General features: G+C 44.5%; 372 protein-coding genes, 4 pseudogenes, 2 riboswitches and 1 other annotated feature (2 of these 379 cut by a window edge). Of the genes and pseudogenes, 297 read left to right on the forward strand and 79 right to left on the reverse strand.

Translation table 11 applies throughout. The features are described from left to right. A protein-coding gene (locus MHH25_RS13505) for a hypothetical protein (protein ID WP_076249507.1) crosses the window boundary here: on the reverse strand, nt 1-408 show its 5' portion. It extends 15 nt beyond the left edge of the window; only the first 408 of its 423 coding nucleotides appear in the window; it begins with the start codon at nt 406-408; its stop codon lies off the left edge, out of view. Nucleotides 409-510: 102 nt separating this feature from the next. On the opposite strand from MHH25_RS13505, the gene MHH25_RS13510 reads away from it, so the two are divergent. The 3 genes and pseudogenes from MHH25_RS13510 to MHH25_RS13520 all read left to right on the forward strand — a co-directional run. Next, nucleotides 511-663: a hypothetical protein gene (locus MHH25_RS13510; protein WP_340020216.1), complete on the forward strand. Its 153-nt coding sequence runs from the start codon at nt 511-513 to the stop codon at nt 661-663. A 304-nt stretch (nt 664-967) separates the two neighbouring features. Continuing rightward, entirely contained in the window at nt 968-2,029 is a 1,062-nt protein-coding gene (locus tag MHH25_RS13515; protein ID WP_083684213.1) for a DUF3427 domain-containing protein, read from the forward strand. 94 nt (nt 2,030-2,123) lie between these two features. Beyond that, nucleotides 2,124-2,345, forward strand: a pseudogene (locus MHH25_RS13520) (YebC/PmpR family DNA-binding transcriptional regulator); the annotation flags it as partial. An 85-nt stretch (nt 2,346-2,430) separates the two neighbouring features. On the opposite strand, the gene MHH25_RS13525 reads toward MHH25_RS13520, so the two are convergent. From MHH25_RS13525 to MHH25_RS13540, 4 genes are all read right to left on the reverse strand, one after another. Continuing rightward, complete coding sequence (locus MHH25_RS13525) at nt 2,431-2,919, reverse strand: DMT family transporter (RefSeq protein WP_062834134.1); 489 nt, start codon at nt 2,917-2,919, stop codon at nt 2,431-2,433. A 14-nt stretch (nt 2,920-2,933) separates the two neighbouring features. Next, on the reverse strand, nt 2,934-3,632 hold the full coding sequence (locus MHH25_RS13530) for a cyclic nucleotide-binding domain-containing protein (RefSeq protein WP_340020217.1): 699 nt from the start codon (nt 3,630-3,632) through the stop codon (nt 2,934-2,936). A gap of 45 nt (nt 3,633-3,677) precedes the next feature. After that, on the reverse strand, nt 3,678-4,103 hold the full coding sequence (locus MHH25_RS13535) for a DMT family transporter (RefSeq protein ID WP_036608521.1): 426 nt from the start codon (nt 4,101-4,103) through the stop codon (nt 3,678-3,680). 517 nt (nt 4,104-4,620) lie between these two features. Continuing rightward, nucleotides 4,621-5,418 carry a Nif3-like dinuclear metal center hexameric protein gene (locus MHH25_RS13540; protein ID WP_340020218.1) on the reverse strand — a complete coding sequence of 266 codons (798 nt, stop codon included), beginning with the start codon at nt 5,416-5,418 and terminating at the stop codon, nt 4,621-4,623. Nucleotides 5,419-5,766: 348 nt separating this feature from the next. Here MHH25_RS13540 and MHH25_RS13545 point away from each other — a divergent pair, with 348 nt between their 5' ends. From MHH25_RS13545 to MHH25_RS13635, 19 genes are all read left to right on the forward strand, one after another. Next, entirely contained in the window at nt 5,767-6,363 is a 597-nt protein-coding gene (locus tag MHH25_RS13545; protein ID WP_340020219.1) for a biliverdin-producing heme oxygenase, read from the forward strand. Nucleotides 6,364-6,486: 123 nt separating this feature from the next. Beyond that, nucleotides 6,487-9,027 carry a diguanylate cyclase gene (locus tag MHH25_RS13550; RefSeq protein ID WP_340020220.1) on the forward strand — a complete coding sequence of 847 codons (2,541 nt, stop codon included), beginning with the start codon at nt 6,487-6,489 and terminating at the stop codon, nt 9,025-9,027. A 209-nt stretch (nt 9,028-9,236) separates the two neighbouring features. Further along, entirely contained in the window at nt 9,237-10,814 is a 1,578-nt protein-coding gene (locus MHH25_RS13555) for a TerB N-terminal domain-containing protein (protein ID WP_340020221.1), read from the forward strand. Nucleotides 10,815-10,820: 6 nt separating this feature from the next. Beyond that, nucleotides 10,821-12,164: an ATP-binding protein gene (locus MHH25_RS13560; RefSeq protein WP_036670698.1), complete on the forward strand. Its 1,344-nt coding sequence runs from the start codon at nt 10,821-10,823 to the stop codon at nt 12,162-12,164. After that, complete coding sequence (locus MHH25_RS13565; RefSeq protein ID WP_340020222.1) at nt 12,161-14,380, forward strand: DEAD/DEAH box helicase; 2,220 nt, start codon at nt 12,161-12,163, stop codon at nt 14,378-14,380. Before MHH25_RS13560 ends, MHH25_RS13565 begins: the two co-directional genes overlap by 4 nt. Before the next feature lie 147 nt (nt 14,381-14,527). Further along, nucleotides 14,528-14,638, forward strand: a riboswitch (purine riboswitch). Between the two features lie 106 nt (nt 14,639-14,744). Beyond that, nucleotides 14,745-15,698: a DMT family transporter gene (locus tag MHH25_RS13570; RefSeq protein ID WP_076318045.1), complete on the forward strand. Its 954-nt coding sequence runs from the start codon at nt 14,745-14,747 to the stop codon at nt 15,696-15,698. 205 nt (nt 15,699-15,903) lie between these two features. Further along, nucleotides 15,904-16,329, forward strand: coding sequence for a cupredoxin domain-containing protein (locus MHH25_RS13575; RefSeq protein ID WP_340020223.1), 426 nt, complete (start codon nt 15,904-15,906; stop codon nt 16,327-16,329). Between the two features lie 96 nt (nt 16,330-16,425). After that, complete coding sequence (locus tag MHH25_RS13580; RefSeq protein WP_340020224.1) at nt 16,426-17,448, forward strand: SDR family oxidoreductase; 1,023 nt, start codon at nt 16,426-16,428, stop codon at nt 17,446-17,448. A gap of 156 nt (nt 17,449-17,604) precedes the next feature. Then, nucleotides 17,605-25,107, forward strand: coding sequence for a fibronectin type III domain-containing protein (locus MHH25_RS13585; RefSeq protein WP_340020225.1), 7,503 nt, complete (start codon nt 17,605-17,607; stop codon nt 25,105-25,107). A 127-nt stretch (nt 25,108-25,234) separates the two neighbouring features. Further along, nucleotides 25,235-25,945 carry a trehalose operon repressor gene (gene treR / locus MHH25_RS13590; RefSeq protein WP_340020226.1) on the forward strand — a complete coding sequence of 237 codons (711 nt, stop codon included), beginning with the start codon at nt 25,235-25,237 and terminating at the stop codon, nt 25,943-25,945. A gap of 173 nt (nt 25,946-26,118) precedes the next feature. Beyond that, the gene (locus MHH25_RS13595) at nt 26,119-29,457 is read left to right on the forward strand and encodes a DUF5107 domain-containing protein (protein WP_340020227.1); all 3,339 of its coding nucleotides are present in this window, start codon (nt 26,119-26,121) and stop codon (nt 29,455-29,457) included. Nucleotides 29,458-29,507: 50 nt separating this feature from the next. Beyond that, nucleotides 29,508-31,847 (forward strand): beta-galactosidase, encoded by a 2,340-nt coding sequence (locus MHH25_RS13600; protein ID WP_340020229.1) that lies wholly within the window; start codon nt 29,508-29,510, stop codon nt 31,845-31,847. Between the two features lie 367 nt (nt 31,848-32,214). Further along, nucleotides 32,215-33,195 carry a glycoside hydrolase family 5 protein gene (locus MHH25_RS13605; RefSeq protein ID WP_036670707.1) on the forward strand — a complete coding sequence of 327 codons (981 nt, stop codon included), beginning with the start codon at nt 32,215-32,217 and terminating at the stop codon, nt 33,193-33,195. Nucleotides 33,196-33,374: 179 nt separating this feature from the next. Continuing rightward, a complete protein-coding gene (locus MHH25_RS13610; RefSeq protein ID WP_340020230.1) occupies nt 33,375-35,444 on the forward strand; it encodes a bifunctional aldolase/short-chain dehydrogenase in 2,070 nt (689 codons plus the stop codon). Between the two features lie 19 nt (nt 35,445-35,463). Next, entirely contained in the window at nt 35,464-36,735 is a 1,272-nt protein-coding gene (rhaA, locus tag MHH25_RS13615; protein ID WP_074094867.1) for an L-rhamnose isomerase, read from the forward strand. 158 nt (nt 36,736-36,893) lie between these two features. Continuing rightward, nucleotides 36,894-38,567 (forward strand): ribonuclease J, encoded by a 1,674-nt coding sequence (locus MHH25_RS13620; RefSeq protein ID WP_340020232.1) that lies wholly within the window; start codon nt 36,894-36,896, stop codon nt 38,565-38,567. A 249-nt stretch (nt 38,568-38,816) separates the two neighbouring features. Further along, nucleotides 38,817-39,800 carry a LacI family DNA-binding transcriptional regulator gene (locus MHH25_RS13625; protein ID WP_036608469.1) on the forward strand — a complete coding sequence of 328 codons (984 nt, stop codon included), beginning with the start codon at nt 38,817-38,819 and terminating at the stop codon, nt 39,798-39,800. 345 nt (nt 39,801-40,145) lie between these two features. After that, nucleotides 40,146-41,621: a sucrose-6-phosphate hydrolase gene (locus MHH25_RS13630; protein ID WP_340020233.1), complete on the forward strand. Its 1,476-nt coding sequence runs from the start codon at nt 40,146-40,148 to the stop codon at nt 41,619-41,621. A gap of 26 nt (nt 41,622-41,647) precedes the next feature. Beyond that, nucleotides 41,648-43,630 (forward strand): sucrose-specific PTS transporter subunit IIBC, encoded by a 1,983-nt coding sequence (locus tag MHH25_RS13635; RefSeq protein WP_340020234.1) that lies wholly within the window; start codon nt 41,648-41,650, stop codon nt 43,628-43,630. Nucleotides 43,631-43,816: 186 nt separating this feature from the next. Here MHH25_RS13635 and MHH25_RS13640 read toward each other — a convergent pair whose 3' ends face one another. Continuing rightward, nucleotides 43,817-44,716, reverse strand: coding sequence for a manganese catalase family protein (locus MHH25_RS13640; RefSeq protein WP_340020235.1), 900 nt, complete (start codon nt 44,714-44,716; stop codon nt 43,817-43,819). A gap of 128 nt (nt 44,717-44,844) precedes the next feature. Further along, on the reverse strand, nt 44,845-46,572 hold the full coding sequence (locus tag MHH25_RS13645) for a cellulase family glycosylhydrolase (RefSeq protein WP_340020237.1): 1,728 nt from the start codon (nt 46,570-46,572) through the stop codon (nt 44,845-44,847). Nucleotides 46,573-46,894: 322 nt separating this feature from the next. Between MHH25_RS13645 and MHH25_RS13650 the strand changes: the two genes are divergently transcribed. The 5 genes from MHH25_RS13650 to abc-f (MHH25_RS13670) all read left to right on the forward strand — a co-directional run bounded on the left by MHH25_RS13650 (nt 46,895) and on the right by abc-f (MHH25_RS13670) (nt 54,587). Then, entirely contained in the window at nt 46,895-47,725 is an 831-nt protein-coding gene (locus MHH25_RS13650; protein WP_340020238.1) for an amidohydrolase family protein, read from the forward strand. Nucleotides 47,726-47,964: 239 nt separating this feature from the next. Continuing rightward, complete coding sequence (locus MHH25_RS13655) at nt 47,965-49,407, forward strand: 6-phospho-beta-glucosidase (protein ID WP_036670717.1); 1,443 nt, start codon at nt 47,965-47,967, stop codon at nt 49,405-49,407. A 292-nt stretch (nt 49,408-49,699) separates the two neighbouring features. After that, the gene (locus MHH25_RS13660; RefSeq protein WP_047842771.1) at nt 49,700-50,530 is read left to right on the forward strand and encodes a PRD domain-containing protein; all 831 of its coding nucleotides are present in this window, start codon (nt 49,700-49,702) and stop codon (nt 50,528-50,530) included. A 211-nt stretch (nt 50,531-50,741) separates the two neighbouring features. Beyond that, the gene (locus MHH25_RS13665; RefSeq protein ID WP_340020239.1) at nt 50,742-52,631 is read left to right on the forward strand and encodes a beta-glucoside-specific PTS transporter subunit IIABC; all 1,890 of its coding nucleotides are present in this window, start codon (nt 50,742-50,744) and stop codon (nt 52,629-52,631) included. Between the two features lie 486 nt (nt 52,632-53,117). Beyond that, nucleotides 53,118-54,587, forward strand: coding sequence for an ABC-F type ribosomal protection protein (gene abc-f, locus MHH25_RS13670; protein ID WP_340020240.1), 1,470 nt, complete (start codon nt 53,118-53,120; stop codon nt 54,585-54,587). Between the two features lie 144 nt (nt 54,588-54,731). On the opposite strand, the gene MHH25_RS13675 is transcribed toward abc-f (MHH25_RS13670), so the two are convergent. Then, nucleotides 54,732-55,322, reverse strand: coding sequence for a biotin transporter BioY (locus MHH25_RS13675; protein WP_076318029.1), 591 nt, complete (start codon nt 55,320-55,322; stop codon nt 54,732-54,734). A gap of 112 nt (nt 55,323-55,434) precedes the next feature. On the opposite strand from MHH25_RS13675, the gene MHH25_RS13680 reads away from it, so the two are divergent. The 5 genes from MHH25_RS13680 (at nt 55,435) to MHH25_RS13700 (ending at nt 59,850) form a co-directional block, all read left to right on the forward strand. After that, nucleotides 55,435-56,289, forward strand: coding sequence for an ATP-binding cassette domain-containing protein (locus MHH25_RS13680; protein ID WP_340020241.1), 855 nt, complete (start codon nt 55,435-55,437; stop codon nt 56,287-56,289). After that, nucleotides 56,274-58,037: an ATP-binding cassette domain-containing protein gene (locus tag MHH25_RS13685; protein WP_340020242.1), complete on the forward strand. Its 1,764-nt coding sequence runs from the start codon at nt 56,274-56,276 to the stop codon at nt 58,035-58,037. Before MHH25_RS13680 ends, MHH25_RS13685 begins: the two co-directional genes overlap by 16 nt. Before the next feature lie 146 nt (nt 58,038-58,183). Continuing rightward, a complete protein-coding gene (locus MHH25_RS13690) occupies nt 58,184-58,483 on the forward strand; it encodes a hypothetical protein (protein WP_340020243.1) in 300 nt (99 codons plus the stop codon). A gap of 165 nt (nt 58,484-58,648) precedes the next feature. Continuing rightward, nucleotides 58,649-59,224, forward strand: a complete 576-nt coding sequence (locus tag MHH25_RS13695) for a GNAT family protein (protein WP_340020244.1) — start codon at nt 58,649-58,651, stop codon at nt 59,222-59,224. Between the two features lie 44 nt (nt 59,225-59,268). Continuing rightward, entirely contained in the window at nt 59,269-59,850 is a 582-nt protein-coding gene (locus MHH25_RS13700; RefSeq protein WP_340020245.1) for a GNAT family N-acetyltransferase, read from the forward strand. Between the two features lie 180 nt (nt 59,851-60,030). Here the strand turns inward: MHH25_RS13700 and MHH25_RS13705 are convergent, their stop codons facing one another. Continuing rightward, nucleotides 60,031-60,390, reverse strand: a complete 360-nt coding sequence (locus tag MHH25_RS13705; RefSeq protein ID WP_340020246.1) for a MerR family transcriptional regulator — start codon at nt 60,388-60,390, stop codon at nt 60,031-60,033. Nucleotides 60,391-60,492: 102 nt separating this feature from the next. On the opposite strand from MHH25_RS13705, the gene MHH25_RS13710 reads away from it, so the two are divergent. Then, nucleotides 60,493-61,203 (forward strand): SDR family NAD(P)-dependent oxidoreductase, encoded by a 711-nt coding sequence (locus MHH25_RS13710; protein WP_091031061.1) that lies wholly within the window; start codon nt 60,493-60,495, stop codon nt 61,201-61,203. 597 nt (nt 61,204-61,800) lie between these two features. Here the strand turns inward: MHH25_RS13710 and MHH25_RS13715 are convergent. Together MHH25_RS13715 and MHH25_RS13720 are read right to left on the reverse strand one after the other, a co-directional pair. Continuing rightward, nucleotides 61,801-63,318 carry an ATP-binding protein gene (locus MHH25_RS13715; RefSeq protein WP_340020248.1) on the reverse strand — a complete coding sequence of 506 codons (1,518 nt, stop codon included), beginning with the start codon at nt 63,316-63,318 and terminating at the stop codon, nt 61,801-61,803. After that, complete coding sequence (locus MHH25_RS13720; protein ID WP_076327737.1) at nt 63,318-64,001, reverse strand: response regulator transcription factor; 684 nt, start codon at nt 63,999-64,001, stop codon at nt 63,318-63,320. Before MHH25_RS13720 ends, MHH25_RS13715 begins: the two co-directional genes overlap by 1 nt. 203 nt (nt 64,002-64,204) lie before the next feature. Between MHH25_RS13720 and MHH25_RS13725 the strand changes: the two genes are divergently transcribed. From MHH25_RS13725 to MHH25_RS13755, 7 genes are all read left to right on the forward strand, one after another. Beyond that, nucleotides 64,205-66,379 carry a glycosyltransferase family 39 protein gene (locus tag MHH25_RS13725; RefSeq protein ID WP_340020249.1) on the forward strand — a complete coding sequence of 725 codons (2,175 nt, stop codon included), beginning with the start codon at nt 64,205-64,207 and terminating at the stop codon, nt 66,377-66,379. A 51-nt stretch (nt 66,380-66,430) separates the two neighbouring features. Then, nucleotides 66,431-67,417, forward strand: coding sequence for a glycosyltransferase family 2 protein (locus MHH25_RS13730; protein WP_339187703.1), 987 nt, complete (start codon nt 66,431-66,433; stop codon nt 67,415-67,417). Then, nucleotides 67,410-67,802: a GtrA family protein gene (locus MHH25_RS13735; RefSeq protein WP_339187701.1), complete on the forward strand. Its 393-nt coding sequence runs from the start codon at nt 67,410-67,412 to the stop codon at nt 67,800-67,802. Before MHH25_RS13730 ends, MHH25_RS13735 begins: the two co-directional genes overlap by 8 nt. Before the next feature lie 57 nt (nt 67,803-67,859). Next, nucleotides 67,860-68,732 carry a UTP--glucose-1-phosphate uridylyltransferase GalU gene (galU, locus tag MHH25_RS13740; RefSeq protein ID WP_047842782.1) on the forward strand — a complete coding sequence of 291 codons (873 nt, stop codon included), beginning with the start codon at nt 67,860-67,862 and terminating at the stop codon, nt 68,730-68,732. A 149-nt stretch (nt 68,733-68,881) separates the two neighbouring features. Beyond that, entirely contained in the window at nt 68,882-69,727 is an 846-nt protein-coding gene (locus tag MHH25_RS13745; protein WP_339187697.1) for a class I SAM-dependent methyltransferase, read from the forward strand. Nucleotides 69,728-69,918: 191 nt separating this feature from the next. Continuing rightward, nucleotides 69,919-70,196, forward strand: a binding site (T-box leader). Nucleotides 70,197-70,365: 169 nt separating this feature from the next. After that, the gene (gene asd, locus MHH25_RS13750; protein WP_340020250.1) at nt 70,366-71,451 is read left to right on the forward strand and encodes an aspartate-semialdehyde dehydrogenase; all 1,086 of its coding nucleotides are present in this window, start codon (nt 70,366-70,368) and stop codon (nt 71,449-71,451) included. A 287-nt stretch (nt 71,452-71,738) separates the two neighbouring features. Then, on the forward strand, nt 71,739-71,999 hold the full coding sequence (locus tag MHH25_RS13755) for a hypothetical protein (RefSeq protein WP_340020251.1): 261 nt from the start codon (nt 71,739-71,741) through the stop codon (nt 71,997-71,999). A 102-nt stretch (nt 72,000-72,101) separates the two neighbouring features. On the opposite strand, the gene MHH25_RS13760 is transcribed toward MHH25_RS13755, so the two are convergent. Next, nucleotides 72,102-73,070 (reverse strand): bile acid:sodium symporter family protein, encoded by a 969-nt coding sequence (locus MHH25_RS13760; protein ID WP_074094894.1) that lies wholly within the window; start codon nt 73,068-73,070, stop codon nt 72,102-72,104. A 141-nt stretch (nt 73,071-73,211) separates the two neighbouring features. Here MHH25_RS13760 and MHH25_RS13765 point away from each other — a divergent pair, with 141 nt between their 5' ends. From MHH25_RS13765 to MHH25_RS13785, 5 genes are all read left to right on the forward strand, one after another. Beyond that, nucleotides 73,212-73,682, forward strand: coding sequence for a DUF6376 family protein (locus MHH25_RS13765; RefSeq protein WP_340020252.1), 471 nt, complete (start codon nt 73,212-73,214; stop codon nt 73,680-73,682). Nucleotides 73,683-74,006: 324 nt separating this feature from the next. Beyond that, nucleotides 74,007-74,762: an SDR family NAD(P)-dependent oxidoreductase gene (locus MHH25_RS13770; RefSeq protein ID WP_340020253.1), complete on the forward strand. Its 756-nt coding sequence runs from the start codon at nt 74,007-74,009 to the stop codon at nt 74,760-74,762. Between the two features lie 487 nt (nt 74,763-75,249). Continuing rightward, nucleotides 75,250-76,047 carry a sulfite exporter TauE/SafE family protein gene (locus tag MHH25_RS13775; RefSeq protein ID WP_339286696.1) on the forward strand — a complete coding sequence of 266 codons (798 nt, stop codon included), beginning with the start codon at nt 75,250-75,252 and terminating at the stop codon, nt 76,045-76,047. A 187-nt stretch (nt 76,048-76,234) separates the two neighbouring features. Then, complete coding sequence (locus tag MHH25_RS13780) at nt 76,235-78,616, forward strand: polyprenyl synthetase family protein (protein ID WP_340020254.1); 2,382 nt, start codon at nt 76,235-76,237, stop codon at nt 78,614-78,616. Between the two features lie 268 nt (nt 78,617-78,884). Then, nucleotides 78,885-81,512: a PAS domain S-box protein gene (locus MHH25_RS13785; protein ID WP_340020255.1), complete on the forward strand. Its 2,628-nt coding sequence runs from the start codon at nt 78,885-78,887 to the stop codon at nt 81,510-81,512. An 80-nt stretch (nt 81,513-81,592) separates the two neighbouring features. Here the strand turns inward: MHH25_RS13785 and MHH25_RS13790 are convergent, their stop codons facing one another. Beyond that, nucleotides 81,593-83,359 carry an ABC transporter substrate-binding protein gene (locus MHH25_RS13790; protein ID WP_340020256.1) on the reverse strand — a complete coding sequence of 589 codons (1,767 nt, stop codon included), beginning with the start codon at nt 83,357-83,359 and terminating at the stop codon, nt 81,593-81,595. A gap of 328 nt (nt 83,360-83,687) precedes the next feature. On the opposite strand from MHH25_RS13790, the gene MHH25_RS13795 reads away from it, so the two are divergent. From MHH25_RS13795 to MHH25_RS13805, 3 genes are all read left to right on the forward strand, one after another. Beyond that, nucleotides 83,688-84,917 (forward strand): MFS transporter, encoded by a 1,230-nt coding sequence (locus MHH25_RS13795; protein ID WP_340020258.1) that lies wholly within the window; start codon nt 83,688-83,690, stop codon nt 84,915-84,917. A 610-nt stretch (nt 84,918-85,527) separates the two neighbouring features. Next, nucleotides 85,528-87,273, forward strand: coding sequence for an ABC transporter ATP-binding protein (locus MHH25_RS13800; protein WP_339187679.1), 1,746 nt, complete (start codon nt 85,528-85,530; stop codon nt 87,271-87,273). Next, nucleotides 87,270-89,039 carry an ABC transporter ATP-binding protein gene (locus MHH25_RS13805; protein WP_282321579.1) on the forward strand — a complete coding sequence of 590 codons (1,770 nt, stop codon included), beginning with the start codon at nt 87,270-87,272 and terminating at the stop codon, nt 89,037-89,039. Before MHH25_RS13800 ends, MHH25_RS13805 begins: the two co-directional genes overlap by 4 nt. A 115-nt stretch (nt 89,040-89,154) precedes the next feature. Here MHH25_RS13805 and cyoE read toward each other — a convergent pair whose 3' ends face one another. Beyond that, on the reverse strand, nt 89,155-90,084 hold the full coding sequence (cyoE, locus tag MHH25_RS13810) for a heme o synthase (protein ID WP_036608378.1): 930 nt from the start codon (nt 90,082-90,084) through the stop codon (nt 89,155-89,157). A gap of 463 nt (nt 90,085-90,547) precedes the next feature. Here cyoE and MHH25_RS13815 point away from each other — a divergent pair, with 463 nt between their 5' ends. From MHH25_RS13815 to MHH25_RS13835, 5 genes are all read left to right on the forward strand, one after another. After that, nucleotides 90,548-91,468, forward strand: coding sequence for an NAD(P)/FAD-dependent oxidoreductase (locus tag MHH25_RS13815; RefSeq protein WP_340020502.1), 921 nt, complete (start codon nt 90,548-90,550; stop codon nt 91,466-91,468). Nucleotides 91,469-91,767: 299 nt separating this feature from the next. Next, nucleotides 91,768-95,022: a cytochrome P450 gene (locus tag MHH25_RS13820; protein WP_340020259.1), complete on the forward strand. Its 3,255-nt coding sequence runs from the start codon at nt 91,768-91,770 to the stop codon at nt 95,020-95,022. Between the two features lie 261 nt (nt 95,023-95,283). Next, nucleotides 95,284-95,871 carry a TetR/AcrR family transcriptional regulator gene (locus MHH25_RS13825; RefSeq protein ID WP_047842796.1) on the forward strand — a complete coding sequence of 196 codons (588 nt, stop codon included), beginning with the start codon at nt 95,284-95,286 and terminating at the stop codon, nt 95,869-95,871. 68 nt (nt 95,872-95,939) lie between these two features. Next, nucleotides 95,940-97,421 carry a DHA2 family efflux MFS transporter permease subunit gene (locus MHH25_RS13830; RefSeq protein WP_076318170.1) on the forward strand — a complete coding sequence of 494 codons (1,482 nt, stop codon included), beginning with the start codon at nt 95,940-95,942 and terminating at the stop codon, nt 97,419-97,421. A gap of 310 nt (nt 97,422-97,731) precedes the next feature. After that, nucleotides 97,732-98,379, forward strand: coding sequence for a hypothetical protein (locus MHH25_RS13835; RefSeq protein ID WP_339199359.1), 648 nt, complete (start codon nt 97,732-97,734; stop codon nt 98,377-98,379). A gap of 87 nt (nt 98,380-98,466) precedes the next feature. Here MHH25_RS13835 and MHH25_RS13840 read toward each other — a convergent pair whose 3' ends face one another. After that, on the reverse strand, nt 98,467-99,444 hold the full coding sequence (locus MHH25_RS13840) for an alpha/beta hydrolase (protein WP_340020260.1): 978 nt from the start codon (nt 99,442-99,444) through the stop codon (nt 98,467-98,469). 427 nt (nt 99,445-99,871) lie between these two features. On the opposite strand from MHH25_RS13840, the gene MHH25_RS13845 reads away from it, so the two are divergent. Continuing rightward, nucleotides 99,872-100,849: an MBL fold metallo-hydrolase gene (locus tag MHH25_RS13845; protein WP_340020262.1), complete on the forward strand. Its 978-nt coding sequence runs from the start codon at nt 99,872-99,874 to the stop codon at nt 100,847-100,849. Between the two features lie 54 nt (nt 100,850-100,903). On the opposite strand, the gene MHH25_RS13850 is transcribed toward MHH25_RS13845, so the two are convergent. Continuing rightward, a complete protein-coding gene (locus tag MHH25_RS13850; RefSeq protein WP_340020263.1) occupies nt 100,904-101,485 on the reverse strand; it encodes a LysE family transporter in 582 nt (193 codons plus the stop codon). Between the two features lie 130 nt (nt 101,486-101,615). On the opposite strand from MHH25_RS13850, the gene MHH25_RS13855 reads away from it, so the two are divergent. Further along, nucleotides 101,616-102,170, forward strand: a complete 555-nt coding sequence (locus MHH25_RS13855; RefSeq protein WP_036608360.1) for an XRE family transcriptional regulator — start codon at nt 101,616-101,618, stop codon at nt 102,168-102,170. Between the two features lie 202 nt (nt 102,171-102,372). Here MHH25_RS13855 and MHH25_RS13860 read toward each other — a convergent pair whose 3' ends face one another. Beyond that, on the reverse strand, nt 102,373-104,790 hold the full coding sequence (locus MHH25_RS13860) for a family 43 glycosylhydrolase (RefSeq protein WP_340020264.1): 2,418 nt from the start codon (nt 104,788-104,790) through the stop codon (nt 102,373-102,375). Between the two features lie 385 nt (nt 104,791-105,175). Here MHH25_RS13860 and MHH25_RS13865 point away from each other — a divergent pair, with 385 nt between their 5' ends. Further along, nucleotides 105,176-108,916 (forward strand): alpha-L-arabinofuranosidase C-terminal domain-containing protein, encoded by a 3,741-nt coding sequence (locus tag MHH25_RS13865; protein ID WP_340020265.1) that lies wholly within the window; start codon nt 105,176-105,178, stop codon nt 108,914-108,916. Nucleotides 108,917-109,041: 125 nt separating this feature from the next. Here MHH25_RS13865 and MHH25_RS13870 read toward each other — a convergent pair whose 3' ends face one another. Continuing rightward, a complete protein-coding gene (locus MHH25_RS13870) occupies nt 109,042-109,302 on the reverse strand; it encodes a hypothetical protein (RefSeq protein ID WP_074094912.1) in 261 nt (86 codons plus the stop codon). A 221-nt stretch (nt 109,303-109,523) separates the two neighbouring features. Here MHH25_RS13870 and MHH25_RS13875 point away from each other — a divergent pair, with 221 nt between their 5' ends. The 5 genes from MHH25_RS13875 to MHH25_RS13895 all read left to right on the forward strand — a co-directional run bounded on the left by MHH25_RS13875 (nt 109,524) and on the right by MHH25_RS13895 (nt 115,104). Next, nucleotides 109,524-111,545 carry a catalase gene (locus MHH25_RS13875; RefSeq protein WP_340020503.1) on the forward strand — a complete coding sequence of 674 codons (2,022 nt, stop codon included), beginning with the start codon at nt 109,524-109,526 and terminating at the stop codon, nt 111,543-111,545. Between the two features lie 87 nt (nt 111,546-111,632). Next, complete coding sequence (locus MHH25_RS13880) at nt 111,633-112,385, forward strand: helix-turn-helix domain-containing protein (RefSeq protein WP_036670754.1); 753 nt, start codon at nt 111,633-111,635, stop codon at nt 112,383-112,385. Nucleotides 112,386-112,513: 128 nt separating this feature from the next. Beyond that, nucleotides 112,514-113,677: an MFS transporter gene (locus MHH25_RS13885; protein ID WP_076211793.1), complete on the forward strand. Its 1,164-nt coding sequence runs from the start codon at nt 112,514-112,516 to the stop codon at nt 113,675-113,677. Between the two features lie 219 nt (nt 113,678-113,896). Beyond that, nucleotides 113,897-114,463, forward strand: coding sequence for a sugar O-acetyltransferase (locus MHH25_RS13890; RefSeq protein ID WP_036670756.1), 567 nt, complete (start codon nt 113,897-113,899; stop codon nt 114,461-114,463). Between the two features lie 38 nt (nt 114,464-114,501). Continuing rightward, entirely contained in the window at nt 114,502-115,104 is a 603-nt protein-coding gene (locus MHH25_RS13895) for a sugar O-acetyltransferase (RefSeq protein WP_340020504.1), read from the forward strand. 195 nt (nt 115,105-115,299) lie between these two features. On the opposite strand, the gene MHH25_RS13900 is transcribed toward MHH25_RS13895, so the two are convergent. Continuing rightward, nucleotides 115,300-116,724, reverse strand: coding sequence for a glycoside hydrolase family 1 protein (locus MHH25_RS13900; RefSeq protein WP_076249446.1), 1,425 nt, complete (start codon nt 116,722-116,724; stop codon nt 115,300-115,302). 157 nt (nt 116,725-116,881) lie between these two features. Here MHH25_RS13900 and MHH25_RS13905 point away from each other — a divergent pair, with 157 nt between their 5' ends. Further along, entirely contained in the window at nt 116,882-117,850 is a 969-nt protein-coding gene (locus MHH25_RS13905; RefSeq protein ID WP_340020266.1) for a LacI family DNA-binding transcriptional regulator, read from the forward strand. A 206-nt stretch (nt 117,851-118,056) separates the two neighbouring features. Next, on the forward strand, nt 118,057-118,350 hold the full coding sequence (locus MHH25_RS13910; protein ID WP_076318167.1) for a DUF3817 domain-containing protein: 294 nt from the start codon (nt 118,057-118,059) through the stop codon (nt 118,348-118,350). A 79-nt stretch (nt 118,351-118,429) separates the two neighbouring features. Here the strand turns inward: MHH25_RS13910 and MHH25_RS13915 are convergent, their stop codons facing one another. After that, nucleotides 118,430-118,567: a hypothetical protein gene (locus MHH25_RS13915; protein ID WP_017688678.1), complete on the reverse strand. Its 138-nt coding sequence runs from the start codon at nt 118,565-118,567 to the stop codon at nt 118,430-118,432. Between the two features lie 118 nt (nt 118,568-118,685). On the opposite strand from MHH25_RS13915, the gene MHH25_RS13920 reads away from it, so the two are divergent. From MHH25_RS13920 to MHH25_RS13945, 6 genes are all read left to right on the forward strand, one after another. Then, a complete protein-coding gene (locus MHH25_RS13920; RefSeq protein WP_036670761.1) occupies nt 118,686-119,030 on the forward strand; it encodes a thioredoxin family protein in 345 nt (114 codons plus the stop codon). A gap of 180 nt (nt 119,031-119,210) precedes the next feature. Continuing rightward, a complete protein-coding gene (locus MHH25_RS13925; RefSeq protein ID WP_076330992.1) occupies nt 119,211-120,233 on the forward strand; it encodes a LacI family DNA-binding transcriptional regulator in 1,023 nt (340 codons plus the stop codon). Nucleotides 120,234-120,352: 119 nt separating this feature from the next. Next, nucleotides 120,353-121,342, forward strand: coding sequence for an ABC transporter permease subunit (locus tag MHH25_RS13930; RefSeq protein WP_340020267.1), 990 nt, complete (start codon nt 120,353-120,355; stop codon nt 121,340-121,342). Nucleotides 121,343-121,357: 15 nt separating this feature from the next. Beyond that, nucleotides 121,358-122,245 carry a carbohydrate ABC transporter permease gene (locus MHH25_RS13935; protein WP_017688674.1) on the forward strand — a complete coding sequence of 296 codons (888 nt, stop codon included), beginning with the start codon at nt 121,358-121,360 and terminating at the stop codon, nt 122,243-122,245. A 37-nt stretch (nt 122,246-122,282) separates the two neighbouring features. Further along, entirely contained in the window at nt 122,283-123,926 is a 1,644-nt protein-coding gene (locus tag MHH25_RS13940; protein ID WP_036608327.1) for a sugar ABC transporter substrate-binding protein, read from the forward strand. Nucleotides 123,927-123,948: 22 nt separating this feature from the next. Next, nucleotides 123,949-125,295: a glycoside hydrolase family 30 beta sandwich domain-containing protein gene (locus MHH25_RS13945; protein ID WP_036608324.1), complete on the forward strand. Its 1,347-nt coding sequence runs from the start codon at nt 123,949-123,951 to the stop codon at nt 125,293-125,295. Nucleotides 125,296-125,413: 118 nt separating this feature from the next. Here the strand turns inward: MHH25_RS13945 and MHH25_RS13950 are convergent, their stop codons facing one another. Then, on the reverse strand, nt 125,414-125,821 hold the full coding sequence (locus MHH25_RS13950; RefSeq protein WP_235200735.1) for a hypothetical protein: 408 nt from the start codon (nt 125,819-125,821) through the stop codon (nt 125,414-125,416). A gap of 287 nt (nt 125,822-126,108) precedes the next feature. Here MHH25_RS13950 and MHH25_RS13955 point away from each other — a divergent pair, with 287 nt between their 5' ends. Both MHH25_RS13955 and MHH25_RS13960 read left to right on the forward strand, forming a co-directional pair. After that, complete coding sequence (locus tag MHH25_RS13955) at nt 126,109-127,101, forward strand: hypothetical protein (RefSeq protein ID WP_155985034.1); 993 nt, start codon at nt 126,109-126,111, stop codon at nt 127,099-127,101. 61 nt (nt 127,102-127,162) lie between these two features. Further along, a complete protein-coding gene (locus MHH25_RS13960) occupies nt 127,163-128,248 on the forward strand; it encodes a glycoside hydrolase family 99-like domain-containing protein (RefSeq protein ID WP_101314021.1) in 1,086 nt (361 codons plus the stop codon). A gap of 28 nt (nt 128,249-128,276) precedes the next feature. Here MHH25_RS13960 and MHH25_RS13965 read toward each other — a convergent pair whose 3' ends face one another. Next, nucleotides 128,277-129,122 (reverse strand): AraC family transcriptional regulator, encoded by an 846-nt coding sequence (locus tag MHH25_RS13965; protein ID WP_101314022.1) that lies wholly within the window; start codon nt 129,120-129,122, stop codon nt 128,277-128,279. A 122-nt stretch (nt 129,123-129,244) separates the two neighbouring features. Between MHH25_RS13965 and MHH25_RS13970 the strand changes: the two genes are divergently transcribed. From MHH25_RS13970 to MHH25_RS14085, 24 genes are all read left to right on the forward strand, one after another. After that, nucleotides 129,245-130,705 (forward strand): alpha-L-fucosidase, encoded by a 1,461-nt coding sequence (locus MHH25_RS13970; RefSeq protein WP_340020269.1) that lies wholly within the window; start codon nt 129,245-129,247, stop codon nt 130,703-130,705. A gap of 283 nt (nt 130,706-130,988) precedes the next feature. Then, nucleotides 130,989-132,506, forward strand: coding sequence for an exosporium glycoprotein BclB-related protein (locus tag MHH25_RS13975; protein ID WP_340020270.1), 1,518 nt, complete (start codon nt 130,989-130,991; stop codon nt 132,504-132,506). A gap of 688 nt (nt 132,507-133,194) precedes the next feature. Beyond that, complete coding sequence (locus tag MHH25_RS13980; RefSeq protein ID WP_340020271.1) at nt 133,195-138,441, forward strand: S8 family serine peptidase; 5,247 nt, start codon at nt 133,195-133,197, stop codon at nt 138,439-138,441. A gap of 255 nt (nt 138,442-138,696) precedes the next feature. After that, on the forward strand, nt 138,697-139,869 hold the full coding sequence (locus MHH25_RS13985) for a GntR family transcriptional regulator (protein WP_340020505.1): 1,173 nt from the start codon (nt 138,697-138,699) through the stop codon (nt 139,867-139,869). Nucleotides 139,870-140,092: 223 nt separating this feature from the next. Further along, nucleotides 140,093-141,394, forward strand: coding sequence for a glycoside hydrolase family 125 protein (locus tag MHH25_RS13990; protein ID WP_340020272.1), 1,302 nt, complete (start codon nt 140,093-140,095; stop codon nt 141,392-141,394). Between the two features lie 78 nt (nt 141,395-141,472). Then, complete coding sequence (locus MHH25_RS13995) at nt 141,473-142,852, forward strand: extracellular solute-binding protein (protein ID WP_127545869.1); 1,380 nt, start codon at nt 141,473-141,475, stop codon at nt 142,850-142,852. A 67-nt stretch (nt 142,853-142,919) separates the two neighbouring features. Next, nucleotides 142,920-143,786, forward strand: coding sequence for a sugar ABC transporter permease (locus MHH25_RS14000; RefSeq protein ID WP_036608294.1), 867 nt, complete (start codon nt 142,920-142,922; stop codon nt 143,784-143,786). A 22-nt stretch (nt 143,787-143,808) separates the two neighbouring features. Next, nucleotides 143,809-144,633 (forward strand): carbohydrate ABC transporter permease, encoded by an 825-nt coding sequence (locus tag MHH25_RS14005; RefSeq protein ID WP_076211825.1) that lies wholly within the window; start codon nt 143,809-143,811, stop codon nt 144,631-144,633. 18 nt (nt 144,634-144,651) lie between these two features. After that, on the forward strand, nt 144,652-147,453 hold the full coding sequence (locus tag MHH25_RS14010; RefSeq protein WP_340020273.1) for an alpha-mannosidase: 2,802 nt from the start codon (nt 144,652-144,654) through the stop codon (nt 147,451-147,453). Nucleotides 147,454-147,697: 244 nt separating this feature from the next. Further along, nucleotides 147,698-148,702 carry a Gfo/Idh/MocA family oxidoreductase gene (locus MHH25_RS14015; protein ID WP_340020275.1) on the forward strand — a complete coding sequence of 335 codons (1,005 nt, stop codon included), beginning with the start codon at nt 147,698-147,700 and terminating at the stop codon, nt 148,700-148,702. Between the two features lie 24 nt (nt 148,703-148,726). Next, nucleotides 148,727-149,650 (forward strand): AraC family transcriptional regulator, encoded by a 924-nt coding sequence (locus MHH25_RS14020; RefSeq protein ID WP_340020277.1) that lies wholly within the window; start codon nt 148,727-148,729, stop codon nt 149,648-149,650. Between the two features lie 12 nt (nt 149,651-149,662). Continuing rightward, entirely contained in the window at nt 149,663-150,760 is a 1,098-nt protein-coding gene (locus tag MHH25_RS14025) for a Gfo/Idh/MocA family oxidoreductase (RefSeq protein ID WP_036670781.1), read from the forward strand. A gap of 150 nt (nt 150,761-150,910) precedes the next feature. Further along, entirely contained in the window at nt 150,911-151,624 is a 714-nt protein-coding gene (locus MHH25_RS14030) for a glycosyltransferase family A protein (protein WP_340020278.1), read from the forward strand. 211 nt (nt 151,625-151,835) lie between these two features. Next, on the forward strand, nt 151,836-152,588 hold the full coding sequence (locus tag MHH25_RS14035) for a FadR/GntR family transcriptional regulator (protein ID WP_340020279.1): 753 nt from the start codon (nt 151,836-151,838) through the stop codon (nt 152,586-152,588). Beyond that, complete coding sequence (locus MHH25_RS14040; protein ID WP_340020281.1) at nt 152,585-153,796, forward strand: M20 family metallopeptidase; 1,212 nt, start codon at nt 152,585-152,587, stop codon at nt 153,794-153,796. The genes MHH25_RS14035 and MHH25_RS14040 overlap by 4 nt, the downstream gene beginning before the upstream one ends. Then, nucleotides 153,793-155,358: an ABC transporter substrate-binding protein gene (locus MHH25_RS14045; RefSeq protein ID WP_127545891.1), complete on the forward strand. Its 1,566-nt coding sequence runs from the start codon at nt 153,793-153,795 to the stop codon at nt 155,356-155,358. The genes MHH25_RS14040 and MHH25_RS14045 overlap by 4 nt, the downstream gene beginning before the upstream one ends. Nucleotides 155,359-155,460: 102 nt before the next feature. Next, nucleotides 155,461-156,378 (forward strand): ABC transporter permease, encoded by a 918-nt coding sequence (locus MHH25_RS14050; protein ID WP_017688654.1) that lies wholly within the window; start codon nt 155,461-155,463, stop codon nt 156,376-156,378. 16 nt (nt 156,379-156,394) lie between these two features. Continuing rightward, nucleotides 156,395-157,324 carry an ABC transporter permease gene (locus MHH25_RS14055; RefSeq protein WP_091030896.1) on the forward strand — a complete coding sequence of 310 codons (930 nt, stop codon included), beginning with the start codon at nt 156,395-156,397 and terminating at the stop codon, nt 157,322-157,324. Between the two features lie 21 nt (nt 157,325-157,345). Beyond that, nucleotides 157,346-159,364 carry a S9 family peptidase gene (locus MHH25_RS14060; RefSeq protein WP_076317978.1) on the forward strand — a complete coding sequence of 673 codons (2,019 nt, stop codon included), beginning with the start codon at nt 157,346-157,348 and terminating at the stop codon, nt 159,362-159,364. Beyond that, the gene (locus MHH25_RS14065; protein WP_076317977.1) at nt 159,361-159,837 is read left to right on the forward strand and encodes a hypothetical protein; all 477 of its coding nucleotides are present in this window, start codon (nt 159,361-159,363) and stop codon (nt 159,835-159,837) included. The genes MHH25_RS14060 and MHH25_RS14065 overlap by 4 nt, the downstream gene beginning before the upstream one ends. A gap of 165 nt (nt 159,838-160,002) precedes the next feature. Continuing rightward, complete coding sequence (locus tag MHH25_RS14070) at nt 160,003-160,365, forward strand: Asp23/Gls24 family envelope stress response protein (protein ID WP_076317976.1); 363 nt, start codon at nt 160,003-160,005, stop codon at nt 160,363-160,365. Nucleotides 160,366-160,397: 32 nt separating this feature from the next. Beyond that, complete coding sequence (locus MHH25_RS14075; RefSeq protein WP_076317975.1) at nt 160,398-161,006, forward strand: N-acetyltransferase; 609 nt, start codon at nt 160,398-160,400, stop codon at nt 161,004-161,006. 252 nt (nt 161,007-161,258) lie between these two features. Further along, nucleotides 161,259-161,864: a pentapeptide repeat-containing protein gene (locus tag MHH25_RS14080; protein ID WP_047842838.1), complete on the forward strand. Its 606-nt coding sequence runs from the start codon at nt 161,259-161,261 to the stop codon at nt 161,862-161,864. Between the two features lie 138 nt (nt 161,865-162,002). Continuing rightward, a complete protein-coding gene (locus MHH25_RS14085) occupies nt 162,003-162,386 on the forward strand; it encodes a hypothetical protein (protein WP_340020284.1) in 384 nt (127 codons plus the stop codon). Nucleotides 162,387-162,543: 157 nt separating this feature from the next. Here MHH25_RS14085 and MHH25_RS14090 read toward each other — a convergent pair whose 3' ends face one another. Further along, nucleotides 162,544-164,049 carry an MFS transporter gene (locus MHH25_RS14090; protein WP_340020286.1) on the reverse strand — a complete coding sequence of 502 codons (1,506 nt, stop codon included), beginning with the start codon at nt 164,047-164,049 and terminating at the stop codon, nt 162,544-162,546. 139 nt (nt 164,050-164,188) lie between these two features. On the opposite strand from MHH25_RS14090, the gene MHH25_RS14095 reads away from it, so the two are divergent. From MHH25_RS14095 to MHH25_RS14135, 9 genes are all read left to right on the forward strand, one after another. Further along, a complete protein-coding gene (locus MHH25_RS14095) occupies nt 164,189-165,028 on the forward strand; it encodes a MerR family transcriptional regulator (protein ID WP_340020288.1) in 840 nt (279 codons plus the stop codon). Between the two features lie 383 nt (nt 165,029-165,411). Beyond that, nucleotides 165,412-166,890 carry an ABC-F type ribosomal protection protein gene (abc-f, locus tag MHH25_RS14100; RefSeq protein WP_340020289.1) on the forward strand — a complete coding sequence of 493 codons (1,479 nt, stop codon included), beginning with the start codon at nt 165,412-165,414 and terminating at the stop codon, nt 166,888-166,890. A gap of 151 nt (nt 166,891-167,041) precedes the next feature. After that, a complete protein-coding gene (locus MHH25_RS14105; RefSeq protein ID WP_036608234.1) occupies nt 167,042-167,608 on the forward strand; it encodes a helix-turn-helix domain-containing protein in 567 nt (188 codons plus the stop codon). A gap of 354 nt (nt 167,609-167,962) precedes the next feature. Next, nucleotides 167,963-169,117 (forward strand): glycosyltransferase, encoded by a 1,155-nt coding sequence (locus MHH25_RS14110; RefSeq protein ID WP_017688647.1) that lies wholly within the window; start codon nt 167,963-167,965, stop codon nt 169,115-169,117. A gap of 37 nt (nt 169,118-169,154) precedes the next feature. Continuing rightward, the gene (locus MHH25_RS14115; RefSeq protein ID WP_036670800.1) at nt 169,155-170,462 is read left to right on the forward strand and encodes an aminotransferase class III-fold pyridoxal phosphate-dependent enzyme; all 1,308 of its coding nucleotides are present in this window, start codon (nt 169,155-169,157) and stop codon (nt 170,460-170,462) included. Nucleotides 170,463-170,504: 42 nt separating this feature from the next. Next, nucleotides 170,505-171,536 carry an alcohol dehydrogenase catalytic domain-containing protein gene (locus MHH25_RS14120; RefSeq protein WP_036608226.1) on the forward strand — a complete coding sequence of 344 codons (1,032 nt, stop codon included), beginning with the start codon at nt 170,505-170,507 and terminating at the stop codon, nt 171,534-171,536. Nucleotides 171,537-171,628: 92 nt separating this feature from the next. After that, complete coding sequence (locus MHH25_RS14125) at nt 171,629-172,873, forward strand: MFS transporter (protein ID WP_051449724.1); 1,245 nt, start codon at nt 171,629-171,631, stop codon at nt 172,871-172,873. A gap of 94 nt (nt 172,874-172,967) precedes the next feature. Beyond that, a complete protein-coding gene (locus MHH25_RS14130) occupies nt 172,968-173,561 on the forward strand; it encodes a DUF1349 domain-containing protein (protein WP_340020290.1) in 594 nt (197 codons plus the stop codon). 28 nt (nt 173,562-173,589) lie between these two features. Then, entirely contained in the window at nt 173,590-174,231 is a 642-nt protein-coding gene (locus MHH25_RS14135) for an HAD family hydrolase (protein WP_127548321.1), read from the forward strand. Here MHH25_RS14135 and MHH25_RS14140 read toward each other — a convergent pair. After that, nucleotides 174,228-175,043 (reverse strand): AraC family transcriptional regulator, encoded by an 816-nt coding sequence (locus MHH25_RS14140; RefSeq protein WP_340020291.1) that lies wholly within the window; start codon nt 175,041-175,043, stop codon nt 174,228-174,230. The two genes, MHH25_RS14135 and MHH25_RS14140, sit on opposite strands and share 4 nt — an antisense overlap. Nucleotides 175,044-175,339: 296 nt before the next feature. Between MHH25_RS14140 and MHH25_RS14145 the strand changes: the two genes are divergently transcribed. The 3 genes from MHH25_RS14145 (at nt 175,340) to MHH25_RS14155 (ending at nt 178,217) form a co-directional block, all read left to right on the forward strand. Next, a complete protein-coding gene (locus tag MHH25_RS14145) occupies nt 175,340-176,482 on the forward strand; it encodes an FAD-binding oxidoreductase (RefSeq protein ID WP_340020292.1) in 1,143 nt (380 codons plus the stop codon). After that, on the forward strand, nt 176,479-176,766 hold the full coding sequence (locus MHH25_RS14150) for a hypothetical protein (protein ID WP_340020294.1): 288 nt from the start codon (nt 176,479-176,481) through the stop codon (nt 176,764-176,766). Before MHH25_RS14145 ends, MHH25_RS14150 begins: the two co-directional genes overlap by 4 nt. 215 nt (nt 176,767-176,981) lie before the next feature. After that, a complete protein-coding gene (locus tag MHH25_RS14155; RefSeq protein WP_340020295.1) occupies nt 176,982-178,217 on the forward strand; it encodes a cytochrome P450 in 1,236 nt (411 codons plus the stop codon). 98 nt (nt 178,218-178,315) lie between these two features. Here MHH25_RS14155 and MHH25_RS14160 read toward each other — a convergent pair whose 3' ends face one another. Next, nucleotides 178,316-179,755 (reverse strand): DHA2 family efflux MFS transporter permease subunit, encoded by a 1,440-nt coding sequence (locus MHH25_RS14160; protein WP_340020506.1) that lies wholly within the window; start codon nt 179,753-179,755, stop codon nt 178,316-178,318. Nucleotides 179,756-180,037: 282 nt separating this feature from the next. On the opposite strand from MHH25_RS14160, the gene MHH25_RS14165 reads away from it, so the two are divergent. The 16 genes from MHH25_RS14165 to MHH25_RS14240 all read left to right on the forward strand — a co-directional run bounded on the left by MHH25_RS14165 (nt 180,038) and on the right by MHH25_RS14240 (nt 198,795). Further along, the gene (locus tag MHH25_RS14165; protein WP_047842851.1) at nt 180,038-180,643 is read left to right on the forward strand and encodes a TetR/AcrR family transcriptional regulator; all 606 of its coding nucleotides are present in this window, start codon (nt 180,038-180,040) and stop codon (nt 180,641-180,643) included. 45 nt (nt 180,644-180,688) lie between these two features. After that, on the forward strand, nt 180,689-181,222 hold the full coding sequence (locus MHH25_RS14170; RefSeq protein WP_282321526.1) for a GNAT family N-acetyltransferase: 534 nt from the start codon (nt 180,689-180,691) through the stop codon (nt 181,220-181,222). Nucleotides 181,223-181,295: 73 nt separating this feature from the next. After that, a complete protein-coding gene (locus tag MHH25_RS14175) occupies nt 181,296-181,970 on the forward strand; it encodes a response regulator transcription factor (protein WP_017688634.1) in 675 nt (224 codons plus the stop codon). After that, a complete protein-coding gene (locus tag MHH25_RS14180; RefSeq protein WP_340020296.1) occupies nt 181,967-183,337 on the forward strand; it encodes a HAMP domain-containing sensor histidine kinase in 1,371 nt (456 codons plus the stop codon). Before MHH25_RS14175 ends, MHH25_RS14180 begins: the two co-directional genes overlap by 4 nt. 224 nt (nt 183,338-183,561) lie before the next feature. After that, the gene (locus tag MHH25_RS14185) at nt 183,562-184,542 is read left to right on the forward strand and encodes an alpha/beta hydrolase (RefSeq protein WP_340020297.1); all 981 of its coding nucleotides are present in this window, start codon (nt 183,562-183,564) and stop codon (nt 184,540-184,542) included. A gap of 193 nt (nt 184,543-184,735) precedes the next feature. Then, nucleotides 184,736-185,656 carry an alpha/beta hydrolase gene (locus tag MHH25_RS14190; protein WP_340020298.1) on the forward strand — a complete coding sequence of 307 codons (921 nt, stop codon included), beginning with the start codon at nt 184,736-184,738 and terminating at the stop codon, nt 185,654-185,656. Between the two features lie 39 nt (nt 185,657-185,695). Continuing rightward, nucleotides 185,696-187,153 carry an alpha/beta fold hydrolase gene (locus MHH25_RS14195; protein WP_339286774.1) on the forward strand — a complete coding sequence of 486 codons (1,458 nt, stop codon included), beginning with the start codon at nt 185,696-185,698 and terminating at the stop codon, nt 187,151-187,153. A 32-nt stretch (nt 187,154-187,185) separates the two neighbouring features. Continuing rightward, nucleotides 187,186-189,273, forward strand: coding sequence for a serine hydrolase domain-containing protein (locus MHH25_RS14200; RefSeq protein ID WP_340020299.1), 2,088 nt, complete (start codon nt 187,186-187,188; stop codon nt 189,271-189,273). Nucleotides 189,274-189,435: 162 nt separating this feature from the next. Further along, the gene (locus MHH25_RS14205; protein ID WP_036608200.1) at nt 189,436-190,110 is read left to right on the forward strand and encodes a response regulator transcription factor; all 675 of its coding nucleotides are present in this window, start codon (nt 189,436-189,438) and stop codon (nt 190,108-190,110) included. Beyond that, nucleotides 190,107-191,468, forward strand: a complete 1,362-nt coding sequence (locus MHH25_RS14210; RefSeq protein WP_036608198.1) for a HAMP domain-containing sensor histidine kinase — start codon at nt 190,107-190,109, stop codon at nt 191,466-191,468. Before MHH25_RS14205 ends, MHH25_RS14210 begins: the two co-directional genes overlap by 4 nt. A gap of 194 nt (nt 191,469-191,662) precedes the next feature. Next, nucleotides 191,663-193,789, forward strand: a complete 2,127-nt coding sequence (locus tag MHH25_RS14215; RefSeq protein WP_076249945.1) for a serine hydrolase domain-containing protein — start codon at nt 191,663-191,665, stop codon at nt 193,787-193,789. Between the two features lie 57 nt (nt 193,790-193,846). Next, the gene (locus tag MHH25_RS14220; protein WP_076249411.1) at nt 193,847-194,788 is read left to right on the forward strand and encodes an alpha/beta hydrolase; all 942 of its coding nucleotides are present in this window, start codon (nt 193,847-193,849) and stop codon (nt 194,786-194,788) included. Between the two features lie 175 nt (nt 194,789-194,963). Then, nucleotides 194,964-195,338, forward strand: a complete 375-nt coding sequence (locus tag MHH25_RS14225) for a hypothetical protein (RefSeq protein ID WP_235200730.1) — start codon at nt 194,964-194,966, stop codon at nt 195,336-195,338. Nucleotides 195,339-195,340: 2 nt separating this feature from the next. Next, nucleotides 195,341-197,059, forward strand: a complete 1,719-nt coding sequence (locus tag MHH25_RS14230; protein ID WP_076249410.1) for an ABC transporter ATP-binding protein — start codon at nt 195,341-195,343, stop codon at nt 197,057-197,059. A 237-nt stretch (nt 197,060-197,296) separates the two neighbouring features. Further along, a complete protein-coding gene (locus MHH25_RS14235; RefSeq protein ID WP_036670809.1) occupies nt 197,297-197,719 on the forward strand; it encodes a MarR family winged helix-turn-helix transcriptional regulator in 423 nt (140 codons plus the stop codon). After that, nucleotides 197,716-198,795, forward strand: coding sequence for a low specificity L-threonine aldolase (locus MHH25_RS14240; RefSeq protein WP_340020300.1), 1,080 nt, complete (start codon nt 197,716-197,718; stop codon nt 198,793-198,795). Before MHH25_RS14235 ends, MHH25_RS14240 begins: the two co-directional genes overlap by 4 nt. Before the next feature lie 177 nt (nt 198,796-198,972). Here the strand turns inward: MHH25_RS14240 and MHH25_RS14245 are convergent. Beyond that, nucleotides 198,973-199,665, reverse strand: a pseudogene (locus MHH25_RS14245) (AraC family transcriptional regulator); the annotation flags it as partial. A gap of 479 nt (nt 199,666-200,144) precedes the next feature. Here MHH25_RS14245 and MHH25_RS14250 point away from each other — a divergent pair. The 12 genes from MHH25_RS14250 to MHH25_RS14305 all read left to right on the forward strand — a co-directional run bounded on the left by MHH25_RS14250 (nt 200,145) and on the right by MHH25_RS14305 (nt 210,955). Then, nucleotides 200,145-200,909: a methyltransferase domain-containing protein gene (locus MHH25_RS14250; protein ID WP_340020301.1), complete on the forward strand. Its 765-nt coding sequence runs from the start codon at nt 200,145-200,147 to the stop codon at nt 200,907-200,909. An 11-nt stretch (nt 200,910-200,920) separates the two neighbouring features. Further along, a complete protein-coding gene (locus MHH25_RS14255; RefSeq protein WP_338708757.1) occupies nt 200,921-201,550 on the forward strand; it encodes a pentapeptide repeat-containing protein in 630 nt (209 codons plus the stop codon). A 70-nt stretch (nt 201,551-201,620) separates the two neighbouring features. Further along, a riboswitch (guanidine-I (ykkC/yxkD leader) is annotated at nt 201,621-201,721 on the forward strand. A gap of 101 nt (nt 201,722-201,822) precedes the next feature. After that, nucleotides 201,823-202,161, forward strand: a complete 339-nt coding sequence (locus MHH25_RS14260) for a multidrug efflux SMR transporter (RefSeq protein ID WP_100528055.1) — start codon at nt 201,823-201,825, stop codon at nt 202,159-202,161. Then, nucleotides 202,161-202,475, forward strand: a complete 315-nt coding sequence (locus MHH25_RS14265; protein ID WP_100528056.1) for a multidrug efflux SMR transporter — start codon at nt 202,161-202,163, stop codon at nt 202,473-202,475. The genes MHH25_RS14260 and MHH25_RS14265 overlap by 1 nt, the downstream gene beginning before the upstream one ends. Nucleotides 202,476-202,592: 117 nt before the next feature. Next, a complete protein-coding gene (locus tag MHH25_RS14270) occupies nt 202,593-203,999 on the forward strand; it encodes a DEAD/DEAH box helicase (protein ID WP_036608186.1) in 1,407 nt (468 codons plus the stop codon). A 142-nt stretch (nt 204,000-204,141) separates the two neighbouring features. After that, nucleotides 204,142-204,495, forward strand: a complete 354-nt coding sequence (locus MHH25_RS14275) for an MmcQ/YjbR family DNA-binding protein (protein ID WP_076317967.1) — start codon at nt 204,142-204,144, stop codon at nt 204,493-204,495. A 105-nt stretch (nt 204,496-204,600) separates the two neighbouring features. Continuing rightward, nucleotides 204,601-205,293, forward strand: a complete 693-nt coding sequence (locus MHH25_RS14280; protein ID WP_036608182.1) for a hypothetical protein — start codon at nt 204,601-204,603, stop codon at nt 205,291-205,293. A gap of 164 nt (nt 205,294-205,457) precedes the next feature. After that, complete coding sequence (locus tag MHH25_RS14285; RefSeq protein WP_340020302.1) at nt 205,458-206,342, forward strand: alpha/beta hydrolase; 885 nt, start codon at nt 205,458-205,460, stop codon at nt 206,340-206,342. Between the two features lie 229 nt (nt 206,343-206,571). Beyond that, nucleotides 206,572-207,729, forward strand: coding sequence for a type III polyketide synthase (locus MHH25_RS14290; RefSeq protein ID WP_340020303.1), 1,158 nt, complete (start codon nt 206,572-206,574; stop codon nt 207,727-207,729). Further along, on the forward strand, nt 207,716-208,435 hold the full coding sequence (locus MHH25_RS14295; protein WP_036670821.1) for a methyltransferase domain-containing protein: 720 nt from the start codon (nt 207,716-207,718) through the stop codon (nt 208,433-208,435). Before MHH25_RS14290 ends, MHH25_RS14295 begins: the two co-directional genes overlap by 14 nt. A 6-nt stretch (nt 208,436-208,441) precedes the next feature. Then, nucleotides 208,442-209,590, forward strand: a complete 1,149-nt coding sequence (locus tag MHH25_RS14300) for an FAD-dependent oxidoreductase (RefSeq protein ID WP_340020304.1) — start codon at nt 208,442-208,444, stop codon at nt 209,588-209,590. A gap of 174 nt (nt 209,591-209,764) precedes the next feature. Further along, nucleotides 209,765-210,955, forward strand: coding sequence for a PLP-dependent aminotransferase family protein (locus tag MHH25_RS14305; RefSeq protein ID WP_036670823.1), 1,191 nt, complete (start codon nt 209,765-209,767; stop codon nt 210,953-210,955). A gap of 68 nt (nt 210,956-211,023) precedes the next feature. On the opposite strand, the gene MHH25_RS14310 is transcribed toward MHH25_RS14305, so the two are convergent. Next, nucleotides 211,024-211,449: a MaoC family dehydratase gene (locus tag MHH25_RS14310; RefSeq protein WP_036670824.1), complete on the reverse strand. Its 426-nt coding sequence runs from the start codon at nt 211,447-211,449 to the stop codon at nt 211,024-211,026. A 160-nt stretch (nt 211,450-211,609) separates the two neighbouring features. Here MHH25_RS14310 and MHH25_RS14315 point away from each other — a divergent pair, with 160 nt between their 5' ends. From MHH25_RS14315 to MHH25_RS14355, 9 genes are all read left to right on the forward strand, one after another. Then, the gene (locus MHH25_RS14315; protein ID WP_321163448.1) at nt 211,610-212,608 is read left to right on the forward strand and encodes a LacI family DNA-binding transcriptional regulator; all 999 of its coding nucleotides are present in this window, start codon (nt 211,610-211,612) and stop codon (nt 212,606-212,608) included. Nucleotides 212,609-212,726: 118 nt separating this feature from the next. Further along, complete coding sequence (locus MHH25_RS14320) at nt 212,727-213,611, forward strand: AraC family transcriptional regulator (RefSeq protein WP_017688600.1); 885 nt, start codon at nt 212,727-212,729, stop codon at nt 213,609-213,611. 85 nt (nt 213,612-213,696) lie between these two features. After that, nucleotides 213,697-214,962: an extracellular solute-binding protein gene (locus MHH25_RS14325; protein WP_036670825.1), complete on the forward strand. Its 1,266-nt coding sequence runs from the start codon at nt 213,697-213,699 to the stop codon at nt 214,960-214,962. Nucleotides 214,963-215,178: 216 nt separating this feature from the next. Beyond that, a complete protein-coding gene (locus MHH25_RS14330; protein ID WP_036608160.1) occupies nt 215,179-216,069 on the forward strand; it encodes a sugar ABC transporter permease in 891 nt (296 codons plus the stop codon). 14 nt (nt 216,070-216,083) lie between these two features. Then, nucleotides 216,084-216,965, forward strand: a complete 882-nt coding sequence (locus MHH25_RS14335; RefSeq protein WP_081745887.1) for a carbohydrate ABC transporter permease — start codon at nt 216,084-216,086, stop codon at nt 216,963-216,965. Between the two features lie 199 nt (nt 216,966-217,164). Further along, nucleotides 217,165-218,574, forward strand: a complete 1,410-nt coding sequence (locus MHH25_RS14340) for a spore germination protein (RefSeq protein WP_036670826.1) — start codon at nt 217,165-217,167, stop codon at nt 218,572-218,574. A 40-nt stretch (nt 218,575-218,614) separates the two neighbouring features. Next, nucleotides 218,615-219,733 carry an endospore germination permease gene (locus tag MHH25_RS14345; RefSeq protein WP_036670828.1) on the forward strand — a complete coding sequence of 373 codons (1,119 nt, stop codon included), beginning with the start codon at nt 218,615-218,617 and terminating at the stop codon, nt 219,731-219,733. 19 nt (nt 219,734-219,752) lie between these two features. After that, nucleotides 219,753-220,928, forward strand: a complete 1,176-nt coding sequence (locus MHH25_RS14350; RefSeq protein WP_036608152.1) for a Ger(x)C family spore germination protein — start codon at nt 219,753-219,755, stop codon at nt 220,926-220,928. A 42-nt stretch (nt 220,929-220,970) separates the two neighbouring features. Beyond that, nucleotides 220,971-221,189, forward strand: a complete 219-nt coding sequence (locus MHH25_RS14355; protein ID WP_036608149.1) for a hypothetical protein — start codon at nt 220,971-220,973, stop codon at nt 221,187-221,189. 83 nt (nt 221,190-221,272) lie between these two features. On the opposite strand, the gene MHH25_RS14360 is transcribed toward MHH25_RS14355, so the two are convergent. Further along, nucleotides 221,273-222,547 (reverse strand): stalk domain-containing protein, encoded by a 1,275-nt coding sequence (locus MHH25_RS14360; RefSeq protein WP_036670829.1) that lies wholly within the window; start codon nt 222,545-222,547, stop codon nt 221,273-221,275. A gap of 266 nt (nt 222,548-222,813) precedes the next feature. Here MHH25_RS14360 and MHH25_RS14365 point away from each other — a divergent pair, with 266 nt between their 5' ends. Next, complete coding sequence (locus MHH25_RS14365) at nt 222,814-223,236, forward strand: hypothetical protein (RefSeq protein WP_017688591.1); 423 nt, start codon at nt 222,814-222,816, stop codon at nt 223,234-223,236. Between the two features lie 97 nt (nt 223,237-223,333). Here the strand turns inward: MHH25_RS14365 and MHH25_RS14370 are convergent, their stop codons facing one another. Then, nucleotides 223,334-223,759, reverse strand: a complete 426-nt coding sequence (locus tag MHH25_RS14370; protein WP_036670830.1) for a hypothetical protein — start codon at nt 223,757-223,759, stop codon at nt 223,334-223,336. A gap of 45 nt (nt 223,760-223,804) precedes the next feature. Continuing rightward, nucleotides 223,805-225,037, reverse strand: a complete 1,233-nt coding sequence (locus tag MHH25_RS14375) for a GAF domain-containing protein (protein ID WP_036670831.1) — start codon at nt 225,035-225,037, stop codon at nt 223,805-223,807. A 163-nt stretch (nt 225,038-225,200) separates the two neighbouring features. Here MHH25_RS14375 and MHH25_RS14380 point away from each other — a divergent pair, with 163 nt between their 5' ends. From MHH25_RS14380 to MHH25_RS14400, 5 genes are all read left to right on the forward strand, one after another. Continuing rightward, nucleotides 225,201-225,509 (forward strand): hypothetical protein, encoded by a 309-nt coding sequence (locus MHH25_RS14380; RefSeq protein ID WP_036670832.1) that lies wholly within the window; start codon nt 225,201-225,203, stop codon nt 225,507-225,509. A 191-nt stretch (nt 225,510-225,700) separates the two neighbouring features. After that, a complete protein-coding gene (locus MHH25_RS14385; protein ID WP_340020507.1) occupies nt 225,701-226,267 on the forward strand; it encodes an alpha/beta fold hydrolase in 567 nt (188 codons plus the stop codon). 192 nt (nt 226,268-226,459) lie between these two features. Then, nucleotides 226,460-227,458, forward strand: coding sequence for a helix-turn-helix domain-containing protein (locus MHH25_RS14390; RefSeq protein ID WP_340020309.1), 999 nt, complete (start codon nt 226,460-226,462; stop codon nt 227,456-227,458). Nucleotides 227,459-227,589: 131 nt separating this feature from the next. Beyond that, on the forward strand, nt 227,590-228,384 hold the full coding sequence (locus MHH25_RS14395) for an SDR family NAD(P)-dependent oxidoreductase (protein ID WP_036608125.1): 795 nt from the start codon (nt 227,590-227,592) through the stop codon (nt 228,382-228,384). A gap of 190 nt (nt 228,385-228,574) precedes the next feature. Beyond that, a complete protein-coding gene (locus MHH25_RS14400; protein WP_340020310.1) occupies nt 228,575-231,385 on the forward strand; it encodes a glycoside hydrolase family 2 TIM barrel-domain containing protein in 2,811 nt (936 codons plus the stop codon). A gap of 106 nt (nt 231,386-231,491) precedes the next feature. Here MHH25_RS14400 and MHH25_RS14405 read toward each other — a convergent pair whose 3' ends face one another. Then, a complete protein-coding gene (locus MHH25_RS14405; protein WP_101313692.1) occupies nt 231,492-232,865 on the reverse strand; it encodes a sugar phosphate nucleotidyltransferase in 1,374 nt (457 codons plus the stop codon). Between the two features lie 17 nt (nt 232,866-232,882). Next, nucleotides 232,883-233,692, reverse strand: a complete 810-nt coding sequence (locus tag MHH25_RS14410) for a DUF6492 family protein (protein ID WP_047842887.1) — start codon at nt 233,690-233,692, stop codon at nt 232,883-232,885. A gap of 202 nt (nt 233,693-233,894) precedes the next feature. Here MHH25_RS14410 and MHH25_RS14415 point away from each other — a divergent pair, with 202 nt between their 5' ends. The 10 genes from MHH25_RS14415 to MHH25_RS14460 all read left to right on the forward strand — a co-directional run bounded on the left by MHH25_RS14415 (nt 233,895) and on the right by MHH25_RS14460 (nt 244,758). Then, entirely contained in the window at nt 233,895-234,659 is a 765-nt protein-coding gene (locus MHH25_RS14415) for a YheC/YheD family protein (RefSeq protein ID WP_036608114.1), read from the forward strand. 197 nt (nt 234,660-234,856) lie between these two features. After that, entirely contained in the window at nt 234,857-235,597 is a 741-nt protein-coding gene (locus tag MHH25_RS14420) for a LytTR family DNA-binding domain-containing protein (protein WP_047842889.1), read from the forward strand. A 1-nt stretch (nt 235,598) separates the two neighbouring features. Continuing rightward, a complete protein-coding gene (locus MHH25_RS14425) occupies nt 235,599-236,897 on the forward strand; it encodes a GHKL domain-containing protein (RefSeq protein ID WP_339187531.1) in 1,299 nt (432 codons plus the stop codon). Nucleotides 236,898-237,007: 110 nt separating this feature from the next. Next, entirely contained in the window at nt 237,008-239,059 is a 2,052-nt protein-coding gene (locus tag MHH25_RS14430; RefSeq protein ID WP_340020508.1) for a serine hydrolase domain-containing protein, read from the forward strand. Nucleotides 239,060-239,249: 190 nt separating this feature from the next. After that, the gene (locus MHH25_RS14435) at nt 239,250-240,155 is read left to right on the forward strand and encodes a PQQ-binding-like beta-propeller repeat protein (RefSeq protein ID WP_340020311.1); all 906 of its coding nucleotides are present in this window, start codon (nt 239,250-239,252) and stop codon (nt 240,153-240,155) included. Between the two features lie 9 nt (nt 240,156-240,164). Further along, a complete protein-coding gene (locus MHH25_RS14440; protein WP_340020312.1) occupies nt 240,165-240,653 on the forward strand; it encodes a hypothetical protein in 489 nt (162 codons plus the stop codon). Nucleotides 240,654-241,010: 357 nt separating this feature from the next. After that, on the forward strand, nt 241,011-241,673 hold the full coding sequence (locus tag MHH25_RS14445) for a hypothetical protein (RefSeq protein ID WP_340020314.1): 663 nt from the start codon (nt 241,011-241,013) through the stop codon (nt 241,671-241,673). Nucleotides 241,674-241,843: 170 nt separating this feature from the next. Then, the gene (locus MHH25_RS14450) at nt 241,844-242,821 is read left to right on the forward strand and encodes an SDR family NAD(P)-dependent oxidoreductase (protein ID WP_340020315.1); all 978 of its coding nucleotides are present in this window, start codon (nt 241,844-241,846) and stop codon (nt 242,819-242,821) included. Between the two features lie 206 nt (nt 242,822-243,027). Continuing rightward, complete coding sequence (gene murB / locus MHH25_RS14455; protein ID WP_047842895.1) at nt 243,028-243,918, forward strand: UDP-N-acetylmuramate dehydrogenase; 891 nt, start codon at nt 243,028-243,030, stop codon at nt 243,916-243,918. A gap of 231 nt (nt 243,919-244,149) precedes the next feature. Further along, entirely contained in the window at nt 244,150-244,758 is a 609-nt protein-coding gene (locus tag MHH25_RS14460) for a hypothetical protein (RefSeq protein ID WP_340020317.1), read from the forward strand. Between the two features lie 92 nt (nt 244,759-244,850). Here the strand turns inward: MHH25_RS14460 and MHH25_RS14465 are convergent, their stop codons facing one another. Continuing rightward, a complete protein-coding gene (locus MHH25_RS14465) occupies nt 244,851-245,636 on the reverse strand; it encodes a DUF817 domain-containing protein (protein WP_340020318.1) in 786 nt (261 codons plus the stop codon). A gap of 269 nt (nt 245,637-245,905) precedes the next feature. Here MHH25_RS14465 and MHH25_RS14470 point away from each other — a divergent pair, with 269 nt between their 5' ends. The 7 genes from MHH25_RS14470 to MHH25_RS14500 all read left to right on the forward strand — a co-directional run bounded on the left by MHH25_RS14470 (nt 245,906) and on the right by MHH25_RS14500 (nt 251,342). Then, nucleotides 245,906-246,250, forward strand: a complete 345-nt coding sequence (locus MHH25_RS14470) for a YojF family protein (protein ID WP_017688572.1) — start codon at nt 245,906-245,908, stop codon at nt 246,248-246,250. A gap of 23 nt (nt 246,251-246,273) precedes the next feature. Continuing rightward, nucleotides 246,274-246,948 (forward strand): bacillithiol biosynthesis deacetylase BshB2, encoded by a 675-nt coding sequence (gene bshB2, locus MHH25_RS14475; RefSeq protein WP_340020320.1) that lies wholly within the window; start codon nt 246,274-246,276, stop codon nt 246,946-246,948. A 317-nt stretch (nt 246,949-247,265) separates the two neighbouring features. Then, nucleotides 247,266-248,654, forward strand: a complete 1,389-nt coding sequence (locus MHH25_RS14480; protein ID WP_340020321.1) for a right-handed parallel beta-helix repeat-containing protein — start codon at nt 247,266-247,268, stop codon at nt 248,652-248,654. Beyond that, the gene (locus MHH25_RS14485) at nt 248,651-249,232 is read left to right on the forward strand and encodes a nitrous oxide reductase accessory protein NosL (protein WP_253508300.1); all 582 of its coding nucleotides are present in this window, start codon (nt 248,651-248,653) and stop codon (nt 249,230-249,232) included. The genes MHH25_RS14480 and MHH25_RS14485 overlap by 4 nt, the downstream gene beginning before the upstream one ends. Nucleotides 249,233-249,260: 28 nt before the next feature. Next, nucleotides 249,261-250,082, forward strand: a complete 822-nt coding sequence (locus tag MHH25_RS14490) for an ABC transporter permease (protein WP_340020509.1) — start codon at nt 249,261-249,263, stop codon at nt 250,080-250,082. After that, nucleotides 250,075-250,788, forward strand: a complete 714-nt coding sequence (locus MHH25_RS14495; RefSeq protein WP_340020322.1) for an ABC transporter ATP-binding protein — start codon at nt 250,075-250,077, stop codon at nt 250,786-250,788. The genes MHH25_RS14490 and MHH25_RS14495 overlap by 8 nt, the downstream gene beginning before the upstream one ends. A 2-nt stretch (nt 250,789-250,790) precedes the next feature. Then, nucleotides 250,791-251,342 (forward strand): redoxin domain-containing protein, encoded by a 552-nt coding sequence (locus MHH25_RS14500; protein ID WP_340020323.1) that lies wholly within the window; start codon nt 250,791-250,793, stop codon nt 251,340-251,342. 178 nt (nt 251,343-251,520) lie between these two features. On the opposite strand, the gene metE is transcribed toward MHH25_RS14500, so the two are convergent. Next, the gene (gene metE, locus MHH25_RS14505; RefSeq protein WP_340020324.1) at nt 251,521-253,815 is read right to left on the reverse strand and encodes a 5-methyltetrahydropteroyltriglutamate--homocysteine S-methyltransferase; all 2,295 of its coding nucleotides are present in this window, start codon (nt 253,813-253,815) and stop codon (nt 251,521-251,523) included. Nucleotides 253,816-254,039: 224 nt separating this feature from the next. On the opposite strand from metE, the gene MHH25_RS14510 reads away from it, so the two are divergent. Next, on the forward strand, nt 254,040-254,663 hold the full coding sequence (locus MHH25_RS14510) for a hypothetical protein (RefSeq protein ID WP_340020325.1): 624 nt from the start codon (nt 254,040-254,042) through the stop codon (nt 254,661-254,663). 237 nt (nt 254,664-254,900) lie between these two features. On the opposite strand, the gene MHH25_RS14515 is transcribed toward MHH25_RS14510, so the two are convergent. Then, entirely contained in the window at nt 254,901-255,566 is a 666-nt protein-coding gene (locus tag MHH25_RS14515; RefSeq protein ID WP_253508310.1) for an MBL fold metallo-hydrolase, read from the reverse strand. A gap of 218 nt (nt 255,567-255,784) precedes the next feature. Here MHH25_RS14515 and MHH25_RS14520 point away from each other — a divergent pair, with 218 nt between their 5' ends. Then, nucleotides 255,785-256,255 carry a GNAT family N-acetyltransferase gene (locus tag MHH25_RS14520; protein ID WP_340020327.1) on the forward strand — a complete coding sequence of 157 codons (471 nt, stop codon included), beginning with the start codon at nt 255,785-255,787 and terminating at the stop codon, nt 256,253-256,255. 140 nt (nt 256,256-256,395) lie between these two features. Here MHH25_RS14520 and MHH25_RS14525 read toward each other — a convergent pair whose 3' ends face one another. Next, nucleotides 256,396-256,761 (reverse strand): helix-turn-helix domain-containing protein, encoded by a 366-nt coding sequence (locus tag MHH25_RS14525; protein ID WP_036608870.1) that lies wholly within the window; start codon nt 256,759-256,761, stop codon nt 256,396-256,398. Nucleotides 256,762-256,866: 105 nt separating this feature from the next. Here MHH25_RS14525 and MHH25_RS14530 point away from each other — a divergent pair, with 105 nt between their 5' ends. After that, nucleotides 256,867-257,724 carry an arginase family protein gene (locus MHH25_RS14530; protein ID WP_340020329.1) on the forward strand — a complete coding sequence of 286 codons (858 nt, stop codon included), beginning with the start codon at nt 256,867-256,869 and terminating at the stop codon, nt 257,722-257,724. 144 nt (nt 257,725-257,868) lie between these two features. Beyond that, nucleotides 257,869-259,047 (forward strand): MFS transporter, encoded by a 1,179-nt coding sequence (locus MHH25_RS14535; RefSeq protein ID WP_340020331.1) that lies wholly within the window; start codon nt 257,869-257,871, stop codon nt 259,045-259,047. An 87-nt stretch (nt 259,048-259,134) separates the two neighbouring features. Here the strand turns inward: MHH25_RS14535 and MHH25_RS14540 are convergent, their stop codons facing one another. After that, entirely contained in the window at nt 259,135-259,947 is an 813-nt protein-coding gene (locus MHH25_RS14540; RefSeq protein ID WP_036608062.1) for an undecaprenyl-diphosphate phosphatase, read from the reverse strand. 209 nt (nt 259,948-260,156) lie between these two features. On the opposite strand from MHH25_RS14540, the gene MHH25_RS14545 reads away from it, so the two are divergent. The 5 genes from MHH25_RS14545 to MHH25_RS14565 all read left to right on the forward strand — a co-directional run bounded on the left by MHH25_RS14545 (nt 260,157) and on the right by MHH25_RS14565 (nt 264,110). Then, nucleotides 260,157-261,185: an ABC transporter substrate-binding protein gene (locus tag MHH25_RS14545; RefSeq protein WP_340020333.1), complete on the forward strand. Its 1,029-nt coding sequence runs from the start codon at nt 260,157-260,159 to the stop codon at nt 261,183-261,185. A 186-nt stretch (nt 261,186-261,371) separates the two neighbouring features. Beyond that, nucleotides 261,372-261,797, forward strand: coding sequence for a MarR family transcriptional regulator (locus tag MHH25_RS14550; RefSeq protein WP_017688556.1), 426 nt, complete (start codon nt 261,372-261,374; stop codon nt 261,795-261,797). A gap of 137 nt (nt 261,798-261,934) precedes the next feature. After that, complete coding sequence (locus MHH25_RS14555; protein WP_340020334.1) at nt 261,935-262,579, forward strand: SDR family oxidoreductase; 645 nt, start codon at nt 261,935-261,937, stop codon at nt 262,577-262,579. 51 nt (nt 262,580-262,630) lie between these two features. Continuing rightward, nucleotides 262,631-262,975: a rhodanese-like domain-containing protein gene (locus MHH25_RS14560; protein ID WP_076327642.1), complete on the forward strand. Its 345-nt coding sequence runs from the start codon at nt 262,631-262,633 to the stop codon at nt 262,973-262,975. Nucleotides 262,976-263,087: 112 nt separating this feature from the next. Further along, nucleotides 263,088-264,110 (forward strand): NADH:flavin oxidoreductase/NADH oxidase, encoded by a 1,023-nt coding sequence (locus tag MHH25_RS14565; protein WP_340020336.1) that lies wholly within the window; start codon nt 263,088-263,090, stop codon nt 264,108-264,110. Between the two features lie 135 nt (nt 264,111-264,245). On the opposite strand, the gene MHH25_RS14570 is transcribed toward MHH25_RS14565, so the two are convergent. Continuing rightward, a complete protein-coding gene (locus tag MHH25_RS14570) occupies nt 264,246-265,169 on the reverse strand; it encodes an AraC family transcriptional regulator (protein WP_340020337.1) in 924 nt (307 codons plus the stop codon). 288 nt (nt 265,170-265,457) lie between these two features. On the opposite strand from MHH25_RS14570, the gene MHH25_RS14575 reads away from it, so the two are divergent. Beyond that, the gene (locus MHH25_RS14575; RefSeq protein WP_076317925.1) at nt 265,458-266,036 is read left to right on the forward strand and encodes a TetR/AcrR family transcriptional regulator; all 579 of its coding nucleotides are present in this window, start codon (nt 265,458-265,460) and stop codon (nt 266,034-266,036) included. A 99-nt stretch (nt 266,037-266,135) separates the two neighbouring features. Here the strand turns inward: MHH25_RS14575 and MHH25_RS14580 are convergent, their stop codons facing one another. Further along, nucleotides 266,136-266,555 carry a MerR family transcriptional regulator gene (locus MHH25_RS14580; RefSeq protein ID WP_076317924.1) on the reverse strand — a complete coding sequence of 140 codons (420 nt, stop codon included), beginning with the start codon at nt 266,553-266,555 and terminating at the stop codon, nt 266,136-266,138. Nucleotides 266,556-266,741: 186 nt separating this feature from the next. Between MHH25_RS14580 and MHH25_RS14585 the strand changes: the two genes are divergently transcribed. The 3 genes from MHH25_RS14585 to MHH25_RS14595 all read left to right on the forward strand — a co-directional run bounded on the left by MHH25_RS14585 (nt 266,742) and on the right by MHH25_RS14595 (nt 268,942). Then, entirely contained in the window at nt 266,742-267,782 is a 1,041-nt protein-coding gene (locus tag MHH25_RS14585) for an NAD(P)-dependent alcohol dehydrogenase (protein WP_047842906.1), read from the forward strand. Nucleotides 267,783-267,959: 177 nt separating this feature from the next. After that, a complete protein-coding gene (locus MHH25_RS14590) occupies nt 267,960-268,442 on the forward strand; it encodes an HIT family protein (protein WP_340020338.1) in 483 nt (160 codons plus the stop codon). A 128-nt stretch (nt 268,443-268,570) separates the two neighbouring features. Beyond that, nucleotides 268,571-268,942: an iron chaperone gene (locus MHH25_RS14595; RefSeq protein WP_036608035.1), complete on the forward strand. Its 372-nt coding sequence runs from the start codon at nt 268,571-268,573 to the stop codon at nt 268,940-268,942. Nucleotides 268,943-269,017: 75 nt separating this feature from the next. Here the strand turns inward: MHH25_RS14595 and MHH25_RS14600 are convergent, their stop codons facing one another. From MHH25_RS14600 to MHH25_RS14610, 3 genes are all read right to left on the reverse strand, one after another. Further along, nucleotides 269,018-269,998, reverse strand: a complete 981-nt coding sequence (locus MHH25_RS14600; protein WP_340020339.1) for an aldo/keto reductase — start codon at nt 269,996-269,998, stop codon at nt 269,018-269,020. A 231-nt stretch (nt 269,999-270,229) separates the two neighbouring features. Beyond that, nucleotides 270,230-271,108 carry an NmrA family NAD(P)-binding protein gene (locus MHH25_RS14605; protein ID WP_100526203.1) on the reverse strand — a complete coding sequence of 293 codons (879 nt, stop codon included), beginning with the start codon at nt 271,106-271,108 and terminating at the stop codon, nt 270,230-270,232. Nucleotides 271,109-271,254: 146 nt separating this feature from the next. Beyond that, entirely contained in the window at nt 271,255-271,572 is a 318-nt protein-coding gene (locus tag MHH25_RS14610; protein WP_017688544.1) for a helix-turn-helix domain-containing protein, read from the reverse strand. A gap of 362 nt (nt 271,573-271,934) precedes the next feature. On the opposite strand from MHH25_RS14610, the gene helD reads away from it, so the two are divergent. Further along, nucleotides 271,935-274,349 carry an RNA polymerase recycling motor HelD gene (gene helD / locus MHH25_RS14615; protein WP_340020340.1) on the forward strand — a complete coding sequence of 805 codons (2,415 nt, stop codon included), beginning with the start codon at nt 271,935-271,937 and terminating at the stop codon, nt 274,347-274,349. Nucleotides 274,350-274,570: 221 nt separating this feature from the next. Further along, on the forward strand, nt 274,571-275,275 hold the full coding sequence (locus tag MHH25_RS14620; RefSeq protein ID WP_036616036.1) for an SDR family oxidoreductase: 705 nt from the start codon (nt 274,571-274,573) through the stop codon (nt 275,273-275,275). Between the two features lie 117 nt (nt 275,276-275,392). Here the strand turns inward: MHH25_RS14620 and MHH25_RS14625 are convergent, their stop codons facing one another. The 3 genes from MHH25_RS14625 to MHH25_RS14635 all read right to left on the reverse strand — a co-directional run bounded on the left by MHH25_RS14625 (nt 275,393) and on the right by MHH25_RS14635 (nt 278,479). Further along, complete coding sequence (locus tag MHH25_RS14625) at nt 275,393-276,223, reverse strand: carbohydrate ABC transporter permease (protein ID WP_017688542.1); 831 nt, start codon at nt 276,221-276,223, stop codon at nt 275,393-275,395. Between the two features lies 1 nt (nt 276,224). Next, complete coding sequence (locus MHH25_RS14630; protein WP_062834362.1) at nt 276,225-277,097, reverse strand: sugar ABC transporter permease; 873 nt, start codon at nt 277,095-277,097, stop codon at nt 276,225-276,227. Nucleotides 277,098-277,165: 68 nt separating this feature from the next. Further along, a complete protein-coding gene (locus MHH25_RS14635) occupies nt 277,166-278,479 on the reverse strand; it encodes an ABC transporter substrate-binding protein (protein WP_340020341.1) in 1,314 nt (437 codons plus the stop codon). Nucleotides 278,480-278,685: 206 nt separating this feature from the next. On the opposite strand from MHH25_RS14635, the gene MHH25_RS14640 reads away from it, so the two are divergent. The 3 genes from MHH25_RS14640 to MHH25_RS14650 all read left to right on the forward strand — a co-directional run bounded on the left by MHH25_RS14640 (nt 278,686) and on the right by MHH25_RS14650 (nt 284,383). Then, nucleotides 278,686-280,449 carry a histidine kinase gene (locus MHH25_RS14640; protein ID WP_340020342.1) on the forward strand — a complete coding sequence of 588 codons (1,764 nt, stop codon included), beginning with the start codon at nt 278,686-278,688 and terminating at the stop codon, nt 280,447-280,449. A 178-nt stretch (nt 280,450-280,627) separates the two neighbouring features. Then, nucleotides 280,628-282,154 (forward strand): response regulator, encoded by a 1,527-nt coding sequence (locus MHH25_RS14645; protein WP_340020343.1) that lies wholly within the window; start codon nt 280,628-280,630, stop codon nt 282,152-282,154. A gap of 243 nt (nt 282,155-282,397) precedes the next feature. Next, complete coding sequence (locus MHH25_RS14650; protein ID WP_076327631.1) at nt 282,398-284,383, forward strand: methyl-accepting chemotaxis protein; 1,986 nt, start codon at nt 282,398-282,400, stop codon at nt 284,381-284,383. A 79-nt stretch (nt 284,384-284,462) separates the two neighbouring features. On the opposite strand, the gene MHH25_RS14655 is transcribed toward MHH25_RS14650, so the two are convergent. Then, nucleotides 284,463-285,335: an AraC family transcriptional regulator gene (locus MHH25_RS14655; protein WP_076327630.1), complete on the reverse strand. Its 873-nt coding sequence runs from the start codon at nt 285,333-285,335 to the stop codon at nt 284,463-284,465. A 245-nt stretch (nt 285,336-285,580) separates the two neighbouring features. Here MHH25_RS14655 and MHH25_RS14660 point away from each other — a divergent pair, with 245 nt between their 5' ends. Beyond that, nucleotides 285,581-286,780, forward strand: coding sequence for an MFS transporter (locus MHH25_RS14660; RefSeq protein ID WP_340020344.1), 1,200 nt, complete (start codon nt 285,581-285,583; stop codon nt 286,778-286,780). Between the two features lie 220 nt (nt 286,781-287,000). Beyond that, the gene (locus MHH25_RS14665; RefSeq protein WP_340020345.1) at nt 287,001-287,756 is read left to right on the forward strand and encodes a gamma-glutamyl-gamma-aminobutyrate hydrolase family protein; all 756 of its coding nucleotides are present in this window, start codon (nt 287,001-287,003) and stop codon (nt 287,754-287,756) included. A 107-nt stretch (nt 287,757-287,863) separates the two neighbouring features. On the opposite strand, the gene MHH25_RS14670 is transcribed toward MHH25_RS14665, so the two are convergent. Continuing rightward, complete coding sequence (locus MHH25_RS14670; RefSeq protein WP_340020346.1) at nt 287,864-290,188, reverse strand: MMPL family transporter; 2,325 nt, start codon at nt 290,186-290,188, stop codon at nt 287,864-287,866. A 19-nt stretch (nt 290,189-290,207) separates the two neighbouring features. Beyond that, on the reverse strand, nt 290,208-290,855 hold the full coding sequence (locus MHH25_RS14675; RefSeq protein WP_076253018.1) for a TetR/AcrR family transcriptional regulator: 648 nt from the start codon (nt 290,853-290,855) through the stop codon (nt 290,208-290,210). Between the two features lie 236 nt (nt 290,856-291,091). On the opposite strand from MHH25_RS14675, the gene MHH25_RS14680 reads away from it, so the two are divergent. The 4 genes from MHH25_RS14680 to nspC all read left to right on the forward strand — a co-directional run bounded on the left by MHH25_RS14680 (nt 291,092) and on the right by nspC (nt 296,767). Beyond that, entirely contained in the window at nt 291,092-291,985 is an 894-nt protein-coding gene (locus MHH25_RS14680; RefSeq protein WP_036616015.1) for a TetR/AcrR family transcriptional regulator, read from the forward strand. Nucleotides 291,986-292,200: 215 nt separating this feature from the next. Next, nucleotides 292,201-293,460, forward strand: coding sequence for a cytochrome P450 (locus MHH25_RS14685; RefSeq protein ID WP_340020347.1), 1,260 nt, complete (start codon nt 292,201-292,203; stop codon nt 293,458-293,460). A gap of 939 nt (nt 293,461-294,399) precedes the next feature. After that, the gene (locus MHH25_RS14690; protein WP_036616010.1) at nt 294,400-295,638 is read left to right on the forward strand and encodes a saccharopine dehydrogenase family protein; all 1,239 of its coding nucleotides are present in this window, start codon (nt 294,400-294,402) and stop codon (nt 295,636-295,638) included. A 1-nt stretch (nt 295,639) separates the two neighbouring features. After that, nucleotides 295,640-296,767, forward strand: coding sequence for a carboxynorspermidine decarboxylase (nspC, locus tag MHH25_RS14695; RefSeq protein ID WP_340020348.1), 1,128 nt, complete (start codon nt 295,640-295,642; stop codon nt 296,765-296,767). Between the two features lie 185 nt (nt 296,768-296,952). Here nspC and MHH25_RS14700 read toward each other — a convergent pair whose 3' ends face one another. Beyond that, nucleotides 296,953-297,726: an SDR family NAD(P)-dependent oxidoreductase gene (locus tag MHH25_RS14700; protein WP_340020349.1), complete on the reverse strand. Its 774-nt coding sequence runs from the start codon at nt 297,724-297,726 to the stop codon at nt 296,953-296,955. A 111-nt stretch (nt 297,727-297,837) separates the two neighbouring features. Between MHH25_RS14700 and MHH25_RS14705 the strand changes: the two genes are divergently transcribed. From MHH25_RS14705 to MHH25_RS14735, 7 genes are all read left to right on the forward strand, one after another. Then, on the forward strand, nt 297,838-298,194 hold the full coding sequence (locus MHH25_RS14705) for a MerR family transcriptional regulator (RefSeq protein WP_017688527.1): 357 nt from the start codon (nt 297,838-297,840) through the stop codon (nt 298,192-298,194). 90 nt (nt 298,195-298,284) lie between these two features. Continuing rightward, nucleotides 298,285-299,157 carry a YitT family protein gene (locus tag MHH25_RS14710; protein WP_017688526.1) on the forward strand — a complete coding sequence of 291 codons (873 nt, stop codon included), beginning with the start codon at nt 298,285-298,287 and terminating at the stop codon, nt 299,155-299,157. A gap of 252 nt (nt 299,158-299,409) precedes the next feature. Then, nucleotides 299,410-299,751, forward strand: a complete 342-nt coding sequence (locus MHH25_RS14715) for a multidrug efflux SMR transporter (protein ID WP_076327622.1) — start codon at nt 299,410-299,412, stop codon at nt 299,749-299,751. Nucleotides 299,752-299,754: 3 nt separating this feature from the next. Beyond that, entirely contained in the window at nt 299,755-300,069 is a 315-nt protein-coding gene (locus MHH25_RS14720) for a multidrug efflux SMR transporter (RefSeq protein WP_100526216.1), read from the forward strand. 138 nt (nt 300,070-300,207) lie between these two features. Next, the gene (locus MHH25_RS14725) at nt 300,208-300,402 is read left to right on the forward strand and encodes a hypothetical protein (RefSeq protein WP_245838061.1); all 195 of its coding nucleotides are present in this window, start codon (nt 300,208-300,210) and stop codon (nt 300,400-300,402) included. A 181-nt stretch (nt 300,403-300,583) separates the two neighbouring features. Then, nucleotides 300,584-302,554, forward strand: coding sequence for an AraC family transcriptional regulator (locus MHH25_RS14730; RefSeq protein WP_340020350.1), 1,971 nt, complete (start codon nt 300,584-300,586; stop codon nt 302,552-302,554). 31 nt (nt 302,555-302,585) lie between these two features. Next, complete coding sequence (locus MHH25_RS14735; protein ID WP_340020351.1) at nt 302,586-303,176, forward strand: nitroreductase; 591 nt, start codon at nt 302,586-302,588, stop codon at nt 303,174-303,176. A gap of 106 nt (nt 303,177-303,282) precedes the next feature. Here MHH25_RS14735 and MHH25_RS14740 read toward each other — a convergent pair whose 3' ends face one another. Continuing rightward, on the reverse strand, nt 303,283-303,690 hold the full coding sequence (locus tag MHH25_RS14740; RefSeq protein WP_036615998.1) for a MerR family transcriptional regulator: 408 nt from the start codon (nt 303,688-303,690) through the stop codon (nt 303,283-303,285). 148 nt (nt 303,691-303,838) lie between these two features. Here MHH25_RS14740 and MHH25_RS14745 point away from each other — a divergent pair, with 148 nt between their 5' ends. The 3 genes from MHH25_RS14745 to MHH25_RS14755 all read left to right on the forward strand — a co-directional run bounded on the left by MHH25_RS14745 (nt 303,839) and on the right by MHH25_RS14755 (nt 307,523). Then, nucleotides 303,839-304,693, forward strand: a complete 855-nt coding sequence (locus MHH25_RS14745) for an aldo/keto reductase (RefSeq protein ID WP_036615995.1) — start codon at nt 303,839-303,841, stop codon at nt 304,691-304,693. A gap of 257 nt (nt 304,694-304,950) precedes the next feature. Further along, the gene (locus tag MHH25_RS14750) at nt 304,951-306,084 is read left to right on the forward strand and encodes a serine hydrolase domain-containing protein (protein ID WP_340020352.1); all 1,134 of its coding nucleotides are present in this window, start codon (nt 304,951-304,953) and stop codon (nt 306,082-306,084) included. Between the two features lie 296 nt (nt 306,085-306,380). Next, nucleotides 306,381-307,523, forward strand: coding sequence for a DUF4309 domain-containing protein (locus MHH25_RS14755; RefSeq protein ID WP_340020353.1), 1,143 nt, complete (start codon nt 306,381-306,383; stop codon nt 307,521-307,523). Nucleotides 307,524-307,624: 101 nt separating this feature from the next. Here the strand turns inward: MHH25_RS14755 and MHH25_RS14760 are convergent, their stop codons facing one another. Both MHH25_RS14760 and MHH25_RS14765 read right to left on the reverse strand, forming a co-directional pair. Continuing rightward, nucleotides 307,625-308,593 (reverse strand): DMT family transporter, encoded by a 969-nt coding sequence (locus MHH25_RS14760; RefSeq protein WP_340020354.1) that lies wholly within the window; start codon nt 308,591-308,593, stop codon nt 307,625-307,627. 159 nt (nt 308,594-308,752) lie between these two features. Further along, a complete protein-coding gene (locus MHH25_RS14765) occupies nt 308,753-309,313 on the reverse strand; it encodes a TetR/AcrR family transcriptional regulator (RefSeq protein ID WP_340020355.1) in 561 nt (186 codons plus the stop codon). A 200-nt stretch (nt 309,314-309,513) separates the two neighbouring features. On the opposite strand from MHH25_RS14765, the gene MHH25_RS14770 reads away from it, so the two are divergent. From MHH25_RS14770 to glyA, 10 genes are all read left to right on the forward strand, one after another. After that, on the forward strand, nt 309,514-309,921 hold the full coding sequence (locus tag MHH25_RS14770; RefSeq protein ID WP_340020356.1) for a cupin domain-containing protein: 408 nt from the start codon (nt 309,514-309,516) through the stop codon (nt 309,919-309,921). Nucleotides 309,922-310,231: 310 nt separating this feature from the next. After that, complete coding sequence (locus tag MHH25_RS14775) at nt 310,232-311,221, forward strand: LacI family DNA-binding transcriptional regulator (protein ID WP_036615983.1); 990 nt, start codon at nt 310,232-310,234, stop codon at nt 311,219-311,221. Beyond that, nucleotides 311,214-312,092 (forward strand): ribokinase, encoded by an 879-nt coding sequence (gene rbsK, locus MHH25_RS14780; RefSeq protein ID WP_036615980.1) that lies wholly within the window; start codon nt 311,214-311,216, stop codon nt 312,090-312,092. Before MHH25_RS14775 ends, rbsK begins: the two co-directional genes overlap by 8 nt. Next, nucleotides 312,092-312,493, forward strand: coding sequence for a D-ribose pyranase (gene rbsD / locus MHH25_RS14785; RefSeq protein ID WP_101313743.1), 402 nt, complete (start codon nt 312,092-312,094; stop codon nt 312,491-312,493). The genes rbsK and rbsD overlap by 1 nt, the downstream gene beginning before the upstream one ends. Nucleotides 312,494-312,507: 14 nt before the next feature. After that, the gene (locus tag MHH25_RS14790; RefSeq protein WP_036615975.1) at nt 312,508-313,989 is read left to right on the forward strand and encodes a sugar ABC transporter ATP-binding protein; all 1,482 of its coding nucleotides are present in this window, start codon (nt 312,508-312,510) and stop codon (nt 313,987-313,989) included. A 1-nt stretch (nt 313,990) separates the two neighbouring features. After that, nucleotides 313,991-314,962, forward strand: coding sequence for a ribose ABC transporter permease (gene rbsC, locus MHH25_RS14795; protein ID WP_076331134.1), 972 nt, complete (start codon nt 313,991-313,993; stop codon nt 314,960-314,962). Nucleotides 314,963-314,976: 14 nt separating this feature from the next. After that, a complete protein-coding gene (gene rbsB, locus MHH25_RS14800; RefSeq protein WP_340020357.1) occupies nt 314,977-315,909 on the forward strand; it encodes a ribose ABC transporter substrate-binding protein RbsB in 933 nt (310 codons plus the stop codon). Nucleotides 315,910-316,233: 324 nt separating this feature from the next. Beyond that, nucleotides 316,234-316,977 (forward strand): YggS family pyridoxal phosphate-dependent enzyme, encoded by a 744-nt coding sequence (locus MHH25_RS14805; RefSeq protein WP_076212076.1) that lies wholly within the window; start codon nt 316,234-316,236, stop codon nt 316,975-316,977. Nucleotides 316,978-316,996: 19 nt separating this feature from the next. Continuing rightward, the gene (locus MHH25_RS14810) at nt 316,997-318,202 is read left to right on the forward strand and encodes a benzoate/H(+) symporter BenE family transporter (protein WP_340020358.1); all 1,206 of its coding nucleotides are present in this window, start codon (nt 316,997-316,999) and stop codon (nt 318,200-318,202) included. A 25-nt stretch (nt 318,203-318,227) separates the two neighbouring features. Further along, the gene (gene glyA, locus MHH25_RS14815; RefSeq protein ID WP_340020359.1) at nt 318,228-319,472 is read left to right on the forward strand and encodes a serine hydroxymethyltransferase; all 1,245 of its coding nucleotides are present in this window, start codon (nt 318,228-318,230) and stop codon (nt 319,470-319,472) included. A 96-nt stretch (nt 319,473-319,568) separates the two neighbouring features. Here glyA and MHH25_RS14820 read toward each other — a convergent pair whose 3' ends face one another. Together MHH25_RS14820 and MHH25_RS14825 are read right to left on the reverse strand one after the other, a co-directional pair. Continuing rightward, the gene (locus MHH25_RS14820) at nt 319,569-320,189 is read right to left on the reverse strand and encodes an SDR family oxidoreductase (RefSeq protein WP_340020360.1); all 621 of its coding nucleotides are present in this window, start codon (nt 320,187-320,189) and stop codon (nt 319,569-319,571) included. A 45-nt stretch (nt 320,190-320,234) separates the two neighbouring features. Then, nucleotides 320,235-321,665 (reverse strand): PLP-dependent aminotransferase family protein, encoded by a 1,431-nt coding sequence (locus MHH25_RS14825; protein WP_340020361.1) that lies wholly within the window; start codon nt 321,663-321,665, stop codon nt 320,235-320,237. A gap of 285 nt (nt 321,666-321,950) precedes the next feature. Between MHH25_RS14825 and MHH25_RS14830 the strand changes: the two genes are divergently transcribed. The 4 genes from MHH25_RS14830 (at nt 321,951) to MHH25_RS14845 (ending at nt 327,045) form a co-directional block, all read left to right on the forward strand. Then, entirely contained in the window at nt 321,951-324,056 is a 2,106-nt protein-coding gene (locus MHH25_RS14830) for a serine hydrolase domain-containing protein (RefSeq protein WP_340020362.1), read from the forward strand. A gap of 344 nt (nt 324,057-324,400) precedes the next feature. Beyond that, nucleotides 324,401-325,846: an amino acid ABC transporter substrate-binding protein/permease gene (locus tag MHH25_RS14835; protein ID WP_340020363.1), complete on the forward strand. Its 1,446-nt coding sequence runs from the start codon at nt 324,401-324,403 to the stop codon at nt 325,844-325,846. Next, the gene (locus tag MHH25_RS14840; RefSeq protein WP_076327608.1) at nt 325,839-326,567 is read left to right on the forward strand and encodes an amino acid ABC transporter ATP-binding protein; all 729 of its coding nucleotides are present in this window, start codon (nt 325,839-325,841) and stop codon (nt 326,565-326,567) included. Before MHH25_RS14835 ends, MHH25_RS14840 begins: the two co-directional genes overlap by 8 nt. Nucleotides 326,568-326,688: 121 nt before the next feature. After that, a complete protein-coding gene (locus MHH25_RS14845; RefSeq protein ID WP_076327607.1) occupies nt 326,689-327,045 on the forward strand; it encodes a hypothetical protein in 357 nt (118 codons plus the stop codon). A gap of 58 nt (nt 327,046-327,103) precedes the next feature. On the opposite strand, the gene MHH25_RS14850 is transcribed toward MHH25_RS14845, so the two are convergent. From MHH25_RS14850 to MHH25_RS14860, 3 genes are all read right to left on the reverse strand, one after another. After that, nucleotides 327,104-328,384: a glycoside hydrolase family 27 protein gene (locus tag MHH25_RS14850; protein ID WP_340020364.1), complete on the reverse strand. Its 1,281-nt coding sequence runs from the start codon at nt 328,382-328,384 to the stop codon at nt 327,104-327,106. 108 nt (nt 328,385-328,492) lie between these two features. Continuing rightward, nucleotides 328,493-329,374, reverse strand: coding sequence for an AraC family transcriptional regulator (locus MHH25_RS14855; RefSeq protein WP_340020365.1), 882 nt, complete (start codon nt 329,372-329,374; stop codon nt 328,493-328,495). Nucleotides 329,375-329,401: 27 nt separating this feature from the next. Next, nucleotides 329,402-330,013: a TetR/AcrR family transcriptional regulator gene (locus MHH25_RS14860; protein ID WP_340020366.1), complete on the reverse strand. Its 612-nt coding sequence runs from the start codon at nt 330,011-330,013 to the stop codon at nt 329,402-329,404. Nucleotides 330,014-330,151: 138 nt separating this feature from the next. On the opposite strand from MHH25_RS14860, the gene MHH25_RS14865 reads away from it, so the two are divergent. From MHH25_RS14865 to MHH25_RS14880, 4 genes are all read left to right on the forward strand, one after another. Further along, nucleotides 330,152-330,916: an alpha/beta hydrolase gene (locus MHH25_RS14865; RefSeq protein WP_340020367.1), complete on the forward strand. Its 765-nt coding sequence runs from the start codon at nt 330,152-330,154 to the stop codon at nt 330,914-330,916. Nucleotides 330,917-331,173: 257 nt separating this feature from the next. Next, nucleotides 331,174-331,608: a ribonuclease domain-containing protein gene (locus MHH25_RS14870; protein WP_340020368.1), complete on the forward strand. Its 435-nt coding sequence runs from the start codon at nt 331,174-331,176 to the stop codon at nt 331,606-331,608. A 14-nt stretch (nt 331,609-331,622) separates the two neighbouring features. Next, nucleotides 331,623-331,898, forward strand: a complete 276-nt coding sequence (locus MHH25_RS14875) for a barstar family protein (protein WP_339187392.1) — start codon at nt 331,623-331,625, stop codon at nt 331,896-331,898. A 275-nt stretch (nt 331,899-332,173) separates the two neighbouring features. Continuing rightward, the gene (locus tag MHH25_RS14880) at nt 332,174-333,868 is read left to right on the forward strand and encodes an ABC transporter substrate-binding protein (protein WP_340020369.1); all 1,695 of its coding nucleotides are present in this window, start codon (nt 332,174-332,176) and stop codon (nt 333,866-333,868) included. A gap of 117 nt (nt 333,869-333,985) precedes the next feature. Here MHH25_RS14880 and MHH25_RS14885 read toward each other — a convergent pair whose 3' ends face one another. Continuing rightward, nucleotides 333,986-334,855, reverse strand: coding sequence for an AraC family transcriptional regulator (locus tag MHH25_RS14885; RefSeq protein WP_340020370.1), 870 nt, complete (start codon nt 334,853-334,855; stop codon nt 333,986-333,988). Nucleotides 334,856-335,018: 163 nt separating this feature from the next. Between MHH25_RS14885 and MHH25_RS14890 the strand changes: the two genes are divergently transcribed. The 5 genes from MHH25_RS14890 (at nt 335,019) to MHH25_RS14910 (ending at nt 343,330) form a co-directional block, all read left to right on the forward strand. After that, on the forward strand, nt 335,019-336,536 hold the full coding sequence (locus MHH25_RS14890) for a glycoside hydrolase family 43 protein (RefSeq protein WP_340020371.1): 1,518 nt from the start codon (nt 335,019-335,021) through the stop codon (nt 336,534-336,536). Nucleotides 336,537-336,543: 7 nt separating this feature from the next. Then, nucleotides 336,544-338,094: a glycoside hydrolase 43 family protein gene (locus tag MHH25_RS14895; RefSeq protein ID WP_340020372.1), complete on the forward strand. Its 1,551-nt coding sequence runs from the start codon at nt 336,544-336,546 to the stop codon at nt 338,092-338,094. Nucleotides 338,095-338,219: 125 nt separating this feature from the next. After that, the gene (locus MHH25_RS14900) at nt 338,220-339,905 is read left to right on the forward strand and encodes an extracellular solute-binding protein (RefSeq protein ID WP_340020373.1); all 1,686 of its coding nucleotides are present in this window, start codon (nt 338,220-338,222) and stop codon (nt 339,903-339,905) included. A gap of 57 nt (nt 339,906-339,962) precedes the next feature. Next, on the forward strand, nt 339,963-341,720 hold the full coding sequence (locus MHH25_RS14905) for a histidine kinase (protein WP_340020374.1): 1,758 nt from the start codon (nt 339,963-339,965) through the stop codon (nt 341,718-341,720). After that, on the forward strand, nt 341,705-343,330 hold the full coding sequence (locus tag MHH25_RS14910; protein WP_340020375.1) for a response regulator: 1,626 nt from the start codon (nt 341,705-341,707) through the stop codon (nt 343,328-343,330). Before MHH25_RS14905 ends, MHH25_RS14910 begins: the two co-directional genes overlap by 16 nt. Nucleotides 343,331-343,456: 126 nt before the next feature. Here the strand turns inward: MHH25_RS14910 and MHH25_RS14915 are convergent, their stop codons facing one another. Then, a complete protein-coding gene (locus MHH25_RS14915) occupies nt 343,457-344,224 on the reverse strand; it encodes a helix-turn-helix domain-containing protein (RefSeq protein WP_047842955.1) in 768 nt (255 codons plus the stop codon). Nucleotides 344,225-344,498: 274 nt separating this feature from the next. Between MHH25_RS14915 and MHH25_RS14920 the strand changes: the two genes are divergently transcribed. From MHH25_RS14920 to MHH25_RS14990, 15 genes are all read left to right on the forward strand, one after another. Next, nucleotides 344,499-345,854 carry an extracellular solute-binding protein gene (locus MHH25_RS14920; protein WP_340020376.1) on the forward strand — a complete coding sequence of 452 codons (1,356 nt, stop codon included), beginning with the start codon at nt 344,499-344,501 and terminating at the stop codon, nt 345,852-345,854. Nucleotides 345,855-345,959: 105 nt separating this feature from the next. Further along, nucleotides 345,960-348,857 (forward strand): extracellular solute-binding protein, encoded by a 2,898-nt coding sequence (locus MHH25_RS14925; RefSeq protein WP_076253036.1) that lies wholly within the window; start codon nt 345,960-345,962, stop codon nt 348,855-348,857. A 19-nt stretch (nt 348,858-348,876) separates the two neighbouring features. Continuing rightward, the gene (locus tag MHH25_RS14930; protein ID WP_036615906.1) at nt 348,877-349,833 is read left to right on the forward strand and encodes a sugar ABC transporter permease; all 957 of its coding nucleotides are present in this window, start codon (nt 348,877-348,879) and stop codon (nt 349,831-349,833) included. Between the two features lie 2 nt (nt 349,834-349,835). Beyond that, nucleotides 349,836-350,711, forward strand: a complete 876-nt coding sequence (locus tag MHH25_RS14935; protein ID WP_026081082.1) for a carbohydrate ABC transporter permease — start codon at nt 349,836-349,838, stop codon at nt 350,709-350,711. 15 nt (nt 350,712-350,726) lie between these two features. Next, the gene (locus tag MHH25_RS14940) at nt 350,727-352,190 is read left to right on the forward strand and encodes an NHL repeat-containing protein (protein ID WP_076253037.1); all 1,464 of its coding nucleotides are present in this window, start codon (nt 350,727-350,729) and stop codon (nt 352,188-352,190) included. Beyond that, nucleotides 352,174-352,809, forward strand: a complete 636-nt coding sequence (locus MHH25_RS14945; RefSeq protein WP_074095068.1) for a YIP1 family protein — start codon at nt 352,174-352,176, stop codon at nt 352,807-352,809. The genes MHH25_RS14940 and MHH25_RS14945 overlap by 17 nt, the downstream gene beginning before the upstream one ends. Before the next feature lie 17 nt (nt 352,810-352,826). Further along, on the forward strand, nt 352,827-355,403 hold the full coding sequence (locus tag MHH25_RS14950; protein WP_076253038.1) for a DUF5696 domain-containing protein: 2,577 nt from the start codon (nt 352,827-352,829) through the stop codon (nt 355,401-355,403). Nucleotides 355,404-355,456: 53 nt separating this feature from the next. Then, nucleotides 355,457-356,302, forward strand: coding sequence for a sugar ABC transporter permease (locus MHH25_RS14955; protein ID WP_082219083.1), 846 nt, complete (start codon nt 355,457-355,459; stop codon nt 356,300-356,302). Between the two features lie 17 nt (nt 356,303-356,319). Further along, nucleotides 356,320-357,267, forward strand: a complete 948-nt coding sequence (locus MHH25_RS14960) for a carbohydrate ABC transporter permease (protein ID WP_036615897.1) — start codon at nt 356,320-356,322, stop codon at nt 357,265-357,267. 58 nt (nt 357,268-357,325) lie between these two features. Next, nucleotides 357,326-357,547, forward strand: a complete 222-nt coding sequence (locus MHH25_RS14965) for a hypothetical protein (RefSeq protein ID WP_076253039.1) — start codon at nt 357,326-357,328, stop codon at nt 357,545-357,547. Further along, the gene (locus MHH25_RS14970) at nt 357,544-359,250 is read left to right on the forward strand and encodes an RICIN domain-containing protein (RefSeq protein WP_076253040.1); all 1,707 of its coding nucleotides are present in this window, start codon (nt 357,544-357,546) and stop codon (nt 359,248-359,250) included. Before MHH25_RS14965 ends, MHH25_RS14970 begins: the two co-directional genes overlap by 4 nt. 294 nt (nt 359,251-359,544) lie before the next feature. Next, the gene (locus tag MHH25_RS14975) at nt 359,545-361,896 is read left to right on the forward strand and encodes a helix-turn-helix domain-containing protein (RefSeq protein ID WP_340020377.1); all 2,352 of its coding nucleotides are present in this window, start codon (nt 359,545-359,547) and stop codon (nt 361,894-361,896) included. A 275-nt stretch (nt 361,897-362,171) separates the two neighbouring features. Then, nucleotides 362,172-363,026, forward strand: coding sequence for an ABC transporter permease subunit (locus tag MHH25_RS14980; protein ID WP_076212151.1), 855 nt, complete (start codon nt 362,172-362,174; stop codon nt 363,024-363,026). Nucleotides 363,027-363,053: 27 nt separating this feature from the next. Next, a complete protein-coding gene (locus MHH25_RS14985) occupies nt 363,054-363,983 on the forward strand; it encodes a carbohydrate ABC transporter permease (RefSeq protein WP_036615892.1) in 930 nt (309 codons plus the stop codon). Nucleotides 363,984-364,012: 29 nt separating this feature from the next. Next, nucleotides 364,013-365,662, forward strand: a complete 1,650-nt coding sequence (locus MHH25_RS14990) for an ABC transporter substrate-binding protein (RefSeq protein ID WP_340020378.1) — start codon at nt 364,013-364,015, stop codon at nt 365,660-365,662. Between the two features lie 224 nt (nt 365,663-365,886). Here MHH25_RS14990 and MHH25_RS14995 read toward each other — a convergent pair whose 3' ends face one another. Beyond that, on the reverse strand, nt 365,887-367,029 hold the full coding sequence (locus tag MHH25_RS14995; protein WP_340020379.1) for a glycosyl hydrolase family 8: 1,143 nt from the start codon (nt 367,027-367,029) through the stop codon (nt 365,887-365,889). Between the two features lie 288 nt (nt 367,030-367,317). On the opposite strand from MHH25_RS14995, the gene MHH25_RS15000 reads away from it, so the two are divergent. The 14 genes from MHH25_RS15000 to MHH25_RS15065 all read left to right on the forward strand — a co-directional run bounded on the left by MHH25_RS15000 (nt 367,318) and on the right by MHH25_RS15065 (nt 383,959). Then, nucleotides 367,318-368,601: an SGNH/GDSL hydrolase family protein gene (locus tag MHH25_RS15000; protein ID WP_340020380.1), complete on the forward strand. Its 1,284-nt coding sequence runs from the start codon at nt 367,318-367,320 to the stop codon at nt 368,599-368,601. Between the two features lie 41 nt (nt 368,602-368,642). After that, complete coding sequence (locus MHH25_RS15005) at nt 368,643-369,416, forward strand: alpha/beta hydrolase-fold protein (RefSeq protein ID WP_127548532.1); 774 nt, start codon at nt 368,643-368,645, stop codon at nt 369,414-369,416. Between the two features lie 71 nt (nt 369,417-369,487). Further along, nucleotides 369,488-370,123 carry a glycoside hydrolase family 11 protein gene (locus MHH25_RS15010; protein ID WP_100526251.1) on the forward strand — a complete coding sequence of 212 codons (636 nt, stop codon included), beginning with the start codon at nt 369,488-369,490 and terminating at the stop codon, nt 370,121-370,123. 133 nt (nt 370,124-370,256) lie between these two features. Beyond that, nucleotides 370,257-371,096, forward strand: a complete 840-nt coding sequence (locus MHH25_RS15015; protein ID WP_036671125.1) for an SUMF1/EgtB/PvdO family nonheme iron enzyme — start codon at nt 370,257-370,259, stop codon at nt 371,094-371,096. A 350-nt stretch (nt 371,097-371,446) separates the two neighbouring features. Further along, entirely contained in the window at nt 371,447-372,562 is a 1,116-nt protein-coding gene (locus MHH25_RS15020) for a helix-turn-helix domain-containing protein (RefSeq protein WP_076253047.1), read from the forward strand. A 4-nt stretch (nt 372,563-372,566) separates the two neighbouring features. Beyond that, nucleotides 372,567-374,348: a sensor histidine kinase gene (locus MHH25_RS15025; RefSeq protein ID WP_076253048.1), complete on the forward strand. Its 1,782-nt coding sequence runs from the start codon at nt 372,567-372,569 to the stop codon at nt 374,346-374,348. A gap of 13 nt (nt 374,349-374,361) precedes the next feature. Continuing rightward, nucleotides 374,362-375,903 carry a response regulator gene (locus tag MHH25_RS15030; protein ID WP_076253049.1) on the forward strand — a complete coding sequence of 514 codons (1,542 nt, stop codon included), beginning with the start codon at nt 374,362-374,364 and terminating at the stop codon, nt 375,901-375,903. Nucleotides 375,904-376,042: 139 nt separating this feature from the next. Next, nucleotides 376,043-377,698: an extracellular solute-binding protein gene (locus tag MHH25_RS15035; protein ID WP_036671131.1), complete on the forward strand. Its 1,656-nt coding sequence runs from the start codon at nt 376,043-376,045 to the stop codon at nt 377,696-377,698. 112 nt (nt 377,699-377,810) lie between these two features. Then, on the forward strand, nt 377,811-378,776 hold the full coding sequence (locus MHH25_RS15040) for an ABC transporter permease subunit (protein ID WP_036615861.1): 966 nt from the start codon (nt 377,811-377,813) through the stop codon (nt 378,774-378,776). A 12-nt stretch (nt 378,777-378,788) separates the two neighbouring features. After that, nucleotides 378,789-379,691 (forward strand): carbohydrate ABC transporter permease, encoded by a 903-nt coding sequence (locus tag MHH25_RS15045; protein ID WP_017688457.1) that lies wholly within the window; start codon nt 378,789-378,791, stop codon nt 379,689-379,691. Between the two features lie 282 nt (nt 379,692-379,973). After that, entirely contained in the window at nt 379,974-380,348 is a 375-nt protein-coding gene (locus tag MHH25_RS15050; protein ID WP_036615858.1) for a response regulator, read from the forward strand. Beyond that, on the forward strand, nt 380,338-380,973 hold the full coding sequence (locus MHH25_RS15055; protein ID WP_036615855.1) for a chemotaxis protein CheC: 636 nt from the start codon (nt 380,338-380,340) through the stop codon (nt 380,971-380,973). Before MHH25_RS15050 ends, MHH25_RS15055 begins: the two co-directional genes overlap by 11 nt. Further along, complete coding sequence (locus MHH25_RS15060) at nt 380,966-381,928, forward strand: sensor domain-containing diguanylate cyclase (protein ID WP_036615852.1); 963 nt, start codon at nt 380,966-380,968, stop codon at nt 381,926-381,928. The genes MHH25_RS15055 and MHH25_RS15060 overlap by 8 nt, the downstream gene beginning before the upstream one ends. A 1,233-nt stretch (nt 381,929-383,161) precedes the next feature. Continuing rightward, complete coding sequence (locus MHH25_RS15065) at nt 383,162-383,959, forward strand: hypothetical protein (protein ID WP_036615847.1); 798 nt, start codon at nt 383,162-383,164, stop codon at nt 383,957-383,959. A 72-nt stretch (nt 383,960-384,031) separates the two neighbouring features. Here MHH25_RS15065 and MHH25_RS15070 read toward each other — a convergent pair whose 3' ends face one another. Then, on the reverse strand, nt 384,032-384,376 hold the full coding sequence (locus tag MHH25_RS15070; protein ID WP_074095086.1) for a helix-turn-helix domain-containing protein: 345 nt from the start codon (nt 384,374-384,376) through the stop codon (nt 384,032-384,034). Between the two features lie 266 nt (nt 384,377-384,642). Here MHH25_RS15070 and MHH25_RS15075 point away from each other — a divergent pair, with 266 nt between their 5' ends. The 5 genes from MHH25_RS15075 to MHH25_RS15095 all read left to right on the forward strand — a co-directional run bounded on the left by MHH25_RS15075 (nt 384,643) and on the right by MHH25_RS15095 (nt 391,131). Further along, a complete protein-coding gene (locus MHH25_RS15075) occupies nt 384,643-385,746 on the forward strand; it encodes a Gfo/Idh/MocA family oxidoreductase (protein ID WP_076317889.1) in 1,104 nt (367 codons plus the stop codon). A gap of 116 nt (nt 385,747-385,862) precedes the next feature. Beyond that, nucleotides 385,863-387,209 carry an NtaA/DmoA family FMN-dependent monooxygenase gene (locus tag MHH25_RS15080; RefSeq protein ID WP_076317888.1) on the forward strand — a complete coding sequence of 449 codons (1,347 nt, stop codon included), beginning with the start codon at nt 385,863-385,865 and terminating at the stop codon, nt 387,207-387,209. Nucleotides 387,210-387,223: 14 nt separating this feature from the next. After that, nucleotides 387,224-387,964 carry an oxygen-insensitive NADPH nitroreductase gene (gene nfsA, locus MHH25_RS15085; protein ID WP_036671143.1) on the forward strand — a complete coding sequence of 247 codons (741 nt, stop codon included), beginning with the start codon at nt 387,224-387,226 and terminating at the stop codon, nt 387,962-387,964. Between the two features lie 138 nt (nt 387,965-388,102). Next, on the forward strand, nt 388,103-388,528 hold the full coding sequence (locus tag MHH25_RS15090) for a MarR family transcriptional regulator (RefSeq protein ID WP_340020381.1): 426 nt from the start codon (nt 388,103-388,105) through the stop codon (nt 388,526-388,528). Nucleotides 388,529-388,812: 284 nt separating this feature from the next. Continuing rightward, complete coding sequence (locus tag MHH25_RS15095) at nt 388,813-391,131, forward strand: glycoside hydrolase family 95 protein (protein ID WP_340020382.1); 2,319 nt, start codon at nt 388,813-388,815, stop codon at nt 391,129-391,131. 118 nt (nt 391,132-391,249) lie between these two features. Here the strand turns inward: MHH25_RS15095 and MHH25_RS15100 are convergent, their stop codons facing one another. Next, nucleotides 391,250-392,023, reverse strand: a complete 774-nt coding sequence (locus MHH25_RS15100) for an AraC family transcriptional regulator (RefSeq protein WP_340020383.1) — start codon at nt 392,021-392,023, stop codon at nt 391,250-391,252. A gap of 237 nt (nt 392,024-392,260) precedes the next feature. Between MHH25_RS15100 and MHH25_RS15105 the strand changes: the two genes are divergently transcribed. The 8 genes from MHH25_RS15105 to MHH25_RS15140 all read left to right on the forward strand — a co-directional run bounded on the left by MHH25_RS15105 (nt 392,261) and on the right by MHH25_RS15140 (nt 405,569). Then, nucleotides 392,261-394,243 (forward strand): hypothetical protein, encoded by a 1,983-nt coding sequence (locus MHH25_RS15105; RefSeq protein WP_076327591.1) that lies wholly within the window; start codon nt 392,261-392,263, stop codon nt 394,241-394,243. A gap of 101 nt (nt 394,244-394,344) precedes the next feature. Further along, nucleotides 394,345-395,931 (forward strand): response regulator, encoded by a 1,587-nt coding sequence (locus MHH25_RS15110; protein WP_076327590.1) that lies wholly within the window; start codon nt 394,345-394,347, stop codon nt 395,929-395,931. Continuing rightward, nucleotides 395,913-397,652, forward strand: coding sequence for a sensor histidine kinase (locus MHH25_RS15115; RefSeq protein WP_076317885.1), 1,740 nt, complete (start codon nt 395,913-395,915; stop codon nt 397,650-397,652). The genes MHH25_RS15110 and MHH25_RS15115 overlap by 19 nt, the downstream gene beginning before the upstream one ends. 121 nt (nt 397,653-397,773) lie before the next feature. Next, a complete protein-coding gene (locus MHH25_RS15120) occupies nt 397,774-399,435 on the forward strand; it encodes an ABC transporter substrate-binding protein (RefSeq protein ID WP_076327589.1) in 1,662 nt (553 codons plus the stop codon). 42 nt (nt 399,436-399,477) lie between these two features. Further along, a complete protein-coding gene (locus tag MHH25_RS15125) occupies nt 399,478-401,154 on the forward strand; it encodes an ABC transporter substrate-binding protein (protein ID WP_340020384.1) in 1,677 nt (558 codons plus the stop codon). A gap of 147 nt (nt 401,155-401,301) precedes the next feature. Continuing rightward, nucleotides 401,302-402,273, forward strand: a complete 972-nt coding sequence (locus MHH25_RS15130; protein ID WP_340020385.1) for an ABC transporter permease subunit — start codon at nt 401,302-401,304, stop codon at nt 402,271-402,273. 15 nt (nt 402,274-402,288) lie between these two features. Then, nucleotides 402,289-403,209, forward strand: coding sequence for a carbohydrate ABC transporter permease (locus MHH25_RS15135; RefSeq protein WP_036615816.1), 921 nt, complete (start codon nt 402,289-402,291; stop codon nt 403,207-403,209). Nucleotides 403,210-403,298: 89 nt separating this feature from the next. Beyond that, the gene (locus MHH25_RS15140; protein WP_340020386.1) at nt 403,299-405,569 is read left to right on the forward strand and encodes a glycoside hydrolase family 3 N-terminal domain-containing protein; all 2,271 of its coding nucleotides are present in this window, start codon (nt 403,299-403,301) and stop codon (nt 405,567-405,569) included. Between the two features lie 91 nt (nt 405,570-405,660). Here the strand turns inward: MHH25_RS15140 and MHH25_RS15145 are convergent, their stop codons facing one another. Both MHH25_RS15145 and MHH25_RS15150 read right to left on the reverse strand, forming a co-directional pair. Continuing rightward, nucleotides 405,661-406,305: a TetR/AcrR family transcriptional regulator gene (locus MHH25_RS15145; RefSeq protein ID WP_101313779.1), complete on the reverse strand. Its 645-nt coding sequence runs from the start codon at nt 406,303-406,305 to the stop codon at nt 405,661-405,663. Further along, entirely contained in the window at nt 406,298-407,500 is a 1,203-nt protein-coding gene (locus MHH25_RS15150) for an MFS transporter (protein ID WP_340020387.1), read from the reverse strand. The genes MHH25_RS15145 and MHH25_RS15150 overlap by 8 nt, the downstream gene beginning before the upstream one ends. A 137-nt stretch (nt 407,501-407,637) precedes the next feature. Here MHH25_RS15150 and MHH25_RS15155 point away from each other — a divergent pair, with 137 nt between their 5' ends. The 9 genes from MHH25_RS15155 (at nt 407,638) to MHH25_RS15195 (ending at nt 418,333) form a co-directional block, all read left to right on the forward strand. Continuing rightward, a complete protein-coding gene (locus MHH25_RS15155; protein ID WP_127548556.1) occupies nt 407,638-408,057 on the forward strand; it encodes a DUF3237 domain-containing protein in 420 nt (139 codons plus the stop codon). A 240-nt stretch (nt 408,058-408,297) separates the two neighbouring features. Next, nucleotides 408,298-409,878: a histidine-type phosphatase gene (locus MHH25_RS15160; protein WP_340020388.1), complete on the forward strand. Its 1,581-nt coding sequence runs from the start codon at nt 408,298-408,300 to the stop codon at nt 409,876-409,878. Nucleotides 409,879-410,063: 185 nt separating this feature from the next. After that, nucleotides 410,064-410,555, forward strand: a complete 492-nt coding sequence (locus tag MHH25_RS15165) for a sigma-70 family RNA polymerase sigma factor (protein WP_036615805.1) — start codon at nt 410,064-410,066, stop codon at nt 410,553-410,555. Continuing rightward, a complete protein-coding gene (locus MHH25_RS15170) occupies nt 410,555-411,526 on the forward strand; it encodes a hypothetical protein (protein WP_340020389.1) in 972 nt (323 codons plus the stop codon). The genes MHH25_RS15165 and MHH25_RS15170 overlap by 1 nt, the downstream gene beginning before the upstream one ends. A 198-nt stretch (nt 411,527-411,724) precedes the next feature. Continuing rightward, a complete protein-coding gene (locus MHH25_RS15175) occupies nt 411,725-412,480 on the forward strand; it encodes a carboxymuconolactone decarboxylase family protein (protein WP_340020390.1) in 756 nt (251 codons plus the stop codon). Nucleotides 412,481-412,608: 128 nt separating this feature from the next. Then, nucleotides 412,609-413,490, forward strand: coding sequence for a LysR family transcriptional regulator (locus tag MHH25_RS15180; RefSeq protein ID WP_133384792.1), 882 nt, complete (start codon nt 412,609-412,611; stop codon nt 413,488-413,490). Nucleotides 413,491-413,668: 178 nt separating this feature from the next. Continuing rightward, nucleotides 413,669-415,558, forward strand: a complete 1,890-nt coding sequence (locus MHH25_RS15185) for a beta-glucoside-specific PTS transporter subunit IIABC (RefSeq protein ID WP_340020391.1) — start codon at nt 413,669-413,671, stop codon at nt 415,556-415,558. A 28-nt stretch (nt 415,559-415,586) separates the two neighbouring features. Next, a complete protein-coding gene (locus tag MHH25_RS15190; RefSeq protein WP_340020392.1) occupies nt 415,587-417,011 on the forward strand; it encodes a 6-phospho-beta-glucosidase in 1,425 nt (474 codons plus the stop codon). A 131-nt stretch (nt 417,012-417,142) separates the two neighbouring features. Further along, complete coding sequence (locus MHH25_RS15195; RefSeq protein WP_340020393.1) at nt 417,143-418,333, forward strand: MFS transporter; 1,191 nt, start codon at nt 417,143-417,145, stop codon at nt 418,331-418,333. A gap of 59 nt (nt 418,334-418,392) precedes the next feature. Here the strand turns inward: MHH25_RS15195 and MHH25_RS15200 are convergent. Beyond that, nucleotides 418,393-418,563 (reverse strand): annotated as a pseudogene (locus MHH25_RS15200) (GNAT family protein); the annotation flags it as partial. A gap of 20 nt (nt 418,564-418,583) precedes the next feature. After that, the gene (locus tag MHH25_RS15205) at nt 418,584-419,465 is read right to left on the reverse strand and encodes a LysR family transcriptional regulator (protein ID WP_340020510.1); all 882 of its coding nucleotides are present in this window, start codon (nt 419,463-419,465) and stop codon (nt 418,584-418,586) included. Between the two features lie 109 nt (nt 419,466-419,574). Between MHH25_RS15205 and MHH25_RS15210 the strand changes: the two genes are divergently transcribed. The 6 genes from MHH25_RS15210 (at nt 419,575) to MHH25_RS15235 (ending at nt 428,100) form a co-directional block, all read left to right on the forward strand. After that, the gene (locus tag MHH25_RS15210) at nt 419,575-420,966 is read left to right on the forward strand and encodes an MFS transporter (protein WP_340020394.1); all 1,392 of its coding nucleotides are present in this window, start codon (nt 419,575-419,577) and stop codon (nt 420,964-420,966) included. A gap of 394 nt (nt 420,967-421,360) precedes the next feature. Then, nucleotides 421,361-422,725: a cytochrome ubiquinol oxidase subunit I gene (locus tag MHH25_RS15215; RefSeq protein WP_047842991.1), complete on the forward strand. Its 1,365-nt coding sequence runs from the start codon at nt 421,361-421,363 to the stop codon at nt 422,723-422,725. Beyond that, the gene (locus MHH25_RS15220; protein ID WP_179086461.1) at nt 422,725-423,738 is read left to right on the forward strand and encodes a cytochrome d ubiquinol oxidase subunit II; all 1,014 of its coding nucleotides are present in this window, start codon (nt 422,725-422,727) and stop codon (nt 423,736-423,738) included. The genes MHH25_RS15215 and MHH25_RS15220 overlap by 1 nt, the downstream gene beginning before the upstream one ends. A 14-nt stretch (nt 423,739-423,752) precedes the next feature. Beyond that, nucleotides 423,753-425,576 carry a thiol reductant ABC exporter subunit CydD gene (gene cydD, locus MHH25_RS15225; RefSeq protein WP_315371969.1) on the forward strand — a complete coding sequence of 608 codons (1,824 nt, stop codon included), beginning with the start codon at nt 423,753-423,755 and terminating at the stop codon, nt 425,574-425,576. Beyond that, nucleotides 425,573-427,300 carry a thiol reductant ABC exporter subunit CydC gene (gene cydC / locus MHH25_RS15230; protein ID WP_340020395.1) on the forward strand — a complete coding sequence of 576 codons (1,728 nt, stop codon included), beginning with the start codon at nt 425,573-425,575 and terminating at the stop codon, nt 427,298-427,300. Before cydD ends, cydC begins: the two co-directional genes overlap by 4 nt. A gap of 164 nt (nt 427,301-427,464) precedes the next feature. After that, nucleotides 427,465-428,100, forward strand: a complete 636-nt coding sequence (locus MHH25_RS15235) for a hypothetical protein (protein ID WP_340020396.1) — start codon at nt 427,465-427,467, stop codon at nt 428,098-428,100. A gap of 232 nt (nt 428,101-428,332) precedes the next feature. Here the strand turns inward: MHH25_RS15235 and MHH25_RS15240 are convergent, their stop codons facing one another. After that, nucleotides 428,333-428,608: a hypothetical protein gene (locus tag MHH25_RS15240; RefSeq protein WP_340020397.1), complete on the reverse strand. Its 276-nt coding sequence runs from the start codon at nt 428,606-428,608 to the stop codon at nt 428,333-428,335. Between the two features lie 187 nt (nt 428,609-428,795). Here MHH25_RS15240 and MHH25_RS15245 point away from each other — a divergent pair, with 187 nt between their 5' ends. Together MHH25_RS15245 and MHH25_RS15250 are read left to right on the forward strand one after the other, a co-directional pair. After that, a complete protein-coding gene (locus MHH25_RS15245) occupies nt 428,796-430,412 on the forward strand; it encodes a helix-turn-helix domain-containing protein (RefSeq protein WP_340020398.1) in 1,617 nt (538 codons plus the stop codon). Between the two features lie 28 nt (nt 430,413-430,440). Beyond that, on the forward strand, nt 430,441-432,186 hold the full coding sequence (locus MHH25_RS15250) for a sensor histidine kinase (protein ID WP_340020399.1): 1,746 nt from the start codon (nt 430,441-430,443) through the stop codon (nt 432,184-432,186). Between the two features lie 105 nt (nt 432,187-432,291). Here the strand turns inward: MHH25_RS15250 and MHH25_RS15255 are convergent, their stop codons facing one another. From MHH25_RS15255 to MHH25_RS15270, 4 genes are all read right to left on the reverse strand, one after another. Continuing rightward, on the reverse strand, nt 432,292-433,182 hold the full coding sequence (locus MHH25_RS15255) for a carbohydrate ABC transporter permease (RefSeq protein WP_036671192.1): 891 nt from the start codon (nt 433,180-433,182) through the stop codon (nt 432,292-432,294). Nucleotides 433,183-433,200: 18 nt separating this feature from the next. Next, complete coding sequence (locus tag MHH25_RS15260; protein WP_076253078.1) at nt 433,201-434,091, reverse strand: ABC transporter permease subunit; 891 nt, start codon at nt 434,089-434,091, stop codon at nt 433,201-433,203. Between the two features lie 90 nt (nt 434,092-434,181). After that, the gene (locus tag MHH25_RS15265) at nt 434,182-435,786 is read right to left on the reverse strand and encodes a hypothetical protein (protein WP_340020400.1); all 1,605 of its coding nucleotides are present in this window, start codon (nt 435,784-435,786) and stop codon (nt 434,182-434,184) included. A gap of 195 nt (nt 435,787-435,981) precedes the next feature. Further along, entirely contained in the window at nt 435,982-436,992 is a 1,011-nt protein-coding gene (locus tag MHH25_RS15270) for an alpha/beta fold hydrolase (protein ID WP_340020401.1), read from the reverse strand. A gap of 124 nt (nt 436,993-437,116) precedes the next feature. Between MHH25_RS15270 and MHH25_RS15275 the strand changes: the two genes are divergently transcribed. Together MHH25_RS15275 and MHH25_RS15280 are read left to right on the forward strand one after the other, a co-directional pair. After that, nucleotides 437,117-438,001, forward strand: coding sequence for a LysR family transcriptional regulator (locus tag MHH25_RS15275; RefSeq protein WP_340020402.1), 885 nt, complete (start codon nt 437,117-437,119; stop codon nt 437,999-438,001). A gap of 112 nt (nt 438,002-438,113) precedes the next feature. After that, nucleotides 438,114-438,578, forward strand: a complete 465-nt coding sequence (locus MHH25_RS15280; protein WP_340020403.1) for an NUDIX domain-containing protein — start codon at nt 438,114-438,116, stop codon at nt 438,576-438,578. Nucleotides 438,579-438,740: 162 nt separating this feature from the next. Here MHH25_RS15280 and MHH25_RS15285 read toward each other — a convergent pair whose 3' ends face one another. Then, nucleotides 438,741-439,088: a helix-turn-helix domain-containing protein gene (locus MHH25_RS15285; RefSeq protein ID WP_076327567.1), complete on the reverse strand. Its 348-nt coding sequence runs from the start codon at nt 439,086-439,088 to the stop codon at nt 438,741-438,743. Nucleotides 439,089-439,221: 133 nt separating this feature from the next. Here MHH25_RS15285 and MHH25_RS15290 point away from each other — a divergent pair, with 133 nt between their 5' ends. Continuing rightward, entirely contained in the window at nt 439,222-440,136 is a 915-nt protein-coding gene (locus tag MHH25_RS15290; RefSeq protein ID WP_340020404.1) for a DsbA family protein, read from the forward strand. Between the two features lie 116 nt (nt 440,137-440,252). After that, the gene (locus tag MHH25_RS15295) at nt 440,253-440,825 is read left to right on the forward strand and encodes a hypothetical protein (protein WP_340020405.1); all 573 of its coding nucleotides are present in this window, start codon (nt 440,253-440,255) and stop codon (nt 440,823-440,825) included. A 627-nt stretch (nt 440,826-441,452) separates the two neighbouring features. On the opposite strand, the gene MHH25_RS15300 is transcribed toward MHH25_RS15295, so the two are convergent. Beyond that, nucleotides 441,453-442,961 carry an alpha-N-arabinofuranosidase gene (locus MHH25_RS15300; RefSeq protein WP_340020406.1) on the reverse strand — a complete coding sequence of 503 codons (1,509 nt, stop codon included), beginning with the start codon at nt 442,959-442,961 and terminating at the stop codon, nt 441,453-441,455. Between the two features lie 208 nt (nt 442,962-443,169). Here MHH25_RS15300 and MHH25_RS15305 point away from each other — a divergent pair, with 208 nt between their 5' ends. Beyond that, nucleotides 443,170-444,087, forward strand: a complete 918-nt coding sequence (locus tag MHH25_RS15305) for an ArsR family transcriptional regulator (protein WP_101313801.1) — start codon at nt 443,170-443,172, stop codon at nt 444,085-444,087. Nucleotides 444,088-444,218: 131 nt separating this feature from the next. Then, nucleotides 444,219-445,343, forward strand: coding sequence for a phosphotransferase (locus MHH25_RS15310; protein WP_340020407.1), 1,125 nt, complete (start codon nt 444,219-444,221; stop codon nt 445,341-445,343). A 98-nt stretch (nt 445,344-445,441) separates the two neighbouring features. Here MHH25_RS15310 and MHH25_RS15315 read toward each other — a convergent pair whose 3' ends face one another. Beyond that, nucleotides 445,442-446,293 (reverse strand): AraC family transcriptional regulator, encoded by an 852-nt coding sequence (locus tag MHH25_RS15315; RefSeq protein ID WP_340020408.1) that lies wholly within the window; start codon nt 446,291-446,293, stop codon nt 445,442-445,444. A 176-nt stretch (nt 446,294-446,469) separates the two neighbouring features. Here MHH25_RS15315 and MHH25_RS15320 point away from each other — a divergent pair, with 176 nt between their 5' ends. Continuing rightward, the gene (locus MHH25_RS15320; protein ID WP_340020409.1) at nt 446,470-447,876 is read left to right on the forward strand and encodes a glycoside hydrolase family 4; all 1,407 of its coding nucleotides are present in this window, start codon (nt 446,470-446,472) and stop codon (nt 447,874-447,876) included. 87 nt (nt 447,877-447,963) lie between these two features. Here the strand turns inward: MHH25_RS15320 and MHH25_RS15325 are convergent, their stop codons facing one another. After that, nucleotides 447,964-448,851, reverse strand: a complete 888-nt coding sequence (locus MHH25_RS15325; RefSeq protein WP_076317866.1) for a LysR family transcriptional regulator — start codon at nt 448,849-448,851, stop codon at nt 447,964-447,966. A gap of 385 nt (nt 448,852-449,236) precedes the next feature. Between MHH25_RS15325 and MHH25_RS15330 the strand changes: the two genes are divergently transcribed. The 3 genes from MHH25_RS15330 to MHH25_RS15340 all read left to right on the forward strand — a co-directional run bounded on the left by MHH25_RS15330 (nt 449,237) and on the right by MHH25_RS15340 (nt 451,704). Next, entirely contained in the window at nt 449,237-449,983 is a 747-nt protein-coding gene (locus MHH25_RS15330; RefSeq protein ID WP_083669654.1) for an acetoacetate decarboxylase, read from the forward strand. A gap of 14 nt (nt 449,984-449,997) precedes the next feature. After that, nucleotides 449,998-451,032, forward strand: a complete 1,035-nt coding sequence (locus MHH25_RS15335; protein WP_076253091.1) for a ketopantoate reductase family protein — start codon at nt 449,998-450,000, stop codon at nt 451,030-451,032. A gap of 291 nt (nt 451,033-451,323) precedes the next feature. Then, a complete protein-coding gene (locus MHH25_RS15340) occupies nt 451,324-451,704 on the forward strand; it encodes a hypothetical protein (RefSeq protein ID WP_076317864.1) in 381 nt (126 codons plus the stop codon). A gap of 42 nt (nt 451,705-451,746) precedes the next feature. Here the strand turns inward: MHH25_RS15340 and MHH25_RS15345 are convergent, their stop codons facing one another. Further along, nucleotides 451,747-453,465 carry an AraC family transcriptional regulator gene (locus tag MHH25_RS15345; protein ID WP_076253093.1) on the reverse strand — a complete coding sequence of 573 codons (1,719 nt, stop codon included), beginning with the start codon at nt 453,463-453,465 and terminating at the stop codon, nt 451,747-451,749. Nucleotides 453,466-453,636: 171 nt separating this feature from the next. After that, complete coding sequence (locus tag MHH25_RS15350) at nt 453,637-454,590, reverse strand: ABC transporter substrate-binding protein (protein ID WP_305955657.1); 954 nt, start codon at nt 454,588-454,590, stop codon at nt 453,637-453,639. A gap of 498 nt (nt 454,591-455,088) precedes the next feature. On the opposite strand from MHH25_RS15350, the pseudogene codB reads away from it, so the two are divergent. Both codB and MHH25_RS15360 read left to right on the forward strand, forming a co-directional pair. Further along, nucleotides 455,089-456,367: pseudogene (gene codB, locus MHH25_RS15355) on the forward strand (cytosine permease). Next, nucleotides 456,336-457,604 (forward strand): cytosine deaminase, encoded by a 1,269-nt coding sequence (locus MHH25_RS15360; protein WP_076253096.1) that lies wholly within the window; start codon nt 456,336-456,338, stop codon nt 457,602-457,604. The pseudogene codB and the gene MHH25_RS15360 overlap by 32 nt, the downstream one beginning before the upstream one ends. Nucleotides 457,605-457,688: 84 nt before the next feature. Here MHH25_RS15360 and MHH25_RS15365 read toward each other — a convergent pair whose 3' ends face one another. Continuing rightward, nucleotides 457,689-458,813, reverse strand: a complete 1,125-nt coding sequence (locus tag MHH25_RS15365; protein ID WP_076253097.1) for a GerAB/ArcD/ProY family transporter — start codon at nt 458,811-458,813, stop codon at nt 457,689-457,691. Between the two features lie 131 nt (nt 458,814-458,944). Between MHH25_RS15365 and MHH25_RS15370 the strand changes: the two genes are divergently transcribed. Together MHH25_RS15370 and MHH25_RS15375 are read left to right on the forward strand one after the other, a co-directional pair. Then, complete coding sequence (locus MHH25_RS15370) at nt 458,945-459,907, forward strand: WYL domain-containing protein (RefSeq protein ID WP_076253098.1); 963 nt, start codon at nt 458,945-458,947, stop codon at nt 459,905-459,907. 85 nt (nt 459,908-459,992) lie between these two features. After that, on the forward strand, nt 459,993-460,523 hold the full coding sequence (locus MHH25_RS15375) for a VOC family protein (protein WP_076253099.1): 531 nt from the start codon (nt 459,993-459,995) through the stop codon (nt 460,521-460,523). Nucleotides 460,524-460,872: 349 nt separating this feature from the next. On the opposite strand, the gene MHH25_RS15380 is transcribed toward MHH25_RS15375, so the two are convergent. Continuing rightward, nucleotides 460,873-461,373, reverse strand: the 3' portion of a protein-coding gene (locus MHH25_RS15380) for a GNAT family N-acetyltransferase (protein ID WP_340020410.1). Its footprint extends 129 nt past the window's final position; only the last 501 of its 630 coding nucleotides appear in the window; its start codon lies beyond the right edge, outside the window; its stop codon occupies nt 460,873-460,875.

The following is a 461,373-nucleotide window of genomic DNA, read 5'->3' on the forward strand; positions in this document are numbered from 1 at the left end:
GGTGATCACTTGCCAAACTTTTAATCCTAGTGAATAAGCAATGAGAATCATAGTCTGATTCCATTGAATCTTATATTCCTTTTTATCAATTGTAGCCTCTGTAAGTATATTCGTGATTTTATCAGCTGTTAATGGTGTATTCAATTTCTCAAATCGATTTAGGTGCATATAATGTTCTTCATTCTCTTCCCCATTGTAATCATCAATTTCAACAATACCTGTAGCTATCCCTCTTGCAATTATTCCTACACCACTACTATAGAGATAAACAATATCGTTTGCTTCGATTGTGTCGATATAATGCTTCCAAGGGCTATAGTAAGCGGCACATTTCATGTTACTAATCATGTCACTTTCAGCTTGGGGGTTGTTTGATTTATTTGTATTAATGATATACACCTTTGGCATGTTCTCATTCCTTTTCACAATAGTAACTATAATTATATACAGTTTTAACCATAAATGATACGATAGGTAAAGGATTTCATAAAAAAGTGGAGGTATATTTATATGGCTGGAGCACCTGAATGGACAAAATCTGAAAATCTAGCTATTTACATGTTTTTGGAGAAATATCCTCACAAATCAAGCGAAGAAATAGCTGAGAAGATTTTCAATAACAGCTTACTAAAAATCACTTCTTCATACATAGAAATAACGTGAATACAATTAAGCGGCATGTAGACTTGCTACGAAAGCCTGAGCATCAGGGTAGGCTCTTTGTACAAGATTATAAAAATCTTGAAGAAGAATAGAAGATCATCAATTTACATAAAGTTGACCAAAGATTGATGCAGTGCTAATTGCACTGTATCTTTATATTACACAAAATGATTAAATATAGTACGACAAAGAATGTAATATTGTATAATCTTAATTTAATCTTGTGTATTTAGTATAGTGCTGCAACTGTTTATGTTGTTGAGATTTAAGGGTGAATTTCAAGTGATTAGGAGCTAATTATTAAATGATTCCACAAAACATAGTTAAACAAAATATCTTAGATGCTATAGCTGTAATACATAAAGAGGGTGTACCAAAAGAGAGAGAATCAACTAAATATCATTTAAGGTATAATGGTGGGCTGTATCCACCGAAATATGTAATAAGTGTTGCAAATAGGTTTGCTAATGGACATGCTTTAAGTCGTGATAGGTTTAATGGGGGAGCAGAAACTAACAACTTTCTTAAGCGATTAGGGTTTGAAGTTATAGAAGAAACTTTAGCTACAAAAAATGAAATGCAAATGTCAGAAGAACAAACATTTAGAGTGGGAGAGTATTATTCGCGGAATGATATATATCAGAAATTAAATGTTCCAAAAGCTAAACAAAAAGGCCATTGGAATACTGGATATACTCAATATGAGAAGGATTCTTTCATCTTTGCAAATGTGGGAACCGCAGGGCGAACCGGACATGACCATCCAAATCGGTTTGATGGAAATGATCTTATTTGGTATGGGCGAAATAAAAGTACATTAACACAGAGTTCTATACAATCCCTAATCAATCCAGAGGGACGAACATATATATTCGCGAGAGAAGATAGTAATGATCCTAAATTTTTGTTTTTAGGAAATGGAAGAGCAAAAGACTATTTTGATGAAAGTCCAGTTAAAATAATATGGTCTTTTGATAATGAAACTGAAAATCATCCAGAAATTCTTGCGGAAGAAGTCAATGAACTTGAAATATATACTGAAGGTTCTGTAAAGAAAGTATCAGTAAATGTATATGAAAGAAATCCAATAGCTAGGAAGAAGTGTATAGAACATTATGGATTAGGCTGTCAAGTATGTGGGTTTAACTTTGTTAACATTTACGGAATTATCGGTGAGAACTTTATCCATGTTCATCATTTGAAGCCTTTGCATGAGATTAGTGAAAAATATGAAATTGATCCAGTGGAAGACTTACGCCCTATATGTCCGAACTGCCATGCTATGTTACATAAACGTAAACCGGCATATTCCATTGAAGAACTAAAACGGATTATTAAAGATAAAGTTACCGATACGCCTCATTGATGTTGTCTCTAATGCTTTAACTACATTTAAGAAGGATAAACATGTAATCTGTCATAGTAAAATAACTCATAATTTGGTATGATAAATGTATAAAATTCCATACAAAAAGTGAGAGAAATACAAATATAAGCACGCTGTACAGGAAGCATTCAAAGCTGCGGGTGTTACTGAGTTCACAGTAGCCGAGCTGACCATGCTTGCGCAAAACCATATTGAACTTCCAGAGGATGCACAAGCTCAGTTCGAGAAACTGATCGATGCGCTTGAGGACCTAGAAGATGTTCAGCAAGTTTACCACAACGTAGAGTTTGTTTAAGATAACGAGACGATACGTGGTTTGATTGTATAAAAAGAGTGTCTGACCAATCTATGGGATTGGACGGACACTCTTTTTTGTTCGTTTACGAGTCAGACTGCAACGTTCCAGGGGACTGCTCTGATTTTTCCGATTTACCCCCACCGAACTTGAACAACACAATTCCTCCCACTATGACAAGTACACCCAGCAGCTGATTCCACGAAAAAGGAATTTGCTCCAGACCGAGCCACCCCATGGAATCAAACAATAGAGCAAAGCTAAGTTGGGATGTTAGCACGATCGAGATGGCATATGTGGGACCAAGCAACTTCATGCCTTGCACGAGACAGAAGACCACGCCAACGCCGATGGCTCCACTGAGCCAGTACCAGGGTTGCATATGCTGGAAGCTGAATGTATTTTTGCCCTCCACTAGCAAGGAGATGAGGAAAGAAGCAATGAATCCGGTGAAAAGCACCATCGTTGTTGTAGACCATGAACCGGTGCGTTCATTGACTTTACTATTAAAAATCGTTTGCAGACTGACAAGTGCACCTGCCAGTAGCGCAAGCGAAATACCTGTGATTAACATGGTTGTCGAACTCCTTATTCATAAATGTTGTGGCCTGTTATTTCACGTAGACCCGCCCGGTCCTTGATCATAATCAATCCCTGATGTCGTTCAATTAACCCGTCTGCACAGAGCTTCTGGATGACCCGGTTCAGGTGTCGGTAACTGGTGCCGATCAGATTCGCGATGTCGGTCAGATTGAACGCGTCCAGCTCTTCATGAACGACATTGCCCGCTTCTTCTGTTGAGATGGAGAGCAGGTAGCTGACTAGACGAACCTCAACGGGATACATCAGGTTGAAATTGGAAAAATTCGAGTCAATGTAGAATTTGTGAGAGATGATTTTAAGCAAAAATTTAAGTAAAGGTGCATAATCGCTGGCAAGCTCAGCAAGCCATTGATAATGAATGCGAAGCATCACCACAGGTGACACGGCCTGGACCGTATTAACAATATCGCTTTCACGGACATACTCTATGTCACCGACAACTTCAAGCGGTGTTTTGAAACAAAGCACCAGCGTTTTGTCCTGAGCGGAGGTGGTGAAAATCTTGATTTTACCCTCGACCAGTACGTACAAATATTCGGAAGTTTCCCCTTCACGACAGATCAGTTCACACTTCTCAAAGTGGCATAATGTCATATGTGTACGCAGGGGCTCGTGAAATACAGTTTCGAGTTGATAATGCTTCAGATATTGTATTAATTGTTGCTCGTTATGGATCTCTTGCACGCTGTGATTCACCCCCGACGATATGTTTCAATCGTTCTCCAAAAACTATAGTTTCATAATAATGACACCAGTCACCATTAAGGCAATGCCCAAAAATTGCGGCAGTTTCATCTTTTGTTTTACCACGCCAAACCATCCGTTGCTATCCACCAGAAAAGTCAGGAACAGCTGCGCAATGAGCAAGGCCGAGATCGTGAATGTAACCCCAATTTGCTGAATTGCTGTCACTTCGCTGAAAATAATGACGGCGCCAAAAGCACCTCCAGCCAAGTACATAGGTTTTACTTGTTTGAGTCCTTGAAGGTTGGTGTCTCTAACAAACATTAGGATCAGCGCAGCTAAGATGAATCCTGTCAGTTGTGTAATCGTAGCGGCCTGCCATGTGCCCATGTCGGTGCTAATCCGAGTATTGGCAACCCCTTGGAGCGTGATACACGCGCCGCCCAGTAGTGCAAAAATAATTCCTCTCATATGTACGCTCCTTATTCAATCACTTCGACTTCTATTATTAAATGATAAATTAACTCTGAAAGCCAAGGACAAATGTCCTGACCTTTGAAGTCACAGCATTTAGAGTACAATAAAGAACTCGGGAAATCCAGATGGGGCATGAAGAGAGGCGTGGCATATGTGCTCAGTACTCATTGTTCATCATAATCAAACGAACTAGTGACACCATATTGTACTAATTCGATTGAATTGAGAGATCTAACGAATCTCAGTAACGTTAAATGGGTTATGTCGGGTAGAAATGGGCGGTAAAACAGGGGGAATGGAGGCATAGGGTGTCTACGATTCGTTACTTTCGAAAATAGGCAAATATTCGCTAAATAGAGTGTGTCAGGTTCGTTGCTACCCAAGAACTGAAACGAGAGTCTGCCCAGCGTCCCCGGAGCATAGTAAGTATCCAAAGCTCCAGGGTAGGACAGGCAATGAGATTAGAAGCAATCAGTTAGAAGATCCTCTCCGTACAAATCCAATGATCCTACTAGATCACAGTGTACACAGGCTTCTCGTTTACAAAACGAACAGACAATTCGGGAAAACGTTCTGCCAACCTGTCTGCTAATAGCTTCATCCCCGAAGCCTCGCTCTCTGCATGCCCCATCATGATCAGTGCCTTGGACTTGCCCTGTTGCACGGCATCACGGATATATTCCGGTGTCTCCCATTCGAATCCTTCTCCAGCAATGATGAGGTCCACTTGCTCGTTCTGAATCAAGGGAATCGTGACATGTCCATTACCACGAAAACCTACCAGTACCGCTGCGCGTTTACAGACTATTTCCGCATGGCCTGCAACGCGTACATAATCGATGCCTAGGGAACTTTTCACATGGTGAGCAATAGCTTCAACGGTACTTCCTTCCGGAAAAGAAAGGATGTCTGCTTCTGGTATTCGTTGCTCCACATAAGAGGACCACCCCAAGGCCTGAATCAGTCCTTCGGTAATGCCATCCGGTTGGAAGCGGTGGATGATATCATGACATCGATAGATGGAAATGCCTGCTTCGTCGATCAGCTTTCTTTTGTCCATATAAACCGAATCATTTGCAAGCCAATCCGTATGACTGTGATGGTTATAGAACGGAGATTCATGCGCAATAATTAAGTTAGCACCTTGCTGTATGGCTTGTTCAATCACATATTGTGTGGGCATAAAAGCTATGATAATACCTGTGACCTTACGATCAAGTGAGCCGGTAATGAGCTGATCCACCGTGTTTTCCGGCAGTGCAATGTTATCTAAGAGATGAAGTACAACGTCTTGAACTGTAAGATCCATAGAATACATTCCTCCAATAATAGGATATAAAAATAGTGTACCATGTTGACATCTGAAATCTACTGCCTTCCAGATTATAGGGGTCAGTTTTATGGTTTTCGGTTAATACTAAAACATACAGATTACAGTCAGTTAAGATAACAACCAAGAAAAGTGTTAACTATGTACAGATGTTGGATTCATATAGTTTTCTCAAACAAGAATAAGTATACTTACATAGAGTCTTTTTTGCATTAAATGGAGCTGTTTGCAACAAACACGGTTTCTATTTCAATATATACTGAGATTCGATTGAGGATAAGCACTCATATGCAACAACAGAACAGATTGTGAAAGGGGATAACTACGATGACAGCAACAACTATTATGGAACGTTTGAAGAGCGAGACAGCTCATCACCACAGACAAGTAGAACAGAACCCTTATGCAAAAGCCATTATGAATCAAACTGTGACTATAGAAGAATATAGAACATATTTAGAGAAATTTTATGGATTCCTGAAACCGCTGGAGGATCAGGCTGTACAGCAGCCTTTCTGGGAAAGTACGGGACTGGATATTGAGATTAGAGGCAAGGCTGGACTCTTGGAAAAAGATTTACGTAATCTGGGTGCCAGTGAAGAAGAGATTACTCAACTTCCGCTCTGTAAAGAACTGCCGGATATTTCAACACCTGCCCGTTTGTTCGGATATCTGTATGTAATTGAGGGGTCCACGAACGGTGGACAGATTATGACCAAACGTTTGTCGCAGTTCCTGCCGATTGAAGCCGATCGTGGATTGGAATATTTCAATGCCTACGGCTCAGAGACAAGAACAAGATGGAGTGAGTTTACAGGTTTGCTGCAGCAATCCATCAGCACTCCTGAAGATCATGACAACATGGTGCACAGTGCATCAGAGACATTCCGACTGCTGGACCAGTGGATTAATACGGACAAGTAACATCCCTTTTCATCAACCTGAACGCCTGTAGGGCGGACATTTTTCATATATTAAAAGGTATCTATATAAGTTGAAATAATCATTCCAACTTATATAACATCATGAGAGGGGATTTTCCTGGCCATGGCCGAACCGAAGTCCAAGAAAGAACAAAATTTGTTAAACCGCACACTGCTTCATCAGGGGACTTACACGAATGATCCTATAGATCTGAATAACTGTGATAAAGAACCCATTCATATCCCCGGCTTTATTCAACCTCATGGTGTTCTTTTGGCCATCAATACCACTCATACGCCAACCATTGTTCAGTGTAGCCAAAATACGGAGGACCATCTGGGTATCGCCTATGAAGACGTTCTGGGCATGCCTTTGGAAAATCTGATTGGCGAGGAAGATGTACGCAAACTGTTGGCTAGAAGCTTCAATGCAGCTGTAACCTCTGATTTGCATTACATGGACCTGACCATTAAGGTATCCGGTGAAGACCGGATCTTTTCTTCTGTTCTTCATGAAAGTGAAGGTCTGCTTATTCTGGAAATTGAGCCTTTATATGAAAAAGAGGACATGGAGACTACCGACTTTGAGTGGATATCCCGTTTCTTTGGTCGGATCAAAAGTACAGATAGTCGCGTGGAAGCAAGTCAGATTGCGGCTGAACAGGTGAAGGAAATGCTCGGTTATGACCGAGTCATGATCTATGAGTTTGACGAGCAATGGAATGGTAAAGTAATTGCTGAAGCGCGGGAACAAGAACTCGAACCATTCCTTGGACACCACTATCCGGCTTCGGATATTCCAAAACAGGCTCGGGAATTGTATCTTCGCAATTGGCTACGAACCATTGTGAATGTCGATTATAAACCCGTCGAGATTGTGCCTATGCTCCAACCGCTCACAGGCAAACCGCTAAATTTGAGTCTTTCGGTCCTGCGCAGCGTATCTCCTCTTCATATCGAATATTTGCATAATATGGGTGTAAGTGCGACCGTTACGATCTCGCTTATTCATAACAATCAACTGTGGGGACTCATTACATGCCATCATTATTCGGCCAGATATGTACCCCATCGCGTACGGAATCTGTGCAATTTTCTGGGCGCGTTTTTCTCGAATGAATTGTTCCAGCGTCAGCAACTCGATGATTATCAAGCAGAGATTCAATCACGTGAAGCTGCTTCACGAATTGCCAACATTTTTATTGGAAATACAAGTCCTGCCCGAGTTCTAGAGGAATTACAGGGAGAAGAAGAGACAGTGTTAAACCTGATGGATGCTGCCGGAGCAGCGATCTGTTACCAGGACAAGCTGTTGTTGTATGGTGAAACGCCAAACAGCGGACAGATTCGTGAACTGGCAGGTTGGCTTGCAGGAAAGTCCGAGGATTATAGTTATTACACGTCGAAACTTAGTTCAGAGTATGAAACATCCAAAGCTTATCAGGATAAGGCTTCCGGAGTTATTTATGTTGCCATTTCGCCTGGACAGCATAACTACATGCTCTGGTTCCGACCTGAGGTCGTCCAGATTGTCGATTGGGCGGGTGACCCAGCCAAAGCGGTGCTCAAGACGGATGACGGCATGCGTCTGTCCCCTCGTAAATCATTCGAGAAGTGGCGTGAGGTTGTAAAATCCACTTCGTATCCTTGGACATCCAAAGAGCTGAGCGTGTTACCTTTACTCAAAACCATTGTACGTCGGCAGACAGAAAACCAGTTGGTTCAGGCCGAAGAACAAGCGCTGCAGAATGCTCGTATTTTGCGACAAAATGAACAGCGTTATTTGCAGTTAATGGATTACTCGCCCGTAGCATTCTTTACTTTGACTGACGGTCAGATTATCTACTGTAATACGAAGGCTGCCGAGCTGCTCGGGTTCGAGAGTTCCAAAAACCTGATGGGCAAGGACTTCAGGGCGTTTGTACCAGAGCAAACGAGAGTGACGTTACAACAGAATTTTGAGGAATTAAAGCACAATAACACAAGTTTGATTACCAGCCAGTCGTATTTCACCACAGCAGCAGGTACCTCATTGTTGCTTGAAATTACACTTGCTTCTGTTACGCACGCGGGTAAACCTTCTGTGATGGTTCTGTTGCACAGCGGCGCGTCCCACCATGAACAGGACAATTACACTGAAACGACGAGCCAGCTGCAGAGTTATCTGACGACAGATCCGTTAACGGATATGCCGATTCAGACGGTATTCAAGTCACAGCTTCAGACTGATTGGGATGACTGTTTACTTGAAAAATGCAGTCTGGGACTGCTCATTATAGATATTGATGATTTCCGTTCGTATAATGCTGCATATGGCCTTCAAGGAGGCGACCTGTGTCTGCAATGGATCGGTGAGGTGCTTACGGTGGTTAGCGAACAGCATCATGCCTTGATCTCTCGTCTTCGTGGAGGCACATTCATGTTAAAATTGAAGAGTACAACGTCTGATTATGCAGGAGAACTTGCTGAAGAGATTAGACAGCACGTGCTGGCTCTCCAGATTCAAAGGGAATCATCCGGTCCGAGTGGAATCGTCACAGTTAGTGTCGGTGGTGCAGTAATGGTGCCAGATGAGCATTCCAATGCATCCGATCTGATCGAAAAAGCCAGTCGGGCGTTGGTACAAGCCAAAAGTGAAGGGAAAAATCGGGCAATTGTCGTGTAATTACGCCTTTGCAAGGATCGTTTTGAAACGATACAATCATTATTTGAAAAAAGTTAAATAGACATGATGAAAAGAGGGCAGAAATGCCTTCTTTTTTGTGTCCAGGAATGTCTAAATTTCGTCACCGCAGACACAGGACAAGTGATATAATGATCCCTATGGATACACTTGTTCGTATTCTGTCTTGGAGGAGGGTGAGATAACGTTCTATGAAAGACAACTCAAGACAATTGGAATTTATGGAGATAGATCTGAGTGAAGAACCTGAAACAGCAGCAGTTCCGGTTCCTGATCGTTCAACCATTGTGCAGTCTGCACATGAACCGATGCAGCATCGTGGAGGCATATTGTCCTCAGAGAAACGTTTTGTAGAGGAAGCAAAGCAGTGGGTAGAGATGGAGGGGGATGTATCCCCGTGGGTTCCCTTTATGAGTTACTGGCCAACGTATGGCGTGATGAATGAAGCCCAGCGAAAGTGGTATATGTTTTGGAGGAAGGAAGTACGTCAGGGGAGATACCCGGATACCGATCTGTCCTATCTATTTGTTCATATCTACGAGTTAATTAATGGCATTGGCTGGCAGAATCCTCAGGATGGTTATGATCAATTGAAGCAGCTATGGGTGAACTACCGTGAACGGCTGCCTCAATTAAATATATATATGCAAGAATGGATGGTCGATTATGTGCTGGTCCATCAGATGGAGATGTCCTTATCCGAGGTCATGGGCCTTTCGGGCGGATACCTGCCAGCAGAGATGCTGGATAGGGAACTGCAACGTATTTTACAGGATAAGGTATCGGATATCTCGCTGAATATGCTGCAAAGATACTATGATTACGATATTACACTCAGTAAATTTTATAGAGATGGCGGCAAAGAAGTTATGGAGCAGTACATCCCGCGGGTCATGGCTTTGATTGATTCGTACCTGGAACGTACGCGACAAGTTGGACTGTTGCCTGAGTGTGATCCCAACGATGAACGCACGATGGAGCGTATTCTGTTTCGCAAAGCAGTCTATGAAGATTCGATCTATGGAAGATCGGTATCGTTCAGATATATGCCCATAGGTGAACAGGCTGAATTTGTGCAGATGGTCACGCGAATCTATCGATGTACTGAAAATAAACTTCGTGAACTGCTCGGATTCAGAGGCCGATTGCGAGGACAGACTCTTGAGCCTGAACTTGCAAATCTGATTGAACGTTACCTGGACAAAACATATGCGATCGAGCAGGCGGAGTCTGTGGAACAACCGATGATTCGTATTGATTCAGAGAAACTGGCATCGTTACAGCAGGAAAGTGAGTACGTGCGATTGGCGCTTACAATTGAGGCTGAGCACCCTTCTGAAGTGAAGGATGAAGAGGTTAATAGCGCAAATGTTACAAGTAATCCATTCGATGTACTGGAAGCAAGGAATGAGATCACTCCAACTGAAGGTTCCGTGGAGTCGGAGCCATCCGCAGTAGAGAATGCAACAGGAGTGTCAGCAGAATCAATTGGGCTGCAATGGGACGTGGGGGCAGAGGCTGATTTGGATGAAAAATGGCTGCTCTTTGCCCAGGAACTCTCCTCTCAGCAGGTGCAAACGATTCATGTTCTACTTGGCGCAAGTCCAGATACGGAGCTGATGCGTCTGGCTGAGCAATATGGAACGATGCCTACGCTTCTGTTGGATGAAATTAATGATGTGGCTATGGAAACGATTGGTGATCTTCTGATTGATGGTGATCGGATTGTTCCTGATTATATAGATGTGTTCGAACATGTGAAGAGGTGATACGCAGTGACAGAACTTAAAATACCAAAGCGGCTGACCACCGCACTTGTAAATTCATTAACGGCGGGTGTTGTCCCGCGCATAGGACTGGAGCAGATTGCTGTTGGTCGGAAACCGGAAGTGGAAGCCATCTTGCGGGATATGGACAATATTGCGGAGGGTGGCGCTGCGTTTAAACTCATTACCGGCCGTTACGGTAGCGGTAAAAGCTTTCTTTTGCAGATGATTCGTAACTATGCGATGGACCGTGATTTCGTTGTGGCAGATGCGGATCTGTCACCTGAGCGACGATTGGTGGGAACCAAAGGGCAGGGACTTGCGACATATCGCGAACTGATGACTCGTCTGTCTACACGCACACGCCCGGATGGGGGAGCGTTGGAGCCAATTTTGCAAAAATGGATCGCAGGACTGCAACAATCCACGATGCAGAGTCAGAACCTGCGCCCGGATGATCCCGCTCTGCCGCTTGAGGTAGAAAAGCAGATCTACGCGGTGACAGGAGAGATGCAGAATCTGGTCCACGGCTTTGATTTTGCCAAAGTACTTGCTTCTTACTGGAATGGGTACAAGCTCGCTGATGATGATCGCAAACAGGCGGCGCTTCGCTGGCTTCGAGGAGAATTTGCAACCAAAACGGAAGCAAAAAAAGAACTGGCTGTTGGGGTTATCATTGATGATGACAACTGGTATGACTACTTCAAATTGTGGTCTGAATTCACAGCGCGCATTGGTTACAAAGGATTACTGTTGTTCATTGATGAAGCGGTGAATCTGTACAAAATTACAAACAGTGTCTCCCGTCAAAGCAACTATGAGAAATTGCTGACGATGTTTAATGATACGATGCAGGGCAAAGCGGAGCATCTGGGCATATTTGTAGGCGGTACGCCGCAATTTGTGGAGGATGAACGGCGTGGATTATACAGCTATGAAGCGCTTCGCTCCAGGCTTATTGATGGTCGTTATGCAGCCAAAGCGTATGCGAATTACACAGGACCGATCCTGAAGCTGGCGATGTTATCGCATGAAGAGATTCTGATTCTGCTCCAGAAGCTGCGACAGATTCATGCCCTGCATTTTGGATACAGCGCAAGTCTGACGGATGAACAATTGGTTGATTTTATGCAAACGGCGGTGAACCGGCTGGGTGCGGATGAATTGTTGACCACGCGTGAAGTGGTACGCGACTTTATGGATGTACTGCATACGCTACACCAGAACCCTGAAGTGACTTATACTCAATTACTTGGCGAGCGGGTTGCCAAACCTCAGGAAACGGGTAAAGGGGCAGATGCTTCCGCGAATACAGATGATCTGGACGACTTTCTGGCGGAGTTTGAATTATGAGTGATAATCCGTTCTATCGGCTGGCTCCGTTTGTTCAGGAATTTATATATAAAAAAAGATGGGAATCGCTTCGTCCTGCTCAGATTGAGGCCTGCAATATCTGTTTTCATACCCCGCATCATATGCTGATTGCGGCGGGAACGGCCTCCGGCAAGACGGAGGCGGCTTTTTTTCCTGCATTGACCGAGCTGTATGAACGGCCTTCCAAGTCGGTTGGTATTTTGTACATTGGACCTCTGAAAGCCCTGATTAATGATCAATTCGAACGGCTTAAGGATCTGTTATCCGAAGGAAATATTCCGGTTTGGCATTGGCACGGGGACGTACCTCAGGCGGAGAAAACAAAACTGATGAAGAATCCGTCCGGTGTGCTCCAGATAACGCCAGAATCGCTGGAAGGTCTGCTCATGAATCGACCAAATGCAATCCCGGCGCTGTTTCATGACTTGCGATATGTCATCATCGATGAGGTACATGCCTTTATGGGAGCGGATCGGGGCATTCAAGTACTCAGCGAGCTTGCCAGAATCGAGCGTATGGCTGGCTGTGCACCGCGAAGAGTGGGCTTGTCGGCTACACTTAGTGACTATGATGCGGCTACATCTTGGCTTGCTGCCGGAACGCAGCAGGGGGTGGATGTGGTCTCTTCCCCGGGCGGTCGCAAGTTGCGACTGCGGGTGGAACATTTCTCTTTTCCAGATGCGCAGGACGAGGAGCAGGCGGAGCAACTTCATAACGCACGCAAAGCCTACTACGACTTCATCTATGAGAGTACACATCGTAAAAAAGCGCTGATCTTCACCAACAGCCGAACGGATGCAGAAGTCACCATTCTTGAGATGCGGCGAGTCGCGGCTCGCAGGCAAGAGCGTGATGTGTTCCATGTGCATCATGGAAGTATCTCGGCCATGCTGAGGGAAGAGACGGAAGCTGCCCTACGCACTGGATCGGGGCCCGCGGTTGCTGCGGCAACGGTCACGCTTGAACTGGGAATTGATCTGGGCGAACTGGAACGTGTGGTTCAGCTCGGTGCACCGTATAGTGCGTCCAGCTTTGTACAGCGTCTTGGACGTTCAGGGAGACGAGAGGACATGGCATCGGAGATGCTTTTTGTATGTCCGGAGGAAGAGGATGAGGAAGCGCAATTGCCAGCACGTATGCCGTGGACGTTGATGCGTGCGATTGCTGTTATCGAACTATATGTAAAAACCAAATGGGTCGAGCCGCTTGAAGCTCGCAAAATGCCCATAGGTGTGCTCTACCATCAGACGATGAGCACGTTGAAAAGTATGGGGGAGGTGGAGCCGAGAGATCTTGCGGAAGCCATCCTTTCGCTGGCCCCATTTGCGTTGATTAGACCTGATCAATATCAGGTATTCCTGAATTACCTCATTGAGACGGATCATCTGCAATGGACAGAGGATCGAACATTGATCATCGGTCTGACAGGTGAGAAAATTGTGAATAATTATCGCTTCTATGCCGTGTTTAAAGACGATGAGGAACATAAAGTACTAAACGGCTCGGAAGAGATTGGTTCGATTACAACCGTGCCCCCACCTGGCTATTGCTTCTCGCTCGCAGGCAAACTGTGGAAAGTGGAAGAGGTTGATCATAAGCACAAGGCTGTGTATGTAAAGTCTGCAAAAGGTAAAGTAGATACGTTATGGCTTGGCGCGGGAGGAGATATTCATACGTCGGTAGTACAGAAAATGCGTGAAGTGTTGTCCGACTCGACCATCTATCCCTATCTGTCACCACAAGCCGTCAATCGACTTGAACGGGCGCGCCGCCTAGCTCGTGAAAGCGGACTGTTGAAGCAGGTCGTGATTCCGGCAGGGGGAGATTCGATGTATGTTCTTCCTTGGGTAGGAAGTAAATCATTCCGTACATTGGAGCGCCTGATGAAGCATAATCTATCCAAGAAACTTGCCTTGCGTTCGGTTGTGCCCATGGAGCCATATTATTTTGTAGTGTCTGGCAAGGTCGACGAACGAACATTGTTAGCCGAGATCATGAGTGAGTGTCGAACGGCTGAAGACGCATCTGCGTTACTGGCTGAAGATGAAGCGCCTTATCTGGGCAAGTATGATGAATTTGTCGCGCCGCCTTTGATCCGTGAGGCTTTTGCTGTGGATGGGCTGGATCTGGATGGATTGAAGGAAGGTTTACAGCAAACATTGGAGTGGGACTCCTCAGGCTCCAATCGGACATGACGTTTTTACGTAATCAGAGTACTCGAAGCATGGTACAGCGATCGAAGCGACTCGGTGTAATAATTTAGTTCAACTTTTTATACGGAATAGGGTTGACACCATCTCACCTCCCATGTAATATATGAAAAGTCGTCACACACGAATTACATCAAATTGCATATATCATTTCGTATAACCTCGCAGGCCGAAAGTGTACACAGGGCGAGGGTCTCTACGGGAAGCCTATACTTCCTAACTACGATGCCAAGGAATCAATGTATTCCTTGCTCGTAGTTAGGATTTTTTGCATTTAGATGGTGTCTGTGACCTTGGCATGAACCAACATGCAGGCGTATTTTTCTTATCATCAGGAGGTTTATTCACAATGAAATATTATCTGTCCGTTCTCGCGGGAGCGATGAGCTATGGCATATTATCCACGATTGTGGTTCTGGCGTACGGCGAAGGATACAAACTTGGAGAGGTTGTGGGAGCACAGCTGATCACGGGTTTTCTTCTATCCTGGATGCTGGCGCTATACACAAAATTTAGAACAAAACGTAAGTCACAGGCAAATGGCAAAGCATCAGGAGCCATGGCACAGGTATTCAAGCGGTTGACGTGGAAACAACGTCTGATATTGATGGCTGCCGGAACACCAACGGTAATTACAGGTCTCGTGTATTATCAGTCTTTACGTTATATCCCGGCTTCACTTGCCATTATCCTGTTGTTCCAGTTCACTTGGATTAGCGTATTGATTCAGGCGATAAGCAAACGTCAACGTCCAGACAAAGTCACGTTCCTGACGTTGATCATTCTGTTTGGTGGAACCTTGCTGGCAGCGGGTTTCCTGGAACAAGGATTGGGTGAGTTCAACGGTCTGGGTATTGCTCTTGGACTAATGGCAGCCGTAAGTTATTCCCTGTTTGTCTTGTTCAGCGGTAAAGCGGTTCCTTCAGCGCATCCAGCCTTCCGCAGTGCGTGGATGGTTACAGGCGGATTGATCCTGCTGTGCATTTTGTTCCCGCCGACATTCCTCTTTAACGGATTGATCTGGAGCCAGTTGCTTGTATTTGGATTGCTGCTTGGATTCTTCGGGGCATTCATTCCACCAGTACTGTTCGCTATCGGCGTTCCGCATATTGGTGGTGACATGGCCGGAATCCTGGGTGCAGTGGAGCTTCCAATTGCAGTTTTGTTATCCTCAATCGTGCTCCATGAGCATGTCAGCGGATTGCAATGGTTCGGAGTTATTATTGTACTCATTGGTGTAGCCCTGCCAGAGTTGTATAAATTACGCATGAGACGAAGTCGGAATACACCGATCTATTCCTGAATTATACCAAAAGGGATATTGCGAAGCGTGAACGGGAATACCCGTAGATAAGCCTGAGAAATCAGGCTTTTTTGATTGAAATATTTTTGCTCAAACGCAATAGCCCAGAGGGGTCATTTTCATTGTCATGCGAATCAGGTATGCTTAAAGAATACATCCGTCTGTGGATTGAATATTGATGGGACATCGAATGAGGAGTGTTTATATGAAAAGCTGGTTTGGAAAAACATGGCCTTGGTTAACGCTGGGTCTTACCGTTGTTGTACTGCTTGGATCATTTTTGGTTTATTTTATGGGCAAAGACTTATCCCCGGGATCGGGAAGTGCTGTAACTGCACAAGCCGAGACAACGGAGGATTTGAAGGGATATGAAGTCATTGATGTGGACGTAAGTAATGATGGTTTTGGACCAGACGTTATCGAGGTGAAAGCTGGCGTACCAACCAAAATCAACTTTATTCTGACCCGGTCGGTGACACATGTGAAATCAGTGGGATCACAAAAGCTTGGCATGGATCTATACATGCAAAAGGGACCCAATTATTATACGGTCGACAAAGATTTGCCCAAGGGAGAATATGAGATCCATTGCGGCATGTACATGATATATGCAACGATTAAGGTCGTATAAGCAGAAGGAGCAAGGTTTCGGGTCACCGAGCTTTGCTCCTTTTTTTGGTGCGTGATATCATGGAAAAGTGGGTAAAATCGATCAGGAGGTGGCGAAATGAAAGCGCTATTTATTGGAGGGACAGGCACCATCAGTACGGCCATTACGGAGATGCTTGCACAGCAAGGCTGTGAACTTTATTTAATTAATCGCGGCAATCGGAACGATGAGTTGCCAGCAGAAGTCAAGGTACTTCAAGCGGATATTAATGACGAGGCACGTGTAGCGGAACTGATAGCTGATCTGGAATTTGATGTTGTGGCGGATTTTATCGCTTTTGTACCGTCTCAATTGGAGCGAGATTACCGTTTGTTCAAGGATAAAACAAAGCAGTTTATATTTATAAGTTCAGCATCAGCGTATCAGACTCCTCTGGCTGATTACCGGATCACGGAAGGTACGCCCTTATCGAATCCATATTGGGAGTATTCTCGCAACAAGATTGCCTGTGAAGACTATCTGATGAAACAATACCGCGAGCATGGATTCCCTGTGACCATCGTGCGTCCGAGCCATACGTATGGCGACAAATCGGTACCTCTCGGTGTTCATGGTGCTCAAGGCAGTTGGCAGGTTCTCAAACGTATCCGTGAAGGAAAACCCGTTATCATCCATGGAGATGGCACCTCACTGTGGACCATTACGCACAATACTGATTTTGCCAAAGGGTTTATCGGGCTGATGGGAAATATCCATGCCATTGGTGAATCGGTACATATCACCTCGGATGAATCCGTCACCTGGAATCAGATTCATGAGATTATAGCTGGCGTGTTGGGTGTTAAGCTTCATGCGGTACATGTACCCTCTGAGTTCTTGGCCGCATGCAGTGATCAGGATCTTCGCGGCGGATTGCTGGGTGACAAAGCCAATACCGTTGTGTTTGATAACAGCAAGCTGAAGCGGCTTGTTCCGGAATTTGTAGCAACGACAAGAGCTGATCAGGGCATTCGACGTACGATTGAGCACATTCTGGCGCATACTGAGTTACAGACCGAAGATCCGGAATTTGATGCCTGGTGTGACAAGGTCGTTGGCGCATTGGACGAAGCGTTATTAAAGATCAGAGATGAGAAATGAGAAGTAAGGCGTTCATGATCAAGTGTTTACATTCATGCGCTTAATCGTTATAATCAAGAAAAAATGACACTTGTTAGGGGAGGCACCCCAACTTAGGACATCGTTCCTTTGTTGGGGTGCCTCCTTTTTTTGGTGTGCCAAAAAGGAGAGTAGACGTTGAAGAAATCAGGAAAACGTGTGAAGAAACAAGCGGAACAGTTAACCAAAGTGGTGCTGGCATTTGCGTTATTATCACCTCAAGCCTTGTTGCTTGAATGGGGCGCAACGACGGTAATGGCTGAAACGGTTGAAACAATCGGGATTGTATCCGATACGTCCAGCATGAAGGCTGTACAGTCCTCCAAGGTGAAAGTGGAGATGAACAGTGACGGCAAATACAGAATTGTATTACTACCAAACACAAATGTATTTTATGGTGGTGATACAGGGAATGTATCTACGATTATCGACCATAATGGATCAGCCGTGAACTTCAAAACATTGCCGCTTAATTATTACCGAATTAACAATAATGTGATTGAAATGTCCCGGCAAAAAGACAATGTGGAATATATTTTGCGTGTATCTATCGTTAATGCTACCTCACAAGGTGGGTACATGAAGGTTGAACTGGAAGCTATCAATCGCAGTGGATCGGCACTGAATTTGGGTGGAACATTTTATTGGGATACGATGGTGAATGGCAATGATGCATCTCCGTTTGAAGTCATCGAGAATGGATGGCGCAATTATAGCGGTGGTGTTCAGGTCACGGCTTTTTATGCGAATACGTACAATGTTGTGAATGCAGATCGCATATACATGGGACAGTACAGCGGTCCGGACAATGCGCAGCTAACAGGGGGTTCTTCACCTTCAGCGTTCACTCCAGGCCAGACCGTTACGGCGAGTGATACAGCTGCGCAATTCTGGTGGAATGCCAAAGCAACAGCGAATCAGGCTTCACGTAAATTTTCAACCATTGTGGGGATTGGCCCCAAAAATGCTCCACCTTCATTTACCTTAACAGCACCCTCTTCTGGTCAAACCTATTACAAAGGTGAGCAACTTCAGATCTCTGGTACAACGCGAGATACGGATGTAGGCGACCTGTTGACCGTGAAATGGTCCATTGATGGTGGGTCCGAGAACATTCTGACCCAGATGACCGCGACGGGTTCAAATCAGTCTTTTAACACCAATTACACATTGCCTGACACCCTGCCAGATGGTACACACACATTGCAAGTATGGGTCATGGATGACAAAGGTGGGGTGTCCTCAGCAGGAACCGTTAACTTTACAGTAAGAAGTTTTGTTGTGCCCGGAACGCCGACATACACATTGGTTAATTCTAATAACTTGACGGTCAACTGGGATAAGAAGGCTAATGATGCATCCGTAACGTATGAACTGAAAAATATGACGACGAATCAGATCGTGGATACAGGTGCATCAAACAGTCGTCAGGTGACTGGGCTCACTCCGAATACGAGTTATTCTTTTGCTGTACGTGCCAAAAATTCAAGTGGTTCCTTCACGGGGTACTCCAGTCCATCCACCAAATATACATTGGCGAATCCACCGGCTGCTGCGGCTGTGACACAATCAGGCAACTCTGTTACAGCGAGTTGGAATAATAATAGCAACCCTGCGGGCACTCATTACAAAACGGAAATACGCAGTCCAGGTGGGCAAGTCCTCGCAACGGGAACAACAACGTCCACACGTACAGAATTTGCCCTGACCGGACTTGCTGACGGAAAATATGAAGTATTTGTGGCGGCACTGAATGGTGAAGGAATACAGACCCCGTTTGTATCCGCTGGAGAGATGATGAAAGATACAACGGGTCCAACTGCACCTGCTGTTACAGTTACTCCATCCTCATGGACCAAGGAAGATGTTCTCGTCACGGTTGAAGAGGGGAAAGATGCCTTAAGCGGAACTCAGAAGACTGAAGTGAAAGTTGGTCCGGCAGGAGAATGGCGTGAATACAGTACTCCGTTTACCGTAAGCAGTGAAGGCAACACAACTGTTATGGCACGTAGTATTGATGCGTTTGGTAATACGGGACAGGAAACGGCTGTGACAGCCAGAGTAGATCGGACGGCACCAACGCCACCTGTCATATCGTTGAATCCGCCCGAATGGACAAAAGCGGCAGTAATTGTGACATTAACGGAGGGTATGGACGAAGCAAGTGGCATTGGTCTGACACAGTATAAGCTGGGAAGCGAGGGAGAATGGATCGACTACAGCACCCCTTTTACACTCAGTAAAGAAGGAATAACGGAGATTTATGCACGAAGTGTAGATCGGGCGTCCAATGTCAGTGCTTCCACTTCGGCAACAGCCAGAATCGACAAGACTGGGCCTGAGCAACCAACGATTACGCTAAGTGAAGAGAATTGGACGAATCAGGATGTAACTTTTGCAATAAACAGTGGTGAAGATACGGGCAGTGGGCTTGCCAAGAGTCAATATCGACTTAACAAAGAAGGTCCCTGGATCGATTACACGGGCGAAGTGACGGTTACCGATGAGGGAGAAACGATCGTATATGCACGCTCAATTGACCGTGTAGGCAATATAAGCACGTCCGCTCAGGCTACAGTTCGAATCGACACGACAGCTCCGACCGAGCCGGTGATTAGTTTAAGTCCTTCTGGATGGAGTAAAGAACATGTGCAATTCACTATCGCTGGAAGTGTGGATGAACAAGCGATTTTCTATGAATACAGCATGAATGATGCCCCGTATATGACAGGAAATACAGGTACAGTTAGTACAAACGGCGCTACCACCATTCGAGCCCGAGCAAGAGATACCGTTGGCAATGTGAGCAAGGAAGTGAGTCGAATCGCCTATGTGGATCAGATGGCTCCAACGATTACATTTGCACCGAACGGGCATGGCTGGACGGACTTGGACATATCCACTACCATTCAGTATGCCGACGCCCACTCAGGCATTCAGGAACTGGAACGATTCTATCAAGTTACGAACAGTGCAGAATCACCGGAGCATTGGCTTGAAGCTCGCTCTGACGAGCATAAAATATCCATCGAATCGGAAGGGATGTGGTACGTCCATGCCAAAACCATGGACAGAGCAGGGAATACATATGAGACAACATCATCACCTTACCATATTCAACGAAAGCCTGAGCAACCGAGTCATGTGAGAATGACACAGATCGCTGAGACATCAGCTGAACTTACAGTGGACTTGCCAACTGGGGAAAGGTATACCGATGGATATCAGTATGAGATAACGAATAAAACAACAGGACAGTCATGGACACTGGATTATCCTAACCACAGTATAAACGATCACTCCCTAAGCGGTGGTCAGGTCTATGAATATGAAGTTAGAGTGAGAAACCATACCGGAGTAAGTGATGCAGTAAGCGCTCAAGTATTAACGATCCCGGCAGCTCCCGGAACGTTGCACGTTCGAAAAGTAGATTCACAGCCCAATTTAGCCGAAATTCATTTTGATTCAGTACGAGGAGCAGATGCTTACCGCATCATCGTGACTACTTCGGACGGTGCCACCGTATTTGATCAGACGGTATCTGATCCTGGCAGCCTTCCCTATGTCAGCAACCTCGTTTCAGGAACCATGCATAACATCTCGGTAACAGCAATGAATGAAAGTGGCACAGGTGGTAGTAGTAGGACCGGATTTCTCACACTGCCGGCAATGCCCGGTGAGTTTATGGCCGTTCAAATTCAGGAGCATGATATTTCATTAACGTGGGAGACAGTGACCTCTGCAACGTATTATGGTCTTTCACGCGATGGAACAGCCATATATGAAGGAGAGCAGACGGAGTATCTGGACTCGGGTCTGGATAGCGGAACGGAGTACAGCTATACGTTAATTGCCGGAAATGAGACAGGACCAGGACCGTTGGCAGGATTACCTTCGCTCAAGACGTTACCTGGGCAGGTGTCGGGCTTACAGGTATCAGATGCTTCAACAGCGAGCCTTCGTCTGAATTGGGAAGAAGTACGAGGAGCCGATCGTTATGAGTTATGGTTGAATGGAGAGAAGTCGGGAACGGTTCCTGCTGGAACCCAAGAATGGAACTTTGCGGGACTGAGTTCAGGAACATCTTATCAACTGGATGTACAAGCAGTGAACGGAAGTGGACAGGGGATACGCAGTTCGGTATCAGGAACAACACTACCGGAGAGCCCGTCGGGACTTCACGTTGTTCAAGTAACTGAACAGGGAGCAATCTTGAGCTGGGAGCCTGTTGCTGGGGCAACGAAATATCGGGTGGTCCTCGATGGACATAGCCATGAGATATCAGATACACAACTCGCAGTTCACCACCTGTCAAGCAGTCGTGAGTATACCTATGAAGTACAGGCGGGCAATGCTGCCGGGTACGGTGCTTCCAACAGTAGTACAATTCTTACGCTACCTAGCAGGCCGGAAGGACTAAATGTCACATCGACTGGCGAGACAAGTATGGGACTTGCATGGCAAGCTGTAGATACGGCGAATCTCTATATTGTGAAAATCAATGGAACAGAAGTGGGCAGAACATCAGAACTGGCCTACACGGTTGAGGGATTATTGCCAGGTACAGAGTACACTTTGCAAGTTCAAGCTGCGAATACTTCTGGTTCAGGTGAGGCAGCGCAGCTCATCCGATTGTCCAAACCTGTGTCGCCTGCCGAAGTACTTGTTGATTCAGGAGTACATTATGCAAAAGTTTCCTGGTCTCTCGTGGAAGGTGCCGCTGAATACGTGATTGAGCAGCATGGCAAGGAGATCTATAGAGGAATGGAGAATGAAGCAACGATTACAGGTCTCCAGGATGGAACGTGGCATCGCTATCAACTATGGGCAGTCAACAGACAGGAGACTCGTTCTGAAGCGACGGATGTATCTCTGCTGACTTTGCCTGAGAAACCCGTTAAGGTTGCAGTATATGATGTGGCAAAAAACAGCCTAGGTCTGGATTTCAGTAACACTGGTGTCCAAGGGGCAGATCATTACGTCATTGAACGGGATGGAAGAGAGATCGCTCAGATGGATTCAAGTGAAACCCAATTTATAGACAAGGATCTGTCGCCAGGAACGAAATATACTTATGTAATTAGGGCAGTCAATGCGAGTGGAACGAGTGCGCCGCTTACTTTCAGTGTAATGACTCAAACGTTGCCATTGGTTGCAGAAAGTATCACAGTGAAAGCCGGAACACATGCGGTGGATCTGGCTTGGGATGTTGTTCAGGGAGCGGCTGCATATGAGATTCGTAATCGGGTAACGGGAGATGTACAGAGCGTGTCTGAACCCTCTGTACATCTCAATAGCATGCTGGATGGCACAGCGTATGAATTCGAACTTGTTGCGATTAATGAAGATGGTCATCAGTCAGAGCCTATTCAGATTCAGGTTTTAACGAAACCCATATCACCTCAGACGGCAGGCATAACACACATCACAGATCAGACCGCGGTATTGGACCTGACTGGAAGCTCAACACGGGGAGCAGAGCAATTCATTATTATGCGGGATGGTGTTGAAGTCGCTAAGGTTCCAGCAGATCAAACTTCATATGAAGATCATGGACTGACACCAGGAGAGCATTACACGTATACCATCAAAACATCGAATGCAACGGGGGAGAGTGATTCCGGTTTCGAAGTTCACTTGCGTACGTTGCCTGCGACCATTAATGAACCTTTACATGCAAACAAGATTGGGGAAAAGGAAGGATTGATCTCTTGGCCAAAGGTACAAGGTGCGGAGGGATATACCATACGTATCGGAGATCAGATGTTCACCACGATTGAAGAAGGGGATATCACAGAGGTGAGATTAACGCATCTGAAGACTGCAACCCGATATGGTCAGGTACAGATTATTCCTTATAATACTGCTGGTTCAGGAAGTATAATGACCGTGATTCCTTTTTACACCTTACCTCATGTTGATTCACTGGAAATGAAGATATATCCGGAGACAGATCACGCCAAACTGGAATGGGACTTCCCTTATGGGAACGAAACTTTCGTTATATTACTGGATGGTACAGAAGTATACCGAGGCAAAACAAAAGAGTTTATTGTTGATCAACTGGATGCAGGCAAGCAGTACTCGATTGAAATCTACACAGAGAATGATCAGGGAGATGCATCGGAGAAGCTGGCGTATTCTGTCCTGACCAAGCCAGCAGCTCCTGTCAAAGTCGAGTATCATTCGGCGAAGGACCACATTCGTCTTTTATTAGAACAGAGCCGGGTCGAAGGTGCCGAGCAGTTTATCATTGAGCGTGACGGTGTAGAGATTGCTCGTGTTCCTGTAGACGAACTGTTCTATGACGACAAGGAACTCGAACCGGGCGTGAACTATATCTATACAGTGAAGACCATGAATGCCTCCGGCAGTAGTGATGGTGGTTATTACCTTCATGCAATGACTTTGCCCGGTAGTGCTGCTTCAACTCCTGTAGTAGAGGGGCGTTCCATGTATGGTGCAGACATTGTATGGGAACTGATTCCTGGTGCTGCGGGTTATCGAGTTTATCGAAATGAAGAGCTTGTAGGAACGACCACGGAGACATCCATACATGTGTCTGAATTAAACAGTGCAGAGCGTTATACAGACTTTGCAATCGTTCCATTTAATGAGGCAGGGGAGGGTGAGACGCTTCAAGTACCGGAATTCGAGACGCTACCTTCCGAGGAAATGACAGTAGCAGCCATAGCGCAAGGTACTAACACGATTAAGCTAACTTGGGAACTGGATTCAATAAATGAGGTGATTGTGATCACCCATAAAGATCGTGAGATCTACCGTGGCACGCAGCGCAGTCATGTATGGACAGGACTGAATGCCGAGCAGCATTATGAGGTAGAAGTATGGACGGAGAATTCAGCAGGTGAAAAAAGTGAAAGAAAACGGGCAGCAGCCATGACTTTTCCGTATCCACCATCCGCCTGGAGCGGTGGCGGTGCAACCCCGAGTCCAAACGTTACATCGGAACAAGCCGATGAGGTGAGTTCACAACCAGAACCGTCTGAGCAGCCTGATGTACCTGTGAAAAAAATTATCAAATTTATTGATATCAGCCAAACATTCAATAAAGATCAGATCACATGGCTGGCGGAACAAAATATCATTCAAGGTGTAAGTGAAACTCGCTTCGAGCCACGCCGTCCGATCACCCGTGCGGAGTTCACTGCATTAATCGTGCGTCTGATGGGTGTGGACACAACGGTTAATGAACAACATGGATTTCAGGATGTGAACGATGAGGATTGGTTTGCTCCTGAGATTAAGGCAGCCGTTCATCATGAGATGGTTCAAGGCATGGGGAACGGCAAATTCGCTCCACATGCGCTGGTGACACGGGAACAGGCATCCAAGATTATAGCAAATGTTGTTCGTAAAATCAGACCGGAACCGCTGACTTCCCCAAGAGCGTTTACCGACCAGACTGATGTATCTGATTGGGCCAAAGAAGAAGTGCAGGAACTTGCAGGTTTGTACATGATTACCGGATATGAAGACGGCAGCTTCCGTCCCATGCAGCACTTAAGCAGATCCGAAGCTGCAGCGCTCATCTTCCGTTTAAATAAGCTGATTCAAGTTATGAATGAGAAGCGTACAGATCAAGTGGAGAAAGCGTCAGCGTTTGATCGTCATATCTAGATTGTATTGATTCTTACACGTGATACTGCAATCATCGGCAGTAACGACATTACCGCTTGATTGGTTTTTAATGTTATAATGGTTGCCAATATGATAAAAAAAGGGTAATGAACAATGGTGATGAATAATGAATAATAAATTTATCCGGATATATGAAGATATTGCAGATCGTATTCGGACCGGAGAGATTGAGGCAGGGACGTTACTTCAATCGGAACTGGATCTATCGGAAAGTTATCAAACGTCTCGAGAGACTATTCGCAAAGCATTGAAAATGTTGTATGAAGAAGGTTATATTCAGAAGATTCAAGGCAAGGGCTCGATTGTACTGGATATACGCAAGATCGATTTTCCCATCTCAGGTCTGGTTAGCTTCAAGGAATTGGCCAAAAAAATGGGACATCGTGCTCAAACGTATGTGAAGGTTTTCGAGGAGCAGCAGGTGGATCAGGCGTTGCACAAGAAGATTAACTTTGGTCTGGATGAACAGGTCTGGGAGATCAGACGTGTGCGCAAAGTGGATGGAGAGCATGTCATACTGGACAAAGATTACATTAGCCAGCGGCTTGTTCCTGGGCTCAGCAAAGAGATCTGTAATGATTCCATCTATCAGTACATTGAGCAAGAGCTGGGGCTTTCGATTTCGTTTGCCAAAAAAGAGATTTTGGTGGAAGAACCCACCGCAGAGGACAGGGAACTACTTGACCTTGAAGGTTTCCACAATGTAGTTGTGGTGAGGAGCCAAGTCTACCTGGAGGATGCCAGTCAATTTCAGTATACGGAGTCGAGGCATCGACCGGACAAGTTCAGATTTGTGGATTTTGCGCGTCGCAGATAAGTTAATCAAGATCAATCAGAGAGTACCTATCACTGCATTATTCAGTGGATCGGTACTCTCTTTGGTTATGGGGGAATCCGAAGATCGTCCATCAAGAACCGCTTAATGTCAATGTTCTTCCTGCATGTCGGAGCGTATGATCACAATATATACGAGGCCGAGGAGTGAGGGAATTGAATCACGTGACAGCGAAATCAAATGTTCGCATATGGGAAGAAACCAGAGATATTCCAACCTATGGTACAGGTAAACCGGACAAAAATCCGATGTTTCTTGAAAAGAGAATCTACCAGGGGAGTTCGGGTAAGGTGTACCCGCATCCCGTGATCGACAGCATTGAAGATGAGGCCAAAATGAAGTCGTATCGATTAGTTATTCTCGAAAATGAATATGTACGTATCGAGATGATGCCCGAACTGGGTGGACGGATCTATCGTGCGCTGGATCGGACCAACAACTACGATTTTGTATATTATAACCGGGTGATTAAACCTGCGCTCGTGGGTCTGGCAGGGCCATGGATTTCCGGAGGAATTGAATTCAACTGGCCACAGCATCATCGGCCCAACACGTTTGGTCCAGTCGATTATACATTTGGCAGTAATCAAGATGGAAGCGCTACCGTGTGGGTGGGTGAGATTGACCGCATGTATGGTACCAAAATGACCGCTGGCTTCACATTACATCCCGGCAAAGCCTATCTTGAAATCCATGCCGAGGTATACAATCGCACCAGCGCACCTCAAACTTTTCTATGGTGGGCCAACCCGGCTGTAGCTGTCAACGATCATACGCAATCCGTGTTTCCACCTGATGTAACGGCTGTGCTGGACCATGGAAAACGGGACGTATCCCGCTTTCCCATCGCAACCGGTACCTATTACAAGATGGACTATTCTGAAGGTGTGGATATCTCGCGATACAAAAACATACCGGTTCCAACATCCTATATGGCGTATAAGTCGGATTATAATTTTGTAGGGGGTTATGACCACGGGGTTCAGGCGGGTTTGTTGCATGTAGCCAATCATCATACTTCACCAGGCAAGAAGCAATGGACCTGGGGGAACGGGGAATTCGGGCAAGCCTGGGATCGTCAGTTAACGGACGAGGATGGACCTTATATTGAATTAATGACCGGGATCTATACCGATAATCAGCCTGATTTTACGTGGTTACAGCCCTATGAAGCGAAATCATTCTCGCAGTATTTTATGCCGTATAAAGGAATTGGTATGGTCAAAAATGCAACGATTGATGCAGCGGTTAATCTGGAAATGGACGAAACGACCGGAATGGTAACCGTGATGGTATATGCGACGTCGGTTTTTGAACAAGTGACCGTTGAAGCGATAGGTCCAACCACGGTATATCTCCATGAGAGATGTAATATCTCACCTACGGAACTATATAAATCTTCATTCCCGTGGAGCGGACAAGATGAATGGCATCAGTTGAAGTTAAGTGTTCGAACTGCGGAAGGAAAAGTACTTGTAGCCTATCAACCTGAACGTTCTGAGATTCAGGAAGTTCCAGATCCGGCCACACCACTCCCGCTACCATCCGAGATTCGTACGAATGAACAACTATATCTGGCTGGTCTTCATCTGGAACAATATCGGCATGCCACGTATGAACCGGAACCTTATTATCTGGAAGGGTTAAAGCGTGATGCAACGGATATTCGTCTAAACATAACGTATGGCACATTGCTGCTGCGTAGAGGGTTGTTCCAAGATGCAGAGAAGCATTTCAGACAGGCCATTCAATCGCTGACTTGGAAAAATACGAATCCGTATGATAGTGAAGCATTTTACCAACTAGGTCTAAGTTTGAAATTACAGGGGAAACAGGAAGAAGCCTACGTAGCCCTGTATAAAGCCGTATGGTCTGCACAGTATCAGGATACGGGTTATTACATGCTTGCTCAGATCGATACGGGGTTACATCGAGACATCGAAGCGTTGGATCACATCGAACGTTCGCTGATTCGTAACTCCAGAAATTATAAGGCTCGGCATCTGAAGGTGGCTCTGCTGCGCAGATTGGGTCAAGATAAACAGGCAATCCAATTTGCGCGTGAAACATTGGCACTGGACCCGGTTGAATTTGGAGCTGCACATGAATTAGTCCTGATCTACAGCGGAGCAACTGCACCTTCAGAGCGAGAACAAGCGGGGCAAACACGTGAGCATTTCCATCGTCTGATGCGAGGAGACGTTTATAATTATCTGAATCTAGCCGCAGACTACGCGGATTGTGGATTGTGGGAAGAAGCACTGACGGTACTCTCTTATGTTGAATCCGAAATTGCACAGCCGTATCCTATGGTTGGTTATGTTCAGGCTTACTTGTATCATCAGCTGGGGGATGTGGAGCAGGCCCGAGAATGTAAAAAGCAGGGAAAAGCTGCTCCAACGGATTATTGTTTTCCTAATACGTTATTTGAATTCATGGTGCTTCAGGATGCATTGGCAGTGGATTCGAATGATGCGCGTGCTCACTATTACCTGGGAAATTGGTTATATGATCATAAACGCTACGAGGAAGCAATTACCCATTGGGAAACTTCACGCGAGGTGAATGCTGCATATTCGACTGTACATCGGAATCTGGGACTGGCTTATTATAACAAGCTGAATCGCCCCGATCTTGCACTGGCATCATTAGAGGAAGCTTTCCGGTTGGATTCACAGGATGCCCGAATCTTCTACGAGTTGGATCAATTGCACAAGAAGATAGGGTATTCCTGCGAGCATCGAGTCAAATTGCTGGAACAACATATGGAGTTGGTTCACTACCGTGATGATCTGTATATCGAGTGGGTGACGTTATTGAATATGCAAGGTAGTCATCAAGAAGCATGGAATGCCCTTCAGACCCGGCGGTTTCATCCATGGGAGGGTGGAGAAGGCAAGGTAACAGGACAATATGTTACGGCACTGACGGAACTGGCGAAGCGAAAACTGGAGAAACAACAACCTGAACTAGCAATGGAATTGTTGAAGAAGGCTTTGGTTTACCCGGAGAACTTAGGTGAAGGTAAATTGGAGGGAGCCGGAGACAACCCAGTTTACTTTTATCTTGGCTGTGCCTACCAGCAACTGAAGAGTAATCAGGCGGCAGAGGAAAGTTTCCACAGAGCATCCATCGGTTTGAATGAACCGGCAAGCGCGATGTTTTATAATGATCAACCGCCGGAATCCATCTATTATCAGGGTCTGGCCTGGCAGAAACTTGGCAATGTGAAGGAAGCAAACCGACGTTTTAACAAACTCATTGACTATGCGGAAAGACATATGCATGATCACATCCGAATGGATTATTTTGCGGTATCTCTGCCCGATTTTCTAGTATTCGACGACGATCTAGATCAGCGAAATGAAGAACATTGCCGATATATGCGGGCATTGGGTCTTCTGGGGCTGGGGCGGACAAGTGAAGCCAAACTTGAGTTGGACCGGGTATTGGAGAAAAACCCGAATCATCAAGGGGCAATCATCCATCGATAATTGATATCGTTTCAACACATCCCATTTATATGAAAGGAGTTATATAATCCATGAATGATACTATAGCAGGTAGCCATATTCGCTTTATATTGGATGCGGAAGATAAAGAGATTCGTGCGGGTCGCATGACTGGCAGTGGCGGCAAAAGCCCACGAGGGGAATCGTATGATTTTACAAACTATTATATGACTCGTAATGCTAAACCCCATATTCCCGTGGTAGGTGAGTTTCATTTCTCCAGATTCGCTTACTTGCAGTGGGAAGAAGAATTACTGAAGATGAAGGCAGGCGGGGTGAGCATTGTCGCTTCCTATTTTTTCTGGAATTTTCACGAGGAGCAGGAAGGCGAATTTAATTGGTCAGGAAATCTGAATTTGCGGCACTTTGTGGATCTGTGTGGCAAACATGAGCTGCCTCTGATCGTACGAATTGGTCCATTCTGTCATGGGGAAGTGCGTAATGGTGGAATGCCGGATTGGTTATTCAGTTATCCATTCGAAGTCAGGTCGAACGATGAAGGATATCTGTATTACGCTAAGCGATTATATCGGGAGATTGCCCGTCAGCTCAACGGCTGCTTTTATCAGGAGGGTGGCCCTGTTATCGGGGTACAGTTGGAAAATGAGTATATGCACGCTGGCGCACCCATGGATGCCTGGGGATATACCCGCGAAAAATACATTTCCTCCGGCCGGGACGGGCGAGAACATCTGAAGATGCTTCGCCATATTGCCGAAGAAGTCGGTATGAAGCCGATGTTCTATACTGCCACGGCCTGGGGCAATGCTGCGGTGCCTGAAGAAGGAACATTGCCTATGCTAGCGGGGTATGCGTACACACCATGGATTCCCAATCAGCCTCCAAGCCGGGAGTATTTATTCCGGGATCTGCATATGAATCCTGTGGAAGAAGTGGATTATGACAGTCCGGAGTACCCTGCTGCGTATTGCGAGCTTGCTGGAGGCATGCAGGTCAGTTATCACGCTCGTCCGGTTGTTGATGCGGACAGTGTCGAGGCGATGACCATTGTGAAACTTGCGAACGGCAGCAATCTGGTTGGGTATTATATGTATCACGGGGGGACCAATCCGATAGGCAAAAATTCATATATGAACGAGCAGGCATTGCCGAAAATGACGTATGATTACCAATCGCCACTCGGGGAATTTGGGCGTGTTGGTGAATCGTATGACCGCATTCGTACCTTGTCCATGTTCCTGGAAGGATACGGTGAGTTACTTGCACCAATGGGCTGTGTTGTACCGGATGGTCAACAATCTATAACCCCGGAGAACACGTTGGATCTGCGTTGGTCTGTTCGGCAACAAGATGGTTCTGGATTTCTGTTCATGAATAATTATCAGGATCATGTGGCGATGCCTGATCGTGATATCCAATTGGAGCTGCATACCAGCAAAGGGACTGCTTCTTATCCCAGAGAAGGAACGATGCGGCTGAAATCCGGCATGGCAGCCATTCTGCCTTTCCATATGAATCTGAATGGAATGAAGATCATTAGTGCTACCGTTCAGCCACTGACCCGATTTATGGTAAATCAGGAGCTTACGGCTGTCTTTTATGTCCATGATGGCATGGCGCCTGAGTATGTTATTGATACATCATCTGTTACAAATGTGGATATGCCTGAAGGTACAGTATCGGAGCAGGGGAATGAAGTTGTGATACATCCGATTGCCGGCAAGGACCATCATCTGCGAATCACAACATCGGACGGTATAATCATACGAATCATTACATTAACCCGTGAAGAGGCATTACATGCCTACCTTTTCCGTGTGGGCGGAGAAGAAAGGCTTGTAATTAGCAGCAGTCATCTGTATGTACAGAATGAGATGCTCCTATGTACATCTGTGGAGCAACCAGAGATGGAGGTATCCTTTTATCCGGTTCCAGAGCATGTTTCAGCTTCGAAATATGCTGTGTCATCCCAGTCGAAGCAGGGAATATTCGGTACGTATACATTCCAAGTTTCGCCTTACGAGCCTGCTGTAGAGTTTGATTATCCGAAAGAGTATGCAGCAACACTGAGATTGGACACAGCGTGGCCGGAACAAGTAGATGACGTGTGGATTGAGATTGATTATGAAGGAGACGTTGCAACAGCACATATTCATCATCAGATGTTAACGGATCATATTCACTATGGATGCAGCTGGATGCTTGGTTTGAAGCAATCCCGTCATTTGTTGGCTGATCACGCGCTTCGTCTGTCTATAACCCCAATTCGAAAAGGGACGACTGAGAGTTATGTTAATCAGGCTTATGTGGAGCGGTTTGAGGGCGTGGAGATTGGAAAGTTTAATGAAATTCGGGTGAGACCACAGTATCGGGTTGGTTTGATATTGGCGGGAGTTAGAGAAGACACTTAGTCTAAATCAGGAGTTAAACAAAATAACAGATTAACAAGATTTAAACAAGAGTTAACTTTCGTTAATAATACAGAGGGTTCTTTCTCCGAACGATTGTGAGGGGAGAGAACCTTTTTTTGCTGTGTTATGTATAAACAAATGTTTCCTAATCATGGTAAAAAGATCTTGACTGGTAAGCGTTTTCAATTTATTATAACTTCATAACCTTAACGATAAAGTTTATTTAAACTAAATAACATAACTTAGATAAAGTTAATTGTTATTTATTTAATAACAAAAAAACTTCCATTACCAACGATTTTAGTTAACTTCTTGCCTGGAGCAGGGTTAATTGAAATAAAAAACAAATACAGGAGGTTCCAAACGAATGGTTAATCTGAAAAAGTGTACAATCTTCACGGTTATTGCTGCACTCATGTTCATGGTATTAGGGAGTGCAGCACCCAAAGCATCTGCTGCTACAGGTTTTTATGTAAGCGGTAACAAGTTATACGATTCCACAGGCAAGGCTTTTGTCATGAGAGGTGTTAATCACGGACATTCCTGGTTCAAGAATGATCTAAATACCGCTATCCCTGCAATCGCCAAAACAGGTGCCAATACGGTACGCATTGTTCTTTCGAATGGTAGCCTGTACACCAAAGATGATCTGAACGCTGTTAAAAATATTATTAATGTGGTTAACCAAAATAAAATGATAGCTGTACTCGAGGTGCATGACGCCACAGGGAAAGATGATTATAACTCGTTGGATGCGGCGGTGAACTACTGGATTAGCATTAAGGAAGCTTTGATTGGCAAAGAAGATCGTGTAATTGTCAACATCGCCAATGAATGGTATGGAACGTGGAATGGAAGTGCGTGGGCTGATGGATACAAAAAAGCCATTCCGAAACTCCGAAATGCGGGAATTAAAAATACCCTAATTGTGGATGCAGCCGGATGGGGACAGTTCCCTCAATCCATCGTGGATTATGGACAAAGTGTATTTGCAGCCGATTCTCAGAAAAATACGGTCTTCTCCATTCATATGTATGAGTATGCTGGCAAAGATGCTGCAACGGTCAAAGCCAATATGGAGAATGTGCTGAACAAAGGATTGGCTCTGATCATTGGTGAATTCGGGGGATATCACACAAACGGTGATGTGGACGAGTATGCCATCATGAGATATGGTCAGGAAAAAGGGGTAGGTTGGCTTGCCTGGTCTTGGTACGGAAACAGCTCCGGTCTGAACTATCTGGACATGGCCACAGGTCCGAACGGAAGCTTAACGAGCTTTGGCAACACCGTAGTTAATGATACCTATGGTATTAAAAACACTTCCCAAAAAGCGGGAATTTTCTAATCCGCCGATGAAGCAGGAACACTCTGACGTTTACGTCAGGGTGTTTTTCTAATAAAATGACTCAATCTATAATGACTTTTGAATATTTCCGTTTATTTTTAAAATATTTTGTTTTCAAAATAAAACAAAGATGTTAAACTCGGATTAGGAATAAAACAAACATTATCGGAGGGAAACAAATGGTACAGAGTTTATGGAATGCATCGCAGGCATCTGAGAAAACAACAGGACTTGAGCAGTTGGTTTACCGATCCAATCTGATTGGATCTGATCGCAGTGTATGTAACATTTACGGTGGTAATACCTCTACCAAAACGACAGTGAAGGACTTTCGTGGTCGTGATGTAGAAGTAATGTATGTGAAGGGAAGCGGCTCTGATCTGGGTTCCATGGAAGCGAAACATTTTACCGGACTTGGGCTCGAAGACATAAGGCCATTAATTGAACGTGAATCCATGTCGGATGAAGAGATGGTTGAATATCTGGGACATTGCATGATTGATGCCAAGCACCCGCGTGCCTCTATCGAGACTCTTCTGCATGCGTTCCTTCCATATAAACATGTTGATCATACGCACCCGGATGCGATTATCAGCCTGTGTTGTGCGCATAACGGCAAGGAATTGGCGAAAGAGATCTACGGTGATCGATTTGTATGGGTGCCTTATGTACGTCCAGGGTTTACGTTATCTAAAATGATTGCTGAAAGCGTATTCTCGAACCCCAATGCCGAACTCGTACTGATGGAAAAACACGGACTTGTGACTTGGGGAGAAACATCCGAGGAATGTTACGCTCAAACGATCAAGATTATCAATGAAGCGGAAGCATTCATTGAAGCACGGGTGGACGAAGGAAGTTTGTTCGGTGGTGTGAAACACCCGGCACTCGCCGCTGATGTTCGTCGTCAGATCGTATCACGTGTGATGCCAACGATTCGTGGAGCGGTATCGGATAGCAAAAAAATGATTTTGTCCTTTGACGATCAAGAGGACGTACTTGCTTTTGTGGGCGGAGCAGATTCCCCGGAATTGTCTCAGGTGGGCGCAGCTTGCCCGGATCATCTGGTACATACCAAAGTGGTACCTTTGTTCATCGATTGGACACCGGATGCGGAAGATATTGAAGGTTTAAAAGCCAAGCTGGTAGAAGGTGTGGCTGCCTACAAAGAGCAATATCAGCAGTATTTTGAGAGCAACAAAAACGAAGGTGATGTCATGTTCGAAGCGGCACCACGCGTTATCCTCATTCCAGGTGTAGGCATGATCAACACAGGCAAGAGCTGGGCGCTTTCCCAAGTAAGCGGAGCGTTGTACCACAGAGCCATTGCCGTTATGCGTGGAGCTACTAGCCTGGGTCAATTCGTATCACTCAGTGCAAACGAATCTTACAATGTGGAGTACTGGCCGCTGGAATTGTACAAATTGTCTCTGGCTCCGGCAGAAACCGAATTCTCCCGTAAAGTGGCGTTTATTACAGGTGGAGCAGGCGGGATCGGAAGTGAAACAGCACGCAGATTGGTATCTGAAGGCGCACATGTGGTGCTTGCTGATCTCAACCTGGAGGGTGCACAGAAAGTAGCACAGGAAATTAATGATCAGTACGGTGCGAATCGTGCTTATGCGCTGAAAATGGACGTAACCGATGAGGAAGCCGTTCAATCTGCTTATGCAGATGTTGCTGTGCAATATGGCGGAGTGGATATCATCGTAAACAATGCAGGATTGGCCACATCCAGCCCATTTGACGAAACGTCCCTGAAAGAATGGAACCTGAATATGAATGTTCTGGGTACAGGGTATTTCCTCGTGGCTCGCGAAGCATTCAAGCTGATGAAACAGCAGGGTATTGGTGGAAGCATGGTATTTATCGGGTCCAAGAACTCGGTGTATGCAGGTAAAAGTGCTTCGGCTTACAGCTCAGCGAAAGCGCTGGAAGCACATCTGGCACGTTGTATTGCAGCAGAAGGTGGAGAGTATGGCATTCGTGTCAACACGATTCTTCCAGATGCCATTCTACAGGGTTCAGCGATCTGGAACGGTTCCTGGAGAAATGAACGAGCAGCGGCATATGGAATTGAACCGGATCAATTGGAAGAGTATTATCGCAAACGGACGACATTGCTCGTGAATATCTATCCAAGAGATATTGCGGAAGGAATTGCATTCTTTGCTTCTTCGAAATCCGAAAAAACAACCGGTTGTATGATGACCATTGATGGCGGTGTACCGGCAGCATTTACACGTTAATAAAGGAGGGTTCTTGCGGATGGATAACCAAGTCAAGCAAGCGTATGAAGCAGCCAAGGCATTGTATGCCCAGCACGGAATTGATACGGACGAGGTACTGAACAAACTCGCGGAGATCAAAGTATCCGTACACTGCTGGCAAGGCGATGATGTCAAAGGTTTTCTGAATAAAGATGGGGAGTTAACAGGGGGCATTTCCGTTACAGGTCAATATCCGGGGGCTGCCACCACACCTGTAGAGCTTCGTAACGATCTGGAGCAAGCTTTTGCTCTGATTCCCGGCAAACATAAGGTCAATCTGCACGCGATTTACACAGATACAGACGAGCAGGTTGAGCTGGATCAGATTGAGCCAAAGCATTATGAGAACTGGGTAAAATGGGCCAAAGAACAAGGACTCGGTCTAGACTTCAACCCAACATGTTTTTCCCATGAAAAATCAAGTGATGGGTTCACCCTCAGTCATCCAGACCCTGAGATTCGCAAGTTCTGGATTGATCACTGCAAGGCATCCCGCCGGATTGGTGCTTATTTCGGGGAACAGCTTGGTCAGACTTGTGTAACCAATGTATGGGTACCGGACGGATTCAAGGATAATCCGGTTGATCGGTTGACACCACGCAAACGTCTCAAAGAATCGCTGGATGAAGTATTCGGCGAACCACTTAACCCGGAGCACAACCTGGACGCGGTAGAGAGTAAGCTGTTTGGTCTCGGTTCGGAAGCATATGTGGTGGGTTCTCATGAATTCTATATGGGTTACGGTTTGCAAAATGATACGTTAATCTGCCTGGATGCGGGTCATTTCCATCCAACAGAGGTTATTTCTAATAAACTGTCGTCCTTGTCTTTGTTTACAAGTGGCATTCTGCTTCACGTAAGCCGCCCGATGCGTTGGGATAGTGACCATGTGGTAATTATGGACGATGAGTTGCTGGAAATTGCCCGTGAACTGGTTCGACATGATCTGCTTGCGACCACACATATTGGACTGGATTTCTTTGATGCAAGCATTAACCGTGTAGCTGCATGGGTTGTGGGGACTCGCAACACGATCAAAGCCCTTCTCCGAGCGATGCTCGAACCAGTGGATGCCTTGAAACAAGCCGAACTGGAAGGGGATTACACATTGCGCCTTGCCTTAACGGAAGAGTTCAAATCCTATCCGTTTGGCGCAATCTGGGACTACTATTGTGCTCAGCAAGGCGTACCAGTTCGTGAAAAGTGGATCACCGATATCAAAACCTATGAACAAGACGTATTACTACAGCGTGATAAATCATTGGTGTAACCGCATTTATTTTTCGTATAAACCACTATGGAATGACTATTCCATGGTGGTTTTTTTGGCATAATCACGCTGAAATGCATAACTGAGGCGATTGCTTCCATACTAGGAATATAGATCCGTATCGCATACGATTGCCACGCAGAGGAGGAATAATAGAGTTGAATCTAGCCCACAACAAACTGTATATCGCTGCACTTGGCGGCGTGAATGAAATAGGGAAGAATATGTATTTCATCCAGTACCATCAGGACATCATCGTGATTGACTGTGGTTCGAAGTTTCCTGATGAGACATTGCCTGGTATTGATCTGATCATTCCGGATGTAACGTATCTGCTGGAGAATCTGGATAAAGTAAGGGGTCTTGTGGTTACCCATGGACATGAAGATCACATTGGTGGCATTCCGTATTTGTTAAAACAAATGAACATCCCGGTGTATGCATCCAGGCTCACTCGTGGGCTGATCGAACTTAAACTGAAGGAGCATGGGCTGCTGCGCAAGGCCGACTTGCATACGATCGATGCTCATTCCAGCATTACGCTGGGAGGGATCGAGGTTTCCTTTTTTGCAACCAGTCATAGTATACCGGATTGTCTTGGTATCTTTTTTCAGACCCCAGCAGGAAATGTTGTGCATACCGGAGATTTCAAGTTTGATATGTCGCCTGTACATGGACCTTTCCCAGATCTGCACCGCATGGCCGAGATTGGCAAACAGGGTGTCCATATTTTGCTCTCCGAGAGTACGAATGCAGAAAGACCTGGATTTACACCTTCCGAGCGTGTTGTGGGAGACCACATCCTGGATGCCTTTATCCGTGCAAAACAAAAAGTATTTATCTCCACCTTTGCGTCGAATGTCAGCAGGGTACAGCAGATTGTGAATGCAGCATTCGAGACAGGCCGCAAACTGGCCCTGTTGGGCAGAAGTATGGTGAATGTGGTATCGGTGGCCAGTGAATTGGGGTATCTACAAGTTCCTGACGGATTGTTGATTGAAGCTATCGATTCGGATCAGTTTCCATCAGAACAAGTTGTTGTATTATGCACCGGTAGCCAGGGAGAAGCGATGGCAGCATTGTCACGTTTGGCATCCGGTAAACATCCTCACGTTAGAATTAACGCCGGGGACACGGTCATTATTGCGGCCGGAGCTATTCCGGGCAATGAGAGGAATCTTGCACATGTGATTGATAACTTGTATGTTCTCGGAGCACGTGTGATATATGGTTCAAGTGGTGCAGCTGGAATGCATGTCTCCGGACACGGCAGTCAGGAAGAACTCAAGTTGATGCTGACCCTGATGAAACCGGATTATCTGATTCCGATCCACGGTGAGTTCCGCATGTTGTATCAGCACAGACTGCTTGCGGAGTCCGTAGGTGTAGAGCGTGATCATGTGTTCATCGTGAATAATGGGGACATGGTCCAATACAAAGACGGCACTGCTTCTCTGGGTCCCAAAATTGCGTCGGGCAACAGCCTCGTAGACGGTCTGATCATGGGCGATGTCGGCAATATTGTACTGCGTGATCGCAGGCAACTGTCATCCGATGGCATGCTGGTGATTGTGACTACGCTGAGCAAAACGGAAAAACAGATGGTCACGTCACCTGAAATTATCTCCAGAGGGTTTGTATTTGTTAAGGATTCGGAAGAATTCATGCATGAGATTCATGAGCTGGTTCTAAACCGAATGGGGGAGTTGACCGGTGCAGGTGTGAATCAGTGGAATGTGATCAAAAGGAAGCTGAAAGACGAGATCGGTCACTATATTTACGCTCAAACAAAAAGAAGACCTATGATCTTGCCTATTATTATTGAAGTCTGAGACCGTAAGGAAAAGGGAATGTTTTTGTGCGGATGGTCTGAGCAAACGTGTATATTGAAATTTAACAGCCTGATGAATGTAGGATCATACTTCTGTATGAACGTCACATTGCCATCGGGCTTTTGCTGTTTATTCGGAGTTGTACAACCGTGATGTGCATTAAATTGAGTATGAATCAAATTCGCCATAGGTTTGCGATTCGAAGTATAATAAAAGGTAAACAAGTTAATGAAAATAAGAGGAGTCTTTATGAATAAAACGATTTCTGATATCGCTCAGATGGCAGGTGTGGCAAAAAGCACGGTCTCTCGCTTCCTGAATGGCGGATCGGTTAGTGAGGATACACGCCAGAAGATTGAGCGCATTATCAAACAATACAACTATGTTCCCAATACATTTGCACAGAGTCTGAAGGCTAAGAAGACCAGTATCATCGGTACGGTTGTGCCACGTCTTGATTCTTTTGCAACATCACAGACATTGATCGGAATTGATGAAGAACTGCGGAGTAATCAGTATCAGATGCTGATCGCAAATACAAGTCAGGACATGCAGCGCGAGATTGATGCTATCTATGATTTTGCACGACAGAAGGTATCGGGTATTATTCTGCTGGCTGCTGAAGTGACCGAAGCACATCTGAAGGCCGTTGAGGATATACGGATTCCGGTGTTATTGGTAGGGCAGCAACATGAGCAATTGCACAGTCTGGTTCACAATGATGATCAGGCAGGTTATGAGATGGGCAGATATGTCGTCGAACAGGGTCACCGCAAGATCGTGTATATGGGGGTTAGCGAGAAGGATCGGGCGGTAGGGATCTATCGTAAACAAGGGTTCCAGCGAGCAATCGCCGAGTGTGGTGGATGTGAAGTGAAGTATTATGAGACAAGCTTTAAGATGTCTGAAGCCATCGTTACCGCTGAAGCCATACTGAAAGAGACCACACCAACGATCATCGTGGGGGCCACGGATAATATCGCACTGGGTGTGATGAAGATTGCGTTCTCCAATAAAATCCGCATACCGCAAGATTTGTCTGTTACGGGATTTGGCGGATATGATATTACGGAAATGATTCATCCCACGCTGACGACGGTGAAATATCATTATTTGCAGGCGGGCAAAGTAGCGGCGAATCACATTATTCGACTGGTCAAAGGCGAGTCGGTGGAGGAACGAACAACACTGGACGTAGAACTAATTCCTCGAGAAAGCGTTGACAAATTATAAAAACATCCTTTATGATAATTCCATCGAACCGGTTCCATTGTGAATATCCAATTGGGATATGCGAACACGGGCAGGCACTAATGCCATATGGAATTATTTTTTTGTGCCCAATGGAACCGGTTCCTATATTTGATTTTCGTATAAGTTAAATAAGAAATAAACATTTACGGAGAGGGCAGAAAAAAACTGAAGAAACGTAGTGTTCGCCTTTAGCACCGGATTTCACCCTTTAGAAAAGGGATCAGGAAATCTGGGGATAACAGCGATCGGAGGATTGTTCTGCCATCGTAGTCCCAGTGTGAAATTTCTTGGTCTAACTTATATAAGCAAGAATGGAGAACAGCTATGAAAATGACTAGAGAGCAACGCTACAGACGAATTGAGCAGGCGGAGCCTGGAGAGATTGCGAAGCTTGAAGCACAGATATCCGTATGTCCTTGGAGACAAAGTTATCACATTCAGCCGATAACAGGTCTACTTAATGATCCTAACGGCTTTGCATATTATCAAGGCTATTATCATCTGTTCTATCAGTGGTTTCCACTTGGGACAGAACATGGCATGAAATACTGGTATCATACCCGCTCGAAGAATCTGGTGAACTGGGAAAATGTCGGGATTGGAATCGAACCGGGTGGCAGGTATGACTCACACGGAGCTTATTCCGGTAGCGCAATTGAAAAAGACGGCAAGCTGCACTTGCTGTACACGGGCAATACCAGAGATGAGGATTGGGTCAGACATCCGTATCAATGCTTGGCAGTTATGGATGAAAGCGGTTCAGTAACCAAACTGAATGATCCCGTGATCTCGTCTGTGCCAGCCGGATACACGGAACACTTCAGAGATCCCAAGGTGTGGAAACAAGGAGACACGTATTATTGTGTAATTGGTGCGCAGAGATCAGACGAGACGGGATGTACAGTGCTGTATCGCTCCATTGATGTGAACAACTGGGAGTTCCTTGGTGAAATTCGTACGCAATTAACCTCCTTTGGTTACATGTGGGAGTGCCCGGATTATATGGAGATGGACGGGAAAGGTGTACTTGTCTTTTCCCCGCAAGGCTTAGATGCAGCGGGAGATCATTATCAGAATATTTTTCAATCCGGTTATCTGATCGGTGAGCCGCTCAATCTTCAGACGAGAGAGTTCAATCATGATGAATTTCAGGAGTTGGATCGTGGATTCGACTTCTATGCGCCGCAGACGATGCAGGGCCCGGACGGAAGACGTATTCTGGTTGGATGGATGGGACTTCCCGATCTGGAATATCCAACAGACGATAGTGGCTGGGCTCATTGCCTGACCATTCCTCGGCAATTGTCATTCCGTGACGGCAAGTTAATTCAACAACCGGTTGCAGAGATGGTCCAATTACGTCAGCAGGATAAAGGTACACATGTTCGCGCAACAATTGATAATGAGAGTCGATCTTTCACTGGTTTTAATGGGATTGCCTATGAACTGATATGTGAGATAGGCCATATAGAAGCAGAGGTTGTAGGCATCGAATTCCGGGCAAATGGAACTGAAAAAACGGTTCTTCTGTATGATCGGATTCAGCAGAAAGTTGTCTTGGATCGGACCATGTCTGGTACCGAGCTGGCAGAGCAGAATGGCGTTGTACGGCAGTGCACACTTACTGCGGAAGTGATTAAGTTCCATCTGTTCGTAGATTCGTCCTCGGTCGAGATCTTTGTGAACGATGGGGAAGAGGTCTTTACCAGCCGCATTTTCCCAAGCCGGGACAGCGTGGACATTCGTTTCTTTGCACGCGGAGGCAAAGCTGATTTTGAAGCAACTCAATGGAATTATTAAGTATTACGTGAGAGGAATGAGATAACATGTCGGAGAATCAACGGATTGCCCAAGAAGTCATTCATGCCATCGGGGGCAAAGAGAATATCGCATCATTTGCACATTGTGCAACTCGTCTTCGCATCATGGTGAAAGATAAAGAAAAGATTGATCAGAAAACGGTCGAGAATATTGAGAAGGTGAAAGGCGCCTTTTTCAACTCAGGTCAATATCAGATTATCTTTGGTACGGGAACAGTGAATCGAATCTTTGAAGAGGTTGAGAAGCTGGGCATCGAAGGAACGTCCAAGGAAGATGTGAAGAGTCAGGGGAAAAAAGAAGGAAATGCTTTTCAACGGGCTATCCGCACGTTTGGTGACGTATTTGTACCCATCATTCCCGTACTGGTAGCTACAGGACTGTTCATGGGATTGCGCGGATTACTTACCCAGAATGAAATTCTGGCGTTATTCGGTGCAACACCGGATGATATCTCGGCCAATTTCCTGTTGTTCACTCAAATCCTGACGGATACGGCATTTGCATTTCTACCTGCACTTGTAGCGTGGTCCGCATTCCGCGTATTTGGCGGAAGTCCAGTACTTGGTATCGTACTGGGGCTAATGCTGGTCAATCCTGCATTACCCAATGCTTACGCTGTGGCAGATGGATCAGCACAGCCGCTGCATATGTTCGGTTTTATACCTGTCGTGGGTTATCAAGGTTCGGTTCTGCCCGCGTTCTTTGTAGGTTTGATTGGAGCCAAGTTTGAGAAGGTATTAAGAAGACGGGTACCCGAGGCACTGGATTTAATTCTGACTCCTTTTATTACGTTAACGGTTATGATCACACTTGGACTATTCGCGATTGGTCCCGTATTCCATTCCCTAGAAGAGTGGGTGCTGCATGGAACAACTGCCGTATTGGATCTTCCGTTTGGCATCGCAGGTATTATCATTGGATTCTTCCATCAGATTATTGTCGTTACCGGTGTACATCACATCTTTAATTTCCTGGAGATTCAGCTACTGGAGAAAACGGGATTCAATCCGTTCAACGCCATCATTACCTGTGCCATGGCAGCACAAGGAGCGGCTTGTCTCGCAGTCGGTCTGAAGACCAAAAATATGAAACTCAAAGCACTCGCATTACCTTCTTCCTTGTCCGCATTTCTGGGCATTACGGAGCCAGCGATCTTCGGAGTTAACTTGCGTTATATGAAACCATTCATTATGGGACTTGTTGGTGGTGGTGTTGGTGGTTTCATCGCTTCCCTGTTCCATCTGCAAGGTACGGGCATGGCTGTAACGGTTATTCCCGGTACACTGCTCTATCTGAACAGCCAACTGCCGTTGTATATCTTGTCCAACGTAGTTGCCATGGCGATTGCATTTGCACTTACCTGGTTCTTTGGCTATAAGGATCAACCAGTTGCAGAGGAATCCGCAAGCAATGACAACAGTGGAGTAACATCAACTGAAGTTAAAGCAGTGGACTCTAATCCGCGTATTAATTCAGTTACCGATGCCGTTACAAGCAATCGTCCTAAAGTAGATCTGCTCGAAATAGCTTCGCCGATGAATGGTACAGTCGTTGCTCTGGAGCAGGTTCCTGACCCGGCGTTCTCGGAAAAACACATGGGTGAAGGCATTGCCATTGAGCCATCAGAAGGTAAAGTGTACGCACCGTTTGATGGAGTCATCGCACATGTCATGAACAAGAGTAAACATGCGGTGATTCTGGAGCATGAGACGGGTGTACAGATGTTGGTTCATATCGGAATTAATACGGTTGGACTGAAAGGAAACGGTTTTACCGCGCATGTGAATAGCGGAGATCGTGTAACTGCAGGTCAATTGTTGATCGAATTTGACATGGATGTCATTCAGGCTGCGGGTCTGCCGGTGATTACACCTGTGTTGATCCCTAGTGGAAACGAAACCATAGCAACTGTTACAGCAGCCTCAACAGGTCATGTTCAAGCCAATGGGGAAGCGGTGCTGGTAGTGAAATTTACTGAGCCACAATAGTGGCACGTTATAAGGGGAATGGGAGAGATGTATCTCTCCCATTCCCCTTTTTTGTGTACAATCGTATGAAATTAAAGAAACGGATCATCAATATTCTAATTAAACAAAGTGTTCTAGCACACAAGGTAACACCAGTGTAGGATTATCCAATCGACACCCTATGAAAAACAAACGTTAATCGTGATCCTACAGGCCAGCGTGACGCTTCAGTCGCTCTGCAATCTGCATTAGATCTTCCGCGGATATCCCTGGCGCAAATTCTTCCGGCAGATCAGGTAGCTCAGGCACTGGTCCCCCATACCCCGGCAAGCCTGCAAAAGCCTCCAGTTTACCGCCATCGGTTGGGTGTGTTCCTTTCCAGATCTGGGCAATGCCCTGATAATCCTTGTCACTAAACGTGTACAGTCTGCGGTGCTCGCCCATGGCTTCCCATTTACGTGTCGTTTCAAAAGCTTTATTATCCAGTTTTGGAATAGGAAACATCTTTGTTACATCCACACCCGTTGCAATTTCCAGTGCCTTGGCATACGCCAGAACGTGCACACCGCCGCGAACAAGCAGATAACCTGTCATTTCTCGGGCTGTTTTGTTGTCCGTCATTTCGTAGACTCTCATTTTGTGAGTTCTGGCTCCGCATTCAAGAAAGAAATTATGCAGCAGATCAAAGATCAGATTGCCACTGCTCACGACATATGAACCATTCCAGGGTCTTCCCATGGAGTCATAAGGGAGCGCTGTCTGAGCCGATTCGATAAAATGTGAAGTCATCCGTGCGTCTTTGCCTACACGTAGCGGGGTAGAGTCCGGGGCGCCTGGTGAAGTTGAACCTTCAAGCATCAGGTTAATCGTATTCGCGACAAGTTCGACATGGCCGAATTCCTCCGCGGTAATACTTGCAACAATGTCATAAAAAGGACGTAGCTTGGATCTGCCTCTGAAATTAAATGACTGAAACATATAGTTATTTAATGTTGACATTTCCCCGAACTTTCCACCAAGCAACTCCTGAACTGCACTAGCTCCATTAGGGTCCGGATTATTGGATATGGGTAGTTCGATGGCAAGACGGTCTACACGTTTAAACATGACATTTCCCCCTCAGTCCTAGTTACTGTAAAAGTATGAAGGGTTACTTGTACGTTATTCGGTCGTTGGTGAAACAAAAAAACGTTCTGCCAGAGCTTAAAGCTCTGAACAGAACGTTAGATGAGTTCTTATTTGGAAGTTACGCCAACAACGCTTGTTCCATTTTTCGTGATTTTGTACGTCAGCACATCTCCGTTCCAGAAATGGAACTTAAGCGTGACTTCGCCATCATTGGTTTCATTGAAGAAGTTAGGTTTCAGTTCAATCACATTACGTTCGTAATCTGGGCTAAATGTGTAGGAGAATTCTTTGAATGGAGTCCAGTTCTGTGGGCCGGCGTTCTCTCCGTTTGCATATGTTGCTTCCATCGTGGCGAGCTGATTGCCGTTAAACGTAGTCGGAATGGCAAATGCACTGGTTGTACCTGTTGCATCGTTCAACTTAGGTGTGTCATATTTAATGATATTGAAGTTCCAGTCAGCACCTTCATTGAATCCAGCCGTGAGTGTGGCATTTACACCCAAATCACCAGAGGTTGTCAATTTGGTTAACAGATTGGATTTTAACGTAAGCACATCTTTTTTGATCGTATAGTCTTTACCTCTTACAAGAGGGGTAGTGCCATTTTTCAACGAATTGAATTTGTTCCCATTCAGATTGAGTTTTACCTTCTTATCTTGAATGGCTTCATTTTGTTTAAGATATACGAGATCCGTTTCGGCTGTGGATGAGCGACCTGTCCAGCTGGCTTTCATGGTATCAAATAATTCCTGATCAGACCAAGTAAAACTTGTGCGACCGAAGTGTTGACCGTTATCCCACAACATCGTTGTCATCTGTTTTTGACGCAGATATTGTCCAACAAATTCGAAGAATTTCAGTTTTTCGCCTTGCTCAATGACACCTGTGTGTTGGTCAAACCCAAGCAAGCCATACTCACCGACGATAACCGGAATGCCTTTCGCTGTAAAAGCATTGTATACTCGATCAAATGTATCGGTAACGTCCTCCTGTACTTCCTCGTTATACTTGGTGTAACCTGCGATGTTCACACTGAACGGCCAGAACCCGTAGTAGTGAACGGTTGCAATAATATTGGTGTCATTCAATTTCTGAATGGTCTTATTTAGTTCATCCAGATCAGGTTGAGCGGAAGAGGTATGCATCGTTGGAAGCACAAGTGGACGTGTCTCGTTGTTTCCACCCGAAGTTCTTACGATCTTGTGAAAAGAAGTATTCAATTCGTCCAGCATGCGATATCCAATCGCTGCATCCGTTGTGCCGCCTTCGGAGAAACGTGGTTCGTTAACACTTTCAAACATGAGTTTATCGGATGCATCTTTGAATTTGTCCGCAATCTGAGTCCAAGCAGAGTTATAACGTGCAAGCACGTTGTCATGGTCTTTCTCCATGTAACTGATCCAGCGCCAGGAATCATGGTGAAGATTGATCATGACGTAGAGATCCGCATCAAGGGCCCAGTTTACCACCTCTTGAACCCGATTCATGTAAGCGGAATCAATTATGTAGTCTGGTGCGTCACCGATGTGGGCTTCCCAGGTCACAGGAATACGGATACTGTTGTAGCCCTCAGCTGCGATCGACTGAATTAGTTCCTTCGTAATACGTGGGTTGCCCCAGGCAGTTTCATCTTCACCAACGGCGTCCAGAGAGTTACCCAGATTCCAGCCAGGCTCCATGGCGTTTACGTAGGTCTGCATTTTGCTTGGAGCGGCTGAGGTATTGGCCTGTTCGCTGTTGTCAGTTGCAGCTGAAGCCATAGCGGAGGAGAATAGAGATAGAATCATGGCAGTCACAAGCGTAAGAGAAAGGACTGATTTGCGGTTTTTTTTCATTAATATAGTCTCCTTCGAATAGAGAATGGTTGAACGTGAATAGCGGTTAAGCAGGGTGAAAATAGAGCTCAACGCAAACAAAAATTCACTTGTTTAATACTGGAATCACCACCGATTTATGTACTGAAAGCGTTTTCGTAATTTACTATATCATGATTTAATATTGGACAATACCTGCACAATTGGAATAAAAATCATGTAAAAATCAGTGATTTTGTCATATGAATAGATTGTGTAGTGAGCGTTTATTTCATTGGAAATGAAAATCATATGGTTGCTTTTGAATGATAATTAGATTTAAATACCCTGGGAGGGATCTAATATGAAGCTGGATGCACATCAACATTTTTGGGAATACAACGTCGCCGAGTACGGATGGATTGGAGAAGAGATGAAAATCATTCGTCAATCTTTTCTTCCAAAAGATCTTGAACCTTTATTGGTCCAATCCGGACTGGATGGATGTATTGCGGTACAAGCCAGACAATCACTGACAGAAACCGAGTGGCTTCTGCAGTTGGCAGATCGGCATGAATGTATCAAAGGTGTTGTCGGATGGGTGGACCTTTGTTCGGATGAAGTTCGGAATCAGCTTGAATTGTTCGCGTCCAATCCGTATCTGAAGGGCGTACGTCATGTCATACAGGATGAACCTGATCTGAAGTATGTATTGAGAGAAGACTTTCAGCGCGGAATTTCATTGCTTAAGGAGTATGATTTGGCCTATGATCTGTTGGTGTCCAAGGAGCAACTGCCTTATGCCGTTGAACTGGTTAAGGCGTTTCCTGAACAGCGATTTGTACTTGATCATCTAGCCAAACCCGACATAAAATCAGGTATACTCTCACCCTGGAAAGAAGCGCTTGAGTCATTGGCCGCACAACCCAATGCGTACTGTAAACTTTCAGGGATGGTGACGGAAGCAGACTGGGCAAATTGGACTCCAAAGGATTTTACAGCCTATCTGAATATCGCCATAGAAGCCTTTGGTGCAGAACGGTTAATGTTTGGGTCCGACTGGCCTGTGAGCAACGTTTCAGCTACGTATTCTGAAGTATTCGGTCTCATTATAAGTCACATTAATGGCCTACCTATACTAGATCAACAGATGATTCTTGGCGGCACATGTGCTACGTTCTATCAAATATCGTAGTGGGCAATCCGAAGCTAAACCGGTTTCAAGAAGTTGACAACTGTTCTGATTCTTGCTAAAGTTTTATCCAATCCGCATAATCATGATCTGGGAATGTTACCGATATGGGCATAACCTGAGCTGGCTTGTTTACACGTAATCGTGTACCCAGGCTGGTTCGGGTTTTTTCTATTTTATCTTTTTAATATTCTTACGATTGGAGCGGATAGCTGAATTACATATTTGGAAGGAGAATGATGATGACGAATTTTAAGTTTCCTAAAGACTTTTTGTGGGGTGGAGCCATTGCTGCCAATCAGGCGGAGGGCGCGTATCTGGAAGATGGCAAAGGGCTGAGTATTGTTGACTTGCTGCCAACAGGAGAGAACCGCAGAAGCATTATGAAAGGCAATGTTCCAGCTTTTACGCCGCTTGCTACCGAGTTCTATCCTTCGCATGAAGCAATCGATTTTTATCACCGTTACCCTGAAGACATTGCTTTATTTGCCGAAATGGGATTCAAAGCACTGCGTGTCTCCATTGCTTGGGCACGGATTTTCCCGACAGGAGAAGATGCACAGCCAAATGAAGCCGGATTACAATTTTACGATAACCTATTTGATGAATTGTTGAAAAACGGCATTGAACCTGTGGTTACATTGGCTCACTTTGATGTGCCTGTGCATCTGATCGAGAAGTATGGCAGCTGGAGAAGTCGTGAACTGGTAACTCTTTTCGAGACATACGCTACAACGGTATTCACTCGGTACAAAGACAAGGTGAAATACTGGATGACATTTAATGAGATCAACATGCTGTTACATCTTCCGTTCCTTGGGGCGGGGCTGGCGTTTAATGAAGGGGATAACATCAAGGAAATTCAATATCAGGCTGCTCACCACCAACTGGTTGCAAGTGCACTGGCAGTCAAGGCATGTCATGAGATTATTCCTGGTGCCATGATTGGGTGTATGCTCGCCGCAGGAAGCTTCTATCCGTATACTTGTAATCCGGAAGATGTGTTCCAGGGCATGGAAAAAGATAGAGAGTCCTATTTCTTCATCGATGTGCAGTCACGTGGTGAATATCCGGGTTATGCCAAACGTTTCTTCAAAGATCACGAGTTGAACATTGTTATGCAGCCGGGTGATGCGGAAATCTTGAAGAATCATACCGTAGATTATATCGGATTCAGTTATTATTCAAGTCGTACAACCAGTACCGATCCGGAAGTTATCAAAAATATGACCAGTGGTAATGTATTTGGCTCGGTAGCCAATCCATATCTGGCGAAGTCCGAGTGGGGCTGGACGATTGATCCCAAAGGATTCCGCATTACCGCCAATCAACTACATGATCGTTATCAGAAGCCGCTGTTTGTTGTTGAGAATGGATTTGGTGCCAATGACGAGGTTACACCGGAAGGTGAAGTGGATGATGCGTACCGGATTGACTACTTGAAACGACATGTAGCTGAAATGGGTGAGGCCATTCAGGATGGCGTTAACATCATTGGTTACACCAGCTGGGGACCTATTGATATTGTAAGTGCCTCCTCAGGTGAGATGAGAAAACGTTATGGCTACATTTACGTGGATCGTAATAATGAAGGTCAAGGTGAGCTGACACGACTGAAGAAGAAGAGTTTTGAGTGGTACAAAAATGTGATCGAATCCAACGGAACAAACTTGGGTGACGCGTAGTCAAAAAGGTGAATTGGATTAGTTCAGACATCAAACAATCGGAAGGACCATAAATTCACGGAACTTCCGATTGTCCTCACATTGAAAGCGTTGACATATAGTCAGGTTCGCGCTATACTTGACGCAATTATATCGTTTCTGGGATTGTTACTACTTGAAGTAGGCAAAACCTAAGCACCAAAAAAAGCAGACCACTATGTCTTGTTTATTTTGTGATGCTTCAGGTTTTTTTTGTATGCCCAAAAGACGATGTATAACTGCCAAGAGAGTGGAACGTGACGGGGGGATTGAATTGAAAATAGCAAAGGTTATCAACAATAACGTCATTAGCATCTATCAGGCGGATGGAGCAGAGCTTGTGGTGATGGGACGTGGGATTGCCTTTAAGAAAAAGCCGGGGGATAAAGTAGACGAGACCCGCATCCAGAAAGTATTTGCATTAAAAAACAAACAAACATCCGATAATTTCAAAATGCTGCTGCGGGAAGTTCCGATGGAACTGATTGAAATTGTGGAAGAGATTATCACGTATGCGCGTGAGAATCTGGGTCGAAAGCTGAATGAGAACATCTATGTATCTCTTACAGACCATATTAACTTCGCCATCGAACGTTATCGGGAAGGCGTGGAGATCAAGAACGCATTAATGTGGGAGATCAAACAGTTGTACAAGTCCGAATTCGAACTCGGCCTGAGGACGCTGGAACAGATCAACACCCGTATGAATATTGAGCTTCCACCCGATGAAGCCGCTTTTATTGCTCTTCATATTGTTAACGCAGAGATGAACGAAGAAGTTATTACAACGATGAATATTACGAAGTTTATCCAGCAGATTATTAATATAGCGAAATATCATTTCAAAATGGAATTTGATGAGGACTCTCTCAGTTATTTTCGCTTTATCACACATCTGAAGTTCTTCTCCCAGCGTGTGCTCAGTGGTACGCATTACGACAACAACTATGATCATTTCTATGACATGATTAAGGAGAAACATCCGGATGCCGCAGCGTGCACGGAGAAAATTGAGTTGTTTGTCAAAAAGGAATACAACCATGAGTTGACCAATGAAGAAAAGTTGTATCTGACGGTTCATATCGAACGAGTGGTTAATCGATAATATTTAAATGTTGACAAAAATGGTTTTATTATAATAATATGTGATTAACAGGAATTGAATACGATTTAACTGGGATTGTTACTGGTTATGCAGGCAAAACCTAAGTCATGAGAAGGTCAGGACCATTGTGTCCCCTTGCTCAAGGCTTAGGTTTTTTGCGTGCAAAAAAATCGGTAAGAGGCCTGTTTGAGAAAAAGTGGGGGTGCAGATCATGAGTCAAGAGAAACTGGCCAAAGAGATTGTAGAATTGGTTGGCGGTGAGAAAAATGTGGAATCGCTGGTTCATTGTGCAACACGATTACGGTTTGTATTGAAGGACGATGCCAAGGCAGACAAAGCCAAACTTGAGAAAACAGAAGGCATCATCGCAGTCAAAGAAAATGGAGGACAATTCCAGGTGGTTGTTGGTAACAAGGTGCCTGAAGTCTATAGTGCCATTGGACAGATCAGTAACATTCTGGACGATTCGTCAGATAAAGAAAAACCTCGCAAAGCAGCCAAAGGACTCGGGGGTATTATCGATATCATATCCAGCATCTTTGCACCACTTCTGGGTGTTATGGCGGGAGCCGGTATTCTAAAAGGGTTATTGTTGATTGCAAGCAATATTGGATGGCTGGAAACGACAGAAACAACATATACGATCCTGTATGCAGCAGCAGATAGTCTCTTCTATTTCCTGCCTCTCTTGTTAGCGGTTACAACAGCACGTAAATTCCAGGGGAATATGTTTGTTGCGATGACGATTGCAGGAGCACTGATCTATCCGTCCATCGTCACGTTGAAATCAGAGGGAACACCAACGGATTTCTTCGGTATCCCTGTCATTTTGATGAACTATTCATCTACAGTTATCCCTATCATTTTAGCTGTCATTGTCATGAGCAAGTTGGAGAAGTTCTTTAATAAAACACTTCACGATAGTGTGAAAAACTTTGTTACGCCATTGTTTTTGCTAGTGATTATGGTACCTCTGACATTGCTTGTATTCGGACCATTTGGCGTATACGTTGGTAATGGAATTGCAGCTGGACTGGTTGCCGCATTTGGATTCAGTCCATTGCTCGCAGGAGCCGTTATGGGTGCAAGCTGGCAGTTGCTCGTTATCTTCGGAATACACTGGGGCTTGATTCCGGTATTTATCAACAACGTTGCAGTGTATGGACAGGATGGCGTTAAACCGGCTGCGACAGCTTCGATCTTTGCTCAAACGGGCGCTGCTTTTGGGGTTATGCTTAAAACCAAGAACAAAAAACTGAAAACATTGGCGGGATCATCCACGTTGACGGCTCTGTTCGGTATTACGGAACCGGCTATCTACGGGGTAACATTACCACTGAAACGCCCATTCATTGCAGGGGTAATCGGTGGTGCAGTTGGTGGAGCTATCATTGGTCAAGCGGGCACATTGGCATTTGCATCCGGTGCACCAGGGTTGCTGACCTTGCCAATCTTCTACGGACCAGGTGGACAAGGTTTCCCAGGATTGATTCTGGGTATCGTAGTATCGTTTGTTGTTTCGGCTGTACTGACGTACATCATGGGCTTCAAAGATCCAGTTGAAGAAGAAACAAAAACCGAATCTACGTCATCCGCTAAGCAATCTGTTCGTGCAACGAATGCTTCAGACGAAAATGTATTTAGCCCAATCGAAGGAACAATTGTTGAATTGTCGGAAGTTCCAGATCCGGCCTTTGCATCGGGAGCAATGGGTAAAGGGATTGCGATTGAGCCAACTGTGGGCAGAGTTGTAGCGCCTTTTGACGGCACAGTTACCGTTGCATTCAAGAAAAAACATGCCTTGGCTGTAGTATCAGACACCGGTGCTGAGATATTGGTTCATGTGGGAGTTGATACCGTTAAATTGGATGGGCAACATTTTGTTTCCCATATCAAAGAAGGCGATCGGGTCCAAGCGGGAGATCTGTTGCTTGAGTTCGATATTGCACAGATTAAGGCTGCTGGTTATCATACGGTGACACCTATTATTGTAACCAACTCAGCCAACTACGAAGAAGTGATTCCGCAGGCTACAGGTCGGGTTAGTAGCCAAGAGCTTCTATTAAAGTTAAGTAGCGGTAATGTTCAGGAACAAAAGTAGATTGATGTACTAATCTGATGGCTAGTGTTTTCATCATTCCGTTGACATGGTGGAATTGGAAAATTATAATTGGAATTGTACATCTATACATGATAATGAAAGGTGGATTATTGAACATGACACATGCGATGAGACTGCGCTTCCTTCCTTTGAATCGGTAATTGAATACGTTCAAAGGCTCTGACTATTGGTTCAGAGTAAACGGGATCAGTCTGTCATTTTCAATCATCCTGACCTTAAAATAAGTGTTATACTCGCTTTCCCGTTTACGTTGAATCACAGGCCGTGGCCTGTGATTCTTTGTTTTTCTTCTGATTATCTTAATCAGTTAAATAATTAGGTAAAGGCGCTCAATACAGACTACTGGAGGTAACCGCTATGATGACGTTACTGTTCTATTGATACGAGCTGGCACGATAAGCTCGTATCGATAGAAGTGTGCTTCGCTATCGATACGAAATAAATCTTATTTCGGAGGTAGCGAATATGGAAAAGATATGTTTTGAATTAGAACAGGTTGAGATGACCTATATGGATAAAGTAATACTGAACATTGAGCGACTGGCTGTGCATCAACTGGATCGCATTGGTGTAGTAGGTGGTAATGGTCAGGGTAAAAGTACATTGTTGAAACTCATTGCGGGGCAGATCCAACCAACAGCCGGAAAGATAAAACGTCATGCTGAGTTTGGTTATTTGGAACAAGTGGAACCACCCCAGTCTAACGAAAGTATCGAAGTTGACGGGGCTTTACTCAGTAAATTAGCGATTCTTCAACATGATAAAGCATGGAGTGGCGGAGAACAGACCCGTCTAAAACTGGCTCAAATGTTCACTCATTATCATGAAGTACTGTTACTGGATGAACCAACGACACACCTGGATCAAGCGGGCATTACATTTTTACTGGATGAATTGCGTTATTATTATGGGGCGCTTGTGCTGATCAGTCATGATCGTGCGGTTCTGGATGAACTGGTGACCACGATCTGGGAAATTCATCAAGGTGAGGTTCGCGTATATTCCGGCAACTATAGCGATTACCAGGCACAGAAGAGGCTGGAGCGTGAACAACAAAACCAGGCCCATGAGCAGTTCTCGAAGGAGAAGAGGCGATTGGAGCTGGCCGCCCGGGAAAAGATGAAGAAAGCCGAGAAAATCACGCAGGCTGGAAGCATGTCCAAAAAAGAATCCAAGGCAAAAACAAACCGTATGGTTGAAACCAAATCCAAAGGCACCAGTCAAAAAGCGGTCCACCGCGCAGCCAAAGCGATTGAACAGCGGATGCAACAACTTCTTGAGGTTAAAGCGGTGCAAGAGGATCGGCCTATGATCTTCCGTCAGCCAAAGACACTGGAGCTGCACAACCGATTTCCGATTATGGCAGATCGCCTTACACTTGAAGTGGAAGGTAACGTATTGCTGGAGGATGTAAGTTTTCAGGTTCCATTAAAACAAAAAATAGCGATAACCGGAGCCAATGGCAGCGGGAAAAGTACATTGCTTAACCATGTTTTCCATGCTGGGGATCACATCACAATGTCTCCAAAAGCAAAGCTCGGTTATTTTCAGCAAATGAGCTATCGTTTCACGACAAAAGAGACCGTATTACAATTCCTGAAAAATCGTTCGGAATATGAGGAATCTGAGCTGAGAAGTGCGTTGCATGCGATGCAGTTTACAGGCAATGACTTGCTGAAGAATGTTGGGACATTAAGTGGAGGAGAAGCGATTCGTCTTCAATTATGTCACTTATTTCTTGGACAATATAACATTCTATTGTTGGATGAGCCGACGAACTTTCTTGATATGCATGCATTGGAAGCATTGGAGCGTTTTATTAAGGCGTATGAAGGGACGATTCTGTATGTATCTCATGATCAGAGGTTTGTTGAAAATACAGCGGATCAACAATTTCATATTACAGAGCGCCAATTAATTCAGGTGAATATATAAGTTGAACTAAAGAAGATTTACACGGATCACTCCGATGATAGAATAACCTTCGAGGAAGAGAAGTAACAAAAACAGCCAAAGTGATTTTGGCTGTTTTTTTTTAGAATATGGAGGCTCGTGATCTAATAGGATATGTAGCTTCTATTAAGAATCCACCTTTATAACCGTGGAATGCATGTTACCTGTGAGACGTTGAGGTGGGAAAACCATTCGCACTGGCGCAATGATGATGGCAGCAAATACAGCTTTGATCAGATCCCCAATTATGTAAGGATAGAACCCTTGAATCATGGCCTCAGGTAAGTCCATTTTGAAAGCATAAGCAAGCCAAGGGACCCCCGAGACATACACGAGCAGTGAACCAAATAGTTCAAATACAACAAAAGCGAGTATGAATCCTGTTACACCTTTGATGTTGATTCGTGCAAGCAACAATCCAATCAATAATGCGGAGAACGGCCACATCATCACATATCCTCCGGTAGGTCCAAGAAGTACTGCAAGTCCTCCGGTCCCGTGCAGCAAGGGGAATCCAAGAGCGGTGAGCAGAACAACCATCGTGACACTTAGAAAACCATAGAGTGGACCAAGTAATCCTCCGGCCAGCATGACAGCCAAAGTTTGTAATGTTATCGGTACAGGGGAGAAGCCAATGGGAATGCTTATGTAACCAAAAAGTACTAATATTGCGGCCATAAGTGCGCTGAATACAATGCCTCGCAAAGATAATTTCATGTTTGAACAATCCTCTCCATTTTGGTAATATGATTGTTAACCAATTATATAAATGTGGTTAACGATTAGGATCGTACCACATAACAATAGAAAGGGAAAGGACTAATTTACGATGCAAGGCAACCTGCCTATAATTACATTAGAAGATGTTCGAGTGCATTATGCTTCCGAAGGTAGTCAGGTGAGAAAAGCACTGGATGGGGTCTCACTTACGCTGCACCAAGGAGAATGGATTAGTATTGTAGGGGCGAATGGCAGTGGAAAAAGCACACTCGCTGGACTACTGATTGGATTCATTCCACTATCTGGAGGGGTACGGGATATCTCGGATGAACTTACCGTTCGGGGTGTACTGCAGCAACCGGATGCACAGGTACTAGGCGATACGATTGAAGAGGAGTTTCATTTTGCGCTGTCACCATTGATGGAATCTGTAGAAGAGCAATTGGAGCGCAGGCAGGATGCATTACATACCGTAGGACTTCAATATCCCCCGGAGAAGGCGGTCTCACAATTATCCGGTGGACAGAAACAACTGCTTAATATTGCTGTAGCGCTCGCAGCCAAACCGGATATACTGATTCTGGATGAGCCAACAGCCATGCTTGATCCGGGAGCAAGAGACCGTATCGAGGCCATCGTTCAGAAGATTACCCAGCGGGGTACAACGGTGATCTGGATTACACACCATCTGGAGGAAGCAACCCTGTGTGATCAAATCATTGCTATGGAGAGGGGACGTTGTGTGTACAACGGGGCGCCTGAGTCCTTTTTCTATGAAACAGAGTTGAATGAGAAGGCTACTTGGGAAAATGTACAGCTCTCTCCCTGTGAACGGTTAGGGTTGGACCCTCCTTTTACTGTAAAAACTGCGTTATTGCTCAAGCAAAAAGGTATGATGCCAGAAGCCATGCCACTGCGACCCGAGCAACTGGCTAAGGAGGTCGCACGTTGGGGATTGAGCTGACCGATATACGTATAGAAGCATCAGAATCGGGCAAACGTGCCCTGCTTGAAGATGTGAGTGTACAGTTGAACAGTGGGGAAATCACCTTGTTGCTGGGCTGTACGGGTTCAGGAAAAACGACTTTACTACAGACGTTGGCTGGTCTAAGACCGCCCGATGCAGGAAGTATCACATTGGATGACACTCCTTTCTGGAAAGAAGGAAAAGTGCCGCAGTCGATTTTATTGCAAATGGGACTATTGTTTCAATTTCCGGAACAACAACTGTTTGCCCGAAGTATTCAGCGTGAATTCTCATATTCTCTGCGTCCCTATCGACTTTCAGAGAAACAGCAACAAGAGCAGATCACAAAAGCACTGAACCAATGGGACCCGCCAGTATCCTCGGAGTTGGGCCGACGTTTTCATCTGGACAGGTCGCCATTTGCTCTAAGTGGGGGAGAGAAGCGCAGGCTTGGACTTGCTCTCGGAAGTGTGACCAATCCACACTGGCTTCTGCTGGATGAGCCGAGCGCAGGGTTGGAAGCGCAAAGTGTCGGGCTTCTGCTGGATGTATTGGAGCAACATCGTCTGGCAGGTGGTGGGGGTGTGGTAGCGACCCATGATCTGGATACATTTTTGCCTTGTGCGGATCGAGTATTGTTGTTGCAGGAAGGCCGTCTAATTGCCGATCTTACGCCGAGAGAACTTCACAAAAGGCCTGAACTGCTGGAGCAGACAGGGATTGGACTGCCACCATCGATGAGACTGGCACAGCAGTTTAGAGCAGCGGGTCTAGAGCTGCCTTTGACCGCGATGACGCCAGAGGAGATGGCTGAAAGTATTGTTCAATCCAAGTCAGTTGAGTTACAGATTCAAACCGAATCGAAAGAAACATCAGGTACGGTAACGATGGAACTCAAGAGCGATGTAATGAAGTATGAAAAAAAAGCACAGAAGCTGTCGTCCGTTGAAACTGAAGATGATCCAAAGCTTCTTCCGAACACCTTGACTCATTCAGGCGGATTATATGGCGTTATGGACCCGCGTCTGAAATGGATTTTGTATATTTTGCTGGTCACCGCAGCTATGCTTCAACAGCGATGGCTGGGATTGACTTTAACACTGGTGCCGGTAGTAGTAGCACTTGCCGTGCTCCCGCGTCAGACTTTGGCTGGATGTATGAAGTTAATGAAGCCATTATTATTCTTTTTCATCATCTCAACGGCGTTATCTGGGACAACTCTTTCAACAGAGGGAGGAGGTCTGCACTTTGGCTTTTCCCTGATGCAGGCGGAGGGCACTTTGCTGAATGTGTATCGTTTGTTTATCGTCACATTGGCAAGCCTTTGGTTTTCGTTGACGACGCCTTATGGGCGAATGGTAGAAGGGCTTAACTGGGTACTCGGTATCGGTAAAAAGATCAGGTTGCCCGTAGCTTCGTTTGCTCTTGCTGTATCGTTAATCTTTCGGTTTATCCCGATGATCTGGAGTGAGTGGCAGCGATTCTCACTGATCGTGCGGGCACGTGGAAAGGCAGCTTTAAGACCAAATACCGTTCGAATTCGTGACCTGGGTCCGATGGTGATTCCCTTGTTGATGGCACTGTTCCAACGTGCAGAGGATATGACCATTGCGATGGAAATGCGTAAAGTTAGAGAGCACTCTACGCTCGGAGGACGTTCATCGTTATTGGTATGGTCCAAACGCGATACCTGGATTAGCATGGCTGGCCTCATTGCTTTTGTACTTTTAATATGGATTCGCTAACTGTGATGGCGATAATGATCGTGATGGATCCGGTAATGGATCAAAACCTAAACGCAGTGTTTTCCAAAGGTCATGCATAAATGCGTTTGTCCTCGCTCACAATAAGTGGACGTTGGTCATCTGAAGTGGATCAGGAGGGATAAACGATGAAAGATAAGTTTTTGCGTGAAGATCGGCAAGAATATACCGATGTGTCTACGGTGGAGTCGCAGCGAAACGATATCACACTCGAAGAATTCCCGGAGGGTCCTTACGGTTCATCTCTGTTATCCGAGTCTCTTGGGAAAAGTTCTCCGTGGCGGGTGGACCAGCGGTCTGCACATCGTTTTGATTATGAAAATCATGAGCTTCACGAGGGAGACGTACGGGATTATCCAGGTCAGGATGTTTTTGACGAAACGGTTCCGGACAACTTATCCAAGCCTCAATATACGGAAGAATCGTAATGAGATTTTGATATAAAATAGAGCGTAGCCTCCAACAGGTTTTTCCTGTTCGGGGGTTATTTTCGTTGTGTTTAATGAAAACAAATCTCCTCCAATTCCACAATATGGGTTATTATATTTGTAACTCGAAGTAAAAATTTGGTTGAATATGCGGGGGGACTTGGAATGAGAGAGATCGATTATAGTCAGTATTTCTGGCAGGATGATAAGATCAGACTACGTGCTTTGCGTGAAGAAGATTGGGAGGATCATTATTATAACCGCTTTGATACACCTGCCCGTCGGTTATTGGAGTGTGCAGTAGAGTTGCCGCCAACCCATGTTGAAGCGAAGAGTTTCACGGAAAACTTCTCTGATTTTTCTTTAACCAAAGGAAGGATCATGTTTACAATTGTAAATATGGATGGTGAAAATGTCGGAGGTGTGAATCTGAACAGCATTGATGAAAGGAACGGTACCTTTAGCATTGGCATTCAAATTGACAGGGATCATCGAGGAAAAGGATACGGAACCAGAGCCGTTCGAATCTTGCTGAACTATGCCTTCTTCGAGCGCAGGCTCAACAAATTTAATGATTATGTACTCCAAGGAAATGAACCTTCCGCAGCAATGATGAGAAAACTTGGATGTGTTCAGGAAGGTGTGCGTCGCCAGGTGATCTATATGGATGGAAAATACCAAGATCTGATCCTCTTTGGATTGACCAAAGGTGAGTTTATGGAAAAAGAGGGGCTTGTTTGAAGTAAAGCTAATAAGCTGAAATTAAGTGTGTAGTAGGAGGAACTATGAACCAACCCATACTAACCGATGAATTAATCATCAATTGCAAGGATATTTATTTACGTGAGTATCGACTCGAGGATTTGAAGAAACTGCAAGAAATTACGTGGCAACCTGAGGTGTATGAATTCCTACCTGGATGGAACGCTACGATTGAAGATAGGACCCTGTGGCTCACCGAATATGAAATCCCTGAGAATCAGCGTTTTAAACAAGCTGTAGTGGCGGGAGGGGATATCGGAGAGTTATGTTTACGTATGGCTATCATACTCAAAGAAAATGATGAGTTTATCGGATGGTGCTGCTCAGGGATCAAGGACGAACTGCCAGCACCCAATCGGGAGATTATGTACGGTATTTCGAAACACTTCAGAAATCGTGGTTACACAACGCAGGCGCTCAAAGGAATGACAGATTATTTATTTGAATATACAAACGTGGAAGTATTAAATGCCATCGCTTTGACTACCAATCAAGCATCCAATAAGGTGATACAGAAATGTAATTTTGAACGGTTAAATTTGATCGAGATCGAGAATGAATCCTATAACCATTATCAACTGTGTAAGGGCAAAGGTCATTTTTGATTGAACGTTTATCCTCATTGAAAATAGCTATAATATGAAAATTTCGGATCAGGTTAGACAGTTATTGCTGGCTGCCTGATTTTTTTGTATTTATTTTAAGAAGCTACTGAGGAAACCTTGTTAGGGTACGTGTTCTCTTACATAAAACGCAAAAAATTGGCCTATTGGACAAGGCTTATGTTAATAATTTTCTCCGCGATAATAGCGCTCCAGTTTGTTATCCAGATGAATAAGCTGTGCTTTTTTCTCCTCGATATCATTCAGCAACTTTTGCTTTTGATCCTCAATCAGCTTGGTTCTTTCCTTCAGAGTGGAGGTACCTTCATTTACCTGATCATAATACTTTTTGATGTCTTCCACACTCATCCCGGTTTCACGAAGACATTTGATAAAAACCAGCCAGTTCAGATCCTCCTCCAAATAAAGACGGTTATTCTGCTCATTTCGTGCAGCAGGTTTCAGCAGTCCTTTTCTTTCATAAAAGCGGATCGCTCCAATTGAGATATCAACTTTTTTTGCTACTTCTCCAATCGTTAACATGTTAATCCCTCTTTTTATAAAAATAATTTGACCTACACTAAGTGTAGCATAGTAACTTATTCATTGTTAAATATAAATCAAATTACGGAAAGAAGGATTCGCATGAAAAAGATTGTTTTTGTAACCGGGGCAAATAAAGGAATTGGATATGAAATCGTAAAGCAGTTGGGTGAAGCAGGTTGGAAAGTTATCCTCGGCGCACGTAGTGTTGAACGGGGTGAAGCAGCTATTTCAGAGTTAACTTCCAAGGGGTTAGATGTAGAATTTGTACAGATCGACATGTGCGACCTGAAGAGCATTGAGCAGGCAGCCGATACGATTCAGAAGACTTATCCATCAATAAACCTTTTGATCAATAACGCGGGTATGCCGGGTGCTTTCTCTCATTCATTCACGGATACAAAAGAGGAAGATCTGCGGAATGCCTTCGAAGTGAACTTTTTCGGTACCTTCCGTTTGAATCAGCGATTGTTCCCGTTAATCAAAGATAATGAAGGCACAATCATTAATGTATCAACCGACATGGCTTCTCTGGACCATATGCAAAATGCGGAATTTACTTTAAATGCCTTCGATTATAATTCATCCAAAACGGCCAACAGTGCCATGACACTTTCGATGGCTTATGAAGTGAAAAACAGCAGGGCGCAAGTCTTTGCAGTAACGCCTGGATTTACATCAACAGATCTTAATGGCAATGCCGAAGGCGGTAAATCAAAAGAAGCCGGCGCTGCGATTATCGTGCGCTATGCGACAGATGGTAAACGCCATAACGGAGAATTCCTAGATGAGAATGGCGTGTACCCTTGGTAATCCACCGTTGCCAAAAGCAGCGATAGAACGGGATGAATTATAGCGTGTATCTTAAAACTCAAACCTAGGCAAGCTATGCGGTGATGGATACCAAGGCCTCAAAAGTCTTGAGGTCCAAGATGGCTGATCCTGACGAATACCTAGACGATTATCTAACGAACACAGAACGTCTTATTCTGCCTTTAGGTACATTTCTTAAATTGTAAGGAACATCAGACACGCTATTTCCCGAAATCCCCTTAGAAAAACGCAGTAAACGGCTGTTTATTCTAATATAACGTGGCTCAGGTTCATTAGATTTCTGCGCGCGCTCCAAATCCTTGAATAAGACGTCTCAGATTCGTTAGCCTGAAAGCGCGAAAGGCTGAAACCAACTGGGTTACTACTCTATACTCTATCAATCAGATACAAAAAGAATCCCCCTTTCATTCCTCAACCGAAATGAGTGGGGGATTCGTCATGCAATGAGAAAGCCGAAATTAAAATAGAAGAAAAGCATCGTTTGGAGAGTTTGACTAGAGCATGAGTAATGATCAAGTAGATCTTACGTAGAGCTGCTTATAACCAAGTTATACCTACTTGCAGCCGACGCTCTATTTAGACATCTGCCTTATACAGTGGGATCAAAATCATAAATTCAGTTCCTGAGCCTACCTGACTTTGTACGGTAATTTTCCCACCATGCGACTCCACAATCGAGCGGGTAATGGCTAGACCGAGACCTGCGCCACCTTGTTTGCGCGAACGAGAACTGCTTGTGCGGTAAAATCGCTCAAAGATATGGGGCAGATGTTCAGGTTCAATGCCTGTTCCGTTATCTTTCACTGATAATTCAGCCTTATGGTGCGTGGCATATAACGTTATGGAGATGGCTCCATGCTCAGGATCGGTGTGCTGCACCGCATTATGGAACAGATTCAACACCACCTGCTTCACCTTGTAAGGGTCAGCAAGTACATACACTTCAGCCGTCAGATCAAGATGAATGGATCTTTGCTGAGCCATCATGGCGAGTTGTGGTTGCATTTCGAGCAGCAGACTGTCCAGCTGAATGACCTCCCGCTCCTGCTTTGGAGCCTGATCCAGCTTGGTTAGTAACAGCAAATCTTCAACCAGCTTGTTAATTCGGACGGATTCGCCGTGCATGCTGTCCAGTGCTTTATACAATTGATCTTGATTGGTCGCTGCACCCCGTTGTAGAACTTCAATGAAACCGTGAATGGAGGTGAGCGGGGTACGAAGTTCATGGGAAGCATCAGACAAGAAACGCTGCATCTGCTCTTTCGATTCCCGCTCTGCTTCAAACGAATTCTCCAGCCTTTCAAGCATGCCATTGAATGAAACTGCGAGCTGATCCACTTCCTCTTGTCCCTGAACGACGGGAAGGCGTTCTGCGAGGCTGCCTGCATCGATCTGTTGTACTTTATTCACCATGTTAGATAGGGGGACCAGCGTCCGGCGTAATACCTTAGTGTATAGAATAAGACCGGCTACCATGGCCAACAGCGATAACATGAGGAAGATCAGAAGCTGTTTAATAATCAAGTCTCTAAGTGGCTTCGTAGCCGTGCCCATCTGAACCATCGGTAAACCGCGATTGCGTGGACCGGGTGAAGCGAATACAATCAATTGCTCATTCCCTTGGCTATCCGTGACGATCCGGTAGGGAATGTGTTTTTGTTCTTTCAACTCATCTGTAATGTCCTGATATTCAGCGGTTGATAGTTGAGGGGCTTTCAGACCGTCTTCTCCAAAAACATCCTCGAACGTACCTTGGTTATCAAACAGGGCCAGTGAACGGTCAGGAATAAACAGCACCCGATTACCAGACCCATTTCCTGCCTGTCCACCAAAAGGATTGTTGGAAGAGCCGTTACGTGACTGGATTCCGAGCCAAACCGGGGGCATGGACATGAGCTGTTCTTCCATGGTTTTTGCCTGATTCCGGTAGAGAAAGCTTTCCATGATCCAGAATTGCAAAATACCGATTAACAATAGTAACCCAGCAAGCACGAACAGGGAACGTGAGAGCAATTGAGAACGTAATGAATGCGGCCTGATCCATTGGTGAAGACGACCTAAACGAAGTTTATTTTTCTTGCGCAGTGAGTTCATCAGAGATCCACCCTGTACCCTACACCCCGAAGTGTGCGAATGAGTCTATGCTCTTTATCCCCGAGTTTGTCGCGCAAGGAGCGAACGTATACCTCCACAATATTTTCTTCCCCGCCAAAATCATACCCCCATACCCGGCTCAGAATGGTCGCTTTACTCAGTACAATCCCATGATTAAGCACTATGAATTTTAGCAATTCGTATTCGGTAGGAGATAACTCCATGACCTGATTCTGATAGGTGATTTCTTTGCGCTGATCATCAATTCGGAAGGGACCGTGGGTGACGGCTCCTATTAATAAAGGAAATTGATTCCGCAGTCTGGCCTGAATCCGGGCGAGCAGTTCGTCAAAGGCAAAGGGTTTGATCATGTAATCGTCAGCACCTAACCAAAGGCCCTTAACCCGATTCTCGACTTCGTCCTTCGCTGTCAGCATAATTACACCAACCTCGGCACCGGTCTTACGCAGACGCTCGACCACTTCGAATCCATCCATCTCTGGCATCATGACATCCAGAATAGCCATATGTGGCTTGAATTCAAGCGCCAACTCAAGCGCAGCTGCTCCATCGGGTGCTGTGCGCACATCGAAGCCCTCATTGCTTAGTCCAAGCTCTAGAAATTGTAAAATATGAGGTTCATCATCAGCCAATAGTATTTTAATTCCGCTGCTAAGCTTCATAATGTGCTTCTCTCCTTGCCTGATCCATCTAGATTTCTCCCACACTTCGGAGGGACTGTATGTAGTATTATCGCTTGCCAAACTGAAATTTAGCTGAAAGGATTGTGAATTATCCTCAGACAACTTTCAGCGGGCACTCATCCCAGCTTTATTTTGGCATGTCACAATACTAGACATGAAGAACTTTGAAGGAGTGATTAACTTTGAATAACACCAAAAGAAGGATGGATCTTGTCCTTCTGCCGATTGTATTACTGGCGGCATTTCTGAATGGGTACGGTATCTGGAACGATCAATATGCCAATTCCTATTATACGACTGCCGTTGGGAGTATGCTCAGCAACTTCCATAATTTTTTCTATGCTTCACTCGACTCGGCAGGCTCGGTCACTGTAGATAAACCACCTGTTGTCTTCTGGATCCAGACGGCCTTTGCCTATGTCTTCGGATTGCACGGATGGAGCGTTATTTTGCCTCAAGTATTAGCGGGAATCGGTTCGGTGCTCCTGATCTATTTCATGGTGAAACCTACATATGGTCTTGCAGCAGCACGAATTTCGGCACTTACATTGGCAACTGTGCCTGTCGTGGCGGCAGTCAGCCGGACCAACAATATTGACAGCATGCTGGTGTTTACACTACTGCTGGGTTCATGGTTTTTGTTCAAAGGCATCAAACAAGGCAGTACTTGGCGCATTCTGGTTGCTTTTGGGTTAATAGGCGTAGCCTTTAATATGAAAATGCTTCAAGCCTACATGATTCTCCCGGCTTTTTACTTGTTCTATCTGCTTGCATTTCAGGCGAAATGGAGAAGGAAGATCATCCTGCTGATCGGCAGCACAGCGGTTCTGGCGGTGGTTTCCTTATCCTGGGCGGTCACTGTGGATTCTATCCCTGAAGACGAGCGGCCTTATATCGGTAGCAGTGAAACAAACTCGGTCATGGAACTCGCCTTTGGATACAATGGTCTGGCTCGCCTAACGGGTCAGCAGAATACTGCAGGTAACGCAGGTATGCCAAATGGTATGGGACAGGGAAATAATCGTGGCAATCGAGGAAACTTGTCTTCAGGTCCTAATCAGACAGACAGTGGTGTTCCTGGTGCTGGGCAAGATGTCAATGCACTGGATAACGATAATATGAATGGTTCGAATGGATTGAACACCATGGGCGGCATGAATGGTCCGAATGGCAATTTCCCGAACGGGCAGATGCCAAATGATATGGAAATGCCAAACGGAAGAGATTTCGGCGGAGGCATGGGAGGCATGTTTGGTACAGGGGAGAAAGGTCCTCTGCGTCTGTTCCAGACTGAACTGTCAGGTCAAGCGAGCTGGCTTCTGCCAGTTGTGCTGCTTGGATGCATTGCCATATTTGCAGGATTAAGACGGAGAAATATAACTAACAAGCACAAGGAGGCCTTGTTCTGGCTGGCCTGGCTGCTTCCCGTTGCTGCCTTTTTCAGTGTGGCAGGTTTCTTCCATCAATATTATCTGATTATGCTTGCACCTCCAATTGCGGCGCTGACTGGCGCAGGATTTGTAGCGATGTGGAAATCATATCGTGATCGCGATGGATGGCAGGCATGGTTGCTTCCGGTGTCCGTGCTGCTGACGACTCTGTTCGGCTGGTATATCATGCAGGTGTATAACGATACGATTGGTGCAGGCTGGTCCATTAGTGAATTGATCGCAGGCATTCTGATCACGGTCATCCTTGTCGGTATGCTTCATCGCACACATCAATGGAAACAGGGCTTCATTATCGCAGGATTCATGGCGATGCTGATCGGTCCAATCTACTGGGCATTCACCCCAATTACTTATGGTGGCAACAGCATGATTCCGGCAGCAGGACCTACTGGCTCCAATGGTATGTTTGGTGGAGCAGGAATGAGCATGCCGATGGGTAAGGGTGCAGGAGACACAGAAATGCCTGCAATTGGTGGCCGTGGCGGAATGGGTAATCGTAACGAAGAAGTGGATACAGCTACACTGAATTATCTGAAAGAGCACAATACAGGCGAAACGTATCTATTCGCCACTACGGACTATAATCAGGCAGCACCTTATATCATCGATGAAAGAGCAGCGGTCATTACGCTTGGAGGTTTCTCCGGGTCAGACCCGGTGTACACAACGGAGGAACTGGAGCAACTCGTCAAGAGCGGGCAATTGAAATACTTCATGGTTGGTGGCATGGGTGGGCGCGGAGGGAACTCAGATATTAGCGATTGGATCAAAGAACACGGAACCGAAATTCCAACGTCAGAATGGAAGACAGGCACCGACAGCCAATCTACGGATAACGGAGACACCGGAAACAGAGCTGGATTCGGATTTGGCGGACAGACCACCTTGTACGAAGTGAAATTATAAACTGAAATAAAAATCTCGAACGAAGTCCATTGGAAAAGGGAGGGGACAAACATGGCTCACGCGTACCGGTACAGCATTATTATTCCCATGTATAACGAGGAAGCGGTGATCGAGGAGACATATCGGCGTCTGAAGAAGGTCATGGGCAGCACAGGAGAGAGTTATGAACTGTTGTTTGTTAATGATGGTAGCGTGGATCGAAGTGCACAGATGATCCGTGATTACGCCCGTTGGGACGAGAGTGTCAAACTGATTGATTTTGCCCGTAACTTCGGACATCAGATTGCGATAACAGCGGGCATGGATTATGCAGTTGGGGATGCGGTAGTTATTATTGATGCGGATCTGCAGGACCCTCCCGAACTGATACTGGATATGATCGCCAAATGGAAAGAGGGCTATGAAGTCGTATATGCCCGTCGCACCAGACGAAGTGGGGAAACTCGCTTTAAGAAATGGTCGGCAAGTCTGTTCTATCGTGTACTTCGTGCTTCAACGGATACGGATATCCCGGTAGACACCGGAGATTTTCGCCTGATTGACCGCAAAGTATGTGATGAGATGAAACGTCTTCCGGAGAAAAACCGATTTGTGCGGGGGTTGGTCAGTTGGGTCGGATTTCGTCAGACTGCGATTGAATATGAACGTGATGAACGTCTGGCAGGTGAAACAAAATATCCGCTGAAACGCATGTTGAAACTAAGCCTGGACGGCATTACTTCATTTTCGTATAAACCGCTCAAGCTCGCAGGTTATGTAGGTGCAATCCTGTCGGTTGGCGGATTCATCTATATGTTAACGGTTATTGTTTCGGCCATCTTTACGGATTCAACGATTAAGGGATGGCCATCCATTGTAAGTATCATGCTGATGTTTAACGGATTCATCCTGATCATGCTGGGCATTCTAGGCGAGTACGTGGGCCGCATCTATGATGAGACCAAGGCGCGTCCGCTATACATTGTGAGAGATGTGGTGCAGGCCGAGGGCCAGCAAGCAAAATCCCAATTGACAGTTCGAGTTGCTCATCATGACTAAGCGTCTGGTGACACTCTTCAAGTTCGGTATTGTGGGTGTTGCGAATACGGCAGTAGATGCGGTGGTGTTTGCTTTGCTTGCAGTGGTCGGTGTACCGGTTCTGATGGCTCAAGTAATCTCGTACAGCTGCGGTGTTGCGAACAGTTATTGGCTGAACGGCAGGTGGACTTTTCGAGATACGGCACGAGGGGGCGGCGATAGAGCGAAACTTGTTCGTTTTCTAATCACTAATCTTATCGTTCTCGCGTTATCCGCTCTCATACTGATGACTTTGCACGATATGCTGGGTTGGAGTCTCGTGATGAGTAAAATCCTGGCGACCTTGATGGGGATGGTTCTGAACTATATGGCCAGCAGATATTGGGTGTTTCGTATCGCTACTTAGCTGCCCACAGCGTGCGATATTGGTTATAAGAAGTAAATGAAAGGAGTCTATGATGATATGCGAATTAAAAAAGCAGTTATTCCGGCAGCGGGTCTCGGAACCCGTTTCCTGCCAGCGACCAAAGCACAGCCTAAAGAGATGTTACCGATTGTAGACAAACCGGCCATCCAATACATTGTTGAAGAAGCAGTACAATCAGGCATTGAGAATATCCTCATTGTGACCGGACGCAACAAAAAATCCATAGAGGACCATTTTGATAAATCGGTTGAACTTGAACACTCTTTATATGCCAAGGGCAAACAGTCTTTACTGGAAGAGGTGCAGGCCATCAGCGAGATGGCCAATATTCATTTTATTCGTCAAAAAGAACCGCTTGGACTGGGGCATGCCATTGGGTGTGCACGGCAATTTGTAGGAGATGATGCCTTCGCTGTATTGCTCGGAGATGACATTATGGTGTCTGATCCACCTGCACTTGCACAGATGGTCCATCTCTATGAAAAGACAGGCAACCAGATCATTGGTGTTCGTCAGGTAGACGCGGCAAATGTGAGCAAATATGGCATTATTGATTCGAATGGTGCAGAGGACCGGGTTCACCGAGTCACCAATCTGGTCGAAAAACCTTCCCTTGCAGAAGCGCCATCCCGAACAGCTGTAATGGGACGATACATTCTGAAACCTTCCATCTTTCCAATCCTGGATCAGATCGAGAGAGGTGCTGGAGGGGAATATCAGTTAACGGATGCCTTGAAAGAAGTAAGTCAGGTGGAGGAACTGTTGGCCCTTGAACTGGAGGGGCGTCGCTACGATATAGGAGATCAATTCGGATATATTCAGGCGATCTTGGAGATCGGACTGTTGCGTAAGGAATTACAGCCCATGCTGACACCCTATCTTCAGAAGCTTGCAACTCAGTGGGCATAGGAATTGATATGTAGCAGAGGTTTAGATCTGCTATAGGACGAGTTCTCCTCCGTGCCATGGTTCTGTCATAGACTCTAGTGTTGTACAATTATTCCAGTAACGCTACAATTAGCAAGAAGTTTAGGTTGCTCTTTGAGGAGTGAGGAATCATGAATGAATCTATCATCAGGGACCTTATTAAGTATATGGACGTGGAGGACAACGCCGCCATTCAGTACATTCAGACCGAGCATCGGATGAAACTGGGACTCTTTTGGGGGATACAGGAAGGCAGCCGGGTTCTGGAAATCGGGTGTGGTCAGGGAGATACAACGGCCGTGCTTGCACATCTGGTGGGGGAGCACGGGTACGTTCATGGTGTAGATATTGCACCGGAGGATTATGGTACACCGCTGACCGTAGGCGAAGCGGCAGCCAAGCTGCGGAGATCTCCACTGGGTGATCGAATTCGAATGGATTATGATTTTGACATTTTAAGTGATCAGGTTCAATTCACCGAGAATGAGTTTGATGTTATTGTACTTTCCCATTGTTCTTGGTACTTGAAATCGTTTGACGAACTCGCTGAGATTCTTAGCAAGGTTAGGACGTGGGGACATCAGTTATGTTTTGCAGAATGGGATGCCCGAGTTACAGATGTGAGCCAGCTCTCACATTGGTTATCCGTTCTGATTCAGTCCCAGGTCGAATGTTACAAGGAGAACAGCTTCTCCAATGTGCGCACGCTCTTTACACCGGAGGATATCCAAGAGCTTGTCTCTGCGGCAGGCTGGACGATTAAGGAAGAGACTTCGATCCATTCTCCCGAGCTGCAGGACGGTCGCTGGGAAACCGAAATGACACTGGCAGAAGCGCCTGTGGAACTGAAACTGCTTCCGATCCCGGACAAAGTAAAAACACTTCTTCTTTCCGAACTGAAATTACTTAAGACACATCATGTCTCGGGGCCCGGGAGCCCACTGGGAACGTATGCGATGGTTGCCAAAAAGCAGTAAGGAAATAGCCATTTGTAGTATGTTATAATAAAGATGTCTATCGACGTGCTATCACAGAAGATTGACCGCATGTAGCTGAAATTTTTCTTGCGGTAATTGAATGGTTCAGCTCCGCTGGAAACATATAAATTCCATGATCTAAAAAAATGTGTTTACTTCATCACAGTAATTTTGATATTATAATCGCAATATCAAATGCGACGAAGAGACGAGTAGATAAAAATCATTCTTTCAAAGAGAGCTCCGGTAGCTGAAAAGGAGCAAAGAACTTTTTATTGAATAAAGACTCAGAGCAGCACATCGGAACTTAGCATTTAAGGGATGGTGTGACAGGAGCTCCTGTTACAGAGCTAGAGTATGAACGGTCTACAGCTTTCAACATGTTTGTAAACCTTTACTTGAAGAGGCTGATATGGTGACATATTGGCGAATCTGGGTGGTACCACGAGAGTTCAATCTCGTCCCTGAGACTATTGTCTTGGGGATGGGATTTTTTGGTTTTTCCGGGGTGTGACTACACGCTTTGGAATTGCCTGAATAGTGTTAATTAGGAAGTCAATTTCATAATACGTTTTTAGTGAGTTATGAAATTGATTTGAAGAGAAGAATCACTTAAACCGAAAGGAAATGATGATTGAATGTCAGCAAAATTGAAAGTTGGTATCGTCGGAGGAACGGGAATGGTGGGTCAGCGTTTTGTGGACCTGCTTGATCAACATCCATGGTTTGAAGTAACAGCTATTTCTGCAAGCGCCAATTCGGCGGGTAAAACATATGAAGAATCCGTACAAGGCAGATGGAAACTCGCAGTTCCTATTCCGGAAGCTGTGAAGAAAATCGTTGTTCAGGATGCTTCCCAAGTTGAGGCTTTTGCCAGCCAGGTTGATTTTATTTTCTGCGCGGTTGATATGAAAAAGAATGAAATTCAAGCGCTCGAAGAAGCTTACGCTAGAACAGGCACACCTGTCGTGTCCAATAACTCGGCTCACCGCTGGACAGCAGATGTACCAATGGTAATCCCTGAGATTAACCCGGGACATCTGGACGTGATTGAAGCTCAACGCAAACGTCTGGGTACAAAAACCGGATTCATTGCTGTAAAACCAAACTGCTCGATTCAGAGCTATGTGCCTGCACTGCACGCCTTGCGTGAGTTCAACCCGACTCAGGTTGTTGCTTCCACGTATCAAGCAATCTCCGGAGCAGGTAAAAACTTTACGGACTGGCCAGATATGCTCGATAATGTCATTCCATACATCGGTGGCGAAGAAGAGAAGAGTGAGCAGGAACCACTGCGGATCTGGGGTAGCATCGAAAATAATGAGATCGTCAAAGCATCGGCTCCATTAATTACAACACAATGTATTCGTGTACCGGTAACGGATGGACATCTGGCTACTGTGTTTGTAAACTTCGAGAAAAAACCAAGTAAAGACGAAATTTTGGAGCGTTGGTTGCAGTTCAAAGGTCGTCCGCAGGAACTGGCTCTGCCAAGTGCACCAAAACAGTTCATTACGTATTTTGAAGAAGAGAACAGACCACAGACAAAACTGGATCGTGACATCGAACGCGGAATGGGTGTCTCTACAGGCCGACTGCGCGAAGATTCACTCTATGATTACAAATTCGTGGGATTGTCCCACAATACGCTCCGTGGAGCGGCAGGTGGTGCGGTTCTGATCGCAGAACTGCTAAAAGCTGAAGGATATATTCAAACGAAATAAGCATACGGCATCATAAGCAGCAACAGATTTCTGAAAAATGATTAGATAAAAACCATCACTCGTTGATGGTTTTTTCTATTGTGGACAAGCATTGGTAAGCGAAGCAGGTTTACTCATGCTGCTATTCAAGGGTTTATTATATTAATTTTTATATGGAAAATATTACATTGTAAAATCATGAGATTTCAGTTATTTTTATTAACGGCAAACTTTTCTTCTCTAATTTAGAAGGGCATTGTCTTAGCAGGTAGCTATTATATAGATGAAGAAAGGAGGACTTTATTATTATGCAAGCAGCTCCTAATCAAGCCGTACATAAACCAGGATCACAGCCAGTTAGTTTTGGTAGTTGGATGCTCACGTTATTGCTTTTGGCTATTCCACTTGTTAACATCATCATGTTGTTTGTTTGGGCGTTTGGTAATTCCAACCCTTCCAAAGCAAATTACGCAAAAGCATCATTGTTATGGTTAGCCATCGGAATTGTGTTTTACATTCTTATCTTAGCTTTAGGTTTAACAGCAGCATTTTCAGGAACTGATTACTAGGTTTACGAAACGTAGCATTATCGTAGCACTTGTAGTAATAATAGCAATCCAATGCAAAACGCCGACAATCATGTCGGCGTTTTTTAATCATCCAGTATTTTGTTAGGCCGCGGATGTCTTATCCGACTTCTGTAGAAGCTGAGAGCGACGACCGAGCAGATAACCTGTCAGGGAAGCGAGCATCTGTTGAAATACCATGCCAAGCACAACCGGGACAGCAACTGGTGGCGGAAAATACGAAACAGCGAGTACTGCACCTGCGCTGATATTACGCATACCTCCATTGAACACCAGAGCGACCTGATCGGCCTCGTTCCAGCCCAGCAATCGGGCGATGAAGTAACTTAGCGCATAACCGAATGATGCCAGGAAAATAATGATGACCGCAAGTCCAGCTAACTTCCAGTTGAAATCAGCCAAGTAGGGCGCAACGACAGATCCGTTAATCGCAACGACAGATGCCATGAACAATTTGGACAACGGATTCAACCTTGGTCCCCAGACCGGGACAATGGCGCCTTTGGTCCACTCATTCAGCAGCATACCGAGCAGGGACGGTACAACAATCATCCAAAACAGACTGCTCATCATGGCTGCTGTGTCCAGTGTGACACTGGTTCCGATTAACAGGGATAACACCCCGGGCACTACAAAAGGAGCAAGCATGGTGTCAATCAGGATGATGGATAGCGTAAGTGCGATATTGCCCCGATAGATACTGACCCAGATGAAGCTGCTTATTCCTGTCGGAATCACGGCTGCCAGAACAAGGCCCGTTATGGTGTACGCATCTGTAGGGAAAACCAGATGACCCATACCAAGAGCAATTAGAGGCATCGCCAAATGCAAAATAAACAGACATACAAACAGGGGGAACGGCTTTTTCAGCACGTTCACAAAATCCCGTATCCCAAGACTGATACTTCCAGCGAACGTCATGAACGCAAAAAGCCAAGGGGATAAAAAGGTATAAGAAGAAAGAAAACTCCCGCATAACACGCCAATAATAATACTGATTGGGGTAATCAGTGGCATGATGCGGTTCAAGCGTTGGTTCAAGGCTTGAAGCATAATCATGACATCCCTTTACCGTGTGATTTTACTATTATACATCTTAATAATGTTGGCTGCAGACCCATTTGCAATGAAGTAGTCTGAACAGGTATCATGGACTTGGAACAAGGATTCCGATTAGGAGAAGGGGAGATGATCATGTTCATAAGAAAAAGAAAGCACACATTAATGATGACAGGCCTTATTGCATCAAGTATTCTGCTGATTTCAGCCTGTTCTGTCGTGGAACAAGCTAATCAAAGTTTAAATTATGTGAGTGGGGCTACTGATTATATAGAACAGGTATCAACCGCCGGGGCTGATCTGCAAGAGCTTGCATCGGGTGCGGTGAATAATCCGGAGGTTACAACGCAGATTCAGGAGAAAATCGATCTGATCCAAGCAGAGGCAAGCGAATTTTCTCAGTTGACTGCTCCTGCAATAGGAGAGAGCATTCATGAGAATCTGGTTAGTTACAATACTCAATTAACAGAAGTTGTGGACAATTTCGAGAATACAATTGCAGAGCAAGGTTTTACGGCAGAGAATTGGGAGAAGACAGGCATTCCTGAACTGATCACCAACATCAATAATTTGAAAGATCCGCTTAGCGGACTTCAGGGTGAATAAATTGAATTGATCTTACCACATTAAGACAATCCAGTTTGGAATCGAATACTTGAGAAGGGCGAGATATCGGAATGATTGAATTACCGTTATGCTCGCTTTTTTATTTTCCCAAAACTCATGCATATTTAATATCACAGGAGCTAGACTATATCATGTAAATAGGAGATATATATGACATTTATCTCTTATTTATGTGAAGATGATCTATGGTTTGACAAGGTTGGGACAGAGGCGTATGATAAGTATATAAGTTAATAAAATATAGTTACTTACTATAAGTTTAGAACTTCCCTTAAAACTATTTTGCCAAAGGAGAGCTGAGTCATGACTCAACACAATGGAAAAGTAATCATTATTACAGGCGGAGCCAGTGGTATTGGTAAAGAAACAGCACTTCAACTTTCGGATCAAGGTGCGACTATTGTTGTCGCTGACTACAATGAAGACGGAGCGAAGAAGCTTGCGGCAGAGATTGAAGCAGCAGGCGGAACAGCGGGCGCGTACAAAGTGGATGTATCCAAAGGGGACGAGATCAAAGCCCTGATCGACTGGACCGTAGAGAAATATGGTACGTTAAGCGGTATTTTCAATAACGCAGGCATTGGACTTGTGAAGCCGTTTCTGGAGATGGACCCGGAATCCTATCACAGAGTCATTGATGTAGATCAACACAGTGTATACTACGGCATGTATTATGGCGCGAAAAAAATGGTTGAATTAAATGTACAAGGTACCATTGTAAATACAGCTTCGATCTATGGAAGCGTTGCTGCAGTAGGTAGCTTCAACTACAACGCAGCCAAGGCTGCTGTTGTTATGATGTCCAAATCCGGTGCATTGGAACTAGCTGAGCATGGAATTCGTGTAGTTGGTGTAGCACCTGGCTTTATCGAAACACCGATTCTGGGTGATGACCAAGCCATGAAGGATGCGCTTGCTACTCAACATATGCGTGGAGAGCTTATTCAACCCGAGAAAGTAGCCAGTGTGGTTACATTCCTGTTCAGTGATGCAGCCAGTGCAGTTAATGGTACAACCGTAGCCGTAGATGATGGATTCCTCAGCTTCAAAACCAAATAAATAACCTTCTAAAATTAAGAGAACTCATCTCAAAAAAACAGAAAAAAACGGTGCAGAACGATTTATTCGTTTTGCACCGTTTTTGTATTTTCATTATAAAGTAATCATGGCATATGAGAGGGAAATAAGTTTGTCGAATCATCCCGAAATTTCAGAGATCGTGATACAATTAACAAGGCTATAGCTTTTTATCATTTTGTGGTGTCATATACAATTCGAACGCCAAGAGAGCCATAACTCTCTTCTTTGTAATGACATTGAGAACAAGTTTTCGTCGAACATAACGCATCGTTATGAACTTGTAATTTTTCGTTGCACTGTGGACATTTATTTTCAAAAAGAGTCTTCAACACGTTAAACATGCTTAATCACTCATTTCGGATTAATTTACTTGGTTTTTATTATAACGGATAATATTCGCTGTGTATAGCACTTTTGAGTGATATCGAAATGAGATTTATATTGCACGAAAGGAAGCGCATAACCGATGGATCTTCTGCTTTTTGTCATCATGTTTATACTGGGTCTGGTCGGTTCATTCTTCTCCGGTTTGTTGGGTATTGGTGGGGCCATTATCAATTATCCGCTACTGTTATATGTTCCATCCTGGGTGGGATTGGAGCCGTTCTCAGCACATCAGGTATCGTCGATCAGTATGTTTCAAGTGTTTTTCGCTTCACTTGCTGGTGTGATTGCATTCCGCAGAAAAGTAAAAACGGGTAGAAGCGGTGGGGCGATCGTTCACCGAGGTTTGGTGCTATACATGGGCTCCAGCATTCTTGCTGGCAGTCTGATCGGCGGGTTCATATCCGGTCATCTGGACGGAAGGGTTATTAATCTGATCTATGGCATTCTGGCGATCATGGCGATTGTGCTTATGCTGATTCCCGGAAAGGGAAAGCTTGATACCTCAGCTCCACTGGTGTTTAACCGATGGATTGCAGCAGGCACGGCTTTTGCAGTAGGCATTGTATCAGGAATTGTTGGCGCGGGTGGTGCCTTTATCCTTATTCCTATCATGCTGACGATTCTCAACATCCCCGTACGAACGACGATTGCTTCTTCACTGGCGATTGTATTTATCTCCGCAATCGGCGGCGTTATAGGGAAAATTACGGGTGGAGAAATTCCGATAGAACCCATCATCTATACGGTGATCGGCAGTCTGCTCGGGGCATCCCTTGGTTCACGGGTTAGTTCGATGATTAATGTGAGGGTACTTCGATATGCATTAATCGTACTTATCGCCATCACAGCGGTTAAAGTCTGGTCATCCATTCTGTAAAATCACGTATATGGGAATGAACAATGACGATTTCGTAACCAAACGGTTGGATCGCCGTATAAAGGTTATGAACATGAGCTGAAGCGTTGGATACACGATCAAATGAGTTCAGTTTTCGTCCATGGAGCACCTCATCTCCTTTCATGGATACATGTTTAACATTAATAGAATTTGAGGTATCCACCCTATGAATAACGTACTTACAGAACAGGCTGATGCAGGATATCGGCTAGCTGAGCAGAAAGCATCTCAGTATTTCACTTCTCTTAGGCAGCAACTTATGGATAATACGTATACAACAGAACTTACCCAAGATATTCATGTATGGCAAAAGAAACATATTCATCGTTTTGCCTGGCTTTCTCTTTTATCACCTAGCAAAAGAAAACCGGATCCTCGGGATGTTCATAGATATATCCACTGGCTGAATACTACAGGAAAGCTGGATGATTACCTGGATCGGAGTATCTCCTATATTTATATGCGAGATCTGGGGCAAGCCCTTGATTCTCCGGGTACGCAGGCCCGAATTCAGAACGTTGTCCAGAATACTAAAAAATACTTTATGGACTCAGCTACTGGGCGAAAAGGACAGCCTGATTATATCAGTCTGGCTGCGTTGTACCGGTGGGGACAGAAGGAGCACATTGAAACGGCTGTCATCTGGGTGATGAACAAATTAAAGAATGTAGCATCCAACATCCCGAAGGAGCTGGATGCAGAGCAGGCGCAACGGAAGCTCATCAAGATCATTCTTGGCGTGGTCCTTCATGTGGACGATGAGATGAATGAGCAGACGCTACCTGAAGAACGCGCCCGGAGATTTGATGCGGCGATCCGACTTGGTTATTCGTACGGTTTGACATATCCATTTGTGGATGATCTGCTGGATTCTCAAGCTTTGACTGTTCATGAAAAAGAACAATATTCCCTGATGATACGCGATGCACTTCTTACCGGGGTCGTCCCTGATCTGGGGGATTGGAAAGGCAGCAACCTTGAAGTGATTGAATATGTACATTCCGAGCTTCGGGAAGCATTTGAGTACATCAAGAACTACCAGCATCCAGAGAAACAGCGGACGTTCTTAGAGCAATCCTATGTGTTCTTTCAGTCTCAGGAGATCGATCGCAACAAGAAATTAGCCAATGCGAATTATACGAATGAAGAATTGTACATTCCGATTATTATCAAATCTTCTTCTTCCCGATTAATCGTCCGGTCTGTTCTCAGTGCGCCAGTGGATGAAGGATTTGATCTACGGACGTTCTATTACGGAATATATAATCAGTTGGCCGATGATTTTGCCGATATGTTTGACGATATGGAAGAAGGGGCAGTAACTCCGTATACGTACTATTTGAAGTATCGAGATTTGCGTCCCGACTTGATCAATCCATATGAATTGTATTGGGCAGTCATCTCTCATCTAATCCATGATGTATATAACTCAGACGCCAAGACCCGCGAGGTCATACTAGATCGTGCCATTAACGGTCTGAAGCGTTGTAAAGAACGGTTGGGGCAGCAAAAATATGATGAAGTGATGACGATCTTTGCCTCTGGGCAGCCTGAATTCAATCAACTGGTTCAACAGATGGTGCGAAAAGCAGATGACGTTGATTTCCTTGATAAATTGTTACGGGATCAGGTTGTGCTTCAATTGAAAAATGACAAGCAGGAAAAAGAGGAGTTCAAACAGACCATTCGAACGGTTCGCGAACAGATTAATGTGGAGTTGCAGATTGCGAAGCCCGGTGGCCTTCATGAGATGAAAGAAACGCTGATCGATGCAGCCAATTACAGTTTGCAAGGCGACGGAAAAAGGTTACGTCCGATATTAACTTGGGTTATGGGCGTGCGCGAGTATGGTCTTCATGAATCATCCATCGTTCCGCTGCTAAGATCATTGGAGTACATGCATACCGCTTCCCTGATCTTTGATGATCTGCCTACGCAGGATAATGCTTCGACAAGACGTGGACGTTCCACGCTGCACCAGGTACACAATAGTGCCACAGCAGAGCTTACGGGTCTGTTTCTCATTCAGAAGGCGATTGGAGAGCAATCTTCATTGGATCGCTTTGATGCGGCAACCGTGCTCACACTCATTCAGTATTCGGCTGAAAAAGCAGAGGATATGTGTATGGGGCAGGCCATGGATCTGAATTCCAAGGGCAAGGCATTGACGCTGGATCAGTTGAACATGATCTGTTTTTACAAAACTGGCATTGCCTTCGAAGCTGCCCTGGTCATGCCAGCGATACTTGCCCAAGTGAAGGAACCGGAGATGGCTGCGCTGAAAAAGTTCGCTTATCATGCGGGGATCGCCTTCCAGATCAAGGACGACTTGCTGGATTTCGAGGGAAATCACCTCATTCTTGGGAAACCTGCAGGTCAGGATGAGCGGAACAACAATTCAACCTTTGTGTCTATTCTGGGTGATGAAGGCGCGAAGAAAGCGATGTGGGAGCATTATTGTCTTGCCACAGATGCATTGAACGAGATGCCGAAACCTATTCCATTTTTGAGACATTTATTGGATTATCTTATTGGTCGCGAGCGCTAACCCATTTTTCTAATGATTCCGTGTTGCATATGACTCATAATGATATATAATGACAAAGTTCGGGATTCCATGTGGATGGATTCCGGGCCTTGTTTGGTTTAAAGACACAAATCTCTTAAAAAGATTTGTTTCAACGGTTGAAATTCTGGGTATTAAGCAGGTACTGTTGTTTTAAAACTGACTAATTTTTATAGAACATCTTATATCAGTAAAAACTTTAGATTTCGACAAACTTTATATGGAGTCTATGCCAAAAGGAGAACTTACAATGCAGGTTCAAAAGGTCGATCATCATGAATTGTTCGAGCAGATCTATAACCAAGCGCCTATTGGGATTGCACTCGTTGCTCCAACAGGGCAATGGATGAAAGTGAACCCTGCTTTTTGCTGTATGCTAGGTTATACAAGTGATGAATTAATGGATCTCACGTATCAGGATATTACACATCCGGATGATTTCTCACAAGATATAATCTGTAGTTATGAGCTATTTGAAGGTAAATCAAAAGAAAATCAATACGAAAAACGTTACATTAATAAATATGGTGACATCTTATGGTGTTCAATACATGTTTCCTTGGTTCGAAGCGAAATTACGGATGAACCTCTTTATTCCGTTTGCCATATTGTTGATATTTCCAATCGTAAACTGTCTGAACAAAAACTTCTCCATCGTGAAGAAATGTTCAAACTTATTACGGATCATGCTCAGGAGATCATCTATATTGCCGATGGAGAAGGAGTTTGTCGGTTCTGCTCACCGTCAGTCCAACAAATATTAGGTTATTCCCCGGAAGAAGTCATTGGCCAAAACAATAATGCTTCCTTTCACCCACAAGATCTGGAACGGATCTCACAGATGGATTTGACTAAAGGTAATCTGTTGAATATTAGAGTCCGCCATAAAGACGGGCATTATCTTTGGTTTGAAACCACATACAAGGTCTTTGGTGATGCAGAGCATGAACAGCAGATTTTTACAATTGGACGAGATATATCAGAGCGAAAAAAACAAAAGGATATCAGTGCAGAGGCTGAACGTATCGCCTTGATTGGTAGTTGGGAATGGGATATGGTCTTAGACCATATTACATTTTCAGATCAGATCTTTGAGATTTTTGAACTTGAACACACCTGCAAACCATATCGGATAAGTGATGTTTTTGATGTTATGGATGCCGAAGATATAACCTCTTTACAAAAACATATTGCAGGGGTAAAACAGGGTGAACCGCTCGATTTTGAATACAAACACATCAGCTCAGATGGAAATGAGAAGTATCTTCACTTGCGTGGATTAATTACGCTTGATGAGCATGGTCAGCCAGTTCAGCTGAACGGAACACTACAGGATATCACTGAACGCAAACGCATCGAATTTAAATTGCAGGAATCTGTGGAGCGATACACTTCGCTTAAGAAATACAATCATGACGCCATTATTTCGTTTAACATGGATGGTAATATTATGAATGCAAATCCAGTAGCGGTGAAAATGACGGGTTGTCCCGTGGCTGAAATGATCGGTACAAGCATAAGCAGATTTATCGGAGCCAGTAATCTGGGTCTGATTCTGGGCAGTAACTATGAGATGGCTGAAAAGGAGATCAACGCTGTTCGGCACACGAATGGATCTGAGACAGAAGTCTTGGCTACGCTTGCTCCAATCATTATTAATACATCCAATGTCGGGTTTTACCTGATTGCGAAGGATATTACGGAGCAGAAAAAACTGCTGGTAGCCAAAGAGACAGCGGAGAGAATGAATAAGGCAAAAAGTGAATTTTTGGCGATGATGAGTCATGAAATCCGCACACCTATGAACGGTGTAATTGGGATGACGGATTTGCTTTTGGATACTCCTGGACTTAGCGGGGAACAAAAGGAATATATTGAAATCATCCAGAAGAGTGGAGATTCCTTGCTGGCCATCATTAATGATATTCTTGATTTTTCCAAAATCGAATCAGGCAAAACCGATCTGGTAGAAGATCCTTTTGATCTCGTAGAGATCGTGACCGAGACGGTGCAAATCGTAAAACCGCTGGCTCGTGAAAAGAAGCTGGATGTTCGCATGTGCGTAGAAGATGTCATTCCAACTCCGGTGTATGGTGATGCTTATCGTCTTAAACAGGTACTTACCAATATCATCGGCAACGCGGTCAAATTCACTTCAGAAGGCGGCGTGGAAGTTAAAGTGGGAGTTAAGGAACAGTGCGGCAATACCGTGCAGCTTTATTTTCAGGTAAAAGATTCGGGCATTGGCATTCCGGCTGAGAGGAAACAACAATTATTTGAACCTTTCTACCAACTGGAGAATTTTATGACCCGCAAACCTCAAGGTACCGGTCTTGGCCTTGCCATTAGCAAGAAACTGGTGGAGCTTATGCAGGGTGAGATCTGGATCGAGGAATCGGATGAACCGGGTACAATCTTTATATTTACCGCCCAATTTAAATTAAATAACGGTGAAGAAAGCAACAGGTTGGATCAACAGCAGAAGAAGAGCAGAACATCAGCCTTGCGGATTTTAATTGCAGAAGACAATGAGGTGAATCAACTCGTCCTTAGCAGAATCGTTGAGAAAAAAGGGCACTTCGTGGATCATGTGGCGGACGGTGTTGAGGCAGTCGAGGCGGTCAAACACACTTCATATGATATTGTCTTCATGGATGTGCATATGCCAAGGCTTAATGGATTTGAAGCGACAAAAGCGATTAAAAATGCTTTGCATCCCGAGAGTTGCCCATTCATTATTGCGGTAACTGCAAATGCCGTAAGAGGAGACATGGAAAACTGCTTGAAGGCAGGCATGGATGCGTATGTCAGCAAACCGATCAAAATTGAGTCCATTATGCAAGCATTGGAGACCTATTACATCAAAAATAATCTCTGAGCGCGCTAAAAATGGATTCATGAGCAAAAAAGCTGCTAGCTTATCATAAATAAGCTAGCAGCTTTTTTATGCACAAATCTCTAAGGGTTTTTGATCCACAATTTGGAGATGTCCAGATAACCGAATTCTGCTATCTGCATGCCAAAGATGCTCTGATCCAGTTCGGCCTGCTTGTTCATGTGACAGCCATGCAAGATCCAGCAGTGATCACGTAGCAAGGCTTCAGCTTCATCCAGGAGCGCAGTACGTTCTGCCCGATGAAGCGTTGCAAAATGATCGAGCTTGTCATCCAATAGAGACTGGAATGCAGGAGACATACACATATGAAAATGGTTGGACAGGTTTTTGAAAAAATGAATCATGCCGTACTGCCAATCTTCCTCCAGTATCTCTTCAGCCAGAATCAATTGTGCGTTTGTGGTTTCCTCTGAGTTGAAATAATCCACAACGGCCTGCATGCTGATGTTCATTCCGATGGACGCTGCCCGACACTGGAACCACTCCGCAACGTCTGCATCCTTATTATGCTTATACGATAATGTTACCGTCTCACCCTGGTACCCACAGTTATGCAGCAATTCACGAGCATGCTCAAGAGAGGCAGCGGTCCAGTCTTGGGCTGCACTTCTCCAAGGCAGAAAGCTGCTGGCCGGTGTGATCCGATTCCTGCCGAGATCTCTTACAAGTGCGACCGAATCATAGACGATACGCAGGGCTTGTCGAAATAAGGGATGATGATGGATGCCTTCCTTGTGAAAATTGAACAGCATATACTGACAACCCAGCGCCGGATAATTGATACTGTTGGTCTGATCACAGCCTGTTGCCAGACTTAATCGATCTGTACCCGGTAGCTCATAATAGCGATCATTTGGACTCAGGTCAGGCACAAACCAAAAATGCACTTGATCCAGATGTGGCCGGATGCCGTAGTACGCATCAAAAGCGGTAAGCTCCAGCACATCTTCATTCAGCTCAGAGATCTGAAAAGGACCGGTACCTATCAATGTATTGGCTACATTGTAATCGTAGGGCAGGATTGTCATCCGAATACAACTGAACAGATGCAAGAAAAACCGGTTAGGACGATGTAGAACAAACTTGATACAGTAATCACCAGCTACTTCCGCACGTTCGATATCCCGATATAACCAGATGGAGGGACTATGTACATCAATCAATCGTTGCAATGTCGCTTGAACATCCCGGGACGTCATGATACGTCCGTTGTGGAAACGTACACCTTTCCGGAGATAGAAGGTCCATAAGCGATGGTCCTCGCTACACTCCCACATGTGCGCCAGTGCTGGCAGGAATGATTCTGTCTTGGCGTCATAAGTGATCAATGTATTACAGACCTGGCTTAATAGGTAGGTTTCAAATGCAGTATAAACAAAGGTTGGGTCCAAACCACCTAACTGGCGTGACCTCATGATGCGCAGGATATCCTGACCAGAGGCAGTTTCATCGTGGCCGTGAAATCCCATCTGTTGATGAAGGGAGAGCATGAGCTGTTCTCGCAATGTATCATCCATCTGAACGGTTCCGATGAGTTCAATGGCATCTTTCATTTTGCCTTTACCCAAAAGCTCGGTAAAACTCGCTTCCAACGCTTCATTCATGCTACGCAGCATCGTTAACTCCGAATGATGTCCCCGTCCACGACCGGGTTGCCAGTGGATGAAGCCTTGCTCCTCCAATTTTCTGAGAATGAATTTCACATTGCGAGGTGTGCAGCACAAGGCAGCGGACAGGCTATCGATCGTTACCGCTACAGGTTCATGAAGTTTGAATGAAAGTTGTTCGGCCCCGGCGAGCCTTATAAAGTGTGTATGCAGGGTATCCATGGTCATGACTCCTCTATTAAAGGTGAAAAGTGTGATCATATGTTTACACTTTTACTTCCCCCTTTTATCTTTACAATTATACATTAGTAGAGGTAGTTCAAAAAGTCCGCTTTTGATTACGAAAGATGCCTGGTGGCATCATCAGCATTGAATATGGAATTCAGCCGAAATGTCCGTTGCTCACGTAGTTTTCCTACGCTCCGCTACTCCATTTCTAGCTTCATCCCATCTTCTCGGTACTGAAAACCGGACTTTTTGAACACTCATTAGAAGAGGTAGTTCAAAAATTCCGTTTTTGAAGCATCTAGAAAGAATAGGAGAAGTTCGCATGAAGCAATATTTAAGGCAGATTCACCCCTTGGCATGGACGATCATTATCGGAACCATGTTTGGACGTCTTGTGACGTCCATGAGTATCCCGTTTCTATCCATCTATCTGACACGTGTGTTAGATGCTACACCGACCCAGACCGGTATTACTGTGGCCGTTAGCTCGCTGGCAGGTGTAATGGTCAGCTTTTATGGAGGTTATATTTCGGACCGGATCGGTCGCAAAATCGTGATGTTAATCTCGGTATTTAGCTGGGCAGGTGTATTTTTTATCTTTTCAGCAGCAGAGCATCTATGGGTGTTCTTTGTTGCCAATACGTTAAACGGATTATGCCGCGCAGTATTTGAGCCCACCTCCAGAGCACTGTTATCGGATATTACTTCTCCGGAGAACAAATTGCTGGTGTTCAACCTCAGATATGCTGCAATTAATCTCGGTGTGGTCTTTGGGCCAATTATCGGATTTCAGCTGGGGTCATCTGAATCGACGTTTCCGTTTGTGATTTCCGGCTTGGTATACATAGCCTATGGACTTGTATTATTTCTGCAATTCAAGCTACAGCATGCCAATTTGCCGGAGCGTCACCAGACTACTGCCCCACGTTTGCGTGAAGCACTGATGACCACCGGTCGCGACCGGGTATTTCTGCCGGTATTAATCGGTACCACATTTTGTGTGCTGGGTTACGGACACTTCAGTTCTACGTTGGCACAGTACTTGGCGAGGAGCCCGATCTTTGAGAACGGAAGTCAGATGTTCTCGTACATGCTATCCCTGAATGCCGTGACGGTACTGATTATTCAGTATCCTCTTGTGCGAACCTTCCGAAACTTCCCACCGCTTGTTCCTCTGATTGTGGGTAACTTGCTGGTGGCAACCAGTCTGATGATGGTTGGAATCGCTGAAGGTGTGCTCATCATGATGATGATGAGTGTCATACTATTTACCATTGGGGAAGTGTTGTTGTTCACCATGATGGATATGCTCATTGACCGGATTGCAAAGCCGGAATGGAAAGGGACGTATTTCGGTACCATCGGCTTCAATAATATCGGTAGTGTCATTGCTCCTGTCATGGGAGGGGTGTTGTTAAGTCAATTTGGAGCGGAGAATGGTTTCGCTGTTTTTCTACCGATTGCACTGACAACTGCCCTGGGAGTACCTTTTCTTCTGATCGCGCATCGACGTCTTGTTGTTAGAGAAAAACAAACAGAGCCTACATCATAAGTATGTAGCGAGAATTTAAAAGTTTAATGGCATGAATTAAATAACAATTCAGTTAAAATTATCTTGACGGATGTTAGTCCAGCGAATACAATAAACAACAAATATGTGAAACGGGTGGGATGATGATTATGTTTATGCCTATACAGATTTCGAATCGATAACTGAATACGCATGAGCATAGTGACATTAATCCAATTTTTTTGCAATGATCGCGTTGGGACAGTCATGTTTGTGCACCCCTGTCGTGGACGCTCATCATTATTGCGATGCAGAGGAGATACGGGAAATGCTTTGCATTTCATTCGATCTCTTTTGGCTACAAGCTGTAGATGAACATTAGTTCATCTATGGCTTTTTTTCATGCATTCCACCCAATTTGTTCACATGGAAAGGAGCGTTTGGAGCGTTATTTTATAAAAAACTAACTTGTTAAAAGGAGAATGTACAATGGTCAACTTACGTTCTACATATCAATTATGGGCGGGAAATCCCGATTTTAATGTCATTATGTATGACTCATCCTAGTGATCGCAAATTTGCTGTCGTTAAGATCATCAACAAATATGAATAGCCAAGAACAATTAAATAAACCTATAAAGAGGTGGGACCTGTGCCCAAAACAGAGAAAATCTCCATGTCATGGCTGCTGCGTTATCTAAAACCAGTTAAAGGACGGCTGGCCTTACTTTTAATCATGTTGCTCACATCAACGGGGCTTCAGCTTTTGAATCCACAGATTATTAAACGATTTATTGATACAGCAGCAAGTGGGGGAGTCCTCACCAATCTTGTTCAGCTCGCAGGAATATTTTTGGTTGTTGCCGTGTTTAATCAACTCATCACGGTAGCGGTCAGTTATTTGGGGAACGACGTGGCCTGGCGGGCCACGAATCAACTGCGCGGAGATCTGCTGAAGCACTGCCTGCGTCTTGATATGCGTTTTCATAATGTGAAAACACCTGGAGAGATGATTGAACGTGTGGATGGTGACGTAACGAGTATCTCCAATTTTTTCGCAATGTTCATTGTGCAAGTGATCGGGAGTTTTGTGCTGCTGGCCGGAATTCTCGGATTCATGTTCAGTGTTAATGTGCCCATTGCTTTGGTCATGACCGTGTTCACATTATTATCGATCCTGTTCATGGTCTTCATCCGAAATCTGGGCGTGGACTCTTCCAAAAATGAACGGGCAGCAAGTGCCTCTCTGTTCGGATTAATTGAAGAACGCATTGCCGGGATTGAAGATGTGCAAGCGAATGGTCATGTGCCCTATGTGATGAACCGCTTTTACCGCACGATGCGCACGGTATTCCGTAAGGGGAGAAAAGCCTGGCTGCTACGGGTTATTCCGTGGAATACCACAGTAGTCCTGTTCGCTCTGGCGGTCACTGCGGTGCTTTTGCTGGGTGTGCATTATTATATGGAAGGTCTAATTAGTATCGGAACATTATTTCTGATCTACCAATATACGCAGATGCTGAATGATCCGATTGAGATGCTCGGAGATCAGGTGCAGGAGTTCCAAAAAGCAAAATCAGGCATGCTGCGCTCCAGAGAGCTGTTGTCCATGCAAAGTGTGATTGAAGAAGGCACAGAGGAGCAATTGCCGGAAGGACCTCTTGGTCTGGAATTCAGCCAGGTGCACTTCAGTTATAACCAGGATAAACCGGTATTGCACGACATTACTTTTGCTATTAAGCCTGGTGAACGTCTGGGAATCATCGGTCGCACAGGGAGCGGCAAATCGAGTCTTAGTCGTGTTCTTCTCCGGCTGTATAATCTGGATCGGGGTACGATTCGTGTAGGTGGAACGGATATCACAAAGCTTTCGTTACAAGCACTCTATCGCCGGGTGGGTATGGTGACACAGGATGTACAGCTGTTTGATGGCACGCTGCGTGACAATCTGACCCTGTTCAATGGGGATGTATCGGATCAGATGATCAAGGAGACGACGGATCGCCTTGGACTTAGCCAATGGATTAATTCACAACCAGAAGGACTTAATACGTATCTGGCTGCAGGTGGAGCTTCATTGTCGGCAGGGGAAGCGCAGTTATTTGCCCTAACCCGCGTATTCCTGACCGAACCGAGTCTGGTTATTCTGGATGAGCCGTCGTCACGTCTGGATGCCGCGACCGAAGGTATGCTGCAATCTGCAATTGATCAGTTAATGAAACGATCCACCGGAGTCATCATTGCTCACCGACTGGCTACACTGGAGAAAGTGGACCGGATTATGGTGCTAGGTGATGGGAAGGTACTGGAGTTTGGAGCGAGAGAAGAACTTGCCAGTAACCCGGCATCTCACTATGCCAGACTGCTCATTACAGGCCGAGAGGAGGAATTGGCATGACTGTAGCAGGATTTATAGGCCGTTTGTTTCGATTCAGGCCTTTGTTGTTTATAATCAACGGATTGTTATGGTGTATATTTCATTCCTTGCCGTTAGCTATTGGTATTGGGATGCAGTGGTTTTTTGATCGCACAACAGCGGGTTCTAATGACTACATGTGGCTTGCTGTGCCGCTTATCTTTATTGCTTTGGTCCGAATGGCACGGGTGGGCACATTTTTTGTAGCCTTCTATGCATGGGTTACGTATCTGTATCATGTTCAGGCGATTTTGCGAACCAACATGCTCGCAGCAATCATGCGCTGGCCTGGGCGTAATCTTCCGGCTTCACCAGGAGAGGCGATGAGTCGCTTTCGGGATGATGTCGATGAAGTCGTCGAGTATGTAGAATCATGGGTGGACTTCTGGGGACGACTTGTATTTGCTGTTGTGTCTATCGTCATTATGGCAAACATTAATTGGCAGATCACATTGGTTGCCGTGTTACCATTGGTGGTTGTGACCTTACTTAACAATCTGTCCGGAAATCGGGCTCGGAAGTATGCACAGGTTAATCGTGAATCGACTGGGCGAATTACCAGTTTTATTGCGGAAACGTTTGGAGCAGTGCAAGCCCTGAAACTGGGTCAGGCCGAAGAGAATGTCTCTTCACGTTTTAACCAGTTGAATGAAGATCGTCGCCAGGCTGCACTTCGAGACAATCTGTTCAAGCAGTGGATGAGATCAATGAATCAGCATGTTCTAAGTATCTGTACCGGATTGATTCTACTGATGTGTGCAGCTGAGATGAAAGCAGGGAACTTTACCGTAGGTGATTTTGCCTTATTCACCAGTTATCTGGCCAATATCGGATTTAGCATTTCACTGTTTGGTTATATGGTGTTTCAGCACAAAAGGCTCAAGGTATCCTATGATCGTATGCGTAAGCTATTCCGCCCAGGGGAAGAAGACCAGATCATGGATTCGAGGGAAATCTATCTGTATGAAGATCCGCCGGAGCTTGTAAGTGAACAGAGGGACCCTAAGGAGAAGTTGCAATCTCTTGAGGTGAATAAGCTGACTTATCAATATCCGAATTCTGCAAATGGCATAGAAGAGATCAGTTTCCGTCTGAAACGTGGACAATTTCTTGTTATTACGGGACGGATTGGATCAGGTAAATCAACGCTGGTACGAACACTTCTTGGACTGTTACCCAAGCAAAAAGGGGACATTCACTGGAATGGAGCGGCTGTTGATCCAGCCACGTTCCTGATGCCGCCTAGAGCCGCATATACCCCGCAAGTGCCAAGACTGTTTAGTGATACGTTGAAAGAAAATATCGTCCAGGGCAAACAGGGTAACACCGAGCAAGCCCTAGAAAAAGCCATTCGTCTGGCTGTGATGGAGAAGGATATCAAACATCTGGATCAGGGGCTTGAGACCCCGGTTGGTCCAAGAGGGGTGATGCTGTCAGGCGGGCAGATTCAGCGCGCGGCCACAGGACGCATGTTAATGACAGAGGCGGACCTGTTTATCTTTGATGACCTGTCCAGTGCACTGGATGTGGAGACAGAACAACAAGTATGGGAAGGGCTGTTCCAAGAGCCGGATGTCACCTGCATCGCAGTTTCTCACCGCAGGGCAGCACTTTCCAAAGCAGATCACATTATCGTGATGAAAGATGGACGCATTGAAGCCGAGGGAAGTTTGGCCGAATTGCTTGCCACCAATGAAGAGATGCAGCTGTTGTGGCAAGGGGAACAAACCCCCGCCAAAGTTGGATAGCTTTGAAAATTTAGAAAAGATAATAAAAAAACAAAAAGCCTTACAGACGACTCCTTAAAAGAGGACAGTCTGTAAGGCTTTTTATCGTTATAACGAGTGGAAAGATGGAATATTATTATCTCATCATCTGAGCAATCAAGGAATACGCAATGATGACCAGGAAGATAATAGTGATATGGTTAATGGAGAAGATAAACATCCGTTTGGACCATTTCTCTGTTTCTTTCTTGTCAAAGGTAGCCACACTGAGAATGAGCCAAGCCAAGCTAACCAGAAATGCCACAATAGCGACAAATGGACTCATCGGCCAGAATAAAAAGCTGGAGATCAGTAACAGTACCAGATACACGTTTGTCTGAATGTATGTCCGTCTGATGCCTTTAACAACGGGTAGCATGGGAACACCAGCAGCTTTGTATTCGTCAAAACGACGAATCGCAATCCCGTAGAAGTGAGGCATTTGCCATAAGAGCATCGTAACGACCAATGCCCAGATCTCGAAATGACCCAGTTCCGGTGAAATGGCTGCCCAACCGATGAGTGGAGGCACAGCACCCGAAAGACTTCCCACTTCCGTGTTGTAGATCGTTGTACGTTTGGTCCACATCGTGTAAGGGAACACGTAAAGCAACAGACCCAAAATACCAAATACAGCAGCGGATGGGGAAGCGATGTACAACATGATGCCCCCGATGATCGTGATTGCAATACCGAGAATTAGACCCGACTTGGTATCTACGCGTCCCGTAACGGTAGGACGTTTCTTCGTACGTTCCATGATCGCATCAATATCACGATCATACAAGTTGTTAAATACCCCTGCAGCTCCAATAATGAGAGAAGATCCAATAAAGGAAAGGATGATTGGTACAATATTAGCTAAGATTGAAGCATCAAATACATATAAAGCCAAACTTAAACCCGCAAACATGGCGATCAGGTTGGACTTGATGATTCCGATTTTGATCGTATCGAAGAATACTTTCGGAATCGAGCTATACTCCAGGCTGATATTGGTCTGTGAACCATTGTTCAATGTTTTCAAGAACTCACTTCCTATATCTATACTTGTATATTATGTCGCTATTATACCATTCAATACACTATGTGATTTAATTAACGTTTTAGTATTTAAAATAATGTCATTTGATTGTGAACAATTTAAAAACAAGGTTGTTTTTAATTGTTAAATAATTATTTCTGTGTTACAGGAGAGAAATCAAAAATCCGAGTATAACAGTGATCCAAAGTTTGTTCTGTCATTGTAGTGTAAGTGTAAATAATCTTTTATTCAACTCACACAGGCTGGATTGAAGAACGTAGTTAAAGATATATGTTGCAAAATGGTTAGGTTTTGTTTATTGTAGATATAAGATATCTTTAATAGTCTTGTTTAAAATGTGTTCTTGTAAATCTCCGATATTACTTTCTTAAGAGAAAGCGGAGGTTATTTTTAAAACTTAATTAGAGATATTAAATGTCTGGAAAGGGTGAATAATATGAGTAATATGAATCAACTCTTGGATGTACTTATTATTGGTGGAGGACCAGCGGGGCTTAATGCAGCTCTAGTACTTGGCAGGGCCCGCAAGAACGTTGTGGTCATTGATGATGAGACACCGCGTAACTGGGTTACAAGGGAGACTCATGGGTTTGTGACAAGAGATGGGGCAAGTCCACGTGAATTCCGGAAAGCTGCCAAAGATCAGATTGCAGCGTATCCCTCAGTTCAATTTGCATCCGATACGGCAACTGCGATAACAGGTAGCGATGGTGATTTTGTAGTTAAGACTACTCAGGGGGCAAGTTATCGCACGAAAAAGATTTTGTTTGCGGTAGGCAAGAAAGACCTTCCCTTGGATATTAACGGATTAACAGAAGTTTACGGTAAAAGTGCGTTTGTGTGTCCATATTGTGATGGATGGGAGTTAAGAGACCAGTCGCTGGTCATCATCGTTAGTGGAGATAAGGCATTACATATGGCAAAAGTCATATCCGGCTGGACAGAACGTTATACGATCTGTACGAATGGATCAGATTCCTTAACCGATGAGCAGCGTGAAGAGCTGAAGCGGCATAATGTTACTGTATTCAATGCACCGATTCAATCCATTAACTCTGAAGAAGGGATGGTACAGCAAGTTGTACTAAATGACGGTACAGCGATTCCATGCACAGGAGTTTTCTTCCAACCGAAACTGTTTACCGGATCAGAACTGCCAAAGGCCATCGGTTGTGAAATTACAGAGTCAGGAACGGTTATCGTTGATGCTTCCGGCAAAACATCCGTAGCGGGTGTATACAGTGCTGGTGATGCAGCATCCGAGATGTATCAGGCAATCACGGCTGCGTCTCTGGGGGCATTGTCTGCGGTGAGCATTAATAATGAATTGAATTTCGAGAAGTGGGATGAGCCAAGTCATCATTAGAATACATTAAAAAGAGTCATAAAATCATAGCGTCATTGGTTCATACAGTAGGGGATTGCATATGCAATCCTCTATTTGTTGTTATTCAATTTAAACGTTGAACGGTTCAATAGAAAGTAATTCAGCCGGAAGAAAATTTGATATTAATTCAATTATGGTTTATTGTATTATCAAATGATACATATTACTATCATTTATATAATCTTCAAAGGAGAGATCACTTATGAATGAAAGCAGAGCAGCCATCATATGGCTAACGAATACCTTGCTCCACGGCGTAGAGATAAGAGGTGATCATCATGAGTGATGCAACTTACATTCCACAGCCCAAAATGTATGGGCCACTTGGCAATCTGCCCTTAATTGATAAAGATAAACCCACGCTGTCGCTAGGCGTTCTGGCTGAACAGCATGGACCAATATATCGACTTACCGTTCCCGGTTATTCCGGTTTAATCGTATCTGGGCCAGATCTTGTCGCTGAGTTGTGCGATGTGTCCCGTTTTGACAAATTTGTATACAATGAACTCGAAAACGTACGTGCCTTTGGAGGCGATGGTTTATTTACAAGCAGAACATCGGAGCCCAACTGGAAAAAGGCCCATAACATTCTGCTTCCCACCTTCAGCAAACAGGCCATGAAAGGTTATCATCCGATGATGGTTGATATTGCCGAACAGTTGATCAATAAGTGGGCACGCCTCAATTCCAACGATACGATTGATGTTGCGGATGATATGACACGCCTTACGTTGGATACCATTGGACTATGTGGATTCAATTATCGGTTTAACAGTTTTTACAGACAGGACCACAGTCCTTTTATTGAAAGCATGGTTAGGGCATTAAATGAAGCTATGCAGAAGAGTTCACGTTTGAAAATTCAAAATCTGCTTATGGTGAAAACCAAACGACAGTTCCAGGAGGATATTCAGACGATGTTCTCTCTGGTAGATCAGATTATAGAGGAACGTAAAGCGAGTTCAGCACCCGAAGAGGTCGACTTGCTCGCACGTATGTTGAATGGCAAAGATCCGGAGACTGGCGAAATGCTGGATGATGAGAACATCCGGTATCAGATTATTACATTTCTCATTGCCGGACATGAAACCACGAGTGGTCTATTATCTTTTGCTCTTTACTTTCTACTGAAAAATCCGGAATCGCTTCAAAAGGCGTATGACGAGGTGGATCAGATATTGGTCAGTGACTCACCGCAGTACGAGGAAATTCTTCAGCTTCCATACATTCGCATGATTCTCAGTGAATCGTTACGTCTCTGGCCAACCGCTCCGGGATTTGACGTATATGCGAAAGAAGACACCGTCATAGGTGGCAAATACCCCTTGAAGAAAGGCGAAAGTTGCAGTATTCTCCTGCCCCAGCTACACCGTGACAGAGAGGCATGGGGAGAGGATGCAGAGCTTTTCCGTCCAGAGCGATTTGAAGATACGGCGAAAGTGCCTCATCATGCGTATAAACCTTTTGGTAATGGGGAGAGAGCGTGTATCGGGATGCAGTTTGCTTTATATGAAGCAACACTTGTGCTTGGCATGGTCCTTAAACATTTTGAACTGATCGATTATAGCAACTATGAGTTGGATGTTAAACAGACGCTGACATTGAAGCCGGGAGACTTCCGGATCCAGGTGAAAGCCCGCGTGGCTTCGCAAACAAGGAATAAGTCGACGGTATCTGCGAAAGAGAAACCTGCTCCTGTTGTTCATAAAAATGTAGCAAGTGATAGCCAGACGAGAGAAATGTTGGCCGTTGAAGCAGACGGTAACCCATCGCTCCTGGTGTTATATGGTTCCAATCTGGGAACGGCAGAAGGCATTGCCCGAGAGCTTGCGGAGAAAGGCCATTCTTATGGAATCCCAAGTGAAGCAGCCACTCTGAATGAGTGGGTTGGCCGCATTCCCCGCCAAGGTGTCGTTCTCATCGTCACTGCTTCGTATAACGGAAAACCTCCGCAAAATGCTACGGCATTTGTAGACTGGTTAAAGGGAGCAGAGTCAGAGGAAGCAAGGGATGTAAATTATACCGTTCTGGGCTGTGGAGATCGGAGTTGGTCCGGGACGTACCAGAGCATTCCTCGATTAATAGATGAGAGGCTTGAAGAATTGGGAGGTAAAAGACTGTTATCCCATGGAGAAGTCGATGCCGGAGGTGATATGGAGAAACAAGTCGAGGCGTGGCAGCAGATGTTGTGGCCACAGGTGTTGAGTGTCTTGGGGATTAGCGAGGAAGCAATCAAATCCTCCAAGCCAAGCGCCAGCAGACTTCAAATGGAGTTTGTACGTGAGAAAACGGATATGCCTCTTGCACGAACTTATGATGCCAGCTATGCCACGGTTGTAGTTAATAAAGAGCTTCAGGCGCTGGGAAGTGGAAGAAGCACGCGTCACATCGAAGTTTTACTGCCTGAAGGCATGAGTTATAGAGAAGGCGACCATCTCGGCGTGTTGCCTAACAATCAGAAGCAGAATGTGGATCGGATACTCCGTCGGTTCGGACTACGTGGGGATACTTCGATCCAATTAACTTCGGACGTCAGCCATCTTACACACCTTCCACTGAACAGACCCGTCAAGATTCATGAGTTGATCGCTTATTGTTTGGAATTGCAGACACCAGTCTCCAGAACACAGTTGCAGGAGTTAGCTAATCATACGATATGTCCACCTCATAAGCGTGAACTGGAAGGCATGTTGGACGAAAACAGCTACAGGGATGATATTCTTGCCAATCGTATCACCATGCTGGACCTGCTAGAAAAGTATGAGGCGTGTGAACTGCCATTCGAAAGGTTCCTTGAATTATTACCTCCGCTTAAGCCCAGATATTATTCAATATCCAGCTCGCCAAGTCTGAATTCCGAGCAAGCGAGCATAACCGTATCGGTAGTAAGAGAGCCAGCATGGAGTGGTAAGGGCGAATATCTGGGAGTTGCTTCATCGTACCTCGCTGGTTGTTCATCCGGAGAAGATATTCTGATGTTTGTACGTACACCTGAATCCGAATTTCATCTGTCCGAAGAGGTTGATGTTCCAATGATCATGGTGGGACCGGGGACGGGTGTTGCACCATTCAGAGGTTTCCTCCAGGCGAGAGCTGTTATGAAACAGAGAGGTTTGTCTCTGAGTGAGGCGCATCTGTTCTTTGGGTGCAGGAATGATTCAGATTTCATATATCGTCAAGAGCTTGAACAATACGAGCGAGAAGGGATCGTTAAGCTACACACTGCTTTTTCTCGTGCGGATGGCAAGCCCAAAACGTATGTACAGCATCTAATGAAAGAGAATTCCGAACAGTTAATTCACATGCTGATGAACAAAGGGAAACTCTACGTATGCGGGGATGGAAGCCAGATGGCTCCTGCGGTAGAAGAGACTTTGCAACAAGCGTATCAGAAGGTGCAGGGAGCAACGGTGCAGCAAGCGAAGGACTGGCTCATTCAGCTTCAGGCCGAAGGACGCTACGTGCAAGACGTGTGGGCAGGTAATAAACGAACAGGTGAAACTCCTAAAGCTGTGCATGAGGAGGTACATTAAGACGGAGATGACTCCAATATCTACTAATATACAGTCCTTAATATACTCAAGCTAACAAACAGCCGCTTAATCTGGAGCATTGTCTCCAAATTAGCGGCTGTTATGATGATCTGACCATGAGCAGTTGCTCGGTTCATTTTCTCACTCCTTAACTGTGAGCGTTTGCATTAAAATTTGAAATAAAATGATTGACAGTCCTTATCTGAACGAGTTTAATTATATAGACCGATTGTTATAATTATTTGAAGGAAGTGGCTTTCGTTGAGTGAAAAGTCTAATGCTAGAGAGTCTATTGTCAGCACAGCAGCGAGACTGTTTTTTTCACAAGGATATCATGCGACCGGTCTGAATCAGATCATCAAAGAGAGTAGTACGCCGAAAGGGTCGTTGTATCATTATTTCCCGCAAGGCAAGGAAGAGCTCGCGCACGAGTGTATTCAAAAAGCCAATGAACATATCTTGCAGACATTTGAGAAAACATTTGCAGCCCACGACAATACGGGGGATGCCATTCAGAGATTTATTCATGATTTGGCTCATGAAACAGAAGCAGCCGGGTTTACCGGATTTCTGCCATTCAGCTTCTGGGCAGCTGTGGAGACATCGTGTATTAGTCAGCAGTTGCGTATTGCATGTCAGGGTGTATTTGCAGATTGGCAGGATGTCATTAAGAAACATCTGATTCTGGATGGCGTTGGTGAAGAGAAGGCGCGGGAGACGGCACTTCTGATCATTTCTTTGATGGAGGGAGCACTGATTATCAGCCTGACGAATCAGGATAAACAGCCTCTGCTGACGGCTGCTGAGTATTTGTCGGTTGTGACGAAGAACGCCAAACAGATTCAATAATTTATACCAAGAGACAGAGAAAAAGAAAGTTCGATACGTTTGAGGAGGATGGGATCGTGGAGGTTTCCATGAAGGCTGATTCTGCACAGAATCAACAAGAAACAAAGCAATACAAGGTATTTCCGATTTTGTTCGCGATGCTGCTGAGCGGCTTTATTGGTCTGTTTGGAGAAACGGCATTAAACGTGGCATTGACGCCACTTATGGCTCTACTGGAAGTAGGTCCTACAACGATTCAATGGTTAACTACAGGTTACTTGCTTGTGTTGGGAATCCTGGTACCGGTATCCGGTATGCTGTTGCAGTGGTTTACCACAAGACAGTTGTTTACAACATCTTTGATTTTCTCGATTGCAGGAACATTTGTTGCTGCACTTGCACCTAGCTTCGAAATTCTGTTGGTGGCACGGGTACTGCAGGCGATAGGTACAGCGCTATTGTTGCCACTGATGTTTAACACCATATTGGTTATTTTCCCGATTGAAAAACGTGGTGCTGCCATGGGATTGATTGGTTTGGTTATTATGTTTGCACCAGCAAGCGGTCCGAGTATCTCCGGTCTGATTCTGGCTAATCTGAGTTGGCATTGGATTTTCTGGATCTCCTTGCCGTTCTTCCTGATCTCACTGGTATGCGGCTTGTTGTTCTTGCCGAATATTTCGAAATTGACCAAGCCCAAAATTGACGTACTGTCCATTATCCTTTCTACCCTTGGTTTTGGTGGTATCGTATACGGCTTCAGTAGTGCAGGGGGACATGGAGAAACTGGTGGAGGCTGGACGAGTCCGGTCGTTGTTGCCACTCTCGTTATTGGTGTGTTGTCCTTGCTGTTATTCAGTATCCGTCAGTTGAGAATGAAACAGCCAATGATGGATTTGCGAGCGTTCAAATATCCGATGTTTACGATTGGCTTGATCCTGATATTCATCTGTATGATGATGATGCTGTCATCCATGCTGATCCTGCCAATGTATCTGCAACAAGGTATGGCCGTTACAGCGTTAACTGCCGGACTGGTTCTATTGCCGGGTAGTCTGCTGAATGGTTTACTGTCTCCGGTCATGGGCCGACTGTTTGACAAGTTTGGTCCGAAGTGGCTTGTGATTATTGGTCTGGCTGTCGTAACGGTTGTACTCTTCATGTACACTGGAATTACACCTACAACAACACTGGCCAAAATTATTACGCTGCATGTGTTCATGATGGTCGGAATCTCGATGATTATGATGCCTGCACAGACGAATGGTCTGAACCAATTGCCACGTGAGTATTATCCTCACGGTACTGCCATCATGAATACGTTGCAACAGGTATCCGGAGCGATCGGTACGGCTGTTGCGGTAAGTATACTGAGCGCAGGACAATCCCGCTTTTTGAGCGGAGTGGCGAACCCGGAAAGTCCAGAAAATCAACTGGCAGGTTTCACGTCAGGTGTACAGAATGCGTTTGTATTCGCATTAGTTCTGTCGATTATCGGTCTGATTACTTCACTCTTCGTGAAACGGGTCAAAGTAGGATCAACACCAGGACAACAAGGTCCTATGCATTAATCCATTAACTAACAATAATAATTAGATATTGTATAAGAGCGATGTATCCTTAACTTTAGGGACGCATCGCCTTTTTGCGTATTTATTCTATCTTTTTTGATGTTGACGTGAAACGGGTTACAGCCTTTAGAGTAAAAATGTAGCCGGAATACGGTGGTTCAAAGAATGAATTTCAGAGCAAATACTTCATGTTCCGGCAAAATTGTATATGTTCATACTAATATAAAAGGGTAATATAGAATGTAATAGTACAATTTTTAACCAATTCGAAAACGGTTTATATTTTATTTTTAATCAAGGAGACTTCATTATGATCATCATCAATCCCATTGGTAATAACATTGAACAGATGCTGTTGCACTACGAAAAAAACGGCCATCTCACTCTACAGGCATCGCTTATTAGTAATAGCTCGGTTGTATATAGATTGCAAGACTATTGTCTCAAGGTATATGCTTCACGGGCAAGATTGGATGGGGAGATGGAAAGTGAGGCACTTAGGGCATTGCAGAGTAATTCTTATGCACCTAAATTGTATGCGTATTCACCAGGGGAGTACACCCTGACAGAGTGGATTGAAGCATTAAAACTGAAAGAGTACCGTGTAACCTATGGACACATTCCTCCCAACTTGATATACGATATGTTTACGACGGAACTTCAGCAGATTCATGCTGGATATTGGGACTGGGATGTCATCCGATATGAGAATTTGCTCTGGACCAAGACAGGTGATGTGAAAAGAACGAACTTTTGGTTGTGTGAGCCTGTAAACTCCAGACGTGAGAACTTATATAACCAGGTCATTCGAAGAATTGATAACATCTACAATGGCGATCGAACCGAAATGGAGGCGATGAAACAGTACTTTTATCGTCACCAGTTGACTTCATTAGAGATCGAACAAGCTTTCAGCGATTTCAGGTCCCAACGGCCAAGACTGGCGATAGCACAATAAATCACATAAAAGAAACCCCAAAGATATTAGAGAATCTTTGGGGTTTCTTTTATGATATAACATAGTCTTACTTTTGCAGAGTGTACGTTACTTCTTTACCAGGGCCAATATCTCATCCGCAACAATATCAGGGCGATATTGATGGATGTAATGATCGGTATCTTTAATGGTTACCTGTTTAGAATCATCTGACCAGGATTTGAACTCTACTTGGGATTTATCCCATTCGGGTTCACTTGCACCAAGGTAATCAGCCGTCAGTATGGTGAGTGGAAACGGTAAGGTTTGCTTGTGATTTACAACCACTTTGGCATTGGCAGCTATCTCACGTAATTCATCCAACGTGTTCACATTACCATAGTTGTGCAACAGCGCAGTTGTATCCAATTTTTTCAGATCATCGGGTACAAGTTTCAGTTCATTACGATTGGCATTAGAAGTTTCGACAACCATATCAGATTGCATGGAGAGGCGGAATAGTCCGGTTTGGATACGGAATTTATTCGCAAAACCACCAATTGTGTCTGCCAAAGAGTCATCGTCATTCGAATAATATTCGGGGCTTCCGCCATCAATCATGACGATACCCTTGACGAGATCCGGGTATTTTTGTGCGAAACGAATGGTTTCCAGCGAGCCGAGTGAATGTCCAACTAATACATAAGGTGGCTTCTGTCCAGATACCTGCAACAACTCATGTAATTCTTCAGCTACGGTATCGACATCACGTTTTTTATCGGTCTGATCGCTATATCCATAGCCAAATCGGTCATATACAGCGAATTTTGTGTTGGGAGCAAGCTTTTCATATAATGGATAATAATCTACATAGGGATTAGCGGTCCCCCAGCCAGAGGCGAGTACGACTGTTACATCGCCTTCTCCACCAGTATATAGATGCATATTGTCTCCATGGACTTCATACAGCTTACCAGGGGGGACGAGTGTTTTGGCATCCTGCCTTAAACCCACTTGTTGGTAGATCACGCCAGTACCCAGAAGCAACAGAATTACCGCGAGGTCAAATATCAAAAACTTAACTAATCTTTTGCGCCATTTCTTCATGTTCTCTCACATACTCTCCATGTATTTTCTCTATCATATATGCCCAATCTTATAGGAGAGAAAACAGAGTCTTAATTCTATCTTAATTGAATTTATTTCCGATCATGGGGAATGGGCGTGTTCTAGTGAAAATTGTATATCAACGGCCAATGAATTAATATATAGCTACGATATAAGTTGAACTAAAGAATATTTACACTGCTCACTCCGATGACAGAATAACCTTCCGATCGCTGTTATCCCCAGATTTTTTTGATTCACTTTTATAAAGGTGAAAATCTGGTGATAAAGGCGAACGCTCCGCTTCTTCAGGTTATTTCTGTCCTCTACGTTCTAGTGTTAATGTGTAGTTCAACTGATATAGTTGAATATATCTTAATCAAATGTTGAACCATAGATTGATTATATAGAACAGAAGGTATGTATAATGACAAAATACGAAAATCAGCTTCCGACATCGGCAGGCATGAACTTCAAATCCCTAATCAGTATATTGAGAGATTCCATGCGTGGCAATGTAGAGCGGAGGCCATCTGGCACGATGCCCATGGAGATATGTGAACCTGCTGAAACCTTGAATGCATCCGATAATCCGCAGGTTACATGGTTCGGACATTCGGCTTTTTTACTCGAAATTGAAGGGCACAGATTACTCTTTGATCCGATGCTGGGCAATCGTCCATCCCCCGTATCCTGGGTGGGCACCAAACGTTACAGCACCAATCTACCGATTCAACCGGAGGATTTCCCAACGCTGGATGCAATCATTATATCGCATGACCATTATGATCATCTGGATTATAACTCCATCCGCAGATTGAAGGATAAAACAAAGCGATTTATCGTACCGCTTGGCGTCCGTCGTCGGCTGATTCAACTGGGTGTGCCTTCGGAACAGATTACCGAGCATAACTGGTGGGATGAGTTATCGTTCAAAGGTTTAACATTGGCTTGTACGCCAGCAAGACATTTCTCGGGCAGAGGATTATTCGACCGTAATTCTACCTTATGGTGTTCGTGGGTTATCGCTGGACAACATACAAAGGTGTTCTTTAGTGGTGACAGTGGATACGGTCCTCATTTCAAGGAAATTGGCAGTAAATACGGTCCATTTGACCTCACCTTGATGGAATGTGGGCAATATGACGAGCGGTGGTCCAACATTCACATGATGCCGGAAGAGACGGTGCAAGCGCATTTGGATGTAAAGGGGAAGTTGCTTATCCCGATTCATTGGGCCGCATTTACGCTGGCCTATCATGCCTGGAATGAACCGGTTGAACGAATCACGAAGGCTGCACATGCTTTGAAAGTTAAGATTGCAACTCCCAAAATCGGCGAGAAGGTTGTGCTTCATACGGAGGAATACCCTACACATCCATGGTGGAGACCGGAATTAGGATAAATAAAATAAAAGCGTTCAGCTCATCAAATGAGTGGACGCTTTTTCTATTGCATTTTACATCAGGATTGATAATGCACTGTAAATTAACAACACACCCATGACGATATTAACAGGACGCTCGTATCTTAATAAAAAGCTCTGGAATAACATGCCACCAAACGCCCAGGTCATATTGGCACTAATACCAATGAAGGTGAGCAGCAAGGAAAATACAATTAATTGTACATGGGACTGCCCAAGAGGCAGAACAAAAACGGATATGGCAGTAAGTCCATACAGAATGACTTTGGGATTGATGAATTGCAGGGTGAACCCAAATAGAAATGAATAATGATTGACCTTGTTTTCTTGCGCATCTGCAGGTTTACTTCGCATGATTTTGATCGCCAGATAGAGCATGTACACACACCCTAACACGTTCAATACGGGTGCGATCCTGGGAATATATTGATGAAGAATAAGATTGAAATAACTTGACAGAAACATAATTAGCAGGCAGCCGGCTGCAACTCCACTAATAAACGGAAGGGTCTTGCGGAACCCCTGATTTCTGGCATGCGTCATGGAAATGATGTTGTTGGGTCCGGGTGTAAATGAAGCGATGATTGCATAGGTCACTAAAGGTATAATGTTCATGGTTCCTCCACGTCTTCTTAGTTGTGTGATATAATGACCTCAAATGTACGTTATAGCGTACGGTCTTTATCATTGTACAACATGTACGTTATATAGCACAACAAAATTATGAAATGAGGAGGATGGATTTTTGAAAAACATTAATAGTATTCTTGCTCAGAACCTGAAACAGCTTAGGGAACAAAGAAAACTCAGTCTGGACAAGGTCGCCGAAATGTCTGGTATTAGCAAGACCATGCTTGGTCAGATTGAACGTGGTGAATCCAATCCATCCATTGCAACCGTATGGAAGATTGCTAATGGCCTGAAAACTTCCTTTACTGCTTTGATTCACGAGCCGAAGTCAGATACAACCGTTGTAACGGGGGATGATATTCAAGTATTGATGGAGGATGAGGGAAGGGTTCGGATTTATCCGCATTTCCCTTTCGAAGAAGGACGCCGCTTTGAAATATATATGATGGAGATGGACCCCAAGTCTGAGTTGAAAGCTGAACCGCATATCGAAGGTACGGAAGAGTTTATTACGGTCTTTGAAGGTGAAGTTACGATTAGAGTAGGGGCGGAAGATTATACGGTGAGTTCAGGGGAGTCGATCCGTTTTGGAGCGGACAAGCCTCACGCCTACGTTAACTCCGGTGCTAAGACGAACAAATTCAACATGGTCATTCATTATTCGAAGTGAGATGCAAAGATCCATCTGTGAATGTAACGAACGATGAACGAATAAATGCATACATGAAAGGAATGACAATAAAGCAACCTGATGTAATGAACTGCAACTCCCTCGTTAGTCGTGTCTCACAAAGGGTTCAGTTCAAAACATTGGCTGCTTTATTGATGTGTGCACTATGGAGCCCCCAACCTCTAGCGAAGGGGACTCTAACTTATGGTTTTTCTTTGGCCTGACGCTGTATTTCCTTGGCTGTTAATGCTTTATCATACACTCTTACGTTATCCAGACTGCCTTTGTAGAACGGATCAGACGCATAACGACTCTTGCCTACATAAGCTTCCGTTACCTGCAGATCTTTCGGGTTAAAAGTAATCTCAGAGCTGCTTGCAACCGATGTACCATTCACATACAGAGTACCCACATCACCCTGAAGGGTTACAGCGACATGAACCCACTCTTTGGAAGGCAGTGGATTTGCTGCAATCAGGCTCTGATCCCGTCCCTCATTATGAATGGTGAATTGTAATGCTCCATTATGCTGGGAGGGCGTGAGGAACATATGCCTCGTTAAACCATTTCCAAAGTCGAAAATACGCTGCCAGGACCCGCCGCCATCCCAATTGACCCAGGCGCTAAACGTGAAATCCGTTGTATCTGTAATGAGTCCAGGTAACTGAATGTAACTGTCTGTCCCATTGAATGTAGCAGCCTGATTTTTGCCACTAGCAGCAGAACTGACCACGTTAAAGGCTTGTCCGTGATATTCGTTTTTGCTGTAATCCTGTGCGACTTTGCCAATTTTCTTGTGTTCAAAAGTATACTCCCCGAGCAATGGGCTTACCGCTTGCTGTGGAATGATAACGTTAAACGTTTTGGAGCTTACCGCAGTTCCTTTACGAATCGTTGCGGTTAATTTCACTTTGGCATCGCCCTTACCGGCGCGAGGTCGCTGTACTACACCTGTAGTGGATAGAACCGAAGCATTGGAGCTTTTCCACGTAATCTCTGCATCACTTGTTCCCTTGGTAGGCAGAGACAGATTGAAGAACACGTGATCCGTATTGCTAATGCTCAGGTCCTTTTGCACCGCATCTACAATGTCCTGATCACTCCGTTCAACACTTTGACTTCCCCAGATGGCTATCCCGGTGGAGGAGAGGGCGCTAAAGGTCAGAACCGTACTTTGAGATTCCGAATTCCATTCATGTGTGAAAACGCCTTTGTACACAACGTTATTCGATGTGATCTGAACCTTGTTGTCTGCACCAAGACTCCATGTTCCTGTCACGGCACCATGAATCTGCCCATCTGCCGTGAACTGAACGGTCTGGGATGGCTTGATGTCCGCCGTGATGTCCTTACCATGATTCACCCATTGGTACTGACCGGCGATCTCCTGAGTTGTCAGTTGCGTGGTATCTTCTCCCAAAGCCGCATAGCGATATGGAGAAACAACGGGCCAACCATCTGCATTCATATGCATCTCATGTACGCGAACTTCATGCTCTTCGCCACGCCCTGGAAAGCGGGTATGGAAGATGAGAAATTGTTTGCCAGTCTCCGGATCAACATAAGCAGAGTTATGCCCTGGCGATACATAGCCGCTACCTAGGCCTGTGCCCGGATCACCGATCTGTCTCTCGAACAGGAAGTTCCCCATCAATTTGACTCCAAAAGGCTCAATAGAACGATCATCAAACAATGGTTTATCCTTGTCCGCCTTAACGTTGATCATATCGTTTCCTTCCGCATCGAGGAAAGGTCCATCCGGTGTTTGGGAGCGAGCAACGCGAATGTTGTATCCTCCATCAGCACCTAGCCCACCGTAAGACAGGTACAGATAATAATAATCAGTTTCGGGACTGTAGAGCATATAAGGGGCTTCAATACGACTATGATTGCCTCCGGTCAGCTTTTTGCCATAACCTTGATTTGGCAGTGGTTTACCTGTCGTTGCATCCATCTCCAGAATGAAAATCCCTCCTGAATACGAGCCATACACCATCCATAACTTGCCGTTTTTATCATAAAAGACATCCGGATCGACCACATTGGGATGAATCGTTGCATCGTAAATGGTACCATCCTCACTGATCTGATCCCACATGCCGGATTTCAACAGAATGCCTTGATCCTTATAAGGGCCTTCGATATTGTCTGCGACAGCAATGCCGAGCGCTGATCGCGGAGAGTCCCCTTTACAAGCATTGTAGTACATATAAAACTTGCCATCCGCCAATTGAATGACATCTGCTGCCCATAACGTATCCGTCTGCGCCCACTCCAACGCTTCAGCGAATTCCTTGGTTACATTGGGGACAACAGGGTTGTTATCTGTAACGCCGGAGGCGACCAGATCCCAGTTCAGAAAGTCTTTGGACTTAGCCACTTGCAGATGTGAACCAAAAATATAAAACGTATCATCCACCTTAATGACAGAAGGGTCATGAACGGAAACATTTTTAAATGTTGGAGCAGGATTAGCGATAGGTGTGGTGGAACTCTGCGAGTTACCCACGGTTTCCCCTGAACCATTTGCGAACACCGAGACCGGTGCCAAAGTTGTTGCAGTAAGTAAAGTGGTGCTTAGTACAGAAATTTTAAGTACGCGAACCCAATAACGTTTCATACGTTTCCCCTTTCCTATTTCCCGGAATGAAAAATCAACCGATACTTGGCAACACACGATAAAAGGTTCGGCAGACCTCCTTTGAGTATTTCATTATATCAAGCGCTTTCATTTGTTATATTATCAATTGATTTATATGTTTGTAAACCATAAATCTAATGTTTATAAGAGTAAAATGAAAAATAAATAAGAGACGGGAAGAGCCGATAAAGGTCATTACATTCAAATAAACCAGTTGTCTTTCTCAAATTTAGGATTGAAATGGGGATCGATGATGCGATATTATTACGTTTAAGAAATGTGTTTAACTATTTATCAATCATTTTATATTAATACGAATCAAAAGCGTGAACCGACAATTCTCAACTACATAGGAGGTAAGAACATGAGCACATATCAAAATCAATTAATTGCACAATACACGTTCGAGGATAACGTTCAGATCGGGAAGGACAGCTCCGGTAAGGGACATGATGGTATAGCCAAAGGTGAGATTCTACCTGTGATATCCGAGTTGAAAGGTAGAACGGCGGTGACTTTCAACGGGGGAGCGAATGGAACTTCTTATCTGCAATTACCCTCGAATCTGCTTCGTGATGTAAGCGATAACACGGGAATTACGATTGCTACTTGGGTGTTTCTCGGCAAGGGGTCTAATGTGTGGGAACGCATTTTTGACTTTGGCAAAGGGGAGAAGGGGCCGTATTTATTTTTGACACGTCAGCTTCTGGGAACTTTATATGCCGGAGATAATCTGGTTGTCCACCCAAGTGGAGGAGTTGCAAGCGGAGAATGGTTGCATATCGTGCTCTCCGTAGCAGGCAGCCTAGGGGGAACGTTGAGCAGTGCGGGTCCGATTGTATATGTGAATGGGGAGAAGGCGGCAGACGGTTCGATCAGTCAGACGTCGAGCGGCAATTATGCCAAATTGCGCGAATGGTTTGATTCGTTCACCGATCCTGAGAATTATAGCCAGAATTATATTGGACGTTCCCAGTATGCAGCGGATGTGGACTTTGCAGGCTCGTTATCCGACTTTCGGATCTATGGGGCAACGCTCACCATGGATGAAGTCATTGAAGTGATGTGTGAATCACTGACAGATGAAGCGATTGTGAAGCTTGCGGCGGACAAGTACTTGTCCTTCCGCAACCGAATCATCACCAAGGATGTATCATTACCCGCAGACTTGCTGGGTGGTAAAGTGTCTGTTGAATGGAGTTCCAGTGCTCCAGAAGTTCTGTCTGAGAACGGAGAAGTTCAGGCAATCACATCAGCACAAGAGGTTACGCTCCGTGCGCTTCTGAACAGAGGTGATCGTAAGCTGAGCCAAAGCTTTGACGTGTCTGTTGTGCCAGCCCATCTCCCGCCTTATACGGTCACCATCCATGGAGATCAGAAGGTGGCTGACATCAGTGAAGTCATGTATGGGCTTTTCTATGAGGATATTAACAACGCGGCAGATGGCGGAATCTATGCAGAGCTTGTTCAGAATCGATCATTTGAGTCTTTTGCATTTGATACATACTCGCATGACTCTGGAGAATGTGGCTGTTCGACAGGACGAAATCGTGAACCTTTGTTTGCCTGGTCAGGCGATACGGAGAAAATGCGCGTACAGCATACGGATGGACTAAACGTTCACTTTAACGTGGAAGACCCTGAAGTAAATGCTTATTATGTAACGGTTCAGGATGGGGCTACGATTCGGAATCGTGGATTCTCAGACTCCAACCAGCATTGTGCCATGTCCATCAAGCAGGGTGAATCATATGACTTTACCGTATGGGCAAAAGCAGAATTGGCAGGAACGATCACTGTTCAATTGCAGGATGGAAGTGACACTTCTATCAGTGATTCGGTAACGCTGCATGTTGAAGGCGGGAACACATGGAAGAAATACGGTTTGTCTCTGATCGGAACGGAGACTGTACTTGGTCAACTGGCACTTACGTTTGCAGGTGACATCTCGATCGATATGGTGTCCTTAGTCCCTCAAAATGTATGGGGAGCTGATCCGACAGAAGAGGGAATATCGGCTACAGCACATGCCAACTACACAGGTAACCCGAACTATCGATTGAGAAAAGATCTAATTCAGGCACTCGCAGATCTGCATCCGAAGTTCTTGCGTTTTCCGGGAGGATGTATCTCGGAGGGATCTTTTATCTGGGATAACGTATATGACTGGAAGGATTCTGTGGGTCCGGTTGAGCTCCGCAAAGAAAATTATAATGTCTGGGGTTACATGATGACGATGGGCCTCGGTTATATGGAGTACTTCCAACTGGCGGAAGATCTCAATGCCGCTCCAGTTCCAGTCATGGCTTGCGGTGTGTTGTGTCAGGCACGCTCGGATTATGCTCACCCTGCGGGTGGCGCTTTAAGGGATTATTATATCCGCAACTTTACAGATCTGATTGACTTTGCGCTCAGTACAGACTTTGAACAAAACGAATGGGCGGCTGTACGAAGCCAGATGGGCCATCCTGAACCGTTTGATCTTCGTTATCTGGGCGTAGGCAATGAGAACTGGGGCACTGAATTTTTTGCCAACTTCGAAGTATTCAAACGTTCAATAGATGACTACATGGAGCAGAACTATCCTGATCATGAGTTGCACATTATCTCGACGGTTGGTGCTCAGGCGGATGATGATGCGTACCAGGAAGGATGGAAATTCCTCAGCGGGAATCTGACCGGATCGGCTCAAGTTGCTTTTGCAGATGGCACAGAGGTGATTGAGGAGACGGTAACCTGGTATGAAAACCAGGACAATTATATGGACACCATTGCAGATGAGCACTACTACCGCTCCAATGAATATTTGCTGAATAACGCGGATCGATACAACTACTATGACCGGGCTTATCTTGAAGACGGAAGTATCGATTGGAAAGAAACATCCAAAGTATTTGTGGGAGAATATGCTTCCACGGACAAAAACACGCTGGCAGGAGCGGTCGCAGAAGCTGCGATCATGACTGGGTTTGAAAATAATGCAGACGTTGTTCGTTTGGCTGCCTATGCGCCATTGTTCAACAAAGTACTAACGGACGGTACTTACCGCTGGACGCCAGACTGCATCTGGTTTGATGATGAAACCGTGTGGTATACACCGAATTACTATGTACAGCAGCTTTTTGCAAAATATGTAGGGGATCAGGTGCTTGAGACTTCATTCTCCACATATAGCAAAGGCAAACCGCTGAATCTCATTCCTCGTGGAGGCATCGAGATTGCAACAGGTCATGCAGACATCGTGGTGAAACGAGTCACGGTGACGTCCAATGAGGATGGTAGTTTGATGTTTGAGGAAGATTTCAGGGAACGTACAGAGCCTAGTGACGCATGGAGCCAGATTCCCGGATCGGAAGGATATGCGTTAACGGCAGGAAAAGGACTCATTTTGAAGGCACAATCAAGTGGATTGAATGGATTGTATCTGCTGAATGACGAATGGACCAATTACAAAGTTCACGTTGAGGCTGAAAGAATTTCAGGTGAGGATGGTTTTTACATCGGTGTGGGACTGACGGATATCTCGCCTGAGAACAAGGATGTCATTGAGTACGCAATTAGTTACGGCGGGAACGCAACAGGCGTGAAGGTGTACAAACAAGGGATTGAGGGTTATACACTGGGAGACTATTCATCCAGCTCGGCAGCAGGTAACCTGAGAGCGGCCAACTATGAACCACTCGAGAATGGGACCGATTATACAATCACGGTTAACTATGGTGGGGATACAGGAAAGAATCTGGTCTGCTCCTATACAGACGGACGTAATATCAGCAAGGTTCTGGATTACAAGCTGGAAGCTTACAACCGGGAAGTATTCCACTCTGTCACGAAGGACGCACGGCATATATATGTGAAACTGGTGAATGCAGATGATGTGGATAAATCAACCCGGATTTGCCTTCAGGATCTGAAAGTTGATGCTTCAGCCAAACTGATCACACTTACTGGAGAGGATCATTTGGTGCATATTCCGAATGTGAATCAGAAGAATGATGAGAAAGTGGTTCCCCAAGAACAGGAGATAACACTATCCGATACATCGGTGGTGGTTAACTTAACAGCTCATTCAGTGAATGTATTGGTGATGGATATTCTGAATTAAATTCATATCGTGAACAAGAGACCGCGTATATCGCGGTTTTTTGGCGTTCGAAATCTGTCCATTGATGATCAAAGAACGAAGAAATGGTGCTCTCCTAAAGGAAGGCACCATTTCTTTGGGTCTGATTATCTGCGTTTTAATAACAGAACGCCACTGATTGCCGACGTTTTATGGCGATAGACCACTTTGAATCCAATATCATTGTCCAGCAAACAGTTCAGTGCATTGATTAGCCGTGCACCGGGAACCAGTGTGAATGTACATGGAGACGTATTACCAATCACGCGCACACTTTGGATTCTGCGCGCAGAACCAGGGACGAGGGGATTTCTTGACCAATAGATTAATACCAGATCCGGTTGCGGAACAGCATTGACACGAGCCATACTAATCATCTCTTTTCTATTAGATTCTCTATAGTAAATGACAATGTGAAGTAGAAGGTGCTAGACAAAAGACGTCATGAGCAATAAATGGGGTTAACACCTTCCATTTATATCTAGTGCCTGTGGAATTCACAACAATTCATAGGTATAACAGATACTCATAAATGCATTTTCAATCCCATACATATATTCTGGAGGTGATTGGGATGAGCAAGGAACCTATGGATGAGAATAAAAAGATTGAGCAAAGAAACACCTTTCTTCGGGACAATAACGGGAAAGAGATGTCTTCCAACGAAGGGGTTAAAATATCAGATGACAGCAACTCGCTAAAAGCGGGGGATCGCGGACCCACGCTGCTTGAAGATTTTCTGATGCGTGAGAAATTGTCTCACTTTGACCGGGAACGCATCCCGGAGAGAGTTGTGCATGCTCGCGGATATGGAGCTTACGGTGAATTTGAGTTATATGAATCACTTGAAGAGTTAACGATGGCTCATTTTCTTCAGAATCCAGGAGTGAAAACACCGCTGTTTGTGCGTTTTTCCGAAGTTGCTGGTTCCAAAGGGGTTAACGAGACGAATCGGGATGTACGTGGGTTCGCCGTGAAGTTTTATACTGAGGAAGGCAATTTTGACTTGGTTGGCAACAATATACCTGTTTTTTTCATTCAGGACGGAGTTAAGTTCCCGGATTTGATTCATGCGGTAAAGCCGGAACCTAACAATGAAATTCCACAGGGCTCTACTGCACACGACACCTTCTGGGATTTCATTGCGAATAACCAGGAGTCGGCTGCTATGGTCATGTGGATTATGTCGGATCGCACGATACCGCGAAGCTTTCGAATGATGCAGGGATTTGGAGTACATACCTTCCGACTGGTGAACAATGAAGGCAAATCCAGATTCGTGAAATTTCATTGGAGGCCCGTACTTGGCATGCATTCTTTTGTGTGGGATGAAGCTCAAAAGCTGGGAGGTGCGGATCCGGACTTTCATCGCAGGGAACTGTGGGAAAACATCAATGCGGGTAATTTTGCGGAGTTTGAACTCGGAATACAAGTTTTGGAGGAAGCGGATGAATTCAAGTTTGATTTTGATATTTTGGATGCAACGAAATTATGGCCTGAAGAAGACATTCCGGTGCGAATCATTGGCAAAATGACGATTAACCGCAATGTCGAAAATGTATTTGCGGAAACGGAACAGGTTGCTTTCCATCCAGGGAACATCGTACGTGGCATTGACTTTAGCAATGATCCTTTGCTTCAAGGGCGACTGTTTTCGTACACGGATACTCAATTGGCGAGGGTGGGCACAAATTATCAGGAACTGCCGATCAATCGTCCGATATGCCCTGTACATAACAACCAGAGAGATGGAGCCTCTCGCTATACCATTGATCAGGGGAGAGTCGCCTATCATGACAATTCGCTTGCCAATAACTCACCTTATACTGTGCCGGGAACAAAAGGGGGATTTGTGACATATCCTTCCCCAGTGCAAGGTCTTAAAGAACGGAAAACGGCACCCAGCTTCCTGGATCATTTCTCGCAAGCACGTCTCTTCTGGAACAGCATGTCAGGCTTGGAGAGAAGCCATATCATTCAGGCACTTACGTTTGAACTTGGGAAGGTAAAGGATGTTTCCATTCGTCAGCAGGTTGTCAATATGTTAGGTCATATCAGCACGGAGCTGGCGACCATTCTGGCCGTGGAACTCGGAGTCAATGTACCTAACGTCCCTGAATCTCCAGTGACGAAGTCCTCACCTGCGCTCAGCATGGCAAATACGGTGTTTTCTCCCAAGACATTGCGTGTCGGAGTGATTGTTGGGGAAGGATTCGATGGCCCGAGCACACAATACATTTTGGAAGAGCTTAAGGGAGCGGGACTTCAACCGGTCATTGTACATGAAAGACAGGGTGTGGTGCGTGGAACAGGGAATGTGGAGCTCAAGGTGGACGACAGCTTTTTGACCGGCTCGCCCTTGGTATATGATGGTCTGTTCATTGTTGGAGGACAGCAGGAAAACGATTATGTTCAGAAATACACCCGATCCTATGCGATCGAAACGTACAATCATTTCAAACCGATCGGTGCTACACCGACGGGTGCAGCGGTGATCCAGCCGGTCGGCATTATAGGCAAACCTGGCGTCATTGTGGAACAGCAGCCTGCGGCGTTTGCAGAGCAATTCATTCAAGCGATGACCCAGCAGCGCTTTTGGGATCGGACATAGCCACGTGGGATAAACTGGACATGGGAAGTTCATGCGTCTAAACTAGATAGACCAGACACACTAAGAAGGGATGCGCCGATCCAAACCATGTTGCAGAAATTCGGGTTTACACAATATGAAAGTCAGGTATACGAGGCTATATTTGCCCAGGATGAACCGCTTGATGCCACATCGATTGTAAATTACTCCAACGTTCCCAAAGCCAAAATCTATGAAGTGCTCAACCGTCTGATCGACAAGGGAACGGTGCTGACAACGATGGATGGGAAGAAGAAACTATATATGGCTGTGGATCTTCAGTCCATCATTCATAAGATCAAGGCTGATTTTGAGAAAGATATTGAGGAATTGAAGAGTTACAAAATCAAACGTACATTTACAGATGAGCATATCTGGACGTTAAAAGATGAGTCGTCCATCGCATCGAATATCGAACAGCTTATCGAGGAAGCAGATTCATCAATTCTTTTTCTGGCCTGGAATGAGCGTATGGAGAAATATCGTGAACTGCTGGAGCAGAAGGAAAAGCAGGGCGTGTACGTTGAAGTGCTTGCCGTTGGGGGAATGGAGACATCCTTAAACCGGATATACTCGTTGATTCCATTGCTTGATGCGCCAGAACCTTCACAGCTGCTTATTGTGGATCATGCATATCTGCTGTTTGCCGGTGTGGAGCATGATTCATGGCGAGCGATCAAGACGATGTCCAAACCGATTGTCAAAGCGATGACTGATTATTTCTACCATGATGTTGCCCTTACTCAGATTACCAAAAAATACGGTGACCAACTGTTACAGGATGCTGAAATCGAGAAACTGCTCACCAGGTTGATCTATTAAAACTATTCTCTCGGAGGATAGTTTTTTTTGTTATATCTTTGTTTGAAAACAATCATGAAAATAACTATTGAAACTTTCATTCTTATGGGTTACTATCGTAGTTGTAACTTTTTGAGGAGGATTCAAAAATGAATAAGAAAGTATATGTGCTCGCTATCGCAGCATTTGTGGTCGGAACCGTTGAACTGATCTTGGGCGGAATTCTGGACCTGATTGCTACGGATCTTCATCTTTCCCTGGCCAAAGCGGGGTATTTAATCTCTATTTTCTCACTTGTCTATGCGTTGTCTGCACCGATTTTATTAAATATGACGGCCAGATTCGAGCGTAAAAAGGTATATATGTGTACGCTGTTTGTTTTTCTGATCAGTAATCTGATCTCTGCATTTAGTTCCAGTTTTTATATGCTGATGGCGGGCAGAGCACTCGGAGCCGCCACGGGTTCACTTATTTTTGTGCTCTCCCTGACCCTTGCAGCACGTATTGTGGAACCACAATATAAAGGACGCGCCGTGGGGATTATTACCATGGGAGGCAGTGCATCACTTATCCTAGGTGTGCCTCTTGGAATCTTTGTAGGTAACTTGGCAGGCTGGCGTGAGGTGTTTATGTTGATCGCTATTCTCACAGCAGTGGTTATGGTGGCCATCTGGATTGCGATGGATCGTGTACAGCCTATTCCTGCTGTATCCCTGAAGAAACAGCTTACGGCACTGTGGAATCCAAAAATGTTGGCAATCCATGCTACAACTTTGCTTGTGCTTGCGGGTCATTTGACTTTATATGCGTATTTCACGCCATTCTTGCAAGAAACGCTGGGTGCCAGTGCGACGATGGTCACCTTTATCTATATGATGTTTGGGATCGCCGCTGTTGCAGGGGGAGGAATCGGGGGCATGTTATCCGATCGTCTGCATCCTGCTAAAGCCATTATCATTGTGCTGATTCCCTTTATCGTGAGTATGGCTGTCATTCCGTTCAGTGTGGGATTGCCTTTGATCGCCTTCTTGTTATTGTTAAGCATCTGGAGTGCACTGAGTTGGACCGTTACGCCTGTGCAGAATAGTCTCATTATCAAAACGTCGCCGGAAACAGCCGAAACGCTAATCAGCACCAACTCAGGTATTGCACATGCAGGTATTGCACTGGGTACCTATATCGGCGGCATGGTGATCGATCATTCATCGATTCTGAACACCGGATGGGTTGGTTCTGTTCTGATTCTGCTTGGTTTGGTGACTGCCATCTATGCCATTAGCGTTAAGGAAAAAACCGTTCAGGCGGTTGCTTAGAATAAAGAAATTAGACAAAAAGCTTGAACCTCTGCATTCCCATAGTCTAATGGGTGTAGAGGTTTTTTTGCTGTTTCGCTAGAGTACGCGTCAGTAGAATAAACCATTTTCATATCGAGCAAAACTTGCTTTATTCATACTAATCTATATAATTAAAAGAGTTTTTAAAAGTATTATTTAATGTTGAATTACATGATGTGTAATGAGGGAGCGGTGATCATGACTACGAAGACGGAAAAACAAAAAATGCTGGATGGCGAGCTGTACATGGCTTCGGATCTTCAATTGTCTGAGGACAGAGAGTATGCAAGGAAAATGACGCGGACGTTCAATCAAACGACGGAAACGGATGGTGAGCTTCGCACCAAGTTATTGAAGGAACTGTTGGGATCTACAGGTGAACACCTGGGCATGGAACCTAATATTCATGTGGATTATGGATATAACATTCATGTAGGCAATCATTTTTATAGCAATTTTAACTGTACGATATTAGATGTGTGTGAAGTTCGTATTGGAGACCATTGCTTAATGGGGCCAGATGTACATATCTATACGGCTACTCATCCACTCCATCCGCATGAACGCAATACGGGTGCAGAATACGGCAAGCCAGTCACGATTGGCAATAATGTATGGATTGGTGGTAGAGCTGTTATTAATCCAGGGGTTACCATTGGAGACAACGTGGTCATTGCTTCCGGGTCTGTGGTTACAAAGGATGTTCCGGATAATATGATTGTGGGCGGTAATCCTGCTAGAATTATTAGAGAGATTGAGCTTTAATTTATTTTAGATAGAAGATGGGAAGTTCTTACGAAATGATGACTGAAAAAGAAAAATCCCAATTGGGGCTCTTGTATAACGCCAATTATGATCAAGAGTTAATTGAAGAGCGTTTACATGCCAAAGGGCTTTGTTACGATTATAACCAGCTCCATCCAGCCAAGATCAATGAAAGAGAAGAGTTAATCAAGAAACTGCTGGGGAAAACGACGGATCGTTTCCTGATTGAACAGCCATTTGTATGTGATTACGGCTATAATATTGAAATTGGTGAGAACTTCTACAGCAATCATAATATTGTCATGCTGGATGGAGGCAAAATCAGTTTTGGAGATAACGTTTTTGTTGCTCCCAATTGCGGATTTTATACAGCAGGCCACCCTTATGATGTTGAGCAACGCAAGGAAGGTCTGGAGATCGTTGGACCCATCACGGTGGGCAATAATGTATGGATCGGTGGCGGTGTGACAGTTCTTGCCGGTGTGACGATTGGAGATAATACGATCATCGGCGCAGGCAGCGTAGTGACCAAGAGTATACCGTCTGGTGTGATTGCTGCGGGTAATCCTTGCAGGGTCATTCGCAAGATAACAGAAGAAGACAAAACAAAGTACAGCAGGGATGTAGTGAAGAACATCTAGTGAAGAATAAATAGTGAACAACGTGATAGTCGCTAATGGAGAATGCCCGATGTGTATCATCGGGTGTTTCTTTTTGAAAATAAAAATAAAATCCCCCAGACAGAAAACATGCCAAGGTACTGTATAACCGACACTCTTTCATGTGATATGTCTGGGGGATAGAAGAATGTATCTGTTACATTTGCTTAAAAAACCTTAACGCTGCAAACTTTTCCCGTTACTGCTGATCACTTCTTTGTACCAATGGAAGGATTTCTTGCGATAACGTTCGAGTGTTCCTGATCCATCGTCATGACGATCCACATAGATATAGCCATAACGTTTTTTCAACTGGGCAGAAGACGCACTGACAACATCAATACAACCCCATGATGTATAACCCATAACTTCAACGCCATCTTCAATAGCTTCACCAACTTGAACCAGATGATCATTCAGATACTGGATTCGGTAGTCATCTTCAACTGTTTTCTCCCCGTCCGCACCCGTGATCAACTCATCAACAGCACCAAGACCATTTTCTACAATAAAGAGTGGTTTTTGATAGCGGTCATAGAACATGTTAAGGACATAACGCAATCCTTGCGGGTCAATCTGCCATCCCCATTCACTTGCTGGCAGATAAGGGTTAGGTACACCCCCAAGAAGGTTACCTTCACCTGCGATTTGTTTCTCCGGGTCTGCTGTCTGACAGATACTCATGTAATAACTGAAAGAGATAAAGTCTACTGTATTCAGCAACATTTCCTCGTCGCCAGCTTCCATCTGAATCTCGATTCCATTTTCACGGAAGTAACGTTTCATATAACCAGGGTAGCGACCTCTTACGTGTACATCACCGAAGAAATAGTTGCTATGCTCGAATTCCATGACTTTGATCATATCGTCCGGATTCGGTGTCAGCGGGTAGGTAGGCATACTGAGCATCATACAACCAATCTGTGCCGTAGGAATGATCTCATGACAGAGCTTCACAGCGGAAGCGCTGGCTACAAACTCATGATGGATCGCTTGATACAGATCTTGCTTGCTAAGCTTCTCCTTAGGTGTGTAGATACCACCACTCATGAATGGCGCTTCGAGAATGGAGTTGATTTCGTTAAAAGTAAGCCAGTATTTTACTTTGTTTTTATAACGTTTAAATACGGCAGTTACATAACGCTCGTAGAATCCAACCATTTTTCGGTTAACCCAGCCGTCGTATTCTTTGGACAAGTGAAGAGGTGTCTCATAGTGGGATAGCGTAACCAGTGGTTCGATCCCGTATTTGTGACACTCGTCAAACAGATCGTCGTAGAATTGCAGACCTTCTTCATTTGGTTCCAGCTCGTCCCCTTTTGGGAAAATACGGGACCAGGCGATGGAAGTACGGAATACCTTGAAGCCCATCTCGGCAAACAGTTTCACATCTTCCTTGTAGCGATGATACAGATCGATACCGATCAGTTTCATGTTATCTTCGGTTGGTTCTTCCGTGATTGGACCCATGATGCCTTTGGGAGCTACATCCTGAGTAGATAATCCTTTGCCGCCTTGATTGTATGCACCTTCAGCCTGGTTGGCTGCAATTGCACCACCCCACAGGAAATTTTCCGGGAATTGATAGGTTTGATTACTCATGTGTATCGCTCCATTCATCAAATTGATATTAAGATGATTCATGTATGACATAAAAAAAGCTTAAACGTTGTAACGGGTTACACGTCAAGTTTTACTTTTGACCCAGATCTGAGGCATACTATTATTCTATAGTTCGTTAGCAAGAAGGGAGTCTCCGATGTCCAAGTTTGATGAAATTATGAAGCGGTCTGGTTACTCAAAAGCGACAGTGTCACGAGTGATTAACCATTCTCCGCATGTTAGTGATGAAGCAAGGCAGATCATAACGGATATTATGAAACAGTTGAATTATATTCCCAACCGGAATGCGATATCGTTATCGACAGGGCAAACAAAGCAGATTGGAATTGTGACCTCTACCACAGGTGAGATCATTCTTACCTTCATGAATCAATTCATTGATACAGCCATGGATTTTGGGTTTCAGACGATTATCTATACATCCCGTGGAGATCCGGAGATTGAATTGCAGGCGTTCGAAGATCTGCGCAGTAAACGAGTCGATGGGCTAGTTATTATTGCTTGTGTCAATGATCCTCGGAAATTAAAAGCTTATATGGAGTATGGGCCCATTGTCTCCTGGCAGCGAATGGGAAATGACGATATTCCGTCTGTTGCGATGGATCAGGCAGAAGGGTATAAGTTAGCTCTGGAGCATCTGGTATCAAGAGGATACACTCGAATTGCGAATGCATTTGGCAGGGCTGAAAGTTTGAATACCCAGAGCCGACGTGAAGCCTATGAATCTTTCATGAAGAGCAGAGGGTTGCATGTGTGGACTGAAGCATATCAATATTCCGTATTTAGCTCCTCCGATGGCGAAGAAGCGATGGGAAGAATGGCTGAGGGGCCAGAACTTCCACAGGCCGTATTATGTTCGAATGATTATGCAGCCATCGGCATTCTTAGTGAAGCACGCAGACGGAATATTCAGGTACCGGAACAACTCGCCATTGTAGGGTTTGATGATATCGAGCTTTCCCGTGTCCTCGGGATCACGACCATACACAATCCAATTGCGGAGCAAGCCACCCAGGCTTTCCATCACTTGTGGGCTGTATTGGGTAAAACAGAGTTGAAGACAGAGCAGCTGACATACCAGCTGATTGAGCGTGAGACAACTTGAATCCATAAGACCTGATGTTGGAATTTGAATTTATGGATTCAATAATTATTCAAATTTGAAGCATCTTCGAATCGGAGTCATACGTTATACTGAATATGAGCTTCAGAACGACATATCTGTAAGGAGATGTGGCGTGAGCTTTTTTGTATCATGTTACAAGTTACATATTTCACAAACGATTAGCGGGAAAGGTGAGAATGGACTTTATGAAAACAGTGACAGGCCGATTCAGAATTGCGGGCATATGGGAGGGCATATCCTTACTTCTGTTGATTTTTATTGCTATGCCTCTGAAATATTTTGCAGATATCTCTTCCGCTGTAGCCGTAATGGGCATGATTCATGGTATTTTATTTCCTTTGTATCTTATTGCACTAGTGCATTTGGCTCTGGTCAAAAAGTGGAAGATAACACGCTGGTTAATGGGTGGACTCGCCGGTCTACTGCCGTTTGGTACTTTTGTATTCGAATCTTATCTTCGAAAGAGAGATTGGAAATAAAAATCAATAAGAATAAATGAAAGCAGGCGACTAATTCAGATGTTATCCGAATTGTCGCCTGTTACTTTCTGTACAAGTTCTACTTTACTGTACCTTGCTGACGATCGGACAATAAGCTGACTCCAATATCGCCTGAGGCATTCGACACAGGTGTATACGCCGAGAAGGAAGTAACAACAACCAGGGCAGTGAACAGAAATAAGAATGATTTTTTCATACCATAACCTCTTTCATATGGGGATATATTCCATTTGATTCTAACGCATATAGGCTATACTTGAAAAGAAAAAGTTTAAATGAGCAAGCTATTGAATGATTGAAAGGGTTGAGTTGCTATGAAAGATATTCATGAGTTAACATCCATAGAAATGGTTGAAGAAGTTATTCAACAACATGAATTGGTTTTTTTGTATGTATCTCGTCCAGAGTGCAGTGTATGTCACGCTTTACTCCCCAAGATCAGGGCGTTGCTTGAACCTTATCCATCAATATACCTCGGTCACATCAATGCTAACGACGTGGAAGAAGTTGCTTCCAAGTTTCTTATTTTTACCGTTCCAACAATGATCATGCTTGTGGAGCAGAAGGAATATATTCGAGCGGATCGTTTTGTTCGCTTGGAACGTCTGGAAGAGCAGCTGCAACAGATTCACTCCATGTATATCCAGGATGAGGAATAGAAAGCTAAAGCTTCATGAACGGCGGCTCATACATGAGCCGTTTTTTTGCGCCCGCAGTGGCATATAGCTATGAATAAAGTATATGATGCCTGAACTCGCAAATTAAAGTGTTGCCATGAAAACGGTTTTATGATAATTTAAACATTATAAAAACGTTTTTATAGTAAAGGAACAAAACTTATGGCAAAGATAACGATTAAAGATGTAGCAAGGGAAGCGGGCGTATCCATATCTACGGTCTCCAACGCTTTGAATGGTGTGGATGTCTTGAACCCGGAGACGAAATCACATGTTCTTAAGGTGGCAGAGCGTTTAAATTATGTGCCCAATCTGAATGGCAAGCTATTGAAGTCCGGTCAAACCAAAATGCTCGGTTTTTTCACCACAAGTGTATCAGGTCCGTATTTCTATAAGCTGGTTGAGTCAATGTCTCGCGAATGTGATCGTCTTGGGTATGGTTTGAATGTATTTGTGACCAAGGATAAACACGTTATTATGAGTAATATTCTGGGTCGGCGGGTGGATGGTGTCATTATTTACGAAGAGCTTCGGATTGATGAGCAAGATATTATCGCCATGGAGAAAGACAAGATCAAGGCGGTTTTTCTGGATCGGGTCTATCAGAGTGATACGATGGGAAGTGTCATTTTTGACTCGTATGTGGCGGCTTATGAAGCAACCAAGTATTTAATTGGGCTGGGGCACAAGAAAATTGCTTATATTTCGGGTGTGGATACGATGTTTGACAGTGTACAGCGTAGGGATGGCTATCTGGCTGCTTTGCGGGAGTACCAGCTTCCAATCGATGAAGATTACATTATACAAGGGTACTTTGAGGAGGAGAGCACGTATAGTGCGATAAAATCTTTTCTTCATTTACACCCCGGCAAGCGGCCTGATGCATTTCTTGCAGGGAATGACTTGAGTGCAATTGGCTGTATGCATGCGTTGAAGTCTGAGGGCTTTGAAGTGCCTCAGGATGTTAGTGTCGTGGGTTTTGACGATATTGATATCGCACAGTATTTTTCTCCACCACTCACAACGGTAAGAAATCAAATTGCAAGACAGGGTATTCTGGCAATCAATCAACTGGTGGGTATGATCAAGGAGAAAGAACAAGGGGCTGCACAGAAATTGGCGGGTGAGCTGGTGGTTAGAGGTTCAAGCCATGTGAAGATCGACCGGAAAGACTACCGTACATAAGTTGACTCAGCTTCTTCTCCGGTCTTTTTTTACATAAATAAAAGCAAAGGGGATTTTTATGCCGAAAAATAAAAACGTTTTTATAAACATGTATGCATGATGGAGGGGAGTAAAAAAACGTGGATAAATTAGCCGTAGAGACATCAACCGGTAAAAATGCGATCAGTCCCAATGGGAAGAAACCCATCGGACAACGGATTAAAGAATTCATAGTCGATTATCGGAGACAATGGGAGATTCAATCGATGATTATCCCGGGCATTATATTTATGATTATTTTCTGTTATATTCCGATTTACGGTTTGACAATTGCCTTCAAAAATTACACGGTCATTGATACGTTGGCCACCGCTCCTTGGGTAGGGCTGGATAATTTCAGAATCATTTTATCAGATAAATACTTCTGGGATGCAGTCGTGAATACGTTAGGGATCAGTTTTTTGAAATTAGGTATCGGGTTTGTCATTCCGATCATTCTCGCAATCATGATCTACGAGTTAAACAGCGGACGCTTCAAGAAGTTTGTGCAAACGGTTTCATACTTACCTCACTTTTTGTCCTGGATCGTACTTGGGGGAATGCTGATCACCTGGTTTTCAACAACGGGCTTATTTAATCAGTTGTTACTTAGCCTGGGAGTGATCTCGCAACCGAAGAACATCTTGCTGGATGCAGGCAAGTACTGGTGGATTGCTACGTTATCGGATATTTGGAAAGAAGCAGGTTGGGGAACGATTCTGTATCTGGCGATCATGGCAAAGATTGATCCTACGTATTATGAAGCTGCCAAAATTGATGGTGCAAGCCGTCTTAGACAGATCTGGAATATCACATTGCCCAACATGAAATCAATCATAAGCCTAAATCTGATTCTAACTGTAAGCGGTTTATTAGGGTCGAATCTGGATCAGACCTTGGTTCTCATGAACTCCCAGAACCGCGACAAAGCGGAAGTTATCAATTCTTATGTGTATCGTATGGGGATGTCTCAGGGTGACTTTTCATATGCAACGGCCGTTGGCTTGGGTGTCTCCATCATCTCTGTCATTTTGCTCGTCACTGCAAACAAAATCACAAGCAAATTAAACGATAATCAATCTGTGTTGTAGAAGGAGGCATCCCGCGTGAATGGAAAGGTGGCAAAAGAAGATCTCGATAGTCGGATCTTTGATACCTTAAATATGATTTTGTTAATCATCTGTACGATCGTTATTCTGGTTCCGCTCTGGAATGTCATCATCTCTTCCTTTAGTTCAGGCAAAGCGTTGGCGGAAGGTGGATTCATCTTCTGGTCACCGGAATTCTCGCTGGAGAATTACAGAGCGGTATTCAATGATCAGGGCATCTGGCAGGCCTTCTTCATATCGGTGTCCAAAACAACGATCGGCGTTGTTACACATGTGTTCTTTTGTGCCATGGTTGGTTACGGTCTGAGCAAAAAGTACATAAGAGGCCGTAAATTATACGTTGCCATGGGTGTTATTACAATGTTCTTCTCGGGCGGTATGATCCCGACATACCTGTTAATCAAATCACTTGGCCTGCTTAACAGCTTCTGGGTGTACATTATCCCGGCGTTATTCAGCTTCTATGATGTCGTAATTCTGATGAATTTCTTCCGGAATGTCCCGGATTCGTTGGAAGAATCGGCCAAGATTGACGGTGCAGGGGATTGGCATATTTTCCTGAAAATCTTCATTCCACTCTCCATGCCTGCCATGGCTACAATTGCACTATTTAATGGGGTGGGGCAATGGAACGACTTTATGACAACCAAGTTATACATTACCGATCAGTCACTGTATCCACTTCAGATGATGTTGTATGAGATTATCGTGCAGTCACAGACACAATCCATGCAAAATGTCGGGGGTTCGGCTGTTATTGAAACAACGACCAAAGGCGTGCAGCTAGCCACCATTGTTATTACAACACTCCCTATCGTGCTGATCTATCCCATCGTTCAGAGATACTTTATCTCGGGAATGATGCTCGGAGCAGTCAAGGAATAGGAGCAACAAATACCCCATTTTGAGGAGGAACAAAAATATGTTGAAGTTGAATAAGGCATCAGGCAAAAAAGGGATTAAATTGCTCGCAACACTGCTCACAGCCGTACTTATGATTACAGGTTGCAGTGGTGGATCTGGGGGCTCAAGTGAAGGAAACTGGGTTTCCATTGAAGATCGTTATACGGTTGACCCGGAAAAGCCAGCTTGGCAGTTGGATAAAAAGGAAGAGGCTACCGACCTGACATGGTACGTCAATGCTGACTGGTGGAACACCGATTTTGGCAAGGACATTGTTACCAAGAAAATCAAAGAGGAGTTGAACATCAATATTAAATTCATCACGGGTGATGATACCAAGTTAAACACCTTTTTCGCAGGTGGAGATATGCCTGACTTGTTGACCGTATTTGACTCCAATTCTCCTGTGGTACAAAAAGCTGCAACCTGGGCGATGCCGCTGAACGATCTGGCGGAAAAATATGATCCTTACTTCAATAAAGTAGCGGCTGCCGATACATTGAACTGGTTCCAATTGGCGGATGGTAAAACCTATGGTTACCCGAACTATTCCAATACACAAGAGGATTATGATAGCGGTAATATTCCTGCCAAAACGGCATTTATCATTCGTAAAGATGTGTACGAAGCTTTGGGTAGTCCGGTCATTGGAACGCCAGAAGAATTCCAGAATGTGATGAAACGAATTAAGCAAGAGTTCCCTGCGCTGATTCCATTCGGCTTTAATGCCGTAGGAGAAGGAACGGGTTCACTCGGAGATACGTTGCAAGACTTCATTGGTGTTCCGCTTGAGAACGAGAATGGAGAATTCTATGATCGTAATCTGGATGAAGATTACCTCACGTGGTTGAGAACATTGAACACCGTGTATAGAGACGGCAATATCAGTGATGACAGTTTTGCGGATGATGGTACGGCTTTTGAAGAGAAAGTGAAATCGGGTAAATATGCAACGATGCTGCTCGACGGTACACCTCAACAAGGAGGAAACCTGCAAATCTACATGAGTGCCAATCCAGGCAAAGAATATGTTGCTATCGATGGACCGCAGAGTACCAAAGGTAATGCACCAACATTGAATCAATCCGGAATAACCGGGTGGATGATCAATTTCATTTCCAAGGACTGTAAAGATCCGGCCAAGGCCATTCAGATATTCACATACTTGCTGAGTGAAGAAGGACAGACGCTTATGAATTACGGGATCGAAGGGGAAAGCTACCAAACCAAAGCCGACGGTAGTGTAGAATTGCTGCCAGCAGTGAAAGACATGCAACTGAATAACGCAGATCAATTCAAAAAGGATTATCGGATGGGCGAGTTTATGTTCTTTGGTCATGACCGCCACAAAGCACTCAGTGCAGATGCTTTTCCGGAAGCGATTAAACAGATGCAGGAGTGGGGCAAAGGCAAGCTGAAACCACACTTTATTCTGGAGAATATTAGCCCGGATCAAGGTACACCTGAAGCTCGTGCGTTGTCAGCAATCAATACGAAGTGGAATACAACGCTGGTCAGTATGGTACGGTCCAAGGATGATGCCTCGTATGACAATGCACTGGCTTCTTACAAGTCATTTTTAGGTGAGAACCGTTGGGAAGAGATTGTGAAGGTACGCAGTGAAAAGATGAAATTGAACAAAGAGAAACTAGGAATTCAATAATAGAAATACAAAGGAGAATCCTATGACTACATTCAAAATGTACAAAACTACGGGTGAAGAAGATTTATTCGTATCTCTATCCCAAGAGCAATTGAAACCACTAGATGCTGATAAGGAGAAAACGACCATCCATCTGGATGATCAGTTAACGTATCAGGAGATGGACGGATTTGGTGCTTCTTTTACCGATTCATCTGCCTATTTGATCAACCAAATCTTGAGTGAGGAGCAGCGGGAAGAGGTTATGACCCGGCTGTTCCATCCAGAGAAAGGGATTGGGCTCTCGGTCATCCGAAATCCGATGGGAGCTTCGGACTATGCGAGAACGATATACAGTTATAACGATATGCCAGAACAGAAGGTAGACCCGAAATTAACCCAATTCAGCATTGCACATGATGAAGAGGACGTTATTCCTTTAACGCAAAAGGCGTTGGCATTGAACCCTGAACTGAAGCTATTTGCCTCACCATGGAGTGCACCCGGCTGGATGAAAACGAGCGGATCCATGATTACCGGACAATTAAAGACTGAATGGTATCCCGTTTATGCTGAATATTTCGTGAAATACATTCGAGCATATGGCAAGCATGGATTACCCATCCATGCCATTACACCACAGAATGAGGCGCTTTATGAACCCGGGCACTATCCGGGTATGTTGATGCCAGCCGAGGCCCAAGCAGATTTTATCAAAAATCATCTCAAACCAGCCTTTGTGCAAAACGATATTCAAACCAAAATTCTCTGTTACGATCACAACTGGGATCAACCGGACTATCCACTGACCGTGCTGGAACAAGCGGGAGAGGAAGTGGATGGTGTAGCCTGGCATTGGTACGGGGGCGATGCTTCTGCTCAAACGAAGGTTTATGAAGCTTTTGCAGGGAAAGAAGTGCATTTCACTGAAGGTTCGGGTGGAGAGTGGATTCCGCCATTTGAGCAAGCTTTCTCAAATGTGATGCGAACGGGAATTCAGATTCTTCGCAATTACAGCAAGTCCTTTGTACTTTGGAATATGGCACTTGATGAGAACAACGGGCCAACCGTTCCGGGATTTGGCCGCAGTACGTGCCGTGGGATCGTACAGGTGAATCAGCAAACAAAGGAACTTACGTATACACTTGATTATTATGCTCTGGCTCATTTCAGTGCTGTGATCCGCCCGAAGTCTGTTCGGATCGAATCAACATCCAGTGATGATGGAATTTGTTCTGTGGCTTTTAAAAATGCCGATGGTTCCGTAGCTTTAGTCCTCTTCAATGATGGAGAGGAGACGGGCAACATACAGGTTAAGCTGCGTGACGATGTATTGATGCAGTTTCAGCTGGAAAGCAAGAGTGTCTTGTCCGTATTGATCACAGATTAATAAATAAATAGATGGAGTTATAAGTAGGCTTCATCAGAAATGAAACCAAAAGAAGCGATATCCGGAGTGTACACGGATATCGCTTCTTTTGGTGAAACTCATCTGATTCAGGGTTATCTTATACGGGTTGAATGGCGAGATGGGGTGTCCCGCTACTTTCATCAACAAACAGTATATATTGATTGCCAGCAGTCCCTGTTAAGACCAGACCGGGTTGACCTGCAACACCAGGATTGTAATATCTGAGTTGTTGCAAAACGGGTAGGGAGAGTGGAAGAGTAGGTTGATTAAGTGCCATTAATTGTGTAGCGGCCTTAACGCTATCTCCAGCTTCAATCACTCCGCCTACACCCAAATGGTTGACAATCGAGGAGCTGGCGTTGATTTGAAGGCTGCCTGTTATGGTCTGACTGCCATTGACGTTTAGATCGACACCAACGGTTTGATTACCATTAACTTGCAGATCTTGGTTAATGGTCTGATTACCGGTGACAAGGATGCTATCAAAAGTTGGCAAAGATATCATCTCCTATATAGTATTCTTATATTCTATGAGGACAAGATCTGGAATGATCCGGGTGGCCACACATTATATACCTGGGATAAAGCCCCTTTTGCAAAAAAAGAGTTAGCGAAACACTATTTCGTGCATATTGTAGGCAGAGAATGTTTTCGCATGGAACAGGAGGGTTTGTTATCCAAAAGAAGTCAAGAACGCAGGTTAAGTCCGCAAAAAAGAAACGTTCAGTTCATGATGCGAACCGGTTATTCCTGAGACAGATGAATGTGGTTCTGAACAGGAAACTCAAATCCATGCGTAAACATATGGAAGTACAGCATTTGGAACTGAATCAGCAATGGCTGAAAATGATGCAGGTGGGAAGCATACCTGCCCGAGAAGTGCCAAAAGTGATCTATAAGGAGTTAAATGTGCTTCTTATTACCCCTTGTAATGACCGAGAAATGTCATCACATTGCGTCCTGATTGAACAGAGTTTGAAACATCTCGTGAGAAATGTGAATGAGATTAAATATATCGAATCCGTGTCAGCCTGTTTGTCTTCCTATGATGTTGACCTGATTATGGTTATCGGAAGCGGAGAAAACTTGCCGGATGAGAATATTACAGCATTAAGGACATCCACCGTGAAAAAGGCCATCTGGTTGTCTGCCGATCAACAAGTGAACCAAAGCGAAACTATTCTACCGATTTTTGATCACGTGTTTACACAACAATCAACCCAAATAAGCGATGATCAGCATCATATGGGAAGCACTGGTAGTCATGAACTGTTCATGCCGCCTGATCCACATATATTCTGTCCGCAAGCTGTTCCCCCGGAGTACGAATCGGATGTTTATATCATCGGGGATGCAGAACCGGATGACATCGTCACCGCTGTTGCCAAATCGGGTCTTTTGGATAACAAAAAGGTTCGGGTAGATGGAAAGGGTTGGGCACAGATCGGGGATTTCAAGCCTGTTCATACGAATGAAGCTCGTCAGATGTTATATAACGGAAGCAAACTGGTTATTCATCGTGGCGAATCAATCAAAAACGTGATGGAAATTGCCGCATGTGGGACGTTTCAGCTCATAGGACCATCTGTGAATCAGAGCAACGGGATTGACCTTAGTAACTTTCAACAATACAACTCTTGTGAAGAACTCACTCAGAAGTTTGAACATTACTGGCAGAGTGTTGATGCAAGGAGACTGGCCGCTAGCCATGCTCTGGCATACATGAAATATAATCAATCCCATCTACAAAAAACATTGCGACTGCTGGATATCATTTTCATATAAATCATCCCAAAAATCACAGGAGCGTAGGCTGCATCATGTTGCTGCATTGGAGGAGTTCTGATTGAAGGTAATTGCTCTGCATCTGCCCCAATTTCACCGGATTGAGGAGAACGACCGATGGTGGGGGGACGGTTTTACCGAATGGACGAATGTAAAAAAAGCCGCGCCTTTATATTCGGGTCATCATCAGCCTAAACAGCCATTTCAGGGGAAATATTATGACCTTTCCGATCCAGATGTACGAAAGTGGCAAGCGGAAACGGCTAAACAGCATGGCATTTATGGATTTTGTTATTATCATTATTGGTTCAAAGGCAAGCGTTTGCTGGAAAAACCAGTGAATGAAATTTTAGATAGTGGGGAGCCTGATTTTCCTTTTTGCTTGTCCTGGGCCAATGAGACATGGACAAGAAAATGGGATGGGCAAGAATCCGATATTCTCATGGCCCAGAATTATGGGGATCGAGAGGATTGGGAAGAACATTTTAATTATCTGGTAAAAGTATTTAAGGACAAACGATATATTCGAGTGGAAGGTAAGCCATTATTTCTGATCTATCGACCAGCCAGTATTCCGCAATGTGAGGAAATGATTCAGTTTTGGCGTGAATTGGCTTTGAAACATGGCCTGAATGGGATTCATTTTGTTCAGACCATTGGTGGATTCCCTACATTTAATGGTCAGATCTTTGATGCGAGTATGGAATTTGAACCGCATTATACGTTTGCACATGGACATATGAATGGAATATGGATCGAAATGAACATCAAGGGACAGCAGCATATTGCTGTGAATTACGACAAGGTATGGTCCTCCATTCTCGAACGAACACCACACCGTAACGGAGAAATTGTCTATCCAGGTGCTTTTGTCAATTGGGATAATACACCGCGGAGAGGTGTTGACGGACAGAGTACGCTCGGGGCCACCCCAGAGAAGTTTGGGCTGTATCTGTCCAGACAGATGGAACGAGCGAGGACGCTGTACAAAAGTGAATATCTTTTTGTTAATGCCTGGAATGAGTGGGCGGAAGGGGCATATCTTGAGCCGGATCAAAACTATGGTTATGCTTATTTGAGAGAACTCAAGAAAGTAACTCAGCATGAATCGAACAGAAACAAGTCTATAGGAGGGAGTTCCGAATGAGGGAACTCTCTCTTTGCTTTGAGTTTATTTATAGACCATGTTTCGTTGTAAGTACCGTTTGTTGTTTGCGGTACTCCGTTGGAGTTAACCCTGTATGCTTTTTGAACTGTCTGGAGAAATAATACAAATCACTGAAACCGAGATGCTCGGCGATGGTGGTTATTGTGTTCGGGGTGCAGGCCAGCAACTCCTTGGCCTTATCGATTTTTTTGCCAGTAATATAGAGGATCGGAGGAACACCGATCTGCTGCTTGAAGAATCGAATGAAATAATTCGGATGCATGTAGGCGATCTGGGCCAGATCCTGAACCGAAATATTCTCTTCGATGTTGGAATCAATATAAGCCAGAATGGTGGACAGTTTCTCCATGACAGGCACGTTAATAAAAGAGATCTGATCCAGATCCAGATTCATTATATAGTGGGACAGTAGCTCGGTTAGTTTGCTCTTGGCCATCATATGGCCATAGACTTCATCGGATTTTGCATATGTAAGGATACTGCTGAAGATTGCTTGAATCAACTCAGGTTGATCTATCGTACAGATGTGTGGGAATTTCAGAATTTGGAACAAATTGATTCCCCCAACCTTTGCGCTAAAGTGACACCAATATTTGAGAAAAGGACGGTCATTAATGGCAGAGTAGGACTGTTGGATCCCCTCTGGCATTAAAATAAGCTGATTAGGTGCAGGGTAATACTCCTCATCCCCAATTTTGAGCCAACCTTCACCTTCGCATATGAAATAAAACTTGCTGTAATCGGGCGTGTAATCCAGATCCCGCCAATCCGTATCGCACCGATTGTAATTGACCATGAATAATTCGACTTGGAGATTGGACAGGTAGTTCGTAAGCAAAGTTTGATGATTCATACTTTTCATCTCCATACAAGGTTATTATTGTCCATCTAAAAGTTAGTGTTCTGCATGTCTATCTTTCGGCCGTAGCACTACAATACAACTACAGACAATAACAGAAGGGATGAGAACATCTCATGGACAAAAACGAATATTTGCAACATATTGAAGCAACGATTGAGAGCGGTAAATTCAAGGACAACTGGAGTTCGCTTAGCACCTTTCAAGTACCCGAATGGTACCCAAAAGCGAAATTCGGCATATTCATTCACTGGGGGCTATATTCTGTACCGGCCTATGATAGCGAATGGTATTCGCGAAATATGTACATACAAGGCACCAAAGCTTATGAACATCACCTTGAGGTGTATGGACCTCATAAGGACTTTGGATATAAAGACTTCATTCCGATGTTTCGTGCAGAGAAGTTTGATGCAGACGAATGGGCAACGTTATTCAAACAGGCTGGAGCCAGATATGTTATGCCTGTGGCAGAGCACCATGATGGTTTTCAGATGTACAAAAGCTCTATCTCTCACTATAACACATATGAAATGGGGCCCAAACGGGATCTTCTGGGTGAGATGAAGGTTGCATACGAGAAGCAGGGGCTGACATTATGCGTGTCGTCTCACCGCGCCGAGCACTGGTTCTTCATGTCTCACGGGAAGGAGTTTGATTCAGATATTAAGGAACCTCTGGAGCGTGGGGATTTCTATTGGCCTGCCATGCCTGAACCCAAGGATCACTTCGACTTGTATGACTCACCTCCAACCGAGGAGTATCTGGAGGACTGGTTGATTCGATGCTGTGAACTGGTCGATCAATACCAGCCAAAGGTCTTTTATTTTGATTGGTGGATTCAAACGGTTGCGTTCAAACCCTATCTTAAAAAATTTGCTGCCTATTATTATAACAAAGGCGAAGAATGGGGCGTGCCTGTAGCTATCAATTATAAACATGAGGCCTACATGTTTGGTAGTGCCGTTCCGGATGTGGAGCGGGGACAGTTCGCTGAGCTCAAGCCCTATTTTTGGCAAACGGATACAGCTGTCGCTAAAAACTCATGGTGTTATACAGAAAATAATAACTATAAAACGGCTGAGGAGATCATTCGGGATCTCGTCGATATTGTAAGCAAAAACGGAAATTTACTGCTGAACATTGGGCCCAAAGCAGACGGAAGCATACCGGAAGAAGATCGTGACATTTTGCTGAGCATTGGCAAGTGGCTGGAAGTGAATGGGGAAGCGATCTATGACACGTCATTCTGGCGTACGTTTGGTGAGGGTCCGACAGAGGTGAAGGAAGGGCAATTCACGGACGGGGATACGAAGATATTTACGAGTGAAGATATACGGTTTACGTTAAAAGAAAGCGATCTGTATGCCACGGTTCTTGCCTATCCAGATAACGGGGTGGTGCAGATTAAATCCCTGAAGGAAAATTCTCACCATTTTCAAGGGGTCATTCAAGATATTCAGGTACTTGGTTACGAGGAACAACCGAAATGGGAGAGAACAGCGGACGCACTGATGATCACAACGACAACTGTGAAAAGTAATGCGCCTATTGTTTTCAAAATTAAATTGGACTAATCAACAAAGATAAATTAAATACTGTAAATATAAAAAGGGCGCATCTAGGAGTATTGTACTCATCGGATAGCGCTCTTTTGGTTGGGTTATACATAAGGCTGACTTCCATGCAAAATCCTCTCCATGATAATGGAGGCTCCTCCAAGCTGAAAACTGTAATTCGGAAATTTACTTATATAATAATCACGAAATTCTTACTTGCTAATATACTGATATCATCAAACCAGTGATGTTCGCCTGTAATGGATTGATTGAGACTCACTAAGGAGGATCTGCAAAAAAGATGAAACCAAAGAAACGCATCAGATATGGTTGGAGCGGATTTAAGAAAAAAAAAGCTGAGGACTGTGACCATCCCCAAGAGCAGCACAAAGAACACCATCACGAGCACCATCATAACCACCACAATCATCATCACAATAACCACCATCATAAGTGTTTTGACAAAGAAGCCGAATTCCTTCTCAAATTAATTGGTGAGTTGAAGGGAGCAATTGTACAGGTTTTTGCCAATCCCACGCCTCACAATGTTTCACTTCTGATTGAGGTACTGCGTAAATTACTGGCTCTGGTTCATTGCTCGGATTTGAAAAAGGGAACCAAGGCAGATCTCGAAGCGATCTTGGAGCTTACCATTGTATCTGCAGAGGCCGTTCCATTTTCTCCGATCAGTGTGGGAACCAATTTGCAGCAATTGCTGGATGTGCTCCTATCTGTCATTTTACAGGGGAATATCGATTCGGCTGAGAAAGATCAACTGGTCATTTTGATCCGGGCGACCGAATTGGCTATCACAACAGGGCTTAGAAACATAGGCAGTCAAGGTCCGGCAGGACCTGCAGGACCAGCGGGTCCTCAGGGCGTACCTGGTCCACAAGGCCCGGCTGGCGCTGCTGGTTCTCAGGGTGGTGTAGGTCCAGCTGGTACACCGGGAGCTGCTGGTGCCCAGGGACCAGCAGGTGCAACAGGTGTTACTGGAGCAACGGGTGCGGCAGGCCCAGCAGGTGGCGCAACAGGAGCGACAGGTGCAACGGGGAGTACAGGAGCTGTTGGGGCAGCTGGCGTTACAGGAGCAACAGGTGATCCTGGCGTAGCAGGAGCCACGGGAGTCACAGGGAATACGGGTGCAGCTGGACTTGCGGGAGTCACCGGGGCTACCGGGGCAACGGGTGTGACAGGAGATACGGGTGCAGCGGGAATTGCAGGGGTAACCGGGGCTACCGGCGCAACTGGGATTGCGGGAGTAACTGGCAGCACTGGTGTTACTGGGGCTACGGGTTCTGGAGCTATCATACCGTTTGCTTCTGGCGGACCTGCCATATTAACAACGATTCTTGGTGGACTGGTCGGAACGACAAGCCTTATCGGTTTCGGCAGCTCGGCAACAGGAGTCAGTATTCTGGGTGGCACGATTGATTTGACAGGAACGATTGTCGGACCACTCATTAACTTTGCGTTCTCTGTCCCACGGGATGGCGTTATAACTTCGATTGCTGCCTATTTCAGTACCACAGCAGCCTTGGCCTTGGTTGGTTCAACGGTGACCATCACTGCGCAATTATTCAGTTCACCTACTCCTGATAATGCATTTACTGCGGTTCCGGGGGCGGTCGTTACACTGGCACCTCCACTCACCGGTATTATTGCATTGGGTAGTATCTCCAATGGCATAACAACCGGATTAACTATACCTGTGACTGCACAGACACGTCTGCTGCTGGTGTTCTCGGCAACGGCAGCCGGACTCACACTTGTGAATACGGTTGTCGGGTATGCAAGTGGCGGCGTGAACATTACATGATGAGATATAAATTTTGAGATGAACGACATGAGAGTTCTCATGTCGTTCTTTTTCTTGATTTGAAATTTTGAGTGTCAGGTCTTGGTTATATAGAACTACTACAAACTATTATTCATCAAAAGAATGCATAAATACGAAAAATAAGCTGAAATACGTAAGCGACATCAGACACATAAAAGCATTAAATAGACTTATTTTCTATATTTTTCAATATAGTGCTTGTGTATATCGAATAATGACTTTATACTATACCAATAAAATCCAATTAAATTCCTAATCGACTATTATATGTAATTAAAATGTTTAAGCACTCACTCGAATCACGATCGAAAGTCATATCCACCACTCCTTAGCAAGCGTTCTGCTAACGCTCCAGATTACCCTTCCACATGAATGCTTATAGACATTCACTCTCATTGCATTATTCAAACACCCAAACTATTCACTCACATGGTTTAATCTGATTCATTCAATCTCCTAAACTTCCAAGTAAAAAATCATAGACTGATCTGTTATCTCTTCTGACTCATATTGTTCCCTAACCAGACCTGTAAAGGAGGTGAGGCTTTATGTGAAATCCAGGGTATCTATTTCGTACGCAATAAAGGTTATTTTACCGTTTCATTCTGCAGAGAAGGGCATATGTACCAGACTAAATTAAAAAACCGGGTAAAAGGAGTGGAAAAGTTTGATAAAGATTAATCGGTTACGCAAGCCCATCTCCATGGGGCTCTCGCTTCTCCTTGCATTTTCGATCATTCATCCGGTTTCAGCTGAAAACTCCACATCATCCAAATTGGATATGAAATCTGGACTTGCCAAAGTTACGGAGTCCAAAGTAAACGCCAAGTTGACCAAAGAATTTGATGGTAGTGAATATGTGACCTATCTGGTGAAAATGAAGGAACAGGTGGATACAGCAGCAGTCTCCAAACAGGCCCTTGAAAAGGCGACCATAGCCAAACAAACGGCTTCAGCCACAAAGCTGTCCGTTCGTAATTCGGTTGTCAGCTCTCTGCGAGAAACGGCCTCGCGTACACAATATCCATTGGAAACTTATCTGGAAAAGGAAGTTGACCTGGGTAAGGTCAAAGAATATAAAAGCTATTTTATTGTCAATTCATTGGCAGTAACGAGTACGAAAGAAGTCATGGAACAGATTGCGCTGCTGCCTGAGGTGGAGAAGATTCTACCGAATGAGACACGATACTTACAGAAAGCCGAAGTGAGTAAAGAACCAGCGAATGCGGCATCAGGCAAAGATGTTGTCCAAACGCCAACTAAAGACTCTTCAGTCGGAGTCAAAGACAAAGAGCCTGCTGCAAAGGACAAGCTTGCGACAGAGAACGTGGAATGGAACCTGGATTACATCAATGCGCCAGCCGTGTGGGATCGGGGCATCGATGGAACAGGGATTGTTGTTGCCAATCTGGATAGCGGTGTGGATTATACCCACCCGGCGCTTCGCAGCAAATGGCGGGGACTGGATGCTTCGGGCAATATCGTTGATCCCGAACTGAGCTGGTATGATCCGCACAGTAATGCTTCCCTCCCTGCGGACGGAGACGGGCATGGTACGCACACGATGGGTACGATGGTTGGCTCCGAAGCAGATGGTACCAACCAGATCGGGGTTGCTCCCGGTGCGAAGTGGATTGGTGTACGGATATTCAATCCGGAAACAACAGATGCCATTATTCTGGATGGCGGACAATGGTTGATCGCTCCGGTGGATGCGGAAGGCAATCTGCATCCTGAACTTGCACCGGATGTTGTTAACAACTCGTGGGGCGGAGGCGCAGGATTGGATGAATGGTTCCGTCCTATGGTCCAAGCTTGGCGTGATGCTCAGATTTTCCCGGAATTCTCCGCAGGAAATGTGAGACTGGGTAACCCGGGCGGACCTGGTTCTGTTGCTAACCCAGCCAACTATCCTGAAAGTTTTGCTACAGGAGCAACCGATATCAACGGAAATCTGGCTTCGTTCTCCCTGCTGGGCCCATCCCCGTATGGTGAGATCAAACCGGAAGTATCTGCACCTGGTGTGAATATCCGTTCATCAGTTCCGGGCGGAGTATATGAGGGAGGCTGGAACGGAACATCCATGGCAGGCCCGCATACAACTGCACTTGCTGCACTGCTGCTTCAGGCCAATCATTCCCTTACGGTGGATCAGCTGGAGCAGATCATTACAGATACAGCCACGCCGAGAACGGATAGTCAGTATCCGACATCTCCTAATAACGGCTACGGTCACGGCATTATTAATGCCCTTGATGCTGTGGGTTCTGTACTCGAAGGGATCGGCACAGTATCCGGCAGAGTGGTTACGGCCGGAGATGATCTGGAAGAGCCGGTACTGGCACATACCCCTGTTAATTCTGCCTTTACAGGCATTGATATACCATTAACCGCTCATGTGACAGATAACGTCGCAGTAGTCTCCGTCGAGGCTTTTGCCAAAACGACAGGTACCAACCAGTACGTTTATCTACCGATGAACCGGATTGCTGGAGATAACAAAGATGGTACGTACACAGCGACCATTCCGGCATTTCTGATTGAGCCACAAGGTGTGGAGTATTATATCCGTGTGAACGACTACGGCAACAACGGATTCGAAAGTCAGGTATATAAAGTGGCTGTCTCCAATGGCGTTCAGCCAGGATATCTTCAGGATTTTGAAGAAGATCAGCTGGGCTTCACGACTGGTGGAACCGGAAGTACCTGGGTATGGGGAGCACCAAGTAGTGGTCCTGGAAGTGCCTACTCCGGTGACAAGGTGATTGCAACCAATCTGCAAGGAACTTATATGGCGAATAGCAATGCATATCTGCTTGCGCCGCCTATTGATCTAACCGAGAGTCCAGAAGGTGCGTTATTATCCTTCAAGCACTGGTATGACTTGGAGAATAACATCGACTTCGGCAAGGTATACATCGCTTCCGAGGATAGCGATTATGTGTTCGAAGAGCTGTTAACCTTCACGGGTACAGGTGGCAATTGGAAGACACAATATGTGGATCTTCGCGAATACGCGGGACAGCAGGTGTTCATCAAGTTCAATTTGACGAGCGATAATTCATTGCAAAAGGCTGGCTGGTACATTGATGATTTCGCTGTAGAAGAACTGGATGAGATTGCTCCAGGCGCTCCTGCCGGATTGTCTGCGACAGCCGATATTCTTGGTAATGTAGCCTTGAGCTGGACGGGTCCGAGCGATGAGGATCTCGAATCCTATATCGTATATCGCTCCACAACCGCAGGTGCAGGTTATGAATCCATTGGAACTGCAACAGGAACAACGTTTACAGATACGGCTACGGTGACAGATTCGACGTATTATTATACCGTTGCCGCACTTGATTATAGTGGCAATGAAAGCGACAAATCGAATGAGGTCTCCATTACCGTAGAGGTGCCTCAGGATATCTACATCGATCATTTCGATGGCAGTGATGATAACGGCTGGACTCATTCAGGAACCAAAGATGAGTGGGAACGCGGTATTCCGGTAACGGGACCTGCCAGCGCGGTTTCTCCACCGAATGTCTGGGCGACTGATCTCGACAATACGTACGAGAGTGGCTCCAACTATTCACTCGTATCTCCGGTCATTGATTTGACGGATGTGTCCGAAGGAACACTCACGTTTAATCATTGGTACGAGATTGAGAGTGGATACGACTACGGGTATGTGGAAGTCACCAAGGATGGTGGAACCACATGGTCAGAACTGGGCAAATTCTCACATAGTACAAACGGTAAACAATGGACACCGGTATTCTATGACCTGGATGCACTTACCGGCAGTGAAGTACAATTCCGGTTCCGTCTGACCTCAGACAACAGTGTTGTGAAGACAGGCTGGTTCATTGATGATTTCCGTGTACTGGGAGTTGCTGCGGAGACGGTAACGGAGGACAGTGCGGTTGTGCTTAACAATGACAAACCAAAACCGTCCTATGATAATCCATGGTACAAAATTTCGCGGACAGACAAAGCGGAATTTAACAAAACGAAACAGCAACAACCGGAAGTTGAAAAACCAGGAACAGGTTCGGTTAATCCACAAAGCCTGCCTGCAAGTGCAACGGTTACCGTACTGGAAACCGGGCGTTCGGTGAAGACAGATCCAGCTACAGGCAAGTATAACTTCACACACGTAGCAGGTGATTACACGTTAAAAGCTGAAGCATATGGCTATTATCCTCGAACTCAGCAGGTAACGATCACCGATGGCAGTGGAGCCAAAGCCAACTTTAATCTGGAGGCAATCCCGCATGGACAGATAGAAGGTGTAGTAACGGATGAGCGGACAGGACAACCACTGGCTGATGCTTCCGTTCTCGTGGTCGAAGATGCCAATGTAGGTGAAGTTCGCACAGGTTCAGATGGCAGCTTCGATATTCAGGTATTGGAAGGAAGTTATACCCTATCCATCCGGGCTGCGGATTATTACAGTAAAACCGTAACTGTAACTGTACCTGGTAATGGGACAGCAGAGGCAAATGTTGCCTTGAAACCATTCATCGGTTTCCCAGGGGAAATTGCTTATGATGATGGATCAGCAGAGAACGCACGAGCTTTTAACGCTGCAGATAACGCTTGGGCAGTTCGAATGACACCAGAGCTGGAGACCGCTCAACTGACAGGTGCATCGTTCCGATTCTGGAACACCGAGTGGCCTGTGCCTGGAGGTACAACGTTCCAATATGCCGTATATGATGCATCGGGTGCGGGTGGAGCTCCAGGACGACAGCTGGCTGGACCATTCGACGGTACTGCACTTCGTAACGATCAATGGACAACCGTTGAATTCCCAGAACCGGTCATTGTAACGGGTGACTTCTATATCGTGTATGTACAAAGCGTAGCCGGAACAAGTGCTCCGGGACTCGCTACCGATGAGAATGGCACGAATGCTGGTCGAAGCTGGCAGCGTGTAAGCGGAGCATGGAGTACTTCACCGGTAGAAGAAGGCAATTACATGATTCGTGCAGTCGTGAGATATCCGGTAAATGCACCTGTGCTCACAGTACCTGCAAACACGTATACGAATCAATCGACCTTCACTGTGTCGGGAACGTCTCCGGCATCTGGAGCTCAGATCAAGATCTACAACGGCAAGGATCTGGCTGGCACCACAACGGTGGCAAATGGGAAGTTCTCATACGGTGTGAAGCTCCGTTCTGGCATTAATGCGATTACTGCGGAGGCAGTGGTAGACGGTAAAACAACGGACCGTTCACTCCCCGTAGTCATTATTCTGGATCAGACCAAACCACAATTGACGATTCTCACGCCAGCTCAAGGGGATCGCATCAATGCAGAAGTGGTTCACGTAACGGGTAATGTCGTGGAACAATTCCTCGATAAGGTAACCGTTAACGGACAAACCCTACAAGTGGGTAAAGACAGAAGTTTCAGTCACCGTGTATTGGTCAATGAAGGCGAGAACACAATAACCATTACAGCAACCGATATCGCTGGTAACAAAACAACCGTAACCCGCACCGTCTATGTGGAAACGGCGTCGCCAGAACTTACGAATATTACTCCGGCTGAGGATGTTCGAATCACATCAGGGGAGAGTGTTACCGTTTCATTTGATAGTAAACCTGGTCTGCAAGCATCTTTCCGTATTCAGTTACCTTTGAATCTGGATGCCCAAGGGGCAGGAGAGATTCCATTGGTAGAGACTGAACCTGGTCGTTACACGGGTACGTACACAACACCTTCATCCCTTGTTCTGGATGGTGGAGTCATTGTGATTCGAGCTCAGGATGCAGCAGGCAACAAAGTAGAGGCGGAAGCAGCTGGACGATTGTTCGTCAGCGCAGCACAAGAACAATCCGTTCCAGAACCAGATTCGAGCCCTGAAGAGACTGAAACAGAAGTAGGTCCACCGTCCGCTGAGGGTCTGCAACCTTAATTATGCAAAGTATGACTTGGACGATAACTGCATTTTGACCATCTAAGCAAGAAGCCGATAAGCCGACGTATCAGGGCTTGTCGGCTTTTTGTTGTCTCGATTCACAACTGACGCCTAAGATTAATGAAGCATCCATCGGGATGCTTTTTCTTTTGCTCTCACATGGCAACATGTGAGTTGTCTCCTTTCTTCACATTAATGATATAACATGATATATTAGGATGTAGAACATGAGAAGTATGGGTATTTATGGAGGTGCTTGTATTGGGGAAAGACTCGGCATCCAAGCCGATGTATGAACAGATCTTTGAATCCTTGCGCGAACGGATACAGCTTCATCAATATCAAGTGGGTGAGCGTGTTCCTTCGGAGAAGGAATTATGTGATGAATTCGGAGTGAGCCGGATTACAACTAAAAAAGCACTTGAGATGCTGGCGAGTGAACAATTAATTGTTCGTCAGCCGGGACGGGGTTCTTTTGTAGCCGACACAGCAGAAATGTTACAAGAAAGATCTAACAGACCTGCTCCGCGTGCTGCGATCAAAGATCCAGAAAAGAAGCTGCTCATTGGTCTGGTCATTACTAACTTCAGCGATATGTATGGTACAGAACTGTTATATGGGATGGAAGAAACTTCGCGAGAGCATGATTGTTTTCTCGTACTTAGACGTTCCTTCGGGATTCCCGAGCAGGAGGAACAGAGCATTCAGGAACTGCTGGAACTGGGTGTGGATGGATTGATTATTTTCCCGGCACAGGGTGAATATTTCAGCGATGAGATTCTTAAACTGGTCGTTAACAAATTCCCGTTTGTCCTGATTGACCGGTACTTGAAAGGAATTCCGGCTTCTTCTGTCAGTACGGATAATGTAGGCGCGGCGCGAGAAGGGATGAATTATTTGTTCGATCTCGGTCACCGACACATCGCTTTTCTGACACAGCCTCCGGCGAACACTACACCGATTGAAGAGCGAATTGAAGGAATCATTGAGGCTCATAATGATCAAGGGGTGCTGGTGAACAGGGAACTGTGGTTAGAATCTTTTCTTTCGACACTGCCAAGTGTGTTTGATCCTCAAGTCGAGGTCCGTGATGTGGAGACATTGGTGGAACATTTACAGAAATATCCCCAAATTACTGCACTCTTTGCTGCGGAGTATCATATTGCTTTACTTGCAGAACAGGCAGCGGATCGGCTTGGTCTGAGAATCCCGGAAGATATGTCCATCATTTGCTTTGACAGTCCAAATGCTGCCGAAGGAAGCCGTGTAACCCATATGAGACAAAGCCAGTTTGATATGGGAAAACAGGCATTCGAGATGGTGCTTCAAAGTATGCAGAACAACGAAATGACAGTGAACAGAGTTGTTTTACCTGCCCGATTGGTGAAGGGTAAGTCAACGAGTATGGTGAAACAAAAGGGTTAATTATAACAACTTAATATTCATTGTGTTCAATCAGGGGCTTCGTATAAACGAGGCCTCTTTTTGGTGCGGATAAAATGGGGAGAATTGCTTTAAATGGTATATTATTTGGTGTCTTCAAATTAAAATAACATGCTAATATACAAATAAATATATTGACATAACATTATATTCGTTTTAGGATGATGAAAGCGGTTAACAAACTGGATTACATAAGGAGGACAACATGCTGACACCCAGAGATAATCAAGAAATTTCCCCCTCGATATACGACATGATTGATCAGGTTAAGCAACGTATGCCGGACCATCCGGAACTCAACCAAATGTTCAAAAATTGTTTTACCAATACGATGGCGACTACAATTCAGCGCAAAGAAGATGGAACAACTTTTGTGATTACGGGAGATATTCCTGCCATGTGGTTACGTGATTCTGCCGCTCAGGTCAGACCTTATCTGCTTCTCGCTTCAGAGGATGAAGATATTGCCGACATGATCGCTGGACTGGTTGAACGTCAACTGAAATATATTCTCCTGGACCCTTATGCAAACGCTTTTAATGAGACGGAGAGTGGAAAAGGACATCAGGAAGACCTGACGCAGATGAATGATTGGATCTGGGAACGGAAGTATGAGATCGACTCACTGGCTTATCCGATTCAGCTCAGTTATCTCTTGTGGAAGAACACGGGAAGAACAACTCAATTCAATGATACGTTCCGTAAAGCATCCCAGATCATCATGCAGTTATGGCAAGTGGAGCAACATCATGAGACGAAATCACCCTACACGTTCCAACGTCTGGATGCTCCCGAAACCGATACGCTCACCCGAGAGGGACGAGGTACTGAAACAGCCTACACAGGCATGACCTGGTCGGGATTCCGTCCCAGCGACGATCGTTGTGAATATGGTTATCTGATTCCATCCAATATGTTCGCTGTTGTGGCGCTTCGATATCTTCAGGAAATTGCTGAAGCGGTGTTCGAGGATGAAACGCTGGCAGCGAATGCTAAGCAGTTGGAGCAAGAGATCAACAAAGGTATTCAGGATTATGGCACCGTTGAACATCCGGAATATGGAACCATATATGCGTACGAAACGGATGGGAAAGGCAATCACAATCTGATGGATGATGCCAATGTGCCAAGTCTGCTGTCTTTACCTTATCTCGGATATGTGGAGGAGAACGACGAGGTGTATCAGAATACACGCCGTTTCATTCTTTCCTCGCACAACCCGTATTTTTATGAGGGAACAGCAGCAGCGGGAATCGGTAGTCCGCATACACCGGAAGGGTACATCTGGCATATCGCTTTATCGATGCAGGGGCTGACTACAGAGGATCGCAATGAAAAACTACGATTGCTTCAGCTTATCCATAAGACGGATGCGGATACCGGACTGACCCATGAAGGCTTTTCGGCCAACAATCCACATGAATATACACGTCCATGGTTTTCATGGTCCAACATGCTCTTTAGTGAACTGATTATGGATTATTGCGGATTCCGCGTACAGAAATAGATAGGGAAGCAAGAGATAACCTGCGAGTACATTATAACGTTCGGAGTTCGTTAAATTCCGACAAGAGGAGAGCGAATCATGAGAAAAATATCATTGAAAATGCCGGTAGCAGCAGTTATGACATCCTTGCTCATTCTTACTACAGCCTGTTCGGGCGGAAGCTCAAGCACAGGCACAACCAGTGATGGCAAGAAGGAAGTAACTGTATCGTTCCGTTCTTCAGGATCTGAAGATACACTTACGAAGTTTTTCCAATCAGGCTTGGTGGATCAATTTGAAAAAGAAAACCCGGATATCAAAATCAACATTGCGCCTGTACTGGCAAGTGAAGGCGATTATACGTCCAAAATGGTTCTGCAAATGAAATCCCCGGATACGGCACCGGATGTCATTGCTGAAGATACATCCATCATCAAATCCGATGCTGCTGCGGGATATCTGGAGCCGCTGGATACACAGGTTCAGGGATGGCCCGATTGGGAAGAACACATCATCGACAACCTGAAGGCAGGGGTTACCGGAGAAGACGGCAAAGTGTACGGCGTTCCGGCTACCTCGGATACACGCGGAATCTGGTACAACAAGGAACTGTTTCAACAGGCGGGACTTGAAGTTCCGTTCAAACCTGCAAGCTGGGCAGAAGTACTCGAAGCAGCACGTACGATCAAGCAAAAACTGCCGGGTGTGACACCACTTAATATGATCGTGGGCAAAGCAAACGGTGAAGGTGTCACCATGCAAACACTGGAAATGCTGCTCTATGGTACGGCGGACACGCTGTATAACGACACCAGCAAGAAATGGGTCGTGAACAGCCCGGGGCTGCTGGATTCCTTCAAATTCATAGATCAAGTGTTTAACACGGATAAAACAGGTCCAACCATGCAGGTTGCCCTGAATGGACAAGCTGGCAGTATTGCATTCCAGCAACAGTTCCCGCAAGACAAATTGGCGATGGCTGTAGATGGTAGCTGGGCAGGTTCGACATGGGCCGAGAACGGTGCTGCTCCAATCGCCAACGTTGAAGAGAAAATAGGCTTTGCACCATTCCCAACACAAAATGGGGAAGAACCTGGAGCAACTACGATGTCTGGAGGATGGGCTTGGTCTGTTCCTGCACAGGCGAAAAACAAGGAAGAGGCTTGGAAATTTATCGAGTTTCTGATGAATAAGGAAAATGCGACTGCTCGTGTAGTAGCGGAAGGCAGCCTCAGCCCACGTAATGATTCCACAGAAGTTGAAGGTTATACGGATCGTCCTTATACCAAAGAAGCACAGGAACTCTTGAATGTGGCCCACTTCCGTCCAGCGAACGATCAATATGCAGCGGTATCCGCACAATTGCAAAGCATTGTTGAGAGTATTGCCTCTGGCAAGCTGACGCCGGAAGAGGGAGTTACGCAATTGAAGGACAACGTATCCCGTTCCCTTGGCGCGGACAGCATCGAAGAGAAATAAGGATATCGATATATTCGGAGGGGGAGGCACAATCTCCCCTTTTTCCGGTTCGAATGGAGAGTGACTTATGAAAAGGAAAGCACCAGGTTCATTTCTGTTTCTAATGCCTTCCGTACTGTTATTACTTGTGTTTTTCATTGTTCCCATCATTCTGACGATCTGTTTTGCCTTTACGAATATGGCTCTGACCGGGGCGGCAGCCAAGAGTTTGGAGTTTGTCGGATTCCAGAATTTCATTAATATGTTCCATGATCCGGATTTCCGGATTAGTGTTTGGCGCACGCTGGTTTTTCTCATCTTCTCCGCAGTGATTGGTCAGGTATTGCTTGGGTTCATTCTGGCTCTTCTAATGAAGGAGAAAAATGTGACCTTCCGCCGGGTCATTGGCATCATCGTCATTGCCGGTTGGGTGACACCCGAGATTGTTGTGGCATTCTGTATGGTCGCCTTTTTCAGTGACAATGGTTCATTGAATCAGATCCTCGGCTGGTTTGGAGCGAATCCAGTCTCCTGGTTGTTCAGTTTCCCTATGGTGAGTGTCATTATCGCAAATATCTGGCACGGCACAGCCTTTTCGATGATGGTCTATCAGTCGGCACTGGATGATATCCCGAAGGAAGTTGAAGAAGCTGCGATTATTGACAGCGCCACCGGGTTCCAGATTGTCAGACACATTACGATTCCAATGGTAAAAGGCTCCATCGTGACCAACATGATGTTGGTTACCCTACAGACACTGGGCGTGTTCACGTTGATCTATACGATGACCGGTGGTGGCCCGGGTACTTCAACACAAACCTTGCCGATCTTCATGTATAACCAGGCCTTTGTGAACTATCAATTTGGATACGGCACAGCCATATCTCTGGTTCTGTTGTTCATCGGTATTATCGCCAGCCTGTTCTACATGCGATCCATGAAAGTGAAAGTGTAACCATGAAGGAGGTTCGATCCCTATGGTCAAACATGGGCTTCAACGCAAAATCCAGTACGGGATTCTAGTTTTTCTAGGGCTCTGTTTTTTATTGCCGCTGCTCTGGATCATTCTGGCTTCATTTGACCCGAACGCGCAACAGGGTATCAAAATGCCCAGTACCTGGACCATTCAAAATTTCAAGGATGTACTCGGAGATTCGAGCAATCTTCGTTCATTCGGTGTGGGCCTGATTCTGTCGGGAGGGCAAGCGATATTGGTTGTTCTAGTATCGGTCCTTGCTGCTTATCCATTATCCCGTTATGAAATGAGATTCAAAAAAAGCTTCTTGTTATCCATCTTGTTCATGACAGCTCTTCCGATTACTGCCGTGATGGTTCCGGTATTTCAAATGTTTCTGTTCTTCAAAATGCAAAATAGCATCATTGCCACGATGCTGTTCCTGACTGCATCCTCACTTCCTTACGGCATCTGGATGATGAAAAACTTCATGGATTCGGTGCCAATTGATCTGGAAGAATCGGCTTGGATTGACGGTGCATCTGTGTGGAACGGATTGAGACGAATTGTAGCACCACTGATGTTGCCGGGTATTGCAACGATAGCGATATTTACGTTTTCAGGAAGTTGGGGCAACTTCTTCGTACCATACATCCTGCTCCAGACACCGGAGAAACTTCCGGCATCGGTCACGATTTATCAATTCTTCGGCAGCCACGGTATGGTTGAATACGGTAGGTTGGCTGCATTTTCACTACTTTATACAATGCCTTCGGTTGTGCTATATATCTTCTCCCAGCGTTACATGTCCAAAGGATTCAGCATGGGCGGAGCAACCAAAGGTTAATGACAGGAGGTACGCAACATGACAACCAAAAAGACGGCACATCTCATCTCGCATACCCATTGGGACCGCGAATGGTATATGCCTTATGAACACCATCATGTACTGCTCATTGAGCTGATGGATAAACTGCTGGACACGCTTGATCAGGACCCGGAATATCGCTATTTCCATCTGGATGGGCAGACGATTATTCGTGAAGATTATTTGCAGGTTCGGCCCGAACAACAGGAGAGGCTCGACCGTTATATCCGCGAAGGACGCATCCATTTTGGTCCATGGTATGTGTTACAGGATGAGTTTCTGACCAGCAGCGAGGCCAACTTGCGTAATCTGCTTATCGGTCATCGTGATGCTCGACCTTTGGGTGTGATATCCAAAACGGGATACTTCCCAGACTCATTCGGAAATATGGGACAGGCACCGCAGATTCTTCAACAGGCGGATATTCATAACGCGATCTTCGGGCGTGGGGTGAAGCCTACGGGATTCAATAATGCTGTGGTTGATGCAGACAGTTATGAATCTCCCTATTCGGAGATGATCTGGCGTTCGGCGGATGGTTCGGAAGTGCTCGGCATTTTGTTCGCGAATTGGTACTGCAATGGGATGGAAGTTCCGGTTGATTCGGAGAAAGCCCGAGCCTATTGGGATAAAAATCTGGCGGATGCCGAGAAGTTTGCCTCGACTCCCCATCTGTTGTTCATGAATGGTTGTGATCATCAGCCGATCCAGACGAATCTGCCAGAGGCTTTACGCACGGCGGCTGCATTATATCCTGATGTTGAATTTATTCACTCCAATTTTGACGATTACATTGAGGCGGTTACGAAGGATGTGCCTGAACATCTGGCGACCATTGAGGGCGAGCTTCGCAGTCAACACACGGATGGTTGGGGAACACTGGTGAATACGGCATCTGCCAGGGTTTATCTGAAACAGTTGAATCAGCAGGGACAGACGTTGCTTGAAAAAGTAGCCGAACCACTGGCAGCCATGGCCCACATAGCCGGGGTAAAAGATTATCCGCATCATCTGTTGACACATGCATGGAAGATGCTGATGCAGAACCACCCACATGATAGCATCTGCGGGTGCAGTGTCGATGAGGTTCACCGTGAGATGGTGACTCGCTTCGCCAAGAGCAGACAACTTGCAGAGAAACTGGTTTCCCAGAGCGCGCAGGCGATTGCCGAGTCCATTCATGTGCAACCTGCTGAGGCTTGGGGAGAGGAAGCGGTGCCGTTTACTGTGTTCAACACGTCTGGATGGAATCGAAATGGAATCATTGAGATGGACCTGATTGTGGACAAAGCATTTTTCCCGGAGGGTCCTAACCCTCAGGCACTTGCGCAAAAGTTGGAAGAGGATGCGTTACCATCGTATCAGCTGGTCGATTCGGATGGACAAGTGTATTCGGCAGAAATTAACGATCTGGGTGCACATTTTGGCTATGAACTTCCGAAGGATCGTTTCCGACAACCTTATATGGCTCGTAAAGTAAGAGTGACTTTCCAGGCGGTGGATGTACCTTCGCTGGGATATAAGACTTATGCTCTCATTCCAGTAGAGAAACAAGCAGAGATTGTTGAGATTGTTGAAGTGCCCGATACGAGCGAACTCATCCAGGTGCAGGGAATGATGATGGAGAACGGTCAATTGCGAGTGACGGTTGAAGAGAATGGTACGGCTACAATTGAAGATAAGGTCTCCGGTGCTGTATACAGGGGATTAAATTCATATGAGAATACCGGTGATATCGGCAATGAATATGTCTACCGTCAACCGGAGGGAGAGACGACGCTGACCACGGAGCATCTGAAGGCGGACCTGCGGATTGTGGAGCAGTCTCCGTATCGGGCAGTTATGGAAAGTGTATTACGCTGGGATATTCCTGCTGGAGCAGATGAACTGTTCGAGCTGGAGAAGCGCCAAATGGTTCCTTTTACAGAACGGAAGGCACAGCGAGTCAAGAACACTGTTCCGTTGGTGATTACGACAACGTATACGTTGGAAGCGGGCAGTAATATGGTCAAGGTAAAAACTGACTTTAACAATCAGGCCAAGGATCATCGACTGCGCGCACTCTTTGCATCAGGACTGGTGACAGAGGATCATTATGCAGATTCCATCTTTGAAATCGCTAAACGTTCCAATACACCGGCCAAAGAATGGGTGAATCCGAGTAATGCACAGCATCAGCAGGCATTTGTACATGTGACCGATGGTGATCATGGCTTGATGATTGCAAACAAAGGGCTGAATGAATACGAGATTTTACAGCATGAAGAGGGCAGTACGATTGCAGTTACGCTGCTGCGTGCCTCTTCGGAACTGGGAGATTGGGGTGTGTTTGAAACACCGGAAGCCCAATGTCTGGGACCTCAGAGTGTGGAATATGCGATTATTCCATTTGCGGGCGATGCTGCACAGTCAGCTGCATGTGCATCCGCATACGTGTATCCGATTCCGTGGACGACTGTACAGCAAGGGGCACTTGCGTATACATTTGAGCGAGAAAGTCATGCCGGTGCCGATGGGTACAAGGTGGAACTGCCTCTGTCGAAGCAATGGCTGGCATGGAATGCACAAGGTTCGTCACTAGCCTTCTCCACATTGAAGATCGCAGAGGAAACCGGAGATTTGATTGCTCGCTGGTATAATCTAAACTCCGAACCCGTTGAGTTGAACGTGCAAACTGGATTCGAAACTGCCTCCGTTTATGAGAGCGATGTGCTGGAACGGGTTAAGGACACGTTGCAGGGTCAAAGCCAAACGGTATCGGGGTACAAGATTGTTACACAAGGTTATACGTTACGGTGAGTTGATTATTGAATATCATAATTATAGAAACCTCCTGGTCACGGTAGCGTGGACAGGAGGTTTTTGGTGTGTGCTCCGTTATGTAAAATATATCAGGGATTTGGGCAAGTGTATAAATGTCTAATACCATTCATGTCGTGATTTTATACATTTATTGTCGTGAGTTTCTATTAAAAATAGATTAAGTCTGTGATAACTTATAGATAAATGTCAGAATATTATATAGTATGGAGGTAAGACAACAGTGACTATTCGAATTGGAAAAATTAGCTTGTGGCATGTTCATGCATGGGATTACATCAAGCAGGCACAGGAACATGAGGATACAGTCATCGCCGCCGTTTGGGATGAAGATGCCAAGCGGGGGCAGGAAGCGGCTGAACGCTTAAACGTACCATTCTATGCTTCACTCGAAGATATGCTGGCCAAGGATGACATCGATGCCGTTATTGTAGATGCGCCAACTCGCATCCATGAAGATGTGATCACCGCTGCTGTAAAAGCAGGTAAACACATTTTCACGGAGAAAGTTATTGCCTCGACACAGGCGGAATCCAATAGAATCCTTAATGAGGTAAAGGCAAACAACGTCAAGATGACAGTATCCTTACCTCGACTGAATGCAGGGTATACGTTAACGATTCAGGATGTCCTTAACCAAGGATTACTTGGTAAAATAACTTATGTAAGAGCGCGTTTATCGCATGATGGAGCGATTTCGAACTGGTTGCCTGAACACTTCTATAATCTGAAGGATTGTCAGGGCGGTGCACTCATTGATCTGGGTTGCCATCCAATGTATCTCGCCAAACTGTTTCTTGGTCAGGAAGTAACTGCGGTTAACGCCAACTTCGGATATATTACAGGCAAAGAAGTGGAAGATAATGCCGTTGCAACCTTGTTTACGGATTCTGGAGCAGTCGGCGTTGTTGAAGCCGGTTTTGTGAACAGCCATTCTCCATTTACGATTGAGGTTCATGGTACGGAAGGTACACTTCTGTACGGAACACCCGAAGAAAAGTTATTGATTCGCACGAAAGCAGCACAGGGACAATATGATGACTGGACTGAACTTCCTTTGGCAGACCAAAGAGAAAGCGCATTCAATCAATGGGTTGCACATATACAGAATGATACGGATGCAACTGAAAACGTGCAGATCGCTATGGAGCTGACCCGTTTGATGGAAGCTGCGAATCTCTCTGCCAAAGAAGGGCGCAGAATTACTCTGAAAGAGTTGAAGGGTTAGTTTTTATTAAGGAGGTGTGCAATCTTGAGCCTGTATCCTTATGAGAAAATGCTTGAACGGCAGGATCTCCTGGAGAGACTGGATATTCTAATGGTTTGGGGACATTATGAGATTCGCGTGATGCGATTTCATCTGACTTCTTTTCCAGCGGGCCGAGTTGTGGATTTCCATAATCATGCGGAGTTTGAGTTTCATTTTATCCCGAGAGGTAAAGGCAAAGTTATTCTGGATGATCAGACACATGCACTCTCGGAAGGTATGCTGTATTTGACTGGACCGGGTGTCGTTCATTATCAGGAGGCTGATGCCAAAGAGGACATGGATGAACTATGTCTTCATGTAGATATCGTTCACAAGCCAAGGGAAAATGTCGATCCCTGGGAAGCAGCAGAATCCGAGGAAACGATTGAAAAGCTGAGAACGCTTCCGCTTACTCCGGTGAATGATTATCATCGTGCAATGCATTGTTTTTTGGAAGCCTACGAGGCATGTGATCAGAAATTGTTAGGTTATTATACGTCGATCAAGCAACTGGTTATCAGCATATTACTCAAAACCGTGCGAGCATACGACACCGGGGGTAATCGACCGGAAGCCCCTGTGCGGGATATGTCGGTGTATCGCTATGAGTATGCAGTGCAGTATATGGAGGCGAATCACCCTTCAGTGGTCACACTGGAGCATGTAGCTGAGAAACTTCATATTAGCAGCAGACAATTGCAGCGAATCTTCTACCAAGTACAGCCGGAGATGCCGTTCAGCCGTGTACTGGAGGATATTCGTCTGCGCGCCGTGTGCCGCAATCTGAAGGAAAGTAACGTATCCATTGAACAGATCGCACTTGCTTCAGGATTCAATAATGCCAACTATTTGCATGCTGTATTTCGCAAACGTCTGGGGATGACCCCGTCGGCTTTTCGCAAAATGAAACAACCAATACTTATGTGAGGGTGAATATATATGAGTAAAGTATATCGTATCGGAATTATTGGCTGTGGTGGAATCGCGAATGGTAAACATCTGCCGAGTCTGAGTAAACTGGATAATGTTGAACTGGTGGCTTTCTGTGATATCGTTCAGGAACGTGCGGATGAAGCTAAACAGAAATATGGCACTACTGAAGCCGAAGTCTACACGGATTATCAGGAATTGCTTAAGGATGAGTCTTTGGACATTGTGCATGTACTTACCCCGAATATTTCTCATGCCGAGATTTCTATTGCCGCCCTGGAAGCGGGGAAACATGTCATGTGTGAAAAGCCAATGGCGAAGACATCTGCTGAAGCACAGCTCATGCTGGAAGCGGCAGAACGTACCGGCAAAAAACTGACTATCGGATACAACAACCGTTTCAGAGAAGACAGTCAGTATTTGAAGAAGGTGTGCGAAGCAGGTGACCTGGGTAATATTTATTTTGCCAAAGCACATGCGATTAGACGTAGAGCAGTACCAACATGGGGTGTTTTCCTGGATGAAGAGAAGCAAGGTGGCGGTCCGCTGATTGACATTGGTACGCACGCACTTGATCTGACGCTCTGGATGATGGATAACTATCAACCAAAAGTTGTGCTGGGTACGACCTATCATGAGCTTTCACAACGTGAAAATGCGGCCAATGCCTGGGGCCCGTGGGACCCAAAACAATTCTCCGTAGAAGACTCGGCCTTTGGCATGATTGTGATGGAGAATGGGGCAACGATCATGCTGGAATCCAGTTGGGCACTGAACTCACTGGATGTGGATGAGGCGAAATGTAGCTTGAGCGGTAGCGAAGCGGGTGCGGATATGAAGAACGGACTGCGCATCAATGGTGAGAAATTCAGCCGTCTATACACCAATGAGATTGAACTGAGTGCAGGCGGGGTAGCTTTCTACGATGGTAAGAGCGAGAGCGCACCGGATGTTGAGATGAGAAAGTGGATTGAAGCGATTGAGAACGATCAGGAGCCAGTCGTTACACCGAAACAAGCGCTGGTTGTATCTCAAATCCTGGAAGCACTCTATGAATCTGCTCGCACAGGCAAGGCTGTGTACTTGAATAACGGTAACGAAGCATAGAACAGACATAAAATAATAGATTACAGAACCCTTTGTCCCGTTATTGAGGACAGAGGGTTTTTGGTGTTTTGGATACTAGCTATTGGTCCATACCAGAATCTATTTCGGCACATATGATGAGAGAAAAATGAGCTGAAAAGAGGGTGTGTCTTGACTAAACACAAAACGGGTCATGGTGTTTCCATTGTTGTATGTACCAATCGGCCACAATTTTTTGAAAACATCCTGCAAAATTACAATCGGCAGCTTTATAAAAGCAAAGAGCTGATCATTGTCCTGAATCATGACAGTATGAATCTGGCATTATACCAAAACCGGGTTCGGAATCTTGCCAATGTTCATGTATATCAAGTTCCGGAGAGCATTTCCCTAGGACAAAGCCTGAACGCTGGCATGACAAGGGCACGCTTTTCGCTGATTGCCAAATTTGATGATGATGACTACTATTCGCCGTATTATTTAACAGAGCAGGTGAGAGAACTTAGACGGACCAAAAGTGATATTGTGGGTAAACATTCGTGCCTGGTCTATTTGGGCGCATCCAAGACATTGTTGGTCAGATCTCCGGCTGAAAAAAATAAACCGGTTGAATTTGTTCAAGGGGGCACTATTTTATTCAAAAGAGAGATCTTGAAAAAAGTCCGCTTCACGGACCGTTCCATAGGGGAAGATGTAACCTTTCTCAGACAATGCAGGAAAAGAGGATTCAAAGCGTACGCGACCTCTCCTTATAATTATGTCTATCACCGCAGACAGAACAAAAAGAGTCATACCTGGAGAGCGGATGACAGCTTTTACCTGGAGGGAAGCAAAAAACTTGCGGTTACAGAGGATTTCAGACCCTATGCTAATAAAAAGTTATAGTCTGTAATCGTAGTGCCCGTGTGTCGTCAAATATCGAAAGCGAAGATGCATCTGCTGCGTGTAGATGCGTCTTTTTTGTGCCAAAATGCTTCAATTTGGAGGTGGTCAGAAAAAAATATGAATTTACTTGAAAAAAAGTATTGCATATAAGTTTAGTCGGAATTATATTAATGGTATAAGGTCTAGACCATATACAGATCGGAGTGTTTAGATGTCCAGTACGTTTTCATTTCGTTTTGAGAAAGTATCCACCAAAAAGGTTAGTGAATTCATTAGGGAACAACTGGAAGAAGCCATTATTCTGAAAGAATTAATGAGTGAAGAACAGCTTCCAGCCGAGCGAGATCTGGCAGAGATTTTTAACGTAAGCCGGATTACCGTTCGCGAGGCACTCTCTTCATTGGAAGAGAAAGGCTTGATAGAGAAAAGGGTGGGTGCCAAAGGCGGAACATTTGTACTGCCTCTGACAGCCAATTCGCATAAACGGACCAGAGAAGAAATTAAACGGGATTGGTCACAGATGCTGAAGGTGTTTGAATTTCGAACCATCATCGAGCCAGAGGGAGCTTTTCTCGCTGCTGAGCGGATCACCGCAGGCGAATTGGAGCTGCTTGAGGGTTACATGGAACAAAGTATAGAGCCAGACTGCACAAGGGAATGGTTCAGGGCGCTGGATGTGAAATTTCATCTGACCATCGCCAAGGCTTCGGGGAATCCATACTGTGAGAGAGCCGTCAGACAGATTCGGACGAAAATTAATCCGGCTCTCGACCTGATGCCTTATGATGACCGGATACGTACCGTCAACCACGGTGTACATATGGAGATTCTTGAAGCATTGAAAGCCCATGATAGCATCAAGTCTAAGGAGATGATGAAAAAGCATATCGAATTCTCAGCGGATGCAATCTATGCCCGTTTGGTTTCTGAATCGGACAAAAATGAAGGGAATGACAGCGAATGAATCGTTCAGAACTAATACAGCTGGCTCAGCCACTACAAGCCCAGTTAAGCGCTTGGCGCAGAGATTTACATGAGCATCCGGAGATCGGTTATGAGGAGCATCGCACATCTGCTATCGTAGCTGAGCATCTGGAAAGCCTGGGGTTGGAAGTTACACGCAATGTCGGACAGACCGGGGTTACAGGCCTGCTTCGCGGAGAGACCGACGGACCAACCTTTGCTTTGCGCGCAGACATGGATGCCTTGCCAATCCAGGATCAGAAAGCGGTGGAATACCGTTCGCAAGTAGAAGGCAAAGCGCATCTGTGTGGGCATGACGCTCACACCTCCATCCTGATGGGAGCCGCCCAACTGCTTACTGGTCTTGGAAGACCGAAGTCAGGCAACATCAAATTTATTTTCCAGCCAGCAGAAGAGGGACTTGCAGGTGCAAGAGCCATGATCCAGGACGGTGTTCTGGAGAATCCAAAGGTTGATGCCATCGCAGGATTACACATGACACCTGGACAGGACACGGGAACCTTGGGCGTAAGTCAGGGCGTTGCTTTTGCATCAGCTGATCCCTTGATTATTAAGGTGTTTGGCAAGGGTGGCCACGCAGCTCGTCCGCATGAGGGTATTGATGCAATCGCGGTATCCGCTCAGGTCATCACCGCATTGCAAAATATCGTCAGTCGGATGGTTGATCCACTTGAACCGGCAGTAGTCACGATTGGCAAAATCACGGGAGGTTATATGGGAACAGCCATCGCCCCCGAAGTGGAGATGATCGGTACGGTTCGTACACTCTCACCTGCCATTCGTGAGCGGATGCCAGCTCTGATCGAGCAGGTTGTTAAAGGGGTCTGTGATTCATTCGGAGCAGGATGCGAAGTTGTCTACGGCGATGGATACCCTGTTGTCGTGAATGATCTCGGCATGGTTGACCTGCTAACAGAGACTTGTGATCAGGTTAATGCGGAGAAGGGATGGACTTATATCAAACCCTCCACAGGGGGCGAGGATTTCGCGTTTTATTGTGAACAGGTTCCGGGTGTGTTTTTCAGACTAGGATCTGGGAATGATGAGGAACGTACTCGCTATCCACTCCACCATCCCATGTTTGATCTTGATGAGACAGCGATGCCTTATGGTGTGGGCATGTTGTCCGCAGTAGCACTTGAATTTTTGGCACGGAATACAACTTCTGAGGGGGAGCAATTACAATGAAAAAAAGACAATGGACAGGCTTGTGGATCACGTTACTGGCAGTCGTAATGGTACTCAGCGCTTGCGGAGGAAAATCGACAAGCACAAATGATGGTTCCGCAACAGAAGGAACGGGCAGTGGAAGCGCAAGTACAACACTGACCGTTGCTGCGGCAACCGATATTGAGAGTTTTGATCCGCACAACAACAACAATACTTCCAGTGAGGCGGTTCTGGTCAACGTTTTTGATTATCTGATCAAAAATGACAGTGAACAGAAAAAAGTTGCGGGACTTGCGACATCATGGGATCAAGTCGATGATACAACGTGGAGATTTAAGCTGCGTGAAGGTGTTACCTTCCACAATGGCGATCCATTCACTTCAGCAGATGTAAAATACACGCTGGAGCGCGTAGCCAAGGACGAGACACTGAAACAAAACAGTTATTTCAAAAATATCGTAGAAGTTAAAGTGGTGGATGACTATACCGTAGATATCATCACGGATGGTCCAGATCCGTTGCTCCTGAATCGTCTGTCCAAAATGGGAGCAGGCATTCTGCCAGCAAAATATATTGCGGATAAAGGATTCGATGCTTTCCTGAAACAACCAGTAGGCACAGGCCCTTATAAGTTCAGTAAATGGACCAAAGATGATCGTGTGGAACTGGTAAAAAACGAGAACTACTTTGACGGTGAACCAAAATGGAATGAAGTGGTATTCCGCGTTATTCCTGAAGCCTCCACACGTGTATCCGAATTGCTTGCTGGTGGTGTAGATGTGGCGTCTTCCATTCCCTCCACTGACATTGCCCGGATCGAAGGCGAAGCAGATAAGAAGATTGTCAAAGCGCCAATCCAGCGTGTGCTTCAGTTGATATTCCGTCAGACAGAAGGTAGCATCACAGCTGATCCGAAAGTACGTGAAGCGATTGACCTGGCTATCGACAAACAAGGGATCGTGGACAGCATTGCCGGCGGAGCAGGTATCGTAACCCGCACATCCGTAACACCAGGCAACTTCGGTGCTGATCCTTCATTGTACAAAACATCACTTTATGATCAAGCAAAAGCCAAACAGTTGCTGCAAGAAGCTGGCTATGCGGAAGGTGAAGCCGAGATGACTATCTCCGTTTCCGCACAATACAAAGAACAGGCTGAAGTTGTTGCAGCCATGCTGGAACAAGCCGGATTCAAAATCAATCTGGATGTCCTGGAAGCAAGTGCATTCAGTGAACGTTACAGCTCCAAATCATTCAAAGAAATCTTCATGATTGGTATTGGTAACTCCTTGTTCGATGCTTCGAATAACTACAATCGTTATATGTTGGAAGAAGCAAAAGGCGAGTCGGATTACAACAACCCTGAAGTAGAGAAACTGCTTCAATCGGCATTGGTGAACATGGACCCTGCGTCTCGTGAGAAAGAGTATCAGCAAGTACAACAGATCTTCTCTGAAGAACGCCCAGCCGTATATCTGTACCAAATGGAAGGTGTCTACGGAACAAATGCTAAAGTGAACTTCGCGCCGCGCAGTGACGAGATGTTCTATGCTGACGAGATTACACCTGTTGCACAGTAACATCGGGTATAACAACCGGTCATTGAAAAGATAGGCCGTGAACGGCAGGGACTGGATAACCATGTTCCTGCCGTTCTTTTTTAAAAGGGAGGTGAACAAGGAATGGGCAAATACGTACTTAAGTCATTACTGCAGATCATTCCGGTGCTGTTCATTGTTTCATTAATTGTGTTCATTTTGGTTCGAGTCACCGGTGATCCGGTTGCGTTAATGTTGCCTGAAACGGCTACCGCTGAAGATCGTGCTGTCTTGACGCAGGCACTTGGTTTGGACCAGCCTTTATATACGCAATACGTGAAGTTTCTGGGCAGTGCGATACAGGGAGACTTTGGTCAGTCTTTTCGCTACAATCAGCCTGCGCTAGAGCTTGTGCTGGAGAGATTGCCTGCCAGCTTTGAACTGGCGGTAGCCGCCATGTTTTTTGCTGTACTTATGGCTGTGCCACTTGGCGTCATTTCAGCTGTCAAACGCAATACGTTTACCGATCTCATTATTTCAGGAATATCCGTCATTGGTAAGGCGATGCCAAACTTCTGGATGGGGATTATGCTTATCCTCTTGTTCTCCGTCATGCTGGGCGTATTGCCGGTATCTGGTCGCGGAGGATTGTCACATCTGATCTTGCCGGCATTTACACTTGGCGTTGGACTGGCTGCGCAGATGACCCGACTGATTCGCTCCAGCATGCTGGAGATTCTCAACCAGGACTATATTCGAACAGCTCGCAGCAAGGGGCTTGGCCGAATGGTTGTCATTGTAAAACATGCATTTCGGAACGGATTGATTCCGGTCGTGACAATTATGAGTTTACAGTTTACAAGTCTGATCGGGGGCACTTTGATTACGGAAACGGTATTCTCCTGGCCTGGACTGGGTCAGTTGCTGGTCGTTGCAGTCAACACACATGATATGGCGATTGTACAGGCAGCGGTGTTTGTCATTGCCTTTATCGTTGTGGTAATCAACATCTTGACGGATGTAGCTTACAGGCTACTCGATCCGCGCATCAAATACGACTAGAAGGAGGTGCAATCATATGACAGGCAGCAATGAAATGCCAATTCCGGGTACAGAACAGGAACAAGATAATGGGCGTGCACCAACGGGATTTCGTTATATCTGGCAACAACTGATCATCAGCAAGACCGGAATGTTTGGTGCTGTGCTTGTATTGTTGGTTGTGTTAATTGCCATAGGTGCACCTCTATTGACGAGTCATGATCCGGCAGCGGTGAATCCGCTCAACCGACTTAAACCACCGGCATGGCTTGAGGGTGGAACGGCCGAATATTGGCTGGGTACCGATAATCTTGGTAGAGATATGTGGAGTCGAATTGTATATGGTGCCCGAGTTTCCTTAATCGTGGGTATGGGTGCCGTGATTGTGTCAGGAATCATTGGCGCGATTCTGGGGCTGGTATCCGGATTCTACGGGAAATGGCTGGATGCTGTCATCATGCGTGTAGGTGATGCATTCATGGCGATTCCAACCATTCTGTTCATGCTTGTTGTGATGGCAATTGTTGGCCCGGGTATTACAACGTTGATCTTTGTCATCGGGGTGACGAACTGGGTTCCATTCACCCGTGTGGTAAGAAGTGAGGTTCTTAGTATCAAAGAGCGTGATTTTGTTCATGCGGCCAGATCGATTGGTGCGAAGAATGGAAGATTGATTCTGAAACACATTCTGCCGAATATCCTTTCATCCTTTATCGTCATCTGCGGTATGAATGTCGGCACAACGATTATTATGGAAGCTTCACTCAGTTTCCTGGGTCTAGGTATCAAACCACCTGATGTATCCTGGGGAGGGATGCTCAGTGATGGCAGACAATACGTTGCAACAAGCTGGTGGGTCGCTACATTCCCGGGACTAGCCATTACATTTACCGTACTCGGTGTTATTTTCCTTGGAGATTGGCTGCGTGATGTGCTTGATCCACGTACGGAGACAACCCATAAATAAACGGAGAAGGGAGCCATCAATATGAACCAAAGACCAATTATGCCGGAGGATCTGCGTCATTATCGTTGGATAAGTCACCCGGTGATCAGTTCTAACGGACAAGTGGCTTATGTGGAACAGACCATAGATCAGGATAAAAACGAATATAACACGCAAATTCGAGGGATTTCCCTCGATGGTGATGAAGATATTGCACTTTCGGATGGAACAAAGGATTCCTCACCTGCTTGGTCGCCGGATGGCACACAGCTCACATTCATTCGCTCAGTAGATGGGGGCAAAGGATTATGGACGCTCCATTCAGATCAAAAAGAGCCGGTTATGCTGATATCTCCCGCATGTAAAATATTGAGTTATATCTGGTCGCCGAACGGGCAGTACATTGCGTTTACCAGCAAAGTACAACCGGAGGACCAACAGAAGAAAGCAGACGTCCAACAGGAGTCTGTACCTTTACTGCGAGGTAAAGTCTTCGAGCGTACAACGCCGAAGGCGGAAGGGGCTGGCTGGTGGGATGGTCAATACAGCCAGTTGTTTGTATATGAGATCAAAAGCGGGGAGATCACACAGGTGACTTCCGGGCTATGGAATATCAGTGCTCCGGCATGGTCGCCAGATAGCAAGCAGCTTTCTTTCATTTCGAAGCAAGTAGAGGACGAGGAACTTGATGCGGATCTGCTTTACTTTACCGATGTATACAGCATTCGATTGGGAGAAAGTGATCTGTTCAAAGTGACGGATTCCAGTCTGGCGATAAGCCAATTCTCCTATTCGTCCGACGGGCAGCAGCTGATTCTGATCGCCAGTGATCGTGAGTATGGAAGCGGGAGCCACAACAGCTTATACGCTGTTCCCGTTCATCGAGGTATACCCAGGCCAATCGCACCTCAATTAGATATGCAGATTGGTAACGCGGCGCTTGGAGATATGAAGTCGGCAGGTGCGTCACCTTCTCCTATCTCGGATGCCCATCATCCGGAACGCGGTGTATATGTACTCGGAACACATAACGGGAATGTGGACGTGTACCGTATTCAAGAAGATGGGGCGTGTCAATCCGTTACGGGCGCTGGTGAAAAGGATGTGTATCAGTATACCTTAACGTCAGATGGTACGTCGCTGGTTATCGCTGCGTTGACGGATGAACACCCTGGAGAGTTATATCGCGTGGATATCGACAGTGGTGAAATGTTCAGACTCACCCGCAGAAATGATGAATTCTTGGCTGAATTAGCTGTTAATGTGCCTCTACGTGTAGAGTTTAAGTCTTCCGATGGATGGCCGCTTCAAGGTTGGTTAGCCACACCGGCAATACGTGACACCAATGGGAAACTGCCACTGATTTTGCAGATTCATGGTGGACCCCACGCAATGTATACGGGAACATATAGTCATGAGATGCAGACACTCGTTGCGCAAGGTTATGCTGTGCTGTGGATCAATCCTCGCGGAAGTATGGGATACGGTCAGGAGTTTGCCAGAGCTTGCCGTGGTGACTTTGCCGGAGGGGATTACCGGGATCTGATGGAAGCTGTTGATTATGCCCTGGCTACATACGATTTCCTTGATGCATCACGTCTGGGTGTAGCGGGTGGCAGTTATGGCGGAGTGATGACCAACTGGATTGTAGCGCATACCCACCGATTCAAGGCGGCTGTAACTCAGCGATGCATCTCCAACTGGTTGTCCATGTATGGAACGAGCGATATCGGAATTTCTTATGTTGAGGGAGTCATCGGTGGTAATCCGGCCGAAAACGCTGAATTCCTGTGGTCCCGTTCACCTCTTGCCCATGCACATCACATTGAGACGCCACTTCTGATCATGCACGGAGAGCAGGACTATCGGACACCGATTGCGCAAGCGGAGGAATTATATACTACGCTAAAACGTTACGGCAAAAAGACCAAACTGATTCGTTATCCGGGCTCCAACCACAGTTTGCTGAAAAGCGGTAAACCTTCATTACGTATCGATAGCTTCGAACAGGTGAATGCCTGGTTCAATCAGTACCTCGGGAATGAGGAGGGCGAGCAATGAATCGAACTCAGCTGTCCATTCCTGTAGGGCTTCTTGTAGAGAATGTTCTGACAAGTGGGGAACCAAAAGAAGTGATTATTGAATGTTTACAACGTCGAGACTATTCCCGTTTGTTGCCTCTGGTTAAGGAATCCGCGATGGATTTTGATGAAAGACTACAGACAGCAGCTGATATCGGAGACGATTGGGAAAAGGCGATACGTCAAGGTTATGAGTTCAAGTTTTTGCATATTAACGGGTTGAAACGATTGCTCGATTTCCGGTTTGACCGTAAGGTGGATCGGGATTACGTTCAAGATGAACTGTCACTGAAGCATATTCGTCTGACCGCACAAGAGATTGAACTGCTACAATCGTTAATTGGCAGGCAGTGGATCGTGCAAGCAGAAGAAACAGAGGCAGCAGAAGAAGGTAGCAAAGAGAGTGGGATATCCTCCCGCATTCCTGTCCGTATTCAATTGAAGTTCCCTTAATATGGACCAAGAAGAAACCGCGACGATCGCGGTTTTTTTGCTATGTACAGGTAGAAATGAGGACGACTGAATTCAAAAGTTGAAATCGGACACCGCATGATTTATATTTATATTAAATGATATTATTATCTATCAAAAATACAGGTATAAAAAGGAGGACATGGGATGTCCATTCAAAATGTTTTGGGAAAAATTCAAATATCGGATGATGTGATCTCCAAAATTGTCGGCAAGATCGCGAATACCACCAGTGAGATTTCCTCCATGTCGACAGGACTTATAGAAGGGGTCACCAAAAAGTGGAGCGGGAAAAGTCTGCAAAATGGCATAGATATCCGCAAGGTAGAATCAAGACTGGAGATAAACGTAAAGGTTGTCATTTGTTATGGAACCAAAGTGCATGAAGTCTGCAGGGAATTGCAAAACAATGTGAGATTGCATGTGGAACAGCTGACCGGATTAACCATTGATACGGTGAATGTGATCGTTGAGGGGTTATCATTTAACCAACCTGCTGCCAAGCTTTAATCCAATTTCAGCTACCTAGAGGAGTGACAGCGATGAATAAGATTTCCATAACAAAAGCCAGTCCACAATCAGTAGTCGGCGGGCAACTAAATCAGATGGCACTTGAATATATGGCCTATTCGCTTGCAGGTACCAAGGATAAAGGCGTTATAGAAAAAACATTTAACAAGTTATGGCGTTCGAATCAGAATCGATTCAGTCACCAGTACGCTTATGAAGCTAAAATGGGTAACCAAACGCTGGGCATGATCATGTGTTATCCGACCACTATAATGAACAAACTTGCTTTGCCAACGTTCTCCAAACTGTTTGAACTTCGTAAATGGAGCCTGATTAAGTATAATCTCCAACACTGGAAAGAGTTCTACTCCATGGTGACATTAAAAGAAGCGGAGAACGACGAGTACCACATCGGAACATTGGCTACCTTGCCTGAAAGCAGAGGTCTTGGTGTAGGGACACAGCTCATTCATTTTGCTGAGGAGCAAGCTATAACACAAGGTCTGTCCAAATCTTCACTTACGGTTAAAAAGGAAAATCTGCTAGCTATTAAACTCTACGAGCGTTTGGGATACCAGAGAGTAGGGGAAATCAATAAACCTTCGTTATCCCTGTACAGGATGTCCAAAAAACTGGTGTAATGTTTTCTGATAGGAATAGAACAAACAGCTAACTGGAGAGTTTCATATATATAAGCCCACATTGGAACAGTTAAAAGTGTGAGCTGGAGGGGCGCTTTATGCGTCTCTTTTTTAGTTTTCAGATTTTTCTCATAAAAAAAGTAACTTGACTTTTGCGGGTGTTTAAGCAGGTACTTGACAGGGGTGTGGTATAGTATAAAAAGTTCTTTTAATGAAGAAAGACGGAGAAATATACAATGTGGGGTGTAACCAGTGTATCAATATAAGGATCAGGAATATGAAGCAGTACATTTTGAGGGACGTGATCTACGCTATGGAGAACTCATAAGTTGTGTTTTCAAGCAGTGTACATTTATGAACGCTTCTATGGAAGAAATCGAAACGAGTAACTGTCGTTTTATCGAGTGTGACTTCAAAGGGGCTTCCATGAATGGTTCGATTCATACGGAATCGGCTTTTGAAAACTGCACCTTCGGTGGTGCAAATCTCTTTGCTTCCAAATTCAGCTCTTGCAAGATGACAGGCTCAGACTTCTCTGGTGCGCAAATGGATGGCATTACCCTGAGTCACGGCGATTGGTCCTACACAAATCTGAGACATACACGTTTGGGGAAACAGGATCTGCGAGGAATTCGTTTCTTTGAGGCTGACTTTACGGACACGGATTTCACCAAAGCGGATTTGAGAGACAGTGATCTTACCCGAGTTGTATTAAGCAGAGCCAAGTTGCAAGGAGCCGATCTTAGAGGGGCTAACCTGGAAGGCATCGATCTGAAATCACTGGATATCAAAGGCGTACGTTTGGATCGCGAACAAGCTGTTCTGTTTGTACGATCGTATGGTGCGAAAGTAGATTGAGTTGAACATACACAGCATGAAGCCGCCCTTAAGGCGGCTTTTTTGACTTTGAGGTTTTCCGATTCAGAGAGAATAGGCAGGAAAAAGAGATCTAAACAAGAAGTAGTTAACATAAGTTTCAACTAAAAGGAGGTTATCATGACCGTCACATTAATTATTATTGTTGCTATTATTGTCTTTGGGCTTATAACAGGCACGATCACTACGATTATGGCATTTAAACTGCTACGTAACAATAAAGAGAAACATCACCTTTGCAAGAGCATTCTGATGGACGGAATTCCAACAGAAGCAATAATTCATGATATTGTGCAGACATCATCCAGTAGGGATGGAAGGCCTGGCGTGCGATTGGATCTGACTGTAACCCAAGTTGACGGCCGCACCTTCCCAACAATTGTAGAGACTTATATTCCAATCACACATATTCCCCATTTTCAGAAAGGAAATGTCATTAACGTAAGATACATTGCGATGGGGAATGAACGAAAAGTTGAGGTAGAGGATGCCTATGTTCCGTGAGGTGCCGCATGGTGGTAAGCTTCGGTTATCAGGCATATCAAAAACCATTACCTGAAACAACTCAGGTAGTGGTTTTTGATGTGAATTTAATTGAGTTAATCCTCTTCTTTTGACATATTTCGTATATACCTCGCTTTGTTTCATGAAATGAATTTGATTACGTTTTAACGCTGTGCTTGTGGGTTCGTTTCAACCGCACAGCAACCCAACTCATAATCAGAGCAGCAATGAACAGAAATACGGTCACACCTGCAATGACAACAAAGAAGGATTGGTCAAATGCAGCAAAGGCGGCATTTTTGAGCGATTCAGCAGACGCAGCAGGCAAGCTTTCGGCAGCGATAAGCGCTTCATCCAGACTGTCCTTCGCATTGGCTGGCACACTAATCCCCGCAGGAATCTTCATAGCGAGTGTGTAGAAAAGGGTCGACATGCTTCCGATGATTGCAATACCGGATGCTCCGCCCAGCTCATAACCCACTTCCTCAATGGAAGCGGCCATGCCCGCTTTGTGTGGTGGGGCATAACTCATAATGGAATGTGATGCAGCGGTCATCCCTGATCCAAGACCTGCACCAAGCAGTGCCAAGCCGATAATCTGCCCGGTGAACCCAGCATTGAAATACATCAGATACGTCCCCATGCCAAGGGCAGCGATGAAAAGAGTGAAGCTTTTGATATATACAACATCCACACGGTGCATAATGACCCCCGTAACAGGTCCGGCGATGAGTGCTGCAACAGGTATGGATACGGTGAATAGTCCAGCCTGAAGAGGTGACATGCCTTCCACCAGCTGAAGCCGCTGAGTGACCATATATTGCACACCCATTTGTGCGAACAAGCCAACCAGTGCGGTAATAAAGCCGGTGCTGAATCTTGGGATTTTGAATAAGGACAGATCCAGCAGCGGATTGGGACTGTTATACTGACGGCGAATAAAGATGATCAGGGACAGAACACCGATCACAGCAGCAATGATAGCGAGTGTGAGAGATCCTTCGCGTCTTGTGAATTCCTTAATAGAATAGATAATTCCGACCATGGCAATCATGATCTGAATGGAACTGGTGAAGTCCCACTTTTTCGATGCATCCCCTTGATGTTTAGGGATCATTCTCAAGGCGAATACAAAAGCGATAATGGCTATGGGCAGGTTAATCAGAAACACAGAACCCCACCAGAAGTGTTGAAGAAGCAGTCCACCAACAATCGGTCCCAATCCAGCACCACCTGATGCAATGGAACCCCAGATGCCGATTGCCAGTGCGAGTTCTCGCTCATTCGTAAACGTAACTCTGATAATCGACAATGTCGCTGGCATCATCATGGAGGCACCTACGGCTAGAAGAATTCTGCTCATGACCAGCATAGCCGGTACTGGAGAAAAGGCAGCAGCAAGAGAAGCAGCAGAAAAGACGAGCAAGCCCAGGGTGAATATTTTTTTATGACCAAGACGGTCCCCGAGTGTTCCCATTGCAGGAAGAAGACCCGCCATGACAAGGGAGTAACCGTTCAGAATCCATAATTTCTCCGAAGCAGATGCACCGAGATCATGGGTCAAGCTGGGTAGGGCTGTGTACAGGATGGTCATATCCATCACAATGAGTAATAGTGCACTTGAGACAATAACAAGAATCATCCAACGTTTGAATTTAGACATGTTTCCCTCCGACGATATGAATAACTTACAATTCAAGACTAAACTATCGGGTAACCCTATAGTCAAACTTTTCTTTACACACTATAATGCATTTATATTGATAAAACTTAGACTACATATGTACATGGAGGGCCCATAGATGGCTGGACATCACGCACAACATTTTACCACCAGTGAATTTGCCAAGATCTGCGGAGTGACCAAACATACCTTGTTTCATTATGACGAGATTGGGCTGTTAAAGCCTGAATATACCAATGCCAAGGGCTACCGCTATTATGGTATGCAACAAACGTATGTGCTGGATGTCATACATGTGCTGAAGAAGGCAGGAAGCTCACTCCAAGAGATTAAGTCGTTTATTCAAAATCAGAATACACCATTGTTAATTGAGCTGTTTGAACAGAAATTAAAGGCACTTGAGTTGGAGCAACAACGAATCAAACGTATGCAAAAGCTGCTAAGTGGTGCCATTGAAATGACGAAACAAGCCACGGATGCTTCTCCTGAAGGGCTACATATTGAACAATGTGAGCTGGAGTATTTTATTGCTGTACAACTGGAACAAGGGGATGGGGATAAGGAATTCTTCCGTAAATTCATTGAATACAGGACCCATTGTGATGAACAGATGATCGACTATGAGTTTCCGGTATGGACGATCTTAACTCAGGAGCACTATGAGGCAGGAGAATACTATCCGGATTACTTTGGCAACAAAATAAAAGCTCCCATTTCAGGGGAAACGATATGGATTAAGCCAAAAGGGATGTATGCCGTCATGAATCATCGAGGTTCATACGAAAGCATGCCGGAGACGTATTCCCTCATGAAAGAGGAGATAGAAAAAGAGGGACTGCAAGTCTGTGGACATGTGTATGCACTGGACCTGCTCACTTATTTTGCAGAAAGTAATCCCGATGAGTACATCATCAAAATTTACGTAGAGGTGTGTAAGCCATTAAACACAATGGTTTAACGGTACGGGGATGGAAGATGAGATCGAGGCTACGCTGTCTTGACCCATATCGTATTCCATGTTAAGTTTTCTGTATTAAATTTTGAACTTTCAAAGGGGGGATAGAGTCATGACTGAATTAGAGGTTGTGGATGTTTATGTGGACCTGTCAACAAACATGAACAGTGGCATGGTTCACAATATGACTAATCAGAATCCGACACTTTGTCCTCCTATGCATAGATCTACTTGGCGCTGAGTGGTTTATCGCCAGGTTTCTTTATTGTATAAGCGAATCTAAATTCTGATTATGTTCAAATATTAAAGTGAGGGAATCCATGCCATGTTCTATGGTGAAATCCCGTCAGTTTACTTTTATATTTCACATAAAAAGGATGATATGCATGTCTTTAATCAACGTTACCAACCTGACCTTTGCTTATGAAGGCAGTTACGATAATATATTTGAAAATGTTAGTTTTCAGTTGGACTCCGATTGGAAATTGGGTTTTACCGGAAGGAACGGCAGAGGCAAAACGACTTTCCTCAATCTGTTGCTTGGCAAATATGAATACAGCGGACATATCTCTGCGAATGTTAGCTTTGAATACTTTCCTTTCCAGGTAGAAAATAAGGGAGCCATGACCGTTGATGTCATCAGCGAGATTCATCCTGAATATCTACACTGGCAAGTTGTGCGCGAGCTTAACCTGTTAAAAGTGTCAGAAGATGTGTTGTATCGGCCTTTTGATACGTTATCCAACGGAGAACAAACAAAGGTGATGCTGGCTGCTTTGTTCCTGAAGGATAATCGGTTTCTGCTCATTGATGAACCTACCAATCATCTTGATCTTCATGCAAGACAAATTGTCAGTAATTATCTTGGCAGCAAGAGTGGATTTATTTTGGTATCTCACGATCGGGCGTTTCTGGATCACAGCGTGGACCATATCCTTTCCATCAATAAAAGTAACATCGAGATTCAGAAAGGCAATTTCTCCGCTTGGTGGGAAAATAAAAGAAGGCAAGATCAGTTTGAACTTGCGAGTAATGAGAAATTAATAAAGGATATCAAGCGTTTATCCGATTCAGCCAAACGGACCGGTGGATGGTCGCATGAAGTTGAAAAAACCAAAAATGGTACGAGAAATTCCGGTTCCAAGGTGGATAAAGGATATATTGGGCACAAGGCTGCCAAAATGATGAAACGTTCCAAAAATATCGAACAAAGGCAGCAATCTGCGATTCAAGAGAAATCCAAACTTCTCAAAAACATCGAGAGTGCAGAACGTTTACAGATTCATCAGCTGGATTTTCACAAGCAGGAACTTGTTGAATTGGAACATGTGTCGATATCATACGGCTCCAATACGGTGTGTAAGAATGTCAGTATCACGGTTGAAAACGGGGGTCGTATTGCCCTGTACGGTAAAAATGGATCTGGCAAATCAAGCATTCTTAAACTGATCTGTGGTGAAGATATCCCTTATACAGGTCTTTTCCGAAAGGATCATCAGCTTAAAATCTCGTATGTGTCGCAGGACACGTCCGATCTCGGAGGGCATTTATCTGAGTATGCGGCCACACAGGGGATTGATGAAAGCCTGTTTAAATCGATACTTCGAAAGTTGGATTTTTCCAGACTGCAATTGGAGAAAGATATCTCAACGTTTAGCGCAGGTCAAAAAAAGAAAGTGCTCATCGCTAAAAGTCTTAGTGAGAAAGCTCATCTGCATATTTGGGATGAACCACTCAACTTTGTAGATGTCATTTCACGTATGCAGATCGAAGATTTACTCTTGGAATACTCGCCAACCCTGCTTTTTGTAGAGCATGATCGTGAATTTTGTACAAATATTGCAACGAGAATCATCGAACTGTAAGTAACGTGAAAGATAACCATGTTAAGAGCCGCCAAATGGCGGCTTTTAGTATTACTCGTGAGGAAGTATGCTATAATTTTATAATCTCATCCAATCATTTGATGGATGACTAGATCAATTGTAGACTAATTCGCCAAGAGGTGTAATACCAATGAAAAAGGAAATGACAACAATCAAACAAACCAGGCTCCATTCCATTTTGGACGAGGCCACCAAGTTGCTGATTGAAAAACCGAATGCTTCTATGAATGAGATTGCAGAATCTGCAAAAATCGGGATCGCTACGTTACATCGATATGTGGAAAGCCGTGAACAGCTCATGGTATATCTCGGATTACGCGCAATCGAGGTGGTCAGTGAGACCATGAAAGAAATCCAACTGGATGAGGAGCACTGTGAAAAGTACATACCTGAGCTGATCGAGGCGCTGATTCCATTAGGCGACAAAATTTATTTTCTGGCTCATGACACCACCATTAACTATAATCCCGAGATTGAGGGAGCGGATCTGAAACTGAGAGAACCTGTACTACACGCGGTCGGTCTGTTACAACAGAAAGGTTATTTCCGCTCCGATCTCGATAAAACCTGGATTGTCGATGTGTTGTATTCCATCATGTTCCTGACGTGGCAGCAGGTTGTAAGTGGTCACATCGCGAGAAAAGCAGCCCCCGCGCTTGTGGTGGATACGTTTTATCATGGATTTAAGCAGCGATAGCTAAAGGTTAATTCAGCGAGAATCAATAGATTTCCATCAAGCGAACACCCCAAAAAAAGTCGAATGTATCGTTAGATACACAGACTCTTTGAGGGTGTTTTTTTGCGTTCACAACAGCGTTTCTTAGTGCGCAAGCTGCAACGACTTGATTTTCTCACATATTCAAATATTAACAGAGTTCAGAATTTAAGATTTTCAGTTTACAAAAAATGATATAAATTTCTAGTAGATTCAAATCATTACCAAATAAAGACAAAATATTCAAACGAGGGGGCCGGACAGAAGCACCAGCAATTGTGCAGTTCAAAATCAGCTTATGTACTCATTCCATCAACCCAAATCAGGAGGGATTCCATGCTTTACACCATTATTGTGCCAGTCAACCAGGACTATAACATTTTGAACCTGTTCACAGATTCGCTACTCCGGACGGTAAGTCCATCCACTCAGATTATTTTCATCAACGATGGTTCCGGCTCAGCAGTCTTTCAACATCTGGATAAACTGAAGCAAGAAGTAAGAGAGGGTGTGACCATCGAGATTCTTCAGCATGATTTTCCACTCGGTTGCGCCGTGTCGATTAATAGCGCACTGAGTCTTGCCAAGGGAGAGTACATTTTCTTCCTGGATTCTGACACCATTCTTCAACCGAACTGGCAACCGATGATGAAAGAGACACTGGATAGCGATATTACGATCGGCATGATTGGAGGGGTTCTGTTGTATCCGCAAACAGGAGGCGTGCAGCATTGCGGCATTGCTTTTGCGGACACCATCGGCCGACACCTGTTCCTGAACGCATCTCCTGATGATATCCCAAAAGAAACCTTCTCTGTTCAACTGGTGGTGTTTGCCATGTTTGGCATGAAGCGGGAGGTGTATGAGACCATCGGTAACCTCGATGAGAAGTTCTTTAACGGATACGAGGACTTTGATTATCAGATGCGGGCACGAGCTGCCGGATACGATACGGTCATTAACCCGAATATTCAAGCGTATCACTGGGAACGCAGCAGCGGGATTCACCGCAACTTCAACCGCAAGAACAATCTGGCACGCTTCTGGAAAAAGTGGGGCGGTCAAATCGAGGCTGATGTATGGCCATTCGTTTTCAGTCATCTGAAAGCACAGCTGGAAAGCCAAGAGGAATACCAGCATCTGCCGATTGTCGGGATTGACCTTGCCGAGGTTCGAAGTGATGCCGATACATTCTGGACCAAGTTGGAGGAAGCCGAATTTGCAAATGTAGCCGAAGTACGGGACTATTCAAACCGCTTTAATTCCAATGGGGCCATCTGGCTGCCACAGGTACTAGGCAAGGAACTGATTCATAGTGAGAACCGGTTACTGTTTTTGGTGGACAATTTCGCCCGTTTGCTGGAGAACCGCTACTGGATTGAGATGAGACATGCTCATCGAGCCAAGGATCTGATCATTGATCTGTATGGCAATGTGATCACGATGGATCGCATATACGATGGATGCTGGCCTGGAACCAAAGTTCGGTAATTCACTCACAACAAAAATAAACAGGGAGGTACTTAAGGTGAAAGAAAAAGAGAGCACGCTCGATCGTGCCGTACGGTTTACCCGTAATCTGGAGTGGTTGGAACAAGTCGAGAAGGTAATTCCGAGCGGATGCAGCACTTTAGCCAAAGCACCTGAACGTTTATTTCCGGGCCATACCCCCGTATGTTGTGCAGAGGCTTATAATTCCCGATTTACAGATATCGACGGGAATGAATGGCTGGATTGCGAAATGGCTATGGGTACGGCGCCATGGGGCCATGCCAGACATGAAGTCCAATTAACCGTCATTCACCAGTTGAAAAAAGGGACAAGCTTTTCTTTACCTGCCGACATCGAGCTTGAATGTGCCGAGTTGATTCTGGAGCGGTTCGAGGGGCGTTATCCATCGCTGCGCTTCACCAAGAGTGGTGCCGATGCAGTGAGCGGGGCCGTGCGTCTGGCCCGTGCCGCTAGTGGCAAAAGCAAGGTTATTGCGACAGCTTATCATGGGTGGCACGACTGGTCTGCCTACGGTTATTATGGTGGCCAGACAAAAGAACGTGGCATACCGGTGGATATCGAGCGTTCAACGATCTGGGTTAACAAGCCTACTACGGAGCGAATTGAGGCTCAGATTACCGCGTCTCCCGAGGATATCGCATGTATTGTTCTATGCCCCAACGAGTGGAAAAAGGACGCGCTGGAGCAAGCCGTAAACCTATGTCGGTCTCTGGACATCATTATCATATTCGATGAGGTAACTTCCGGTATTCGAATGGGCAAGCAGGCTACAGCAGGAGAATATGACATCTGGCCTGATCTGCTCTGTATCTCTAAAGGTATGGCCAACGGTTTACCGCTCGCAGCGGTTATGGGGCCTGAGCACTTGATGTCTTTGTCAGGACAGGTCAGATTCAGTAATGCCCATTCCAGTGAAACGACAGCGCTCGCAGCAGCCATTGCCTGTGAACGATTAATGAAAAATGCGAAAGTATGGCCGACTTGGCGTGATCCGGCAACCCGGATCATGGATCGTCTGGAATCTGAACTTGTATTACTCGGATTGACGGATCAATTGGAAGTGAGAGGGACGTATGCAAGCTTCTGCATTCAATCCCTGGCTGAAGATAACTTCCAGACAGACCCTTTCCGCGAGTTCATGGTGAAGAGAATGGCTCACTTCGGCATTTTCACCAAGGGTTACTTTATTTTCTCTGATGCCCATACACGGGAAGAATTGCTGTGGGTCGAGGAAGCGCTGTTACAGATCCTGTCAGACTGGAAAGAGATTCAGAAGCAGGAACATCTTCATGCGATGCAACTTTCGAAAACGTTTGAAGCTTAATCCATAGATCATAATCGACAATCTACTAGGAGGAATTATTCAATGAAAGCACTCGTATATCAGGATCTCAAACAGGTGACTTACCAGGAGATTGAGGAGCCAACCATTCAAAAGCCAAACCAGGTAAAAATTAAAATCTATGGTTCCGGCATCTGCGGGACAGATCTGAATATTGTCAAAGGCAAAGTGCCGGCGAATAAAGGAACGATCATTGGTCATGAAGGCGTAGGCACAGTGGTTGAGGTGGGCGACGACGTTCGTGGTTTCAAGATCGGTGATCGGGTATTGGTTGATCCCACGCAATCTTGCGGTACCTGCTCATACTGCCGTGAGGGTCTGTTCATCTACTGCGAGAATTTTGATGACTATCAAGTAGGGATGACGACACACGGAACCTTTGCTGAATATTTTGTTGGGGACGAAAAGTATATCTATGCCATTCCGGATTCCATGAGTTGGGAAACGGCCATGATGATCGAACCACTGGGATGTGTACTTCAGACGTTCATGAAAGCAGGGACTAAGCCAAGTGACTCCGTACTGGTCCTCGGTTCTGGTGCAATCGGTTCCCTGTGTCAGCTTGTTAGCAAACGATTGGCAAGGCTTACTGTAGGTACGGAAGTTGATCCATACCGCAAAGAGTTCGCTTCAGGAATCGCGGATCATGTGTTTTATCCTCAGGATCTGACACTGGATAAAGTATACGAGATCAATAATAACAAAAAGTTTGATATTGTAGTGGACGCGGTTGGTAACCAACTTCATGTAGGGTTTGAGTTGATTGCCAAAGGCGGCAAAATTATTCCTATGGGATATGACGACAGCTATGAGGTGACGTTCAAATCAACAGCCGTGATTAATGATGGTATTAGTATCATCGGTGCAGTTGCTAATCACTCGATGATCAGTACGGCACTGAAATTTGCCCAAAGCATCCCGGAACTGGAACAGATGGTGACAGCCAAGGAACTGCTGAGTGATTATGAACAGGCCTTTAATGGAACGATTGGTTATGACATGCATACTGGAGAGAAGTTGCCGATGAATTCGGTCAAAACAGCTCTTATCCTATAAGAGGTACGATAAGCATGTAGACATTAGCGGGTTTGCCGCTGCGAGAAGTTTGAATTCGCAGCGGTGAAAACCGCAGAAGGAAGGGATATCGATTGAAATTGCTTCAAGATTTGCCGAAGAATCCACGCTACTCCATTTTACTCGAACCGGTATGGGCCATTCCGGGCACGATCGTTCTCTTTTACGCTCCTTTATATATGAAGGAAGCCGGACTTTCGGACATAGAAATCGGTTTAATCAATTCGGTGAATCTTTATTTTGCCTTTATCTTTCAATTGTTTGCGGGTTCCATTACGAATAAGCTGGGCCGGAAACGAACAACACTGATTTTTGATCTGCTTGCCTGGAGTGTTCCCATGTTCATCTGGGCCTTCTCCCAGAACTTCTGGCTGTTCCTGATCGCTTATTTACTGAATGCAACATCCAAGTTTGTAACGGTCGCCTTTAACTGTCTGATCATAGAGGATGTGGAGGAACACAAACGATCGAAGGTGTTTGCCATTCTCAACATGATTATTACAGGGGCAGGTGTACTCACGCCTATTGCCGGGGTGGTCATTGCTGATTATGGTATTGTGCCTACACTCGCCAGCATTTACTTTGTCGGAGGCATCCTCATGACCGCCATGTTTTTCATTCGTAACCGATACACGGATGAGACCGAGGTCGGCAAGGAACTTATGGGATTGCATAGTAAAACCCGCGTGCTTCAGAGCTTGGGTTCCAGTCTGCGCCTGTTTGGAAAATCGTTCTACAAACGGAGACTTTTTCCGATTATTCTGATCACGGTGTTGTCCAATCTGATCTTGCAGCTGAATTTCTTTCAGGTCATTTTCTTCAAGGAACAGTTGAAATTTGATGACCGTGTCATTTCGTTTATCCCAGTAGTGACTGCGGTAACCGTCATGCTGCTCTATCTGGTCATCATTCCGCGATTGAAACGGCGTTCGGAAGAAAAGTATGTTGGTTTTTCCATCGTGCTTAGCACGGCCGGAGCCATTCTGTTTCTGTTGATCCCTGTGGGGAATATAGGGATGTTGTTTCTCACGCTAATAGTGCTCGCTGCGGGTAACTTCATTTTGCAGACGTACCGGGATTCCCTGCTGATGAACCGATTGGGTACGCATGAGAAAGCCGATATGTTCTCGGCCGTGCAGACCGTCATGACGCTTACAGCCATTCCATCCGGTTACCTGACGGGCCTGCTCTACCATCACAATCCAACACTGTTATTCAGCGTCATTCTTGGTCTATATGTTGTACTCATGGTCATCATGTTCTTCCTGCCAGATCCGCAAAAGCACTCCCAAGTGCTGGAACCTTACAAAAATATGTAGAAAAAGGGGTTTACTGTATCTGGAGCGAATATGTAGTACAGAAAAAAATAGAACTACCTCTAGAACATATTTTAACTTGGGAGGCTGCTAACAAATGACTAACGTAATGACAACAGAAGCACGGAAGCAATGGAGTTGGATGAACGAGCCCGAAATCTGGTCCTACACGGATCAGGGAGGTGTGCTGGTGGAAGCGAAGGCGGACACCGACTTTTTCCAAGACCCTGCGGGCAAGCATATTCGTGCAACCGCACCATTTCTGTCCATACCTGTGCCTGAGGACTTCGAAATCACAACCCAATTAACCGTTGATATGAAAAATCAATATGATTCCGGATGTCTGATGGTGATGGCGGATGATCGTAACTGGTGCAAAATTTGTTTTGAATATGATGGAAAAGCGCCTACCATCGTGTCGGTGGTGACACGTGATGGTTCATCCGATGATTGTAATTCGGTTGAAGTCTCCGTACCTAATCCCTATCTGCGTATACGCAAAGTAGAGGGCTGCATATCATTCTTTTATTCACCCGATGGGGATGAGTGGAAACTAATTCGTTATTTCGGCATGCCGATACAAGGGGAACTTCGAGCTGGATTAGTTGTTCAGTCGCCAACTGGAACGGGCTGTACGTGTCACTTTTTATCGGTGAACGTTACTCATCCGGACTTGACCGCACGTTTCTAATCCGCTCCCCTGGAGGGAGAACAGGTTCATGGTAAAAGCATTTATATTTGATTTTGATGGACTCATTGTTGATACAGAGACACCTTGGTATTATGCGTTTCGGGATATTTATGAAGAGCACGGAGTTGAACTTGGTCTGGAGCTATGGTCGAAAAATGTGGGGACATCCTTTGAGGAATTTCATCCATTTCTGTATCTGGAGCAAGCGCTCCAAAAAAAGATAGATCATGATCATATCAAACTTCTCTCTGAACAGAAATACGAAGTCTATTTGGGACAGGCTGCCATTCTTCCGGGGGTATATGAATTGCTTCAGTCTGCGAGGGAAAAGGGGATTCAGCTAGCGGTTGCTTCCAGCTCCACACGGGACTGGGTGCATGGTTACTTGCAGAAATTAGGCATTTTCGATTATTTCACAGTCGTTCATACATCCGAGGATGTGAAACGAGTGAAACCGGACCCTGAACTGTACCTTCTTGCTCTCCAGAGTCTTGGGATCGAGGCTTCCGAAGCGATTGTGTTCGAAGACTCACCTAATGGCTTGAAGGCAGCCAATGCGGCAGGTATTCGTTGTATCATCGTACCTAACGAGGTAACGCGTGGTCTGGAATTCGCCATGCATGAACTGCGGTTATCCTCGCTGGCCGAGATCGATATGGAGGCGCTTTAATCCAGATACTGCTTGCGTAGCTCGATAGGGGAGATCCCTTCGTATTTTTTGAACACTGATCCAAAGTAACTGGCACTGTTGAAACCAACGGCTTTGGCTATTTCATGAGCGGTCGTAGCGTTATTTTCGATGAGCATTTCCTTGGCTTTCAACAACCGATATCGCATCAGATACTCTAGTGGAGTCATTTGAAATTCTTTTTTGAATATCCGATTGAGGTGTTGCTCGGTAACGTCCATCTGCTCAGCCAACATGGGGAGAGAAATATCCTGATGATAATTTTGTTTGATAAAAGTAATGATTTCATCCAATCTTAATCGGGCATCAGAACGTTCGTAAGCACTATAGCGTTCACCTTCAATGGTTAATCTGACCAAAAGCATGTACAGTAATGCGGATACGTGCCAGATCTGATCCTTGTGCCGGGACTGCAGCGCCAACGTAATTTCACGCAACAGGATATGAAGCATTCCATCCGGCTTGAAGGCGCGCAGCTCCCCGATCTGCAAGGTATGCAAGAACCGTGGCAATAAATAGCCATTGAAAGACAGACAATCAAATCGTAATGAATCACTCAGATTGTGGTAACGGTAGGTTACCTCCGGGAACAAAATGAGAGCGGTCCCTTTTTTGATCGAAAATTCATGATTCTTTGCTGCGATTCGCCCTGTTCCTCCGATGCACTGTACAATGCTGTAATCCCGTGAATGGTCGCTCCAATTCATCAATTCATCAACGGTCAACTGGTTTTGCCCTGTAATCATGAGCGGCATATCGGTATCCAGTGGATTCCCCATACTAGGTTTCGGCATCGTCGTGTTATTCCTCTTTTCGTTAAAGGATCATGTGCGTAAGTGGCGTGGTTACAGCGTTAAAAGAAACCTAGAAAGAATTATATTACATAAATGGAATAATTTTAATTTAATGACGGGCAATATATAAAACGTTTTCATATAAATGCTTCAACAATTATTAATTGGATGAATGAGTATGAACTGTGGTCTGATCAGCCTTTGATTTATGGATCTAAAAGTACGCCCGCCTTGCCAACAGAATGCGAAACGGTATACGCTATAACGAATGAGTGATTAAGGAAAGGGATGCAAACATGAAGAAAGTCATCGTAGTCGGATCGGGTATTCTGGGGGCATCAACAGCCTATCAATTAGCCAAACATGGCGCAGAGGTCATCATCGTAGATCGAAAAGATATAGGACAGGCAACGGATGCAGCTGCCGGTATCATCTGTCCATGGCTGTCACAGCGACGTAATCAGGATTGGTATCAGCTCGCCAAGGCTGGTGCGCGGTTCTATCCTGGCATCATAGCGGAGCTTAAAGCCGAAGGAGAAACGGAAACCGGTTATGCTCAAGTGGGCGCGCTTAGTATTCATACGGACGTGGACAAAATCAACAAGATGGAAGAGCGGGCCCGTCTTCGCAAAACAGATGCGCCGGAGATTGGCGACATTACACCTCTAGATGACAAAGAAACCCGTGAACGTTTTCCATTGCTGGATGAACGTTATCAATCGGTACATATCAGTGGTGCTGCACGTATAGATGGAAGAGCGCTGCGCGATGCATTGATCCGGTCTGCACAGCGAAATGGAGCGGAAGTGATCCATGGAGACGCCACGCTTCAATTCGAAGCAGATCGGGTCATTGGTGTGAGTGTTAATGATCAGAGTTTCCTGGCAGATGAAGTCGTTGTCTGTGCAGGTGCATGGGCCAACGAACTGCTGAAGCCACTCGGCATACACTTTAAAGTGCATTATCAAAAGGCACAAATTATGCATCTACATGTCACGGATGGGGAGGATACAGGCCGCTGGCCTGTGATCATGCCACCTTCTGATCAATATCTGCTGGCCTTTGATCAACAGAAGATTGTGATTGGTGCCACTCATGAAAGTGATGTGGAGGGTTATGATACAAGAGTAACTGCAGGGGGCATGCAGGAAGTTTTGAATAAAGGTCTGGAACTGGCGCCGGGGCTAGCCAATAGCACATTCCAGGAGGTAAGAGTTGGGTTCCGTCCGTTCACACCTGGCTTTCTGCCAGTAATGGGGGCTGTCCCAGGCTGGCAAGGTCTGATTACCGCGAATGGACTTGGAGCCTCTGGATTGACCATGGGTCCTTTTATCGGGAGTCAACTGGCGAAACTAGCTCTCGGCATGGAGCTGGATATCGATATTGAGCCCTACACTGTTGGCAAAGCAATGGATGAAATTGAAAGAGGTGAGTCATGACATATTCACAACGTGTATCCGATGGAGCGAACTCGTCCGATATCGTATATCTGGAGCATCAGATCGGTACGACAAAAGAAAAACTGCGCATAGCTTTGGAGAAAAAAGAAACATACAAAAACGAATTGTCGGAATTGAAGTCATCACCAATCAGGAATGCATCCGAAGACAATTCTGAAGAGCAAGTCTTAATGGAGAAGGCAAGCCAAACGAAGAACTTGATTGAAACCCTGTCTGAACAACTGGAGCAACTACAGGAAGCATTAGCGAGACTAGGCGATTGATCGGCTCGTATGGCTTATCTCTCTGAGACATCGACAGAAATAATATACGATACGTATAAAACGAAAACCCCTTATATTAAGGGGTTTTTCTGATTTTGTTCAAATGGTTTATATCAATAAGTGAACATATGGTATAAAATGGAATCAGGTGCTGAACTGTCAATTCAGATACCCATGTAACCAATCACGAAACTATGCTGAGAGGTGGATTCCAAATGTATAAAGAAGTGATACGTGTTGAGGACATTACGGGGTTTCAGTCGAGATCTGAAGAGTTTTTCCCACTTCACTGGTTTCGAAAAATGCTGTCTGAGCAACCAGTGTACTATCACGAAGATACAGACACATGGAATGTGTTCAGATACGATGATGTGAAGCAGGTTCTCAGTAATCATGAGTATTTTTCGGCCGAAGGAACCCGGACGACCATTGCCGTTGGAGCAAAGAACAATGAAGGCACACCTCCAGACAAATTAAACATATCAAGTATCGATCCTCCCCGTCATCAAAAAAGTCGTTCGTTGTTATCCGCTGCTTTTACACCGCGTAGTCTGAAAAACTGGGAGCCACGAATTCGCAACATTGCAGAGCAGCTGGTAGCCGATATTGAGCCAAATACGACGATTGATATTGTTCAAGCATTGGCCGCTCCGCTACCTTCGATGGTTATGGCCGATCTGCTTGGCATCCCTCTTACAGACAGCCATCGCTTCAAGAACTGGGTAGATATTCTGTTTCAACCCATCAATCCCAAGACGGCTGAGGAGAGTGAACTGAAAAAGCAAACTGCCGCTCAAGAGTATTATCAATTCCTGTATCCTATTGTGGTTCATAAACGGACTCATCCTGGTGAGGATATCATTACCGATCTGTTGAACGTGGATGTTGAGGGGGAGAAGTTCACGGAGGATGAGGTTGTTCGCACGACCATGCTTCTGCTTGGAGCCGGTATAGAGACAACGAGTCATATGGTTTCAAATACGTTCTATTCCTTCCTCTACGATGACCCGAGCTTGTATGGCCAACTCAGGCAGAACCCCGAATGGGTTCCGCTCGCAGTGGAAGAAATGCTTCGTTATAGGTTCCATAATGCCAAGCGGCATCGGACAGTAAAGCAGGATAATCAACTGCTCGGAGTGGATTTGAAAAAAGGAGATGTTGTCATCTCCTGGATGAGTGCAGCCAATATGGATGAGCAGATGTTTGAAGCCCCCTTTGAGCTGAATATTCATCGTCGTAATAACAAAAGACATCTTACCTTTGGTAATGGCCCACACTTTTGTCTAGGGGCCCCGCTGGCAAGAATGGAACTAAGCATTGCCTTGACAGCATTTGTGGAGAAGATTGCTCGGATTGAACCGGTGGAGTCCTTTGATCTGGAGAATAATCTGGCCACTTCAGCTCCGGGACAGTCATTGACCCATCTGCCAGTGAAGATCGTTGCGGAGTGAGAAGGAATCATACGGGACACAACCTAAAAAGCGGCAGATCAGACGTAAACGTCTTGATCTGCCGCTTTGTTATGCAAGCAAGTATGAGGTTGGACACCTTAATTTGAATTCATAGAAACTTTTTGTCTTACCACCTGTTTGATTTCTTCCTCTTTGGCTTGTTTGGTGCGTTTGATAAAGAAGGAAAGGACCAATCCCACAACAGCGATACCGATGATAACAACATAAGCATCATTGATACCCTGGATCATGGATTCTGTAGCAAGCTGTTTTTGACTGAGACCATTGGCTGCACCAGTCCCCATCATATCCTGTACGTGCGCTGTTGTACGGGAGGTCATGACACTTACGAGTAATGAAGTACCTACAGCACCAGCCACTTGTCTGACGGTGTTGGAGATAGCTGTACCGTGTGCACCAAGTCTTGGTGGCAGTTGGTTAAGTCCCGCAGTCTGAATCGGCATCATGAGCAGAGCCATACCAATTCGGCGGCCGGTAGACATTAATACCAGGTAACCATAACTGGTTGAATCCGTTAAGTCGATGAAACCAATTGTTGTCACGATGGTGATCACCATCCCGATAACAGCGAGCCATTTCGCTCCAAATCGGTCAAACAATTTTCCGGCTACTGGCATCAGGAAGCCCATGACAAGAGCACCCGGAAGGAGTAATAATCCGGACTCCAGTGCAGTGTAACCACGTGCGTTCTGGAGATACAAGGGAAGCAACATCATGTCAGCATACATGATCATTGTAATCGCGATACTAATGACCGTGGTCAAGGAGAACATGTTGTATTTGAATGCCCGCAGATCAAGCAGCGGAGTTTCAGAAACGAGCTGTCTCCATGTAAACAGGGCAAGAGAAACAATTCCAGCCCCAATGCAGATAAGAACTTCTGCACTTGACCATCCCAGACTTCCTGCTCTGCTGAAACCATAGAGCAATGCGCCAAATCCGATCGTGGAGAGCACCACACTGATTGTGTCGAACTTTGTGTTGACCCGTTCGGATACATTCTTCAGGTATACAAACGCAAAAGCAATGACAATAAGAGTTAATGGAATCATGCCGTAGAACATCGTTTGCCAAGAGTAGTTCTCGAGGATATAACCGGCAAGGGTAGGCCCGATTGCAGGGGCAAAAATGATGGCAAAACCAACCATACCCATTGCAGATCCTCGTTTTTCAGGAGCAAACAAGGTCAAAATAACGTGCATTAAGAGCGGCATGATAATGCCAGCACCCGCTGCCTGAATCATACGTCCTGTCAGCAGTGTGCCAAAGTTATCTGCAAGAGCAGATACGATAGTACCAATCAGGAAAATAAACATGGAAGCTTGGAATAATTGCTTGGTTGAAAAGCGTTGCATGAAGTAGGCCGTGATCGGGATAAGCACCCCGTTCACCAGCATGTAACCTGTCGTTAACCATTGTGCTGTTGCGGCGGAGATGTTAAAATCACCCATCAGTTCCGGTGTAGCGACACTCATGATCGTTTGATTCAACGTTGCAAGGAAGGCTCCCAAAATCATGATAAACAGGATGGGGCCTTTCTTTACGGATAATTCTTCTTGTACTCTAGCCTGACTCAATCCTTTTCATCCTTTCAATCCACACGTGACTAAATTTACAACGTGTTGTATAGTTTACATTGTATTTATTGAATTATATACATATTCGGACAGATTACAATTTACGTTATGACGTGTTTTCGTCGTTTATTTTACAAATAAAATGAATTTGTTGTGTAAATCAAAAATAAACGACTGTTTGTTTAAAATTGTAATGTTTAAAATTTGATGGGAGGGATACACGTGAAAGACGAGAAGAAATCAGCCGTGGACCCAAGAATATTGCGAACACGTCAGTTAATTCGAGGTGCATTTGTTGAATTGCTGCAGGAAATGGATATTGAGAAGTTGTCAGTCAACAAAATTGCCGAACGAGCGACGATCAATCGGGTAACCTTCTACCTGCACTATCGTGATATTACGGATATGATGGAGAAGATGGCGGATGAGATGATTGAGAATATTGAACGGATCGTGGATGAATATGCCCCTCATTTTGAGAAACAAAGAACGGAAGAGGCTTGGCCTGTTCTAGTCAAGTTACTGGAGCATTTTGCAGAGAACGCCTCGTTCTATCAAGTGGTTCTTGCTACAAAGCGCACACCGATTTTTACCGAACGACTGCTTAAATTGTTGAGTACGCTGGTCAAAGCCAAAATTGATCGGGTAGAGATGGAAGATGAACTCGAAGAATCCGGCATTCACAAAGAAATCGCAATATGGTACGGTTCTTCGGCTCTGATTGGAACCATCGTTGCCTGGTTGCGTAATGATATGCCATATTCCCCGCATTTTCTGGCGAAACAATTCTCGTTGATCCGCTCGTACTCTTATAATGACCTGATATAATCATGCTACAATTGCACCTAACGTTAATAGAGGAGGAATAATGTGATGAAATATAGTGCAGAACGTATCTATGTGAGATTTTGGAATGTGGATGATGCCGCATTGCTTCTGGATCTACAGGTTCGCAACCGTGGGGAAATAGAGAACATATCAGCAAGTGATCGGGACGAGTCTTTCTACAGCTTGGAAGGGCAAAGGTCACTCATTGAGAGCTGGAACAAGAAGAGAGAAGAAGGAAATCGCTATTCTTTTGGTATTTTTCTACATACAACGGATGAACTCGTCGGTGAAATTTCTTTGTTCGAGATCATACTGGATTCTACCCCAAAATGGATCGTTGGTTATGTGACGGATACTCTGCATCAAGGAAAAGGATATATGAGCGAAGCCCTGCAATGTGTACTGGAATTTGCCAAACACGAAACTGAAATTACTCGAATCGAAGCTGGCGCTGTACCCGATAATACAGGTTCCATTCGTGTCCTTCAAAAAGCAGGATTCAAGGAGAATGGGTCACAGCCTGTGCCAATCCAGGGAACGTTGAAAGAACATACGATGTTTGCTGTGGATATACTATAAGCAAGATGTTTTAATATTTACTATACAAGTTGGACTATATATTTAAACGTAACGGAGAGGACAGAAAAAACATATGGCTACTATACTCGTTGCAGACGACGATGCGAACATTCGTGAACTCGTCTGTCTATTTCTCAAAAACGATGGATTCACAACAGTGGAAGCTGCGGACGGTAAGGAAGCTCTCACTATATATGGCGAAACTCCAGTGGATCTGGTCGTCCTTGATATTATGATGCCTGTCATGGATGGTTGGGCACTGTGCAAAGAACTCCGAAGAGCCAATCCCGACCTCCCGTTACTCATGCTGACGGCGAGAGGAGAGACTTGGGAGAAGGTGAAAGGATTCGAACTGGGTACGGATGATTATTTGACCAAACCGTTTGATCCATTAGAGCTGACCGCTCGTGTCCGAGCATTACTGAAACGATACAAAATCGGCTCCACACACACAATCCAGTTTGGCAACGTCATTCTGGACCGTCAGACGTATAAGGTGATGAGAGGCACGGAGTCGCTTACGTTACCACTTAAGGAGTTCGAATTGCTGTATAAGCTTGCTGGAACACCAGGACAAGTCTATACACGGGAGCAATTAATCGATCAGATATGGGGTATTGATTACGCGGGAGATGATCGAACAATAGACGTACATATTAAACGCCTGCGCGAACGATTCGCGACAACACCTGATTTTCGGATTGAAACGGTGCGTGGGCTAGGGTACAGACTTGAGGTCTATGAATGATCAGATCCTTATATATTCGTGTTGTTCTGACCTTTCTGGTGTCAGTCATCACAGGCACGATTATTTCATTTTTTATGTCAACCTGGATGTTCGAAGATCAATTGAATGAAAATGCTCAAATTAACATACGCAATTTTGGCCAGGACGTTGTGCAGATTTATAAGACGCTGCCTGCTGATGAAGCAGAATCATTCGTTAGTAGAATGAAACAACTTGATTCGTATCATATTCGAATTTATGATGCAACGGGCAATTTCAAGTCTTATGGGAAGCTCAACGAACATAAATCATCCCCCGTATCGACGGATCAACTCAAGAAGGTGTTAAACGGAGGGGTTGTGCAGGACACACCTAAAGGTATCGCTACCGTTCTTTTGGGGCTACCGATCAAGACGGAAACGGGTACAAGAGCGATGTTTCTAGAAACACTCTCACCCCCCTCAGCCTCTTTTGTGGTCCAGTTTGGGTTGATTTTTGCAAGCTGTTCCTTGATTGTAGGAAGTTTGTTGATTGTGGTTGCTTCTGTATATCTGGTTAGACCGATCAAAAAATTGACCAAAGCGACCAAACGGATTGCAGCTGGAGACTTCAACGTCAAGCTGAACATTAAACAAACGACGGAGATTGGTACATTGGCCCGCAGCTTTGAAGAAATGATGCATGATCTTCAGCAGTTGGAGCAGATGCGCAGGGAATTCGTTACCAATGTTTCGCATGAGGTTCAGTCTCCGCTCACCTCGATATCCGGTTACGCTTCGGCACTGAAGCAAGTAAATCTCTCAGAACAAGAACGAAACCGTTACCTGGATATTATCATCTCAGAAGCAAAAAGAATGTCCAAAATGAGCGATAGCCTGCTGAAGCTGAGTTTGCTTGAATCGCAGTCACAGCAACTACGGCTCACCACCTTAAGCCTTGATGAACAGATCAGGCGGGTCATCGTGGCGCTTCAGCCGCAATGGTCTGGGCGCAACATTCATTTCGAGCTTGATTTGGAGAACGTGAAGGTAACGGCTGATCACGATCAGTTAAATCAGGTATGGACAAACATCATCGGAAATAGCATCAAGTTTTCCGAGGATGGCGGTATGATTAAAGTCAGTATCGAAGAGGACTTCAAAAATGTGACTGTTCGAATATCCGACACGGGCATTGGAATTCCCCTGGAAGATCAGAAGCGTATATTCGACCGTTTTTTCAAGGCAGATCGTTCCCACAGCCGCAAATATGACGGGAGTGGTATGGGACTTGCTATCGTTAAACAGATCGTGTCCCTTCATCAGGGTGACATCCGAGTGGAAAGCGAACCTGGTCAAGGCACGACCTTTATTGTCACGTTGCCCATCCATCCACCAACGGATAGTTAGGCTCACAGGATAGGGTCAATGAATAGAATATCCATCGGATTATCTAAACCAAATGTTCATGTCCTATGTAACATGCAAGCTTCCTTGTATGTTACATAGGACATTTTTTTTTGCTTGTTCATACTCCGTTCATATTCCGGTCATGGGGAGTACATCTTTCTTGATTAGGATTTCTTAAGCAGCCTGCCAGGCCAATATACAGATGAGGATAGGAGCAGATGAATGTGAAACTACAAGCAGACAGAGGAGTCCAGAGTAAAAGCAAAACCAAGAAAGTGTTAGGTATTTTGTTTAAAGTACTATGCGCAATCATTATAGCAATCTTACTTTTTGTAGCTATCGTATATACCGTCAATAAAATCAGCAGTTATTCGGAGCAAAAAAGAATGGAGCCGTATGGTCAACATGTATCCGTAGACGGAAAAAATATGAATGTGTTCATTCAAGGCGAAGGCGAGGAAACGATTGTGCTTCTGCCTGGTTTTGGAACAGCGGCACCAGCGCTTGATTTTAAACCTCTTATCTCCGAGTTATCTCCATATTATAAAGTTGTCGTTGTTGAGCCCTTTGGTTACGGATTGAGCGATCAGACCAAAAAGGAACGCAGCACAGCAAATATCGTCAGTGAAATTCATGAAGCGTTACAGCGTCTACATATTGATCGTTATATCCTCATGGGTCATTCCATTTCGGGGATCTATAGCCTGGATTACGTGAACAAGTATGCAGATGAAATAAGTGCATATGTTGGGCTGGATAGCAGTGTTCCAGCGATAAGTGAACAGAAGATTGATTCATCAGATACACAACCGATTAAATGGTTCCGCAACTTGGGTTTCGCCCGAGTGCAACTGAAACTGAGTGCTGACCCTTATGATGGACTGCCTTATGATGAGCAAACGAAAGAACAATTGAACATTCTGATACGCAAAAATATGTATAATACCACGCAATTAAATGAGGCAGAAAGTATGTATTCCAACTTTAAAGCATCTGAACAACTAACTTTCCCTGTTAATCTTCCGGTTCTTTTCTTTGTTCAAAAGAATCATCCGGCAGCAGACAATTGGGTTCCGGAACACGAGAAGTTAATAGAGAACTCTGTGCGTGGTGAAGTGGTGTTGCTGGAAGCAAATCATTATTTGTATCGTTCCCATGCCAAAGAAATTGCTGAAAAATTCAGGGGATTTATGACGCAGCAGTAAATATAAATGAATTGGCTTGTTCATATTCAGTTCATATTGACGTCACGGGGAGTACATTTTCATTGGATAAGATTTCATTAGTAGCAAAAAAGAAAATCGAACTATCAGTTCAAGACAGGAGAAGATAACACTGACGACGCAGCCTGCGGAAAAGAAAACAAAGAATAGATCAAAGGCCAAAAAAGTGAGAAACATGATACTGAAAATAGTAGGAGCAATCGTAATCGCCATTATTCTATTTCTAGGTATTGTTTATATCACCAATGTGATCAGTAGTAATTCAGAGGCCAAGAAAATCGATTCCTATGGTCAGCATGTATCTGTAGACGGGAAAAATATGAATGTACTCATTCAAGGTGAAGGCAAGGAAACGATTGTACTTCTGCCTGGTTTTGGAACAGCAGCACCAGCGCTTGATTTTAAGATGCTCATTGACGAACTATCACCATATTACAAAGTTGTGGCGGTTGAGCCATTCGGTTATGGATTAAGTGATGCTACTGAAAAAGAACGAACCACAGAGAATATCGTAAGTGAAGTTCATGAAGCTCTGCAGCAACTCGATATTCATCAGTACATGCTCATGGGTCACTCCATTGCAGGCATTTATGGCATTGATTATGTGAACAAATATCCGGATGAGGTCACGGCATTTGTCGGAATTGATAGCAGTGTTTCAACACAACCGGGTATGGATGCCAAATTACCTACTAAAACGTTCGCATTTCTTAAAAAATCAGGTCTCCAAAGATTGGTGGTCAAATTTAGTAGTGACCCCTATGCTGGACTCGCATTTGATGAACATACCGTAGAGCAGATGAACATGCTGTCGAATAAAAACTCGAACAGTTCCACGACTTTGAATGAGATGGACCATATTGCTTCCAATTTTAAAGGAGCCCAAGGTTTAACCTTCCCTAAAGACCTGCCACTTCTTCTCTTTGTACAAGCGAATAATGAAGGTGTAGAAGGATGGATACCGCTGCATGAAGGGCAGATCAAAGATTCAGTACATGGGAAAGTAATCACCATGGATGGCGAACATTACTTGCACCATACGTTATTCAAAGAAATAGCTGAAGATGTTAGAGCATTCATGAACGAAGCGAAATAATAATTCTGTAAAAGTCCGTGATGAGAGAGAGGAATTCAATTGAGATTATTTGAGATACTGTTAGTTCTATCCTGTTTCGCGTTACTCATAGACCTACTATTTATTAAAAGAAGTGCAAAGAAAATAGGTTTGGGTTTGGGTATAGGAAGTAGCGTTATATTATTAGTTCAATTGTTTGTTGAGGGATACAGATGGCAGTTGCTTTTGGTATATATCATGACGGCTCTATTCATAATCATCGTTTTATTCAGACATTCCGATAAGATGGCGAATCTTAAAATAGGGAAGTTCTTGAAATATAGTTTATCTTCCTTAATCGTTATTCTGCTTGTTGGTTCTACCGTCTTGTCTGTATACTTACCTGTTTTTAATCTGCCGAAGCTTGATGGTCCAGAGAAGGTGGGTACTCAAACATTTCATTTAACAGACCAGAACAGAGACGAAATCTTCACTGAAGATCAAAGCGATAAGAGAGAACTAATGGTTCAAGTTTGGTACCCAACTGAAAACAGCAATAATAACAAGCGTGACACGCTGTTTCCAAAAGATAAAGAAATGTTCAAAAAGTATATTCAGAGCTTCTCTAATTCTTTAAAACTGCCCGAATTTTTGCTCGACTACTTGAAGTATAGTCAAACCAACTCTTATGAAAATGTAGAAATATTACCTTCTACAAGTCCTTATCCCGTGGTACTACTATCTCATGGTATGGGAACCAGTAGAGTTCTACATGTATCACAGGCCGAGAATCTGGCCAGTCATGGGTATATCGTGGTCACCATCGATCATACGTATAGCACCTTTGCTACTCTTTTTCCAGATGGCCGTGTAACGGATTATAAAAAAAGCACGACTACACTAGATGAACGTACAAAAACAGGGAGTATATGGACGAAAGATGTGGAGTTTGTAATCGATCAAATCGAAAAGCTGAATTCAGGTGCAATCGAAAGTCAGTTTAAAGGGAAAATCGATCTAGATCACATCGGCGCGATGGGGCATTCTTTTGGGGGTGCAACCGCGTTTAATGCAACGTATTTAGATCAGAGAATCAAGGCCGGGGTTAATATGGATGGGTCACTATATGAAGTGGAAAATAGAGATGATATAAACAAGCCGTTTATGTTCATCCGATCGGGAAGTTTTGAAGACTGGTTCGCCAACTTTGAAATAGATAGAAATTCGGATGATGAAGTAACTAAATCTCTTTCAGATGAGCTGCACATTATGAAAAATGTTATGAATCATGGGGGAAAAGTGATCTATGTAGAAGGAACCCAGCACTTCAATTTCACGGACCTTCAGTTCTATTCAGAGCTGGTTAAACTGTCCGGTATCACAGGAGATATCAATGGTAAAAGAGGATCAAACATCGTAAATCAATATGTACTCGATTTCTTTAACAAGCAACTGAAAGGAACGGGTGGAGATCTCATTCAGGGACCAAACGACTTGTATCCGGAGGTGAAATTTGTAGACCCAGAAGAAATCAAATAACCAAAACACTTAAAATTCAGGAGATGATGTGAATGGGACGACAAAAGGGAAAACGCACTTCAATCGCCGTGTTAACGCTGGCATTAACCATGTTAGCTCCAATGTCTGCAATGGCTGCGCCTACTACAAGTAGCAGTGATCATACGTATGAACCAACCAAGAAAACGGTGATGGAGAAAGCCAAGTTACTCACTGAGAAACATGGAATCACAAGCCTGCAATATGCCCTTATCGATGGTGGCGAGATTGTGGTGTCCGGTCAGACGGGCAAAAACGATAAAAACAACAAGGTGCCTCTTACGCCGGATACGATCTATGGCATAGGATCAACGAGTAAAATGTTCCTCACAGCTTCTGTTATGAAGTTAGTTGACGAAGGCAAGGTGGATTTGGATCTGCCTGTTGTGAACTATATACCTGATTTTCAGATGAAAGATCATCGCTACAAACAAATCACACCACGCATGCTGTTGAATCATTCTTCCGGTCTGCTGGGAGGCACGGGCAGTAATGCCACATTGTACGGGGATAATGATACGTACTCACATGATACGTTTCTGGACCAATTGGCAAGTCAAAACCTGAAGGCAGATCCCGGCGAGTTCTCGGTGTATAGTAACGATGGGTTTACGTTATCCGAGATTATGGTTGAACGTGTTAGCGGCATGAGTTTTACAGCTTTTATACACCAATATTTTACGGAACCTTTGGACATGAAACATACCAAAACACCACAGGATGTGGTTGACACGGCAGCAATGGCGGGAATCTATTCTCCTATGTATGAGGGTCAGCTTCCACAAGAGAATTATAATGTTATCGCTACTGGAGGCATTTATTCCACCGCTGAAGATCTTGCGAAGTTTTCACAAATCTTCACGGGAGAGGTCCAAGGCATTCTTACCGATAAGTCTGTAGAAGCCATGGCGCAAGAAGAATACAAAAAAGGCATGTGGCCAGAGGGTGGCGATACGTCTATATCTTACGGATTAGGGTGGGATAGTGTAAATCTGTACCCATTCAGTGAATATGGTATCAAGGCAGTAACAAAAGGTGGAGATACCATATCGTATCACTCATCATTAGTCGTACTGCCGGAATATAATCTGGCTGCAGCCGTTACCTCATCAGGTGGGACAAGTGCCAAAGATCAGTTCATTGCGAGTGAATTATTACTCAGCGCACTTGAGGAAAAGGGCATTATTACAGAACGGAAGCCGGAAAAATCGTTTGGTGTTCCAGTGAAGGCAGATATACCTAAAGAAATAGCCACGAATGCAGGTATATATGGCGGCAATAATTCAGTTAAGAAGATCGTAATGAATACTGCTGGACAAATGACTGTATCCACACCCGCAGCTCCAAGTGATCCGGTTCAAAAATACACCTATACAGCAGATGGTACTTTTGTTAACGATGAAGGCACGGAAAAGTTGAAATTAGTTAAGGAGAAGAATGGAAGGACTTATCTGTGGTATCGATCTTATATATCCTTACCAGGACTTGGACAATTGGCTTTCTCCGAATATAAAATGGAGAAGCTGGAAGCCAATGAATTATCCCAGGATATTACGGCCTCATGGGAGCAGCGTGAAGGTAAAAAATATTACCTGCTGAATGAGAAATATACATCAACGGTTTATCTCAATTCGGCACCAATTCTCCCTATTCATTTGGACAAAGAGACCCCTGGGTATGTATCCAATACTAAGATTGTTGGAGCAAACGAAGCAGTCACGGAGCTGCAAATCCCTGGCCTGGCTGGACGTGATACAAAGGAGATTTATTTTGCTAAAAAGAACGGAGTAGAGTACATTACAGCCGTTGGTAGCATATACGCCAGTGAGGAAATGGTACAACCGCTCTATTCGGGTAAACAATCTCTAGCAACGATTCAAGCAGACGGATATGCCAGATGGTTTTCGTTACCATCAACGGTGAAAGGAAAAGTCATGACGGTTAAAATGCCTGCAAATGGCGCCTTTGCCGTATATGATCAGAAGGGTATTTGTATTAATCACACCGTAGTCAGCGGTGAGAACGAGGTTGTTTTACCAGAAAACGGCCGCATTGTATTTGCAGGTGACGTGGATTCCACATTTGAAATTTCATTAAAATAGATGTTGTACCGTAGTTAGTTTTATGAAAGAAACTAAGAAAGCAGCCGATCAAAGTAATCGGCTGCTTTTGTTCAATTTAACTATAATTAGTTTGTCACTTCAGTTAGAATTCTTCGCTCTTGCTCAACTGAAGAATTATTCTTTTTTAGGAGAGTGGAAACGGTGCCTACGATATTAGTTGCTGACGACGATGCGAACATTCGCAAACTCGTCTGTTTATTTTTGCGCAACGACGGATTTACAACCATCAACGCCGTAGACGGAAAGGAAGCCCTGGCTATCTATACCTCCACGCCAGTCGATTTGGTTATTCTTGATATTATGATGCCAGTCATGGACGGTTGGGCATTATGCGAGGAACTTCGAAGAGCCAATCCGGATCTTCCGTTACTAATGTTGACGGCAAGAAACGAGACCTGGGAGAAAGTACAAGCATTTCAGCTTGGGACAGATGACTATATGACGAAGCCATTCGATCCGCTTGAGTTGATGGCTCGCGTCAAGGCACTGTTGAAACGATACCGTATAGGATTAACGCAGACCATCCAATTAGGAAACGTTATTCTGAACCGGCAGACTTATAAGGTCCTGAGGGGTACAGAGTCGTTCACCTTGCCGCTTAAAGAGTTCGAATTATTGTATAAACTTGCTGGATTACCGGGACAAGTCTATACGCGGGAGCAATTAATCGATCAAGTTTGGGGAATTAATTATACTGGCGATGATCGAACGATAGACGTGCATATTAAACGTCTACGCGAACGTTTCGCAGCTATCTCCGATTTTCGTATCGAAACGGTGCGGGGACTTGGCTACCGGCTAGAGGTGCAGGAGTGACCGGCTCCCTCTATACACGTGTAGTCCTGACCTTTCTGGTCTCCGTGATTGGGGGCACAATCCTTTCTTTTCTTGCTACAACCTGGATATTTCAAGATAAATTAAACGAAAACTTACAAGGCTCCTTGCTTGACTTTGGCCAGGATATCGTCCGCATCTACGAGACATTGCCGTTACATGAAGCAGAAATGTTTATAAGTGAAATGAAACAACTCAATTCCTATCACATTCGAATCTATAAAGCAACGGATCAATTCCAATCCTACGGAGAACTTAAAGAACAACATCCTTTCCCGGTGACGACGGAACAAGTGAAGAAAGTGCTGGATGGGGAAAGGGTCCAATTCAATGGGATCGATACGTTCTTCTTGGGATTGCCGATAAAAACTGAAATGGGAAGCAAAGCAATGTTTGTAGAGCCCCTCACTTCCTCTTCCACCTCATTTCTCATCAAGTTTGTTTTAACTTTTATGATTTGTTCGTTAATAGCAGGAAGCCTATTGATACTAATTGCGGCTATGTTTCTGGTGAGACCGATCAAAAAGCTGACAGAAGCGACCCGGCTTATAGCTGCCGGAGATTTCAATGTCAAGCTTAATATTAAACAAAAGGGTGAGATAGGTACTCTGGCTCGTAGTTTCGAAGAAATGATGCACGATCTAAAGCAGCTTGAGCATATGCGTAGGGAATTCGTAGCAAACGTGTCCCATGAAGTTCAGTCTCCGCTCACTTCCATTTCCGGTTTTGCTATAGCGCTCAAGCAGGTAGACCTCCCGGATGACGAAAGAAGCGATTATCTCGATATTATCATCACTGAAACTGCAAGAATGTCCAAAATAAGTGATAGTCTGCTAAAGCTGAGTTTGCTTGAATCTCAATCATTGCAAATGCGGCTCGCCACGCTCAGTCTGGATGAACAGATCAGACAAGTAATCGTCGCTATTCAACCCCAATGGTCGGCCCGTAACATTCAGTTTGATCTTGATTTGCAGCCCACCAAAATCACGGCTGATCATGACCAGTTAAATCAGGTGTGGATCAATATCTTCGGCAATGCCATCAAATTTTCCGAAGATGGTGCCCGAATTAACGTCACGATCAAACAGAATATCAAGAACGTGACGATCCGCATATCGGATTCGGGTATTGGTATTCTCCCGGAAGACCAAAAGCGTATATTTGACCGCTTCTTTAAAGCTGATCGTTCCCACAGTCAGAAATATGAAGGAAGCGGTATGGGACTAGCTATTGTAAAGCAGATCGTCTCGCTTCATCAAGGGGACATCCGGGTGGAGAGCGAATATGGACGAGGAACGACCTTCATAGTCATCTTGCCAATCACAACACCCACAGAGTGATTGGATTTCATGCCTTCTCAAAGCTATGACGCCCTGTATAAACCTCCTTGCGTATGATGATGCAAACTTTTTTTGCCTGTTCATCCTCCGTTCATGCTGCAGTCATTAGGGGGACATCTTGGTTTGTTATATTGTCTTTAGCGCCCACGTTAAGGTGGCTTAACACAATGATGAAGACAGGAGTAGATGCAAGAATGAAACCAAGAGAGGTAACAAAACTGAAGATAAGTGTGAGGGCAGCAAAAAAGAGAAATACTATAGCTGCTGTGACTCTCATGCTGACGATACTTGCCCCAATGTCTGCAATGGCCGCACCGGCTCCCATGAACAACAGCAACCTTACGTATGAGACAACAAAGAAAGCCGTGATCGAACAAGCCAAATTGCTGACCGAGACATATGGTACGACGAGTCTGCAATATGCGCTCATCGATGGTGGAGAGATTGTGGTGTCCGGTCAAACGGGCAAGAACGATATAAACGACAAGGTACCTCTTACTTCGAACACCGTCTATGGCATTGGTTCAACCAGTAAAATGATGCTTACAGCCGCTGTAATGAAGCTGGTTGACGAAGGCAAGATTGATTTGGATGCACCTGTTGTGAACTATATGCCTGACTTTACAATGAAAGATAACCGATACAAACAGATCACACCCCGTATGTTGCTGAATCATTCCTCTGGTCTTCTGGGCACCTCAACCAGCAATGCCACATTGTACGGAGATAATGACACGTATTCACATGATACGTTTCTGGAGCAATTGGCGAATCAAAACCTGAAAGCAGATCCCGGCGAATACTCAGTCTACAGCAACGATGGCTTTACGTTAGCCGAGATTCTGGTCGAAAGAGTGAGCGGCATCGGTTATACCGCATTTATACACAAGTATTTCACGGAGCCTTTGGATATGAAACATACCAAATCACCACAGGATGTGGTTAATCCGTCAGACATGGCGGCAATCTATTCCCCTTTTTATGAGGGACCACTACCAAAAGAGAATTATAATATCATCGGTACTGGAGGTCTGTATTCCACCGCTGAAGATCTGGTCAAATTTTCAAGAATCTTCACGGGAGAAGTTGATGGTATTCTTTCCAGTAAGTCTGTCAAAGCTATGGCGCAAGAAGAGTATAAAAGAGGCATGTGGCCAGAGGATAGCGATACGCTGATGTCTTACGGGTTGGGGTGGGATAGTGTGAGCTTGTTCCCATTCAACGAATACGGCATTAAGGCCGTTATGAAAGGTGGAGATACTTTATCTTATCAGTCCTCATTAGTGGTACTCCCGGAATATAACATGGCTGCAGCCGTTATCTCTTCAGGCGGGTCAAGCTTAACCAATAATTTCATTGCGAATGAATTATTACTCAGTGCACTTGAGGAAAAGGACATCATTACAGAGCGGAAGCCAGAAAAATCATTTGGCGTAACTGTGAAGGCAAATATGCCTAAAGGAATATCCAAGTATGCAGGTATATATGGCGGCAATAATTCGGTTATGAAGATCAAAATAAATACGGCTGGACAAATGACTGTATCTTCACTTACAGCTCCGAGTAATCCGGCTCAAGAATACACCTATACAGCAGATGGTACTTTTGTTAATAACGAAGGTACAGACAAGTTGAAATTCGTTGTGGAGAAAAATGGGAAAACCTACTTGTGGTCACGATCTTATATATCCGTTCCAGGACTCGGACAGCTGGCTTTCTCAGAATATAATGGGGAGAAGCTTGAAGCCAATAAATTATCCAAGGAGATTAACGCTGCATGGGCAAAGCGCGATGGTAAAAAATATTATCTGGTGAATGAGAAATACACATCAATGCTCTATCTTAATGCTACATCGATCCTGCCTATTCAGTTGAATAAAGAGAATCCGGGATATATGTCCAATAATAAGATTATTGGAGCCAACGAAGCAGCCAATCAATTGCAGATTCCGGGTACTGCCGGACGTGATACGATGGACATTCATTTCTCCAAAAAGAACGGAGGAGAGTATCTTACATTTTCAGGTTATGTATACGCTAGTGAGGAAATGGTGAAACCAATCTATTCGGGTAAACAATCCGCAACAACCATTCAAGCAGATGGATATGCCAAATGGTTTTCGGTACCAGCTACTGCGAAAGGAAAAGTCATGACAGTGAAGTTGCCTGCAAAGGGAGCCTTTGCTGTCTATGACCAGACCGGAATTTGTATTAATCACAGCGTGGTCAGCGGTAAGAATAATGTTGTTTTACCAGAAAACGGCCGTATTGTATTTGCAGGTGAGGTTGGTTCCAAATTCGAAATTTCATTAAAAAAATAAAATGAATGGATTTCCAAACGGCTGAACACCAAACGAACTCAACAGGAGAGAACCATCATGATGAAAAAAATATTAATCATTTTGCTCAAAATATTCGGAGCCATCGTTATCGCTTTTGCATTATTTCTTGCCACTGTTTTTATTGTTAATGTATTTAGCAACAAATCGGAAGAAGGGAAAATAAAACCCTATGGTCAGTTTGTAGCAGTTGACGGGAAAAACATGAATGTGTTGATTCAAGGAGAAGGCAAAGAAACGGTGGTATTGCTTCCTGGATACGGAACACCTGCCCCAGCCCTTGATTTCAAACCGCTTATCGATGAGCTATCTCCATTTTACAAAGTTGTTGTCATTGAACCTTTTGGTTATGGATTAAGTGACATTACTGAAAAAGAGCGTACCACTGAAAATATGGTTAGTGAAATTCATGAAGCGTTACAGCAACTTGGTATTCATAATTACACGCTTATGGCTCACTCGATTTCAGGGATATACGGCCTGGATTATGTGAATAAATATCCAAACGAAGTAAGTTCATTTGTCGGAATTGAGAGCAGTGTCCCAACGCAGGGAGGTAATGATGATCCATTTCCAACCGAAACGTACAAACTGCTTAAAAAATCAGGATTCTACCGATTGTTAATGAAACTGGCCCCTGATCAACTGATTGCACCCGATGTTGATGAAGAAACCAGAGAACAAATTAGAATACTTTCACTCAAAAATACGTTTAATCCGAACAACCTGAATGAAGGTGAAAACTTTGGTCCTAATTTCAAAGAAGCTGAGAACCTGTCCTTCCCCAAAGATCTTCCTGTGATTTTCTTCTTACAAGCGAATGATACCGAAACGGAAGGATGGATACCATTACATGAAGAGCAAGTCAAAGCTTCTGTACATGGAAAAGTGATGACATTTGAGGGAGAACATTATTTGCATCACACCCGATCCAAAGAAATGGTTCAAGAATATAGAAAGTTTATAAGTGAGATAAAATAGTGTCGCCAACAAAAGAAGTCGCGAAATCGCGGCTTTTTTCTGTTAGGGAGATGGTGAATATACATACTTCGTTATCTATTGGAAAATTTAGGTTGACACTTCTTTTTGTCACGTATACAATCGTATACATGAATATGTTGTATACATATGTATACACGTAATGGGGGTGGCACAAATGAGAGATCGTCCTATCGAAGAGATGGATGGAAGTGTACGTCAAGGTGAGCGTCCGAGACGCGATATGAGTGACAATGAGCAACGTGGTGAACGTTCCAGACGTGGAAGAGGTCATGGTGAACATGAGGGAAAACGGGGCCGTGGTGCGCAGACATTCCGTCGCGGCCGAATTCTTGTATTTCTGGAACAAATGCAGAATCGGAGAACAACGCTTGTCCGACAACTTGGACAGGAGGAGTATGAACATATTCGCCCGGTGATCAGTGGGGAGTTAAAAGCTATTGATCAGGTCATCGACGAGTATATCCATCTGTTCGAGCTGCAAAATGAAGATGTAAACCCCAATAAGGATCTAGAGAGTGAGAGTGAATAAGTATGATTCGTCGTTTTTTCTCGTATTATCGTCCCTATAAAAAACTGTTTTTGATTGATTTTGGATGCGCTGTACTCGCAGGTCTTCTGGAGTTGGCTTTCCCCCTTGCCGTCAGCAAATTCATTAATGAATTGTTGCCAGGTCAGGATTGGCCTCTCATTATGCTTGCCTGTGTTGTGCTGTTATCCATCTATGCACTTAATACCGTATTGAACTATGTAGTTACATACTGGGGACATATGCTGGGCATTAACATTGAGACCAACATGCGTGAGAAGATGTTCGCTCACTTGCAGAAGCTGTCCTTCCGGTTCTTTGATAATCGTAAAACAGGCCACTTAATTGGTCATCTTACGAATGATCTGAATGATATCGGCGAGGTTGCTCACCATGGACCTGAAGATGTATTCATCGCAGTGATGACATTAATCGGATCGTTCTGGCTGATGGCTAACATTAATCTTGAGCTAGCGCTGCTTACCTTTATCATTATCCCAATTATGGCTTGGGTCATTATCGTATTTGGTGGTCGCATGACAAAGACGTATCGGCGACTTTTCGGAGACGTCGGCAATTTCAATGCGCGTATTGAAGACAACGTCGGGGGTATGCGTGTTGTGCAATCGTTCGCCAACGAAGAACATGAGAAAGAACTTTTTGCAGTGGACAATCAGAATTTCCGTAACACCAAACTGCTTGCCTACAAAACGATGGCGAAAAGTATCTCGGTCAGTTATATGATGATGCGACTGGTTACGGTGTTTGTCATGATCAGCGGGGCTTGGTTTTATATCGATGGCAGAATCAATATGGGTGACTTTATGGCCTTCCTGCTCCTGTCCAATATCTTCTTCCGCCCGATTGAGAAAATCAATGCCGTCATAGAAAGTTATCCAAAGGGCATTGCTGGTTTCAAGCGTTATCTGGAGATCATTGATACAGAACCTGAGATTGCGGATAGCAAAAACGCCGTTGAATTCGAAAGTGTGAAAGGTGATATTCGCTTCGAGAACGTCTCGTTCGGATATGAATCCAGTCGGCGAATTCTAAGTGATATCAGTCTGTCTGTTCGACCAGGCGAAACGGTTGCTTTTGTTGGACCTTCGGGTGCAGGTAAAACGACAATCTGTAGCCTGTTGCCCCGATTCTATGAGGTAGAAGAGGGACGTATCACTGTAGATGGTGTGGACATTCGCGACGTTAAGCTTCAATCCTTGCGCAAACATATCGGAATCGTTCAGCAGGATGTATTTTTGTTCTCGGGTACCATTAAGGAGAATATTGCTTATGGTGATCTGAGTGCAACGGATGAACAAATCTGGGATGCCGCCCGTCGTGCCTCATTGGAGGAATTGATTCTTACGTTGCCGGATGGTATGGATACTGTCATTGGCGAGCGTGGAGTCAAGCTATCCGGAGGACAGAAGCAACGGTTATCTATTGCTCGTATGTTCTTGAAAAATCCACCCATTCTTATTCTGGATGAGGCAACCTCAGCGCTGGATACGGAAACGGAAGCACTGATCCAGCAATCACTCGCTGAATTGTCGGTGGGCAGAACTACACTTGTGATTGCACACAGACTGACAACTATCAAGAATGCAGATCGAATCATCGTAGTAAACACAGATGGTATCGCTGAGCAGGGCAACCATGAGGAATTGGTCGCCGCTGGAGGGATATACAGCCGTCTTCATCAGGTGCAATATAGTCACTCTTAATCCAGGTAAATTGAACAAAAAAATAATTACACTCGTCACTCCGATGACAGAACAACCTTGCCGCGCATATGCGTGGCTTTTTTCTGTTTGGATGTTAATAATGAGGTTATCAAATGCTAAGCAAAATATAATGTTGACAACGTCCACTAACGTGATTATTATAATGTTGACAATGTCCACTAAAAAGGAGGGTTTGACATCAACTCTCAGTACATAAATCCAGATATACTGGCTGACATGCGACGTTTTAACCGTTTTTATACCAACATACTTGGTGTACTCGATAAGCATATTCTTGGAACAGGGTATTCGTTTGCAGAAGTACGAGTCATTATTGAGATTGGAATTCGGGGTGAGAGCATTGCGAACAATCTGGTAGATACACTGACCATTGATCGCAGTTACATGAGCCGAATTGTGAACAAGCTGTCCAAGGAAGGACTGCTGGTGAAAGTGGATTCTGCGGCCGACAGCCGGGTCAGTCTGATTCGTCTGACAGCCAAGGGTGAGGAACTGTATGCCCAATTGAATGACCGATCCGATCAACAGATCCTGAAGCTGATGCAAGAATTGAATGAAGAAGAGATTCAAGAGGTATACACCTCCATGATGAACATACAAGAGAAGTTGAACAAGAAGGCAGGAGAGACAACACGATGATACGATTTGAATGTGATTATAACGAAGGTGCGCATGAACGCATTTTACAAAGACTGATGGAAACCAATATGGAACAGACGAGCGGGTATGGCACGGATGGACACTGCGAACGGGCGAGAATGCTTATTCGTCAGGCTTGTGACAATGAGCAAGCTGATGTTCATTTCCTGGTTGGTGGTACACAGACAAATACAACGGTGATTGCCTCTATTTTGCGTCCATATCAAGGTGTGATTGCTGCGTCCTCGGGACACATTGCGGTTCATGAAACCGGAGCTATTGAAGCTACGGGACATAAGGTACTCACAGTTCCAAGCGAGGACGGAAAGATCACGCCTGAGCAGGTTAGAGCAGTCTACGATGCGCACATGAATGAGTCGTCGCCGGAACACTGTGTTCAACCAGGAATGGTCTACATATCCCAACCAACGGAGAATGGAACGATGTACAGCAAGGCAGAACTGCAAGCATTGCATACAGTGAGCAGAGCATGTGGTCTTCCTTTTTTCGTGGATGGAGCACGCCTTGGATATGCACTCGCTTCACGCGCTTGCGATATGACACTTGCTGATCTTGCTCGCTTGTGTGATGTGTTTTACATCGGGGGAACCAAGATTGGCGCATTGATGGGAGAGGCGGTTGTTATCCTGAATGATGCACTGAAACCTGATTTTCGTTATATGATCAAACAAAAAGGTGGCCTGCTTGCCAAAGGCAGATTGCTAGGTATCCAATTCGAAACGTTGTTCGAAGACGGTCTGTACCTCGATATTTCTCGCCATGCCATAGATATGGCCTTGAGAATTCATGACTCACTCGAACAGCAGGGGGTACGCTTCCTGTACGATTCACCAACCAACCAGCAGTTTCCGATTCTGCCTGATCGTTTGCTTGAGAAATTACGCAACGGTTATACGTTCACCTTCTGGGAAAAGGTTGACGATACACACAGTGCGGTGCGCTTCTGTACCAGCTGGGCAACGCAGCAGGAGAATGTGGATGCACTGACTCGTGACATCACTCAATTATTGCACGAAGAGATCCACGTGCCAGAACGGGTCGAAGCATTGGTCTAATCTTGTTCATTAATTAAGGAGAACAGCTCCGATTTCCTTTCATAAATACGAGTATTTTGAAAATTCCAAAAGATATTACGCAGAATTTTGATACTGAAAAAAGGACAATCCGTTGTGGTTGTCCTTTTTTGGTTTGCCTTTTGTGTGATAGTTGTGAGATAGAGAGTACATACTCGGTTACTCACTCAAGGCCATGTCATATTTCTCTTTCAGCCGTCGGATATCGGCTCTTGGCGCACCGAACATGCGTGCATATTCGCGGCTAAATTGAGAAGCACTCTCGTAACCAACCCGGAACGCTACATCTGCCGCGTCAGCAGATTCGGCCATCAGAAGTCGCCGGGCTTCCTGTAATCTTAATTGTTTCTGGAATTGTAATGGGCTCATAGCTGTGATCTCTTTGAAGTGACGATGGAATGAAGAGACGCTCATGCTCGCGGTCTCAGCCAGATCTTCAATGCGAAAAGGCTGTTCCCAATGATGAACGATGTACTCAATCGCTTCTCTGATCCGATAAGTGCTGCTACCTTCAACCGCAATCTGCGCCAGTTCTCCTCCGTAAGGCCCTTGAAGGAGACGGAACAGGATTTCTTTAACGTACAACGGAGCCAGAAACGGAATCTCTCCTGGCGTATCCAGCAATCGAACAAGTCGGAGTACAGCATCCTGAATGGACGATTCCATCTGACCTACAAACATGGCTCGTCTGGCGTTTTCGTTGAATGTTACCTTGATATTACATTCGTTAAGTACTTCGAGAATTTGGTTCGGTGTGAATTCGAGCTTAAGACTTAAGTAGGGTGCATCTGCGGATGCCTTGATAATCTGCCCGATGACCGGGAGATTCATGGAAGCAATCAGGTAATTGGAAGAGGGCCTGAGAGGATCAGGCAATCAATTAAGACGATTGATATACCGCTTGCAGCCCATGACTCGGCATACTAAGAGTATGTTAACAGAGCCAAGCGATTAAAGTTTATTTGAAAAGTTGGGTGAGTAAGGTGATGAAGTGGTTATCAAACCATGTGAGGCAAATTTTGATTGACAGGCTCGAATCACAGATCAAGTTCGAAGAAAATTCCGTACATCGAGAGATATACTTCACATGCTGGTTAGAGCTAGTTACCGAAGAGGTCGAGACAACATCAGTTTACAGAACAAATTCAAGGAGAGTGTGAGATATGGAATATGTGGGCTAACAGGAAATCTCAGTTGATCCGAATCCTTAATGTTGAAGTCGCCATTCGGCGGCTTTTTTTATAGTGATCTGATAAGTGAATTGACAGTTCCTTTATATTAAAGTTATTATAGATACATTAGATCCTTAATTGAGAAGGAGATTATAATCTATGAATAACGGACATTCATCCGGTCAAGTGAACGAATCATCGAGTGGTCATTCCGCTCCTTTTGCTACGTTACAGGGCACACCTATCTTATCATTGCTCCAGCCATCCCAAGGTGAACGTATTCTTGATGTAGGTTGCGGTAATGGCGGTCTGACAGCCAAAATTGCAGCCGCAGGAGCGCTGCCAACAGGTATAGATTTTTCAGAAGAGACGATTAGGCAAGCTAAACAGAAATACCCTGATATGAATATTCAAGTAGCAAATGCTTGTCATTATCGGACAGAAGAACCGTATGATGCGGTCTTCTCTCATGCCGTTCTGCATTGGATAAAGGATGCTCCAGCTGTAGTACAATCAATACAGTTAGCGCTCAAGAGGGGCGGGCGATTCGTGGCTGAGTTTGCTGCAAATGGTAACACGGCTATATTAATTACAGCGGTACAGGAAGAACTGGATGCCCGTGGATACAAATGGGAAGGACGGAATCCGTGGTATCACCCGACCATTGGCGAATATGCTAATCTTCTGGAGCAACACGGATTTCGAGTTAGTCTGGCTCAGCATGTGGATCAATTTACCCCGTTCAAGCCAGGTGCCAAAAAGTGGTTGACCAGCTTCGCGGAGTATTTATTCAGTGGTATCACACCTGCGGAACAGGATGTTATTATGGAAGCTGTTGAGAAAAAAGTACAGCCACAACTGATGCGGGATGGACAGTGGTATCTGGACAGAAGCCGACTGCGAGTTGTAGCTATTAAGGAATAGGGGAATACGGGATGAAAATGGACAAACCCAAGATTCAGGAGCAGTTGCTCGAACCGGAAACGATTGCATTCCTGGAATCCAAAGTGGAGTACAAACACAAACTGATCGAGAACATTACATTGGATCAACAGGAAGCGAGTAAGGTTTCCTTTGAAAATGTTGTATTTAGACATGTGACAATCTCGGAGTCTACCTTGGAACAATTTGAATTCACCGATGTCCGGTTCGAACACTGTGACTTCTCCAATGTCAATCTCTCTAGTGCCTTCATGCATCGAATCGAATGGCATAACTGCAAGTTTGTCGGAACTGATTTTTCCAATAGCCGATTGCAAAATGTCAATTTCCTTCATGGTCTAGGCGACTACAGCAATTTCCGTTTTGCCCATCTGAAACAGGTCTCCTTCTCAGAAAGTACCTTGATTGGTGCGGACTTTGCCTATCTGGCACTGCAAAAAATGGAGTTCAGTCAATGTAACATCGACCAAGCTTCCTTAACAGGCACCAAACTGAAGGATTTGGATCTTAGCGATTGCGAATTTGACTCCTTGGTGCTGACGATGGAAGATCTCAACGGTTGTGTGATTTCACCACATCAAGCCGCCACATTTGTGGGATTAATGGGTTTGATTATCAAATAAAGGGCGTGATCACATTTACGGGGTTGCCAAGATAGTGGAAGTGTGTATAATTGGAGACACATTAGAATAAAAACAGGTTTTCTAGGGTTCCGCGATGGATGTGTCGGTCTGGTCCGAGAGAAAACCCGCAACCTGTTGGTTGTGCCACGGAGGGATAAAAGCCTGGGAGATGAACTGCTACATGCAGTTTGTTTCCCGGGCTTTTTTTGTTTTTTCGCTAATGTACCTTACGGGTTGTACAAAAAATGTAGTAGAGAAGGAGTGTTACAAGAATGAATAAAACGTGGATGTCGGTTGTGATTGCTGCGTTGTTTGAAGTGGGTTGGGTCATTGGATTGAAACATGCCAGTGGTCTGCTGGAATGGGGGTTTACGTTGGTTGCAATTATCATTAGTTTCTCCTTGATGATTGCAGCTTCGCGGACACTGCCTGTGGGAACCGTATATGCCGTATTCGTTGGCCTGGGTACCGCTGGTACGGTACTTGCAGAGATTGTTCTGTTTAATGCGACTGTTCAAAGCGGAAAAATGGTGCTGATTGGTGTACTTTTACTCGGCGTAATTGGTCTTAAAATGCTGAGTAAAGAGAAGAATAAGGAGGTGCAGCTATAATGAACTGGGTATTTCTTATCTTGGCAGGTATATTTGAGATGATCGGAGTGCTGATGATAAACAAGTTGCACAAAGACCGTAATCTCATTTCACTGGTTCTATTGGTAGTCGGGTTTGGTTTAAGCTTCATGTTCCTGTCCATTGCAATGGAAACTCTTCCGATGGGGACAGCATATGCCGTATGGACGGGAATCGGAGCCTCCGGTGGTGCCATTCTGGGCATGGTGTTTTATGGAGAACCTCGAAATGCCCTACGAATTCTGTTTATCGCTATGGTGCTCGGATCGGCAGTTGGTCTTAAATTGGTCAGTTAAACAAAGTGATTTTAAAAAGATAATGTACAAATTACGTTTTTAATGGTATCCTTATACGTTACGTGTGAAATAAAAGATGCGTCTTATTGATAGATGTGCGTAAATGAAGGAGACAACATGACATTTAAGGACTTAAATATTATCCCCTCTATTATGGAAGGGTTAAGCAAAGCAAACTATACTAATCCTACCCCTATACAGGAACAGGCCATACCAGCTGTATTAGCTGGCAGAGATCTGCTGGGATGTGCACAGACAGGAACAGGCAAGACGGCAGCATTTTCAGTGCCGATCATTCAATTATTAAGCGAAAGATCCAAAGGGCAAGGATCGAAGTCCGCACGACATATTCGCTCATTAATTTTGACACCAACACGAGAACTGGCGATTCAGATCGCGGATAACATCAAGGTATATAGCCGGTATACGGACATTCGTTGTACGGCAATCGTTGGCGGCGTTTCGCAAAAAGTACAAGAGCGTGCGCTGAATCAAGGTGCAGATATTATTATCGCAACGCCTGGCAGATTGAACGATCTGATTAACCAGAAACGTATTGATCTGAAGATGGTTGAGATTCTCGTTCTGGATGAAGCAGACCGGATGTTGGACATGGGCTTCATTCATGATGTGAAAAGAATCATTGCCAAAATGCCTAACAAAAAGCAGACGCTGTTCTTCTCAGCTACGATGCCTCCTGAAATCACCAAAATGGTTAAAACCCTGCTGGTTGATCCAGTCAAAGTAGAAATCACACCGGTTTCTTCAACGGTAGACCGCATTGAGCAGTCTATTTATTTGTTGGAGAACGGCAAGAAGCAACATATGTTGAACCAAATTTTGGAGGATAAATCCATCGTCACGGCATTGGTGTTCACACGCACGAAGCGCGGCGCTGACCGGGTTACACGTGATTTGGCCAAAGCGAATGTTACGGCACAGGCTATTCATGGCAACAAGTCTCAGAACGAGAGACAACGGGCACTGAACAACTTCAAGAGTGGTGCAACACGTGTATTAGTTGCGACGGACATCGCGGCAAGAGGAATTGACGTAGAGGAACTTTCACATGTCATTAACTTCAACCTGCCTAACATTCCGGAAACGTATGTTCACCGTATTGGACGTACAGGGCGAGCTGGCAAAAGCGGGATGGCCATATCGTTCTGCGAGAAGGATGAACTTCCATTCCTGAAGGATATCGAGAAAGTAATCAAAAAGACGATTCCTGAAGTGAAAGGTCATCCGTATCCAATGACAGGTGTACCTGTGTTTGATAAAACCAGCAAAGCATCAGGCAGTAAACCTTCGTTCAACAAATCGGCTGCAGGCAAACCGGCGAAGTCCAAAGCTAACCCGGCACGCAAGCCCAAATCCGAATGGTTTGCCAAGAGTGGTAAATCAAACAGTAGTCGTTCAAACGACGGTAGACCCAATAGCAGTAGATCAAACAGCAGTAGCAGTAAATCAAACCATGGCTCATTCAGCCGCAGCAGCAAAACTAGGAATGATAGAGCCAATTAAGAGTTAAATAAATCCAGATAAAGCCTTCTCCATTCATTTGGGGGAGGTTTTGTTATGTGCTTTTATGTGCAACGAGCTTATTTACATACGAACTTACATTCGGTATCATTATATCGTCCACTGGTGAAAGGGAGGTACTGACTTGAAGGATACGATGATTGAATACAGTTTGAAGAAGAAAGGTGCGACCAAGGATTATCCATTTGGACCTGATCCAGTCGCGATTAAAGTTGCGGGTAAGATGTTCGCGCTTATTTTTGAAAACAAAGAAAAGAACTGTCGTTTAAACTTAAAATGTGATCCCATTATTGCAGAGAACCTGAGAGAGCAGCATGAAGCAGTTCAACCGGGATATCATATGAACAAAAAACACTGGAATACCATTACGCTGGATGGTTCACTATCCGATGAAGATGTCTACGTCATGATCGATCACTCTTATGATATGGTTATTAAATCCCTTCCAAAAAGCGTTCGGGAATCTTTGGCCGAATGAGGAGAACGTATACCACTTTCTCTACACCTCATTCATCATGTTATTGACATTTAAGAGGTAGGTGAAAAGGCTAATGGTCTGCTTCTCTAACAGAATGAATATCCTATGAAAATGAAGACATATTTGAAGTCCATTTGGTTCCATTACCTTGGAAATAAACAAGATCGAACAGCCTTGTTTAATGTGGCTTCCCTTGTTATCAATGCGGTAACAGGGATAGGCAAGTTAATCCTGGGCATATATCTGCTTTCGGGATGGTTCATTACAAATGCTGTATATTATCTGATTCTGTGTGTGGCAAAAGGACAAGTGCTCCATAAATATACAGTTACCAAGAGAATGGACTCTCCCGAAGAAAGATATAGATTAGAACTTACGGTATATAAGCGCGGAGGTCTGTTCCTGTGTTTACTAGGCGTGTCCTATTCGATGGTCTGCCTGCGAATGTATCTAATCGGCGATGCCTTCATATATGAGGGTAACATCGTGTATATCGTATCTACAGTTGCTTTTACCAAGCTGGTTTTTGCCGTGTATGGTACCTGGGCGAACCGTCATCTCCATAACCCGATCATATCTACATTGAAAATGATTAACTTCACCGATGCGATGGTATCCATCGTGGTGACCCAAGCGACGTTACTTACCATGCAAGGCTCACCTCTTGCATTAAAAACCAGTAGCTTGTTTGGCATGGGGTGCAGCGTTTTATTTTGTTTGATGGGGGTCTGGATGATGTTCCACAAAAAAAAGGAAACAAGCACGGACCCAAACCAATCTCCTGGCACTGAATGTTAACATTGAAGCATTAAGAGCAGGGGAAGGTAATTTTGGTTGACGTTTCAGCATGTTGATCAATACATATCAAATGATTTGCACATGACGGAATAGACGAGTGTCATCTATACTTAAAGTGACAACGGAAGAAGGCGTATTGGCAATCCACTAAAGGAGTGATATCTATGGATCAACAACAACAATTGGCAATGGTACAACGTATGCGTCAAAATGTCGTCGTTACAGGTGCAGCTCTTCAACCCAGTTCCACGTATGCGGTCACAGTAAAAGAAGTCATGATTCCTACAACTAAAGGGGATACACGTGTACTTGTGTATACACCGGATAGGGAGCATTCCGCGCCTCTGCCGGTCTTCTTTAATATGCATGGGGGTGGTTTCATCTTGGGACAAGCAGAGATGGATGATCCATGGTGTCGCTTGATTGCTGATCGATCTGATTGTGTGGTCGTTAATATCGATTACAGTCTTGCACCAGAGCACAAGTTCCCAACGGCGGTTCATGAATGTTACGACGTTGTACAGTGGGTCCAGGCCAACCCGCAATCCTTCTCGGTTAACCCGTCTCTATTCGCTATTGGGGGACATAGCGCTGGTGGTAATCTTGCTGCAGCAGTGTGTTTACTGAATCAGCAACGAGGTAGCGAGCTGCCAATTGTTCTGCAAATTATGGATTATGCCGTGTTGGATGTGGCTACAGATCCGGCCGAGAAACCGAGTTTTGCAGAAGCCATTCCAGCCGATATCGCCAGAACGTTCAATGCCATGTACCTTGAAACGCCAGAAGATGCGCAAGACCCGTTGGCTTCACCTGTGCTTGCAACATCAGTAGAGGGACTTCCAGAAGCATTGATCATTACCGCGGAGAAAGATTCACTGGCCCAAGAAGCAAGAACATATGCAGCAAGGCTGGAAGCAAGCGGTGTGAAGGTGACACTTAAGGAGTATAAGGGAGCCGCTCATGGATTTACGCATTTTGGCGATCTCCAAATGGCTGAGGATGCCTGGTACCTGATGAGTGACAAGATCAGAGAAGCATTTTCCAAATAACGTGTATCAGAATGACGATTAGAAGGAATCTGGTTACCTTGAAGTCGCCTAATGGCGGCTTTTTTCGTTCATTGGTGTGATTGCTTCAATGGCTTGGTGAAACCAAGCTTCTGAGCTTGCGGATGTGTTAATAAACTAGATTAGGAGCCTTATTGAGATTATAACGATATCGTTAAGGGTAAGAGTTGTTAAATTAGAGGAAATAATGACCAATACCAGGAGGTTTATTATGAACCAATATAACAGTCCATCCGATATCGCGATTCTTGGCATGGGGACGGCTCTACCTGCTCACCCCGTAGCGCAGTCAGATATTGCAGAATTAATCGCTTCTTCTCTTCAGGATCGGCCAGATTTGGCCCGTTTTGCCAAGCGAATATTCAAGTCCTGTGGTGTTGAAACACGATATACCGTGGAACCGAGCTATCTGGGTTCACTGGAAGAATGCCGTTATCTGCCCTCTGGTGAGCGATCAGACATCCCGACAACCGAGGAACGAATGAATACATACAAGCGAGAGGCCCTTCCGCTCGGGGGTGAGGCTGCAGAGAAAGCCCTGGAGGATTCAGGCGTATCTCCAAAGAGCATCACACATATCATCACGGTCAGCTGCACAGGTCAATATCTGCCGGGTCTTGATGTTATGCTCATCCGTCATTTGGGTTTGTCTGCCCGAGTTAATCGACTGCCGCTAATCTTTCAGGGTTGTGCCGCAGGGCTGAAAGCCATTCAGATGGCACGAGATGTCGTGCAGGGAGCTCCCGGATCACAGGTCCTTGTGGTCTGTGTAGAGTTGTGCACCATTCATTTTCAGCCCGTACAAGATCGTGAAGCGCTGTTTGCAGCTTCATTCTTCGGAGACGCTGCTTCTTCCTGTGTAGTGGGCACACCAGAACCTCAGCACAAGAATGTTTTGAGTCTGGGAACGGGTTATTCTGTGCTTCTTCCGGATTCGACTGAAGATATGACCTGGGAGGTGGGGAATCTGGGGTATGACCTGTATTTATCCCCACGCATTCCGAAGCTGTTAGGTGTTCATCTGGAAGAGGAACTGCGTCTCTTGTTGCAAAGTGAACAGCTGCCTGAACTGTGGGCCATTCATCCGGGAGGACGTGGGATTGTGGACTCTGTGCAGAATGTAATGAAGCTGCGAGACGAGCAAACGAAGTATAGCAGGGATGTCCTCAGAACGTATGGTAACTTATCTTCCAATACCATTCTGTTTGTACTGAACGCGATGCGTGAGGACATGAAGGCACAGGGTCAATCCTCTACGGATGGTGTAGCCATGGCATTTGGACCGGGACTCACCGCAGAGTTGATGAAATTCACTTATGTACCCTCATTATCTTCAGTGATGGAGGAGCATGATCATGTCCTTTTTTAGAACATTGTCCATTCGCGCCAAGGAAGATGAACTGATGGATGACTTCTCTCTGGGAGGGGAGGAGCTGCGTGAAGCGCTTAGACATCTGAGACGTCTTAACAAAATATTTGCAGCACCTGGCCCAACTCTGGCTGGTGTAGAGAAGTTATGGAATTCAGTCGGTAAGCCGAATAAGCTGACTCTGCTGGATGTGGGGGCAGGTTCAGGGGATGTGAACCAGAAACTACTGCAATGGGCGGATCGTCAGGGTGTTCAGCTGGAAATTACGCTGGTTGATCTGACGGAAGAAGCGTGTGAGGAAGCGAGACAACTATTCCGTGACGAACCCCGAGTTCGGGTACAACGTGCCGATCTTACACAACTGCCGAATGCTTCAGCAGATATTGTGACAGGTTCCCAGTTTGTGCATCATTTTGACGGAGATCAGCTGGTTGATATGGTTTCTCATATGCTGAGAGCATCCAGATACGGTGTCGTTATTAATGATATTCACCGCCACCCCGTATCCTATAAGGCGGTCTGGATTACTACACGTATGATCTCGCGCAATCGTTATATTCGTCATGATGGGCCTCTTTCCGTAGCCAAAGGTTTTACAGGAAGGGATTGGAAGGAACTTAAACAACGTCTCAATCATGATACGATGACCTATGAATGGAAGCCATTATTCCGTTACTCTGTTGTTATTCCCACGAAAGGCAGGTGATCTTACGTGTCGAAATCGATAGATGTGATTGTCATCGGAGCCGGAATTGCCGGCAGTACATGTGCAATGCAACTGGCAGGAAAAGGACATCGGACCCTTTTGCTGGATCGCCAGGAGTTCCCGCGGCACAAAACTTGCGGTGAGTTCATGTCACCCGAAACCAAGGAGATGTTAGAAGTTCTGGACATTCACCTTCTGGACCAGACGAAGAAACCCAGCACCATGGATCATGCCAAAATCGTTATGCCACATGGCGGAGTGATCGAAGCACCGCTGCCGGGATTCGCATATGGCATAAGTCGATATGAGCTGGACCAGATTTTGCATCAGAAGGCGCTGGAGGCCGGAGCCCAGATTGTGACCAAAGCGACCATAACGAGTATCGAGCAGCTTGAGGATGCCAGTTATGAGGTTCAGGTGAAACAGGGAGATGAGCGGATCAGTTACAGAGCCAAAGCCGTTATCGGGGCACATGGGACCAAAAAGCCGCGCGGGATGGCTTCCGCACCTGATCTGCGGGACCAAACCGTATACGTTGGCGTTAAGTCCCACTTCAGCGGGATAGAGATTCCCGCAAGGGTAGAGTTATATTTTTGCGAGGGTGGTTACGTGGGCATTTCCCCGATTGAGGATGGCATTGTAAATGTCGCCGCATTGTTGACACTGGATACCGTCCAGGGAAGTGGCAAATCTGTAAACGATATTTTACAGGCGGCATCCCTGACAAACGTGAGTTTGGCGGCCCGTTTAGCCGAGGGAAAACCTGTAGATGGAACGCAAGTGTCGATTGCGCCCTTGCATCTGTCCAACGTTCCTGAGCCGTGGTCCCAATATCCGCATATTGGGGATGCCATGCTGATGATACCACCCTTATGTGGAGACGGAATGTCCATTGCTCTTCGCTCCTCACTCCTGTGTGCAAGGTGGACTGACAAGTACCTGCAAGGTGACATTGAACATGCCGATTGGCAGAGTAATTACACGCTGGAAGCAAGCCGTGAATTCACCCAATTGCTCAGACGCGCAAGAAGAATTCAAAAGCTGGCTTTTGCCAAGACCAATAAATTCTATCCTGGTCTGGCTCGGATGATCCCCGGTCTAGCCGCTTATGTAGTGAAGGCCACACGGTTATCCGAGATGAACACAGCGCGCTAACAGGATTTTGCTCAATACTTATGGGAAAGAGGTTGCTGACGGCGGCCTCTTTTTTGGCGTACAAACATTAATTTTGTGGAGACAGTTTGGAAATTCGGAAAATGCTCGTATAATAGAATCTAATGTAATGATAGAGAGTTAATTCAGATGAAATGTCGGGAGGCACTATTTAAGATGAACTATTCATTTTCCAATCGTATCGCAGCACTGCAACCATCCATTATTCGTGAGATTCTGAAGGCTTCTTCGGGCCAAAATGTGATTCCATTCTCCGCGGGAAATCCTGCTCCGGAAACCTTTCCTATTGAGGCGATTCGTACATTCACTCAATCCATTCTGGAGCATGACCCGGTCACAGCTCTGCAATATGGGATTACGGAAGGATATGTTCCCCTCAGGGAAGCATTGACTCAACATTTGAAGACAGGTTTTGATACCGGTAAACCATCCGATCAATTGTTCATCGTATCTGGAGCACAACAGGGGATTGAACTGGCCTGTAAAGTGTTCTGTAATGAAGGGGACACGATTATCTGTGAGAGCCCGAGCTTTATCGGTTCCCTGAACTCCTTCCGGGCATCCGGTGCAAAGCTTGCAGGTGTTCCGATGGAGATGGACGGTATGGATATTGAGAAGCTGGAACAGGCGCTGCAAACGGAGCCTAATGTAAAACTGATCTACGTGATCCCAAGTTTCCAGAATCCTACCGGTGTAACAACGAGTCTTGCAAAACGTAAGGCCATATACGAGCTGGCTAAGAAGTATGGCGTTATGATTTTGGAAGATAACCCGTACGGAGAACTTCGATTCAATGGAGATGATGTGCCAACCATCAAGTCTATGGATGATGAGGGTCTGGTCATCTATGTTGGATCATTCTCCAAAATTCTATCGGCGGGACTGCGCGTTGGTTTTGTACAAGCGCCCCATGAAGTCGTGGAGAAGATGGTTGTTGCCAAACAGGGAGAAGACGTACATACGGCCATGCTTCCACAGATTCTGGCATATAAATTCATGACAGAGTATGATTACGCGGGGCACATTAACAGTATTCGTGAGGTCTATCGGAGAAAAGCAACATTGATGATGGACAAGCTGCAAGAGCATATGGGTGAGTCCATTACCTATACCCAACCGGATGGTGGACTGTTCCTCTGGTGTGATCTGCCAGCACATGTGCCAATGCTTGATTATGCCAAGACAGCGGCAGCTCAAGGGGTTGCGGTTGTACCGGGAAATGCATTCCTGGTGAACGAGCAAGACCCTTGTAATGCCATCAGACTTAATTTCTCAACCCCGTCAGACGAACAGATTGTCAATGGCGTAGAGATTTTAGGGCAGGTATTGAAAGGGTATAACGCTTAAAAATGATTCAATGTGATATATCTACGAAAAGCCGCCAATTGGCGGCTTTTTTGGGCTTTTTCTCGTCCTTAATTATCAATTAAAGCACTTAATTCTGCCTGAAATACCTTTTGATTCTTCTGATTGAAAGTACTCAGCAGCACCGTAACAATCCCATTACCTTTTCGTCTGGGAGACAGTCCAATGACTTCTGCAATGACATGAAGTTCATCATCCGGAAAGACCGGTTTCAGGAATTGAATGTTATTCATTCCGGTGCCCGCCACGACATGCTCTCCATAGACCCCAACCTCAATCCATAATTTAAAGGAGATATTCATCGTTTGCATGCCAGAAGCAATTAAACTGCCGAATCGGCCTTGTATGGCCTTTTCCTCATCCAAATGCATGTACTGTGGATCATAGATTGTGGCAAACTCAATAATATCACTCTTGGATAATGCCAAGGATGTGGTTTCGTAGCGCTGACCTATTACATATTCACTAAATCTCATGAAGGCACCTCGGTTTCTTTAATATGTTTTTTCGTAGTTGATGTTTTGCTAAGAGACATGACTGGACTGACGTGTTAAAATGCTAGTGAACTATCCCGTGTGTATTGCTGTGTTACTGCCATAATGAACTAAACAGATGAAACTGTCTTGAGGAGTATATATGATGACAACGATTAAAGATGTAGCCAAGATGGCTGGTGTAGCCAGTTCGACCGTATCTTGCGTACTCAACGATAAAGGGAATGTAAGTGAGCCGACAAGACTTCGAGTGCTTGAGGCAGCGAGTCAACTCAATTACGTTAGGCATGGTCCTGCATCGGAATTAAAACGAAATAGTACACAAACCATTGGTATTATTGTCCATGACATGTCCAGCCCGTATTTTTCCGATTTGGTGAACGGAATAGAAACCGTCGTCATGAGTCATGGATACGATATGATCGTATGTAGTTCGTTGGGTGGAGAGAAGTCGACAGCCCATCGTTACATTCGTGAACGAAGAATTGACGGAGCTATTGTTATTGCTCAGAATATTCAAGATCAGTTGCTGATTGAAGCATCTGAAGCAGGGTTTCCGATTGTTGTCATGGATCGGGATCTGGATGCTCAACATATTGTAAAGGTTTTGATGAGTGATACGCAAGGCGGTTACTTGGCTACCCGTTATCTGATAGATAAAGGGCATCGGACTATAGCTTATATTAGTGGCCCGTCACAATCGGAATGTAATCTCCATCGTTATCAAGGTTATTTGAAAGCCTTGAAGGAGGCAGGCATCGAAGAGAACCCCGAATGGAAAATTGGCGGACAATACATGAAGCAAGATGGGTACGATGCAGCCAAGAAACTGCTTGAAGGAGAGCTGCCATCCGCTGTATTTTTTGCAAATGATGAGATGGCGATCGGCGGCTTGGAAGCCTTCAGGGAGCATGATATCTCAATACCTGAGCAGTTATCCGTAATTGGCTTTGACAATATACCTGCATCTCAGTACATGAATCCACCTCTAACCACATTTCGTCAGCCGAAGAGGGATGCAGGCCAGCTTGCAGGTCATGTTCTCTTCCAACTGCTGAATGGAGAGATCGTAGAGACGTTATATACACTGGACATCCAATGCGTGGAACGTGATTCTGTTCGGCTCCTCAACCTGAGTTGAGGAGTTTTTTTTGCATTCTATAGAATTTTAAATTCTTAAAAAGAAAGGAGAGTAGCCATTAATGCATAATATAAAGATGAGGAGTATTTTGCATTGGAAATAAATGGAGGTTGATACGATGGGCGTACCCACTTTTTTGGAGACAGGCCATATGCAAGAAGGTTTTCCCATTCGGGTAATTCATACAGGAAATCAGTTCAATTATGCTGCACACTGGCATGATGAGGTTGAACTGGTTCTCGTCAATGGTAAGAGCGCCAGAATTGGCGTGAACGACCACGTGTGTGAGTTGGAAAAGGGGGATGTGCTGCTGATCAAACCAGGGGATGTGCACTGCTTTTTGCCGGGGACCGAACATTTGACCATCATCTTGTTCCGACTCGAATTGTTAACCGGGAGTTTCACGACCGAAGCCGAAATTCAGGATCTCGGACAACTTTTCAACAAAACAACAGTTATTCCCTCGAATACGGGAAGTCAGAGCAATCTGACTCAATATATAGATGACATCATTACCGAGAAGAAAAATCAGAAGCCGGGATACCGATGGTTAATGGTATCCAGGTTGTATGATCTCATCATACTTTTATTACGTACCAAAGTACCGGTTACCACCGACGAATCTTCATCTTCAGGATGGGCATGTACTTCCTCCAAAAAATTTGAATTCCTTGAATCGGTCTGTGAATACCTGGAGGAGCACTATGCTGAGCCCATTAAGCTGGAACAGGTGGCAGAACATATTAAATTCAGCAAGTTCCATGTCTGCAAGCTGTTCAAAGAGATCAAGGGAGTAACACTGATGGAATACTTGAATCATTTTCGAATTATCAAGTCCGAGTGGGCTTTATTGTTCCGTCAGGATACGATTCTGGAGATTGCGATCGGACACGGATTTAACAATGTTAACTCCTATAATCGTCTTTTCAAAAAATATAATGACTGCACACCCTCCGAATTTCGTAAGAAACATCGTACGAATATCACAAAATATGGAGGGTAATGCACAATATTTGTGGAGAAAGCCCTCTCCAAAATCAATATACTCTAATAAATTGTAAGCGTTTCCTTTTTGAAGGAGGGGGCCTATGAAGAAGTGGTTTAAGCCAACTATTGTATTTGTATGTGCAGCGATGTTGTTAGCTGGTTGTCAGTTCAGTCCATCGAATCAAACCAAGCAACAGGAGATTACCGTGTGGAGTTTTACAGATGAAGCAGGGTACGCCATCGAGAAATTCGAACAGAAATATCCTGACATCAAAGTGAACTTTGTCAACATCCCCGGTAATTTCTATATCACCAAGCTGAAATCTGCGCTACAGACAACCTCGAAGGCTCCAGATGTATTTATGATTGAAAATGCGAATATTCGAGAGCTGATTGACGTTCCATATCTGGAGAATTTATCAGCTTCGCCGTATAACGCCAATGAACTTATCCAGGAACAATATGCTTTTGTTCAGGCCAATGAACAGGACAGTGAGGGAAATGTCAGAGCGATAGGTTATCAGGGAACACCAGGGGGCATCTACTATCGTCGGGATTTGGCGAAGAAATATCTGGGCACCGATGATCCTGAGAAGGTGGGTTCACAGATCGATACATGGGAGAAGATCTTCGAGATTGGAGAGAAGGTACAGCAACTTAGCGGGAATAAAGTACATGCATTGGCGAATTGGAATGCTATATCGAATTCATATGATGGTATACCTTGGGTGAAGGACGGCAAACTTGTTATCGATCCAACGTACTTGGAAGTGCTCGATCTTGTACGTGAAGCACGTGAGCGGAATGTACTTGCCGAGTATGAAGATGGAAGTGCCGGTTACGCTGCATCCATGCAAAAAGGAGAGGTCATGTTCTATCCCGGGGCAACCTGGGGTTTGCAATATACGTTCAAGGCCAACGCGCCGGATACCGAAGGCATGTGGGGCTTGGCACAGGGACCGTCAGCCTTTAGTTCAGGTGGAACCTATATCGCGATGTACAGTAAAAGTGAGAAAAAGGATTTGGCCTGGAAGTTTATTGAGTTCTATAATTTTGACCACGATTTTCTATCCGAGTTAGCGAAAGAACAGGATTATTTCACCAGTAACATGGTTGTGAATGATGAACTTGCCCCGTCTCTCTCATCATCTTATTTGGGAGGACAAAAGCATTTCGAGTTTTTCTCGGAGGCTGCAAAACGAGTACCTGTATATGAACGCACCAAATATGATGCCACGATTAACAATGATATCTACAAGATTGTACTCCAGTTATATCTCAATAAGGACATACAGACCAAGGAAGAAGTCGTAAAGCGAATCAAACGTGATGTCACCTTGAGATTTCCGGAACTGGAAGTGGATTAGCTTAGGACGTGTCTCAAAACTCACTGAAGTGCATCTTTTACCGCCTTTTCGCCCCCTGCTGCGTCACTTTCCCTTGACGTGCCCCGGCACGCCTGCGGAAAACTTTCTTGCTTGGAACGAAAATTCGGCAAAATCTGCTTCCTTCGGAGTTCTCAGACACGCCCTAGAAGTAAGCGATTGAATATACACATCCGATGATAACTGGGGGGATAGAACATGTTTGCCAAAACGATTCGCAAGGACCATTACGGCTACTATTTCATTGCTCCGTTTTTTATTATTTTTACCACTTTTGGGCTGTATCCCATTTTATATTCGCTCTACATCAGTTTCACCAACTTTGATGGGATCACGACACCTGACTTTGTAGGGATCGGAAACTACGTCGCCGTATTACAAGACCCGTTGTTCTACAAAACCTTGTTTAATACGTTATTCATCTGGGGCGTATCTGTAGTTCCACAACTCACAATCTCACTTGTGTTGGCTTTTATCCTGAATGATAAGCTGCTTAAAGGACGGGACTTTTTCAGAGCCGTATACTTTTTTCCCAACATCGTTACGGCGGCATCACTTGGATTGCTTGTCAGCTTGATTTTTGACTGGCAGTCTGGCGGACTGAATCATTTTTTGGTGCAGACCGGCATAATACAAGATCCAATTAACTGGAAAAATGACCCCTGGTTTATGCGTCTGATTGTATCATCCATTTTGTTTTTTCAATACTTCGGCTATTCCATGGTCATCTACCTTGCAGGTCTTCAGGGCATTGATCCTTCATTGCTGGAAGCTGCACAGATGGATGGCGCGAAAAAGAAACATATTTTCATCCATATTATCGTGCCGATGCTCCGTCCAATAATTCTGTTTCAGATGATTACATCCATTATTGGTGGCATCCAGATTTTCGATCAGCCATTTACACTAACCAACGGCAATGGCGGTCCTGACCGAGCAGCCATGACGAGCATTATGTATCTCTATAATGTAGCATTTCAGAGCACACGATTTGGTTACGGCGCTGCCATAGCATTTTGCCTGTTTATTATCATCATATTGTTGTCCGTTGCATCCTTCATCATGACCAAGCGGAAGAGCCGTTCATAGGGAGGGGAGTTCTTATGCAAACTGCAAAATCAGTTGAACAACCAAATGCGGCGATTCAGCAATATGCCAATACAAGGGGCCTGACGGCAGGCAAAATCATCATCTATCTGTTGCTGACAGGTCTTGCCGTGCTCTGCATTATTCCATTTTATCTGATGCTTATCTATTCCACACATAACAATGCAACGATTGCTTCAACGTTCACATTTCTTCCCGGATCATTCTTGATTGATAACTATCTGAACATGGTATCCAAAATCAACATATGGCGTGGGTTTGCCAACAGCATATTTATTGCCGGAACATCGACCGTATTATCTCTGTATATTGGGGCCTTAACTGCGTATGGATTTGCCAAATTTAAATTCAAAGGACGAAACGGGTTGTTCCTGTTTCTGTTAGCAACCATGATGGTACCGGGTCAACTGGCTCTGATTGGCGTATATCGACTATTCAGCATGATGGGACTTCTGGATAGTTATGCCGCAATTATTTTGCCTGCTGCGGCTAACGCGTTTAATGTATTTTTTATCAAACAGTTCATGGAGAGCAGCATCCCGGATGAGATTATTGAATCTGCGCGGGTGGACAGTGCCGGTGAGTTCCGGACGTTCAATCAGATTGTACTGCCTATTCTGGGGCCGGCAATCGCCGCCCTGGGCATATTCACGTTTATCGGATCATGGAATAATTTCCTGACACCGCTGGTGCTATTTTTCTCCCTGGATAAATATCCGCTTCCGGTATTGGTTGCGCTAGTGCAGGGGTACTATGGGATGGATTATGGGCTCTTGTATTTGGGTGTAGCGATCTCAATCCTGCCTATTATCATTGTATTCTCTATATTTTCCAAACAGATTATTGGGAGTGTTGCTTTGGGTGCTGTGAAAGGATAGTGATCAATAGAAAATAGGGAATTGCAAAGAGCAAGATCAACGAATTCATAGGAATGAATAGTGTTCTATATCATCAGAGTCGCTCATGAGGGCGGCTTTTTTGGCATTCACTATTTTGCGTATATATCCCATCTGATAAGTAAAGGATACCTTTAACTGAGAATATCTGGACGGAGCGTTTACGGAAAGGGGAGGCGTCATGGACACATCAGCGATAACACAACAGGACCTGCCATTAACCGGAAAACTTGTTATTGATCAAGAAATGTTACGCTCCGTTTTTGCGGGTTGCTCGGACGTTGTATTTCATACATTCCAAACCGCGTGTCTTACTTCAGCATTATGCGTATATTGTGTTGGTGTATGCGATACGGAGCGGCTGGAGAGACAGGTACTAACCCCCCTTCAGGAAATGGGGATCGAAGCTGCGCAAGTTCCGCTAGCTTCTGTTAAGCAAGTTGAAACGACTACTCAGGCAGTACAGGCCATATTTGAAGGAGAAGCTCTGTTACTACTGGATGGTTCAATAGGCGGAACAACATACCCACTATACCAAGCTGCAAATCGTTCAACGGAGGAACCGTTAGCTGAATCGACCGTGCGAGGTGCACGGGATGGGTTCACAGAGTCGTTGACCATGAATATGTCTTTACTGCGCAAACGTCTCAAGACACCTGCATTGAAGATTCATACACGTAACATGGGAGAACGTACAAACACCAGTATTTCACTTGTATACATGGAGGGGATTATTGACCCCAAACTTGTTAAGGAAGTGCAGACACGACTTGCCGATTTAAAACTCCAAGACGTACTGGAGAGTCAATACATTGAAGAAGGCATTGTTGACCAGCGCTATTCACCATTTCCACAGATGATTGCGACGGAGCGCCCGGATGTTGTTGTTTCCAACTTGCTGGAAGGTCGGTTTGCTATTCTCGTTGACGGAACGCCGTTTACCCTTATCGCGCCAGTAACCATTTTTTCCATGTTACAATCTCCCGAAGATTATTATCAAAATGTGTTCATGAGTGTTTTTGTACGCTGGCTGCGATACATTTTTTTTGTTTTATCCATGCTGCTTCCATCGGCTTATGTAGCGATTACGACGTTTCATCAGGAGATGATTCCTACCGTATTACTTCTCAGTATTGCTCGGGCGAGAGAAGAGATCCCTTTTCCTGCCCTGGTGGAAGCACTCATTATGGAAATTGCCTTTGAAGCATTGCGTGAGGCTGGCGTCCGATTGCCCAAGCAGGTCGGATCAGCGGTCAGTATCGTGGGCGCCTTAATTATTGGGCAAGCGGCGACGAGTGCCGGAATTGTCTCAGCCCCCATGATTATCATTGTCGCGATTACTGGTATCGCTTCTTTCATGATCCCTCGCTATGCTGCCAGCATCGCGACTCGTCTACTACGGTTTCCCATGATGTTTCTGGCGGGAACGCTGGGACTCACGGGTGTCATGTTGGGAGTCATCTTGGTTGTCATTCATCTAAGCAGTCTTCGTTCATTTGGAACACCTTATCTCTCACCGGTAGCACCTACGATGGCTAAGGAACTTAAGGATGTATGGTGGCGTCCATCCCCAAGGAACAAACCACACTAGAACAATCTACATTCGAGCAAACAAGGGAGCGGGATTACATATGTTGACGGACAAAGGGAAAATATCGGTGACTCAATTGGCATTTATGGTCTTTCCCGCCATTCTCGCGACGGCTATCTTATCTGTTCCGGGAATTACAATGCACTATGCAGGACATGACATGTGGATGACTCCAATTATAGGTTCTATTGTTGGATTGGCTGCTATTGGTATTTCCGTTGGACTTGATCGTCTGTACCCTGGAAAAACGCTCATTCAATCCAGTGTATTGATTATTGGTCGGATTCCAGGCAAGTTATTCGGTCTGATATATATCGCTTTTTTGCCCCACCTGACGGGCTTGATTATTCGGGAATACGGTGAATTCATTGTCAATAATGCACTTCCGCGTACACCTTTGTTTGTTGTGATGGGTACGATGGTTGTTGTATGTGCGATTAATGTCAGACTTGGGATTGAAGTTGTCGGACGAACCGCTCAGGTGTTTGTTACCCTGCTGATCGTTCTGCTGGCTTTGATCTTTATATTGTTGATTGGTGAACTGAATCCTGCCGAGCTGTTTCCTTTTATGGAGAAGGGTCCAATTCCCATTATTACGGGGGCTGCTGCACCTGCTGCATGGTTTAGTGAATATATCGTGTTGGCTTTTCTGCTACCTTATGTGAATGAAAAAAAACGAATAACCCGGGTCATGCTGGGTTCCCTTGTATTTACAACAACTGCGATGACAGTTACCAATCTGTTTTGCCTGTTTTTAATTGGTGATTTGACGGATACATTTGTATTTCCAGTCATGATCGCAGCAAGATACATAACCATTGCGGACTTTCTGCAACATATCGAATCCCTTATTATTGCCATCTGGATTTTCGGTATTTTCGTTAAAATTTCCGTTTTTCTATATATCTTTGCTACATCAACCGCGGAATGGTTTGGTTTGCGGGACTACAAACCTGTGGTTGGTCCACTTTCGTTTCTGTGCATGGTATTTGCTTACTGGGTTGTGTCCGGTGGATCTGGTGTTTCCAGTTTGGTTAGTGCTTCAGCCAACTTGTATACGATCAGCATTTTATTAATCCTTCCGGCTATGATCTACGGTGTTGCATGGCTGAAGAAAGGGTGGGCACATTTTCGGAAGAAGAATCGAGCGAACACCTGATTGATGGGGGGAGGAGCACTTGCGAATATTTAGAGTACTACTAATGCCAATATTGTGTTGTGTGCTTTTAAGTGGATGTTGGGATCGTATCGAGATTAACGATTTGGCTATCGTGCTGGCTACAGGGATAGATTATGAGGATGGTGAAGTACAATTGACTTCACAGATTTTCATTCCGCGAAAGGCGAGTGCAGGAGATAGCAGTGGGAGTGGAGGCAGTCCAAGCGGGGTAACAATGATTCGAACAGCGGAAGGACGTACAATTGCCGAGGCATTGAATCGGTTACAACGTAAAGTTCCCCGGAATATGTTCTGGGGCCACTGCGAAGTCATAATCATTAGTGAGCAAGCCGGCAAACGCGGTATCCGCGAGTATATCGATTTCTTCCTGCGTTACCCTCAGTTCAGGGAGCATGCATATGTCTTTTCCAGCGATAAGGCTGCGAAAGATATTCTTGCGTTACTTGATCCACTGGAGCGAAGTTCTGCTGAATCGTTGCGTGAGATGGCCAATTTGAAGTTAGGTACACGTGTTACTGCGCTTGAATTGGCTAAATCTATTGAAGGTCCGAGCAGTTCAGCCATTTTGTCTCGCATGTTAATCTTACCCCCGGAGCCCGATCAGGATAAACTGACGACAACGCCATATGTGAAAGGTCTGAGTATGTATAAGAAGGATCGTTATGTCAAGACGGTCAAAGAACCACTAAGCGTAGGTGTATTACTACTTGCAAAAGAACTGAACAGCATTATCATGCCCGTTGAGTTTGAGCCGTTAAAGGGTTCTTTTTCGATAAGACTCATTGAAAATAAAACCTCCTTGAAGCCGCGAATTGTAAACAAACAGTGGAGTATGAAGGTCGACATCCAAACCAGGGGAGAAGTGGTGTTAAATACGACGGATGCCAATCTGACGGATCCCGCTGTATTAACTAAACTGGAAAAGGAATGGTCGGCTAAACTCACATCTTTGGCTCATGATGCTTTAGACATGTCCCAGAAAGAGCTGCGCTCCGATTTCTTCAAATTCGCAGTTGAATTCCGCAGATATTACCCGCATCAATGGAAGGCGCAGGAGAAGAACTGGGAAACCATCTATCCTGATATGGACGTGCAAGTCAACGTAGATGCACATGTAGTACGCACCGGAAAATCAACAGGACCACAGGGGATACCTAATGAGGACGAAAGTTGAACAGAATCGGCTCCTGTACAAGCCTGGAAGAGAGGTGATTGCATGAAACTAGGCTCAATCCTTGGAATATTGATGCTGGCGACTGCGATAGTGTATGGAGAGTGGAAGAGCAGCAAAGAGAAGCGAGCCAGAATAGTGAGCGCGGGATTTACTGCTGTGGCGGCAGTAATTGGGATCATTCTTCTCTTTCAGCCCCGTTTGCCTGGTCCTACCCAGTTTGTGAAGCTTATATTTGGAAGTGTGGATAAATTTATAAAATAAGATGATGGGAAAAAGAAGGACCAAGTCTCTGCGTACCAGAGGCTTGGTCCTTCTTTTATTTAAGTTGTAGCCAGTTAGAAAGTTTACTCTTTGATCACAGAAGCATTTACGGCATCTTCCATTTTCGTATTGTAAGAACGGAACAGACCCAGACGCCAGAACGCGGCTCCTTTGAGGTCATAACGTTTGGCGAGACCCAGCTTATCATCAACAGAGGAGGGCGTTTCACTGCTTAGACTGATACCAAGCAGAAGCTTGCTCTTTGGTACACCAGCCTGTATGGCTAATTGAATCGCTTGATCCACAAGACTATTTGGCTCAGGTACCTGAGATTTGGTGCCAACCGGATTATACTGATAGGCCATAATAATAAGATCATCTGCAATAGAGGCAAGTGTTTTGTAATCATAACCTTTATAAGCACTATTTAGCGGTGGTACCGCCAGAGATAAAGCTGTGTCCTGGGGCAAGGAACTCTTTAGTTGTTTCACGTAAGCATTGAGCAGCTTCTGTTGTTCTACTACATCCAGTTTAAAGCCCAGTCCTTCAAAATCCAGAACAACTCCGTCAAAACCATGCTCTGTGACAGCAGCAGTTATACCTTCAATCGATTTCTGCCGCAGGCTCTTGTCGCTCAGAACTTTGGTCAGTTCTCCGTTTCCATCCAAGGCATACACCATGAGCTGTGGTTGGATCTGTTGATCTGCTGCATCAGCAACGATGGACTGCGGTGTAATATCACCCGCAGCAGCAGGGAGGCGGTACTCTTCTCCTTGGAGCGTAAACTGACCTTCACGATCAATGCGGCTCCAGCCAAAGGCTACGGAATTCATGGAAGAAATAAGGTCCTTTTCTTGAAAGGATTGCAATGCATAGAAGGCTCTCAGGTGCATCTCGCGTTGTGGGGAGACAAGGGAGACCGTCTTGGTTGCTTGATTCCAGCTTACTTGTACACCGAATTGGTTACTGAACGAACTTAGTGGAATAAGTACGCGGCCCTCCCGCTGAACGGGTGCAGCTGCGAGTGTAACTTTTTTTCCATTTACGGTCGCTGTGGTGCTGCCAACTTGTAATAGTACCTCGGTAGTTTGTCCTTTCACAGTGTTTGTCGCTTTTACAGTCTGTGATTTGCTGTTCCAGGTAATATCGATACCTAGGGCTTCACCGACTGTCCGAAACGGAACATAAGTGACACCTTTATCAATACGTGGAGCTGCATCAAATTTCAGGGGAACATCATCCAAGTGCACTGAAATGGCCGGGGCAGCATAGGCTCCACCGATATTGGGGGTACTTCCAAGAATAGAGAGAGCAATTACAGTAACCGCGGCGATTTTCCCTACACGTTTAATAAGCATCGTTTGTGTCCTCCAACTCCGTACATAATAGTAGAATCGTATTTTGAACAGAATCTAGTAATCTAACATATGTAGCATAACAAAATTTTCATATCGTTCCAATATAAGAGTCCGGAATTTAGTCGTATATATCATATCGCTGTTTAATAGATTCTTCCGACCATAGTGAAATTAAATGATAGCTTTGGTGAGTTGTTGGCTAGAAGTCCAAACACAATAGTACGCTACGAATATACTATCCTATCCCAACATTAGGAGGTAGATTGATGAGCACATTTCTGGATGCAAGAACATCACAAAATGCCAGTTTGGCCAACTCAATAGCTATTCCAATATTATTCCTGAACACCCCACAGCTCTTTGGTCAAATTGGTCTGCAAACTGCCGGAGCAGGAGCCAATCCCAGAGTTCAATTTAAAGGGACGGTTTCTGTACAATTACCTTTAGCTCTTGTGGGCATAACGATTACCGTTGTAAGAGGTACCTTGTCAACGGACCCGGTTATATATTCCGCAACGTCCACATTTGGTTTAAGCGTATTGGCACCACAAGTAATTACATTCTCTGGAAATGATTTTAATCCACCGATTTTACCACAATTAACTTACACTGCTTTTGTAAGCTCCAACTTGCTGGGAACAATCCGTGTTGGTCCCGAGAATTTTGATGGATTTGTGGTCTCTGATTAATAGCTCTCTCTAAAAAAAGTTATGTTAATCGTAAAAACAACCCCATACCACTAATCTACGGGAAACCGATTAGAGGTATGGGGTTGTACATGTTTGTTCAATCTGAAACGACAAATCCGTCGAAACTCTCGGGTCCCACCCGAGTAGTACCGAGCAGGTTTGTACTGATAAATGCGGTATAGGTTAATTGAGGCATAAGTGGTGGGTTATAGTCAGTGGAAGTGAAGACAATCACTTCAGGGTTAAGCAGACCATTCAGACCATATGTGTGGTTTCCCGAGTATACAATTGGATCGGTTGCGATTGTTCCTCTTACCACAGTAATCCTCACTATAAAAAGTGCACGCGGCAATTGCACCGTGATGGTTCCTTTTAATGAAACTCTTAGATTGGTTCCGGCTCCAGCGGTGATGAGACCAATCTGGCCGAATAATTGTGGCGTAAAAATCACTGGAATCGGTATGGAGATTGAATTAAACAACGCAGCATTTTGCGATGATCTTGCATCCAGAAATTGTGTCAATGTATATACCTCCTATCTTTTCAGATAGAATAATATATTCATCATTCAGATTTTCGCATGGACGGAGGGTGCAGCGCTGGAAATATTAAAGACAAACCGACTGCCCATAGGACTGGACTCTTTGAGCCATACAATGCCACCCATTAATTCGGCGAGTTGTTTACAGATGGACAGGCCCAGCCCTGCACCGACATACTTTCCTGAATTACCATGAATCTGGGAATAGGATTTGAACAACAGATCCTGACGATCCTGTGGGATGCCGATGCCCGTATCCTTTATTTCGTAGGATGCATGGAGAGTACCTTTTGTATCAGCAGATACCTCAGTAGAGATGCATACTTCACCTGTCTCCGTAAATTTTAGCGCATTCCCAACGAGATTGATTAAAATCTGACGAACTTTGTGCTGATCGCCCATAAGCATCAGATGATCATTAATATTATATTCTGCGTACAACCTAATTCCTTTTTTCTGTGCTTCAGAAGAGAATAATTGTAATACATGTTCAACTGTGTCAGAGACACTATAGGGCTTGATCTCCAGAGAGATCGCACCAGCTTCTGCTTTGGAGTAGTCCAGAATCTGATCCATCATCGACAGAAGGCTGGCGCCACTTGACTCAATGACATTAACATATAACGATTGATCCTCACTCAGCCTGGTCGATTGCAACAGATTGGCCATTGCAAGAACACCATTCATTGGCGTCCGGATTTCATGGCTGAGAACGGCCAGCAAATTTTTCTTTTCTTCAAGCACTTTTGCAGCGGTCTCTTCCGCCTGTTTTAATTGTTGCAGAGTTGTTTCCATCTCAAGAAGACTCGTGAAAAAGGAAGACAAGGAGAGAAGCAGATCCACGTCCTTTTGTTGATAGGAATAGAAATCCTGATCAAATGAGCAAAGGGAGCCGTAGATTTCTCCGTTCTCATTATGTATAGGCACACCAACAAATGAACACCCACCTACGAATTCGGTTGCGTCCATATGTCTGGTTAATGGATGTGTTAGATTATTATTGATTACTAACGGGCCTTGGGAATGTTCAGTCACAAGTGCACAGTATGACTCGGCGTTATCAACGACCAGCCCCTCACCCAGAATAAGTTTTTCACGATTATATACGTTCAGAACCTTGGTGGATAGATGATCCAACTGGGCAATACAAAACGTGTTTGCAGGAATTAACCTGCTTGCCGTGTCCATGACATTAGCAGCCGAATCATATAATTTATGTGAGACAAGGGATAGTACATCAATGAATTCTGTTTTTAACATATTGATTTGACTCCTCCTGATTGTAGAAATTCGTTGTGCACTGTATTCAGTATATATGAATTTGAAGAATCGATCATGTATGGTTTTGACAGTGGAAGACGGAAATGAGAAAATATAATGCTGTGCAACATGTATATATTAATAAAGTTTTGGAGGCAAATCAATGAATCAGCGTTTTCGAATTACCCGATCCATGCAGGAAAGCAATGCGGAACAATCCATCTCGCTGGAAGAGTGCAAACTCTACTTCGAATCCCAACCCGATTTTACCTATTCAGCGGTTCTTAACATTGTAGGAGCTGAGAGCACCATGACCATCGAGGGGGACTTTTTTATGTGGGACCTTGAGGGTGCACAGATTGCTTTTCGTTTGTACATGGGGGATCTGTATGTAGCTATTTCTAACGAAGCTATTGTACCCAAAATGATTGAGATTGCAACAGATCTACGTGCAGATATCGTTGAAGGATAAGAAGTAGAGAACTAGAGTTTAATAAAATGTAATGATGTTATTTGTAGTATACTTTAGACATCCCTGTAAAAATGAGACTAAAGATTCATTTATATTCCATATGTTAGATTGTAATATATGGAATATAAAACATTTTACAGGAGGGTAATGAAGTGAAAAAGACCAAATTAATACTTGTTGTATTCCTGAGCATGATCCTTGCCTTATCAATAACTGGAATAGGATCGGGTTCAAAGGCTTCTGCAGCTACGGCACGTACACCCATTGTATTGGTACATGGATTGACCGGTTCAGATAGCAATTTTACAGCAATTGAGAGTTATTTGCGTAGTCAAGGGTGGACAAGAGACGAATTATTCGCGATTGACCTTCCTAGCAAACAAGGAAACCAGCTGTTGAACTCCGCAGCAATTAGTCGATTCGTAGATGATGTTCTGCGCCAAACGGGTCATACAAAAGTCAATATTATAGCTCATAGCATGGGTGGAGCTAATAGTCTCTATTACATACTTAACCGTGGAGGCGCTTCCAAAGTGGATAAGTTGATTACCCTTGGCGGGGCTAATCGATTGACCACAACGACAGCTCCGAGTGGAATAAAGGTGACTTCGATCTATTCCACCAGTGACACGATTGTGTCCCCGGTACTTTCCCGGTTGAACGGGGCGAACAACGTTTCGGTTTCCCTCGTATCCCATATCGGTCTGCTGTTTAACTCGCGGGTGAATGCCCTGATCAAAACTGCGTTGAATGAGTAGCTGAACATACAAAATGTGCATTCTTTCATAATATTCTGAATGATTGACTTGAACACGACTGACCATTCATGGTTAGTCGTGTTTTCGTATTACCCGGAAATGGCTCGCTGAGGTAAGTTTCAAAAATAGGTACATCCATTCTATAATTAGAAATCAGAATAAAAATGGAACAAGTTAAAGGAGTCTGTATACATGCAACCTCAACCGAATGATCGGATTAAAGTTCATCCAGGCTTTTGGGCTGGATTACATCAATTAGGGATTGGTGCTGATGACATCGCTCGTACAGCACAACTATCTCTTGAGACAATAAATAAACCTGTAGTGACCCAATCTCAATACTTCGCAATCTGGCAGGCCTACTCTGATCTCAATGGGGACACCGCCGAGGGCATCATCAAACTTGCAACCGGATATGAAATATCGAAGTATCCTCCACCTGTTCTGGCGATGTACCATGCTCGTGATTATCGTGATGCGTTGAATCGCATGGTGCGTTACAAGCAAATGTGTCCTCCCGAGAGTTTGCAGATTACCGAAGCAGGGGAGGAATGTATCATTGAACTAGGATGGTTACATAAGGAGCAACCAGGTCCGCCATTACTGGTCGGTATTACGCTGGCATTTCTGATCGAACTTGGACGGAGGGGCACAGGACAGCCTTTGATTGCAAAACGGGCTGAGTTCTCCCAACCGATGGGTGACGTAGCCACCCTTGAGGATTACTTCGGCTGCCGAGTTGATACGAATTCCAACTATAATCGGCTGACGCTGGAACGGAAAGATCTGAGTCTTCCATTTCTATCGTATAACGAGGAGTTACTGGAGATTCTGACCCCGGCACTGGATCGGTCGCTGGACGAACAAGAGAGCAATCGTTCCATTACTGAAGTGGTCAAATGGATTATGAAACGCAGCCTCACAGGAAAGCGCCCTGACATCCAGACGGTCGCCAAAGAGCTTCGCATGAGTGATCGTACTTTGCAGCGGCGACTGACGGAGGAGAACACAAACTTCAAGCAATTATTAACCGAGGCCAGACGTGAGCAGGCTCGAGCGTACCTTGCAGATCCTTCACTTGATATCAAAGAAGTGGCATTTCTGGTTGGGTATGAAGATCAGAATTCGTTCTATCGTGCTTTCAAGATCTGGGAAGGGGATACACCTTCAAATTGGCGTGTCAGGCAATAACTCTGGCGCAAAGTGCTAGTTACTAGATCCTTCAGACTGCGTAATATTGTATCTATCCGGTGTATGAAGCTTGTTGGCAATGTTCAAGAAGAAGCAGCCGGATAGTTGTAATCATGAAGGAGAAATGCAGGATGGATATGGGACTAAAAGAGAAAACAGCCTTAGTTACAGGATCGACAAAAGGGATCGGCAAAGCGATTGCTATAGAACTCGCTCGAGAAGGTGTTCATGTTCTGATTAATGGACGTAATGATGAAGAGGTGGAACAAACCGTTCGTGAAATCAAGTCCACTTTTCCGGAGACCTCTCCGCAAAAGGCTACCGCTGATCTTGTGGATCTGGCGCAACGGCAAGCTTTATTCGAGAAATTTCCTGAAGTTGATATATTAATCAATAACATGGGGATATATGAAATCATGAGTTATGAAGACATAAATGATGAAGTGTGGGAGAAATATTTCCGGACTAATGTACTTGCTGCCAATGGCTTGTCCCAATTTTATTTACCTAAAATGGTGAAGAACAATGACGGGCGTATTATTTTCATCGCAAGTGAAGAAGCCCTTATGCCTTCAGGCCAGATGCCACAATATTGCATGACCAAGTCAATGCTGCTGTCATTATCTAAAAGTTTGTCCAAACTGACAGCAGGAACCGAGGTTACGATCAATACGATCCTGCCAGGTCCAACACTGTCCGAAAACGTACAAGAAATCATTGAGGGCATATACCCTGATGAGGCACTGACTTTTGAGGAAAAAGAGAAAGACTTTATGAAGAGTAATCTGCCACAGTCCGAATTACAGCGATTCATCAAGCCAAGTGAAATAGGCAGACTCGCTGCATTTGTATGCAGCCCATATGCTTCAGCCTTCAGAGGCTCTCCCATCCGGATGGACGGGGGCATGGTTCCCACCATATTTTAAAATTGTTCAGGATACAGGATATGGTTCCATAAGATGTCGCCAGCATTGGCGACTTTTTTATTTGTAAATGATCTATGCGAGGGGCGTCAATCAAGTTTATAATACAGGTATGATTTTATCCGAAAACGGTTTCTGTTACTTGGAAGCGATTACTTGTATCGATTATATGAATCTAAAAGGGGACAATATCATGATAGAAGCAATAAATCTGGAAGGCATATGGAAACTCCAACTTGATGAACATAAGGTGGAACGTGGTCTGAATTTCTCAGACGTTATTACATTGCCAAATACTACATCTCATGCGGCCAAGGGCAAGAAAAACGAGAATGTGTTAATCGGTGCGCTGACGGATGAGTACTTATTTGAGGGTTATGCCTGGTTTTCACGAGAGATTGAAATTCCCGAACACTTGGCTGGAAAATGTTGCTTCTTGCATTTGGAACGAACACGAGTAACCACAGTTTGGATCGATGGGGTGGAATGCGGAACACAAAACAGTCTGAACACACCTCACCGTTACGAGATTGAGGCAGGGTTAACCGCTGGGACTCATACAATTACCATTCGAGTGGACAATACCAATTATCCAACCAAAGGGGGTCACCTTACATCCGAAGACACACAGACGAATTGGAACGGCATCACAGGGAAATTGGAACTTCAATTTTTCGAGCGTGTTTTCCTGGATAATGTTCAGGTCTATCCCGATCTTGCGACTCGATCTTTCGATATCAAGGCAGCACTTGTTGGTGACCTGCAAGAAGTACGAATCGTGGTTTCAGCTGTTGCAGTCAGTGCAGATCCGGTGTATACGACCGAGGAACAGATTTTCGCCCCGAATTCGCAGGAAATCCAGCTGACGTACAAGATTGGTGAAGATGCTATGTTATGGAGTGATGATGAACCTAACCTGTACCAACTTCATATTCATCTGCAAGATCAGGACGGGGAAGTGCTGGATTCCACCGAAGTATGGACGGGATTACGGGAATTCCGGGCTGCCGGAGACAAATTCACCATTAATGGTCGCAAAACGTTTCTTCGAGGCAAACATGACGGGCTGATCTTTCCGCTCACGGGATACGCTCCAACAGATGTGGATGAATGGGTTCGTATTCTCGCTATCTCCAAGTCCTACGGTATCAATCACTACCGTTTCCATACCTGTTGTCCTCCAGAGGCTGCTTTTATTGCAGCGGATCTGCTCGGCATCTACATGGAGCCTGAGCTTCCGTTCTGGGGAACGATTACGGATGAATCTTCGGATGGGCATAATCAAGCCGAGCAGGATTACTTGATTAGCGAAGGATTTGCGATGCTGCGTGCTTTTGGTAATCATCCTTCGTTTGTCATGATGTCCATGGGGAATGAACTATGGGGAAGCAAGGACAGATTGAATTCGATCCTGAAGGCATACAAAGCATATGATCATCGTCATCTATACACCGAAGGTTCGAATAACTTTCAGTTTGTGCCGGACATTCTGGAGGAAAGTGAATTCTTCTGCGGGGTTCGTTTCTCCAAAGAGCGCCTGTTCAGAGGTTCATATGCGATGTGTGATGCTCCGCTCGGTCACGTGCAGACCGACCTGCCTAATACATTGAAAGATTACGATTCAAACATTGTACCTGAGCAAGGCAGCGATGCTGACCCTTCTGGTCAGACTGGGGACAAAGAGATTCAGATTCAGTATGGGACAGGTTCCAAAACAGTGCAGGCCGAAGCTGGAAGTGACCAACTTGTCTCACACGTACCAATCATCTCGCATGAAATTGGACAGTACGCCACGTTTCCTAATTTCGAGGAGATCAACAAGTATACGGGTTCTCTCAAAGCCAAGAATTTCGAAGTGTTTCGAGAGCGTCTGAATGCCAACGGGCTGGGACATCTGGCGGAAGCATACTTCAGAGCCTCTGGTAAACTCGCGGTCGCATGTTACAAGGAAGAACTGGAAGCTGCTTTTCGTTCGCAGCAACTAGCCGGGTTCCAGCTGCTGGATCTCCAGGATTTCAGTGGTCAGGGAACAGCGCTGGTGGGTGTACTGGACGCATTCATGGATTCCAAAGGCATGATTACACCTGAGGAGTGGAGAACGTTTTGTTCCGACGCTGTGTTGTTGGCGAGATTCCCCAAATATAATTATCAAGCGGGTGAATTGTTCGAAGCACGCATTGAACTAAGTTACTTCCGCAGACAGGCATTGGACGGACGTCATCTGAAGTGGGAGCTACATGGTGAGGATTCCACCCTTACAGAAGGGAAAGCAGACCTGCCAGCGACCCATGGAGAACACTATGTGAATGTCGCGGATCTCAGCATTCGCATTCCTGAAGTCTCCAATATGACCAAAGTGGAACTTAGACTGTCTATTCCGGGTACGGATATCCGTAAGTCTTACGACCTGTGGATCTACCCGAGTCAGGAGGAAGTGGACCTGAGCGGTTTGAATCTATTTACCGAACTCTCGGAACAGGCGTTGGCGCTGCTTGAGCAGGGCGAGGATATTTTACTTTTCCCGAATCCCAATCAGCTTCAACACGCGATCCAAGGTTTCTATAGCACCGATTTCTGGTCTTACCCTATGTTCCGATCCATCTCGGAGAATATGAAAAGAGAAGTTCCTGTGGGCACAATGGGCTTGTTAATTCAACAGGATCATCCGGCCTTCGAACATTTTGTCACAGAGGAGCACTCAACTTATCCGTGGTGGAGCATCGTGTCCGAGTCGTCATCGATCATCTTGGATGAGTTGGATAAAGACTTGAATCCGATCGTGCAGACCATTGACAATTTTGAGCGAAACCACAAGCTCGGCCTGTTGATGGAGTGTCGGGTTCGGAAGGGGAGAGTGCTGATGGGAGCGCTGAATCTGGAGCGTCTGATGACTACATTGGAGGGCAGACAGTTGTTATACAGCTTCCAGCGTTATGTACAAAGTTCCGCTTACCAGCCAGTTGCACGTCTGGAAGTAGAGGAACTTCGCAAGTTGTTTAACTAAGATATAGGGAGAAGAAGTGTCAGGTTTCCCTTAATTATGCCAATGAGCCCCTTCCGCGAATGGAAGGGGCTATAAGACACGCAGATTGAACCGGTTCATTCTATCATTATGCGTTAAATGAACCTGCACTTTTTAGGATTACATTCCAATCTTTTTCTTCAAAAAGTATGTTGTCTTTCTCCTCTGTTACTCCGATCCGGACCTCAAGGATCACCATCCTGGTTTCAGCCAGAATAGAAAAGAGACTCTCCTTGGTAATCGCGAACTGATTGCCCATACTCACTTGCATGACCTTTCCGTTGACAAGCATTTGCCCACTGCCTGCAAGCACGGTCCATGCTCTACACCCAGTTCTATGCCAGTTCAACCCGATATGTTTGCCCGGTAGAACCGTTATGTTTAATGTGGTTACAGTTGTATTCTCATTGTCTAACGAACTCTCAATGACACGATAACTGCCCCAGGTTGCTTCACCATACATCGGTTTTAATGGCAAGTTACCCAATTGCGCTTTAATTTCATTTGAATTATTTTTGTTGGCAATGAGAATGCCATCCGGACTTGCGGCAGCGATAATACCTGGCACGCCAATGACTTGGATGGGGTAGGGAAGCTCGTTAATAATATAGGAATCGGAGGAAGAACCCGAGATTCCGCCATGTCCGATTACATGGGTATCTAACTGTGCGCACAGCGTATCCCAGCTTCCAATATCCTGCCATACTCCCTCATAAGGCAGGACTACGGCTCGCTGTGCCTTTTCTGCAACATGCTTGTCAAAACTCCGTTCAGGCAACGCTTCATACAGGGACGACAATTGATCATAATGAACCGGAAGCCCCATTTTTTTAATATGGGATATCATAAACGCGACAGTGAACGCGTACACACCGCAGTTCCATAGTGCCCCACGTTGTAGCAGCGTTTCAGCAATGGAGGCTTCGGGTTTTTCTATAAATTGTGTTATGGGCGCATAAGCATTACGTTCTTCCCCATCCGGCAGGATGTATCCATACTGTTCTGAAGCATGTGTAGGCCTTGTCCCAATTAAAGCGATATCGGCTTGAGAGTGTTTCAGTATATCCGGCAGTAATTGGAAGTTGCTGAAAAAATCTTCACCTGCGAACACATCAGCTGGCGCGATACAGATCACATCGTCATCTTTGGCCATTCGGAAGGATTGCAGATATAACGTCGCTAAGGCCGCCGCAGTAAAAGTGCCTCGTTTATAAGGTTCCCCAATGACTGGTATTTTGCCTTGAGTATGTCGTGCCGTAATATTAGCCTGATCTTGATGTGAAATAATGAGTGTTGAATCCGTTAGGGATGAACTGTCAAGCTGGCGGCATACTCTGCTGATCATGGATTCCCTACCTCCAGCGGGTGATGGAAGTATATCTATGAACAGCTTGGAGCGAAGCTCATTGGATAACGGCCAGAGCCTTTTGCCAGAGCCGCCGCACAGCATTACGATATGCATGGGCTTCCTCCTTAAGCTCAGGGAGCTTTACTATAGATTTTCCGTTTATGAAAGGAAAGAGAACGATATTTAAGAGCCAGATTGCGGATTTGTTGCTCTTTTAACGAAGAAGCGTTCACATTCAGACTTTTATTCTTGGAACTTCTAAGGACCATGCTGCCTGGGTTTTTCGTATACATAAAATTGGCATACGTTTCATATTCGGAGAAACCAAACTGTTTCTTCTTATTGATATTGGAGATGATGGCTTTGTACCATGGCAACTTATGAACCGCTTCAATTTTCTGTTTTAAGGCAGCGAGTTTCGATTTGTCGAACAGCATATAATGGGTGACAAAAGAGCGGGGGCGAGGAGCTTTCATGCCTAACAACTTGCGGTAGGTATTGAAATATTCCGGCTGGCTCCAGTCACGGCAGTAAAAGACTGTTTTGCCTTCTACAAGAAATGAATGAGGTTTAATCAGTACGGTATCTGCATCCATGACTAGAAAGTACTTTGCCTTCACAATGGAATCTCCGTTCATTTTGAGCAACTGCTGATATAACCAGCCTGACCGATTCCATCGGGAGGACTGGTAGTGTATGTCGTTTTTGGTTATAGGCAGGACGGATCGCTCATTAACAAAAATGCAGTTTTTAAGGGAACAAAGTTTTCTGATTTTGGTGCTGACCGGAGAAACAATATATATGCTTCCAATGGGATGTTTTACATAACGGCGAATGTTATCGATGACGAGGGGAAGGGTAGCCAAATCTTTCTCGATCGCTGGTATAAGAACATCAATCTTAGGCGCATTATTCAACCGGATTCCAGGCTGGACGGACATCTTCTCAACTCCTTGCACAAATCGTGATGACTCATTATATGGTATGTGTGCAAAAGTGTTTTGGTCAGGGCATGTGCAAATATACATTTTTACGAATAGGGGCTTTTGTTGAGGGTTCCTTTATCGGTATTACATATAATGCTTGCAGGATCTTGATCAAACAGCAGGCTTTGATGCGGTTGCTGAAGGGAGAGTTTACGACATGGGAGTTGATAAGTTGCAGCCGTTAAGAAGCAAGTGGTTAAAAACAAAATTGATCATTAATAATGAATTAATTAAACCGTTCATCCCCGACACACAGAAATATAACAAAACGAATCTGAAATCCATGATCAGCAAATATGGAATGGTCTATGTCAAACCCGAGAGAGGTACTTTCGGGATGGGTGTTATTAAGGCAGAGAGGGAAAGTCAGCAACATTTTGTCTATCAGATCGAGCAAAAACGCCTGACGTTTGACAGTTTTGAATCGTTTTATAACAGTCTGACTCGTCTGGTGAATAAAAGAAGTTATCTGATTCAGAGAGGAATCCATCTGCTTAAGCACAATAACAGACGTTTTGACATCCGTGTCATGATACAGCTAAGCCCGACCAAACATTGGGAAGCTACCGGAATCATCGGGCGACTGGGTCATCCAAAGAAAATCGTAACCAATTATCATAGTGGTGGTACACCGATGGATATTCACAAGCTGCTAAAATCACATGCATCCACCAAACGCAGAAATGAACTGATTCAAGAGATGAATGAGCTTAGCCTGCGCATAGCTCGTCATATGAAAAAAAAGTACCCGCATCTTAAGCAAATTGGTGTGGATATCGGCCTTGACCACAGTCTGAAACCCTGGATTATTGAAGTGAATGTCAAACCTGACCCATATATATTCAATCAATTAAAGGACAAGACGATGTATCGCAAGGTAATACGATATTACCGCCATGCTTTCCCCAAAAAAACAAAATAACAGACTGGACTTTTCATAGGAATGCTGGAGAAGGTTACAAGCTCAAGAGTCGCCAATGTGGCGACTTTTTTTGTTGATCTGCGTTTTAGGGTCGGAATAATGCATTTCATCCCCATTCGACTCCGAAACCTATGCTAAAATAGTATATTCGAGAGTGAAATTCAGAGTCGATGTCGATGAAAGGCGGATGTTCCCCCATGTTCAATATTGCAATCTGTGATGATGAGGAGCAGCAACGAGAACGTGTGAAATCCATGCTGGTCTCCTTATCTCTAAAAACCAATTTTGATTTTCAAATTAGCCTATTCACATCTGGTGAACAACTGCTCTCACACTACAGAGAGGTTGGGGATACATTCAATATTCTCATCTTGGATGTGGAGATGGGCGGAATGAACGGGATTCAGACCGCTAAAGAGATCAGGAACATGAAGTTTCTGGATGTACAGATTATGTTTCTGACCAGTTACCCGGAATATATGGTGGAGAGCTTTGATGTCATCACCTTTCAATATCTGATCAAGCCAATCCAGCCGCAAGTTTTCGAGGAAAAGATGATTAAGCTGTGTCAATATTTTCAGGCATTGGACAAAAAGTATGTACTAATCAAATCAGACTATGATGAACTGCTGCTGAAATATGATGATATTCTCTGGATTGAGGTCGTCAAAAGTTTAACGATCAAGAACAAGTTGAATTTTGTGACACAGGAAAATGTACATGAGACCAAAGGCATTTTATCCAGTTATGCTACCGGTTTGAAAGACCATGGTTTCTTGCAGATTCATCGCTCGATTATCATCAACCTGATGCATGTTCAGAAGTTTTCCGGTACCCAAGTCGTCATGTTGAATGGAATGGAACTGCCCATAGGCCGATCCAAAGTCAAAGAAATCAAGGATGCCTACACCAAATACATGATCATGAGGATTCAATGATATGGGTACCTATATGATCTTTTCCATCATTTTTGTGACCTTACTTATGGCATTTCAGGCGAACTTTTATTTTGATTCTGTGTTGGGCAAGTCCAGACGAAAGCCGCGCAGAGCGATCTATTTCATGGTATTTCTCATGTTGGGTTATTTTTATTTGGTCTCTTCCTTCTCTGATATCATTTCTACTGCTGTTGCTCTGCTGTTAATCTTCAGTCTGGCACAGTCCTATGAAGTGGAGTTTAAAATCAAGCTTGTTTTTACCATCCTGTATGCGGTTCTGATTACAATGGCAAATACGATAGCTGTATATATTCTCGGAGTTTTGGAATCCACAGAATTCATCTCATGGGAACAGTTCAACGGAGAAAACCACTGGATTCTCTCCAAAGTGATGCTGGTTGGTTGCAGTATCATGTTCATTGTTATTCAAATTGTGCGTCTAGTGGCCAAACGCAGAAGTTTTGCCGTGCATTATCGTTATTATTTGCTGTTTCTTATCGTACCCATTATTACGATCTATCAGATCAATGTAGCCTCCATATATAGTGAAAAAAACATATTCTACGTCTTTTCTGTACTAGGCTCGCTATTTCTCAACGTGTTCATTGTATATGTATTCGATAACATGGTGGAAAAGGTACAGCTTGCGCATGAAAATACCCAGTTACAGCGTCAGATGGACTACCAGGATGCCAACTATGAGAAGACCGTTCACAGTTTCAAAAACATTAAATCCATCATCCATGATATCAATCAGCAGTTTCTGTATATTGATGAATGTATCCAACGTAACGAACTGGCAGCGGCAGGTGACCATATCAAGTCTACATTAAATACCATTGAAGGTGCGTACCAGCGGGTGAACTCCGGCAATCTGGTCATTGATGCACTCGTTACAAATACCTTGGCTATGGGGCAGGCAAACGGGATCAAAATCGACACCAAAGTCCAGCTCCACTCGCAACATATCCAGATCGATCGATATGATCTGTGTGTGGTGCTTGGTAACATGCTTGATAACGCAATTGAGGCCTCCAAGAAAGTTAGACAGGCCGAGGATCGATACATCCTCATTGCCATTCACTCCACATCATCTACACTGGTCATCCAGATTATGAATCATGTGGAGCAACCAATCGTTGACTTGAAAAGTGACAAGCCCAATCCGGAGTACCATGGGATCGGTCTAACCAATATATCGCGAATGTGCGAGAAATATGGTGGACATATGAGTATTGAGCATCAGCATAGGAAATTTAACAACATGGTCGTGCTTCCGTTCCACACCGACAACCCCTGAACCTGCCGTTCAGGGGTTGTTTTTTTCCATTCAGGGTCCGTTTTCGTTTGATCAGTCTCTTCCCGGATATGATGAATTCATTCATAAGAACATTTGAGGGAGGACATATGATGAAGAAACTAATTAGTCTTTTATGTACAGCGGTGCTTGTAATTACACCGCTGGCAGATGTCAGAGCAGAGGCGAATAACAGCGGTACGATTGAGGCACGGGCGGAGCAGATCGCCAAGGAGATGGTGCAAAACTACGGTGTCACCAGTGTGCAATATGCGATCATGGATGAAGGGGAATATATTTTATCAGATAGTGTCGGATTGCACGATAAGGCATCACAGAAGCCAATAGACAAGGATAGCATGTATGGCATAGGCTCGGTTAGCAAAATGGTTGTTACGGCAGCCGCCATGAAGCTGGTTGATTCCGGTAAAATAGATCTGGATGAGCCGCTTACTTCGTATATCAGAGACTTTAAAATGGCAGATGCGCGCTATACTCAAATCACACCGCGCATGTTGATGAATCATTCATCCGGTCTTTACGGTACACATTATGGAAACAGCATGTTGTTTGAAGATAATGACACCCGCAATCATGATGAGTTATTGCTCAAACTTCAGTCCGAAAAACTGAAATCCAAACCTGGCGCATACTCCGTCTACGCCAATGACGGTTTTCAATTGCTTGAAATCCTGGTTGAACGGGTGAGTGGATTAAGCTACAGCGAATATATCGCCAAGTTCATCAGCGAGCCGTTGAAGTTGGAATCAACGAAGACACCACTAGATTCCTTTGACAGAGCGCAATTATCCGATACCTATTGGCCTACACTTGAGATGAAGATGCCTACCGAAAATGCAAACATTATCGGCACAGGCGGAGTGTACTCTACCGCAGAAGAATTGAGTCAATTCGGAGAGGTTTTAATGGGGAACAGACCGGATATTCTGTCCGAATCTGCTGTGAAGGCCATGCAATCTCATGAATATCGTAAGGGCATATGGGTATCTGATGAGCATAATACGATCAATTATGGCTTGGGATGGGATTCGGTTGACCTTGCACCTTTCAGCGATTATGGGGTTACCGCGCTTGCCAAAGGCGGGGATACCATGTTGTACCATGCCGTGTTAATCACTATACCTGAACATGATATTTCAATGGCGGTTCTATCATCTGGCGGATCTTCCATCTACAATCAGATGTTTGCCAGCAAAGTGCTGCTGGAAGTTCTGGCGGATCAAGGCATCATTGACAAGGTTAAACCCGATCAGACCTTCTCGTCACCCGACAAAGTGAAGATGCCAACAGAATTAAGCGCGTACTCCGGTCTCTATGGTACGGTAGGAGAGACATTGGATATAACGATTAAGGATGGTGAGATGCAACTGCCTGCTTTGCTGGGTGGAATTATTCCAGAGCAGAAATATGTGTACACAGGCGACAAACATTTTACAAGTGCGGATGGCAGTGTAAAAGCTAGCTTTGTGAAGGAACGTAATGACAAGGTGTATGTTAAAGTTCAAGGCATGATATCGTTACCCGGCATAGGTCAAACGGTAATGAACACGTATGATTATCAAAAACTGGATCATAATGCGCTTGACGTAGCAACGAAAGAGAAATGGACAGCTCGTGACGGCTCGAAATATTACGCGTTGGATGAAAAAATAACATCGATCTTTTATCTGCTTCCATCGATGCTGATCAAGAACCTGTCTGTTGATGCCAAAAATGGCTATGCTAATGGCACGCAAATCATGGATGCAAACAACGCAGAGAATATCGCCGAGATTCCTGTAATGAACGGAAGAGACGCGTTTGATCTGCAATTTTACACAAAGAATGGCGCCGAGATTTTGCTCCAGGATGGGCAGGAATACATTGCTGAGGAGGCGATTACTCCAATCTTTGGTGGAAAAAAAGGAATTACGACTATTCCGGCAAACGGTCAAGCCCGGTGGTATGCGATCGACGCCCGATCGGGTAACAAATCCATCACGGTGGATTCTCCCAAGACCGGAGGTTATGCAGTGTATAATGATAAAGGGGAAATGGTTGACTTCTCTGTAGCAACCAATCAGGAATCGACGAAGCTCCCGAAAAGTGGTTTTATCGTTTTTGGTGGGGACTCCGGTGATGTATTCCAGATCCAACTAAAGTAAAGCAGAAACTTCATTAATGAGTCACGTTCGCAACTTATCTCCGAAAAAATACAGTTATCAAGAAGTCGCCTGGTGGCGGCTTTTTTGATATTTCCTTTGAATAATTTAACAATCCGGTAACTATTTGGACTTATCACACGTTATGTTTATGTAGTTATATCTCAGGATTTTAATAACAGGAGGATTTACCATGGTCAATATACATAAACGTCAAATGAATAAGGAATGGAAAAGAAAAGCAGGAAGACCCATCATTGCAGGTATTACTGCCGGAATGCTGATGGTTCACGGCGTTATCGGCGTGTTGCCATCGCAGGCACATGCTGAAGCATCGGATGTATCCATCCGTAACTGGTATTTGTATCAACGAATCACTGTACCTGAACTGAAACCTTCTTGGACAGCAAAAGTAGATAACTATCTGAATATGAACGAGACGTATGTTGGAGTTAATGCCATCGCAGAAGAAGGTAAAGTATTCACGTTTGCTGGATCGAAGTTGATTGCACTCGATGCGACAACAGGTAAACAGCTGTGGACTTACGGCAAAGACCTGACTCCTCATATTACCTATCAAAGCGGGATTCTCTACGGACTGACCATTGATCACAAGCCATATGCCTTGAGTGCGAAGACAGGGAAAGCAAAATGGCAGTCAGGCACATCCACCTGGATTGATACGTATAACCGTACGGAAGCTCTGATTCCAACGGTGGATACCCTCTACGTGATTAAGGGGAGTACAACGTTTGCACTGGATATCCAGTCAGGCAAACTGCGCTGGGAAGCAGATGAACCATTAGGTGAAGGTAATGGTACTGAGTATCTGAGAGAATCTAATGGTGTAGTGCTGAGAACCTTTTTTGTCCAAGGGGCACTTACATCCTTACAGCTTAATGCATATGACAAGAAAACGGGCAAGAAGCTATGGGGTCATTTTGGTCAGGGGGAAGCTATTCAGATTAAAGACGGTCTTGTATACTCAGCGGACTACTATTCTTCGATTTTGGAAAATGACGAGTCTTCACCAGAACGCAAATGGAAAGTTAATGCGTACAACTTGAAGACCGGTGTGTTGAAAGGAAGTCAGGAGTAAAAGTGGACCATGCCGGGGGATCCACCGTATGTGAATGGGTATGGAGGGATATTTTCCAATAAAGACAAACTATACATTCTACAAGGGGATGCGATAGCAGAGTATCCGTTGACCACAAGCAATCCGGGAACCGCGCCACTTCGAACTTTTCACCGTCCTTACGGCGAAAATATGGTATGGCTTGGCGTTACACAGGAAAGGTTGATCTTCAAAAACGGAAACACGGGAGAACTTACAGGCATCAAGCTGGCTAATGGTCAAGAGGTCCAGTGGCATGGTGATGCCCCCGTCTCTCAGATTGATGTTTATGGTAAAGGGATGTATCGAGCACAACGTAACGGCACACTGCTTGTCCTCAACATGATGTCAGGTCAGTCGGTCTTCCGCGTCTCCACCGGTGGAGATCTGCACAACACGACATTGAAGACAAACGGAATGATCATCATCCAAGCCGAAGGCAAACTTCTCGGCGTTAAGTTGCCAGCATCGCTGAAATAAGTGATTTAGAATGAAGAATATGTGAGCAGACTGATTACGGCATAGCTTGCTCATAATCCGGTCTTTTTTTATTTTTGCGCATAAAACACTGCAAAGTCCAAGTATTTGTACATGCAATCTGCCACACGAAACCCCGCTTCCTCCAAGCACAACAATTGATCCTCCAGCGTGGCATTGATATCCACCTTGCGTCTTTCAATCGATGCCGAGATGTCCGTATCAAGGGTTCTTACCTGACCCTGGGGGAATACTGATTATGGATAAACTCAAACTCATAGGTTGGACCTATGGGTTCCGAGTCTCTGCCATGGGTAATAACATGTAAGCGCAGAATATAGACAGGGAGGAATGAACCTGATGTTTCAACCACGTTCTATTATGATGAGTATCTCGTTAATCGTTATAGTTCTAACACTTGCAGCTTGCTCTGGTAGTAATGAACCTTTGCCTAGCCCTCAACCATCAATGCCAGTAGGTGAACCTGCTCCAGCACCTTCAACAGAAAATGAACAACCATCTGAAACAGATGGAACAGAAGAAGCAAATGAAACGGAGCGTCCACAGACCGCAAGTTTTGAAATGTTGACCGCAGATGGCAATCAATCACTAGAGGCGACCTTGCAACAAGGAGAAGGATTTTCCTTGTACGTATTCGAGAATTTCACATTTGATACTGCTCAAGGCCGTCTGTCACTGACTAGTAACGCTGACTATTATGTGGATATTGAACCACTGCCTTCGGATTATAATCTGGCAGAACTGGAGACAGCGGGTAAAAAAGAATTAGAAAAAAACGGTAAGGTATCTGATTATAGTGGAGAACTGGTAGAACACCCGCTTGGTCATGCCGAGCTCTATCTTCAGGCCTCTGGTGAAGAAGGCATTAGCGATTATATGGTCTGGAAATCAGAGGAAGGGGACGCATTTCTATTCCGTCTTCATAATCCAAAAGGAGAAGAGGCCTCTGATTTCGCCAGTCCGGTCCTTGTTTCGTTATCCACCGTTGAGGGTGATTCGTAACTTGGATGACTATAATCATTTCAACGAAAGTCGCCAACTGGCGGCTTTTTTTACTTTTGCAGATTGCACGGAGAAGTTGCGAGGTGATGTATTCACTTCCATTTGACTTAGAGTACGCTCTAGGGTGTAGACTTTGAAGAAGTAGAAATATTACCAAGGAGATGATCAGAATGACACAGAAAAATAATTCTAGAACTTTACAACATAAAATGGACTCTGGCTTCAACCATAATAGTACAGCGGAGGATGTATTGAGGGATCTGGACTTGTCCGGACAGCTTGCTATTGTAACGGGTGGATATTCCGGCCTGGGGTTGGAGACGACACGTGCGCTTGTTAATTCGGGAGCCCGTGTAGTGGTTACTGCACGTCGTCCAGCGGTTGCGAAGGAAGCACTTTCGGGTCTGGAAGGTGTTGAAATAGATGAATTGGACCTCGCTGATTTATCCAGCGTTCGTGCTTTTGCCGAGCGGTTTCTGGCGAGTGATCGGAACATTGATATGCTGATTCTTAATGCGGGCATCATGGCTTGCCCGGAGACGCGGGTTGGTCCTGGCTGGGAAGCTCAATTTGCAACAAATCATCTGGGCCACTTTGCCCTGACTAATCTGTTATGGCCAGCACTTGCAAGTCAGGGGGGAGCACGTGTTGTTTCCTTGGCATCAGCGGGACATCATTTCTCACCGATTCGTTGGGATGACATCCAATTTGAACATGGCTATGAGAAATTCCCTGCCTATGGACAGTCCAAAACAGCAACGATTTTATTCAGCGTTGAGCTGGATCGTCGAGGTGCAGAGCACGGCGTACGGGCTTTCTCAGTTCATCCAGGCGGGATTATGACACCACTACAGCGTCATATGCCAAAAGAGGAAATGATTGCTCTGGGCTGGATTGATGAATCTGGACAAGTGGCCAATCCTGCGTTCAAAACACCTGAGCAGGGGGCAGCGACGCAAGTCTGGGCAGCAACTTCACCTCAGCTTGAGGGTAAAGGCGGTGTCTACTGCGAGGATTGTGACATCAGTGAATTGGCTCCAGAGGATGGAGGTTTCTACGGGGTCAAGGAGTATGCTATCGATCCTGAGCAAGCTATTCGTTTATGGGAGCTATCAGCCAAGCTGACTCAAACAGACATAGAACTCTGATAGTCATGTAGTTGCGGCAACAGAGCAACAGCTTGCTCCCATGCAGGAACTCACGGAAAAGTTCAAAATCTAAAGAGAATGTGTTTAATTATAATGAAAACAACATAATTTCAAACAAAATCTCCTATTTAGCATATAATAAAGAAGGAGCATCTCATTTTCGCGATGATGCAATCATTTCTTTATGAATTCAGGGAGAGAAAATCATGAATATTTTTGAGCATCAGATACCTTTGGAAAAAGTGAAATTCAATGAACCACTAAAAAATCACACGTTTATTAAAATAGGTGGCAACGCAGATATTCTCATCCATCCAACAACGATAGACGAAATCACTAAAATCGTGGAAATTGCCAACTTACATCAGTTACCTCTGACGGTCATTGGAAAAGGCTCAAACGTCATTATTAAAGACGGGGGCATCCGGGGAGTAACGATTTCTCTTAGCCACTTCGATCAAATTAAAGTGAATGAGGACAGCATGATTGCGCAAAGCGGCGTTGATATCATTGATGTATCCAGACTTGCCTTGGAGCATAGCTTGACCGGTTTGGAGTTTGCTTGTGGCATTCCCGGCAGCACGGGGGGCGCACTTTACATGAATGCGGGTGCTTATGGCGGTCAGATCGCCGATGTTGTTGAACGTGCGACTGTGATCACCAAAGACGGCGCAGTGTTGGAGATCCCGCGAGAAGAGATGAAGTTTGGTTATCGAAATAGTCTCTTCAAGATGGATCACTATATCATACTGGAGGCCGAATTCGGGCTCAAAAAAGGAAACAAGGAAGATATTGCAAGCAAAATGAAGGAATTAACGTTCCTGAGAGAATCCAAGCAGCCGCTTGAGTTCCCCTCTTGTGGAAGTGTATTTAAACGACCCGAAGGACATTTTGCCGGTAAACTGATTCAGGATTGTAACTTGCAGGGCACTCGCATCGGAGGTGCTGAAATCTCCATGAAGCATGCAGGTTTTATCGTAAATGTGGATCACGCTACTGCCCAGGATTATATGGATCTGATCCAATTTATTCAGAAGAAAGTATATGATACGTTCCAAGTTGAATTGGAAACTGAAGTAATCTTTCTGGGAGAATAGCTTTGATGAATGACTTGAAAGGTCGCCAATGGCGGCCTTTTTTGATTGTGTGAATTATACTTAAACAAGAACTAATATGCTAATTATGGTAATATCAGAGTGATTGTATTTAATATTTCATCGTCATCATAAGGAGTGTACATGGAGATAATCAAGCGTAACAGGAGAATTCTGCTAATCACTGCAATGGTAATTTTACTATCGCCCCTGTCAATCTTGGCATATATGTATATGAATGAACGAGCTGGCGGGCTAGCCGATCAACGGATATCCAAAGTTTGGGGATTGAATGAACCTATACATATTCCTATAGCGAACAGTCCTCAAGGGGCCGTTCAAGAATTTAGAGGTGAATCTTATACCTCCCAATTCATTCATCAGGAGGCTGTGGACGGGGGCATGATTTTGTTTACACACAAAAAGGGTCGGGAAAACAACAGTAATCTTCAGATGGAGTATACCCGCAAGAACATTTTCGGATGGAAATGGGTATGGGGTGGAGGATATTCCATTAATGAATCAGTTGAATCCAAGTTTGCGTTGAATTATATGAGCATACCGAAATTAGAAAAAGTCTCGGCCCCGTTACCGATGTTATTTGGTGACATCATAGACTCCACTATCAAACGTGTAACTGTTGAAATCAAAGAAAATGGAAAGCCCGCCACTTTCGATGCGAAGCTGGTTGAGGCAGGGGAGAACCAACAAATCTGGTACGCATTCATGCCTTCATCAGCGACTCCTCCTTATACAATCAAAGCATATGATCAAAAGGAGAACCTCTTAATCAATAAAGACATTGAAGAGGCAGACGGCTTTGGCTCATTATTTGTTGAATAATCTCAAATAGAACCACGCAAAAAACAGCGGCATTCGAAGACTTTAGGTACGAGTATAAGATTGTTGCTGTTTTACGGTTAGAGAATAAATAGTTACCTGGACTTTGAATCATCTGCGGTTCGATTGGCCTTCACATATTTGAGCTGCGCAACGATGATGACACTGATGATGACCAGCAGGAACCACGAACTAATTTTGCTAAAGCTAACCAGTTGCCAGGCATCATGCTGATCAGGATATTTCCAGGCATTGAAAAATGTAGCGACGTTCTCAGCAGTCCAAATGAAGAATCCGACAATGATAAAAGCAAGCGATAAGGGCATTCGATAGGTCGTTGCTCGTACCCGGTAAATAATCCAGGTTTTCCAGAAGACAATAAATACAAGCGCCGTCAGCCACCAGCGAAAATCGGGCATAAAATGATGAGTGAAAAAGTTAATATAGATGGCTGCTCCGAGCAGCATCGAAGGTGCAAAACCAGGCCATCCGGTCATATCCATTCGCAGTCTTCGCCACACTTGACACATAAAACTGGCTACACTTGCATACATGAATCCGCTATAAAGAGGGACACCCAGGATTTTGCTGTATGCTTGCTCAGGGTATGACCATGATCCCATCCATACTTTATAGATTTCTAGCACCAGGCCAATAATGTGAAATACACAGATGACCTTGATTTCATCCTTGGTTTCCAAGCCGCTTCGATACATCAGGTACTGCACAGCAAGCAATACGAGCAGAATGGCATCATATCGATGAAGGAAGGGGAACGGGATTACGCTGGACAGTGCCAGTGTTCCAAAGATCGCTACGGGAAATATGCAGCTCATGGCCTGATGATAGCCAAAATGAAGTAGTTGTATTAGAGATTTCAAGTCGAGTTAAACTCCTTTCCAAACATGTTGGAGCAAGATTCATTTAAAATTTAAGGTTCTTCATCACGGGCGTTTTTGCCTACACTTCATAATATAGATATGATCCATGAATAAAAAGAGAAAAAACCACGCAAATCTGTTCTTGTTTTCAAACTGGAATCATCATGAGAGGGCTCTATGTGAGGTCGACAGGGTCACTCCATGTATATTCTCTTGTGTGGTTATGTTAAAATGAAGTTCGTACAATTACATTAGATAAGGAGGCCGCTATGCAACCGATTAAACCTCAAGACATTCAGCTCCGGATCAATAATCTTGCTGATCAGGACTTATACGTACATCTAGAACTTACGTCAGGTGCTTACGCACAACACATGGACAGTACAAAACATCCAGCATCGGCATTCATTACTAATGCGGCCATACGATATACGCAGGGGTCCATTTCAGGTACAGGTCCATACCGTGTTGGTCTGAAAACAACGCAGGGATGGCTTTACGCCGAAGGACTTACACATATTGATGAGCAGGAACAAGAAAGACTGATTCTCGCCGGTCACGACAGCCAAGGTAAACTAGTTGTGGCGTTACAATTAAGCCGAGAGATGTTCTGATGAAAGCGGAGGATTGAATAACCATGAATACTACACACAACGAGCATGAGCGCATCTTGGTGGTATATCCACATCCAGATGATGAAGCTTTCTCTGTATCGGGAACGTTAGCCAAATACATAGATGGCGGTGCCCATGTAACCTATGCTTGTCTAACACTTGGTGAGATGGGGCGCAATATGGGGATTCCTCCATTTGCCAACCGAGTGACGTTGCCTGGCATCCGTAAACAGGAACTCATCGAAGCTTCTGAAGCGATTGGTATTCAGGACCTGAGAATGCTGGGTTTCCACGATAAAATGCTGGAGTTCGAAGACCCACAGTTACTGGAAGATACCATCATGTCGCTACTTAAAGAGTTGAACCCTACGCTGATCATAACGTTTTATCCGGGGTACAGTGTTCATCCCGATCATGATGCAACGGGAGCCGCTGTTATACGTACAATCACTAAACTTCCTGTGGATGAACGTCCGATTGTTCATTGCGTTGCGTTCGCTAATAATCAGGAACAGTACATTGGCAAACCGGATGTATTTGTTGACGTATCCGAATTTTTGGATCGAAAAATGGCGTCCATTCGTGCTCATCGTTCACAATTCCAGGCAGCAGAGCTTGTAGGAAATCGTGAACTGAATAATGAAGAAATCAAGAAACGTTTTGGCAGAGAAACATTTTGGACCTATCCATTTGAATAATATATTACTTAGAAGTCGCCTATATGGCGGCTTTTTTTGATTTACATCACAATATCGACACAAAAATGGAGCGTCTATAGCCTAATTGAGCTATATGGAATAAATATCATTTTAAGTACACTATGATCAGGATTGTGATAACGCTTCATTAATTACGTTGCTTCAATGGATGAGGAACATGGAGAGTTGATTTTAAGTGGAATGGAGGGATGGTGTGTACAACCAACGTATATTTTGGATTAACGTAAGACCCGTTGAATACATTGCCACAGCAATAAGCAACTGTAACAAGAAGCCGGAATTGCGCGGTTTGAATTATGAGTAATCCTTGGGCAGGCTTGGTTACATTCAACAGTTGTAAGAAAAGTCGGGTTACAGGTTTCATTTTTCTAATCGGAATGATGATGCTCCTGCTATCCCTTCCGCACGGTGCAGTCATGGCCTCTTCCGGACATCGTGAGCTCATTCCCCTTCAGCCTATGATTGACCGTTCTGCACCTGGAGAAGTCATTGAACTTGCATCAGGTCGTTATTCTGGACCCGTGACGATTGACAAAAACATCACCATTCAGGGTGATCCTACGGTCATAGTTGTAAATGCGGAAGCCACCTCTACGATAATGATTCGCTCGGATGGGGTGAAATTGAGCGGTTTTACAATTGAACATGATACGAATGAACAGACTGCAGCGATTCAGGTTGAAGGGAAAAACAGTGAAATCACGGATCTGCATATTCAGACCCAGGGGTATGGGATGATCATCCGGAATTCGAGTCAGGCAACGATTCAGCGGAACAACATTACGTGGGCCGGGTCTGATTCTGCTTCCAGTGGCCAGAAGGGCAATGGCATTGATCTGTACAACTCCCATGATAGCTTCATTGAAGCCAATGAGATCACCGGCATGAGGGATGGAATCTATCTGGAGAACAGTCGCAAGTCTATCGTGCAAAATAACAGGCTGTTACATACGAGGTATGGCATCCATTGCATGTATATTGACGGCTCTTCTGTCATGGACAATACCGGAGAAGAGAACATGACAGGTGCCATGATTATGGGCGTCAAGAATACGGTCATATCGGGCAATTCTTTTCGCAAACAGAGTACTAATGTTCATTCTCAAGGGATTTTGTTGTATGACGTGCATCAATCCTCAATTCACAACAATGTGGTGGAGGGTAATCGTGTCGGCATGAATATTGCAGAGTCATCGGGCAATGAGATCCATGACAATGCGGTGCTTCGGAATTTTGTTGGCATACAGCTTGTTCTGGCAGAAGCTAATGAGTTTACACGTAACCAATTGGTGTCTAATGTCATTGAAGCTTCGGCGCTGGATAGCCCGAATAATGCCCTGATGGAGAACTACTGGGACTCCTTTCAGGGGCTCGATCTGAATCGGGATGGGATCAGTGAAATATCCTATGCCATCAATCCTTTTTATGAGCAACTGGTCAGTCGAAATTCAGCCTATCAGCTCTTTTTCCAATCACCGGGTATGGTCTTTCTGAGTGAGTTGTTTACAGAAGGCAGAGAACAATGGACTACCGACAAATCGCCACGAATGAGCATGGATACGGAATCTGATCTGCACAAGTCAGTGAAAAGTGCTACAGGTTCCAAGATAGTGTGGATGTTCGGGTTAGTTCTGTTGAGTATGGCAACTTTTATAATCATCTATATGGGGGTATTACGAAAATGAACAAAAGCTTGAACAGAAGATGGACATTCCTCATGGTACTTATGTTTGGCATGGTGCTGTTAACCGCTTGCGGAACAAAATACGCGGCATTGCCGATCAATGAAGACGTGGATATCTGTGCGATCTGTAAAATGCAGGTGAAGGACGATGCATATGCAACACAGCTCACTACGAAAGACGGCCAAAATTACAAGTTCGATGATATCGGCTGCATGAACCAGTGGAAAACAGAAAATGGCACAGATAACATCGGCATGGACTATGTACGTGACTATAATGACAAGGAATGGATTGAATACAGCAAAGCCACGTATGTATACGACGCTTCATTGCGTACGCCTATGGCCTATGGAATTCTTAATTTTAAGGACAAGCCCTCGGCTGAAGCTTTCATTGCAGAGCAAGGTGTTGGAACCATTATGACCGCTGAGGATCTTGTCTCCCATGACTGGAAACAGAACACAGAAAATATGGACATGATGGGTGAACATGGGCATGATGAGCACGGACATGGTGAAGAAGGAGATGGTAATGAGATGCATCAGGAAGGTGAGATGAAAGAAGAGTCAGGCCACTAAGTATGACAATAGAAAATGGTGATCAATGATGTCAGATATGATACAGATTGCAAGACGAGAAGTGAAAATGGGATTTCGCAATCCTTGGGCGTATTCGTTTCTGATTCTTTTTTGCACATTTAGCTTAAGCTTGTTACTTCTGAATTCGCAGAATCTGGTTGAAGGATATTCGGGCACAACAGGTTCGATGTTGAATCTCATTCTCTACCTTCTGCCATTAATGACGCTGTTCCTCGGTTCCTTCTCACTAACATCCGAAAAGGAAGACGGTAGCTGGCAACTGCTGTCCACGTATCCCATCGGCACGATGTCTTTTATTGTGGGCAAGTATCTTGGGCTGTCGATTGTTTTAATTACCATTGTTGCGTTTGGATACGGCCTGATGGGGGTCATTAGCGGAGTAATCGGGAATCCACTGGATGTCATGACATATCTTCTTTTTCTGGCATTTTCCTGTGGACTGGTGTTGTTGTTCCTGACGCTGGCTCTATTTATCGGTTCGTTGTCACGCAATCGGTGGCAGGCGTTAACCATATCCGTGACCATATGGTTTTTCGCAGTCATTGGATGGCCGACGTTATTGCTCTCTGTGCTGGGACTGATGCCTTATCTATGGGTGAAACCGCTGCTGGTTATGCTAACACTCATCAATCCGGCCGAGCTGGTGCGATTGTTTGTAGTCATCAAACTGGGAGGCGGCTCCATTCTTGGACCAGAATATTATCGATGGGTGGAGTGGGTGCAGCAACCAAGTGGCAGTTGGATCTTCATCGGGATATGCCTATTCTGGATTGCCTTCTCTGTCCTGGCGGTATATGCGATCTGGGAGAGGGGGCGTTCTCATGGATAAGATGGGACTCGAAGTGATGGGATTGTGCAAATCCATTAAAAAGCAACCGATTGTTGAGGATATCTCCTTTCGCATTACTTCAGGCCAAGTGCTTGCCCTCTGTGGAGGGAATGGTGCAGGAAAGAGCACGGTGCTACGTATGATCGCAGGAATTCTTCGGCCTACCTCCGGTGATGTTGCGGTGAACAATGTACGATGGTTGAAGGAGCGCAAGCGTTATTCAGAGCAGATTGGATATATGCCGGACGATTATCAATTTAATCAAGGACTGAGTGCGGAGGAAATGCTTCTGTTCTGGGCTTCTCTGAGGAAAGTTCCCAAGGAGAGAGTACAGGAAGTACTGACCATGGTAGGTTTGGAGGATCAAAAGAAAAACCGGGTTACGACCTTCTCCAAAGGCATGCGCCAACGTGTGTTATTCGCCCAGGCTGTGCTGTCGAAACCTCCACTGCTCATCATGGATGAGCCAACGAATGGACTGGACCCATTCTGGATGCAGGAATTAACTCAGCTGCTCAAGGGCATCAAACAGGAAGGCCACATGGTCGTGTTCTCGACCCATCAGTTGGAGATTGCAGACGACATTGCGGATCAGGTGATATTCATGAACCATGGACGTAATGTTGGAGAGGGCTCTACTCACGACTTTTGTGATCAATTCGGTTCGCTCCATGCAGCATTCCATCAAAGTCTTGGTTTAAAGTGAAGGTGAGTTTATTGCAGAAAAAAAGTATTAAAAGCAGACGTACACTTACAATTTTGATTGGTGTGATCGCATTGTTAGTTGGTACATGGGCTATTTTCGAAAATGTATCGACACCCGAATCTCAGCGAGGTAACGCCATTAAAGCTGGTGCCGTGGCCCCTGAGTTCACAGCGGTTAATTCAGCAGGCGAACAGGTCAGCCTGTCCGATTATCGGGGCAAAGCTGTGATGATTAACTTTTGGGCTTCATGGTGCACACCTTGTGTAAGGGAGATGCCGCTCGTTCACCAGATTGCTCAGGACTATCAGAATGACGTGGAAACCCTGTTTGTTAACGTGGGGGAATCGAAGGGCACGATTCGTGAGTTTATGGATAAGCAGGCGTTTGATTTTCCGGTGATCATTGATGTGACTGGCAACATATCAGGTATGTACCGTATAACGGGTTTGCCCGCAACAATGGTCATTGATAGGGATGGGGAGTTCCGTCACATACTGCTCGGTGAACTGACCGAAGATACACCGTTGCAGCAATGGCTGGAAGAGAGTATCTAGTCGTAAGCGTTGGGTGGTGGTGAGAAAAGGGATAGGAACGCCAAAGATCGCACAATATTATAGGTGAAATGAATGTACGTTAAAAGTAACTACAATAATAAAAGCATAAAAAGCCGGACACCCATTTAACGAAGGGGTGTCCGGCTTTACTTTTGAAGCTATACTGCTTCGCAGTCGATTACAATACAGCAGCTGAAGCGTGATTGTTACGAGCGATTCTGGTTGCGTCAACCATGTTACGCAGAGAAGCTACCGTTTCTTCCTGTCCACGGGTTTTTAATCCGCAGTCCGGGTTAATCCAGAACAACTTCGGATCAAGAACACGCAGGGCACGTTCAATCATGCTGCTCATTTCATCTACACTCGGAACTCGTGGGCTATGGATGTCATATACGCCAAGACCGATACCGAGCTCATACGTATTTTCTTCAAAGCTATGAATCAGTTCACCGTGACTACGGGATGTTTCAATGGAGATAACATCCGCATCCATAGCTTCAATGGAATCAATCATGTCATGGAATTCGCAATAGCACATATGCGTATGGATTTGAGTCGTTTCATGCACCGTGCACGTAGAGATACGGAACGCTTTAACTGCCCAAGCCAGGTAATCCGCTTGTTCATTTTCTTTCAACGGAAGCCCTTCACGGACAGCCGGCTCATCAACCTGAATCATACCAATGCCTGCCTGTTCAAGTGCTTCGACTTCCTGTCTCAACGCATACGCCAATTGATAGGCAATCTGCTCACGAGCAATGTCTTCGCGTACGAATGACCAGTTCATGATGGTAATCGGGCCAGTCAGCATGCCTTTAACAGGGCGCTCTGTCTGCGATTGAGCATATTTCGTTTCTTCCACTGTCATTTCACCCGTGAATGCAACATCACCGAAGATAATAGGTGGCTTCACGCAACGTGAACCATATGATTGCACCCATCCAAACTGTGTAAAGGCAAAACCGGCAAGTTTCTCGCCAAAGAATTCAACCATGTCGGTACGCTCAAACTCACCATGTACCAATACGTCAATTCCGATCTCTTCCTGAATCTTAATCCAGATATCAATCTGCTCCCGGATGAAGGCAGCATACTGTTCGTTGTTCAACTCACCCTTGCGCCACAACTGACGTGCTTTTCTGACTTCGGCAGATTGTGGGAAACTACCAATCGTTGTTGTCGGGAAGAGTGGCAATTGCCATTTGGCCTGTTGAGCTTCATGACGCTCTGCAAAAGGACGGGAGCGCTCTGGCTGTTGAACACTGATGGAAGCAACGGCTTTCTGTACAGCGGTACGGTTTCGATCTTCGGATTGCTGAAGCGCTTGAAGGGTAAGCTCTGCTTCGTCTATTTTGGCAGTAATCTCTGCACTTGGTGAAGATAAGGCTGTAGTCAAAAGAACAATCTCATCCAGCTTTTCATCTGCAAATGCAAGAGCATTTTTCAGTTCAGATGTAAGTTTTGCCTCACGGTCTGTCGTAACTGGCACATGCAGCAGGCTGCAAGATGATTGTACGATGATACGTTCAGGTGTCACGAACTCAGTTAATTCATTCAGCAAGTTCAGTTTTGCTTGAAGGGAAGCTTTCCAGATCCCACGTCCATCAATAATACCTGCTCCGAGCACTTTGTCTGCCGGGAAACCGGATGTCCGAATAGATTGTGTGTTACCAGAGAGTCCGTGTACAAAATCAAGTCCTACACCTTGAACTGGCAGTGCAACAATGTCGTTGTAGTTTTCGACAGATTCAAAGTATGTTTGCAGCATGATATTCAGGCCTGGAACGGCTGCTGCAAATGTTTCATATATTTTATTCAGACGCTGTACGTCTTCATCGCTTAATTTGGTTACCAGAATAGGTTCGTCGACCTGCACCCACTGAACGCCTTCGCTCGCAAGTTCTTGAAGCAATTGAGTGTAAAGTGGAAGCAAGCGGTCCAACCAAGCGTCTGTCTCGGATTTATCATAGCCTTTGGAGAGCTTCAGGAAGGTTAACGGTCCAACGATAACCGGCTTGCCTTCAATGCCGAGTTTTTCTTTTGCTTCACGATAAGCGAGAAGTGGTTTGTTCTCCGTCAGAGTTGGGGAAGCCCCGTCCAGTTCAGGTACAATGTAGTGATAGTTCGTGTTGAACCATTTTGTCATTTCACTTGCTGCGGCATCTTTCGTTCCCCGTGCAATGCCATAATATACGGACAACGGAACGGAACCACCATCATAAGCAAATCGTTTAGGAATAATCCCAAACATCACGGCCGTATCCAAGATATGATCATAATAGCTAAAGTCATTAACTGGAATGATGTCGATTCCTTTTGCTTGTTGCTTGCGCAAATGATTGATACGAATCTCCTGCAAACGTGCGTGAAATTCTGATTCCTCCAGCTTACCTGCCCAGAACGCTTCCAACGCTTTCTTCCATTCCCGATCAGCACCAATACGCGGATATCCCAATACACTACTTTTTGTCATCGTATAAAACCCCTCTGCTTTTATGTTACACAAAATTTATCACAGATCCGGAGTTATAATGTAATTCCATTAAATTATACCTAGTTATAGCCTAGGGCTATATCAAAAGGTGTGTTCAGCATGAAGTATAGAACTTGAAGAAGTCATTACGTTTGAAATAGACCCCACTAATGTTACAATGGTGAGCTATGTTCATACGAATGATTGAAAGGAAGGCGGTACGCATGAATCTGTATCATATCCAGTCCACCGTGCACGGAATCAACAGGGTAACATCCTTTTTGGAAGACAATTATATTGGTATTGCTTGGTCAGGTACAGGGGATCTAGAGCAAACGCCTCCGGAGCTATGGAAGGAACAGTTGGTTCAACACTATCCCTTGGATGAAGCAGAATTGGCGAGCACACTCGCGACACTACATATGTTTGGTAACCTCATGCAGGATGGAGATTATGTATTAATTAGCGATGATGAATGGACGTATGTTGGGGATATCGGGGATTATTATTACGACGATTCCGCTGGCACAGAAAACGACTTGATCTGTCACCGTCGGGGAGTTACATGGTTGGGTCGTATTCCTCTCGCTGAGCTGAATGACAGAGTGCAGGCACTGCAAAATGATTCAGCCATCCTTGCGAAATTTGAGTATCCTATATCACAAGCACAGCTGGATCGAGGTCTTGCAGTCAGCATAACAGCCGAAGCAACGAACTCTCTCTCAACAGGGGTAGATGAAGCCACGATTCAAACAGCTCTTAATGTGCTGAGAGAAGCGTTACACAGTGAAGAAGAAGAGCTGCGAATCCGTGCGGCTACAGCCATTTTGCAGTATGCCAAACAATAGGAAGACTATGCATAATTATAGAGAATTATAGTGGCATATACAGGATTTATTCGCTAAACAACCAATTGAAATATTATTAAGAAGCAGAGCGTTCGCCTACAAGCTTTCTGCAAGAAAGCTACATCGGAAGCATGCGCTATCCTCGGATTTCCCCTTTTAAAGACGGAATAAAAAAATCTGGGGATAACAGCGATCGGAAGGTTGTTCTGTCATCGGAGTGTCCAGTGTAAATATTCGTTAGTTCATTTTATATAGCTCTGAGATCTGTTCATTTATATTCCTATGACTTAGTCCACCGTGATAACAAACCACAGATGAAATGTCGAGTTCGATATACTTTTTCAAAGAGATTCGAGCAGTCTCTGTATCAAGCGTAGTAGGTTCATGAATGCCTCCAAGCATGCCGTCTACACTGTACATTGAATCTCCGGCGATGAGCGTCTTGCTGTCCATCAAATATAGACTGATATGACCTGGCGTATGACCAGGTGTATGAATAACGCGAATTCCACCGCAAAACGGCAGTTCCTGACCATCAGTAACCGTTTCATCTACTTTGCCCTTTGGAGGATGTTCAAGGTGACCATCTTTGAGAAGAGGGAGCTGCCCCTCAATATATGGTTTATCCAGCTCATGCGCATATATCTTGACTTGTGAGCCACACTCCTGCAAAATCTCGGGAAGACACCCGATATGGTCCACATCCTGATGCGTCAAAATCACTGCTTTAAGTTGGCTGATCGGCACACCAATCTTTTCGAGTGCGATACACAAATCGTCATATTGTCCAGGGAATCCGGTATCAATTAACACAACCATTTCTTCATCCCATAGCAACACAGGGTGAATTATATTCCCCTCAAAATCAAGCTGAAGCATCGTTATTCCCTTTGAAATTTCCATAATATCAGACCTCCGAGAGTTGAATTTCATATACATCGTTGCTCGTTATATTTCTTATGTAAACGAATAAAGACTGCAAAAAGATACGTTGGGGTGTTTATAGGGTGTACTTATAGAAATATTCAATGAATGGGGGAATTGACGCTTGCTGTTGGGAATGATAATTTAGATATATCATTTAAACCAATAAGTCCAATAAGATAAAGGGGGTATGTGGAATGACACATATCGTGCATGCAGCAGCTGAAGATATTCGGAGCGAGGATTCGCTACTATTGATCAAGGAACTGAGTGAAGAACTCGGTTTGTTATATGGCGGTGATGGAACGGCGGGATTTCAACTGTCAGACGTTGAGGTGCCACGTGCGGCTTTTATCGTTGCCAGGATCGACGGGTATCCGGTCGGTTGCGGAGCACTTAGACCCCTTGATGATACATCTGTAGAGGTTAAACGCATGTATACACGCAGTGGTTACCGCCGTAAGGGAATTGCCCAGGCTATATTGGCCGAGGCAGAGCGTCTTGCGAACGAACTTGGTTATACGAATCTGAAACTGCAAACAGGTCCCTTGCAACCAGAAGCTGCAGCGCTGTATGAGCGTGTAGGGTATTATCGAATTCCTGTTTTCAGTGGCAATTGGGACAGAGTGTTGGCCTACCAGAAAGATCTGATACACGAAAAAGTATAATTCTACGAATTACAGCTTTTATTTGCTGAACGGACAGAGGAACACAAGAGAAAAAGTAAAAAGTCGCCGATTGGCGACTTTTTGCATTTTACATACTGCATTTACTCCAATTATCTCATCTGAAATATAGACAAAAGCGTTCAATCCGTTGCGCTATTATTGATCGAAGGTTCTTGATGTTGGACACCCCATTCGCATAGTCCTTCCAAAACGGGCAATAACGTTTCAGCTTTGGCTGTCAGACGGTACTCGACTTTAGGAGGGACTTGGGGATACTCTTTCCGTTCGACCATACCATCTGCTTCTAATTCTTTGAGTTGTGAACTCAGCGTTTTATACGTGATAGCGCCGATCTGTCTTTTTAGTTCATTGAAACGGACAGGTGGGTTTTCTGCCAGAAGATACAAAATCACCATTTTCCATTTACCACCAATAACAGACAACGTATATCCAAAAGGGGTATCTTGAATGTTTTTAACTTTACCGTGGTATTCAGCCATACTCATCATTTACACTATCCTTCCGGGTAGTACCTATCATAAAAGACCGTACTATTTATTTGTTTGGGATCAGTTTATACTAACCTTACTTTGAAGTAAAGGAGATTTACGATGACTCAAAAAACAATACGTCTGCTTATGCCACAATGGCAAGGTGGAGATAATCCTAACTACTCTTTTGGAGCGGAGCTGCTTGCATGGCTTGCACCTGACAATGATCAGCCTCTCATTCATGTTCCTGTTGAGGCTTATGATGGAACATCTCTGGTAAGCGAGAACGGGATAAAAGGTAGAACACAACTACTTCAGCAATTGCAGGCTGCCCAACATATTATTCAAGCTCACCAGCCCGATCGCATTGTCATGTTTGGCGGTGACTGTTTGGTTGAACAAGCCCCGTTTGCTTATTTAAATGAACGATATGGCGGAGAACTTGGTTTGATATGGATTGATGCACATGGTGATCTGGTTAGATACGAGGGCTATGACAACGGTCATACTTTACCGCTCGGGAACCTTCTTGGGGAAGGCGATCCGGAGTTTGCCAAACATGTGAGTGTCCCTTTGAAGCCCGAACATGTCTTCATGGCCGGGTTGACAACCCCCACGGAACAGGAAACCGAAGTGATTCAAAGATTGGGTATCCGAACGGCTGGAACTGAAGAATTAACCCATGGCCTGGATTCGATTAAGAAGTGGATTAAAGAGACTGGGTTCAAACACCTGGCAATTCATCTTGATCTGGATGTGCTTGATCCCAACATGTTCCGTTCATTGTTATTCGCCAAACCAGGGGAACCTTATGTGTTTTCACCAGCGGGAACCATGCAAATACCTCACTTGCTTCGTCTGATCAAAGAACTGTCTGAAGAAACAGATGTAGTTGGATTAGGGATAACTGAGCATATGCCGTGGGATGCCATTAACTTGAAGAATTTGCTTGGAGAAATACCTATCCTGAACCAGTGATATAGGTAATAAGTCGCCAGAATATATCAGAATACTGATATAAGGAGTCAAAATATAGGAAGATTACAGATAGAAATATCAATATTATTATATGGGTGGTTCGACGAGAATCAGAAATTAAACAAACTGAGGAGAGACACCCAGATGGTCACGTTATTGTTAATTATTATTTATCTCGCATTTATAGGGCTGGGATTACCTGATGCTTTACTTGGCAGTGCCTGGTCCGTTATGAAAAACGATATACATGCGACAACAGAAATGGCTGGTTACATATCGCTAATCATTTCATTTAGTACAGTAGTGTCCAGTCTAATGGCCAGCCGATTGTTACACCGGTTCGGAACGGGTAAAGTCACGTTATTCAGTATCCTCTCAACAACGATCGTGCTGTTGGGATTCTCATTCTCTGAGAATTTTGTGTTTTTACTGATTCTGGCGATCCCTCTCGGCTTAGGTGCAGGTTCGGTGGATGCGGCACTAAGTAATTATGTAGCATTGCATTTCAAGGCCAAGCATATGAACTGGTTGCATTGTTTCTGGGGAATTGGCGCAGTGACAGGCCCACTCGTTATGGCATATTGGCTGAATCAAGCAAACAACTGGCGTGCAGGATACGTTACTGTGGGGTTGATTTTGCTTGGGATCTTTGTGGTCTTATTATCAACTTTGTCTCTATGGAAGATTTTTGAGAAGGGAAGAGTAGAGGGTTCAGGCGATGAGAAGAAACGCGTAAGCAACCGTGAGGCCATACGTATCCCCGGCGTGAAAATGTCGATGCTTGCGATGCTCTGTTACAACGGTTCCGAAACTGCTGCCGGTCTGTGGATGGCTTCTTTCTTCATTGTTAGCAAAGGAGTTTCTCCAGGCACTGCCGCAGCACTATCCTCTCTATTTTTCATTGGCATTATCTTGGGACGTGTAATCTCAGGTTTTCTTTCGACTCATGTATCCAGCAAAAATCTCATCAGATATGGTGGAATCGTCGGATGCTTCGGATTAGTTATCCTGGTTATGCCGATTCCTTACTGGATTGCCGCAGGGGCTTTATTTATCGTGGGATTGGGCGGAGCACCGATCTATCCGAGTATTGTTCATGCGACACCGGAACGCTTCGGTGAGAAGGCATCCCCAAGTGTAATTGGACTTGAAATGGCCAGTGCCTATACAGGTTCAACACTTATCCCGTTAGGTATGGGACTTATAGCCAGCCAATGGGGAATGTCCATGGTACCCCTGATCCTGCTGATTCTGTTCAGTGTTATGTTCGCGGCTACAGAGCTGGTTAACAGAAGCAACAAGGCTACGCGCCTGACCGTCTAGCTCTTGCTATAGGTCATTAAGGTTCTGCCACTATACAACAAAGGAACAACCATCGCTGGTTGTTCCTTTTGGTGTGTGGACTATTTTTTACAAGAAGATCAGTAACAATGTTCCTGCGGCAAAACAGTAATACGAAAAGTATTTCAGATTGCCTTTGGCCATAATGCCCATAAACCATCTCATGGAGAAATACGTGACGAAGAGCGTCGTGATGAATGCGATCAGATAAGGGATAGCCAGTTGTGATCGATTCGGATCATTGGCAATGTCAGATACCCCCATGATAAGTCCGCCAATACTGATGGGAATGTACAGCATAAAGGAGAACTTCAAAGCTGTTTCCTGTTTCATGCCAACAGCGATGGACGCAATTACAGTTGCCCCTGAGCGGCTAATCCCCGGAATAAGAGCGACCGCCTGAGCCAGACCTACCAACAATGCATCTTTCGTAGACAGATCACCGTCTTGCTTGCGACCACGAAGATTACGAATAAGCCACAAGGCAACCCCGGTGATTAATAGCGCGATGGAAACGGTATATACGGATGAGAAGATTTCTTCAATCCGGTCCTTGAACAGGACTGCAACGACAGCAGCAGGGATCGTACCAATAATTATGTATAAGCAAAACATGAAGTCTGCTCGATATTCTTCTTTACGAGTACGCAGGTAACCTAATGCACCAATAATCAACTTTTTGATATCTTCCCGGAAAATAAAAATAATAGCGATAAGTGATGCTGTGTTTGTTAAAATCTCAAATGACAATCCATTCTGCTTGATGCCCATAAGTTTCTGGGCGATGATCAGATGACCGCTTGAGGAGACGGGGATTGGCTCCGTCGCACCTTGAACAATTCCTAAAAACAAATACTTTAACCACAATATAATCTCTTCCATGTTGTCCTCCTTAAATACGTTTCATTGGCTTTTCAAAACTCTCTTTTTTAAAAAAAGTGAATGGTTTACTCTATTGATGATAGCTGTTTAACTTGGTGACTTGCAAGTTAGAGTTCATAGAGGGGTGAAATAAACATAGCTTGTCAAATCCTGCATAGCATGATATCGTTGATAACGATTATCAATATCAACGAAAAGGTGGGTTTATTTTGCGTAAACAGGTAAAATCAATATGGATCATGATGGCACTTATCTTGCTGATTGTACTTAGTGCATGTGGTCAGTCTGCTACGACCAATAGTACAAACGGGGACAGCACGAATGCGGCTACGGAGACAGAAACCAAGACGGACGCGGATTCAGCTTCTTCCGCTGATAAAGCGGCAACTGCCGAAGAGGAACTTGTTACATATCAATCGGATGCAGGCGAAGTACAGGTACCGAAGAATCCTAAGCGTATTATTGATTTGACATCATTTTCGACAGGCTACTTTGTTGCCTTGGATGCACCGGTAGTCGGCGCTTTATCAGGAGCGATGAACAACAAATATATCAAGGATCAACTTGCAGCAGCGGGCACCAGTGATCTGGGTCAAGAGCCTACACCAGAGAAACTAATCAGTTTAAAACCTGACTTATTTATCGTGTACACTGGAACAGAGGGCATCGACAAGCTGGAGCAGATTGCGCCTGTTGTACAGATTGCATATGGTAAGCGCAATTTCAAGGATCTAATGCTTGAAATGGGTAAGCTCACCAATAGAGAAGACGCAGCGAAAGCTTGGAATGCTAAATGGGAAGCGAAGATCAACGAACTGAAGCCCAAGGTTCAGGAAGCTGTAGGCGATCGTACCGTTTCCATACTGAATCCATACGCCAAAGGATTATTTGTATTCGGTCATAACTATGGTCGAGGTGGTGAAATTATTTACGGGGAGTTTGATCTCAAGGCACCAGCCAAGGCCCAAGCTGAAGCGATTGACAGCGGAACTGGATGGGCTTCAATCTCCATGGAACTATTACCGGAGTATGCGGGGGATATCATCTTCACCAGCCCGTGGTCGGGAGATACAACCGATCCCAAGATCGTATATGACAATACATTATGGAAGAACTTGCCTGCGGTGAAGGCAAATCATGTGTTCCAGCTTGATCCAACTTCAGACTCGTACAACGATCCGTTAACGTTGGAAGGTCAGCTTCAATTTATTTCCGATAGCCTGCTTACCGCGAAGTAAGATTAGACTGCATAAATGGTAATACTGGAGCATTTCTAAACGTCGGTACAAGACGGGGAAATGCTCTTCTTATGAGCTTAGGATGTTATATACGTCGAACTTGGATGGGTTTTGACCAATGTAATTAAGCTTGATACAATAGGATAACAGCTGATGAAAATTAAATATCAAGTGGGGTGATCTAGATTGCAGCAAAAGAGTGAACGTTTGAATGTTTGGTTGGCTTTCTCTAACATTCATACCCATCTGAACGAGAAGCTGGAACAAGCTCTGCTTCAACAATATGACTTATCTTTGAAGGAATTTTATGTGTTAAACTTCATATATAATGCGGAGGGTAAGGAATTACGCTTACAGCAACTTCAAGAACTAGTAGGGTTGAGCCAAAGTGCTACTTCCAGGCTCGTCGTTAGGATGGAAGCCAAAGACTGTGGGGCTCTGGAAAGACATGCATGTGAAGATGACCGACGTGGCATTTACACTCGTATTACGGAGCTTGGAGAGAATAAATACAAGAAAGCACTTCAAACGTTTAATCAGGTCTTGCAAACTGAATTGGAACAGGATGGATTTGAGACTCGATTAGAGAACCTCACTAAAGAATTGTTCTAAGGCTAGGGGAAATATAGGGTAATGTAGTCATTTACCCTATAAGAAGACTTGACACTCATTAATATATCAGTTAAATTAAATGCATGCGCATGAATTTAATATGGGTGCGGTGATTTTGTATAAAGGAGGTATTGAACATGAAGGTGTTCGTCGTGGGATCAAATGGACAGATTGGTCAACAGCTTATTCATCTTTTGAAGAATAGTGAAGAACACACCGTTCTTGCCATGGTACGAAAACAAGAACAGGTAGATTCATTTGCAGCACAGGGTGTGGAAACGGTGCTTGCCGACTTGGAAGGTACGGTTGACTCACTTGTAGCTGCTGCAACGGGTTGTGATGCCATTGTATTTGCGGCTGGTTCTGGCGGTACAACTGGATATGATAAAACACTCCTGATTGATCTGGATGGTGCCGGGAAAACCATTGAAGCGGCTCAAAAAGCGGGTATTGATCGATTTATCATGGTGAGTGCGATCCAAGCCAATAATCGTGAGAACTGGCATGATAACATCCTTCCATATTATGCAGCGAAACACTATGCTGATAAATTGTTAGAGATCAGTGGATTAACATATACCATTATACGTCCAGGGATTCTAATGAATGAACCGGGAACAGGTAAAGTTACTGTTGCTGAGAATATAACAACCGGTAACATAGCTCGTGAAGATGTAGCTCATGTGATTTTGGCCAGTTTGAGTGAGAAGAATACCTACAAGCGTTCATTTGATCTAATCGCTGGTGAGGTTACAATATCTGAGGCATTGAGTGGGCTCTGATCCAAAACAAAATTTTCGACGATATCTGATGAGTTAAGAGAGGGCTATACAATGATTATGTTGATGCTTTTGACCTTCATATTAGGTATCTTCATCGTTGTACGTCAATTTTGGCCAGTACGCAATCTTGAATATATAGATTATCAAGTATTTCTCAGACAAGAGCGTGATTTTCGGCAGTATAAAGTGATTGATATTCGAGATGCGACGGATTATATGGCTAATCCTACTCCGGATACGATTAACATCTCATTGGGACGCCTTGCTTTCACATGGGAAAAATACCTTCTTCGAGAAGATAACGTAATTATAATGTCACCTGGTATGCTTCAATCCAAAAAGGCTGTTCGTATTTTGCGAAAGCATGGATTTGATTGTCTTTATGTGATGAAGTAAAAGATATATGTGAGTTCTAAATCATACGGAGTTATTAATTGTAGGCATTGATTTGATGCTTGCGCATGCATTTTTATTAGACATGATTCATGAAAAGGGGAGTTTTATTTTGATGACAGATTTGTTTAGTCCATATTCTTTTAAAAGCCTGGAGCTTAAAAACCGTGTCGTAATGGCTCCAATGTGCCAATATTCAGTTGAGCAAAAAGATGGTATTGCAACCGATTGGCATTATATGCATTACGTTAGTCGTGCTGTAGGAGGAACAGGTCTCATTATCATTGAAATGACAGATGTGGAACCGGATGGCCGGATCTCAGATTATGATCTTGGGTTATGGTCAGACGAACAGATCCCAGCTCTGAAGCGGATCGTAGATGCGTGTCACAGTTATGGGGCCAAGGTTGGCATTCAGATTGCTCATGCAGGCCGCAAAGCAGAAGATGCCGAAGTTCCAGTTGCTCCATCCGCGATCGCCTTTGATGAGAATTCCAAGCAACCTAGAGCACTCACAACGGATGAAGTTAAAGGAATGGTTAAAAAATTCCGGAGTGCAGTAGCGCGTGCTGTTAAAGCTGGTTTTGATGCAATTGAGCTTCATGGCGCACATGGATATCTGATTCATCAGTTCCATTCTCCACTAACAAACAAGCGAGAAGACGAATATGGTCAAGATTTAACTTTATTTGGCCGGGAGATCATTCAGGCTGCAAAGGCAGAGATGCCCGAAGATATGCCTTTGATGATGCGTATTTCGGCTAAGGAATACGTCGAAGGTGGCTATGGCATTAACGAAAGTTCCGAGTTTGCCAAGGCTTATAAAGTGGCAGGTGTTGACGTATTTGACATCTCATCTGGTGGCGAGGGACCTATTGGTGCATCGGGCAGACCAGGAACTCACGCAGCTTATCAAGTACCTCTCGCTAAAGCAATCAAAGAAGCTCTTGATGTGCCTGTGATTGCTGTTGGAAGGCTGGACGACCCGAAATTGGCAAATGCAGTCATCGGAAATGAAGAAGCTGATCTCGTTGCAGTCGGAAGAGGGTTGTTAAGAAATCCTTACTGGGCCTTGGAAGCTGCGTCTGCTTTGCGCAAGACAACGGACGTTCCAAAACAATATACGAATGGTTTTTAATGTATTAATAATTTAACGATTAAATGATCTTCATTAATCCTTGCATAAGAGAAGGACTCCGACTGTCAAAACAGAAGGAGTCCTTTTTGAGGTTAAACTAGACGAGGTAAAGGAACGATACTAGCCAGTAACCAGTCAAGAGATGGTACTGGTCTCATCGGTTTTACTTCGCAGGCGTTTAATATCTTCTCTGGGTGGGAATCCGAACATGCGAGAATATTCACGACTGAATTGGGAAGGGCTCTCATAACCTACCTGAAATGCTACATCTGCTGCATCGGTGGACTTGGATAATAACAAGCGACGCGCTTCTTGCAGCCTCAATTGTTTTTGAAACTGAATCGGACTCATGGCAGTCACTTCTTTAAAGTGTCTGTGTAGCGAGGCAGTACTCATATTTGCCAAATCCGCCAATTCCTCAACCCGAAAATTTTGCTCAGAGTGATTCATAATATATTCAATAACGTTTCTGATTCGATAGGTATGGCTGCCTTCCATGGTAGCTTGTTCTAGTGCAATCCCATGTGGCCCTTTCAGAACTTTATAGAGAATTTCCTTTTTGAACAAAGGAGCGAGCAGAGGGATATCTTCCGAATGATCTTCCAACAAACGGGCTAACCTGACGACTGCATCCAGCAGAGACGGCTCAGCTTGGCTGACAAACATGGCACGTCTCGTCGTTTTTCGCGGTCTTGCTGGGAAATCGGAATGGTTCAATACCTCCAGAATCTCACTGGATGTGAATTCAAGTTTCAGGGCCAGATAGGGAGCCTCAGACGAGGCTTGAATTACTTGTCCACTAACCGGCAAGTCAACGGTTGCCACGATATAACTTCCTGGACCATATCGGAAACGATCTTGTCCCAGCAGGACCTCTTTCTCACCCTGAACGATAATGCAAAAGGATGGTTCATTCACTCTAAATATAGGTTCAGTAACGACCGATTCACGGATTAGAAATAATGAAGGGATTGCCGTAGGATGTACCCCATCCTTGTCAGAATAACGATCAATGAGTGTGGCTAATTCGTTCTGTTGTTCGTGTATTTGATCAGACATGCAAAGTTCTCCTTTTTTCCTCACAACATAATAATCACATTCTATCGTATATTGACCGAAGGCGGTAGAAAACGGATAGGAATAGGCAAACATTTGATGTGAATGGATAAAACATTCTGATTGCTGGTTACATAATCACAAGTACACAGGTCATGATATACAACAAGTACAGAAGATATACACTTACGGTTCAGCTAATACATGATCAGATGAGAATGAAAAGGGTTCTGCATCTTTTATTTACTGATCGTTCCCGATGTGTTAGATTGATTTTGGGAGGGAAGTCGAATGGCTAGAAGTAAAGAGTTTGAAGTGAACGAAGTATTGGATAAAGCAATGAAGATCTTCTGGGAACAAGGTTACGAGAAGACGTCGATGAGTGACCTGGTTGAGCATATGGGAATTCATCGCAGAAGTATATATGATACATTTGACGACAAACATTCGCTATTTTTGCAGGCAATGGATCGTTACAGAGGTAAGGTCAGCACCACATTACTTGCAGAAATCAAGGCATCCAAGACGGCAGTGGAAGCACTGCATAAAATCTTCGAAGTTATGATCAGTGAAGTAGAGGATACGCCATCGGGATGCTTGATCGTGAACTCCGCCGTAGAGCTTGGTACACGCGATCCGGACGTGGATACACGATCTCTTGATTCATTTAATGAAGCAGAGCAGATGTTTGAGCAAATCATTCAATGGGGGCAGCGGGAGGGGGAATTCTCTTCTGATCATGATGCGAAGGAAATGGCAGAGTACCTGCACAATATTTCTGTCGGCATCAGAGCCATGGCAAGAACCTCGACGGATAAGGAAAAATTAAACCGTATTATCCATGTAACGATGAAACTTTTGGAAAAATGATGAGTAGAGACATACCCAAAAAAGTAGCTTGAAATCCGTTAGAGGACTTCAAGCTACTTTTTTTGTGCGCTAATTTTAGAAAATAGAAAGTATGAACCATCAATTGGTGATGGCATTTTCCATCGGTTTAATTTTATGAATCTCTTCGGTCCCAGCCTTCAAAGCTGTTTCGTAGTAGGAGCGTTTGTGCTCGATGACTTCCAAGGTTCTTCTTAGTTCCTCCATTTGTGCTTCCACAATAGCTTTTCGCTCCGTAAACATGTCATATCTTTGCTTCAGCGAGGAGTCCCCTTCAGAGCACCATTCAATAAAGTCCTTAATGTCTTTAATAGGCATGCCGGTCAGCTTCAGACATTGGATGATCTTTAGAAAGTCAATGTCGGAGTCTTTGAACAAACGTGTTCCACTCGTGGTACGTTCCACAAAAGGCATGAGTCCTTCCTTGTCGTAGTAACGCAATGTATATACCGTAAGGTCTAATTTTTTGGCAACTTCACCGATTGAATAGGTCATTTTCATAAAATTCCTTTCTACTTGGGGTAGACTTCGAGTTAACTCTAGGATTGATCCGAGTGAATTCTAACATGTTGGATTACTGGATGTCAAAGTACGTTGGAGATAAAAAAATAAGATAAACATTTGACCTAGAGTTAACTAGAGGGAGTAAGATTATTTTGAACTTTAAATTACTAGGAGGTTATCCCATTGATTATAGCTAAAGCCAGAGCCGTTGACGGACCAGACCAACAATTCAGAAGTGCTGAAATTAAACGACGTGATCTGGATACTAATGATGTATTAATTGAGATTAAATATGCTGGTATCTGCCATTCTGACATCCATACTGCCCACGGTGAATGGGGCCCTGTGAATTATCCACTTGTTCCTGGACACGAGATTGCCGGGATTGTAACCGATGTAGGAACAGGGGTCTCCAAATATAAAGTCGGTGATCGAGTAGGAGTCGGATGTATGGTTGACTCTTGTGGCGAGTGTGATAACTGCCGCAAAGGTGAAGAGCAATACTGTCTCAAAGGAAATATTCCTACTTACGCTGGTGTAGACAAATACGGTGAGCCTACGCAAGGTGGATATTCAACTCACATTGTTGTCGTAGAGGATTTCATCGTGCGCATCCCTGATAACATTGCACTTGATGCTGCTGCACCTTTGCTGTGTGCCGGTATTACGACGTATTCACCACTTCATCACTGGGGAGCTGGCCCAGGTAAGAAGGTTGCCGTTGTAGGTATGGGTGGTCTAGGTCATATGGCTGTCAAAATTGCACATGCGATGGGTGCGGAAGTAACGGTTCTCTCCCAATCCTTGAGCAAAAAAGAAGATGGACTACAATTTGGTGCAGATCACTACTTTGCCACCAGCGAGCCGGAAACATTCGAGAAACTTGCAGGCACATTTGATCTGATGATTAACACGGTAAGTGCGAATATTGACATTAACGCTTATTTCTCACTGCTCACACTGGATGGTACACTCGTGAACGTGGGTGCTCCTGCAGAGCCTTTAGCTGTTAACGTATTCTCACTCATCGGCCATCGCCGTTCATTCGCGGGTTCCATGATTGGTGGCATTCGTGAGACACAGGAAATGCTTGATTTCTGTGCAGAACATGATATTGCACCTAACATTGAGGTCATCTCCGCCGATCAGATTGACGAAGCATACAAACGTGTACTGGCTTCCGACGTGAAATATCGCTTTGTTATTGATATCAGCACCATGTAATTGTGAAGTGTGCAATAGTGATAGTTAAAGATAGTAGAAAGCAGCCGCCGCCAAGGTCAGCTGCTTTTTGCTTTTCAGTTTGTTAATTGCTGATCATTCTACAACCCGTGCTCTTTTCGCAACGAACAGAAGATACCTGCGTCTAATAACTAGTGAAGTAAACATGAAGGGAGTGGAATGAGAAAGATGACAGTATCATTTTCACATCAGCCTGAAGGGTACGAATGTCCATTTTGTCGTATTTGGGGTATCGAGCGACCTGATCAGGGAACAAAACAAAGGGATATCATCTATCAGAATGAAATGGTAACGGCATTTATAGCGGGCAAATGGTGGCCAAACAATAAAGGACATGTTCTTATTGTTCCGAATCAACATTTCGAGAACATCTTTGAACTCCCTGCGGATTACGCTGTTGAAATTCACCGTGCGGCTCAGCTTACAGCATTTGCAATGAAAAGTACATATGGATGTGATGGGATTTCGACACGGCAACATAATGAACCTGCTGGTAATCAAGATGTGTGGCATTATCATCTCCATGTTTACCCCAGATACGTGAACGATCAACTTTATCTGACAAATGGTTCTCCGTCCGATCCAAATGAACGCGCTTTTTATGCTGATCAGTTGCGATCTTGGATAAAAGAAAACATTTAAAGTCTAGCAGGCTGCTCATTTTTTGTTGAGTTATCGGCAGATAAGGGTTTTTGAATTTGATATTCATGATAGAATAAAATTGAATTGGACAATATAAGTAGTAGATTTCTTGTTATAGGGGGAAACTAATGGAGACCTTTGCAGAATTTACAGCACGCATCGATAACCCGGAACACCAGGCACGAACGGAAGAAGTTTTGAACTGGGTCACTGAAAAATTCCCGAATTTAAAACAAAAAATAGCCTGGAATCAACCGATGTTTACCGACCATGAGACCTTTATTATTGGCTTTAGTGTATCCAAGCAACACTTGGCTGTTGCTCCCGAGAAGGCAGGAATTAATCGTTTTTCGGAAGAGATCACACAGGCGGGTTATGATCACACCAAAGAGTTGGTGCGGATGAAGTGGAAACAGGAGATTGATTTTTCGTTACTTGAGAGAATGATTGAGTTCAATATAGCGGATAAGGCAGAATGTTCAACATTCTGGCGTAAATAAATCGCGATATAAAAAGAAGACCCCCAACTTCCGGATACGGAAAGAGGAGGTCTTCTATATTTTAAGCAAAAGCGATTATTGAGCACCTACTACAGGGTGAGGTACATAGGGTTCTTCAAGGAATGAGACGTCTTCTGAGGTCAACTTAACAGAAAGAGCACCTACCGCATCTTCCAGATGCGATATTTTGGTGGCACCGATAATTGGTGCCGCTACAGTGTCTTTTTGCAGCAACCAGGCAAGTGCAATGTGTGTGCGAGGGACACCGTATTTTTCTGCAATGGATGCAACTCGTTCAACAACAAGCCGATCCGCATCACTTGTCGCATTGTACTTGGATTTCTGAATTTTGTCTGTCTCGGATCGAAGTGTTGATACGGACCAGTCACGGGTTAACCTGCCTGAAGCAAGAGGACTGTAGGGAGTCACACCAATCTTTTCTTCCTTGCATAAAGGCAACATCTCTCGTTCCTCTTCACGGTAGATGAGATTCAGGTGGTTTTGCATGGAGACAAACTTGGTCCAACCATTTTTCTCTGCTACATGTAATGCTTTTTGGAACTGCCATGCAAACATGGCCGAAGCGCCAATATATCTCACTTTACCGGACTTCACCACATCATGTAAGGCTTCCATGGTTTCTTCAATAGGCGTATTGTAGTCCCAACGATGGATGATATACAGATCCACATAATCGGTTTCCAATCGTTTCAGGCTTTTATCAATCTCACTCAGGATGGCTTTTCTGGAAAGACCAGAACCGTTTGGTCCTTGATGCATTTGTCCGTGTACTTTGGTAGCAATGACAACCTCATCCCGATTTGCATAATCTTTTAACGCCCGACCAAGATACTCCTCGCTTGTACCCAGAGAGTATACATTCGCTGTATCGAAGATATTAATGCCTAGATCCAGCGCTTTCTTTATCACCGGGCGAGAATTTTCTTCATTCAGTACCCATTCATGAACCCATTTACTGGCATCCCCAAATCCCATACATCCTAGGCAAAATCGAGATACGTCCAAGCCTGTATTACCAAGTTTAGTATATTCCATGTCATGTTCAAATCCTTTCTAATGTTTATTATTGCCACCTGTAGGGTGATCTATATACACATTATTATGTCATAACGAAGGGAACAACCTGTACCACATTTCTATCAAAGTTTTGCCTAATCCTATCAGAATCTCTGAATTTGAATCAGTTGAGTCTATTGAGGTTCTCATATAAAAAGAAAAAGCCACTCGTTTCTCCAGTGGAGATTCAAAGGGCTTGTTCATAAAATATTATTTAATCATTGTTTGATGAATCCAATCGCTTATTTTGGTTAATTTAAGATTGGCTTTGATATTATCATCTAACTCTTCATACCGTGGAAGAAGATCTGTATGCCCATCAATCCATTGGTACAATCCTTTAAGACCTGCTGCTGTCTCACTTCCCAACAAAGGCTGAATCGCTGCTTCAAAATGATCAAAAGGTAGAGACATGAAGCTGATCTTTTCACCTAATACAGCACTGAATTGTTCCGCTAATTGTGCACCTGTCAGGGCTTCTAATCCGGGTGCTGGGATAATGCTTCCTGCCAATTCCGAATGAGTCAAGGCATAATAGTGGAATTGAGCTGCATCGTTTAAGCTAATCCAGGAGATCGGCTTGTCTGCTGGTACCGGGTAGGCCAAAACGCCATTGTTCAGTATTCCGGGAATCAGAAAGTTTTCCAAGTATACAATGGGTTCCACAATGATATATGGAAGACCACTTTGCTGCAATTCATGGATAACTTCACGTTTCAATTCAATTCCTTTGGAATGGGTGATAGGGTCAGGAACATAGGTACCCGTGTTAACTACAATCAATTTAACGTTTGCCTGTATAGCAGCATCAATTGCATTTTTGGTATATTGTCTGATCTTATCCGGATTGAACTCCACCGGCAGGTTCAGGAATACTTTACTTACACCTTCATGCGCCGTATGGAGCTGTTCCACATCTGATAGATCCCCGATGAAAGCTTCAATGTTTTGTTCCTTCAGTGTGTTGGCTGTTGCCTCATTTCGAGTAATCGTGCGAACCTCACAACCGTGTTGAACGAGTAATTGAGCGACAGCGCCGCCTTGGGAGCCCGATGCCCCATATACTAAAAATCGATCATTCTGTGTCATAATGGTCAATAACTTCCTTTCAATATGTGATTGGAATGAATGAGTTAACACTCAGCATTGACCTCAGCATAACGGATTTAGAATAGGAGCGTAAGTACGCACATTAATGATATAAAGTATCCCTTGGGATACTATGGGAAGGCGTTTTACATATGTTTCGATCCCCAATCACCTAGCTGAAACAAGATCGAAGTCAGGCTTTGTCCTTTTTCTGTAAGGGAATATTCGACTTTAGGCGGAACTACAGGGTGGGTAACACGGTTTATCAAACCAGCTTCTTCAAGTTCTCGTAATTGCCTGGTTAATGTGCGATGCGTAATGGGGTCCAGCATTTTCTGTAATTCATTGAATCGAATTGTTGAATGGCGGATGAGACGATTTATAATTAATAACTTCCATTTCCCACCAATCATATTGACTGCAAACTCAACAGGACAACGGTCCTCCACAGGTTCTATATTCATATTTATGTATCCCTCCCAAAAGCATCAACTCATGTTTCATGTTTCGTTCATTTTATCGAATTTATAAAGGGGTGTATAGCTTACAGCGCATATGAACCATGCCCAGGACACAAAAAAAGATGCCCCTAGTGTAGCTCGAGGGACACCTTATATAATATAAATTATTGTTCAACTCAGACAGAACGAAAAAAAGCATTGAACGTGAAAAAAAGCCATGATATAATCTATAGCGCAATTGACATTTATATTGAATGTAAAGGGTGAATCATTATTTCTCCTAATTTAATTTTACATCCGACATTCCGATTTGTCAATGCTCTTTTTTTTGGCCCTAATAAATGGAAAAGGGAGTGGACTCATTCATGGATAAAACAGTGGAATGGAAGTTGGAAGAGGAAAGACTAGTGCAGGTGAGGAACAAGCTTCAGGCACGACTCGACGAGTTAGAACCGAAGGTTGCCGGACTGCATGAACAGGCTGCCGAAATTCGTAAACGGTTCTGGGAAGAAGTGACGATTAATACCGGTTCGTACACGGATTTTGAAGATGCATTCTATACCATTAATCAGCAGTCGAGAGTGTTGGCGGAGAGGGAGCGCGGGCACAAGCTGTTAACACAACAATGGAAAAATACAAAGAGACTGCTTCCAACGCCGTATTTTGGCCGTTTCGACTATAAGGAAAAAGGCATGACATTGACTGAACAGATCTACATCGGTGTATCATCCTTCATGGATGAAGATGGATTGAACTTTCTAATCTATGACTGGCGTACGCCAATTGCGAGTCTGTACTATGATCACTCTCCCGGGCCAGCAAGTTATGACACACCTTCAGGACGAATCGACGGAAAGATGGAGCTCAAGCGTCAATTCCAGATTCAACATGGGCAGCTTCATAGCATGTTTGATTCAACTGAGACGATTGGTGACGAACTGTTGCAGCAAGTGCTCGCCAAGGGTGCAGACTCACAAATGAAGAGCATTGTAGCAACAATCCAGAAAGAACAAAACGCCATTATCCGTGATGACCGAAGCCGAATGCTTATCGTTCAGGGGGCAGCTGGCAGTGGTAAGACGTCCGCTGCATTACAGCGAGTGGCCTACTTACTATACAAACACCGCCAGACCGTCAAAGCAGATCAGATTGTGCTTTTCTCGCCGAATCCGATGTTTACCAGTTATATCTCGACCGTACTCCCGGAACTTGGCGAAGAGAACATGCAGCAGACAACTTTCCAGGAATATCTGAATTATTGGCTGGATTCCTCCTTACGACCAGAGGATGCCTTTGATCAGATTGAATATATGCTGACAGCTCAGAATGATCCGGGATATGAAGCTCGTATGGAGGCGATCAAGTACAAAGCTTCCGAGACATTCCTGCAAGTGCTCCAAAACTACGGTAAGTGGTTAGGAAGAGAGGGGATGCGGTTTAACGGCATTCAATTTCGGGGACGTGAATTCATCAGTTCAGACCAAATCAAGACCCAATTTTACAGTTTGGATCAGAATCTTACCTTGTCCAACCGTATACTTCTTTTGCAGGAATGGCTGCTGAGAGAACTTGTTTCGCTGGAACGTCTGGAACGGGAAGCAGACTGGGTTCTGGAGGAGTTGAATTATCTGGACACGGATGAGTATGTGGAAGCTTTCCGCATGTTGCACAAAGAAAAGCCTGTGTTTGATGTGGCGGAAAAATATGCAGCCCGTGAGAACGGAAATAACAAGGAAGTGCAAGATGAGGGTGCCTTTAACTTTGCAGTGCGGGAAGAAGAGTTGCTTCGTCAGAAATTGGTGAAAGACATGTTTAAACCTTTAAGAAAGAGTGTGCGGAAATTCCAGTTCGTGGATGTGAAAGGTATATACGAACAACTATTTGTAGATGAAGCGGCTTATCGACAACAAACAAATGGGGCAATCCCCCCACAGCACTGGCCTGAGATTTGTAAACAGACCAAGGCCATGATCCTTCAGAACGAGCTGTTCCATGAGGATGCTACTCCGTATTTATATGTAAAAGAGATGATCGAAGGCGTCCGGACGAACACAGAGATTCGTTATGTCTTTATCGATGAAGGCCAGGATTATTCGGCGTTTCAATACGAATATCTCAAGAAACTGTTTCCTCGTGCCCGCATGACGGTGCTGGGGGATTTCGGGCAGGCGATCTTTATGCAGGCTACGGATTTGGCAGCATCCAACTCGCCACTGGTTCACCTTTACGGAGAAGGCGAAACTACTTTGATACGGCTCGTACGCAGTTATCGTTCAACCAAAGAGATTGTTGAGTTCACGAGACAGATGTTACCAGGGGGAGAAGAGATCAGACCGTTTGAAAGGGGAGATCAGAAGCCTCTTTTAACAGGATTGAAGGACGAAAAACTGCGTGGTGCGCAGATTCTCGCAGACATCGCCGTGCTTAAGGCGGAGGGGTTTGATTCCTTCGCTGTGATTACAAAGACCGCGGCTGAAAGCCGTGACGCCTATGAAAGGTTGCAAAGTCAAGGCGGCGAAGGGTTGCAGCTCATAACAAAGGACATACAGATTTTCGAAAAAGGAATCATGGTTATTCCTGTGTATCTCGCCAAAGGCGTTGAGTTCGATGCTGTCCTGGTCTATGATGCTTCACCCGTTGCTTACAGCCAGGAATATGATCGCAAGCTTCTGTATACGGCCTGCACACGAGCCATGCACCGACTTCATCTATATACAGTGAGTGACTGGTCACCATTTGTGCAGGCGTTACCTGCGAATCTGTATGACATAAAATCATAATCCATATGTAAATCCGTTCTCAATGAAGGACCAAAGAAAGATGCTCGGAGCCTTTTTTCAAAGGTTATCGGGCATCTTCTTTTATTAAAGACATGGATTATAAAAGTTATTCTTTACTGATCGTTCCCGATGTGATAGATTGATATTGGGAGTTATGAGAATGATCATTCCCATAACAGCTCGAAAATGAATACATTCTCAATGAGAGGGAGTAATAATAAATGAATATTTCCAAACAAGTTGCTATTGTAAGTGGGGCTAATCGAGGGTTGGGTAAGGAACTTGCTCTTGAACTGCTGGCGAGGGGAACCAAAGTGTATGCTGGCGCGCGAAACCCTGAATCCATTGATCTGCCCGGGGCTATTCCACTGCAACTCGATATTACGGATCCACAATCTGTCATGGCTGCAGCTGAGGTAGCTAGTGATGTAACCCTTCTAATTAATAATGCTGGTTCCGCTACGGGTGCTTCTCTGCTCACAGGTGAGCTGAACGATATTCACTTGGAGTTCAATACACATGTATTCGGTACGCTTTCAATGATTCGTGCGTTTGCACCGGTAATAGAGAAGAATGGGGGCGGTTCGATACTGAATATCCTGTCCGCTCTATCTTGGCTAAGCCTTGGTAACTCAGGTGCATATTCAGCTGCAAAATCCGCTCAGTGGGGAATTACGAATGCATTACGTCTCGAATTAGCCCCTAAGAACGTTAGCGTTGCCGGATTGCACGTGGCGTTCATGGATACGGATATGACGGCAGGTATCGACGCACCAAAAACGAGCCCAACGGATATTGCCAAAATTGCAATAGATTCCATCGAAGCGGATCTCTACGAGATTATTGCTGATGATACCAGTCGGAATGTACAACAGGGTCTTGCTGGTGGTGTTGCTGCCCTTTACCCGCAATTGTTTCAAAAATAAAGAGGCGTAGATGCATTTTCTCGCTATAAATAAAACAACCCCCGCCAGATCTGGTGGGGGTTGAGTACGTCATGAATAATCCAATTCTATGCCTTGAGAACCGTGAGAATATAAGGTTTAACCTTTAACTGCACCGGCAGTAAGGCCGCTGACAATATATTTTTGCCCAAATAGATACAGGATGAATACAGGCAGCGAAGTAAGCACGAGATTAGCGAAGATCAGGTTCCAGTCCCGGCTATATTTGCCGTAGAAATTGTAGATCGATAGTGGCATCGTCCAGGTGGAACTGTCTGTCAGGAAGTATACCGGAATTGTAATGTCATTCCAGACGGACATGAACACCATGATCGCTACCGTTGCGTTAACGGGCAGGATAAGCGGTGTGACGATGCGGAAGAACACCCCGAACACACTTGCTCCTTCCAGAAATGCCACTTCGTCCAGCGCTCGTGGAATGGTTTTGATGAATCCACTATACAAGAATACACTGAAGGCTGTATTTAACGCGGCGTAGATCAGGATAACACTTGTGATGCTGCCGTAGAATCCCAATCCTTGTACAACTCGTATGGTCGTAATAATCGACATTGGCGCAATCAGTCCCATGAAGAAATACATGTAGATCGTGCCGGATAGCTTGGTTTCCCGACGTGCCAGAATGAATGCCGCTGCTGAAGAGGCAACGATATTAATAATGGAAGATACACCAGTAATCAAAATGCTGTTGAAGAACGCTCGCGACAGGCCGCCTTCCTGGAAGACACGAACATAGTTCGAGAACTGCCATGTTTCCGGGAAACTCAGGGAGAAGCTAAGCACTTCGGCGCTGGTTTTAAATGAACCAAAGATCAGAATGACTAGCGGCAACAGAACGATAAGAGAGGCCAGGATCAGGAAACCTTCCACAATATAGTTGCGGATGGCGAGTTTGCGGGTATAGCCCATGTTATTCCGTAACCTCCTTACGCCGCATGAAGATCAATAGCGGTATAGCAATAATGGTAACGACCACGAAGAGAAGTGTGTTGACCGCGGTACCAAGTCCCCAGTTGCCTTCGCCGAAAGATCGCAGAATGATTGTACCTACCACCTGTGAGGCGTTACCCGGGCCACCACCGGTCATGACATATACTTCGGAGAATACTTTGAGTCCGCCGATCAATGTCAGCATCAGGTTAATGTTAATCGCGGGCAGCAAGAGTGGAAGTGTGATTTTGAAAAAACTTCTCCACGAACTTGCGCCATCAATCTTGGCTGCCTCATAATACTCTTGAGAAATGGACTGCAGGCCCGCCAGATAGATGGCCATCTGGAACCCGGCACTCTGCCAGATCGAGACGATGGCAATCGTCCAGATCACAATCGATGGGTTGGTCAGCCAAGCTTGGCTTAACGAATGTAACCCAACAGATTCCAATAAATTGTTAATTGTACCTTCGGTACGCAACATGGGAGTGAACAGGATGCTGATCACAAGGATGCTGAGAATGGAAGGGGAGTAGAAGATCGCGCGCAGTAGGTTCTTTGTTCTTAATCGCATGTTAAGTCCTACGGCCAGCAATAGACCGATGACATTTTTGCCAACTACGGTGACGATTGCAAATATCGCCGTGTTTTTCAGCGCCAGAATAAGCGTTTTGTCCGAGAAAATTTTCTCGAAATTATCCCACCCGATGAACTTCAGCTCCAGCCGATCCAGCCGCCAATCCGTGAATGAATAATAGAAAGCGGCGAGAGCAGGCACAACGAAAAAGATGGAGTAGATAATCAGTGCGGGAAATATCATGTAATACGAGTACAGATTTTTAGTCCTTTTCATGTCTCACACTCCGTTATAGCTAGGCAGCATAACGAATGATTATGTTATGCTGCCTTGTATTTCACTCTTTAGAAACCTTCTACGCCTTTATCCTGCATCAACTGACTGAACTTCTCATCCCAGGATTTCAGTACTTCTTCTGGTGACAACCCACCTGCAAATTGATCCTGTAACAACCGATACAGTTCGCTGCGGTCGACCAGCATGTATGCATCCGTTGTCAGCACGGTTTTCTTCGGCGTAATATAATTGTCTACAATATCCTGTTTGTAAGCTGGCAGTTCCGGTGTAGTAACGTCACTGAAATTGGATACGTATCCTTTGGAATCGACGATCTGTTGTGCGACATCCTTGGAAGCGATATAGTCCAGGAACTGTTTGGCTTCATCCAAATGTTTGGATTTCTTCGGAATGAACAGTTGTCCGCCCAGTGGACTTGCACCCAGACCGGCATTATCCGACGATGGAATCGGGAATACGCCCAGTTCCATATTTGGATCTTGCTCGGCCACGCCTTCAATTAACCAATCGCCCATAAACATCATGGCAACTTCCTTGTTCAGGAATTTACCTACGGCCATGTCATAGCTGTCGCTAAGCACATCCGTGTTGGTGTAACCTTTAGTGTAAATCTCATATTGTTGTTCCAGGAATGTTTTGAATTCCGGGATATCAGACCATTTTTTCTTGTTGCTGTTCAACTCATCAAAAAAAGTCGGTTCATTTTTGGCTACAAAATCGGCAAAAGCTGCAGCAGGCCAGATGTTGGCAGCCCAGGCATCTTTGTACGGCATAAATACAGGTGTAATGCCACTTGCTTTGATTTTTTCACAGATCGCCAGGAATTCTTCGTAGTTGGTTGGAAGCGACAACCCGAGTTCTTCAAAGATTTGTTTGTTATAAACGACCCCTTGCATCCCCGTATCTTGGCTGACATGGAAGCTGTAGAGATGACCACCAGAAGAGAGGACGTCTTTGTTCACAATTCTGCTTGCCCAAGGCTCGTTATCCAGAATCTCGAAGTTACGTTCAAGGTTCAGGTCTGTGACTGCGCTCGCCAGATTGTACTGAATAATGTCAGGCGTTTCATCTACAGCCAGTTTGGTTTGCAGTACAGTTGTCGTTTGTTCCGCTGGAATCAGCTGCAAATTGACACGAATGTTCGTTTGTTTTTCGAATGCATCGAGAATGTCCTGCTGGATGAAAGCAGAGTCCTGAGAACTTTTAGAGATTGCCAGCTCCAATGTGACTTTGCCACTCTTGCTGTCCCCGCCAGCAGCTGTGCCGGAATCCGTACCTCCTGATCCACAAGCCGTTAATGAGACCGATAATAAACTGGCCAGAATAATAGAAAACACCTTTTTTCTTTTTATTGTTTTCAATGCAAATCCCCCTCTGAAACGTGTAGTGAATCCGTTTACAAGTCCGATTATAGATTCTTTTCTCGCCCCGGTACATGTCTGTGCTTGAACGTTGATGTGTAAAATCCTGAACTTGAAATCGCTATCATTTCATGAAATACCGTGATAGAGTAGACATGAATATAAGGGATTTAACATCATGTCAGAACAGGAGGGCATCTCTGAGAATGGCAAAGCTCATACATAAAGCAACTCAATTCAGTTTGCAGACAAAGGTGTTTTTGACATTTCTGGCTCTGCTTTTGTTTGTGCTGGGCTGTTTTATCGTGTATGTAAATGTGATCGTTGTCCGCCCGCTCAAACTGAAAACAGAGCAGGATACGCTCGTTACAGCTACGAAGGTAAGAGAGCAAGTTGATCTATACGTAGAACAACAGAACCAGATGTCGCAGCGAATATTATCCAGCAAAAATATATTTGTAGCCATGGACAAGAGCTCCTCAGCTCATAGTAACTATGAAAGACTGAAGCAAATTCGGATCATCAAAGACATCATGTTTCAGGCCATCGGGCCGAGCATGAATATCAAGGACATGTCCATCTACGACAATCACGGGGTTCTCCTGACATCATATCTGGGTTCGGGTAATCCTCCCGCAATCCTGAACACCATGATGGAGAGTAGTCAGGTCGGACGAGATTGGACGGAAAGTGGTTTTGTTCTACTGCGTCAAGACGATACGATCTCATTCGTGCGCACGATCAATGATCAGAACGGCAAGGTGTACGGTTATCTTAGCATCCAGATGGAACAGGCCTATATACAGAACCTAACGGAGGGCATTACCGCTGGCGATGTCTATATTCTGAATGAACAAGGCGAGCAGATGACAGGTTCGGAAGCGGGTGTGACATTTACCAATTGGACAAAGCCTGCATCAGACGAGGGACTGGATGTGGACAAAGACGATAATTATATCACGCATTCCACTTCACCCATTACAGGCTGGATCACGTATATCATAACGCCCAAAAAATCTGTTCTAGGCTCGATCCATTCGGTTCAGACGATGTCCATTCTGCTGATTACAGCACTGATGCTGGTTTCGTTTGTGTATATCTTCTTGTCGACACGTAACCTGCTGCTGCCTATCCGCAAGCTACGCGGTCAGATCTGGCGCATGAACTACAGCAATATGAATCTGAAAGTGGATGAAACGCCGAAGAATAACGATCTCTTATTGCTAAATGAAGCCTTTCAGGATCTGATGGAGAGGTTGCAGCAATCCATTGACCGGGAAAAATCGGCGCTTCATGAAGAAGTAAAGGCGCGTAATTCGGCGCTGCAAGCCCAGATTGCACCGCATTTTATTCATAATGTTCTATACCTGATCAGTATTGCCGCCCAAGAGGGGAAGACCAAAGTTGTATCGGATATGTGCAAACATCTTTCGGACAGTCTGCGTTATATTGTCTCTTCACCATACGCGCATGTGACTTTGGCTGAGGAGCTTCAACATACGAGACATTATCTGTCCCTTGTACAACAAAAGTACGAAGAGGATCTGGAGTGGGACATCTGTGCTGACGAGCTGGCGAACGATATCCGATTGCCACGGTTGGTCATTCAGCCGTTTGTGGAAAACTGCATTGAACATGCCTTTGCCAACACCGTGCCGCCTTGGCGTATCCAGATTACCGTGAAGCAATATAACGGATTATGGGCTTTGGAGATCAAAGATAACGGAGAGGGCTTTCCACCGGATAAGATCCAGGAGATTTTAGCCAATATTCAGGCATCGGGTTCCGGAATGAACCAGACTGCCGATCGTGCCACAGCCCTTGGTAACATGGGGATTATCAACAGTGTCAATCGACTCAAACTAATGTATAACAACCGGCTTTTTATTAATATATTTAACAATCATGCGGAAGAGCAACATGGAGCAACGATTCAGATCATCGGCTCACTGACGAAGGATTTTTACTAGGGCGTGTCTGAAAACTCCGAAGGAAGCAGATTTTGTCGAATTTTCGTTCCAAGCAAGGAAGTTTTCCGCAGGCGTGCCGGGGCACGTCAAGGGAAAGTGACGCAGCAGGGGGCGAAAAGGCGGAAAAAGATGCACTTCAGCGAGTTTTGAGACACGACCTAACTAGGAGGCATAGGCGATGTATAACGTTATGATCGTTGAGGATAGCAAACCGATATTACGTAATATTAAAATGCTCTTGGAGACGCTTAGCTTCCCGATTCGTGTAACGGCTACGGCAACAAATGGAGAGGAAGCCTTGGCGGCGATAAAGCAGTCACCGATTGATCTGCTGTTGACCGATATACGAATGCCGAAAATGGATGGGCTGTCCCTGATTGAGCAAGCCAAAATTGCCAACCCGGATCTGAAGGTCATCTTGATTAGCGGTTATAGCGATTTTGAATACACAAGAAAAGCATTGAACCTGCAAGTGTTTGACTATTTGTTAAAACCTGTCGAGCGAGAGGCGCTTGAAGAAGTCATGAGTCGGGTAATTGACCAACTTGATCAACAGATGTCCAAGGAACTGCTGGATTTGCAGGAAATCATTCATCCCCAGTGTGAGACTACGCCCAAACAAGGGGAGGAGTTTCCCCCTTTATTCAGCCAGATGATGATCATTATGAGCAAACAGCCTTTTACCGCAGGGCATGAACGATGGGTGCAGGTGGAACTTGAGGGCATAGTGCAGGATTTTTTTGCATTCCATCCTTGTCGTGTTTACACTAGTCAAACTTCATATCAATTTATCGCTTTTGTCAACAAGAGTGCACTTGAGGTGTACTCTTCCGTACATGAATGTCTTGAGTCGTTGCGACGGCATTTGGTTGCGCATGACATCGATGCGATCATTGGAGGACAACTTCTATTCACTGAGTCTGGTAATCTGCCTGAGCTCTATCACCGCATGTCGTCGATTTTGTCTGAGCAGCAACGGTTGAAACAAGGAATAGTGTTGGATACCGGGAATCCGGTGTCGATGGCCAGATCTGAGACAGGCTGTCTGGATCCGGTGCAGGAATCTGCTTTTGTACAGATGATACAGGCTCGGCAGAAAGAACGGTTTGCTTTTAAGTTATCCGAATTGCTGAATCGATGGGCAGAGGAAAATGTACATATGACCGAGGTGGATCGGTTTATCGGATTGATTGTAGACACGTTTGCTCATCTGTACGAGGAACAGGGGTCGGGCATGAGATTGGGCCTGGAGCTTCGGTCAAGACAATTCGCCCAGGCACAGTCCTATGCCGATTTTTGCCGGGAACTGGCGGAATGGACGGGACAGTGCTTCGATATGCTGCAATCCCACGTTCGAAAAAGCAAGGCGATCCTGTTCGAACAGATTGACGATTACGTAAAACTAAATAAATACTCTCAATTATCTATCAACGACATTGCCATGAAGTTTCACGTTAGCCCGTCGTACGTCAGCAGAGTGATCAAAAATGCAACACAAATTACGTTTGTCCAGTATTACACCCGGCTTCGCATTCAGGAGGCATGCAGACTGATGGAAAGTCTACCCGACATGAAGTTTAAGGAGGTTTCCGATGTACTGTCATTTAGCGACCAGCACTATTTCTCGAAGGTGTTCAAAGAGTATACGGGGCTAAGTCCTACGGATTATAAACAACAGATGTCTGGTATAAAGACCCAATCATAGTTAACAAACCCTTTTTATTTATGTTATAATACTAAACAAATACGGCTTGTTACTGAATTCATTCAGGCAATACCTATGTATATACATGCTCAAAGTTTCTTTGGGTGTGCATATATATGGGTTTTTTTGCGTTTACTGGCCGATTAGATCTACCAAAAATGAATAAAGAGAGGAAGATTGAACTTGAAAAAGGAAAGTGAAAAAAGGTCATTTTATAAGAAAGGAGGAGCCGTTTTACGATTAATGAGCACTCGACTCATTGCAGCTTTCCTTGCGGTACTTATTATCCCCACTGCACTTATCGGATATTTCTCGTATCATAGTGCCAAAGATCAAGTACAACAAAAAATGACAGAGCCCATCAATACCATATTAACGATGACCGGACAGCATATTAACAATCTGGTAGGGGAAAAAGCAGAATTATTGAGTTATATAGACAGTATGTATGGCTCCGATCCCAGTCAGGCGAACAACGAAGTAATACAAGTAGGAATCGACCAGTTAGCTGATACATATCCTGATATTCTTGCCATAACCGTGGGCAACGACCAAGGCGGTGTTATATCATCTCCAGCAATAGAGGATGCAACATACGATCCACGCAGCACAGAATGGTATGCCAATGGTACAAGTAACAATGGATCACTCTATTTTTCGAGTATTATGAATGATCCGGCATCCGGGAAGATTTATGTAGAGATTTCAAAAGCTCTTTCAGATGAACATGGTGTAGCAAGTATTAAACTTGATCTGGAGCCATTAGCAAAAGCGTTATCATATGTTGATGTAGGAGGCAATGGAAGTCTGATTGTAGTGGACTCCAATCGAACGATTGCAGCTTGGTCCGGTGCGATTGCAAAAGGTGGAGGAGGAGAGCTCGGCGGAGCACTGATCGAGGGAATTCCAGTCCATCCAAATACGGCTTCAAGTTCCGATGAACCGATGGCATTTTCCCAATTTGTTAGAACGGATCTGGCGTATGATCTGGAGGTATATAACGGTGTTAATGCTTTGACGGGTTGGAATGTCATTGCTTTGATGGGCCATGAAGATTTTATCGCCGCAGCGAAACCCATTATGGTATCGAGTCTAACGGTCATTGCTATATCTGTATTGATTGCCGGTGTAATTATTTTCTTCATTCTGAGATCTTTTATCGTACCTATGCAAAAACTGCGAAAGGCCACCCGCAGCGTAAGCGAAGGGAATCTGTCCGAACGGGTTAATCTTAAAACCGAAAACGAATTTGGTATATTGGCAAATGATTTTGACCAAATGACCATCTCCCTTCAATCGGTGGTTGATGAACTTCACCAGACTTCATCGTTGTTAAGTCACTCTTCCCAGATGATTCAGGAAAGTACAGAACAAACCACCCAATCGGTTCAACATGTGGCTGAAACCATGCAACAGACTGCGGAATCAGCTATCGTTGGGGCGGAGAATTCGGAACAAACCGCGAATGCTGTAGAAGAGATGGCGAGAGGCATCAGTGCAATTGCAGAATCTGCGAGTGCGATTGTGGACTCGGCTGAAGAGACGGAGCGCGCTGTTGCTAATGGTGGGAAAACGATAAACCAGGTCGGAGAACAAATGGAACATATTCTCGGAGCTGTTGAAGAAACCTCGGCATTGATTAACGAGCTGTCCAGTCTATCCGCTGAAGCCAATCGAATGAATGAAGCGATTGCGGATATCTCTCGGCAAACCAATCTTCTATCACTGAATGCCTCTATTGAAGCATCAAGAGCAGGAGAACACGGCAAAGGTTTTGCTGTCGTTGCTGGTGAAGTGCGCACGTTATCGATGCAATCCAAACAAAGTGCGGACGAGATTGGCGCTACCATTGGTAAAATGCTTGATCTGATTGCCAAATCCACGTCTCTTATGAATGATAAAGTTCGTAATCAAGTCGGTGAAGGAATGCGGATCAGCCAAGAAGCTTCTGCAACCATATCGAACATTGAACAATATACAACGCATATCGTGGATCAAATTCAGGATATTTCCGCTGTCTCAGAACAGTTGTCAGCCAGTACGGAAGAAGTCTCGGCTACCGTTGCCGCGATGAGTCATATCTCTAAAGTGTCGGCTGATAGTGCTCAGACAACTTCAGCAGCAGCCCAAGAACAAATGGCGGCGATGCAGGAGATATCGGCATCATCTGCACAGCTCTCCAAAACAGCTGAGAACATGCATGAATTGGTTCGCCGCTTTAAGCTTTAGAGTAGAAGTAAGTGTGTAAAGAAATATGTAAAGCACAAGGCGCTCCCCCCAATGGAGCGCTTTTTTGCATTTAGAGAGATTAGTAAGAATGTGACGCCTCATCCCCGAACATATCCTTTTGATTCTTTTTCCGGAAACTTCGAGGTGATTCACCAACGGTTTTGGTAAATAGAATCGTAAAGTAATTGGGGTTATCGTAACCGACCAGTTTGGCAATTTCCCATATTTTTTTGTTGGTTGAGACTAATAATCGGGTGGCTTCACCCAATCTTCGTTGAATCAGGTAATGATAAGGAGAAGTGCCATAGTGATTTTTATACATATGAATTAAGTAATAAAAATCGATATGAAATTGATCTGCCAATTCTTTGAGCTTAATGTTTTGCCGATAGTTGGTATCCAAATAGTCTTTAATGCTCTCAGCAAGGGTATTGCTCTCAACGATCTCCCCACTAGGAAGCTGTTGACGGGACTGCCGATCGATGATCAGAAGTATTGCTTTCAGGACATGCCCAGAGATCGACTCGTATCCATGTTCCCGGATTGAAAATTCATTGAAGAGAGTCTGCATTAACGAATGGAGCTCATCGGAATATCGGTTGGCTCGAATGATCGGATTGTTAGAGGGAGGGATGACCCAATCCTCAAGGGTCTGGGTGCCTTCTGTAAAACGAAAGCCGCAATAAAAGGTGGATAACGGGAATTCAGGATTGGATTTCTCCTCGTGAAGAGTACCCTTGTTATATATGAGCATGTCCCCTTTTTGAGCCCAGTGTTTGGTGCCGTCAATGGTGAACAATCCTTTGCCTTCAGTTACGTAGATAATCTCATGCAGATCGTCATGTTTATGCGTCGGAAAACTCCAATGGGGATTGTCGGCCAGTTTTCCTACATAAATAATGGTGCAATCTCGATTTGGATGCCGTTGGCCGGATTCGTGGTGTGTATTCATCTATGTCTTCCCTTCAGAATCAGTAATGAAAGTCTGTGTTGAAATGACAACATATATAATGTTTTGCAATAAAACCACAACAACCTTGATTGTCGCCATGGTATATCTGACAGTACAATTTCACTATCCAAAATGTACTATATATCGAAAGTGAAGGGATGGGAAAGCAGAAAATACATGAATTAATGATCGTAGACAGAATTGAAGCGCTTGCAACAATAGAAAGGATTAGTGAGTATTGATTTATGACTAGAAATAGAGAGAACCTACTTATTTTAACGCTTACGCTTGTTAGCTTTGTACTGGGAACAACCGAGTATGTTATCGTGGGTGTGTTGAAGGAAATTGAAAGTTACATGAAAGTATCACTTGCTGCCGCGGGTATGCTTGTCTCCGGTTTTGCGATTGCATACGCAGTGGGTACACCATTTGCTGTGGCTTTCTTGGCCAAAATATCCAGAAGAAGTTCCATATTGATCGGATTTGCAATCGTGTTAACATTAAATCTATTGACCGTGTTCTCAACAACGTTCTCTTCTCTGATGGCCATTCGCATCGTGTCGGCCGTTGCTTGTGGACTTACGATATCGCTTTCGATCTCGATCGTAAGCGACGCAGTGAACCGGGAGCGAAGAGGGGAAGCTATCGCCTGGATTTTAGGCGGATTTTCAATCGCTAATGTGCTAGGTGTTCCGCTCGGTACTTTTATCGGACAACATCTGAGCTGGTCCATGACGTTTGTTGTTACGGCATGCATAGGTGTTGTGCCCCTGGTGTTCATGTTCCGTATTCTGCCACGCCAAACAACAACGATTGCAGGTTCGTTCAGTGATCAGATGTCTCTCTTTTTAAAACCACGGATATTGCTGGCCTGTCTGATCCCGGTACTGGGAAACAGCTGTATTTTCGTCGTTTTTACTTACATTACACCACTCCTGAGTGAGACGATGGGTGTGCCAGTACAATGGATTAGTGCCATACTCCTGATCTATGGCGCCTGCAGCATCCTGAGTAACTGGATTGGTGCCAAAATAGCCAGGGGTGACTTCCTGCCCAAGCTCAAGCGGCTTTTCGTCATCCAAGCCATCCTGTTCCTTGGCATGAGTTTTACCGTTTCTAATGTGTGGCTCGGCTTGGCATTTCTATTCCTGATTGGATGTCTGTCATCCTCCATGAGCGCGGCATCCCAGTTATATTTGTTTGATGTGTCAGGATCGATCGCGCCGGGGTCCAAAGCATTTGCATCTACACTCCTGCCTGTGGCGGCCAATGTAGGTATAGCGCTAGGCTCTGGTGTCGGGGGAATTGCCGTTAATATGGGTGGTGTTCATTGGGTGCCTCCAGTTGCTGTGATGCTTGCCTTGCTGGCTTTTGTCATAACCCTGATATGCCAGCGTTCCATTCAATTGAATTCAGACGAAGCAACCACTGTAAAAGCAGCTTAGATGAGATGCTGTCTAGACTAAACGGATGAATGCATATATATGGTATATGAACTACAAACAAAGTCGCTGTTATGCGACTTTGTTTGTTTTTTTAGTTTTCCAGCCCAGCATTACGCACGAAACGGGTTCGTAGATGATAGAGGTAGGATAATGCAATAATTCAGTGAATTTGTATATGAAGAGATCTGATAAAATGAATGAAAAGATAGGAGGGGAACCCATGAAAAAGCCGATGATCGGTGTTCTGCCTTTGTACGATACAGACAAAAAAAGTTACTGGATGCTTCCAGATTATATGAACGCCATAGAGGGAGCAGGTGGGATTCCAATTATGCTGCCTTTGACAACGGATACCGAGATTATAGCAACGCTGGCTAATCAGTTCGAGGGGTTCCTGTTCACCGGGGGACATGATCTCAATCCTGAGCTGTATCATGAGCATGCAGAGGTTACCTGTGGAGAGTTGTGTATTGAACGCGATATGATGGAGTCGATATTATTACAAAAGGTAATTGAGCTTGATAAACCTGCCTTTGGCATATGCCGTGGACTACAACTATTTAACGTTATGTTGGGTGGAACGTTATATCAAGACATTCCAACTAGCCTTCAACTTCATGGGAACAAGATCGTTAATCATAAGCAAAGTCCGCCGTATACGAATCTTGTACATGATGTACATATTGAGGAAAATAATATCCTATACGATATTTTGCAAACAGATACGATAAAAGTGAACAGCTACCACCATCAGGGAATCAAGATGTTATCGGATAAGTTAACTGCCGTGGCCGTCGCTGAAGATGGACTCGTTGAATCCGTGGTCATGCCAAACCGCTCGTTTGTTTTGGCTGTGCAGTGGCATCCAGAGTACAGCTACAAAGTAGATGACTACAGTCAGAAGTTATTTGCGGCGTTTGTTAATGCTGCTAAATCCCCACGCTATACTATCCATATTGAAGACATCACCGCATAAAATGTGAAAAAGAAAAAAGACCTCCTGTTTATAAAAACAGAGGAGGTCTTTGTATTGGTGAATATAGTCGTAATAGTAATCATGGTATCACCGTTCTATTGGCAGGATTATTTTAATCCAGACTTCGTGTTGGCATGCTCTTCAGCATTCAGGGAAGCAATCAGCTTCTCGCCTTCAACATCCAGGTTTGGCAGAATGCGATCCAGCCATTTTGGAAGTGCCCAAGCTTTGTCTCCGAAAATAGCCATGATGGCAGGGACCAAGCCCATACGGATGATAAAAGCATCAATCAGAATGCCTACCGCCAAAGTGAAACCAATCTGTTTGATCATGACATCGTCAGTGAATATAAATCCTGCAAATACAGAGACCATAATCACTGCTGCGGCAACAACCACGCGACTTACCTGATTGTACCCATGAACAACGGATTCGGTCCCGCGATGACCATGCACATAGGATTCCCGCATGGAGCTCACAAGGAAGACTTGATAGTCCATCGCCAGGCCATACAGGATACCTGTTACGATGATCGGCATAAAGCTCAGCAGCGGGCCACCTGTATCGAAACCAAAGAGCGAATGCAGCCAGCCCCATTGGAATACAGCAGTGGTGATCCCGAATGTAGCCAGGATACTAAGCAGGAAGCCAATTGTTGCTTTGATGGGAACGATGATCGAACGGAATACGAGTAACAGAATGATCAGTGACAACAGGATAATAATGCCTACATAAATAGGGAACACCTGCGCCAGTTTGGCGGACATATCGATGTTAACAGCTGTGAGTCCAGTAACTCCGAGTTTCACATCATAGGTCTGTGCGATGCTGGAATCAGCCGCGCGTAGATCAGTGACCAGTGTTTTAGTGAGATTATCGTTAGGACCCGTTTTTGGAATGAGACTAAAGATAGCCAAATCTTCTGTCATCCCAAGCGGTGTGACTTGTGCAACGTTATTCTGACCTTGAAGTTCCATCACCAGACCACCCAAGAGTTCCGGTGTAACTTTTGCGGAAGTTTGATTAGGCTCTGCGACCAGAATAAGGGGTCCGTTGAATCCTTCTCCGAAACCTTCGGAGATGGCATCATAACTTTGTCTTGCAGTTGTATCCAGATTCGCTGAGGAAGCGCCGGGGATACCCATTTCCATTTTGGTGATCGGCGTCGCGGCAAAACCAAGAATGACGATGATGACGATAATGGTAGCCCAACGATTCTTGATAACGAATTTCACCCATCTATCCGCGACTCCGTGGCTAGTGGCTTTAGGATGTTTCGTACTTTTTTCACGAGCTTTGGCGGAACAGATGCGTTCTCCTACCAATCCCAGTAAAGCCGGCAACAGGGTTAAAGCAACAAATACGTTGATGAGCACGGTGGCAGCTGCGACTAAAGCCATCGTAGACAAGAATGTAAGACCGATGACAAGCATACCGCACAGTGCAATAATGACGGTTAATCCGGCAAAAAATACTGCGCTACCCGATGTACCAATGGCTCTGGCCGTTGCTTCTTTTGCGCTCAAGCCTTGATCAATGATCATTCGACGCTGGCGATTAACAATGAAGAGCGCATAGTCGATTCCAACAGCCAATCCAACCATTAGAGCTAGAACGGAAGTGACACTAGGCATTTCGATGAATTTGGAGATGGAGAACGCACCACCAACTCCAATGGCAACTCCTAGGAGTGCAGTGATCAGAGGCAGACCTGCTGCAACAACGGAGCCAAGGGTGATCAGCAATACAATGACAGCAATGACCAGTCCAACAATCTCTGCCGAGCCGACTCCAATCGATACCGTTTTGAGCGTTTCGCCCGGCAACACCTTAATATTGGTTCCTTGCTCTACCGTCATAACGGACTGAATAACGGAATCAAATACATCCTGTGTTATGGCAGACTGTTCAATTGTAAATTGGAACTGGAACAGTGCAATGCTGCCGTCCGAAGAGATCAGCATTCCAGGTACAGGAACACCATCCACCATCAAAGGTCCATAGGGAGGAGGCGTGGTTGTTGCGGATTGCGCCATATCAGTAGCCTGAGCATTCTGAGCCATCTCCGCCTGAGCACCCGAATTACCCGCTTCAGCTGCATAGTCCGCAGGGTTAATGACTTTGTCTAATCCGTAAACCTCATTAACACCTTTCATCATGGCCGCCAAACGTTCAGGCGTATCCAAACGCTCGTTGTCTGGAGCTTTGAAGACAACACTTCCTTGACCGCCGGAGGCGGCAGGCAGTTCTTTTGCCAATTGATCCAGAACCTTCTGTGACTCTGTGCCTTCAATCTTCATTTCGGAACTGATGTGAATACCATTGATGCTGATCATGGAGATGACAATTCCCAGAATTAAAACCCAGCCAATGATGAAATAGGCAGGTTTGCTAAAAGCGGTTTTCCCCACTCTGTATAATAATGTAGACATTTCTCTATTTTACACTCCTCTATGATGAATGTGGATGGTTGGCATGTTCAAATCCTGCCCGTAAATGATTAAACGTGGTTTCCAAAAATTGATCGAATGTTAAAACACCGGGCTTGGTATCTTCAGTAATGACTTGTCCGGGCAGTAACACATTGAGTCTTCCATCAATTAATGGCAGTATTGTTCCATATAGTGCGTTGATCAAAAGATAAGTATAGATCTCGTCATACTTCCCGTTAGATAAGTCTAATAAGGTATCTTGTGCCTGCGTCTGCATCCGGTGCATGGCTCCAAGGTAATGCGGTTCAAGCACGGGATAGGTCTGGGATAGCGATAGTAGCTGATGAAGTCTTCCTATTAGTTCTGTTGTAAGCTGCATCTTGATCAGGTTATACAGTACGTCAAGCAAGGAGACGTTGTCGGGCAATTCGGTAAGCAACTCTTCGAGTTCCGTTGTATTCTGAACGGATATTGCGCCTCTGGCTACTGCCTCTTCCTTACATGTGAAGTAGTTTGCAAATGTTCTGCGGGAACAACCCACCTGATGCACGATATCTTCGACCGTAAAGCCATCAAGCCCATGTTCAAGGGTAAGTTCAAATGCAGCACTAGCAAGTGCTTTTTCAGTTGCTTCTTTCTTCAAATGTCGCAAGTTTCGTTTGATCATTATTCTCCGCTTATGCGTTCACCTCCAACACCAATGACTATGGTTTAATTCCTTTAAGAAGAGCACACTTACTTAATATGCACTTTGTGAGGTTTATCATAACAAACAAGTTGCCCATTGTGCAAATTTACTCATTGTGCAATTATTTTATATGACAGCTATACTGCGAATCAATGCTTCAACTCCTGAGGAATGAATGTTAAAATCAATAGAAAAACTTGGGGCGATAACGAGATATGAGTAGTCGTAAACAAAGTTTATTGGAAACAGCACTTGCACTATTTTTAGAGCACAGCTATGCAAATACAACAATCCAGATGATCTTGGATCAATCGGGTGTATCCAAAGGCACATTCTACAAATTCTTCAGTTCCAAAGAAGACTGTTTATATTCTATTATTGATCAGCGTATGCAAGAGGATGTTTTCATTCGTAAAGAGCTTGAACAAAATCACTATACATCGGATTATGACCTGCTCGTAGATCAGATTGCGATTCCTATGTCTGTACCTAATAAAGAGCGAGTATGGGAATTATATTGGACGGGTTTTTATTCCGGGGAGATCAACTCAGCCAAACTGGCTACAGTTCACCTAAAATGGCTGTCCACACGCTTGATTCAGGTTTACGGGAACGATATTAGCTTATATGCCAACGAAGGGGCCATATTGTGCTACGGCATATTACATCAGATTGCCAACACATCAAGAAGTCTAAATACGCAAAAACCGGTATGGAGCGAAGTGGTTCCCAAAGTATTAACGTACATTGAAGTGATCCTAAGAACAATGCATCAGAGAAATGAACATATTTTCGACTTTCAGTCTCTCTATTTCCTGAATGCCGATGAGCGTAACCATGATATGGGTCTGGACATCGATAATATATTGATCGAATTTGATGAGTTCAACAACCGTGTACAAAAATCCAAGGAATCTGCATCATTCAAGCAACTTTCGAAGGGGCTTTTAGCGCTATTACAAGATCAAGAGGATTTAAATATTCCTGTAATCGAAGTGGTGCTTCAAGCGTTTCACAAAGAGTACAAATCCAGTGCGTTTCAATCTGAAGCCAATAGACTGACTGAAGCCTGTTGGTGGTATTTGGAACTAGTGAAGCAACGTAATTAATATGGGGGTTGGCTCGTAGCCGACCTCTTTTTTTGCTTTTTTATGTCTGTGGTTATTATTAATGTACTATTAGTATATTAATTATTTGTTGTTATAACAGATGTTTTTACTGTTCAAACTATTAGATTTGAAATTAAATATACGAGTAGTATATAATCGGAATGAACATATATTTCCATAGATTTGAATAACTTCACTTCGAAAGGAAGATTTATATGAATAACTCGAATAACCAGACATCAGAAAAAGTAGAATTTAATTTGTTTAGCGAAGAAAATAGTAAAGATCCATTTGCCATGTTTGCACAGATGCGTGCCAAAGGTTCCGTTGTCCCTATTCCTAATCCAATGGGTGGAGCAGGACAAACCTGGATTGTAACTCGGATGGACGTCGCCATGGAAGTGCTGAAAGATCACTCTCGATTTACGGTAGATATGAACTCTATTGATAGTGGCAATGATATTCGAAAGAATCTCTCAGGTGAGCTTGGTTCATCGGAACCCCAGACCTTTTTTACCGGAAAGTCGATGCTCTTTGTTGATGAACCGGATCACCGAAGACTGCGTAGCCTGGTTTCCAAAGCGTTCACGCCAAGATATATGGAAAGCCTGCGTCCACGCGTCCAGGAAATTGCCGATGAGTTGATTGACCAGTTCGAAGGAAAGGGAGAGATGGATCTTGTAAATGACTATGCCTATCCTTTCCCAATCAACGTTATTTCCGAAATGTTGGGTATACCTCAGGAAGACCGACCTCAGATTCATGTATGGTCTGAAGCCATTGCCAAAGGTCTTGGTTTTGGTAAACAGGACCCTGCCGTAGCGCAGCACTTGCGATCATTCGCAGAGTACACCTCACAGCTTGTGGCGAACAAACGAATAGAACCTTCAGATGACCTCATCAGTCAATTAATTGCGATTGAGGAAGAGGGGGATCGACTGAATGAAGATGAATTAATATCCATGATCACGTTATTGATATTTGCTGGACATGAGACTACTTCCAATCTGATTGCAACTGGTTCTTATCTTCTTCTGACCCATCCCGAACAACTGGAACAACTGAAACAAGATCTGAACCTGGTTCCTTCTGCGGTGGAGGAGTTGCTACGATATAACGGACCCGCGACTTCCTCAGGTCCTCGTTATGCAACACAGGACACGGAGTTGGATGGACAATTGATTCAAAAGGGAGATGTTGTGATTCCCCTTCTGAAATCAGCGAATCGGGACGAGCAGCAGTTCACTGACCCCGAAGAGTTGGATATCGAACGCAAAATAAAACGGCATTTGGCCTTTGGACACGGCATTCATATGTGTCTTGGCGCTCCGCTTGCTCGTGTAGAAGGGGACGTGGCGTTTACTACGCTTTTACGTCGGCTACCGGATATTCAGCTCAGTATTCCTCAGGAAGAGATTCATTGGCACTCTGCTTTGTCATCCCAGGGATTGGCAACATTGCCCGTAAAATTTTAATAGATAAACTTAGTGTAACCCATTGGAGTATGACGAATTTTCGTCATACTCTTTATTTGTATAGATGATAGAATGGAATGAACAAGAAACATATTAATGGATTGAACACTGCTTAATGTAAAAGATAAAGTGGGGTACATAATTTTTGTGGTGGAGGTAAACCTTATGAATAAAGATGAACAATTCATGCATAAAGCCATTGAGATTGCTCTGCAAGCTCGCAAAGAAGGAAACGAACCATTCGGCTCATGATCAATTAGCGGAAATTGCTGGCGGCAACATCATGATCTCGTGTGAAGAAGTATTCGACAAAAGTCCTCAAAAGCCTGAAGTAACAGGGAAATTACTTAACACAGAAGGCTTAAAAGTTTTCGAAGGATATCAATTTCATTCCAACGCGTAATCAGATCAAAAAATTAATTTTAAATTATTGCTTGATTTTTTTTTCGACGTCTGATAGTGTAAGACCTGTGATTTTGGGAAGTTAATTTATCAATATGAATTAGAGCTTTCCAGCAGATAATTTTGACCACTTCACCAGGAAGTTAAGGCCATACGGACAGCCGGGTCAAACGCCGATTGGCAACTTATGTTGCTTTATTGATTGAGTTCAAAGCTCAAATTTTATAAGTTGGTTACTTTACAACCAGTGCAATTGCACATCAACTTGTGAAACGGTCAATAAGAGTGGTAAAGGCGAATTATTTGCTATATAGACTCTGATCCAATATTGATATACATGAAGAAGCTTTCCGCCAAAGGAGTTCTTGTGAACTTTTTTGGTCATGGAGACTTCACGTCTTTTTTATGATGTATATCGATAAGCAAGTGTGATGATGCGCGATTGCGAGCATTTTTCACCTTGCTTTTTTTGTTGTCTTGTTGTCACCGTATTAAACCAATTTAAAAAAAATACATATTGGGATAGGAGAATGTAAAATGGGAAAAGCACTAATCATCGGCGCCGGCGGCGTTGCTTCCGTGGCAGTACACAAATGCGTTCAAAACAGCGAAGTTTTTGAGGAAATCTGCATCGCGAGTCGTACAAAATCAAAATGTGATGAACTCAAAGCCAAGCTGGACGGCGGAAAAACAAAAATTACAACAGCACAAGTTGATGCTGACAATGTTGACGAACTGATCGCTCTGATCAACGAAGTTAAACCGGATATCGTTATGAACCTCGCTTTGCCGTATCAAGATCTGACAATCATGGATGCTTGTCTTGCAACTAAAACAAATTACATGGACACAGCGAACTATGAGCCACATGATACAGCGAAGTTTGAATACAGCTGGCAATGGGATTACAAAGAGCGTTTTGAACAAGCAGGCATCACTGCATTGCTCGGTAGTGGATTTGACCCAGGTGTGACTGGCGTATTCTCCGCTTATGCCCTGAAGCACTACTTTGACGAAATTGAGTATATCGACATTCTGGACTGCAATGGCGGCGACCATGGCTATCCGTTCGCAACCAACTTCAACCCTGAGATCAACATTCGCGAAGTATCTGCGAACGGAAAATATTGGGAAAATGGTGAATGGATCGAAACGAAGCCGATGGAAATCAAACGTGTCTACGACTTCAAAGAAGTTGGCGAGAAAGACATGTACCTGTTGTATCATGAGGAACTGGAATCTTTGGCAAAAAACATGCCAGGTCTGAAACGTATCCGTTTCTTCATGACATTTGGTCAAAGCTACCTGACTCACTTGAAAGCTCTTGAAAATGTAGGCATGACTTCAATCGAGCCTATTGAATATGAAGGTAAACAAATTATTCCACTGCAATTCCTGAAAGCAGTACTGCCTGATCCAGCATCCCTTGGACCACGTACTGTAGGTAAAACAAACATCGGTTGTATTTTCAAAGGTAAAAAAGACGGCAAAGACAAAACATATTATGTTTACAATATCTGTGATCACCAAGAGTGTTATAAAGAAGTGGGTTCCCAAGCGATCTCTTACACAACAGGCGTTCCAGCAATGATCGGTGCAGCAATGGTCATGACAGGCAAATGGAACAAACCAGGCGTATATAATGTAGAAGAGTTCAACCCAGATCCATTCATGGAAGAGTTGAACAAATGGGGCCTCCCATGGGTAGAAGACTTCAACCCGGTACTCGTTGATGAGCTGCCAGAAGAAGTTAAAGAATCGGAGCTTGTTCGTTAAAATGCGGTTCGAGCAATTACCGACACCATGTTTTGTTGTTGACGAGGCGCTTATCGAGAGAAACCTGAAAATCCTGAACGGTGTTATGCAGCGTACAGGTGCCAAAATCGTGCTGGCTCAAAAAGCATTCTCCATGACTGCGATGTATCCGCTGATTGGAGAATACCTGAGCGGTGCAACGGCAAGCGGTTTGTATGAAGCGCGTCTGGGCCATGAGGAAATGGGCAAAGAGAATCATGTCTTTGCTCCAGCATACCGCGCAGAAGAGATCGACGAGATCCTCTCCATCTGCGACCACATTATTTTCAACTCATTTTCACAGCTTGCAAAATTCAAGGATAAGGCGCTTCAAGCTGGCCGTAAGGTCGGCTTGCGCGTCAACCCTGAATGCTCCACCCAAGAAGGACATGAGATCTACGATCCGTGTTCTCCGGGTTCGCGTTTTGGCGCGAAACTGGAGGATTTCGATGCAGACCTGTTGGAAGGCGTTTCCGGACTGCACTTCCACACACTGTGTCAGCAAAACTCCGACGATCTGGAGACTACACTGAATGCAGTGGTCGAGAAGTTCGGACAATGGTTGCCGCAGATGGAATGGATCAACTTCGGTGGTGGGCACCATATCACACGTGAAGATTATGATATTCCGAGACTGGAAGCATGCATCAAACGTATGCAGAACGACTATGGTCTGGAAGTATATCTGGAGCCGGGAGAAGCTGTTGCGCTGAACGCGGGTTATCTGGTGACCTCTGTGCTGGACTTCCATAAGAACGGTATGGACATCGCTATTTTGGATACTTCAGCTACATGCCATATGCCGGATGTGCTGGAAATGCCATATCGCCCGCCGCTGATAGGTTCGGGAGAAGTGGGCGAGAAGGCTCATCTGTATCGCCTAGGTGGACAAACCTGTCTATCTGGTGACGTAATTGGGGATTATTCATTCGATCAGCCTTTGCAAGAAGGCGACCGTCTGGTATTCGAGGACATGGCGATTTACTCAATGGTGAAAACCAATACGTTCAACGGCATGCCGCTTCCAGCGATTGCAGTCAAAAGAAAAGACGGCGATTGCGAAGTTGTTCGCGAATTCGGATATCAGGATTTCAAAATGAGGCTGGCATAATTACTTCATTATATAGTAGGTATTAATATAGAATTGAAAATAAATACAAAGAAGGGAACCTGGAGACAGGTTCCCTTTTTAACGTCCAATGAAGTTTAACGATTAGATTTAATGATGTTTATCAGTGAGGTTAGGTGAATGTTTACCGGTATTGAGCCGACTTAGCTTCGACTTCAGTTTTCAGGTTAATTTTGTGGTTTCGAGGATGCTCTCGCAGCATATGGAAAGATCGGTTCTCTTAGTTCAAAATCATACGTCAACCCATCCACAATGCCGACTACACTTTCACTGTCATACAACTCTAGCAAAAATCCAGCCATTTGTTCCGCCGTATGGAACTTGGGAACTCTGCCTTCATATTCAAACTCGTCTACATTAAAGGAATGTTTCGCAAACTCTGTCTCGGTTGCAGCCGGTGCGAGAACCTTGGCTTGCATCGCTGCGTTCTTACCTTTTAACTCTTGCGCAAGTCCTTCCGTAAAGGCACTTACATAGAACTTGGTTGCGCAGTAGGTTACTGCATCGGCTACAATCGTATATCCACCACCAGAGGAGATATTAATGATCTGTGTGCCATCAACATCTGCATAATCACGTACATACAGGGAAGAAAGAATCGTAAGAGCTTCTATATTTAGATGAAGCATCTGTTCAATCTTGGGCAGATGTTGTTCGCCAACGGAAGCAAAATTTCCGAATCCGGCGTTGTTAATCCACGTCTCGATGGAGTAAGCCTGAAGACTCTCATAGAATCCATGCACATTAGCGGCAATCGACAGATCCACTGTACGAATGACAACATCCAGAGCAGGATTGATTTCAGCTACTTTTGCTTTTAACTTGTCCAATTCATCGGTTCTGCGTGCTGCCAGAATTATATTTTTGCCACGAGCTGCAAAAGCTAAAGCCGCTTCATATCCAATGCCTGAACTGGCACCGGTAATCACTGTATATTTCATGGGAATTCCTCCTGGATCTGATTTCATTTTTTATTGTGATGTGACCACGAGTTGATTATACTGATTAGAGCTTACTCTAAGTCAAGCGGGAAAATGGAGGGGAGGTTAACCATGCATACCATTGGTGAAGTGGCAGAATTACTCCATATCAGTGCACATACGTTGCGTTATTATGAGAAGGAACAGATTGTAACTCCTCTCCGAGATGCCAGTGGAGACAGGCGGTACAACGAGTCACACCTGAAATGGCTGCAATTTGTAATTAAATTAAAAGAGACTCAAATGCCCATTGCTATTATTAAGAAATATGCGTCCTTGTTTCAGGAAGGGGAGCATACGGCGGCGGATCGTTTAAAGCTGCTGGAGGAGCATAAAGAGTCGATTCAAAAACAGATGCACATACTTAACACAGCAGATGAGATGCTTGAGCATAAAATTTCGTCGTATCGGGCGCTCATCGGACAATGAAGTAACACACACAAATGACGATCTATTGCCAAAACAGTGATTTTTATTATAGACTGTTTTTTATCGGTTGTTCATCAAGGGGGAAATGCAATGCATCAAAACAGAAAACAAAAGTCAAACAAGTTAAAGATCCTCTCCAAAGTATTATTGATTATCATTGGGGGATTTATAACGGCATATGGCCTCGAAGCCATATTGATCCCGAATAATGTCTCAGATGGTGGTGTCACAGGTCTGAGTATCGTAGGATCACAGCTGTTCGGATTACCACTGGGGATGCTCATCGGGATTATTAACATTCCATTTGTGTGGCTCGGGTACAAGCAAATCGGAAAAAGCTTTGCGTTATATTCGATCATCGGTATTGCTTCACTCGCAATCAGCACCAGTCTGATGCACCATATACCAACCATCATTGAAGGTGATACCTTGCTTGTTACGGTTGTCGGCGGGATTATCATCGGTTTTGGTATGGGACTTGCATTACGTAATGGCGGGGCATTGGATGGCATAGATATGCTGGCTGTACTCCTTTCGCGAAAAGTACCTTTTGGAACCAGTGATCTCATCCTGTTCCTCAACATGTTTGTATTTATTGTCGTTTCTACCGTGTTTGGTCTGCAAGGCGCGATCTTGTCAGGACTTGCGTATTTTATTGCTTCTAAAGTAATACATATTGTTGAAGAGGGCTTGAGTGGCTCCAAAACGTTTAAAATTATTACGAATCAACCTGAGATTATGGTTGAAACCATTCGGGACCGTTTAGGCCGTGGAGCAACGTATACCGAGGCTTACGGTGGCTACTCTAATGAGCAATTCAAGGAAATTACTTGTGTCATTAACCGGATGGAAGAGAGTAAAATTAAAGATATCATTCACGAAATTGACCCAACTGCTTTTGTAGTCGTATACGATGTAGCTGAAGTGAGAGGCGGCAATTTCAAAAAGAAAGATATTCACTGATTCCGAAAAACAAAATTAACTTATACGTAGTTGGTCAACCAGGAACTTCTGGTTGGCTTTTTTTGTATGTCCACAGCGTAACTTGGAGTTTTAACAGGCGGATTTTCTTGTTAGTTTGATACGAATATTTAAATTGCATATAAAATAAAGATGGTTTATTATTATATCAAATGATACAAATTACTATCATTATTGAATGTGAATGTTGTGATTACAAAACAACAACATGAATGTAGAAGAGGAGAATGTTTTATGGCGTGGTTATTCCTTATTCTTGGAGGGATTTTAGAGGTAGGTTGGGCATTAGGTTTGTCATTCTCCGATGGATTTTCCAAAATCGAGATCGTAATCCCCACGGTTATTTTAATGATTGGCAGCTTCTACTTCTTTGCAAAATCCACTAAAGTACTTCCTGTATCAACGGCGTATGCGGTGTTTACCGGACTTGGTTCATTTGGAACCGCAATTGTGGGAATGATTTTTTTGGGGGACTCCGTAAGTGCAATCAAAATCGTGCTGGTCATGATATTAATCAGTTGCATCATCGGTCTGAAATTTGTATCCAATGAACCTAAACCAAAGGCGGGTGTATAGAATATGAGTTGGTTTTTCCTGATCTTAGCTGGTTTATTTGAAGTTGGTGGTGTAATATTTCTGAAACTTTCAGATGGGTTCACCAAATTGAAACATACATTGATGTTCGCTATGTTTCTGGGATTAAGTTTCATTTTTCTTTCCCTGTCTTTGAGAGAGATACCAATCAGCATTGGTTATGGAATCTGGACAGGTATTGGGGCATCGGGCAGTGTACTATTAGGGATGTATGTATTCAAAGAGCCCAAAAATGCAAAGAAATTGGCTATCGTTAGTGGGATTATCGTCAGTATTGTGGGATTGAAACTAGTCTCTTAACTGGATAAATTAGCTGTACTAACAACGGAACGATATCCATCTCATCTATATTCATGCATAAGTACAGCTCTCTTATGGAAAACTTCTGTAGTACGAATTAAATTGCATGATTTCAAGTATGTATGGGAGGTTAGCATAGTGACAAAGCAGGACCCGCAAGAGCTTTTGAAGCAAAAACATGAACTGGATGATCAAAAAAGACAGTTCACTAATTTTTCGCGGAATATTTCAGGTCATGGTGAGGTTGAAGCTGGTCAAGAGTTCAGTGTTGACCGGGTACCAGATGATCAAAACCGTATGAAATCGGTTGAGAACAGACGCGGCGAAGTCTAAACCGTTACAAAATAAGCCGATCCTTTCATGGATCGGCTTATTCGTGCGTAGCAATTTATCGAACAGGAAGATATATGTTGTAGTTGAGAATGATTATCGATAGAATGGAGAAAAGTGAAAATATCCGCTGATTTTGCTGATGTTTTGCTAACTTAATGGGTTGTGGAAGGTGAAGGAAGAGATGCACGTAGAAGAGCATGTGAAGTTATGGAATCTGGCCTCAATTAAAATATGGGATGTGCGTCACGTCGTCGTGCGCGCTGGCGAACCCATCCATGCCTATCGATTTCCAATTAGCGGTTTTATATATACAGTTCGCGGCAATGCAACGATTACGCTTGATGACACGATGTACGCGATCGATCAGATGCAAGTCTTACATGGAGGCAAGGGGGTATGGATGAATATCTCCCTGAGCGAGGATTCATTCGAATTTTATTTGATGTTTTATCGGGCTAATTTGTCGTTATCCAATACTCGTGAGAATCAAGCTCTGCTCAGGCAACATGTCCCGTTTCACGTGCAATATGCTTTCGCCCCAAGCTATCCCATTGACTTATATGATAAAGTCCAAAGAATAGAGCAACATTGGGAACGGACGGATGCGTTCTCGAAATTTCAGGTGAAGACGTTATTTTATCAATTTATTAATGAATTAATGAGGCAGTTAAGTGCACAAGGAATTGAGACTGCCAAGCCCGATCTGGTAGCTCAAGCCGTTCGTTATCTTCAAGAGAACTACATGTTGCCCGTTATGGTCGATCCGCTCGCAGAACTTCTGGATTGCATTTCAGGGCATCTGTCGAGAACGTTCAAGAAAGAGACAGGCAGCAGTCTGATTACCTATTTAACTCGGATACGGATGTACAAAGCCAAGGAGCTGCTGTTGCACACAGATGCATCTCTTCAGAAGATTGCTGAGGCAATCGGCATTCCAGATGTGATCTATTTTAATCGTTTATTTAAAAAGCATTTTGGCCTTTCACCAGGTCGGTTCAAACAAAAATGTATCGCCCTGCCAACCGGTCAGAATAATGCTATCCAAGAATCAGAATTGTCCATTGTCAGTCCCATGCATCGCGGTTATGATCCTATTGATGATGATAATTATTATCAATACAACTCAAAAGGAGAATCACTTACATCTATGAGATCGAGAAAACCCGTTGCATTGCTTTTGATGCTCAGCCTTACTTTATTAATATCAGCCTGTTCCCCTTCTCAGGGCAGTTCAGCAACAAGCAGTAATGGAACAAGCGGTAACAATGCTCCAACCACCGAAGTCGCGCAATCCACCGAATCAGCAGTACAGGAGCGTGTTGTTAAACATCCTTGGGGAGAAACTGTCATCAAAGGTGATCCTCAGCATATTATTTCGTTGTTCCCGGCTGCAACTGACTATTTGTTAGCACTCGGTATTGTACCCCAGGCAGCATCCAGTAATGAGGAGGGGAGTGATCAGTTTCCTACCTACCTGTCCGATCAACTACAAGGAAAAGAAAATCTGGGCTGGCAGGTTGATCCCAACTACGAAAGCATATTGGCGGCAGAGCCAGACCTGATTATCGGTCAGGATTTCATGAGTGATGCCTATGACAGCCTCAGCAAAATTGCGCCTACCTTGCTGGCAGAGAAGCTGCAGGACGAGCAAGGTATTATTCGTATGAAGACAAGCCTGTTACATATGGGAGATATGTTAGGGAAGACGGATCAGGCCAAACAGGTCATTGAAGAATACGAAAAGAAAGCTGCAGAAGCCCGTGAGAAAATCAAGCAATCCATCGGAGACGAGACCGTGATGTTCCTGCGTTTATCCGATAAAGAAGTGCGTTATTACAGTAAAAGAAACTATGAGGTTCTGTACGACGATCTAGGCCTGACACCTCCTGTATCCATACCTGACCCGACAGATTCAATGAAAGTAATCTCCATGGAGTCGTTACCATCGATTAATCCCGATCATATTTTCCTGTTGTCATCAGACGAGAATGAAACGACAGAATTGCAAAAAACAGCAGTGTGGAAAAGCCTGAATGCTGTTAAAAACAACAATGTCTACATCGTTGACTACGGCTTGTGGTTCCAAGGTCCGGGAGGACCCATTGGACAGAGCAAGATTATCGACGAAGCGGTAAATTTCCTTACCCAATAAATAAGGAAACTAGACAGGAGGATTAATGCATATGGAAACGTCCGTCGTAGAGAAGCTCATTCGTGAACGAAGAACCATTCGTCAGTTCAATGGCAAACCGCTGGCCAAAGAAACGATCATGCACTTGCTGGAAGCGGCCGTGTGGGCACCTGTTCATTCCCGTAAAGAGCCATGGCGCTTCATATTATTTGTAGAAGAAGGTCGGAAGCAATTTGCTGATGCGGTGTTACATACGTTTTCCAAAGATGAGCGGGAGCGCTGGACAGAGAAGTTGCAAAAGGACTATTGCGAATCTATCCAAGCCCATCTGCTGGTTGTGATTGAGGCTGATCCGAGACAACGGGTATGGGAAGATGCTGTGGGGGCTAGTGCTGCCCTTATTCAAAATATTCAACTCCTGGCATGGGAGCAGGATATCGGCGTAGTGTGGAAGACAAATGAATATAATTTCGATCCTGATTTCTACTTCAAGACCGGTGTGAGACCAGGGGAGAGAATTGTTGGCACACTTCATCTGGGGTACTTTGATCAGGATAAGATTCCCAAGCCTCGTCCTCGTACTCCAGCAGAAGAGTTATTGACCTGTGTCTCGGTGGCAGGAGAAGACGCGCAACAGCATTAGTTGCCATTAGTAACGTACTATCAGATGTTCAAAAATTCATAGAATATTTCTCACCAAGCCGCTAAATTAGCGGCTTTTTTGGCGATCTTTGAATTTTGCGTAACAGTCAGGCTTTCATTTTGTTCCAATGTCCCGGATTGGTATCATCTGGGATGATTAAGTTAATAATATCCTGATAATGGTCTGCTTTATTGATCATATATTGGACTCGTTGTTGGGCTTCTTCCAACTGAGCAAACGCGGCTTCCTTCTGCCGTAAAATGATCTCATAGCGCTTTTGTATGGTTGAGTTCCCCTCAAGGCAGAGATCCACATAAGCTTTAATTTGTTCCACAGACATACCGCACTGTTTTAGATATTTTACACCCGTAAGCCAGTTTACGGATTCTTCGTCAAAAAGACGGTTATTGTTTTTGTCGCGTTGCAGATTTGGAACGAGCCCTTTATCTGTATAGAAACGAACCGTATGTTCGGAAAGGTCGAGCAGTTTGGCGACTTCTTTGACGTTATACATGACGAAACTCCTTATGTCTTCAAGTATGGAATGAAAAATGATAGAAAAAGATTGACTTCGAGTTACTCGAAGGTGATACCCTAAGTATAGTTTAAGGTTATTAGACTGTAAATCTCAAAAAATTATAACTAACAAGGAGTGTCACTCGATGGAATATGTAACGTTGAATAACGGAGTTCAGATGCCTATTTTGGGATATGGTGTGTACCAGATTGCTGATCAGGAAGAATGCGAGAAATGTGTGCTTGATGCAATCAGCGTTGGGTATCGTTCTATTGATACAGCACAAGCCTACCGTAACGAAGAAGCCGTGGGCCGCGCTATTCAAAAAAGCGGAGTACCTCGAGATGAATTTTTCATCACGACCAAGGTATGGATTTCAAATGCAGGGTATGAAAAAGCCAAAGCATCCATAGAGGAATCTCTGCGGAAACTCCAACTGGAATATCTGGACCTGGTCCTGATCCATCAACCGTTTAATGACTATTATGGAACATATCGAGCTATGGAAGAGTTATATAAAGCGGGGAAAATCAAAGCTATCGGAGTAAGCAATTTCTATCCGGACCGATATATCGATCTTGTTCAGTTCAGCGAAGTCGTACCGGCAATTAATCAAGTTGAAACCCATGTGTTCAATCAGCAGACAGAGGCACATGAGATCATGAAAAAATATAATACGCAGATTGAATCCTGGGGACCATTTGCGGAAGGCAAAAATGACTTATTCACGAATGCGACGTTGCATGAAGTAGGTCAAAAATACAACAAATCGACGGCCCAAGTCGCTCTGCGTTTCTTGATTCAAAGAGGAGTGGTTGTTATTCCGAAAACGGTCAACAAAAATAGAATGGAAGAGAACTTCAATGTATTTGATTTTGAATTGACCTTGGAGGATATGGAAAAGGTAGCAGCACTGGATACAGGAACAAGCTCCTTTTTCTCACATTATGATCCTCAAACCGTAGAATTCTTGACTGACTATGGCAAGAAAGGACTGTAATCCAACTTATTCAATATCGTGCTCATTGTAGACGAACTTATGAAATTACAACAAGCCAGACAGATCATCTGTCTGGCTTGTTGTATTACAGGAAGAGAATCTCAGTTAACCAGCTGTTCCTGTTACGATCATTGAAGCAATATAGATGGTAGTCAATCGTTGTAAAAGGTCGTATATTAATAATATGTCGATTGTGGGAGTGAACATGTACCACATCGCAAAATGATAAACGATTTTACATAGAAGGACGGGAAAAAATGGACTTTAAACCGCTTGCTTCATTTATTGACCGCATTACATCCTGGCGTGTACCGTGGGCAGAGGTGCTGGTGATGCATCGAAATGATACCGTTTTCCATTATCGTAATGGATACGCCAATCTGGAAGAGAAAACACCTATCGGTGATGGAGCGATCTTCAATCTATACTCCATGACCAAAATTATGACTTGCGTGGCAGGGCTGCAACTGGTGGAGAAAGGGGCAATGCTGTTAAGCGATCCCTTGTCTGATTATCTGCCAGAGTATGCTGAGATGACGGTAAAGAAAACGATGGCGAACGGGGAGATCCGACTGGAAAAGGCGACAAGAGCCATTACAGTACGTGATTTGTTCACCATGACTGCCGGGTTCTCGTATGACGTGGGTTGTCCAAGTATTCAAGAAGCTGTAAAAAGCACCGATGGAACATTGCCAACACGCGACTTCGCGAGAGCGCTTGCGAAAGAACCGTTGCTGTTTGAACCAGGGACACACTGGAATTACAGCATGTGCCATGATGTGCTAGGAGCCTTGGTGGAAGTGGTAAGTGGCAAACGCTTTGGTACGTATCTGCGGGACGAAATCACCGGACCCCTTGGCATGAATGATACAGCGTTTAATCTGAACGATGAACAGCAGACACGCCTGATTCCACAGTATGCTTATAATGATGAGCTTGAAAAGGCTGTACGTTTGGACGGTAATGGATTCCGTGTGGGTACGGAGCTGGAAAGCGGCGGTGCAGGGTTGCTATCAACCGTTAGCGATTATGCACGTTTTCTGAACGCGCTTACTGGGCATGGTACGAGTCCACAAGGCGTGCGCATTCTGTCACAAGCTTCAGTGGAACTGATGCGAACGGACCACCTGAACGAGATGACTCGTGCTGATTATTCCTGGGATCATATGTATGGATACGGCTATGGACTGGGTGTTCGCACACATATCTCCAAAGCAGCAAGCGGCTCACTGAGTCCAATTGGCGAATTTGGATGGAGCGGCGCTGCTGGTTGTATGGCTATTATTGATCCGGATTCAGAGCTTACAGTCATGTATGCACAGCACCTGCTGAACAGTCAGGAGCCGTACGTCCAACGACGCTTACGAAATGTCGTGTATTCCTGCCTGTAAATCATATCGTATTCGAAGTTACTTGAAGAGCCGCTAAATAGTGGCTTTTTTTATGTTATATGGAACGAAATCTATTAATTAGATTGTTATTTCTTTATTAGAAAGGGTATGTTATCATTCTTAGGAAAATAGTACTAGTAGGAGGATATGCTTATTGAACATGAACCTAAATTAATTACATAGTTTGATCAAGATTACACGCTAGCAAGTACCTGTTTGAATGTTGAGATTGTGAACGATTCATAATTAGAAAAGAGCTACTAGATTTTTATTTTTTACTCAAAGGAGAGTCAACAATGATACACCCTAAACACAATGCAAAATGGGCTTCTCTGGCCGTACTTACCTTAATCGCCTATGTTCTGAGCGCATTGCTTCTGCTACCACCCAATGCTGCTGCCAAAGGAGAGCAAATCTCCGCCAAACAGCTCGAAAGTATGAGCCGGCTTTCATTTACGCTTCGTGATGCCAAACAAACGGCTTACACCGTTTATATTTTCGCTTATGATGAACAGAAGAGAACGCTGACCGAAGAAAATGGTTGGACCAACAATAAAAAAGGCGACAAGAGTTATTCAGGAACGTATCGTGCAGCCTTGCTGAAAAAAGGTGCAGTATACGGAACTGTTCAGGCAGCAAAACTGGATCTGAGTACGATTATTTTGCCTCAAACCTGGAACTTTGTTGTGAAGAGCAAAGAGGCCAGTACACCAGACATGCTGATGATCACCGATTGGGGAACTTCAAATATGAATGAAGTCAAAACGTATATAGTTCGTTCGGGTGAACTGCGTCGTGTAACGTATGTAGAGAACAATGGGAAAAAAATGGGAGACTCGTTCTACGCCATCAGGGATGGTGGGATACGTACTCTTTCAGGTGCTCGAGTACAATTTAAAAATTACAACAATATTCATTTTGTCTATGAATTCGATACATTTAAGTTGAATGTGAATAAATTGGAAATGCGGTTGGAAGATACGCGTAACCTTCGTTCAAAAGCTTGGCCGAACTCGGGTGTTGGCGATCGCGCTTACCTGAAAAGCCTGAAGGAAGCCGCTTTAAAGGGTGTGTTGCCAGGCCGGACGGACATCAAGATTGGTATGACGCTTCAAGCAATGCAAAAAAAATTAGGGAAACCCAATTCTCGTTCAAACGGGGAATGGGGAGCGTACTATTATTATTCTAAATTCGGCATCGGGTTTGATTCATACATGCACGAGCTTAGCAAGAAATCACGTATTGCGGTTATCCAGCTGTACAATGAAAAGCAGTATCTCTCACCATGGAATGTGAAACGATGGATGGGAAAACCCACCTCGGAATATTATAATGAAGTTGTTGGTGGTTATGAGATGGAATATGAGCTGGGTAAGCACACTATAGTTTTTAATTATTTGGAAGAAGAAGACTTAATTGACTTTACGAATATATATTAAGGTATAACATCGTAAAGAAATGAAGCATAGCTTAATCACATTTACAAAAAAAGCCGCTGATTAGCGGCTTTTTTTGTTATCCATGGAAGTGGACGCGTAGTCTATTTCATTGGAGTGTTATTAGAGCTTTGCACAGAACGTACACGATTGACTAAATAAATGCCGACTGACACGAACAGTAATGCGACCAGATTTTTCAGCTCCAAGATCGTTTCCCCCAGAAATAACGCTGATAATAAAGCTCCAAACACAGGGATAAGGAAGTTGTAGACAGACACTCTTCCGACCTTGTTGTACTTGAGAAGCATATTCCATAGACAAAATGCGACAGATGACAGCAAAGCCAGGTAGATTAAGTTACTGGTGGATTCCAGGGTGAAATGGGTGACTCGACCCCCGAGTGATAGACCTAACAGCGTAAGTACCAGTCCCCCGACGAATAAGCTGACACCTGTTATGATCAGAACATCGATGGTGGCGGTGAGACGTTTTGCGTAAAGGGCTGTAACGGAAAAAACAAGTGCCGCTATAATAACGAATCCTTCCCCTGTGAATGAAAAGGAAAAAGCAAGCAGATCCGTATGGAAGTTTACGATGATTACACCAACGAATCCAAGCAAGCAACCAACGATTTTATTTCTGCTTAATTTGTCGTTTTTATAGATGAAATGGGCCAGAACAACACTGAAAAAGGTTGTAGTAGCGTTCATAATGGAGCCTTTGACACCCGTTGTATTGGCTACGCCGACGTAGAAAAACATATATTGCAAACCCGTTTGCAATATACCTAGCATGATGAGGCTGGTCCACTGCGGCTTGGATAATTGGAGCTTCTCTTTTCTAACGATACGAGACAGGAGCAAGAGCAGCAAGCCCGCCAGTGTAAACCGGTATCCGGCAAATACATACTTGGAAGCAATATCTTCTGGCAGAATGTTAAACGCGATATATCCAAGTTTGATGGATGGATACGCACTTCCCCATAACAAGCAACAAAGGCTTGCCACGAGCATGACAAAAATGGGATCACTAAATTTACTCGGTTTCTCAAGGGTATTTCTCTCTATCACTTTCGATCTTCTCCTCACATTTCATGTACATATGTATGTATGAATCTATTAATATCCTCACTGACCATATCACATATCGCTAATCTTTGTAATGATAATTAATAAACCGCTCCTCAGTTGATAAGAATATCAAGAAGGAACGGTTCATGAGGAGTCTTGTTATAGATTCCTTTCTAGTAAAATCCCTACTTGTTCTGCGACAATATGAGGTTGCCGGGGTAATCCATTCGTGAAATAGGATTCCACGATACCCACGATTGCTGTACCAAAGAACGTGAGAATCACTTCTTTTGTTAGTCCTTTATTTTTCCCCTCCGTCACATTCACCTCATCTTCTAGTTCTTCAATGACAAGAGCCAGGAAGCGATTGCGGAAAAAAGGGGCTCCTTTACTCAGTAACATAGCCGAGAAAAATGAATAGTGAACTTCAAAATATTCGAACCAAAGTACATTGCTTTCTATAAAATCCAGATCGGATGCTTCTTTGCACAATCTTCGTAGTTCATCGATATGTTCTTCAATTAATTTATCCAGCAAGTCAAATTTGTCCGAATAGTGATGGTATATCGTTCTGCGGCCGACATTTGCATGATCAGAGATATCTTGCATCGTAATGGTATCAAAAGGTTTCTCGTTCATGAGTTTGATAAAAGCGGATTTGATCGCTTCCTGAGACTTAAGTGTTCTTCGATCTGTGACAGAAACGATAGTAATCACCATTCTTTCCAGAGAGTAATTGCACAAATGTTGTTCCTTTGCGCCATAAGGCACAGATCGGGTTCATTTGATCCTTGCAGAGGCAGTGCAATTATTTTATATTATACACAAATGTGCGATATCGCACGTATGTGTGTAATCATATTTAGGTCAACATAGGAGCAGGAAGCATTAATCAATAAGATCACATTGGAGGAAATGAAATGGCTAAACATGAAGAAGTTAAAGGTGGAGTGATATTCCCGGTAGGAGAAAAAAACGAAGCATTTTCCCAATATTTCATAGGGCAAAGTTATCTCCAATCCTTGGTTGCTGATCCCAAAGTGAATGTGGGTGTTGGGAATGTTACGTTTGAACCGGGATGCAGAAATAACTGGCATATCCATCGCGGTGGATTTCAGCTGTTGTTAGTGACTGGTGGGGAAGGTTGGTATCAGGAAGAAGGAAAACCTGCTCAATTCCTCAAAGTCGGCGATGTTATTGTGACTCATGATGGTGTGAAACACTGGCATGGGGCCGCCAAAGATAGTTGGTTTGAACACATTGCGATCACTGCAGGTACACCGGAATGGTTGGAACCTGTTACAGATGAAGTTTATGGGGAGTTATAAAATAAACGCTATGAATTGATTTATTCGAAAATGTTACTGTTTAATTTGTTAAATTAAAGGCTAATTAAGTTCAGGAGATTGCTGATTCTTATGTTGATCTGGGTGCCATCACTCTGAGTTTAATCGAGTGATGGCCTCTTTGCGTCTATGAAGTATCGTCCTCACTTGCAGGAAGAAGCCATGATATAGATGAATTCCAGTGCACTTTATGTATACTTGGAGAAATTTCCAGAATGAAAACGCTTGTCAAATTGAAAATAATATGATAATTTAATGTCTGTAACCGGTTACACATAGAGGAGAGCAACTTATGACAACAATTAAAGACGTAGCTCAACTGGCTGGCGTATCTGTAGCCACCGTATCCAGGGTCATTAATGATAGAGGTTATGTTCATGCGGACACACGCAAAAAAGTGGAAGATGCTGTGAAGGCGCTTAACTTTTCGCCAAATGAAGTGGCTCGCTCATTATATAAGCGTAAATCCAAACTGATTGGCCTGTTGTTGCCGGATATTACGAACCCTTACTTCCCGCAGTTGGCCCGCGGCGTAGAGGACCGGATGCAGGAGCAGGATTACAGACTGATATTTGGAAATAGTGATGAGGATGAACGGAAGGAGCAGGATTACATCCAGACGTTTATCCAGAACAACGTGGTCGGTGTGATCTCTTCAACGAACTACCCTCATTCTTCAATATATGAAAAACTGAAGATTCCCGTGGTGTTTCTGGACAGAACTTCACTGGATCGTCCATCCGTGTATGCGGATGGCAGGGAAGGTGGAAGACTAGCGGCAAGGGAGATTATCAAACGCGGCAGTCGCCGGATCACAGTTATGCAGGGACCGTCACAGATCAGACCCGCTCAGGATCGTTTTGAAGGGGCGATTGAAATCATCCGTGATGCTGGGTTAGACTACCGGGTAATCCAGACGACCTCATTTTCAATTAACGAGGCAGGTGTATGGGCTGAAGAATTATTCAGGAAGTATGCGGACACAGACGGGGTCATTGCCAGCAATGACATCGCAGCCATGGCAGTACTGCATGAGGCATCACGAATCGGGAGAAAGGTTCCTGATGACGTACAAGTGATTGGTTTCGATGATATTCCGATGAGCAGCCTGTTATCGCCGGCATTGTCCACCATCCGTCAGCCAGCATACGAGATGGGAAGAGAAGCGGCGGGATTACTTATCCAGCTTGTGGAACAAGCTGCAATAGAGAATAAAAACATACAGTTGCCCGTGAGTTTCATCGAACGGGGCACTACGAGAAAGGTGAGATCAGATGGCTAAAATATGTGTAATTGGAAGCAGTTCAATGGATCTGGTTGTTACTTCGTCAAGACGGCCGGGGGCGGGTGAAACCGTTCTTGGCGATAGCTTCAAAACGGTTCCTGGTGGCAAAGGAGCCAATCAGGCTGTTGCCGCTGCACGACTGGGTGCCGAGGTTGCGATGATCGGCCGGGTAGGCGACGATGCTTTTGGCAAAGATATTGTAGAGAACTTTAGAGCAAATGCTGTAAATACGCAAAATGTGAAACCGGTTACACATTTAGAAAGTGGTACGGCTCATATCATTCTGGCAGAAGGTGATAATAGTATCGTAGTGGTTGAAGCGGCGAATCGGGAAGTCACTCCTGCATATGTCGATGAAGCAGCTGAAGTGATCCGCGATGCAGATATCGTATTAATTCAGCAGGAAATTCCGGAGGAAACGGTTGTGCATGTGAGTGCATTGTGTGCAGAATTCGGAACACCGCTGCTGCTTAATCCCGCACCGGCGAGAACATTGCCGCAAGAAGTGATCGACAACGCTGCATATATCACACCGAACGAGCATGAAGCCGAGATTTTGTTTCAGGGCATGAGTCCGGCACAGGCATTACGTCAGTATCCAAACAAGTTGTTCATCACGGAGGGCAGTAAAGGTGTACGGTACTTTGATGGCACTGACGAAATTCTAGTCCCAACTTATAAAGTTGAGGCTGTTGATACTACGGGGGCAGGGGATACGTTCAACGCCGCATTTGCAGTTGCTTTGGCTGAAGGAAAAGCGTTGCAAGAGAGTATACGCTTCGCCAATCGGGCTGCATCGTTGTCCGTCACCAAGTTCGGAGCGCAGGGCGGCATGCCGACGCGTGATGAAGTAGAGGAGAGCTTGTAATGAAAAGAAATGGCATGTTGAATAGTCACATTTCCAAGATTTTGTCTGATCTGGGCCATACGGACATGATTGCGATTGCGGATGCAGGTCTGCCGGTACCGGACGGGGTACTCAAAATTGATCTGGCCCTTAAACTGGGAACACCAAGTTTTTGCGAAGTGGTGGAAGCGATCGCTGAAGATATGGTCATTGAGAAAGTCATTGTGGCTGAAGAGATTTGCGAAGGCAATCCCGTAGCTATGCAATTCATCACAGAGAAATTCGGGGTAGAAGCAATTGATGCTTCCGTCAGCCATGAACAATTCAAAGCATTAACTCGGCAGGTGAAAGCGGTCATCCGCACAGGTGAAGCCACACCCTATGCCAATTGCATTTTACAATCGGGAGTCCATTTCGGTTAAAAGGAGGTTGCGTAATGCACATTCAGATGCAAGACATTCATAAAGCGTTTGGAACGAATCAGGTGCTGAGCGGAGTGGATTTTGAACTAAAGGATGGTGAAGTTCATGCCCTGATGGGGGAGAATGGAGCCGGCAAATCCACACTGATGAATATTCTGATTGGTCTTCATCAGCGTGATCAGGGAACCATTACCATAGACGGAGAAGAAAACTATTTTGCAAGTCCGAAGGAAGCCGAGAAACTGGGTCTCACATTCATACATCAGGAGCTGAATGTATGGCCTGAAATGACGGTGCTGGATAATCTCTTTATTGGTAAGGAACTGACATCATCGTTCGGATTGCTCAATACAAGACAAATGAAAGCGCTTGCCAAAGAACAGTTCGCCAAGCTTTCCGTAGACATACCACTGGAACGTCCTGCGGGAGAGTGCTCTGTCGGGCAGCAACAGATGATCGAGATTGCCAAAGCGCTAATGACAGATGCCAAGGTCATCATTATGGATGAGCCAACAGCAGCACTTACGGAGCGTGAGATCCAGAAGCTGTTTGGTGTAATCAGCTCGCTGAAGAAGGAAGGCGTATCCATCGTCTATATTTCTCACCGAATGGAGGAGATATTCACGATCTGTGACCGGATTACCATCATGCGTGACGGAAGAACGGTAGACACACAAGCTATTCCGCAGACAAGCTTTGATGAAGTGGTGCGGAAAATGGTAGGTCGTGAACTAACCGAGCGTTATCCTGTCCGGAATCCTTCTTATGGTGAAGTTGTCCTCGAAGTAAGGAATGCAAGCAGCAAAGGTCTATTCGAGAATATTAACTTCACCGTGAGAGCGGGGGAAATACTCGGTTTCTCTGGACTCATGGGTTCTGGACGAACAGAGATCATGAGAACCATCTTTGGTTTGGATACGTTGGATAGCGGTGAAATCTTCATCCGCGGCAAAAAAGCGAACATTCGTAAACCGGCAGATGCAGTGAAACATGGAATCGGGTTTATTACAGAAGACCGCAAGGATGAGGGGCTGGTATTAGACTTCTCTATTCGCGAGAATATGGCGTTGCCAAATCTGTTCAGTTTCTCAAGCAAAGGTTTCATCTCAACTTCAAAAGAACAAGACTTCGTAGATACACTGATCAAACGTCTACAGATCAAAACGCAATCCTCCGAGACGGCGGCAAGGAATCTATCCGGGGGTAACCAGCAGAAGGTGGTTATCGCGAAATGGGTTGGTATCGGACCAAGCGTACTTATCCTGGATGAACCTACCCGCGGAGTGGATGTCGGGGCGAAGCGCGAAATCTATGAATTGATGAATGAACTGACTGACCGCGGCGTTGCAATCATCATGGTATCGTCGGAGCTGCCTGAAGTGCTTGGCATGAGCGACCGGATCGCGGTTGTGCATGAGGGACACATCAGTGGCGAGGTTGCAAGGGAAGTAGCAACACAAGAACACATTATGACATTGGCCACAGGGGGACAGTGATATGACAACAATGCAGGAAAACAAAACGGCTAAAAGCGGATTCCGTTTCTCAAACGTGATACAAAAATTGGGACCGCTGCTTGGCTTAATCATTCTTATTCTCATCGTATCGGTGTTGAATCCAAGTTTCTTGGAACCGCTCAATATCTTGAATTTATTGCGTCAAGTCTCGATTAATGCGCTGATTGCTTTTGGTATGACGTTTGTTATCCTGACGGGTGGAATTGATCTGTCGGTCGGCTCAATCCTGGCTTTATCCAGTGCTTTTGTAGCAAATATGATGTTGTCTGGTCTCGATCCGATCTTGTCCATCATTATTGGTGTAGCACTCGGTGGTGTCATGGGTATGGTGAACGGACTAATGATTACCAAAGGCAGAATGGCTCCGTTTATCGCTACATTGGCAACCATGACGATATTCAGAGGACTGACATTGGTGTACACCAATGGTAATCCAATTACAGGGCTCGGGGATAACCTGTTGTTCCAACTGTTTGGCCGCGGTTACCTGCTGGGCATTCCGGTACCTGCAATCACGATGCTGATTACCTTCATGATTCTGTGGATTGTTTTGCATAAAACGGCTTTTGGTCGTAAAACGTACGCCATCGGCGGTAATGAGAAAGCTTCCATTATCTCGGGTATCAAAGTTAATCGCGTGAAAATTATGATCTACTCCCTGACAGGTATGCTCGCTGCTCTGGCAGGTGCAATTCTGACATCGCGTTTGAATTCAGCGCAACCAACGGCAGGTACATCCTACGAGCTGGATGCAATCGCAGCAGTTGTATTGGGTGGTACAAGTCTTGCTGGAGGACGCGGACGCATCGTTGGTACACTGATCGGTGTTCTGATTATCGGCGTGTTGAATAATGGATTGAACTTGCTTGAAGTAAACTCATTTTATCAAATGGTTGTAAAAGGTATCGTCATTGCCATTGCTGTCCTGCTGGACCGCAAGAAAACAGCATAAGGAGAGAAGCGAATATGAAAAAGTGGACTGTAACACTCATAAGTATGCTGATGATCATCGTTCTGGCCGGGTGCTCTCTGGAGCCACCGGAATGGGCGAAACCTAACCCAAACAAAAGTAACGGACAGAAGAAAATAGGTTTGTCGATATCTACACTAAACAATCCATTCTTTGTATCACTGAAGGACGGGGTAATGGCTGAAGCCAAAAAACAGGGAATACAGGTCATCGTGGTGGATGCGCAGAACGATTCGGCGAAACAAACCAATGATGTGGATGATCTCATTCAGCAAGGTGTTAGTGCACTTCTGATTAACCCCGCGGACTCTGCAGCGATCTCCACAGCGGTTCAATCCGCTAATAGTGTGGGCATTCCTGTGATCACGCTGGATCGCTCCGCAGATAAAGGCGAAGTGGCGGCACTAGTGGCATCTGATAACGTTAAAGGTGGACGCATGGCAGCTGAATATTTTGTGGAACAACTGGGTGAGGGAGCAAAAGTCATTGAACTTGAAGGTGTGCCTGGTGCTTCGGCAACAAGAGAACGGGGGAAAGGTTTCCATGAAGTGGCCGACAAGCAACTCGATGTGGTTTCCAAACAATCTGCTGATTTCGATCGGTCCAAAGGATTGAATGTCATGGAGAACCTGCTTCAGGGTAATCCTGACGTGCAGGCGGTATTTGCCCATAATGATGAGATGGCACTTGGTGCGATTGAAGCGATTCAAAGCTCAGGTAAAGACATTCCGGTCATCGGATTCGACGGCAATGATGATGCAATCAAATCCATTAAGGATGGGAAATTGACGGCAACAGTTGCTCAGCAGCCTGTACTGATTGGCCAACTGGCGTTGCAAGCAGCTCTGGATGTGCTCAGTGGCAAGCAGGTGGAGTCATCGATTCCCGCTGAATTGAAGCTGGTAACGAAGGAAAATGTGAATGAGTAAATCATCATAAAACATGTATCTTCTTGGACATGAACATAGAACTAAACCAAGCCGCTAATTTAGCGGCTTTTTTCATTTTGGAAGAAGCGTGCGGGCATCACATCAATCAGATTATTGACTTTATAAAAGCATATTAAAGGAACCCCAATTGAATTAATGTCTACTTTGTCGTTTTGGACTGTTCCAGAATAGCATTTTTGGATATGTATATCCAATCCATGCGTTGCTATACTAGCATGACGTTCCACACAGTCTTCACAATACATAAGGAGGAGCTAATCTCATTGATTCATTCCTGTTCGGAATAGAAAGAAGGTGGCTTACATGAAACATCTAGTAGAAGAAAATCTTCAAGCTGTAAGACAGCAAATGGCATTGGCCTGCCAGGCTTCAGGTCGCAACATAGAGGACATCAAGTTGTTGCTCGCAACCAAAACGGTACCGCTAGAGAAATTACAAATAGCTATTCAAGCAGGTGAGGTCCTGTTTGGAGAGAACAAAGCTCAAGAACTCCGAGACAAATTCCCACTCATGGAACAAAGCAAGCAGGTGGAATGGCATTTTATCGGACATCTGCAAACAAATAAAGTAAAGGACGTAGTTAAATATGTTACTCTCATCCATTCCGTAGATCGTCTGAAACTGGGTCAAGCGTTACATAACCAGCTTCTCAAAGAGAATAAGACCTTAGACATTCTTGTGCAAATTAATACGTCCTACGAAGAAAGTAAATTTGGTGCCTCTCCAGAAACAGCCGTTGAGCTTGTAGAACAGTTGTCTCAATTCGAGACATTAAACGTGAAAGGTTTAATGACCATTGGAAAACTGAATGCGACAAACGAAGAAACACGACATTGTTTTCGATTGTTAAACCAGATCCGTACACAGATTAAAGAGAAAAATATTCCACGCGTAGAAATGGATATTTTATCGATGGGTATGTCTGGTGACTTCCAAGTCGCCATCGAAGAAGGAGCTACAATGATTCGTGTAGGGACAAGTGTATTTGGTCAACGCTATTTACCGGACGAGTATTACTGGAATGAAAACACACGCATCGATGATTAAGTGAGAGGTAGTGTTAAATATGAAGACAGCATCCCCTTCGTTACGCGGCCGTGATTTGATATCTCCGGTGATCGCCGCTTTAATATCCGTAATTGTTAATTACGGGGGTACGTTTATCCTTGTTTTTCAAGCTGCAAAAGTGGCTGGTTTAAGCCCGGAAATGACCACTTCCTGGATTTGGTCCATCTCGATTGGGGTAGGCGTAACGGGAATTTGGCTCAGTTATCGATATAAGGAACCGATTATTACAGCCTGGTCTACACCGGGTGTTGCGTTTCTCGTTTCAGCATTAGCGGTAACCCCTTATCCAGAAGCTATTGGCGCTTACATGATTTCAGCAGTCGGATTTATTATTTTAGGTTTGTCAGGCATGTTTGAACGTTTCGTTCGACTTATTCCCCCAGGCATCGCTTCCGGATTGTTAGCCGGTATTTTACTACAGTTTGGTATTTCGGCCTTTGGAGGGGCGAAGGTAGATCCTTTGCTTGTGATTGTACTGTTTGCAGGCTATATCGTGCTAAGAAGGTTTACTTCCCGTTACGCCATTGTTGGCATATTGGCAATAGGTTTGATTTATTTGATATGCATGGGGAAAACAGACTTCAGTACAATCCAATTGGCTGTAGCATCGCCTGTATTTGTTGTTCCAGCGTTTTCGTTAAACGCCTTACTTGGCGTTGCGCTACCGCTGTTCATTATTACCTTGACAGGGCAGTATATGCCCGGAATGCTTGTTCTGCGTAATGATGGATTCAAGACAAGTGCCAATCCTATTTTAGCTGTAACAGGTTTGGGTTCGCTTCTTGCAGCCCCATTCGGATCACATGCTTTTAATGTGGCAGCTATTACAGCAGCGATTTGTACAGGAAAGGATGCACATGAGGATTCAACCAAACGTTATATTGCAGGTATTGCTTGTGGTGTTTTTTATATTTTTGTCGGCATTTTTGGCGTAACATTGGCTGCTCTGTTTTTGATTCTTCCTGCTACCTTTATTGCAACATTAGCGGGATTAGCCTTACTTGGAACGATCGGTGGCAGTCTTGCCAATGCATTAACGGACCCTAAGGGACGTGAAACTGCATTGATTACGTTTTTGGCGACAGCAGCGAATGTGACTTTGCTTGGTGTGGGTGGTGCATTTTGGGGACTGTTTGCAGGAATGATGGCACATCTACTGATGAATAGTAAATTTCCCAAAAAACAACTTGGAACGAATAAATAACCGTAATATGGAGAGGAAGATGTTCATGAAACATTTGGAGAAGCAAGATAAAGTAATAGGAATGGCTGTCCAGCAAGAGCTTGGAAGGCAGCGGGATAAGATAGAACTGATTGCATCAGAGAATTTTGTAAGTCAAGCTGTGATGGAAGCAACAGGTTCGGTATTGACCAATAAATATGCGGAGGGGTATCCGGGCAGAAGATATTATGGCGGGTGTGAGCATGTCGATACAGTCGAAGAGATAGCAAATAGCCGCCTTAAAGCACTTTTTGGCGCTGAACATACGAATGTGCAGCCTCACTCCGGTTCTCAGGCCAACATGGCAGTATATTTTGCCTCGGTTGAGATTGGGGACACAATACTTGGCATGAATCTATCCCAGGGTGGTCATCTAACACACGGAAGTACTGTTAATTTTTCAGGTAGGTTTTACAATTTTGTTTCATATGGTGTCGATGCACAGACGGGCCGCATTGACTTTGACGAAGTACGTAAACTTGCTTATAAGTATCGTCCACGCATGATTGTTGCAGGTGGAAGTGCATACCCGCGGACCATTGAGTTTGAATTATTTGCCCAGATTGCCGCCGAAGTGGGAGCTCTTTTCTTTGTAGATATGGCGCATATAGCAGGAATTGTTGCGGCAGGTTTGCATCCTAACCCGGTACCACATGCCCATTTTGTTTCAACCACCACACACAAGACCTTACGAGGACCACGAGGGGGAGCCATTTTGTGCCGGGAGTCCTGGGCAAAGGCGATCGACAAAGCTGTATTCCCGGGGACTCAGGGCGGGCCATTCATGCACGTTATCGCGGGGAAAGCGGTGGCATTAGGCGAGGCATTGCAAACCGAGTTCACAACATATATTGAAGGTGTTCTGAATAACTCCAACGTATTGGCAGAAACTTTAATGAATGAAGGACTTACCCTTGTATCGGGAGGAACAGATAATCATATCGTGTTGGTTGACTTACGAACTATGGGCCTTACAGGCAAAGAAGCCGAAGCTTTACTGGATGAAGTAGGGATTACGGCGAATAAAAATGCAATTCCTCACGATACGGCAAGTCCTTTGGTTACAAGCGGTATTCGTTTTGGAACTCCGGCTATGACTTCAAGAGGGCTTGGAGCCAGGGAAATGAAAGAAATTGCTCAGCTGATAGGGCTTGCTTTTAAAAATCCAAAGAACTCGGATGTGAAAAATCAAATATTAGGTAGTGTCCGTGAAATCACTTCGCAATTTCCTCTATATGAAGGGCTTAAATAGCTCAACAGCAGACACAAATAGAGCCTGCAATTGTTCCTAATGGATAACAATTGCAGGCTCGTAATGTGCTTGTTTATATTGAAACTTAAGACAGCCCTAGTAGGCTATACCTACACGAGACTGTACATACTCATCAGACATTAATTGCTGATAAGCAAACTCCGCAGTATCGATTACAGATATAGAAGTTCCACCGTCAGGCAAATAGTCGCGCTCAACCCGGTACTTACCAAGAGATTCTCCATCAAATAAGTAGGTAGGACACACGATTGTCCATTCTAACTCTGAAGCCTTGAGAATGTTGTACATCTCCAGATGCTCTTCAGCTGCTCGCGTGGACTTACGTTTGGACTCAGGGGATTGAAAACGAAGCAAGCCAGGATCCGTTCGACTTTCCAATATTCCTGCTGTACCAACGGTAATGATTCTTTTGATACGCTCCTGAGCCATAGCCTCAACAATATGTCCCATGGATTGCGATAATGTAGTTGTTCCATCGGTACTTAAGGAACTAACAACGAGATCCACACCCTGTATGGCGTGATGAATATCCTCTTTGACTAAAGCGTTTCCTTGATGTAGAACGAAATTGTCATCACTGATTTGTACCTTTTCCGGGCTTCTAACCAGTGCAGTTACATGATGATTGGAACGTAGGGCATTAGAGACGAAATGACTTCCAACCCGTCCGGTGGCTCCTAACACTAAAATTTTCATTACAAAAAACATCCTTTCGAATCCGATTGGAGAGCATGTTCTCCATCATAATACAATCTTTGCAAGCCGATGTATGCCTTCCTCAATCTGCTCCTCATTCACTTTCGCAAAACCTAATATCCATCCTTTTCGATGACTCTCCAAGCAATATCTACTAAGCGGATACACGCGTACACCTTGATCAAGGGCAGCATTTGTCAGCGCTTCTTCGTCAAATGACGTTTCAGATTCTAGAAGCATATGTAATCCCGTTTCCACACCACTTAATGTAAATCGTGAGCCTAGCCCAGAAGCAACAATGGCTTTGGTCATGACTTCGTGTCTGCGTCGATATATGTTCCGAACTCTTCTCATATGGCGCATAAAATGACCACGCTCAATAAAATGAGTTAGCGTTAATTGTTCCATAATCGGCAGATGACGATAGGTTAATTCATGAACTTGGGTAAGGCGATCGATGGCTATTTTGGGGCCGATGATAGCGGATAGTCGAATGCCAGGTGCAACCATTTTGGAAAAACTCATCATATAAAGCGTATTCTGAGGTTGCTGACTAAATATAGTTGGAAGTGGATCTCCACGGTACCTAAATTCGCTATCGTAGTCATCCTCAACAATCCAATATCGATGATGAGCTACCAAGTGCATCAATTGTTGCCTGCGTGGCTCCGACATAATAACACCAACGGCGCATTGATGAGAAGGTGTGACAAATACGAGTTTTGTCTGTGGGTGAATATGATCTACACATAATCCATACTCATCAACTGGAACGGGATCGACTTGCATCCGGCGGTATTTCATCGCCATCCAAGCAGCAGGGAAGCCGGGATCTTCTACGGAAACTGTGTCACCCTCACTTAAGAGTGCCTGGGCAATTAAATCAATGCTATGTTGTGCACCTGAGGTTAACAAGATTTGATCAACATCGATATGAATGCCTCGTTCAAGTGATAAATAACGTTGAATCTGCTCTCTTAACGCCAATAACCCTCTGGCATCGCCATAAGCCCAAAGATCCAGATTGGGTTCAGTAGAAGCTTGTAAAAAGGATTGCCTCCAGGCTTTTGTGAAACTTTCATCCAGATAAGGCTCGTGGGGATTAAAATCAATTTCTATTTTGCGATTGTCTCTATTGCCAAACCAACTATGCAGATGACCAATCGATTCGTTTAGTGCAGGCAGATTGGGCGGAATAGGCCCTTGCATCGTGATGCCTTCTGATGAACGAGGTGCATATGTCCAATCACTAACTCTTGTCCCGGCTCGTCGGGAGGTTACCGTATACCCTCGGCTGAATAATTCCTCGTACACAATCTGTATGGTTGAGCGTGAAACACCAATTAATTGAGCAAGTTCACGTGAAGGGAGTAGCAGTTCGCCTGGTTGCCATTTCCCGGTTGTGATATTATGGATCGCTTGATCCAAAAGTTGCTGCCAGATCGGGCGTTGGTCATTCCGATTAACTTTTAGCATTGCTTCAACTCCATTACTCATGCTGAATTATGGATTGCATTTATTCATGTACTTAGCCATGTTATTGACACTCCATTGACTGATATACCATTATAGCAAAAGTTTAATTTGCAAACAAAACAAAGCTGAACGAAAGCGATTTTTACCGTGTGTCCAACCTATTTGGGTTGATCCTACTTGGTTCATACTCGATTCATATTCAAGCCACAGACAGTTCATCTTCTTCGGTTACACTACGGGAGTACAAACACAGAGATTCCCAATCCATAGACTAGACAGGAGAAGATGAGATTGACACGAAAGAAACGAACGTCTATCGCCGCCATAACTTTGGTGTGTGCAATGATGTCCCCAATGTCGGCCATGGCCACACCCGCTACCAGTAACGGTAGTAGCTCTACGTATGATCTAACTAAAAAGGCAGTAAGTGCAAAGGCCAAGGTACTCACTGAATCATACGCTACGACAAGTGTGCAGTACGCACTGATGGATGAGGGTGAGATTGTGATCTCCGGTCAGGCAGGCAAAAATGATCTGAAAAACAACATTCCGCTTTCTTCTAATACCATGTATGGCATTGGTTCAACCAGCAAAATGATGCTCACAACCGCCGTAATGAAGCTCGTTGACCAGGGCAAGATCGATCTTGATGAGCCTGTTGTGAAGTATATTCCAGACTTTAAAATGAAAGACAAGCGTTACCAACAGATTACACCACGCATGTTACTGAATCATTCATCGGGACTTCTCGGAACGTCAAGTAACAGTGCAATACTGTTTGGAGATAATGATACCTATGCACATGATACGTTACTGGAACAATTGGCGACGCAACATTTGAAGGCCGATCCTGGCGCATACTCGGTGTATAGTAATGACGGTTTTACATTAGCTGAAATTTTGGTTGAGCGTGTCAGTGGCATGGACTTCACAACTTTCATGCACCGGTACATAACCGAACCCCTTGGTATGGAGCATACCAAAACACCGCAGGATATTGTGGACTTTAGCCAGATGGCAGCAACATATGCCCCTTCGCATGAGGAGCAACTTCCATTAGAGACTACAAATATGATTGCCTCGGGAGGCATCTATTCCACCGCTGAAGATCTGGTTCAGTTCTCGAAAATCTTTACAGGTGAGGTTGAAGGTGTTCTTTCGGAGGAATCCGTAGAGGCCATGGAGCAAGAAGAATACAAGAGAGGCATGTGGCCAGAAGAAGGCGATTCGTCCATTGGTTACGGCCTGGGCTGGGACAGCGTGAACCTGTTTCCTTTTAATGATTACGGCATCCAGGCAGTAAGCAAAGGCGGCAATACAATAACCTATCATTCCTCATTGATTGTACTTCCGGAGTATAATATGGCTGCTGCCGTAACCTCTTCCGGTGGTCATAGCTCAACGGATCAATTGCTGGCAACTGAGCTGTTGCTTGGCGCGCTTGAGGAGAAGAATATCATTCCTGAGCGTAAGCCGGAGAAGTCACATGATGCACCGATGAAAACAACCATGCCGAAGGAACTTACACAGCACACAGGCATGTACGCGGGTGGGGCAAACATGTTAATGAAGATGGACGTAAAAGATGATGGGCAATTAACGTTATCTAATCTGTCGTCTCCTAACAGTCCTGATCAGACCTATACGTACACCGCTGATGGCTCATTTGTTAATGATGCGGCTACGGAAAAGCTGAAGTTCGTTCAGGAAGTCAATGGGAACACATATTTGTGGTCTCGCTCGTATCAGTCTGTTCCTGGACTTGGACAAGTTGCTTCCTCTGAATATAAGGCAGAAAAACTTGAAACCAATGAATTGTCTGCAGAAGTAAAGGCCGCATGGCAGAAACGGGAAGGCAAAGCCTACGTCTTGGTCAATGAAAAATACACATCAACACTGTACAACGCAGCGATGCCGATGATTCCCATTCATACTTTTAATGAGCTGCCGGGTTATGTCTACACGAATAAAATCGTTGGAGCTAACCAAGCTGTGAACCAATTGCAAATTCCTGGATTAGCGGGCCGTGACACGATGGAGTTTAATTTCTATGAGGAAAATGGCGTGGAATATGTTACAGCTGGAGGCAACGTTTATGCTGCTCAAGACGTCATCAAACCGATCTATGCAGGAAAACAATCGAAGACAACGATTCAGGCGAATGGTCATGCCACATGGTATTCGATTCCAGCATCAGCTGCAGGTAAAGAAATGAAGGTCAAGATGTCTGCAAACAGCGCATTTGCTGTATATAACCAAGCTGGCATAGGCATTAATCATACAGTGGTCAGTGGACAAAACGAAATTGTGTTGCCTGAGAACGGAACTATTGTATTCGCGGGTGAAGCTGGTTCGAAGTTCGAGATTGTATTGACAACGAGAGCAAATTAATAGATTATAAAAAACTGTACAATAAAAAGTCGCGGAAATCGCGGCTTTTTTTGAGTTTTAAATTTTAAATAATACGTTTTAAAGTAAATGTACCTTTTTTCAGATTCACAATGTAATATTGGGTTTCGCGAAGCTTACTTAAAGGGTAAGTATTAAAAGGACTTTTACTGGTTGGAAAAAAATGATGGAGGAAAATGTTGCAAGTGGAAAGGCAAAGCATTGATTGTTAATATACAGTAAATAATAACAATCAAATGGGCAGAATATCGACAAAAAGCATAACCGTAATACCGATTCCAAAGAAAATAATGATTATTCGGACAATACCGAGACGGGGAGGACACATGAAAACAACGAAGATCTCATTTTTTATACTTTCACTGATGCTGCTCCTGGTGAGCGGTCTATCAGGATGGGTAGGGAACGCTGCCGCAGCGTCCGATTCCGGTAAAACCTATGTTATCGGAACTGATGTCACATTTGCTCCATTCGAATATGAAGATGAGAATGGTGATTTTGTTGGTATCGACATGGATTTGCTGGATGCCATCGCCAAAGATCAAAATTTTAAGTATCAAATCAAATCCCTGGGATTTAACGCAGCTGTACAGGCACTTGAGGCGAATCAAGTCGATGGTGTAATCGCAGGGATGAGTATTACGGATGAAAGAAAAGCAAAATTTGATTTTTCGGATACTTATTTTGAATCAGGTGTCGTTATGGGTGTTAGTGCCAACAATGACACAATTAAGAGTTATGAAGACCTTCGTGGACAGAAGGTAGCCGTGAAAACCGGAACAGAAGGGTTTAGTTTTGCAGAGTCCATCGCTTCAGAGTATGGATTTACGATCGTTCCGTTTGATGAGTCATACCAAATGTATGAAGATGTAAAAACCGGTAATTCCGTAGCCTGTTTTGAAGATTATCCTGTACTGGCCTATGGAGTTAATCAGAACAACGGTTTGAAAATTGTTACCGACAAAGAAGATGGCGCTCCTTACGGTTTTGCAGTAAGCAAGGGGAAAAACCAGGAGCTTCTGGAGATGTTCAATGCTGGTCTTGTGAATATCAAAGCAAACGGTGAGTACAAGCGCATTATCGAAGAATATGTTGGAGAGAATTCCCAAGTCGCAAATCTGGGGCGTTGGGAGTTAATACAGAAATCTCTTCCTGCACTTTTTAAAGGTCTGGGAAAAACACTTTTATACACGATTGTGTCCCTGTTCTTCGCGTTTATCATCGGTCTGATTTTCGGATTCATGAAGGTGGGACAGAACAAATTCCTTCGAGTTGTTGCCACCGTATTTGTGGATATCTTCCGCGGTATTCCGCTGATTGTCCTGGCATTCTTTATCTATTTCGGGATTCCACAGGCGATGGGCTTCACGATGCCATTGTTCCTGGCGGCTATTCTGACACTTAGTCTGAATGCAGGGGCGTACGTAACCGAGATTATCCGAGGCGGGATTCAATCGATTGATCGTGGTCAGATGGAAGCTGCCCGTTCATTGGGCATTCCTTATCGCAAAGCGATGATAAAGATCGTTATTCCGCAGGCAGTGCGGGTTATGATTCCGTCCTTCATTAACCAGATGGTTATCACGTTGAAGGATACGTCAATCTTATCCGTTATTGGTCTCGTAGAGTTGACACAATCGGGTAAAATTGTTATTGCAAGAACGTTCTCCTCTTTTGACATTTGGTTAACGGTTGCGGTTATGTACCTGATTGTCATTATCACATTGACCAAAATTGCTGATTATCTGGAGGTGAAGGTTCGTCGTGGCTAAAATAAAAGTTGAAGGTTTGAAGAAAAGTTTCGGCTCGAATCAGGTCCTCAAGGGAATTGATGTGGCGGTCAACGAAGGAGAAGTTGTCTGTGTCATCGGGCCTTCCGGTTCGGGAAAAAGTACCTTCTTGCGCTGCATTAACCAATTAGATGTGATTACGGCAGGCCGGGTTATTGTGGATGATCAGGATCTGAATGACCCTAAAACCAACCTGAACAAAGCTCGCGAAAATATTGGAATGGTATTTCAACATTTTAACTTGTTCCCTCATTTTAGTGTGCTTAAAAACATCATGTTTGCGCCCAGAGAACTCGGGATATTAAATGCACAGCAGGCTCGTGATACAGCACTCAAATTACTTGAGCGTGTGGGTCTGTCTGATAAAGCAGACAGCTTCCCAACACAACTGTCAGGTGGACAAAAACAACGTGTAGCTATCGCTCGTGCGCTTGCTATGAATCCGGATGTTATGTTATTTGATGAACCGACGTCGGCGCTTGACCCTGAGATGGTAGGAGAAGTCCTCGGTGTTATGAAGGACCTCGCGAGCGAAGGCATGACGATGATGATTGTTACCCATGAGATGGGTTTTGCTCGTGAAGTAGCTGATCGTGTGATCTTCATGGACGGTGGTTATATTGTCGAGCAGGGCACTCCTGAAGAGATATTTGGAAATCCGAAGAATGAACGGACGATCAGCTTTTTGGAAAAGGTACTCTAGCACTGAATCGAGAATGAATACATTGAAAGTCGCTATTTTAGCGGCTTTTTTTGTTATATTTATGAGGTGATTTAATAGAAAGACCGATCAAACTAAGCCAAGAAAGTGAGGTCTATACTCTATGGAAAACGTGTCACAAGAAGATCAACTGCAATCCATTAAAGCCTTTCAATCAACGATCCGCAAATCAGAAAATGCCTTAGTGAATATGACTCAGAAAAGGAATAACACGACATTGTTACAGAAACGTCTCCAAACTTTATACATCGGCCTAGCACTGTTGGAAAAGGTATGGAATCAGAAATCTCATCCCTACACGGAGGAAGATATCGCAGAAGCTCGTCTTGTCTTGATGGGATTGTTCCCATCTCTTGAGAGCATGTATGCCAATTCCAAAGAAGGTAGCCCACAAAAGACTCTTCTAGAAAGAAGGATTAAAGCATTTCATCTGGCCGTTCAAGCCATGGATACATACTGATGAAATGAGAGAGAGGTCTGTCTAATGAACGACAGACCTCTCTTTTTCTTTTGCAAGCTTAGGAAAACCGATAGAGACGCACACCGTGCGCAGGTACAGTAGTAACTAAGGAATTCTCTGTTAATTGAGCCGCTTCTTGGCTCCACAATTCGGTACCTTCGGTAATGCCGGACAGTCCGACCTCATCAATGGACAGATCCACAGGTAGAGCATTCTCGCCGGTGTTGAACACAGCGACGTAAGAGGAGCCATCCGTATGCTGGGCAGTCCACACAATAAGATCTTCTTTGCGTAAGGATTCTCTGGCTCCGTAACTCTCGCGATGCATCCGCAGAACCTCACGATTAGTTAGCAGGGATAGTGTCCAGTCATCGTTATCTCGCAGTTCACCACCAAAGATGAGCGGGGAACGGAAGATGCTCCACAGTGACATCATCGTCAACTGCTCGTCAGGTGTGAACCGTGTCCAGCGATCTGCTCCACCACCGTCTACAGAACGGATACCGATATGACCCAAAGGCAACATATCACAGTCTGGCCAGCAGCCTGCTTTGGGAACGCCTTGCCACGTCCGGCAGCGGTCGAACATATCCAATAACAATGGCCAGAGGTCCCAGAAGTCGTCCGTGACACGCCACATGTTGGCATGATCAGCCAAGAATTCTGAGTATTCTACTGGAGCAGGGCCAGGAGAGAGACTTAGTACCATGGGCCGACCGGAGCGCTCAATCGCTTTGGATATCATTTCGATCTCAGGTTGATGGGTGTCATAGAGCCTTGAAGCAGCAATATCGTCAACCTTCACCAAGTCAACGCCCCATTCTGCATACAGTTCAAAAAGCGAATCGTAGTAGGCTTGTGCGCCTTCTTTTGAGCTATCAACACCATACATATCCGTATTCCAGGGACAGATGGAGTTCGGATGAGCAATATCGCGCGCAGTGGCGGTTGTTCCCAGGATCGGAGTCCCAGTATGTGCAGCTTGACGTGGGATACCGCGCATGATGTGAATGCCGAATTGCAGCCCCAGACTATGAACGTAGTCGGCTAATGGCTTGAATCCCTGTCCACCTGCAGCGGAGGGAAACCGATTCTCGGCAGGCATAAGCCGCGAATATTCATCCATGATGAGTGGAACGAACGGACGATATTGCGAAGAATTGGCCAAAGGCTCGTACCATTGAATGTCGACCGTAATATAGCTCCATCCGAAGTCTTTAAGATGTTCTGCCATGTACTCGGCGTTGCCACGAATTTCGTCTTCCGTAACGGCTGCGCCGTAACAATCCCAGCTGTTCCAGCCAAGCGGTGGAGTTGATGCTGCAAGTGTATGATTCATGGGAATGCTCCTTTATGGATTAATTATTGCTCTCGCTTAATTCATCATAATAAAGGATTTTATTAATATCTACAGTAATGTTGAGTGTCGAATAGCAAAATATTGCGGTTAGTCGAAGAACAATTTACGGTACACAAGGCTTTCTCCGCCACTACGAAATTCACCTGGCGTAACGCCTGTTATGCTGCGAAAGGCTTTGATAAAATAACTTCCGCTGGAATACCCGACTTGCTCGGCGATGACTTCAATGCTAAGAGAAGTTCCGCGCAGCAGTTCCATTGCTTTCTCGGTACGTACACGGGTTAGATAAGCACCAGGCGTCAAGCCCGTACTGGAGGAAAAGCGACGTATAAAGTGATATTTGGAAAGGGAAACATGCTCCGCTAGGTGATCGATACTGATCATCTTGGAGTAGTTGTTTTCTATGTATTCAACGGCTATTTGAATGTTTTCAGACCAATTCTCCCTGTTGCGCAATGTTGTTCTCTGTAATCGCGTTAATTCTGTCATGAACTGATATACGCTGGATGATGCGATCAGAGGATCAGTTATTCTGCCTGTTGCCGCATCAGTCACGATCATCCGCAACAGTCGGATGGGTGTACAATCAGCGGGAAGATAGGGAACTTCTCCCGCTTCACGAAGAAATTTTCTCCAATGGGGCAGAATAAGAGTGGGTCTGAACAGCAGGAACAGAAACTCCCAAGGCTCTTTTGATGCTGAATGGTAGTAATAGCGATGTAGCCCTGGAATTTCTGCCAAAAAAGCTTGTCCTGCGGTAACATGATGGATGCGATTATTCGACTCAAATACACCTTCACCCGAGATTGTATATTGGAATAACAGGAGAGGCCCGTCCGAACGTTCGAGTCCATCCCAATGATAAGAAGGATCGGTTATTGAATCACATCCAGCCGCATACAGTACACACAGTTGGAGCTCCTTGTCTTCCGCGAATCGAAACCCATAGGTTCCTCTAGGGATATTCATGTCAGCTCTCCTTGTTGCCCTGAATTTTTACTGCGCTCCGCGAATGAAAATATCTACTAGCTTCTGGCCTAGAGAAAAGTTGGAACCATATTTATGCAGGTTATCTTCCCGATTACCCATTAACATCAATGTCGAGAAGGTCTCTGCCAGGAAAAATGGATCGTCCGTTCGCAGTCTGTTTTCATCCATTGCCCGTTGGAAATGGGAGGCTAACACTTCGTGAATCTGATGCTCCGCGTTGCGTATATCCTGAATTTGAGCTGGTTCAAGAAAAGGCTCAGCTTCTCTGAGCATGGTTTCAATCTCCGCATGTGGATTTCCCAGTCTGGCCTCTGCCAGATGCACAAGCCCCGACTCCAGATTCTCGGCTTGATCAAGGATATGCGAGGTTAACCGGCTCACATTCTGTAACATCGTTGTAAAGGCAACCTTAAAAAGCTCGGGTTTGCTGGTGAAATGATAATAAATGGTTGGTTTTGACACGCTACATGTTTTGCCAATTTGCTGAAGCGTGACTGTTTCGTAGCCATACTCCATGAATAACTGTGAAGCGGTTTGAATAATGGTTTGCTGAATTGAGATATCATCGTTGCCATGTTTGGGTCTTCCAGGCAATCGTTTGGGTGATTTTTCTGTCATTGGACTTCCCTCCATGAATATTTTATGACAAATAACGATAGTAAGCAAAATCATCTTGTAATTATACTTACCGGTAAGTATAATTATGAAGAGTTAAAAAAGGCATATCATTATCCTCATACTAAGGTGGTTTTAAGGTTGAAAACAGCACAACGTACTAACAAATGGAAGAAAATAATTATGTGGACCATCTTGTCCATTGTTATCATCGTGGCCGGCGTTTACGTATATCTCAATTCGGTTACGTATAGTCCGACTGAGCGAGCTGAAACGGCGATGACAAGTGATGCTCAGGTTATTGTCGCCAAGATTAAGGACGGTTACCGATTTGAACCCGTGGGTACAGAAGAGATAACCAAACCGAATATTATTTTTTATCCAGGTGGTCTGGTTGAACCTGAAAGTTATTCTCCACTTGCCAGAGAAATGGCAGAACAGGGTCACCGCGTATATATCGCGAACATGCCAATAAACTTGGCGATTTTCGGTCAGAACAAGGCTGATTCCTTTATCGAGGAACATCCTGACGAAGCGTTTGTTATTGGTGGCCATTCGTTGGGAGGGTCATTTGCATCACGGTATGCTACGGAGCACAATGAGAAGTTGGAAGGCGTCTTTTTCTTGGCTTCTTATGCAGATGAAGGGGGGAGCGTTAAGAATACGGACTTGTCTATCTTACAGATTACAGGCTCGGATGACGGAGTGCTTAACTGGGAAGACTGGGAGAACTCCAAAGCAAATCTTCCGGAAGATACGACATATGTGAGTATTGAGGGTGGAAATCACGGTCAGTTTGGCTCATATGGCATGCAAAAAGGAGATAATCAACCTGCAATTACAGAAGAAAAGCAGTTGGAAGAGGTAGTTATAGCCCTAGAGAACTGGATGGGTAAATTAAAATAATGTATTAAATGAATGTATTGAATGGTAATGATCGTGGTACGATTAAAGTCGCTATTTTAGCGGCTTTTTTTGTTGTAGAATAAAAATATTGCTTCAATGGAGCAGGGCAACAACTTTAATTGATTGCATTTCAATTCCATAATAGGCTTACAGAATTGCTTTAATTACCACAAATCGTTAACATTAGAAGCATTGTCATCGAAATAGTAGCAAAACGGAAGACAGCAAGAGCAAGAACATCAAAAGGAGAAAAGATTATGTTTTTCAGAAAATTTGCTTACACGTTAATGATCATCCTGGCTGCATTATTGTTCTCAGGTTGTACGTCAGAGTCTTTGCGTGATCTTGGATCACCTCAAGTTTCGGAGGATATGGGATTTGATGAGGTTGCCGACTATATCTCGGAGCACAATGAACTCCCACCAAATTACATTACCAAGAAAGAGGCCAGAGAACTGGGCTGGGAACCAAGTGAAGGTAACCTGCGAGAAGTTGCTCCAGGCAAAAGCATTGGCGGCGACGTGTTCGGAAACCGGGAAGGACTACTTCCCAAGAAAAAAGGCCGGATCTGGTACGAAGCCGATATAAATTACTCAGGAGGACGGCGCGGAAGCGACCGAATTCTATACTCGAATGACGGTCTAATCTACCAGACGACAGATCATTATAAGTCATTTGAACAGTTAAAATAAACGGAGGAAATGATATGAGCATCATTCAGATTAACGGAAACGACTTTCACAGCAAGGAAGAGCTTCATCAAATTTTGCAGAACCAGCTTGAGTTAGACGAGAGTTATGGAGGCAATTTGGACGCACTATGGGATGTCTTAACTGGGGCTGTAAGCATGCCGCTTACTGTTCAATGGATTGGTTTTGAGAAAAGCAAAGAGATTCTTGGAGATTACGCTGACCAACTAATGGAATTGTTGAGGGAAGTTGAAGCAGAAATCCAAGGATTTACGTTAGAACTATATTATTGAAAAGTAGGTTTGGCTTTATGAGGCGATGGGCAACCATCGCTTTTTTGGTCTTTACATTTTTACTGAGACTCATGTCTAGATCATGCTATTTTCATGGCTTAATAATCAAGGTTGGGGTTATTAGACTTCCTTATACTTTAAACATGGAATAGGGTAGGCAGGGTTGTAGTCGTTTACTAACGGTTGAATATGTAAGCGTATACTATCTCAAAGTGAACCATCGTAATGTCTGGATTGGTTATTACGACTAACATCATTTAGGGGGCAGAAAAATAATGAGAGCCGTATCAAAAGTGCTAGGAGCATGTCTCGTAACAAGTGTTGTGTTAGTTTCCGCCGGTTGCGGAAATGCTGGAGAGAATTCCGAATCAAATACGAGTGACCCCAACAGCCCGATCACATTTACCTTCTTCGGCGCAGATGCAAGTCCCAACTGGAACAAAATGCAGGATGCGGTAGGGAAGAAAATTACAGAAGAAACCGGTGTAAGCATTGATGCTGAATTCGATATTTCGAGCGGAGGCGGAAACGACCGTATTTCCTTGATGGCTGCAAGCGGTGATTATCCGGATTTGATTTTCCCCAAAGGTAACTTGACCAGACTCGTTGATGCCGGGGCAATGATTGATCTGACGGATCTGATCGAAGAACACGCCCCCAACTTGAAAAAGATCTACGGTGAGCACTTCAATCGGTTGAAATACAGCAATGACGATCCTTCAATCTATTGGATTCCAACGAATGGTGCGATCGATCAGGTCAGCTTTGATGCGACGAATGGTACTGCCATTCAACATCGTGTAGTCAAGGAACTCGGGTATCCTGAGATCAAAACCTTAAACGATTTCGAAAATGTGCTACGTGAATATTACGAGAAACATCCGTCCACAGATGATGGCCAACCCACAATTCCGTTGACGCTTAGTGCAGATGGATGGCGACGAATGATAACTGTTACTGATCCCGCTGTCATGTCTACTGGAGGACCTGGAGATGGTGAGTATTTCATCAATCCGGACACCTACGAAGCCGTTCTGCATTACAAACGTCCCGAGGAGAAGGAATATTTCCGGTGGTTGAACAAGATGTACAATGAAGGCTTGCTGGACAAGGACAGTTTTGTTCAGAAGGATGACCAGTATAAGTCCAAAATCGCCAGTGGTCGCGTGTTATCCTTGCTTGATCCAAGCTGGGGATTCAGTGATGCGGAAAATGCTTTGAAAAGCGCAGGAAAAGATGATATGACCTACGGATTCTATCCGGTCACGCTAGATGACAGTTTTCAGCGGAAAGACTTCCAGAATATCGGCTTTGATGGTTATGGCATTGGCATAACAGTCGATTGTGAAGATCCTGTCCGTGCCATCAAATTTTTGGATTGGATGTCTTCTGAAGAAGGGCAAGTATTGAGAAACTGGGGCGTTGAAGGCGAGCAATATAATGTGGAAGACGGTGTTCGCACCATCCCGGCCGATGTACAGGAACGTAAAAACAAAGACAATAACACATTCACCAAAGAAACCGGAGTAGGCTTGTATTACATTTTTGGTGCTCACTACGGGGATGGCGTTAAAGATTCAACGGATAACTACTATACAACGAATTATCCTGAACAGATACAGCAAAGTTATTCTGATGAGGAGAAAGAAGCTTTGAAAGGTTATGGCATCACTACATGGAAGGACTTGTTCCCTTCCGAAGAGGAGTTTCCGGTGAAAGAGTGGGGCGCGGCTTACAATATGCCGATTCCTTCGGATAGCGGGGATTATAACGTTGTGTATCAGAAAACGCAGGATATTATTCAGAAACGGATCGCCGAAGCGATTACATCCTCTCCAAGTGCCTTTGAAGGCATATATGACAATATGATTACCGAACTTGATAATGCAGGTGCAGTAGGCATGGAACAGCAGTATACGGAGTGGATTAAAGATCGCGTTCGATTGTGGACGGGTAAAGAGATCAATTAACTGGCGTATAATTACAATAAAATTGTTTGCAGATCCGAAGTATATCAAGAACTAAAAGAACATCGAGCCATGCAGGATGGCTTGATGTTTTTTAGTTTACATTAAATGAGCTCATCATTATCTTGGCAGTGCTTCCATTGCATCACGTCTTTGTTTGATATATCTACCGGGGGAGATGCCGACCATTTTGGTAAAACTGCGAATAAAATTGGCATAGTCACTAAAGCCCGATTGAAAGCATGCATCCGTAATACTCATTCCTTCTGACAGGTGGAATTTGGCCCGTTCAATACGACGACCCAAAATGTAGGAACGGATGGTCAATCCAGTATGCTTTTTGAACTGGCGGCTGATATAAGTACTGTTCATGTAGAACACTTCGGCAAGTTTGCGAAGCGTTATGTCTTGATTCAGATGTGTTTCAATATAATCCATGGTTTCACGAACCAGTTCAGGCATAATGTCATTGGGAACAAAGGAATTGTTATGAAACCAGACGTTAATCATGACCAACAATTGGGCTACGGCTGCATTTATTTTGATATCGGTGCCATAAGCATCGGAAGCAAGCAATCCTTCCAGTTCGTTTGTACATTGCAGCATCTGCTTCAAGTTATCGTCGTCTAGATGTACGATGTTGCCTGTTCCTTTGGGGCGATGGTCAAAACATGACGATAGATTGGTTGATGGTGTGGAAAGCTGAAATAGATATGTTTTTTTGAGATTGATTGTAATTCGTTCATACTCAGATTCATCCAGAATAAAGGCTCGGTGCATCTCCTCGGGTGACATCACAAGCAGATCACCAGGCTGTACATGGTAACATCGATTATCTACATAAAAGTGAACGTTTCCACGAAGAAACAGGTAGATTTCGTATGCATTATGGCGATGATAGATCGTTTCCAGCTTATACGTCGTTACGCTGTGTAGATATAAGAGCTCAGGCTGGATGGGATCATAAAAACACTCAGAGGATCCACTCATGAAGTACCTCCCGTCATTTCACGCAATAAATAGAGCGGTTAACGCAATGAAATTGTACTCAGCTTACCTTAAAATGTAATCATCCTATCATGATACCTTTTGTATTGCAAACGCTTTCTCGTAAAAAGACACAACTAAAAACGATTATAGGGGGATTCTTTTGATGAATCATCATTCTACACCACATGCTGGTGAGCAAAAGCAAGACCAAGTTGCCAATCTGGAGCGTATTCCAGGGGAGATTGGAAAGCTTCGTCCCAACGGTAACCCTTTGGTGGCCCACAAATTTGGAGCCGATCCCTATGCTTTAGTATTTAACAATCGAGTCTACTTATATATGACTAGTGATAAGCTGGAATATGATAAGGACGGTCTTCCTCAGAAAAACAGCTACAGTTCAATCAACCGGATTACGGTCATTTCTTCGGATGACTTAATCAACTGGACCGATCATGGAGAGATCAGAGTGGCTGGACCTCAAGGCGCGGCAACATGGGCTTCGCAATCCTGGGCCCCGGCAGCTGCTCATCGAATCTTGGATGGCAAGGACTGTTTCTTTCTTTATTTCGCCAACAATGCCAGTGGAATAGGTGTACTGTCTGCACCCACACCTGTAGGTCCGTGGATAGACCCTATAGGAAAAGCACTTATTACAAGAGAGACTCCGGGAGTGGAGGAAGTAACCTGGCTATTCGATCCGGCTGTCATTGTAGATGATGATCATCAGGCCTACATCTATTTCGGTGGTGGTATTCCACAGGGGAAAGCAGAAAGACCGGATACGGCAAGAGTGATGCGATTGGGAGACGATATGATCAGCGTTGTTGGCAAAGCAAAGGTTATTCAGGCGCCTTATATGTTTGAAGATTCAGGGATACATAAATATAATAATAGTTACTACTTTACGTATTGTTCCAATTTTATTGAGGGTGATCGGCCAGATGACAGCCCACCACCTGGTGAGATTGCATATATGACCAGTGTTCAGCCAATGGGGCCATGGACATATCAGGGTACGCTACTCCAGAATCCAGGATACTTTTTTGATATTGGCGGCAACAATCACCATGCTATATTTCAACTATCGGATCAATGGTACATTGCCTATCATGCCCAGACATTATGCCAAGCCATGGATATTCCCGAAGGTTACCGTTCAACGCATCTGAATCGAGTCGAACATGATGAGGCCACTGGTAAGATCAAGAAGGTACATGCCGATTATCAGGGCGTAGATCAAATCAAATGCTTCGATCCTTATGGGTGGGTAAGCGGTTCAACGATTGGATGGAGTAGCGGAGTATCAACAGAGCAATATCTTGACTCTGGTGAGATGTCTGCATCAGATTCGAATATGATTTCGGCTAAACTGCAAAATGACAGCTGGATAGCTATATCGAAGGTGGACTTTGAAATTGAAGGACCCACAACCTTCACAGCCACGATTGCGAATCAAGGAACCGAAGGTACGTTAGAACTTCGACTTGATCGTACAGACGGACTGTTAATTGGAGAAATCATTGTTCCGCCTGCGACCGAATCCCTTCACTGGATGGAACTAACAACTAATGTTACGGGTGCGAAAGGTGTGCACGACTTGTATATTAAGCTTAAAAGTTCAACAGACAGCCCAACCATCCTTTTAAGAGAATGGAAGTTTAACAGAAAAAATGAGGTGTAATTGAAGCATGTATCCGAATCCGATTATTTGGGCCGATTACCCGGATCTTGACGTTATTCGTGTAGATGACACATATTATATGGTCAGTACAACCATGCATATGATGCCGGGATGTGTCATCCTGCGTTCATATGATCTGATCCATTGGGAAGTAGCCACATATGTATACGACACATTGGACGATACACCTGCACAACGGCTGGTGGATGGTCATCACGTTTACAGTAAAGGCATGTGGGCTGCATCACTCCGCTATCATCAAGGGATGTTCTATGTGATCTTTGTTGCGAATGATACCCGTAAGACATACTTGTATACGTCGACCTCCATCTCGGGAGTGTGGAAGAAACAGATCGTGGAAGGGTTTTACCATGATTGCTCCTTATTTTTTGACGATGATGAACGAGCATATCTCGTGTACGGTAATACCGAGATCTATCTGACCGAATTAAGCTCTGATCTGTCCGGGCCCAAACATGGTGGAGTGCATCGCTTGATTGTAAAAGACGAGCAGCCTCATCACCTTGGTTATGAAGGAGCACATTTTTACAAGATCAGTGGTAAATATATTGTGTTCCTGATTCATATCACGAAAGCTTCCGGACGTAGAACACAGGCGTTTTATATGGCAGACTCTCTGGAAGATGTCTTCACTGGTGGAGAAGTATTCAATGACGATATGGATTATTTCAATTCAGGTGTTGCTCAGGGCGGTATCGTGGATACGCCGGATGGAGACTGGTATGCAATGCTGTTTCAGGATCATGGGGCTGTTGGCCGGGTTCCTGTTTTGGTTCCGCTACACTTTGATCAAGGTAAACCCGTGTTTGCAAGCAAAGCGCCGAAACAGATTGATATCCCGAGCACGAGACCAGAGCACCGTTATAACCCGTTAGTGGGTAGCGACAGTTTTAATTATGAACCCGAGGAAGATGGAAACATCTGCCTCCGTGATTTTTGGCAATGGAATCATACACCTAATCATGAACTCTGGTCCGTTACAGAGAAATCGGGGGTGTATCGTGTTCGAACGGGACAGATCAGCCCAAATCTGACGTTTGCGGTCAACACACTAACCCAGCGTTCAATGGGGCCCGCTTGCGAAGCAATAGTTACGCTTGACGGCAGTCGTCTGAATGATGGGGACTATGCCGGGTTGTGCTTTCTAATCGGTTCGTACGGTATGATCGCTCTCACGAAGCAGGATAACAAGTTTTACTTGGTCATGCATGCCAGAGATAGTGAGGATTCCACCATATTTGGTAATCTGATCGACCAGAAGCCAGCCACTGAACATGAACGTATCCCGGTATCAGATTCAGTAGTTAAACTAAAAGCATTCGGAAATTTTGAGAACAATCTGGATGAGTGCTCTTTTGCCTATTTCGATGGAACTGAATGGAGAGATATAGGGATTGTCCACAAAATGATATATAAACTGGATCATTTTATGGGTTGCCGAACAGGGTTGTTTGTATATTCAACTGAAATAGCTGGAGGAACAGCTGACTTTTCGAATTTTGAATATCGCGTGATTAATCCTGATGAGAAACAATGAAAATACGTAAAAGCCGCCCAACGGCGGCTTTTCGTATTCAATGAGTACAAGTTGTTGTACAATGATATGGATTAAAGTTGACAGAGAGAAGAGAGTTGTTCAAACCGAACTGGGGGCATGTCGTCATGTATAAGAGATGTCTGGACATAACAAGATGGACCTTCATTCTGTTCCTTGCTGTATCCATACCAGCAGGTCATACCGAAGGTAATAGCAAACAACATCATCCGCAGCAAGATGGGCAGCAGATTCAACTTCCCGCTACGTTTGAGAGGTATTCTCCTCCCATCGTGGTCTCTTTTGTCAGGGAAACGGGAGATGACCTTGAGCGCATGATTAGTCAGTTACCTGGTGAGACGATACTGGATAATCGCTGGACTCGTTTGTACGAGAAAGAGCTAGGTATTCAAATTCACTATGACTGGACTGCTAATGGGGATGTATACAATCAGAAGTTGGGTGTATCCCTTGCTGCAGGACGTTTTCCAGATGTAGTGAAAGTTAATCCATATCAACTTAGACAACTGAGCAATGCTGGAATGATCGAAGATTTAACCCATGTGTACCAAGAGTATGCTTCCCCACTTACAAAGAGTATATTGGAGGCGGAGGGAAGAGGCGCATTTGATGCGGCAACCATTGATGGCAAACTCATGGCTATTCCCGAATCATCTTCCTCCATTGAGACAGCGCAGTACCTGTGGATTAGAACCGATTGGTTGGAGCAACTGGGGCTACGGCCGCCTGAAACGATGGAAGAGCTTCTCCAGGTTTCGAAAGCGTTTACAGAGGAGGACCCCGACGGGAACGGAGAGCATGATACGTACGGACTTGCGCTAACGAACCATCTATGGGATCCAGTTATGGGAGCTGCAGGGTTCATGTCCGGCTACGGTGCCTACCCTAATATATGGGTTAAAGATGCAGAAGGAAACCTCACTTATGGAGGTATACAGCCTGAAGTTCGGGAGGCTCTGAAAGTACTGCAAACGTTGTATCGTGAAGGCCAACTTGATCCGGATTTTGGTTATAAAAGTGGAAACAAGGCGTTTCGTCTAGTTCAAGATGGAAAAATAGGGATGCTTTACGGCGAACAGTGGACATCCTTTATGCTTCAGAGCACCCGTGATAAAGATACAGATATAGATGTAGAATGGCAGGCATATCCCATTGTTGCCAAGTCGGACCGGAGCCTGTTCGTACCGCTACGTTCCAACACTGGGCAATACTTTGCTGTAAAAAAGGGATTCTCTAATCCGGAAGTTGTTGTAAAGCTCATGAATCTGCATCTGGACATCAACTGGGGGGATCAGGCACAGTATGAAACATACTACAATGACGACTCCCGAGCTGTGTGGATGCTTTCACCGGTAACTCCTTTTCCCGGTAATAAAAATATAGATGCATACAAACAAATTCGTGATGCCAGAAGTACAGGAGACTTCTGGGCTCTGCAGAATGAAGCTCTCGCCATTCACAAACGCATTGTCGCCTATGAATTGGAAGATGTAGAGAGCGGCTGGGGCTGGAAACAAACCTATGGGCCTTCGGGTGCTTTTAGCATTGCAGATTCTTACGAGAAGAACGGCCAACTTCTCTATGATCAATTCACGGGCGGAATTACGGACACAATGGTTGATCGACAAATTATTCTTCGGGATCTTCAGCTTGAAGCCTATATGAACATTATTCTAGGCAGGTCGATAGATGAGTTTGATCAATTCGTTGAGAACTGGCGCAAGCTGGGGGGAGATCAGATCACATCGGAGGTTAACGCGTGGTTTCGCGCCAGCAAGCCAAAGGAGCGCTAATGTTCACTTTATTCATACAAGGAACCCACTCAGCCTTTGGCATTGGAGGTGAATGTATTGATCAAGATCCCTGCTAAATCATGGTTTAACAGTATATTTGCGCGATTAATAATCACCTATCTGGTATTTGTGCTTCCTCTTATTCTTCTTGGCGTGTATCTGTATCATTGGAGTTATGACAATGCAAGCCAGGAGATATCGTTGTCAACGGAGAGACGGTTGAATCAATATGTGGTGGAATTGAACAGAGAGATAGAATGGATGGAATTACAGCAGTTTGATATCGTTGAGGATCGAAAACTCAATCGTCTGGCGATTCTCTGGGACATGATGGATCAGGTTGAGCGGCGTGATACATTAAATTACCTGACTGAACGACTCGCTTCATTCAAGAATAGCACTGCTTATATCAAAAACGTTCATGTACATATCCCTTCTGTTGGCAAGAGTATATCCGCGATCCAAGGCATCGATGATTTCGATAAAAGTTCTTATCTATATTTCAGTTCAGGCATGCAAGGAAAAGGTACACGTTTCACGGTGAAAGAGGACGCCTTGAACTTAAGTGCCGTCAGGCTGACAGGCACGAGAGGAGAACCCCCGCTTTTTGTCATTCAGGTGGAGCTGGATACATACCATTTTCAGAATGAACTCACACGGCTTAATTTGTACCCGGAGAGTTCAACGTTTCTGATTGAGGACAAAACGGGGCATGCCATCACAGATAAACAACAAGCTAGTGTTATTCTCGCGAATTACCGTGAGCACAGTGTAAAGGGTACACTTGATGGCTTTCGGATGAAGGTGGGGGACACCATGTACCATGTTAGTCAGTTGCATATGGACTCCCTGGGCTTATCCGTAGCTACATATCTACCCGAGGCAATTGTTACGAAGCCACTTAGCAAGTTCTATCATTGGGCTTGGCTGTTTGCAATTACATCATTTGTTGCCATCACGGCGTATCTCTATTCAAGTTACAAGTTGATTCATATCCCGTTGCTGTTGTTGGTGAAAAGATTCAAAAAAATGGAGGGAGGCATGCTTGATGTCCCCATTGCGCATAACCGAAAGGATGAATTCGGCTTCCTCTACACCCGTTTCAATCTAATGATTGAAAATCTTCAATCCCTTATCGATCGAGATTTTAAGAAAACATTGATGATGCAGCGGGCCGAGTTGAAACAGCTTCAATCGCAGATTAATCCTCATTTTCTGTACAATAGCTTCTTTATTCTGAATTCACTGGCAAGGACAGGAGAAACCGAACGTATTGAGCAATTCACCAACATGCTCGGAGAGTATTTCAGGTTCATTACGCGGAATGAAACAGATCATGTGAAGTTGAAAGTGGAAGTTGAGCATTCACGGATCTATACAGAGATTCAACAATTACGATTCTCCAGACGAATCAAAGTTGATTTTGGGTCACTACCTGCTGAGATGGAACATATTAAAGTTCCCAGACTCATTATTCAACCTATTATTGAGAATGCCTACGAACACAGCCTTGAAAAGAATACGGACTCCGGTCTTCTAATTATTGGGTTTAATATGGAAGGTTCATATGCCGAGATCACCGTAGAGGATAATGGTAATGAGTTGGAAGAGCAACACATTCAAACTCTTCAACAACGCTTGCATAAGGACGGAGGTACAGACGAAATGACGGCGTTAATAAATATTCATCGACGTCTGGTCCTGACGTATGGAGAAGGAAGTGGGCTTTTTCTATCCAGAAGTGAACTGCAAGGGTTAAAAGTCACAATTCGAATCCAGTGGAAAGAGGGGGAAAACGAATGTATCGACTTTTGATTGTAGATGACGAGGAGATTATTACGGATAGTCTCTATGAAACGTTCGCCAGACATATACCCGAACAGCTTGATGTATGTAAGGCCTACTCTGCAACAGAAGCATTGTCCTGGATGCAACGTTCGAGAATTGACATTGTTCTAACGGACATCCGTATGCCGGGTATGAGTGGGTTGGAACTGACAGAGCGGATTCAAGCCAGTTGGCCGAATTGTCGTGTCATTTTTCTGACAGGACATAGCGATTTTGATTATGCATATCAAGCTTTTCAGATGGCTAATGTGCGTTATTTGCTCAAAACGGAAGGTTATGACAAGGTGATGTCTGTTGTAGAAGATGTGATGGAAGAGATCCGGCAAAGTCACAGCATGGTTGAGTTGTTGGAACATTCTCATAAAGTCAATTCGCAGCTTGCACTGATACAGCAAAAAGAGTATTTACGGAAGTTACTTCAAGACTGTACGGCGGTTATAGATTCTACTATGGATATGCAGGACGAATTATCCAAACGAGATATAAGATTACAGATCAACTCGCCTGTTTATCTCATACTGGGTCGGTTCAATAATCCGCCAGAAAAAGGTTCGGACCTCACACAAGTTCAGGAATCTGTGCGCATTATCGGCTCTTCTCTAATGAATGAGCGTACAGTGTGCGCAAGTGTAACGGACCATTATGGGGATACGATCTGGCTGCTTCAGCCGAAGCAGGAGGAAGAGATGACTAATGATAAACTTGTGCGATTTCTAGAAGGTACACTGGAACTGGTACAGGAAGCATGCATGGTATCACTCGGCGTATCCATTGCTTTTTCATTAAGTAGTCGCAGCTGCAATTGGTCCGAGTTAACCAAACAATATGAACGTCTGAGATTACTCCAGTGGATGAAAATTGGGGATGGTGTATCCATGGTACTCACGGATCATCGTAATGATCTCTCATCTGATGTACCCAAAGAATCCATGCGGATCTCAAACCGGATCGAGATTATGTCAGGATATTTGGAAACGGGACGAATTCAGCCATTTTACGATATATTTGAGGAGCTTGCAGGAGAACTGCTGCAACAGGAAATTACGATGGAACGTGCCATGGAGACATACTACAATCTGGCATTATTATTGCATTCAACGATCAATCGTTGGGGTCTTCAACAGAAAATCCCGGATCAACGAAGCTTGCTGCACTTAGGGGAGTATACATGCATGAAGGATGCAGTACAATTTCTATATCGTGCTGCTGATGAATTAGTCCGCTACAAAAGATCAAATGAACAGGAACGCGCTAACGTTGTCATTCATTCCTTATGCAGTTACGTCAAGGAGAATCTGGAGAAAGATCTCTCTCTGGTGAGACTGGCAGAACTTCATCATTTTAATCCATCCTATCTGTCGCGATTCTTTAAGCAGGAAATGGGAATAAACGTGTCAGAGTTCATTGACGACTGCCGAATACGGAAAGCCAAAGAATTGCTTCAGAACACAAATCTTATGGTGCGTGAGGTCGCACTTCAAGTGGGGTACGAGGCTGCCCATTCATTTACCCGACTTTTTAAGAAAATAACGGGAATGACTCCCCAAGAATACCGGGAATCCCTTTTGGTACGTTAACGGTGAATATTCTGGAATTGACCAAACCCAAACAACCACAAAAAAACGCAGGAAGTAGAATACATCCCCTGCGTTTTTTTGTGGTTATTATCTAATTGATAAACAAACCGATTCGGCGACCCACCTTTAGGCCGTGTGGATTTTTTGTCTTCTATAAGCATTGGGACTCGATCCGGCATACGCTTTGAACTTTTTATAGAACCAATCAATATCCTTATAACCTACCTCAATAGCAATCTCATATATTCGCAGATTCGTGGAAGACAACAACTGCTGTGCCTTTTCCATACGTTGCTGGAGCATATAATCATTGAAAGACATCTTCTCTTCCAGCTTGAACTTCTGTCCAAGGTACGCACAGTTAAAATGAAGCATGTCAGAGATCTTCTTCAGCGTGATTTCATCACTCAGATGATCCCGTACATAGGCCTTAACGATACGAATAACATGACTGGAGTGCATGGGTTTACCGTTCATTTGAACGGGTGTTTTGAAGAACGACGACGTTTTGTGTGCCGGGTCGGTTTCAAGGTGGGATCTAAGTCCATGCAGACTGTTAAGTAAAGAAGAAGGACTAACAGGATACGGGAGATAATCATTTACCTGATACGTCAGGGCTTTGCGTACAAACCTGAAGTGATCTCTTCCACCCATCAGGAGGATAGGTATCTGACTTTTTTTTCGAATGTCATTGCATAACCAGAGCCCCGCGGTATCAAACCTCTCTGTATGTACCATAACAAGGGAAAAGTCTCGTTCTGACAATGCGGTCAAAGCCTCGGCCGATGAGAACACACAATTTGCGATAGTATATTGAGCTTTGCTCCGTAGCAACATCTGTTGCAACTCTCCGCACAAACGACGGCTGAAATCCACAAGTAAAATATCATACATGAAGCAATACCTCACCTTCTGCTGAATTGTAATGCGCTAGATTAACTGAAATTTGACTTAATTTCATTATGGTAATAAAAGAAAGCGCATACAATGTGCATATTTTTGTAGACAGTGCATTTCTTTACCAATTAAAACCTATAATGCACTTTGCTCGTGCAAAATTACGCAAATCTATATTCAGCCCGGGTAAACATCTGTATTTCGGCAGGTTGTTTGCGCTTTCATTTGAACGATACACTGTGATAGCAAACGACAATCAGGGGGGAAGACGATGAGAAAAAACAAGTTCATGCTACTGAGCCTGGTATTTGCGGTCTTGTTGGTGATTGCTGCATGCAGTTCTGCACCTACTGCTCAACCCGAGCCGGAAAAGACAACACCACAGGAGGAACAAAAACCCGCGGAAACCGAGCCAAAGAATGAAAACTCCACGCCAGAAATGGACTTTGACATGGGTGGCAGAACGATCAAGGTTGTTGCTTGGTGGGACATGGAAATACAGGGGAACAACCCGGACAACATTCAACGCCTTGAGAATCTCGAAGCGCTGAAGAAAAAACACAACTTTAATATTGAATATGTTTCCATCGATTTTGGTGAATATCAGGAAAAAGTAGTTGCTTCCCTGATGGCCGGTGAACCGCTTGGCGATCTGGTGAGACTGGGCAAAAACTATGCCATTCCGGCATTGACCAAACAGGATCTGTTATGGCCGGTGGATGATTATATTAAAAACGACAAGGTATTCAATCAGAAAACAACCAAAGAATACATGCAGTATGAAGGCAAAGGTTACGGCTTTACCGAGGACCAGTCCTCGTTTATCAACGGAATTTTCTATAATCGCACACTCATGCAAGAGCTCGGCTTGAAGCCACTTCAGGAGTATGTGGATGCCGATGAATGGAACTGGGATACGTTCATCAGTGTTGCCAAGCAAGCGAACAAAGATCGAAACAATGATGGCAAGCTAGACACTTGGGGACTCGCTCAAACGGGCTTGCTGGAACCGATTCTGTATTCCAACGAGGCTTCTCTGACCAAAGAGGATAAGCAGAACCTGGAAGATCCAAAAACAAAAGAAGCGTTGAACTTCCTGTCCAAACTGGCTACCGAGAAGGTCGGCAGAGCTTCTGAGGGCGGCGATTGGACAGAGCCATCCACGTTCTTCCGTCAAGGCAACACCTTGATGTATTCAGGTGCCATGTACGAAGTCGAAGGTATTATGACGGATATGCAGGACTACGATATTGGTTTTGTACCGTTTCCAAAAGGTCCAAGTGCAACAGCGTATCACTCCGGTGAGTCACGTTACCAAGCTATAACGATTCCAAAAGCGGTAGAGAATCCGGAACAACTGATGTACATCTGGGAGAAAATTAATGAGATCGAATCGATCTATGAGTATCCAGGACAATCCACACTGGAGACACATCTGACCGATGAAGCAGATATCAACAACGCCAGAGAGGTTGCGGAAGGTATGTTGGTTCTCGACCATAACACATTCCCGTCCTTGCCGTTCTGGGATTTTGATGGGGAACTCAAAGAAGGGGTATCCGTATCTACGCTGATCGAGAAATACAAGGCTCCTTTCCAGGCTGCGATTGATGAGGTTTACAAATAAGTATCACGTTACACGGGCAGAACGCACCAGTGAAGGTGCGGTCTGTCCGGGTTAGTCAATCGTTCAGTTCTCTCAACGCTTACAGGAAAGGGGATACATTCAAACATGCGGTCACGTAAGAAAAAGGGACTAATCCTGGTGCTTGTCCTGGCCTTGGTGCTCTCCATATGGACACTATATCCATCGCGGGATCGTAATCCGGGAACGGTACATGCGCTTGAGGACTTTGAGGCGGTATCGGGAACCGAGGATTCATTCAGTTATGAGCATTATCTGACTGCTCATGACAATACGGCCAAACCGGATGAAATTGTACGCATCGAAGGCGAATCTTATGTTCAGGCAGAGGATGGAGAATTTGAGGTTGTGCAAGGGTACGCCGGATTAGACGGAAATGCCGTAATTACGCCGGAAACTGGAACCATTCGATGGGATGTTCCCGTTCAAGTGAGCGGTTTGTACAACATTCGCATTCACTATTATCCCGTAGAAGGCAAAAGCTCCGGGATCGAACGCAGGCTTGAGCTTAATGGTAAGGTCCCGTTCAGAGGGGCCGATATTCTTCTGTTTGACAGGGTATGGGGGAATCGCGAGGACAACGTCCGGCAGGACGATCGTGGCAACGAGCTTAGACCAAGACAAGTGGAACAGCCCGAATGGCAGCTGACTTCCTTCAAGGACAGCGCAGGGTACTTCGAGGAACCGTTTCAGTTTTATTTTGAAAAAGGCAGTCAGAAGTTATCGCTTACTTCATTAAGAGAAAGCATGGCGATCGATTATATTGAGCTATATCAAGAAAGCGAAGTTCCTTCCTATGCAGAGCTGGAGCAAACCTATGCCTCACTCGGCTTGAAACAATCGGCTCCTGTCATGCTGAAAGTTCAGGGGGAGGAAGCTGTTAGCAAATCATCTCCTACACTGGCACCAATCTCGGACCGATCAAGTCCTTCACTCGAGCCTTATAATGTATCGAAAATTCGTATGAACGCTATCGGGGGCATTAACTGGAAACTGCCGGGCGAATGGATTGAATGGGAAATTGACGTGCCTGAAGACGGACTGTATCAACTGGCGCTTAAGGTGAAGCAGGATCAATTGCGTGGCATTTATGCCACCCGAAGTCTGACGATTAACGGCGAAGTTCCGTTTAAGGAAATGAAACGCATTCGATTTAACTACAGCCCGGCCTGGCAAACTCAGGTCTTGGGTTCGGGAGAAGATCAGCCATATCAGTTTCATCTAGAAAAAGGAAAACATCGAATCCGAATGACGGTTACACTTGGCGACATCGCTCCGCTGCTTCGGACCGTGGAATCCAGCGTGCTGGAACTGAATGAGATGTATCGCAAAATATTAATGATCACCTCCAACAGTCCGGACCCACTACGGGATTACCAGCTGGAACGGCGTATTCCGGAGATGACGGAGGTGTTTGAACGACAAGCTGACACCTTGCGTTCCGTTGCAGATTACCTGGAAAAGGCCACGGGTGAGCAAAGTGACAAAGTGGCCGTACTGCACGCTATGGTATTGCAGCTTGAAGATATGGCGGCCAGACCAGAGACGGTTCCCAAACGGCTGGATACGTTCAAAATTAACGTAGGTGGTCTCGGCACATGGATTCTATCGGTACGTGAACAGCCGATTACGTTGGATTACCTTGTTGTATCTCCGCCGGGTGAATCGCTGCCAAAAGCGGAAGCGAGCACCGTCCAGCAGGTGAAGCACGAACTGGGCGCATATGTTGCCTCGTATACCGAAGATTACGACAGCATTGGTAACGTGGAACAAAAGAAGGATGCCATCACCGTATGGATCACAACCGGACGAGATCAGGCCCAAGTACTGAAAGGCATGATCGACGATTCGTTTACCCCGGATACGGATGTATCTGTGCAGTTACGTCTCGTTCCGCCGAATATTTTGCTGCCCGCAACACTCTCGGGAGAAGGACCGGATGTTGCCATGCAGATGGGCGAAGACATTCCGGTGAACTATGCGATGAGGAATGCAACAGCGGATCTGAGCCAGTTCCCCGATTTCGAGGAAATTTCGGGCAGGTTCCGTGAAAGCGGATTGACGCCTTACCGCTACAACGACGGGGTATATGCCCTTCCGGAGCAACAGCATTTTCCAATGCTCTTTTACCGCAAAGATATTCTGAATGAACTGGGCCTCGAACCGCCGAAAACGTGGCAAGACGTATATAACGCCATCGCTGTGCTGCAGAAGCATAACATGGAGTTTTATCTGCCTATAGAAGATACGCTGAACAATGCCAACCTGGTTCCGAATTCAACCTTTGCGATGTTGTTATATCAGAATGACGGAACGTTCTACACCGAAGACCAGAAGAAAAGTGCACTGGATTCGGAGATTTCAATGGACGCGTTCAAACGCTGGACGCAATTTTATACCAATTACAAGTTTCCGCTCAAAGCCGATTTTCCGAACCGCTTCCGTACAGGGGAAATGCCGATCGGAATTGCTGATTACACCACGTATAACATGCTGACGGTTATGGCTCCGGAAATCCGCAATCTCTGGGACTTTACGATTGTTCCGGGTACACAGCTTCCGGATGGGTCCATACGGCATGAAGTGGCCAGCGCTACGAGCGCGGTGATGATGCTCGAAAATGCTGACAACAAGGAAGCGGCGTGGAAGTTCATGAAGTGGTGGACTGCTGAGCAGACCCAGATTGAATATGGGAGAGAAATGGAAGGTCTTATGGGAGCGGCTGCCCGTTACCCGACGGCCAATATCGAAGCCTTGAAGCAATTGCCTTGGCCTGTGAAGGATTATCAAAATCTCGAGAAACAATGGGAATGGGTACAGGGAATCCCACAGCTTCCTGGAGGTTATTTCACGGGACGACATCTGGACAACGCCTTCCGCAAAGTGGTCAATGCTAATGAAAATCCGCGTGAAGCCTTATCGGATTATGTCTTGTACATTGATGATGAAATAGAGTTGAAACGCAAGGAATTTAATCTGAAATAGAGGAAAGGGAGGGTAACGGTTGCAAGCTAAAACTACCAAGACAGCCGCCGCTCCTGCCGTCCATACCCGCCAGGTCGGCTGGTGGTCCCTATTGAAGCGGGATCTGTATCTCAGCAGGCATTATTACGTATTGATGGCACCGTTTATGCTGATTTTTTTCATGTTTACTGTCATTCCGGTCGGCATTTCACTCGGGCTCAGCTTTTTTCACTTCAATATGCTGGAGCTGCCGCGATTTGTCGGCTGGCAGAACTATTCCCGGCTTTTCCTGAACGATGACGTATTTCTGATCGCGCTCAAAAACACGCTGCTTTTTGCCGTAATTACAGGCCCTCTCAGTTATATAGCCTGCTTTTTGTTTGCGTGGATCATCAATGAGCTGTCTCCTAAAATTCGGGCGGTCATGACGCTGGTTTTCTATGCCCCATCCATATCGGGCAACGTCTTTTTCATCTGGCTGATCATCTTCTCGGGTGACAGCTACGGGTATATGAACGGATTCCTGATGCGCCTTGGCGTCGTACTGGAACCGATCCAATGGCTCGCAGACGAGAAGTATGTACTGGCAATCGTCATTATTGTACAGCTGTGGCTGAGCCTGGGAACCAGCTTCCTGGCCTTTATTGCAGGACTGCAAACCATTGATCGTTCTTTGGTTGAAGCAGGAACCGTAGACGGGATCAAAAACCGCTGGCAGGAGCTCTGGTACATCACCTTGCCTTCGATGAGACCGCAGCTGATGTTTGGTGCGGTAATGCAGATTACCGCTTCCTTCGCCGTAGCTGAGATCTCCATCGCACTGGCAGGTTTCCCGAGCGTAAACTATGCGGCACACACAGTTGTCACACATCTGATGGACTTCGGAACCATTCGTTTCGAGATGGGCTATGCCTCGGCCATCGCAACGGTTCTGTTTGCCCTGATGCTGGGTACAAACGTTTTCACGCAAAAAATGCTTAGAAAGATAGGTGAATGACGATGACCAGCAAAGTACGTGCCGTGTTTGGCATGCCAAAAAGGCTTAATCGGTCATTTACCGTCAGCCTGATGTTATTTGCATTGCTGGGCGTGTTCGGCTCCTTTATGGTGCTTCCGCTCATCTATGCTGTCAACAATGCATTCAAGCCGCTGGATGAGCTGTTTATTTTCCCGCCGCGCTTCTGGGTGAACAATCCGACAACGGAGAATTTTGCCGATCTGATCAATCTCATGGGCAATTCGTGGGTGCCGTTATCCCGCTATATTGCCAACACATTGCTCATTACGATACTTGGCACAGCGGGACATATTCTTCTTGCATCTGCAGCGGCTTATCCGCTGGCGAAGTATCGTTTTCCGGGTTCCAAAGTGTTGTTCACCATTGTCATTCTGTCCCTGATGTTCTCGCCGCATGTTACGGCGATTCCGAACTACATGGTCATGTCCTGGCTTGGCTGGATTAACACTCATGCGTCCATTATTGTGCCATCACTTGCGTTCTCGCTGGGACTTTTCCTGATGAAACAGTTCATGGAGCAGATTCCCGATGCTTTGCTGGAGGCAGCCAAAATCGACGGAGCCAATGAATACCGGATATTCTGGAGCATCGTGATGCCCAATGTGAAGCCGGCATGGCTCACGCTCATGATCCTGCAGTTTCCAGCGTTATGGGGAACGGATGGCGGGAGTTTCATTTACAGTGAAAATCTCAAAACGCTGCATTATGCGCTCAGTCAGATTGTGCAGGGAGGGATTGCAAGAGCTGGTGTAGGTGCGGCTGTTGCTTTGCTGCTGATGATCGTACCGATCACTCTGTTTATCATCTCTCAGAGCAGTGTTATGCAGACGATGGCCACTTCGGGCATGAAAGAGTAGAAAGGAGGCAGCGAGGTGCGGAGAAGCACATGGAAAAAACGTAAATCGATCATCATGGGCATGATCTGCCTCCTGTTGTTCGTTCAAGAGGCGCCCTATGTGAGTGCAGACGGTAAAACGGATGCGTATCATTATTCCTTCTGGGGTGACGCAGTTCCTTCACCCGCGGCATATGAGGCAACAACCATTATCACCGGCAAGAAGTTGAACACAACTCCTATGAAAGAGCCAAGCGACATGCATGTTACCGCCAATCAGCACGTCTTTGTGCTCGATTCGGGCAATGGCCGCATCATTGAGATGGATCGCAACTTCAAGCTGGTACGGACGATTGATTCATTTGAGCAGGAAGGCAAGGAAGATCATTTTAAAAATCCACAGGGATTGTACGTCACGGAAAAAGGCCATCTGCTGGTCGCTGATTCGGATAATCACCGGGTGGTGCATCTGGATGAACAGGGGAAGCTGGTCAAGATCGTGTCTGAACCAAAATCGGATCTGTTAAAAGAAGACTTCCAGTTTAAACCGATGCGGATTGTTATGGACAAAGGGGAGCGTATCTACGTCATGGCCGAAGGCGTATTTGATGGATTCATGGAGTTCAGCGCCGATGGTACGTTCTCTTCCTTCATTGGAGCGAACAGAGTTCAGGTGGACCCGGTGGAGTATCTGTGGAAACGGTTTGCAACACGGGAGCAGCGGAGCCAGATGGTGATGTTCACTCCAACGGAATTTACCAATCTGGATATGGATGAAGAGGGCTTCATCTACGCCACTAGCGGGGATCGTGGCAAAGATCCGGTCAAGAAGCTGAATGCCCAGGGTACAGACATTTTGCGCAGAGAAGGCTATCAGACTCCGCAGGGTGATTTGCTGTATACCCAAGAAGCAGGGCCATCCCGCCTGATTGATGTGGATGTGGGTGACAGTGACATGTATTCCGTACTGGATTCCAGCAAGGGCCGAATCTTTACCTACAATGGAGACGGATATCTGCTCCATATTTATGGGGGCATCGGGAACCGGCTGGGCCAGTTTAATACACCTGTTGCCCTGGAACGTGCGGGAGACCGGATGTTAGTTCTGGATAAAGCGCTGGGTGAAATCACCGTCTTTCAAACAACTGAATACGGACGTACACTCCACGAAGCGGTGCGCAGCTATTATAACGGTGATGAAGATCAATCTTCGGTGCTGTTTGCCCAAGCTGCCGAGATGAACGCTAACTTGGAATATGCGTATGCGGGAATTGGCAAAGCATTGCTTCGTCAGAAGGAATACGCCGAGTCTGCGAAATATTTCAAGCGCAGCATGGAGCCCAAAGGGTATTCCAAAGCTTTTCTTTTGTACCGCAAAGAGCTGATGCGTGAGCATTTTTCATGGATGATGTCCGGTATATTCCTGGCTGTCGCTGCGATTGTCACCGTCATCATCGTTCGCAGGCAGAAAAGGAGGACTACGAATGCAGGCATCAAGTAAGCAACTATACCAGTACCCGCTGCATCTGATTTTTCATCCGTTTGACGGATACTGGGAATTGAAGTATGAACGGAACCAGAGAAACTCACTGCTGATTGCTTTCATGATCCTGGTGCTTCTGGTCATCACCAAAATTTTGCATGCCCAGTACAGCGGTTTTCTCATTAATCTCAGTAATCCAAAGTACCTGAACAGTCTGCTCGAAATGTTATATGTCATTATACCGGTACTGTTTTGGTGTGTGGCTAACTGGTCGTTAACCACATTGATGGACGGGGAAGGCAAGTTCTCCGAGATTTTCATGTCAACGTGCTTTGCACTGGTACCGTTGTTACTCATTCATTTTCCATGGATCTGGCTGAGTCTTGTGATCTCTGCGCAGGAAACTGCCTTTTATTATTTCTCCAATGCACTCGCCGTTGTATGGACGGTATATCTGTTATTTGTGGGGAATATGACGGTTCATCAGTACACACCAGCCAAAACGGTGCTCACGATGCTGCTGACACTTGTAGCGATGGCGTTTATGGCATTTCTGTGCCTGTTATTCTTCAGTCTTGTACAGCAGATTGTATCGTTTGTCGTAACCATCTATCAGGAATTAGTGCTTCGGGGCTAAGGGAGGAGGAATTTGTTATGAATTATACCGTAGCCAAAAAAATAACAGGAATGCTGCTCGCGGGCAGTCTGCTTCTTGGCGGTTGTCAATTCTCGCCAACACCGCTCGCTCACGAGACAGTGACTGCCGCTGATCAGACGGACTTTCCCTCCCTGCCTCCCGGAGAGAAACTGAAATCATCGTTCAGCGATGTCCGCCTTCCCGGCATGGTAGGTATTGCGCAGAATGCTGCGCTGCAGTTGTTCATTAACGAAGAGACTGCCGAAATTGCAGTGATTCACACGCAGAGCGGCCAGATCTGGCGCAGCAATCCTGCAGATCGTGAGCAGGATGGGGTTGCTGCCGGGATAAACAAAGACCTTTTGTCATCACAGACGAAGCTCAGCTTCTTCAACAGCCTCGGACAGAGCAGCACCGTGAATTCCTTCACGGATAGTGTTGCACACAAGCAGATAAGCTACGAGGTGCTGCCAAGCGGCGTGCGGGTCCACTACCAGTTTGGAAGCACTGAGCGATCCATAGAAGACTTGCCGATGAAGATCAGCAAGGAGCGATTCGAACAAAGGCTGCTTGCACAGCTAGACAAGGCCGGGCAACGGGCCTTGAAGGTCGGCTATGCGGAAGACAAGGATGAAGGCGCTTACGTCCGGATTGATAAGGCGATGCAAGGATTGCAATTGTCCCGGGCCTTGAAGGCTTTTGACACAGCCGGTTACACATCGGAGGATCTGGCTCAGGATCATGCCGAGTTTGGCATTGAAGAGGAACGAAGTGGACCACGGCTGTTTATGCTTACGATGGAATATGAGCTGGATGGAGAGGATCTGCTCGTGCGTGTTCCGTCCTCAGGCATTCATTTTCCGGAGGAATATCCGATCAACAGCATATCTGTAATGGATTACTTCGGGGCCGGGGGTTCAGAAGAAGAGGGCTCCATACTGGTGCCGGACGGTTCGGGAGCGTTGATCCATTTTAACAATGGCAAGCTGCAGTATCCTGCCTATCAACAAGATATATACGGACCGGATATGACCATGAAACTACGGGAAGCAAGTTCGAATGAAGCCAGAGCCAGGTTGCCGGTATTTGGACTGATTCGGAAAGAGGGAGCTTTCCTGGGCATTATTGAAGAAGGGGATGCCGTTGCAGTTGTGAATGCCGATATCAGCGGCAAACTGAACAGTTACAACAACGTATATCCAAGCTTCTATGTAGTGAATAAGAGCGATGTGACGCTTCAGGCAAGTGATATGGTTCGTACACTTCCGAAATTCCAGAAGAAACCGACCGCGTCTGATTTCGTCGTTCGATATGCTTTTGTCGGGGCGGATAAAGCCTCGTACTCGGGACTTGCATCACTCTATCGGGATTATCTGGTGCAAAACGGCGGACTTCCCGAGCTGAATGCCAGCAAGGAGCAGAGTAACGTTCCCTTTTATCTGCAATTGTTCGGTGGCATGACAACAAGGCAGCATATGCTGGGCATACCGTATGATTCAACGGAGGCTTTGACCACGTTTGATGAAGCCAAAAACATTCTTTCCGCCTTGACGGAGAAGAAGGTATCCAATATTCAGGTGCGCTATGCGGGATGGCTTAACGGCGGACTCCATCATCGACTGCCGGATTCCATCCAAGTAGACGGCGCGGTAGGCGGGAAAAAGGGATTGCGGGAATTCAGCGCATATACACAAGAAGCGGGCATCGGTTTCTATCCCGATATCGCTCTGCTGAATGTGCAATCCAAAAAAGGGTTTAAACCGTCCAAAGAAGCTTCACGCACATTAACTCAGGAACCGGCGGTCTTATATCCGATGAACCAGGCCATACAGCGGCGGGACCGGGATCGTTCACCATCCTATGTGCTTTCGCCCAACATGCTGGAGGACGTGACGGCAGACATGTTAGATGAGTTGAGGTCCCTTCAAAAGGATGGACTGTCACTAAGCCTGAATGATCTGGCAGCTCAGTTAAACAGCGATATGAATCCGAAAAAGCTGGTGGACCGAACCCAAGCGCTTGGCTCCGTGAAGAAGGCACTTGAACAGATCGGACAGCAGTCTGGCTCGCTTGTTGCTGAAGGTGGGAACGCTTATGCCCTGCCGTATGTAACTGGTCTGACAGATGCGCCAATGAAAAGCAGTCGTTTCAAGCTGGAGGATGAAGAGATTCCGTTCTATCAGCTCGTTGTACACGGCAGCATCGGTTATACGGGGACGCCATACAATCTCTCCACATATACCAATGCAAGGCAATATGTGTTGAAGCTGATTGAATATGGAGCCAGTCCTTACTTTGCATGGTTCAATGCGCCAAACCATGTTGTGAAAGAAACGGATTATGATGATCTCTACGCGGCGAATTATGAACAATGGATCGATCTGGCTGCCGAGATTTACAACGAGGTGAACCAGGTGAACCAGCCGTTTGCCGGACGTTCCATGATGTCCCATGAATCCCTGGAGGAGGGCGTCTTCCGGACAACATATGAAGGTGGCGGGTTCGTAATCGTCAATTATAACGACTTCCCTGTAGAAGTTAACAACGATACAGTGGAAGCCCAAAGCTATGTGACTGGTGGTGAGCAGCTCTGAAGACGCTCCTGAAATGGAAATGGGGAAGTCGTACGTATGCTCAGCAGAAAGCCATGTGGGGCGTAATCTACGTGCTTCCCTGGCTCATTGGTTTTGTGTTGTTTTTCTTCATTCCGCTGTTAGCCTCTCTGCGATACAGCATGAGTACAATTCAGGCTAACGCGGAAGGCATAGCAATTCAGTTCAACGGTGTTGCCAATTATATTCAGGCGCTGACCGTCAATACAAGCTTTAACCGTGCGTTAATTGAGGCGATCACAGACGTGCTCATCAACGTACCGCTTATCGTTATATTCAGTCTGTTCCTTGCCGTCATCCTGAATCAGAAGTTCAGGGGCCGGGCTGTAGCGCGGTCGATCTTTTTCCTGCCCGTTATTCTGGCATCGGGAGTGATTATGACACTGGAGAGCACCAGCCTGATTGAAGCGGTTAATCAGAGTAGCACAGGTGGAAGCTCACTCGGGACATTTGAACTCGAAAATCTGATGGTTAACGCCGGAGTGAGCGATTGGATCGTTACGTATCTGAGCAGCGCCGTAGATCGGATCTATCAGATCGTCAGTCAATCCGGTGTACAGATTTTGATCTTTTTGGCAGGGATCCAGACGATTTCCCCTCAACTGTATGAGGCTTCGAAGATGGAAGGGGCAACGGGTTATGAAGCCTTTTGGAAAATTACGTTCCCAATGGTCAGCCCGCTTATTTTTGTCAATGCGATCTATACAATCATTGATTCGTTTGCCAATAACGCCATGACGGAACTGATCCGGGATACCGGCTTCGTCAAATTTGACTTTGGATTAAGTTCTGCCATGGCATGGGTCTACTTTCTGGCCATTGCCATCATTCTGGTTATCGTAAACATCATTTTCTCGAAGCGAGTCTTCTATCAAGATTAGAAAGGAGGGTGTCCCACGTGACAACATCACGATTATTATCGCTGGAGCATTGGAAAGGCTGGCTGTGGGCCATGATCCGATTCGTTCTGATTACCGGGCTTTCCTTCGTTATCCTGTTTCCCATATTTCAGAAGGTTTCCACATCCATCAAAGCTAAAGGTGATCTGTATTCGGCAGTGGTGGTGTGGATTCCACAGAACTTCTCCATCGACAATTTCAAAGAGGCGATACGCGTAATGGATTACTGGGCAACGCTGTTTAATACGTTTGCCCTGTCTGCAACGACTACACTGCTGACTACAGCATCCTGTGCACTTGCAGGATACGGATTCGCCAGACTGAAATTCAGGGGAAGCAACTGGCTGTTTGCTGGTGTAATTCTGACGATTCTTGTACCGCCAACGACCATTCTCATTCCGGTATACCTGAATCTGAAAAGCTTTGATCTCATGGGGCTTATGACGCTTATAGCCGGCAAACCTGTTAATTTGCTTAATACCTATTGGCCGTTTATTCTGACGGCGATTACGGCCAATTCACTTAAGGCCGGCTTGTACATCTTTATCTTCCGGCAATTCTTCAGAGGTATTCCGAAGGAAGTGGAGGAGGCGGCCTATGTGGACGGCGCGGGCATCGGACGAACATTTTCAAGAATTATGCTGCCCAATGCCATTCCGTCCATGGTAACAGTCATGCTGTTTTCCTTCGTATGGCAGTGGAACGACAGCTTTTATACGACGACTTATCTGACTTCAAGTAAAGTCATGTCGACCCAGTTATCGTCCCTTCCGTATAATCTGGCCCAGCAGGTTACCGACGGTGCAGCTTCCCAGGCCGATCCGTTCTATCTGAGCATGATCCAGGATACAGGAATTCTTCTTGCCATTCTGCCTTTGATCATCATCTATTTGTTTGTGCAACGATATTTCGTAGAGAGTGTAGAGCGTACGGGAATCGTCGGTTAAGTTAAGTTCTTCTGTACGTTTGGAGTGGGATCAGACTGGAAGAGGGAGGAGGAACTTCATGCAACATTCCATCTGTGAAAAGGGGGCATGTAACGATCTCATGAACGTCTGCTCACAGCAGAACCGCGATCCTTCCCTGCGCAGGATCCCCCTGCTGGTGTGGAACGGGTTGCGGGAGCGGGCGCCGACCCTGAGCGATCTGTTTGATCAGAGATACTCTGACGGAACTTACCTCGCATTATTGCAAGGCAATATATCAGATCAGGAGGAATTAAAGTGAAGAAGTTCATGACATCTTGTAAACTTGTACTCATTCTGGCTTTATTGATCACAATTGCTCCATGGGGAGGCAGCCGTGCCGAAGCATGGGTGGGCATGCCGATGGGCAAGCTGCACGTAAACGGCAAAAACCTGGTGAACAGCAACAACCAGCCTGTGCTACTGAACGGTTGGCATCAACCCTCAGGTGCCTACTGGACATATCAGGACAGCAATTATTATCTCAATCTGCACGGCAATAACCGTCATGCAGCTACACTGGCTTATCTGAAAGACATTACCGATACTTTTGCTGACACCAGCGCGAAGTACGGAAGCAATCATGGCTGGAATATGAATCAGGTGCGTCTGTTCATCGATCGTCAGGACATGGGAGATGTGGCTGCTGGTACATATAACTTTGCCGGTGTGCAGACCGTTACGCAAAATGTAATTATTCCGTACATTCAATATGCCAAAACAAAAGGTGTCTATGTTGTCCTGGGACTGGACTTCACACTGAAGGATGATCAGGCAACAACACCTGCCAACCTGCAAAAATTCAACGAAATCTGGGGTTATCTCGCTTCACGCCCGGAGATCAAAAGTGCAGACAACGTTCACTTCGAACTGATCAACGAACCGGTGAAATCCTATGCCAATGGACATTGGGGTGGATACAACGGGGAAAATGACTTTGTGGATCACTGGAATGACTTGCGTAATTTCCAAAATTCCATGATTTCAACAATTCGTAGCAAAGGTGCGGACAACGTCATCTGGGCGGCAGGTCTGGGATACAACCAATTTTACAGCTTGACGGCAAGCCATCCATTGACTGATCCGCTCAATAACTATGGATATGCGGTTCACTGGTACCCTGGTTATGGCGCATATGACAACTTCTCTATCCTGCAAGACCAGTGGAATACCAACGTGAAGGCAGCTGCTGACAAATATCCGATTAATATTACCGAGGTAACCTGGTTCAAAAACAAACCTGGCGATTCGGCCTATTGGAACTTGTTTAATGGTAGCAATGAAGGTTTTGGCACCAATACCAAAACGATTTTCAACGCATCAGGTAATGTCAGCATTGCAGCTCATATGAACGGATTCATTCTAAGTGAAGGACCACGAAGCTCCTTTGCCGACCCAACGGCTGGACTGAAATGGGATGGAGATGCTTCACGGAGTGCCATGGGACGATTCCTGTTCAACTGGTACCATGAACGTGCTCAGACTTACCCGGGCAGTGGACAAGGCGGCGGACCGACAACGGGTCTTGTATCCGGTGCAACTTATAAAATCGTAGCCCGGCATTCCAACAAAGTTGTTGATGTTCCTGGTGGTCAAAATGAAAATAATCTTCAGCTCCAGCAGTGGAGTGATCTGGGCGGTAACCCTCAGAAGTGGGTTCTGACCTCGATCGGTAGCGGCAACTATACACTGACAAGTGTGAACTCACCGGACAAAGTCATCGATATTCGCAACGGTACCCTCACCAATGGGGAAGCGGTTCAACTCATGAGCAATCTGAACACAACCGCTCAGCATTTTAAGGTCAACGATCTTGGTAACGGGTACTGGAGTATCATCAACGTGAACAGCAATAAAGCGATTGAAGTGGCAAACGCTTCCACTTCGGATGGAGCCTTGCTGCAGCAGAGCACCTACACAGGTGCTACAAACCAACAATGGAAATTTGTTGCCGTTAGCAATTAATAAGCACAACATTAAACAAAAACCTCCCCAAGTCATTCCATGTCTTGGGGAGGTTTTTTGCGTTTATTTTTGATACTTTGGGATGGATGTCATGCGAAGGTAAAATACAACTATATTTGTGCGCTAACCCGCAGACCAACAATTATTTTCATGCAAGCATTGTACGCTACAGTATGTAAATGTACCATAAGGAAGAAGTTGTACCTTCACCAGGAAGAAATGCCCGGTGTATCATTGAACAGCTACCTTAATACAGAGAAATGTAAGCGCTCGATAAAAAAAGGGAGGGTACATATGCAGCTCCTATGGTCCAAATTTTCACCCGTGTTCCGCCGATTCCTCATTTCGTATCTTGTCATTCTGATGATTCCTCAAATTGCGGGATATGCCTCTTACCGAGCTTCTATTGAAGCGGCCCGTTCCAGTTCCATTGAAAACAGCTTGAAGTCGCTGAGTCTTGGCAAAGAGATCATTGAGCGAAATCTTCTTCAAGTCGAAGCTTTTACCAGACAGCTTGCCGTCAATCCCGATTTGCAAAATTTAATTGCTGGCCCAAAGCCGCATGATCTCTACAATGTCTACGGTATGAACCGTATGCAGCGGAGCCTCTCCATGTACAGCAGTACCAATGATTACTTGTCCCATTTCTTCATTCACATTCCGAACTACAATGCCATCATCACACCAAGAACTGTGTATTATCGTCCAGAGCATTATTATGCTGCCAATCAGCTGGACGGTATGTCGTTTGAACAATGGCATGACCAAATTCTCAAACAACCACACTTTAATGAAATCATACCGCTTCGAAACTATAAACGTGAAATACTCGGCACTGTGCTTGCAGACGTTCCCGCCATTACGTTTCTGCAATCTCTGCCTTTGAACAGCTTCAACAAACCGCAAGCGACGATTGGTGTCATGATTGATCAGGATCAGATGGCCAGCCTTACTCAAAATATTGTGGATCAATATGGCGGCTGGACTCTCGTCACTGATGCGGAAGGACAGATCATTTTCTCCCATGGCATTGAACAAGCCGAAGCCGAGCAAATGGCACAGAGTCGCCAGAGAGAAGATAACGCTGCGGAAACGGAGCTGAACGTGCAGAATGTACAGCCTGGAAGTGATGGTCGGCTGCTGATATCGATGCAGTCCAGTCAAAATGGATGGAATTACATGGCAGGGATTCCGGAGAAAGCACTCATGACAAAAGCGGACCAAATCAAACAAGTCACGCTGGTCTTTACTTTGGCAACCATTGCCTTGGGACTGTTATTCGGGCTAGTTCTGGCCTATCGGAATAGTGCACCCGTTTACAGATTGTTGGCCTCTTTTAGGGAACAAATCACCGATTCCCCAGGCAGACGGGGCAATGAATATGATTTTTTGGCAAGCCATATTAACAATCTCATTGCTAATAATGACTCACTTAAAAACGCCATGAATGAGCAGATTCCGTTATTGAGAGACGGTTTTATCAAACGTTTGTTAACGGGAGAAGTCTATACCTCACTTGAGTTGGAGGTTATCTCATCCCAGGCGCACATTTCTCTTCATAGCAGCAAGGGCTTGGCAGGCTTAGTGAAGGTAAACGGATATGCCAATCCGGACAGTGAAGAAACGATCCATGAACTGGGTGTCGCAAGGCTGCTCATCAAACAGGTACTTACAGAGTGGAATGCGCAGCTGCTGATCACGGATTGGGGAACAGACCAGATCGCTTTTGCCTGTCCATTGGATGAGAACCAACTGAATGAAGCTATAGGGAGATGTGAAAAAGAGCTGAACACCTTGATGGAAGTGATCTACCGGGAGCATCGGATATCCACAACAATTGGCACAGGTGCAGCTTACGAGGTCTGGAATGATGCAGGGCGTTCCTTTGACGAAGCCAAACAAGCTCTGGATTATGCCATTCATATGGGAACAGACCATCTGGTGAGATTTGAAGATACGATGAAGGAAAATGAAATGTTCTATTATCCGATTGAGTCTGAACAGCGCCTGCTGAACACAATCAAAGTCGGGGAGCCTGAAGAGGCGATACGCATTCTGGAGCAATTGTTTCTTCGTAATTTAGAAGAGCGGGAACTGTCCTACGAGATGACACAGCAGTTCATCATGGAGCTGAAGGGGACTTTTCTGAAGCTGGACGAACCCAAATTCAAGCTGGATGCCTCCCTGCTGGAGGAATATAAAACTCGGGTGACATCCATTCAGATGACAGAAACGATTACTTCGCTGCGTGCAAAATTCAAACGGTTAACGGAAGACATCTGCGGTGATTTCCAGAGAAGAAGAGCAGGAGCACATGCGGATACTGTAAGCGAAATGATTTGTTTTATCCAACAACATTATGGGGATGCAAACTTGACGATCTATCGGATTGCCGAGCACATGAGCAAATCCGAGAAGTTTATATCCCAACTGTTCAAAGAACATACGGGAGAGAATCTTTCCGATTATGTAGAACGAGTACGCATTGATGCTGCCTCGAACTTGTTGCACTCCACCGGTCAGACCATTGACGAGATAGCGGAGGCCACCGGGTATAACAGTGCACATTCATTCCGCCGAGCTTTCAAGCGGGTACGCGGCATTTCTCCGAGTGTATTTCGGAAAATGGACGTTCATAGCGGTTAATGTAGGCTGTTTCTCGGGAACTATATTCGCTTTTTGTACTTTCTCAGCGTAACTGTACCTTTACGCATCCCCAGCGCAATCTTATGATTACTCAAAAAGTAAGCGCTACCAAGTTGAGCTGAAGTTCAGCCCGATTGGAAGCCAAGAATGGGGGGATGATTCTGAGAACCACAATGACCAGTGAATCAAAGTCCGTGGAGAAACCGAGTAAACCGTTTGCCTTGAAGCAAGCATTATCCAGAAGCTGGAGGCGACATTGGCAGCTATATCTGCTGATCCTGCCACCGATTGCTTACTTTATTATTTTCAAGTATGTTCCCATGGTGAATGCGGTCCTGGCATTTAAAGATTACAACGTCATCAAGGGGATCTGGGGCAGTCCATGGGCCGGAACCAAGTATTTCGAATTACTTTTTCAGAATCCGGCGTTTGTCACGCTGATCAAGAACACGCTTTACATTTCGTTTTACAGCCTGATCGTTGGTTTCCCGATTCCTATATTACTGGCGCTGGCGCTGAACGAAATCAAAAACATACGATTCAAAAAAACAGTACAAATGGTGACGTATGCTCCATATTTCATCTCTACCGTTGTTATGGTCTCCATCATTATGCTCTTTCTGTCTCCTAGGCTGGGTATTGTCAACACGATTGCAGGCGCCCTTGGTTTCGAAGCGGTGAATTTTCTAGGTGAGCCCGGACTGTTTCGATCCATCTACGTATTCTCCGATGTGTGGCAGGGAATGGGGTACTCGGCTGTGATATATCTGGCTGCTCTGGCAGGTGTTGATCCATCCCTGTATGAAGCCGCCAAAGTGGACGGAGCCAACCGAATACAGAAAATCATCAATGTTGATCTGCCTGGACTACTTCCGGCAGCCGTCATCATTCTGATCCTGAGTGTAGGGAATATCATGGCTGTTGGGTTCGAAAAAATATATTTGCTGCAAAATCCGCTCAACCTGTCTGCTTCGGAGATTATCTCCACGTATGTCTATAAAATAGGATTGCTGAATGCCAATTATAGCTTCGCTACTGCGGTTGGTCTGTTCAATTCGGTGATTAACCTGATTCTGCTATTAATTGTAAACGCGGTTGCCAAGCGACTGTCCAATACAAGCTTATGGTAACGGGAGCGAAAGGAGGAGAACCAACCCATGCCTAACACACAGACAAATGCAGGTCGTTCGCGGATCAAGAGCAGCAGTACGATTCGTGAATCCTGGGGAGACCGCGTATTTATAACGGTTGTTTACTTCATGTTGACAGTGGTGCTGATTGCCGTGCTGTATCCCTTGATATATATTGTGAGTTCTTCGCTCAGCAGCCCTGCTGCCGTCTCCTCGGGAAAAGTCTGGTTGTGGCCCATTGACCTGACGTTTGACGGTTACAAGTCTGTATTGCGGAATGATCAAGTCCTTACCGGGTATGCCAATTCCCTTTTTTATACAGCCTGCGGCACCTTCATCAGCGTGGCACTGACCATTATGATTGCTTATCCATTATCCAAAAAAACGTTTGTTGGTCGCAGCTCGTTAATGATGTTTATTACTTTTACCATGCTGTTCTCAGGCGGTTTGATCCCTACCTATCTGGTGGTCAAAACCATGGGACTGATAGATACCCGCTGGGCGTTGCTGATTCCCAATGCCGTCTGGGTATGGCAAGTCATCATTGCCCGTACCTTTTTTCAGAATTCGATACCGGAAGAGTTGTCCGAAGCAGCAGACATCGATGGCTGCAGTGACATCCGGTTTATCTTCAGTATTATCCTGCCACTCGCCAAACCGATTATCGCCGTGTTGTCACTTATGTACGCTGTCGGTCAGTGGAATGCATACTTTGACGCCCTCATTTACCTGAAATCACAGTCGCTCTATCCGCTACAGCTGATATTACGCAGCATTCTTATTCTGAACAGCAGTACGGGGAGCATGGATGCATCGGAAATGATCAAACAGCAGCAGATGGCTGAACTCATGAAGTACTCGTTAATTGTGATGGCCAGCTTGCCGGTGCTAATCATCTATCCTTTTGTTCAACGGTATTTCGTGCAAGGTATGCTGATTGGCTCAGTTAAAGGATAAGTTCATTTTTTCTATTATTCATGAAGGAGATGATTGTATTGAAAAAAGCGGGATTCATCATTCTTGCCTGTATGCTGTTTACCTCGTTGGTACTTGCCGGATGTTCAAGTTCTGATAAGGGGAACGGGGAAGGCAGCAATCCGTCAGGCAAGACGGCCATTAATGTGTTTGCTCACCAGGGTTCGGATACCAACCTGTCCACTAATAAATTCACGAAGAAAATGGAAGAGAAGTTTGATATTCAGTTTAACTGGACTACGGTTCCATTCGACGGTGCAGCGGAGAAAAGACAGATTTCACTGGCTTCCGGTGATTATCCGGACTTGTATCTGCTCATCCCTTGGGTAGATCGTTTCTCCCAGACAGACTTGTTGAAGTTTGGTCAGCAGGGGGTTATTTTGCCGCTGAATGATCTGATTGAGGAGCATGCTCCCAATATTAAAAAAGTACTTGAGAGCAATGACTATTATCGGGCCATGAACACTGCTCCTGACGGAAATATCTATGGTCTGACGGGTCTGAATGAATGTTTTCACTGTTCATACCCAAACAAGATGTGGGTCAACACCAAATGGATGGAACAACTGGGCCTGACCGAACCCACGACGACAGAAGAATTTAAGGAAATGCTTCGGGCATTTAAAACGAAAGACCCGAACGGGAACGGCAAAGCCGACGAAGTACCGCTAAGCGGTTCGACTGAAAATTTCGGTGTGCACATTATTCCGTACTTGATGAACGGTTTTATCTATGACGACGATCGGAATTATCTCATTGTCAATCAGGGGAAAGTGGAGACCGTAGTGAACAAACCGGAGTGGAAAGAAGGGCTTGCCTATATTAAATCCCTGTACGATGAAGGGTTGATTGATCCAGGGGCATTTACCCAAAACGTCGGGGCCTTCAAAAAAATTGGAGATAACGCTGATGCACAGCTTCTCGGTGCGGGAGCAGCGATGCATCCATCATTATTCGTAACCACTGCCGAAGGTTCTCCTTACGGGAATGATTACAATCCCATCCCTCCATTGAAGGGACCCCATGCTGCTTATGCTACGTACAACTATCCGATTGATCCCGGAGCGTCTTTTGTACTGACAAACAAAGCCAGTGAGGAAACACAGATCGCGGCCATAAAGCTGCTGGATTATCTCTATACCCAGGAAGGAACCATGGCATCATATCTGGGAGAAGAGGGCGTAAGCTGGCGCAAACCACAAGAAGGGGAAGTGGCGCTCAATGATCAGATTGAGCCGTTATATAAAGCCATTCCGCTTCCTTCTGGAGAAGAACCTCGTAATGACAGTTGGGCTGCATTAAGTCAGTACAATCATTATCAGGCATATCGGGACTCCGAAGTACAGGGGACAGACATCTATGCCAATGATGGTGGTGAGCGACGTCTCTATGAGGCGACATTGTTAATGGAGGGCAAGGAACCAAAAGAGATTTTCCCTCATTGGGCATTGTGGGTAGATCCGTCCCAAGCTGATGAAGCCAGCATGATGCAGACCAATCTCAAGGATTACATCGATCAGAACGCCCTGCAATTTATTACTGGCGCCAAAAGTCTGGATAAGGATTGGGATGAATATGTGAAAGGCCTGGAGGGACTGAACATTAATCGATATCTGGAGATTATGCAGTCTTCCTATGATACTTCCTCTGTCTCCAAATAATTAAAGTATCTGGATCATACAGAGCGGGAAAAGTTACTGCCTGTATTTGCACAACCAAACGCGTTCCCGGTTCGCAGTCAACATATGCGAGCCGGGAACGTTTTTTATTGATATAGATTAAATCGTAATATCGTTGCATTTTTCTTAAAATTCAGTGATTGAACCTGTCCTGCAAGCCAAATGTTCACAGGACAGGTTCAACGGCTCATGCACATTTCCTTAGTTTAGTACATGCGATATCTTCCGCTTAGAGCGAGCATGCTGAAAAAATACAGGCAATTGTCGTAATAACGTCGCTCTCCTTGACGCAGAGGTGTGTTCCAGAACTTGCGAACGAATGTGTCAGCATGTGGACCGTCCGCAGCCAGTGAAGCCATGGCATTGGTAGCCAGCAAACCTACAGGATGCAGTGAAGGTTCATCGAAAGGTTCACCTTCTATTGTATAACGACGATTATCGGACATTTCAATATCACTGAAGAAGGATTGAATCCGATTGGATTGTTCGATCTGCCAGTGATCCTTGCGGAACCATTCCCAGTCCAGCGCTATATTTGCAGCAACACGGTAGGCATCACTGTAAAAATGTCTGAAATCACCATGCGGCTGTATTGGTGCCGGAGAGCCGTCATAGTTCGCATATTCAGGTGATAGTCCCGTTACGGGATGGCAGGCTGTATGAAGGTAAGCGCGACTAGCGGCCGCCGCTTCTTTCCAGAAGCGCTGATCTTCTTCATCCGCATATTTCGCGAATAGTTCATAAAAATGAGGCAGATGGTAGGATGGGTCGCTAAACGGTGTTTCTGGTATGAATTTGATCAGTTTTGTTTCCGGGTCCCACATGGGATCGCCTTCGCCGTCTTCGCCTTGATGTATACATGCACGAAGAATCTTGCGGGCTTGTGCCTTGTAATCATAAGGTTCAGCGCCATCGCCCCAGCGGTTGGAGGCAAAAAAAAGCGCCATGGCAAAAAACTCCTCACCATCAGGAGCAGGACCTTGCGAGAGTTGGGTTCCGTCAGGCTTGCAATGCCAGGCAAAATAATCTTTATAACGACCCGCTTTATGTTGCATAAACGAGTGTGAGAAATTCCAGAGTCGATCAAATTCCTCTTTTTTGTCCATCTGAACAGCCATCATCATGCCATAGGACATGCCCTCGGAGCGAACATCGAGATTACCAGTGTCCAGCAAATAACCCTTATCCTCACCCATGGGGTAATATATTCGAGTATTATCATCGCCGTAAAACAGCTCGTTCCATGTTTCTTCCAATCTGTTCGTGATCTCATTCTCATCGTAGCCTAGCTTCAAGAACAGATTTGTATATGTACCCGTATCCCACGCGCCTTGACCCGTGATATTCATGAGTATCCTCCTTCATCAATGCGGTTTTTCAAAATTATAACATGGAAATAGTATACAAATTAAAGCGTTTACATGAAAAATTATAGGTGTTCATATCTGCATGTCATTGTACTCAAATTAAAATGATATATTGGTTAAAATCCTATACTTTGTCAGGTTGTTGTAAAATTATGTAAGGGATACACTTTGGGAGAAGGATCACATCTGATCTAATAATACAAGCTGTGATTCTTTAAAAGTTGTTTGAGGATGGTCAGAATCTAAACCGGAAGGATGTGATGATGATTTATGCTCCAGGATTCAGGAGATGCAGGTGAAAACACGGAATTCACTGCACCGTGCGATCCAGTTGGAGTGACAGCGTCGGCAGTCAAGCCCGCAATTGATTTTGGGTCACCTAGATATCGCGACATGATTGGCCGATCTCTTCTGAACAAAGGAAATAATGTCAGATTAAAACGAGCCATTGAGAAGGCAAAAAACGGCGAACCTGTCGTTATCGCTTATATTGGAGGCTCCATTACCCATGGTGCTGGTGCAGTACCTATTCATCTCCAAAGTTACGCTTATCGGTCGTATGAGTCGTTCAAGTTTATGTTTGCGCTTTCAAAAGATAGTCCGATTCATCTGATTAAAGCAGGTGTGGGTGGAACTCCTTCAGAACTGGGGATTGTACGTTATGATCGTGATGTGCTGAGGGGAGGTGCCGTTCAGCCGGATATTGTCATAATCGAATTCGCAGTCAATGACGCAGATGATGAAACCCAAGGTAAATGTTACGAGAGTCTGGTACTCAAAGCACTTACTGCCGATAACAAGCCAGCGGTCATCTTGTTATTCAGTGTATTCGAAAATGACTGGAATCTACAGGATCGTCTCGCTCCGGTAGGCTGGCATTATGATCTGCCAATGGTAAGTGTGAAAGATGCTGTCGTAGATCAGTTCAATAAGACAAAAGGTGAAGGCAACGTTATTTCCAAAAAGCAATTTTTCCATGATATATATCATCCAACTAATATAGGGCATCGAATTATGGCCGATTGTTTGGAATATTTGTTCGACGTGACGAATCGTTCTGAGTGGGATGAGAAAGATCATCATATTGAAAAAGCTCCGCTAATTGGGAATGAATTTGTTAATGTGAAGCTGTTGGATCGGAAAAATGGCAATCATATTGCCCGAATCGATGCAGGCTCTTTTTGTAAAACGGACACGGATCTGCAGATGGCTGAGATGGATGCTCATGACTATGGTACACCTCAGTTCCCCAACAACTGGATGCGTACAGGAGAGGGAAAAGAGGATCAGAGTAGCTTTCGGATAAGTTTGCAGTGCAAACGCCTCATTCTGATCTTCAAGGATTCTGGTAACGATGAATTCGGAACTGCACATATCAAGGTAGATGGGGTATTTGTCCAAAAAGTCGATCCGCGTCAAGTAAACTGGACCCATTGCCATGCCACACTTCTGCTTAACGAAGAGCATGTGGGGGAGCACTCCATCGAGATCGAAATGGCGGAAGGCCATGAACATAAATGCTTCACCATTCTGGGTTTTGGCTATGTGGATTAACTGAAGACTGATAGTCACTCATATGTTCGGAGGAAAAGAGAATGGAATTGATCTCACCAGCAGTAACGGGATATGACCAGTATCGGGAGAATATACCACGTGGAGTCATGGAGACGGTAGAATATCCTTCCACCACGGTTGGCAATTCCCGTAAAGCGATGGTGTACACCCCACCAGAATTTTCTTCGACAACGATGTATCCTGTACTTTTTCTTTTGCATGGTATTGGCGGAGACGAAACCGAATGGCATACTCATGGTTCTCCGCAAATTATTCTCGATAATCTGTACAACGATAATATGCTTGAACCGATGGTTATTGTTTTCCCCAACGGTCGCGCAATGTCGAATGATCGAGCCGTAGGAGACCTGTTTGAACCTGAGAAAATCAAAGCATTTAAACGGTTCGAATCCGATCTGCTCAACGATTTGATACCTTACATGGAGTCGAACTACCCTTTGCATAAAAGCCGGGATAAAAGGGCGATTGCTGGTTTATCCATGGGTGGAGGTCAATCCTTAAATATCGGATTAAGTAATCTAGACCATTTTGCATGGATCGGTGCTTTCTCCGCAGCCCCAAACACCAGAAGTCCGGAGCTACTTGTCCCTGATCTTTCGAAAGCGCCTTCATTGCTCTCGCTATTATGGATCTCTTGCGGTGAACAGGACAATCTTATAGAGATTAGTCTTGGGGTTCACCAATATTTGGCGCAACACGGAGTACCTCACATTTGGCATGAGGAAAGTGGAGGACATGATTGGCCCGTGTGGAAGAACGATCTGTATCTGTTTTCGCAACGTCTTTTCAAGTGAATTTGCTGAAGAACATTCATATCGGATTGTAGCATCAACCAAATCTATTAAAATATCAGGAGGTATCATCCATGTTCAAATTCGGAAAAAAATTAATGACCGTTGTTCTCGCAGCTTCCATGAGTTTTGGTGTCTTCGCAGCAACATCAAGCGCAGCAACAGATTATTGGCAAAATTGGACAGATGGCGGAGGAACGGTCAACGCCGTGAATGGATCGGGCGGGAATTACAGCGTGAATTGGCAAAATACTGGGAACTTTGTTGTCGGGAAAGGGTGGACATATGGTACGCCTAATCGAGTGGTCAATTATAATGCCGGCGTATTCTCTCCTTCAGGTAACGGCTATCTCACCTTCTATGGTTGGACTAGAAACGCTCTAATTGAATATTACGTGGTGGATAGCTGGGGAACGTATCGTCCTACCGGAACGTATAAGGGCTCGATGACTAGTGATGGCGGCACATATGACATCTATACAACGATGAGATACAATGCACCTTCCATTGATGGTACTCAGACTTTCCCTCAGTATTGGAGTGTTAGACAGACCAAGAAACCAATCGGAGTCAATTCTACCATCACGTTCAGTAATCATGTGAATGCATGGGCGAGCAAAGGGATGTACTTAGGCAACAGCTGGTCCTATCAGGTGATGGCAACGGAAGGTTATCAAAGTAGCGGAAGCGCAAACGTGACGGTTTGGTAAAAATGATGTGATGCAGTTCAACTTCTGCACCTGCATTTGAAATTCAATTTTCCGGTAGCGTTGAGTAACGTTATTCTCCAGACTAACGGACCTCGACGTTCCCGGATTTAAGCTAGTAAAGGAGAATAATTGAATGAAGAAGCTGGTATGGTTAACTTTAATCGCTATAGTTGTTAGTCTAAGTGCTTGTTCAGCAAGTAATACGAAATTAAGCGATGACTTGGTATTCGTCGAAGGAGGAGCCTTCAAGAGCAGTAAGCCGAGTCAGATCGATAGGAATGAAACGCTGGATTCCTTCTATATTGGCAAATACGAAGTAACTCAAAAAGAATGGATGGAGGTTATGGGGGAAAACCCTTCTGGCTTCAAGGGAGATGACCTGCCTGTTGAAATGGTCAGCTGGTATGACGCAGTGGAATACTGTAATCAAAAAAGTATAAAAGAAAACCTGAAACCTTATTACAATATAGATAAAGACAACCAGGACACGAATAATCACAATGAAAATGACACTATAAAATGGAATGTAACGATCAACGAGGACGCCAACGGTTACCGTTTACCCACAGAGGCAGAATGGGAATACGCTGCAAGCGGAGGTCAAAAGAGCTTAAATTACACATACAGCGGAAGTAACAATCCTGATGAAGTTGCTTGGTACTGGGTAAATGCCGGCGAGAACATTCTGACGGGTGACTGGAGCTGGCCCGCTATTGAGAGCAATCGTAATCAAACCAAAAAAGTCGGAACTCAGAAGGCGAATGAGTTAGGAATCTATGATATGTCTGGGAATGTGAGAGAATGGTGCTGGGACTGGTACAGCGATTCGGAGAGTCCAAATCAAACTTGGCGAGTTGTGAAAGGCGGAGGCTGGATCGGCGGTGTCAATAACAATGAAATATCATTTCGAGGCAAATTTGATGCAAATGGTTTTGGTCCCGATCAAGGATTCCGTATTGTGCGTGGAGAATGAAAACTCTTTTTCCTGGAAATAGATTACTTCTGAGCTAAACCTATACTTTGTCGGGTGAAAACCTATAGTTTAACAGGTTGTTGTACCAAAATGTAAGCGTTACACTTGAATTGTTATCCCGGCGCTTCGCTAAAATCGGAGCGTTCTTATAGTACAGTCCGATGGAACCATGTTCTATGTTATTGATAAATGACGATGAGACTGGTAGAAATTTTGTTCTCCAAAGTTGTGCGAGCAGACAACAATCCTGCTGTTGTTCTGCTGTTTAGCGTTTTCAGAACAACTGGAATCTACCTATTGATATAGATAAAATACATGCAGCTGATCAAGGATAAAAGTGAGGTGAGCTAATGTACAAGGTCATTGTCGCGGATGATGAGCCGTTTATGCTAGAAGGATGGAGAACAATGATTGACTGGCGAGCTTGTGGATATGAACTCTGCGGAACGGCAACAGATGGGGAGGAAGCACTTGCTTTATTTAACTCGGTTGAACCGGATCTTGTCGTCACGGATATTCAAATGCCTGTTATGGATGGTCTTGGTTTGATTCACACCTTGCGAGAAGATCTCGCCTATACCTCTAAAATTGTTATCGTTACAGGATACTCCGATTTTAATTACGCGAAGCAAGCCATACGGTATCAGGTCGATCAGTACGTGCTTAAACCTCTTGTTCCCGAGGAGATTCATCAAATCCTTATGGACATGATTGAACCTCTGGACAAACGCAGAAATGAGCAAAAACAGCAAAATGGAGTCACGGTTACAGATGAAGCCTATGAGAATCATCTTAATGAATATCGAATAAGCGAAGAATATGATTTAGAGCAAATGATGAACATCTCCAAAGAGATCTTGGCGTTGATTGAAGCAGAAAATACGTATTCTATCGATATTGCAGTGAGTGCACTGTTAGAGAAAAGTGAGAAAGCAGAGGTTTCGTTGGAATGGATACATCATGTCATCCGATATATCCATGGGGAGTTGCTACGTAAATATGGAAAAAGAGAGGGTTGCAGAGAAATACTATGTGAAAAAGATTGGCATGAGGCTGCGAGTTGGTCTTCCGGCACATTGCAAGACCTGTGTGTTCGACTGTCCAAGCAACTTTCCCAGTCTGAATTGAAGCAAAAGACGGGTACGGGAGGGCTGGTTGCAGAAGCAGTGAATGAATTGAAGCAGCACTATCGAAGTAAAATTAAATTACAGGATGTAGCTAATCGTATTCACGTGAATTCTGCCTACCTGGGTCAACAGTTCAAGCGGGAGATGGGGGTCAGTTTCAGTGACTATGTGCACCAGCTTCGTGTTGAGGAGGCCCGTAAACTCCTGCGACGTACCAATATGAAGATCACTGACATTGCATTCAGGCTAGGATATCATGATGCTGAATATTTCACCCAAAAGTTCAGAGCGCATACAGGGGAGCTTCCGTCAGTCTATAAAAACAAAAACCAAGGGTGATTATATGCGTCATAAATTCTGGATGTTCAGTAAGGTTAATGATATTCCTCTCCGATCCAAATTTCTGCTTATTTATGTACTTAGTATTCTCCTTCCTGTAATAACGATTAATATCTTCTTTTATGAACGAACCTCTGCGGATATCAAGATTAGAGAACAGGAAAATCTACGTAAATCCATCGACAGGGCTGCGGGGGAACTGCTAGGCATGATTGATGAGAGCGTTGCCCTGAGCCGAATTATTGCAGCAGACGATTCGCTCTATGAGGCACTGGATCGGACCTATCACTCCCCCGTGGATTATTACAACGTCTACCATGCATTCCTGCGAGATAAATTAACACGGTACATGTCAGCGAATATTCTGGAGGTGCGTATCTATACGGATAACGATACCATTCAGACGGGCAGTCATTATATCGTGATGAAAGACAAGAATGTACTCCCTGGATTGAAACAGCTGAAATCCACCAGTGGAGGCATTCTTGTCGTTGATTATATTGAGCCATCCGGATTTAACGCGGGAAGAAGAATCAGTGTGATTGGCAAAATGGATACCTATACTTCCTATGCCAATTACAACAAGTATTCCAAGATTGATCTGGAACTTAGCCGGGTGTACAGCATTTTAAATCGTGAATCAGACAGTCTTCAGCTGCGACTGGTGGACAGCAACAATCGAACTGTCGTTTCAAGTGGGGAGTTCAGCGAAACCGATTTATCCCCCCTTGATAATGAATCAATGCTCAAGGAATCTGGAGATTCTGCTTACACGCTCGAAAAATCGTTGGGGAATCTAGCCTACCTAAAGGGTTGGAAATTGATTGGAGTTGCCGATACGCGTCACCTTGACCACCTTTTGCAAGAAGCGTTTAAATCAATTCTGGGGTTGCTGGCATTAAGTATCGTGGTCCCCTCTGTATTGATCTACATTATTTTGCGTTCCTACCACTATCGGATTCGCAAGTTATCCAGACATATGGAGAAGGTTCGTAACGAACGATTCGATCTGATTGAAATTCACGAAGGCCGCGACGAAATTGGCGGGCTTATTCGTACATTTAACATCATGATTGGTAAAATTCATACGCTGATTAATGACGTATATAAACTGGAAATCCGCCAAAAAGATCTGGAGCTGGATCAAGTGAGGACTGAATTGTCCATGCTCCAGAGTCAGATGAATCCCCATTTTTTATTTAACACATTGAATGCCTTGCTAGTCGTTAGTACGAAGAATGGATATACGGAAGTAATTGAGATTATTAAAAGTCTGTCCAAACTGATGCGACAGTTGCTCAGTCATTCTGACAATCTGATTCCTTTGCAAGAAGAGCTGCAATTTACGAATCTTTATCTCCAGATTGAGAAGTTTCGCTTTGGAGAACTGTTTGATTACACCTTCGAGGTTGATCCTGATGCAGCTTCGTTGCTCATTCCCAGAATGAGTATTCAACCGCTTGTCGAAAATGCCTGCAAACACGGCTTGCAGGCGCGAAAAAATGGAAGACAGATCAAGATAACGGCGAGTCGAAACGCTTCTGAACTGGTTATTCAGGTGATCGATAATGGAATCGGTATGGATGCAGGGAGATTAACCGAGCTCCTGCGAGATATTCGTTCTGAAAGACCCAGGAACGGCGAGCATGTAGGACTCCGCAATGTCTACCGCAGGTTGGAACTCTTTTATGAAGGAAATGCGATATTTGATCTAAGCAGTGTACCTGGAAAGGAAACCATTGCAGGGTACCGTATACCGATCTCCAAGCTGGAACAGAGGAAATAGGAGGTAAACTCTCATGTATAAAGTATTGTTAGTCGATGATGAACCTTATGCCATTGAAGGGTTACAGCTTCTGATCAATTGGGAAAAGTATGGTTTCGAAATCAGAGGCGTGTGCGCCAACGGTGAGGAAGCCATTCGGATGATGGAACAAGATCGACCTGATCTCGTGGTGACAGACATTCGTATGCCTGTGATGAATGGGCTGGAACTTGTAGAAGAAGCACGACGATTGGAACATGAGTCTGTGCTGTTTGTCATCACGAGTGGATACAGTGACTTTAATTATGCCAGACAAGCTATTCGATTAGGTGTCTCCAACTATCTAACCAAACCGGTTGACAGTACAGAAGCAGAGGATATGTTGGTCCGTCTCCGTATGCAATTGCAGGAGCGTGAAACCCAGGAGCGTATAAGGGAACATGCAAACGAGCAAAGGATCAAAGCGTTTTTGTCCGCACTGATTAAGGATAAGCAAAATATATCGGAGGAGGAGATGTCAGAGATACGTCCTCGTTTGAACAAGTCCCATTGGGCATACCTGCGGATAGCCTTTCAGGGAGATATTCAGGAAGTCTGTTCAGTAGTCGAACAAACGGCTGAAGAAACAACTTGCTGTTATGTGATAGACAGAACAAGAGACTCATTGGGGCTTGTATGGGGGGAGGAAACGAATAATAGAAATGAGACGTTTGAAGCAATTAAAGCTTTTACCCAGCGTTTGATGAATAATATGCAACATAACGGCTGCGGAGATATTCATATCGCGGTTGGATTAACGGTCAACAAACTGGAGCATTTATCTGAATCCTTCCGCTCCGCTCAGGAAGTTGGGCGTTATTTGTTTTTTAATCAAGAGCATCTTTTGTTTGCCGAAGATATTCAGCTGGAGAATTGGCAGTTTGATCCGGAAACGCTGTCAGAGGTGGACCATATTTGCGATTTGCTTGAAAACGGTTCTGTGGAGGACCTCTCGTCTGCGATTCGGAGTGCTTTTGAACTGTTTGTACAGATGAAGGCTGCGCCAGAGATTGTACATATTTTCTCTACCCATATTATATTCCGCGGATTGTCCCTGTGCAGAGAATTAGGAGGAGAACCTAATGCTCTAATGAACGAATTGGCGAGCGGAATTCTGGAGAAGGGCCATCGAAATATAGAAGAGGTTGCTAACAATCTGGAACATTTCTGTTTACAATGCAAGTCAGCACTGGCAATTTTCCGGGAGAGGCAAATGGGTGGCATCCAGGCGACGGTTGCTGAATATGTGCAGATGCATTACAGGGAGACATTTACGATCCAGGAGCTCGCAGAACGATTCTACGTGAATCCTGTCCATTTAGGGCAATCCTTTTTGCGAAAGTATGGTAAGGGTGTAATCGAGGTAGTACATGATCTAAGAATGGAAGAAGCGAAGCGTCTGCTCCAGCAGACGAATCAAACATCCAGTGCGATTGCGGAGCAAGTAGGGTACCGCAGTTACCAGCATTTTCTCAGACACTTCGAAAAACGAACAGCCATGAAACCAGTAGAATACAGGCAAAAGTATGCGAATTGATCCATGAAAAAGAAGAACCCCTCCTGAATAAGACCTACAATTACAGGGGGGTAGACCTTAAATGTATATATTTTGTAACCGCATACATTTCTTCATACTAAAAACAGTAAGACATACCACTTCCAAGGAGGGCAAGTACATGGGGGGACTTAAGAAAAAGAAGCTTTGGGGTTCCGTATCACTCGTTCTGGCTTTGAGTTTGGCACTGGCAGGATGCAGCGGTGACAATGAGAAAGCGACTACAAAGGATGGGAAAGAGGTACTGAACATCTCGGCCTTTATCGGAACGCCAAATCAGGCGCCAGCTAAAGATAACCGAATCTACAAGAAGATTCAGGATGAACTCGGCGTTAATCTTGAGATGGAGTTTCTAGTAGGTGATCTTCAACAGAAGTTGGGCGTTATGATTGCCGGGGGCGATTTCCCGGATCTGATCACAGCAGACACCAAGTTGGTCTCAGCGGGTGCGGTTATTCCGCTCGAAGATCTCATTGAAGAGCATGCACCTAATCTGAAGAAACATTTCGGTAAAGACTGGAACCGGATGAAAGATTCCAGTGACGGACATATTTACTGGTTGCCTAACTATGGAGTGTATACAGGAGAGTTCATTAGTAACTATTATTCTGGTCCTGCATTCTGGATCCAAAAGTCCATACTGAAGGATGCCGGGTACCCAACTCCTAAAACGTTGGATGATTTCACAAAGTTGGTCCGTGATTATGCAGCCAAGAATCCAACTATTGATGGTCAACCAACGATTGGTTTCACTACATTGGCTTCAGACTGGCGGACGTTCCCTTTGCTTAACCCACCTGAACATCTTACGGGTCACCCCAACGACGGGGGCGTAGTCGTAGATGATAGTGGAGTCGCAACCGTTTTTGCCGACAAAGATATCTCCAAACGGTATTATAAGGAACTAAACAATCTGTACAACGAGGGATTGCTGGATAAAGAAGCCTTTGTTCAGAACTACGATCAATATCTGGCCAAAATTTCTTCGGGACGTGTGCTTAGTATGTTCGACCAGCACTGGAATTTCCAAGCCGGCGAAGACCCACTCGTAGCACAGGGGAAAATTGGCCAGACATACGTAGGCTTCCCGCTTGTCTATGATACAAGTATCACAGATCATTATCTGGATCGTCCGGTCATTAACTTGAACAATGGTTTTGGTATCAGTAAAGATGCCGAAGACCCTGTCGCACTCATCAAATTCCTCGATAAGCTTATGGACGAGAAGTACCAGAAGCTCTTGTCATGGGGTGAAGAGGGTGTAGACTATCAAGTGAATGAAGAGGGAAGATTCTATCGTACACCAGAGCAACGGACAGAGCAGGATGATCCAGCATGGAGATTGGTTAACAAAGCTGAAGGTTTCTACGCTGCTGCACCGAAGCTTGAAGGAACATTTGAAGATGGCAATGCAATTGGAGCGATCAACCAACCTGAGGAATTCTATGACAACCTCAAACCGGAAGATAAAGAACTTCTGGATGCATACGGCTTCAAAACGTGGAGTGACTTCTTCTCTCCTGCACCAGAAAATCCAGTGTACTATCCAGCATGGCAGGTCGATCTGAAAGAAGGCTCTGATGCTGCGGTAGCGAACAAACAAATGACAGACACTTCATTGAAATTCTTGCCTAAAGCAATCATGTCAAAACCGAATGAGTTCGATAACATTTGGACTGAATATGTAGACGCTTACAAGAAGATCGATGTTAAATCCTATGAAGATCGAATTAATGATCAACTGAAATGGAGAATCGAGAACTGGTCTGTTAAATAAAAAAATGCGGCAATGATTCTCTCGGAAGGTATCAACCAAAGGATTACTCAGGCGAGTGCCTTCCGGGGACATCATCCTTAAAGTCGCTGCAAGCCAATAGGAGGAGTGAAAGATGGCGAACACGCCTGGAGCCATACCAGAGCAAACCACCAGTACAGTCGTTCCCAAAGCACCACTGTTAAAACGATTGCGCGGACAAAGACAACTCATGTTCATGTCATTGCCCATCGTTGCGTACATTCTCGTATTCTCGTATTATCCCATTTGGGGCTGGGTTATGGCCTTTCAGAATTACAGTCCTGCGAAGAGTTTCACGCAGCAGGAATGGGTCGGGCTCAAACACTTTAAGTTTTTGTTAACAGACGATGCATTTCTTAACGTGCTTCGTAATACCATTGCGATGAGCGTCATCAATATGGTGCTCGGATTTGCGACAGCAATTATATTTGCCATTTTACTTAATGAGATCAAACATAAGTTATATAAACGAACCATTCAAACAATATCGTATTTACCTCACTTTCTCTCATGGATTATTGTGACAGGTATCGTAGCAAGTTCACTATCTGTAGATGGTGGGATTGTGAATGTGGTACTCATGAAGCTGCATATCATTCAAGAACCTATCATGTGGCTTAGCGTTCCGGAATACTTCTGGGGCATTGTAGGCGCATCCCATGTATGGAAAGAAGTTGGCTGGAATGCCATTATTTATTTGGCGGCCATCACGTCTATCGATCCTTCCCTCTATGAAGCGGCAGAGATTGATGGTGCGAACCGATATAAGAAAATGCTGTATGTGACCTTACCCGGAATCAAATCCATTGTTATCATTTTGCTGATCATGAATATGGGCTGGATTTTGGAAGCTGGATTCGAGGTTCAGTATCTGTTAGGTAATGGTGTGGTTGTCGACTGGTCACAGACGATAGATATATTTGTCCTGAAATACGGACTACAGATCGGGAATTATTCTTTGGCTACTGCGGCAGGTATCTTCAAAACAGTAGTTAGTATCACGCTGATCTTTGCGGCGAATTCAATTTCCAAACGGCTCGGGGAAGACCGATTAATATAAGGGGGACTAGAGATGGGAATCAATAAATCTCGGCTTGAACCGATTGTCTTCCATACGTTAAATGGTATACTGATGATCGCAATCGCGATTGTTACCCTGTATCCGTTTGTGAATACACTCGCCGTATCTTTCAATGCCGGTAATGACACCATCCGGGGTGGGATTTATCTGTGGCCTCGGGTATGGACAGATCAAAACTACAGAGCAGTATTTGCAGGAGGGACCATCTTCAGCGCCTTTGGTATATCTGTGGCGAGAACGGTTTTGGGAACAGTTTTAAGTCTATTCTTAACCTCCATGCTGGCTTACACACTAAGCCGAAAAGATTATATATTACGAAAGCCCATTACCATTACAGTTGTTCTTACAATGTATTTTAGTGCAGGTCTTATTCCAACTTACTTCCTAATGAAAGATTTGCATTTGTTAAACAACTTCCTGGTGTACATTATTCCTGGGCTGATCAGTGCATTTAATATGATTGTTATTCGAACCTATATCCAGACACTACCCGAGGGATTGATCGAATCCGCCAAAATTGATGGTGCTGGAGATTTCAGAACATTCATTTCCATTATTCTACCGCTGTGCCAACCGGTTCTCGCTACTGTTGCACTGTTCATTGCAGTCGGTCAATGGAATTCTTGGTTTGATACGTTTCTGTATGCATCTTCCAAACAAAACCTGAGCACGCTGCAATATGAGTTGATGAAACTATTATCATCTTCTATGAATTCCAACAGCAGTGCAGCCGTTGCCAATGGTGCAGATCTTGGTGCTGCGCGTAACATGGTCACACCTGTATCTATTCGGGCAGCGATTACGATTGTTGCCGCATTACCCATCTTAGTTGTATATCCATTTTTGCAGAAGTATTTCGTTCATGGCTTGCAGCTTGGAGGGGTAAAAGAGTAAACTTAATGCAGTTCCAGATAACCGATCAAAAACGGTCACTAGGTGACCGTTTTTTTATGTTTTTTAAACGGCGGACCTTAGTATGTCAATTGCACACGAATCGAACTTATTCAATAATGTTGTTGACAATTAAATTAAAGTTACTATAATTTATATTTACTTGATTCACCAGTCAGTCTCTTTTCAGGGTGCCACTGCGCGCGAAAGCCCTATATCAAGAACTGTCCACAGCGCCTGACCATCCCGAGCTCTTACCATTTTATCAAGGAGACTGAAGAGAAAATGAAAGTATTAATCGTGGAAGACTCCATTTTCGTACAGAAATTACTTACAAAGCTGATTGTTGATCATATTCCAGAATGCGAGATTCAGATTGCTAACAATGGAGAGCAAGGATACAACCTATTCAAGGAATTTCAACCTGATTTTATAACCACCGACCTGCTGATGCCTGGTTTGAACGGACAAGAAATGCTTCGAATGATTCGAGAAACGGATAGCAATGTCAAAATTATTATCTTATCTGCAGATATTCAGAAGACAACTAGGGATGAAGTTGAAATGTTAGGCATTTCTGGTTTTTTGAATAAACCGTTAACCGCAGAGAAGGCAACTACCATGATTCAACTGATTCAGGCGGCCTATCATGCTGAATGATTTACAGAAGGATTTGCTTACTGAACTAGTGAACGTTTACGTGGGACAAGCGGCTAACATGTTGTCAGAGATTGTAGACAAGCGTATCGTTTTGAATATTCCGGAAGTGGAACTAATCTCCATATCCGATGTTGATCCTGGAGATCGAAGATACAATATTTTCTTTAGTGAAGGTCACCTGTTTAGGTCATCTTTACAGTTTGGATACGAATTTCAGGGAAAAGCATTTCTGATGTTTCCTGTTGAGCAGGCTAAAGTATTGGCAAACATCTGTCTTGGAGAACTGGGTGAGAGCGTTATATCGAACGATCCGAACCTGATGGACACGGATTTGGACGTTTTGAAGGAAGTTAGCAATGTCCTGCTTAACGCCATTATTGGAGAATTCGGTAACTTCCTGGAGATCAAACTGGAATACGTCCTGCCTGATATTGAACTGATCTATGTCACCAATTCCGATCAACAAATATTGCTTCAGAATGAAGTTTATGTCCTGGTTTTACATACCTCGTTTTTACTTGCCGATACGGATGTGACAGGTATCATTGTCATAGCACTGAGTATGAACTCCATATCGAGCCTGCTGGCCAAAATGGACGCTTTGTTGGAGGCGGGCAATGGATAATCTTATTTCACAAGCTTTGAACAAAGCCCATATGGGAATAATGATCGTGGACAGGCATTTAAAAATTGTTGTGTGGAATGCCTGGTTGGAGCGCTTTACTGGCAAGAATGTAGAAGAGGTAGTAGGCTTGAATCTGCTTGAGATCTGCCCACGGTTTAAGTCGAACATGTATTTAAATATTTTGCAAAATGCGCTGTATCATGGACAGAGCAGATTTTGCTCAAGCGCTTTACATAAGGCGTTCATTCTTCCTAATGAAGGAGAGGATGAACAATTATTCAGACAAAATATGCATGTTGAACCGCTCTATCATGAAGATCGGAGTTACGCCCTTATTCAGATTACTGACATGACTAACACCAATACCAGGGTATATAAACTTAAAAATCTGATCAAAGAACTGGAGACGGAGTACGCCAAAATCAAAATCTCCGAGAAAATCAGCAAGCATTTGTCTTTGCATGATCCACTTACCGGTCTGCCTAATCGTCTTGCTTATAATGACCGTCTTGCCTGGGCCATCAGTAATGCCAAAAGAAACCATAACAAACTAGCCGTCATGTTTGTGGATGCTGATGGGTTTAAACAAGTGAATGATACATATGGACACCATGTTGGCGATCAAGTGTTGCTGGAAATGGCAAAGCGATTAAGTGAAACAATTCCAAGTGCGGACACTGTAGCTCGGCTTGGCGGGGACGAATTCATCATTTTAAGCCATCTGAAAGATGATCACGATGCTGAAGTCATCGCCAAAAGATTGGAAGCTGCATTCAGTACCCATTTCAAAATTGCCGGAAACTATATCAACCTTTCGATGAGTATTGGTATCAGCCTATTTCCCAAGCATGGACAGGAGCCTTCCGAACTTCTGAGACATGCGGATGGAGCTATGTACAAGATTAAAAAGAATGGCAAGAATGGTTACGGAATTTATGAACCTGAAAATGCTTAAGAAATCTAAAAATGTCTTTTAATAAAGTTGCTATAATAGCAACTTTATTTGTCTATACAATTAACATAAGAAAAAATACATTTTTTCTATGAATAATATTTTTTTACATATGAAGATGAGAGAGTAGTTATTGAGTAATGTAGTAATCATTCAGCCAGTAATACTTATAAAGGAGTGTGCATATTGAATGTAATAGATGGGTCGATAATCGTACTTTTGCTGTTCAGTTTCTATATTCTATTACTGTACGGAATGCCGATTATCTTAATCATAGTGGGGTATTTCATATTTAAAGGGTACAAGAAGCGCAGGGGTGTGAAGACGAACGATAAGTCGGTGGCTCCTGATGGTCAGCAAGCTACTATTAAACCATAGATTAATGTTGATACCACGATATTGAGCGGGACCAGAGTAAGGCCCGATTGAGAGCCGCTATATTAGCGGCTTTTTTGGATTTTAAATAAGAAGAAGTCTGAAAGAGGCGATAGTCAGAACAGTACCAAAAGCAAGGAGAAAAACGCCTCTAAACTTGATGCCCATCATATCGTATTCATGAAGTTCATCCTTCGTACGATTAAAAGGCCATGAATTAGGTCGTCTCAGTGCTCTAACCCCAAAGAATAAACCAATCATTCCAAGCAACAGAAAGAAAAAGAAGAAAAACATATCATCCCCCCTTTAACAAAGATAAGTAATATGGAAACCTATTGATTTGCCTATGCTGGCTGAGAATACATACTTTATGAAGGGTTACGTGGTTTGAACATTTTGTAGAAGATCAAACTGTATACATACGCCATAACCATAGGTTTAAAATACGAAGCGTAAGACCAGATGATGTACCATCTATTAAAATACCACACTTTTCCGTAATCTTTGGCGATCCACTCTACAATAGTCAATATGAGAGCTGATACAACTGCTACTAACCATGGATGTGCTCGATGCCTGTTAATATAATATATCATAAGACATCCAGCCATAAGGAAGAGACCCACATCGAATGGCAGAGCTGAAAAGGAGCGATTCGTGAATTACGGAGCAAGGTGTCAAAAATATGTCTTTGATGTTAAGGCAAGAAAACTAGCGAATCTATTTCAAAAAAACTGGAACAGTGCTATGATATAAAAGGAAAATAAATCTAATTATTACAATAAATTTAATATATTTACAGAGAGGGATTAAAGATTGAAACTATAATCCAAATATTTTTTATTATGAGGAGGATAAACTATGAATAAGAGAAAAACGAAGAAAGTTAGTACGGTAATGATTTGTATTCTATCGTTATTTTTGGCATCTTCAACAGTCCTGGCTAATACTGCATCTTCACCGTATAGTACACCCAAAATTAAGGGACACACGTACACTTTCACATCTGAAGTATGGACTCGAAATTTCACTACAGGTACGACTGCTGAAGCCGTTGCATCAGTGAAGGCTTCAGCAAGTGTTCCAAATGGATATATGGGAGCTATGGCTAGATTGTACACATCTGGCGGAAGCTTAACAGCTTCAAGTTCCATGACATATAATACGTCGAAAACCTCTAGTTTTTTTGTCTACTCTCCAAGAATAACGACTAAAACGACGTATTATGCTCAGAACGTTGGTGAATTCTATAATGGGAATGGATACACTCGTTATACTGGATACAAATCGCCAAACTTAAAGTTATCGAACGTAAATTCATCAAATGTTTTATTTGAAAACAACACTGAAACATCGGAAACGATTCACGAATTATTGCTTCAAACTAAATATGATGTCAATTCACAGGGCGATACCTATGGCTCAGCATTATCTGAACCAATCATTGGGGTTGAACCCGATTTGATTGCTGCAATTGGCACCAATGGAATCGAGGGTTATCTAAAAGCTGAAGATCTTACACCTAAAATCACTACCATCGAAGAAGCCTTGGCACAAACACAAGTGAATGGTACTGTTCGAACGATTCATTTGTATGATGTAGAAGGAGACAATATTATTGGAGAATTTGATGTAGTTACTGATTATAAAGTAGAATAGAAATTTTTCAGAGTAAAAGAGCCGCTAAATTGCGGCTTTTTTGGGTTAAGCTATCCATTTCAATTAAGTTGCTTAGCCGTATTCTTTTCCAAAGTCCTCCATCTTTTCAAGGATCGGTAGTAACTTCATTCCCTTGTCTGTTAACGAATACTCAACTCGCGGAGGAACTTCCGGATATACATCACGTTGAATAACACCATCATTCTCCAACTCTTTAAGCTGCTTTGTAAGGGAGCCTTGAGACAGATCTCCAAGGAATTTTTTGATATCCGTATATCGCCGTGTTTCGTCTTTTAGGTACCATAAGATAAAATATTTCCAACGCCCAGAAAGGACATTCTGAGTAAAAGCTATGGCGTACATGTCACTTTTTCCATCTATAAACTCTTGTTCAAAACCTTCGTTGCAAACTCTCATTCATATCACTCCTGATCCAAAGGTACATAAAGATGTACTATGTTCATTTAAATTGCCCTCTTTGCTAATAAAACAAATACACCTATGATGGTGTCAACACCAAAACAATTTTAGTTTACCTAAAGTATGAAAGAATAATTAATGTTATCTCGATTGAATAGTTAGCAAGCTAAATAAATATATCATAGAAATGAGTGACTGATAAGGGCTGGAGACAAACTGATATTCGATCATACTGTAAATTTTAACAAGGGAGATGTTTAACAATGAGCAAAAAAATTCGTACAGGTATCATAGGGGCATCCATTAATAACGGGTGGGCGAGTGGAACACATATTCCAGCTATTCAGCATTTGGATGAGTTCGAGCTTACAGCGGTTGGGACAAGTAATATGGTGAGTGCAAAGGCAAGCGCAGAAGCTTTCTATGCAGATCACGGCTTTGACAATATGAAGGAGTTGGCTCAGCATCCTGATGTGGATATGGTTGTTGTCAGTATTAATGTCAAGGAACATTATAACGCCGTTAAAGCCGTCGTGCCTGCTGGCAAACCAATCTATTGTGAATGGCCACTGGGGTCGAATACAGAGGAAGCGCTTGAAATGCAGGAATGGATAGCGTCCGCACAACTGCCAAATGCGATTGGATTACAGGCAAGACAAGCCCCGGCCGTTCAATATGTAAAAGATATATTGGCAGAAGGTTATGTCGGTAAAGTGTTGTCTGCCAACCTGAAGATCTCCATTGATGGCATGGGTGGCGTTGGTGATAAGTCGAGTGCGTACTTGTTTGATCGGAAAGTTGGAGGGAACTTGCTGACCATTGTAGGTGGACATAATCTGGATGCCTTCACTTTCATGCTTGGGGACTTTACAGAATTGTCTGCCACCACAGCTCAACAGTTTTCAGAAGTTGAATTGGTAGATATTCAGAAAGTCATCAAGAAAACAACGGATGATCAGATCATGATTACAGGGAAATTGACTAATGGGGCAGCAGCCAGCGTTCATATTCAAGGTGGAGTCAAACATCAGACAGGACTCACACTTGAAATTTTCGGAGACAATGGCACGATTGTTCTGAGCGCTCCTGCATCCATTCAATTCGGATCACACCATTTACGCGGTGCAGGATCTACGGACAACGAGCTTTGTGAACTACCCATTCCCGATGCCTATTACTCGGCTCCACATTCTCTATATAACGACTCCGGAATTGTTCTGAACATGGCTCAGGCTTATCGTAAGTTTGCCAAAGATATTCAAGAAGGTACTACCTTAGCACCTAATTTCGCGGATGCGGTGAAACTTCATCAGTTACTGGATGCCGTCGAGAAATCAGCCCAGACCGGTGAACGTCAATATCTATAACCCTCACTAAACGGAACAAAATCTGATCCATCCATATACTTAGCATGCTAAATATATTCACGCTATAGTAAGGGCACAAATATCTGTGCCTGTCCAGAACGAAGGAGAAAATCGTTATGAAAAAAAGAAGTGAAATGCAACTGGCTTTACAGATGGTTTCGGGTTATGGTGCCGAATTTAGCGCATGGAGAATGCCTGGCACGGATCCTGCAGCTTACACCAATATGGATAGTTATGTAGAACGGGCTAAATTAGCTGAACAAGGAAAGTTTCAAATGATTTTCATCGCTGACACTCCAGCATTATCCAATAATTTAGGCCCACAGACGCCTATGTTTCCTATGGACCCCATGTTGGCACTGATGGCAGTAGCAAGAGAGACACAACACATTGGGCTTGTGGCTACACTCTCTACAACATTTAACTATCCCTATAACATTGCACGTCAGTTCAAAGCACTGGATGTTATCAGTCATGGACGTGTGGGATGGAATGCGGTTACCACATCCGACCCCCTAGCGGCGGCTAATTTCGGTGCCCGGGTTGAAAATCGCCAAGAACGCTATGACAAGGCACATGAAAGCATACAAATTGTTCAGGCCTTGTGGGGGAGTTGGGAGCCAGACGCTTGGACGTTAGATGTAGAAGTAGGGGAATTTGCGGATATGGACAAAATCCAGCCTATTAACCTTCAGGGTCAATATTATGCATCTCGTGGTCCTTTGCCCATTCCGCCCTCTGAGCAAGGGCAGCCAGTGATTTTCCAGGCAGGGGGAGGAGGTGAAGGATTAGAATTAGCTGGGAAATATGCTTCCGGAGTGTACGCCAATCCTTATGATATTACTTCTGCCCTGGAACACAGACAAGCGATAAGGCAAAGTGCTGCCCGTTTTGGTCGAAACCCCAATGATATCAAAATGTTTGCTGGTTTTATGTTTTCTCTGGCTTCAACGGAGGAAGAAGCTCTGGATCGTCGGAAACAGCTTATGAGCTTTAACCCCCAGGAAATCCCCAGCAGGGTAAGTTACCTCGGATCCATGGTTGGTTTACCCTTATCGGTAAACTCCGTAGATATAGATCAACCTTTAGCGGCAGACTTGTTGAAAAATGCATATGCCAACCCCATGGACCCACGTTCTCCGAGAGCCTTAAAGTTATTAAAAGAAGGACTCTCTGTAAGGGATGTTCTCGCTCACGGGGTCATCAACTATCATCCGGTTGTTGCAGGCACCCCGACACAGGTTGCTGACTTCTTGGAAGAATGGTTTTTGGCTGAAGCATGTGACGGATTCTCAGTCGTGCCCGATGTATCTTTTGATGGCGTTGCAGATTTTGTGAATCAGGTAGTACCTATCTTGCAGGAACGCGGTTTGTTCCATAAGGAATATGAAGGAAAAACACTACGCGAGAATATGGGCGTTCCTTACGAATACGGATTGCAGGAACATGGAATCAACGAATAAAGGAGATTTTTTTAATGAATAACACAATTGAATTGCTTCATAACCATACATCGTTTCGTTCTTACACATCTCAACCCCTAACTGAGGAACAAATAGATGCAATATTTCAGGCAGCAAATCAAACTTCATCGTTCAGTCTTCTGCAGGCGGTATCCATTATACGCATCACAGATCCAGTACTTCGAAAAAAACTCAGACATCTGTGTGTCGATCAACCCTATATTGAAGAAGCGGCCGAATTCTGGATCTTCTGTGCAGATTTCAACCGAAATCATGAAATCGCTCCGGATGTGGATATTGAATATATTGAATTTCTGTTGATTGGTTCATTCGATGCTGGCCTGATGGCACAAAATGCGTTAACCGCGGCTGAATCGCTGGGACTTGGCGGAGTGTTCATTGGTGCGGTCAGAGCTAATATTAGCGAACTATCTGACGCATTGAATTTACCTAAATATGTTATCCCTCTGGTGGGGTTATGTATCGGTAATCCAGCTGGAGATAAGCCGGAACTGAAACCTCGACTCCCTCAATCCATGGTATTGCTTGATAATCAATACCAACCAATGGATCAAGAGAAATTAGCAATCTATGATGAGACCATGCTGAAGTATTATGAAAATCGTCCGACGAGAGCCCCTTTCACCGTAAAAAAAGTAAAAGGATGGAGTGACCATATCCAGGATCACCTCGAGAGAAGTATCCAACCGCAAATGATGGCCTATTTGAACAAGCAAGGTTTTGCCAAAAAATAAGGACTAAACCAATCTTTCGGGTGAAACTTGGATAGGAAAAGGCCCTTAAAGACGACACTAAGGTGAATTGACACCTGTATATCTCCATGATACATTTAGTCTGCTAAATATAATTCGGATGTTAGGGAGGGATCGTTCATGACAGATATAGTAGATTGTGAAATTCGACAGTCTTTAGATCGAATTTCCTCCCAAATGCGACGAAATTATAGTGAATCTCTTCGGGAACTTAATCTCTATGTAGGACAAGATAATTTGTTGTATCGGCTGTGGTTGGGTGATGGGGTAACCCAGATGCAACTAAGTGAACATATGAAATGCGAACCACCAACGGTTACAAACATGGTCAAATCACTGGAACAGAACGGATTTATATATCGCAAACGTGATGTACAGGATGCAAGGATCATGCGTATCTTTCTAACCGATAAGGGCAAAGAATTAGAAAAACCGGTTGAGCATAAATGGAGAGAGCAACAAGAGAAACTACTTCAATCCATTTCTTCGGAAGATCGGCTGATATTGAGACAATTTATGCAACAAATGGAGCGAAATATCTTATAACTTATGCCAAGATTCACGTAATCTAAATAAATGAACGAAACAGAGCCGCTATTATAGCGGTTTTTTTATTGCCAATAGCTATATTTTCTTGCCCGGAACAAGAATTTGTACTGTCAGTTTCGGAATTCACGATTACATCTCTAATGCTGGGATAAGATTGTGATAATTCAAGTTAATTTTGTTCATTTAGATGCTTAAGAGATTACAGTACACTGAAAGAACATACAAACGGAACACACTAAACATGAAAATGTGAGGAATTATAATTCGTTGGAGGTTTTAACGTGAAGACCAAAAATATCTGGTTTAATCAACCTGCTGGAACATGGGAAGAGGCATTACCTATCGGAAATGGAACTCTTGGAGGCATGATTTTTGGAAAAACACAGATCGAGAGAATTCAGCTTAATGAAGATAGTCTGTGGTATGGTGGTCCGATGCAGCGGAATAATCCTCAAGCACTTGAATCTTTATCTCAGATCAGAAGCCTGATTTTTGACGGTAAGATTAGGGAAGCAGAAGAACTCGCAGCAGATACTCTGGTAGGTGTTCCTGACGGGCAAAGGCATTATGAGCCATTAGGGGACTTCTATATCGCTATGGATCACAGTGAACATGAACCAAATGGATATCAAAGACATCTCGATCTGGAACAAGGCAAGGTAAACGTGAATTATACCGCAGATCAATCCATTTACAGCCGAGAATATTTTGCTAGCTACCCGGATCAAGTGCTCGTTGTTCATCTCAAATCTAGCGTGCCTGGAAAGTTATCTTTCTCCACTGTTTTTGGCAGGGGAACCGTTCTGGAATCAACATCCTATTCCGATATTCTTAAGCATCCTGTTGGTTTCCAATCCTATCTGGACCGGATCGAGAAGCGTGGAACGAATGACTTGATCATCCGGGGAAGAAGTGGGGGAGAAGAAGGAATCCGTTTTTGTTGTGCGATTCGCCTTATATCTGAAGGAGGGCAGGTTCATTATTCAAGCGGTCAGCTTTCTCTGAAGGATGGTAATTCAGCGACTATTCTAATCACGGCGTGCACGGATTTCCGAGTACCTAAGGAACAACTCGAAGTGGAGTGCCTCCGCAGGATTGATACTGCTTCCGCAAAACCATATAGCGAACTGCTAGCCGATCATGTCTCGGACTATCAATCCTTATTCGAAAAGATGGATATACATCTCGAAGATGAAAATAAAGATGTGATATGTTCCGAACTTCCAATCGATCAGCGCCTTGAGCGGCTTAGAGCTGGTCAGCATGATCCGGAACTGCTGAGTCTATACTTTCAATTTGGTCGCTATCTGCTTATCTCAAGTAGTCGTCCAGGTTCTTTACCGGCAAATCTTCAAGGGATATGGAATAAAGACATGCTTCCTGTATGGGATAGCAAATATACGATTAATATTAATACACAGATGAACTACTGGCCTGCAGAAAGCTGCAATCTGTCTGAATGTCACGTTCCATTGTTTGATTTTATAGATCGACTGCAAGTCCGGGGAAAGGAAACCGCTAGAACCATGTATGGATGCAAAGGGTTCGTTGCTCATCACAATTCGGATATCTGGGCAGACGCTGCTCCGCAGGATGTATGCATGACATCGACGTTTTGGACCATGGGGGGAGCATGGCTTTCATTACATCTATGGGACCACTATGAATACAATAAGGATGTTCAATTTCTCAAAAAAGTTTACGCCACGATGAAAGATGCGGCTATCTTTATTCTGGATTATCTAATAGAGGATCCTTCCGGCAATTGGGTGATATGTCCTTCGTCCTCACCGGAGAATCGCTATATATTAGATAATGGAGAGTCGGGGGCTTTATGTTTTGGTGCTTCAATGGACAATCAGATTATTAGAGAACTCTTCACGCGTTGCATTGAAAGCACCCGGATATTGCAAGAAGATCAGGAATTCGGAGAATTACTCCGTAGTGCTTTAACCAAATTACCGGAGACCTCCATTGGCAAACATGGCCAGATCCAAGAGTGGAGTAACGATTATGATGAATTGGAACCTGGTCACAGACATATTTCCCATTTATTTGCTTTGCATCCTGGAACGCAAATTACGTTGCAATCAACGCCTGATCTCGCCAAGGCAGCTCGCGTAACACTCGACAGAAGACTGGAACACGGTGGTGGTCACACAGGATGGAGCAGGGCGTGGATTCTCAATATGTGGGCACGATTAGAGGAGTCGGAACTTGCACACGATAACATCGTGGAACTTCTACGTTCCTCCACGTTACCCAATCTGTTTTGTGACCATCCTCCGTTTCAAATTGATGGGAACTTTGGAGGTACCGCAGGTATAGCAGAGATGCTTCTCCAGAGCCATAACGAAGTAATCAGATTATTACCTGCTTTGCCAGCAGCTTGGCCAAAAGGATATATTCGTGGTATTCGGGCTCGTGGGGGATTTGAAATAGATCTGGAATGGGAAAATGGTAATCTGTTAAATGCCAGAATTCGCTCTATTGCAGAATCAAGAGTAACCGTATCCTATCTGGACCAAAAGATAGAATTAAACTTTCCTGGCCCCAATTCAATAATTGAACTAAGAGGATACGACTGGAATAATCAATAAGAATTTACCGATTACCTGAGCGAATACCGGCTGACAAAACTGCCGTGCGAATTCGCTCTTTTTATTTGCTGAGATAAGATTTAGGCAAGAGTTGGCGTGTTTATGCTCAATACAATGTTTAAAGAAGACTTCCATATTTAACGTACTTACCAGGTGAAGTGCCGACCATCTTCGTGAAGCTGCGAATAAAATTGGCATAATCTCCAAAACCGGATTGATAACAGGCCTCTGTAATACTTAAACCTTCGATTAAATAAGATTTCGACAGCTCTATACGGCGACTAAGAATGTATGCACGAATCGTGAGTCCGGTATGTTTTTTGAATTGTCGACTAATATAGCTGCTATTCGTGAACATAGCCTCTGACAATTGTTTGAGCGTCAGTTGCCTCGTCAGATTACATTCAATGTAATCCATCGTGTTTCGAACTAGTTCAGGCATAATATCCGTAGCAACAAAATCCGTATTTTGAAAAGTTAGATTCGTTAGAAGAAGTAGCTGTGTAATCAAAATATTCCTCAGAATATCCGCTCCATAGTCACTTGATGAGAGACACTGTTCAAGCTCGCCAGCTAATTGTAGCACTCGTTGAAGTTCGTCCTCTTCAAGATGTACGATATTACCCTTACCCTTGGGACGGTAGTCGAAACATGCGGATAAGTTGGTGCTTGAAGTAGACAAGCGGTTCAAATATGACTTTTTCAGATTTATGGTGATTCTCTCATATTCGTTTTTGTCCAAGGCAAAGGAACGGTGCATCTCCTCCGGGTTAAGAACGAGCAGATCTCCACGTTGCAAATGGTAACAACGGTTCTCAATATAGAAGTTTACATTGCCACGAAGAAATAAGTAGAGTTCGTATGCATTATGTCGATGATAAAACGTTCCCATATTATACGTGGTGGTGCGATGAAGCTACAACAGCTCATTCTGGATTGGATCAAACAGGTATTCTGAAGTCTCATTCATATCAGATATATGACCTCCTTGTCGTTTCGCGCAATAAATATAGCCGTTTGTGCAATGAAATTGCAGACGTGAACCTATAAAATGTAACCATCCTAGCATGATGGATACATAATTGCAAGCGTTTCCACTCAGGTGTGTACAACGCGATTGGAGGAAAAGATGGATCTGATTTTCACGGCACGAAGTAGAGCGCAGGACACCGTAGAGTACACAGCATTGGACAAGCATGCTCTCAAGGCTGACGTAAAAGTAATAAGCGGAAACGGCAGTGCAGAAGCTCCATGGCAAGCCGACATTCAGATTTACAACGAGGGACAGAATGCCTGGACAGGAGTTATTCATGTGGAAATGCCGTTGGACAAACAGAATCCGAGGTTTTTTTTGCCTGCATTTATGTATGGCCGCAACCGGGGCGAAGCACCCCAGAATGTCCCAAATGAGTTCCCTAGACTAAGGGAGGGCAGTCCTTCTCGCCCTTCATCACCCTGGTGGATGGTCCGAAGCGATCGTCTGTCTCATCCGGCTGCACTTATCTATGATGAAGGTCGGATTGTTGGTCTAAGCGCAAGTCCCTACTGGATCAATACGGGAAACCAGAAGCAGCAATGGTATCCAGGAATGGAAGGAACGTTCGTGCAATATGGGGGATTCACATGTTCTATTGAAAAGGGTACGGTCGGATATACGCTGGGATATGAGAATGCTCCGTTGTTATTTATCAAATCCAGACTTGTCCATGAGCGAGCTGCCCTTGGAGAAAATTGTTTTGAACTTGCGGCAGGTGAATCAGTTGGGCTCACTCTTGAACTATATAACTACGAGTCTGAATCAGAACTGGGTATCAATCCTGCACTGGAAACAATCTATAGGAGGTATCACGAAAAACCAAGAGAAGGAAGTGACATTCAGACAACGGTAACGGATTTGTCCAATGCCATCTATGAATATGCCTGGCTTCCGGAGGATCGTCATTATTCAACATTTGTATATGAAGATGCTGCTGAAACTGATGGCTACCGATACAACAAAATTATCTCAATCAGTTGGACAAATGGTATGACCATAGCTGCTCCAATGCTTATGGCCGCACTGCGCCTGAATAATGAGCCTATGCGACAGCAGGCGTTATCCTGCATTACCAATATTATCGAGAATGCCATGAATTCCGAATCCGGACTTCCATACGATGCCTATCAGGATGGGATATGGAGTGTTAAAGGCTGGTGGTTCGACGGTATGCGTACCCCAGGACATTCCTCTTACCTTGTAGCTCAAGCGATGTTCTACATTCTGAAAAGCTACGATTATGAGAAGCGCATTCGAAATGTGAGACACGATGATTGGCTGGGTTACGTCAAGCAAGTGCTTGATCGTCTGGAGTGCACAAAGAATACGGATGGAGAATATCCCACCATTTTGTCAGAGCAGACAGGAGCAGGTCTTGAATATGATGCCTTTAGCGGAGTCTGGTGTCTTGCCGCCAAGGCATATTACAGTTGGTTAACCCATGATGCCTCTTCTCTGGATGAGCTCAGACGAAGTGAAGCCCACTATTACAGCACCTATGTCCAACACATGGAATGTTACGGCGCTCCGTTGGATGCGGATAAAGCTGTTGATTCGGAAGGCATTCTGGCTTACATCAAAGCTGTTCGGTTTCTACACGCGTTGACTGGCGACGAGCTGTTTCTAGATCACATGAGAGATGCAATCAGCTATGAATTCAGTTTCAAATTTTGTTACAACTCACCTGTTAAGATTCCGCCACTCAGTACATTAGGCTGGTCCAGTTCCGGGGGAAGTGTTACTTCAGTAGCTAATCCGCATATTCACCCCATGTCCAGCAATCTAGTGGATGAGCTGTTGTATTATGTTGGACAGCGGGAAGAGAATTATGTTCGTCAACGTATGATGGATACCATCGGGTGGGGTTGTCAGACCTATAATCGTTATGATCAAGAATTCGGCTATGGCAAAAAAGGATGGATGTCTGAACGCTTCTGTCATTCGGAAGGACTGGTCACTGAAAAATATGCGGATGGTACGCCAGCCAGCACCTGGTTTTGCCTGATGCCATGGGCTAGTGGATCGATCATTGAAGGCCTCGTTGGCGACTATTGGGATTATGCACGACATGAATGAATTTATTATGCAATAACTACAACAGTCACCATATTAGATTCCGCCGATAGGGAGACACGCTACCGGCGGTTTATTTTCGTTGGAGGAAAGGGGACACAAGGATGTTAAAAGTATTACTGGTAGATGACGAGATGTATATACGAAAGGGGCTGTATGAACTCATAAATTGGATGGATCTTAATATGGAGATTATCGGAGAGGCAGAGAACGGTGTAGAGGCATTAAATCTGATTGAAAGCCTGCAACCAGACGTGATTATTACAGATATCCGTATGCCAATCCTGGATGGACTGGAACTGATACGTGCCGTAGAGAAAATACCACATCTGGAACCTGTGTTCATTATCATCAGTGGTTATCATGACTTCAAATATGCACAGCAGGCAATCAGGTACGGTGTTCATGACTATATCCTGAAGCCTATTGATGATGAAGAATTGACGGCGACGTTGCAGAAGTCAGCTAATCTGATTTGCAATAAAAGAAAACATATTCTTTGGACTGAGGGACAGGCCAGTAACATCATGCTGGAGGATGTGATCAAAGGCCATGTACAGAAGGAGGATGAACATCGATATGCCGAGATGCTTGGCATCAATCGTAACTCCAGTCTGCTCATAACTTTGATTGAACTTCAGACCGGATTAGATGCAATTAAAATTACGATTGAACAGCTACGTGAAGCAGTACATTCTCTGGAGAGTAATTTATGTAAAATGTTCATCAGTGAGCAACAACGCGGCACGTTTGCTTTATTACTGTTGTGGCCTGATCATCATCAAGGAGACTCGGCGTTACAGGATAACCTGCATAATATTCATATAACACTGAGCAAAAGGTTCAACCTGGATATCGGTCTTTACGCAGGAACACTCGTCAAAGAAATTGGTGATGTCACACAATCCCTTATGGCGGCTGAAGAAGCAGCCAAGCATAAATATGCTGAAACTGGTGGTGTCGTACGTTATACGGAAATCAAGGACAAACCACTGTTTGTTTTCAATGTATACCAGGACGAGGTGGATCAATTAATTCTGAGCCTGGAAGAGGGGAATAGGTCAGCTTACCACAAGATTGTAGAAGAGAAATTCAAATTGTTTCATATGAATCGATTTTCTTCTCAGGCTTTATCGGGTTCTCTTTTGCGTTATATAACGGGTATTCTCGCTGTGGTCCACGAAATGGGTGGTAATGATGAAGGGTTGCAACAACTGAAGGAGCTGGCACAACAAAGTCATGAAGGTTGGAATTTACGACTATTGAAAGATGCTTTTCTCATCGCGCTGGAGGAAGCCGAGGATTATGTCTCTCATCTGCGGATGGAACGATCCAAAGGGGATATCAGCAAGATCAAACGATATATTGATGCAAATTATACCGAGAACATCAATCTCAAAAGCATTGCTGCGCTCTTCTATATGAATCCCGTTTATCTTGGGCGATTATTCCGCAAAAGCTACAATCAATATTTCAATGACTATCTGCTCAACCTGCGGATTCATGAAGCGAAGAAGTTATTGCGCCAGACGGATCTGAGAATGTACGAGGTTGCTGCACGTGTAGGATTTCAGAATGCGGATTATTTTGTAACCCAGTTTGAGAAACTGGTTAAGTTATCACCTACAGAGTATCGCAATCTCCTTATGGGAAATGAGCAGCGAGGTGCACAATGCCAAGATGGAACCTGAATTACATGAAGCTTCGAGATAAGCTACTGCTTATGTATGTCTTATCTGTGTTTATTCCCATCGTTGTTACCAATGTGGTGTTCTACAATGTCACATCTGCCAATATTCGCAGTCAGAAAACTCGTGATGCCGGCATGGCACTGAACAATCTGAAGAATGACCTGCGGGTAACCATTGATCAGGGCGTCGGCCTCTCTTATTCGTTATATACTGACCCTGTATTCAATGACACCATCTCCCGTTCATTTCAGAGTCATTTTGAGTATATTGACGCTTATAATTCCTATCTAAAAGGGCAATTCTCCGGGCAAATGAATCAGGGGATTCGCTGGTATCAAGTGTATACCGATAATTCTACCATTTTATCTTCCGGTTATATTGATCGTTTAACTGACGATGTCCGCAACTCGGACTGGTACGTTCAATTTCAGGCATACTCCGCCCCTTATCCGGCATTGATCTCATCGGATCAGATGTTAAGTCTGGTTCAAAGGCTCGACAATCTGGACACTGGGGGGAGAGAGCAGTTACTTAAAATTGACCTGAATATGGATATGATCAAGCAGTATTTTCACAACAGCGGATTTGATGGAAAAGTGTATCTTCTTGATCCGGGGGGACACATCCAATTTTCAAATGATCCTACAGCAGAAGAAGCTCAGATAGGGAAACGTTACAGCGAGATCCAGTTTCCAAACAAAATGATTCCCTTTGAGATTACGTATACAGGTATTAACTATCTGGAAGGGTGGTCCCTGCATGGAGTGATGGATGAAGAAATTGTGTTGAAGGAGGTGCGGAAGTCCCGTTCCTTCGTCGTATGGCTGGCTTGCATTAATTTTGTCCTGCCTTCTATTATCATCGCGGCGATGTCCAGATCCATCCATGTCAGGCTGGTGCGTATTCTAAAACATATGAAAAAAGTAAAAACACAGAATTTCCAGACGATTCCGCCTGAAGATGCAAGAGATGAAATAGGTCAACTCACGATGGAATTTAATCGAATGACCGAGACGATCCATAACCTGATTCATGAGGTATATCTCGCCGACATCCAAAAGAAAGACCTGGAGTTGAAGCAGCAGGAAGCACAACTTCATGCGCTCCATAGTCAGATCAACCCACATTTTTTGTTTAATACGCTGGAGTCGGTACGTATGCGGAGCCTCATCAAAGGTGAGAAAGAGACTGCCAAAATCGTGCATAACATGGCCAAGATGTTTCGCAAGTCGATTAGTTGGAATCAGAATGATGTGACAGTGAAGGAAGAATTGGAACTCATCGAGAGTTTTTTGCAAATTCAGAAATACCGCTTTGGAGAAAAACTCCAATATACCATTGAGGCAGATCCTGCGGTACTGATGTACCGAATCCCCAAGATGGTTATCCTTCCCTTTGTTGAGAATGCAAGTATTCATGGAATTGAGTCATCTCCGGGTGTAGGCATCATTCAACTCTTTGTTTCAATGGAAAATGACCAGCTCCATATCAGACTAACGGATAACGGTATAGGGATGTCACAAGCAAAATTGGAAGAGTTGTTAAGTTACCTGGATCAAAACACCGATATGGGAGAGCATGTTGGCATGAAAAATGCGTATAGTCGCTTAAAACTTTGTTATAAAAATCACTTTACATTCGACATCCAGACATGGGAAGGAGAAGGTACGCATATCCAAATTAAGCTTCCACTTGATCCATCAGCCATGCCAGGCGACTAAATACGAGGGATATACTTTTCAAAGTAGGAGGTACACTTTCATGGGTAACTTTGAAAGCGCTATCTTGATATATTGAGAAGGCTTAAAGACACAAACAATACTTTAAGGGGGCATTTGCTACATGTTTAGAAAAAAAAACATTATAACAGGTCTGGCCATTTTACTGGCTGTAACCCTGGCAGGTTGTAATAAAGCCAGCCCGGAAGCCTCTTATCCTGACAGTAATGACAACACCCCGGTCACCTTTAAATATTTCACGTTTGGCGGTGGCAAGAAGGACATTCTGGCAAGCAGCACGACCATTGGCAAGAAGCTACAGGAGCAAACAGGCGTTGACTGGAAGATGGAATATCTGGTGGGCGACGGTGCAACCAAGGCAGGTGTAATGATTGCGAGTGGGGATTACCCCGACATCATCGACTCCAGTGGTGAAATGGCCAAATTGATGGATGCAGGTTCTTTTATCCCGCTGGATGAACTGATCGATCAATACGGGCCTAACATCAAGCGGGTATACGGGTCTTATATGGACAAATTCAGACAGGAGGATGGAAAGATATACTTCTTGCCATACACTGCCAACATCGGTTATGTGTCAGAGCCTAATTTCCAGACCGGCTTTTATATTCAGCGTGCTGTGTTAAAAGAGTTTAACTATCCCAAGATCAAAACGCTGGACGAATATTTTGACTTGATTGAGCAATACAAGCAAAAGCATCCGCAGATCGATGGAAAAGAAACCATCGGCTTCGCCACACTTGCTGGTGAATCGGGCAGCTTTTTCACCCTGCTAAATCCGGCTATGCATCTGGCAGGTTATCCAAACGATGGCAGTGTGATGGTGGATATGCAGAGTCATGAAGCCAAACTGGTAGCCGGATCTGATTATCAGAAACAATGGATTCAGAAGCTGAGCGAGGTTAACGCACAGGGGATGTTTGATCCAGAATCCTTCACAATGAACCAGGATCAGTATCTCGCCAAGTTGACGTCCGGTCGGGTGCTGGGATATTTCAGTTACTCCTGGCAAGTTGGAGACGCAACGAACAACCTCAAGAAGGCTGGTATTGACGATAAACGATACGTATCTCTACCGATCGTATTTGATGACAGTGTCAAAGACCAGTATGTGGACCCGCCAGGTTTTGTGAACAACTACGGTGTCGGAATTACCGTAAATGCCAAAGATCCCGTGCGAATTATTAAATATTTTGATAATTTGCTCAAGGAAGAAAACCAGATTCTGGTTCAATGGGGTGTTGAGAACGAGACGTATAGTGTGAATGATGAGGGTCGTTTTTACTTTGAAAATGATGACCAACGCAAGGCACATGAAGATCCAGAATTAAGTCGTAAATACGGCTTTGACTATTTTAATTACAGCTGGCCTCGTTACGGGAATAACTCCGTGCTGGAGGATGGTAACGCCTATGGACCGGGCAACCAACCAGAAGTGGCTACCTTTAGTTACACGGACGGTGACAAGCTGTTGTTAGAGAAATATGGTGTGGAGACATTCACAGAACTATTCAGCACACCGGATGAGCGTCCTTGGTCTCCTGCTTGGTCTATTGCACTGGAGCAGGGCTCTCCTGAACAGATTTTTATCACCAAGGCAGAAGACCTCCAGAAGAAATATTTACCCAAAATGATTATGGATTCGCCTTCCACTTTCGAGAACACATGGAATGAATATATGAGTCAATTGAATCAACTCGACAAGAAAACATACGAAGCTACGATAACACAGGCAGTTAAGGATCGTGTAGCTGGCAAATGGTGAGTGTAATCCATAAGAGAAAACACGGAACGGGGGAATATTCACATGTTAAAGCCAAAATTTAGAACAGCGGGTTTAGCTGTATTACTAACAGCTTTGCTGGCTGGGTGCAGTCAGAACAGTTCGTCATCAGCGCCTTCAGCCACAGGTGATGATGAGAACAGTCCAGTCACGTTCTCGTATTACATGTTCTCTCCAGGCAAGAAGGATGTTCTGGCAAGCGAAACTACCATCGGTAAAGCGTTGCAAGAGCAGACGGGTGTGGACTGGAAGTTGGAATATCTGGTAGGTGATAGTGCTACAAAAGCCGGTGTCATGATTGCCAGTGGAGACTATCCTGATGTCATTAGCTCCAGTGGTGAGATGTCCAAGTTACTGGATGCAGGTGCCTATATTCCGCTGGATGATCTGATTGAGGAATACGGTCCTAATATCAAAAGGGTGTATGGACCATATTTCGATAAAATGAAAAATGCCGAAGATGGAAAAATCTATGCCCTGCCTTATACGGCTAATCAGGGTGAGTATTCAGGTAGCCCAAATGTGGGCGGAGGAGCTTTCTGGATTCAACGATCTGTGCTCAAAGAGTTTGATTATCCCAAGATCACTACACTGGATGAATATTTTGATCTAATTCAGGATTATAAGGAAAAACATCCAACTGTCGACGGTGCAGACACAATCGGATTTGTGTCACTTGCGGGTGTGGCTAATAACTTCTTCACACTGCAAAATCCAGCGATGCATCTTGCCGGTTATCCGAACGATGGCAGTGTCATGGTCGACATGACTACCCATGAGGCAAAAGTTGTCGCCGGAACAGATGCCCAGAAAAAATGGATTCAGAAGTTGAATGAAATCAATGCTCAAGGCATGCTTGATCCGGAATCCTTTACGATGAACAAAGACCAGTATTTGGCCAAGCTGACTTCGGGTCGTGTGTTAGGATACTTCAATTATGGCTGGCAGATTGGGGATGCATCGAAAAACTTGCTCTCTGCAGGCATTGATGAGAAGCGCTACGCTCCACTTCCGATTGTGTTTGATGAAGGAATCAAGGATCAGTATGTGGATCCTCCCGGCTTTGTCAACAACTATGCAACAGGTATCTCGGTGAATGCCAAAGACCCTGTTCGTATCATCAAATATTTCGATAATTTGCTGAAGGAAGAGAATCAGGTTCTGGTGCAATGGGGAATCAAGGATGAGACGTACAGTGTGGATGAAAAGGGCAGATTCTATTATGTAAATGAAGATCAACGCAAGGCTCATGATGATCTGGAGCTCAGCCGTAAATTCGGGTTCACCTACTTTGGGACAGACTGGCCGAAATATGGCGGTGAATCTACACTAACCGATGGTAACGCTTATAGCCCTGGCAACCAGCCGGAAGTGGCCGCTGCATCTTACACCGAGGGAGATAAGAAATTCCTTGAAGCCTACGGTATCCAAACCTTTAGTGAATTGTTTAACAAACCGGAAGAGCGGCCTTGGTTCCCGGCATGGTCCATCGCATTGGAGCAAGGATCACCTGAACAGATCTTCACGACCAAATCGGATGATTTGCAACGTAAATACTTGCCGGAGATGATCTTGGGAGCGCCATCGAATTTTGATAAATTGTGGGATGCCTACATGGCTGAACTGAACAAATTGGATAAAGCTGGTTATGAAGCGACCATTACCAAAGTTGTGAAGGATCGTGTTGCAGGAAAATGGTAATACGAACACTTTAAGTGCGTGTTCAATAAGACCGGTTTTCAACAACCTCTTTAAAACAAACTGTTACATGCGCAGGAGAAGACGAAAGAGCATAAACTCCGGCTTCTCCTCGCATGAATAACAGCACAGGAAAGGAGCAGGTTCACCGTGGAGAAACCTAATGTCTCCCTTAACTCGACGCCTCCGGCCTCGAGTCCGAAGGGAACCAGAGCACACTCGTTCTTTAAGCGACTTGTGCAGCAACGAACGCTTGCCTGGATGTGTATTCCTTTTGTCATCTGGGCTTTTATCTTCAAGTACCTGCCGTTATGGGGATGGACCATGGCTTTTCAGAATTTCAAACCGGCAAGGTCCTTCTCGGATCAGCAATGGGTAGGTTGGCAACATTTTAGTACGTTATTTGAAGACAATACCTTCTACCGGGTGCTGCGAAATACACTCGTTATGAGTTCCATTAAATTGGTGTTGGGATTTGTGACAGCAATTACACTGGCCCTTTTGTTGAATGAGTTGAAAAATGTCATATTTAAACGCTTTGTGCAAACCGTCAGTTATCTGCCTCACTTTATCTCGTGGGTTGTTGCTTCCAGCATTGTATTAACAGTCCTGTCACCAGATGGAATTATCAATCTGCTGATGATGAAGCTTCACCTGATTGACAGTCCGGTACTATGGATGGGGAAAGGAGAATACTTCTGGGGTATTCTGGGGGCAACTGAGGTCTGGAAAGATGTCGGTTGGAACACCATTATCTATCTGGCAGCGATTACGGCAATTGATCCTGCGCAATATGAAGCTGCCGAGATTGATGGAGCCAGTCGCTTCAAACGGATGTTATATATCACCCTGCCTGGCTTGAAACCGGTTATTGTGATCTTGTTGATCATGAACATGGGAAGTATTCTTGAATCCGGATTCGAACCGCAATATCTGCTGGGTAACGGGATGAATATGGACTATTCGGAGAATCTGGACATCTTTGTACTGAAATATGGATTAGGGATGGGGAACTTTTCCTTAGGTACAGCAGCTGGCATATTCAAAACGGTGGTCAGCTTCATCTTCCTTTTCTCAGCGAACTATATAGCGAAAAAAATGGGAGAGAGCAGACTATTCTAAAAGGAGGCCTATGCCATGCGTAAAGGAAACACATCCCGCTTGCGTAATAGCAGCACCGGGGATCGAGCGTTTGACACCTTTAACATCATCTTCATGGTATGTCTGATGATTGTGACGATCTATCCCTTTGTTAATATGATTGCCGTATCTTTCAATAATGCAAATGATGCTATTCGGGGTGGAATATATCTATGGCCTCGTGTATGGACACTGGACAACTACAAATACATTTTTGGCGAATCAGATATTTATCACGCAACTCTGATCTCGGCGCTGCGTACGATCATTGGAACCGTGGTGTCCGTCTTCTGTACAGCCATGCTCGCGTATACGGTTAGTCGTCAGGAATTTGTGCTTCGCAAGTTTGTTACGATGTTTTTTGTATTCACCATGTATTTCAGCGGGGGGTTGATCCCCGGTTATCTGCTGATTCGAGACCTTGGATTGATCGGTTCCTTCTGGGTATATATCATTCCGGGTGTAATCGGTGTCTTCAATATGATCGTCATCCGTTCATTTATTGAGGGTCTTCCTGAAGGCATTCTGGAGTCAGCCCGTATTGACGGGGCAGGGGAGTTCACGACATTTATCCGCGTTGTCCTGCCGCTAACGATTCCCGCAATGGCAACCGTATCACTCTTTGTAGCCGTGGGACAATGGAATTCCTGGTTCGATGTATTCCTGTACAACTCTTCCAATAAAGAATTAAGCACATTGCAATATGAGTTGATGAAAATTCTGCAAACTTCGACAACCTCAGCGACTTCATCAGCAAGTGATGCTTATCAGTCTGCCGAAAGCAATGCAACGGCGGTCACACCAACCTCGATTCGAGCGACCATGACCATTATTGCAAGTGTTCCTATTCTGATGGTGTATCCGTTCTTACAGAAATACTTTGTCCAGGGTATGACGATTGGTGGCGTGAAGGGATAGTCATGACCTGAATATAATTTCATTGAACTTATGAAAACGCAACAAACTATACCGTAGTAACGTCTATTCATCCATAGAATACAACAGGAGTGAAACAAATACATGTAAAATGGATGACGATTATTGGTGCCGTTGTTGGCTCTATGCTTATAGGGGTGGGAACGGCAGCTGCGGAAGAAACGTTTGTTGATCTAAAGTATTCAAAGTGGGCAGAGGATGGCATCACGTATATGGCGAAACGGGGAACAGTAGCCGGATACGGCAATGGGATCTTCAAGCCAGAGGCACTTGTGACAAGGGCACAAGCTGTCACTTTTATGGTGCGCGAGCTCTATTCAGATCAGCTTCAAAGAGCAGTGGAAGGCACAACTTATTCCGATGTTCCAACTACACATCCTTTCCATCGAGAAATCATGATAGCTGCTAAAAATGGACTTGCAAGTGGTTTTCCTAACGGAACTTTCCGTCCGGACGCACCACTTAGCCGCGCAGAGACTGCGGCCTTCCTTACACGGGCATATGCACTCGTGGAAGGTAAGAACGCCGCAAAATGGACAGACACGGACAGGCATTGGGCAGCAGCACCCATTCTTATTATGAGTTCAAACGGCTTGGTCGGCGGTTATTCAGATGCCACCTTCCGTCCGAATCAAGCTGTCACGCGTGCTGAATATGCCGTATTTATGGCGAGAGTAATTCGCTTCGAACGTGAAGAGGCCATTCGGACACAAGATTGGGACAAACTGATATCCTATATGACGGTAAGCGAGCAAGTTGGTCAGATGCTTATGCCCGACATTAGGCAATGGAATGGTAAAGCGACAACGACCGTTAATGAGGGGCTGAAACGCACGATCCATGATCAGGATTTGGGCGGACTCATTCTATTTGACAAAAATATTGTAGACGTGACGCAGCTTACAACGTTCACACATGATATACAAAGAGAAGCAGGTGACATTCCTCTATTTCTTAGCATCGACCAAGAAGGTGGCGTTATTAAGCGAATACCAGGCGGTACGAACCTGCCAGGTCAAATGGCGCTTGGCGCAACTGGAGATGCAACACTAGCCGAAGCAGCTGGTCAGCTGACAGGGGAGGAGCTGAAGGCACTGGGATTGCAGATTAATTTTGCGCCAGTGCTGGACATCAACAGCAATCCAGATAACCCCATCATTGGTATACGGTCGTTTGGCTCGGATGCGGATTTGGTGACACGGCTTGGTCTGGCAACAATAAAAGGGCTAGAGCAATCAGGGGTGATGGCGGCGGTTAAGCATTTTCCGGGACATGGAGATACAACGGTAGATTCCCATCTTAGTATGCCTGTGCTTGCCCATAACCGAGAACGGCTTGATGCGGTAGAATTAAAACCGTTTCGGGCTGCAATCAAAAATGATGTAGAGATGATTATGACCGCGCATATTGCTTTCCCTGCCATTGACAACGAACATGTTACTTCCCTCAAGGACGGTGAACGTGTGCCGATTCCTGCCACCTTATCGAAAAAGGTACTGACAGGACTGCTTCGCGGAGAGCTGGGATACAAAGGTCTCATTGTGTCGGATGCCTTTACCATGAATGCAATTGCAGAGCATTTTGGGGAGAATCAATCGGTAGAACGAGCCGTTTCCGCAGGTGTTGATATCATCCTTATGCCAAAAAATTCAGTAGCGGCCCATCAAACGCTGGTAAACGCGGTGAACAATGGAACGATCAAGGATGAAACCATACATGCATCTGTGAAACGAATCTTGGAGATGAAAGCGAAATATGGTTTATTTGAACGCAGTCAAACTCTTGCGCAAAAGCTAACTCAGCTTAACGGTATCATCGGATCAAAGGCACACCGAGCAGTGGAGCAGACAATCGCAGAGCGAGCGGTCACTGTAATCAGCAGTCGTGAAGGTGTGCTTCCTGATCCAATGAAGCAAGGCGACCGGGTTGTTATTGTCGCAGCTGAACAGGAACAGGCGAAACAGCTTGAAAAACAACTGTTGCAAGCCGCTAATAACCTGTCGTTAAAGACTGAAATATCACTTGTTGGTCAAGGCAAAATGAATGAAACGCTCCAGGCGATTGGCAAAGCCAATTATGTCATTCTTGCTTCTTACCAATTTCGTAATGTGGCCAGCCAGTTCGGTTGGAGTGAGTATCAAACCTTGATTAATGCGATGAACAAGAGTAATCAGCGATACACGCTGTTCTCACTGGGTAACCCATACGAGATGATCTATTTGCAGAACGTGCGCTCAGGGCTTGCTGTGTATGGAAAGCAGGAGCCCAATACGTCTGCCGGGATCAAAGAATTGCTTGGTCAACTGAAAGCTGGAGGAAAGTTGCCCGTGCTAACGGATTAACGCTTAATTAATGAAGAAAAAAACGGATTCCAAAATACGGAATCCGTTTTTTATTTTAAACTTTTGTTTTATCGATCCATCTACCATGCTATCACTCGGGTATTTCTTCGCTACAAACAAAATGGAGCAGCATCTTCACAAATTGCTCCGTCATCCGCATATCCAATGAATTATCATGAGCACCACGAATAGTTACCATGCGCTGGAGCATGCCCATCATCGTTGTGAAGATAAACTGAGCCAGATCCAGCGGAGGAGATGGATTCTTAATACTGCCGTCAACAACGCCTTGGGATAAAGCGTCCAACAGGAAATGATTTTCTTTCCCGTTCTGGTTGAACTTATCATACTCTTCTCTTAATTCAGGGCTAAAATCATACATCTCATAGTTGATATCAAACAATTGAATAAACCGGATGTAGTCTGGATGATTCTCGGCATAAACAACCCATGCATTCAACATAACCGTGAGTTGTTCCCGCCCGTTCAAGTCCTTCGTTGAAGCACGGCTAACCTCATCCGTTAAATGTTCGATCAGTTGCATCTGAATGGCTAGAAGAAGTTCATCCATAGACTGGAAATGTTTATAAAAGGTCACTCTACTAAGTTCAGCTTTCGTACATACATCCTTAATCTTCACCTGGAGCAATCCATATTTCAAAAAAAGCTCCTTACCTGCTGCAATCAAATCATCACGATGTTTATTTCCCAATTGTTGATGCCAGTTTTCATTCACTTGTATACAATTGTCCTTTCTTCGAACGAAATGCGTTCAAGGTCAGTCCGAGAGAAGCGAGTAGCATAATTGCACCAAAAATATACGGGAAGTTTATGTTTTTGTCAAACAATAGTCCTGCGATCAGCGGCCCAATCACCGTGCCGAGACTGGAAAATGTAGTATTCAGACCCGATGCATAACCTTGCCGATCTCCTGCATTTTTGGATATTAACGTGCTGACCGAAGGTCGTAAAAACGAATTAAAGGCAAAGAATAACGCAGAAGCGAACAACAGAAACACAAGGTTGACCTTAATTAACATTAACAATAAAGCTATGGGTGTGATTATTAAGGAGAGACGGATCAACTTAACTTCACCTATTCTCTGTACGAACCAATCCAAAAGCCAGATCTGCACAACGATACCGATAATCGCGCCCAAAGTAATAATGATGGAGATTGTTGCAGCGTCGAATCCGTATTTTTGCTCTGCGAAAAGCGCGAATACTGTCTCATAACTCATGAGACCAAAGGTCATGACAAGCAACACAATCAAGTATTTGAAATAGGGGACTTTAAAAGAACTCCAGATTTTCTTGCCCAAGTGATCTCCTTTTTGAAGACGGATGGAGACCGTTCTTTTCTCGGGGGGAAGTGTCTCAGGCAATAGCAGCGTCATCAGGGCCGCAATCAGTCCCAGACCCGCTGCGAAGAAATAGGGCATGCGAATGCCCATCTCGGCGATGAGACCGCCCAGACCAGGTCCGAGAACCATCCCCAAATTCATAGCTGCGCCGAAATAGCCCATACCTTTTGCACGTGTCTCTGGCGTTGTAATATCGGCGACATATGCGAGGTTGGCAGGAACCATTAAACCAAGACTGATTCCACCGATAAACCGTGCGACATAGAGGAACGGCAATGACGTCGACAGCGCAAATATGATATCTGAAATGACAGACAGAAACATACCCGCAATGATCAACTTTTTGCGTCCAAATCGATCAGACAGTTGTCCCCCGAGAGGGGAAAAGAAGAATTGAGCGGCACCGAAGGCTGCAACTAAAAATCCTGCTACTGCGCCTCCCGCATGAAAAAGCTTCAAATACTCCGGCAATATGGGGATGAGCATCCCTTGCCCCAATAAAGCAATAAACAGATTTAACATCAGAATGAACAGTGGAAAGCGAACTGATTTTGGTAATGTACTCATGTACGTCATTAACCCCTTCATTTACAACTTGTTAACCTTTACATTGTGTAAACCATTTTAAATGATTTGAAGGAAATATGTAAATCTTTTTTTTAGTGAGTAGAGTTATAATTGAATTCATATGGAGGTGGGAACACGTGAAATTAGAGGAATTGTTTACGGTACATGTGAACATCGAAGAATCATTTGATTTGCAGAATAGCGAAGATGATTCGGTTGTCATGATTACTTTTACAGGCAGTGTAACCGGAAAGTACTTTGAGGGAATTGTGTTGGGTGGAGGAGTAGATACGCAGATCATCGGGAAGAATGGTGGTCCGCATACGCTATCGGCAAGATACATGCTCCAAGGAACCGACAACGCAGGCCATTCCTGCAAAATTTATATCGAAAATAACGGAAATATTGATAAAACGCTGAAAACTGCTTTATTTCGTACTTCCCCCAAAATGATTACAGACAGCAAAGCCTTATCCTTCTTGAACCGTGAGGCACTTATTGGAGAAGGTCATCCGACGGAGTCAGGGATAGATATAAAAATATATAGGGCGCTATGATAGTGCGAGACATGTGATAACTATTTTGTTCATGTGTCTCGGAGCAAGATAGCCGGTTATGCAGATCGAGAGTCGCTAAGGAGCGGCTCTTTTTGTCGTATGAGACTTTACGTCAATATTTATATGTACTCTTTTACAATTAATTAACATAGGATGGATACGGCGCAGACACTTCACACCTATAGTATGATGAGCGAAAATAAACCCATATCAGGCGGAATAAGGAGAAAACTATTCATTATGATGATCAAAAAAATCGGGATTTCAGTAGCATCACTCGCCATCTTAACGTCTGTAAGTGTGTTTGACGCATATGGTGCAGGCTCCAAACGCATGATCGAAGTTTCTGAACAATCGGCTAATGTGGTTGTGAACGGACAAAGGGTGGAAGGCGAATCATTTCTCTACAATGGGGTCACTTATGTACCTGCAAGAGCGATTGGTGAAGCCTTGGGGCAAGAGGTAGACTGGGATAACAACACCCAATCGGTGTTTGTTGGACAAAAAATGGATGATCAGCAGGGGTACCGCGGTACCAAAACGCCATATCCTTTTAAGGAAACAAGTTATACAAAAGCTCCTATTGGATATGAACCCATATTTATTAACTACATAGGGAGACATGGTTCCAGACATCTATCCAGTTCCAAGTACGACAAGACGTTATTTGAACTGCTCGACATCGCTGAAAAGGACGGGCAGATCACTAATCTGGGCAAAGAGCTGAAGAAGGAAATTGGCAATCTGATGAAGGTTGAAAAAGATCATTATGGATTGTTATCCACTACGGGTGGAGAAGAACTGAAAGGAATAGGGGCCAGAGTTGGGCAGAATTTCAAAGAACTCTTTACTTCGGATAAAAAAGTGATTGCACAAGCAACCTTCAAAGATCGAACGCCGCAGAGCAGAGATCAGTTTATTGACGGGTTAAAGGAAAGCTTGGGAGATAACAAGGTAGACATTCTGGCTTCAGCTTTTGAAGAAGGGAAAGACCCCTATCTACGGCCCTACGACTTGGCTACGAAGTATAACGAGTACGTAGAAGATGGAGACTGGGTTAAGTTATACGAGGATTATGTCACACAGAGCACTGGAACGCGTTATGCAAAAGAGGTCCTTCTGCAATTTTTCTCTGATGACTTCTATCAACGGCTGAACGCTGGAGAGTTTGAACTGAAAGATGAGAAGGGAAAAGTGAAGCTCAGCAACCCAACCGAGGCTGCTTCTAATCTATATGAACTCTACATCATATCTTCGAATATTAAAGGAGAAGGTGACTTCGAATTCGGGCGGTATTTCACGGCTAATCAGTTGAGATGGTACGAGAGCATTGACAATATCAATGACTTTTATGAAAAAGGTCCATCTTTAACGTCAACGGATCTGCCGCAAAATATCATTTCACCTCTGGTCAAAGAGTTGATCGTGTCTACCGAACAGTCCATTCAGCAGAAAGACACGGCTGGTATATTTCGTTTTGCTCACGCAGAAACAATTATTCCACTATCTTCATTCCTGGATATCGCCGGAGCTAATGTGAGTATCGACAAACCGCAGGACGTGACCCAAAACTGGAATGGCTCGGTTATCTCACCAATGGGAGCAAATATTCAATGGATTCTGTATTCCAATGGTAAGGATGTTCTCGTGAAAATGCTTAGAAATGAAGAAGAGATCGCCTTCCCGATCGAAACAAAGACCTATCCATACTATAAGTGGGAAGATGTAAAAGCATATTACCAAAACAAACTGCAGAAGGTAGGCGTAAGCTTGGACAGCAGTTTGGAAGACAATATCGAGCTTTTACAGAAGAAATTCTAATCGGTGAAACGATATGCATTTTATATGAAAATAAAGACGAAGATGAAGAAAGCAACTCCTTTTCATGGAGCTGCTTTCTTTTTTTGCATTTTGAATGAAATGGACCAGTAAAAAAATCCTAAAACAAAATGTGACCAAATGCCGTCCGTAAGAGTGTTAGAGGTATAAAGGAGGGCATAACAACCATGCAGCGATCAGTGCCCCAGCTGGGCGATCATGTGATGAAAGTCTATGAGACATACGCGGATACGCTGTTCCGGATTGCCATGGTGCACCTCGGCAGACGAGAAGACGCGGAGGAAGCCACTCAGGATACCTTCATCAAACTAATAGAAAAAGCCCCTACGTTCAACGATGCGGAGCATCAAAAAGCATGGTTGATTCGGGTCATCACCAATCATTGCAAATCCTTATTAGGCAGAGGCTGGCGCAAACGGGAGGTCAAGCTGGAGGGAGTCGATCCTCTTACAACAGACAACCCTGAAGATCACGCGCTGATCGAACTTGTGCTGTCATTGCCCGTCAAGTATAGATCGGTGGTTCATCTGTATTATTACGAAGATTATCCGATTCGAGAAATTAGCGAGATCCTGGAGATTAGCGAATCAGCAGTGAAAATGAGATTGAAACGAGGAAGACAGCTGTTAAAACTGGAGCTGGAAGGAGAGGAACTGTAATGAACGAAGAACAATTCAAACAAAACTACAAGAAAGCGGTGGATCATATGAAAACAAACGAGCAAATGAAAAAACGGGTAGAGCAATCCTTAAACACGCAACATCAGGGACCAAAACGTCAACGTAAACCACTATACATTGCAGCAAGTGTTGTTATCGCTGCAAGCATTGGATTGGCTGCGCCAAGTGTATGGCAACAATTCAATGGACCAGCCGCACCAACACCACAGGTGGCAGCGTTGACTCCAGGAGCATCGTTTGATCCGATCGTGATTCCGAAGATGGAGTTGCCGAGTTCACAGGGCAAAGGCGCGATGGCTGATATGATGCAACTGGTTGTATATGGAGGAAACGTATATACACAGTCCCCAACATTGCTTGAAGGCGCAAATGCACTCAACCTGCGGGGTGAAAAGCTTGGTACTACAACTGGTGGCATCAATGAACTGAGCGGCCAGGATAAATATACGGAGCTTGCTTCCAACATTGGCGAAGCAGACATCTATGCGGTCAATGGCTACGACAAGGATTTCCGCATCATGTCTTACACCGAGATCGATGGTCAGGTGTATGCTCAGTTATTCGACAAGAACAACGGAATCACCATTGGTACTGGTGCCGACCTGATCGGCAAGCTTCATCTCGAAGGCAACATCGCCTCGGCGCAATGGGAGACGTTTAATAGCTGGAACAACGGATTGCAGCAGCTTCAACCGTTAGCAGCGGATGAATCACTGGAAAGCTTCATCTCATCGCTAAATGCTGCCAAACCGATCGCAACGAGCCCGGAGTTGGAAGAGAACCTCTACGGCAAGGAGGATCGCAAGATCATCTATCTCACACTGGAAGACAAAACGCAGGTCCCACTGGTTCTGTTTGGTGATGGTCTGGTGCGTTATGGTAATCTTCCGGCATTCCTGGAAGTGGAGAAAGGCGCGTTCCAATCATTCTGGAACAGCTTGGGCGAGTAAGGCGAAGACAGCAATCTGGCTGCACCAAAAGAGCGAACAGGGCACGCAAGTGCTTTGTTCGCTTTTTTCATCAACAAAGAAACACTTGATAGGATTAGGCAATAAAATGATATGAATAGGATATAGTTTCTTTTCTCTTTCAATGTAAAATGGGTACACCTAGTTTTAACAAAAAAAGAAACAGGAGGTTTGATGGATATGAATCGAATCGAAAAGAGCCAGGAAACATATAAAAGACTATTCGGCGATGGAGTTCCAGCGGCATATGCTACTGATCCTGAGTTACAGGACATATTAAGTCGCTTCATTTTTGGTGAAATTTTCGATCAAGGTGTCCTTGACGATAAGCAACGTGAGCTTATTACTTTGGTCGTACTGGCTACTAATCAAACGTTGCCACAATTCAAAGCACATACTCGTGCAGCGCTAAATGTTGGGTTGACACCAACGGAGATCCAAGAAGCAATCTATCAATGCGCACCTTATTTGGGATTCCCCAAAACCTTAAATGCCATATCGGAAATGAATGAAGTGTTCAAAGAGCGAAATGTTGCACTGCCTCTTGAAAGTCAGAAACGGGTTGAAGAAGATAATCGCTTGGACAAAGGACTTGGTATTCAGAAAGAGATTTTTGGCGATATTATTGAGGAAAACCGGGAAAATGCCTCGTCAAATCAGAAGCATATCCAGGACTATCTTTCAGCATTTTGCTTTGGTGACTTCTATACCCGTGGTGGTCTGGATCTGAAAACACGAGAGCTGCTTACTCTTTGTATACTAAGTGCACTCGGAGGTGCTGATAGTCAAGTCAAAGCACACGTTCAGGGTAACATCAATGTTGGCAATAATAAAGAAACCATGATCACCGCTCTAACTCACTGCCTTCCCTACATGGGATTTCCTCGAACACTAAATGCTTTAGCCTGCGTGAATGAAATCATTCCAGAGAAATAATCTTCTTTATTTGAAGCAACAGACAGTTGATTATCCCAATCAACTGTCTTCTTCTGGTTAACAGGAAGGTATAGTAAAGAAATGAACGATTCAGGAGACACTTAAATGAATGTAAATCAGGAGGAATTATGGAGTTAAGAGTACTTCGATATTTTTTGACAGTAGCTCGAGTAGAAAATATCACACATGCTGCAACGATCTTACATGTTACACAGCCAACGTTAAGCAGGCAGTTGGCTGATCTGGAAAAAAATTTAGAAACTCAATTGTTTATACGCGGGAAAAGTAAAATAACACTGACAGATGCAGGCATGCTTCTACGTCAAAGAGCAGAAGAAATTCTCACACTTGCGGATAAAACAGAGAAAGAGTTTAAAGATCAGAACAACCTGGTTGGAGGAACCATATCGATCGGGAGTGTTGAATCATTAACATCCAATGTTATTTTACAATTATTAAAAGACTTCAATATGGAGTATCCGCAGGTTAAATATCACATCTATAGTGGAACGGGGGATGACATAAAGGAGCGAATCGATAAAGGACTGCTCGATGTGGGCATTTTGTTAGAGCCCATTCACATTGAGAAATACGATTTTATCAGACTGCCCCAGAAGGAACGCTGGGGAGTCCTTATGAAGACCTCATCACCTCTTGCACAGAAAGAATATGTAACTTCAACCGATTTAGCCGGAGTACCTCTGCTCATATCCAGCCGATCTGTCGTACAGAATGAGATTGCAAGCTGGTTTGCCGATGAGTATGCACATTTAAACTTTGTTGCGACCTATAATTTAATATCTAACGTACTGAACCTCGTAGAGGAGGGGTTAGGGACAGCAATCTGTATTGAGGGTGCGCTTGCAATGAAGCAGTCTGACACATTATGCTTTAGACCTTTTCAACCGGAACTTCAGTTTCCAACAGTGATTGTCTGGAAAAAACACAAGGTATTCAGTCAAACGGAGGTACGTTTTTTGGAACATATCAGGCATGCCTTTCAGGCATAATAAAGTATAAATTATAGGTATTGGCTATAGCTGTTTATCAGATGATATTTTAAAGGTGTAATGAATGCAGCCTTTATGTACTTCAGATAAATAGCTTTTTTTATTGCAAAGAGAAGTTATTTAGAGCGCTTTCGGTTTCATTCATTTAGGTGGCAACAACAAGAGGGGGCATTATTGGATGAGCAAGAAATACGAGAAGTTGGCTCAAGATATTGTAGAGAAAGTGGGCGGTAGTGAGAATGTATCCACTCTGACTCACTGTATGACTAGGCTTAGATTTGCACTGAATGATACTAGTAAAGCAGATCAAAAAGCGCTTAAGTCGTTTGACGGTGTTATTGATGCGGTTGAGAGCGGTGGACAATTTCAAGTCGTCATCGGCACACATGTTGAAGACGTTTACAAAGAAGTGATCAAGCATCTTCAACCTAACGCGAGTTCATCGGGTGAACCAACTCAAGCTAGAAAAGTTAGTATTTTGGGGAAATTAATCGATTTCGTCTCGGGGACATTTAGTCCGATTGTCCCTGCTATAGCTGGGGCTGGTATGATCAAGGCATTACTCGCTCTACTTATTTTGTTCAACTGGATTTCAAAAGATTCCCAAACCTACTATGTCGTAAGTCTTATGTCAGATGCTATTTTCTACTTTTTACCATTCTTGTTGGCGTTTTCAGCCGCAAACAAACTAAAATGCAGTCCCGTCTTAGCACTCGTTTTAGCCGGTGTTTTACTCCATCCCAACTTGACACAATTGCGTTTGGATGGGACTGACGTAAGTGTTTTTGGAATCCCGCTAACTCTTGTATCTTATAGTTCTTCTGTAGTTCCAATTCTCTTAATCGTTTGGTCACAATCATATATTGAATCGTTGTTTAAAAGGATCATTCCGAATGCAGTGAAAGTTATTTTTGTTCCCATGTGCACTATTTTAGTAACGGGAATTTTGGCTTTAACCGTATTGGGACCACTGGGGTCATTTTTTGGAACCTATTTAGCGATGGGTTTTGAATTCCTGGGTGCACATGGTAGCTGGCTGGTTATTTTCCTGGTAGCAACCTTCTGGCCAATACTGGTTATGTTTGGACTGCACCATAATATTGTTCCTCTATCCATTGCTCAAATCACCACATCAGGTTATGAGAATATCCTCGGTCCTGGAGCGATGATCAATTGTATAGGTCAAGGTGTTGCGGCATTAGTTGTAGGGATGAGAACCAAGGATAAAGCATTAAAACAAATTTCTGCTTCCAGTGGGATCACCGCGTTGATGGGAATCACGGAACCAGCTCTTTACGGCGTAAATTTACCGAAGAGATACCCACTTGTCGCGGGTATGATTGGAGCTGCCAGTGGGGGACTCTTTGCAGGGCTAATGGATGTTTCTCGTTACGCAACAGGCGCTTCAGGAATCCCGGCGATTCCTCTGTACATTGGTGAAAATATCTGGAATCTATATAACATTTGGATCGCACTTGTTATAACAACTGTCGTAACTGCTGTGCTTACCTATTTGCTCAGTTTGAAATATGAAAAAGCCGCACCTTTACAGAACACTGGCTCAAATGCGAACGAAGTGAGTGGGGTTGCGGATGAAGTCATTACAATTAAAGATTCTGTTATTGCAACTCCACTTAAAGGTCAGCTTATTCAACTTCAGGATGTACAAGATGTAGCGTTTGCCTCAGAAGCAATGGGTAAAGGAATTGCTATTGAACCTAGCGAGGGGAAAGTCATTGCTCCATTTGATGGCATGATTGTGTCCCTATTTCCTAAGAAACATGCTATTGGACTATTATCCGATGAAGGAGTCGAAATTCTTATTCATGTCGGCTTAAATACGGTTAAGCTAAACGGAAAATATTTTGAAGCGTTCGTTGAAGAAGGTCAAAGAATTACAAAAGGACAGACCTTGCTGACTTTTGATCTGGACAAAATCAGACAAGAAGGATATGTCACTCAAACGCCCGTTATTGTAACCAATTCGTATAGTTACTCGGATGTGATCGCAGAGACTAGTCCCAAAAATATTGATTTTAACAATACATTGTTGGTTGTCAAAGCTTAACAAAACTACAGGTTAGGAGTGTGTTTTAATGACTTTAAGAAAAGACTTTTTGTGGGGTGGGGCAGTTGCTGCTAACCAATGTGAAGGTGGATATGCAGAAGGCAACAAGGGACTATCCACAGTTGATGTAATCCCGGCAGGGAAAGATCGTGTTCCTGTCATGCGAGGACAGTTAAAAATGTTGGAGTGTGATCAAGAACATTTTTATCCGAGTCATGAGGCTATTGATTTTTATCATCGGTATAAAGAAGACATTGCTTTATTGGCAGAGATGGGCTTTACGTGTTTCCGTTTATCTTTGGCATGGACTCGGATCTACCCTAATGGAGATGACGAGTTGCCCAACGAAGAGGGTTTGAAATTCTATGAAAATGTATTTGACGAATGTTTGAAGTATGGCATTGAGCCGTTAGTCACCATTACCCATTTTGATGTCCCTATTCATTTGGTGAAAACTATTGGATCGTGGAGAAGTCGAAAAATGGTGGATTATTATGAGAGACTGTGTGAAACGATCTTCACCCGTTATAAAGATAAAGTGAAGTATTGGCTTACCTTTAATGAAATTAACATGCTGTTGCATCTACCTTTTGGCAGCTCAGGCCTAGTGTTTGAAGAAGGTGAGAATGAGGATGCTGTGAAGTATCAGGCGGCTCATCATCAATTGATCGCAAGTGCAAAAGTAACTGAAATTGCGCGTAAAATTAACCCGGAAATTAAGATTGGCTGTATGTTAGCAGGTGCCAACACTTACCCGTATACATGTGCACCAGATGATGTCTGGAAAGCCATGACAAGAGATCGCGAGCACTACTTCTTCGTCGATGTACAATCCCGAGGAGAATACCCAAACTATGCCAAGAAAATGTTAGAACGAATGAATATTCATTTAGCCATGGAAGACGGGGACGAGGAATGTTTGAAAAATAATACGGTTGATTTCGTTTCGTTCAGTTATTATGGTTCACGATTAACCAGTGCAGATCCGGAAGTAAACACACAAACGGCAGCTAACCTGTTTCCAACACTGCGCAATCCTCATTTGAAAACGAGTGAATGGGGATGGCAAATCGATCCTGAAGGTCTAAGAATTACAATGAACTCCTTGTATGACCGATATCAAAAGCCACTATTCATCGTTGAAAATGGCTTAGGAGCGATAGATACTCCTGATGAGACGGGATATGTTGCTGATGATTATAGAATCGAGTATCTGCGTCAACACATCCAAGCTTTCATAACAGCAGTGGAAGAAGATGGCGTAGAGTTGTTGGGTTACACGTCCTGGGGTTGCATTGATCTAGTAAGCTCAAGTTCTGGAGAGATGAGTAAACGATACGGTTTCATACATGTCGACAAAGATGACGCTGGAAATGGTACGTTGAAACGCAGCAAGAAAAAATCCTTTGAATGGTTCAAAAAAGTTATTCAAAGTAACGGCAAAGAACTCTAATCGACTGAGCAGTAACGTATGAAGTCATCGACTTATGCGTTACTGCTTTATCCATTTATCGCAGCATTAAGGCTAACTATCGGCCATATGGAGCAAATACAAACATTAGGAGTTGGTTTTTTATAATATCCATGGAGAAGCTTAGAACATATTCGTTATTGTCCGTTGCGTTATTAATTTCTTCAGGTCCAGTGATTGCCGCTAACATTCCTGCAATAACCAATGATTTTCCAGAGATATCGGTAACACACGTAGGATTATTAACAACCATACCTTCATTATTTGTCATTCTTGGTGTGTTAATTGCTAATCGACTTGAACTTCTTATTGGGAAGAAAGCAACTATACTAACTGGATTAGGGCTTGTTCTCATTGCGGGAGTATTCCCTGCATTGTATCATGACCTCTTTTCGTTGCTGTTCATTTCTCGCTGTTTGTTTGGGTTAGGTGTAGGTTTATTTAACCGGCTCATCATTCAGATGATCAGTGATATGTATCATAAGAATCCAGCTAAACAAGCAACCGTAATTGGCTTAGAAAGTGCCTTTGAGGGATTAGGAGGCATTTGTCTAACACTACTCGTTGGTCAACTATTGAAAATGGGCTGGCACACATCATTTTATGTCTACGCCCTGGCACTTCCTATTTTCACTGCATTCCTGATTTTCGTTCCTTCTGATAAAAAAGAGCTTAATATAAGAGAAGAGGTCACCACGAATCCAAGCCACACAAATAATAAAAAAGCCCTTCAAGTCATGATTGGCTATGGTCTCTTATTATTTGTAATAGTAGCTATTTTCATCAATTATAATTTACAGATTACTCCTTTGATTTTGGAAAAAAATATCGGAACTGCGACAAATGGAAGCAACATGATTGCATTTATAGGTTTGGGAGCTTTTGTTGCCGGCTTTTCTTTTGGGAAAGTATACAAAACACTCGGTAACTATATCGTTCCATTATCGATTCTGTTACTTGGAAGCTCGATGTTCGTTACGACGATCTCGCAAAGTATCATGCTTACTACCGTGTGCTCAATGATCATCGGGTTTTCATTCCGCTGTATAATGCCCTATTTATTGCATACTTTTGCACAACAAATCGCCAAAATGGCAAAGCTGGGTACGACCATTGTTCTGATCGCGTATAACTTGGGAGCCACACTTTCACCGTATGAAGGAAGGTTAATTACGCAATTATTACGACTAGATACAGTGCAATCATTAGTCTCAAGTAATGCAATAATCCTATTATCGATTTCAGCAGTTAGTTTGGGAGTAGTAACCCTTCATCGCAAAAAGAAGAATATTCAACAAACATAGAAAACAGGGAACTTCTTGATATGGAGTTCCCTTGTTTTAGAATGAGTTGTATGAACCGTTTAATTATAATTTTTGTAATACACCAAGTGATCGGTCCATTCATTATTTTCGTGTATAAACCCTTTACGTAGACATTCAAATTCCATACCAACACTCTCTGCCAGTTTCATGGAAGGGGTGTTATCCACATTGATATGAGCCTCTATCCGGTGGAATTTCAGATGTTCGAATGGACTCCTCTGGACTGAATTTATGCTCGTGGCATAGCATTGAAATAGTCCATAACTACGCTGCGAAACTCTAAAGCGGCTTTGGAAATATACCTGTTTTTGTGCGAAAGTAGAGCGATTTCCCGAACGAGCTGGTGTTCCTCTACCTGAAGATATTTAATGCGCTCGTGCGGGTTTCTGGCTGTGCTAGGTATAAAAGCGAGACCGATCTCCGCCTCCACAAGGGCTGTTAATCTTGCAGGCTCATCCCCTTCATATACATACTTCGGTAGGAAACCAGCGGATTGACATACGGAATCCACCATATCACGAACCCCATACCCTTGCTTCACCCCAACAAACCACTCGTCCTTAAGCTCTGTCAATTGAATGCTGCTTCGGTCTGCATATCGATGACCCATAGGAACAGCGACTACAATCGGATCGTCATATAGTATCTGACATTCGATATCGTCACCTTCAATCGGAGGGGAGGAGAGACAAAAGTCCACCTCGCCCCGATGCAGAAGTCTGGACATGTTTTCTAACGAAACCATTTGCACATGGAACTGAATATCCGGCTTGTTTTTCCGGAATTCCCGCAGTATACCTGGCAATGTGCTCGCCGTAGTCACCGCCAATTGCAGTGTACCCTGATCCGGATTGGAGAGGTCAGCAATTTCCCGCTTTCCTTGTTCCAATTCAAATAAGGCTTTTTCAGTTCGCTGAAGAAATGTTCTTCCAAAGTCGTTTAGTCGCAGCTTTCTCCCGATTCGATCAAATAAAGGGACTCCAAGGTCGTCCTCTAATCGTTGTATCGTTTTGCTCAGGGAGGATTGCGTGACATGCAGCTTTCCCGCAGCTTCCGTAACATGCTCGCATCGGGCCACCGTAAGGAAATATTTTAGTTGAAGAAGCTCCATTTGCACCATTCCTTCATTCCTTCTAGTTCATCAAATCATAACATATAATGCGTTGGAATAAATGAATACGTTCAAGTAAAATAACAGCAGAAGAGAGAGAGGTGCACCAATGAACGTTCGAAATAAAGGATTGATGTTAGCTGTTGGACTCGGAATTATGTTGAATCCGTTGAATTCCTCCATGATTTCGGTGGCAATCTCCAGGCTACAACAAGTGTATCAACTTAATTTTACAGCCGTTTCGTGGATTATTTTATCATTTTATATTGCCAGTGCTGTCGCTCAACCCGTTATGGGCAAGTGTAGTGATTTGTTTGGCCGCAGGAAGATCTTCCTCATGGGTCTTGTTATTGTTTTTGTGTCGTCCATGCTAGCTCCGTGGTCTCCCAGTTTTTCGTGGCTCATCGTATTCCGGATTGTTCAATCAATTGGCACAAGCATGATGGTGGCCGTCGGAATGGCGATTGTCAGAATGAACGTGACTGAAAAACAAGCCTCCGCCTTGTCCACCTTGGCTATATTCCTTTCAGGAGCGGCTGCAGTTGGACCTTTTATTGGTGGAGTATTGATTCATTGGTGGGACTGGCACAGCATATTCTTCGTTAATATTCCGTTTGTCATGGCAAGCTTTTGGTTCGCCTGGAAAACAATCCCGAAGGACGAGCAATCTCCGTCTATCTCTGGTCACATGTCCATTCGGCCATGGCTTGCGTTAATTGACGCACCAGGTATCCTGATGTTTACGGTAGCTTTGGTGACTCTGCTCATCGGTTTACTATCAGTAAATTCCACAGGAGATATTTCAACATGGCATCTGCTGACAGGGGGGATCGGGTTAATCGCACTCGTCATGTTCATCCGACATGAATTAAAAGCAGCCACGCCTTTTATCCCTCTGCGAACGTTTGCCTCATATCCCGAGATGACTTGGGTGAATGTGCAATACATGCTGGTGAACATCCTGTTTTACGCACTTTTTTTTGGAGTTCCTACGTATTTGAAGCAGGTACGTCATCTCAACGAAGTTCATACAGGAATGAGCATGCTAGCTTTGGGGTTATGCTCAGTCATTATTGCTCCGATCGCAGGACGCTGGATTGACAGATCAGGATCACGGCCAGCTCTGATCGTATCCGCTTCTTTAATGACATTTGGATCCATATTGATCGTTGTTATGAATGAAACTTCTCCAATCTTCATAATCATTGTTGCCTTAGCTTTATTTGGCATAAGTAACGGCCTAAACGCGGTCGGTATGCAAGCAGCACTGTTTAAAAGCACACCGAAAGAAATGATTGGAGTCGCATCGGGTATTTTTAATACATCACGCTACCTGGGGACCATTTTATCGTCGTTATTGATTGGAATTGTTATGGGGGATACATTCAATGTGACAGGATTTCAGATGCTTGGAATCATCCTTACGGTATTAGCTGCATCACTGATCATCATGAGCGTACGTCGCGAGGCAGGTGCGGTGAGTCCGGAGAAAGTAAAATAGAGAATCTTCCGTGCAATAACACGTTTACACCCAATGAATCAATAGCTCCATTGGGTGTATTTTTTGATTTTCACCAAGTTGTCAGAAAGAGTTGATCCTTTCTTGAACGTTTAGGGTAGAAGACGTGTCTTTGATTGAATTAGGTAAAAATAAAGATATAATAATTTTGATTAATAGGCTTGGTTAGTACATTAAGTGCATCAATATCAGATTTTAATAGGCATCCAATGATTGTTATTATCGGGGGCCTACAGGAGTAAACGCATTATAGGTGTGGCAAGATATCGTCATACCTAACTTTGTGAAATTTTTCGCAATTCTGCATTGAGCTTGGCCAAATCTGATATTGAATGTTTCTAAATTGAACAGAGTTTGAAAGGAGGCAACACAAAGAATGGCTATTGATACGGTTTTATGGAGCAGGCTGGTGACTGGTTTGACGCTCGGGTTCCACGTGATTTTTGCAACGCTTGGTGTCGGTGTACCTTTGATGATTGCTATTGCAGAGTTCATCGGCATTCGGAAGAAGGATCACCATTACATACTTATGGCAAAGAGGTGGTCCAGAGGGTTTGTCATTTCTGTGGCTGTTGGTGTTGTGACAGGTACAGCGATATCACTGCAGTTGGCCCTGGTATGGCCGAATTTTATGAAGCTGGCCGGGAATGTCATTGCACTGCCACTATTTATGGAAGTATTTGCATTCTTTTTTGAAGCAATATTCCTGGGTATTTATCTGTACACGTGGGATCGGTTCAAAAATCCATATATCCACTGGTTGCTGACCATCCCAATTGTCGCCGGGGCAGGCATGTCTGCTGTTTTTATTACAACAGTGAACGGATTCATGAACCAGCCTGAAGGTTTTGTCATGGAAGCAGGTCAATTCATGGCAGTGAACCCCGTACAAGCGATGCTGAATACGGCGACCTTCTCCAAAGTATTCCACGTATTAAGCTCGGCTTATCTGACAGGAGCTGCCCTGTTGGCAGGAATAGCAGCCTTTGCGATGCTGAGAAAAGGGGTGTCGGCCTACCACAAAAAAGGCTTGAATCTCATGATGGCCGTTGTGCTGGTATTCAGTTTATTAAATTCCTTAGCTGGAGATGTGTCTGCCAAATTTTTGGCTGAGCATCAGCCGGAGAAGCTCGCAGCTGCCGAGTGGCATTTCGAGACGGAAAGCGGCGCGGATTTGATTTTTTTGGGATGGCTGAATGCAGAACATGAAATTATAGGCGCTCTTCATTTGCCGAAACTGCTCAGTTTCCTTGCCTTTGGAGACTTTAACGCCGAGGTAACCGGGCTGAACGAATTTCCACCAGATGAACACCCGCCCTTACTTGTGCATTATTTATTTGATCTAATGGCTGGTATTGGATTCGCTCTGCTTGCTATATCAAGTCTGTACTTCCTGTTTGTATTCTGGAAGAAACGTAATCAGTTTAACAAGTGGATGCTTCGTATGGTTGCACTGAGTGCACCGCTTGCTTTTCTGGCCGTTGAGATGGGTTGGTTCTATGCAGAGATCGGGCGGCAGCCATGGATCATCCGAGGTTATATGCGGGTAGAAGAGGCCGCTACTTCTTCACCGAGTGTGAGAATTTTATTTTTCGTCTTCTTGCTTCTCTACATCCTGCTAGGCGTTATGTGTGTCGTCGTACTGAGACGGTTGTTCAATAACAATCCTGCTGAACTCGAGATGGAGAAATGGTTGAAGGAGAAGCATGATCAATCAGCCGAGAAAGGGGGCCAGGCATAATGAGTTATGAATTAATTGGTATTTCGGTACTCTGGCTGTTCTTGTACGGCTATCTTATTGTAGCTTCCATTGATTTTGGAGCAGGTTTCTTCGCCTTTTATGCACGCCTGACAAAGCAGGATCACCTGATTAATCGTCTGATCTCCCGTTATCTATCACCGGTCTGGGAGATCACCAATGTATTTTTTGTCTTTTTCTATATTGGCATCGTTGGATTCTTTCCGGATACTGCTTACTATTATGGCTCCGCGCTACTTGTTCCGGGAAGTATTGCCGTCATTTTACTTGCCATTCGTGGTTCATTCTATGCTTTCGAAAATTATGGTTCCAAAAAAAGTATCGTGTATTTGTTCTTATACGGAGCTACGGGTCTACTTATTCCAGCGTCATTGTCAGTGGCACTGACCCTGTCTGAAGGTGGCTTTATTTTGAAGCAGGGAGATACCGTTTCCCTGGATTACTGGGCACTATTTACGAATCCATTATCGTGGAGCATTGTTGGACTAGCCATCGTGTCCGTATTGTTCATTAGTGGGTCATTTCTCACATTTTACGCTTCTCGCGCAGAGGACCATTCGGCATTGAAGCTGATGCGGAACTATGCTTTGTTCTGGAGCACACCGACCATTATTCTCGCGCTGACTGCATTTATATATTTGGGTCAACACAATGAGCGTCATTTTCAAAATATGATGGATTTATGGTGGCTGCTGGCGCTTTCCGTTGCGTTTTTCATGATTGCCATGTGGCTGTTATATAACGGACGCCGTTATGGTTTAGCTTTTATATGCATCATGCTGCAATTTCTCACAGCCTTTTTCGCTTACGGGATTGGGCAATATCCTTACATTCTCGATCCATACATCACCATTCAGAGTAGCGCCACATCACCTGCAATGGGCTTTGCACTCGTCGTTGTGTTTATCGGTGGTCTGTGCTTGTTAATTCCTTCTCTAATCCTGGTCTTCAAACTGTTCCTGTTTGATGCGGATTATGTGAAAGGGAAAAAATAAAGGAGGAGCGTTCAATGAAAAGGAGAGGCAAATCCAATCTGATCTCGCAGCAAATGTCTTTACAACGAAAAAACAGACTTCTCCTTGCGATCATTTCGCTGGCCCTTGGTGTAGCTATTATAAGCCAGGCCACTTTGGTGGCTGAAGCAGTCCAGCGAATCTTTGTAGAGAAAGCTTCCTTTTCATCAGTGATCCTGTTGCTTGTCCTATTATTGGCTGTTATGGCCGTACGCTCACTGTTGTCGTATGGTAATGGGAAAGTGGGCTTGCATATGGCAGCACGCGCCAAGACAAATATGCGAGCATCTGTGTTGCAGAACCTGACCCGCGCTTCCATGCCTTCAACCCTGAGTGGACAGACGGGAGGAAAGGTCAGTGTTGCTTTGGATGCTGTGGATGAGGCCGACAGTTATTTCAGTCAGTACATGCCGCGTATGATGGAAGCTGCGATGATCCCGATTCTGATTCTGGTTGTTACGTTTACGCAGCACTCTAACACAGGCTGGATTATGTTGTTTACGGCACCGTTTATCCCGCTGTTCATGATCTTGGTTGGGCTCAAGACAAAGAACAAATCAGAAGAAAAATACGCGCAACTGGCTGAATTTTCCGGTACATTTCTGGATTCGCTTCAAGGGCTGGTTACGTTGAAAATATTCGGACGGGCTAAACGTCAACAGCAGGAGATTGAACGCAGCAGTCTGGGGTATCGTGATGCCACCATGGGCATTTTGAAGATTGCATTTACAAATACGTTTATGCTGGAATCCATCGTGATGTTAAGCATTGGTATTGTCGCGCTTGAACTGGCTATCCAGTTACTCGTGTTCAAATCGATGAGCTTCCACACAGCCTTTCTCGTGTTGTTACTCGTCCCTGAGTTTTACAGTCTGTTGAAGAATACAGGAACGGCTTTTCACAGCGGGCGAACCAGTATGGGGGCCATTCGCAAGGTGGAACAGATGCTCGCGGACACTAGTGTCAAGAGCACACAAACGAAGCCTGAAGAAGGACCGGATCAAAGCGAATTAACCGATGTCGATGCAATTGCAAAGACGGAAGAGCTTCGTACAGCTCGTGCCGAGTTGATTCCAATGCCACCAACCATTGAACTGAACGATGTCCGATTCCAGTACACACCTGATTCCTTTGGACTTGAGACAGGACAGATCTCGATTGGACCGGGAGAACAGATTGCTATTGTAGGCAAAAGTGGCTCAGGTAAAACCACGCTGCTTCATCTCATTGCTGGTTTACTGAAACCAGATTCGGGAGCGGTTCTGGTTAACGGAAGCCAGCTTTCGCAACATGATGAGGCTGCATGGTTTGAACGTGTTAGCTATATTACACAGCATCCGTATATTTTTGCAGGTACATTTGCCGAAAATATCGCGATTGGCGCGGGTCGGAACGTCTCCAGAGCTGAAATTGAGCAGGCGGCAGAGGAAGCAGGGCTTGCTAGCGTTGTTGCACAATTGGAGCAGGGCTTGGATACGTTTGTTGGTGAAGGTGGCCGGGGGCTGTCTGGTGGGGAAAAGCAAAGACTTGCTTTGGCACGTGCTTTTCTGAAGCGACCAGCTGTTATTTTGTTCGACGAACCCACCGTTGGTCTGGATCTACACACCGAGCGGGTATTGCAACAATCCATTGCGGCATTAGCCAAAACGGCAACGATGATTACGGTGGCACACCGTTTATATACAATTCAACATGCGGACAACATTTTGTTTATGGATAGTGGGGTATTAGTGGATTCAGGACATCATGAAGCACTTCTGGCGCGCCTGCCTCAATATGCGGAGATGGTTGATGTACAACGGAAAGGAGGGTTAGCATGAATGAGCTGACGATTCTGTCAAAAGCGATGATTCAGGAGCGCAAGGATATCTTGCTTTCGATATTGGGCGGATTTATCGCCGGCATAGCAGGGGTAGCTCTCTTTTCCGCGAGTGGTTATATGATATCTCAAACAGTATTTGCGCCACCGCTGTACACCTTAATTGTACTCACCTCCATGGTCAAACTACTTGGTTTCCTTCGAGCGGCAAGTCGCTACGGGGAACGCTTGTATTCGCACAGGGCGACATTCTCCATGCTGAGCCGTTTGCGGACGTCCTTTTTTGCCAAACTGATCCCGGTAACGCCAGGTATATTGAACAAAAACCGAAGCGGGGATCTGCTTGCGCGGATCGTGGGTGATGTGGAAAGTTTGCAAAATTACTTTTTGCGGGTCGCGTATCCACCCATCATGGTCGTTATGGTGTTTTTGGCTACCATGCTGTTCACTTCGGCCTTTTCGATCTGGATTGCGTGTTTGTTAGTACTAGGTATGCTAATTACGGCATTTGTTGTACCAGGTATTGTCTTGTTAGGTCAGCGAAAAATAAACGGACGTGTCCACCAGCAACGGGCCTTGCTGTCCACGGAAGTAACCGAAGTGTTGTATGGTTTCAGGGATTTGAAAGTATATGGCCAATTGGAACAGCGTGAGCAACAGCTTCAGCAGGCTTCTGCTGCATTGGCAACGGAACAGAGGCAAGCCGCTTCGCACTTGCTGCGCGGGCAATCCATGCACGTTTTTGTTACGTATCTTGTTACATGGGGAGTGCTGGCACTGAGCGCCTTTTTAATTGTGAATGGAGCGTTTGCCGGTGTATTCCTCGCCATGTTGATCCTGGCCACGCAGACCGTGTTCGAAGAAGCTGCCTCAATGGCTATATTGCCTCTATATAAGCAGGACAGCGAACACGCCGCTCAGCGACTGGCGGAAACAGTGCCAACCTCCGATGTACAACCTGTACAGCCAAGCGGTGAAGTTTCAGCCGATCAGGCGGTTTCGATTGACCTATCCGTTGTTAACTTCCAATATGAAGGGGAATGGAGACCGGCGCTGAGGGAGCTATCTCTGCAACTTGCAGCAGGCTCCAAAACAGCGATTGTCGGGCCGAGCGGGTCAGGCAAGTCAACGATTATTGATTTGTTACTCAAGCTGCGCGCACCAACGTCTGGCGATATACGATTAAACGATGTTTCGGTGAAGGAACTGAATGAAGAGAGCATTTGGCAAGGGACGAATGTCGTGTTGCAGCAAAGCCACTTCTTCCGGGGAACCATCCGGGATAACCTGTTGCTGAATGGAGAAGATCATTCGGATGAACAACTGTCGGCTGTGCTGGATAAAGTCCAACTGCCGAATAAGTTGTTGACCGACATGGTGTATGAAAAAGGGGAGAACCTGTCGGATGGTGAGAAGCAGCGGCTGGCTCTTGCACGGGCCATGCTGCGCAAAGGACGGTTATGGCTTCTGGACGAACCGACGTCTTCACTGGATTACGTCACAGAACAACGTGTATTGCAGCATCTTCTGGCACAGGCATCCGAAGATACACTTCTCCTGATCTGCCATCGGCTGACGGGATTGGAAGAGATGGATCGGATTGTGGTCATGGACCAAGGCAAGATTGTAGAATCGGGTTCTTTCTCCGAGCTGATGGAGCAAAAAGGCTATTTTTATGAAATGAAACAAATTGAACGACAAATGATTGGAGACGTCGGGGCGTAAGAATCTAGTCTATTGAGTAGACAATACGGTCGATTGTCGTTAATGAAGAAAATTTCAATAAATCAATTTTATAAATTTAACTAAACCCCAAAGGATGCAGTGCATATACTCCTTGGGGTTTGTTTTGATATAATAGTTTTTTTATGTCTATGAAGGAGATGGAGATGGAGATGGAGATGGGAAAGTATAAGTGGGATATTGTTTTTTATTTGGCCGTATTTTTATTTGTTGTGTACATGAAGATGAATGACCAATCTCTGTTTTGGATACTTGGGGTCGTTCTCACCGCTACTCTGATCATGTTTACCATTCGTATTTTTTATCCTCTGGGTTGGGAAACACGCATGGAGCGCGTCGAGGCTTTTCTACGCAGACAGGAGAATACCCCAAAGCTTTATATCTATTACGCTCTTGCAAACAGACTTGATGATGAATTGGAACACACAATAGAGCGCATCAGAAATGAGGACACAAATAAAAGGACCCAAGCAGTCTATAATGCAGCTTACGGCTCCTATCGCAACGACTTGGTAGCTGTTCGTACTGCGGTGCAGAATATGCGTAGATCGGATTATCGTACATATTATGAAACGTATTTGCTTATGGAAGAAGGAAGAAGTGAGCAGGCGAGGGAACACTTGAAATCCATTAACAAGGTCTGGATGAGATCTTCGCTTCTTGCAGCGATCGAACTAAAAGCGGGACAACGCGAAACTGCGATTCAGCTATTACAGGAAGCAATGCATGCTGTCAGAGGTGTCCATCGTTATATGATATTTAAGGAATCAGAGAGATACTAGGGCGTGTCTCAAACGGTGAACAACAATCTTTCTTGGCATATAGTACAATTGACACGGATAAAAGCTTGTTCCACATAGGAGCAAGCTTTTATCTTTGGTATTAAAGGAAGGACAGGAAGGACAAGAGTATACAGAGGCGCTAAACTGTTCGGCATAGTGGAGAACACCCGAATTAAATTCTCTCCAACCAATTAGCCTATATGATGAGAATCTTAGCGTCTTTTAGTAACCTTTACATAATAGCAGATGATTCAGACGCCTTATTTTTCTTCGCAAGCGGCTTTTTCCTGAGTGTCCTATCATACAGATACGGTTTTCCGTGATAATCCCGTGCATGCTTTTGTTTCTGCTTTTTATGTATATCAACCTTGATCTCCAGATTGGCAACGTTGTTCTGGAATTCAGTAGCAATTCGTTTGCACCATTTCAATCCACTTTCTTCAGATGCACTGAAATGAACACGTAATAGATATCCGTTCACCGTTAATTCAAACTTGTATAAATTCATGATATGTATCCTTTCCAGGCGGGCATGTTATGTTACACCAAATACGATAATCTGATTATAACAGGAACATATGTTCTGTAAAAGTGTTATTTATGATACCCGCAATTCAATAAGGTTCGCTAGACATCTTTGCAACGGTTCGTTTAATGGTAAAATATCTAAAAATGGTTCATGTTGGGGGATACGCATGTATAAACTGATGATCGTAGATGATGAATTGCTCATGCGGGTTGGAATTCGTTCCATGCTGAATTGGGAAGAGTATAATTTCTATGTTGTTGGTGAGGCGGGAAATGGAAAAGAGGCATTAAGCCTTGCGCTTGAAGTGATGCCTGATCTAATTATTACAGATATTAAGATGCCGATTATGGATGGGCTACAGCTTATACAAGAGGCCTCCTGCGTACTTAAAACATGTAAGTATGTCATCCTGAGTAATTTTGACGAATTTCATTATGTGAAAGAGGCGCTAAAACTTGGCGCTTCAGATTACTTGATTAAAAGTGAGATCACCGAATCCTCCCTTATTGACCTCCTGAGCACTGTTGGACAGAAACTGCAAAGTGAACATGTTCACCCAACCAACACACCCTCTATAACACAGGACTATTCCAAGAGCCTAAGATATCTAAAGGATAGTTTCTTCCAAGATATTGTAAGCGGATTCATTAGTGAGGAGGATATCGTCACCAAAGCGGAAGAACTGCATTTTCGTATACGTTCAGACCAGTTGGTTGTCATGAAGTTCATCGTGAACTATTACGAGGATGCAAAGCGGAAATATGTTGAGAAGGGGGAAAAGCTGCTCCGATTTTCGATTCTTAATATTATGGAAGAGATCATTCCATCGAAGTGGGAGAAAGAGATTTTTGTTGAAAGTTCCTCTGAATATTGGGTGATCGTCAATGTACTTCCTGAGAGCAAATCTGTACACGCCGACTTGAATAAACTATGTAATAAATTGCTGTCTTCGATCAAGGATTTTATGAATCTATCGCTCACGGCTGGGGTAAGTAGAATGACTTCCGGTTTCCTTCACATCAGGAAGGCCTGCCAAGAGGCAGAAACGGCTCTACAACAGAGTTTCTTCACAGGAAGCAACCAGGTGTTGTATTACGATGATATGGTTCAATCCCCAGATCGACATGAAGTTAAGGGGGCTTTAAGCCCGCAACAAGAACGAGATTTGTTGAAGTTATGGGTAAGCAAAGACAACAAAAAGGCGGAAGAGTTCCTTGAAGGAATCCGATCCAATCTGGAACAGCTACGAGCGGATGAGAATAGCATTCGCAAGCAATATATCATGGTAATGGAAACGATACATTCCCATCTATCCCGAGCTACGGAAAGAGGTGCACCTTCTTTAACAGAGAAATCGCCCTACGAAATCGTTCTAAAGGGGGAGTATTGGGAGGATATCCACCAAGATATGCTTGCTCATATTGCGTATTACTTCCAAACCGATTCCCAAATCAAACAGGAAAGCACGTACACCGATCTCGCCACCGAATTGATCGACAAGTATTATGCGGAAGATATCTCACTGCAAAGTATCGCTAGCCAAATCAGTGTGAATCCGTCGTATCTCAGCCGTGTGTTCAAACAGGAACGAGGAGAGAACTTTATTACGTACTTGACCCGAGTTCGAATTGAACATGCCAAGGCGTATCTATTGAGCAGAGGAATGAGAGTGTATGAAATCGCAGAAAAGGTGGGTTACCATAATTACACGTACTTCAGTAAGATTTTCAAAAAATCGGTAGGTGTCACTCCTGAGGAATATCGAGAATTACAGCAGGGATGAATGTAATCGGTGAATAGAGGTGCAGCATATGAAGCATGTTCGGCCCTTCCGAATCAAGTACAAAATTATGGTGATCTGTATGACGGTCATTATCCTTCCGGTATTGGTGATGACAATCAACTCGTATTACTCCTCAGAGCGTTTATTGGCACAGAACTATACAACGTTGCTAAACGATCTGGCCAAACAGACGAATATTCGCATTGATGAGTTCCTCAAGGAGATTGAGAAAATTTCGCTGCTCGCCAGCAATGGGCTTAGTGACAATCTGTCTGCGACTCATGAGGGGAGTTTTCCGATCCAGGATTTCCTACGAGAGGGTGATGAACAACATGAGATTGCCGCATACAATATTCTGATGAATTATATCATGATGAAAGATCGCGTATTCTCCATCTACCTTTACAATATGAACGGGGGGCAAGACCTTTTTGTCAGTCCACATCAACCCATTGATCCAAACTTCAAAGTAGCAAACGAATTGTGGTTTAAAAAGTTCATGCATGATAAGGATCGAACCATTACCCTCACAACACGAATCGACGAGCAATTGGAGAATAAAATACTGGCAGTGTCACACGCTCGCAAAATTCATGATGTGACTAGTGGAAAACTGCTTGGCGTGATTGTTGTCAGCATTGATATCAAATTCATTGAAATCGTCAACCGCAACTTGCAGGAAGGGCTGCGCTCCAGATTCATGATTGTTGATGAGGATGACAAGATCGTATATAACGTGAATGAACGATTAATCGGGACACTGTTCCGGGACAACGTTCGTCCGCCTGAAGCACTAAATGTCGTGGTGACCAGTCCCCTAAGTCAGCAAAAATGGACAACTTACTTATATATGCCTTTGGATGAGTTGACTGCTGATGGCAAAATATTGGGCCGTAATCTGGTGACGCTTGCCATCGTCATTGTTCTTTTTGCTGCCGTCATATCCATCTTTTTATCTCACGTGATCACAACTCCCATTAAAAAACTGCTACGGAATATTTCTCTAGTCGAGAAAGGTCAGTTTGAACAAGTTGAACCTATTGGATCAAGAGATGAGATTGGACATTTATCCATTCGATTCAACAAAATGTCACACGAATTGAAGCGGTTGGTCGAACGGATGCAGCAGGAAGAAATAGAGAAAGCCAAGGCCGAGATGCGTGCGCTCCATGATCAGATCAAGCCACATTTTCTGTATAACACCCTTGGGTCGGTGAAATGGATTGCCTCAATGCAGCAGGCTGATAAAATCGTGGAAATGACCGATGCACTAATCTCGATGCTCCGCTATGCAACAAAATCCGATGGAACCCTCGTAACCATTCGTGAGGAACTTGATAATATAACGAATTACGTAACGATCCAGAATGTCAGGTACTACGATTGTATTCAGATGAGATACGAGATTGAGGATAGACTGCTAAATTATCGCATGCCCAAAATGATTCTACAGCCCATTGTGGAGAATGCAATATTTCATGGACTCGCTGAACTCGAAGAAGACGGAATCATCACCATTCGGATTCAATCACAGCTGGATGAAGTTGTGATCCAAGTCTGCGATAATGGCGTCGGTATGGATCATCATACGATGCAGAATTTAATGGAAGAGAAATCCGGTGAAGGTACGGGAACGAATGGGATTGGATTGCATAATGTGCAGCGGCGGATTCAACTTCATTTTGGGAAATCCTATGGAATACAGGTGGAGAGTAAAATAGGTGAAGGTACCATTTTCTCCATTCTGCTGCCTGCCATCCTAGAAGCCAAATAGTCATTCATGTTTCCACTTAAGCATCTCATAATACGGTACAGCGATCATAAACATAAGTTTAGATATAAACAAAGGGCTCGCAGTATGAACTGCAAGCCCTTTTGTTCACCCTTTGACGCTACCTAACACCAAACCTTTGGTGAAATATTTCTGCAAGAATGGGTACACGAGTAAAATCGGAATGGCACCCAGGAACATCTGAGCGGCGCGCCCCGTTCTGGCGTTCATCATGGACAACAGCTGCGTATAATCTGACCCAGATTTCAGCATGATTTGCTCAAAACTTTGCAGGAGGGTCTGGAGATAACTTTGTAATGGATAATTGTCTGGATTGTTCATATAGATAATGCCATCGAACCATGAATTCCAGTGGGCAACGATACTGAACAACCCAACCGTAGCGAGAGCGGGCTTGAGAAGCGGGAGTAGAATACGAAGTAATACCTGTACAGGCCCAGCACCATCGATAATGGCTGATTCTTCAATCTCCTCGGGCAGCCCCCGAATGAAATTCATGAGGATAATCATACTGAATACGGGGAGGGCCCCAGGCAGGATCAGAGACCATATGGAATCGATCAGTCCCATTTTGACGACTACCAGATAGGTTGGAATTAGACCTCCACTGAATAACATGGTTATTATGAAAAATCCCATATAGATATTACGCCCCATCAATTTTTGTTTGGATTTGGAGAGGGGATAAGCCGTGAGTACGATCAGAACCAGATTCACCACCGTTCCGATAACGGTTCGTTGAATGGCTACCCAGAGAGAGGAGAAAAATGATCCTCCAGTTAATGCAAATTCATAGGCTTTTGTCGTAAATTCCACAGGCCAGAACGTAACACTCCCCGCAGATACAGCCGCGCTGCTGCTGAATGAAACAGCCAGCAGGTTGATAAACGGCAGGATACATAGGAGAGAGATTAGAAGCAGTATGGTGTAGTTTAAGATAAGAAACACACGTCTGCTCATACTTTTATCATAGATCATAATGTAAGTTCCTCCTTCTTAGAAGATACGATAGCCAGCCACTCTGTAAGCCAGGATGTACGATACAGCAACGAGAACACTGGAAATGATCGATTTAAATAACCCGACAGCGGTACCAATTGAATACTGTGCTTGTTGAATTCCTAAACGGTAGACATAGGTATCAATAATATCACCCGTCTGATAGACAACAGGGGAGTAGAGATTATAGATTTGGTCAAAGCCAGCATTGAGTACGTTCCCAAGTGAAAGTACGGTCATTAAAACAATGGTTGGCATGAGTAGAGGCAACGTAATGTAGATGGTTTGTTTCCACCGTTTCGCTCCGTCGATCACCGCGGCTTCGTAAAGTCCCGGATCAATACTGGTCAGGGCTGCCAAATAAACAACCGTGCCAAACCCGAAACCTTTCCATATGTCACTCACAATCATCGTCCAAGGAAAAATAGAGGGTGTGCCAAGAAAGGAGATCGGTGCAATCCCAAATACACTTAGAAATGTATTGATAATGCCGTCGGAGCTAAGGATATCCAGCATGATGCCAGCCATAATGACCCAAGAGAGGAAGTTCGGAATGTAGACAAGGGTTTGAAATGTACGTTTGATTCCACTGTGTAGTACCTCGTTAAGCAGTAATGCAAAAATTACGGGTACGATTATACCACCGATAATCTTAAAGACAGACATGTACAATGTATTCCAGATCGTTCTTACGAAGTTCGGCTGATTAAATATGTGGGTAAAATTATCCCATCCTACCCATGGCGAGTTGAATCCGAGGCCCGGATTGTACTTCTGAAATGCAATAATAAGTCCGTAGAAAGGGATATAACAAAAGATGAAGACCAAGACCAGGCTTGGAATTAACATGAGATGGTAAGCACGCTGCTGCTGCCATTTTCTCAGCATTCGTATTCCTCCGTTCCTTGTACGCCAAATGTAATCGCTATCAAATAAAGGGGAGGGATGACCCTCATCCCCTCTTTGTGACAAACGAGATTATTTCTTCCCGTAGGCTTCATTAACTGCCTGAGTTGCGTCATCGCCCCCGGCTGCACGCCAATTCTGGACAATAACATCGAAATAATCGATACTTTCGCTACCCATAATGATCTTGGTGAAACCTTCGGTCAGGATATCATCCAAGGTTGTTCCGTAGCTTGAAAGTATTTCTGGCGTAACACCCCATAAGGCCGTCTTTGTATAGTTCTCGCTGTCCAGTACTTTCTTGGCAAGACCATACGCATTCTTTGGAGCCCCTTGTTGCAAATAATCACCAACTGCTCCTGGGGTTGCATTCTCCATGAATTCCACACTGTTGTTATATTTTTGCCACATACCCGAAGTTGTGAGTCCACTGGTATCCTTGGATTGAAGGGCAGCGGAGACCGCCTCAAATTGCTCGTAATCGGAATTCGGATTAAGTACACGGAACGCTCCAACAACATGGGCAATATCGTTGTCCAGCAAGGCGGATAACGTTTCTGTCGATTCCTTGCCATTGCCTTCATCCACAATATAAGCATAGTCGTTCAAAATTTTGATCACTTCTTCAGGGCTCTTAAATCCCTTTTTCATAACGATATAATTGTTGTTGGCGAAGAAAATGGATTGTTTGGCTTCTTTCCCATCAACGGTAGGGATGATATAAGGGTAGAAGATGGCGTCCTTACCCAGATTGGATACCGTATCGACACCCGGATTATAACCCCACCACTGGTAATAAGGCTGCATGCCCACTTTGCCGGCTACAATGTCCGCGTTCATCGCATTAAAGTCTTTGATTGCAAATTCCGGATCAATGATGCCTCGCTTGTACCATTCTGACCACTCAGCCAGCGCATTTTTCATCTCAGGCTGCACGGAGCCGTACACGAGTTTTCCAGTGCTATCCTCCATCCACATATCCGGATGCGCATTCCATGCAATGGCCAGCAGGTTGAGGTAATCCAACGATTGGTCTACCGCTATACCATAACCACCGTGCTTTTCCATGAATTTTAGTGCGATATTTTTGATGTCTTCCACCGATTTCGGATCTTGGACTCCCAATTCTTCTTTCCAGTCGTTCCGAATCCAGATGAAGTCTGGTTGTTCAATTAATCCCCAGTGCATCTGTGGTATCCCGTATAGCTTACCGTCCTTCTTTCCAGATTCGTAACTGTCTGCATCTGCTTCCATGTAACCTTTGAGACGATCTGAAGCGTGTTGATCAAAGGCCTCGGAAAGGTCCATGACCATATCTGCTTCGACTAACTGTCTCAGTTGTGATGGATTAACTCTGAATACGTCAGGAAGATCGTTCGATGCGATAGCCAAATTGAGTTTTGTATCGTACTCATCGCTGACCCAGTCTGTTTTGACGTTGATATCAAACTTATCTTTGTATCGCTTAATCCATACATTGTTGGTGATATCGTCGCCCTTTGGATATTTTGCAGAAGAGTATTCTGATGTTACGGTATGAATGGTTGTTGTTCCAGCCTCGTTGGAATCCGTGTCCGTCGTTGAACCTTTATCAGCACCGTTTCCATTGCTACAGGCTGCGAGTAATAAGGTTGACATGCACACAGACAAGACTAAGGCTTTTGTTCTCTTGTTCATTTCTTTTCCCCCTTATCAGTCATATTTCAATAACGCTTACTTGAAAATATTCTAAACGAGAAAGGGGGAACGTGATATAAAGGTTATTGACGAGAACTGGTATCTTTTTTTACTTTTGAGTTGTAGCGGAGAAAAAAATAATGAGCTTTGTGAGCTTTGTGCACTTTTTTTACTTTGTACTCCTTCTTTTTTTACTCAGGTCTCCAAAAATTGCTTTAGATGACGATCGATAACGAGTGAATCCTCTTCGTTTGCTCCGATTCCAAAGCAGTGTCCCCACTTGGACTCTATAGGTTGATACACCGCGTTTGGCATATGCTGAGCATCATACGAACTGTCTTCTGGCGTGAAAAACAAGTCACTTGATCCTGGCATAACGAGTGCAGGAGCAGTGATCTTGCTTAACGCCTGTTCGAAGTTGCCGTCATCTACGGGATTATCGCTAATGTCTCCATAGATTCCTGTACGCAACATGGTAATCAAGTCGTTAGCATCGAAGGGAAGAAATACTTGATCCCAGTAATCTTCTACATAAGATTTCAAAGAGTCGTAACCCTCAGATTGGTACAATTTCTCCAAATAGTACGCCTGCGAGAACCCCCATGGAGCATAAGCTCTTCCCATCGCTGCGAGACCGGCAACCGGAGGGCGTTCATATCTACCATTTTTATAATTCGAATCTGCCTGTAACGCCGCGATCATTGCTTTGAATACCAACTGTGTATGGGGTCTGCTCTTTGCCGTCCCGCCAAAGGGGGCAATACGCTCGACCATCTCAGGATAACTAGTTCCCCATTGATAAACCTGCATGGCTCCCAGAGACCAGCCCACAACAAGTTTGATTTTGGAGATACCGAATTTTTGAGTGATGAGTTGATGTTGGGCACGCACATTGTCATACATGGAGATGAGGGGAAAGTTGTCCTTATCATATGGGGCAGGGGTATTACTTGGAGAAGACGATAATCCGTTACCCAACATATTGGGCACAATGATAAAATAACGACTGGGGTCCAGTGCTTTGTCCGTTCCAATTAACCATTCATTATCTGTGTGAATTCCAGCAAACCATGTTGGGACAACAATAACATTGTCCTTTGCCGCATTTAAGTTTCCATAGGTTTTGTAAGCGATAAAGGCTTGAGGGAGCTGTTGTCCCGATTGAAGTAATGTATCTCCAAGGTTATATGTTTCATAATCGTTCATAGATTGATTCTCCTTATAAAATAGTAATAACTTGATTTCACTCTACAATACGTCTATTATCAATTCAACGAAACGTTATCGAACATATCATTCATTTATTTTGAACTTAGGAGGTGCCTGACTCATGGAAATACGCCAGCTAAAAACCTTTTGGACACTTGCATCGACCTGCAGCTTTAGTCAAACTGCTGAATTATTGAGCTATGTACCGTCTACCATAACCATGCAAATCAAATCGCTGGAAGAAGAGCTCGGGGTGAAATTGCTGGATCGATTAGGCAAAAAGGTCGTGTTAACGGATGCTGGCCAACAGTTTCTGCCGTACGCCACTAAGATATTAAACGATGTAGAGGAAGCAAAGTGCATATCCAGTCAGCACGGAGAATTGGCAGGAACGGTTGTGATCGGAGCAGACGAAGTGCTGTGTGCATATCTTCTTCCAGCCTTGTTCAAACGCTTCCGAGCGGACTATCCTGGTGTGCGGTTATTGTTCCGCCCCTTGTCTGGGCAAGAGCTTAAATCAAGTCTGAGAGAAGGGCATGCCGATGTCGTTTTTGTATTGGATGAGCCTATGAATTCCAGAGACCTTCAGTCAGAGTTATTAAAGGATGAGACCTTTCAAATGGTGGTTTCTCCCGATCATATGTTAGCATCGCGTTCCGCGTTGGTCATTGATGACTTCCACAAACAGCATTTTTTGCTGACCGAAAAGAACTGTTCGTATCGCACTCATTTTGACCAATCCATAACGAAGAAAGGTGTGGATGCTCTGACAGAGCTGGAGTTTCATAGTGTAGAAGCCATTAAACAATGTGTTGTGGCTGGTCTAGGGATCGCTTTATTACCTGAAATGGCTTTGAAGAAAGAGTTGAGAGAAGGGGAAGTGGTTGCACTGCCGTGGGATTTATCAGATGTATCCTTTTCTGCGCAAATGCTCTGGCATCGGGAAAAATGGATCTCTCCGTCTATGGCTGCTTTCATGGAGGTCGCCAAGAGTGAGTTGATTTGATTGTTCAGAATTTGTTTAGATGTATGTGTTAAAATATTCTTCATGGAGATCGTGAGGTTAATTGGAATCAACCTTCAACAACATGGATACAGATATATATGGGGGATTAGCAATGGAGAGAAAGATTAGAAATTCTGCAAAAGCATTGATCATTAAAGACGGGAGAATGCTTGCAATGAAGCAGGATGATAACGATGAAGTCATCTACATCCTGCCTGGTGGGAGCCAGAATGCAGGTGAAACCCTGACGGATGCTGTGAAGCGTGAAGTTGCGGAAGAAATCGGAATAGATGTAGAACCATTATCACTGGAATTTGTCATTGAAGGGGTATACGGTGAAGCTCTTCATCGTGTAGATTTTGTTTTTTTATGCGAGTACATAGGTTTGATGGACCAAGATAGTTCTATTCTGCCAAATGACGAAAATCAAGTGGAATATGAATGGCTCGAAATTAAAAATATATACGAACTACCTTTATTTCCTGCAAAATTACGAAAGCAGATCATTAGATTGGTTGAGGGAGAAAAAACGGTTATGTATTTAGGAAATGAGGAAGATGACGACCTGAATAGTTAGATGTGTACACGTCGTAAACAAGCGGCCGTCTTGTATTTATAAAGGAAAGACTATTTCAAAGGACATGATGGTCCAGTGAAATAGTCTTTTTGCCGTTGAACAAATTGTGCAGAGCGATTAGATAATGAACATCTATGATACGGGGTTACATTAGGCCAGGAGTTATATATCTTGTTGCTTCACGCCTGCTGTCATATTTTTCTGACCCCACATTACCATGGATTCAATTAAAGGAACCAATTCCTTGCCTGATTCTGTGAGCGAATACTCCACTCTCGGTGGCACCTCGTTATATTGCTCCCGATGCACGATGCCGGAATGAATCAAATCCTTCAAGCAGTTCGTTAACATCGTTCCGGTAATGCCAGGCAGTCTTCTTTTTAATTCATTGTAACGTATACAGTCATTTTCACTGAGGATTGCCAGGATCGGAAGATTCCACTTGCCTCCAATGACCTGAAATGCATAAGTCGCTGGACATAACTGATCAAAATTAAACTCGTATTTCACTTGATACCCTCCAATAGTATACTTTTGATACTAAGTCAGAAAAAGAATCGTACTTGTTCAGAAGATTGTAGACATTATAATCAAACTAACACAAGAAAATCAATTCATAAGACAATATAAAGGCGGGATAAACGTGAGTAACGAATCAATGATGTGTAATCTGGAAACAGGCGTATGTGGTGTGAGCGAAGAAGAGGCGATGCAAGAAATCAATCTGAATCACGTTGAGAAAAGGATAACCCTATATTACGCAACAGATCCGATCTGCTCTCACTGCTGGGCGCTTGAGCCTGTGCTTCATCGGTTTATTGAGGAATACCGCCATTATTTTACGCTGCAAATCAAAATGGGTGGGCTATTGGCTAACTGGAATGGTTTCTCGGATGGCGCTAACGGGATTCAGAAACCTTCGGACGTTGCACATCATTGGAAGGAAGTGGGTGAACATTCACGCATGCCCATCGACGGTTCCTTATGGCACGATAATCCAATACTTTCTTCCTATCCGCCATCTCGCGTATTTAAGGTCATTCAGAGTACACACCCTGGTAAAGAGCAGGACTTTTTAAGACGTGCGCGTGAAGCCGTGTTTGTATTTAATCGAAATATTGGAGAAGATGATGTGCTGACGGATATCGTCAATCAACTGGGCTTGAATGGAAAAGAAGTGGTTGAGGCGGCTGCACAGCAATCAGCACAAGAGTTATTAGAGGAAGACTTTGAGAGTGTCGCTAGTTTGGGAGTTAGAGGTTTCCCATCAATTATCATTGTGAATGAAGAGAACCAGGGTATGAAAATTGTCGGAGCGCGTTCTCTTGAAACATATGTGCAAGCACTTCAGCAGGTGCTCGGTGGTGATCTGAAACCCAAACAGATAATCTCGTTGGAGCAGAAAATCAATGAAGGACACCTTCTTTTTTCTAAAGAAATGGAGGTCTTGTACAGTATCGAAAAGAGTGATATTGAATCATATGTGAAATCTGAATTGGCAGAGCACACATATCGTATGGGTCATATTTTGAATGAGATGTATATTGAGCATATCTGAGACAGGAGCCATGTAAGAATCTTCCTGCTTTCGGCACACGGATGTGTTATTCGCACAGGCAAGTCGTCCACCCATTGCGTAGACTGAAGTAGATCAAGTCAAGTGAGGTGAATTCCATGGCTAAAACCAATGAAATACACGTCCGGGTGAAACGGCTCAAGGATCGCCCAGTCTGCGTGACTCTTCATAATGGCGAGACGTACGTCGGGTACATCTCTGGTGTTAACAGCGAAGGCGTAATGCTTACCGGGGGCGGAAAGCTTACACAGTCCGCAATCACAGCACCCTCATCTGAAGGCAGTGCTCGCAAAACCAAACCTAAAGCAGGGGCTACGAGAAAAACAGCATCCTCTCGAAACCGTAAACGGGTGAACAGCACACGTAAGTCGCAAGTACGATCCCGGTCGATGTCTCGTTCAACGTCTAGGCAAGCCCAGGTATCCTCTTTCATGCCTATGCTAGGCTCATTGTTAGGTGGCTTTGGCGGTGCAGGCTCGATTGGAGGTATGTTAGGCGGGGGTATGCGGTTGTTTGGCATGATCCAGCGGTTTACACCTGTGGTCAAAATGGGGTATGGCATGATTAAGCAGATTCAGCCATTTATGGGGGCAGTTCAAGGGCTGATGACTCCAGCAAGCCAAGCAGCTCAGGCTGAAACCGAAGTTGAAGAGGAAGCACAACAAGGATAATACTTGAAATGAAAATCGTGAAATAGAACACAACCTTCGTTGCATTTGGGAAGGAAGCATTGCTAGTATGTTGGGTGATTTGATCTCTTTCTGGTCTGGTCTGTTCCTTATCTTCTTCTCTGTTCTGTTTCAGCTTCTTCGCTAGATGCTTCACTGCAAGCTGCTCTCCGTACGCCAAACGGAGGGTGGCTTATTTGCTTATGCTGTAAATGAGGTTCGAACCAGCTCGATTTAGCATGCTTGCTTAGCGCTAACGAACCTCAGAAACCGTATTCGAGTCAATATCAAGCCATTAAAATTCTAACGAATATGACAAACCCTATTTGCTGCAAAATGTAGGACATAGTATGAAAAAGGGGCTGATTCTGCAGCATAACTTCTCCTGTGTTCGTTAGAATTAAAATCCGCCCGAAACGGGTTAAATAAGACTCCCTGTGTTCGTTAAATTCCTTCGTTGCGAGGAATAAAAACTGAGATTTCCAATACGCACCACACGTCTAACTTTGGAACTGTGTAGTTCGGCCGACTACCCTCATACAGCAAAAAGCACCGCGCGCAGGGAGCTACACGCGGTGCGGAAAACAATGCTGATGTTGCAGAGTAGGAGAAAATTCTATCCCGCTCTTATTAAGCCTGTTTGGTTTTGAGGCGAATCACGTTCCATGATGCTTTGTTCAAGACTGCTTGCACTTTACCTTGGTCAACCGTTGTGTATCCGCCGTTGTGAGGAACAACGTTACGTGGGTTTTCTTTGGTATTGGTGGCTTTCAAGTCGTTGTTCTCCAATACGATATGCTCCACAAATGTGGTTTCTCCGAAGGAACGCAGATCCACATTCAGTTCCAACTTCTCATCCAGATGTCTGTTCACCGCAAAGATTGTGATCGTGCCGTTCTCTTCATCATGCACACTGATCGCTTCGAGATAAGGCACATCTGTAAAGTCTTTGGAATCATATTTAGGTGAAGTTGTGATGGATCGCAACACCGTACCACGGCCGAAGTTGGATGCGTGCATGAATGGGAAATACGTCGTCTGGAACCAGATTGCTCCGTTATTTTCCGTCATGATTGGTGCAATGGTGTTAATCAACTGAGCAAGGCAAGCCATTTTTACACGGTCGGCATGCTTGAGTATGGTAATCAGGTAACAGCCCACGGCCAGTGCATCTTCATGTGTATACACATCTTCAAACTCTGGAGGAGCAATCTGCCACCGTTCTTCCATACGGCTTGTGCCGATGGATTTCCAGACATTCCATTCATCCAGAGACAGCATTAATTTCTTTTTGCTGCGTTTCTTGGCTTGTACAAAATCACAGATTGAAGCCACACTATCAATAAATTGATCCAGATCCAGCGATGTCGCCAGGAAGTCATACGTGTTGTCTTTATTGTTGTTGTAATACTGATGCAGGGACAAGTAGTCCACATTTTCATAGGTGAGATCCAGCACGGTTGCTTCCCAATCTGCAAATGTACTCATGTCACGGCTGGAACTGCCGCAAGCCACAAGCTCGATATCCGGATCAACCCATTTCATCGCTTTGGCTGTCTCATTGGCAATACGGCCATATTCATATGCAGTCATTGCACCAATCTGCCAAGGGCCATCCATTTCGTTGCCTAGACACCAGGTTTTGAATTTATGCGGGTCCTTGTAACCGTGAGAGATACGCAGATCACTCCAGTATGTGCCAGATGGGTGGTTGCAGTATTCGATCAGGTTTCTGGCCGCATCAATGCCGCGAGTACCCAGATTTACAGCCATCATCACTTCGGTTCCAACCAGCTTGGCCCAATCTGCAAATTCGTTTGTTCCTACCGCATTTGTTTCAATCGTCCACCAAGCGAGTTCAAGTCTGCGTTTACGCTCCGATACCGGACCAACGCCGTCCTCCCAATTGTAACCGGATACGAAATTGCCGCCCGGATAACGAACAATTGGCACATTCAAAGCTTTAATCGCTTCAATGGCATCCTGACGGAAACCTTGAGCATCTGCCGTAGGATGACCTGGATCATAAATTCCGCCGTATACGGCCCTTCCCAGATGTTCTATAAACGAACCATAGACACGCGGATCTACTTCAGCAATCTGAAAGTCTTTATCGATAAGCATTTTGGATGTAAGCATGGTATGTACCTCCATTGGATGAATTCATATTTTCAAAAGAATTAACAGTGGTATTGAATTCGTTTAAAAGCAAAATCAAATCATTGATTTGTTATCTAATATGTATCATAATGCTTATATATTGAGCAAGTTCATTTTTATGAGTTCGCTAAATAACGAATCCTGAAATTGAAATAGATCGATTTTACTCAAAAAGGAAGTGGACATCATGATGCTTGGGACAGATGCAGCTTCATTGCTAATTTACGAGGCACTGGCAAGTGAAGCCCGTTTAAACATTGTGCGCCTGCTGCTACAAAACAGGGAAATGCATATCAATGCGCTTGCCCAAGAGCTTTTTCTGAGCAAAGCTATTGTAAGTACACATGTCAGCAAGCTGCAAAAAGCCGGAATTGTCGGTAGCCGAATGAAACGGGAGAACGGCGGAACCTATAAGTACTGTTTTATCGTACGAGAGTTCATGACTATTAACCTGTCACCAGAGCCTGTTGACGCTCCTTACCATGAAATATCCATACCGGTAGGTCAGTATACAGATTATGAAGCGTGGCCGACCTGCGGGATTGCGACAACTACGCAGATGATTGGACAGTACGACACGCCTGCCTGCTTTATGGACCCGGATCGGGTGAACGCGGGAATCCTTTGGATGGCACGAGGTTTTCTTGAATATAAGATTCCCAATTATCTGAATACAGAACAGCATCTCCAGGAAATTGAAATTTCACTCGAACTCAGTTCGGAAGCACCCCAAGTTAATGAAAACTGGCCTTCTGACATCCGTTTTTCCCTTAATGGTCATCACCTCGGAACTTGGACAAGCCCAGGGGATTTTGGAGATCGGAAGGGCAAACATACACCGCTATGGTGGAAATTGGACGTCAACCAGTATGGTGTACTGAAGGTGCTGCGTATTAACGGAGAAGGGACGTTTATGGATAGCCAGCGCATCTCAGATGTGCGTATCCATGATCTGGAGCTGGATTCATCCACTTACTGGACGTTTGGATTAAGACCGGAAGAAGGGGTGCCCGGTCGAGGCGGACTTACGTTGTTCGGGAAAGGGTTCGGCAACTACGATCAGGACATTTTGATAAGGTACTATTACGAGGCTGCTGAGTTATAAATTTGGCTAGTAAAATGTGGAATATTAGGATAATATGTAACCATCTGAACAAAAAGGAGCGTTTTTAAATGTCTAACAAGGTGATTTTGCTTTAGGTTCACAGAAGGATATTTGCGTTACAGAGATTCCTTTTGTGGACATTGCAGTGCGGGAAACCGTCCAAACAATGTTTACTGGAGGAGATTATTATTAATTTTAACGAAGCTGTTAACATCAGCAATACACATGTACTGACGCTGGTACCCGAGTTGTTTCATCTGGAGGGTTACAATATTCAGCTTATTCCGCCTCATGAGGGTGGACGTAATGTCGTTTACACTTGCGAGCAAGAGGGGCGTGAATCGCTAATTCTACGGGTGTCTTTTTTGCCTGACAGAAAGCGGGAAGATTACATTGCCGAATTGGAGTATGTCCGGTATCTGTTTGAGCACGGTGCAAGTGTCTCGAATGTAGTTAGCTCGAAAAAGGGTCATCTGTTAGAAGAGATCACTTATAATGAGCATACGTTCTTTATCTGTATGTTTGTAAAAGCCAAGGGGAAGTTGCTGGTAGAAAACCATTATCAGTACCGTGAAGGGGTCCCACTTAGCGAATACTATTATAATAGCGGAAAAGTTCTGGGCAGGATGCATCAACTATCGAAAGGGTACACTCCCGTCCATCGCCGGCATCATTTGATTGACAATTACAGCGGTGAATATATCGATAATCTGGTACCTGAATCATTCCCTCTGCTTAAGGAGAAGATGGTTGAGCTCCTGAATACCTTACAAGGTTTGGATACAAACCAAGAGACATTCGGCATGATCCATTTTGATTATAACGATGGAAATTACTCGATCGATTTTGATACCGGTGAGATCACCGTGTATGATTTTGATAATTCATGCTTCGGTTGGTATATGTATGATTTGGCTGATCTATGGTCACATGGTATGGGCTGGGTTCAATTTGAGCCGGATGCGGATAAACGCAAACAGTTCATGGATGACTATTTCCAAACCGCCCTCGCTGGATATACTTCCGAAACCAAGATCGAAGATTCGATGCTGGAGAAGCTGCCTTTATTTATTCAAGTCACTCTCTTGGAGAATATTCTAGGTCAATTTGAGGAAATGCAGCGTGCTGGCGAAGAACCGGAAGCTAACGAAGAACTGCTGTATCTCATTAAATGTCTGGAAGAGGATATACCGTATAAAGGATTTTTCCATGAGATGTATTCCACTGAAGCTCCTTTTGAGTATGAGGGACGCTGAAGGGACCTGTACGTAAACTAAACCCTGAATAACCAAGGATTCATCAAGTGGGGAGGCAGCCGGATCGACCGGTTGCCTCTTTGTTTGTCTGCGGCATTTTATTCGAATTTGGAAGGGGGCACGTTGTAGAATTTTTTGAATGCTTTGGAGAACGTAAAGGGATCGGGATAACCCAGAAATCCGGCAATTTGCTGGATCGTATATTTTTTCTCATACAGATAGTCTCTGGCCCGGTTCATTTTGATCTGATTGATATACTGCCCCGGTGTAATACCGAGAATTTTTTTGAACAACGAAATAAAATATTTCTCAGAGACGCCAGCAATGTCTGCAAGCTCGTTAACTCGGATGGCACGATGCAGATTTGCATCCACGTATGGGAAGACATTTTGCAGAACCTCCAGACTTCCTTCGATCTTCCTCGGTTTTCGGTCTTTCAGAAACTCACCGTGATATAAGCCTTGCCTATGCAATTCCAAAATTTTGGCGATGACGAGAAGCAGAGAGGCTTTCAAGTAAAGTGGACTGGCAGAAGCGCCGCTACTCTGCTTGAATCTTCGATAGGACGAGGTGAAGAGTGTTGATTCCTCTTGAATCAGATTGCCAGGTACGATGCCCGGGAGCTGAAACTCGCCGAGAATCCGCTTCTGCTCAGCGATGCTGAAATCAAAGTGCATGTATACGAATCGGCACAACTCTCCTGTCGTGGAAGCAGTGTAGGGCATATCCGGATAAAAAAACACGACGTCACCCGGGTTCGCCATATGCTCGATTCCATCGATGGTAATTAGTACGGAGCCAGCTGTAATGAACCACAGATCATAATCGGAATGAGACTTGCGCTCCGTCCAATTGCTGTCATGCGTTTGTTCCAAATAAGAGCTCATGCGAAGTGTGATATACTCCGAAAGTTCATCGATTATACTCATATTTACAGTTCCTGTATGCATCTAATCCAACTCATTCCTCTCTACTTTATGACATCCTTCATTTTTGACTATCATAACAAAGGATTTATCTCTTGTTAACTATCGTACGATATGACATGTTTTGAAAACTATCACACATTCCGATTCCAGCCCACTCACCTATAATGAACTTATATCGTTAAAAGGAGGGGTTATTAATGAATGCTACAAGTACTCAGCATCCAAAGGTAGTTGTTATTGGGGCGGGCAGCCTGTTTTTTGGTCGGCAGTCCATCTGGCAGATGGTACACTCCCCATATTTGAATCAGGGAACGCTGGCTTTGGTGGATACGGACGAGGAACGGCTTTCGAAAATGGTAAAACTAGCGGAAATGGTCGCCAAGGAGAACAACGTATCCCTAAAGATTGAGGGTTCAGTGGACCGAAGACAGGTACTACCGGGAGCCGACTTCGTTGTGCTCAGCTTTGCGGAAGAATCGGTGAAATATCGGGGCATTGACTGCCAGGTTTCTCTAAAGTATGGAATTCGCATGTGTTCCGGCGATACAATTGGCCCTGGTGGAATCTTTCGCGCGATGCGGGAACTGCCGGTTATTATGGAATGTGCCAAGGACATTGAGGAGTTATGTCCGGATGCGTGGGTGATCAATTATATTAACCCTTCTACCGTGCACGGTATCGCTTTACATCGATATGCTCCGAAGCTTAAATCGTTTGCGCTGTGCGATAGTCATCATATGCCGCATAAGAAAGCCTATTATGCCGTACGAGCCGGAATCATCGAAAATACAAGCCAGTTTACCGCAGGAATAGACCAGAAATTCGATTTTCGTATCGCGGGTGTCAATCATTTCACTTGGCTGCTCAAAGCCGAGTATGAAGGAAAAAATGTGATGCCCACAATTGCAGAAGCCATGCGCAAGCTGGCAGGTGATGAGAATAACGGCGGTGATCGCGGCGCAAAAGCTCTTTTTAACGATGCGATTACCTATGAACTGTATGATATTTTCGGAATCATTCCTACTTGTACGGCGCATACAAAGGAATACGTTCGGTATTGGCAGGGTCTTGGAAAAACTGCAGATACCATTCCTCCATTATCGATCTGGGAGACAGAGGACAGATATCAGCGTCATGACGAAATGTGGCGTCAGGTGGATGACTTTCTTGCAGGGAACATCCCGATTGCCGATTATATGAATACCTTCGGACCAGATCATGCGACTGACATCATCGAAAATATGGTGGGGAACTTGGGCAAAAAGTTCTTCATCAATACGCTCAATCAAGGTGCGGTAACCAATATGAATAACGATTCGTTCCTGGAACTACTATGCGATGTAGATATGGATGGGGCGAAACCACTCCATGTAGGCGAGATGCCGCGTGGGATAAGAGGGATGCAAGAACTTGTACTGGATACGCATGAGCTTACGGTTGAAGCTGTGCTGGAACAGAGCTACGAGAAGCTGAGAAGGGCGATGCTCACCGACCCGCTCGTGAGTTCCATCAGTGACGCGGACAAGATCATCCATGAATTGTTGGAGCTGGAGCGTAAGATGATTCCGGACATTTGGTATAAGGACAGACTGCAGTATAACTAAGAACGATAACGATCAAAGACCACGTCGGTTCCTTCCATGGGACTAACGTGGTCTTTGTTTTTATCTTTTGTCATGTATCAAGAAATCCTACTCCACTTTAAACAAGCTAGCATGGTCTTCATAGTACGAAGTAATAAAATCACGAAATTCTCGAACAATAGGAGATAACCATTTTTGTTTGACCCAGGATAGGCTAATGGGATATATGGCTGAATCATCAGCAATTTTTACATAACGTAACCCCAGTGCTCTACATACGGAGATCGGAATTAATGCAACACCTTGATTAAGGCTGATAATTTCAAGCAGGGTATGAGAATCGACCTCAAATGCATGATTGGGGAGGAAACCTGCTTTTTCACAGAGCATAGTTGTAAAGCGGCTGTACTCCTTATTATCGGCAAGGGAAATAAAGGGCTCATTTGCAACAACACTTAATGAAATGCTTGTTTCTCCGCCGTATGCATGATCCGTGGGCACAACAAGAACAATGTCCTCCTCAACAAGAACAACACTCTCAATCTCCTCATCCTGAATCGGATGCCCCGTAATGCCCAGATGCATCTCACCTTTCTTCAAACCTGTAATAATTTCACTGCGGGTCCCAATACCCTGATGCAGCTTGGTTTTGGGGGAACCGTTGATATAGTCACTAATGAGACCAGTGAGAAATCGGGTATTCGTAATTGAGATCCTGATTGTATTGGATATTTGCTGTTCCTCCGCTTTAATCTCCATCTCTGCATTTTCAATTTCAATAAAAATCCGGTTCACATGCTTCAATAAAATCTCACCTGAGGAATTCAATTGAATATTTCGTCCTCTCCTATGAAATAGGGGGGTACCGAGTTCATCCTCAAGTCTTTTAATCGTTAAGCTCAGGGAGGGTTGAGCGATGTTCAATTGTGCAGCTGCCTTGGAGATATGTTCGGTATAGGCAACGGTCTGAAAATATTTGAGCTGAAGCAATTCCATTCACGTGCACTCCTTATTTATTCTGATAAATATATATAGTACTTATTATGTATTATATTAAATTTAAATATTGATGTAGAATTTTTTTATGAGATACAGATCAAATTTTAAATAACAAAAACCTGACTATATAAGTTGAACTAATCATTTACACAATAACGGAGAGGACAGAAAAAACCTGAAAAAGCGAAGCGTTCGCCTAAAAGCTTTCTGAAAGAAAGCTACATCGGAAGCATAAGCTATCACCGGATTTTCCCCTATTAGAAGGGGAATCGAAAAATCTGGGGATAACAGCGATTGGAAGGTTGTTCTGTCATCGTAGTGTCAGTGTAAATAATCTTTAATTCAACTTATATAGAACCAAAACATAAGGTAGGTGTCTTTGATGAAAATCGATGTGAATAACATAGCTAAAAATCTGAATACACCCCTAACAGCTCCGGCATACCCAATGCCACCGTACAAATTCGTGAATCGTGAATACTTGAATATTATTTACCGAACTGATGAAAAAGCGTTGCGAGCAGCCGTACCAGAACCTCTCGAAATTACGGAACCTTTGGTTAAATTCGAAGTGATGTGGATGCAAGATGTTTCTGGACTGGGTGCATATACAGAAGCTGGACAAGTCATTCCTGTGCAATTCAATGGGGAGGAAGGTGATTATGTGCATTCGATGTACGTAGACAATTTCCCCGCGATTGCGAGTGGTCGAGAGCTCACGGCCTATCCGAAAAAGCTGGGCGCACCCAAGTTGTATACCGATTCGGATACACTTGTTGGCACACTAGATTATGGATCGTTGCGTGTAGCCACGGCAACGATGGGATATAAACATGTGGAGATGGATAAAGAGTTCGCCAAACGTGAAATATGCCGACCTAATTTTATGATTAAGATTGCTACAGACTATAGCGGGAATTTAAGAATATGTGATCTGATCCGTACTCAAATTACGGACGTCGAAGTGAAGGAAGCTTGGACAGGACCTGCCCGACTTCAACTATTCGAACATGCGTTGGCTCCTCTTGCAGATCTGCCTGTGTTGGAAGTGGTGTCAGCTTCTCATATCCTTACCAACCTAACCTTAAACGCTGCACAACCTGTATATAACTACCTGGAAGAAAAATAAGGAGGAAAAATAAAATGAGAATTGCAATTGTAGGAGCAGGATCTTTGGGAACCATCGTAGGCGCATATCTTGCGGATGGTGGACTGGACGTTGAGTTAATTGATGCATATCAAGAACATGTAGATGCTTTAAATCAGACCGGTGCTAAAGTGACGGGTACCACAGAGTTTCAGGCAAAAGTAAAAGCCATTACTCCTGATCAGAAATCAGGACAATATGACCTCGTGTTACTTTTAACCAAACAACTCTACAACGATTCCATCCTTCAGGAATTAATTCCATTCTTGAATGAAGACAGTATGGTGTGTTCCTTGCAGAACGGGATTCCCGAAGAAAAAGTGGCGTCCATCGTGGGTGAAAAACGTGTTATTGCTGGCTCCGTTGAATTCGGCGCTACGTTCATTGAACCAGGTGTATCAAGTCTGACTACCGAGTACACTCAATTTAAGCAGTACGCTTTTCAGATTGGCGAATTAAATGGTGAGTTCACCGAACGAATTCAGGGCGTGAAATCGGTGTTGGATCTTGTGGGTGGAACACATATTTCCGATAACTTGGTTGGAACCAAATGGTCCAAATTGTTGATCAACAATGCATTCAGTGGTTTGTCCGCTGCATTGAATGGGGAATACGGGGACATTATTGATCATGAAGCCGGCATTGTGAGTGCAGCTCATATTGCGGACGAGACGATTAAAGTTGCTCGCGCCAATGGGGTTACCTTGGTTAAAATGAATGGATTCGACATCGCTTCACTCGAACTGAACAGCAAAGAAGATATCCCTGAACGGGTGAAAACATTACGTTACGTGATGGAGCCCTCCAGACTGCTCAAAGCAAGCATGCTTCAAGATCTGGAGAAGAACCGCAAAACGGAAATTGATTACATTAACGGAGTTGTTTCAAGCAGGGCAGAAGGTACGGGAATTGCGACACCTTATAATGATTTAGTTGTAAAACTGGTTAAATCTGCTGAAGAAACTCAAACCGTTCCTGATTTTGACACGAACATAAAAGCTTTTGAAGAACTATTAAGTGTTCAAAAATAAATTCAATTATTTCAACTGAAAGTCGCTAATATAGCGGCTTTTTTGTTGTATCAGTAAATCTAGTCAGGCTTGATTTTGCGACAGATAGAATAATCTTCGTGATTTTTGTTTCCTAAGATTATACAAAAAGGGGAATTAAATTTGATATAATATAGACTTGCTGGTTATTTTTCTATTCGAAGGAGATACATATGAGTAAATCTTGGGGGGAATTCGTCTTTTATTTGGTTGTATGGGACATACATTATTTATGTTCTTGCAAACAGACTTGATGATGAGGTAGAACTAGTTATGGAGCAAATTATGCAGAAATATAAGCGAAGAACAACACAAGCAAAGTTCAAGGCAGCTTACGGATTATATCGCAAGGATATGTTTGCCATTCGGCAAGCTGTACCTCATATCGGCTTATCGGACTACCGTACATATTACGAAACCATTCTACTCTTGGAAGACGGGAAAAGTGAAGATGCGCGTGAAAGACTTCAATCCATTAAAAAACAGTGGATGCGATCAACATTGCTCGCGGGTATTGAACTTAAAGCAGAAAACCATGATATCGCTATTCAGCACGCGCATGAAGCACTTAACTCTTCCAGAGGTGTTAATCGTTATGTTTTATATAAGGAATACGAAAGAGTATTACCAGAGGTTGTTGGACACATATCGTAAGATGGAGAAAATGTTTTGAAAAAATAAACCGTGCTTCACGGTTTATTTTTTTTCATTTACTAGCGGAGGTGTGAGTCCATCCTTAGCAAAAATAGAGGGTAGAATCGTCAATAACCTCTCACGGGTAAGGGGATCATCGTAGTTCCAGCCAGCTTCTACTATATGTACTTTACTGGGTGCCAACATGCCAACCAAACTTTGTAGCGGAGAAGGTATATTTACATTCATCTCCTCCTGAGGTACCATCACGAAGTTTCGGTCTCCACCGTATTGTGTGATTTTATTGTAATCAATTTGTATCCAAGGTCTGCCATTAATGATCAGTTGATTTACGGATTCAGTGGGTCGAAAGCCAAGTGATTCATACACGGTAGCGGCAAATCCCGTCTGTCCCATAACATATATGTTCTTACCCAGCACCAGATAGACAGTTGCTCGTTCTCCTGCAATATAATCATCCGCCAATTGTCGCCGTATCCTCCTGACACTTTCCTCATAGCGGTCGATCCACTGTTCAGCCGTTCTGCTTCGACCGAAAAGATCCGCAATATAACGAAGACGCTCAAAAGTGCTGGTTGATTCGCGATAAACGATGGTAGGTGCAATGGCATCCAGTCGAGGTAACTGCTGCTCACTATAGTTGCCTAACAGTATAAGATCAGGCTTCAGCAGGGAGACTTGTTCCGGTGCGGCTTGCAGTCCAATGTCGGGGATGTGATGCAGTTTGTTTCGATATATGACTTGTGATTTCATTGTAGTTATACCCGCACCGACTGGACGGATACCGATAGCAAGCAACTCACCAAGGGTATTGGTACCTGTGGCCACGATTCGTATAGCCACATCAGGGAGGGAAATCTGCCTGCCGAGGGAATCGGTGATCGTTCTTTGCCTGGTACGTCTTAGTATATTGGCGTATTCCCGGGGAGGGTGTCCTGTGAGCTGATGAAAGCGTCGACTGAAATAATACTCATCCTTAAAACCGACTTGTCGGGATATTTCACGTAAGGTCTCGGTAGAACTGGACAGTAGTCTTTTAGCGTGTTGGACCCTAAGCTCTGTTAGGTAGTCCGTCGGCTTCTTGCCAGTAATCACTTTAAACAATTTGCTATATTGCCATCGAACCATGCCGGCCATTTCCGCCAAAAGCTCTACGGTCAGATCTTCGTTGTAGTGCTGCTCCATATAGCTGAGTGTACGCTGTACCGCTTGATCATTTTGCACTGGCGGAGGAGCGCTTTCTAGCTGAGCCATCAGGCCAAGTATCAGTTGCAGCCGGGACTGAGTAACTGCTAATTTTGAATGATGCGTAGGCGTAAATTTCTTCTCCTGCAACCGATTTTGCTTGTTGGATTGCAAAGGCAGCGGAGAAATCCAGTCTTCACTTGCCAACGCAAGTTTTATAGTAGAAAGAGACAGCCTGTAAGGAAATCCCAGAATAAGAGGAGGGCAAGCCGGAAGCAGAGTCAACTGATCCACTTGAAAAGAAAGAAAGGTCAACCGGGCTACATGCGCTTGCTCTTTTATCGTTTTGAGAATGTAGGATTGCTGAGTAGGGAGCAGAATACAACTGCCTTGGCTCAGATCTTGGGAGATGTTGTTTGTTAACAGCCGAATTCCATGATCCAGAGCAATAAGCAATGTATATTCATTGGCAGCCTTGCTCTTGGTTGATGGATTATGATGATTGGTTTCCTGCAGTGGTGTGAGCTGAAGCAGATCATGCTGCTGCAGTTGGATGTATAGGGAAGCCATTTGCATTCTGGAGCACTCCGATCTAGTGATAATAATTCTCAATTACTAGTTTACCACATTTTACACGTTAGAGAATGTTTCGTTGCAGACCTTATTACACGATGCTGAAGTTTACAGAATCCAAAAATCCTCCATAACCAAAGAGGTTGGAGGATTTTTGACGTTATCTATGCGATATTATTGATTCATCCATTTCGGTAGTTCATCAAGCAATTGCTCCAGTGCCAGCAGGTTGTCGGTATTCCAATCGGCTGATGCTGTGTAAACGTGTCCTTGCTGAACGGCCGGCAATGTTTTCCATAGTGTGCTCTGTAACAACCGATCAGATTCAGCTCGACTTTCGTCATTATCCAGCGTTAGGACAAAGAGATGATCTCCTGCATAGTCCGGCATTAGTTCTTCCGAAAGTTCGACGAATGTTAGCTCCTTGTCGATAATGTTTTGCTGAATTGCTGGTGGAATTGCAAATCCGTGCTCTTGATACAAGACTACACCCAATGAACGATTGCCCATCACATAGAGCTGTTTACCCAACTGCAAGAAGATGGTCGCTGTCTCGCCCTCTGCCACATTCAGCTTGTCCCACATCGCTTCCGCTTTTGTATCAAATCTGCTGATCCATTGCTCTGCCTCATCCTGTTTGCCAAAAATGTTGCCAAGTTCGCGTACGCGTTCCGTAAATGGTAACGCCGAGTTGAACGGAATGGTAGGCGCAATCTTCGAAAAAGCGGTGTTTCGGTCAGCATCTTGGTTATAACCATTCAAAATCAAGTCAGGCTGCAAGGCTGTTATTGCCTCCAAATCACCAGGATTTCCGACATCATCAATACCTTCTAATCGGTCTACAATATAGCTTTCGGAAGCATGAATCAGATTGGCTCCAACGACGGAAATATCCATGGCCAGGAGATCTCCAAGTGTTGAACCAAGATAGATCACCCGTTGCGGCTGAGTGGGTATTTCAATCACTTCGCCTGTTTGGGTTGTATAGCTTTTTGTCGTTTGTTCGTTGATCTTCACAGCTTCTTGTGAAGGGGCGCTTTCCGAACGGCTGCATGCTGCAAGGACGGATAGAAGAAGGAAGCATGCTCCCCATATGAATAGGTGTTTCTTAATTGTACTGTTCATCATTGTTTCCCCCTGAGTTCTCTTTTTCTCATTGATAACCATTATCAATTACAACGTAATTATAGGTGCCTTTTCAGCGGCTTACAATGAAAAAAACGCAGTGAATTTATTTGTACAAATGTCAATGCGTGCATCTATTTGTTCGTTGCTTTGTTTTCAATCCGCAGGTGTGTTGTCATCGGAGTATGCGTGATCAAAAACAGCTTGCTGTATAAGGAATTAATAACCTATGGATAATAATGACATTGACAACTGCAGGTTTTTCCAAAATAATAGTATGTAATTGAATACTGGTACCTTTAATTCAGTCCAGAGAGGCTGGCAAGGGCAGCGGATTTCATAATCACGCGAGAATCAGGGCTTATCCCGTCATGGGATGCTCTGTGTCTTCGCGCGGATTATGATGCAAAAAGAGGCTACTTGTCAGTGTATAACTTGACGAGTAGCCTCTTTTTTCTGCTTTTTTTGGTATCAGATACACTTTACGTTGGGGGTATTCTGATGAGCAAACAAGATCAAGAGTTTTCATGGCAAGCTGTGCCGAAATCGCAAAGAAACCACTTTTGGAAGACGTTATCCGTCATGCTCGGTTTCACATTTTTCTCAGCAAGCATGCTGGCAAGGAGGCACGTTGGGAGTAAGCTTGACGTTCATGGAGTTCATTGGCATCGTGCTTGCGGGTAATCTGGTGCTCGGTATCTACACAGGGGCACTGGCACATATCGCTGCCAAAACGGGCCTGTCGACACATTTGCTCGCTAAATATGCGTTCGGTGCGAAAGGGTCGTATCTGCCTTCATTCCTGCTAGGCTTCACACAGGTCGGATGGTTCGGAGTAGGCGTAGCCATGTTCGCGATTCCAGTCGCCAAAGCCATGGACTGGAACGTGTACCTGTTGATTATCGTGTTCGGACTTGCCATGACAGCATCAGCTATCTTTGGTATGAAGTCACTCGTCATTCTCGGATATATCGCGGTTCCTGCGATTGCGATTCTCGGTGGTTACTCCATGTTCGAAGGTGCAGGTTCGCTGGGAGGTCTGCAAGGGTTGCTAGAATACACGCCAACACAGTCGCTTACCGCGGCGGCGGCATTAACGATCTGTATTGGATCATTCATAAGCGGCGGAACGCTGACACCCGATTTTGCCCGGTTTTCCCGAACATCGAAACAGGCAGTTACCGCAACAGTGATTGCATTCTTCCTGGGTAACTCACTCATGTTTCTGTTCGGTGCAGTTGGTGCGATGGCTTATAACCTGGCTGATATCTCGGAGGTCATGTTCCTGCAAGGATTGATCATCCCGGCAATTATCGTTCTGGGCCTGAATATCTGGACGACCAATGATAATGCACTGTACGCTTCGGGTCTTGGTTTTGCGAACATCACCAAAATCTCAAAGAAATTCTTCGTCGTCGTAAACGGTATCGTGGGTACCGTATTCGCCATGTGGATGTACAACAACTTCGTCAGCTTCCTAAACGTACTGGGCGCTGCGGTACCATCGATCGGGGCTATTATTATCGCAGATTACTTCATTGTGAAACGTAGAAACTATAAGCCATTTGCCGACATGTCATTCAAAAATGTAAACTGGGTAGCGATGGTGGCTTGGGCCATCGGCGTTGCATTCGCTCAACTGGCTCCTGGCGTAACACCATTGAACGCACTGCTTGGTACAGCAGTGGCCTATATCGTCTTGATGCTGATTGTTCCTGCGAAAGAAACCAAAGAAATGGGGAAAATAAATGATTATACAGAACGCAAAATTGCGGGGTAAAGAAGGACTATGGAATATCGTTGTGAAAGACGGAAAGTTTGAACGAATTACACAATCGCTGGAAGTGACCGAGAATGAAGAGATCCTGGATGTTAACGGATCGCTTGTGCTGCCACCGTTTATTGAGCCGCATATTCATCTCGATACAACGCTCACTGCAGGCGAGCCGGAATGGAATCTAAGCGGAACGCTGTTCGAAGGCATCCAACGCTGGTCAGAGCGCAAGGCTTTCTTGACACATGAAGATGTCAAAACACGTTCCAAAACGGCACTGAAATGGCAATTGGCACAAGGTATCCAGCATGTACGGACCCATGTGGACGTTACCGATCCAAGCTTGATTGCTGTTAAAGCGATGCTTGAAGTAAAAGAAGAAATGGCTCCATATATGGACATTCAGCTTGTTGCTTTCCCACAGGAAGGCATTCACTCTTATCCAAACGGGGCAGAATTGCTGGAAGAGTCACTGAAAATGGGCGTTGACGTGGTCGGCGGCATTCCACACTTCGAATTCACACGGGAATACGGCGTTGATTCAATGAAAGTTGCGTTTGATCTGGCCGAAAAATACGACCGTCTGATCGATATCCATTGCGATGAAATCGATGACGAGCAATCCCGTTTTGTTGAAGTCGTTGCCAAGGAGGCTTACGAGCGTGGACTGGGTTCACGAACAACGGCAAGCCACACGACAGCAATGGGGTCATATAATGACGCTTATACGTACAAATTGTTCCGTTTGCTGAAGATGGCTGATCTGAACTTTGTCTCCAATCCGTTGGTTAATATTCACCTGCAAGGACGCTTCGACACGTATCCAAAAAGAAGAGGGCTGACGCGTGTCAAAGAGTTGCAGGAAGCAGGTCTGAATGTGTGCTTTGGTCACGATGACATCTTCGATCCTTGGTATCCGCTCGGTACAGGCAACATGCTGCAAGTACTGCACATGGGGATTCATGCTTCACAGTTGCTTGGTTACGACCAGATCGTGAATTCGATCGACCTCATTACGAAAAACAGCGCAAGAACGTTACACATTGAGGATGTATACGGTATTGAAGAAGGTAAACCTGCTAACTTCATCGTACTTGAAGCAGAGAACGAATATGAGGCTGTTCGCAAACAAGCCGGCGTACTTTATTCCTACAGAGGCGGCCGTAAAATTGCGGAATCGAAGCCGCGGGACACGTCCATCATTTTTGAAGGCGGTACAGAAAAGGTTACTTTTAATAAATAATGAAGAAAATATACTCCCATTAAAGTCGCTATTTTAGCGGCTTTTTTTCTTTTTTACTGTCTACATACAATAAGAACCAAACATTCAGCTTGCCTTAAGTGCTTCACTAGAAGCCTGCTTCCCGCCTTTTTTACGAACAAAACTAATGATCAGCAGTAGCAGGGGTAACAAGCCAAACAAAAAAATGGACATATTGCCAAGAAAATCACCCAAAGCTAATGTTTCCTCCAGGTTTTTGGGCAAGTAAGCAATTACATATAAGACTGGCAACATCGCGAATTGTATGCTCGTAATATTTTTGAGACGAAACAAATCTCGGATCCCGATTGCCGCAAAATAGTGTTTAAAAGCATAGGTTGCAAAGATCTGCATCAGCCAAAACACAATGAAAAGCGATTCATATCGCTCAAAAAGAAACCCCTCAATTTCAAAACTTCGAACCATGTCGAACGTTGGCCACATTCGTGTTTGAATTCCTGGCAAAGATAAGTTTCCTACAACGGTAACAATCGTGACCAAATATATGATCGTACAACTAAGTATGCTGTATATAGCAGCTTTATAGCTTGCTTTCACGTCTACCATGTAAGCTGTGATGATGAGTAAAACTTCATATCCAGAATAGGAGAGACACGAAGGTTTAAGCCCTTTCAACACAGGCATGAATCCATCGCCCAGGAGTGGTCTGAGGTTATTAATTTCAAACATCTTGCTGCTTAAAAGGAAAACCAGGGCTAACAACACAAGCGTAACGGGCAACACGATTGAAAAGACCCGGATGATGACCTTAAGACCACCCGTTAACATATAAATACCAATCCACAAACTGACCATAATGGTGACCCAAGTAGGCGTGCGCTCAAGGATGTACATACTTGTAATTTCGGCCATGACTCTAACTTCGAATGAACAAAGAACAACAAAATACACGATAATTAAAAGTCCCAATAGATAAGCAATCCACTGACCTGTGATTTCGGGTATAAATTCGAATACCGTTTTACCGGGGAATCTACGACACAACGTTACAAGGAGGATGCTGATTGTGGTTACAATTAATCCTGATAAAATGACAGAAATCCAAACATCTGGTGTCCCTACTGCTTTACTAATTGTGCGAGGGAGTGTTAGAATTCCAGCTCCGAGTATTGAATTGATAACTACAATAATGACCTCGGAGGTATTAATATTAGATGTGGATTGCTTCATTTGGCCTTCGCTCCAAACCGGAGAATATATTTCTAGGTAGTATCGCCCAACGCAGTTGTTTTATGTAAAATAAGTTGGACTGATATAATGTAGAGATATCCAATAATGAATTGAAGATGAGGATGCAGGTTATGCCAAAGAACGATAATATGTTAGCCATTCTATGGATGCTGAATTCAGGCACCAAAGTAACTGCAAAACAGATGTCCGAAAAGTTAGAAATCAATATAAGAACCGTATATCGATATATTGATGCATTATGTGCCAGTGGAGTACCGATCATTTCCGATACAGGTCACAACGGCGGGTATAGCTTGCTGAATCAGCATATCAAAGCACCTCTGTTATTTGATATCGATGAAAAAAAGGCACTTCTCCAAGCTGCTGTGTTTGCAAAAGAAGCTGGATATCCTTTGAGTGAGGCATTGGACAATGCAACATCCAAATTGAAAATGTATACAAATCAGGATCAGGAAAACACACTTCGCCGTCATTTAGCCGGGTTTAACGTTATCAATCGCATGGGAGATCCATCCGTTCAGCCGATCTTGGCGGAATTGGAGCAAGCCGTGGCTAATGATTGCTCTGTCGAAATTGATTATCGCAGAAGCCGCGATGAACAACCCAAGAATAGAGTAATAGACCCGTATGGAATGGTTTACTGGAATAATAAATGGTATACCATTGCGTTTTGCCACTTGAGGAATGAATTCCGCAGTTTTCGAGCAGATCGTATTCTGCGAATCAAGCATACTCCGCTCCGCTTTAATCGTTCGGAAGCCTTTTCAGCCCGTGAATTTTTTCTGCAAAATTTATTACCTGATGTAGGGGGCAAAGAGGGGTTAATCTCCTTGGTTATCGAAGGCCGATCAGAGGCATTGGATGACTTGGGGCTGCATTGGTTTATGGGACATTATCTGAAAGAGCGGACTTCTAATCAAGCCATCTTTTTATTTGATGAAAAATCAATTGATACATACGTCCCCTATTTTCTCCTATCCTATGGGAAGTCCATTCAAGTCATCGAACCACTGCGTGTGAAGGACAGACTTGTTGCTGTTGTATCCGAGTTAATAGAATACTATCAACTTTAACAGCTTCACTGACAGTAGATGTCAGTGAAGTTGTTTTATAATGATGACAATCTCGGATTACTGAGAAGGAAGGCGGAGTAGACATATGAGTGAACAGACAAAACACAAGGCAGTTTCAGGAAAATATACAAAGAAGGGTACACCTAACGGCGTTACATCGATTACCCCATTTATAACAGTGAAAGACCCTTCTGAAGCAATAGAGTTCTACAAAGTTGTTTTCAATGCAAGGGTGAAAGATATCACTGAGCATCCAGATGGAAATCGTAATAAGATTATTGTTCATGCCGAATTAGATTTTGGAAATGGTTTTTTACAGCTGGGGGCTGCAAACTCGGCATATCAATTGGCTTTGCCCCCAGATCAAGATCATGCATGTTATTCTTTAGGGATTTATGTCATTAATGTGGATGAAACCATTGCAACCGCCGTATCCAGAGGGGCGAAAGTAAGAGAAGAAATTATTAACTTTGCGTCTGGTGATCGATTCGGAAGTATACTAGACCCTTTTGGCGTACGGTGGTCTATTCTGACTCGGATTGAAGATCTATCGGAAGAAGAAAGTAGTCGAAGAGTCGCTGAGTGGGCCAAAAGCGATTTTTCCATGAACAGCTAGTTCGGAGCGCATCCTAAACATGGATGCGCTCGTTTTCTACTGTCCGTAATCCTATTCGTCTGTATCGGTCGAAGTATCCTCATTAAGCTTCTTATAATCCATTCCCATGTTTCCATCACACTAATGAAAGGAGGGAACATGTTTAAGCTAAGGAAAACACGGAAGATGTTAAAGTTAACTTGGATGACAATGTGGAAATCCCGTCACGTTTTCAGATTATGAGCATTCCTGCAACCATTTTATTCAAAGATGGTAAGCCTGTTGAGCAAGAAATCGGTATGTTGTCATCAGAGCGTTTAAAGAAACGGTTGCTGTTATTAACGTGGACACAAGATCCGCTTGGCCTCCTTTATTCTGATTTTATTGATGAATGGGTGCTCGATAAGCATTTTTGCATAAATATCACTTTTTTGAAGCCTGCCTTCGCAGTGAACGGGCCCGATTTCAGTTCTTTTTTAAGCATATAACCGAACCGCTCATATAATTTTTGTGCTGAAGGATTCGTATCGACGACCTCTAGATTGATTATAGTAATTTGCTTATTTCTTGCGACTTGCTCCAACTTACTTAATAGCAATTTACCTATGCCATGACCACGTGCTTCTTCAGATACGGCAATAGGGTCAATATGCAATACATGTTCGTGATACAAATGAAATTTCAAATAAAACGCATAAAATAAAAATCGCCAAGTCGCTACCACTGGGGAGTACACGTTCCGAAAAGCTGCATAATTGGCAGGTGTGAACGCTTTTTTTCCTAAATTGTAACCGAGAAATCCAACTACTTCTTCATTTCTTAATGCGTAAATGCCCTGTTCAAATTGAATAGACTGAGCTAATAGTTCTAC

The organism is Paenibacillus sp. FSL H3-0457 (assembly GCF_037981725.1).
GTDB lineage: Bacteria > Bacillota > Bacilli > Paenibacillales > Paenibacillaceae > Paenibacillus > Paenibacillus amylolyticus.

Excerpts from the sequence above, each read along its gene's own strand:
- MHH25_RS13510 (WP_340020216.1), top strand. The coding sequence starts at position 511 with ATGGCTGGAGCACCTGAATGGACAAAATCTGAAAATCTAGCTATTTAC.
- MHH25_RS13515 (WP_083684213.1), top strand. The coding sequence starts at position 968 with ATGATTCCACAAAACATAGTTAAACAAAATATCTTAGATGCTATAGCT.
- MHH25_RS13525 (WP_062834134.1), bottom strand. The coding sequence starts at position 2,919 with ATGTTAATCACAGGTATTTCGCTTGCGCTACTGGCAGGTGCACTTGTC.
- MHH25_RS13535 (WP_036608521.1), bottom strand. The coding sequence starts at position 4,103 with ATGAGAGGAATTATTTTTGCACTACTGGGCGGCGCGTGTATCACGCTC.
- MHH25_RS13540 (WP_340020218.1), bottom strand. The coding sequence starts at position 5,418 with ATGGATCTTACAGTTCAAGACGTTGTACTTCATCTCTTAGATAACATT.
- MHH25_RS13545 (WP_340020219.1), top strand. The coding sequence starts at position 5,767 with ATGACAGCAACAACTATTATGGAACGTTTGAAGAGCGAGACAGCTCAT.
- MHH25_RS13550 (WP_340020220.1), top strand. The coding sequence starts at position 6,487 with ATGGCCGAACCGAAGTCCAAGAAAGAACAAAATTTGTTAAACCGCACA.
- MHH25_RS13555 (WP_340020221.1), top strand. The coding sequence starts at position 9,237 with ATGAAAGACAACTCAAGACAATTGGAATTTATGGAGATAGATCTGAGT.
- MHH25_RS13565 (WP_340020222.1), top strand. The coding sequence starts at position 12,161 with ATGAGTGATAATCCGTTCTATCGGCTGGCTCCGTTTGTTCAGGAATTT.
- MHH25_RS13570 (WP_076318045.1), top strand. The coding sequence starts at position 14,745 with ATGAAATATTATCTGTCCGTTCTCGCGGGAGCGATGAGCTATGGCATA.
- MHH25_RS13575 (WP_340020223.1), top strand. The coding sequence starts at position 15,904 with ATGAAAAGCTGGTTTGGAAAAACATGGCCTTGGTTAACGCTGGGTCTT.
- MHH25_RS13580 (WP_340020224.1), top strand. The coding sequence starts at position 16,426 with ATGAAAGCGCTATTTATTGGAGGGACAGGCACCATCAGTACGGCCATT.
- treR (WP_340020226.1), top strand. The coding sequence starts at position 25,235 with ATGAATAATAAATTTATCCGGATATATGAAGATATTGCAGATCGTATT.
- MHH25_RS13600 (WP_340020229.1), top strand. The coding sequence starts at position 29,508 with ATGAATGATACTATAGCAGGTAGCCATATTCGCTTTATATTGGATGCG.
- MHH25_RS13605 (WP_036670707.1), top strand. The coding sequence starts at position 32,215 with ATGGTTAATCTGAAAAAGTGTACAATCTTCACGGTTATTGCTGCACTC.
- MHH25_RS13610 (WP_340020230.1), top strand. The coding sequence starts at position 33,375 with ATGGTACAGAGTTTATGGAATGCATCGCAGGCATCTGAGAAAACAACA.
- rhaA (WP_074094867.1), top strand. The coding sequence starts at position 35,464 with ATGGATAACCAAGTCAAGCAAGCGTATGAAGCAGCCAAGGCATTGTAT.
- MHH25_RS13625 (WP_036608469.1), top strand. The coding sequence starts at position 38,817 with ATGAATAAAACGATTTCTGATATCGCTCAGATGGCAGGTGTGGCAAAA.
- MHH25_RS13630 (WP_340020233.1), top strand. The coding sequence starts at position 40,146 with ATGAAAATGACTAGAGAGCAACGCTACAGACGAATTGAGCAGGCGGAG.
- MHH25_RS13635 (WP_340020234.1), top strand. The coding sequence starts at position 41,648 with ATGTCGGAGAATCAACGGATTGCCCAAGAAGTCATTCATGCCATCGGG.
- MHH25_RS13640 (WP_340020235.1), bottom strand. The coding sequence starts at position 44,716 with ATGTTTAAACGTGTAGACCGTCTTGCCATCGAACTACCCATATCCAAT.
- MHH25_RS13645 (WP_340020237.1), bottom strand. The coding sequence starts at position 46,572 with ATGAAAAAAAACCGCAAATCAGTCCTTTCTCTTACGCTTGTGACTGCC.
- MHH25_RS13650 (WP_340020238.1), top strand. The coding sequence starts at position 46,895 with ATGAAGCTGGATGCACATCAACATTTTTGGGAATACAACGTCGCCGAG.
- MHH25_RS13655 (WP_036670717.1), top strand. The coding sequence starts at position 47,965 with ATGACGAATTTTAAGTTTCCTAAAGACTTTTTGTGGGGTGGAGCCATT.
- MHH25_RS13665 (WP_340020239.1), top strand. The coding sequence starts at position 50,742 with ATGAGTCAAGAGAAACTGGCCAAAGAGATTGTAGAATTGGTTGGCGGT.
- abc-f (WP_340020240.1), top strand. The coding sequence starts at position 53,118 with ATGGAAAAGATATGTTTTGAATTAGAACAGGTTGAGATGACCTATATG.
- MHH25_RS13675 (WP_076318029.1), bottom strand. The coding sequence starts at position 55,322 with ATGAAATTATCTTTGCGAGGCATTGTATTCAGCGCACTTATGGCCGCA.
- MHH25_RS13680 (WP_340020241.1), top strand. The coding sequence starts at position 55,435 with ATGCAAGGCAACCTGCCTATAATTACATTAGAAGATGTTCGAGTGCAT.
- MHH25_RS13690 (WP_340020243.1), top strand. The coding sequence starts at position 58,184 with ATGAAAGATAAGTTTTTGCGTGAAGATCGGCAAGAATATACCGATGTG.
- MHH25_RS13695 (WP_340020244.1), top strand. The coding sequence starts at position 58,649 with ATGAGAGAGATCGATTATAGTCAGTATTTCTGGCAGGATGATAAGATC.
- MHH25_RS13700 (WP_340020245.1), top strand. The coding sequence starts at position 59,269 with ATGAACCAACCCATACTAACCGATGAATTAATCATCAATTGCAAGGAT.
- MHH25_RS13705 (WP_340020246.1), bottom strand. The coding sequence starts at position 60,390 with ATGTTAACGATTGGAGAAGTAGCAAAAAAAGTTGATATCTCAATTGGA.
- MHH25_RS13710 (WP_091031061.1), top strand. The coding sequence starts at position 60,493 with ATGAAAAAGATTGTTTTTGTAACCGGGGCAAATAAAGGAATTGGATAT.
- MHH25_RS13715 (WP_340020248.1), bottom strand. The coding sequence starts at position 63,318 with ATGAACTCACTGCGCAAGAAAAATAAACTTCGTTTAGGTCGTCTTCAC.
- MHH25_RS13720 (WP_076327737.1), bottom strand. The coding sequence starts at position 64,001 with ATGAAGCTTAGCAGCGGAATTAAAATACTATTGGCTGATGATGAACCT.
- MHH25_RS13730 (WP_339187703.1), top strand. The coding sequence starts at position 66,431 with ATGGCTCACGCGTACCGGTACAGCATTATTATTCCCATGTATAACGAG.
- MHH25_RS13735 (WP_339187701.1), top strand. The coding sequence starts at position 67,410 with ATGACTAAGCGTCTGGTGACACTCTTCAAGTTCGGTATTGTGGGTGTT.
- galU (WP_047842782.1), top strand. The coding sequence starts at position 67,860 with ATGCGAATTAAAAAAGCAGTTATTCCGGCAGCGGGTCTCGGAACCCGT.
- MHH25_RS13745 (WP_339187697.1), top strand. The coding sequence starts at position 68,882 with ATGAATGAATCTATCATCAGGGACCTTATTAAGTATATGGACGTGGAG.
- asd (WP_340020250.1), top strand. The coding sequence starts at position 70,366 with ATGTCAGCAAAATTGAAAGTTGGTATCGTCGGAGGAACGGGAATGGTG.
- MHH25_RS13755 (WP_340020251.1), top strand. The coding sequence starts at position 71,739 with ATGCAAGCAGCTCCTAATCAAGCCGTACATAAACCAGGATCACAGCCA.
- MHH25_RS13760 (WP_074094894.1), bottom strand. The coding sequence starts at position 73,070 with ATGCTTCAAGCCTTGAACCAACGCTTGAACCGCATCATGCCACTGATT.
- MHH25_RS13765 (WP_340020252.1), top strand. The coding sequence starts at position 73,212 with ATGTTCATAAGAAAAAGAAAGCACACATTAATGATGACAGGCCTTATT.
- MHH25_RS13770 (WP_340020253.1), top strand. The coding sequence starts at position 74,007 with ATGACTCAACACAATGGAAAAGTAATCATTATTACAGGCGGAGCCAGT.
- MHH25_RS13775 (WP_339286696.1), top strand. The coding sequence starts at position 75,250 with ATGGATCTTCTGCTTTTTGTCATCATGTTTATACTGGGTCTGGTCGGT.
- MHH25_RS13780 (WP_340020254.1), top strand. The coding sequence starts at position 76,235 with ATGAATAACGTACTTACAGAACAGGCTGATGCAGGATATCGGCTAGCT.
- MHH25_RS13785 (WP_340020255.1), top strand. The coding sequence starts at position 78,885 with ATGCAGGTTCAAAAGGTCGATCATCATGAATTGTTCGAGCAGATCTAT.
- MHH25_RS13790 (WP_340020256.1), bottom strand. The coding sequence starts at position 83,359 with ATGGATACCCTGCATACACACTTTATAAGGCTCGCCGGGGCCGAACAA.
- MHH25_RS13795 (WP_340020258.1), top strand. The coding sequence starts at position 83,688 with ATGAAGCAATATTTAAGGCAGATTCACCCCTTGGCATGGACGATCATT.
- MHH25_RS13805 (WP_282321579.1), top strand. The coding sequence starts at position 87,270 with ATGACTGTAGCAGGATTTATAGGCCGTTTGTTTCGATTCAGGCCTTTG.
- MHH25_RS13815 (WP_340020502.1), top strand. The coding sequence starts at position 90,548 with ATGAATCAACTCTTGGATGTACTTATTATTGGTGGAGGACCAGCGGGG.
- MHH25_RS13820 (WP_340020259.1), top strand. The coding sequence starts at position 91,768 with ATGAGTGATGCAACTTACATTCCACAGCCCAAAATGTATGGGCCACTT.
- MHH25_RS13830 (WP_076318170.1), top strand. The coding sequence starts at position 95,940 with ATGAAGGCTGATTCTGCACAGAATCAACAAGAAACAAAGCAATACAAG.
- MHH25_RS13835 (WP_339199359.1), top strand. The coding sequence starts at position 97,732 with ATGATCATCATCAATCCCATTGGTAATAACATTGAACAGATGCTGTTG.
- MHH25_RS13840 (WP_340020260.1), bottom strand. The coding sequence starts at position 99,444 with ATGAAGAAATGGCGCAAAAGATTAGTTAAGTTTTTGATATTTGACCTC.
- MHH25_RS13845 (WP_340020262.1), top strand. The coding sequence starts at position 99,872 with ATGACAAAATACGAAAATCAGCTTCCGACATCGGCAGGCATGAACTTC.
- MHH25_RS13850 (WP_340020263.1), bottom strand. The coding sequence starts at position 101,485 with ATGAACATTATACCTTTAGTGACCTATGCAATCATCGCTTCATTTACA.
- MHH25_RS13860 (WP_340020264.1), bottom strand. The coding sequence starts at position 104,790 with ATGAAACGTTATTGGGTTCGCGTACTTAAAATTTCTGTACTAAGCACC.
- MHH25_RS13865 (WP_340020265.1), top strand. The coding sequence starts at position 105,176 with ATGAGCACATATCAAAATCAATTAATTGCACAATACACGTTCGAGGAT.
- MHH25_RS13870 (WP_074094912.1), bottom strand. The coding sequence starts at position 109,302 with ATGGCTCGTGTCAATGCTGTTCCGCAACCGGATCTGGTATTAATCTAT.
- MHH25_RS13875 (WP_340020503.1), top strand. The coding sequence starts at position 109,524 with ATGGATGAGAATAAAAAGATTGAGCAAAGAAACACCTTTCTTCGGGAC.
- MHH25_RS13880 (WP_036670754.1), top strand. The coding sequence starts at position 111,633 with ATGTTGCAGAAATTCGGGTTTACACAATATGAAAGTCAGGTATACGAG.
- MHH25_RS13885 (WP_076211793.1), top strand. The coding sequence starts at position 112,514 with ATGAATAAGAAAGTATATGTGCTCGCTATCGCAGCATTTGTGGTCGGA.
- MHH25_RS13890 (WP_036670756.1), top strand. The coding sequence starts at position 113,897 with ATGACTACGAAGACGGAAAAACAAAAAATGCTGGATGGCGAGCTGTAC.
- MHH25_RS13895 (WP_340020504.1), top strand. The coding sequence starts at position 114,502 with ATGACTGAAAAAGAAAAATCCCAATTGGGGCTCTTGTATAACGCCAAT.
- MHH25_RS13900 (WP_076249446.1), bottom strand. The coding sequence starts at position 116,724 with ATGAGTAATCAAACCTATCAATTCCCGGAAAATTTCCTGTGGGGTGGT.
- MHH25_RS13905 (WP_340020266.1), top strand. The coding sequence starts at position 116,882 with ATGTCCAAGTTTGATGAAATTATGAAGCGGTCTGGTTACTCAAAAGCG.
- MHH25_RS13910 (WP_076318167.1), top strand. The coding sequence starts at position 118,057 with ATGAAAACAGTGACAGGCCGATTCAGAATTGCGGGCATATGGGAGGGC.
- MHH25_RS13915 (WP_017688678.1), bottom strand. The coding sequence starts at position 118,567 with ATGAAAAAATCATTCTTATTTCTGTTCACTGCCCTGGTTGTTGTTACT.
- MHH25_RS13920 (WP_036670761.1), top strand. The coding sequence starts at position 118,686 with ATGAAAGATATTCATGAGTTAACATCCATAGAAATGGTTGAAGAAGTT.
- MHH25_RS13925 (WP_076330992.1), top strand. The coding sequence starts at position 119,211 with ATGGCAAAGATAACGATTAAAGATGTAGCAAGGGAAGCGGGCGTATCC.
- MHH25_RS13940 (WP_036608327.1), top strand. The coding sequence starts at position 122,283 with ATGTTGAAGTTGAATAAGGCATCAGGCAAAAAAGGGATTAAATTGCTC.
- MHH25_RS13945 (WP_036608324.1), top strand. The coding sequence starts at position 123,949 with ATGACTACATTCAAAATGTACAAAACTACGGGTGAAGAAGATTTATTC.
- MHH25_RS13950 (WP_235200735.1), bottom strand. The coding sequence starts at position 125,821 with ATGATATCTTTGCCAACTTTTGATAGCATCCTTGTCACCGGTAATCAG.
- MHH25_RS13955 (WP_155985034.1), top strand. The coding sequence starts at position 126,109 with ATGCGTAAACATATGGAAGTACAGCATTTGGAACTGAATCAGCAATGG.
- MHH25_RS13965 (WP_101314022.1), bottom strand. The coding sequence starts at position 129,122 with ATGAATCATCAAACTTTGCTTACGAACTACCTGTCCAATCTCCAAGTC.
- MHH25_RS13970 (WP_340020269.1), top strand. The coding sequence starts at position 129,245 with ATGGACAAAAACGAATATTTGCAACATATTGAAGCAACGATTGAGAGC.
- MHH25_RS13975 (WP_340020270.1), top strand. The coding sequence starts at position 130,989 with ATGAAACCAAAGAAACGCATCAGATATGGTTGGAGCGGATTTAAGAAA.
- MHH25_RS13990 (WP_340020272.1), top strand. The coding sequence starts at position 140,093 with ATGCTGACACCCAGAGATAATCAAGAAATTTCCCCCTCGATATACGAC.
- MHH25_RS13995 (WP_127545869.1), top strand. The coding sequence starts at position 141,473 with ATGAGAAAAATATCATTGAAAATGCCGGTAGCAGCAGTTATGACATCC.
- MHH25_RS14000 (WP_036608294.1), top strand. The coding sequence starts at position 142,920 with ATGAAAAGGAAAGCACCAGGTTCATTTCTGTTTCTAATGCCTTCCGTA.
- MHH25_RS14005 (WP_076211825.1), top strand. The coding sequence starts at position 143,809 with ATGGTCAAACATGGGCTTCAACGCAAAATCCAGTACGGGATTCTAGTT.
- MHH25_RS14010 (WP_340020273.1), top strand. The coding sequence starts at position 144,652 with ATGACAACCAAAAAGACGGCACATCTCATCTCGCATACCCATTGGGAC.
- MHH25_RS14025 (WP_036670781.1), top strand. The coding sequence starts at position 149,663 with ATGAGTAAAGTATATCGTATCGGAATTATTGGCTGTGGTGGAATCGCG.
- MHH25_RS14035 (WP_340020279.1), top strand. The coding sequence starts at position 151,836 with ATGTCCAGTACGTTTTCATTTCGTTTTGAGAAAGTATCCACCAAAAAG.
- MHH25_RS14040 (WP_340020281.1), top strand. The coding sequence starts at position 152,585 with ATGAATCGTTCAGAACTAATACAGCTGGCTCAGCCACTACAAGCCCAG.
- MHH25_RS14045 (WP_127545891.1), top strand. The coding sequence starts at position 153,793 with ATGAAAAAAAGACAATGGACAGGCTTGTGGATCACGTTACTGGCAGTC.
- MHH25_RS14050 (WP_017688654.1), top strand. The coding sequence starts at position 155,461 with ATGGGCAAATACGTACTTAAGTCATTACTGCAGATCATTCCGGTGCTG.
- MHH25_RS14055 (WP_091030896.1), top strand. The coding sequence starts at position 156,395 with ATGACAGGCAGCAATGAAATGCCAATTCCGGGTACAGAACAGGAACAA.
- MHH25_RS14060 (WP_076317978.1), top strand. The coding sequence starts at position 157,346 with ATGAACCAAAGACCAATTATGCCGGAGGATCTGCGTCATTATCGTTGG.
- MHH25_RS14065 (WP_076317977.1), top strand. The coding sequence starts at position 159,361 with ATGAATCGAACTCAGCTGTCCATTCCTGTAGGGCTTCTTGTAGAGAAT.
- MHH25_RS14070 (WP_076317976.1), top strand. The coding sequence starts at position 160,003 with ATGTCCATTCAAAATGTTTTGGGAAAAATTCAAATATCGGATGATGTG.
- MHH25_RS14075 (WP_076317975.1), top strand. The coding sequence starts at position 160,398 with ATGAATAAGATTTCCATAACAAAAGCCAGTCCACAATCAGTAGTCGGC.
- MHH25_RS14085 (WP_340020284.1), top strand. The coding sequence starts at position 162,003 with ATGACCGTCACATTAATTATTATTGTTGCTATTATTGTCTTTGGGCTT.
- MHH25_RS14090 (WP_340020286.1), bottom strand. The coding sequence starts at position 164,049 with ATGTCTAAATTCAAACGTTGGATGATTCTTGTTATTGTCTCAAGTGCA.
- MHH25_RS14095 (WP_340020288.1), top strand. The coding sequence starts at position 164,189 with ATGGCTGGACATCACGCACAACATTTTACCACCAGTGAATTTGCCAAG.
- abc-f (WP_340020289.1), top strand. The coding sequence starts at position 165,412 with ATGTCTTTAATCAACGTTACCAACCTGACCTTTGCTTATGAAGGCAGT.
- MHH25_RS14105 (WP_036608234.1), top strand. The coding sequence starts at position 167,042 with ATGAAAAAGGAAATGACAACAATCAAACAAACCAGGCTCCATTCCATT.
- MHH25_RS14110 (WP_017688647.1), top strand. The coding sequence starts at position 167,963 with ATGCTTTACACCATTATTGTGCCAGTCAACCAGGACTATAACATTTTG.
- MHH25_RS14120 (WP_036608226.1), top strand. The coding sequence starts at position 170,505 with ATGAAAGCACTCGTATATCAGGATCTCAAACAGGTGACTTACCAGGAG.
- MHH25_RS14130 (WP_340020290.1), top strand. The coding sequence starts at position 172,968 with ATGACTAACGTAATGACAACAGAAGCACGGAAGCAATGGAGTTGGATG.
- MHH25_RS14135 (WP_127548321.1), top strand. The coding sequence starts at position 173,590 with ATGGTAAAAGCATTTATATTTGATTTTGATGGACTCATTGTTGATACA.
- MHH25_RS14140 (WP_340020291.1), bottom strand. The coding sequence starts at position 175,043 with ATGCCGAAACCTAGTATGGGGAATCCACTGGATACCGATATGCCGCTC.
- MHH25_RS14145 (WP_340020292.1), top strand. The coding sequence starts at position 175,340 with ATGAAGAAAGTCATCGTAGTCGGATCGGGTATTCTGGGGGCATCAACA.
- MHH25_RS14150 (WP_340020294.1), top strand. The coding sequence starts at position 176,479 with ATGACATATTCACAACGTGTATCCGATGGAGCGAACTCGTCCGATATC.
- MHH25_RS14155 (WP_340020295.1), top strand. The coding sequence starts at position 176,982 with ATGTATAAAGAAGTGATACGTGTTGAGGACATTACGGGGTTTCAGTCG.
- MHH25_RS14160 (WP_340020506.1), bottom strand. The coding sequence starts at position 179,755 with ATGATTTTGGGAGCCTTCCTTGCAACGTTGAATCAAACGATCATGAGT.
- MHH25_RS14170 (WP_282321526.1), top strand. The coding sequence starts at position 180,689 with ATGAAATATAGTGCAGAACGTATCTATGTGAGATTTTGGAATGTGGAT.
- MHH25_RS14175 (WP_017688634.1), top strand. The coding sequence starts at position 181,296 with ATGGCTACTATACTCGTTGCAGACGACGATGCGAACATTCGTGAACTC.
- MHH25_RS14180 (WP_340020296.1), top strand. The coding sequence starts at position 181,967 with ATGATCAGATCCTTATATATTCGTGTTGTTCTGACCTTTCTGGTGTCA.
- MHH25_RS14190 (WP_340020298.1), top strand. The coding sequence starts at position 184,736 with ATGATACTGAAAATAGTAGGAGCAATCGTAATCGCCATTATTCTATTT.
- MHH25_RS14200 (WP_340020299.1), top strand. The coding sequence starts at position 187,186 with ATGGGACGACAAAAGGGAAAACGCACTTCAATCGCCGTGTTAACGCTG.
- MHH25_RS14215 (WP_076249945.1), top strand. The coding sequence starts at position 191,663 with ATGAAACCAAGAGAGGTAACAAAACTGAAGATAAGTGTGAGGGCAGCA.
- MHH25_RS14220 (WP_076249411.1), top strand. The coding sequence starts at position 193,847 with ATGATGAAAAAAATATTAATCATTTTGCTCAAAATATTCGGAGCCATC.
- MHH25_RS14225 (WP_235200730.1), top strand. The coding sequence starts at position 194,964 with ATGAGAGATCGTCCTATCGAAGAGATGGATGGAAGTGTACGTCAAGGT.
- MHH25_RS14230 (WP_076249410.1), top strand. The coding sequence starts at position 195,341 with ATGATTCGTCGTTTTTTCTCGTATTATCGTCCCTATAAAAAACTGTTT.
- MHH25_RS14235 (WP_036670809.1), top strand. The coding sequence starts at position 197,297 with ATGCGACGTTTTAACCGTTTTTATACCAACATACTTGGTGTACTCGAT.
- MHH25_RS14240 (WP_340020300.1), top strand. The coding sequence starts at position 197,716 with ATGATACGATTTGAATGTGATTATAACGAAGGTGCGCATGAACGCATT.
- MHH25_RS14250 (WP_340020301.1), top strand. The coding sequence starts at position 200,145 with ATGAATAACGGACATTCATCCGGTCAAGTGAACGAATCATCGAGTGGT.
- MHH25_RS14255 (WP_338708757.1), top strand. The coding sequence starts at position 200,921 with ATGAAAATGGACAAACCCAAGATTCAGGAGCAGTTGCTCGAACCGGAA.
- MHH25_RS14260 (WP_100528055.1), top strand. The coding sequence starts at position 201,823 with ATGAATAAAACGTGGATGTCGGTTGTGATTGCTGCGTTGTTTGAAGTG.
- MHH25_RS14265 (WP_100528056.1), top strand. The coding sequence starts at position 202,161 with ATGAACTGGGTATTTCTTATCTTGGCAGGTATATTTGAGATGATCGGA.
- MHH25_RS14270 (WP_036608186.1), top strand. The coding sequence starts at position 202,593 with ATGACATTTAAGGACTTAAATATTATCCCCTCTATTATGGAAGGGTTA.
- MHH25_RS14280 (WP_036608182.1), top strand. The coding sequence starts at position 204,601 with ATGAAAATGAAGACATATTTGAAGTCCATTTGGTTCCATTACCTTGGA.
- MHH25_RS14285 (WP_340020302.1), top strand. The coding sequence starts at position 205,458 with ATGGATCAACAACAACAATTGGCAATGGTACAACGTATGCGTCAAAAT.
- MHH25_RS14290 (WP_340020303.1), top strand. The coding sequence starts at position 206,572 with ATGAACCAATATAACAGTCCATCCGATATCGCGATTCTTGGCATGGGG.
- MHH25_RS14295 (WP_036670821.1), top strand. The coding sequence starts at position 207,716 with ATGTCCTTTTTTAGAACATTGTCCATTCGCGCCAAGGAAGATGAACTG.
- MHH25_RS14305 (WP_036670823.1), top strand. The coding sequence starts at position 209,765 with ATGAACTATTCATTTTCCAATCGTATCGCAGCACTGCAACCATCCATT.
- MHH25_RS14310 (WP_036670824.1), bottom strand. The coding sequence starts at position 211,449 with ATGAGATTTAGTGAATATGTAATAGGTCAGCGCTACGAAACCACATCC.
- MHH25_RS14315 (WP_321163448.1), top strand. The coding sequence starts at position 211,610 with ATGATGACAACGATTAAAGATGTAGCCAAGATGGCTGGTGTAGCCAGT.
- MHH25_RS14320 (WP_017688600.1), top strand. The coding sequence starts at position 212,727 with ATGGGCGTACCCACTTTTTTGGAGACAGGCCATATGCAAGAAGGTTTT.
- MHH25_RS14325 (WP_036670825.1), top strand. The coding sequence starts at position 213,697 with ATGAAGAAGTGGTTTAAGCCAACTATTGTATTTGTATGTGCAGCGATG.
- MHH25_RS14330 (WP_036608160.1), top strand. The coding sequence starts at position 215,179 with ATGTTTGCCAAAACGATTCGCAAGGACCATTACGGCTACTATTTCATT.
- MHH25_RS14335 (WP_081745887.1), top strand. The coding sequence starts at position 216,084 with ATGCAAACTGCAAAATCAGTTGAACAACCAAATGCGGCGATTCAGCAA.
- MHH25_RS14340 (WP_036670826.1), top strand. The coding sequence starts at position 217,165 with ATGGACACATCAGCGATAACACAACAGGACCTGCCATTAACCGGAAAA.
- MHH25_RS14345 (WP_036670828.1), top strand. The coding sequence starts at position 218,615 with ATGTTGACGGACAAAGGGAAAATATCGGTGACTCAATTGGCATTTATG.
- MHH25_RS14355 (WP_036608149.1), top strand. The coding sequence starts at position 220,971 with ATGAAACTAGGCTCAATCCTTGGAATATTGATGCTGGCGACTGCGATA.
- MHH25_RS14360 (WP_036670829.1), bottom strand. The coding sequence starts at position 222,547 with ATGCTTATTAAACGTGTAGGGAAAATCGCCGCGGTTACTGTAATTGCT.
- MHH25_RS14365 (WP_017688591.1), top strand. The coding sequence starts at position 222,814 with ATGAGCACATTTCTGGATGCAAGAACATCACAAAATGCCAGTTTGGCC.
- MHH25_RS14375 (WP_036670831.1), bottom strand. The coding sequence starts at position 225,037 with ATGTTAAAAACAGAATTCATTGATGTACTATCCCTTGTCTCACATAAA.
- MHH25_RS14380 (WP_036670832.1), top strand. The coding sequence starts at position 225,201 with ATGAATCAGCGTTTTCGAATTACCCGATCCATGCAGGAAAGCAATGCG.
- MHH25_RS14385 (WP_340020507.1), top strand. The coding sequence starts at position 225,701 with ATGATCCTTGCCTTATCAATAACTGGAATAGGATCGGGTTCAAAGGCT.
- MHH25_RS14390 (WP_340020309.1), top strand. The coding sequence starts at position 226,460 with ATGCAACCTCAACCGAATGATCGGATTAAAGTTCATCCAGGCTTTTGG.
- MHH25_RS14395 (WP_036608125.1), top strand. The coding sequence starts at position 227,590 with ATGGATATGGGACTAAAAGAGAAAACAGCCTTAGTTACAGGATCGACA.
- MHH25_RS14400 (WP_340020310.1), top strand. The coding sequence starts at position 228,575 with ATGATAGAAGCAATAAATCTGGAAGGCATATGGAAACTCCAACTTGAT.
- MHH25_RS14405 (WP_101313692.1), bottom strand. The coding sequence starts at position 232,865 with ATGCATATCGTAATGCTGTGCGGCGGCTCTGGCAAAAGGCTCTGGCCG.
- MHH25_RS14410 (WP_047842887.1), bottom strand. The coding sequence starts at position 233,692 with ATGTCCGTCCAGCCTGGAATCCGGTTGAATAATGCGCCTAAGATTGAT.
- MHH25_RS14415 (WP_036608114.1), top strand. The coding sequence starts at position 233,895 with ATGGGAGTTGATAAGTTGCAGCCGTTAAGAAGCAAGTGGTTAAAAACA.
- MHH25_RS14420 (WP_047842889.1), top strand. The coding sequence starts at position 234,857 with ATGTTCAATATTGCAATCTGTGATGATGAGGAGCAGCAACGAGAACGT.
- MHH25_RS14425 (WP_339187531.1), top strand. The coding sequence starts at position 235,599 with ATGGGTACCTATATGATCTTTTCCATCATTTTTGTGACCTTACTTATG.
- MHH25_RS14430 (WP_340020508.1), top strand. The coding sequence starts at position 237,008 with ATGAAGAAACTAATTAGTCTTTTATGTACAGCGGTGCTTGTAATTACA.
- MHH25_RS14435 (WP_340020311.1), top strand. The coding sequence starts at position 239,250 with ATGGTCAATATACATAAACGTCAAATGAATAAGGAATGGAAAAGAAAA.
- MHH25_RS14440 (WP_340020312.1), top strand. The coding sequence starts at position 240,165 with ATGCCGGGGGATCCACCGTATGTGAATGGGTATGGAGGGATATTTTCC.
- MHH25_RS14445 (WP_340020314.1), top strand. The coding sequence starts at position 241,011 with ATGTTTCAACCACGTTCTATTATGATGAGTATCTCGTTAATCGTTATA.
- MHH25_RS14450 (WP_340020315.1), top strand. The coding sequence starts at position 241,844 with ATGACACAGAAAAATAATTCTAGAACTTTACAACATAAAATGGACTCT.
- murB (WP_047842895.1), top strand. The coding sequence starts at position 243,028 with ATGAATATTTTTGAGCATCAGATACCTTTGGAAAAAGTGAAATTCAAT.
- MHH25_RS14460 (WP_340020317.1), top strand. The coding sequence starts at position 244,150 with ATGAATGAACGAGCTGGCGGGCTAGCCGATCAACGGATATCCAAAGTT.
- MHH25_RS14470 (WP_017688572.1), top strand. The coding sequence starts at position 245,906 with ATGCAACCGATTAAACCTCAAGACATTCAGCTCCGGATCAATAATCTT.
- bshB2 (WP_340020320.1), top strand. The coding sequence starts at position 246,274 with ATGAATACTACACACAACGAGCATGAGCGCATCTTGGTGGTATATCCA.
- MHH25_RS14480 (WP_340020321.1), top strand. The coding sequence starts at position 247,266 with ATGAGTAATCCTTGGGCAGGCTTGGTTACATTCAACAGTTGTAAGAAA.
- MHH25_RS14485 (WP_253508300.1), top strand. The coding sequence starts at position 248,651 with ATGAACAAAAGCTTGAACAGAAGATGGACATTCCTCATGGTACTTATG.
- MHH25_RS14490 (WP_340020509.1), top strand. The coding sequence starts at position 249,261 with ATGTCAGATATGATACAGATTGCAAGACGAGAAGTGAAAATGGGATTT.
- MHH25_RS14495 (WP_340020322.1), top strand. The coding sequence starts at position 250,075 with ATGGATAAGATGGGACTCGAAGTGATGGGATTGTGCAAATCCATTAAA.
- metE (WP_340020324.1), bottom strand. The coding sequence starts at position 253,815 with ATGACAAAAAGTAGTGTATTGGGATATCCGCGTATTGGTGCTGATCGG.
- MHH25_RS14510 (WP_340020325.1), top strand. The coding sequence starts at position 254,040 with ATGAATCTGTATCATATCCAGTCCACCGTGCACGGAATCAACAGGGTA.
- MHH25_RS14515 (WP_253508310.1), bottom strand. The coding sequence starts at position 255,566 with ATGGAAATTTCAAAGGGAATAACGATGCTTCAGCTTGATTTTGAGGGG.
- MHH25_RS14520 (WP_340020327.1), top strand. The coding sequence starts at position 255,785 with ATGACACATATCGTGCATGCAGCAGCTGAAGATATTCGGAGCGAGGAT.
- MHH25_RS14525 (WP_036608870.1), bottom strand. The coding sequence starts at position 256,761 with ATGAGTATGGCTGAATACCACGGTAAAGTTAAAAACATTCAAGATACC.
- MHH25_RS14530 (WP_340020329.1), top strand. The coding sequence starts at position 256,867 with ATGACTCAAAAAACAATACGTCTGCTTATGCCACAATGGCAAGGTGGA.
- MHH25_RS14535 (WP_340020331.1), top strand. The coding sequence starts at position 257,869 with ATGGTCACGTTATTGTTAATTATTATTTATCTCGCATTTATAGGGCTG.
- MHH25_RS14540 (WP_036608062.1), bottom strand. The coding sequence starts at position 259,947 with ATGGAAGAGATTATATTGTGGTTAAAGTATTTGTTTTTAGGAATTGTT.
- MHH25_RS14555 (WP_340020334.1), top strand. The coding sequence starts at position 261,935 with ATGAAGGTGTTCGTCGTGGGATCAAATGGACAGATTGGTCAACAGCTT.
- MHH25_RS14560 (WP_076327642.1), top strand. The coding sequence starts at position 262,631 with ATGATTATGTTGATGCTTTTGACCTTCATATTAGGTATCTTCATCGTT.
- MHH25_RS14565 (WP_340020336.1), top strand. The coding sequence starts at position 263,088 with ATGACAGATTTGTTTAGTCCATATTCTTTTAAAAGCCTGGAGCTTAAA.
- MHH25_RS14570 (WP_340020337.1), bottom strand. The coding sequence starts at position 265,169 with ATGTCTGATCAAATACACGAACAACAGAACGAATTAGCCACACTCATT.
- MHH25_RS14575 (WP_076317925.1), top strand. The coding sequence starts at position 265,458 with ATGGCTAGAAGTAAAGAGTTTGAAGTGAACGAAGTATTGGATAAAGCA.
- MHH25_RS14580 (WP_076317924.1), bottom strand. The coding sequence starts at position 266,555 with ATGAAAATGACCTATTCAATCGGTGAAGTTGCCAAAAAATTAGACCTT.
- MHH25_RS14590 (WP_340020338.1), top strand. The coding sequence starts at position 267,960 with ATGAGAAAGATGACAGTATCATTTTCACATCAGCCTGAAGGGTACGAA.
- MHH25_RS14595 (WP_036608035.1), top strand. The coding sequence starts at position 268,571 with ATGGAGACCTTTGCAGAATTTACAGCACGCATCGATAACCCGGAACAC.
- MHH25_RS14600 (WP_340020339.1), bottom strand. The coding sequence starts at position 269,998 with ATGGAATATACTAAACTTGGTAATACAGGCTTGGACGTATCTCGATTT.
- MHH25_RS14605 (WP_100526203.1), bottom strand. The coding sequence starts at position 271,108 with ATGACACAGAATGATCGATTTTTAGTATATGGGGCATCGGGCTCCCAA.
- MHH25_RS14610 (WP_017688544.1), bottom strand. The coding sequence starts at position 271,572 with ATGAATATAGAACCTGTGGAGGACCGTTGTCCTGTTGAGTTTGCAGTC.
- helD (WP_340020340.1), top strand. The coding sequence starts at position 271,935 with ATGGATAAAACAGTGGAATGGAAGTTGGAAGAGGAAAGACTAGTGCAG.
- MHH25_RS14620 (WP_036616036.1), top strand. The coding sequence starts at position 274,571 with ATGAATATTTCCAAACAAGTTGCTATTGTAAGTGGGGCTAATCGAGGG.
- MHH25_RS14625 (WP_017688542.1), bottom strand. The coding sequence starts at position 276,223 with ATGGGCTATACCCGCAAACTCGCCATCCGCAACTATATTGTGGAAGGT.
- MHH25_RS14630 (WP_062834362.1), bottom strand. The coding sequence starts at position 277,097 with ATGAAAAGGACTAAAAATCTGTACTCGTATTACATGATATTTCCCGCA.
- MHH25_RS14640 (WP_340020342.1), top strand. The coding sequence starts at position 278,686 with ATGGCAAAGCTCATACATAAAGCAACTCAATTCAGTTTGCAGACAAAG.
- MHH25_RS14645 (WP_340020343.1), top strand. The coding sequence starts at position 280,628 with ATGTATAACGTTATGATCGTTGAGGATAGCAAACCGATATTACGTAAT.
- MHH25_RS14650 (WP_076327631.1), top strand. The coding sequence starts at position 282,398 with ATGAGCACTCGACTCATTGCAGCTTTCCTTGCGGTACTTATTATCCCC.
- MHH25_RS14655 (WP_076327630.1), bottom strand. The coding sequence starts at position 285,335 with ATGAATACACACCACGAATCCGGCCAACGGCATCCAAATCGAGATTGC.
- MHH25_RS14660 (WP_340020344.1), top strand. The coding sequence starts at position 285,581 with ATGACTAGAAATAGAGAGAACCTACTTATTTTAACGCTTACGCTTGTT.
- MHH25_RS14665 (WP_340020345.1), top strand. The coding sequence starts at position 287,001 with ATGAAAAAGCCGATGATCGGTGTTCTGCCTTTGTACGATACAGACAAA.
- MHH25_RS14670 (WP_340020346.1), bottom strand. The coding sequence starts at position 290,188 with ATGTCTACATTATTATACAGAGTGGGGAAAACCGCTTTTAGCAAACCT.
- MHH25_RS14675 (WP_076253018.1), bottom strand. The coding sequence starts at position 290,855 with ATGATCAAACGAAACTTGCGACATTTGAAGAAAGAAGCAACTGAAAAA.
- MHH25_RS14680 (WP_036616015.1), top strand. The coding sequence starts at position 291,092 with ATGAGTAGTCGTAAACAAAGTTTATTGGAAACAGCACTTGCACTATTT.
- MHH25_RS14685 (WP_340020347.1), top strand. The coding sequence starts at position 292,201 with ATGAATAACTCGAATAACCAGACATCAGAAAAAGTAGAATTTAATTTG.
- MHH25_RS14690 (WP_036616010.1), top strand. The coding sequence starts at position 294,400 with ATGGGAAAAGCACTAATCATCGGCGCCGGCGGCGTTGCTTCCGTGGCA.
- nspC (WP_340020348.1), top strand. The coding sequence starts at position 295,640 with ATGCGGTTCGAGCAATTACCGACACCATGTTTTGTTGTTGACGAGGCG.
- MHH25_RS14700 (WP_340020349.1), bottom strand. The coding sequence starts at position 297,726 with ATGAAATATACAGTGATTACCGGTGCCAGTTCAGGCATTGGATATGAA.
- MHH25_RS14705 (WP_017688527.1), top strand. The coding sequence starts at position 297,838 with ATGCATACCATTGGTGAAGTGGCAGAATTACTCCATATCAGTGCACAT.
- MHH25_RS14710 (WP_017688526.1), top strand. The coding sequence starts at position 298,285 with ATGCATCAAAACAGAAAACAAAAGTCAAACAAGTTAAAGATCCTCTCC.
- MHH25_RS14715 (WP_076327622.1), top strand. The coding sequence starts at position 299,410 with ATGGCGTGGTTATTCCTTATTCTTGGAGGGATTTTAGAGGTAGGTTGG.
- MHH25_RS14720 (WP_100526216.1), top strand. The coding sequence starts at position 299,755 with ATGAGTTGGTTTTTCCTGATCTTAGCTGGTTTATTTGAAGTTGGTGGT.
- MHH25_RS14730 (WP_340020350.1), top strand. The coding sequence starts at position 300,584 with ATGCACGTAGAAGAGCATGTGAAGTTATGGAATCTGGCCTCAATTAAA.
- MHH25_RS14735 (WP_340020351.1), top strand. The coding sequence starts at position 302,586 with ATGGAAACGTCCGTCGTAGAGAAGCTCATTCGTGAACGAAGAACCATT.
- MHH25_RS14740 (WP_036615998.1), bottom strand. The coding sequence starts at position 303,690 with ATGTATAACGTCAAAGAAGTCGCCAAACTGCTCGACCTTTCCGAACAT.
- MHH25_RS14745 (WP_036615995.1), top strand. The coding sequence starts at position 303,839 with ATGGAATATGTAACGTTGAATAACGGAGTTCAGATGCCTATTTTGGGA.
- MHH25_RS14750 (WP_340020352.1), top strand. The coding sequence starts at position 304,951 with ATGGACTTTAAACCGCTTGCTTCATTTATTGACCGCATTACATCCTGG.
- MHH25_RS14755 (WP_340020353.1), top strand. The coding sequence starts at position 306,381 with ATGATACACCCTAAACACAATGCAAAATGGGCTTCTCTGGCCGTACTT.
- MHH25_RS14765 (WP_340020355.1), bottom strand. The coding sequence starts at position 309,313 with ATGGTGATTACTATCGTTTCTGTCACAGATCGAAGAACACTTAAGTCT.
- MHH25_RS14770 (WP_340020356.1), top strand. The coding sequence starts at position 309,514 with ATGGCTAAACATGAAGAAGTTAAAGGTGGAGTGATATTCCCGGTAGGA.
- MHH25_RS14775 (WP_036615983.1), top strand. The coding sequence starts at position 310,232 with ATGACAACAATTAAAGACGTAGCTCAACTGGCTGGCGTATCTGTAGCC.
- rbsK (WP_036615980.1), top strand. The coding sequence starts at position 311,214 with ATGGCTAAAATATGTGTAATTGGAAGCAGTTCAATGGATCTGGTTGTT.
- rbsD (WP_101313743.1), top strand. The coding sequence starts at position 312,092 with ATGAAAAGAAATGGCATGTTGAATAGTCACATTTCCAAGATTTTGTCT.
- MHH25_RS14790 (WP_036615975.1), top strand. The coding sequence starts at position 312,508 with ATGCACATTCAGATGCAAGACATTCATAAAGCGTTTGGAACGAATCAG.
- rbsC (WP_076331134.1), top strand. The coding sequence starts at position 313,991 with ATGACAACAATGCAGGAAAACAAAACGGCTAAAAGCGGATTCCGTTTC.
- rbsB (WP_340020357.1), top strand. The coding sequence starts at position 314,977 with ATGAAAAAGTGGACTGTAACACTCATAAGTATGCTGATGATCATCGTT.
- MHH25_RS14805 (WP_076212076.1), top strand. The coding sequence starts at position 316,234 with ATGAAACATCTAGTAGAAGAAAATCTTCAAGCTGTAAGACAGCAAATG.
- MHH25_RS14810 (WP_340020358.1), top strand. The coding sequence starts at position 316,997 with ATGAAGACAGCATCCCCTTCGTTACGCGGCCGTGATTTGATATCTCCG.
- glyA (WP_340020359.1), top strand. The coding sequence starts at position 318,228 with ATGAAACATTTGGAGAAGCAAGATAAAGTAATAGGAATGGCTGTCCAG.
- MHH25_RS14820 (WP_340020360.1), bottom strand. The coding sequence starts at position 320,189 with ATGAAAATTTTAGTGTTAGGAGCCACCGGACGGGTTGGAAGTCATTTC.
- MHH25_RS14825 (WP_340020361.1), bottom strand. The coding sequence starts at position 321,665 with ATGCTAAAAGTTAATCGGAATGACCAACGCCCGATCTGGCAGCAACTT.
- MHH25_RS14830 (WP_340020362.1), top strand. The coding sequence starts at position 321,951 with ATGAGATTGACACGAAAGAAACGAACGTCTATCGCCGCCATAACTTTG.
- MHH25_RS14835 (WP_340020363.1), top strand. The coding sequence starts at position 324,401 with ATGAAAACAACGAAGATCTCATTTTTTATACTTTCACTGATGCTGCTC.
- MHH25_RS14845 (WP_076327607.1), top strand. The coding sequence starts at position 326,689 with ATGGAAAACGTGTCACAAGAAGATCAACTGCAATCCATTAAAGCCTTT.
- MHH25_RS14850 (WP_340020364.1), bottom strand. The coding sequence starts at position 328,384 with ATGAATCATACACTTGCAGCATCAACTCCACCGCTTGGCTGGAACAGC.
- MHH25_RS14855 (WP_340020365.1), bottom strand. The coding sequence starts at position 329,374 with ATGAATATCCCTAGAGGAACCTATGGGTTTCGATTCGCGGAAGACAAG.
- MHH25_RS14860 (WP_340020366.1), bottom strand. The coding sequence starts at position 330,013 with ATGACAGAAAAATCACCCAAACGATTGCCTGGAAGACCCAAACATGGC.
- MHH25_RS14870 (WP_340020368.1), top strand. The coding sequence starts at position 331,174 with ATGTTTTTCAGAAAATTTGCTTACACGTTAATGATCATCCTGGCTGCA.
- MHH25_RS14875 (WP_339187392.1), top strand. The coding sequence starts at position 331,623 with ATGAGCATCATTCAGATTAACGGAAACGACTTTCACAGCAAGGAAGAG.
- MHH25_RS14880 (WP_340020369.1), top strand. The coding sequence starts at position 332,174 with ATGAGAGCCGTATCAAAAGTGCTAGGAGCATGTCTCGTAACAAGTGTT.
- MHH25_RS14885 (WP_340020370.1), bottom strand. The coding sequence starts at position 334,855 with ATGAGTGGATCCTCTGAGTGTTTTTATGATCCCATCCAGCCTGAGCTC.
- MHH25_RS14890 (WP_340020371.1), top strand. The coding sequence starts at position 335,019 with ATGAATCATCATTCTACACCACATGCTGGTGAGCAAAAGCAAGACCAA.
- MHH25_RS14895 (WP_340020372.1), top strand. The coding sequence starts at position 336,544 with ATGTATCCGAATCCGATTATTTGGGCCGATTACCCGGATCTTGACGTT.
- MHH25_RS14900 (WP_340020373.1), top strand. The coding sequence starts at position 338,220 with ATGTATAAGAGATGTCTGGACATAACAAGATGGACCTTCATTCTGTTC.
- MHH25_RS14910 (WP_340020375.1), top strand. The coding sequence starts at position 341,705 with ATGTATCGACTTTTGATTGTAGATGACGAGGAGATTATTACGGATAGT.
- MHH25_RS14915 (WP_047842955.1), bottom strand. The coding sequence starts at position 344,224 with ATGTATGATATTTTACTTGTGGATTTCAGCCGTCGTTTGTGCGGAGAG.
- MHH25_RS14920 (WP_340020376.1), top strand. The coding sequence starts at position 344,499 with ATGAGAAAAAACAAGTTCATGCTACTGAGCCTGGTATTTGCGGTCTTG.
- MHH25_RS14925 (WP_076253036.1), top strand. The coding sequence starts at position 345,960 with ATGCGGTCACGTAAGAAAAAGGGACTAATCCTGGTGCTTGTCCTGGCC.
- MHH25_RS14935 (WP_026081082.1), top strand. The coding sequence starts at position 349,836 with ATGACCAGCAAAGTACGTGCCGTGTTTGGCATGCCAAAAAGGCTTAAT.
- MHH25_RS14945 (WP_074095068.1), top strand. The coding sequence starts at position 352,174 with ATGCAGGCATCAAGTAAGCAACTATACCAGTACCCGCTGCATCTGATT.
- MHH25_RS14950 (WP_076253038.1), top strand. The coding sequence starts at position 352,827 with ATGAATTATACCGTAGCCAAAAAAATAACAGGAATGCTGCTCGCGGGC.
- MHH25_RS14955 (WP_082219083.1), top strand. The coding sequence starts at position 355,457 with ATGTGGGGCGTAATCTACGTGCTTCCCTGGCTCATTGGTTTTGTGTTG.
- MHH25_RS14965 (WP_076253039.1), top strand. The coding sequence starts at position 357,326 with ATGCAACATTCCATCTGTGAAAAGGGGGCATGTAACGATCTCATGAAC.
- MHH25_RS14975 (WP_340020377.1), top strand. The coding sequence starts at position 359,545 with ATGCAGCTCCTATGGTCCAAATTTTCACCCGTGTTCCGCCGATTCCTC.
- MHH25_RS14985 (WP_036615892.1), top strand. The coding sequence starts at position 363,054 with ATGCCTAACACACAGACAAATGCAGGTCGTTCGCGGATCAAGAGCAGC.
- MHH25_RS14990 (WP_340020378.1), top strand. The coding sequence starts at position 364,013 with ATGATTGTATTGAAAAAAGCGGGATTCATCATTCTTGCCTGTATGCTG.
- MHH25_RS14995 (WP_340020379.1), bottom strand. The coding sequence starts at position 367,029 with ATGAATATCACGGGTCAAGGCGCGTGGGATACGGGTACATATACAAAT.
- MHH25_RS15000 (WP_340020380.1), top strand. The coding sequence starts at position 367,318 with ATGCTCCAGGATTCAGGAGATGCAGGTGAAAACACGGAATTCACTGCA.
- MHH25_RS15005 (WP_127548532.1), top strand. The coding sequence starts at position 368,643 with ATGGAATTGATCTCACCAGCAGTAACGGGATATGACCAGTATCGGGAG.
- MHH25_RS15010 (WP_100526251.1), top strand. The coding sequence starts at position 369,488 with ATGTTCAAATTCGGAAAAAAATTAATGACCGTTGTTCTCGCAGCTTCC.
- MHH25_RS15015 (WP_036671125.1), top strand. The coding sequence starts at position 370,257 with ATGAAGAAGCTGGTATGGTTAACTTTAATCGCTATAGTTGTTAGTCTA.
- MHH25_RS15020 (WP_076253047.1), top strand. The coding sequence starts at position 371,447 with ATGTACAAGGTCATTGTCGCGGATGATGAGCCGTTTATGCTAGAAGGA.
- MHH25_RS15025 (WP_076253048.1), top strand. The coding sequence starts at position 372,567 with ATGCGTCATAAATTCTGGATGTTCAGTAAGGTTAATGATATTCCTCTC.
- MHH25_RS15030 (WP_076253049.1), top strand. The coding sequence starts at position 374,362 with ATGTATAAAGTATTGTTAGTCGATGATGAACCTTATGCCATTGAAGGG.
- MHH25_RS15035 (WP_036671131.1), top strand. The coding sequence starts at position 376,043 with ATGGGGGGACTTAAGAAAAAGAAGCTTTGGGGTTCCGTATCACTCGTT.
- MHH25_RS15040 (WP_036615861.1), top strand. The coding sequence starts at position 377,811 with ATGGCGAACACGCCTGGAGCCATACCAGAGCAAACCACCAGTACAGTC.
- MHH25_RS15045 (WP_017688457.1), top strand. The coding sequence starts at position 378,789 with ATGGGAATCAATAAATCTCGGCTTGAACCGATTGTCTTCCATACGTTA.
- MHH25_RS15050 (WP_036615858.1), top strand. The coding sequence starts at position 379,974 with ATGAAAGTATTAATCGTGGAAGACTCCATTTTCGTACAGAAATTACTT.
- MHH25_RS15055 (WP_036615855.1), top strand. The coding sequence starts at position 380,338 with ATGCTGAATGATTTACAGAAGGATTTGCTTACTGAACTAGTGAACGTT.
- MHH25_RS15060 (WP_036615852.1), top strand. The coding sequence starts at position 380,966 with ATGGATAATCTTATTTCACAAGCTTTGAACAAAGCCCATATGGGAATA.
- MHH25_RS15065 (WP_036615847.1), top strand. The coding sequence starts at position 383,162 with ATGAATAAGAGAAAAACGAAGAAAGTTAGTACGGTAATGATTTGTATT.
- MHH25_RS15070 (WP_074095086.1), bottom strand. The coding sequence starts at position 384,376 with ATGAGAGTTTGCAACGAAGGTTTTGAACAAGAGTTTATAGATGGAAAA.
- MHH25_RS15075 (WP_076317889.1), top strand. The coding sequence starts at position 384,643 with ATGAGCAAAAAAATTCGTACAGGTATCATAGGGGCATCCATTAATAAC.
- MHH25_RS15080 (WP_076317888.1), top strand. The coding sequence starts at position 385,863 with ATGAAAAAAAGAAGTGAAATGCAACTGGCTTTACAGATGGTTTCGGGT.
- nfsA (WP_036671143.1), top strand. The coding sequence starts at position 387,224 with ATGAATAACACAATTGAATTGCTTCATAACCATACATCGTTTCGTTCT.
- MHH25_RS15090 (WP_340020381.1), top strand. The coding sequence starts at position 388,103 with ATGACAGATATAGTAGATTGTGAAATTCGACAGTCTTTAGATCGAATT.
- MHH25_RS15100 (WP_340020383.1), bottom strand. The coding sequence starts at position 392,023 with ATGGGAACGTTTTATCATCGACATAATGCATACGAACTCTACTTATTT.
- MHH25_RS15105 (WP_076327591.1), top strand. The coding sequence starts at position 392,261 with ATGGATCTGATTTTCACGGCACGAAGTAGAGCGCAGGACACCGTAGAG.
- MHH25_RS15110 (WP_076327590.1), top strand. The coding sequence starts at position 394,345 with ATGTTAAAAGTATTACTGGTAGATGACGAGATGTATATACGAAAGGGG.
- MHH25_RS15115 (WP_076317885.1), top strand. The coding sequence starts at position 395,913 with ATGCCAAGATGGAACCTGAATTACATGAAGCTTCGAGATAAGCTACTG.
- MHH25_RS15120 (WP_076327589.1), top strand. The coding sequence starts at position 397,774 with ATGTTTAGAAAAAAAAACATTATAACAGGTCTGGCCATTTTACTGGCT.
- MHH25_RS15125 (WP_340020384.1), top strand. The coding sequence starts at position 399,478 with ATGTTAAAGCCAAAATTTAGAACAGCGGGTTTAGCTGTATTACTAACA.
- MHH25_RS15135 (WP_036615816.1), top strand. The coding sequence starts at position 402,289 with ATGCGTAAAGGAAACACATCCCGCTTGCGTAATAGCAGCACCGGGGAT.
- MHH25_RS15150 (WP_340020387.1), bottom strand. The coding sequence starts at position 407,500 with ATGAGTACATTACCAAAATCAGTTCGCTTTCCACTGTTCATTCTGATG.
- MHH25_RS15160 (WP_340020388.1), top strand. The coding sequence starts at position 408,298 with ATGATGATCAAAAAAATCGGGATTTCAGTAGCATCACTCGCCATCTTA.
- MHH25_RS15165 (WP_036615805.1), top strand. The coding sequence starts at position 410,064 with ATGCAGCGATCAGTGCCCCAGCTGGGCGATCATGTGATGAAAGTCTAT.
- MHH25_RS15170 (WP_340020389.1), top strand. The coding sequence starts at position 410,555 with ATGAACGAAGAACAATTCAAACAAAACTACAAGAAAGCGGTGGATCAT.
- MHH25_RS15175 (WP_340020390.1), top strand. The coding sequence starts at position 411,725 with ATGAATCGAATCGAAAAGAGCCAGGAAACATATAAAAGACTATTCGGC.
- MHH25_RS15180 (WP_133384792.1), top strand. The coding sequence starts at position 412,609 with ATGGAGTTAAGAGTACTTCGATATTTTTTGACAGTAGCTCGAGTAGAA.
- MHH25_RS15185 (WP_340020391.1), top strand. The coding sequence starts at position 413,669 with ATGAGCAAGAAATACGAGAAGTTGGCTCAAGATATTGTAGAGAAAGTG.
- MHH25_RS15190 (WP_340020392.1), top strand. The coding sequence starts at position 415,587 with ATGACTTTAAGAAAAGACTTTTTGTGGGGTGGGGCAGTTGCTGCTAAC.
- MHH25_RS15195 (WP_340020393.1), top strand. The coding sequence starts at position 417,143 with ATGGAGAAGCTTAGAACATATTCGTTATTGTCCGTTGCGTTATTAATT.
- MHH25_RS15205 (WP_340020510.1), bottom strand. The coding sequence starts at position 419,465 with ATGGAGCTTCTTCAACTAAAATATTTCCTTACGGTGGCCCGATGCGAG.
- MHH25_RS15210 (WP_340020394.1), top strand. The coding sequence starts at position 419,575 with ATGAACGTTCGAAATAAAGGATTGATGTTAGCTGTTGGACTCGGAATT.
- MHH25_RS15215 (WP_047842991.1), top strand. The coding sequence starts at position 421,361 with ATGGCTATTGATACGGTTTTATGGAGCAGGCTGGTGACTGGTTTGACG.
- MHH25_RS15220 (WP_179086461.1), top strand. The coding sequence starts at position 422,725 with ATGAGTTATGAATTAATTGGTATTTCGGTACTCTGGCTGTTCTTGTAC.
- cydD (WP_315371969.1), top strand. The coding sequence starts at position 423,753 with ATGAAAAGGAGAGGCAAATCCAATCTGATCTCGCAGCAAATGTCTTTA.
- cydC (WP_340020395.1), top strand. The coding sequence starts at position 425,573 with ATGAATGAGCTGACGATTCTGTCAAAAGCGATGATTCAGGAGCGCAAG.
- MHH25_RS15235 (WP_340020396.1), top strand. The coding sequence starts at position 427,465 with ATGGAGATGGAGATGGGAAAGTATAAGTGGGATATTGTTTTTTATTTG.
- MHH25_RS15240 (WP_340020397.1), bottom strand. The coding sequence starts at position 428,608 with ATGAATTTATACAAGTTTGAATTAACGGTGAACGGATATCTATTACGT.
- MHH25_RS15245 (WP_340020398.1), top strand. The coding sequence starts at position 428,796 with ATGTATAAACTGATGATCGTAGATGATGAATTGCTCATGCGGGTTGGA.
- MHH25_RS15250 (WP_340020399.1), top strand. The coding sequence starts at position 430,441 with ATGAAGCATGTTCGGCCCTTCCGAATCAAGTACAAAATTATGGTGATC.
- MHH25_RS15255 (WP_036671192.1), bottom strand. The coding sequence starts at position 433,182 with ATGATCTATGATAAAAGTATGAGCAGACGTGTGTTTCTTATCTTAAAC.
- MHH25_RS15260 (WP_076253078.1), bottom strand. The coding sequence starts at position 434,091 with ATGCTGAGAAAATGGCAGCAGCAGCGTGCTTACCATCTCATGTTAATT.
- MHH25_RS15265 (WP_340020400.1), bottom strand. The coding sequence starts at position 435,786 with ATGAACAAGAGAACAAAAGCCTTAGTCTTGTCTGTGTGCATGTCAACC.
- MHH25_RS15270 (WP_340020401.1), bottom strand. The coding sequence starts at position 436,992 with ATGAACGATTATGAAACATATAACCTTGGAGATACATTACTTCAATCG.
- MHH25_RS15275 (WP_340020402.1), top strand. The coding sequence starts at position 437,117 with ATGGAAATACGCCAGCTAAAAACCTTTTGGACACTTGCATCGACCTGC.
- MHH25_RS15280 (WP_340020403.1), top strand. The coding sequence starts at position 438,114 with ATGGAGAGAAAGATTAGAAATTCTGCAAAAGCATTGATCATTAAAGAC.
- MHH25_RS15295 (WP_340020405.1), top strand. The coding sequence starts at position 440,253 with ATGGCTAAAACCAATGAAATACACGTCCGGGTGAAACGGCTCAAGGAT.
- MHH25_RS15300 (WP_340020406.1), bottom strand. The coding sequence starts at position 442,961 with ATGCTTACATCCAAAATGCTTATCGATAAAGACTTTCAGATTGCTGAA.
- MHH25_RS15305 (WP_101313801.1), top strand. The coding sequence starts at position 443,170 with ATGATGCTTGGGACAGATGCAGCTTCATTGCTAATTTACGAGGCACTG.
- MHH25_RS15315 (WP_340020408.1), bottom strand. The coding sequence starts at position 446,293 with ATGCATACAGGAACTGTAAATATGAGTATAATCGATGAACTTTCGGAG.
- MHH25_RS15320 (WP_340020409.1), top strand. The coding sequence starts at position 446,470 with ATGAATGCTACAAGTACTCAGCATCCAAAGGTAGTTGTTATTGGGGCG.
- MHH25_RS15325 (WP_076317866.1), bottom strand. The coding sequence starts at position 448,851 with ATGGAATTGCTTCAGCTCAAATATTTTCAGACCGTTGCCTATACCGAA.
- MHH25_RS15330 (WP_083669654.1), top strand. The coding sequence starts at position 449,237 with ATGAAAATCGATGTGAATAACATAGCTAAAAATCTGAATACACCCCTA.
- MHH25_RS15335 (WP_076253091.1), top strand. The coding sequence starts at position 449,998 with ATGAGAATTGCAATTGTAGGAGCAGGATCTTTGGGAACCATCGTAGGC.
- MHH25_RS15340 (WP_076317864.1), top strand. The coding sequence starts at position 451,324 with ATGGAGCAAATTATGCAGAAATATAAGCGAAGAACAACACAAGCAAAG.
- MHH25_RS15345 (WP_076253093.1), bottom strand. The coding sequence starts at position 453,465 with ATGCAAATGGCTTCCCTATACATCCAACTGCAGCAGCATGATCTGCTT.
- MHH25_RS15350 (WP_305955657.1), bottom strand. The coding sequence starts at position 454,590 with ATGATGAACAGTACAATTAAGAAACACCTATTCATATGGGGAGCATGC.
- MHH25_RS15360 (WP_076253096.1), top strand. The coding sequence starts at position 456,336 with ATGATTATACAGAACGCAAAATTGCGGGGTAAAGAAGGACTATGGAAT.
- MHH25_RS15365 (WP_076253097.1), bottom strand. The coding sequence starts at position 458,813 with ATGAAGCAATCCACATCTAATATTAATACCTCCGAGGTCATTATTGTA.
- MHH25_RS15370 (WP_076253098.1), top strand. The coding sequence starts at position 458,945 with ATGCCAAAGAACGATAATATGTTAGCCATTCTATGGATGCTGAATTCA.
- MHH25_RS15375 (WP_076253099.1), top strand. The coding sequence starts at position 459,993 with ATGAGTGAACAGACAAAACACAAGGCAGTTTCAGGAAAATATACAAAG.